Source organism: Franconibacter pulveris (assembly GCF_056780215.1).
This window is the reverse complement of sequence record NZ_CM165555.1, coordinates 55,423-515,466: the sequence shown is the minus strand read 5'-3', so window position 1 is coordinate 515,466 and position 460,044 is coordinate 55,423. Positions and strand designations below refer to the sequence as shown.

412 protein-coding genes, 20 tRNA genes, 9 rRNA genes, 7 pseudogenes and 3 riboswitches (2 of these 451 cut by a window edge) are annotated in these 460,044 nt (G+C 56.6%); of the genes and pseudogenes, 163 read left to right on the top strand and 285 right to left on the bottom strand.

From position 1 onward, the window contains the following. From ACU4F7_RS02525 to tamA, 13 genes are all read right to left on the bottom strand, one after another. A protein-coding gene (locus ACU4F7_RS02525; protein WP_481637964.1) for an O-antigen ligase family protein crosses the window boundary here: on the bottom strand, positions 1-517 show its 5' portion. 1,094 nt of this gene lie to the left of the window's left edge; the window shows 517 of its 1,611 coding nt (coding positions 1-517); the start codon lies at positions 515-517; its stop codon lies off the left edge, out of view. 132 nt (positions 518-649) lie between these two features. Next, positions 650-1,561, bottom strand: a complete 912-nt coding sequence (locus ACU4F7_RS02520; RefSeq protein WP_161808632.1) for a fimbrial protein — start codon at positions 1,559-1,561, stop codon at positions 650-652. Between the two features lie 79 nt (positions 1,562-1,640). Continuing rightward, a complete protein-coding gene (locus ACU4F7_RS02515) occupies positions 1,641-2,156 on the bottom strand; it encodes a fimbrial protein (protein WP_481637963.1) in 516 nt (171 codons plus the stop codon). 11 nt (positions 2,157-2,167) lie between these two features. Then, a complete protein-coding gene (locus ACU4F7_RS02510; protein ID WP_481637962.1) occupies positions 2,168-2,773 on the bottom strand; it encodes a fimbrial protein in 606 nt (201 codons plus the stop codon). 10 nt (positions 2,774-2,783) lie between these two features. Beyond that, a complete protein-coding gene (locus ACU4F7_RS02505; protein WP_235470142.1) occupies positions 2,784-3,305 on the bottom strand; it encodes a fimbrial protein in 522 nt (173 codons plus the stop codon). Between the two features lie 10 nt (positions 3,306-3,315). Beyond that, positions 3,316-3,876 carry a fimbrial protein gene (locus tag ACU4F7_RS02500; protein WP_481638684.1) on the bottom strand — a complete coding sequence of 187 codons (561 nt, stop codon included), beginning with the start codon at positions 3,874-3,876 and terminating at the stop codon, positions 3,316-3,318. 32 nt (positions 3,877-3,908) lie between these two features. Then, positions 3,909-4,667, bottom strand: coding sequence for a fimbria/pilus periplasmic chaperone (locus ACU4F7_RS02495; protein WP_481638683.1), 759 nt, complete (start codon positions 4,665-4,667; stop codon positions 3,909-3,911). Positions 4,668-4,709: 42 nt separating this feature from the next. After that, positions 4,710-7,211 carry an outer membrane usher protein gene (locus ACU4F7_RS02490; protein ID WP_082452384.1) on the bottom strand — a complete coding sequence of 834 codons (2,502 nt, stop codon included), beginning with the start codon at positions 7,209-7,211 and terminating at the stop codon, positions 4,710-4,712. 50 nt (positions 7,212-7,261) lie between these two features. Then, positions 7,262-7,822, bottom strand: a complete 561-nt coding sequence (locus tag ACU4F7_RS02485) for a fimbrial protein (RefSeq protein WP_152977095.1) — start codon at positions 7,820-7,822, stop codon at positions 7,262-7,264. Positions 7,823-7,893: 71 nt separating this feature from the next. Further along, a complete protein-coding gene (locus ACU4F7_RS02480; protein ID WP_029591387.1) occupies positions 7,894-8,424 on the bottom strand; it encodes a fimbrial protein in 531 nt (176 codons plus the stop codon). A 469-nt stretch (positions 8,425-8,893) separates the two neighbouring features. Continuing rightward, on the bottom strand, positions 8,894-9,238 hold the full coding sequence (locus ACU4F7_RS02475; protein ID WP_481637961.1) for a gamma-glutamylcyclotransferase family protein: 345 nt from the start codon (positions 9,236-9,238) through the stop codon (positions 8,894-8,896). 2 nt (positions 9,239-9,240) lie between these two features. Beyond that, positions 9,241-13,023 carry an autotransporter assembly complex protein TamB gene (tamB, locus tag ACU4F7_RS02470; protein WP_029591389.1) on the bottom strand — a complete coding sequence of 1,261 codons (3,783 nt, stop codon included), beginning with the start codon at positions 13,021-13,023 and terminating at the stop codon, positions 9,241-9,243. Then, positions 13,020-14,756 carry an autotransporter assembly complex protein TamA gene (gene tamA, locus ACU4F7_RS02465; protein WP_481637960.1) on the bottom strand — a complete coding sequence of 579 codons (1,737 nt, stop codon included), beginning with the start codon at positions 14,754-14,756 and terminating at the stop codon, positions 13,020-13,022. Before tamA ends, tamB begins: the two co-directional genes overlap by 4 nt. A 224-nt stretch (positions 14,757-14,980) precedes the next feature. Between tamA and msrA the strand changes: the two genes are divergently transcribed. After that, on the top strand, positions 14,981-15,619 hold the full coding sequence (gene msrA, locus ACU4F7_RS02460; protein WP_481637959.1) for a peptide-methionine (S)-S-oxide reductase MsrA: 639 nt from the start codon (positions 14,981-14,983) through the stop codon (positions 15,617-15,619). A 339-nt stretch (positions 15,620-15,958) separates the two neighbouring features. Then, the gene (gene paeA, locus ACU4F7_RS02455; protein ID WP_029591391.1) at positions 15,959-17,290 is read left to right on the top strand and encodes a polyamine export protein PaeA; all 1,332 of its coding nucleotides are present in this window, start codon (positions 15,959-15,961) and stop codon (positions 17,288-17,290) included. Between the two features lie 123 nt (positions 17,291-17,413). Here the strand turns inward: paeA and ACU4F7_RS02450 are convergent, their stop codons facing one another. After that, on the bottom strand, positions 17,414-17,620 hold the full coding sequence (locus tag ACU4F7_RS02450) for a DUF1107 domain-containing protein (protein WP_008501430.1): 207 nt from the start codon (positions 17,618-17,620) through the stop codon (positions 17,414-17,416). Positions 17,621-17,950: 330 nt separating this feature from the next. On the opposite strand from ACU4F7_RS02450, the gene ACU4F7_RS02445 reads away from it, so the two are divergent. Then, complete coding sequence (locus ACU4F7_RS02445) at positions 17,951-18,508, top strand: YtfJ family protein (RefSeq protein ID WP_481637958.1); 558 nt, start codon at positions 17,951-17,953, stop codon at positions 18,506-18,508. Here the strand turns inward: ACU4F7_RS02445 and cysQ are convergent. Beyond that, positions 18,498-19,241, bottom strand: coding sequence for a 3'(2'),5'-bisphosphate nucleotidase CysQ (gene cysQ / locus ACU4F7_RS02440; RefSeq protein ID WP_029591393.1), 744 nt, complete (start codon positions 19,239-19,241; stop codon positions 18,498-18,500). The two genes, ACU4F7_RS02445 and cysQ, sit on opposite strands and share 11 nt — an antisense overlap. A 213-nt stretch (positions 19,242-19,454) precedes the next feature. Here cysQ and ACU4F7_RS02435 point away from each other — a divergent pair, with 213 nt between their 5' ends. Further along, the gene (locus ACU4F7_RS02435) at positions 19,455-21,401 is read left to right on the top strand and encodes a bifunctional 2',3'-cyclic-nucleotide 2'-phosphodiesterase/3'-nucleotidase (protein ID WP_029591394.1); all 1,947 of its coding nucleotides are present in this window, start codon (positions 19,455-19,457) and stop codon (positions 21,399-21,401) included. On the opposite strand, the gene ACU4F7_RS02430 is transcribed toward ACU4F7_RS02435, so the two are convergent. After that, entirely contained in the window at positions 21,398-21,802 is a 405-nt protein-coding gene (locus tag ACU4F7_RS02430) for a winged helix-turn-helix transcriptional regulator (RefSeq protein ID WP_029591395.1), read from the bottom strand. The two genes, ACU4F7_RS02435 and ACU4F7_RS02430, sit on opposite strands and share 4 nt — an antisense overlap. 84 nt (positions 21,803-21,886) lie before the next feature. Here ACU4F7_RS02430 and ACU4F7_RS02425 point away from each other — a divergent pair, with 84 nt between their 5' ends. The 5 genes from ACU4F7_RS02425 to ACU4F7_RS02405 all read left to right on the top strand — a co-directional run bounded on the left by ACU4F7_RS02425 (position 21,887) and on the right by ACU4F7_RS02405 (position 25,818). Further along, a complete protein-coding gene (locus ACU4F7_RS02425) occupies positions 21,887-22,744 on the top strand; it encodes an SDR family oxidoreductase (protein ID WP_481637957.1) in 858 nt (285 codons plus the stop codon). A 157-nt stretch (positions 22,745-22,901) separates the two neighbouring features. Beyond that, positions 22,902-23,216, top strand: a complete 315-nt coding sequence (locus tag ACU4F7_RS02420; protein ID WP_281732791.1) for a lysozyme inhibitor LprI family protein — start codon at positions 22,902-22,904, stop codon at positions 23,214-23,216. Positions 23,217-23,301: 85 nt separating this feature from the next. Continuing rightward, the gene (locus ACU4F7_RS02415; RefSeq protein ID WP_029591397.1) at positions 23,302-24,126 is read left to right on the top strand and encodes an AraC family transcriptional regulator; all 825 of its coding nucleotides are present in this window, start codon (positions 23,302-23,304) and stop codon (positions 24,124-24,126) included. 49 nt (positions 24,127-24,175) lie between these two features. Further along, a complete protein-coding gene (locus tag ACU4F7_RS02410; RefSeq protein ID WP_481637956.1) occupies positions 24,176-24,757 on the top strand; it encodes a DUF1349 domain-containing protein in 582 nt (193 codons plus the stop codon). A 77-nt stretch (positions 24,758-24,834) separates the two neighbouring features. Next, positions 24,835-25,818 (top strand): DMT family transporter, encoded by a 984-nt coding sequence (locus ACU4F7_RS02405; RefSeq protein WP_029591399.1) that lies wholly within the window; start codon positions 24,835-24,837, stop codon positions 25,816-25,818. Between the two features lie 15 nt (positions 25,819-25,833). On the opposite strand, the gene ACU4F7_RS02400 is transcribed toward ACU4F7_RS02405, so the two are convergent. Next, positions 25,834-27,498: a methyl-accepting chemotaxis protein gene (locus tag ACU4F7_RS02400; RefSeq protein WP_029591400.1), complete on the bottom strand. Its 1,665-nt coding sequence runs from the start codon at positions 27,496-27,498 to the stop codon at positions 25,834-25,836. Positions 27,499-27,740: 242 nt separating this feature from the next. Here ACU4F7_RS02400 and ytfE point away from each other — a divergent pair, with 242 nt between their 5' ends. Continuing rightward, positions 27,741-28,406, top strand: coding sequence for an iron-sulfur cluster repair protein YtfE (ytfE, locus tag ACU4F7_RS02395; protein WP_029591401.1), 666 nt, complete (start codon positions 27,741-27,743; stop codon positions 28,404-28,406). 61 nt (positions 28,407-28,467) lie between these two features. On the opposite strand, the gene cycA is transcribed toward ytfE, so the two are convergent. Continuing rightward, complete coding sequence (cycA, locus tag ACU4F7_RS02390; RefSeq protein WP_481637955.1) at positions 28,468-29,880, bottom strand: D-serine/D-alanine/glycine transporter; 1,413 nt, start codon at positions 29,878-29,880, stop codon at positions 28,468-28,470. A gap of 283 nt (positions 29,881-30,163) precedes the next feature. Beyond that, entirely contained in the window at positions 30,164-30,784 is a 621-nt protein-coding gene (gene bamJ / locus ACU4F7_RS02385) for a BamJ family beta-barrel-assembly machinery protein (protein WP_024558122.1), read from the bottom strand. A 240-nt stretch (positions 30,785-31,024) separates the two neighbouring features. Between bamJ and ACU4F7_RS02380 the strand changes: the two genes are divergently transcribed. Beyond that, positions 31,025-31,645, top strand: a complete 621-nt coding sequence (locus ACU4F7_RS02380; RefSeq protein ID WP_029591404.1) for an OapA family protein — start codon at positions 31,025-31,027, stop codon at positions 31,643-31,645. 42 nt (positions 31,646-31,687) lie between these two features. On the opposite strand, the gene ACU4F7_RS02375 is transcribed toward ACU4F7_RS02380, so the two are convergent. The 5 genes from ACU4F7_RS02375 to rpsF all read right to left on the bottom strand — a co-directional run bounded on the left by ACU4F7_RS02375 (position 31,688) and on the right by rpsF (position 34,209). Further along, positions 31,688-32,617: a DMT family transporter gene (locus ACU4F7_RS02375; protein ID WP_481637954.1), complete on the bottom strand. Its 930-nt coding sequence runs from the start codon at positions 32,615-32,617 to the stop codon at positions 31,688-31,690. Between the two features lie 152 nt (positions 32,618-32,769). Next, the gene (rplI, locus tag ACU4F7_RS02370) at positions 32,770-33,219 is read right to left on the bottom strand and encodes a 50S ribosomal protein L9 (protein WP_024554930.1); all 450 of its coding nucleotides are present in this window, start codon (positions 33,217-33,219) and stop codon (positions 32,770-32,772) included. Positions 33,220-33,260: 41 nt separating this feature from the next. Beyond that, positions 33,261-33,488: a 30S ribosomal protein S18 gene (gene rpsR, locus ACU4F7_RS02365; protein WP_000135199.1), complete on the bottom strand. Its 228-nt coding sequence runs from the start codon at positions 33,486-33,488 to the stop codon at positions 33,261-33,263. A 4-nt stretch (positions 33,489-33,492) separates the two neighbouring features. Beyond that, complete coding sequence (gene priB / locus ACU4F7_RS02360; RefSeq protein WP_481637953.1) at positions 33,493-33,807, bottom strand: primosomal replication protein N; 315 nt, start codon at positions 33,805-33,807, stop codon at positions 33,493-33,495. A 6-nt stretch (positions 33,808-33,813) separates the two neighbouring features. Further along, on the bottom strand, positions 33,814-34,209 hold the full coding sequence (gene rpsF, locus ACU4F7_RS02355) for a 30S ribosomal protein S6 (protein ID WP_024558126.1): 396 nt from the start codon (positions 34,207-34,209) through the stop codon (positions 33,814-33,816). Positions 34,210-34,628: 419 nt separating this feature from the next. Between rpsF and ACU4F7_RS02350 the strand changes: the two genes are divergently transcribed. Next, positions 34,629-34,784, top strand: a complete 156-nt coding sequence (locus ACU4F7_RS02350; RefSeq protein WP_302621959.1) for a hypothetical protein — start codon at positions 34,629-34,631, stop codon at positions 34,782-34,784. A 109-nt stretch (positions 34,785-34,893) separates the two neighbouring features. Here ACU4F7_RS02350 and yjfP read toward each other — a convergent pair whose 3' ends face one another. Further along, complete coding sequence (yjfP, locus tag ACU4F7_RS02345; RefSeq protein ID WP_481637952.1) at positions 34,894-35,619, bottom strand: esterase; 726 nt, start codon at positions 35,617-35,619, stop codon at positions 34,894-34,896. Between the two features lie 207 nt (positions 35,620-35,826). Between yjfP and bsmA the strand changes: the two genes are divergently transcribed. The 3 genes from bsmA to ACU4F7_RS02330 all read left to right on the top strand — a co-directional run bounded on the left by bsmA (position 35,827) and on the right by ACU4F7_RS02330 (position 38,644). Next, positions 35,827-36,141 carry a biofilm peroxide resistance protein BsmA gene (gene bsmA, locus ACU4F7_RS02340; protein WP_481637951.1) on the top strand — a complete coding sequence of 105 codons (315 nt, stop codon included), beginning with the start codon at positions 35,827-35,829 and terminating at the stop codon, positions 36,139-36,141. A gap of 144 nt (positions 36,142-36,285) precedes the next feature. Further along, the gene (locus tag ACU4F7_RS02335; protein ID WP_024558130.1) at positions 36,286-36,561 is read left to right on the top strand and encodes a YdgH/BhsA/McbA family protein; all 276 of its coding nucleotides are present in this window, start codon (positions 36,286-36,288) and stop codon (positions 36,559-36,561) included. Between the two features lie 151 nt (positions 36,562-36,712). Continuing rightward, a complete protein-coding gene (locus tag ACU4F7_RS02330) occupies positions 36,713-38,644 on the top strand; it encodes a methyl-accepting chemotaxis protein (RefSeq protein WP_481637950.1) in 1,932 nt (643 codons plus the stop codon). Here ACU4F7_RS02330 and ACU4F7_RS02325 read toward each other — a convergent pair whose 3' ends face one another. The 18 genes and pseudogenes from ACU4F7_RS02325 to nnr form a co-directional block, all read right to left on the bottom strand. Then, complete coding sequence (locus ACU4F7_RS02325) at positions 38,645-40,279, bottom strand: isovaleryl-CoA dehydrogenase (protein WP_481637949.1); 1,635 nt, start codon at positions 40,277-40,279, stop codon at positions 38,645-38,647. Positions 40,280-40,362: 83 nt separating this feature from the next. Continuing rightward, positions 40,363-41,526: a glutathionylspermidine synthase family protein gene (locus ACU4F7_RS02320; RefSeq protein ID WP_029591411.1), complete on the bottom strand. Its 1,164-nt coding sequence runs from the start codon at positions 41,524-41,526 to the stop codon at positions 40,363-40,365. Beyond that, positions 41,527-42,096: a DUF1190 domain-containing protein gene (locus ACU4F7_RS02315; RefSeq protein ID WP_481637948.1), complete on the bottom strand. Its 570-nt coding sequence runs from the start codon at positions 42,094-42,096 to the stop codon at positions 41,527-41,529. It lies immediately after the preceding gene. A gap of 76 nt (positions 42,097-42,172) precedes the next feature. Further along, positions 42,173-42,514 (bottom strand): DUF350 domain-containing protein, encoded by a 342-nt coding sequence (locus tag ACU4F7_RS02310; RefSeq protein ID WP_051237809.1) that lies wholly within the window; start codon positions 42,512-42,514, stop codon positions 42,173-42,175. A 256-nt stretch (positions 42,515-42,770) separates the two neighbouring features. Next, positions 42,771-43,502: a 23S rRNA (guanosine(2251)-2'-O)-methyltransferase RlmB gene (rlmB, locus tag ACU4F7_RS02305; protein ID WP_024557210.1), complete on the bottom strand. Its 732-nt coding sequence runs from the start codon at positions 43,500-43,502 to the stop codon at positions 42,771-42,773. 73 nt (positions 43,503-43,575) lie between these two features. Next, positions 43,576-46,029, bottom strand: a complete 2,454-nt coding sequence (gene rnr, locus ACU4F7_RS02300; RefSeq protein WP_024557211.1) for a ribonuclease R — start codon at positions 46,027-46,029, stop codon at positions 43,576-43,578. Between the two features lie 34 nt (positions 46,030-46,063). Continuing rightward, complete coding sequence (gene nsrR / locus ACU4F7_RS02295) at positions 46,064-46,489, bottom strand: nitric oxide-sensing transcriptional repressor NsrR (protein ID WP_024557212.1); 426 nt, start codon at positions 46,487-46,489, stop codon at positions 46,064-46,066. A 151-nt stretch (positions 46,490-46,640) separates the two neighbouring features. Further along, positions 46,641-47,939 carry an adenylosuccinate synthase gene (locus ACU4F7_RS02290; protein WP_481637947.1) on the bottom strand — a complete coding sequence of 433 codons (1,299 nt, stop codon included), beginning with the start codon at positions 47,937-47,939 and terminating at the stop codon, positions 46,641-46,643. A gap of 102 nt (positions 47,940-48,041) precedes the next feature. Further along, the gene (locus tag ACU4F7_RS02285) at positions 48,042-48,239 is read right to left on the bottom strand and encodes a DUF2065 domain-containing protein (RefSeq protein WP_024557214.1); all 198 of its coding nucleotides are present in this window, start codon (positions 48,237-48,239) and stop codon (positions 48,042-48,044) included. 75 nt (positions 48,240-48,314) lie between these two features. Then, the gene (hflC, locus tag ACU4F7_RS02280) at positions 48,315-49,319 is read right to left on the bottom strand and encodes a protease modulator HflC (RefSeq protein ID WP_029591415.1); all 1,005 of its coding nucleotides are present in this window, start codon (positions 49,317-49,319) and stop codon (positions 48,315-48,317) included. Between the two features lie 2 nt (positions 49,320-49,321). Continuing rightward, on the bottom strand, positions 49,322-50,563 hold the full coding sequence (hflK, locus tag ACU4F7_RS02275; RefSeq protein ID WP_029591416.1) for an FtsH protease activity modulator HflK: 1,242 nt from the start codon (positions 50,561-50,563) through the stop codon (positions 49,322-49,324). Positions 50,564-50,634: 71 nt separating this feature from the next. Continuing rightward, a complete protein-coding gene (gene hflX / locus ACU4F7_RS02270; RefSeq protein WP_024557217.1) occupies positions 50,635-51,918 on the bottom strand; it encodes a ribosome rescue GTPase HflX in 1,284 nt (427 codons plus the stop codon). A 75-nt stretch (positions 51,919-51,993) separates the two neighbouring features. Next, positions 51,994-52,299: an RNA chaperone Hfq gene (gene hfq, locus ACU4F7_RS02265; protein ID WP_024557218.1), complete on the bottom strand. Its 306-nt coding sequence runs from the start codon at positions 52,297-52,299 to the stop codon at positions 51,994-51,996. A 102-nt stretch (positions 52,300-52,401) separates the two neighbouring features. Beyond that, positions 52,402-53,349, bottom strand: coding sequence for a tRNA (adenosine(37)-N6)-dimethylallyltransferase MiaA (gene miaA / locus ACU4F7_RS02260; RefSeq protein ID WP_481637946.1), 948 nt, complete (start codon positions 53,347-53,349; stop codon positions 52,402-52,404). After that, a complete protein-coding gene (mutL, locus tag ACU4F7_RS02255) occupies positions 53,342-55,252 on the bottom strand; it encodes a DNA mismatch repair endonuclease MutL (RefSeq protein ID WP_481637945.1) in 1,911 nt (636 codons plus the stop codon). Before mutL ends, miaA begins: the two co-directional genes overlap by 8 nt. 9 nt (positions 55,253-55,261) lie before the next feature. Then, complete coding sequence (gene amiB, locus ACU4F7_RS02250) at positions 55,262-56,590, bottom strand: N-acetylmuramoyl-L-alanine amidase AmiB (protein ID WP_029591419.1); 1,329 nt, start codon at positions 56,588-56,590, stop codon at positions 55,262-55,264. 13 nt (positions 56,591-56,603) lie between these two features. Next, entirely contained in the window at positions 56,604-57,065 is a 462-nt protein-coding gene (tsaE, locus tag ACU4F7_RS02245; RefSeq protein WP_024557222.1) for a tRNA (adenosine(37)-N6)-threonylcarbamoyltransferase complex ATPase subunit type 1 TsaE, read from the bottom strand. After that, positions 57,058-58,585 (bottom strand): annotated as a pseudogene (gene nnr / locus ACU4F7_RS02240) (bifunctional ADP-dependent NAD(P)H-hydrate dehydratase/NAD(P)H-hydrate epimerase). Before nnr ends, tsaE begins: the two are co-directional and overlap by 8 nt. Between nnr and queG the strand changes: the two are divergent. After that, positions 58,584-59,723, top strand: coding sequence for a tRNA epoxyqueuosine(34) reductase QueG (gene queG, locus ACU4F7_RS02235; RefSeq protein ID WP_481637944.1), 1,140 nt, complete (start codon positions 58,584-58,586; stop codon positions 59,721-59,723). The pseudogene nnr and the gene queG overlap by 2 nt on opposite strands. Before the next feature lie 271 nt (positions 59,724-59,994). Here queG and ACU4F7_RS02230 read toward each other — a convergent pair. The 4 genes from ACU4F7_RS02230 to orn form a co-directional block, all read right to left on the bottom strand. After that, positions 59,995-60,070 (bottom strand) — tRNA-Gly (locus tag ACU4F7_RS02230). 155 nt (positions 60,071-60,225) lie between these two features. Then, a tRNA-Gly gene (locus tag ACU4F7_RS02225) sits at positions 60,226-60,301 on the bottom strand. A 156-nt stretch (positions 60,302-60,457) separates the two neighbouring features. After that, a tRNA-Gly gene (locus ACU4F7_RS02220) sits at positions 60,458-60,533 on the bottom strand. A 166-nt stretch (positions 60,534-60,699) separates the two neighbouring features. Then, on the bottom strand, positions 60,700-61,245 hold the full coding sequence (orn, locus tag ACU4F7_RS02215; RefSeq protein WP_481637943.1) for an oligoribonuclease: 546 nt from the start codon (positions 61,243-61,245) through the stop codon (positions 60,700-60,702). A gap of 111 nt (positions 61,246-61,356) precedes the next feature. Between orn and rsgA the strand changes: the two genes are divergently transcribed. The 3 genes from rsgA (at position 61,357) to mscM (ending at position 66,841) form a co-directional block, all read left to right on the top strand. Then, a complete protein-coding gene (rsgA, locus tag ACU4F7_RS02210) occupies positions 61,357-62,412 on the top strand; it encodes a small ribosomal subunit biogenesis GTPase RsgA (protein WP_029591421.1) in 1,056 nt (351 codons plus the stop codon). Between the two features lie 106 nt (positions 62,413-62,518). Beyond that, positions 62,519-63,481, top strand: coding sequence for an archaetidylserine decarboxylase (gene asd / locus ACU4F7_RS02205; protein WP_029591422.1), 963 nt, complete (start codon positions 62,519-62,521; stop codon positions 63,479-63,481). Between the two features lie 24 nt (positions 63,482-63,505). After that, on the top strand, positions 63,506-66,841 hold the full coding sequence (gene mscM / locus ACU4F7_RS02200) for a miniconductance mechanosensitive channel MscM (protein ID WP_029591423.1): 3,336 nt from the start codon (positions 63,506-63,508) through the stop codon (positions 66,839-66,841). Positions 66,842-66,972: 131 nt separating this feature from the next. Here mscM and epmA read toward each other — a convergent pair whose 3' ends face one another. After that, positions 66,973-67,950: an elongation factor P--(R)-beta-lysine ligase gene (gene epmA / locus ACU4F7_RS02195; RefSeq protein WP_029591424.1), complete on the bottom strand. Its 978-nt coding sequence runs from the start codon at positions 67,948-67,950 to the stop codon at positions 66,973-66,975. Positions 67,951-68,245: 295 nt separating this feature from the next. On the opposite strand from epmA, the gene frdA reads away from it, so the two are divergent. The 5 genes from frdA (at position 68,246) to ACU4F7_RS02170 (ending at position 72,217) form a co-directional block, all read left to right on the top strand. After that, positions 68,246-70,036 carry a fumarate reductase (quinol) flavoprotein subunit gene (gene frdA, locus ACU4F7_RS02190; protein ID WP_481637942.1) on the top strand — a complete coding sequence of 597 codons (1,791 nt, stop codon included), beginning with the start codon at positions 68,246-68,248 and terminating at the stop codon, positions 70,034-70,036. Next, positions 70,029-70,763 (top strand): succinate dehydrogenase/fumarate reductase iron-sulfur subunit, encoded by a 735-nt coding sequence (locus tag ACU4F7_RS02185; protein WP_481637941.1) that lies wholly within the window; start codon positions 70,029-70,031, stop codon positions 70,761-70,763. Before frdA ends, ACU4F7_RS02185 begins: the two co-directional genes overlap by 8 nt. A gap of 10 nt (positions 70,764-70,773) precedes the next feature. Continuing rightward, positions 70,774-71,169, top strand: a complete 396-nt coding sequence (gene frdC, locus ACU4F7_RS02180) for a fumarate reductase subunit FrdC (protein WP_481637940.1) — start codon at positions 70,774-70,776, stop codon at positions 71,167-71,169. Between the two features lie 10 nt (positions 71,170-71,179). Then, entirely contained in the window at positions 71,180-71,539 is a 360-nt protein-coding gene (frdD, locus tag ACU4F7_RS02175) for a fumarate reductase subunit FrdD (protein ID WP_029591428.1), read from the top strand. A gap of 144 nt (positions 71,540-71,683) precedes the next feature. Further along, positions 71,684-72,217, top strand: coding sequence for a lipocalin family protein (locus tag ACU4F7_RS02170; protein WP_481637939.1), 534 nt, complete (start codon positions 71,684-71,686; stop codon positions 72,215-72,217). Here the strand turns inward: ACU4F7_RS02170 and sugE are convergent. Further along, positions 72,214-72,531, bottom strand: coding sequence for a quaternary ammonium compound efflux SMR transporter SugE (gene sugE / locus ACU4F7_RS02165; RefSeq protein ID WP_024560641.1), 318 nt, complete (start codon positions 72,529-72,531; stop codon positions 72,214-72,216). The genes ACU4F7_RS02170 and sugE overlap by 4 nt on opposite strands. A gap of 284 nt (positions 72,532-72,815) precedes the next feature. On the opposite strand from sugE, the gene ACU4F7_RS02160 reads away from it, so the two are divergent. Then, positions 72,816-73,421: a LuxR C-terminal-related transcriptional regulator gene (locus tag ACU4F7_RS02160; RefSeq protein WP_481637938.1), complete on the top strand. Its 606-nt coding sequence runs from the start codon at positions 72,816-72,818 to the stop codon at positions 73,419-73,421. Between the two features lie 36 nt (positions 73,422-73,457). Here ACU4F7_RS02160 and ecnB read toward each other — a convergent pair whose 3' ends face one another. The 3 genes from ecnB to efp form a co-directional block, all read right to left on the bottom strand. Then, the gene (gene ecnB / locus ACU4F7_RS02155) at positions 73,458-73,604 is read right to left on the bottom strand and encodes a lipoprotein toxin entericidin B (protein ID WP_024553405.1); all 147 of its coding nucleotides are present in this window, start codon (positions 73,602-73,604) and stop codon (positions 73,458-73,460) included. 104 nt (positions 73,605-73,708) lie between these two features. Further along, positions 73,709-73,840: an entericidin A/B family lipoprotein gene (locus ACU4F7_RS02150; RefSeq protein WP_071809156.1), complete on the bottom strand. Its 132-nt coding sequence runs from the start codon at positions 73,838-73,840 to the stop codon at positions 73,709-73,711. Between the two features lie 60 nt (positions 73,841-73,900). Continuing rightward, entirely contained in the window at positions 73,901-74,467 is a 567-nt protein-coding gene (gene efp / locus ACU4F7_RS02145; RefSeq protein WP_024557236.1) for an elongation factor P, read from the bottom strand. A gap of 40 nt (positions 74,468-74,507) precedes the next feature. On the opposite strand from efp, the gene epmB reads away from it, so the two are divergent. Beyond that, positions 74,508-75,536 (top strand): EF-P beta-lysylation protein EpmB, encoded by a 1,029-nt coding sequence (epmB, locus tag ACU4F7_RS02140; protein ID WP_029591431.1) that lies wholly within the window; start codon positions 74,508-74,510, stop codon positions 75,534-75,536. A 130-nt stretch (positions 75,537-75,666) separates the two neighbouring features. On the opposite strand, the gene ACU4F7_RS02135 is transcribed toward epmB, so the two are convergent. The 4 genes from ACU4F7_RS02135 to ACU4F7_RS02120 form a co-directional block, all read right to left on the bottom strand. Then, positions 75,667-76,020 (bottom strand): DUF4156 domain-containing protein, encoded by a 354-nt coding sequence (locus ACU4F7_RS02135; protein WP_029696937.1) that lies wholly within the window; start codon positions 76,018-76,020, stop codon positions 75,667-75,669. Positions 76,021-76,171: 151 nt separating this feature from the next. Then, positions 76,172-77,815 (bottom strand): chaperonin GroEL, encoded by a 1,644-nt coding sequence (gene groL / locus ACU4F7_RS02130; RefSeq protein ID WP_024557239.1) that lies wholly within the window; start codon positions 77,813-77,815, stop codon positions 76,172-76,174. A gap of 47 nt (positions 77,816-77,862) precedes the next feature. Beyond that, positions 77,863-78,156, bottom strand: a complete 294-nt coding sequence (locus ACU4F7_RS02125; protein WP_029591432.1) for a co-chaperone GroES — start codon at positions 78,154-78,156, stop codon at positions 77,863-77,865. Between the two features lie 134 nt (positions 78,157-78,290). Then, complete coding sequence (locus ACU4F7_RS02120; protein ID WP_024557240.1) at positions 78,291-78,767, bottom strand: FxsA family protein; 477 nt, start codon at positions 78,765-78,767, stop codon at positions 78,291-78,293. Between the two features lie 337 nt (positions 78,768-79,104). Between ACU4F7_RS02120 and aspA the strand changes: the two genes are divergently transcribed. The 6 genes from aspA to ACU4F7_RS02090 all read left to right on the top strand — a co-directional run bounded on the left by aspA (position 79,105) and on the right by ACU4F7_RS02090 (position 85,005). After that, a complete protein-coding gene (aspA, locus tag ACU4F7_RS02115) occupies positions 79,105-80,541 on the top strand; it encodes an aspartate ammonia-lyase (RefSeq protein WP_325940345.1) in 1,437 nt (478 codons plus the stop codon). A gap of 117 nt (positions 80,542-80,658) precedes the next feature. Then, positions 80,659-81,960, top strand: a complete 1,302-nt coding sequence (locus ACU4F7_RS02110) for an anaerobic C4-dicarboxylate transporter (protein ID WP_029591434.1) — start codon at positions 80,659-80,661, stop codon at positions 81,958-81,960. Between the two features lie 94 nt (positions 81,961-82,054). Beyond that, positions 82,055-82,378, top strand: a complete 324-nt coding sequence (gene cutA / locus ACU4F7_RS02105) for a divalent cation tolerance protein CutA (RefSeq protein WP_481637937.1) — start codon at positions 82,055-82,057, stop codon at positions 82,376-82,378. After that, positions 82,354-84,192: a protein-disulfide reductase DsbD gene (locus ACU4F7_RS02100; RefSeq protein WP_481637936.1), complete on the top strand. Its 1,839-nt coding sequence runs from the start codon at positions 82,354-82,356 to the stop codon at positions 84,190-84,192. The genes cutA and ACU4F7_RS02100 overlap by 25 nt, the downstream gene beginning before the upstream one ends. 49 nt (positions 84,193-84,241) lie before the next feature. Next, on the top strand, positions 84,242-84,817 hold the full coding sequence (locus ACU4F7_RS02095; RefSeq protein ID WP_481637935.1) for a transcriptional regulator: 576 nt from the start codon (positions 84,242-84,244) through the stop codon (positions 84,815-84,817). A 112-nt stretch (positions 84,818-84,929) separates the two neighbouring features. Beyond that, positions 84,930-85,005: transfer RNA gene (locus ACU4F7_RS02090), tRNA-Phe, on the top strand. A gap of 287 nt (positions 85,006-85,292) precedes the next feature. Here the strand turns inward: ACU4F7_RS02090 and ACU4F7_RS02085 are convergent. Beyond that, on the bottom strand, positions 85,293-85,889 hold the full coding sequence (locus ACU4F7_RS02085; RefSeq protein ID WP_481637934.1) for an NAD(P)H-dependent oxidoreductase: 597 nt from the start codon (positions 85,887-85,889) through the stop codon (positions 85,293-85,295). A 111-nt stretch (positions 85,890-86,000) separates the two neighbouring features. Here ACU4F7_RS02085 and ACU4F7_RS02080 point away from each other — a divergent pair, with 111 nt between their 5' ends. The 6 genes from ACU4F7_RS02080 (at position 86,001) to yghU (ending at position 92,153) form a co-directional block, all read left to right on the top strand. Beyond that, positions 86,001-86,594, top strand: a complete 594-nt coding sequence (locus ACU4F7_RS02080) for a TetR/AcrR family transcriptional regulator (RefSeq protein WP_481637933.1) — start codon at positions 86,001-86,003, stop codon at positions 86,592-86,594. Positions 86,595-86,929: 335 nt separating this feature from the next. Then, positions 86,930-87,613, top strand: a complete 684-nt coding sequence (locus tag ACU4F7_RS02075) for a metal ABC transporter ATP-binding protein (protein ID WP_349951514.1) — start codon at positions 86,930-86,932, stop codon at positions 87,611-87,613. A gap of 1 nt (position 87,614) precedes the next feature. Then, positions 87,615-88,481: a metal ABC transporter permease gene (locus tag ACU4F7_RS02070; RefSeq protein WP_481637932.1), complete on the top strand. Its 867-nt coding sequence runs from the start codon at positions 87,615-87,617 to the stop codon at positions 88,479-88,481. An 8-nt stretch (positions 88,482-88,489) separates the two neighbouring features. After that, complete coding sequence (locus ACU4F7_RS02065) at positions 88,490-89,365, top strand: metal ABC transporter substrate-binding protein (protein ID WP_029593111.1); 876 nt, start codon at positions 88,490-88,492, stop codon at positions 89,363-89,365. A 238-nt stretch (positions 89,366-89,603) separates the two neighbouring features. Then, entirely contained in the window at positions 89,604-91,175 is a 1,572-nt protein-coding gene (locus ACU4F7_RS02060; protein ID WP_235470232.1) for a methyl-accepting chemotaxis protein, read from the top strand. Positions 91,176-91,307: 132 nt separating this feature from the next. Further along, positions 91,308-92,153, top strand: coding sequence for a glutathione-dependent disulfide-bond oxidoreductase (gene yghU / locus ACU4F7_RS02055; protein WP_029593113.1), 846 nt, complete (start codon positions 91,308-91,310; stop codon positions 92,151-92,153). A 77-nt stretch (positions 92,154-92,230) separates the two neighbouring features. Here the strand turns inward: yghU and kduI are convergent, their stop codons facing one another. Further along, on the bottom strand, positions 92,231-93,067 hold the full coding sequence (kduI, locus tag ACU4F7_RS02050) for a 5-dehydro-4-deoxy-D-glucuronate isomerase (RefSeq protein WP_481637931.1): 837 nt from the start codon (positions 93,065-93,067) through the stop codon (positions 92,231-92,233). 408 nt (positions 93,068-93,475) lie between these two features. Here kduI and kdgT point away from each other — a divergent pair, with 408 nt between their 5' ends. After that, the gene (gene kdgT, locus ACU4F7_RS02045; protein WP_024557259.1) at positions 93,476-94,468 is read left to right on the top strand and encodes a 2-keto-3-deoxygluconate transporter; all 993 of its coding nucleotides are present in this window, start codon (positions 93,476-93,478) and stop codon (positions 94,466-94,468) included. Positions 94,469-94,612: 144 nt separating this feature from the next. Here the strand turns inward: kdgT and ACU4F7_RS02040 are convergent, their stop codons facing one another. Beyond that, positions 94,613-95,332: an SDR family oxidoreductase gene (locus ACU4F7_RS02040; protein ID WP_200922780.1), complete on the bottom strand. Its 720-nt coding sequence runs from the start codon at positions 95,330-95,332 to the stop codon at positions 94,613-94,615. A gap of 105 nt (positions 95,333-95,437) precedes the next feature. Between ACU4F7_RS02040 and ACU4F7_RS02035 the strand changes: the two genes are divergently transcribed. Continuing rightward, positions 95,438-96,349, top strand: a complete 912-nt coding sequence (locus ACU4F7_RS02035; RefSeq protein ID WP_481637930.1) for a LysR family transcriptional regulator — start codon at positions 95,438-95,440, stop codon at positions 96,347-96,349. Positions 96,350-96,356: 7 nt separating this feature from the next. On the opposite strand, the gene ACU4F7_RS02030 is transcribed toward ACU4F7_RS02035, so the two are convergent. Continuing rightward, the gene (locus tag ACU4F7_RS02030; protein ID WP_481637929.1) at positions 96,357-97,223 is read right to left on the bottom strand and encodes a diguanylate cyclase regulator RdcB family protein; all 867 of its coding nucleotides are present in this window, start codon (positions 97,221-97,223) and stop codon (positions 96,357-96,359) included. A 2-nt stretch (positions 97,224-97,225) separates the two neighbouring features. Beyond that, on the bottom strand, positions 97,226-99,589 hold the full coding sequence (crfC, locus tag ACU4F7_RS02025) for a clamp-binding protein CrfC (protein ID WP_029593118.1): 2,364 nt from the start codon (positions 99,587-99,589) through the stop codon (positions 97,226-97,228). 637 nt (positions 99,590-100,226) lie between these two features. On the opposite strand from crfC, the gene ACU4F7_RS02020 reads away from it, so the two are divergent. The 8 genes from ACU4F7_RS02020 (at position 100,227) to ACU4F7_RS01985 (ending at position 106,225) form a co-directional block, all read left to right on the top strand. After that, positions 100,227-100,562 carry a zinc ribbon domain-containing protein YjdM gene (locus tag ACU4F7_RS02020; protein WP_024557264.1) on the top strand — a complete coding sequence of 112 codons (336 nt, stop codon included), beginning with the start codon at positions 100,227-100,229 and terminating at the stop codon, positions 100,560-100,562. Positions 100,563-101,111: 549 nt separating this feature from the next. Then, positions 101,112-102,656: a methyl-accepting chemotaxis protein gene (locus ACU4F7_RS02015; RefSeq protein ID WP_481637928.1), complete on the top strand. Its 1,545-nt coding sequence runs from the start codon at positions 101,112-101,114 to the stop codon at positions 102,654-102,656. A gap of 178 nt (positions 102,657-102,834) precedes the next feature. Continuing rightward, positions 102,835-103,560: a phosphonate metabolism transcriptional regulator PhnF gene (gene phnF / locus ACU4F7_RS02010; protein ID WP_029593120.1), complete on the top strand. Its 726-nt coding sequence runs from the start codon at positions 102,835-102,837 to the stop codon at positions 103,558-103,560. Between the two features lie 93 nt (positions 103,561-103,653). Beyond that, on the top strand, positions 103,654-104,238 hold the full coding sequence (gene phnH, locus ACU4F7_RS02005) for a phosphonate C-P lyase system protein PhnH (RefSeq protein ID WP_481637927.1): 585 nt from the start codon (positions 103,654-103,656) through the stop codon (positions 104,236-104,238). 111 nt (positions 104,239-104,349) lie between these two features. After that, entirely contained in the window at positions 104,350-104,784 is a 435-nt protein-coding gene (gene phnO, locus ACU4F7_RS02000) for an aminoalkylphosphonate N-acetyltransferase (protein WP_029593123.1), read from the top strand. 9 nt (positions 104,785-104,793) lie between these two features. Continuing rightward, the gene (gene phnP / locus ACU4F7_RS01995; protein ID WP_481637926.1) at positions 104,794-105,552 is read left to right on the top strand and encodes a phosphonate metabolism protein PhnP; all 759 of its coding nucleotides are present in this window, start codon (positions 104,794-104,796) and stop codon (positions 105,550-105,552) included. A gap of 105 nt (positions 105,553-105,657) precedes the next feature. Next, on the top strand, positions 105,658-105,912 hold the full coding sequence (locus ACU4F7_RS01990) for a hypothetical protein (RefSeq protein ID WP_229701884.1): 255 nt from the start codon (positions 105,658-105,660) through the stop codon (positions 105,910-105,912). Continuing rightward, complete coding sequence (locus tag ACU4F7_RS01985) at positions 105,884-106,225, top strand: low molecular weight protein tyrosine phosphatase family protein (RefSeq protein ID WP_024557271.1); 342 nt, start codon at positions 105,884-105,886, stop codon at positions 106,223-106,225. The genes ACU4F7_RS01990 and ACU4F7_RS01985 overlap by 29 nt, the downstream gene beginning before the upstream one ends. 1 nt (position 106,226) lies before the next feature. Here ACU4F7_RS01985 and yjdP read toward each other — a convergent pair whose 3' ends face one another. Beyond that, entirely contained in the window at positions 106,227-106,586 is a 360-nt protein-coding gene (gene yjdP, locus ACU4F7_RS01980) for a DDRRRQL repeat protein YjdP (RefSeq protein ID WP_481637925.1), read from the bottom strand. Positions 106,587-106,664: 78 nt separating this feature from the next. After that, the gene (locus ACU4F7_RS01975; RefSeq protein WP_481637924.1) at positions 106,665-109,211 is read right to left on the bottom strand and encodes an ATP-binding protein; all 2,547 of its coding nucleotides are present in this window, start codon (positions 109,209-109,211) and stop codon (positions 106,665-106,667) included. 183 nt (positions 109,212-109,394) lie between these two features. Here ACU4F7_RS01975 and ACU4F7_RS01970 point away from each other — a divergent pair, with 183 nt between their 5' ends. From ACU4F7_RS01970 to ACU4F7_RS01945, 6 genes are all read left to right on the top strand, one after another. Then, on the top strand, positions 109,395-110,918 hold the full coding sequence (locus ACU4F7_RS01970; protein ID WP_481637923.1) for a sugar ABC transporter ATP-binding protein: 1,524 nt from the start codon (positions 109,395-109,397) through the stop codon (positions 110,916-110,918). 76 nt (positions 110,919-110,994) lie between these two features. Next, positions 110,995-111,936: an ABC transporter permease subunit gene (locus ACU4F7_RS01965; RefSeq protein WP_048887173.1), complete on the top strand. Its 942-nt coding sequence runs from the start codon at positions 110,995-110,997 to the stop codon at positions 111,934-111,936. A 31-nt stretch (positions 111,937-111,967) separates the two neighbouring features. Continuing rightward, entirely contained in the window at positions 111,968-112,912 is a 945-nt protein-coding gene (locus tag ACU4F7_RS01960; RefSeq protein WP_029593130.1) for an ABC transporter substrate-binding protein, read from the top strand. A gap of 106 nt (positions 112,913-113,018) precedes the next feature. Further along, a complete protein-coding gene (locus tag ACU4F7_RS01955; RefSeq protein ID WP_048887138.1) occupies positions 113,019-113,702 on the top strand; it encodes a D-lyxose/D-mannose isomerase in 684 nt (227 codons plus the stop codon). Positions 113,703-113,714: 12 nt separating this feature from the next. After that, complete coding sequence (locus ACU4F7_RS01950; protein ID WP_029593132.1) at positions 113,715-114,575, top strand: ketose 1,6-bisphosphate aldolase; 861 nt, start codon at positions 113,715-113,717, stop codon at positions 114,573-114,575. A gap of 9 nt (positions 114,576-114,584) precedes the next feature. Then, positions 114,585-115,592 carry a carbohydrate kinase family protein gene (locus ACU4F7_RS01945; RefSeq protein ID WP_029593133.1) on the top strand — a complete coding sequence of 336 codons (1,008 nt, stop codon included), beginning with the start codon at positions 114,585-114,587 and terminating at the stop codon, positions 115,590-115,592. 109 nt (positions 115,593-115,701) lie between these two features. On the opposite strand, the gene ACU4F7_RS01940 is transcribed toward ACU4F7_RS01945, so the two are convergent. Beyond that, positions 115,702-116,433, bottom strand: a complete 732-nt coding sequence (locus ACU4F7_RS01940; RefSeq protein ID WP_481637922.1) for a response regulator — start codon at positions 116,431-116,433, stop codon at positions 115,702-115,704. 168 nt (positions 116,434-116,601) lie between these two features. Further along, positions 116,602-117,915 (bottom strand): glutamate/aspartate:proton symporter GltP, encoded by a 1,314-nt coding sequence (gene gltP, locus ACU4F7_RS01935; protein WP_024557281.1) that lies wholly within the window; start codon positions 117,913-117,915, stop codon positions 116,602-116,604. Between the two features lie 426 nt (positions 117,916-118,341). Here gltP and acs point away from each other — a divergent pair, with 426 nt between their 5' ends. The 3 genes from acs to actP all read left to right on the top strand — a co-directional run bounded on the left by acs (position 118,342) and on the right by actP (position 122,454). Further along, a complete protein-coding gene (gene acs / locus ACU4F7_RS01930) occupies positions 118,342-120,300 on the top strand; it encodes an acetate--CoA ligase (protein ID WP_029593136.1) in 1,959 nt (652 codons plus the stop codon). Between the two features lie 187 nt (positions 120,301-120,487). Then, positions 120,488-120,799 (top strand): DUF485 domain-containing protein, encoded by a 312-nt coding sequence (locus ACU4F7_RS01925; RefSeq protein ID WP_024557283.1) that lies wholly within the window; start codon positions 120,488-120,490, stop codon positions 120,797-120,799. Continuing rightward, entirely contained in the window at positions 120,796-122,454 is a 1,659-nt protein-coding gene (actP, locus tag ACU4F7_RS01920; RefSeq protein ID WP_481637921.1) for a cation/acetate symporter ActP, read from the top strand. Before ACU4F7_RS01925 ends, actP begins: the two co-directional genes overlap by 4 nt. Before the next feature lie 100 nt (positions 122,455-122,554). Here actP and ACU4F7_RS01915 read toward each other — a convergent pair whose 3' ends face one another. After that, positions 122,555-123,244, bottom strand: coding sequence for an LrgB family protein (locus tag ACU4F7_RS01915; protein WP_029593140.1), 690 nt, complete (start codon positions 123,242-123,244; stop codon positions 122,555-122,557). Then, the gene (locus ACU4F7_RS01910) at positions 123,237-123,662 is read right to left on the bottom strand and encodes a CidA/LrgA family protein (RefSeq protein WP_029593141.1); all 426 of its coding nucleotides are present in this window, start codon (positions 123,660-123,662) and stop codon (positions 123,237-123,239) included. Before ACU4F7_RS01910 ends, ACU4F7_RS01915 begins: the two co-directional genes overlap by 8 nt. Positions 123,663-123,764: 102 nt before the next feature. Between ACU4F7_RS01910 and ACU4F7_RS01905 the strand changes: the two genes are divergently transcribed. Next, the gene (locus ACU4F7_RS01905; protein ID WP_029593142.1) at positions 123,765-124,658 is read left to right on the top strand and encodes a LysR family transcriptional regulator; all 894 of its coding nucleotides are present in this window, start codon (positions 123,765-123,767) and stop codon (positions 124,656-124,658) included. Between the two features lie 3 nt (positions 124,659-124,661). On the opposite strand, the gene ACU4F7_RS01900 is transcribed toward ACU4F7_RS01905, so the two are convergent. The 4 genes from ACU4F7_RS01900 to soxR form a co-directional block, all read right to left on the bottom strand. Then, positions 124,662-126,308 (bottom strand): Na+/H+ antiporter, encoded by a 1,647-nt coding sequence (locus tag ACU4F7_RS01900; protein ID WP_029593143.1) that lies wholly within the window; start codon positions 126,306-126,308, stop codon positions 124,662-124,664. Between the two features lie 147 nt (positions 126,309-126,455). After that, positions 126,456-127,805 (bottom strand): guanine/hypoxanthine transporter GhxP, encoded by a 1,350-nt coding sequence (ghxP, locus tag ACU4F7_RS01895; protein ID WP_029593144.1) that lies wholly within the window; start codon positions 127,803-127,805, stop codon positions 126,456-126,458. Positions 127,806-128,161: 356 nt separating this feature from the next. Then, positions 128,162-128,830, bottom strand: coding sequence for a glutathione S-transferase family protein (locus ACU4F7_RS01890; RefSeq protein WP_481637920.1), 669 nt, complete (start codon positions 128,828-128,830; stop codon positions 128,162-128,164). Positions 128,831-129,095: 265 nt separating this feature from the next. Then, positions 129,096-129,554: a redox-sensitive transcriptional activator SoxR gene (gene soxR / locus ACU4F7_RS01885; RefSeq protein WP_481637919.1), complete on the bottom strand. Its 459-nt coding sequence runs from the start codon at positions 129,552-129,554 to the stop codon at positions 129,096-129,098. An 84-nt stretch (positions 129,555-129,638) separates the two neighbouring features. On the opposite strand from soxR, the gene soxS reads away from it, so the two are divergent. After that, positions 129,639-129,962: a superoxide response transcriptional regulator SoxS gene (gene soxS / locus ACU4F7_RS01880; protein WP_024557292.1), complete on the top strand. Its 324-nt coding sequence runs from the start codon at positions 129,639-129,641 to the stop codon at positions 129,960-129,962. On the opposite strand, the gene ACU4F7_RS01875 is transcribed toward soxS, so the two are convergent. Beyond that, on the bottom strand, positions 129,950-131,557 hold the full coding sequence (locus tag ACU4F7_RS01875; protein ID WP_029593146.1) for an EAL domain-containing protein: 1,608 nt from the start codon (positions 131,555-131,557) through the stop codon (positions 129,950-129,952). The genes soxS and ACU4F7_RS01875 overlap by 13 nt on opposite strands. A 1,230-nt stretch (positions 131,558-132,787) precedes the next feature. Between ACU4F7_RS01875 and ACU4F7_RS01870 the strand changes: the two genes are divergently transcribed. Further along, positions 132,788-133,066 (top strand): YjcB family protein, encoded by a 279-nt coding sequence (locus ACU4F7_RS01870; RefSeq protein WP_024557294.1) that lies wholly within the window; start codon positions 132,788-132,790, stop codon positions 133,064-133,066. Positions 133,067-133,102: 36 nt separating this feature from the next. Here the strand turns inward: ACU4F7_RS01870 and ACU4F7_RS01865 are convergent, their stop codons facing one another. Both ACU4F7_RS01865 and ssb1 read right to left on the bottom strand, forming a co-directional pair. Continuing rightward, positions 133,103-133,447, bottom strand: a complete 345-nt coding sequence (locus ACU4F7_RS01865) for a hypothetical protein (RefSeq protein ID WP_029593149.1) — start codon at positions 133,445-133,447, stop codon at positions 133,103-133,105. Between the two features lie 228 nt (positions 133,448-133,675). Next, on the bottom strand, positions 133,676-134,212 hold the full coding sequence (ssb1, locus tag ACU4F7_RS01860; protein WP_024557296.1) for a single-stranded DNA-binding protein SSB1: 537 nt from the start codon (positions 134,210-134,212) through the stop codon (positions 133,676-133,678). A 230-nt stretch (positions 134,213-134,442) separates the two neighbouring features. On the opposite strand from ssb1, the gene uvrA reads away from it, so the two are divergent. Continuing rightward, complete coding sequence (gene uvrA / locus ACU4F7_RS01855; protein WP_481637918.1) at positions 134,443-137,271, top strand: excinuclease ABC subunit UvrA; 2,829 nt, start codon at positions 134,443-134,445, stop codon at positions 137,269-137,271. Between the two features lie 151 nt (positions 137,272-137,422). Here the strand turns inward: uvrA and ACU4F7_RS01850 are convergent, their stop codons facing one another. From ACU4F7_RS01850 to dnaB, 8 genes are all read right to left on the bottom strand, one after another. Next, positions 137,423-139,789 carry a filamentous hemagglutinin N-terminal domain-containing protein gene (locus ACU4F7_RS01850; protein ID WP_481637917.1) on the bottom strand — a complete coding sequence of 789 codons (2,367 nt, stop codon included), beginning with the start codon at positions 139,787-139,789 and terminating at the stop codon, positions 137,423-137,425. Between the two features lie 513 nt (positions 139,790-140,302). Further along, a complete protein-coding gene (locus tag ACU4F7_RS01845) occupies positions 140,303-140,656 on the bottom strand; it encodes an MmcQ/YjbR family DNA-binding protein (protein WP_024557299.1) in 354 nt (117 codons plus the stop codon). 2 nt (positions 140,657-140,658) lie between these two features. After that, complete coding sequence (locus tag ACU4F7_RS01840) at positions 140,659-141,075, bottom strand: secondary thiamine-phosphate synthase enzyme YjbQ (RefSeq protein ID WP_029593151.1); 417 nt, start codon at positions 141,073-141,075, stop codon at positions 140,659-140,661. A gap of 148 nt (positions 141,076-141,223) precedes the next feature. Then, positions 141,224-142,906 carry a ShlB/FhaC/HecB family hemolysin secretion/activation protein gene (locus ACU4F7_RS01835; protein ID WP_481637916.1) on the bottom strand — a complete coding sequence of 561 codons (1,683 nt, stop codon included), beginning with the start codon at positions 142,904-142,906 and terminating at the stop codon, positions 141,224-141,226. Positions 142,907-143,035: 129 nt separating this feature from the next. Then, the gene (locus tag ACU4F7_RS01830) at positions 143,036-145,717 is read right to left on the bottom strand and encodes a two-partner secretion domain-containing protein (RefSeq protein ID WP_481637915.1); all 2,682 of its coding nucleotides are present in this window, start codon (positions 145,715-145,717) and stop codon (positions 143,036-143,038) included. A 450-nt stretch (positions 145,718-146,167) separates the two neighbouring features. After that, the gene (gene tyrB, locus ACU4F7_RS01825; RefSeq protein WP_481637914.1) at positions 146,168-147,361 is read right to left on the bottom strand and encodes an aromatic amino acid transaminase; all 1,194 of its coding nucleotides are present in this window, start codon (positions 147,359-147,361) and stop codon (positions 146,168-146,170) included. A 254-nt stretch (positions 147,362-147,615) separates the two neighbouring features. Beyond that, positions 147,616-148,695, bottom strand: coding sequence for an alanine racemase (gene alr / locus ACU4F7_RS01820; RefSeq protein ID WP_481637913.1), 1,080 nt, complete (start codon positions 148,693-148,695; stop codon positions 147,616-147,618). A gap of 155 nt (positions 148,696-148,850) precedes the next feature. Continuing rightward, a complete protein-coding gene (dnaB, locus tag ACU4F7_RS01815; RefSeq protein ID WP_024559915.1) occupies positions 148,851-150,257 on the bottom strand; it encodes a replicative DNA helicase in 1,407 nt (468 codons plus the stop codon). Between the two features lie 130 nt (positions 150,258-150,387). Between dnaB and ACU4F7_RS01810 the strand changes: the two genes are divergently transcribed. Further along, positions 150,388-151,371 (top strand): quinone oxidoreductase, encoded by a 984-nt coding sequence (locus tag ACU4F7_RS01810; protein WP_029593156.1) that lies wholly within the window; start codon positions 150,388-150,390, stop codon positions 151,369-151,371. A gap of 179 nt (positions 151,372-151,550) precedes the next feature. On the opposite strand, the gene pspG is transcribed toward ACU4F7_RS01810, so the two are convergent. The 4 genes from pspG to ACU4F7_RS01790 form a co-directional block, all read right to left on the bottom strand. Next, positions 151,551-151,793: an envelope stress response protein PspG gene (gene pspG, locus ACU4F7_RS01805; RefSeq protein WP_024557307.1), complete on the bottom strand. Its 243-nt coding sequence runs from the start codon at positions 151,791-151,793 to the stop codon at positions 151,551-151,553. 136 nt (positions 151,794-151,929) lie between these two features. Continuing rightward, positions 151,930-152,928, bottom strand: coding sequence for a tRNA dihydrouridine(20/20a) synthase DusA (gene dusA, locus ACU4F7_RS01800; protein WP_481637912.1), 999 nt, complete (start codon positions 152,926-152,928; stop codon positions 151,930-151,932). A gap of 91 nt (positions 152,929-153,019) precedes the next feature. Continuing rightward, positions 153,020-154,324, bottom strand: coding sequence for a conjugal transfer protein TraF (locus ACU4F7_RS01795; protein WP_481637911.1), 1,305 nt, complete (start codon positions 154,322-154,324; stop codon positions 153,020-153,022). 174 nt (positions 154,325-154,498) lie between these two features. Then, positions 154,499-154,987 (bottom strand): cupin domain-containing protein, encoded by a 489-nt coding sequence (locus ACU4F7_RS01790; RefSeq protein ID WP_024557310.1) that lies wholly within the window; start codon positions 154,985-154,987, stop codon positions 154,499-154,501. Positions 154,988-155,096: 109 nt separating this feature from the next. On the opposite strand from ACU4F7_RS01790, the gene zur reads away from it, so the two are divergent. Further along, on the top strand, positions 155,097-155,612 hold the full coding sequence (gene zur, locus ACU4F7_RS01785; protein ID WP_029593159.1) for a zinc uptake transcriptional repressor Zur: 516 nt from the start codon (positions 155,097-155,099) through the stop codon (positions 155,610-155,612). A gap of 88 nt (positions 155,613-155,700) precedes the next feature. Here zur and ACU4F7_RS01780 read toward each other — a convergent pair whose 3' ends face one another. The 4 genes from ACU4F7_RS01780 to ACU4F7_RS01765 form a co-directional block, all read right to left on the bottom strand. Beyond that, on the bottom strand, positions 155,701-155,910 hold the full coding sequence (locus ACU4F7_RS01780; protein WP_024557312.1) for a CsbD family protein: 210 nt from the start codon (positions 155,908-155,910) through the stop codon (positions 155,701-155,703). Positions 155,911-156,127: 217 nt separating this feature from the next. Beyond that, the gene (gene dinF, locus ACU4F7_RS01775; RefSeq protein ID WP_481637910.1) at positions 156,128-157,462 is read right to left on the bottom strand and encodes an MATE family efflux transporter DinF; all 1,335 of its coding nucleotides are present in this window, start codon (positions 157,460-157,462) and stop codon (positions 156,128-156,130) included. A gap of 83 nt (positions 157,463-157,545) precedes the next feature. Beyond that, positions 157,546-158,154, bottom strand: coding sequence for a transcriptional repressor LexA (gene lexA / locus ACU4F7_RS01770; protein WP_029593161.1), 609 nt, complete (start codon positions 158,152-158,154; stop codon positions 157,546-157,548). 112 nt (positions 158,155-158,266) lie between these two features. Further along, positions 158,267-158,635: a diacylglycerol kinase gene (locus tag ACU4F7_RS01765; RefSeq protein ID WP_481637909.1), complete on the bottom strand. Its 369-nt coding sequence runs from the start codon at positions 158,633-158,635 to the stop codon at positions 158,267-158,269. A gap of 132 nt (positions 158,636-158,767) precedes the next feature. Here ACU4F7_RS01765 and plsB point away from each other — a divergent pair, with 132 nt between their 5' ends. After that, complete coding sequence (plsB, locus tag ACU4F7_RS01760) at positions 158,768-161,194, top strand: glycerol-3-phosphate 1-O-acyltransferase PlsB (RefSeq protein WP_024557316.1); 2,427 nt, start codon at positions 158,768-158,770, stop codon at positions 161,192-161,194. A gap of 45 nt (positions 161,195-161,239) precedes the next feature. Here plsB and ubiA read toward each other — a convergent pair whose 3' ends face one another. The 5 genes from ubiA to malK all read right to left on the bottom strand — a co-directional run bounded on the left by ubiA (position 161,240) and on the right by malK (position 166,385). Next, entirely contained in the window at positions 161,240-162,112 is an 873-nt protein-coding gene (gene ubiA, locus ACU4F7_RS01755; RefSeq protein ID WP_029593164.1) for a 4-hydroxybenzoate octaprenyltransferase, read from the bottom strand. Between the two features lie 11 nt (positions 162,113-162,123). Then, positions 162,124-162,621, bottom strand: coding sequence for a chorismate lyase (gene ubiC / locus ACU4F7_RS01750; RefSeq protein WP_029593165.1), 498 nt, complete (start codon positions 162,619-162,621; stop codon positions 162,124-162,126). A gap of 178 nt (positions 162,622-162,799) precedes the next feature. Beyond that, positions 162,800-163,789, bottom strand: coding sequence for a maltose operon protein MalM (gene malM / locus ACU4F7_RS01745; protein ID WP_188724418.1), 990 nt, complete (start codon positions 163,787-163,789; stop codon positions 162,800-162,802). Between the two features lie 126 nt (positions 163,790-163,915). Further along, positions 163,916-165,232 (bottom strand): maltoporin, encoded by a 1,317-nt coding sequence (locus ACU4F7_RS01740; protein WP_024557320.1) that lies wholly within the window; start codon positions 165,230-165,232, stop codon positions 163,916-163,918. 43 nt (positions 165,233-165,275) lie between these two features. Then, on the bottom strand, positions 165,276-166,385 hold the full coding sequence (malK, locus tag ACU4F7_RS01735) for a maltose/maltodextrin ABC transporter ATP-binding protein MalK (RefSeq protein ID WP_024557321.1): 1,110 nt from the start codon (positions 166,383-166,385) through the stop codon (positions 165,276-165,278). Positions 166,386-166,754: 369 nt separating this feature from the next. Here malK and malE point away from each other — a divergent pair, with 369 nt between their 5' ends. The 3 genes from malE to malG all read left to right on the top strand — a co-directional run bounded on the left by malE (position 166,755) and on the right by malG (position 170,494). After that, positions 166,755-167,945 (top strand): maltose/maltodextrin ABC transporter substrate-binding protein MalE, encoded by a 1,191-nt coding sequence (gene malE, locus ACU4F7_RS01730; RefSeq protein WP_029593167.1) that lies wholly within the window; start codon positions 166,755-166,757, stop codon positions 167,943-167,945. Between the two features lie 101 nt (positions 167,946-168,046). After that, on the top strand, positions 168,047-169,591 hold the full coding sequence (gene malF / locus ACU4F7_RS01725) for a maltose ABC transporter permease MalF (protein WP_029593168.1): 1,545 nt from the start codon (positions 168,047-168,049) through the stop codon (positions 169,589-169,591). A gap of 12 nt (positions 169,592-169,603) precedes the next feature. Further along, a complete protein-coding gene (gene malG, locus ACU4F7_RS01720; protein ID WP_029593169.1) occupies positions 169,604-170,494 on the top strand; it encodes a maltose ABC transporter permease MalG in 891 nt (296 codons plus the stop codon). An 87-nt stretch (positions 170,495-170,581) separates the two neighbouring features. Here malG and psiE read toward each other — a convergent pair whose 3' ends face one another. Beyond that, positions 170,582-170,995 (bottom strand): phosphate-starvation-inducible protein PsiE, encoded by a 414-nt coding sequence (psiE, locus tag ACU4F7_RS01715; protein ID WP_029593170.1) that lies wholly within the window; start codon positions 170,993-170,995, stop codon positions 170,582-170,584. A 149-nt stretch (positions 170,996-171,144) separates the two neighbouring features. On the opposite strand from psiE, the gene ACU4F7_RS01710 reads away from it, so the two are divergent. The 3 genes from ACU4F7_RS01710 to ACU4F7_RS01700 are packed head-to-tail and all read left to right on the top strand — an operon-like array spanning position 171,145 to position 172,774. Next, entirely contained in the window at positions 171,145-171,792 is a 648-nt protein-coding gene (locus tag ACU4F7_RS01710; protein WP_481637908.1) for an aspartate/glutamate racemase family protein, read from the top strand. Beyond that, positions 171,793-172,317: a GNAT family N-acetyltransferase gene (locus tag ACU4F7_RS01705; RefSeq protein WP_035888592.1), complete on the top strand. Its 525-nt coding sequence runs from the start codon at positions 171,793-171,795 to the stop codon at positions 172,315-172,317. It begins immediately after the preceding gene. Next, positions 172,310-172,774, top strand: a complete 465-nt coding sequence (locus ACU4F7_RS01700; protein ID WP_152977148.1) for an acyltransferase — start codon at positions 172,310-172,312, stop codon at positions 172,772-172,774. Before ACU4F7_RS01705 ends, ACU4F7_RS01700 begins: the two co-directional genes overlap by 8 nt. Positions 172,775-172,930: 156 nt before the next feature. On the opposite strand, the gene ACU4F7_RS01695 is transcribed toward ACU4F7_RS01700, so the two are convergent. The 5 genes from ACU4F7_RS01695 to pgi all read right to left on the bottom strand — a co-directional run bounded on the left by ACU4F7_RS01695 (position 172,931) and on the right by pgi (position 178,721). Further along, positions 172,931-175,027, bottom strand: a complete 2,097-nt coding sequence (locus ACU4F7_RS01695; RefSeq protein ID WP_029593174.1) for a YjbH domain-containing protein — start codon at positions 175,025-175,027, stop codon at positions 172,931-172,933. Beyond that, on the bottom strand, positions 175,027-175,761 hold the full coding sequence (locus tag ACU4F7_RS01690; RefSeq protein WP_029593176.1) for a capsule biosynthesis GfcC family protein: 735 nt from the start codon (positions 175,759-175,761) through the stop codon (positions 175,027-175,029). Before ACU4F7_RS01690 ends, ACU4F7_RS01695 begins: the two co-directional genes overlap by 1 nt. Then, the gene (locus tag ACU4F7_RS01685) at positions 175,758-176,396 is read right to left on the bottom strand and encodes a YjbF family lipoprotein (RefSeq protein WP_029593177.1); all 639 of its coding nucleotides are present in this window, start codon (positions 176,394-176,396) and stop codon (positions 175,758-175,760) included. The genes ACU4F7_RS01690 and ACU4F7_RS01685 overlap by 4 nt, the downstream gene beginning before the upstream one ends. 62 nt (positions 176,397-176,458) lie before the next feature. Beyond that, positions 176,459-176,704, bottom strand: a complete 246-nt coding sequence (yjbE, locus tag ACU4F7_RS01680) for an exopolysaccharide production protein YjbE (protein ID WP_029593180.1) — start codon at positions 176,702-176,704, stop codon at positions 176,459-176,461. A gap of 367 nt (positions 176,705-177,071) precedes the next feature. Next, entirely contained in the window at positions 177,072-178,721 is a 1,650-nt protein-coding gene (gene pgi / locus ACU4F7_RS01675; protein WP_481637907.1) for a glucose-6-phosphate isomerase, read from the bottom strand. 496 nt (positions 178,722-179,217) lie between these two features. Further along, positions 179,218-179,411: riboswitch (Lysine riboswitch) on the top strand. A gap of 109 nt (positions 179,412-179,520) precedes the next feature. Between pgi and lysC the strand changes: the two genes are divergently transcribed. Continuing rightward, on the top strand, positions 179,521-180,873 hold the full coding sequence (gene lysC / locus ACU4F7_RS01670; RefSeq protein ID WP_029593182.1) for a lysine-sensitive aspartokinase 3: 1,353 nt from the start codon (positions 179,521-179,523) through the stop codon (positions 180,871-180,873). A 21-nt stretch (positions 180,874-180,894) separates the two neighbouring features. Here the strand turns inward: lysC and ACU4F7_RS01665 are convergent, their stop codons facing one another. Genes ACU4F7_RS01665 through ACU4F7_RS01655 form a run of 3 tightly spaced genes read right to left on the bottom strand, consistent with a single transcriptional unit; the run spans position 180,895 to position 184,046 of the window. Beyond that, positions 180,895-181,680 carry a nucleotidyltransferase domain-containing protein gene (locus ACU4F7_RS01665; RefSeq protein ID WP_481637906.1) on the bottom strand — a complete coding sequence of 262 codons (786 nt, stop codon included), beginning with the start codon at positions 181,678-181,680 and terminating at the stop codon, positions 180,895-180,897. A 4-nt stretch (positions 181,681-181,684) separates the two neighbouring features. After that, positions 181,685-182,911: an RtcB family protein gene (locus tag ACU4F7_RS01660; protein ID WP_024557336.1), complete on the bottom strand. Its 1,227-nt coding sequence runs from the start codon at positions 182,909-182,911 to the stop codon at positions 181,685-181,687. Then, positions 182,901-184,046: a slipin family protein gene (locus ACU4F7_RS01655; RefSeq protein ID WP_048887158.1), complete on the bottom strand. Its 1,146-nt coding sequence runs from the start codon at positions 184,044-184,046 to the stop codon at positions 182,901-182,903. Before ACU4F7_RS01655 ends, ACU4F7_RS01660 begins: the two co-directional genes overlap by 11 nt. Before the next feature lie 473 nt (positions 184,047-184,519). Between ACU4F7_RS01655 and rtcR the strand changes: the two genes are divergently transcribed. The 5 genes from rtcR to ACU4F7_RS01630 all read left to right on the top strand — a co-directional run bounded on the left by rtcR (position 184,520) and on the right by ACU4F7_RS01630 (position 188,458). Next, positions 184,520-186,109: an RNA repair transcriptional activator RtcR gene (gene rtcR, locus ACU4F7_RS01650; RefSeq protein ID WP_481637905.1), complete on the top strand. Its 1,590-nt coding sequence runs from the start codon at positions 184,520-184,522 to the stop codon at positions 186,107-186,109. Between the two features lie 166 nt (positions 186,110-186,275). After that, positions 186,276-187,217, top strand: a complete 942-nt coding sequence (gene panS / locus ACU4F7_RS01645) for a ketopantoate/pantoate/pantothenate transporter PanS (RefSeq protein ID WP_481637904.1) — start codon at positions 186,276-186,278, stop codon at positions 187,215-187,217. Between the two features lie 105 nt (positions 187,218-187,322). Next, complete coding sequence (locus ACU4F7_RS01640; RefSeq protein WP_029593185.1) at positions 187,323-187,595, top strand: YjbD family protein; 273 nt, start codon at positions 187,323-187,325, stop codon at positions 187,593-187,595. A 274-nt stretch (positions 187,596-187,869) separates the two neighbouring features. Beyond that, entirely contained in the window at positions 187,870-188,187 is a 318-nt protein-coding gene (locus ACU4F7_RS01635) for a type II toxin-antitoxin system RelE/ParE family toxin (protein ID WP_481637903.1), read from the top strand. Continuing rightward, on the top strand, positions 188,180-188,458 hold the full coding sequence (locus tag ACU4F7_RS01630) for an addiction module antidote protein (RefSeq protein ID WP_029593190.1): 279 nt from the start codon (positions 188,180-188,182) through the stop codon (positions 188,456-188,458). Before ACU4F7_RS01635 ends, ACU4F7_RS01630 begins: the two co-directional genes overlap by 8 nt. A 4-nt stretch (positions 188,459-188,462) precedes the next feature. Here ACU4F7_RS01630 and ACU4F7_RS01625 read toward each other — a convergent pair whose 3' ends face one another. Next, positions 188,463-190,091, bottom strand: a complete 1,629-nt coding sequence (locus ACU4F7_RS01625; protein ID WP_024557343.1) for a Na/Pi cotransporter family protein — start codon at positions 190,089-190,091, stop codon at positions 188,463-188,465. A 381-nt stretch (positions 190,092-190,472) separates the two neighbouring features. Continuing rightward, entirely contained in the window at positions 190,473-194,156 is a 3,684-nt protein-coding gene (gene metH / locus ACU4F7_RS01620) for a methionine synthase (RefSeq protein ID WP_481637902.1), read from the bottom strand. Positions 194,157-194,348: 192 nt separating this feature from the next. Here metH and iclR point away from each other — a divergent pair, with 192 nt between their 5' ends. The 4 genes from iclR to ACU4F7_RS01600 are packed head-to-tail and all read left to right on the top strand — an operon-like array spanning position 194,349 to position 197,465. Next, positions 194,349-195,179, top strand: coding sequence for a glyoxylate bypass operon transcriptional repressor IclR (gene iclR / locus ACU4F7_RS01615; RefSeq protein ID WP_481637901.1), 831 nt, complete (start codon positions 194,349-194,351; stop codon positions 195,177-195,179). 54 nt (positions 195,180-195,233) lie between these two features. Then, positions 195,234-195,893: a CDP-alcohol phosphatidyltransferase family protein gene (locus ACU4F7_RS01610; RefSeq protein WP_481637900.1), complete on the top strand. Its 660-nt coding sequence runs from the start codon at positions 195,234-195,236 to the stop codon at positions 195,891-195,893. After that, positions 195,893-196,540 (top strand): lysophospholipid acyltransferase family protein, encoded by a 648-nt coding sequence (locus tag ACU4F7_RS01605; protein ID WP_481637899.1) that lies wholly within the window; start codon positions 195,893-195,895, stop codon positions 196,538-196,540. The genes ACU4F7_RS01610 and ACU4F7_RS01605 overlap by 1 nt, the downstream gene beginning before the upstream one ends. Further along, a complete protein-coding gene (locus tag ACU4F7_RS01600; RefSeq protein ID WP_481637898.1) occupies positions 196,533-197,465 on the top strand; it encodes a phosphatidate cytidylyltransferase in 933 nt (310 codons plus the stop codon). The genes ACU4F7_RS01605 and ACU4F7_RS01600 overlap by 8 nt, the downstream gene beginning before the upstream one ends. 2 nt (positions 197,466-197,467) lie before the next feature. On the opposite strand, the gene aceK is transcribed toward ACU4F7_RS01600, so the two are convergent. The 4 genes from aceK to metA all read right to left on the bottom strand — a co-directional run bounded on the left by aceK (position 197,468) and on the right by metA (position 203,555). After that, complete coding sequence (aceK, locus tag ACU4F7_RS01595; protein ID WP_481637897.1) at positions 197,468-199,210, bottom strand: bifunctional isocitrate dehydrogenase kinase/phosphatase; 1,743 nt, start codon at positions 199,208-199,210, stop codon at positions 197,468-197,470. Positions 199,211-199,435: 225 nt separating this feature from the next. Next, positions 199,436-200,743, bottom strand: coding sequence for an isocitrate lyase (aceA, locus tag ACU4F7_RS01590; protein ID WP_029593194.1), 1,308 nt, complete (start codon positions 200,741-200,743; stop codon positions 199,436-199,438). Between the two features lie 35 nt (positions 200,744-200,778). Then, positions 200,779-202,377, bottom strand: a complete 1,599-nt coding sequence (aceB, locus tag ACU4F7_RS01585) for a malate synthase A (RefSeq protein ID WP_481637896.1) — start codon at positions 202,375-202,377, stop codon at positions 200,779-200,781. A 248-nt stretch (positions 202,378-202,625) separates the two neighbouring features. After that, positions 202,626-203,555 carry a homoserine O-acetyltransferase MetA gene (gene metA / locus ACU4F7_RS01580; protein ID WP_024557349.1) on the bottom strand — a complete coding sequence of 310 codons (930 nt, stop codon included), beginning with the start codon at positions 203,553-203,555 and terminating at the stop codon, positions 202,626-202,628. Between the two features lie 157 nt (positions 203,556-203,712). Here metA and ACU4F7_RS01575 point away from each other — a divergent pair, with 157 nt between their 5' ends. Then, positions 203,713-204,153, top strand: coding sequence for an acetyltransferase (locus tag ACU4F7_RS01575; RefSeq protein ID WP_481637895.1), 441 nt, complete (start codon positions 203,713-203,715; stop codon positions 204,151-204,153). Here the strand turns inward: ACU4F7_RS01575 and ACU4F7_RS01570 are convergent. The 6 genes from ACU4F7_RS01570 to ACU4F7_RS01545 form a co-directional block, all read right to left on the bottom strand. Further along, positions 204,144-204,539 carry a YjaA family stress response protein gene (locus ACU4F7_RS01570; protein WP_481637894.1) on the bottom strand — a complete coding sequence of 132 codons (396 nt, stop codon included), beginning with the start codon at positions 204,537-204,539 and terminating at the stop codon, positions 204,144-204,146. The genes ACU4F7_RS01575 and ACU4F7_RS01570 overlap by 10 nt on opposite strands. 175 nt (positions 204,540-204,714) lie before the next feature. Then, positions 204,715-204,830 (bottom strand): 5S ribosomal RNA (gene rrf, locus ACU4F7_RS01565). 91 nt (positions 204,831-204,921) lie between these two features. Then, a 23S ribosomal RNA gene (locus tag ACU4F7_RS01560) occupies positions 204,922-207,826 on the bottom strand. Positions 207,827-208,012: 186 nt separating this feature from the next. Next, positions 208,013-208,088 (bottom strand) — tRNA-Ala (locus tag ACU4F7_RS01555). 35 nt (positions 208,089-208,123) lie between these two features. Further along, positions 208,124-208,200: transfer RNA gene (locus ACU4F7_RS01550), tRNA-Ile, on the bottom strand. 68 nt (positions 208,201-208,268) lie between these two features. Further along, positions 208,269-209,810 (bottom strand): 16S ribosomal RNA (locus ACU4F7_RS01545). Together the 16S, 23S and 5S rRNA genes with 2 tRNA genes alongside form the textbook arrangement of a ribosomal RNA operon. A 574-nt stretch (positions 209,811-210,384) precedes the next feature. Between ACU4F7_RS01545 and purH the strand changes: the two genes are divergently transcribed. Both purH and purD read left to right on the top strand, forming a co-directional pair. Continuing rightward, on the top strand, positions 210,385-211,974 hold the full coding sequence (gene purH / locus ACU4F7_RS01540) for a bifunctional phosphoribosylaminoimidazolecarboxamide formyltransferase/IMP cyclohydrolase (RefSeq protein WP_024558448.1): 1,590 nt from the start codon (positions 210,385-210,387) through the stop codon (positions 211,972-211,974). Positions 211,975-211,989: 15 nt separating this feature from the next. Further along, the gene (purD, locus tag ACU4F7_RS01535; RefSeq protein ID WP_481637893.1) at positions 211,990-213,288 is read left to right on the top strand and encodes a phosphoribosylamine--glycine ligase; all 1,299 of its coding nucleotides are present in this window, start codon (positions 211,990-211,992) and stop codon (positions 213,286-213,288) included. Between the two features lie 56 nt (positions 213,289-213,344). Here the strand turns inward: purD and ACU4F7_RS01530 are convergent, their stop codons facing one another. The 6 genes from ACU4F7_RS01530 to nudC all read right to left on the bottom strand — a co-directional run bounded on the left by ACU4F7_RS01530 (position 213,345) and on the right by nudC (position 217,704). Continuing rightward, positions 213,345-214,043 carry a DUF1481 domain-containing protein gene (locus ACU4F7_RS01530; protein WP_481637892.1) on the bottom strand — a complete coding sequence of 233 codons (699 nt, stop codon included), beginning with the start codon at positions 214,041-214,043 and terminating at the stop codon, positions 213,345-213,347. 8 nt (positions 214,044-214,051) lie between these two features. Further along, complete coding sequence (gene hupA, locus ACU4F7_RS01525) at positions 214,052-214,324, bottom strand: nucleoid-associated protein HU-alpha (protein ID WP_024553522.1); 273 nt, start codon at positions 214,322-214,324, stop codon at positions 214,052-214,054. A gap of 186 nt (positions 214,325-214,510) precedes the next feature. Continuing rightward, positions 214,511-215,101 (bottom strand): YjaG family protein, encoded by a 591-nt coding sequence (locus tag ACU4F7_RS01520; RefSeq protein ID WP_024558451.1) that lies wholly within the window; start codon positions 215,099-215,101, stop codon positions 214,511-214,513. Between the two features lie 43 nt (positions 215,102-215,144). Next, positions 215,145-215,816 (bottom strand): deoxyribonuclease V, encoded by a 672-nt coding sequence (gene nfi / locus ACU4F7_RS01515; protein ID WP_029590707.1) that lies wholly within the window; start codon positions 215,814-215,816, stop codon positions 215,145-215,147. Positions 215,817-215,825: 9 nt separating this feature from the next. Further along, entirely contained in the window at positions 215,826-216,890 is a 1,065-nt protein-coding gene (hemE, locus tag ACU4F7_RS01510; RefSeq protein WP_481637891.1) for a uroporphyrinogen decarboxylase, read from the bottom strand. 40 nt (positions 216,891-216,930) lie between these two features. Then, complete coding sequence (gene nudC, locus ACU4F7_RS01505; protein WP_481637890.1) at positions 216,931-217,704, bottom strand: NAD(+) diphosphatase; 774 nt, start codon at positions 217,702-217,704, stop codon at positions 216,931-216,933. Between the two features lie 101 nt (positions 217,705-217,805). Here nudC and ACU4F7_RS01500 point away from each other — a divergent pair, with 101 nt between their 5' ends. The 9 genes from ACU4F7_RS01500 to ACU4F7_RS01460 all read left to right on the top strand — a co-directional run bounded on the left by ACU4F7_RS01500 (position 217,806) and on the right by ACU4F7_RS01460 (position 224,865). After that, positions 217,806-218,309 carry an Rsd/AlgQ family anti-sigma factor gene (locus tag ACU4F7_RS01500; RefSeq protein WP_029590710.1) on the top strand — a complete coding sequence of 168 codons (504 nt, stop codon included), beginning with the start codon at positions 217,806-217,808 and terminating at the stop codon, positions 218,307-218,309. Between the two features lie 53 nt (positions 218,310-218,362). Beyond that, a riboswitch (TPP riboswitch) is annotated at positions 218,363-218,472 on the top strand. Positions 218,473-218,556: 84 nt separating this feature from the next. Continuing rightward, entirely contained in the window at positions 218,557-220,455 is a 1,899-nt protein-coding gene (gene thiC / locus ACU4F7_RS01495; RefSeq protein WP_029590711.1) for a phosphomethylpyrimidine synthase ThiC, read from the top strand. Beyond that, complete coding sequence (gene thiE, locus ACU4F7_RS01490; protein WP_481637889.1) at positions 220,455-221,090, top strand: thiamine phosphate synthase; 636 nt, start codon at positions 220,455-220,457, stop codon at positions 221,088-221,090. The genes thiC and thiE overlap by 1 nt, the downstream gene beginning before the upstream one ends. Further along, a complete protein-coding gene (locus ACU4F7_RS01485) occupies positions 221,083-221,838 on the top strand; it encodes a HesA/MoeB/ThiF family protein (RefSeq protein WP_481637888.1) in 756 nt (251 codons plus the stop codon). The genes thiE and ACU4F7_RS01485 overlap by 8 nt, the downstream gene beginning before the upstream one ends. Beyond that, the gene (gene thiS, locus ACU4F7_RS01480; protein ID WP_481637887.1) at positions 221,822-222,022 is read left to right on the top strand and encodes a sulfur carrier protein ThiS; all 201 of its coding nucleotides are present in this window, start codon (positions 221,822-221,824) and stop codon (positions 222,020-222,022) included. Before ACU4F7_RS01485 ends, thiS begins: the two co-directional genes overlap by 17 nt. A gap of 1 nt (position 222,023) precedes the next feature. After that, on the top strand, positions 222,024-222,803 hold the full coding sequence (gene thiG / locus ACU4F7_RS01475) for a thiazole synthase (protein WP_029590715.1): 780 nt from the start codon (positions 222,024-222,026) through the stop codon (positions 222,801-222,803). Beyond that, a complete protein-coding gene (thiH, locus tag ACU4F7_RS01470) occupies positions 222,800-223,939 on the top strand; it encodes a 2-iminoacetate synthase ThiH (RefSeq protein WP_481637886.1) in 1,140 nt (379 codons plus the stop codon). Before thiG ends, thiH begins: the two co-directional genes overlap by 4 nt. A gap of 298 nt (positions 223,940-224,237) precedes the next feature. Next, complete coding sequence (locus tag ACU4F7_RS01465; RefSeq protein WP_024558462.1) at positions 224,238-224,543, top strand: PTS sugar transporter subunit IIB; 306 nt, start codon at positions 224,238-224,240, stop codon at positions 224,541-224,543. A 4-nt stretch (positions 224,544-224,547) separates the two neighbouring features. Beyond that, positions 224,548-224,865, top strand: coding sequence for a PTS lactose/cellobiose transporter subunit IIA (locus ACU4F7_RS01460; protein WP_024553534.1), 318 nt, complete (start codon positions 224,548-224,550; stop codon positions 224,863-224,865). Positions 224,866-225,040: 175 nt separating this feature from the next. On the opposite strand, the gene rpoC is transcribed toward ACU4F7_RS01460, so the two are convergent. The 13 genes from rpoC to ACU4F7_RS01395 form a co-directional block, all read right to left on the bottom strand. Further along, entirely contained in the window at positions 225,041-229,261 is a 4,221-nt protein-coding gene (gene rpoC / locus ACU4F7_RS01455) for a DNA-directed RNA polymerase subunit beta' (RefSeq protein ID WP_029590717.1), read from the bottom strand. 76 nt (positions 229,262-229,337) lie between these two features. Further along, positions 229,338-233,366 carry a DNA-directed RNA polymerase subunit beta gene (rpoB, locus tag ACU4F7_RS01450; RefSeq protein WP_029590718.1) on the bottom strand — a complete coding sequence of 1,343 codons (4,029 nt, stop codon included), beginning with the start codon at positions 233,364-233,366 and terminating at the stop codon, positions 229,338-229,340. A gap of 319 nt (positions 233,367-233,685) precedes the next feature. After that, the gene (gene rplL, locus ACU4F7_RS01445; RefSeq protein ID WP_004387079.1) at positions 233,686-234,054 is read right to left on the bottom strand and encodes a 50S ribosomal protein L7/L12; all 369 of its coding nucleotides are present in this window, start codon (positions 234,052-234,054) and stop codon (positions 233,686-233,688) included. 51 nt (positions 234,055-234,105) lie between these two features. Continuing rightward, positions 234,106-234,603, bottom strand: a complete 498-nt coding sequence (rplJ, locus tag ACU4F7_RS01440) for a 50S ribosomal protein L10 (protein ID WP_024558466.1) — start codon at positions 234,601-234,603, stop codon at positions 234,106-234,108. A 295-nt stretch (positions 234,604-234,898) separates the two neighbouring features. Continuing rightward, complete coding sequence (rplA, locus tag ACU4F7_RS01435; protein WP_024558467.1) at positions 234,899-235,603, bottom strand: 50S ribosomal protein L1; 705 nt, start codon at positions 235,601-235,603, stop codon at positions 234,899-234,901. A gap of 3 nt (positions 235,604-235,606) precedes the next feature. Then, a complete protein-coding gene (rplK, locus tag ACU4F7_RS01430) occupies positions 235,607-236,035 on the bottom strand; it encodes a 50S ribosomal protein L11 (RefSeq protein WP_002438627.1) in 429 nt (142 codons plus the stop codon). A gap of 150 nt (positions 236,036-236,185) precedes the next feature. Next, complete coding sequence (gene nusG / locus ACU4F7_RS01425; RefSeq protein ID WP_001287521.1) at positions 236,186-236,731, bottom strand: transcription termination/antitermination protein NusG; 546 nt, start codon at positions 236,729-236,731, stop codon at positions 236,186-236,188. Position 236,732: 1 nt separating this feature from the next. Further along, positions 236,733-237,116, bottom strand: coding sequence for a preprotein translocase subunit SecE (secE, locus tag ACU4F7_RS01420; RefSeq protein WP_024554735.1), 384 nt, complete (start codon positions 237,114-237,116; stop codon positions 236,733-236,735). 233 nt (positions 237,117-237,349) lie between these two features. Next, positions 237,350-238,534, bottom strand: a complete 1,185-nt coding sequence (gene tuf / locus ACU4F7_RS01415) for an elongation factor Tu (protein WP_048888810.1) — start codon at positions 238,532-238,534, stop codon at positions 237,350-237,352. A 110-nt stretch (positions 238,535-238,644) separates the two neighbouring features. Further along, a tRNA-Thr gene (locus ACU4F7_RS01410) sits at positions 238,645-238,720 on the bottom strand. A 6-nt stretch (positions 238,721-238,726) separates the two neighbouring features. Beyond that, a tRNA-Gly gene (locus ACU4F7_RS01405) sits at positions 238,727-238,801 on the bottom strand. Positions 238,802-238,918: 117 nt separating this feature from the next. Then, a tRNA-Tyr gene (locus tag ACU4F7_RS01400) sits at positions 238,919-239,003 on the bottom strand. A gap of 9 nt (positions 239,004-239,012) precedes the next feature. Then, positions 239,013-239,088, bottom strand: a tRNA-Thr gene (locus tag ACU4F7_RS01395). A gap of 504 nt (positions 239,089-239,592) precedes the next feature. Between ACU4F7_RS01395 and coaA the strand changes: the two genes are divergently transcribed. Then, the gene (coaA, locus tag ACU4F7_RS01390) at positions 239,593-240,543 is read left to right on the top strand and encodes a type I pantothenate kinase (protein WP_481637885.1); all 951 of its coding nucleotides are present in this window, start codon (positions 239,593-239,595) and stop codon (positions 240,541-240,543) included. 26 nt (positions 240,544-240,569) lie between these two features. On the opposite strand, the gene birA is transcribed toward coaA, so the two are convergent. From birA to pepQ, 10 genes are all read right to left on the bottom strand, one after another. Beyond that, a complete protein-coding gene (gene birA, locus ACU4F7_RS01385; RefSeq protein WP_029591131.1) occupies positions 240,570-241,532 on the bottom strand; it encodes a bifunctional biotin--[acetyl-CoA-carboxylase] ligase/biotin operon repressor BirA in 963 nt (320 codons plus the stop codon). Further along, a complete protein-coding gene (gene murB / locus ACU4F7_RS01380; RefSeq protein WP_481637884.1) occupies positions 241,529-242,557 on the bottom strand; it encodes a UDP-N-acetylmuramate dehydrogenase in 1,029 nt (342 codons plus the stop codon). Before murB ends, birA begins: the two co-directional genes overlap by 4 nt. Positions 242,558-242,752: 195 nt before the next feature. Next, positions 242,753-242,868 (bottom strand): 5S ribosomal RNA (rrf, locus tag ACU4F7_RS01375). A gap of 91 nt (positions 242,869-242,959) precedes the next feature. Then, positions 242,960-245,864 (bottom strand): 23S ribosomal RNA (locus tag ACU4F7_RS01370). Positions 245,865-246,053: 189 nt separating this feature from the next. Beyond that, positions 246,054-246,128, bottom strand: a tRNA-Glu gene (locus tag ACU4F7_RS01365). A gap of 85 nt (positions 246,129-246,213) precedes the next feature. Then, a 16S ribosomal RNA gene (locus ACU4F7_RS01360) occupies positions 246,214-247,755 on the bottom strand. A gap of 384 nt (positions 247,756-248,139) precedes the next feature. Next, a complete protein-coding gene (gene hemG, locus ACU4F7_RS01355) occupies positions 248,140-248,685 on the bottom strand; it encodes a menaquinone-dependent protoporphyrinogen IX dehydrogenase (RefSeq protein ID WP_024558497.1) in 546 nt (181 codons plus the stop codon). A 12-nt stretch (positions 248,686-248,697) separates the two neighbouring features. Then, positions 248,698-250,149, bottom strand: coding sequence for a Trk system potassium transporter TrkH (gene trkH, locus ACU4F7_RS01350; protein WP_024561637.1), 1,452 nt, complete (start codon positions 250,147-250,149; stop codon positions 248,698-248,700). A 40-nt stretch (positions 250,150-250,189) separates the two neighbouring features. Further along, positions 250,190-250,801, bottom strand: a complete 612-nt coding sequence (locus ACU4F7_RS01345) for an IMPACT family protein (RefSeq protein WP_029590722.1) — start codon at positions 250,799-250,801, stop codon at positions 250,190-250,192. After that, positions 250,801-252,132, bottom strand: coding sequence for a Xaa-Pro dipeptidase (gene pepQ, locus ACU4F7_RS01340; RefSeq protein ID WP_029590723.1), 1,332 nt, complete (start codon positions 252,130-252,132; stop codon positions 250,801-250,803). The genes ACU4F7_RS01345 and pepQ overlap by 1 nt, the downstream gene beginning before the upstream one ends. Positions 252,133-252,320: 188 nt before the next feature. On the opposite strand from pepQ, the gene fadB reads away from it, so the two are divergent. The 3 genes from fadB (at position 252,321) to ACU4F7_RS01325 (ending at position 256,123) form a co-directional block, all read left to right on the top strand. Next, positions 252,321-254,510 (top strand): fatty acid oxidation complex subunit alpha FadB, encoded by a 2,190-nt coding sequence (gene fadB, locus ACU4F7_RS01335; RefSeq protein ID WP_481637883.1) that lies wholly within the window; start codon positions 252,321-252,323, stop codon positions 254,508-254,510. A gap of 10 nt (positions 254,511-254,520) precedes the next feature. Beyond that, positions 254,521-255,684, top strand: coding sequence for an acetyl-CoA C-acyltransferase FadA (gene fadA, locus ACU4F7_RS01330; protein WP_029590725.1), 1,164 nt, complete (start codon positions 254,521-254,523; stop codon positions 255,682-255,684). A gap of 112 nt (positions 255,685-255,796) precedes the next feature. Beyond that, positions 255,797-256,123 carry a hypothetical protein gene (locus ACU4F7_RS01325; RefSeq protein ID WP_481637882.1) on the top strand — a complete coding sequence of 109 codons (327 nt, stop codon included), beginning with the start codon at positions 255,797-255,799 and terminating at the stop codon, positions 256,121-256,123. A gap of 51 nt (positions 256,124-256,174) precedes the next feature. On the opposite strand, the gene fre is transcribed toward ACU4F7_RS01325, so the two are convergent. Beyond that, entirely contained in the window at positions 256,175-256,876 is a 702-nt protein-coding gene (gene fre, locus ACU4F7_RS01320; protein ID WP_024558491.1) for an NAD(P)H-flavin reductase, read from the bottom strand. Positions 256,877-256,922: 46 nt separating this feature from the next. Beyond that, positions 256,923-258,407, bottom strand: a complete 1,485-nt coding sequence (ubiD, locus tag ACU4F7_RS01315) for a 4-hydroxy-3-polyprenylbenzoate decarboxylase (protein ID WP_481637881.1) — start codon at positions 258,405-258,407, stop codon at positions 256,923-256,925. Between the two features lie 192 nt (positions 258,408-258,599). Here ubiD and rfaH point away from each other — a divergent pair, with 192 nt between their 5' ends. Continuing rightward, complete coding sequence (gene rfaH / locus ACU4F7_RS01310; protein WP_024558489.1) at positions 258,600-259,088, top strand: transcription/translation regulatory transformer protein RfaH; 489 nt, start codon at positions 258,600-258,602, stop codon at positions 259,086-259,088. A gap of 38 nt (positions 259,089-259,126) precedes the next feature. Here rfaH and ACU4F7_RS01305 read toward each other — a convergent pair whose 3' ends face one another. The 10 genes from ACU4F7_RS01305 to udp form a co-directional block, all read right to left on the bottom strand. Beyond that, the gene (locus ACU4F7_RS01305) at positions 259,127-259,459 is read right to left on the bottom strand and encodes a glycine zipper family protein (protein WP_481637880.1); all 333 of its coding nucleotides are present in this window, start codon (positions 259,457-259,459) and stop codon (positions 259,127-259,129) included. Between the two features lie 93 nt (positions 259,460-259,552). After that, a complete protein-coding gene (gene tatD / locus ACU4F7_RS01300; protein WP_481637879.1) occupies positions 259,553-260,356 on the bottom strand; it encodes a 3'-5' ssDNA/RNA exonuclease TatD in 804 nt (267 codons plus the stop codon). A 30-nt stretch (positions 260,357-260,386) separates the two neighbouring features. After that, positions 260,387-261,142 carry a Sec-independent protein translocase subunit TatC gene (gene tatC / locus ACU4F7_RS01295; protein ID WP_029590732.1) on the bottom strand — a complete coding sequence of 252 codons (756 nt, stop codon included), beginning with the start codon at positions 261,140-261,142 and terminating at the stop codon, positions 260,387-260,389. Between the two features lie 2 nt (positions 261,143-261,144). After that, positions 261,145-261,717 carry a Sec-independent protein translocase protein TatB gene (gene tatB / locus ACU4F7_RS01290; RefSeq protein ID WP_029590733.1) on the bottom strand — a complete coding sequence of 191 codons (573 nt, stop codon included), beginning with the start codon at positions 261,715-261,717 and terminating at the stop codon, positions 261,145-261,147. 3 nt (positions 261,718-261,720) lie between these two features. Continuing rightward, positions 261,721-261,975 (bottom strand): Sec-independent protein translocase subunit TatA, encoded by a 255-nt coding sequence (tatA, locus tag ACU4F7_RS01285; RefSeq protein WP_024558484.1) that lies wholly within the window; start codon positions 261,973-261,975, stop codon positions 261,721-261,723. 72 nt (positions 261,976-262,047) lie between these two features. Next, entirely contained in the window at positions 262,048-263,688 is a 1,641-nt protein-coding gene (gene ubiB, locus ACU4F7_RS01280; protein ID WP_029590735.1) for a ubiquinone biosynthesis regulatory protein kinase UbiB, read from the bottom strand. Continuing rightward, complete coding sequence (ubiJ, locus tag ACU4F7_RS01275) at positions 263,685-264,290, bottom strand: ubiquinone biosynthesis protein UbiJ (protein ID WP_029590737.1); 606 nt, start codon at positions 264,288-264,290, stop codon at positions 263,685-263,687. Before ubiJ ends, ubiB begins: the two co-directional genes overlap by 4 nt. Positions 264,291-264,303: 13 nt before the next feature. Further along, a complete protein-coding gene (gene ubiE, locus ACU4F7_RS01270; RefSeq protein WP_024553905.1) occupies positions 264,304-265,059 on the bottom strand; it encodes a bifunctional demethylmenaquinone methyltransferase/2-methoxy-6-polyprenyl-1,4-benzoquinol methylase UbiE in 756 nt (251 codons plus the stop codon). Between the two features lie 90 nt (positions 265,060-265,149). Continuing rightward, the gene (gene rmuC / locus ACU4F7_RS01265) at positions 265,150-266,583 is read right to left on the bottom strand and encodes a DNA recombination protein RmuC (protein ID WP_029590738.1); all 1,434 of its coding nucleotides are present in this window, start codon (positions 266,581-266,583) and stop codon (positions 265,150-265,152) included. Between the two features lie 141 nt (positions 266,584-266,724). Further along, positions 266,725-267,486, bottom strand: coding sequence for a uridine phosphorylase (udp, locus tag ACU4F7_RS01260; RefSeq protein WP_024558938.1), 762 nt, complete (start codon positions 267,484-267,486; stop codon positions 266,725-266,727). A gap of 255 nt (positions 267,487-267,741) precedes the next feature. On the opposite strand from udp, the gene ACU4F7_RS01255 reads away from it, so the two are divergent. Continuing rightward, entirely contained in the window at positions 267,742-268,566 is an 825-nt protein-coding gene (locus ACU4F7_RS01255; RefSeq protein ID WP_029590739.1) for a dienelactone hydrolase family protein, read from the top strand. Between the two features lie 128 nt (positions 268,567-268,694). On the opposite strand, the gene metE is transcribed toward ACU4F7_RS01255, so the two are convergent. Continuing rightward, positions 268,695-270,956, bottom strand: a complete 2,262-nt coding sequence (gene metE / locus ACU4F7_RS01250; RefSeq protein ID WP_481637878.1) for a 5-methyltetrahydropteroyltriglutamate--homocysteine S-methyltransferase — start codon at positions 270,954-270,956, stop codon at positions 268,695-268,697. 323 nt (positions 270,957-271,279) lie between these two features. Between metE and metR the strand changes: the two genes are divergently transcribed. After that, the gene (metR, locus tag ACU4F7_RS01245) at positions 271,280-272,233 is read left to right on the top strand and encodes an HTH-type transcriptional regulator MetR (RefSeq protein WP_029590741.1); all 954 of its coding nucleotides are present in this window, start codon (positions 271,280-271,282) and stop codon (positions 272,231-272,233) included. On the opposite strand, the gene ACU4F7_RS01240 is transcribed toward metR, so the two are convergent. The 3 genes from ACU4F7_RS01240 to pldB all read right to left on the bottom strand — a co-directional run bounded on the left by ACU4F7_RS01240 (position 272,121) and on the right by pldB (position 274,973). Then, positions 272,121-273,020 carry a carboxylate/amino acid/amine transporter gene (locus ACU4F7_RS01240; RefSeq protein ID WP_029590742.1) on the bottom strand — a complete coding sequence of 300 codons (900 nt, stop codon included), beginning with the start codon at positions 273,018-273,020 and terminating at the stop codon, positions 272,121-272,123. The two genes, metR and ACU4F7_RS01240, sit on opposite strands and share 113 nt — an antisense overlap. A gap of 110 nt (positions 273,021-273,130) precedes the next feature. After that, positions 273,131-273,931, bottom strand: a complete 801-nt coding sequence (yigL, locus tag ACU4F7_RS01235; protein WP_029590744.1) for a sugar/pyridoxal phosphate phosphatase YigL — start codon at positions 273,929-273,931, stop codon at positions 273,131-273,133. A 49-nt stretch (positions 273,932-273,980) separates the two neighbouring features. Beyond that, positions 273,981-274,973 carry a lysophospholipase L2 gene (gene pldB / locus ACU4F7_RS01230; protein ID WP_035887461.1) on the bottom strand — a complete coding sequence of 331 codons (993 nt, stop codon included), beginning with the start codon at positions 274,971-274,973 and terminating at the stop codon, positions 273,981-273,983. Between the two features lie 109 nt (positions 274,974-275,082). On the opposite strand from pldB, the gene rhtB reads away from it, so the two are divergent. Then, complete coding sequence (gene rhtB / locus ACU4F7_RS01225; RefSeq protein ID WP_029590746.1) at positions 275,083-275,703, top strand: homoserine/homoserine lactone efflux protein; 621 nt, start codon at positions 275,083-275,085, stop codon at positions 275,701-275,703. Here the strand turns inward: rhtB and rhtC are convergent, their stop codons facing one another. The 3 genes from rhtC to pldA all read right to left on the bottom strand — a co-directional run bounded on the left by rhtC (position 275,704) and on the right by pldA (position 279,159). Then, the gene (gene rhtC / locus ACU4F7_RS01220; protein WP_024558945.1) at positions 275,704-276,324 is read right to left on the bottom strand and encodes a threonine export protein RhtC; all 621 of its coding nucleotides are present in this window, start codon (positions 276,322-276,324) and stop codon (positions 275,704-275,706) included. A gap of 71 nt (positions 276,325-276,395) precedes the next feature. Then, complete coding sequence (gene recQ / locus ACU4F7_RS01215) at positions 276,396-278,222, bottom strand: ATP-dependent DNA helicase RecQ (protein ID WP_029590748.1); 1,827 nt, start codon at positions 278,220-278,222, stop codon at positions 276,396-276,398. Positions 278,223-278,289: 67 nt separating this feature from the next. Further along, positions 278,290-279,159 (bottom strand): phospholipase A, encoded by an 870-nt coding sequence (gene pldA / locus ACU4F7_RS01210; RefSeq protein WP_029590749.1) that lies wholly within the window; start codon positions 279,157-279,159, stop codon positions 278,290-278,292. A 178-nt stretch (positions 279,160-279,337) separates the two neighbouring features. Between pldA and yigI the strand changes: the two genes are divergently transcribed. The 4 genes from yigI to ACU4F7_RS01190 all read left to right on the top strand — a co-directional run bounded on the left by yigI (position 279,338) and on the right by ACU4F7_RS01190 (position 282,647). Further along, the gene (yigI, locus tag ACU4F7_RS01205; RefSeq protein WP_411815233.1) at positions 279,338-279,796 is read left to right on the top strand and encodes an acyl-CoA thioesterase YigI; all 459 of its coding nucleotides are present in this window, start codon (positions 279,338-279,340) and stop codon (positions 279,794-279,796) included. Between the two features lie 48 nt (positions 279,797-279,844). Continuing rightward, entirely contained in the window at positions 279,845-280,738 is an 894-nt protein-coding gene (rarD, locus tag ACU4F7_RS01200) for an EamA family transporter RarD (protein WP_029590750.1), read from the top strand. 138 nt (positions 280,739-280,876) lie between these two features. Next, a complete protein-coding gene (locus ACU4F7_RS01195) occupies positions 280,877-281,860 on the top strand; it encodes a fatty acid desaturase (protein WP_481637877.1) in 984 nt (327 codons plus the stop codon). Continuing rightward, a complete protein-coding gene (locus ACU4F7_RS01190) occupies positions 281,853-282,647 on the top strand; it encodes a phosphate/phosphite/phosphonate ABC transporter substrate-binding protein (RefSeq protein ID WP_481637876.1) in 795 nt (264 codons plus the stop codon). Before ACU4F7_RS01195 ends, ACU4F7_RS01190 begins: the two co-directional genes overlap by 8 nt. A 38-nt stretch (positions 282,648-282,685) precedes the next feature. Here the strand turns inward: ACU4F7_RS01190 and corA are convergent, their stop codons facing one another. The 8 genes from corA to lptM form a co-directional block, all read right to left on the bottom strand. Next, a complete protein-coding gene (gene corA / locus ACU4F7_RS01185) occupies positions 282,686-283,636 on the bottom strand; it encodes a magnesium/cobalt transporter CorA (protein ID WP_029590753.1) in 951 nt (316 codons plus the stop codon). 151 nt (positions 283,637-283,787) lie between these two features. Beyond that, on the bottom strand, positions 283,788-283,844 hold the full coding sequence (gene ysgD / locus ACU4F7_RS01180; RefSeq protein ID WP_349951758.1) for a YsgD/CorL family protein: 57 nt from the start codon (positions 283,842-283,844) through the stop codon (positions 283,788-283,790). Between the two features lie 340 nt (positions 283,845-284,184). Beyond that, a complete protein-coding gene (uvrD, locus tag ACU4F7_RS01175; protein WP_481637875.1) occupies positions 284,185-286,347 on the bottom strand; it encodes a DNA helicase II in 2,163 nt (720 codons plus the stop codon). Between the two features lie 118 nt (positions 286,348-286,465). Next, a complete protein-coding gene (yigB, locus tag ACU4F7_RS01170; protein ID WP_029590757.1) occupies positions 286,466-287,182 on the bottom strand; it encodes a 5-amino-6-(5-phospho-D-ribitylamino)uracil phosphatase YigB in 717 nt (238 codons plus the stop codon). Beyond that, on the bottom strand, positions 287,182-288,087 hold the full coding sequence (gene xerC / locus ACU4F7_RS01165) for a tyrosine recombinase XerC (protein ID WP_029590759.1): 906 nt from the start codon (positions 288,085-288,087) through the stop codon (positions 287,182-287,184). The genes yigB and xerC overlap by 1 nt, the downstream gene beginning before the upstream one ends. After that, positions 288,084-288,788 (bottom strand): DUF484 domain-containing protein, encoded by a 705-nt coding sequence (locus ACU4F7_RS01160; RefSeq protein ID WP_024559836.1) that lies wholly within the window; start codon positions 288,786-288,788, stop codon positions 288,084-288,086. Before ACU4F7_RS01160 ends, xerC begins: the two co-directional genes overlap by 4 nt. Then, entirely contained in the window at positions 288,785-289,609 is an 825-nt protein-coding gene (gene dapF / locus ACU4F7_RS01155) for a diaminopimelate epimerase (protein WP_029590764.1), read from the bottom strand. The genes ACU4F7_RS01160 and dapF overlap by 4 nt, the downstream gene beginning before the upstream one ends. A 37-nt stretch (positions 289,610-289,646) precedes the next feature. Beyond that, positions 289,647-289,847, bottom strand: coding sequence for an LPS translocon maturation chaperone LptM (lptM, locus tag ACU4F7_RS01150; protein WP_024558957.1), 201 nt, complete (start codon positions 289,845-289,847; stop codon positions 289,647-289,649). 185 nt (positions 289,848-290,032) lie between these two features. Between lptM and cyaY the strand changes: the two genes are divergently transcribed. Continuing rightward, a complete protein-coding gene (gene cyaY / locus ACU4F7_RS01145; RefSeq protein WP_481637874.1) occupies positions 290,033-290,353 on the top strand; it encodes an iron donor protein CyaY in 321 nt (106 codons plus the stop codon). Here cyaY and cyaA read toward each other — a convergent pair whose 3' ends face one another. Then, positions 290,354-292,903: a class I adenylate cyclase gene (cyaA, locus tag ACU4F7_RS01140; RefSeq protein ID WP_029590766.1), complete on the bottom strand. Its 2,550-nt coding sequence runs from the start codon at positions 292,901-292,903 to the stop codon at positions 290,354-290,356. A gap of 286 nt (positions 292,904-293,189) precedes the next feature. Here cyaA and hemC point away from each other — a divergent pair, with 286 nt between their 5' ends. From hemC to hemY, 4 genes are read left to right on the top strand one after another with little or no spacing between them, the layout of a single operon-like run. Continuing rightward, the gene (gene hemC / locus ACU4F7_RS01135) at positions 293,190-294,131 is read left to right on the top strand and encodes a hydroxymethylbilane synthase (RefSeq protein WP_024559840.1); all 942 of its coding nucleotides are present in this window, start codon (positions 293,190-293,192) and stop codon (positions 294,129-294,131) included. Beyond that, entirely contained in the window at positions 294,128-294,868 is a 741-nt protein-coding gene (gene hemD, locus ACU4F7_RS01130; protein WP_029590767.1) for a uroporphyrinogen-III synthase, read from the top strand. Before hemC ends, hemD begins: the two co-directional genes overlap by 4 nt. Before the next feature lie 21 nt (positions 294,869-294,889). Further along, complete coding sequence (gene hemX, locus ACU4F7_RS01125) at positions 294,890-296,068, top strand: uroporphyrinogen-III C-methyltransferase (protein ID WP_029590768.1); 1,179 nt, start codon at positions 294,890-294,892, stop codon at positions 296,066-296,068. Next, the gene (gene hemY / locus ACU4F7_RS01120; protein ID WP_029590769.1) at positions 296,068-297,264 is read left to right on the top strand and encodes a protoheme IX biogenesis protein HemY; all 1,197 of its coding nucleotides are present in this window, start codon (positions 296,068-296,070) and stop codon (positions 297,262-297,264) included. Before hemX ends, hemY begins: the two co-directional genes overlap by 1 nt. Positions 297,265-297,851: 587 nt before the next feature. Here hemY and ACU4F7_RS01115 read toward each other — a convergent pair. The 18 genes from ACU4F7_RS01115 to trxA all read right to left on the bottom strand — a co-directional run bounded on the left by ACU4F7_RS01115 (position 297,852) and on the right by trxA (position 313,094). Then, positions 297,852-297,928 (bottom strand) — tRNA-Pro (locus ACU4F7_RS01115). Between the two features lie 37 nt (positions 297,929-297,965). Further along, positions 297,966-298,052, bottom strand: a tRNA-Leu gene (locus tag ACU4F7_RS01110). 14 nt (positions 298,053-298,066) lie between these two features. Next, positions 298,067-298,142: transfer RNA gene (locus ACU4F7_RS01105), tRNA-His, on the bottom strand. A 55-nt stretch (positions 298,143-298,197) separates the two neighbouring features. Continuing rightward, positions 298,198-298,274, bottom strand: a tRNA-Arg gene (locus tag ACU4F7_RS01100). Between the two features lie 102 nt (positions 298,275-298,376). Next, positions 298,377-299,762: a bifunctional threonine/serine APC transporter ThrP gene (thrP, locus tag ACU4F7_RS01095; RefSeq protein ID WP_481637873.1), complete on the bottom strand. Its 1,386-nt coding sequence runs from the start codon at positions 299,760-299,762 to the stop codon at positions 298,377-298,379. 243 nt (positions 299,763-300,005) lie between these two features. Continuing rightward, on the bottom strand, positions 300,006-300,746 hold the full coding sequence (gene wecG, locus ACU4F7_RS01090; RefSeq protein WP_481637872.1) for a lipopolysaccharide N-acetylmannosaminouronosyltransferase: 741 nt from the start codon (positions 300,744-300,746) through the stop codon (positions 300,006-300,008). A gap of 19 nt (positions 300,747-300,765) precedes the next feature. After that, positions 300,766-302,118 (bottom strand): ECA oligosaccharide polymerase, encoded by a 1,353-nt coding sequence (gene wzyE, locus ACU4F7_RS01085; RefSeq protein WP_481637871.1) that lies wholly within the window; start codon positions 302,116-302,118, stop codon positions 300,766-300,768. Further along, positions 302,115-303,191, bottom strand: coding sequence for a TDP-N-acetylfucosamine:lipid II N-acetylfucosaminyltransferase (locus ACU4F7_RS01080; protein WP_029590774.1), 1,077 nt, complete (start codon positions 303,189-303,191; stop codon positions 302,115-302,117). Before ACU4F7_RS01080 ends, wzyE begins: the two co-directional genes overlap by 4 nt. Next, a complete protein-coding gene (gene wzxE, locus ACU4F7_RS01075) occupies positions 303,188-304,438 on the bottom strand; it encodes a lipid III flippase WzxE (protein WP_029590775.1) in 1,251 nt (416 codons plus the stop codon). The genes ACU4F7_RS01080 and wzxE overlap by 4 nt, the downstream gene beginning before the upstream one ends. Position 304,439: 1 nt before the next feature. Then, positions 304,440-305,570 (bottom strand): dTDP-4-amino-4,6-dideoxygalactose transaminase, encoded by a 1,131-nt coding sequence (gene rffA / locus ACU4F7_RS01070; RefSeq protein ID WP_029590776.1) that lies wholly within the window; start codon positions 305,568-305,570, stop codon positions 304,440-304,442. Between the two features lie 4 nt (positions 305,571-305,574). Beyond that, on the bottom strand, positions 305,575-306,252 hold the full coding sequence (rffC, locus tag ACU4F7_RS01065; RefSeq protein WP_481637870.1) for a dTDP-4-amino-4,6-dideoxy-D-galactose acyltransferase: 678 nt from the start codon (positions 306,250-306,252) through the stop codon (positions 305,575-305,577). 52 nt (positions 306,253-306,304) lie between these two features. Then, entirely contained in the window at positions 306,305-307,567 is a 1,263-nt protein-coding gene (wecC, locus tag ACU4F7_RS01060) for a UDP-N-acetyl-D-mannosamine dehydrogenase (RefSeq protein WP_481637869.1), read from the bottom strand. Then, positions 307,564-308,694, bottom strand: a complete 1,131-nt coding sequence (gene wecB / locus ACU4F7_RS01055) for a non-hydrolyzing UDP-N-acetylglucosamine 2-epimerase (protein WP_029590779.1) — start codon at positions 308,692-308,694, stop codon at positions 307,564-307,566. Before wecB ends, wecC begins: the two co-directional genes overlap by 4 nt. Positions 308,695-308,752: 58 nt before the next feature. Beyond that, positions 308,753-309,799, bottom strand: a complete 1,047-nt coding sequence (wzzE, locus tag ACU4F7_RS01050) for an ECA polysaccharide chain length modulation protein (protein WP_029590780.1) — start codon at positions 309,797-309,799, stop codon at positions 308,753-308,755. Between the two features lie 17 nt (positions 309,800-309,816). After that, positions 309,817-310,914 (bottom strand): UDP-N-acetylglucosamine--undecaprenyl-phosphate N-acetylglucosaminephosphotransferase, encoded by a 1,098-nt coding sequence (gene wecA, locus ACU4F7_RS01045; RefSeq protein WP_051237778.1) that lies wholly within the window; start codon positions 310,912-310,914, stop codon positions 309,817-309,819. Between the two features lie 242 nt (positions 310,915-311,156). After that, complete coding sequence (gene rho / locus ACU4F7_RS01040; protein ID WP_004386383.1) at positions 311,157-312,416, bottom strand: transcription termination factor Rho; 1,260 nt, start codon at positions 312,414-312,416, stop codon at positions 311,157-311,159. Positions 312,417-312,499: 83 nt separating this feature from the next. Further along, positions 312,500-312,586, bottom strand: coding sequence for a rho operon leader peptide (locus ACU4F7_RS01035; RefSeq protein WP_125454280.1), 87 nt, complete (start codon positions 312,584-312,586; stop codon positions 312,500-312,502). A 178-nt stretch (positions 312,587-312,764) separates the two neighbouring features. Further along, entirely contained in the window at positions 312,765-313,094 is a 330-nt protein-coding gene (trxA, locus tag ACU4F7_RS01030; RefSeq protein ID WP_002437994.1) for a thioredoxin TrxA, read from the bottom strand. A gap of 118 nt (positions 313,095-313,212) precedes the next feature. Between trxA and rhlB the strand changes: the two genes are divergently transcribed. Both rhlB and gppA read left to right on the top strand, forming a co-directional pair. Then, positions 313,213-314,481 (top strand): ATP-dependent RNA helicase RhlB, encoded by a 1,269-nt coding sequence (rhlB, locus tag ACU4F7_RS01025; RefSeq protein WP_029590782.1) that lies wholly within the window; start codon positions 313,213-313,215, stop codon positions 314,479-314,481. Positions 314,482-314,487: 6 nt separating this feature from the next. Next, a complete protein-coding gene (gene gppA, locus ACU4F7_RS01020) occupies positions 314,488-315,972 on the top strand; it encodes a guanosine-5'-triphosphate,3'-diphosphate diphosphatase (protein ID WP_481637868.1) in 1,485 nt (494 codons plus the stop codon). Between the two features lie 27 nt (positions 315,973-315,999). Here the strand turns inward: gppA and rep are convergent, their stop codons facing one another. Further along, positions 316,000-318,021: a DNA helicase Rep gene (gene rep / locus ACU4F7_RS01015; protein ID WP_481637867.1), complete on the bottom strand. Its 2,022-nt coding sequence runs from the start codon at positions 318,019-318,021 to the stop codon at positions 316,000-316,002. Positions 318,022-318,139: 118 nt separating this feature from the next. Here rep and ppiC point away from each other — a divergent pair, with 118 nt between their 5' ends. Next, positions 318,140-318,421 carry a peptidylprolyl isomerase PpiC gene (gene ppiC, locus ACU4F7_RS01010; protein WP_024555327.1) on the top strand — a complete coding sequence of 94 codons (282 nt, stop codon included), beginning with the start codon at positions 318,140-318,142 and terminating at the stop codon, positions 318,419-318,421. 403 nt (positions 318,422-318,824) lie between these two features. On the opposite strand, the gene ilvC is transcribed toward ppiC, so the two are convergent. Further along, positions 318,825-320,300 carry a ketol-acid reductoisomerase gene (gene ilvC / locus ACU4F7_RS01005; RefSeq protein ID WP_481637866.1) on the bottom strand — a complete coding sequence of 492 codons (1,476 nt, stop codon included), beginning with the start codon at positions 320,298-320,300 and terminating at the stop codon, positions 318,825-318,827. A 166-nt stretch (positions 320,301-320,466) separates the two neighbouring features. Between ilvC and ilvY the strand changes: the two genes are divergently transcribed. Next, positions 320,467-321,360, top strand: coding sequence for an HTH-type transcriptional activator IlvY (gene ilvY, locus ACU4F7_RS01000; RefSeq protein WP_024555809.1), 894 nt, complete (start codon positions 320,467-320,469; stop codon positions 321,358-321,360). On the opposite strand, the gene ilvA is transcribed toward ilvY, so the two are convergent. From ilvA to ilvL, 6 genes are all read right to left on the bottom strand, one after another. After that, positions 321,357-322,901 (bottom strand): threonine ammonia-lyase, biosynthetic, encoded by a 1,545-nt coding sequence (gene ilvA / locus ACU4F7_RS00995; protein ID WP_029590789.1) that lies wholly within the window; start codon positions 322,899-322,901, stop codon positions 321,357-321,359. The two genes, ilvY and ilvA, sit on opposite strands and share 4 nt — an antisense overlap. A gap of 1 nt (position 322,902) precedes the next feature. Then, positions 322,903-324,753: a dihydroxy-acid dehydratase gene (gene ilvD / locus ACU4F7_RS00990; RefSeq protein WP_024555811.1), complete on the bottom strand. Its 1,851-nt coding sequence runs from the start codon at positions 324,751-324,753 to the stop codon at positions 322,903-322,905. Positions 324,754-324,811: 58 nt separating this feature from the next. Beyond that, entirely contained in the window at positions 324,812-325,750 is a 939-nt protein-coding gene (locus tag ACU4F7_RS00985) for a branched-chain amino acid transaminase (protein WP_481637865.1), read from the bottom strand. Positions 325,751-325,767: 17 nt separating this feature from the next. Next, positions 325,768-326,025 carry an acetolactate synthase 2 small subunit gene (gene ilvM, locus ACU4F7_RS00980; RefSeq protein ID WP_024555813.1) on the bottom strand — a complete coding sequence of 86 codons (258 nt, stop codon included), beginning with the start codon at positions 326,023-326,025 and terminating at the stop codon, positions 325,768-325,770. Then, the gene (gene ilvG, locus ACU4F7_RS00975) at positions 326,022-327,668 is read right to left on the bottom strand and encodes an acetolactate synthase 2 catalytic subunit (RefSeq protein ID WP_029590792.1); all 1,647 of its coding nucleotides are present in this window, start codon (positions 327,666-327,668) and stop codon (positions 326,022-326,024) included. Before ilvG ends, ilvM begins: the two co-directional genes overlap by 4 nt. A gap of 139 nt (positions 327,669-327,807) precedes the next feature. After that, on the bottom strand, positions 327,808-327,906 hold the full coding sequence (gene ilvL / locus ACU4F7_RS00970) for an ilv operon leader peptide (RefSeq protein WP_049293751.1): 99 nt from the start codon (positions 327,904-327,906) through the stop codon (positions 327,808-327,810). Between the two features lie 351 nt (positions 327,907-328,257). Here ilvL and ACU4F7_RS00965 point away from each other — a divergent pair, with 351 nt between their 5' ends. Beyond that, complete coding sequence (locus ACU4F7_RS00965; protein ID WP_481637864.1) at positions 328,258-329,775, top strand: YifB family Mg chelatase-like AAA ATPase; 1,518 nt, start codon at positions 328,258-328,260, stop codon at positions 329,773-329,775. 87 nt (positions 329,776-329,862) lie between these two features. On the opposite strand, the gene ACU4F7_RS00960 is transcribed toward ACU4F7_RS00965, so the two are convergent. After that, the gene (locus ACU4F7_RS00960; RefSeq protein ID WP_024555816.1) at positions 329,863-330,201 is read right to left on the bottom strand and encodes a MaoP family protein; all 339 of its coding nucleotides are present in this window, start codon (positions 330,199-330,201) and stop codon (positions 329,863-329,865) included. Positions 330,202-330,320: 119 nt separating this feature from the next. Between ACU4F7_RS00960 and hdfR the strand changes: the two genes are divergently transcribed. Beyond that, a complete protein-coding gene (gene hdfR / locus ACU4F7_RS00955) occupies positions 330,321-331,142 on the top strand; it encodes an HTH-type transcriptional regulator HdfR (RefSeq protein WP_029590794.1) in 822 nt (273 codons plus the stop codon). A 108-nt stretch (positions 331,143-331,250) separates the two neighbouring features. Here hdfR and ACU4F7_RS00950 read toward each other — a convergent pair. The 9 genes from ACU4F7_RS00950 to btuB form a co-directional block, all read right to left on the bottom strand. Beyond that, positions 331,251-331,326 (bottom strand) — tRNA-Trp (locus ACU4F7_RS00950). An 8-nt stretch (positions 331,327-331,334) separates the two neighbouring features. Then, positions 331,335-331,411 (bottom strand) — tRNA-Asp (locus tag ACU4F7_RS00945). Between the two features lie 56 nt (positions 331,412-331,467). After that, a 5S ribosomal RNA gene (gene rrf, locus ACU4F7_RS00940) occupies positions 331,468-331,583 on the bottom strand. A gap of 91 nt (positions 331,584-331,674) precedes the next feature. Then, positions 331,675-334,579, bottom strand: a 23S ribosomal RNA gene (locus ACU4F7_RS00935). Positions 334,580-334,735: 156 nt separating this feature from the next. Next, positions 334,736-334,811: transfer RNA gene (locus ACU4F7_RS00930), tRNA-Ala, on the bottom strand. A 35-nt stretch (positions 334,812-334,846) separates the two neighbouring features. Next, a tRNA-Ile gene (locus tag ACU4F7_RS00925) sits at positions 334,847-334,923 on the bottom strand. 68 nt (positions 334,924-334,991) lie between these two features. After that, positions 334,992-336,533 (bottom strand): 16S ribosomal RNA (locus ACU4F7_RS00920). 367 nt (positions 336,534-336,900) lie between these two features. Beyond that, positions 336,901-337,752, bottom strand: a complete 852-nt coding sequence (gene murI / locus ACU4F7_RS00915; RefSeq protein WP_481637863.1) for a glutamate racemase — start codon at positions 337,750-337,752, stop codon at positions 336,901-336,903. Next, on the bottom strand, positions 337,697-339,547 hold the full coding sequence (btuB, locus tag ACU4F7_RS00910; protein WP_024557176.1) for a TonB-dependent vitamin B12 receptor BtuB: 1,851 nt from the start codon (positions 339,545-339,547) through the stop codon (positions 337,697-337,699). The genes murI and btuB overlap by 56 nt, the downstream gene beginning before the upstream one ends. Positions 339,548-339,616: 69 nt before the next feature. Then, positions 339,617-339,798, bottom strand: a riboswitch (cobalamin riboswitch). A gap of 119 nt (positions 339,799-339,917) precedes the next feature. Here btuB and trmA point away from each other — a divergent pair. Next, complete coding sequence (trmA, locus tag ACU4F7_RS00905; RefSeq protein WP_481637862.1) at positions 339,918-341,030, top strand: tRNA (uridine(54)-C5)-methyltransferase TrmA; 1,113 nt, start codon at positions 339,918-339,920, stop codon at positions 341,028-341,030. 54 nt (positions 341,031-341,084) lie between these two features. Here trmA and ACU4F7_RS00900 read toward each other — a convergent pair whose 3' ends face one another. From ACU4F7_RS00900 to fabR, 3 genes are all read right to left on the bottom strand, one after another. Further along, entirely contained in the window at positions 341,085-342,365 is a 1,281-nt protein-coding gene (locus ACU4F7_RS00900; RefSeq protein ID WP_029590798.1) for an MFS transporter, read from the bottom strand. A 542-nt stretch (positions 342,366-342,907) separates the two neighbouring features. Continuing rightward, on the bottom strand, positions 342,908-343,267 hold the full coding sequence (locus ACU4F7_RS00895; RefSeq protein ID WP_024557939.1) for a YijD family membrane protein: 360 nt from the start codon (positions 343,265-343,267) through the stop codon (positions 342,908-342,910). 10 nt (positions 343,268-343,277) lie between these two features. Then, the gene (fabR, locus tag ACU4F7_RS00890) at positions 343,278-343,916 is read right to left on the bottom strand and encodes an HTH-type transcriptional repressor FabR (RefSeq protein WP_034881898.1); all 639 of its coding nucleotides are present in this window, start codon (positions 343,914-343,916) and stop codon (positions 343,278-343,280) included. Positions 343,917-344,111: 195 nt separating this feature from the next. On the opposite strand from fabR, the gene sthA reads away from it, so the two are divergent. Further along, positions 344,112-345,512 carry a Si-specific NAD(P)(+) transhydrogenase gene (gene sthA / locus ACU4F7_RS00885; protein ID WP_481637861.1) on the top strand — a complete coding sequence of 467 codons (1,401 nt, stop codon included), beginning with the start codon at positions 344,112-344,114 and terminating at the stop codon, positions 345,510-345,512. Here the strand turns inward: sthA and oxyR are convergent. The 5 genes from oxyR to argC form a co-directional block, all read right to left on the bottom strand. Continuing rightward, positions 345,495-346,412 carry a DNA-binding transcriptional regulator OxyR gene (oxyR, locus tag ACU4F7_RS00880; RefSeq protein ID WP_029590801.1) on the bottom strand — a complete coding sequence of 306 codons (918 nt, stop codon included), beginning with the start codon at positions 346,410-346,412 and terminating at the stop codon, positions 345,495-345,497. The two genes, sthA and oxyR, sit on opposite strands and share 18 nt — an antisense overlap. Before the next feature lie 289 nt (positions 346,413-346,701). Beyond that, positions 346,702-348,075 carry an argininosuccinate lyase gene (gene argH, locus ACU4F7_RS00875; protein WP_481637860.1) on the bottom strand — a complete coding sequence of 458 codons (1,374 nt, stop codon included), beginning with the start codon at positions 348,073-348,075 and terminating at the stop codon, positions 346,702-346,704. Positions 348,076-348,211: 136 nt separating this feature from the next. Then, complete coding sequence (locus tag ACU4F7_RS00870) at positions 348,212-349,429, bottom strand: argininosuccinate synthase (protein WP_024557934.1); 1,218 nt, start codon at positions 349,427-349,429, stop codon at positions 348,212-348,214. Positions 349,430-349,455: 26 nt separating this feature from the next. Further along, positions 349,456-350,232 (bottom strand): acetylglutamate kinase, encoded by a 777-nt coding sequence (argB, locus tag ACU4F7_RS00865; RefSeq protein ID WP_481637859.1) that lies wholly within the window; start codon positions 350,230-350,232, stop codon positions 349,456-349,458. 16 nt (positions 350,233-350,248) lie between these two features. Next, positions 350,249-351,253, bottom strand: a complete 1,005-nt coding sequence (gene argC / locus ACU4F7_RS00860; RefSeq protein ID WP_481637858.1) for an N-acetyl-gamma-glutamyl-phosphate reductase — start codon at positions 351,251-351,253, stop codon at positions 350,249-350,251. A gap of 180 nt (positions 351,254-351,433) precedes the next feature. On the opposite strand from argC, the gene argE reads away from it, so the two are divergent. Both argE and ppc read left to right on the top strand, forming a co-directional pair. Then, a complete protein-coding gene (argE, locus tag ACU4F7_RS00855) occupies positions 351,434-352,585 on the top strand; it encodes an acetylornithine deacetylase (protein WP_481637857.1) in 1,152 nt (383 codons plus the stop codon). A 344-nt stretch (positions 352,586-352,929) separates the two neighbouring features. Then, complete coding sequence (gene ppc, locus ACU4F7_RS00850) at positions 352,930-355,581, top strand: phosphoenolpyruvate carboxylase (RefSeq protein ID WP_481637856.1); 2,652 nt, start codon at positions 352,930-352,932, stop codon at positions 355,579-355,581. A gap of 71 nt (positions 355,582-355,652) precedes the next feature. Here ppc and ACU4F7_RS00845 read toward each other — a convergent pair whose 3' ends face one another. From ACU4F7_RS00845 to ACU4F7_RS00825, 5 genes are all read right to left on the bottom strand, one after another. Next, entirely contained in the window at positions 355,653-356,432 is a 780-nt protein-coding gene (locus ACU4F7_RS00845) for a heme ABC transporter ATP-binding protein (RefSeq protein ID WP_029590806.1), read from the bottom strand. Further along, positions 356,425-357,411 (bottom strand): FecCD family ABC transporter permease, encoded by a 987-nt coding sequence (locus ACU4F7_RS00840; RefSeq protein ID WP_481637855.1) that lies wholly within the window; start codon positions 357,409-357,411, stop codon positions 356,425-356,427. The genes ACU4F7_RS00845 and ACU4F7_RS00840 overlap by 8 nt, the downstream gene beginning before the upstream one ends. Continuing rightward, a complete protein-coding gene (locus tag ACU4F7_RS00835; RefSeq protein ID WP_414842458.1) occupies positions 357,411-358,211 on the bottom strand; it encodes a heme/hemin ABC transporter substrate-binding protein in 801 nt (266 codons plus the stop codon). The genes ACU4F7_RS00840 and ACU4F7_RS00835 overlap by 1 nt, the downstream gene beginning before the upstream one ends. Positions 358,212-358,222: 11 nt before the next feature. Further along, positions 358,223-359,275: a hemin-degrading factor gene (locus ACU4F7_RS00830; protein ID WP_481637854.1), complete on the bottom strand. Its 1,053-nt coding sequence runs from the start codon at positions 359,273-359,275 to the stop codon at positions 358,223-358,225. Between the two features lie 61 nt (positions 359,276-359,336). Then, a complete protein-coding gene (locus tag ACU4F7_RS00825; RefSeq protein ID WP_481637853.1) occupies positions 359,337-361,709 on the bottom strand; it encodes a TonB-dependent receptor domain-containing protein in 2,373 nt (790 codons plus the stop codon). Positions 361,710-361,930: 221 nt separating this feature from the next. Between ACU4F7_RS00825 and ACU4F7_RS00820 the strand changes: the two genes are divergently transcribed. Beyond that, positions 361,931-362,218 carry an Rdx family protein gene (locus tag ACU4F7_RS00820; protein ID WP_029590812.1) on the top strand — a complete coding sequence of 96 codons (288 nt, stop codon included), beginning with the start codon at positions 361,931-361,933 and terminating at the stop codon, positions 362,216-362,218. Between the two features lie 34 nt (positions 362,219-362,252). On the opposite strand, the gene ACU4F7_RS00815 is transcribed toward ACU4F7_RS00820, so the two are convergent. The 8 genes from ACU4F7_RS00815 to ACU4F7_RS00780 all read right to left on the bottom strand — a co-directional run bounded on the left by ACU4F7_RS00815 (position 362,253) and on the right by ACU4F7_RS00780 (position 367,385). Next, positions 362,253-362,726: a hypothetical protein gene (locus tag ACU4F7_RS00815; protein WP_481637852.1), complete on the bottom strand. Its 474-nt coding sequence runs from the start codon at positions 362,724-362,726 to the stop codon at positions 362,253-362,255. Between the two features lie 335 nt (positions 362,727-363,061). After that, on the bottom strand, positions 363,062-363,448 hold the full coding sequence (locus ACU4F7_RS00810) for a CDI toxin immunity protein (RefSeq protein ID WP_481637851.1): 387 nt from the start codon (positions 363,446-363,448) through the stop codon (positions 363,062-363,064). A gap of 4 nt (positions 363,449-363,452) precedes the next feature. Then, positions 363,453-364,061 (bottom strand): hypothetical protein, encoded by a 609-nt coding sequence (locus tag ACU4F7_RS00805; protein WP_481637850.1) that lies wholly within the window; start codon positions 364,059-364,061, stop codon positions 363,453-363,455. Positions 364,062-364,159: 98 nt separating this feature from the next. Continuing rightward, entirely contained in the window at positions 364,160-364,588 is a 429-nt protein-coding gene (locus tag ACU4F7_RS00800) for a hypothetical protein (protein WP_481637849.1), read from the bottom strand. A gap of 480 nt (positions 364,589-365,068) precedes the next feature. Beyond that, positions 365,069-365,569 (bottom strand): contact-dependent growth inhibition system immunity protein, encoded by a 501-nt coding sequence (locus ACU4F7_RS00795; RefSeq protein ID WP_481637848.1) that lies wholly within the window; start codon positions 365,567-365,569, stop codon positions 365,069-365,071. A gap of 140 nt (positions 365,570-365,709) precedes the next feature. Beyond that, positions 365,710-366,183: a hypothetical protein gene (locus tag ACU4F7_RS00790; protein ID WP_029590817.1), complete on the bottom strand. Its 474-nt coding sequence runs from the start codon at positions 366,181-366,183 to the stop codon at positions 365,710-365,712. Positions 366,184-366,565: 382 nt separating this feature from the next. Continuing rightward, a complete protein-coding gene (locus ACU4F7_RS00785) occupies positions 366,566-366,898 on the bottom strand; it encodes a DUF6572 domain-containing protein (RefSeq protein ID WP_029590818.1) in 333 nt (110 codons plus the stop codon). A gap of 52 nt (positions 366,899-366,950) precedes the next feature. Then, on the bottom strand, positions 366,951-367,385 hold the full coding sequence (locus tag ACU4F7_RS00780; protein ID WP_481637847.1) for a hypothetical protein: 435 nt from the start codon (positions 367,383-367,385) through the stop codon (positions 366,951-366,953). A gap of 9 nt (positions 367,386-367,394) precedes the next feature. On the opposite strand from ACU4F7_RS00780, the pseudogene ACU4F7_RS00775 reads away from it, so the two are divergent. Further along, positions 367,395-367,604 (top strand): annotated as a pseudogene (locus ACU4F7_RS00775) (SymE family type I addiction module toxin); the annotation flags it as partial. Positions 367,605-367,653: 49 nt separating this feature from the next. On the opposite strand, the gene ACU4F7_RS00770 reads toward ACU4F7_RS00775, so the two are convergent. The 3 genes from ACU4F7_RS00770 to ACU4F7_RS00760 form a co-directional block, all read right to left on the bottom strand. Next, on the bottom strand, positions 367,654-368,040 hold the full coding sequence (locus ACU4F7_RS00770) for a hypothetical protein (RefSeq protein WP_029590822.1): 387 nt from the start codon (positions 368,038-368,040) through the stop codon (positions 367,654-367,656). Next, positions 368,037-368,321, bottom strand: coding sequence for a cysteine peptidase family C39 domain-containing protein (locus ACU4F7_RS00765; RefSeq protein WP_481638770.1), 285 nt, complete (start codon positions 368,319-368,321; stop codon positions 368,037-368,039). Before ACU4F7_RS00765 ends, ACU4F7_RS00770 begins: the two co-directional genes overlap by 4 nt. 261 nt (positions 368,322-368,582) lie before the next feature. Continuing rightward, positions 368,583-369,020 (bottom strand): hypothetical protein, encoded by a 438-nt coding sequence (locus ACU4F7_RS00760; protein ID WP_481637846.1) that lies wholly within the window; start codon positions 369,018-369,020, stop codon positions 368,583-368,585. Between the two features lie 47 nt (positions 369,021-369,067). Here ACU4F7_RS00760 and ACU4F7_RS00755 point away from each other — a divergent pair. Together ACU4F7_RS00755 and ACU4F7_RS00750 are read left to right on the top strand one after the other, a co-directional pair. Further along, positions 369,068-369,127: pseudogene (locus ACU4F7_RS00755) on the top strand (hypothetical protein); the annotation flags it as partial. Next, entirely contained in the window at positions 369,128-369,331 is a 204-nt protein-coding gene (locus tag ACU4F7_RS00750) for a hypothetical protein (RefSeq protein ID WP_481638772.1), read from the top strand. Positions 369,332-369,378: 47 nt separating this feature from the next. Here the strand turns inward: ACU4F7_RS00750 and ACU4F7_RS00745 are convergent, their stop codons facing one another. From ACU4F7_RS00745 to ACU4F7_RS00735, 3 genes are all read right to left on the bottom strand, one after another. Further along, positions 369,379-369,735 (bottom strand): hypothetical protein, encoded by a 357-nt coding sequence (locus ACU4F7_RS00745; RefSeq protein WP_481637845.1) that lies wholly within the window; start codon positions 369,733-369,735, stop codon positions 369,379-369,381. Between the two features lie 5 nt (positions 369,736-369,740). Continuing rightward, positions 369,741-370,049 (bottom strand): hypothetical protein, encoded by a 309-nt coding sequence (locus ACU4F7_RS00740; RefSeq protein WP_481637844.1) that lies wholly within the window; start codon positions 370,047-370,049, stop codon positions 369,741-369,743. Positions 370,050-370,152: 103 nt separating this feature from the next. Then, on the bottom strand, positions 370,153-370,740 hold the full coding sequence (locus tag ACU4F7_RS00735; protein WP_481637843.1) for a VENN motif pre-toxin domain-containing protein: 588 nt from the start codon (positions 370,738-370,740) through the stop codon (positions 370,153-370,155). 94 nt (positions 370,741-370,834) lie between these two features. On the opposite strand from ACU4F7_RS00735, the gene ACU4F7_RS00730 reads away from it, so the two are divergent. Next, positions 370,835-371,038: a hypothetical protein gene (locus tag ACU4F7_RS00730; RefSeq protein WP_481637842.1), complete on the top strand. Its 204-nt coding sequence runs from the start codon at positions 370,835-370,837 to the stop codon at positions 371,036-371,038. A gap of 45 nt (positions 371,039-371,083) precedes the next feature. Here ACU4F7_RS00730 and ACU4F7_RS00725 read toward each other — a convergent pair whose 3' ends face one another. From ACU4F7_RS00725 to ACU4F7_RS00700, 6 genes and pseudogenes are all read right to left on the bottom strand, one after another. Continuing rightward, positions 371,084-371,320, bottom strand: a complete 237-nt coding sequence (locus tag ACU4F7_RS00725) for a hypothetical protein (protein ID WP_049291994.1) — start codon at positions 371,318-371,320, stop codon at positions 371,084-371,086. 5 nt (positions 371,321-371,325) lie between these two features. Further along, a pseudogene (locus ACU4F7_RS00720) lies at positions 371,326-372,029 on the bottom strand (hypothetical protein); the annotation flags it as partial. Positions 372,030-372,322: 293 nt separating this feature from the next. Then, entirely contained in the window at positions 372,323-372,754 is a 432-nt protein-coding gene (locus ACU4F7_RS00715; RefSeq protein ID WP_481637841.1) for a hypothetical protein, read from the bottom strand. After that, entirely contained in the window at positions 372,754-373,473 is a 720-nt protein-coding gene (locus tag ACU4F7_RS00710) for a hypothetical protein (RefSeq protein ID WP_481637840.1), read from the bottom strand. The genes ACU4F7_RS00715 and ACU4F7_RS00710 overlap by 1 nt, the downstream gene beginning before the upstream one ends. A gap of 266 nt (positions 373,474-373,739) precedes the next feature. Continuing rightward, positions 373,740-374,204 carry an SMI1/KNR4 family protein gene (locus ACU4F7_RS00705; RefSeq protein WP_481637839.1) on the bottom strand — a complete coding sequence of 155 codons (465 nt, stop codon included), beginning with the start codon at positions 374,202-374,204 and terminating at the stop codon, positions 373,740-373,742. Positions 374,205-374,207: 3 nt separating this feature from the next. After that, positions 374,208-374,693 carry an HNH/ENDO VII family nuclease gene (locus ACU4F7_RS00700; protein ID WP_481637838.1) on the bottom strand — a complete coding sequence of 162 codons (486 nt, stop codon included), beginning with the start codon at positions 374,691-374,693 and terminating at the stop codon, positions 374,208-374,210. Between the two features lie 71 nt (positions 374,694-374,764). On the opposite strand from ACU4F7_RS00700, the pseudogene ACU4F7_RS00695 reads away from it, so the two are divergent. Then, positions 374,765-374,842, top strand: a pseudogene (locus ACU4F7_RS00695) (hypothetical protein); the annotation flags it as partial. Beyond that, on the top strand, positions 374,843-375,058 hold the full coding sequence (locus ACU4F7_RS00690; protein ID WP_481638771.1) for a SymE family type I addiction module toxin: 216 nt from the start codon (positions 374,843-374,845) through the stop codon (positions 375,056-375,058). It abuts the pseudogene before it with no gap. Positions 375,059-375,112: 54 nt separating this feature from the next. Here the strand turns inward: ACU4F7_RS00690 and ACU4F7_RS00685 are convergent, their stop codons facing one another. The 5 genes and pseudogenes from ACU4F7_RS00685 to ACU4F7_RS00665 all read right to left on the bottom strand — a co-directional run bounded on the left by ACU4F7_RS00685 (position 375,113) and on the right by ACU4F7_RS00665 (position 377,501). Next, positions 375,113-375,379 (bottom strand): colicin immunity domain-containing protein, encoded by a 267-nt coding sequence (locus tag ACU4F7_RS00685; RefSeq protein WP_024560417.1) that lies wholly within the window; start codon positions 375,377-375,379, stop codon positions 375,113-375,115. Beyond that, on the bottom strand, positions 375,376-375,561 hold the full coding sequence (locus ACU4F7_RS00680; RefSeq protein WP_481637837.1) for a hypothetical protein: 186 nt from the start codon (positions 375,559-375,561) through the stop codon (positions 375,376-375,378). The genes ACU4F7_RS00685 and ACU4F7_RS00680 overlap by 4 nt, the downstream gene beginning before the upstream one ends. Positions 375,562-375,913: 352 nt before the next feature. After that, a pseudogene (locus ACU4F7_RS00675) lies at positions 375,914-376,066 on the bottom strand (VENN motif pre-toxin domain-containing protein); the annotation flags it as partial. Positions 376,067-376,239: 173 nt separating this feature from the next. Further along, complete coding sequence (locus ACU4F7_RS00670) at positions 376,240-376,575, bottom strand: hypothetical protein (RefSeq protein WP_481637836.1); 336 nt, start codon at positions 376,573-376,575, stop codon at positions 376,240-376,242. A gap of 107 nt (positions 376,576-376,682) precedes the next feature. After that, on the bottom strand, positions 376,683-377,501 hold the full coding sequence (locus ACU4F7_RS00665; protein WP_481637835.1) for a hypothetical protein: 819 nt from the start codon (positions 377,499-377,501) through the stop codon (positions 376,683-376,685). Positions 377,502-377,640: 139 nt separating this feature from the next. Between ACU4F7_RS00665 and ACU4F7_RS00660 the strand changes: the two genes are divergently transcribed. Beyond that, positions 377,641-377,802, top strand: coding sequence for a SymE family type I addiction module toxin (locus ACU4F7_RS00660; protein ID WP_481637834.1), 162 nt, complete (start codon positions 377,641-377,643; stop codon positions 377,800-377,802). A gap of 51 nt (positions 377,803-377,853) precedes the next feature. Here ACU4F7_RS00660 and ACU4F7_RS00655 read toward each other — a convergent pair whose 3' ends face one another. The 3 genes from ACU4F7_RS00655 to ACU4F7_RS00645 are packed head-to-tail and all read right to left on the bottom strand — an operon-like array spanning position 377,854 to position 379,187. Then, positions 377,854-378,456, bottom strand: coding sequence for a hypothetical protein (locus ACU4F7_RS00655; protein ID WP_481637833.1), 603 nt, complete (start codon positions 378,454-378,456; stop codon positions 377,854-377,856). Beyond that, a complete protein-coding gene (locus ACU4F7_RS00650) occupies positions 378,440-378,637 on the bottom strand; it encodes a hypothetical protein (RefSeq protein WP_481637832.1) in 198 nt (65 codons plus the stop codon). Before ACU4F7_RS00650 ends, ACU4F7_RS00655 begins: the two co-directional genes overlap by 17 nt. A 28-nt stretch (positions 378,638-378,665) precedes the next feature. After that, positions 378,666-379,187, bottom strand: coding sequence for a VENN motif pre-toxin domain-containing protein (locus ACU4F7_RS00645; protein ID WP_481637831.1), 522 nt, complete (start codon positions 379,185-379,187; stop codon positions 378,666-378,668). Between ACU4F7_RS00645 and ACU4F7_RS00640 the strand changes: the two genes are divergently transcribed. Beyond that, positions 379,093-379,356: a SymE family type I addiction module toxin gene (locus tag ACU4F7_RS00640; RefSeq protein WP_481637830.1), complete on the top strand. Its 264-nt coding sequence runs from the start codon at positions 379,093-379,095 to the stop codon at positions 379,354-379,356. The genes ACU4F7_RS00645 and ACU4F7_RS00640 overlap by 95 nt on opposite strands. 54 nt (positions 379,357-379,410) lie before the next feature. Here ACU4F7_RS00640 and ACU4F7_RS00635 read toward each other — a convergent pair whose 3' ends face one another. Together ACU4F7_RS00635 and ACU4F7_RS00630 are read right to left on the bottom strand one after the other, a co-directional pair. Next, the gene (locus ACU4F7_RS00635; protein ID WP_481637829.1) at positions 379,411-379,887 is read right to left on the bottom strand and encodes a hypothetical protein; all 477 of its coding nucleotides are present in this window, start codon (positions 379,885-379,887) and stop codon (positions 379,411-379,413) included. After that, the gene (locus tag ACU4F7_RS00630; RefSeq protein WP_481637828.1) at positions 379,884-381,179 is read right to left on the bottom strand and encodes a VENN motif pre-toxin domain-containing protein; all 1,296 of its coding nucleotides are present in this window, start codon (positions 381,177-381,179) and stop codon (positions 379,884-379,886) included. Before ACU4F7_RS00630 ends, ACU4F7_RS00635 begins: the two co-directional genes overlap by 4 nt. Before the next feature lie 89 nt (positions 381,180-381,268). On the opposite strand from ACU4F7_RS00630, the gene ACU4F7_RS00625 reads away from it, so the two are divergent. Continuing rightward, positions 381,269-381,544, top strand: a complete 276-nt coding sequence (locus ACU4F7_RS00625) for a SymE family type I addiction module toxin (RefSeq protein WP_481637827.1) — start codon at positions 381,269-381,271, stop codon at positions 381,542-381,544. A 54-nt stretch (positions 381,545-381,598) separates the two neighbouring features. Here the strand turns inward: ACU4F7_RS00625 and ACU4F7_RS00620 are convergent, their stop codons facing one another. Beyond that, positions 381,599-382,579 carry a colicin immunity domain-containing protein gene (locus ACU4F7_RS00620; protein WP_481638769.1) on the bottom strand — a complete coding sequence of 327 codons (981 nt, stop codon included), beginning with the start codon at positions 382,577-382,579 and terminating at the stop codon, positions 381,599-381,601. A 253-nt stretch (positions 382,580-382,832) separates the two neighbouring features. Here ACU4F7_RS00620 and ACU4F7_RS00615 point away from each other — a divergent pair. Beyond that, positions 382,833-383,084, top strand: a pseudogene (locus ACU4F7_RS00615) (SymE family type I addiction module toxin); the annotation flags it as partial. Positions 383,085-383,148: 64 nt separating this feature from the next. Here the strand turns inward: ACU4F7_RS00615 and ACU4F7_RS00610 are convergent. From ACU4F7_RS00610 to ACU4F7_RS00590, 5 genes are all read right to left on the bottom strand, one after another. Beyond that, entirely contained in the window at positions 383,149-383,544 is a 396-nt protein-coding gene (locus ACU4F7_RS00610; protein WP_082452344.1) for a hypothetical protein, read from the bottom strand. Positions 383,545-383,676: 132 nt separating this feature from the next. After that, the gene (locus ACU4F7_RS00605) at positions 383,677-384,000 is read right to left on the bottom strand and encodes a hypothetical protein (RefSeq protein WP_152977075.1); all 324 of its coding nucleotides are present in this window, start codon (positions 383,998-384,000) and stop codon (positions 383,677-383,679) included. Between the two features lie 137 nt (positions 384,001-384,137). Continuing rightward, complete coding sequence (locus ACU4F7_RS00600) at positions 384,138-384,461, bottom strand: hypothetical protein (protein WP_481637826.1); 324 nt, start codon at positions 384,459-384,461, stop codon at positions 384,138-384,140. 911 nt (positions 384,462-385,372) lie between these two features. Continuing rightward, entirely contained in the window at positions 385,373-385,753 is a 381-nt protein-coding gene (locus ACU4F7_RS00595; protein ID WP_051237770.1) for a hypothetical protein, read from the bottom strand. A 40-nt stretch (positions 385,754-385,793) separates the two neighbouring features. Next, positions 385,794-386,927, bottom strand: a complete 1,134-nt coding sequence (locus tag ACU4F7_RS00590) for a VENN motif pre-toxin domain-containing protein (protein ID WP_481637825.1) — start codon at positions 386,925-386,927, stop codon at positions 385,794-385,796. A gap of 89 nt (positions 386,928-387,016) precedes the next feature. On the opposite strand from ACU4F7_RS00590, the gene ACU4F7_RS00585 reads away from it, so the two are divergent. Next, on the top strand, positions 387,017-387,280 hold the full coding sequence (locus ACU4F7_RS00585; protein WP_481637824.1) for a SymE family type I addiction module toxin: 264 nt from the start codon (positions 387,017-387,019) through the stop codon (positions 387,278-387,280). A 49-nt stretch (positions 387,281-387,329) separates the two neighbouring features. On the opposite strand, the gene ACU4F7_RS00580 is transcribed toward ACU4F7_RS00585, so the two are convergent. From ACU4F7_RS00580 to metB, 6 genes are all read right to left on the bottom strand, one after another. Continuing rightward, complete coding sequence (locus ACU4F7_RS00580; RefSeq protein WP_481637823.1) at positions 387,330-387,530, bottom strand: hypothetical protein; 201 nt, start codon at positions 387,528-387,530, stop codon at positions 387,330-387,332. A gap of 3 nt (positions 387,531-387,533) precedes the next feature. Next, positions 387,534-400,448, bottom strand: coding sequence for a hemagglutinin repeat-containing protein (locus ACU4F7_RS00575; protein WP_481637822.1), 12,915 nt, complete (start codon positions 400,446-400,448; stop codon positions 387,534-387,536). Positions 400,449-400,460: 12 nt separating this feature from the next. Then, positions 400,461-402,125 carry a ShlB/FhaC/HecB family hemolysin secretion/activation protein gene (locus ACU4F7_RS00570; protein WP_481637821.1) on the bottom strand — a complete coding sequence of 555 codons (1,665 nt, stop codon included), beginning with the start codon at positions 402,123-402,125 and terminating at the stop codon, positions 400,461-400,463. Between the two features lie 375 nt (positions 402,126-402,500). Beyond that, complete coding sequence (gene metF, locus ACU4F7_RS00565) at positions 402,501-403,397, bottom strand: methylenetetrahydrofolate reductase (protein WP_024556731.1); 897 nt, start codon at positions 403,395-403,397, stop codon at positions 402,501-402,503. A gap of 307 nt (positions 403,398-403,704) precedes the next feature. Then, a complete protein-coding gene (locus ACU4F7_RS00560; RefSeq protein WP_029590150.1) occupies positions 403,705-406,137 on the bottom strand; it encodes a bifunctional aspartate kinase/homoserine dehydrogenase II in 2,433 nt (810 codons plus the stop codon). Positions 406,138-406,139: 2 nt separating this feature from the next. Beyond that, positions 406,140-407,300 (bottom strand): cystathionine gamma-synthase, encoded by a 1,161-nt coding sequence (gene metB, locus ACU4F7_RS00555; protein ID WP_024560423.1) that lies wholly within the window; start codon positions 407,298-407,300, stop codon positions 406,140-406,142. Between the two features lie 276 nt (positions 407,301-407,576). Between metB and metJ the strand changes: the two genes are divergently transcribed. After that, positions 407,577-407,894, top strand: a complete 318-nt coding sequence (metJ, locus tag ACU4F7_RS00550; RefSeq protein ID WP_024556735.1) for a met regulon transcriptional regulator MetJ — start codon at positions 407,577-407,579, stop codon at positions 407,892-407,894. Positions 407,895-407,942: 48 nt separating this feature from the next. Here metJ and rpmE read toward each other — a convergent pair whose 3' ends face one another. Then, complete coding sequence (gene rpmE, locus ACU4F7_RS00545; RefSeq protein WP_024553817.1) at positions 407,943-408,155, bottom strand: 50S ribosomal protein L31; 213 nt, start codon at positions 408,153-408,155, stop codon at positions 407,943-407,945. A 248-nt stretch (positions 408,156-408,403) separates the two neighbouring features. On the opposite strand from rpmE, the gene priA reads away from it, so the two are divergent. The 7 genes from priA to rraA all read left to right on the top strand — a co-directional run bounded on the left by priA (position 408,404) and on the right by rraA (position 416,472). Then, entirely contained in the window at positions 408,404-410,599 is a 2,196-nt protein-coding gene (priA, locus tag ACU4F7_RS00540) for a primosomal protein N' (RefSeq protein WP_024560424.1), read from the top strand. Between the two features lie 163 nt (positions 410,600-410,762). Next, positions 410,763-411,797: a DNA-binding transcriptional regulator CytR gene (cytR, locus tag ACU4F7_RS00535; RefSeq protein WP_029590146.1), complete on the top strand. Its 1,035-nt coding sequence runs from the start codon at positions 410,763-410,765 to the stop codon at positions 411,795-411,797. Positions 411,798-411,884: 87 nt separating this feature from the next. Next, the gene (gene ftsN / locus ACU4F7_RS00530; protein WP_481637820.1) at positions 411,885-412,934 is read left to right on the top strand and encodes a cell division protein FtsN; all 1,050 of its coding nucleotides are present in this window, start codon (positions 411,885-411,887) and stop codon (positions 412,932-412,934) included. Positions 412,935-413,024: 90 nt separating this feature from the next. After that, positions 413,025-413,555: an ATP-dependent protease subunit HslV gene (gene hslV, locus ACU4F7_RS00525; protein WP_024553821.1), complete on the top strand. Its 531-nt coding sequence runs from the start codon at positions 413,025-413,027 to the stop codon at positions 413,553-413,555. A gap of 9 nt (positions 413,556-413,564) precedes the next feature. Then, on the top strand, positions 413,565-414,896 hold the full coding sequence (hslU, locus tag ACU4F7_RS00520) for an HslU--HslV peptidase ATPase subunit (protein ID WP_029590144.1): 1,332 nt from the start codon (positions 413,565-413,567) through the stop codon (positions 414,894-414,896). Between the two features lie 68 nt (positions 414,897-414,964). After that, positions 414,965-415,894, top strand: coding sequence for a 1,4-dihydroxy-2-naphthoate polyprenyltransferase (gene menA / locus ACU4F7_RS00515; RefSeq protein ID WP_481637819.1), 930 nt, complete (start codon positions 414,965-414,967; stop codon positions 415,892-415,894). A gap of 92 nt (positions 415,895-415,986) precedes the next feature. Beyond that, positions 415,987-416,472 (top strand): ribonuclease E activity regulator RraA, encoded by a 486-nt coding sequence (gene rraA, locus ACU4F7_RS00510; RefSeq protein ID WP_024556741.1) that lies wholly within the window; start codon positions 415,987-415,989, stop codon positions 416,470-416,472. 49 nt (positions 416,473-416,521) lie between these two features. Here the strand turns inward: rraA and zapB are convergent, their stop codons facing one another. Further along, positions 416,522-416,767 (bottom strand): septal ring assembly protein ZapB, encoded by a 246-nt coding sequence (zapB, locus tag ACU4F7_RS00505; RefSeq protein WP_110877497.1) that lies wholly within the window; start codon positions 416,765-416,767, stop codon positions 416,522-416,524. A gap of 426 nt (positions 416,768-417,193) precedes the next feature. Here zapB and ACU4F7_RS00500 point away from each other — a divergent pair, with 426 nt between their 5' ends. The 3 genes from ACU4F7_RS00500 to ACU4F7_RS00490 all read left to right on the top strand — a co-directional run bounded on the left by ACU4F7_RS00500 (position 417,194) and on the right by ACU4F7_RS00490 (position 420,047). After that, a complete protein-coding gene (locus tag ACU4F7_RS00500) occupies positions 417,194-418,039 on the top strand; it encodes an MIP/aquaporin family protein (protein WP_481637818.1) in 846 nt (281 codons plus the stop codon). 20 nt (positions 418,040-418,059) lie between these two features. Then, positions 418,060-419,571: a glycerol kinase GlpK gene (gene glpK / locus ACU4F7_RS00495; protein WP_024556743.1), complete on the top strand. Its 1,512-nt coding sequence runs from the start codon at positions 418,060-418,062 to the stop codon at positions 419,569-419,571. Positions 419,572-419,684: 113 nt separating this feature from the next. Next, positions 419,685-420,047 (top strand): YibL family ribosome-associated protein, encoded by a 363-nt coding sequence (locus ACU4F7_RS00490; protein WP_024556744.1) that lies wholly within the window; start codon positions 419,685-419,687, stop codon positions 420,045-420,047. A gap of 6 nt (positions 420,048-420,053) precedes the next feature. Here ACU4F7_RS00490 and ACU4F7_RS00485 read toward each other — a convergent pair whose 3' ends face one another. After that, positions 420,054-420,614: a GNAT family N-acetyltransferase gene (locus ACU4F7_RS00485; RefSeq protein WP_029590136.1), complete on the bottom strand. Its 561-nt coding sequence runs from the start codon at positions 420,612-420,614 to the stop codon at positions 420,054-420,056. Continuing rightward, positions 420,611-421,018 carry a type II toxin-antitoxin system TacA family antitoxin gene (locus ACU4F7_RS00480; protein WP_321164447.1) on the bottom strand — a complete coding sequence of 136 codons (408 nt, stop codon included), beginning with the start codon at positions 421,016-421,018 and terminating at the stop codon, positions 420,611-420,613. The genes ACU4F7_RS00485 and ACU4F7_RS00480 overlap by 4 nt, the downstream gene beginning before the upstream one ends. A gap of 312 nt (positions 421,019-421,330) precedes the next feature. Here ACU4F7_RS00480 and lldP point away from each other — a divergent pair, with 312 nt between their 5' ends. The 3 genes from lldP to lldD are packed head-to-tail and all read left to right on the top strand — an operon-like array spanning position 421,331 to position 424,973. After that, positions 421,331-422,986, top strand: coding sequence for an L-lactate permease (gene lldP, locus ACU4F7_RS00475; protein ID WP_029590133.1), 1,656 nt, complete (start codon positions 421,331-421,333; stop codon positions 422,984-422,986). Next, the gene (lldR, locus tag ACU4F7_RS00470) at positions 422,983-423,771 is read left to right on the top strand and encodes a transcriptional regulator LldR (protein ID WP_481637817.1); all 789 of its coding nucleotides are present in this window, start codon (positions 422,983-422,985) and stop codon (positions 423,769-423,771) included. The genes lldP and lldR overlap by 4 nt, the downstream gene beginning before the upstream one ends. Continuing rightward, positions 423,768-424,973 carry an FMN-dependent L-lactate dehydrogenase LldD gene (gene lldD, locus ACU4F7_RS00465; RefSeq protein WP_481637816.1) on the top strand — a complete coding sequence of 402 codons (1,206 nt, stop codon included), beginning with the start codon at positions 423,768-423,770 and terminating at the stop codon, positions 424,971-424,973. The genes lldR and lldD overlap by 4 nt, the downstream gene beginning before the upstream one ends. Positions 424,974-425,154: 181 nt before the next feature. Here the strand turns inward: lldD and yiiM are convergent, their stop codons facing one another. From yiiM to rhaS (ACU4F7_RS00445), 4 genes are all read right to left on the bottom strand, one after another. After that, positions 425,155-425,832: a 6-hydroxyaminopurine reductase gene (yiiM, locus tag ACU4F7_RS00460; RefSeq protein WP_481637815.1), complete on the bottom strand. Its 678-nt coding sequence runs from the start codon at positions 425,830-425,832 to the stop codon at positions 425,155-425,157. A 70-nt stretch (positions 425,833-425,902) separates the two neighbouring features. Then, positions 425,903-426,523 carry a superoxide dismutase [Mn] gene (sodA, locus tag ACU4F7_RS00455; RefSeq protein ID WP_024556751.1) on the bottom strand — a complete coding sequence of 207 codons (621 nt, stop codon included), beginning with the start codon at positions 426,521-426,523 and terminating at the stop codon, positions 425,903-425,905. A gap of 330 nt (positions 426,524-426,853) precedes the next feature. Beyond that, the gene (gene rhaR / locus ACU4F7_RS00450) at positions 426,854-427,708 is read right to left on the bottom strand and encodes an HTH-type transcriptional activator RhaR (protein ID WP_029590129.1); all 855 of its coding nucleotides are present in this window, start codon (positions 427,706-427,708) and stop codon (positions 426,854-426,856) included. A 73-nt stretch (positions 427,709-427,781) separates the two neighbouring features. Further along, positions 427,782-428,618 (bottom strand): HTH-type transcriptional activator RhaS, encoded by an 837-nt coding sequence (gene rhaS, locus ACU4F7_RS00445; protein ID WP_029590128.1) that lies wholly within the window; start codon positions 428,616-428,618, stop codon positions 427,782-427,784. Positions 428,619-428,918: 300 nt separating this feature from the next. Between rhaS (ACU4F7_RS00445) and rhaB the strand changes: the two genes are divergently transcribed. From rhaB to rhaM, 9 genes are all read left to right on the top strand, one after another. Beyond that, on the top strand, positions 428,919-430,391 hold the full coding sequence (rhaB, locus tag ACU4F7_RS00440) for a rhamnulokinase (protein WP_481637814.1): 1,473 nt from the start codon (positions 428,919-428,921) through the stop codon (positions 430,389-430,391). After that, positions 430,388-431,644, top strand: a complete 1,257-nt coding sequence (locus ACU4F7_RS00435) for an L-rhamnose isomerase (RefSeq protein ID WP_481637813.1) — start codon at positions 430,388-430,390, stop codon at positions 431,642-431,644. Before rhaB ends, ACU4F7_RS00435 begins: the two co-directional genes overlap by 4 nt. A 9-nt stretch (positions 431,645-431,653) precedes the next feature. Beyond that, positions 431,654-432,478: a rhamnulose-1-phosphate aldolase gene (gene rhaD / locus ACU4F7_RS00430; RefSeq protein WP_481637812.1), complete on the top strand. Its 825-nt coding sequence runs from the start codon at positions 431,654-431,656 to the stop codon at positions 432,476-432,478. A 100-nt stretch (positions 432,479-432,578) separates the two neighbouring features. Next, positions 432,579-433,571 (top strand): rhamnose ABC transporter substrate-binding protein, encoded by a 993-nt coding sequence (gene rhaS, locus ACU4F7_RS00425; protein WP_024556757.1) that lies wholly within the window; start codon positions 432,579-432,581, stop codon positions 433,569-433,571. 130 nt (positions 433,572-433,701) lie between these two features. Then, positions 433,702-435,213: a sugar ABC transporter ATP-binding protein gene (locus ACU4F7_RS00420; protein ID WP_481637811.1), complete on the top strand. Its 1,512-nt coding sequence runs from the start codon at positions 433,702-433,704 to the stop codon at positions 435,211-435,213. Further along, complete coding sequence (locus ACU4F7_RS00415) at positions 435,213-436,217, top strand: ABC transporter permease (protein WP_029590122.1); 1,005 nt, start codon at positions 435,213-435,215, stop codon at positions 436,215-436,217. The genes ACU4F7_RS00420 and ACU4F7_RS00415 overlap by 1 nt, the downstream gene beginning before the upstream one ends. Next, the gene (locus ACU4F7_RS00410) at positions 436,214-437,218 is read left to right on the top strand and encodes an ABC transporter permease (RefSeq protein ID WP_481637810.1); all 1,005 of its coding nucleotides are present in this window, start codon (positions 436,214-436,216) and stop codon (positions 437,216-437,218) included. Before ACU4F7_RS00415 ends, ACU4F7_RS00410 begins: the two co-directional genes overlap by 4 nt. Before the next feature lie 120 nt (positions 437,219-437,338). Continuing rightward, a complete protein-coding gene (gene fucO, locus ACU4F7_RS00405; RefSeq protein WP_481637809.1) occupies positions 437,339-438,487 on the top strand; it encodes a lactaldehyde reductase in 1,149 nt (382 codons plus the stop codon). Then, the gene (gene rhaM, locus ACU4F7_RS00400; RefSeq protein ID WP_029590119.1) at positions 438,484-438,798 is read left to right on the top strand and encodes an L-rhamnose mutarotase; all 315 of its coding nucleotides are present in this window, start codon (positions 438,484-438,486) and stop codon (positions 438,796-438,798) included. Before fucO ends, rhaM begins: the two co-directional genes overlap by 4 nt. A 55-nt stretch (positions 438,799-438,853) precedes the next feature. On the opposite strand, the gene ACU4F7_RS00395 is transcribed toward rhaM, so the two are convergent. The 7 genes from ACU4F7_RS00395 to ACU4F7_RS00365 form a co-directional block, all read right to left on the bottom strand. Continuing rightward, positions 438,854-439,099, bottom strand: a complete 246-nt coding sequence (locus ACU4F7_RS00395) for a hypothetical protein (RefSeq protein ID WP_481638768.1) — start codon at positions 439,097-439,099, stop codon at positions 438,854-438,856. 25 nt (positions 439,100-439,124) lie between these two features. Next, a complete protein-coding gene (locus ACU4F7_RS00390) occupies positions 439,125-439,394 on the bottom strand; it encodes a type II toxin-antitoxin system ParD family antitoxin (protein WP_024556764.1) in 270 nt (89 codons plus the stop codon). A gap of 117 nt (positions 439,395-439,511) precedes the next feature. Next, complete coding sequence (locus ACU4F7_RS00385) at positions 439,512-440,774, bottom strand: MFS transporter (RefSeq protein ID WP_029590118.1); 1,263 nt, start codon at positions 440,772-440,774, stop codon at positions 439,512-439,514. Between the two features lie 57 nt (positions 440,775-440,831). Continuing rightward, positions 440,832-442,955, bottom strand: coding sequence for an alpha-galactosidase (locus ACU4F7_RS00380; protein ID WP_481637808.1), 2,124 nt, complete (start codon positions 442,953-442,955; stop codon positions 440,832-440,834). A 117-nt stretch (positions 442,956-443,072) separates the two neighbouring features. Then, a complete protein-coding gene (locus ACU4F7_RS00375; protein WP_029590116.1) occupies positions 443,073-444,080 on the bottom strand; it encodes a LacI family DNA-binding transcriptional regulator in 1,008 nt (335 codons plus the stop codon). Positions 444,081-444,186: 106 nt separating this feature from the next. Continuing rightward, complete coding sequence (locus ACU4F7_RS00370; RefSeq protein ID WP_024556772.1) at positions 444,187-444,396, bottom strand: YdgH/BhsA/McbA-like domain containing protein; 210 nt, start codon at positions 444,394-444,396, stop codon at positions 444,187-444,189. Positions 444,397-444,530: 134 nt separating this feature from the next. Continuing rightward, on the bottom strand, positions 444,531-445,079 hold the full coding sequence (locus ACU4F7_RS00365) for a helix-turn-helix domain-containing protein (protein ID WP_481637807.1): 549 nt from the start codon (positions 445,077-445,079) through the stop codon (positions 444,531-444,533). Positions 445,080-445,184: 105 nt separating this feature from the next. On the opposite strand from ACU4F7_RS00365, the gene ACU4F7_RS00360 reads away from it, so the two are divergent. Continuing rightward, entirely contained in the window at positions 445,185-445,844 is a 660-nt protein-coding gene (locus tag ACU4F7_RS00360; RefSeq protein WP_481638767.1) for an AzlC family ABC transporter permease, read from the top strand. Beyond that, positions 445,844-446,167, top strand: a complete 324-nt coding sequence (locus ACU4F7_RS00355) for an AzlD domain-containing protein (RefSeq protein WP_024560316.1) — start codon at positions 445,844-445,846, stop codon at positions 446,165-446,167. The genes ACU4F7_RS00360 and ACU4F7_RS00355 overlap by 1 nt, the downstream gene beginning before the upstream one ends. A gap of 36 nt (positions 446,168-446,203) precedes the next feature. Here the strand turns inward: ACU4F7_RS00355 and ACU4F7_RS00350 are convergent, their stop codons facing one another. Together ACU4F7_RS00350 and fdhD are read right to left on the bottom strand one after the other, a co-directional pair. Beyond that, the gene (locus ACU4F7_RS00350) at positions 446,204-446,413 is read right to left on the bottom strand and encodes a YdgH/BhsA/McbA-like domain containing protein (protein WP_024556772.1); all 210 of its coding nucleotides are present in this window, start codon (positions 446,411-446,413) and stop codon (positions 446,204-446,206) included. Positions 446,414-446,540: 127 nt separating this feature from the next. Further along, a complete protein-coding gene (gene fdhD, locus ACU4F7_RS00345) occupies positions 446,541-447,365 on the bottom strand; it encodes a formate dehydrogenase accessory sulfurtransferase FdhD (RefSeq protein WP_481637806.1) in 825 nt (274 codons plus the stop codon). Between the two features lie 166 nt (positions 447,366-447,531). On the opposite strand from fdhD, the gene fdnG reads away from it, so the two are divergent. The 4 genes from fdnG to fdhE are packed head-to-tail and all read left to right on the top strand — an operon-like array spanning position 447,532 to position 453,058. Continuing rightward, entirely contained in the window at positions 447,532-450,582 is a 3,051-nt protein-coding gene (gene fdnG / locus ACU4F7_RS00340; protein ID WP_152977062.1) for a formate dehydrogenase-N subunit alpha, read from the top strand. Between the two features lie 12 nt (positions 450,583-450,594). Next, complete coding sequence (gene fdxH, locus ACU4F7_RS00335; protein ID WP_024556776.1) at positions 450,595-451,500, top strand: formate dehydrogenase subunit beta; 906 nt, start codon at positions 450,595-450,597, stop codon at positions 451,498-451,500. After that, complete coding sequence (gene fdoI, locus ACU4F7_RS00330) at positions 451,497-452,132, top strand: formate dehydrogenase cytochrome b556 subunit (RefSeq protein WP_024560315.1); 636 nt, start codon at positions 451,497-451,499, stop codon at positions 452,130-452,132. The genes fdxH and fdoI overlap by 4 nt, the downstream gene beginning before the upstream one ends. After that, a complete protein-coding gene (fdhE, locus tag ACU4F7_RS00325) occupies positions 452,129-453,058 on the top strand; it encodes a formate dehydrogenase accessory protein FdhE (protein ID WP_024556777.1) in 930 nt (309 codons plus the stop codon). Before fdoI ends, fdhE begins: the two co-directional genes overlap by 4 nt. A 38-nt stretch (positions 453,059-453,096) precedes the next feature. Here the strand turns inward: fdhE and ACU4F7_RS00320 are convergent, their stop codons facing one another. Further along, positions 453,097-453,471 (bottom strand): PIN domain-containing protein, encoded by a 375-nt coding sequence (locus tag ACU4F7_RS00320; protein ID WP_481637805.1) that lies wholly within the window; start codon positions 453,469-453,471, stop codon positions 453,097-453,099. Between the two features lie 3 nt (positions 453,472-453,474). After that, positions 453,475-453,717 (bottom strand): ribbon-helix-helix domain-containing protein, encoded by a 243-nt coding sequence (locus tag ACU4F7_RS00315; RefSeq protein ID WP_035887033.1) that lies wholly within the window; start codon positions 453,715-453,717, stop codon positions 453,475-453,477. Positions 453,718-453,930: 213 nt separating this feature from the next. Between ACU4F7_RS00315 and ACU4F7_RS00310 the strand changes: the two genes are divergently transcribed. Next, a complete protein-coding gene (locus tag ACU4F7_RS00310; RefSeq protein WP_481637804.1) occupies positions 453,931-454,842 on the top strand; it encodes an alpha/beta hydrolase in 912 nt (303 codons plus the stop codon). 305 nt (positions 454,843-455,147) lie between these two features. Here the strand turns inward: ACU4F7_RS00310 and yicI are convergent, their stop codons facing one another. After that, positions 455,148-457,418, bottom strand: a complete 2,271-nt coding sequence (gene yicI / locus ACU4F7_RS00305) for an alpha-xylosidase (protein WP_481637803.1) — start codon at positions 457,416-457,418, stop codon at positions 455,148-455,150. 3 nt (positions 457,419-457,421) lie between these two features. Next, a complete protein-coding gene (locus ACU4F7_RS00300) occupies positions 457,422-458,825 on the bottom strand; it encodes a glycoside-pentoside-hexuronide family transporter (RefSeq protein ID WP_481637802.1) in 1,404 nt (467 codons plus the stop codon). A 294-nt stretch (positions 458,826-459,119) separates the two neighbouring features. Here ACU4F7_RS00300 and ACU4F7_RS00295 point away from each other — a divergent pair. Together ACU4F7_RS00295 and ACU4F7_RS00290 are read left to right on the top strand one after the other, a co-directional pair. Continuing rightward, a tRNA-Sec gene (locus ACU4F7_RS00295) sits at positions 459,120-459,214 on the top strand. A 161-nt stretch (positions 459,215-459,375) separates the two neighbouring features. Further along, positions 459,376-460,044 carry the 5' portion of a tyrosine-type recombinase/integrase gene (locus ACU4F7_RS00290; protein WP_481637801.1) on the top strand. It continues 501 nt past the right edge of the window, so 669 of the gene's 1,170 nt are visible here — the first part of the coding sequence; its start codon is at positions 459,376-459,378; its stop codon lies beyond the right edge, outside the window.

The following is a 460,044-nucleotide window of genomic DNA, read 5'->3' as shown; positions in this document are numbered from 1 at the left end:
GTAGCAGAAAACCGCAGCCGACGCCGGTGGCGAGAAAGCTCGCGAGCAGATTAACCTGCTGGAAAATACCGTAGGGGCGGCCATGATTGCGTAGCCAGTCATATTCATACAGCTGCATCGCGAGGTGCGGGCAGAACGCCTGAATCAGGGCGATAAGCGCCTGGCCCAGCGCCAGTATAAATACCGCCAGCAAAAGCTGATGTTTTTGCCGGGGCATGCACGGCAGGCGTAGCAGCGCCTGCCACAGCAGGAGTGCCAACAGCAGCACCCACACGCCGGGGTTGCCGCGCGCCTGCAAAAGCCAGGGGAAGAGCAGGAGCAGGCTGCCTGCGGTCAGAAGGGGCTGGCGTCGCGATCGCTCAAAACGACCTTTATAACCCCAGGAAAATACGATGAGCGCAAGCCCCAGCCAGCCCAGAAATGTCAGGTTATAGGGCAGCGCGACACCCGCTGTTGCTGAGTTTTTTATATAAAAAGCCAGCAAACACAGCAGAATACCGAGAATGAGCTTTCCCATGAATTAAAGGACCTTGTGAAACACTCGTAAAGAAATTATCTTTTTCTTATTGCAAACCAGAAAAGCGCACCTTATTCGAAACAGGAAAAAGTTACTCAAACAAATCCACATCATTTAGCCAGATAGCAAATATCACTGCATAGTCATTACCATAACGGCACTCGCAGAAAAGCTCCCTGTAGGGACATCTCCAACAGAAACCACGGGATTTCTCACAGCCTCAAAGCCGAGAACCATTGAATTTGAACCTTTATTAAATACCATATTTTTCGCGCTGCCTGATGCTAATACTTGGTTGTTATAAATTACACTTACACCGACCCCATTTGATGAAGTTTTTATTACTTGCGCTCCACTCACGGTAATAGCCGTATAGTTAACCTTCATACTCATATTAATGGTTGCTGAGGATGAAGAACTGCTACATACAACGGGTATTTGTTTAGACAGAATTGTCCCAGTACCCGGAACGGTAGGTAATGATGTTCGATCAATACTTCCGAAATTGACGGACAAAGCCCCGCTATTATTTATAGTACAGCTTACCGTCGGTGCGGGGGGGCTGGGCGGTATTGGTGGGTAACGAGAACAACCTCGGCGATCACCTACGGGCAAAGCCCATTCCTTACCTGCCTCGTTAACAAGGACATAGCATGCATGGACCGCAAGTTCCGATACAAGGCTAATTGGAACATCGCTGCTAGTTACATTAACCGTCTGCGAACTCAGATTTTGGTTGGCGTCAAAATAGGCGTATGAACTATCAGCATGTTCAAAGTTTGACGTAGTCAATGACAGCCTGACTTTATATTTACCTGAAACAGGAACATATCCAGAGATGGAGATATCACATGCATTCCCTTTAAAATAGGAACCTGGATCAAGCCTTGGAGGGTTAACATAACAGTTAACAGATCCTGATGAATAATTTATACCGTGCACTCCATTTACCATCGCGCACGCCATCTGCCATCCAGAAAAAATAATGAACAGAGTAGAAGTAACTATCACTTTCCCGACATATGGAAAACAGTTTTTAAGCATTATACTCGCTCTCATACTCGCTGAGCTAATAAAAGCTCACATCAAAAAACAGAGAAAAAATGCCTGTTGGCAATTTATATTATTGATAATTAGCCGTCAGTGTTGCCGTGGCGCTGAAAGTCCCTTCCGCCAGGGTCTTGACCGGGTCCTGCACCGGCACCGCCGTGAGCTTCAGCGACGGCAGCGCCCCCAGCGTGGTCTCCAGCGGCGTGTTCAGCGCCAGCGGCTGGCCGTTGGCCTCTATCCGGATACCGAGCCCGTCCGCGCTGGTGGTGACCGCCGCGTCGTCGTAGCCCGCCGCCGTGCCGCTCATCGTCAGACTCAGCGGCGAGCTGTCGCTGGCTCCCTGGCAGTCCACGGTATAGGGAATGGTCTGCCGGTAGTTGGTGCCGTTGACCTTGTTCACCCCCACCTGGCCGAACACCACGTCAATGGCCTGGTCGTTATTAACGGTGCAGGGGGTGGCAAAGATGAATTCTCCCCTGAAGTTCACGCTCATGCTGTCGCCGGTCTGCGCTGCCCGGGCCGTCTGCAGCAGCCCCGCCGTAAGCATACTGGCAGCGGCAAGCAGCAGGGCGATACGTTCTGTTCTCATCCTTCACGTCCTCAGTTAAACGCCATCACCAGCGAGCCGGAGGCGGTGAAGATATCGCCGCTGACCACGTTCTTGCTGTTTGCGGTACTCACCTGCACCAGCTTCGCCCGCAGGGCGGGCGGATTCTGTTGATCGATATTGAACCATGTGTCCATGGTCTGCGCCGCGCCGTTCACCATCAGCTCAATTCCTACAATGCCCTTGTCTGTGCCCAGCACTTTGGTGCCGTTATAAGTTTCATAGCTGCCGGAAGACGAGGTGAATTTCATCTGTAATAAACCTGCACTATCGCCTGAACAGATAAAGCTGGCGGCGAGCGGCTGCTCATAGCTGCCGTCCAGCTGGACGGCAGTGGCGCCTGTCGCCTTCAGCCGGACCTGGCCGAAGTCCACCTGCAGCGACCCGCCCTGGTTAAACTCACAGCTCCCGTTCGCCGTGACCGTCCCAGTGATGTTAATGTTCATAGAGTACTGGTCGCCGGTGTTTGCCGCGGCTTCCCGGATGATGCCGCAAGGCACCAGCAATAACGCAGCTACCAGCAGTGTACATCTTCTGCCCGCACGGGTGGCCCACCGCCGCCCTTTGGCTCCGGTCAGGCCGTCTGTCGTCCTTTTCAACTTCATCCCCTTACTGATAGCTCAGGATAAACGTGCTGATGGCCGTGAAGCTGCCTTCGGTCAGCGACTTGTTTGCCAGTACGGTCGGCTGTATCTGCACGAAGGCGTTAAAGTTCAGCGTGGTGTTGCCGCTCGCCAGCGGCATCTCCGGGCTGGCTTTATTCACTGGCAGCAGCGTGCCGTCCTGGCGTTCAATACCCACCGCCACGCCTTTTGCCGTACCGGACGCATCCGTCGCCAGCAGGCCCGGCAGTTCGGTATCCGCCGTGCCCTGGAAAGTCACGCTGACCGTCTTCATGATGGCCGGGTCGCACTCCTGCAGGTGGATAGCGAACGGCTGGCTTTTTGTCCGCTGGTACTGGTAGAGGTATTTCGTCACCACCGTACCGAAATCCAGACTGATATCGGTATCGGCGTCCGGCAGGGTGCAGGGCTCCGCCACCAGCGTGCCGGAGAAATGCACGTTATCCGCCGCCGCCGGCGCCTGCGTGGTACAGGCCAGCAGCAGCAGGGGCAGCATCCGCTTTTTCATCGCCCGCCCCCTACTCGTAAATCAGGCTGAAGTTAATCAGCGCATGGTACGGCCCGGCGGTGAACGGCGCGGCGGTGCGCTCCGGCGCCAGGGTGAAGGTCACCCGGTCCTGGCCCGGCGTCAGCAGCAGCGTGTCGCTCTCACGCGAGAGCTTCACCGTCTGCCCCCGGCTGTCGCGCAGGCGCAGCCCGATACCCGACGCGCCCGTCACCTTCACCAGGTCCGGGTTCGTGTCGTCCGCCTTCGCCACAAATCGCGCCCGGTAGGGCGGCTGCTGCGTGCTCACCGTTTCGGTCAGCGGCGTGATGTTGCTGCTCCAGTTGCCGAGCACCGGGCAGTCGCGCAGCTGCAGCGTCACCGTCACCGGCCGGGCGCTCTCGCCCGTCAGGCGCACCTGCGCCCGTGACGTGGCGCCCAGGTCCACCTCCTGGTACGCCGAGTCCATGGTCAGCCGGCAGGTGTTTTCCAGCAGGCTGCCGTACACGTAAAGCTGCCCGTTATCCGCCAGCGGCAGTTCATCCGCCGCCGCACCGGCCGCGGCCAGCGCCAGCAGGCCGGCAAGTAATCTCATCCTGTTCATCGTGTGCCTCCTTTCACCGGCGGTTAGTTTTTGTCCTGCACCAGCCTACCGGTGCAGGTGGCCCCGCCACAGCTGAACTGAAGCTGCGGGCGGCCGCCGTAGTCGTTGACGTAGCTCAGCACCGGGCTGGCGCCGAACGCGGCGGCGGACGCCTCAAGGGTGGCGCTGCCCTTCGGGCTCACCATCACCGGCTCAAACGGCACGGCTTTGCCCTTCACCCCCGCCGTGCCCTCCACCAGGGTCAGGTAGTACGGCGTCGGGTTGTTCACCACATATTTGTCGCCGTTGCGGGTGAGCGTGACTTTTTCCACCCAGTCGCCCTTCGCCGCCTGGGTCTTGTCCAGCGCAATGGCCGCCGGGCGGTAGAACAGCTTGATGCGGGTCTGCAGCGCTATCTGCAGGGTGTTGGGCTTGTCGCTGCGCGGCGGGATTTCCCGCAGGTTGAAGTAGAACAGCGTCTCCCGGTCCTGGGGCAGCGCGGCGACGGCCGGCGCGGCCTGCACCTTCACCTGGCTCTTCGCCCCCGGCTCCACGCGCTGCACCGGCGGCAGCACTGTCAGCGGGCTGGTGATTTTGTTGCCCTGCGCGTCCTCCATCCAGGCCTGGGCCAGGTAGGGCAGCTTTTTGTTCTCGTTGCTGATGTTCAGGCTCACCGACTTCTCGCCGCCGTTATAGACCACACGGGTGCGGTCCAGGGCGATGGCCGCGCAGGCCTGCTGCGCGGTGAGGGCGGCCAGCAGCGCGGCGGCCACAACGGAAACGGTTTTTGGGGTGGTTAACATTTTCATCTGGGTACTCATGGTTAATCAGGGTCTCGCCGTGCCTCAGTGGCACGGCAGTAACAGATTTCCGTTCTGGCTCACTCCTGCGAGGCTCGCCGGCAGGGTCACCGCGCACTGCGCCGCCCCGTTCCAGCTCACGCTCAGTCTGGCGCCCGGCTTCAGGCCGCTGAGGTACGCCTGGCCCTCATCATTGACGAGGCCGACCTCCTGTTTCTCCACGTTGCGCACGCTGGCGCCGAACGGCGGGTAGCTGCCGTCCGCCAGGCGGATAACCGCCATCGCCTTCTGCCCGGCAATCACGTTAAACCGGCGGTAGCCGATGGCCCCCTCGGTCAGCGTCGCCTGGGCCACCGAGGCCGTGGCCTCGGCGTTCTCCGGCAGGTTGTTGATGTCCAGGCTCAGGCTGTTCTGGCTGTAGTCGCTGACCTCAGTAATGACCGCCTTGCCGAAGCGGTTGGTGTACGTGTTGTTGCTGTAGCCGTGCACCGGGATATCCGCCGCGTCGCCGGTATCCACCAGCACGCGGGTGCCGCCCGCCACGTTCGAGCGGTGCAGCGCCGCCCCCTTCGCCGTGGCGGTCAGGCCGCCGCGCAGCGAGAGCCCCGCCGCGCTGTACTGCCCGTGCTGGTAATCCAGGTTGCCGGTGACCTCCGCTAGGTCGCCCGGGTGGTCGTAGTAGCCGCTGAGGCTGCCGCCGTCATCCGTGCCGCCCGCCGCAACGCGGTAGTTGTCGCCGTTATCCAGCCGGCTGTAGTAACTCAGGTTATGGCTGCTGGCGTCGCCGCTGTACGACGAGTTCAGCCCGAGCGTGCCCGCATCCCCCCACGGCACCGAGAGCGACAGGTACATGCCGTCGTCATTCTCGCCGTTAAACTTGTTGCGGTAGGCGGTCAGCGAGGCGCTGATGTTCTTCCACTTGCCGATATCGAAGTAGCGCGACAGCGACAGGCTGTAGCGGTCCTCCGCCGGGCGGTCCCAGTAGGTCTGGTGCGAATAGTTGAGGTACGCGCTCACGCCCAGCTTCTCGAACTGCTGGCTGAAGGTGACGGTGTACATCTCCTTGCTCTGCATGTACGCGCCGTTGTCGGCCCGGTAGCTCAGGTAGTCGGCGAAGCTCATGAAGTCCTTCTCCGAGAAGCGGTAGCCCGCAAAGGTCACCTGGCTGCCGGTCCCGTCAAAGGTCTTCGAGTAGCTCACCCGGTACGACTGGCCGTGGCGGTGCTCGTTCTCAAGCTTGGCGTCCGAGCGGGTCACGTCGAAGGCCAGCGCGCCGAGCGCCATCAGGTCGCGGCCGATACCGGCGGCAAGCGAGATGTACTTCGAGCTCGAGACCATGCCGCCGTACAGCGACCAGCCGTTGCTGATACCCCACGAGAACTCACTGCTGCCGAAGGTCTCGCCGTCGGCATGGTGGTCGTAGCTGGTGGGCTTGCCGGCGTAGAACCGGTAGCGCACGCTGCCCGGCCGGGTCAGGTACGGGATATTCGCCGTGTTGACCTTGTATTCCTGGACCGAGCCGTCCTGCTCCTGGACGCGCACGTCCAGCGTGCCGGTGACCGCGGTGCTCAGGTCCTGGATGGCAAACGGCCCCGCCGCCACCTGGGTCTCGTATATCACCCGACCCTGCTGGGAGACGGTGACCTTCGCGTTGGTCTTCGCCACGCCAGTGACCTCCGGCGCGTAGCCGCGCAGGTTCGGCGGCAGCATGTTGTCGTCCGACACCACGCTCGCCCCGGTGAAGCGGAAGCTGTCGAACAGGGCCGAGTTCACGTAGTCCTCGCCGAGCGTCAGCTTCGCCTTCAGCCCGGTCAGCGCGCGGTAGAGGTACAGGCGGCTCCAGGTCCACTGCTTCTGGCCGCTGCTCCCGGCGCGGTCGTCGTAGTTCGCCTGCCAGTCGGCGCGGGCGCGCCACGCCCCGAGGTTGGCGCCGACGGTGCCGTTGCCCGAGACGGTGTTGTCATCGCCGCCGCGCTCGTTATGGCGCGCCTGGGCGTTCAGGTTGTAGTCCGCCAGCAGGCCGGGAATGCCGTTGTCCCACATCGCGGGCGGCACCCAGTCGTCCGAGCTGTACTCGAGGTAGGCCTGCGGCACGCTCACCGCAAGCAGGCCGTTGCCGAGGTCCGGCGTCACCTCCACGCCGCTGAGCGCGGTGACGTCCAGACACTGCCCCTGGTGCCAAGGCTTCAGCGCCGCCAGGTATTTTTCCTTCAGGCCGAAACTCTTCACCACCTCCGGCGCCAGGCAGGCCACGGAGCGGTTTTTGTCCGTTTCCGCCGGGTAAACGCTGACCGTCCGCTCGTCCAGTTCGTTCTGGTTGACCTTAATGCGGAAGGTGTAGTCGCCCGGCATGATATAGCCGCGTTTTGAAAACTGGCTTAAATCGATATTCTGTTTGTCCTTCACATCCAGCACGTCGGTATTAAACTGGATGTCGTCCGCCGCCATTGCCGGCGCGCGGATCCCCGCCAGCACGCAGACGGTCAGTGCGGAAAGTTTGATTATTTTTATCGCACCGCGAGGTTGCTTTTTATATTTGTCAGCCATGTCCGTATCCCCGCCGCCTGCGGTTAACTCCATCAGAGGCACAAAAACAGTCAGAAATAATCAACCCGGTAGCGGATAACGGCGCGGTAGTCGCCGGCCATTAATTCGCGCGTGGTGGTTTTCAGCGTCAGGTAATAATCCAGGCGGATATCGTCCGCCGCCGCCTGGCGGTAAGAGACGGCCTCGCCGGGGCGTATCACCGCGCCGCGGCTGTCGGTGAGCTCCAGCGCCACGCCGGACGCCATGCCGCCGACGCGGAACAGCCCGTCCTCGCGCTCGCCGTCAAAGGTCACCTGCAGCACCTGCCAGGGCGCCGGGTCGTCCGCCTGCGCCAGCGCGCAGCCGGTCAGGCTGATGGAAAACGGATGCGGCTCGCCCTGTCCGGTGCGCCGCATATGGCCGCGCGTCTCGCTGCCCATGGCCACCGTCTGGTCGCTGTCGCCGGTGGTGATGTCGCAGGCGCTCGACAGAATGACGCCTTCCATACTCACCCGCCCGGTAAGCCCCAAGTCAAATTCGCTGCCCGGCGTGGCCGCCTGCCGGGAGGCCTGCGCCGTGCAGGCAGCCGCCAGCAGCGCGAACGCCGTGGCGCCGCGTAAGAATCTGTTCATGAGTTCCGTCTCTGGTGTCTGAAAAAAAACACATGCCCGCCCGCGCGGGCATGTGTTAAGGGGGACTGCGATTACTGGTAGGCCAGGGTGAAGTCGGCCACCGCAGTGAAGTCACCCGGGGTCACGGTGGCAGAGGCGCCGTCGCCCTTCAGGTAGGCGGAGAACAGCAGGGTGTTGTTGCCGTTCTGCAGCTGATGGGCCGCAGAAGCTTCGCCCAGTTTGATCTGCTCGCCGTCGCCGTTGGTCAGGATGATGCTCGCGCCCTTGGCGGTACCGGTGATGCCCAGTGAGCCGTCAGTCGCGCCTTCCGCACCGGTGAAGGTGGTTTTGACGGACTTCAGGGTCGTGGTGTCGCAGTTTTCCAGTTTGATTTCAAAATTACGCGGTACGGAAGTACCGGTGTTGCCGCTGGCCTTCAGCGCCACGTTGGACACCTGGCCCAGATTCACGGTCTGGTCAATGCTGTCCGGGTTGATGGAGCACGGTGCGTCGATAATGGAGCCGGTGAAGGTCACTTTACCGTGGCCCTGATCTGCCGCCTGTGCAGACGCCGCCAGAACCAGACCCATTACCGATGCCAGAGCAACTTTTTTGAAGTTCATACGTATATCCTTTAAAAAATTATTAAATCCTTAGGGTTAAATACGCAGCTAATAAATACAACACTAATAACGCCGCTAATAAAAAGCGTATTTCGCATCTTATAAACCTCGCTGCGTAGTGGAAGCTAATTTTAGACTTTAGTGCTATTTCCTCAATCGCCAAACCAATCCAAAAATAGACCTTCCATAAAGCTCGTGAATCAAAACTGGGAAACGGCTTTTTCTTTAATTCACCAACGAAATAAAACATTACGTTCAATTCGTTTAATATATAAGACACCACAAAAAGGCCGAAATAAAATTAAGCGTTCTAAATATGGACTTTAATAAAGTTTAAACATGGACTTTAAATAACATATCCGTAACAGTTATGAATTAACACTTTGATAAATTGAAAAGATAAAAATGGGTGAAGAATATTGCGAAACAGAAAAGAAAAACCACGCCGAAGCGTGGTTTGGGGAGGGGATTAATTAGCGTCTCTGTCGAGCCAGTTGCCGCTGTCGATACGCCTTAAGCCTTCGACAGGGCGCTGGTAGACATACATCCAGGCGCTGCCGTAAGGCGTCTGGATGAGCTGCCGTTTGTATTCGCCGCCGCTGGTACGCAGAGCGTCCAGTTCGGCGAGCGTGGAGGCGTCTATGCGATAGACCTCGCCCGTTACCGTTCCCTCGCCTGGCACCGCACCTGGGTAGTGGCCGAGGCTGTAAAGCTGGTAATGGTCGATGTCATAGTCGCCCAGCCACTGAGCGTTGGTCATCCAGTGGCTGTTGCCTTGTTTGCGTCGTAAACTGCCGTAGACAAATATTCGCATTGCTAAAACTCAAACTGATAGAGCAGATCAAGTGCCTGATCTACGCCAGACACCGCTTCCAGATATAGCTTAGGCATAAGGCGGTAGCGCAGCGTGAGCGTCGCCAGCGAGTCAAAAATACCCACGCCATACTTCACCTGTAGACCCGGCAGTACATAGCCGCTGACCACCACCTGGGACGAGTCGCCCACCCCTTCGGTATCCAGCGCCAGATTCTTCACGCCAAACGTCTCGCCGATTTTACCCACAACCTGCCCACTTTGTGCAACCCCCAGACCAATCAGCATCGACGTCATCGCTTCGCTGTCGCTCTGGTTGCTCTCAAGCCCTTGTCCGCGAAGCAGATAAGAGAGCGCTTCCTGCTGGGACATGGCCGGGTCGGAGAAGACCTCTACCTTAGGCGCGTCCGGCGTACCGGTGACTTTAACGCCTGCGGTAACATCGTTCTCAGTGGCGTCCGGGTTACGAATCGCTTCGATGTTGAACACAGGTTGATCCGGCGGGCCGGCGAAGAGGATTTCTCCTTTACGCACGATCAGATCCTGACCGTAAGCATGGAAGCGCCCTTCGCCATCCGGAATGTTAATCTGGCCGTTAAGCCCCAGCCCTTGCTTATCCTGGCCGACCTTCAGGTCGCCGGTAAGCCGCGCTTTTAGCCCAAAAGCGTCTATCCGCACGTTGTTGCCCACGTGAACGGTCAGATTACTATTAATCGGGATGGATGCGCTCGGGTCTTTTTCTGGTTTCAGATTTTCATCGAGCATAACTTCGTCTTTGGAGACGCCGACGGCGCTTTCCGGCAAGTCCTTCACGACGATACGCGCCCACGGCACGTCGGCGTTGCCGTCGAGCGTGATAAGGTTCGGCGTGGCTTCCAGCACCACGTCCGGCGACACGTCCAGCCTCACCATCGGCGGCACCGTAATACGCACCCGGCTGCCCTTCGCGGCGATGCGCGCCCGCCAGTTATCGAGCTGGCTCCAGTCGGCGTTGCCGTTAAGGGCAATCTCCCCCTGCTGGGTGCGTACTACGCCCTGCAGGGTTGAGCTCATGCCATTGAAATTCATCGCCAGTTGGCTTGGCTGCATATCGAACGGCATAAAGTTGCCTTCGATATCCACGCCGTTAAGCTGCATCTGGCCGAAGAGCTGCGGGCGTTCGGCGTTGCCGCCAAGCCGTAAGTTCGCATTAAGCATCCCCGCCGCTTTTTCTCCACGCGAGAAAACCGGGTTGGCAATCGCCAGCGAGAAGTTGCGGATATTCACGTTGCCCGCCAGATTACGGCGATCCTGCGGGTCGCTGATTTGCACCTGGCCGTCAAACTGGCCGTTGTTGACCAGGCGAATCAGCCAGTTGAGCTCCGCGCGGTTATTACGCAGCTCCGCGCTCAGGTTGAGCGTATCGAAAGCGACCGGCAGCGCGTTGTCGTTGACTATCTGCGTTACGCGCACGCCCCGGCCGGCCAGCTGCACTTTGCCCTGCGGTAACCCTTCTTTGGTGGTGTCCCAGCTCACATCCGCGTTGCCGCTGAAGATGCCGCTCGCCTGGGTCGCTTGCGGCATAAAGGGCTTCAGCATCGCCAGATCGAAGCGATTGAGATTCACCACCGCGTGCCCGGCTGCGCCCGCATCCACCGTCTGCGGTACGCAAAGTTCAGCGTTCGGATTCGCCCAGCAATGCGGTCCGATGCTGACTTTCTGCTCTTCGCCACGGTAATCCAGCGCAATGGCGCGGGTCAGGGACCACGGCCCTACCGGCGTTTCGAAGCGGGTGTTATCGAGCGTGCCGCGCCAGCGCGTGGTCTTACGATCGAAGCTGCCGCGCAGATCCAACTGGCCGGAAACCGGCTCGCCCTGCGCGCGCAGCTGGAGCTGGTGCTCTTTTTCGCTGCCTTTCGCCGCGAGTGTAATCAGGCGCATAGAAACATCGCCCTGCACCAGCCGCTCCACGCGTAGGTCAAGGTTGCCCGCTATCTGGTCGGTCGATTTTATATCGCCCTGCAAACGCGCCAGGGCGACAGAAAGCTCCTGCCAGCGCAGGCCGCGTGCGGTAACGTCGGCCTGGAGCTGCGGGGCGTCCACGCTGCCGCGTATCTTCACCAGCCCTTTCGCTGTGCCGCCCAGGCCTGGCAATGCATTATCCAGCCCCGGCGCGTCGATAACGGCGTCGAGCGCCAGGTCCTTCACGCCCAGTTCACCTTTTACGTCCGCCTTATTGCGTCCCAGCTCCAGATGCAGGCCCGGGATGGTCCACTGCATGTAGCTGTTGCCTTTAAGCTGGCCGTTGACGTTCACTTTATTTTGCTTAACGTTGCCGGCGAGCTTCAGCTCCGGCACATCGAGCTGCCAGCTGCTGCCGTAGTAACTGCCGCGCAGTTTCATCAGCCCGTCCAGCTTTGAAGGCCAGTCCGGATACTGTTTCGCGGTATTGATACCGTTCAGCGCCAGTTCGCCGCGCCAGCTGATGGCCTGACGCCAGTCGAGCAGCGCTTTCAGGGTGGTATGCCCCTGCAGCGCCGCCACGTCCAGCTTATCGATATTGATTTGCTGCTCGTTGCCTTTGCCGTCCAGCGTAATGGTGGCGGGCGGCAGTTGCTCGCCGCGTATCGCGGTGCGGAACGAGAGCGCATAGTCGGTCATCTTGCCAGTGAATTTCAGCTTAATGTCATCCGCCTGGTACTGCTTCGGGCCGGTGAGCGGCCAGTAAAGCTGCTCGCTGGTCAGCTCGAGGTTCAGCGGCAAGCCGGGTTCAGCAAGGCGCGTCTGAGCGCTCAGCACCGCATCGAGCGGGCCGGAGAGGTTAACGCCAAGCTCCAGCTGTTCGCGCAGCGCGCCGCCAAGCTTCAGCTTCACCTTTTCGCCCTTAAGCGGGTCCACATTCAGCGTGCTGTTCAGGGTGATGTCTACCGGCCAGCTGTTGCGAAGCTCCGCCGTGCCGGTGGCGTTCACGATGCCCTGGTTTGAATCGATATCCAGCGCGTCGAGCTTCGTCATGCCGTCGACGCTGCTCACCTTCAGCAGCATAGTGCGCACGGTGATGTCGGTGTCGCCCGTCAGGCGCAGCTGCTCGCCGCGAAATTCTTGAATGGTGAGGTTCAGCGGCAGATGCACGTCGGTCATCTCCGGCAGCACCGGTTTCGAGAAGAGATCGCGCAGCGTTTCGCCAAGCGGCGCCTCTTCCGGGCGCGGCTTATCTATCTTCGGCTCCACCACCTCTTCCTGCGCCACTTTCGCCACCTTCGGCAAGGCGACCAGCAGCCCCTGAAGGGAAGTGGGCAGCAGCGTCAGGTTGCGATCTTCCCAGCTCAGCCCGGAAGTGAAATCCATTACGGAAACGGTGGTGTCATCAATTTTGACGTTGACGTTGTTCAGCGCCACGCGGGAAAGCGTTATGGGATAAGGTGTTGAGAGGTTAAGCGGTCCGCTCTCTTCCTCCTCCGCCTGCGCGGCAGGCGGCATTTTTTTGGTATCGACCACCACGTTAATATCTTTGAGCGAAAGATCGTTCACGCACAGACTGCTGTCGCGCAGGCAGCCGAGCTTCACCGCCAGATGCAGTTCGCCTGCGGTGACGTCCACGCCGGGCTGCTCATAGCGCACGTTTTTAAGCGTCAGGTCGCGCCAGCCGCCAGTTACGCTGCCAATATCCAGCCCCGGCACCCAACGGTTTGCGGCGTTAAATAAAAGATGCAGGCCGCTGGTCGTCCCTACCAGAAACGCCGCGGTACCCAGCAACAACAAGATAAACACCAGCACGGCGAGGCTGATTTTTTTCCAACGACTCATAATTCAGGCCCCAGACCGATGTAAAACTGCAAACCATGCTCCTCTTTATCGCCAACCGGCACGGCGAAATCGAGCTTGATGGGGCCGACAGGCGACTGCCAGCGCACCCCGACGCCCGCGCCGGTCTTGAAGTTGCTTTGCTTAATATCGTTCACCGCCTCGCCGGAATCGACAAAGGCTGCGCCCCACCACTTGCCGGTCACGTTGTACTGGTATTCCAGCGACCCGGTAGCGAGCTTTGAAGCGCCGGTCAGTTTGCCGTCATCATCTTCCGGCGAGATAGATTTATATTTGTACCCGCGAATACTGCGGTCGCCGCCGGCGAAGAAGCGCAAATCTGGCGGCACGCGGTCGAAATCGTTGGTCTCAATCCAGCCGAGATTGCCGCGCACGACAAAGCGATGGCGATCGTAGAGGGTGCGGATCCAGACGTTTTGCGCCTGCAGCACCACGAAATCGACATCCGATCCCCAGGCCGTATCGGAGTAGTCGATGGAATAGCGCTGCGAATCGCCCCAGGTGGGCATCAGGCCGCCGCGCGAGCGGGTACGGCTTATCATCACCCCGGGGTAGAGCAGCATCGTGGTATTCGTAACGTCCGCCTGCGTAAAGTGGTCGAGACTCCAGCGCAGGTTAATGGCGCGCTGCCAGCCGCTGGAGAGATCCCAGTAGCGAGAGAGCGCAAGGGTCGTGGAATCCGCCTCGGTATCATTGAGATCGGTGCGCTTAAAACCGCCCTGCACCAGATAATATTGCTCCAGCGGGTTCTTCAGCAGCGGCACCTTGTAGCTGAAATCAAGCTGTTGTTCCGGCGCGGAGATGCTGGCGGTAGTCGAAAAGCTGTGGCCGTAAGAGTTTATCCACGGCTTGCGCCAGGTGGCTTTTACCCGCGGGCCGACGTCGGTGGAGTAGCCCACGCCGGTTTCAATGGTGTTCTCGGTGCGCGGCGATACCACGGCGCGCAGCGGCAGCACCTTCGTCTGTCGGGATTTTTCAAACTCCGGCGCCACCACGACGGAATTGAACCAGCCGGTAGCGGAAAGCCGACGGCTCAGTTCGCCTACGTCGCTGGAGTGGTAGTACTCGCCCTCTTTAAAAGGCACGAGATTTTGCAGGTATTCTTCGCGAATTTGTGAGTTAGCGAAGGTAACTTCGCCGAAACGATAACGTTGACCGCTGTCATAGTCGATATCCCAGAACGCCTGGTGGCGCTCAAGCGACACGCCGAGCTGGCTTTTTTTGTATTCGCTATCGAAGTAGCCCCGACGCAGCGCCACGCTGGTCAGCCCCTTTTTGAAGCTGTCGTAATCGTTATGGTTAAGCACCGTGCCGATGGCCGGGCGCTTTTTTAATAAGGAAAGGTACTCTTCGTCGTTTCGCGCACCGCCGCGCAAAATCACATCAGTGCCGCCTATGCGCACCGGTTCGCCCGGCGAGACGCGGGCAATCAGCACCTGCCTGCCGCCCTTCGCCGGCGGCGGACGCAGCGTAAAGTCTATTTTCGGTTCGTAATAGCCAAGCGCTTTCAACCCTTCGCGGATGGCGTCATCCACGCGTGCGCGAAAACGCCGGTCTGGTGTCACTTCATCGCTTTCAATGGTAGACAGTTGGGCGCGGACATTTTTTTGCAGCTCTCCGCTCAACCCTTCAACCTGGAGGCGGACGCTGGCGGCGTCAACGGCTCCGCTCGCCAGCAGCAGGCTGGCGCAGCATAACATACGGATTCGTGGCACAATTTCTCCTGAATAGCCTTGTTTCCACCCTGGTCAGGAAACTTTAGTGCCGCTCCGCGGCTTAACAAATCTCCGATTGTGGAGTTGAAAAAGCGACGACACCCCAAATATTTCTTATGTTTAATCTAGTCGCATTCACCAGATTTATTGTGAGCAAAGAGTCGCTCCGTGACAACCGCCGCGCCGCTTTTGCTCGTCCCCCTTATTCCTGGAGGCTCCTCATTATGACTATTTTCGATAAAAAACAGCTAGTTACTCAGTCCGAGGCGTTGCCGGGCCGTAATACCCCCATGCCTGTAGCGACGCTGCACGCCGTTAACGGCCATTCAATGACCAACGTACCAGACGGTATGGAAATTGCGCTGTTCGCCATGGGCTGTTTCTGGGGCGTGGAACGTCTCTTCTGGCAGTTACCCGGCGTATATAGTACTGCGGCAGGGTATACCGGTGGCTATACACCTAATCCGACTTATCGGGAAGTGTGCAGCGGTCGTACCGGGCATGCGGAAGCGGTCCGCGTCGTCTATGACCCGAAAGTGGTCAGCTATGAAAAACTGCTGCAGGTGTTCTGGGAAAACCACGATCCGGCCCAGGGCATGCGCCAGGGCAACGACGTCGGCAGCCAGTACCGCTCGGCGATTTATCCGTTAACGCCGGAGCAGAACGCCGCAGCGCGTGAAAGCTTCAAACGCTTCCAGGCGGCGATGGAAGCGGCGGGCGACCGACGCCACATTACGACCGAAATCGCCAACGCGACGCCGTTCTATTATGCAGAGGACGATCACCAGCAATATCTGCACAAGAACCCTTACGGCTACTGCGGTATCGGCGGCATTGGCGTTTGCCTGCCAGCCCAGGCGTAACGCGCGTAGAAAAAGGCAGCGTAAAGCTGCCTTTTCGCGGGCTTGCGGCGCTTTGCCTCATCCGAGACAAGACCAACGCGCTGAATAAAAAATGCGCACTTTTTTCTATAACGTTCGCTCAGAATCGATTATAGTTAGCGCGGCGACTCGCCTTTAAATGAGAATGCTTCCCATCAAAGCCGCTGCCCGCTTTTCGCCTACTGGCAGCCTTATCAGGGCTTACGCTATACTAGCCGTTGAATTTGCTGGACTCACGTGCTACGAGACAGCATTCACCTGTGTTTTACTCAACAAAAATCCACTTCCCTTCCGAGGATCCGGTCAATGACTGGATAAGATATGTTAAACAGTATTTTGATAATACTTTGTCTGATCGGCGTCAGTTCGTTCTTCTCGCTCTCTGAGATTTCACTGGCCGCTTCCCGCAAAATCAAACTTAAGCTGATGGCCGACGAAGGCAACATCAACGCGCAACGCATCCTGAAAATGCAGGAAAACCCCGGCACCTTCTTTACCGTCGTGCAGATAGGTCTTAACGCCGTCGCTATTCTTGGCGGTATCGTGGGTGATGCGGCGTTTTCTCCGGCCTTTTACAGCATGCTGGTCAACTTTATGTCGCCCGAAGCGGCCGAGCAGGTCAGCTTTATTCTCTCCTTTACGCTCGTCACCAGCCTGTTCATTCTGTTTGCTGACCTGACGCCGAAACGCATCGGTATGATTGCGCCCGAAGCCGTGGCTTTGCGCATCATCAACCCGATGCGCTTCTGCCTGTTTATCTTCCGCCCGCTGGTCTGGTTCTTTAACGGCATGGCGAACGTGATTTTCCGCATCTTCAAATTGCCGATGGTGCGTAAAGACGACATCACCTCTGACGACATCTATGCCGTGGTGGAAGCGGGCGCGCTGGCGGGCGTGCTGCGTAAGCAGGAACATGAGCTGATTGAGAATGTCTTTGAACTGGAGTCGCGTACCGTGCCCTCCTCAATGACTTCGCGCGAAAACATCGTCTGGTTCGATCTGCATGAAGATGAGCAAAGCCTGAAGAACAAGGTTGCGGAACATCCGCACTCGAAATTCCTGGTTTGTAATCAGGATATCGACCACATCATCGGTTATGTTGACTCGAAAGACCTGCTCAACCGCGTGCTGGCGAACCAGAGCCTGGCGCTTACCAGCGGCGTGCAGATCCGCAACACGCTGATCGTACCCGATACGCTAACCCTCTCCGAAGCGCTGGAAAGTTTCAAAACTGCTGGCGAAGACTTCGCCGTTATCATGAACGAATATGCGCTGGTGGTGGGCCTGATTACGCTTAACGACGTCATGACCACGTTGATGGGCGACCTGGTGGGCCAGGGGCTGGAAGAGCAGATCGTCGCGCGTGATGAAAACTCATGGCTTATCGACGGCGGCACGCCGATTGATGATGTGATGCGCGTATTGGATATTGACGAATTCCCGCAGTCCGGCAACTACGAAACCATCGGCGGGTTTATGATGTTTATGCTGCGAAAAATCCCGAAACGTACCGATTCGGTGAAATTCTCCGGCTATAAGTTCGAAGTGGTGGATATTGATAACTACCGCATCGACCAGTTGCTGGTCACGCGTATCGACAGCAAGCCCACCACGCTTGCGCCGAAGCTGCCGGATGAGCAATCAGCGGCTTAACTGTTAAGGGCGGCATGGCCGCCCTTTTCTTTTGTCCGCACCCGGGCGGCTAAATCGCCGGATGCCAGAAACACCAACGGCCCCATCGGGGCCGTTTGTCTTACTGCATGCACAACCTTTTAGTTAGGCCATCTCAGTCTGGAGACGCATAACCTGACGGTTTACTTCGGACATTACCGATAAATGCTGCTTGTCCTTCACTTTCGGGACCAGGATTTTGCCCTTATCGAACTCGAAAGCGCCAACATCCTTGATATACAACCGTCCACGAAACAGGATCTTCACGTACTTCGCCACCTGAAGCGGGTTGTAACGTTGGAAAATTTTCATTGTTCTCTCCTGCGAAATCGTACGCCCCTGCGGTCCACATTCGGCCCGACAAAGATAAGGCGCAAATTTTGTTGCCAGAAAACTATAGACCAGAAACCGATTGATGCGCACTTTACCCGGTCTTATTTACGCTTTTATTACAATCTTTCAGAATTATCTTTTCAAAACGTCAAAAAGCGCAGAACAACCATACTTTTTTATCAGGAACTGTGCCTCAGCCCGCAAACTGGCATCCCTGTTGCGGGTAAAGCGGACTGAGAGCGTTTATGCTTAACGGGCCGGGACCAAGTGGTCCGATCACCTGCCAACACGAATGATAAGGAGTCAAGTATGACCCTGCGCGGAACACTGGCGCTTACCTGCCTGCTGCTGCCCTTAATGGCTTCGGCACACAACTTTGAGAAGAACCAGCGCGTGGCGCCTGTCGGCATCAGCGACCGGGGCGAGCTGATGTACAGTAAGGACAAGTTTAGCTACAAAACCTGGAATAGCGCGCAGCTCCCTGGAAAAGTGCGAGTGGTGCAACATATTGCGGGGCGCGTTTCCGCCAAGGAAAAGAACGCGGCGCTGATTGAAGCCATCAAGGCGGCGAATCTACCGCACGATACTTACCAGACCACGACTATCGTCAATACCGACGACGCTATCCCCGGCTCCGCCATGTTTGTGCGCAGCAGTCTGGAGGACAACAAAAAACTCTACCCGTGGTCGCAATTTATTGTCGACAGCAACGGCATCGTGGCTAAAGCCTGGCAGCTTGAGCCGGAAAGCTCAGCGGTCGCGGTGCTCGATAAAGACGGGCGCATTCAGTTCGCGAAAGATGGCGCGCTGACGCAGCAGGAAGTGCAGCAGGTGATGGACCTGCTGCATAAGTTACTCAGTAAATAGTGACGCGGAAGGCAGGGTTAAGGAAGGATTCGCGCGGCGTGTAGTCCAGCGTTTTGCCCTGCCAGTCGTGCACGTGCGCCCCGGCCGCCACCGCAACCGCGTGGCCGGCGGCCGTATCCCAGATATTGGTGGGCCCAAACCGCGGATAAAGTTGCGCCTGCCCTTCCGCCACAAGGCAGAATTTCAGCGACGAGCCAATCGATGTGGTCTGGTGCTCGCCCAACTGCTGCAGATACTCTTTGAGCTCTTCGTTGTTGCCATGGGAGCGGCTGATAACCACCAGCGGCGGACGGGCGTCGCGAATGTGAATGGGGTTACGCACGCCGCACTCTTCTTTCCACGCCTTGCCATCCGCTGCGCTGTACATCACATTCAGCACCGGCGCGTAGACCACGCCCAGCACCGGCTTGCCGTTTTCAATCAGGGCGATATTGACCGTGAACTCGCCGTTGCGCTTAAGGAACTCTTTGGTGCCGTCGAGCGGGTCTACCAGCCAGTAGCGCTGCCAGTGCTGGCGCACTTCCCAGCCCGGCGGGTCCTCTTCGGAAAGCAGCGGGATATCGGGCGTCAGCGACGTTAACCCGTCGGCGATAATTTTATGCGCGGCGATATCCGCCGCCGTTACCGGAGAATCATCGAGTTTACTGGTGGCCTCAAGCGGCTTTTTCCCTTCGTAGACGTCCATGATGGCGCTGCCCGCTTCCCGCGCCAGTTGGCAAATCTTCTCTAACATCGTCCACCTCTTTTGTGTCGCGACAGTACATCATCGCAGATTAACACATTGTTTTATCGATATGATTTTTATATCACCCGGCGCAGCTTGCGCTATCTGTGAAGCGATCCCAGGTTCCGGACATTTTTTTCTGGCAGGATTCACACTTTTGTAAGCAACAGAAGATAGATACATACACTTTTGTGGCTCTGCTCTTAAAAAAGGACCTGCATGATGATTAAGTTTAGTGCAACGCTGCTCGCCACGCTGGTTGCCGCCAGCGCCCACGCCGCTACGGTGGAGTTACGCATCCTGGAAACCACCGACCTGCACAGCAACATGATGGACTTTGACTACTACAAAGACGCGCCGACTGAAAAGTTCGGGCTGGTGCGCACCGCGAGCCTTATCAGCGCCGCGCGCAGCGAAGCGACGAACAGCGTGCTGGTGGATAATGGCGACCTCATCCAGGGCAGCCCGCTTGGCGATTACATGGCGGCGAAGGGGCTGAAAAAAGGCGAAGTGCATCCGGTTTACAAAGCGCTGAATACGCTGAACTACGCCGTGGGCAACCTTGGCAACCACGAATTCAACTACGGGCTTGATTACTTGAATAAAGCGCTGGCTGGCGCGAAATTCCCCTACGTTAACGCCAATATTATCGATGCGAAAACCAATAAGCCGCTCTTCACGCCCTACCTCATCCAGAACACCGAAGTAAAAGATAAAGAAGGTAAAACCCGGACGCTGAAGATTGGCTACATCGGCTTTGTGCCGCCGCAAATCATGACCTGGGATAAAGCGAACCTGAGCGGCAAAATCACGGTTAACGACATTACCGAAACCGCCCGCCGGTATGTGCCGGAAATGCGGGCAAAAGGCGCGGATCTGGTCGTGGTGGTCGCCCACTCCGGCCTCGCCGCCGAACCGTATAAAGCGATGGCGGAAAACTCGGTTTACTACTTAAGCCAGGTGCCGGGCGTAGACGCCATTCTGTTCGGCCACGCCCACGCCGTTTTCCCCGGCAAAGATTTCGCCGCGATTAAGGGGGCGGATATTACGAAAGGCACGCTCAACGGCGTGCCGGCGGTAATGCCGGGCATGTGGGGCGACCATCTCGGCGTGGTGGATTTAACGCTCAACAACGACGGCGGAAAATGGCGGGTTACGCAGAGCAAAGCCGAGGCGCGGCCGATTTACGACGCGGCGGCGAAGAAATCGCTGGCGGCGGAAGAGGCGAATATGGTGAAGGTGCTGAAAGCGGACCACGACGCCACCCGCGAGTTTGTCAGCCAGCCTGTCGGGAAATCCGCTGACAACATGTACAGCTACCTCTCACTGGTGCAGGACGACCCGACGGTTCAGGTCGTTAACAACGCCCAACTCGCCTACGTGAAGCATTTCATTCAGGGCGACCCGAATTTAGCAGACCTGCCGGTGCTCTCCGCCGCCGCGCCGTTTAAAGCGGGCGGTCGCAAGAACGACCCGGCAAGTTTTGTTGAGGTGGAAAAAGGGCAGCTTACCTTTCGCAACGCCGCCGATCTCTATCTCTACCCCAACACGCTGGTGGTCGTGAAAGCGACGGGCGCCGAAGTGAAAGAGTGGCTGGAGTGCTCCGCCGGGCAGTTTAATCAGATTGATGTACACAGCGCGAAGCCGCAATCGTTGATTAACTGGGACGGCTTTCGCACCTACAACTTCGACGTCATTGACGGCGTGGAGTACCAGATTGACGTGACGCAGCCGGCGAAATATGACGGCGAGTGCCAGCCGGTGAACAAAGACGCCGAGCGCATTAAAAACCTTACCTTTAACGGCAAACCCATCGACCCGAAAATGACTTTTCTTGTCGCCACCAACAACTACCGCGCTTATGGCGGCAAGTTTGCGGGAACCGGCGACAGCCATATTGCCTTCGCTTCGCCGGATGAAAACCGCGCGGTGCTGGCGGCATGGATAAGCGCGGAAACCAAACGCGCCGGAGAGATTCATCCGGCGGCGGATAACAACTGGCGGCTCGCGCCCATTCACAGCGACAACAAGCTGGATATCCGCTTCGAAACCTCGCCTTCGGAAAAAGCGGCCGCCTTTATCAAAGCCAATGCGCAGTATCCGATGCAGCAGACTGGCAGCGACGAGACGGGTTTCGCCATCTATCAGCTTGACTTAAACGCGCGCTAATCTGCGCTGGCGTCCTGCTCCGGCGGGCGGGACGCCATCACCTGCGGCAGGTTGAGCTCTATCCAGTCGGCCAGCGCCGCCACCTTCTCACTGACCTCCAGCCCAAGCGGCGTCAGGCTGTACTCCACATGCGGCGGAACGACCGGAAACGATTTGCGATTGATGAAGCCGTCATGTTCCAGCCACTGCAGCGTCTGCGCCAGCATCTTTTCGCTTACGCCGCCCACTTTGCGCCGCAGGTCGCTAAAACGATGAGTGCCTTCGCGCAGCGCCACCAGGATCAGCACGCCCCAGCGGCTGGTGACATGTTTGAGCACATCGCGCGAAGGGCACTGCTCGGCGAAGAGATTCCCGCTGCGCATCTGGTCGCTCAGGCTGATGGGGGTAATGACTTTTTCCATACTTACCTTTTTGTGCGTACTTACTAAAAGTTAGCTTGGGTGGTAGTGTGCCACAACAGTCACCCAACATGAAGGAGTAAAACTATGATTGCTATCACCGGCGCTTCCGGCCACCTTGGCCGCCTTGTTATAGCCGATTTACTGAAAACCGTGGCGGCAGAGCAGCTCGTCGCTATCGTACGCGACCCGGCGAAAATCGCCGACCTGGCTCAAAAAGGGGTGCAGGTCAGGCGCGCCGAGTACGGCGATGCCGCCGCCCTTCAGGCTGCGCTAACCGGCGTGGAAAAGCTGCTGCTTATCTCCTCAAGCGAAGTGGGACAGCGCGCGCCGCAGCACCGCAACGTGATTGAGGCGGCGAAAGCGGCCGGGGTAACTTTCATCGCCTATACCAGCCTGCTGCACGCCGACCGCTCGCCGCTGGGGCTGGCGGAAGAACATGTCGCCACGGAAAAGATGCTGGCGGAATCGGGCATCCCCTTCGCGCTGCTGCGTAACGGCTGGTATAGCGAAAATTATCTGGCGAGCGTGCCGCCTGCGCTGGCACATGGCGCGTTTATCGGCAGCGCCGGAGAAGGCAAGATAGCGAGCGCAACGCGTGCGGACTACGCTGAAGCCGCCGCCCGCGTAATGACCCTGGATAATCAGGCGGGCAACGTTTATGAACTGGCGGGCGACGAAGCCTGGACGCTCTCCGACCTGACCGCGCAGCTAAGCGAACTGAGCGGCAAATCGGTGGTTTACCAGAACCTCAGCGAAGCCGATTTTAAAGCGGCGTTGCAGGGCGCTGGCCTGCCGGAGCCGTTCGCCGCCCTGCTTGCCAACTCGGACGTGGGGGCATCGAAAGGCGGGCTTTTTGACGACAGCCGCCAGCTCAGCACGCTTATCGGCCGCCCGACCACGCCGCTTGCAGAGAGCCTGCGCGCCCTGCTTCAGGCTAACTGATTAATTGCTAATTCTGGCAGGCTGCGCTTTGTCAGCCTGCCCTGTACAATGCGTGCCCTTATTTACGATTCAAGCCTGTGGGCTTAAAAAGGAACGTTCCGTGAAAGCACGCCTTATCGCCTTTTCTCTGCTGCTTGGCAGCGCTTCAGCCTGGTCTATGAGTTGCGACAATCCGCGCAGCGCCTATGACCTGACCTACTGCGCCGCGCTGGAGATGGTGCAGAGCGACCGCGACCTGAACCAGCAGTATAAAAACACGATGTCGGTACTCAGCCCTGAGCAAAAACCGCTGGTGAAAAAAGCGCAAATCGCCTGGCTTAAAGCGCGCGACCAGGCGTGCGCGGAAGGCTCAACCCTGCTGCTGGGCTGCGTAAACGAAAAAATGGCCTCCCGCATCGAACTGCTGAAAAGCATTGAGCGCGAATGCCGCAACGCGGGCTGCGACGACGCCAACCTCTCTCGCGTCGAATAAGCGATACGTTAAATAAACGTTAATAACGGTGGCGTCGCACAGGCTTGTTCCTATAATGAAGCCTCATCCTTAGCGGAGAGCCACCGTGCAAGGCGTACCCGAGCAATTTCCTGACGAAAAAGACAGCGCCCGCTTCCGGCAATTGCCGCAGTTGCCGGGCGTTGAGCTTTATCACGCCCATATCGCCCGCTACGCCTTTGAACCGCACACTCACGAGGCTTTCGGCATCGGCACGATTGAACTCGGCGCGGAGCGCTTTCGCTATCGCGGCGCGCAACACGTGGCGGCGGTGAATTCGCTTATCACCATGAACCCGGATGAGCTGCACACCGGCGAAGCGGCGACTCAGGAAGGCTGGCGCTACCGGATGATCTACCTTGAGCCGCAGTTGCTTGAGCAGCTTACCGGCGAGAAAAACTGGTGGTTTAGCGAGGCGGAGCGTCACGACCCGCAGCGTTCGCGCCACGTAGGGCAGCTTATACATCAGCTCTGGACGCAGCCCGACCCGCTCGCCTGGCAGGGCATGCTGCTTGAGCTTATCGACGCCTTTCGCCCTTACGCCCGTCATTCGCCGCCCGCCGCAACACCCGGACAACAGCGCTTTGACCGGGTGCGCGACTATCTGCACGACAACTATATGCAGCCGCTAACGCTCGACGCGCTGGCGGAGGTGGCGGCCCTTAGCCCGTATCATTTCCAGCGCCAGTTTAAGCGGCGCTTTCACGTTACCCCTCATCAGATGCTGATGGCCATTCGCCTGTGGCGCGCCAAGCAATTCCTCGCGCTCGGCATGCCTGCGGCGGAGGTCGCGGCGACCGCGGGATTAGTCGACCAGTCGCACCTTACCCGCGCCTTTACTCGCCGCTACGGCATCACCCCGGTACGCTACCAGAAACAGGTGGCGCGCTAACGCCCTCTGCGCCGCTATACTTCAGGCACATCTTCAGGCGGGAGGCGTTATGAAACAGACAGAAAGCTGGCGCTGGCTCAACGCGCCGCAGCAGTGGACGTTGCGCGATGACGTCCTGCATGCGACCACGGATAATGAAACCGATTTCTGGCAAAACACCTGGTATGGCTTTCAGCGCTACTCCGGCCATGTTTATGGGGTGGAAGCGAGCGGCGATTTCACTTTTCAACTGCGTGTCGAAGGCGACTTCACCACCCTTTACGATCAGGCGGGGCTGATGCTGCTCATTGACGAGCATCGCTGGCTCAAAGCGGGCATTGAGTATAACGACGACGCGCCGATGATAGGCAGCGTGCTGACGAACCTGAACTCCGACTGGGCGACCGGTATTTTCCCGGCGCGGCAAAACCACTTCTGGTTGCGTCTGACGCGCCTGAAAGGCGCGCTGCGCTTGCAGTATTCCACCGACGGCGACGTCTGGCCGCTGCTGCGCCTGTGCCCCTTTCCCGAAGCGGAGCGCTATTTTATCGGCGCGATGTGCTGCTCCCCTGGCCGGGCCGGGTTAAAAGTCGCTTTCAGCGAGCTCCAGCTCACCGAACCGCTCTCCAGAGCGCTGCACGACCTGAGCTGAACTGCGCAATTTCATACAATACGCCTGCCCGTCTCCCCTTCTAAGCTACAGGGCGGATGAGAAAAGAGAGGCAGTAAATGTTAACAGGCGTGGTGTATGCCCTCGTGGCGGGGCTGTTCTGGGGATTGATTTTTGTTGGGCCGCTGATCGTGCCGGAATACCCGGCGGCGTTGCAGTCGATGGGGCGTTATCTGGCGCTGGGCCTGATTGCGCTGCCCATCGCCTGGCTTGGCCGCGCGCGGCTAAAACAGCTTTCCCGCCGGGACTGGCTCACCGCGCTGGCGCTTACCATGATGGGCAACCTTATCTATTACGTCTGCCTTGCGAGCGCTATCCAGCGCACCGGCGCGCCCGTCTCCACCATGATAATCGGCACTTTGCCGGTGGTTATCCCGGTCTTCGCTAATCTGCTTTATAGCCAACGCGACGGCAAGCTGCCGTGGCGGCGCATGGCACCTGCGCTGCTTTGCACCGCTTTTGGGCTGGTTTTCGTCAATATTGCGGAGCTCGATCGCGGCCTGCCCGACTTCAGCCTCTGGCGTTACAGTAGCGGCATTGCGCTGGCGCTGGTTTCGGTGGCCTGCTGGGCATGGTATGCGCTGCACAATGCGCGCTGGCTGCGCGAGAACCCGAACAAGCACCCGATGATGTGGGCGACAGCCCAGGCGCTGGTGACGCTGCCCGTCTCGCTGGCTGGCTATGTGGGCGTCTGCTTCTGGCTGGGTGGGAGCCAGGGCGACTTCGCGCTGCCTTTCGGACCGCGGCCTGGCGTTTTTATCGCGCTGATGGTGACGATTGCGGTGTGCTGCTCGTGGATTGGCGCCCTCTGCTGGAACCAGGCGAGCCAGCGCCTGCCGACGGTTGTTCTCGGGCCGCTGATTGTCTTTGAAACGCTGGCCGGGCTTTTATATACCTTCCTGCTGCGCCAGGCTATGCCGCCGCTAATAACGCTTGCGGGTATCGCGCTGCTGGTGGCGGGCGTGGTGATAGCGGTGCGCGCAAGGCCGGAAAAGCCGACGGTAGAACCTGCGTCGGTGGATGAAAATAAACGCGCCGCATAAAGCGGCGCGTTCTTATCAGAAGGTTTCCCAGTTATTGTCCGCCGGGCCGGCAGGCTGGGTTTTCAGCGCGGGCGCCGCAACCGGCGTTTTAAGCGCGGTTTTCGTCGCGCCAGCCGCGGCCTGACGGCGCAGCTTGAACACGGCGACCGCGTCGTTAAGACGCGCCGCCTGCTCTTCAAGCGCGGCCGCTGCGGCGGCGGACTCTTCCACCAGCGAGGCGTTCTGCTGAGTCACTTTGTCCATTTCCGCGACCGCCTGGCCGACCTGGTCGATACCGCGGCTCTGCTCGTCCGAGGCAGAGGCGATTTCACCCATGATGTCCGTTACGCGCGTCACCGCGCCCACGATCTCTTTCATGGTGTCGCCCGCTTCGCGCACCAGCGTGCTGCCCGCATCAACGCGGTTACCGGAGTTTTCGATCAGCGCTTTGATCTCTTTCGCCGCCTGAGCGCTGCGTTGCGCCAGCGTGCGTACTTCGCCCGCCACGACGGCGAAGCCGCGACCCTGCTCGCCCGCGCGCGCCGCTTCCACCGCCGCGTTCAGCGCGAGGATATTGGTCTGGAAGGCGATGCCGTCGATAACGTTGGTTATCTGCGCAATCTGGCTGGAGCTTGCCGCAATCTCATCCATCGTCTTCACCACGCTGCTGACGACGTTGCCGCCTTTCTGCGCGGTTTCCGAGGCGCTGCGCGCCAGTTGGGTCGCCTGGCGGGCGTTATCCGCATTCTGCTTAACCGTTGCCGTCAGCTGTTCCATGCTGGCGGCCGTCTCTTCCAGCGACGCGGCCTGCTGTTCGGTGCGGGAAGAGAGGTCGTTGCTGCCCGCGGAGATTTCGCCCGCGCCGGTAAAGATAGTATCGGTGCTGTCGCGTACGGCGCTGACGGTGTTGACCAGCGCCTGCTGCATTTCATGCAGGTTGCGGGCCAGCAACGCCATCTCGTTTTTGCCTTCCGCGTCGATAGCCTGCGTCAGGTCGCCTGCGGCAATGGTACGGATGTGGCTCATCACGTCATGCAGCGGCATTAACAGCACCCGGCGCATCGCCATCCAGCTTGCGATGATAACGGCGACGACAACCGCCATGATGGCGCTAAGCACCCACAGGATACGCTTGTAGTCGTTTTCGTTGTCTGTAACGCCCGCGCTGGTAAGCTTCGCCTGCGCTGCGCGCCATTCGCGGTAAACCTTCTGCATGGCGACCTGCTTCTGCTCAGCGTTTTGCTTGAACATCTCCTCAAGATTGCCCTGCGCCAGGAAAGTGTTCATGCGCGTAAGGGTGGCATGGTAAATGCCATAGTGCTCTTCCAGACTATCGACGATATGCTCATCCATCCCCGGCGTTTCCGGCAGCGCATAGTATTTATCATAATGGCTTTGCGCTTCCGCCAGCAGGTTGTTCGCATTTTTCACCAGATCATTGAGCTGCGCGCCGTTAATCTGGTTCGCCATGCTGCTTTGCAGGCGCAGCATGCCGCGGTTAAGGGTAACGCGCGCCTGGTTGAGGCTTATCCAGGCGTCGGTAAACTCCGCCACGTTCTGGCTGGAAATCTGAGAGACGGAGAAGTTGTTTTTGTCGTTATTCAGCGCACTGATAAACACGCCCGCTGAAATGAGCTGCAGCGCGCCCAGAACGCCCAGAACGGTGATTAAGAGAGTTATAACTTTTATACGTTTAAACATGAATTGCCTTATTGCAGGTGTTATCAGACGTGTATCTATCGGCAGGCGAAGCAGCTTGTTTAATAACTCCCCAACGTATCACGCCCGCAAACGCGCCTTTCCTGATAGCAATCAGCAAGTTAAATGTGAAAAAAAATTGTGACGCACCTCTCATTTTAATCCCCTGCCTCTAAGGGGTTATAGCTTCGCTTAAAACATGTATTTAATATGCATGTTATATTTCTGATGATGAGGTAATCCCTATGGCTTTTCGCGATCGGCCCCTTGGCGAGTTAGCGCTTACCATTCCCCGCGCCTCTGCTTTATTCCGTAAATACGAACTCGACTTTTGCTGCGGCGGCAAGCAAACCCTGCTGCGCGCCGCGACCCGGCAGAATCTGGATCTGGAAACTATCGAAGCTGAACTGGCGACGCTTTCAGAAGAGCCGCTGGAGAAAGCGTGGCACAGCGCGCCGCTGGCGGAGATAATCGACCACATCCTTGTGCGTTACCATGACAGGCACCGTGAGCAACTGCCGGAGCTCATTTTGCAGGCCGCCAAAGTAGAGCGCGTTCATGCGGATAAGCCTGGCGTGCCGAAAGGCCTCGCCAAATACCTGACCATGCTGCATGAAGAGCTGACCAGCCACATGATGAAAGAAGAGCGAATTCTGTTCCCGATGATCAAACAGGGCCAGGGCCGCCAGGCGGCAGGACCGATAAGCGTTATGGAGAGCGAGCATGATGAAGCGGGCGAACTGCTGGAAGTGATTAAGCACGCCACCAATAACGTGACGCCGCCGCCGGAAGCCTGCACCACCTGGCGCGCCATGTATAACGGCATTAATGCGCTGATTGACGATCTGATGAACCACATCAGCCTTGAGAACACGATTCTTTTCCCGCGTGCCCTCGCAGGTGAAAAATAAAAAAGGCGCCCATTGAGCGCCTCTTCGTTTGACCTTTCGGGCCCGATACGTGGGCCCTTTTTTATTTGCGGAAGTTCGCCAGCCGTTTCTTGCCAATAAACAGCCAGCACACGCCCAGCACAACAAACCACAACGGCGTGACCAGCAGCGCCTGGCGGGTATCGTCTTCCAGCGTCAGCAGCGCGATAACAAAGACAAAGAACGCCATACAGACCCAGCACATCAGCTTACCGAGCGGCATTTTGTAAATGGACTTCTCATGCAGTTGCGGACGCTGTTTGCGATAAACCTGGTACGAGCAAAGGATGATGGTCCAGACAAACATAAACAGGATAGCCGATACCGTCGTAATCATGGTAAAGGCCGTTATCACGTTCGGGTTCACATAGAGCATGACGACGCCGCCCAGCAGGCAGATACAGGAGAACGTCAGCCCTTTCGCCGGCACGGCGCGCTTAGAAAGTTTGGCGAACGCCTTCGGCGCCACGCCATCCTGCGCCAGCCCGTAAAGCATACGGCTGGTGGAGAAGACGCCGCTGTTGGCGGAAGAGGCCGCAGAGGTGAGCACCACGAAGTTAATCAGGCTCGCCGCCGCAGGCAGACCCACCAGCACGAACAGCTCAACAAACGGGCTCTTCGTCGGCACTACCGAGCTCCACGGCGTGACGGACATGATAATAATCAGCGCAAACACGTAGAACATGATGATGCGAATCGGAATGGAGTTGATGGCGCGCGGCAGCGATTTTTCCGGATCTTTGGTTTCCGCAGCCGTGGTGCCAACCAGCTCAATCCCCACAAACGCGAAGACCGCAATCTGGAAGCCGGCAAAGAAGCCGCTCAGCCCTTTCGGGAACCAGCCGCCTTCGTTCCACAGATGCGCGAACGACGCTTCAACGCCGGTCGGCGATTTGAAGTGCATCAGCACCATCACCAGCCCCACCACAATCAGCGAGACGATGGCGACGATTTTGATCATCGCGAACCAGAACTCCATCTCGCCAAACATTTTAACGGTGGCGAGGTTCAGGCTCAGCAGCACCACCACGACGGCAAGCGAAGCGACCCAGTCTGAAAGACCGGGGAACCAGAACTGGGCGTAGGCGGTTATCGCCACCACGTCCGCCATGCCGGTCACGACCCAGCAGAACCAGTAAGTCCAGCCGGTAAAATAGCCCGCCCACGGACCCAGCAGGTCGGCGGCAAAATCGCTGAAGGACTTGTATTCAAGATTGGAGAGCAGCAACTCGCCCATCGCGCGCATCACAAAAAAGAGCATAAAACCGATTATCATATAGACGAAAATAATCGACGGCCCCGCGAGGCTGATGGTTTTGCCGGAACCCATAAACAACCCGGTGCCGATAGCGCCACCGATGGCAATAAGTTGAATATGGCGGTTAGTGAGATTGCGCCGTAGCGACTGCTCCTCCGGAGCGGCCGTGGTATCGGCGACTTTAACCTGATCTACCATGTTTGTTTCCTGTTGTGTTGTTCAGGCTCTGCTGGCCTCTATATACGCGTTGAAGAGACGATGTCTTTCGCAAAACATCCTCGATATTAGGTAAGAACCGGAAGGTTGAATACTGAGTTTTAAATGCAATGTTAAATATATGTTTAAAATGAGTGTCAAATCACTTTCAGGCCGCGAAACGCATCACAAAAACACTACGGGCGTGAACGTAGCCAGCATAATTGCGCGTTTCTCTACCGCCTTATAAACAAAACCCCCGCCGAAGCGGGGGTTGTGGGTTCCTTTACAGGATTTCCAGCAATTCCACTTCGAATATCAGCGTGCTGAACGGTGGGATGGAAGCGCCCGCGCCGCGCTCGCCGTAAGCGAGGTTGTACGGGATAGCCAGTTCCCACTTTGAACCGACCGGCATCAGGGTCAGCGCTTCAATCCAGCCGGCGATAACGCCGCTTACCGGAAACTCTGCCGGTTCGCCGCGCGCAACGGAGCTGTCGAATACGGTGCCGTCGATAAGTTTGCCGGTATAGTGCACGCGTACGTGATCTTTACGGGAAGGGATCGGACCTTCGCCCTGGGTAATGACGCGGAACTGCAGGCCGGTTTCGGTGCTGTTCACGCCTTCACGCTGGCGGTTCTCTTCCAGATACTTTTCGCCTTCCACCGCCAGCGCTTTCTGGCGCTCGCGACGCACCGCATCGGCGCGTTCATGAATTTCACGCAGCGCGCGATGCACCACGTCTACCGGCACGACAGGCTGATTCCCTTCCAGCGCGTCACGCAGACCCGCCAGCAGCGCTTCCGGCATCAGCCCTTCCAGGCCGGACTCACGCAGCTGCTGACCAACCTGCAGACCAATACCGTAACTTGCTTGCGACTCGATGGTGTCAAAAGAAGGGGTCGTCATGGGTTTTCCTTTCATGAAGTGAAAAAATTCCGCGCAGCATAGCAGCCCTGCCACTCAGGGTAAAACTTTCCGTGGGAAAGATGACAAATTACGGAGAAACGGAAACAATAGCATGCAGACGTATACAATAAGGCGCTGACGTCACGAAAGATGACATTGCCACAGGCATCAAGCAGTTAGACAACTATACTGGATACACTTGCGCAGGCGACAGCGCGATGACACAAACGGGAGGAACGCATGCCTGGACAATTCGCCTTTAAACCCACCCTGGCGCGGATTTGGCACGCCCCGGACCGGCTGCGGATTATGGATCCGCTGCCGCCCTTACATCGCCGCGGCATTATTCTTGCCGCCGTGGTTATTATCATCTGCTTTCTCTGGCCTTCGCCGCAAGAGCCCACAAGGCCGGTCACGCGCGACGCCCAGCTCGATATCCGCTCCTCCTCACAGGAGCCGATGCAGGCGGAGCTGGTCAATCCGCCCGCCAGCGCCCCGCAAGCGACGCAGCCCGTTGAGCCGCAGCCGGTAGAGGAGCCTGCGCCTGCTGAAAATCAGGCGTCGCAGCCTTTCCAGCCGAAGAATAATGATATCAATCAGCAGTGGCGCAGCTACCGCGTAGAGTCGGGCAAAACGCTGGCGCAGCTGTTCCGCGACCATAATCTTCCCGCGACGGATATTTACGCGATGGCGAAAGTGGAGGGTGAAGGCAAGCCGTTGAGCAACCTCCAGACCGGCCAGATGGTGCAGGTTCGCCAGAACGCCAGCGGCGTGGTGACAGCCCTGACCATTGATGTTTCTGAGAACCAGCAGGTGCTGTTTACCCGCCAGCCGGACGGCAGCTTTATTCGCGTCCGTTAAGCCTCTGAAAGCCGGGCAAGTCCGCCCTGCCCGGCGCTCTCCTCAAGCGCTTCTTTTATTTACCCACCAGATCCCCGAGCAGACCAGCACCAGCGCGAGGGCATATTTGATCTCGAAAATGTTTTCCCCAAGGAAAATGGCGGAGAGCACCGTGCCTGCAATCGGCACCACAAAGTTAAACGGCGCTATCATGCTCACCCGGTTGTGCTTGAGCAGCACACTCCATAATGCGAAAGCGACAGAGGAGAGCAGCGTCAGGTAAGCCAGTACCACCGCCGCCTTTGCGCTATGCAGCTCCAGCGTGCCGCCCGTCAGATAGCCGCCCGCCACCAGCACGCCGCCGCCAAAGGCGAGCTGCCAGCCGGTCATCACCGTGGGGTCGACAGTCTGGGAAATGCGTTTCCCGTAAAGCGTGGCTGCTGAGAGAATAAACGCCGCCAGCACCACGAAGCCGTCGCCCGTCCAGACAAAGTGAAAATCCGCCAGCGAATCGGTAAAGTTCACCAGCATCACGCCTGCAAACCCAAGAATGCAGCCCAGCGTTTTGTTATAGCTCAGCCTGTCGTTCTGGTAGATAAAATGCGCCAGCAGCACGCTGAAGAACGTGCCGGTGGCGTTCATGATCGAGCCCTTCACGCCGGTGGTAAAGGCAAGCCCTACATAGAAGAACACATACTGAATCGAGGTCTGCGTAAGGCCCAGCAGGGCCAGCTGTCCGTACTGCTGTGAACTGAGTCTGGCGATAGGTTTTCGCTGCGCAAGGGCAAAAAGCAACAGCAGCAGCCCGGCAAACAGGAAGCGGTAGCCTGCGAAGACCACCTTCGACGGGATATCGTCGGTGGCTATCTGGAAGAGTTCATAACCGCTCTTGATGGCGGGATAAGAACTTCCCCACAGTAAACAGCAGAGCGTTGCGCCAGCATAAGCGACATTTTTACGGGCAAAGAGAGGGGCCTGAAGCGTGGTTTCCATGGCACGTTCCAAAGATAAAATTGCGTTTCATTTTATTATCAAGGAACGGAGGGAGAATAGCTACCATACCAGAACAAAAGCGAGAGCAAGCTAGCTTTAAAAGCAAAACGCCGGCGCAAGGCCGGCGTTTCTACGTAATGATGAATAATAACTTATTCAGCGACTACGTTTACAGTCAGTTTAGCGAATACTTCGCTGTGAACCTGGAAGTCCACTTCGTGCTCGCCAGTGGTACGCAGAACGCCGTTCGGCAGACGAACTTCGCTCTTAGCCACTTCAACGCCTGCTGCAGTTACAGCGTCAGCGATGTCGCGGGTACCGATGGAACCGAACAGTTTACCTTCGTCGCCAGATTTGGACGCGATGGTAACAGAGCCCAGCGCGTTGATTTTCTCAGCGCGAGCTTCAGCAGCCGCCAGAACGTCAGCCAGTTTAGCTTCCAGTTCAGCACGACGTGCTTCGAAGAACTCAACGTTTTTCTTGGTAGCCGGCACAGCTTTGCCCTGCGGAACCAGGAAGTTACGAGCGTAGCCCGCTTTAACGTTTACCTGGTCGCCCAGGCTGCCCAGGTTTGCTACTTTATCAAGCAGAATAACTTGCATTACCTTATCCTCTCAAAGTCGTATTAATGGACCGTGACCGATTACTGATGACGATCAGTGTACGGCAGCAGGGACAGGTAGCGAGCGCGTTTGATAGCGCGAGCCAGCTGACGCTGGTATTTTGCACGGGTACCGGTGATACGGCTCGGGACAATCTTACCGCTTTCGGTGATGTAGTTTTTCAGCGTAGCGATATCTTTATAGTCGATCTCTTGAACGCCTTCCGCGGTGAAACGGCAGAACTTGCGACGACGGAAATAACGTGCCATTTGGCTAGTCTCCAGAATCTATCAATTCAATCTGCTCGGCATGCAACACCATTTTCGTCAGGCCATTTCGCGCCTTGTGGCAGCTGATAAAGCCATGAACGGTAATGTGCGTGCCGACCGTTATACTGTGAGTAACGGCCTGGTTCTCGTGCCCGCTGATAATAACCGGCATCTGACACCACGCCTGCCGGTGGAAACCGGCTTCCTCCTGCACAGAACGGTGCTCAAGCACGAACTGGCAGTGAGGAATTCCTGATGGGCTGACCTTTCGAAGGGGTGCCCTGCACACGGTGCCGGACAACACCAGACGGTTGGCCATCAGTAATTACTCTTCAGAATCCCCAGCATCAGCATCATCTGCGGTTTCGTTTGCGAAATCTTCGCGACGCTCACGGCGCTCGTCTTTCGCTTTAACCATCGGAGATGCTTCAGTCACGGCGTGTTTGGTACGCATAACCATGCTGCGGATAACGGCATCGTTGAAGCGGAAGTTAGTTTCCAGCTCATCGATAACTTCCTGCGGCGCTTCAACGTTCATCAGAACATAGTGCGCTTTGTGCAGTTTGTTGATCGGGTAAGCCAGCTGACGGCGGCCCCAGTCTTCCAGACGGTGGATCTTGCCTTCTGCACCAGTGATAGCACCAGTGTAACGCTCGATCATGCCCGGAACCTGTTCGCTCTGGTCAGGATGGACCATAAAAACGATTTCGTAATGACGCATCGAATTGCTCCTTACGGATTATTCAGCCTCCTGTCTGGGTCAGCCGCGGCCCGGGGAGGCAAGGAACGTGTTAAAGGGCGGCTGAAAAATTGACGCGTCATTCTACTTGCGCCCCTTCGTAAACTCAAGGTAATTGAGCAAATAATTACCTCCTGCGCTCAGGCGGTCTCTAATGTGTTGTTTTGCTGTCTTTAACCGCCCTTCGCCGCTGTTTTTTGCACGACTTGTTCAAAAACGGTCGCTTTTTAAACAGGAAAGTGGCGTTACACTTTTTATAAGGGTCATTAAGAAAGGAGGAACAGCCGAACGTAACTAATAAGCTGTAGTGGAGCGTGCCTATGAAAACCTTCACATTGATTCTTCTGGCTGCGCTTTTCCCGGCCGTAAGCGCAACAGCAGCCATAGAAATGCAAGGCCCCATGGCCAGAAATATGGACGACGTGCACAGCCTTGGCGTTATTTATATTAACCATAATCGCGCCAGCGGCAGCGAGGCGGATCGGATGATAATTAACGAGACCGGGGTAGTCAGCGCGACGGCGCATCTTCCGCCTGCTGAACCGCAAATCCGGTAATAAATTCAGGATGAATGTGGGTACAGGCATTCATCGACTTACACCAGGATAACCACAACGAGAAAATTGCCAGACCTTTTCCGCCCCCGTTCCGGGGGCTTTTTTCTGTCTATAAATGCGCAGTGAAAAAGCGCGTGGCGGACTCCAGCGCCAGCGGCGTGATGCGATGCTTAACGCCCGCCTCCCATACGCAGGTCAGATTTTTATTTAGCCCCTCGCGCGCCAGCGCATGCTGCAGACGGAAGCTCTCAACCGCCGGCACCACGTCATCCGCTTCGCCATGCCATAAAAAAAGCGGCCGATCGGCAAGGTTCGCCAGTTGCCGCCCCGCCTCATAAGGAGCAAGCGGCGCCAGCACGCTGTCGAACGCTTCCGGCGGCGGGAACAGCGTTTTTGCAAGCGAACTGTAATAGCCCGACCCCATCAGCGAAGCTACGCAGCGCACTTCGGCATGACGTCCCATAATGCCCAGCGCCGTCATGCCACCCATGGAAGCGCCGCCCACCGCCAGCCGCCCCTCCTCCACCAGATTAGCGGCGAACAGGGCGTCCCGCAGCGCCGGATATTCTGCGAGGTTGCCATGCAGGATAGGCCAGAAACGCTGTGAACGGCCTGCCGCATCGCCGTTGAACCGCGCGCCATGTTCTGGCGCGTCCGGCATGACCACGCGAAAACCGGCCTGCGCCAGCGCTACGGCGAAATAGCTGTAGACCGTTTTGGATGAGGCAAAGCCGTGATAAAACAGCACCGTAGGTAAAGGCTTGTATCGCTGCCCTGCCGGAAAGGCATGAAGGACTTCTCCTTCGCACAGCCTGTCTGTTGTGATTTCAATCATCGCGAGTAAGTCCTTTGCGTACTATATATGCATATATGGACGTTTTTTGTTCTGTAAAACCGCCTTGTCAATCAGTCGGCAGGTTGAGATGTACATTACGCTTTTGGCATGCGCTCACCCAAAAAGCGCGTCTGAGATAACAGAACGGGAACCTTCCTCATACTTTCTGTTTATCCCCAACTACACTAAGGCTATCAGGTAAAGAGAATGGTAATGCAACGAATCGTCCCCCTTTTGCTGGTTTTTACGCTGAGCGCGTGCAGCGCGCTACAGGGTACGCCCCAACCTCCTCCGCCGGTAACTGACCAGCCGCAGGAGATTCAGCGTAATCAAACGCAGGGACTGGTGAAAATCGGCACCGTGACTTCGCTTGAACGCGGTTCGCCTGATGACAGCCTGCAAGAGTTGCGTGCAAAAGCCGCAGCGGCAAAAGCAGATTACTATCAGGTGCTGGTTAACGACGAAACCGTCGTGCCGGGCCAGTGGTATGGCCAGGCGATACTGTTTCGTAAAGCGCCATAACAGCAGTAATTAAGCAAATTTACACTGACTTGCGTACGTTGATCGTTACTTGTGCACAATTATCTCCTGTAAAGCCTGACGGACCGGGACCAGAACGCGAAGGAACGCCCTGCTCAGACAGGGTTATGTGAGGAGACGATGATAATGAAACAATCGCTTGCTTTGACTTCCCTGCTGCTTTCCGTAGGGCTTATCACCACCTCTGCCCAGTCGGCGGAAAACGCCAGCGCTGACCGCGTAACCGGGCTTAACGAAATCGGCACCATTTCAGTGAGCGAAGTCGTTGGCAGCCCGCAAGAGGTCGAGCGCATTATCGCCTGGAAAGCGGACGAACAGGGCGCCTCCTATTACCGCATCGTGCAGATGCATGAAACCACCCGCGCCGACAGCTGGCAGGTGCAGGCGATTATCTATGCCTGACGGTGTCATTTTCGCCATTAACTGGTGATTTATACCGCTCGCCATGATCTAAATCATTATTCATAGAAATAAATCGTTACATTTGATTGATAAATATTCGTCATTTGCTGCCGTTGAACGAGCCAACCCCTAACTTTTTACAGGCTCGTTTATGACACTTTTTTTTCGCCGCTGGGGGCTTGGCGCGAAGCTCTCCTTGCTGACCGGTCTTGCCGTCGCCCTGCTTTTTTTGCTTTTTACGCTCGCCCTAAGCCATAAAGCCAGCCAGCAGCTTGAGGCGCTGGCCGTCGAGGACTTACATAATCAGGCCGCCAGCGTAGTGGATATGGTGCAGATGTTCGACAGCAGCCTGAACGCCGAAGTGGCGAGCTACACCACGCTGTTCAACAGCTTTCTGCCGCAGCCTCTTACCCGTGACGCCAGCCAGCCGCAGACCATTAACGGCATTAGCGTGCCGATGCTGAAAGGCGGCGACGTTTCGCTGCATGAAAACAACGCGCTGCCCGATGATTTTCTCGCCCGTACCGGCGCTATCGCCACGCTGTTCGTCCGCAGCGGCGATGATTTCGTACGCGTAGCGACGTCGTTACGTAAAGAAAATGGCGATCGCGCTATCGGCACGCAGCTCGACCGCGAAAGCCCCGCCTTTGCCGTTGTTGCCCGCGGCGAGGCGTATCGCGGTCTGGCCTATCTGTTTGGCAAGCGTTACATCACCCAATATCAGCCCGTTAAAGACGCCAGCGGCGAGGTTATCGCCATTCTGTTTGTCGGCGTGGATATCACCGCCTCCTGGCAAGTGATGCGCGAAAAAATCCTTAGCCGCCGCCTGGGCGACAGCGGTCATTTCTATGTGCTGAATGGCGCAGCCGGCAAAAACTACGGCCAGTTCCTGTTCCACAGTAAACAGGAAGGCCAGCTTCCGCAGTGGCCGGACGCCATCCAGCAAACGCTGCTGAAAACGGAGTCAGGCACGCTGGAGCGGGAAAACGCCCAGGGCCGTAAGGTGTTGATGAGCTTTACCCACCTGCCCGGCTGGAACTGGGTTATCGTCGGCGAAGCGGATAAAGCGGTGCTGCTGGCGAACGTCACCACGCTGCGCAACCAGTTTCTGGCGGCCGGTATCATCATTTCTCTTCTCTTTGCCGCCATCTTTGTCTGGATGACGCGCCGCCTGTTGACAGCGCCGCTGCGTGAAGCGATAGCGCTGGCGCAGCAGTACGCGGCGGGCGATTTACGCTCGGCTATTCAGACCGACAGGCATGATGAAGTCGGCCAGCTTATTCATGCGCTGAACGGCATCGGCAACGGTTTGCAGGAGATAGTGAGTAAAGTCCGCGACGCCGCTGGCGATATCCGTCAGGGCACAACCGCCCTTGCCGCCGACAGCGGAGAGATCAGCGAACAAATCAACAAGCAGGCGAGCAGCGTGGAAGAGACCTCCGCCAGCATGGAGCAATTGGCGGCCACCGTGCAGCAGACTGCGGCCAATATGGCGCAGACGCAGAGCCTGGTGAAAGAGGCCTCTCACGCGGTGCATGAGGGTGGTGAAACCGTCGGCAACGCCGTGGTGACGATGGATGCGATCCGCGTTGCGTCGCAGCGCATCGCCGATATCACGCAGGTTATCGAATCCATCGCGTTCCAGACTAACATCCTGGCGTTGAATGCCGCCGTTGAAGCCGCCCGCGCGGGTGAACATGGCAAAGGCTTTGCGGTCGTCGCCCAGGAAGTCCGCGCGCTGGCGGCGCGCAGCGCCAATGCGGTAAAAGAGATTGATGAGCTTATCAGCGACACGCTCGGCAAAGTGAGTGAAGGGCACCAGCTGTCTGAGCAGACGCGCCAGGCGATGGAGGTCATCATTGGCCGCATCGATCAGATAAACCAACTGGTGACAGAGATAAGCCACGCCTCGCACGAGCAATCCGCGGGTATCGGCCAGGTCAATATCGCCATGGCGCAGATTGGCGAAGCGACGCACATCAATGCCGGCCGGGTCTCCCGCAGCGAACAAACGGCGCAGTCGCTACGGGAGAAAGGTCATCATCTCAGCGAGCTGGTAAGCCTTTTCCATCTGAAAGGATAATTACCCCGCCCCGCCGGTGGCGCGCAGCAGCACATCGTTCAGAACCGATTCTGAAAGCTGGCTGCCGCCGCGGGCATCCAGCGCTATCTGGCACCAGGCTTCGGCCATCGGCGGTGTGACGTGTCGGAGTAACTGCGCGCCGACGGCGAGCGCGTACAGTTGCTCCGTCAATAACCTTGCGGCAGCCTCCTGCGGCTTACGCAGCTGCTGCTGAAGCTGCCGCCAGGCACGATCGAAGTGGCGATTGCGTCCTTTCACTTCATCAAACTCCGCGTGCAACATCTCCATCGTCCCTGTGTGGCGCGAAAGCACGCGCAGCACGTCAAGACACATAATATTGCCGGAGCCTTCCCAGATGCTGTTGACCGGCATCTCACGGTAAAGACGCGGCAGCTCGTTTTCTTCGCAATAGCCGATACCGCCCAGCACCTCCATCGCCTCGGCGACGAAAGGGATGCCGCCTTTACAGACCGCGTATTTCGCCGCTGGCGTAAAGAGACGGCAAAACGCCGTTTCCCGCTCGTCGCCGCGCTTCTCCCATGCGCCCGCCAGGCGAAACAGCAGCGCCGTTTGCCCCTCAAGCTGCAGCGCCATTCGTCCCAGCACCTGGCGCATCAGCGGCTGTTCAATCAGGTTTTTGCCGAACGCCTGCCGCTGGTGGGCGTGATAAAGCGCCACCGACAACGCCCGACGCATCAGGCCGTGGCTGCCCAGCGCGCAGTCAAAGCGGGTCATGCCGCCCATCTTCAGGATCTGCCTGACCCCTTCTCCCTCCTCGCCCACCAGCCAGCCGGCGGCGTCAAAGAACTCCGCTTCGCTGCTGGCGTTGGAGCAGTTGCCAAGCTTCTCTTTCAGCCGCTCAAGGCGCACCGCGTTGCGCTGGCCGTCCGGTAAAAAGCGGGGGACGAAAAAGCAGGATAGCCCGCCTTTCGCCTGCGCCAGCACCAGATGCGCGTCGCTCTGCGGCACCGAGAAAAACCATTTGTGTCCCACCAGCCGGTAAGCTTCTCCCGGCCCCGCCTGCGCCAGCGGCTCCGCCCTGGTGGTGTTGCTGAGCACGTCCGAACCGCCCTGTTTTTCCGTCATGCCCATGCCAATCAGCAGGCCGCGCTTCTGCGCGCCGGGCTGCAGATGAGCATCGTAACGGTCGCTCAGCAATGGCTTTAGCCAGTCCTGAAACGGCGCAGGCAGCGCGCTTTGCAGCAAAGGCGTGGCGGCAAAAGTCATGGTGATGGGACAAAGCGTGCCCGCTTCCACCTGCGCATGCAGCACAAAGCGCGCGGCGCGGGCGACAAACGAGCCGTGACGCGCCTCCTCCTGCCAAGGGAGGTTATGCACCCGGTTGGCGCATAGCCCCTGCATAAGCAGGTGCCAGGCGGGATGAAAGCGTACGTCATCCAGCCGCGCGCCGCTGGCGTCGTAGCGCAGCAGCTCCGGCGGATTGGCATTCGCCAGCCGCCCCAGCTCCAGCGATTCCGCCGTGCCGAGCTGCTGGCCGATGCTGGCGAGCAGCTCGGCATCCCACCCTGCGCCTTCGCGGTTTACCGCCTCGCGCAACGCGGCGTCGGATAAAAAGAGGTTGCTGTTATTTAAGGGAATGGGTTGGTTAAATACGGTATGCGTTTGCCACGGCATGCTTACTCCCTCCGTTGCGAATCCCGCCACTTATTATGGCAGCGGGGAAAGGGCGCGCGCGGGATGAGGTCACAAAAGTGCGGTTAGTCTGCGATATAGTGCGGCACAAAACGCGACGTATCTTTGGTAATCAGCGTACTGTCTTCGCGAATGCCCATTCCTGCCGCCTCGTCATCCACAATCCAGCTGCCTATCAGCGTATAACTATCGCCAAAACGCGGCAGCGGCTGGAAAGCCTGCCAGATAACCGGCTCTGCGCCATAGCCGCCGCCCTGCTGGTCCACAACATTATGCTGGCCGTCAAAGATAGCGATGTTTTCGCCTTCACGAGAAAAGAGCGGCTTTCGCACATAACGTTCTCCCGGCGCAACGAGCGCCGCGTCGCCATCAAACCAGGCGGGAAGCAGGTTGGGATGGCGCGGGAAAAACCGCCACAGCAGCGGCAGCAGCCCTTTATTGCTTAAAATGCTTTTCCACAGCGGCTCTATCCAGCGCTCATGCCGTTTACGCAGCAGCGGGCCGTTATCGTCACGCATCATCCATTCCAGCGGGTAGAGCTTAAAAGCGTGCCGCACAACGTTATCCTGCAAATCCGTCAGCAAGCCGCCCACGCCGAGTCCCAGATCTTCCATATAGATAAAGCGCGTATCGAGGCCCGCCTGGATGGCGCAATCTTCCAGATAAAGCACGGTGCCGCGGTCTTCATCCGTCTCTTTGCAGCAGCAGAAATAGAGCGGCTCTGCGCCTTTTATTTCAGCAAAACGGGCGATCAGTTTTTCCTGAATCGCGTTGTACTGATCGGCATGGCGGGGAATTAGCCTCTGGGCGCGCGCATCCTCCAGCCAGAGCCACTGGAAGTAAGCGGATTCATACAGCGAGGTGGGCGTATCGGCGTTATATTCCAGCAGCTTTACCGGCCCCTGTCCGCACCAGACAAAATCCATGCGGCCATAGAGCGAAGGGTCTTTTTCCCGCCAGCTGCGCGCAACCGCGTCCCAGTACAGTTCCGGAATAGCCAGCTGCGTCAGAATAGCCTCATCGCGTACTGCGCGGTCGACCACCTCAAGGCACATCGCATGCAGTTCGTTGGTCGGTTTCTCAATCTGATCTTCAATCTGCCTGAGCGTAAAGCGGTAAGCGCGGCTCTCATCCCAGTAGACCTCGTCATCAATAATATGAAAATTGAAGCCGTGGCTGCGGGCGATGCGCTCAAGCCCTGGGCGCACCGGCACATGATGACGCAGCATCTAGCCTCCCCAACTGCTGTGGGAGCCGGAAGCGCGTCCGAAGCCGCCGCGCGAGAGCGTTTTAACGCTTCGGGTCGCGTAGCCATTCACGCTGGATTTTGAACGGGAGCGCCAGGCGTAATCGCCAGATGTGTTGCGCCAGACCGGGCGGGAAGAATAGACCGAGCCGCCATGGTAATAAGCGCTATGGCTCTGCTGGTCTTCATCTGGTTTCTGCCGTTTCGCCAGCAGGAAACCGGCCATGACCGGCACCCACGTGCGCCGCGGCGCATCATAAGTGCAGCTCTCGTAACGTTCATAACAGGCAGCCCAGGTCAGCGGCAGCGAAGCCTCTTGCTCAAAGGCGGCCTTCGCGTTATCCCAGGCGGCAGTACAGGCTTCACGCGGGTTATCATCGGCTACGCAGGCGTCGACAGACTGATAAAAATAGCCGTCGCCATCGTTATCGCTGGCTTTGTTGCCGCTTTTAATCGCGAAAAAGGCCGCGCCGCCCATAATGGCAAGCGTTAACACTTTCGGCCCTTTTCGTTTTTTATTGCCTTTATAAATATCCAGATCGGCAGAATTCATTACCGGGCTGGGGAGACGGCGTTTCTTGCGCCTCTTCCTTGATGCCGCCATGTTTACCCTTTATTACCGTTGATGTTTACCAGGTCATGCATGCCGCGTTGAGAATGCCGCCCGCCAGCGACGCGGCGCCCATAAATACGCCGGCGGCAATGTTGCCATCCGCGATTTTATTACTCAGCTTCGGCATATAAACCCGTACGCCGCCGTAGATTATAAGCTGAACGACCAGCGCAATCGCCCCCCAAATTAAATAGTCCAGCAGGCTCACTGAGTTGATGGCCGCGCTGGCGAGGGGAATAACATAGCCGAGTATCGCTCCGCTAAATGCGGCGGCGGCCGAGCTGTTATTCTCTTTAATTAACTGCCATTCGTTGTACGGGGTGATGCGGGTGTAGATAAACATAAAGCAGTTAATCATCACCAGCCCGATAAAAAAGTAAGCGCAAAACGCTATCAATCCATGGAGTGTCTGCACGGTCGATTCTCCCGATCCGGTTAAAAGTAGTGAATCAGCAGGCCTTGCGCCTGTGATGTTTATGGTAGCAGTCTGCGCAGAGTAACTGATTTTGCTGCCAAAACTTTACACTACGCATGGGCTGAAACCGATCCCTTTTTGGTATATCAGGCAATAAAAAAGCCACTGCGGAGAGTGGCTTAGGGTTCGGGGAGAGCGATTAGCCGCGCTGGCGTACCGCTTCAAACAGACAGATGCCCGTGGCGACCGACACGTTCAGCGAGGAGACGCTGCCCGCCATCGGGATGCTGATAAGCTCATCGCAGTGCTCGCGCGTGAGACGGCGCATGCCTTCCCCTTCCGCGCCCATCACCAGCGCCAGCGGGCCGGTCATTTTGCTCTGGTAGAGCGTATGATCCGCTTCGCCTGCCGTGCCGACTATCCAGATATTCGCCTCCTGCAACTGACGCATGGTGCGCGCCAGGTTGGTAACGCGAATCAGCGGTACGCTTTCCGCCGCGCCGCAGGCCACTTTTTTCGCCGTCGCGTTGAGCTGCGCCGAGCGATCTTTGGGCACGATCACCGCGTGCACGCCCGCCGCATCCGCGCTGCGCAGGCAAGCGCCAAGGTTATGCGGATCGGTAACGCCATCCAGGATCAACAAAAACGGTTGTTCGAACTGGGCTATCAGATCCGGCAGATCGTTTTCCTGATACTGACGGCCCGGCTTCACGCGGGCGATAATGCCCTGATGCACCGCGCCGTCCGCTTTCTCATCCAGGAACTGGCGGCTCGCCACCTGAATCGGCACGCCCTGCGCTTCAAGCGCATGAATAAGCGGCAGCAGACGCTTGTCTTCACGTCCTTTGAGAATAAACACCTCCTGAAAACGCTCTGGCGCGCGTTCCAGAAGGGCCTGAACGGCATGAATGCCGTAAATCATTTCACTCATGAATAGTACTCATTATGGGCGGCGAACCGCCTTTTTTACTTGCTTCCCTTCCCCATCGGGGAAGGGATTAAGGTCACTCAGCCTGCTTTTTCTTCGCTGCACGCTTCGATTTTGTCGCGGCGGCGATTTTAGCGGTTTTTGGCGAAGGCTTTTTCCCTTTCGCTTTACCTTTCGGCTCGTCGCGATCGTCACGCTTAGCCTTAGGCTTGCCTTTGCGGAAGGCGCTGTCCGGCTCGAAGTTGACCCGCTTTCCAGTCTGACGGCGTCTGCCGCCTTTACTGTTCTCTTTCGCGCCCCGTTTTTCACGTTCGCGGGCCGTTTTCCCCGCACCACGCGGCGCACGCTCGCTGGAAATAAGCGAGAAGTCTATCTTGCGCTCATCCATATTGACCGCTTCTACACGCACTTCAACCCGGTCGCCCAGGCGGTAGGTCTGGCCGCTGGACTCGCCAATCAGCCGCTGGCCAACCTGGTCGAAGCGGTAATAGTCGTTATCCAGCGAGGAGACATGCACGAGGCCATCGATAAACAGATCGTTCAGGCGCACAAAGAAGCCAAAGCCGGTGACGCTTGCGATAACGCCGGAGAAGGTGCTGCCGACGTGATCCTGCATAAAGTCGCACTTCAGCCAGTCCGCCACTTCGCGCGTCGCTTCGTCGGCGCGGCGTTCCGCCATGGAGCAGTGCTGACCAAGCTGCAGCATTTCATCCATATTGTAGTGCCAGCCGCCCGTTTCCGTGCTCTCGCCTTTGTGCCCTTCCTGCTTCGCCACCAGATATTTCAGCGCACGGTGCAGCAGTAAATCGGGATAACGGCGAATCGGCGAAGTAAAGTGCGCGTAAGATTGCAGCGCCAGGCCGAAGTGGCCACGGTTCTCCGGATCGTAAATCGCCTGCTTCATGGAACGCAGCAGCATCGTTTGCAGCATTTCATGATCGGGACGATCGGCGATCGATTCGAGCAGCTCTGCGTAATCGCGCGGCTCCGGCTTATTGCCGCCCGGCAGTTCAAGGCCAAGCTCCGCCAGCACCGTGCGAAACGCGGTAATGGCGTCGTTGGTCGGGCGATCGTGGATACGGAACAGCGCCGGCTCTTTGTTCTTTTCAACAAAACGCGCCGCAGAAATGTTCGCCAGGATCATGCATTCTTCAATGAGCTTGTGGGCGTCGTTGCGCTCGGTCTGCTCAATACGTTCGATACGACGTTCAGCGTTAAAGATGAACTTCGCCTCTTCGCTCTCAAAGGAGATGCCGCCGCGCTCGTCGCGCGCTTCATCCAGCGCTTTGTAGAGGTTGTGCAGTTCTTCGATATGCCTTACCAGCGGCTGGTACTGGCTGCGTAAATCCTGATCGCCCTGCAGTATGTGCCATACCTTGGTATAAGTAAGGCGCGCGTGCGAGTTCATTACCGCTTCATAGAATTTATATCCGGTCAGACGCCCTTTGGCGGAGACCGTCATTTCGCACACCATACACAGGCGGTCGACCTGCGGGTTAAGGGAGCAAAGGCCGTTAGAAAGCACTTCCGGCAGCATCGGCACCACCTGCGAAGGGAAGTAAACCGAGGTGCCGCGGTTACGCGCTTCTTTATCAAGCGGCGTATAGGGACGCACGTAATAGCTGACATCGGCGATAGCGACCCACAGGCGCCAGCCGCCGCCGCGTTTTTTCTCACAGTAAACGGCGTCATCAAAGTCGCGGGCGTCTTCGCCGTCAATGGTCACCAGCGGCAGCTGACGCAGATCCACGCGCCCCGCCTTCGCCTCTTCCGGCACCTCTTCTTTCAGCCCGGCTATCTGTTGCTCTACTTCTTTTGGCCAGACATAAGGAATTTCATGGGTGCGCAGCGCCATATCGACCGCCATGCCGGTGCCCATGTTGTCGCCCAGCACCTCCACGATTTTACCTACCGCCTTGGTGCGGCGCGTTGGGCGCTGGGTCAGTTCGACCACGACGACAAAGCCCATGCGCGCACCCATAATCTCTTCAGGCGGAATAAGGATATCGAAGCTCAGGCGGCTGTCGTCCGGCACCACGAACCCTACGCCCGCGTCGGTAAAGTAGCGTCCGACGATCTGGCTGGTTTTCGGCACCAATACGCGAACGATGCGCGCTTCGCGGCGGCCTTTGCGATCGGCGCCAAGCGGCTGCGCCAGCACCACATCGCCGTGGATGCAGGTTTTCATCTGTTCTGATGAGAGATAGAGATCGTCTTTACGCCCTTCCACACGCAGGAAGCCGTAGCCGTCGCGGTGACCGATAACGGTGCCTTTCAACAGGTCAAGGCGTTCCGGCAGCGCGTAGCATTGGCGGCGGGTAAAGACTAACTGACCGTCGCGCTCCATGGCGCGCAGGCGACGACGCAGCGCTTCCTGCTGCTCTTCGCCTTCAATGTTCAGTTCCTGAGCAATCTCTTCACGATTTGCCGGCTTTTCCCGTTTCGTTAAATGTTCGAGAATAAACTCCCGGCTTGGGATCGGGTTTTCGTATTTTTCGGCTTCTCGTTCCTGAAAAGGATCTTGTGACATTGCGGTTCCTCCGTTGTCAGCTGCGGCGCAATGATTATTCCACCAGCAGTAATTTGTAGAGCGGCTGGTTTTCTTCCACTAAATCGGCCAGCGTGTAGTTATCCAGTTCCTGAAGGAAACTCTCCACCGCCTTGTTCAGCGCCTGTTTCAGGCGGCAGGCGGGAGTGATGTGGCAAAACGCGCTGCTGCAGTTCACAACGGACAGCGGCTCCAGCTCGCGCACCACGTCGCCAATGCGAACTTGCGAAGCCGGCTTGCCCAGGCGAATGCCGCCGTTTTTCCCACGTATGGCAGCGACATAGCCTGCGCGGCTCAGCTGATTAATGATTTTGACCATGTGATTACGGGATACGCCGTAGACAGCCGTCACTTCCGAAATACTGGTCATGCGTCCTTCAGGCAGCGATGCCATATAAATCAAAGCACGCAATCCGAAATCGGTAAAACTCGTTAACTGCACATCAACCTCAGAACAGGGCAGGAAAAAACGCGGATCGCCATGTGGCGAGATACATTGATGATAAACCAGCCAGCGATAAGGCCGCTAATTTATTTGAAAAAGGCGGGTAAAAAGGGTGTAAAAAGGGCGCGTCTGGCGCGCCCTTAGACAATTATGCGTCGAACGGATCGCGCAGAATCATGGTCTCGGTGCGATCCGGACCGGTAGAAATGATGTCGATCGGCACGCCAGTCACTTCTTCAATACGTTTGATGTAGTTCAGTGCCGCCTGCGGCAGGCCGCTACGCTCTTTGACGCCGAAAGTAGACTCAGACCAGCCCGGCATCGTTTCGTAAATCGGCTCGATACCTTCCCAGTCATCCGCCGCCATCGGGGTAGTGGTGACTTCACGGCCATCCGGCATACGGTAAGCGACGCAGATTTTCACCTCTTCCAGACCGTCCAGCACGTCCAGCTTGGTCAGGCAGAAGCCGGAAAGGGAGTTGATCTGCACCGCGCGGCGTACGGCTACCGCATCCAGCCAGCCGGTGCGACGACGACGGCCGGTGGTGGCGCCGAACTCGTTGCCCTTCTTGCACAGGAACTCGCCGATGTCGTCGAACAACTCGGTCGGGAACGGACCGGCGCCCACGCGGGTGGAGTACGCTTTGATGATGCCGAGTACGTAGTCAACGTAGCGCGGGCCGATGCCGGAACCTGTCGCCACGCCGCCTGCGGTGGTGTTAGAAGAGGTCACGTACGGGTAGGTGCCGTGGTCGATATCCAGCAGCGTGCCCTGGGCGCCTTCGAACATGATGAAGTCGCCGCGCTTGCGCGCCTGATCCAGCAGATCGGAAACGTCCACCACCATGGAAGTCAGGATGTCGGCGATAGCCATAACGTCATCCAGCACTTTCTGGTAGTCAACCGCTTCCATTTTGTAGAAGTTAACCAGCTGGAAGTTATGGTATTCCATCACTTCTTTCAGCTTGTCAGCGAAGGTGGCTTTGTCAAACAGGTCGCCGACGCGCAGGCCGCGACGCGCAACTTTATCCTCGTAAGCCGGGCCGATGCCGCGACCGGTAGTACCGATAGCTTTGGCGCCGCGCGCTTTTTCACGCGCTACGTCGAGCGCCACGTGGTAGTCGAGGATAAGCGGGCAAGCTTCGGAGATAAGCAGACGCTCGCGAACCGGGATACCGCGGTCTTCGAGTTCTTTCATCTCTTTCATCAGCGCGGCCGGAGAGAGCACGACACCGTTGCCGATGATGCTGGTGACGTTATCGCGAAGAATGCCTGAAGGAATAAGATGGAGAACGGTTTTTTCACCGTTGATTACGAGAGTATGGCCAGCGTTGTGGCCACCCTGGTAGCGAACCACATATTTAGCGCGTTCAGTCAGAAGATCGACGATCTTTCCTTTGCCTTCGTCACCCCATTGGGTGCCCAGTACGACGACGTTGTTACCCATTTTTCAAAATCACCGTTTGCTTAAAAATGGATTCTAACACCAGCTTTCAGGATGATCAGCACTTTTTGTATACAAATTCAGGCGATAGCGCCTGAAATTTACTCAGTTAATCGTTTTCGTCAACATGTAGTAGATGACTACGCCCGCAACCACAAGACCGCCGCCAAAGCGCCGCAACAATGTATCCGGCAATTGCGCCATTCCGAGGATCATGCGCCGCCAGATACGCGGAAAAAGCATCGGACCCAGCCCCTCGAGCACCAGTACCAACGCGAGCGCCAGGATAATAGTGGTATTCATGATTCCCTTTTCTGCTCCTGTCTTATGATAAAAAAAGAGCCGGTCGAAACCGGCTCTTGTCTGACAATGGCGATATTAACGCGTACTGTTGGCTGGCGTCTTCATGTAGCGGAAGAAATCGCTGTCCGGGCTCAGCACCATGACATCCTGATTGCTCTGGAAGCTGTTTTCGTACGCGCGCAGGCTACGGATAAAGGCATAGAAATCCGGGTCCTGGCTGAACGCGTCCGCGAACAGTTTCGCCGCTTCGGCATCGCCTTCACCGCGCAAAATACGCGCCTGGCGTTCGGCTTCCGCCAGCGTGCGGGTCACTTCATAATCCGCCGCCGCGCGCAGTTTTTCCGCCTCTTCCTGGCCCTGTGAACGGTGACGACGGGCGACGGCTTCACGCTCGGCGCGCATACGGTTGAAGATAGCTTCGGAGACTTCCGCAGGCAGGTTGATCTGCTTGATGCGCACGTCCACCACTTCAATACCCAATGCCGCCATGCTGTTCGGGTTGATAACCGGCACTTTACCGTTGGTTTCCGCCTGAACGCGCTCTGCGGCTTTGGCAATCGCATCATCCGCAGCCGGCGTGGCCACTTCATCCTCGGTGCCCGCCGAACCGGAGTTCAGCGCGTCGCGCACTTCCAGGGTCAGACGACCGCGGGAGTCAGTTACGATGTCTTTTACATCAAGACGGCCAATTTCAGAACGTAAACGGTCTGAAAACTTACGCTTGAGCAGCACTTCGGCCTGAGAGACGTCGCCACCGCCTGTCGCCAGGTAGTAGCGGCTAAAGTCGCTGATGCGCCACTTGATATAAGAGTCAACGATCAGGTCTTTTTTCTCTTTGGTTACGAAGCGGTCAGCCTGGTTATCCATGGTCTGGATACGGGCGTCCAGCGTCTTCACCGACTCGATAAACGGCATCTTAAAATGCAGACCCGGCTCGAAAACCAGCGGTTTGTTTTCGTTGTCACGCAACACTTTGCCAAAACGCAAAGTGATGCCGCGCTCGCCCTCTTTCACCACGAAAATCGAGGTGTAGAGAACCACCAGCACGATAATGATGATTGCAATAACTGACTTACGCATCGTTATTCACCCCCCTGGCGCTGGAAGTCATTACGCTGCGCGTTGGCGCGGCGCTGGTCCATAATATCGCCAGCGCTGCCGGAAGGCGTCGTGGTGGCGTTGCTGTTGCTGCCTGCGGCAGGCGGTAAACGCAGCAGAGAGTTCGGGCTGTCGCTTGTGGAAGCCGGAGCCGAACCGCCGCCTTTAAGCATCTGATCGAGCGGAAGCACCATCAGGTTGCCGCCCTTATCGTTGACCAACACTTTACGGGTATGGCTAAGCACGCGCTCCATCGTTTCGATATACAGTCGCTCGCGGGTAATTTCCGGCGCGGCTTTATATTCCGGCAGGATTTTCGCAAAGCGAGCCACCTCACCCTGCGCTTCCAGGATAGTTTGCGTACGGTAAGCGCGCGCCTCTTCCAGCGTGCGCTGCGCCTGACCGTTAGCGCGCGGCTGTACTTCGTTGGTATACGCTTCCGCCTCGCGAATATATTGCTGCTCGTTTTCACGGGCGGCGATAGCGTCGTCAAAGGCCGCCTTCACCTCTTCCGGCGGACGCGCCGCCTGGAAGTTCACGTCCAGCAGGGTGATGCCCATGTTGTAAGGACGGATGGTCTCTTCCAGTTCACGCTGGGTATCGCTACGAATAACGGTACGGCCTTCGGTGAGGATGCGGTCCATGGTGTACTTGCCGATAACGCCGCGCAGGGCGCTGTCGGTCGCCTGACGCAGGCTGTCGTCGGCGCTGGTGACGCTAAACAGATAACGCTGCGGATCGGTGACGCGATACTGCACGTTCATTTCAACGCGCACGACGTTTTCGTCAGAGGTCAGCATGATGCCGGAAGCCGCCAGTTCACGAACGGCTTCCACGTTCACGGCGACAACGTCATCAATAAAGGTGGGTTTCCAGTTCAGGCCCGGCTCGACCAGGTGACTGAATTTGCCAAAGCGGGTCACCACGCCGCGTTCGGCTTCTTTAATGGTGTAGAACCCGCTTGCGGCCCAGATAATCACGACTGCCGCCGCGACAATACCTACTACGCGGCCTCCCATGCGGCCGCGAGGGCCCTGAGTGGCGCCGCCGGTTCCTTTACCGCCACCGAAACCCCCAAGCTTCTTGCTTAACTTACGGAAGATATCGTCCAGATCGGGCGGTCCCTGATCGCGACCGCCTTTGTTACCCCCAGAGTTGCCGCCAGGCTTGCTGCTTCCCCACGGGTCGCGGTCTTGTCCGTTATTACCGGGCTGATTCCACGCCATGTTTGTGCTCCATATTTGTTATGCGGTGAGATCCCCCAGAGGGGAAAGGTCTTCAGGCTTACAGCGGCCGGTTAGACAACATAGTCAACCAATGCCGGTTCCTGCTTACAGAGGCGACGCCAGTCCACCACCGGCATGCGCACCTGCATCCCGACACTACCGTCCTCCTCTACCCACTCTTTTTCTATCGCCTGAAGCTGATAAAAACGGCTCCTCAAACGGCCCGCCTCATCGGGAGGTAAATGCAGCGAATGCTGCGCTATCTCACCGGACAGGCGCTCCGTCAGGGCCTGGAAAAGCAGTGGTACGCCTTCACCCGTCTGGGCGGAAAGCCAGACGCGTATGGGCAGATTCTCATCATTACGATCGATACGCGGTTCGAATTCCTCAAGCATATCGATTTTGTTCATTACCAGCAGAGTCGGGATCTCATTGGCCTCGATCTCTTCCAGCACGGTATTCACCGCATCTATGTTCTCCCGCATACGCAGGTCAGCGGCATCCACCACATGCAACAGCAGCGTCGCCTGACGCGTCTCCTGCAACGTAGCTTTAAACGCCGCCACCAGATCGTGCGGCAGATGGCGGATAAAGCCTACCGTGTCCGCCAGCACCGTTTCGCCAACGTCCGGCACGTCAATGCGGCGCAGCGTTGGGTCCAGCGTAGCGAACAGCTGGTTAGCCGCATAGACGTCGGCTTCGGTTATCTGGTTAAAAAGAGTGGATTTACCGGCGTTGGTGTAGCCCACCAGCGAAACGGTTGGAATATCAGCTTTCGCGCGCGACCGACGTCCCTGCTCTCGCTGTTTTTCAACGCGTTCGAGGCGCGACAGGATTTGGCTGATTCGGTTGCGCAGCAAACGGCGGTCGGTTTCCAACTGGGTTTCACCCGGGCCCCGCAGGCCGATACCGCCTTTCTGGCGTTCAAGGTGAGTCCAGCCGCGTACCAGACGCGTCGCCAGATGGCGCAACTGCGCCAGCTCAACCTGCAGCTTACCTTCATGGGTGCGTGCACGCTGGGCGAAAATATCTAAAATCAGTCCGGTGCGGTCGATAACACGGCACTCGCACAGGCGCTCAAGGTTGCGCTCCTGAGCGGGGGTCAACGCATGATCGAACAGCACGACAGACGCCCCAGTGGCTTTCACTGCCTCGGCGATTTCGACTGCTTTACCTTCACCGACATAATATTTTGGGTGCGGAGCTTTACGGCTACCGGTAATCACCTGTAATGCTTCGACACCGGCGGAAGAGACCAGAGATTCAAACTCCTGGAGGTCTTCCATATCTTTGTCTTGCGTAAAGTAGATGTGTACCAGCACCGCCTGCTCACCGGCATCATAACGGTCAAACAAGCGTAAACCCTCTTAAAAGACCAGCGGGGAACACAGATGACCTGGTCCCCCGACATGGAACAACAGCCATCGACTTTATTCGGCGTCTTCGCTGTCTTGCTGCGGCGCAGAAGTTTGCGCGTTGTTGCTGTGGTGATAGTTGCTGGAACCGCCACCCGCGCTGTTACTGTGATGAGACACCGGACGAGAAGGCACCACAGTAGAAATCGCGTGCTTGTAGACCATCTGGCTGACTGTGTTTTTCAACAGAATCACGAACTGGTCGAAAGATTCGATTTGACCTTGCAGCTTAATACCATTCACCAAATAAATAGAAACTGGAACACGTTCCCGACGCAGTGCGTTGAGGAACGGATCTTGTAAAGATTGCCCCTTAGCCATTCTATCTTTTCCTTATATGCTTGTTGTTTATACTCATGAGCCCATGGGCTCTGAAAATACATAAAATTTTGCGCACGATACCAATTCAATTGTACACATTCATCAGTGCTTCGCACCAACAACCTGTAATACTTCTTTACGCGCTTGTTCAGGCGCTTCACTGTCAAGCCAGTGAACGTCTTCCCAGCCGCGCAGCCAGGTAATCTGGCGCTTTGCCAATTGTCTCGTGGCGCAAATACCTCGATAAACCATGTCGTCGAATGGGATCTCGCCTGACAGATAAGACCACATCTGGCGATAGCCTACGCAACGAATGGAAGGCAAGTCCGTATGCAAATCTCCACGGGCGAAAAGCGCCCTTACTTCTGCTTCAAAACCTGAAGCCAACATCTGGTGAAAACGCTGCTCAATTCGCTGATGGAGCAGTTCACGGCTCGCCGGGGCGATGGCGAACTGGTGCACCTGATACGGCAGAGCTTCTCCTGACGTTTGCGTCAGTTCCGTTAAAGTTTTACCCGAAATGAAAAAAACTTCCAGTGCCCGGGAAAGTCTTTGCGGGTCGTTGGGATGAATACGTGACGCCGCCACAGGATCGATCTCCTGGAGCTGGCGATGCAGCGTTTCCCACCCCTGCTCTGCTGCCTGTTGTTCAATCCGCGCCCTTATCGCCGGATCCGCCGACGGCAAGGGAGAAAGCCCTTCCAGTAACGCTTTGAAGTAAAGCATGGTGCCGCCTACCAGCAGCGGTATGCGCCCTGCTGCGGTGATAGCCGCCATCTCCTTTAGCGCGTCGCGGCGAAAATCCGCCGCTGAATACGCCTGCGCCGGATCCAGGATATCGAGCAGGCGATGCGGCGCTTCGGCCAACTCTTGCGCGCTGGGCTTGGCGGTGCCGATATCCATCCCTTTATAAATCAGGGCGGAGTCGACGCTAATCAACTCTACCGGCAGCGTTTTGCGTAAATTAATCGCCAGCGCGGTTTTGCCAGAGGCCGTCGGCCCCATTAAAAAAATAGCCTTCGGCAGGCCAGCCTTGCTTACTTCAGTCATGTTTCAGGGCATTCATCGCCGGTTGTAAATCCACAGGTTGTAATAAACCACCAGGCGGTGACTTCACCAGTTGCGGGCAGAGCCGTTCGACATCGGCGAGCAGCGCAATAGCCTGCGCCACGCTCCACTGTTCGTGCTCGCTCGCCAGATGGCGGGCCAGCCACAGCGCGATAGCCGCCGCGTCAATCTGACTCTGCTGCGCCAGGTAGCCTATCAGTTCAGGCATCAAGATTTGTAAATTTTGTTGGCGCAAGGGTAAAGGCACCGCCCGAATCGTCACATATTGCGCATCGCTGACCAACTCCATGCCCATTCCGGCAAGAAAAGGCTTAGCGCTGACAAGGGTTTCACGCTCTTCGGGAGACACTTTAAAGCGCACCGGGATAAGCAGCGGCTGAGCGCAGGGTTTTTCTTCGCCCGGCAACAGCTGCGCCTGTTTTAGCCAACGTTCCGCCACCTCCAGCGCCAACAGCATAAGCCGTCCTTCGCGCTCCAGTAACGCGAGGTTGTTATGCACAATGGTCAGCACACGCCCGAAGCTTTGAGCGTGGCCTTCCAGCGCAGGCTGCGTCATCGCGGGCGCAGGCGTTTTCGCCACGGAAGGCGTCCGGGTTGCCTGAGGCGTTTCCAGCAGTTGGCGATAAACCTCGCCCTGCTGTTTCTGATAACCCGGCGTCGCGTGCGGCCAGCTGGCGCCGCCGCCTTTGGCCGCCGCCCCGCCGCCGCTTCCGCCCGAGACCCGCGCAGGCGTGGAGCCTGAGGTTGCCGAAGGCGAAGAGTAGTCAGGCGCGGGGCGCTCTTTCGCCGCAGCCGGTTCGGCAAAGTGATTCTTTCCTGCAGCTATGCGGTTTTCCGGCTGCCAGCGCGGCGTCTGCGGTGTTTCCAGCGGCAGCGAGCTGGACTGCTGCGCCTGTAGCGCGCTCAGTACGCCCTGGTAGATGAAGTCGTGCACCAGCCGTGACTGATGAAAACGCACCTCGTGCTTGGCCGGGTGTACGTTCACATCCACCTGGTGCGGATCGATTTCCAGATAGAGTACGTAGGCGGGCTGTTGATTAGCGCCGAGCTTGTCTTCACAGGCCTGCCGGATGGCGTGGTTAATCAGCCGGTCGCGCATCATGCGGCCATTGACATAACAGTACTGAATCTCCGCCAGCGCCGCCGTGGTGCCTTTTGGCTCCGCCACCCAGCCGCGAAGGGCCAGGTCGCCATGCTGCCAGTCAATCGCCAGCGCTTGTTCGAGAAATGCGGTGCCGCAGATAGCGCCCAGGCGACGCTCGCGCGGCGCATTTGGCTGCACGGCGCGATACTGACGCACCATCTTGCCGTTATGGTTGAGGTTAATGGTGACGTCAAAGCGCGCCAGCGCGATGCGCCGCACCACCTCGTCAATATGGCCGAATTCGGTTTTCTCGGTGCGCATGAATTTCCGCCGCGCCGGCGTGTTGTAGAAAAGATCTAACACCTCAAGGGTGGTGCCGACCGGATGCGCCGCCGGTTTAACGGTCACTTCCATATCGCGCCCTTCCGCATACGCCTGCCACGCTTCTTGCTGATCGGCGGTACGGGAGGTGAGCGTCAGACGCGAGACGGAACTGATACTGGCCAGCGCTTCGCCGCGAAAACCGAGGCTGATAATCGCCTCCAGGTCGTCAAGCGTGGCGATTTTGCTGGTGGCGTGACGCGCCAGCGCCAGCGCTAACTCCGCTTTGCCTATGCCGCAGCCGTTATCGCGAATGCGGATAAGCTTCGCGCCGCCGCGTTCGATATCAATATCGATGCGGGTCGCCCCCGCGTCGAGGCTGTTTTCAACCAGCTCTTTCACTACCGATGCAGGACGTTCCACCACCTCGCCGGCGGCGATTTGGTTCGCGAGCTGCGGCGGCAGAACCTGAATCGGCATGAAATCTCCTTAATTGGTTACCGCGATCTGATTAACAGCGTCATTGGTAGCGCGGGCGGTCTGGCCCGAGCCGCCGCCATTTTTCGGCGCGGATTGTAACGGGTGCGCGAGGAAGTAATTACGCAGACCTTTATAAATGGCCTCGGCAAGCTGTTCCTGATAGTCGCTGCTCGCCAGCAGTTTTTCTTCACCGCTGTTGCTGATAAACCCGGTTTCCACCAGCAGAGAAGGAATATCCGGCGAGCGCAATACGCCAAGGCTCGCATGCTCCGGACGGCGTTTATGCAAGTCGCCTACTCTTTGCAACTGGCTCAATACGCTGGTGGCGACATCATACCCGACGCGCTGGGAATGACCGAACTGCAAATCCAGCACCGCCTGACTTAAATAGGGGTCCGCCTGGCTGTTTGCAAGCACGTCCCCTGCGCCGCCGAGCAGTTCCGACTGTTTCTCGTGCTGCTCAAGCCAGCCCGCCATTTCGCTGTTGGCGCGACGGTTTGACAGCACCCAGACCGAAGCGCCCGTCGCTTCGCGGTTTGGCGCGGCGTCGGCATGAATAGAAACCAGTAAGTTAGCGTTCTGCTGGCGAGCCACATCGGAGCGGCCCATCACCGAGATAAAATAGTCGCCGTCGCGAGTCAGCACGCCCTTAAACATCGGGTCGTCATTAAGCAGCGCGCGCAGCTTACGGGCGACGGCGATGGTGACGTTTTTCTCACGTACGCCGCCAGGACCAATAGCGCCCGGATCCTGCCCGCCGTGGCCGGCGTCAATCGCGACAATGACCTGATCAGAAGACACGGTTGTATGGCTGCGCGCCGGACGCGTTGCGCTATTGCTGCCGACAACGCTGGTCACGCGGTCGTTTTCATTACGAAACGGGTTACTGGCGGGAGTTGACGAACGCGGCGCAGGCGGGGCTGCACGCTTCGCCACAACGGGCGGCGGCGGCGCATCGGCGTTAATGGTAAAGACAACCGTATAGCTGGCGCCGTTTTGCTGCTTCACCGCGCGGGTTTTGCCGTTCTTCGTCAGGTCGACCACCAGCCGCAGCGACTGATTGTCTTTCGGCTGACCGGAACGAATGCTTTTCACCAGATTGCTGCCGCTAAAAATCAGCGGCAACCCCTGAATAACGCCGGTTTGCTGAATATCCAGCGCTACGCTGCGTTTATCCTGCTGCGAAAAGGCGTATTCCGGGTCGCCCATAAAGCTCAGGGTGATCCGGGCCTGGTCATCGCCATTGGATACCTGAATATCGGACAACACCGCCGCCCCGGCCTGAGCGCTCAGCGCCAGCAGTGCCGCTATTAACCAACCTTTTACGCGAGTCATCATCCCGTCATCCTGGTTATTTGGCTAAGCGCGCCAGTAACGAATTGCCTGATGGGGAAACGGCTTTGACGAGCGCTTCGCGCCCCTGCGCCTGATACGATAAGTGAATTTCGACATCCGGGTCGGGCAAGACGCCCGCCCCCTGCTGCGGCCACTCCACCAGACAAATAGCGTCATTGGCGAAGTAGTCGCGAATCCCCATAAACTCCAGCTCCTCTGGATCCGCCAGACGATAGAGGTCGAAATGGTAAACCGTCAGCGTCTCCAGCGCGTAGGGCTCCACCAGCGTGTAGGTGGGGCTTTTCACGTTGCCGTTATGGCCTAACGTCTGCAAAAAACCACGGCTAAAGGTGGTTTTACCCGCGCCCAGGTCGCCATAAAGATAAATGACGGTCGCGCCTTCGCAGGCCTGCGCCACACGCGCGCCGAGAGCGAGCGTCGCCTGCTCATCGGGTAGAGGAATAACACGATTAATCATGGTTTACGTCAATTCACATCCGGGTTAACAAAACGGTGAAGCACTGAAAGCAGATCGGTCGCCAGCATGCCGCGAGCGCCGTAACGGCTGGCGAGGAGGTCCGCCGCCACGCCGTGCGCCACGCAACCGGCGCAGGCTGCATCATACGGGGAGAGCTTTTGCGCCAGCAAGCCGCCGATAATTCCGCTCAGCACATCTCCCATACCGCCGCTGCCCATACCAGCGTTGCCAGCATCAATAATGCCCGGCCCCGCGTCGTTGCTGGCAACAAGGGTGCCCGCACCTTTCAGCACGACGCAACCGCCATACCGTTTTACCAGACGATCGGCAGAAAGTAAGCGATCACTTTCAACTTCTGACACGGAAACATTCAGCAATCTTGCGGCTTCGCCGGGGTGCGGCGTAAGGATGCGATTGTGACGTTTATCGGGATGGATTGCCAGCAGGTTGAGCGCGTCGGCGTCCCACAGCATCGGGCCGGTAAAGTTCTCTACCTTTTGCAGCGCCTGCTTGCCCCATGCCTGCTGACCAAGCCCCGGCCCAACCACCACCACATCGGCCCATTCAAGGCTTTCGCTAAGCGACTGCGGCGTGAGTTCATGCACCATCAGCTCCGGACGAGCGGTCAACAGCGGCGCGATATTCTCTATGCGAGTAAGTACTCGCACCAGCCCTGCGCCCGCCCTTAACGCCGCTTCGCCCGCCATACGAATCGCGCCGGCCGTGCCGTGATCGCCGCCTACTATCACCAGCTTGCCGTTATCGCCCTTATGGCTGGTCGGGCGCCGCGGCCTGAGCCACTCGCCAAGCTGCGAGGCGTCATAGCGGGCAATGGGCGCCTGCTGGCCCGCAAGCCACGGCTCCAGCCCCAGCGCGTGATGATGCAGAACGCCCACCACATCCCGCGCTTTGCCGGTGAGCAACCCCGGCTTGAGCGCGATAAAGGTGACCGTATGCGCCGCGTTAATCACCGCGCCCGGCGTGGCGCCGGTTTCCGCCAGCAGGCCGGAAGGAATATCGAGCGCCACCACAGGGGCCGGATGGCGATTCGCTTTATCAATCAGACCGGCGACAGGCTCCCGGGGCGCGCTTTTCAGGCCAGTCCCGAGCAGAGCGTCGATGATAAGCGTCACGCCGTCCGGCCAGGCCGTTTGCGGCGAATGAATCATTCCTCCGGCATTAAGCCAGGCTTCACGCGCGGCGGTAGCCTCGTCGGGTAATGGCGCTTCGCTCTCCTGCGCCAGCAACGTGACGCGAATGCCCGCCGCCTGCGCCAGTCGCGCCACGACATAGCCATCGCCGCCGTTGTTGCCGTGACCGCACAGCACCAGCCAGTGCTCGCTTTCAGGATAATAATCGTGGGCGATATGAAAAGCGGCCTCGCCCGCACGCTGCATCAGCTCGAAGAGCGTGAGGCCAAGACTGTCCGCCGCCTCTTTTTCTGCTGCCCGCAGCCAGTCTGCGGGCCAGACAGAGTGTGGTATACTACGGCCGTTTTTCTTCATCTGATGGTCCGTCATGTCTGCTCCCCTCGATCTCAACCAGTTAGCGCGCGATATTAAACAATGGGGCGCGGAGCTGGGTTTTCAGCAGGTTGGTATTACCGATACCGACCTGAGCGCCAGCGAGGGCGCGTTGCAGGCGTGGCTCGATAAACAGTATCACGGCGAGATGGAATGGATGGCGCGTCATGGCATGATGCGCGCCCGCCCGCATGAACTCTTACCCGGCACGCTGCGGGTGATCAGCGTACGGATGAACTATCTGCCCGCCAACGCCGCTTTCGCCCGCACGCTGAAAGATCCCTCGCTCGGCTATGTAAGCCGCTATGCGCTGGGCCGCGATTACCATAAGCTGCTGCGTAACCGGCTCAAAAAGCTCGGCGAGCGCATTCAGCAGCAGTGCGCGTCGCTGAATTTTAGACCTTTTGTCGATTCCGCGCCGCTGCTGGAAAGGCCGCTGGCGGAAAAAGCGGGACTGGGCTGGACGGGTAAGCATTCACTTATCCTCAGTCGCGATGCAGGCTCGTTTTTCTTTTTGGGCGAATTGCTGATCGATCTGCCGTTGCCTGTGGATAAACCAGTCGAGGAGGGGTGCGGCAAATGCGTAGCCTGTATGACCATCTGCCCCACCGGCGCCATTGTCGAGCCTTATACGGTGGACGCACGCCGCTGTATCTCTTATCTCACTATTGAACTGGAAGGCGCTATCCCTGAAGCGTTTCGTCCGCTTATCGGCAACCGTATCTACGGCTGCGACGATTGCCAGCTTATCTGCCCATGGAACCGTTTCTCGCAGCTCACGGATGAAGAGGATTTCACTCCCCGCCAGGCGCTGCATGCGCCGAAGCTGGTAGAACTCTTTGGCTGGAGCGAGGCGCATTTTCTGAAGGTGACGGAAGGATCGGCGATTCGCCGTATCGGGCACCTGCGCTGGCTGCGAAATATCGCCGTCGCGCTAGGTAATGCTCCCTGGGATGAAGCGAACCTGCAGGCGCTGGAAAAAAGAAAAGGTGAGCACCCACTTCTCGATGAACACATTGAATGGGCGATTGCGCAACAAATAGCCAGACGGAATGCCCATGTTATCGAGGTGCAGTTGCCACAGAAACAACGGCTGGTAAGGGTGGTTGAAAAGGGCCTGCCGAGAGACGCCTGAGCTTTCCACAGCCTGTGCATAAATTTAAAAATGCTTTGCCATTCAACGCACAAAAAGTAATCAGCGGCGCGTATTAATATTTTGAAATCTTATTAAGTCTCGTGTTAACAGCAACTTATATAAAAGCTGTAAATAAAATTAACGCGCTTTGCAGGCTGTGAAGCGGATCCCGACTGTGGATAAGTCTGTTCAGAAAGTTTTGATGGAAGTAAAAAACATCAGCCCCAGCGCGCTTTGTCGCTGTGGATAATTTATACGTTCTGGAGAAATTTGGAGCGGGAAACGAGACTCGAACTCGCGACCCCGACCTTGGCAAGGTCGTGCTCTACCAACTGAGCTATTCCCGCTTAATCTTCGTTTTTCATGCTGCCACGGCGTTGGCTTTCTTCACTCGCCACAGTCACCTACTCGTGTAAGCTTCTGCGGATTCGTTCCGTTGCCGCCTTGTTGCAACCTGAAATCCTGTGATTAGGATGGTGCTGCCTTTCGGCATTTCAAATTTTGGAGCGGGAAACGAGACTCGAACTCGCGACCCCGACCTTGGCAAGGTCGTGCTCTACCAACTGAGCTATTCCCGCTTAATCTTTTGTCTTTCATGCTGCCACGGCGTTGGCTTTCTTCACTCGCCACAGTCACCTACTCGTGTAAGCTTCTGCGGATTCGTTCCGTTGCCGCCTTGTTGCAACCTGAAATCCTGTGATTAGGATGGTGCTGCCTTTCGGCGTTTCAAATTTTGGAGCGGGAAACGAGACTCGAACTCGCGACCCCGACCTTGGCAAGGTCGTGCTCTACCAACTGAGCTATTCCCGCTCTGCGTGTTTCACATTTCTGTGTCGTCACGGGAGGCGCATTATACGAGAAATGATTTTCGCCGCAACCCCTTAAACGAATTTTTTCGCGTTTTTTGTTTGAATGCCGATTAATTCGCCAGAGCGGTGATTTTATCGGCAAGAGAGGGGTAAAACCCCTCCCCCGGTCACAGCTTGATAAAATGTTCGCGGTAGTAAGCGAGTTCCGCGACCGATTCACGGATATCATCCAGCGCCTGGTGCGTGTTCTGCTTCTTAAAGCCGTCGAGAATGGCCGGCTTCCAGCGGCGCGCCAGTTCTTTCACCGTGCTGACGTCCAGATAACGGTAATGGAAATAGGCTTCCAGTTCCGGCATGTATTTAAACAGGAAGCGGCGGTCCTGGCCGATACTGTTGCCGCAGATAGGGGATTTGCCTGCCGGCACCCACTCTTTCAGAAAGGCGATAGTCGCCAGCTCCGCTTCGCGATCGCCCATCGCGCTCGCCTTTACACGATCAACCAGGCCGCTGGCGGTATGGGTGCGCACGTTCCAGTCGTCCATCAGCGCCAGCTGTTCGTCTGACTGATGCACCGCAATCACCGGACCCTGCGCCAGAATATTTAAATCCACGTCGGTCACCAGGGTGGCGATTTCGATAATGCGATCGCGCTCCGGATCGAGCCCGGTCATCTCCAGATCGATCCAAATCAGATTGTTTTCATTTCCACTCATGCTATTTTCCACCCTTCTCGCGTCACCCCACGGTGACTCTCAGTTAATTCGTATAAAATAGCGTGTATCATAGAGGTTTTGCCCATCACGGGCGACCAGGAGCCAGGGCGATTGAGTAAAAATAAACTCTCCAAAGGTCAGCAGCGCCGCGTAAAGGCCAATCATCAGCGTCGACTTAAGCAGTCGACGGAAAAGGCCGATTACGATGACAACCTGTTTGGCGAGCCGCGCGAAGGCACGGTCATCAGCCGGTTTGGCATGCATGCGGACGTGGAGTCGGCAGACGGCGCCGTGCACCGCTGCAACATCCGCCGCACTATCCGTTCGCTGGTAACAGGCGATCGCGTGGTGTGGCGCCCGGCGAAAGAAGCCACCGAAGGGGTGACCATCAACGGCATCGTGGAAGCGGTGCATGAGCGCACCTCGGTACTGACGCGCCCGGATTATTACGATGGCGTGAAGCCCGTCGCCGCCAATATCGACCAGATAGTCATCGTCTCCGCCATTTTACCGGAGCTGTCGCTGAACATTATCGACCGCTACCTGGTGGCTTGCGAAACCCTGGAGATTGAACCCCTTATCGTGCTTAACAAAATCGATCTGCTGGATGAAGAAGGCATGAATTTTGTTAATGAACAGATGGATATCTACCGCGGCATTGGTTATCGCGTGCTGCTGGTCTCAAGCCATGCTGAGCGCGGGCTGGAAGCGCTGGAGCAGGCGCTTATCGGCCGCATCAGCATTTTCGCCGGCCAGTCCGGCGTTGGCAAATCGAGTCTGCTGAACGCCCTGCTGGGGCTCAAAGAGGATGAAATCCTCACTAACGATGTCTCGGACGTCTCCGGCCTCGGCCAACACACCACGACGGCAGCCCGCCTTTATCACTTCCCGCACGGCGGCGATGTGATTGACTCCCCAGGCGTGCGCGAATTCGGTCTCTGGCACCTTGAGCCGGAACAAATCACCCACGGTTTTGTCGAATTTCACGACTATTTAGGCACTTGCAAATACCGCGATTGCCGCCACGATAACGATCCAGGTTGCGCCATTCGCGCGGCGGTGGAGCGCGGCGAAATCGCTGAAAGCCGTTTCGACAACTATCACCGTATTCTGGAAAGTATGGCGCAGGTAAAAACGCGTAAAAGCTTTTCTGAAACCGACGACTGACAATTAAGCTGGGCGTCGCTAAAATCGCCCCTTTTTTTCTGCGATGCCCGCTCCGCCGCGCGCGGAACGGGCCAGGACTGGCAAAATACTTAGCCTGGAGGCTACCTTGCTAAACGACATCAAACTTTCGCTTCAATACCTTCTGCCGAAACTGTGGCTCACTCGCCTGGCGGGCTGGGGCGCAAGTAAGCGTGCCGGCTGGCTGACCAAACTGGTTATCGACCTGTTTGTGAAATATTACAAGGTCAACATGAAAGAGGCGCAGAAGCCGGATACCGCCAGCTACCGCACCTTTAATGAATTCTTTGTTCGCCCGCTGCGCGACGACGTGCGTCCGGTGAATACCGATCCGAACGTGCTGGTGATGCCGGCCGATGGCGTGATTAGCCAGTTAGGGCGCATCGAAAACGACAAAATTCTGCAGGCGAAAGGCCATAATTACAGCCTGGAAGCGCTGCTGGCGGGCAATTACATTATGGCGGACCTGTTCCGCAACGGCGCTTTCGCCACCACGTATCTCTCGCCGCGCGACTACCACCGCGTCCACATGCCGTGCAACGGTATCCTGCGCGAGATGATCTACGTGCCGGGCGATCTCTTCTCCGTTAACCATCTGACGGCGCAGAACGTGCCCAACCTGTTTGCCCGCAACGAGCGCGTTATCTGCCTGTTCGATACCGAATTCGGGCCGATGGCGCAAATTCTGGTCGGCGCGACTATCGTCGGCAGCATTGAAACCGTCTGGGCGGGCACTATCACGCCGCCGCGCGAAGGCGTTATTAAGCGCTGGACCTGGCCGGAAGGCGAGAGCGAAGGCGCCGTGGCGCTGCTGAAGGGCCAGGAGATGGGCCGCTTCAAGCTTGGCTCTACGGTTATCAACCTGTTCGCGCCGGGCAAAGTCGAGCTGGTAGAACATCTGCAAAGCCTGTCGGTGACCCGTCTTGGCGAACCGCTGGCGGTCTCCACCGAAGCCGTGGCCGCAGATACTGCGCCTGCCATTATCCCGGCGCAGGAAGTTCAGGCCGAGCGCGAAGCCAATCCGCTGGTCGACGACAAAGAAGAAGGTTAACCGCACAACCAAAGGTAGACTGACGTGCGCCTGATTATCACTGTACTGATGGCCTGGTGCCTCAGCCTGGGGGCGTACGCCGCGACAGCCCCCGATGCAAAACAGATAGCCCAGGAACTGGAGCAGGCGAAGGCTGCTAAAGATCAGCCGAACCAGCCGGAAACGGTAGAGACGCTCCAGTCCGCCCTCAACGCGCTTGAGGAGCGTAAAGCCTCCCTTGAGCGCGCCCGGCAGTATCAGGAAGTTATCGATAATTTCCCTAAACTATCGCAAACGCTGCGCCAGCAGCTCGGTAGCCTGCGCGACGAGCCCAAAAGCGTGCCTGCGGGCCTGACTACCGACGCGCTCAATCAGGAGATTGTGCAAGTCAGCAGCCAGTTGCTGGATAAAAGCCGCCAGGCGCAACAGGAGCAGGACCGCGCCCGGGAAATCGCCGACTCATTAAGCCAACTGCCCCAACAGCAGACTGACGCTCGTCGCCAGTTGAATGAAGTGGAACGCCGCGCCGGCGGCCAGAACGGGGCCAGCGGTCCGCTCGCCCAGGCGCAGAGCCTCGCCGTCCAGGCGGAATCGGCGCGGCTGAAGGCGCTGGTGGATGAACTGGAACTGGCGCAGCTCTCCGCCAGCAATCGTCAGGAGCTTTCGCGCCTGCGCGCGGAACTCGCGCAAAAGCAGGCAGAGCAGTTGGACGCGTATCTTCAGGCGCTGCGCAATCATCTCAACAGCCAGCGGCAGAAAGAGGCGGAACAGGCGCTGGAGAGCACCGAGATGCTCGCTGAAAACAGCGCCAATCTGCCGCCAGAGATCCTCCAGCAGTTTAAAGTCAACCGTGAACTCTCGCAGGCGTTGAACCAGCAGGCGCAGCGCATGGATCTCGTCGCCTCGCAGCAGCGCCAGGCCACCGGACAAACCCTGCAGGTGCGCCAGGCTTTAACCACGCTTCGCGAGCAGTCGCAATGGTTAGGCGTTTCCAACGTGCTTGGCGAAGCGCTGCGCGCGCAGGTAGCGCGTTTGCCGGAAATGCCTAAACCGCAGCAGCTTGATACCGAAATGGCCCAGCTTCGCGTTCATCGCATGCGCTATGAGGATTTGCTGAATAAACAGCCTCAGTTGCGCCAGATCCGTCAGGCGGACGGGCAGCGGCTGACCGCCGAGCAGAACCGTATCCTTGAGGCGCAGTTGCGCACCCAGCGCGAATTGCTCAACTCGCTGCTTCAGGGCGGCGATACGCTGTTGCTGGAATTGACCAAGCTGAAAGTCTCCAACAGCCAGCTTGAGGATGCGCTTAAAGAGGTGAACGAAGCGACGCACCGCTATCTCTTCTGGACCTCGGACGTTAGCCCGCTCACGTTCGCCTGGCCGCTGGAAATCGTGCAGGATCTGCGCCGCCTGATTTCGCTCGACACCTTCGGCCAGCTTGGCAAAGCCGCCATCATGATGGTGACCAGCAAGGAGACGCTGTTGCCGCTTTTCGGCGCGCTGCTGCTGGTAGGCTTTAGCATTAGCTCACGCCGCCATTTTACCGCCTTCCTTGAGCGCTCCAGCGCGAAGGTGGGCAAAGTGACGCAGGACCACTTCCGCCTGACGCTGCGCACCGTTTTCTGGTCAGTGCTGGTGGCGTCGCCGCTGCCGGTGCTATGGGCGACGCTTGGCTACGGCTTGCGGGAGGCCTGGCCTTACCCTATCGCCGTGGCGGTCGGGGATGGCGTCACGGCGACGGTTCCGCTGCTGTGGGTGGTGATGATTTGCGCCGCCTTCGCCCGCTCCAACGGCCTGTTCATCGTCCACTTCGGCTGGCCGCGCAACCGCGTGGCGAGAGCAATGCGCTATTACCTGATGAGCATCGGCTTCATTGTGCCGCTTATCATGGCGCTTATCATGTTTGATAACCTCAACGACCGGGAGTTTTCCGGCTCGCTTGGGCGACTGTGCTTTGTGCTGATTTGCGGCGCGCTGGCGATAGTCACGCTAAGCCTCAAGCGCGCGGGCATTCCGCTTTATCTTGATAAAGAGGGCAACGGCGATAACTGGGTAAACCGCCTGCTATGGAACCTGATGCTGTGCGCGCCGCTTACCGCTATCCTCGCGGCGGCGGTGGGCTACCTGGCGACGGCGCAGGCGTTGCTGGCGCGTCTGGAAACGTCGGTCGCCATCTGGTTCTTACTGTTAGTGGTCTATCACATTATCCGCCGCTGGATGCTTATTCAGCGCCGCCGTCTGGCGTTTGATCGCGCCAAGCAGCGCCGTGCGGAGATCCTCGCCCAGCGCGCCCGCGGCGAAGAAGAGCCGGTCCAGTCGCACAGCACGGAAGGGGCGGCGGAAGTGGAAGTGGCGGAGATCGATCTCGATACCATCAGCGCCCAGTCGCTGCGGCTGGTGCGCTCGATCCTGACGCTTATCGCCCTGCTCTCGGTCATCGTGCTGTGGTCGGAAATTCATTCAGCGTTTGGCTTCCTCGAGAACATCACGCTGTGGGACGTGACCTCCACGGTGAAAGGGGTGGAAAGCCTGGAGCCGATAACGCTCGGCGCGGTGCTTATCGCCATTCTGGTGTTTATCGTCACGACGCAACTGGTGCGTAACCTGCCTGCGCTGCTGGAGCTGGCGCTGCTGCAACACCTTGAACTGACGCCCGGCACCGGTTACGCCATTACCACTATCACCAAATACTTGCTGATGCTGTTCGGCGGGCTGGTCGGCTTCTCGATGATTGGCATCGAGTGGTCGAAACTGCAGTGGCTGGTGGCGGCGCTCGGCGTAGGGCTGGGTTTCGGCCTGCAGGAGATTTTCGCCAATTTTATCTCCGGCCTGATTATTCTCTTTGAAAAGCCAATCCGCATTGGCGATACGGTGACCATTCGCGATTTAACCGGCAGCGTGACGCGCATTAACACCCGCGCCACCACCATCAGCGACTGGGACCGCAAAGAGATCATCGTGCCGAACAAGGCGTTTATCACTGAACAGTTCATCAACTGGTCGCTCTCCGACTCGGTTACCCGCGTGGTGCTGACGGTGCCCGCGCCGGTGGACGCCAACAGCGAAGAGGTAACGCAGTTGCTATACCGGGCCGCGGAGAAGTGCAGCTATGTGATAGACAACCCGCCGCCGGAAGTCTTCCTGGTGGATCTGCAACAGGGCATTCAGCTGTTTGAACTGCGCATCCACGCGGCGGAGATGGGCCACCGCATGCCGCTGCGCCACGAAATCCATCAGCTGATTTTGCAAGGTTTCCGCGAACATGGCATCGACCTGCCCTTCCCGCCTTTCCAGATGCGTCTTGAAAGCCTGGACGGCAGGCGCACCGCGCGAACCTTCACCTCCGCCGGGAAAACCACCCGCGCGCCGGGAAGCCTGTAATAAAAAAGGGAGCCAGATGGCTCCCTTTTTTTTCGGGCGAATCGACAGGCGAAAAGAGTATGCGTGGGCGTCGTTAATAGCGCTGGAACGCGCTACTTGCGATGCATATTCCCCTCAGCGTTAAGCGCGTATCAGGCCCGGTCCACCGTAAAAGCAATCACCTCAGACAGGCTTTCCGCGCCCAGCGCCAGCATAATCAGGCGGTCAACGCCCAGCGCCACGCCGGAACAGTCCGGCAAGCCCGCTTCCAGCGCGCCCAGCAGGTTATAATCCACCGGTTGCTGTTCCAGTCCGCGCGCTGCGCGCTTGCGGTTATCCTGCTCGAAACGCTGGCGCTGCTCGCGCGCGTCGGTCAGCTCGTGGAAACCGTTCGCCAGCTCAATGCCTTTAAAGTAAACCTCGAAACGCTCCGCCACGCGGTGGTCTTCCGTGCTGATCTGCGCCAGCGCCGCCTGGCTTGCCGGGAAATGGTAGATAAAGGCCGGACGCTCTTTACCGATGTGCGGCTCCACGCCCATGGTGAACAGCAACTGCAGCAGCGTATCGCGATCCTCTTCCGTATCGGCGATGTTGCTTAAATCGAGCCTCGCCGCCGCTTCCCGCAGTTGGGTTTTATCCGCCGACAGCGGGTCGATTTCAAGGTGGCGTAAAAATGCCTGCTGATAAGAGAGGCTTTCCGCTGGCTGGCACTCCAGCACCTGCTGCAGCAGGTCATCCACCTCATTCATCAGGCGGTACATATCATAGTGCGGACGATACCACTCCAGCATGGTGAATTCCGGGTTGTGGTGACGCCCCATCTCTTCATTGCGAAAGCTGCGGCAAAGCTGGAACACCGGGCCGCAGCCCGCCGCCAGCAAGCGCTTCATGTGGTATTCCGGGCTGGTCATCAGATAGAGATCGAGCCCCTGCGAATGGCCAGGGCCCACGAAGCGAGTTTTGAACGGGAAAAGGTGAATATCTGTCACCGTCGCCTGGCTCATGCAGGGGGTTTCCACCTCCAGAACGCAGCGATCCGCAAAAAAACGGCGGATCTCCGCCATAATCGCGGCGCGTTTCAACAGGTTGGGGATGGATGCGCTCGGCTGCCAGCTGGCCGTCTCGCTCATGGTGCTTTTCTCCTAAGACAAACAAGGGCACGAAGTCTACTCGTAACCACGCCACGAGACAAATTTTGCGCAATAGCGGCTTGCGCTTCGCCCTGGGATGGGGCTGAGCCGGATGATAAAAGCCTGCCAGAACGGCAAAAAAATCGATCGGGTCAAATTTCCTTATGATTGGCGCGGTTATACTCGGTTACCCACAAAGGAGCAGGGGAATCGTTTCGCAGCGGCGTCAGCGTGTCATTTTTACTCCCCCTGGGCAGTAACGCGTTGCGAAAAAACCAAAATCTGGAGGAATGTCGTGCAAATCTTTCAAGCCGATCTTGCCGTGATAGGCGCCGGTGGAGCGGGACTTCGTACTGCCATAGCCGCAGCGCAAGCCAATCCCAACGCGAAAATCGCTTTGATTTCTAAAGTTTATCCTATGCGCAGCCACACCGTCGCCGCTGAAGGCGGATCGGCGGCAGTCGCCCAGGATCATGACAGTTTCGATTACCATTTCCACGATACTGTTGCTGGCGGCGACTGGCTCTGCGAGCAGGATGTCGTTGACTACTTCGTACATCACTGCCCGACGGAGATGACCCAACTGGAGCTGTGGGGCTGCCCCTGGAGCCGCCGCCCGGACGGGTCGGTGAATGTGCGCCGCTTCGGCGGCATGAAGATTGAGCGTACCTGGTTCGCCGCGGATAAAACCGGCTTCCATATGCTCCACACCCTCTTCCAGACCTCCCTACAATTCCCGCAAATTCAGCGCTTCGACGAACATTTCGTACTCGACCTGCTGGTTGATGACGGCCAGGCGCGCGGCCTGGTGGCGATGAACATGATGGAAGGCCAGCTTGTGCAAATCCGCGCCAACGCGGTGGTGCTGGCCACGGGCGGCGCGGGCCGCGTCTATCGCTACAACACCAACGGCGGCATCGTTACCGGCGACGGGATGGGCATGGCGCTGGCGCATGGCGTACCGCTGCGCGACATGGAATTTGTGCAGTACCACCCCACCGGGCTGCCCGGCTCCGGCATCCTGATGACCGAAGGGTGTCGCGGCGAAGGCGGCATTCTGGTGAATAAAGATGGCTATCGCTACCTGCAGGATTACGGCATGGGCCCGGAAACGCCGCTTGGCGAGCCGAAGAACAAATATATGGAGCTCGGCCCGCGCGATAAAGTCTCGCAGGCTTTCTGGCACGAATGGCGCAAGGGCAATACCATCGCCACGCCGCGCGGCGATGTGGTTTATCTCGATCTGCGCCATCTCGGCGAGAAAAAACTGCTGGAGCGGCTGCCGTTTATCTGCGAGCTGGCGAAAGCCTATGTCGGCGTCGACCCGGTAAAAGAACCGATTCCGGTGCGTCCGACGGCTCATTACACCATGGGCGGCATCGAAACCAATCAGCAGTGCGAAACCCGCATCAAGGGGCTGTTTGCCGTAGGGGAATGTTCAAGCGTCGGGCTGCACGGCGCCAACCGCCTTGGCTCTAATTCGCTGGCGGAGCTGGTGGTGTTTGGCCGCCTCGCAGGCGAGCAGGCGATGGCCCGGGCGAACGAAGCGCAACCGGCGAACGAGGCGGCGCTTAGCGCGCAGGCCGCCGACGTTGAAGCACGTCTGAAAGCGTTGGTTAATCAGCAGGGCAATGAAAGCTGGGCGAAAATCCGCGATGAGATGGGCCTTTCCATGGAAGAAGGCTGCGGCATTTATCGCACGCCAGAGCTAATGCAGAAAACCATCGACAAGCTTGCCGAACTGCAGGAGCGCTTTAAGCGCGTTCGCATTACCGACACCTCCAGCGTTTTCAATACCGATCTGCTCTACACCATTGAGTTGGGTCATGGCCTTAATGTCGCCGAATGCATGGCGCACTCCGCCATGGCGCGTAAAGAGTCTCGCGGCGCGCACCAGCGCCTTGATGAAGGTTGTACTGAACGCGATGACGTCAACTTCCTGAAACATACCCTCGCCTTCCGCGATGCAGACGGTTCTACCCGTCTCGACTACAGCGACGTGAAAATCACGACGCTGCCGCCAGCGAAACGCGTTTATGGGGCGGAAGCGGAAGCGGCCGAGAAGAAGGAGCAGGCGAATGGCTGAGATGAAAAACCTGAAAATAGAAGTGGCGCGCTATAACCCAGAAACCGATAGCGCCCCGCACAGCGCGTTTTACGAGGTGCCCTGGGATGAGCAAACGTCATTGCTGGACGCATTAGGCTACATCAAAGATAACCTGGCGGCGGACTTAAGCTATCGTTGGTCGTGCCGCATGGCGATTTGCGGCTCCTGCGGCATGATGGTCAACAACGTGCCGAAGCTTGCCTGCAAAACGTTCCTGCGCGACTACCCGGACGGCATGAAGGTCGAGGCGCTGGCGAACTTCCCTATAGAGCGCGATTTGGTGGTCGATATGACCCACTTTATCGAAAGCCTCGAAGCGATTAAGCCTTATATCATCGGCAACCCGCGCACGCCGGAGCAAGGCCCAAACATCCAGACCCCAGCGCAGATGGCGAAGTATCACCAGTTCTCAGGCTGCATCAACTGCGGCCTGTGCTACGCCGCCTGCCCGCAGTTCGGCCTGAACCCGGAGTTTATCGGCCCGGCGGCCATTACGCTTGCCCATCGCTATAACCTCGACAACCGCGATCGCGGCAAAAAGGCGCGCATGGCGCAACTGAACGGCCAGAACGGCGTCTGGAGCTGCACCTTCGTCGGCTTCTGCTCAGAAGTGTGCCCGAAACATGTCGACCCGGCCGCCGCCATTCAGCAAGGCAAAGTGGAAAGTTCCAAAGACTTCCTGATTGCCACCCTGAAACCTCGCTAAGGAGCGCTCAATGACGACTAAACGTAAACCTTATGTGCGGACCATGACGCCCACCTGGTGGCAAAAGCTGGGTTTTTATCGCTTTTATATGCTGCGGGAAGGCACGTCGATTCCCACCGTCTGGTTCAGCATTGTGCTGATTTACGGCCTGTTCGCCGTGAAAAACGGCCCGGAGTCCTGGGCGTCGTTTGTCGGTTTCTTGCAAAACCCGATTGTGGTGATTTTAAACCTGATAACGCTCGCGGCAGCGCTGCTGCATACCAAAACCTGGTTCGAACTGGCGCCTAAAGCGGCCAATATTATTGTTAAAGACGAAAAGATGGGTCCGGAGCCGGTAATAAAAGGGTTATGGGCGGTAGCCGCCGTCGTGACCGTTGTGGTTCTGTTTGTCGCCCTGTTCTGGTAAGGAGAAAGCCGTGATAAATTCCAACCCGAAACGTTCCGACGAGCCGGTCTTCTGGGGACTGTTTGGCGCAGGCGGCATGTGGGGCGCCCTTTTCGCGCCGGTTATCGTGCTGCTGGTCGGCATCCTGCTGCCGCTCGGCCTCTATCCGGGCGAGGCGTTAAGTTATGAGCGCGTGCTGACGTTCGCCCAGAGTTTTATCGGCCGTCTGTTTATCTTCCTGATGATTGTTCTGCCGCTGTGGTGCGGATTACACCGCATCCATCACGGCATGCACGACCTGAAAATCCACGTGCCGAGCGGCAAATGGGTGTTCTACGGTCTTGCCGCTATTCTGACGGTAGTTACGCTGATTGGCGTGATAACTCTCTGACAAGCTCTTAGCAAAAAAGCCTGCCGATCGGCGGGCTTTTTTTATGCGCGGCGTCATCCTTTTCGTCTCTCTTCGCCGCCGCAGCCATAAGCAAAAACTTCCCGCCCCTTCTACACTTAGCAAAAAGGTCAAAAGGAATGCGTTATGAGACTTCTGCCCATCGTTACTACCGCCGCCGTTGCGTTTCTGGTCGTCGCCTGTAGTACCCCGACGCCTCCCCGCGGCGTTACCGTTGTCGAAAACTTTAACTCCACCCGCTATCTTGGAAGATGGTATGAGATCGCCCGTTTTGATCACCGCTTTGAACGAGGGCTTGAACAGGTCACCGCAACCTACAGCCTGCGCGAAGATGGCGGCCTGAATGTTGTCAACCGCGGCTATAACGTTGAGCGCGGCATGTGGCAAGAAACTGACGGCCGAGCCTACTTTACCGGCAGCCCTCATCGCGCCGCGCTGAAAGTTTCGTTTTTTGGTCCCTTTTATGGCGGCTATAACGTGATCGCGCTGGATAAAGATTACCAGCATGCGCTGGTATGCGGGCCGAATCGCGACTATCTGTGGATACTTTCCCGAACGCCGACCATCAGCCCGCAGGTAAAACAGCAAATGCTGGATGCCGCGACCCGGCAGGGTTTTGCCGTGGAGAAATTGCTGTGGATAAAACAGAAACCGGTTTAATGCGTACTGAATTTTAGCCCTACAATTCCCACGACTATCAGCGCGAGGCTCGCGATACGGGCGAGGCTCGCCGATTCCCCTAACAGTACGATGCCGGCGATGGCGGCGCCAACCGCGCCAATCCCTGTCCAGACCGCGTAAGCGGTGCCAGTAGGCAACGTTTTCATAGCAAATGACAGCAAAACAATGCTGATAATCATCGAGGCGATGGTAATCAGGCTCGGCAGCAGCCGGGTAAAACCGTGCGTGTATTTCAGGCCGACAGCCCAGACCACTTCAAGCAGACCAGCGATAAGAAGAATAAGCCAGGACATAAAGATGACTCCCGTTCGTGCTGGGGTCGTCCCCGATCCATAAGACGCGCTTACGGGTCGTCCCGTAAGGCCAGTTGAAAAACGTATAGATGATCCCTCTGCCAGCGCAGAAAAGCAACCCGCCCGACTGAATTTCACTTAAGAACAAGATTTTAGATAAGAAACGCGTTAAGCGCAGAAATAGGCGTCATACTGCCCGTAGATCCACGATTTATCGCCGCTAAATCCTCTTATGATGGTTATTCAGTGACCTCTTGTCCGACCCCCTGATTACGAAACTAACCATGTATAAAATCTTACTCATTGACCACTGTTATTTTAGCCGTCTTGGCATGGTGGGCTGGCTCAATCACTCTGAGTACTTTGAAGCGCCTTTTGCGATAACAGCAACAGACCACCTTCTGCGCGCAAGGGAATACATCCTGCAATGGCAGCCCGATCTGGTTGTGGCCGACCTGCACAGTTTTATGTCGGATATTCATCACATCAGTCAGCTTTCTTCTATTTTCGCTGCCTGCGGTAAATACACCCGCCTGTTATTGCTGCAAAGCGGCACGTCAGAAGCGCTGGAACAGTATTGCGAAACGCATAAGCCGTGGAAAACGGTCGAGAAATCTATCCCGCTTGGCGATTTGCAAACCGTTATTGAAGAGGCGATGCAAACGCAGCCGCTGACGCGTGAAGCTCGCACCGTAACGTCTCTGCTCACCTTGCGTGAAGAGCGAATTTTAAAGTGGTGGACGGACGGAATCGCCAATGAAGTGATTGCCCGCAATATGGGTATCGCGGTGAAGACGGTGTACACCTACAAGCGGAATATTCGTATGAAGCTCGGCGTGGATAACCGCTTCTCGCTGTTTGTTCCGCAGCATGAGCTCAGGGTGGAATAAACGGTACGGCACAGTCAGCCGTACCGTCTACTGAGATTACTGCTGGGCTTTAGTGGCCGCGCCGGAAATTGCGCTGCCGCCGCTCTGAATATCTTCGCCCACACCGCGAGTGGTGTTGCAGGCAGTCAGCAGAGAAGAAAGCACCAGTGCAGAAAAGAGCGCCGCCATTGTTTTCTTAGCCATAATTTCTTCCTTTTGTTACCAATGTTGTTTGTGTATAGCCACTTAAGCATAGACAAATTCCCGGAAAGCGACGGGAAAGGAGAAATTTTTAGGAGAATTAGAGGCTAGCGGGCGGCGCGTTCTATCGCATTGCCAAGATGCTGTACATCTTCACCGATGCCGCGCGCGGTGTTGCAGCCGCTCAAAAGCGCGCCGGAGAAGAACACCAGAAAAAGATAGCGAATAAAGCGTTTCATTGGTCTGCCATCCCTGAAGCAACGGTGTGGCGGACGCCACACCGCATGTCGGACGTGAACTTATTTCACGCGAGATACGTATTCGCCGGAGCGGGTATCTACTTTAATCACTTCGCCAATCTGTACGAACAGCGGCACTTTCACCACAGCGCCAGTGGACAGGGTGGCAGGTTTGCCGCCGGTGCCTGCGGTATCGCCTTTCAGACCCGGATCGGTATCAACGATTTCCAGTTCAACGAAGTTCGGCGGCGTTACAGAGATAGGCTGACCGTTCCACAGGGTCACGATGCACTCAGCCTGATCCAGCAGCCATTTCGCGTTGTCGCCTACGGCTTTGGCGTCAGCAGCCAGCTGCTCGAAGGTTTCGTTGTTCATGAAGTGCCAGAACTCACCGTCGTTGTAGAGGTAAGTCAGGTTCATATCCACAACGTCTGCGCCTTCGGCGGAGTCGGTGGATTTGAAGGTTTTTTCGAGGCGGGAACCTGTCAGCAGGCGGCGCAGCTTAACGCGCGCGAACGCCTGACCTTTACCCGGTTTCACGAATTCGCTGGATTCAACGGCGTAAGGTTCGCCATCCAACATGATTTTAAGACCGGCACGAAAATCGTTGCTAGAATAAGTCGCCATAAGGCCCTCTGAAATTGTTAACTGGTAGCTAAGCCACAAAATGGCGCATATTGTAACCCTAAATCCCCCATCCAGAGAAGATTGGTTATCGCAACTTGCCGATGTTGTTACCGATCCCGATGAGCTGCTTCAGCTTCTGAATATAGATACGAACGCCGAACTGCAGGCCGGACGAGACGCCCGCCGCCTGTTTGCGCTGCGCGTGCCGCGGGCGTTTATCGCCCGCATGGAGAAGGGAAACCCCAACGATCCGCTTTTGCGTCAGGTACTTACTTCACGCGAAGAGTTTATCGCCGCGCCCGGCTTTTCCACCGATCCGCTGGAAGAGCAGCACAGCGTGGTGCCGGGCCTGCTGCATAAATACCGTAATCGCGCCCTGCTGCTGGTAAAAGGCGGCTGCGCGGTAAATTGCCGTTACTGCTTCCGCCGCCATTTCCCCTATGCGGATAATCAGGGCAACAAGCGTAACTGGCAGGCGGCGCTGGATTATATCGCCGCGCACCCGGAACTTGATGAGATAATCTTTTCCGGCGGCGATCCGCTGATGGCGAAAGACAGGGAGCTGGACTGGCTGATAGCCGGCCTGGAGGCTATCCCGCATATCAAAAGGCTGCGCATTCACAGCCGTCTGCCGATAGTCATTCCGGCGCGTATTACCGATGAGCTGGCAGCGCGGCTTGAACGTTCCTCGCTTCAGGTATTGCTGGTCAACCATATCAACCACGCGCAAGAGATTGATGAGGAATTTCGCGGCGCGATGGCGCGGCTGCGCAAAGCGGGCGTGACGCTGCTAAACCAGAGCGTGCTGCTGCGGGGGGTAAACGATAGCGCCCGCACGCTCGCCGAGCTCAGCAACGCGCTGTTCGATGCGGGAGTGATGCCCTATTACCTGCATGTGCTGGATAAAGTGCAGGGCGCAGCGCATTTCATGGTCAGCGATGAAGAAGCCCGACGCATTATGCGCGAGCTGCTGACGCTGGTTTCTGGTTATATGGTGCCGAAGCTTGCCCGCGAGATTGGCGGCGAGCCGAGCAAAACGCCGCTGGATTTGCAGTTGCGTCAGAACTGATGTAGCCAGATGAAGAGAGGGTGGGAGGCGCTGACGCTTAGCCACCCTGCGTCGTGCAGATCCGCTATTTTTACAAAGCGGGTAAGCGCACCCGCCCTTTTCAACAACGCTTATTCGCCGCAACGCCCGATCAGTTCGGGCACTTATAAACCTGACCGGTCATTTTGCTGGCGGTCGGCACAAAGCTTGAAAGCAGGTTCTGCGTCGGGCTGCTTACGCCGTACACCACATTGCCGCCCATCTGCGCGGCTTTATTGCGCAGATCGTTTGCCGCGCCGCGCATTGAGCCGCCCTCTTCTCCCTGTTGGCCGGAGAGCCAGTTGCTCTGTTCGCCGGTAGCGCTGCCGACCAGCTGGCATTCATTGCCTGGCTTATCTTCCACAAAGCGAACGCTCTGACCCGCCGCTGTCAGCTGATTGCTGGAGCTACACCCTGCCAGCAGCAGTGCTGCCACAACCATTCCTGCTGAGACTTTCACGCGCATGTTATTCCTCGTTATCAGTGTGCTGGACACAGTCTGCCCGGTAAGACCTTATACTAAAAAGATGACCAAAAGAAAAACCCCCGACCATTTCTGGTACGGGGGTTCTCTTATTTCTGGGGGGTCGCCCGTCATACACGACGGGCGAAGGCGATTACATCATGCCGCCCATACCGCCCATGCCGCCCATGCCGGCAGCGCCTAAGTCGGCTTTATCTTCTTTCGGCAGGTCGGTCACCATGCATTCGGTGGTGATCATCAGGCCCGCTACGGAAGAAGCGTACTGCAGCGCAGAACGGGTTACTTTGGTCGGATCCAGAATACCCATGTCGATCATGTTGCCGTATTCTTCGGTCGCCGCGTTGTAACCGTAGTTACCGTCGCCCGCTTTCACGTTGTTCGCCACAACAGACGGCTCTTCACCGGCGTTGGAAACGATCTGACGCAGCGGCGCTTCCATTGCGCGCAGCGCAACTTTGATACCCACGTTCTGGTCTTCGTTCTGGCCAGTCAGCGCAGCCAGTTTAGCCGCTACGCGCACCAGCGCCACGCCGCCGCCAGCAACCACGCCTTCTTCCACCGCAGCACGGGTAGCGTGCAGGGCGTCTTCAACGCGCGCTTTCTTCTCTTTCATTTCGACTTCAGTCGCAGCGCCCACTTTGATTACCGCAACGCCGCCTGCCAGTTTCGCTACGCGCTCCTGCAGTTTTTCACGGTCGTAATCAGAGGTTGCTTCTTCGATCTGCTGACGAATCTGACCAACGCGGCCCTGGATTGCCGCTTCGTCGCCCACGCCATCGATGATGGTGGTGGTGTCTTTGTTGATAACCACGCGTTTCGCCTGGCCCAGGTCTTCCAGCGTCGCTTTTTCCAGCTCCATACCGATCTCTTCAGAGATAACGGTACCGCCAGTCAGGATAGCGATATCCTGCAGCATCGCTTTACGACGGTCGCCGAAGCCCGGCGCTTTCACCGCGGCCACTTTCACGATGCCGCGCATGGTGTTAACCACCAGGGTCGCCAGCGCTTCGCCTTCAACGTCTTCAGCCACGATAACCAGCGGTTTACCGGCTTTCGCAACGGCTTCCAGCACCGGCAGCATTTCGCGGATGTTAGAGATTTTCTTATCAGCCAGCAGGATGAACGGGCTTTCCAGTTCTACTGCGCCAGTTTCCGGCTTGTTGATGAAGTACGGAGAGAGGTAGCCGCGGTCGAACTGCATACCTTCAACCACGTCCAGCTCGTCCTGCAGGCCGGTGCCTTCTTCAACGGTGATAACGCCTTCTTTACCCACTTTCTCCATGGCTTCCGCGATCAGGGTGCCTACGGTTTCGTCGGAGTTAGCGGAGATGGTGCCTACCTGAGCGATAGCTTTGGAGTCGGAGCACGGCACAGAAAGGGCTTTCAGTTCTTCAACCGCTGCCAGCACTGCTTTGTCGATGCCGCGCTTGAGATCCATCGGGTTCATGCCCGCCGCTACCGCTTTCAGGCCTTCGTTCACGATAGCCTGCGCCAGTACGGTTGCCGTGGTGGTGCCGTCGCCTGCCGCGTCGTTCGCTTTGGAGGCCACTTCTTTCACCATCTGGGCGCCCATGTTCTCGAATTTGTCTTCGAGTTCGATTTCACGAGCAACGGATACGCCGTCTTTGGTGATGGTCGGCGCGCCGAAGGATTTATCCAGCACCACGTTACGGCCTTTCGGGCCCAGGGTAACTTTCACTGCATCTGCCAGCACGTTTACGCCGCGCAGCATTTTCACACGAGCGTCGCTACCGAATTTTACGTCTTTAGCTGCCATATCTTTTTTTCCCTTAAATTCGTACGTTCAGTTAGTCGCGCGTGAAATTACGCTTCAACAATTGCCAGAATGTCGCTTTCGGACATGATCAGCACTTCCTGATCGTCCAGCTTCTCGGTTTTCACACCGTAGCCATCATTGAAAATCACGGTGTCGCCCACTTTCACATCCAGCGGCTTCACTTCGCCATTTTCAAGGATGCGGCCATTGCCAACAGCCAGCACTTCGCCGCGGGTGGATTTGCCCGCCGCGGAGCCGGTCAGAACGATGCCGCCAGCAGATTTGGATTCAACTTCTTTACGCTTGACGATCACACGATCATGCAATGGACGAATATTCATTGATAGCTCTCCTTTGAGAAAGTCCGTATCAGTTATGGGTTAGGCCGAAGCAGGTATGCTCGCGGCTGGTGCCCTGAGAGATGGGGATGGGGTTTTCCCCCTTCAAGGGGGAAAATAAAAATTTTTTCGCTTTTTTACCGATCATCGCGATCGCGCTCTTCCAGACGTTTCGGCCCCTCGTCTTTACGCTGGTATTCGCCATCGAAAGTATTGCCGCCGCCCGCGCCCGCGCTAAAACCGCCGCCCGGCATGCGGCTAAAGCGCAAGTGGGGAAGCAGTTTCAGCGTCAGGTGTTTTTGCACCGGGGGCAGCAGCAGCAACAGGCCGAGGAAGTCTGTGAAGAAGCCGGGTAACAATAGCAGGAAACCGGCGATAATAAGCGAAACGCTTTTTACCATTTCCGCCGCCGGACTTTCGCCCGCCGCCATTTTCTCCTGCATCAGCAGAAAGTTTTTCAGCCCCTGGTTGCGCACCAGCGACATGCCGATAACTGAAGTGAAGATAACCAGCACCAGCGTCAGGAAAACGCCCAACGCATGCGCGACCTGAATGAAAAGAGATATCTCAATGTAAACATAGAGAAAGATAGCAATAAAGGGTATCCAGCGCACCGGCACCTCCTGTTCTGGCGAACGCCGTTCAGCGGTCGCAAATAAACGTTTTTTCAGCAGATTAGTCAGAGATGGAGGCGCGGTAGCCAACATTCAATCGCTTTGCCGCGATATTTTTCTCGAAATTAATAAGCGGTGATGCATTTCACAGATTAATAATTGTTATGTCCCGTCGGCGACAATAAGTGATCCAGATTACGGCTTTTCGCTATCATCAGCATATCATCACGGGCACCAGGCCAAATGAGGCTAAAAATGTTGGTCATCGCGGCTCCATAACCACATATCTCCTGCGTGTTTGGTGCAAACTTAGTCAGATTAAGCAAAGAAGGTTCACATGTTAAACAACATTCGTATCGAAGAAGATTTGTTGGGTACCAGGGAAGTTCCAGCGGACGCCTATTACGGCGTTCATACTCTGCGTGCGATTGAAAACTTTTACATCAGCAACAGCAAAATCAGTGACATTCCAGAATTTGTGCGCGGCATGGTAATGGTGAAAAAAGCCGCCGCCATGGCGAACAAAGAATTGCAAACCATTCCGAAAAGCATCGCCAACGCCATTATTGCTGCCTGTGATGAAGTGCTAAACAATGGCAAGTGCATGGATCAATTCCCGGTAGACGTTTACCAGGGCGGCGCGGGCACTTCCGTCAACATGAACACCAACGAAGTGCTGGCCAATATCGGGCTGGAGCTGATGGGTCACCAGAAAGGCGAATACCAGTACCTGAACCCGAACGACCATGTGAACAAGTGCCAGTCCACCAACGACGCTTACCCGACCGGCTTCCGTATTGCGGTATACGCCTCCATCGTGAAGCTGGTAGACGCCATCAACCAGCTGGGCGAAGGTTTTCAGCGCAAGGCGGTAGAGTTTGAAAAAATCCTGAAAATGGGCCGCACCCAGTTGCAGGACGCGGTGCCGATGACGCTGGGCCAGGAGTTCCATGCGTTTACCGTGCTGCTGAACGAAGAGACCAAAAACCTGCTGCGCACCGCGGAGCTGCTGCTGGAAGTGAACCTGGGCGCCACCGCTATCGGCACACGCCTTAATACGCCGGACGGCTATCAACACCTGGCGGTGCAGAAGCTGGCGGAAGTGAGCAACCTGCCGGTGGTGCCGGCGGAAGACCTGATTGAAGCCACCTCCGACTGCGGCGCTTACGTGATGGTACATAGCTCGCTGAAACGCCTGGCGGTTAAGCTGTCAAAAATTTGTAACGACCTGCGCCTGCTCTCTTCCGGTCCGCGCGCGGGCCTGAATGAAATCAATCTGCCGGAACTTCAGGCAGGCTCCTCCATCATGCCGGCTAAAGTGAACCCGGTCGTGCCGGAAGTGGTAAACCAGGTTTGCTTTAAAGTTATCGGCAACGACACCACGGTGACCATGGCTTCTGAAGCGGGTCAGCTGCAGCTTAACGTCATGGAGCCGGTTATCGGCCAGGCGATGTTCGAATCTATCCACATCCTGACCAATGCCTGCTACAACCTGCTGGAGAAATGCGTTAACGGCATCACCGCCAACAAAGAAGTGTGCGAAGGTTACGTTTATAACTCCATCGGCATCGTGACTTATCTCAACCCGTTCATTGGCCACCACAACGGCGATATCGTCGGCAAGATTTGCGCCATGACCGGCAAGAGCGTACGGGAAGTGGTGCTGGAGCGCGGCCTGCTGACCGAAGCGGAGCTTGACGACATCTTCTCGGTACATAACCTCATGCACCCGGTTTACAAAGCCAAACGGTATACCGATGAAAGCGAACAGTAATCCCTTTTCAGGGTAAACTTACAAAGGCACGTCCATTAAGGACGTGCCTTTTTCGTTTTCAGGGGCTACGAAAACACAACAACTTTTTATCAACTCGTTAAAACAAGGAAGACCACTATGTTTGGTGCTGAACTCGTCATCGTCCTGCTGGCGATATATCTCGGAGCCAGGCTCGGCGGCATCGGTATCGGCTTTGCCGGCGGGCTGGGCGTGCTGGTGCTGACCCTGCTGTTCCAGATTAAACCCGGGGCGATTCCCTTTGACGTTATTGAAATCATCATGGCGGTTATCGCCGCTATCGCCGCGATGCAGGTGGCGGGCGGAATGGATTACCTGGTGAGCCTGGCGGAGAAACTGCTGCGTCGTCATCCAAAATACATCACGTTTATCGCGCCGCTGGTCACCTGGTTTATGACCATTCTCGCCGGCACCGGCCATACCGCCTTTTCCACCCTGCCTGTCATTACGGAAGTGGCCAAAGAGCAGGGCATTCGCCCATCCCGTCCGTTATCCATCGCCGTGGTGGCGTCACAAATCGCCATCACCGCCTCCCCGATTTCTGCTGCCGTGGTCTTTTTCGCCGGTATTCTTGAGCCGCTGGGCGTCAGCTATCTGACACTGCTCGCCATTTGCATCCCGGTGACGCTCATCGCGGTGATGCTGACGGCTATCGTCTGCAACTTTCTGGGCGCCGAGTTAAAAGACGACCCGGTTTATCAGGAGCGTCTGGCAAAAGGCGAGGTAAAGCTGCGCGGCTCTCAGGTTTTCCAGATTAAGCCGCACGCCAAACGCGCGGTAGGCCTCTTCCTGGTGGGCATTGTCGCCGTCATGTTCTACGCCACCGCCATCAGCCCCACCGTCGGGCTTATCGCTAACCCGGTGCTGCCGCGCAACGAAGCGATTGTGGTCTTTATGCTGACCATCGCCACGCTGATTTGCATTACCTGTAAAGTCGATACGGGCGAAGTGCTCAACGCCAGCACCTTTAAGTCGGGCATGAGCGCCTGTATCTGCGTGCTGGGCGTCGCGTGGCTTGGCGATACGTTTGTTAAACACCATATTGACGATATTCAGGCGGTGGCGGGCAACCTGCTGCACAGCTATCCCTGGCTGCTGGCGGTAGTGTTGTTCTTCGCCGCCACCCTGCTTTATTCGCAGGCGGCGACCACGAAAGCATTAATGCCCGCCGCGCTGATGCTCGGGGTAAGCCCGCTCACCGCCGTCGCCTCTTTTGCTGCGGTCTCGGCGCTGTTCGTGCTGCCGACTTATCCGACGCTGCTGGCGGCGGTGGAGATGGACGATACCGGCTCGACCCGCATCGGCAAATATGTCTTTAACCATGCCTTCCTGATCCCGGGCGTTATCGCCATCGCGCTATGCGTGATTCTGGGTTTTGTTATCGGCGGCATGCTGCTGTAACGCCGCGTAAAGACGGGCCGTTCGCGGCCCGTCGCCTTATTCCCCGTCCTCTTGCGTGGTATAGTCTCTTTTTTCGCTGACAGGGGAAAACGCTATGACCCTACCCGACGCCGTTGTTGTTCTCTGTACCGCGCCCGATGAAGCCACCGCGCAGGAGCTGGCGGCAAAAGTGCTGGCCGAAAAGCTTGCCGCCTGCGTGACCCTGTTGCCGGGCGCGTCTTCGCTCTATTACTGGGAAGGCAAACTTGAGCAGGAGTATGAAGTCCAGATGCTGCTGAAAAGCGACGTCGCTCGCCAGCAGGCGCTGCTGACCTGCCTGAAAACTCACCATCCGTACCAGACCCCGGAACTGCTGGTTCTGCCAGTGCTCCACGGAGACAATGATTACCTCTCATGGCTCAACGCATCTTTACGCTGATCCTGCTGCTTTGCAGCACCTCAGCTTTCGCCGGACTCTTTGATTCACCGGGCAAAAGCCAGTTTGTTCCCGCAGACCAGGCTTTCGCCTTTGATTTTCAACAGCGCGACCAACAGGTTGTGCTGAACTGGCAAATTAAGCCCGGCTACTATCTCTACCGCCAGCAAATAAACATTACGCCACAGAAAGCGACCATAACGCCGCCCACCCTGCCGCAGGGCGCCTGGCATGAAGATGAGTTTTACGGCAAAAGCGAGATTTATACGCAACAACTCACTCTGCCCGTTACGCTCACCCATACCGAACAAGGCGCCGCGCTTAGCGTGACCTACCAGGGTTGCGCCGAAGCGGGCTTCTGTTACCCGCCGGAGACCCGCGTGGTGCCGCTCAGCGCTGTAGAGTCGAGCGCGCCGGAAGCCAGGACAAATGCCGGTGCGGATACCGCCATCATGCCGCCTCTCCCGTCAGAAAAGGCGGCGGGCGCCAATGGCTCGCTGAAAACGGGCGTCACGGCGCGCCCGGCCGGTAATGGGGAAACCAACGTCGCTGATGACGCAAACACCGCATCTTTACCTGCCGGAGAGCGGCCTGAGGCAGGGGCCGCGCTTCCCTTCTCCGCCCTGTGGGCGTTGCTGATAGGCATTGGCGTTGCCTTTACCCCTTGCGTGCTGCCGATGTACCCGCTTATCTCCGGCATTGTGCTTGGCGGCAGGCAGCGCCTTTCCACCGCACGGGCGCTGTTGCTCGCGTTTATTTATGTACAAGGCATGGCGCTCACCTATACCGCCCTGGGACTGGTGGTCGCGGCCGCCGGGCTGCAATTCCAGGCAGCGCTGCAAAGCCCCTGGGTGCTGATTACGCTCTCTGTGGTGTTTGTTTTGCTGGCGCTTTCCATGTTCGGTCTTTTCACGCTGCAACTGCCTTCTTCGCTGCAGACGCGTCTGGCGCTGATGAGCAACCGCCAGCAGGGCGGCTCGGCAGGCGGCGTCTTCGCGATGGGCGCTATCGCCGGGCTTATCTGCTCGCCCTGCACTACCGCCCCGCTCAGCGCCATCCTGCTTTACATCGCGCAGAGCGGAAACGTCTGGCTTGGCGGCGGCACCCTCTATCTCTATGCGCTGGGGATGGGGCTGCCGCTTATTCTCATCACCGTTTTCGGCAACCGGCTGCTGCCGAAAAGCGGCCCGTGGATGGAACAGGTCAAGGTCGCCTTCGGCTTTATCATTCTCGCCTTGCCGGTGTTCTTGCTTGAGCGCGTGCTGGGAGAAACCTGGGGGCTGCGGCTGTGGAGTCTGCTGGGCATCGCGTTCTTCGGCTGGGCGTTTATCGCAAGCCTTAAGGCGGAAAAAGCCTGGCTTCGCGTCGTGCAGATTGCGCTGCTCGCCGCCGCGCTGGTCTGCGCCCGCCCGCTGCAGGACTGGGCGTTCGGCGCGCCCGCCGCAACCACGCAGGCGCAGTTAAGTTTCACACGCATTTCCAGCGTCGATGATCTCAACCAGGCGCTGGCGCAGGCAAAGGGCAAACCGGTGATGCTGGACCTCTACGCAGACTGGTGCGTCGCCTGCAAAGAGTTTGAAAAATACACATTCAGCGAACCGGCAGTGCAAAACGCGCTGAAAAATACGGTTCTGTTGCAGGCGGACGTTACAGCCAACAGCGCGCAGGATACGGCTTTGCTTAAGCATTTGAGCGTGCTGGGGTTGCCGACGATTTTGTTCTTTGACGCCGAAGGCAATGAGCGCCCTTCGGCCCGCGTGACAGGTTTTATGGATGCCGCCGCCTTTAATGCGCATTTGCACAATCAGGCGCTGTAAACGACACTTTGAGTGGGAAAAACCGTTGGGATGAACGGAGGAGTGAACCGTGCAACGTGAAGAAGTTTTAGAGCACGCCCTGCATATCCTTGAACAACAAGGACTTGCTAACACCACGTTCGAGATGGTGGCCGCCAGGGCGGATTATCCGGTTGAGGAGATGCAGCGTTTCTGGCCGGATCGGGAGGCGCTGCTGTATGACGCGTTGCGCTATCACAGCCAACAAATCGACGCCTGGCGCAGGCAGCTTATCCATGATGAAGAGATGCGCGACGAAGATAAACTGCTGGCGCGCTATGACGCCCTTTCCGGCTGCGTGGATAACGAGCGCTATCCCGGCTGTCTGTTTATCGCCGCCTGTTCGTTTTTTCCGGACCCGGCGCACCCTATCCACCAGCTTGCGGATCAGCAAAAGCGCGCGGCCTGGGAATTTACCCATGCGTTGCTGACGCGTCTGGAAGTAGACGACCCGGCGATGGTCGCGGAGCAGATGGAGCTGGTGCTGGAAGGGTGCCTCAGCCGCCTGCTGGTTAAACATAACCGGGCGGATGTGGATACCGCGCGTCGGCTGGCGGAAGACATTCTGCGTCTGGCGCTGTGCCGCCAGGGCGGCGCGCTAACCTGAGCTTAGCTTTTGCCGTTTTTGCATGAAAAGCAGGCAATCGACACAGTTTTACCGATTTTTTATGACAAAGCCGTTGACGCCCCGCGGCCTTTACGGTTTAATGCGCCCCGTTGCCCGGATAGCTCAGTCGGTAGAGCAGGGGATTGAAAATCCCCGTGTCCTTGGTTCGATTCCGAGTCCGGGCACCACTTATTCTGAAAACCCAGCCTATGGCTGGGTTTTTGCTTTTGGGGGTTCCGGACTCTTCATCGAACGATGTTCGATTGTTCGCCACCTCCCTGTGGCTCACCCCTGCGGGGCCAGCGCGGTTCGCGCTGTGCAAAAACGCTCCCGGCGTTTTTGTCCGAGTCCGGGCACCACTTATTCAGAGAACCCAGCCTATGGCTGGGTTTTTGCTTTCTGGGGTTCCGGACTCTTCATCGAACAACGTTCGATTGTTCGCCACCGCCCTGTGGCTCACCCCTGCGGGGCTTTTTTAGCGTCCCGTCGTAAAAATCCGCCGCCCAATTCCCTGCGCCACGTCAAGGCACGCTTCAGGCGTTTCCAAATCCGGCAGCAGCAGGATTTCCGATGTCATCACCGGCGCGCCGCAGTAATCGAAAATGCCATGATCGATTTGCGCCTTCATCGCCGCGTTGTAGCCATGCTTTTCATAGGTGCGTCTTCCCGCCCCGCCGAGGCCTACCAGATGTATGGGCAGGCGCGTCAGTTTTTTCACGACCTTGTCATCGCCGTTATCCTCATACGCCCAGCCGTTGCCAAAGACGCGGTCAATCCAGCCTTTCAGCATGCCCGGCATCGTCCACCAGTAAACCGGAAAAACCAGAACCAGCGCATCGGCGTTATCAATGCGCCGTTGCTCGGCTATCACATCAGCCGGAAAAGCGCGGGCTTGCTGAAAAGCCTCATAATCCGCAGCCGAAAAAACCGGGTTAAACCCTTCCTGGGTAAGGTCGGCTATTTCAACGCTGTTTTCGCGGCTGGCGGCGGTAATGCCCTGCGCAACGGCAGTCGCAACGCGGTGGGTCAGGGAATTTTTAACGGGATGAGAAACAACGATCAGTGCATGCATAGCGATACTCCTGTTGTCATTAAGCGGGGTCAGACGTAACCTTGATATACGGCCAGCAACCTACCAATGGTAACTTACCTTTGGTATATTAGCATGTCAACGGAGGAAATCATGCCGGAACCCCATACTCGCCTGCGTTTATCGCGGGAAGCGCGTAACGCGCAACTGCTCGACATGGCCTGGCGGATTATTCGAGAAGAAGGCACAGAAGCCCTGACGCTTGGGCATCTGGCCGAGCGGTCCGGGGTAACAAAACCGGTGGTGTACGATCATTTCACCAGCCGATCGGGCCTGCTGGCGGCGCTTTATCGTGAGTATGACGAGCGTCAGACGGCGAAAATGAACGAAGCCCTGCGCAACGCGGAGCCGAAGCTGGAAACGCTGGCTGCGGTCATTGCGGACGCGTATGTCGCCTGCGTGCTGCACCAGGGCCGCGACATGCCAAACGTGATGGCGGCGCTCAACGGCACGCCGGAACTGGAAAAACTCAGGCAGGATTACGCCGTCGCCTTTACGCGCCAGTGCGGTGAGGTTTTCGCTCCCTTCTGCACCCGCGCCCCGCTTACCGACGCCCCGCTCTGGGCGATGTTCGGCGCCGCCGAATCGCTCTCCTGGGCCGCTGCAAAAGCGATGATTACAGAACAACAGGCCAAAGACGAACTGCTTAACGTCATTGTCGCCATGGTGCGCCGCCAGCAGGATTAAGCCAGGTGGTTACCCTCCTGCCCGTTTCCGCGCTGATTAATAAACGTTAGCGCGGCGCCCTCTTTCTTATGGCCTGGCATCCGCCCGGGCTTTTCTGCTGTTGCCCCTCTTTTTCTTTGCTATCGCCTAAACAATGCGTCGCCGCCTGTTCACAGCCGCCGCATTGAGTGTTATGTTATAATATAACATTAACTAACCCTGCGCTTTATGACACATTTTCCCTATTCGCTTCTCCGCCATACGCTGCTGACACGCTCAGGCCTGACGCGCGCTTATGGCGTCGCGTTGCTGCTTGTCCTGCTGTGGGGCGCCATCCGCTGGGCCACATTGCTGCCATGATAACGCTTAATAACCTTGTTACCGGCTACGCGGGAAAAAGGCTGACCTGTCCGCTCAACGGCGCTTTCCGTCCCGGCAGCCCGACGGCCATTGTCGGTGTAAACGGCTGCGGCAAATCGACGTTGCTCAAAACACTGGCCGGTTTCCTGCCGCCCCTTAGCGGCTCTGTTAGCTGGCCTGGCGACAAGAAAATCATCGGCTGGCTGCCGCAGCAGAACGAACTGGATCATGACTTCCCGCTGACGGTCAGCGACGTGGTAGCGATGGGCGCCTGGCCCGCCGCCGCTTTAACGCAAGGCCTGCGCGGCGAAACGCTTTCCCGCATCGACGCCGCGCTGGAGCAGGTTGGGCTGACCGCGCTGCGCCGCCATACGCTCAACCGCCTCTCGGGGGGCCAGTTTCAGCGCATGCTCTTTGCCCGCCTGCTGGTTCAGGACGCGCCGATCATGCTGATGGATGAACCCTTCACCGGTATCGACAGCCAGACAAGCGACGCCCTACTGGAAGTGATGGCCACGCTTAATGCTCGCGGCAAAACGCTGCTGGTCGTGCTGCATAACCAGCAGATGGTTCATCGCCATTTTCCCGAAACGCTCTGGCTGCATCAGGGGCATTACCGCTGGGGCCAGACCGCGTCGGTGTTGCCGCCGCCCTCCGCTTGCCCGTTGCCGCAGGACTAACATGACGCACGCTTTTTTCGACGCCTTCATCGCCTTCGGCTTTATGCGCCGCTCGCTGGTCGCCTGCCTCGCGCTTTCGCTCAGCATTACGCCGCTCGGCGTGTTTCTGCTGCTGCGCAGAATGAGCCTGGTTGGCGACGCCCTCTCCCATGCGGTGCTGCCCGGCGTGGCGGTGGGCTATCTGCTCTGCGGCATGTCGCTGCCGGCGATGGGCGCGGGCGGGTTTATCGTCGGCCTGCTGGTGGCGCTGCTTTCGGGTTGGGTGAGTACAACCACCTCTTTGCCGGAAGACGCCAGCTTTGCCGGTTTCTACCTCGGTTCGCTGGCGCTCGGCGTTACGCTGGTTTCGCTACGCGGCAGCGGCGTGGATTTGCTCCACCTGCTGTTTGGTTCGCTGCTGGCGGTGGATAACAGCTCGCTTATGTTTATCGGCGTTATCGCCAGCGCCACGCTGCTCATTCTGGGCTGGGGCTACCGGGCGCTGGTGACAGAAGCTTTCGACGCCCCGTTTTTGCAGGTTCGCTCACGCCGTCTCCCGCGCCTTATCCATGCGCTGTTCCTTGGGCTGCTGGTGATGAACCTGGTGGCGGGCTTTCAGATCCTTGGCACCTTAATGACGGTGGGGTTGATGATGCTGCCCGCTATCGCCGCCCGCTGCTGGGCGAACCGTCTGCCCTGGATGCTGGCGCTGGCGGTGATTATCGGCATGGTCAGCGCGCTGCTGGGGCTTATCTGGTCCTGGTATCAGTCGCTGCCCGCCGGGCCCGCCATCGTGCTCACCGCCACCCTCTTCTTCTTCGTTTCGGTGCTGTTCGGCACGGAAAAGGGGATTTTTCCGCTCGTAAAACGCGTTAACTCAACAAGGTAAGGGAAAAGATGAAACTGAAAATCACTGCGCTCGCGCTGCTGCTCGCCGCAAGTCCAGGCGTGCTGGCAAACCAAGTCAACGCCGTCGCCAGCTTCTCGGTGCTGGGCGATATCGTTTCCAGGGTTGGTGGCGAACATGTGCGCGTTACCACGCTGGTGGGGCCGGACGGCGACCCGCATACCTACGAACCCACGCCCAAAGACAGCCAGGCGCTGAGCCAGGCGGACATTGTCTTTACCAGCGGCCTGGGGCTGGAGGGCTGGATGGCGCGGCTGGTAAACGCCTCCGGTACGAAAAACGCCCCGGTGATCGCCTCGCAAGGCGTCGCCACGCGCAAGATGAACGAAGACGGCGAAACCATCACCGACCCGCACGCCTGGAACAGCGCGAAAAACGGCGCTATTTATGCCCGCAACGTGATGAATGCGTTAATCAAAGCGGACCCGGCAGATAAAGCGTATTTTCAGCAGCGCGGCGAAGCGTATATTCAGCAGCTGGAAAAACTGGATAGCTGGGCGAAAGCGACATTTGCCGCGATTGCGCCAGAAAAACGCAAAGTATTGACCAGCCACGACGCCTTCGGTTATTTCGGCGCGGAATATGGCGTGACGTTTCTCGCGCCGGTCGGCTTTTCAACCGAGGCGCAAGCCAGCGCCAGCGACGTGGCGACGCTTATCGATCAGCTGAAAAAAGAAAATATTCATACTTACTTTATTGAAAACCAGACCGACCCGCGGCTGGTACAGCAAATCGCCAGCGCCAGCGGCGCGAAATCGGGCGGCGAGCTTTACCCGGAGGCGCTCAGCAAGCCATCCGGCCCGGCGCCGGACTACGTTTCGGCTTTCAGACATAACGTGGAAACGATGGCCGCCAGCATGAAATAACGGTCGTGTTCCCGGCCGCAACGCGCCGGTCGGGAACGCCGTTTAGAAAAAAAGAACGTCAAAAACGAAACAATGTTTCCAAAAAAAGAAATAATAATAAAAAAAATGATCAGGATTAATAAAGCGCGTTAAAGCCTGATAAAGCGCCATCGTGCTTATGCCGTTAATGACTGCATCGACTACACACATGCTATGGCGCTAAAAAATGAAAAAAATTACCTTTACCCAAAAAATAATAATGAGTTTCGCCACCCTTGTTCTTTTTGTCCTGGTGATGGGGATCGTCTCGCTGTTTTATTTAAACCAAAGCAACAGGCAGGCGCAGTCATTGCTGATGCAGAGCGTGCCGGCGGTAAAATACACGCTGGAGATGCGCGGCGTCCTCTCTGAACTGCGCCTGCAACAGGTGCAAATGATAGCCTCCGCAACCCGTCAGGAGCGGGATAAACACCGGGTCGAACTCAACCAGGCGATAGCGAATTTTCTGCACGCGCAAAACAGTTACCTGGCGCTGGCGGAAAATAAAAAAGCGGAGCCGCTGGTTAAACGCGTCGTTGATAATTTCCAGGCGTTCGCCGCTTCAAATAATGCGGTGCTGGAGGCGTTGCAGCAGGAAGATATCACCCGCGCGAGCCAGATTAGCGGTGACAATTCCCGGCAGTATCGCACGCAGTTAATGGCGGATTTATTATCGCTTGAGAACCGCGAAATCGCCGTAGCCGACGCCGATACCCGCCAGACCGAAAATACCTTCACCACCGCCCGCACCGTACAGCTCTCGCTGGTAGCCCTCGCGCTGCTGGTTTCCATGCTGATAGCCTGGAAGCTCACCACCAATCTGGTGCGTCAGTTAGGCGGCGAACCCGCCCGCGCGCAGGCCGTCGCCGCTATCATCGCGGCGGGCGATTTAAGCCACCCTATCGAGAACAATGGCCGCGCCAACATTATGAGTTCGCTGGCGATGATGCAGGAAGAGCTGCGCAAGCTTATCTCCGCGATTCGCCACTCCGCCGAAACGGTGCTTAACCACTCGGCGGAAATCGCCTCGGGCAACCGCGAGCTTTCCGCCCGCACCGAGCAGCAATCCGCCGCGCTGATCGAAACGGCCGCCAGTATGGAAGAGATAACTTCCACGGTGCGCAATAACGCCGAAAACACCCGCCAGGCGAAAGCGATGGCGGGCGACGCCGCCACCCGCGCGCGCCAGGGCGGCGACGTGATGAATCAGGTTTCCGGCACCATGCGCGATATCGCCGGCAGCGCCGATCAAATGACGGAAATTATTACGCTTATCGAAGGCATCGCCTTCCAGACCAATATCCTGGCGCTGAACGCGGCGGTAGAGGCGGCCCGGGCGGGCGAACACGGCAAGGGTTTTGCGGTCGTGGCGGGCGAAGTGCGAAGCCTGGCGCACCGCAGTTCAGAGGCGGCAAGAAACATCAAACAGCTTATCGACCGCACCACCGATAAAATGGGCGAAGGATCGCGGCTGGTGACGCAGGCCGGGCAGTCGATGTCGGAAATCATCACCACCATTACGCATGTTCGCGATCTGATGGACGAGGTGACCAACGCCACACAGGAGCAGCAGCGCGGCATTGAGCAGATAAACCAGGCCATCGCCGAACTGGATCGGGTGACCCAGAGCAACGCGTCAATGGTGGAGGAGCTCGCCACTTCCGCCGACGCCATGACGGAACAGGTCACCGAACTCACGGGCAGCACCCGCGTATTTACGCTCGCGCCGCGGGCTGCGAGTGAAAACAGCGCAGCAGCGCCAGCCTCCGCCCTGCGGCAGGTCATCGCCTGATGATGTTGAACAAAGCCCCGCCCGGGGCTTTGTCATTTTTTAACGCCACGAGTTGCTAACACTTTTCTTTACGCCCTGCTGCTACACTCCAGAAACGCAAAACTCCCACCCATCACTTAAGGCGGATCTACTATGTCGGAAAATGATTATCAGCCCCCGAAAGTCTGGACCTGGAACTCGCAGGATGGCGGCTCCTGGTCGAAAATCAACCGTCCTATCGCTGGCCCCACCCATGAACAAGATCTGCCGGTGGGCAAACACCCGCTCCAGCTCTACTCTCTTGGCACGCCCAACGGCCAGAAGGTGACGATTATGCTGGAAGAGTTGCTGGCGCTTGGCGAAAGCGGCGCGGAGTATGACGCGCACCTGATTCGCATCGGCGAAGGCGACCAGTTCTCCAGCGGTTTTGTGGCGGTCAACCCCAACTCAAAAATCCCGGCGCTGCTGGACTACTCCACCGGCACGCCGATCCGCGTTTTTGAGTCGGGCCACATTCTGCTTTATCTGGCGGAGAAGTTCGGTCAGCTGTTGCCGAAAACCCTGGCCGGACGCACCGAAGCGCTGAACTGGCTCTTCTGGCTGCAAGGCTCCGCCCCTTACCTCGGCGGCGGCTTTGGCCATTTCTATCATTACGCCCCGGTGAAAATTGAGTACGCCATCAACCGTTTCACCATGGAAGCCAAGCGTCAGCTCGACGTGCTGGACCGCCAGCTGGCGGAGCACGAGTTCATCGCAGGCGATGAGTACAGCATTGCCGATATCGCCATCTGGCCGTGGTATGGCAACCTTATCCTTGCCGGCCTGTATGACTCGAGCGAGTTCCTGCAAGCGGACTCTTATCACAACGTGATGCGCTGGGCGAAGGCGATAGCAGAGCGCCCGGCGGTGCAGCGCGGCAGCATTGTTAACCGCACCTGGGGCGATAAGCAGCTCCACGAGCGCCATAGCGCTTCCGATTTTGACGAACTCGGTCTTTAAGCGATAAAAAAAGCCCCCGAAAAACGGGGGCTTTTTTATTCCGGCGGCTTAAGGGCTGGCTTAAACCAGACAGCAAGTTAACGCAGATCTTTAATCGCGACGTGGTCCATATCGTCAAAGACCTGGTTTTCTCCCACCATGCCCCAGATAAAGGTATAAGCGCGGGTGCCGACGCCGGAGTGAATCGACCAGCTCGGCGAAATCACCGCTTGTTCATTTTGCACCACGATATGCCGCGTCTCCTGCGGCTGCCCCATCATGTGGAACACGCAGCTGTTCTCTTCCAGCCCAAAGTAGAAATAGACCTCCATGCGGCGCTCGTGGGTATGGCACGGCATGGTATTCCACAGGTTGCCCGGCGCCAGTTCAGTCAGGCCCATGCTGAGCTGGCAGGTTTCCAGCACGTCCGGAATGAAATATTTATTGATGGTGCGGCGGTTGCTGGTGACATCGTCGCCAAGCGTAACCGGCGAAACGTCGGCTGGCGTCACGCGTTTGGTCGGGAAAGTAGTATGCGCAGGGGCGCAGTTATAGTAGAAGCGCGCAGGCGTCGCGGCGTCCACGCTCTCAAACACCACCTCTTTCGCCCCTTTGCCCACATAAAGCCCGTCGCGCGGGTTCATTTCATAACGCGTGCCGTCAACGGTGATGATGCCCGCGCCGCCGATGTTAATAACGCCCAGCTCGCGGCGCTCCAGGAAATAGCTGACGCCCAACTGTTTACCCACTTCGCCGCCTACGCTTACGGTGCGGCTTACCGGCATAACGCCGCCCACGATGATGCGGTCGATGTGGCTGTAGGTCATGGTGTAGTCGTCAGCGATAAAAATTTTTTCAATCAAAAATTCTTTGCGTAACCCGGCCGTATCCAGGGTTTTTGCGTGATCGCTATGAATGCTCTGGCGAACGTCCATTCTGGCTCCTCAATCTGTTTTTTCCGGGCCTTAAGAAATAACCCAGGTGATTATTAACACTCAATGTTCAAAACAATAAATAACAAGGTTTTTACATTAATTTTCACTGTCATTCATGGTAACAAACCGCGCCATCAATAATGTGACCAAGATAACTAAAACAGTGTTTCATTACTATTGAATCAATATTCCATACAGAGGATAGTAGCACCAGTTAGTTAATGAACAGGATAACCCAGCGACAAAAACGCGTTTTCTGATTGCCACACGTTACGCCCGCCGCTGCGTCAACGCAGTGAAGGGCCTGCCAGAAAATACAGATAAGACGATGAAAAACAAAAACTTTCATCGCGGGGTCGCTTTACCCTTTTTTAGCTCCGGTGCAGAACAGACTGCTGAGGTATTTTTATGAAAATTAAGGCCACAATGGAACGCATCCCGGGCGGGATGATGCTTATCCCGCTGCTGCTTGGCGCGGTTTTAAATACTTTCGCTCCAGAAACAGGGGCTTATTTCGGTTCGTTTACAAAAGGGATGATTACCGGCACGGTGCCCATTCTCGCCGTCTGGTTTTTCTGTATCGGCGCGTCAATTGATTTACGCGCCACCGGTACGGTATTACGTAAATCGGGCACGCTAGTAATAACAAAAATCGCCGTGGCGTGGGTGGTGGCGATGATTGCCTCCATGTTTATTCCCGATACCGGCATTCAGACCGGTTTCCTGGCGGGGCTCTCCGTGCTGGCTATCGTTTCCGCGATGGATATGACCAACGGCGGTCTCTACGCCAGCCTGATGAACCAGTACGGCACCAAAGAGGAATCTGGCGCCTTCGTGCTGATGTCGCTGGAATCCGGTCCGCTGATGACCATGGTTATTCTGGGTTCCGCCGGTCTGGCCTCGTTTGAACCGCACCACTTTGTCGGCGCGGTGCTGCCGTTCCTGATTGGCTTTACGCTTGGCAACCTTGACCACGATCTGCGCGCCTTCTTCAGCAAAGCCACGCCAGTGTTGATCCCGTTCTTTGGTTTCGCGCTCGGCAACACCATCAACCTGGGCGTCATTATGGATACTGGCCTGCTCGGCGTGCTGCTTGGCGTAGCGGTCATTATTATCACCGGCATCCCGTTGATTATCGCCGATAAAGTGATTGGCGGCGGCAACGGCACGGCGGGCGTGGCGGCCTCATCGGCCGCGGGCGCGGCGGTGGCTAACCCGGTTATCATCGCGCAGATTAACCCGGCGTTTGAGCCCGTGGCCGCTTCCGCCACCGCGCTGGTCGCGGCAAGCGTAATCGTCACCGCCATCCTTGTGCCTATCATTACGGCGCTGTACGCAAGGCACGTCGCGAAGAGCGTGCCGCAGGCGAAGCCGGTCAGCGAGCAGTCGCTGCAAAGGTAATACGAAGCCCCGCGAAAGCGGGGTTTCTTTTTTGGTTAAGAGTGAGCGTGCAAAAGAGAGGGAAATAGAGGACAGCGGTGGGCTATGTGCGCCAGAAGCCGCCCTCGCTTAGCGTGAACAGGCGACGGGGTCCGCCGCCACGCCTTAGTTAATTAACGCCCCGCCCTCAATATCCACCACCGTGCCGGTAACAAACGGGTTGTCGATAACAAACAGATACCCCTGCGCCATATCTTCCGGCCGACCGAACCGCCCCGCCGGCAATGTTGCGGCGGCACGCGCCAGCATTTGCTCCCGCGCTTCAGGCGTCATGGCGGCGTAAGCTTCGGTGTCGGTCAGCCCCGGGCTTACCGCGTTTACGCGCAGCGGAGCCAGCTCCCGCGCCAGCACTTTTACCGTCGCCTCCAGCGCGGCGTTAATGGCGGTTTTTACAAACGTTCCGGGTACGGCCCGGCGCGCCAGAAAACCGGTGGTCAGCGTCAGGGAGCCGCCGGGGCGGATAAGCCCGGCGAGATGATGCGCCACGGCGATGCTGCCCCAAAATTTGGTGTCGAAGGCCTGCTTCGCCGCGCTGATGTCAACCTGCGAAAGCGCGCCGCCAGGCGCCTGCGAGCCGGCCGTCACGATAATATGATCCACCGCCCCGAGCGTTTGCGCGAGCTGCGCGACCTGCGCTTCGCTTGCAACATCCAGCGTGACGGTCTGCGTTTTCGCCGCGCCATGCAGCCGCGCTTTCGCCGCCGCCAGTTTCTCCTCGTTTCGTCCGGCCAGCACAAGGCTGCCTTCCCGCTCGCTTAGCGCCTGGGCTACCGCGAAGCCGATGCCTGTCGCGCCGCCAATAATCAGGGTTCTTGTGCTGCTCATCGTGATCTCCTCATTGTCTCTGTCTGCGATAAAGCGACTTTACTTCTCCGGCTCATCTTTGATAATTGCAGCAAAACAACAGGCTCTATTCAGGAAAACGGAATAATGGGCAAGCTTGAGGATATGGCGCTGCTGGTGGAGGTGGTGGAAGCGGGCGGACTGGCGGCGGCGGGCAGGCGGCTTAATCTCTCCCCTGCCACCATGACCGCACGGCTGAAAGCGCTGGAGGAGCGTTACCAGACGCGCTTTTTCAACCGTTCCACGCGCGCTATCGCCCTTACCCGTGCGGGCGAGGAGTTTTATCACGCCGCTTTGCGCGTGCTGGAAGAGGTCAGCCTGGCGGAGGCGAAGCTGTCGCAAAAAGAGGGAGAGCTTAGCGGCACGTTGCGCATCGCATCGCCTTCCGACTTTGGCCGCCAGTTTCTTTCCCCGGCGCTGCTGGCGTTTTCACAGTTGCACCCGCAGGTAAAAAGCGTGCTGCTGCTCGCCGAAGAGGTCGTGGACCTGATAGCGCACCGCCTCGACATGAGCATCCGCTTCGGCAACCTGCCGGACAGCCGCCTCGCTATGCGCCCTGTCGGCCCGAATCACCGCGTGCTGGTCGCCTCTCCCGGTTATCTGGCGAAATACGGATCGCCCGCGACGCCGGAAGCGCTGGCGGAACACCGCTGTCTTGCGATGGAGCGGCATGGCGAAATCCTTAACGAATGGCGTTTTGAGCAGCAGGGAAAAATACAGACCGTTCGCGTCGCGCCGCATATGGTTTGCAGCGACGGCGCGCTTTTGCGCCAGTGGGCACTGGCGGACGCCGGCATCGCCGGCAAATCCTGGTGGGACGTAAAACGCGACGTAGAAGAAGGCAGGCTGAATGTGCTTTTCGCCGGGGCGTTTATCGGGTTTAACGCCCGCGACGAAAAGCAGGTGGGATTGCAGATTGTCTATCCTCAGCGCCGTTTTCAACCCGCCCAGGTAAGCGCCTTCAGCGACTTTTTCATTCAGTGGCTTAACGACGCCTGAGCCGCGCCTACGCCATAAAAACCTCATCCACCATCGCTCTGGCGAGCCGCGTGGCGGAGCAGAGGCGCGGCATGCCGAGCGCCACGCTCTGCCAGGTCTGGGTGACGGACCAGGCGACAGGCTGGCGTTCGCTGTCGCTCCAGTCGCCAAGCCAGCTCAGCGTATCTTTGTAATCCATCAGCCCTGGCGCAGGCGGCGTGGTGAGCCAGTGGTGATAAAAATGGCGGGTGCCCGCGGACGCGTTCACCGAGTCCGCCAGTTGCTCGCTGGCAAGCTGGCGCAACCGCGCCAGCAGCGTTTCGCTTTCATCCGCCGTTCCCAGCCGCACGGCCTCGCCAAAGACGCCCCAGCGCAGCTCTTCCAGCGCGACATAGCAACGGCCCGCGGGCGACCAGGCGTTGTAGCGCCCGCCGCGCCAGCGCTCAAGCACCTGTTCGCAGTGCTGATGCGCCTCCGTTGTTAAATCGCGTTTCTGCCGCTGCGTTTCCAGACGCGTCATGCGCTGCTGAAACTGCGTACTCAGCGTTTCCAGCTGGGCGCGCAGCCCGGCGTCATTGCTGGCCTGCGCCTGAAGTTTGCTAAGTCGGTCCGCAACCAGGCTTATCGCCAGATGGCCGGGCGATAAAAGCCCGGCCAGTTGATCGAGCCATTGCAGCAGCCGGACGTCGTTGTGCATCAACGAACCTGACGCCGCCCACTGACGCAACGGCGCTTTATGCATGAGCTCCTCGGTCAAACGTTCACGAATCGTCTGCTGGTGCGGCGCCAGCCGGCTCGGGCGCGTCTGATGAATGCCCTTCGCTAAATCCACCATCAGTTTGATGCCGAGGCAGCTAACGTGCCGCCCCGGGCCTTCCATTAACAGGCTGCTCATGGTTACTGCTCCGCCAGGAAAAGCGTTTGAATGTCGTCGCGCAACAGTCTTGCATCCTCATGAATAAAATGAGCGGCCGTCGCGCAGTGCGTAAGCTGCTGGCGCAACTGGGCCAGCGACGCCTCGCTTTGCTGACGGGCCATCAGACTCTGGCGCAGGCTGGCGTCAATGGAGGTTAACCCCTGCTGAAACTCCGCGAAAAAGGTCGCCAGCCCCGCCGTTACCGAGATATCAATCTGCGCATTCATCGCTTTGCGGATTTGCGTGCAGAAGTGGCTGACGTACTGGCTCAGCCGTTCCTGCAGCTTGCGTAAATCAATCACATAGCGGGCGCTGGTCATGGTGTACTCTTCCCATCGCCACTCATTGCTGCTAAGCCATCGCGCCATCGTGCTGCGCATGCCTCCCTGACGACGCGCCTGAGAGACCGGCGCGCGCGCTTCTTCTATTACGTCGGTGAAAAGCTGATGCGCGTTGAAGTTAAGCTGGCTCGACTCAAAGACCGGCAGCGAGATATGCGTGCGAAATCCCGCCTGGCTGAGCCCATTCGCCACGCGCGCTTCAATCGGCGCTATCGCGTCGCGCAAAATACGCCCGAGCGCATTCTCAAGGTGGCGAAAATGCAGCGCCAGCTCACGCGTCAGGTTCTCCTGAACGGAGAGCAGGATAACTTCGCACGAGGCGCGAAGCCTGTGCATCATCAGGCGCGCGTCGCCCTCTTCCTCCAGCACAATCTGCTGGCAGCCTGGCTCAAAATCGCTGCGGCGAGGCACCGCCTTGCTCATGGTGCTGCTCAGCTCGATAGGCGGCACCTTGCCGGTCTGAAAATAGGTATGAATGGCTTGCTGGATCTGCTTTTCATGGCCTGCGATGCACTCCGCCCCGGTTTGCAGCGCAAGCTTTACCTCGTGCTGCACCTCCTCTTTTACGCTCTCCTGGCACCGCTCAAGCCGGTCGATATCGTCTTCCAACTGGGTGATATTCTCCAGCAACCGCTCGCTTTTAATCTCCAGCCCCTGGCAGCGAAAGGCCAGATACTCCTCAGCGCTTTGCGCATAGTTCAATAACTTATGCGAGGCGGAACGCAGGGCATAAAGCGAGGCGTTAGCGTGGGCGGCGTGCAACAGCGCTTTGATGGGCTGTTCGAACAACGAATCTTCCCACAGCAGGTTCGCCGCGTGATGAACATGATCCACATCGCTCAGGTCCGCCGTGCGCCAGCGGCGTCCCAGAGCCGCTTCGGCGAAATCCTGCACCCAGCGCTGCTCGGTATGGTCGGGTAACGATCCGCGTAACGCCAGCTCATGCCGGGCGCGGTTCGCCAGATAGCCCCACATCGACGACACCGGGAAAACGTGGCTGGGATCGATAGCGCCTTTCATCAGCGTGCCGGCAATCAGCGCGCGCACCTGCGCTTCATCGTCGCTGTTGCGATCTTTCTGGTCGAATTTATTAACCAGCGCGAACAGCGGCACCGATTTGCTGACGGAGGCGAGCGCCTGACGCACCTCTTCATCGGAAATCGACTTTAGCTGGGTGTAATCCATTACCGCCAGCACCGCGGAGGCGCGGGAAATCTGCTCCTGCAACATGCGTTGCAGATGAGGCTGCCCGGCCTCGTTGGGTCCCGGCGTGTCCAGCAGCGTCAGTTGCCCGTGGCCTTTTTCAAGCCCGGCGAGATGCATGAACTCCACTTCGATAACCGGAATATGCTCAATGGCCGCATAAGCGCTGAACGGGAAAGGCACCTCCAGCACGCCTGAAAGCCGCACCAGGTCGTTGAGGCTTTTCAGACAGTGGAAAATAGGCTGCGCGCCGAGGTAGTGCTTTTCAAAGGTGGTGCCGCTGATAATACGCTGCAGCAGGCTTTCCATATCGTTATCCACTTCCAGCTGCCCGGCCAGCAAGTCGCGGGGGTAATGAGCGAGCCGCTCTTGCAGCGCCTGCATTAAGGTCTCGATGGGCCGCACGTGGGAGAAATGCAACACCGGCTCTTTCTGTCCTGGCGTGTGGCGAATAAGTGTTGGCAACGCAGTCATCGGTCGATTGCGATTAGGCAACACTTCTGTGCCGACAATGGCGTTAATGGTGGTGGATTTCCCCGCTTTCATGGTGCCGACAATCGCCAGCACCATTTCCTGATGGGTAATTTTACGCAGCTCGTTTTGCAATGTTTCCTGCTGCGCCTCTACGCCCCGCGCGCTGAAGTGCAGCGGATGAACGGTGGCGCTTCGTCCGGCGTCCGCCGTCGTGTGGTCTTCCTGCATGCCGGAAGGCATCTGCTTTAAGGCGTTGAGATTATGCAACGCGAATTGAAGCAGCCGCTCCGCCTCCTGGCTTAATTCAAAAAATGTCTGTGTGTGCATGAAAAATCTTTCCTTAACACAAATTGGCTAATCTTTTGTGTCTTCTCTTTTTAATAATCTGAGACCGCTTTTTATAATTACGTGAGGAAAATATCTTGCGAATCACAACGACACCAGGTGCAACCCAGTTAATAAAATGCCATACCATTGCTATGGTAAAATAAACTTTAAGCTATATAAGCAATGCGGGAATGTTTTTCCCGTCGTTACAACGCCCTCCGCATTGCCGCGCAATACAGAATAGCGTGTTTTAAGTGATTAAAAGGATATATCGCCCACGCTTTACCAGACGGTTTTAAAACGCTAAAGCCAGTCTGCCGTATAAAGGCTAATAAATTCCGTTCAGATAAGCCTCCTCAGAATAACACTGCGCGCTAATAAATCACGATATATGTTCTTGAGCAGAGAAGAAAACGCTACGCCGACCTTCTTTATCTGCGAGACATTCCTATCATGAACCAGGCATTTGACAGGGTGTGTCACGCACTGTCCGTTATTCGCGTTTTTAACGCAGAATAAACCCAAAAAAGGCAGGGAATTACGGTATAATTGCCGCCCTTTGCGCCCTGGCGCCTGTTACTTTTCTCTGGCGATGCCGCTTTTACCGCCAGTTTTATTCTTTTTTTGAGGACACGTTATGTCACTACCCCACTGCCCTGAATGCCAGTCTGAGTACACTTACGAAGATAACGGCCTGTACGTTTGCCCGGAATGCGGCCATGAGTGGCAACCCGGCGAAGCCGCGGCTGAAAGCGACGCGCTTATCGTCAAGGATGCGAACGGCAACCTGCTTGCCGACGGCGACAGCGTTACCGTAATCAAAGATCTCAAGGTAAAAGGCAGCTCTTCGATGCTGAAAATTGGCACAAAGGTGAAAAACATTCGCCTGGTGGAAGGCGACCATAATATTGATTGCAAAATCGAAGGCTTTGGCCCAATGAAGCTTAAATCTGAGTTTGTGAAAAAAAGCTGACGCCCCGCCCTGCCTTGCGCAGGGCGCTTTTTCGACCTTCCGCTGCGCCTGTACGCCCTCTTCCCCGCTCGCTTTAGCCCGCTGGTACAACAACCTGACGTAAGGGGCTGAACTGACTATAAATCCTCCTCTGCCTCAGCGTTTTCTGTTTATTTTCCGCCAATAGCTGGTCTATTTCTGTAGAAACTCATTCACATAAAAAAAGAGGATCCTGACGGTATCGGGTTAATTTTGCGATCATAATCACGCGTCTTTCAGGTAATTTATTTCTTCTTTATGCTTTATAAAAACATTATTAAAGCTATGCTAACTTCTTATTCACGCCCCAAAAAATGCCCGCAACACAGTTTCGGATAAAATCTTTTATAATCAACATATTAAATTATTGCTTAAATTTTAATTAGCGTCACTTAAATTGAAATGGCATTTTATTTACTGAGACGTCCGCGTGCAAAACAAATTTTCCCGCCAGGCTAAAGCGCTGTAATTTTCCGCCGAGAATAAAAGTAACGATCAGAATTGATGGATTAAGCTCCAACGGATGAAATTATGCGCAAGCAACCCTTCGTTACCGATATAGAATATATTCTCGACGACCACGCGACATTAATGTCGACCACCGATACCCAAAGTTATATCACTTATACTAATGACAGCTTTGTTGAGGCGAGCGGGTTCGACAGCGACGAACTTATCGGACAGCCGCACAATGTGGTACGCCATCCTGATATGCCCGCACAGGTTTTCGCCGATATGTGGGAAACGCTGAAAAGAGGCGAACCCTGGACGGGGCTTGTGAAGAACCGTCGCAAAAACGGCGATTTCTACTGGGTGCGGGCTAACGCTATTCCGATCGTACGCGATAACCAGACGCAGGGCTTTATGTCGATTCGCACCAAAGCCAGCCGTGAAGAGATTGAGGAAGCGCAGCGAATTTACCGGGCGATGAATGCCGGTCAGTTAAAGGGCTGGCGCTTTCATCGCGGCCTGCTTGTGCGCCGCGGTCCTGCCGCCCTGCTTGCGCCGTTGAGAACGCTGTCGCTGCGCTGGCGGCTTCGCGCGCCGCTGCTGATGCTGCTGGCGGCGAGCGCGCTGGCGCTCTGGTGGGCGAACTTGCCGCTTCACCTGACGGGCCTGCTGCTTGGCGGCCAGACGCTGGCGACGCTGTTGCTGGGGGTGTGGCTGGAAGCGCAAATCATCCGTCCAATGGAGAAAGTGTGCCGGCAGGCGTTGCGCGTCGCCACGGGCGCCAGCCATAGCGTGGAGCATATGCAGCGCGCCGATGAAACCGGCGTGATGCTGCGCGCTATCAGCCAACTGGGGTTGATGTTCCGCTGGCTGATTAACGACGTCTCAAGCCAGGTTCACTGCGTGCGTAACGGCAGCGACCGGCTGGCGCAGGGCAATGAGGAACTCAATGAACGCACCCGGCAGACCGCGGTTAACGTTCAGCAGACGCTCGCGACCATGAACCAGATGTCGGTCACCGTGCAGAGCAATACCGCAACCGCGCAGGAAGCAAACGCCTTCTCCCGCAACGCCCGTATGGCGGCGCAAAATGGCGGCGAGGCGATGCACACGCTTATCGCCACCATGGACCAGATAGCCGCCAGCACGGCGGAAATCAACAGTATTACCACGCTTATCGACAGCATTGCCTTCCAGACCAATATTCTCGCGCTTAACGCCGCCGTTGAAGCCGCCCGCGCAGGCGAACAGGGTAAAGGGTTCGCGGTGGTGGCGGGCGAAGTGCGAAGCCTCGCCAGCCGCAGCGCCACCGCCGCCAGCAATATCCGCCAGTTAATAGAGGCCAGCGCCGGTAAGGTGCAGTCCGGCGCGGTGCATGTTCAGGAGGCGGGCCAGACCATGCGCGAAATCGTCGATCAGGTGAAAAACGTCAGCGGCCTGATTGCGCAGATAAGCGATGCCACCGCCCATCAGGCGCAGGGGTTGAATGAGCTTACCCGCGCCGTGGATGAGCTGGATGACATCACCCAGCAGAACGCCACGCTGGTTGAGCAAGGGGCGCACGCCTCGGCGACCGTGAAGCGCCAGGCGACGCGGCTTGCCGACGCGGTGGCGGTGTTCCGCTAACCCTTTCAGCGGGTCGCTCTGCGGCCCTTTTTGCTGGCGAGCGTTATTCTTCACTGCGCTGCAACCTGAGTTTCACGTAATCGTCATCTTCTGCGGTCAGCCTACGTTTATGGCTGAGCCAGACATTTTCGCTGGCGGCCCCGGTCTTTTCCTGCACGACCATGAGGCACCGTTTACCATGCACTTATCCAGACATCCGACCAGCTTTCCCACGCGCTACCAGGAGATTGCCGCCCGGCTTGAGCAGGAGCTGCGCCATTACCGTTGCGGCGACTATCTGCCCGCGGAAAACCAGCTTGCCGCCCACTATCAGGTAAACCGCCACACCTTACGCCGCGCTATTGATGAGCTGGTCGATCGCGGCTGGGTGCAGCGCCGCCAGGGCGTCGGCGTGCTGGTGCTGATGCGCCCGTTCGATTACCCGCTCAACGCCCGCACCCGCTTTAGCCAGAATTTGCTTGAGCAAGGCAGCCATCCCACCAGCGAGCGGCTGCTGGCGGTGCTACGTCCCGCTTCCGCCATCGTCGCCGAAGCGCTTGGCGTTGCAGAAGGCGAAAACGTTATTCATCTGCGCACCCTGCGCCGGGTGAACGGCGTGGCTACCTGTGTAATCGACCACTATTTCGCCGAACTGCGCTGGTGGCCGGCGCTACAGCAGTTCGCCAGCGGCTCGCTGCATGATTTTCTTCAGGAACGCCTTGGCGTGGCGCTGCGTCGCACCCGAACGCGCATCAGCGCCCGTCCGGCTCAGGCGAAAGAGAGCCGCTGGCTCGAAATCCCCAATCTGTCGCCTATCCTCTGCGTGCGCACGCTCAACCACCGCGCGGGCGACGCGCAGGCGGCGGAGTATTCCGTCAGCCTTAACCGCGCCGACATGATTGAATTCACGATGGAACATGAATGAGCCAGGCCCCGCTGTTTTCTTTCTGTGTGCCTTTTGTCGCCCGGCCAACGCCGCCGGGCTTTTTTTCGTTGCGCCGATGCGCGGAGAAACTGCATGACGCTAACCACTGATCCCTCTTCTGCCCTTCATGATGCACAACATAGCTTTCGCCGCCTGCTAAAAGCGATGAGCGAGCCGGGCGTTATTGTTTCGCTTTCACAGGTAAGTCTCGGCTGGCAGCCGCTTGGCATCGCCACCAGCAGCCTTTTACTGACGCTTACCGATGACGCCACGCCAGTCTGGCTCGCCGCGTCTTTCGCTAACGACAGGGTGCGCCAGAATCTGCGTCTTCATACTGGCGCCCCGCTGTGCGATGCGCCTGAGCAAGCCCAGTTCGCCGTGGCGGACGAGACCCTGCACGCCGAGGCGCTGATGGCGCTTTCACAGCACAACGCCAGCGCCTGCAGGACCGGCATTACGCTCATTATGCAGGTGGCGAGCCTGAGCGGCGGGCGCATGCTGCGCCTGACCGGCGCGGGCATCGCCGAAGAGCGCATGGTGGCCCCGCAACTGCCGCAAAGCGTTATCCATATGCTTGATGAATTTCCCCATGCCCTTTCGCTCGGTCTGGATCTTATCCTCACCTGCGGCGACCGCCTGCTGGCCATCCCTCGCGCTGCGCATGTGGAAGCCTGCTAATACTGGTAGCCTTTAATAAGCATTCTGGCGCAGGTGCAACGGACGGCGCTCTGCTACAGTCAGTCGACGCTTTGCTAACCCGTCCGAGAACCCGTTCCCAGGAGCCCCGCTATGCCAGTCTGTGAACTTCGCCGCGCGACAACGGAAGACAGCGACGCCGTTTACGCCCTGATTTGCGAATTAAAGCAGCATGTTTTTGATCGCCATGCGTTTACCGTCGGCTTTACGGCCAATCTGAGCGACCCGAACCTGCGCTATCAGCTGGCGCAGCGCGACGGCGAGGTGGTGGGCATGATTGGTCTGCATTTGCAGTTTCATCTGCACCATGTGAACTGGATTGGCGAAATTCAGGAGCTGGTGGTCATGCCGCAGGCGCGCGGCCTCGGCGTGGGCAGCCAGTTGCTCGCCTGGGCGGAAGCCCAGGCCCGGGAAGCGGGCGCGGAGATGACGGAGCTTTCCACCAACGTAACGCGTGTGGACGCGCACCGTTTTTATCAGCGCGAAGGTTACACGCAGAGCCATTTTCGCTTCACCAAACCGCTGTAAGGAGGCGCTATGAGCCTGACGATAACCCTGACCGGCACGGGCGGCGCGCAGCTGGTGCCCGTCTGGGGCTGCCGCTGCGCCGCCTGCGAGCGGGCGCGCGCCGAGCCTCAGCATCGCCGTCAACCCTGTAGCGCGGTGGTGAAGTTTAATGAGGCGGTTACGCTGCTCGATGCGGGCATGACGGATATCATGGCGCGCTGGCAACCGGGCGGCTTTCGCCAGTTTCTGCTGACCCATTACCATATGGATCACGTGCAGGGGTTATTCACGTTGCGCTGGGGCGTGGGAGAGAAAATCCCGGTCTACGGCCCGCCCGATGAGGCAGGCTGCGACGATATTTTCAAACACCCCGGAGTGCTGGATTTCAGTCACACCGTCGAGCCGTTTGTGGTTTTTGATTTACAGGGGCTACAGGTGACGCCGGTGCCGCTGATTCATTCTAAACTGACGTTCGGCTACCTGCTGGAGAGCGCCCACAGCCGCGTGGCCTGGCTTTCCGACACCGCCGGGCTGCCGGAAAAATCGCTGAAGTTTTTACAGGCCAGTCGCCCCGACGTGATGGTTATCGACTGCAGCTATGAGCCGCGCCCGCAGACGCCGGCTAACCATTGCGATCTCAATACGGTGATTGCGCTTAACGAGCAGATCCGCTGCCCGCGCGTGGTGTTGACTCACATCAGCCACCAGTTCGACGTCTGGATGATGCGCAACCCGCTGCCTGCGGGCTTCGAAGCGGGCTTTGATGGTATGGTGATAACGCTGGACTAACAAAAAAAGGGGGGTGATTTCTCATCACGCTGCGTTAAAATGGCCCCGCTTAGCCTCTCTGTATTATCGCGGCTGCTGAACCCGATAAATCTGACCAGAGAGAAAATGATGGAAAAATCCCGTACGCGGGCCTGGCGGCTTAGCCAAAAGCAGCGCAACCAGTCCCGTGATGTTCACACCGCCCTGCAGCGCTTTCGCGGCGAAAAGCAGTGGAAGATGCTTTATCTTCGTTCCTGCAAGCTTGCCCGCGCGGCGCAACTGGGAATGTCCTACCCGCGCATCACCAATAAGCAACTTGCGCGCGAAGGCCTGGAAGAGTACAGCCTCGTTAATGAATGTCCTGTTTATTTGCAGCCGTAATCAATGGCGAAGCCCCACGGCGGAACAGCTGTTCCGCCGTTATCCGGGCCTTTGCGCCCGCTCCGCCGGCACCAGCCGTCATGCCAGAAATGTCGTCACAGCAGAGCTTCTCAAATGGGCCGACGTCATTTGCGTGATGGAGCAAAAGCACAAACAGCGGCTTGTCGCCGACTGGCGTCGGCTCATTGAGCATAAGCCGCTGCATGTGCTCGATATTCCTGACGATTATCTGTTCATGTCCGCCGAACTTATCGACATTCTGAACGCAACGGTTCCCGCGGCGCTTGGGTTATCCCCTTCTCGCTCAGCGTAAATTAACGGTCATACTCCTCTTCAAGACGACGCTCCTCGCGCTCAAGCTGGCGGCGATCGTCATCCAGCTGGCGCTGGCGGTCATCCAGCTGGCGACGGCGGTCTTCAAGCTGACGGCGGCGATCCTCATACTGGCGGCGCGCTTCATCGCTGCGGCGGTAATCCTCTTCGTGCCGGCGGTCGTCGTCATCGCGGCGGCGATCGTCGTAGCGCTCATCGGCAGGCGTATAAGCGTCGTTAATCGCCTGCGAAATAGAATTCACCGTGTTATCAAGAATATTGTCGAGATTATCGGCCTGCGCCAGATGCAAAGGGCTTAGCGAAAGCGCGCAAAAAAACAGGGCGAGAAGAGAACGGTTCATAGCGTCGGTCTCAGCGGTTGACTGCCTGTGACTTTGCTAAAACCCCGCCGCGTTCTGAAGCGGAGGATTCTCAAATCGTTATCCCACCTCGCCCTCACGCAGCGCCCGCGCCAGCGCCTGGCGGGTGAAAGGCTTACGCAGCAGCGCGACGTCGGGCAGCCGGGGCGGGTTAGCCGGGCGCAAATCCTGGCCGCTTATCAGCAGGAGTTGCAGGTGAGGATAACGCTCGCGGGCGTAATGCATCACGTCCGCCCCGCTGAAGCGTCCCGGCAGCATCAGGTCGCTGATAAACAAATGGATATCGGGCACGCTGTCGAGCATCTGCTTCGCCTCCTCGCCGTTTCCCGCCTCCAGCGTCAGCCAGCCGAGCTGGTGAAGTTGCTCGCACAGCGTCTGGCGAACGTCTGGCTCATCCTCCAGCACCAGCGCCAGCCGATCGTCGCCCCAGGCGCGCTGGGCGCTTTCGATGCGGTTATCCTCCACCGCCTGCGCGGGCGCGCGCGGCAGTTGCAAACGCACGGTGGTGCCCTGACCCGGCGCGCTCTCAATTTCCACCCGCCCGCCTGACTGGCGCACAAAACCGTAAACCATAGAAAGCCCCAACCCGCTGCCGCTGCCGGTGGGCTTGGTTGTGAAAAAGGGCTCGAAGACCTGCGCTTTTACCTCCGCCGACATGCCGCAGCCGCTGTCGATGACCTCCAGCGCCACCATATCCTGCCGCCGCCCGTCGCCGCGCGTGACGCGCTGGTTCCAGGTACGCAGCTTAATGACGCCTTCCCGCCCTTCCATCGCGTCGCGGGCGTTCATCACCAGATTGATGAGCGCGTTTTCCAGCTGGTTTACATCTATCCAGGCGGGCCACGCCGGCTGCTGCGCTTCTATCTCAAGCGTTATCGAAGCGGGCAGCGAGTGGCGAATCAGCTCCTGAACGTTTTCCAGCAGCGTTTTCATCGCCACCGAGCGGGGGTTTAACGATTGTTTGCGCGAAAAAGCCAGCAGCCGCGCCGTGAGCTGCGCCCCGCGCTCCGCCGCTTTTAAGGCGCGGTTGATGCGCGGCGCATCCGGCGTGCCCGGCGCAATGAGCTCAAGGCTGCCGATAATCACCGCCAGCAGGTTATTGAAATCGTGCGCCAGCCCGCCGGTCAGCTGGCCTACCGCTTTCATTTTCTGGCTGTGCGCCAGCGCCTCTTCAAGCCCTTTACGCTCGGTGCGATCCAGCACCACGTTAACCATGCCGCGCCCCGGCACCGGGCTGAAACGCAGTTCGATAATGCGGCCGTCCGCCAGCCGGAACTCCTGCGGCTTTGGGCGCGGACGCAAGAGATCGTCCGGCTGTAAAGGCTGCTGCGGCGCAACCTGGCGCAGCAGCGTCTGATAATGCATGCCGCGCTGCAAATTCTCCGCCGCCAGCCCCAGCAGCACCGGGTATTGCGGGTTCCAGACCACCAGCACGCCCTGGTTATCAAACAGCGCAAAGCCGTCGCGCATGGCATGGAAGGTCGTCTCAAGCTGGGTGCTCTTCTCCTTAAGCAACCTTGAGGCGTGTTCCAGCGAAGCGGTATTGCGGGCGAAGACGTTAAACGCCCGCGCCAGTTCGCCCAGCTCGTCGCGCCGCTGCTGGGCGGGCACCGTGACGTCATGCTCGCCGCGCGCCAGCCGCGCCATCGCGCCCGAAATCGCCGCCAGGCTGGTGCCCAGATTGCGGTAGATATACCAACCCGCAAAGCCGGTTATCACCAGCGCCAGCAGGGCGAAGGCGGTAATAAAGAGAATGATGGAGCGCAGCTCGCGGTGGCTTTGCGCCGTACGCGCCTGCGACTCCTGTGCCACTCGCTGTACGTACTGGTTGATGTCGGCGTTAAGAAAGGCGACCAGCGCCTTGATGTGGTACATGTGCCAGCTTATCGCCAGATCGCTCTCTTCCAGCGCCTGCGAAAGCGGCGCCAGGCGGCGCAGTTCGCGGTTAAAGTCCAGCAGGATAGCATTCTGCAGCGGGTCGTCGGCGCGAGCCGGCAGCGCCGCCATGACGTCAGTTAACTGCGTAATGGTGGCTTTTGGCGAAGGGGTGCGTATCGCCGCCTCAATCAGCCGGTCCATTTCATTAAGCTGCGCGGCGCCGGGCGCGTTCAGAGACTGAAGGTGGCGCAGGTAGCTCTGGTTCTGGTAGAGCGAGCTTAGCAGCGCATTGCGTTCCAGATGGCGGCGCTGGCCGCGTTGCAGCATGCCGGTGACGCTGCTTTGCAGTTCAAGGCTGCGGCGAATAATGCTGGCGACAAGCCTCGGCTCAAGCTGCGCCAGCGGCGCGTCGGCCAGCTGACGCAGCGACTGCTCCAGCGCCTGCTGGGTCGCCTTCAGGCGCGCCGCCTCGCTCTGGTACTCCAGCGCCCCCACCACCGTTGAGAGGCGCACCGCCGCCGTCGCCACGTTCGCCGTATCGCGCGCAAGCGCCAGGCTGCCGCCCATGTCGCTTAAGGTCTGCTGCTGCACCTGTTCCTGAAGCTGGCTGGCGTGACGAAAGCCGAACACCGCCACGCCGCTCACCATCAGCGTTACCGCCACCACCAGCAGGTTGAAGAAAAGCAGCCGCCCGCGGGCGCTGGAGAAAAAACGGCTGCTCGTGCTCATGGTCTGCTCCGCTCAGTAAATTCTCCTCACTATCGGCGAGCCGCGTAAAAGTGAAACGCTGTCGTCGCGGTAATGTGATCGCGGTTAACTATTCAACATTATGACAATTATGAACGGCGGCTGACATGTTCTGTTTACCGGCGAGTGGTGGAGTGGCGTAACGATTTTCCGCAGGAGTGCGCCATGAGCCAAACCCCTATTCTTGAAATGCGCGACATTGCCAAAGCGTTCGGCAAATTTTACGCGCTGAAGGGCGTCAGCCTGACGGTATATCCCGGCGAAATCCACGCCCTGATGGGCGAAAACGGCGCCGGCAAAAGCACGCTGATGAAAATTCTCGCCGGGGCTTACACCGCCACCAGCGGCGAAATTTTTATCGACGGCAAGCCGCACCCGATCCGCGGGCCGAAAGATGCGCTGGCGGCGGGCATCACGCTGATTTACCAGGAGATGCAGCTCGCCCCTAACCTTACGGTGGCGGAAAACATTTTCCTTGGCAGCGAGCTTTCTCGCGGCGGGCTGGTGCAGCGAAAAGAGATGGTGCAGCAGGCGCAGACCGTGATTAACCGCCTCGGCGCCCACTTTAAAGCCAGCGACCTGGTCATGAAGCTCACTATCGCCGAACAGCAGCAGGTGGAAATCGCCCGCGCGCTGCACCGCAACAGCCGGGTGCTGGTGATGGACGAACCCACCGCCGCCCTCTCCTCGCGGGAAACCCAGCGTCTGTTCGAGCTGATTATGCGGCTGCGGGATGAGGGAATGGCGATTATCTATATCAGCCACCGCATGGCGGAAGTTTATGAGCTTTCCGACCGGGTGAGCGTGCTGCGCGACGGGCAGTATGTCGGCAGCCTGACGCGCGACAAGCTCAACGCTCAAGAGCTGGTGCGCATGATGGTGGGCCGCCCGCTAAGCGATCTCTTTAACAAAGAGCGGGATATCCCCCAGGGCAATCCTCGCCTGGCCGTGCATCACCTGACCGATGACAAAAAGGTGCAACCCTCAAGCCTGGTGGTGCGCTCAGGCGAAATCGTCGGCCTCGCCGGGCTGGTGGGCGCGGGCCGCTCAGAGCTGGCGCAATTGATTTTCGGCGTGCGTAAGGCGACAGGCGGAAGCATTGAAATCGACGGCCAGCCGGTGACTGTCCATACGCCGCGCGAAGCCATCGGCCACGGCATCGGTTTTCTGACAGAAAACCGCAAGGAACAGGGGCTGTTTCTGGAGATGGCGGCGGCGGAGAACATTACCATGGCGACGCTTGAGCGCGACGCCAGCTACGGCCTGCTGGACCGAAAAAAAGCGCAGACCATTTCCGATGAGGCCATCGCCTCGCTGAATATTCGCGTGCCGCATGCCCAGGTGCGCGCAGGCGGGCTTTCAGGCGGCAATCAGCAAAAGCTGCTTATCTCGCGCTGGGTGGCTATCGGCCCGCGCATTCTGATCCTGGACGAACCCACGCGCGGCGTGGATGTCGGCGCCAAAAGCGAGATCTACCGGATCATGAACCAGATGGCGCGCCGCGGCGTGGCGATCCTGATGATCTCCAGCGAACTGCCGGAAGTGGTCGGCATGAGCGATCGCGTTTATGTCATGCGCGAAGGCCACATCGCCGGCGAGCTGACGGGCGACGACATCACGCAGGAAAAGATAATGACGCTGGCGACCGGCGTTACCGAAGCCCATCAACAGGCGGTGCAACATGACTAAACTCTCCCCCACGCAAAAGGACGCCTCTGTGAATTCCACCACCAGAGAAGCGGTTAAAGCCGCCTCGGCGAAAAAAATGTTGTTCAGCGATCTCACGCAAACGGTCGGCATTCTGCCGATTCTGGTGCTGATTGTGGCGGTGTTTGGTTTTATTGCGCCTAATTTCTTTACCGAAAGCAACCTGCTGAATATTACCCGCCAGGCGTCGATTAACATCGTGCTGGCGGCGGGCATGACCTTCATCATCCTGACGGGCGGCATCGATCTCTCCGTCGGCTCTATTCTTGGCACCACGGCGGTGGCGGCGATGGTGGTGTCGCTGATGCCGGAGCTTTCCATGCTTTCCGTTCCGGCGGCGCTGCTGCTTGGCCTTGCGCTGGGGCTGTTCAACGGCGCGCTGGTGGCCTTCGCCGGGCTACCGCCTTTCATCGTCACTCTTGGCACCTATACCGCGCTGCGCGGCGCCGCCTACCTGCTGGCGGACGGCACCACGGTGATCAACTCCAGCATCAGCTTTGAGTGGATAGGCAACGCCTACCTTGGGCCTATCCCATGGCTGGTGGTGATTGCGCTGGCGGTCATCGCGGTCTGCTGGTTCATTCTGCGGCGCACCACGCTTGGCGTGCATATCTATGCCGTGGGCGGCAACATGCAGGCCGCGCGCCTCACCGGCATCAAAGTCTGGCTGGTGCTGCTTTTCGTCTATGGCATGAGCGGGCTGCTCTCCGGGCTTGGCGGACTCATGAGCGCCTCGCGCCTTTACAGCGCCAACGGCAACCTGGGCGTGGGGTATGAGCTGGACGCCATCGCGGCGGTCATTCTCGGCGGCACCAGCTTTGTCGGCGGCATCGGCACCATCACCGGTACGCTGGTCGGCGCGTTGATTATCGCCACCCTGAACAACGGCATGACGCTGATGGGCGTCTCTTACTTCTGGCAACTGGTGATCAAAGGGGCGGTGATCATCATTGCGGTGCTGATAGACAAATACCGTACCCGTCACCATCAAAATGCATAACAACAACACCCTACGAACTGAGGAGAACAGCATGCGTTTGAAACCTCTTGTCACCGCGCTGTGCGTCGGAGCGCTGCTTGCCGGCAGCCCGTTCGCCCAGGCAGCAAAAGAGCTGAAGTCGATTGGCGTCACCGTGGGCGACCTCGCCAACCCCTTCTTCGTACAAATCACCAAAGGGGCGGAGATGGAAGCGCGCAAGCTGGCGGGGGATAACGTCAAAGTGACGCTGGTCTCCAGCGGCTACGATCTCGGCCAGCAGGTATCGCAAATCGATAACTTCATCGCCGCGAAAGTGGACATGATTATCCTCAACGCCGCCGATTCCAAAGGCATCGGCCCGGCGGTGAAGCGCGCGAAAGACGCGGGCATCGTGGTCGTGGCGGTGGACGTCGCCGCCGAAGGGGCGGACGCCACCATTACCTCCAACAACACCCAGGCGGGCGAGATGGCCTGTAAGTACATTACCGACCGCCTGAAAGGCAAAGGCGATGTGGTGATAATCAACGGACCGCCGGTTTCCGCCGTGCAGAACCGCGTCGAAGGCTGCCAGACTGAATTCAGAAAGCACCCGGATATCAAAGTGCTTTCCTGGAACCAGAACGCCAAAGGCAGTCGTGAGGGCGGCCTTGAAGTCATGACCTCCCTGCTGGCGGCGAACCCGAAAATCGACGGCGTGTTCGCTATCAACGACCCGACGGCGATCGGCGCGGATCTGGCGGCGAAGCAGGCGCAGCGCAACGAGTTCTTTATCGTGGGCGTGGATGGCTCACCGGATGCGGAAGAGGCGCTTAAGCGCGGCAACTCGCTGTTTGTCGCCACCCCCGCGCAGGACCCGCAGGTGATGGCCGCCAAAGCGGTGGAGATTGGTTACGACATCCTGCAGGGCAAGCCCGCGCCGAAAGAGCCGGTGCTGATCCCGGTGACGATGATCGATAAAAACAACGTCGGCAACTACAAGGGCTGGACGGTGAAATAAGGCCCGACGGCTGCCCTCTTATTCCCTCTCCCTCCGCCGCAGGGAGAGGGTTAGCGCAGTGGGAAAAGCATCGCAGGTCTTCATCTCATAACTGAGGGGAGAAGGCATGAAACGCTCCGAAATTAATGAAATCCTCGGCCATACGCGACAGTTCTTCTCCCGGCATGACGTGCATCTGCCGCCCTTCGCCAGCTTCAGCCCGGCGAAATGGCAGCAGCTCGACGCCAGCGCCTGGAGAGAAGTGTTCGATTTGAAGCTGGGCTGGGACGTGACCGCCTTCGGCGGCAACGATTTCGCCGCCCAGGGGCTGACCCTGTTCACGCTTCGCAACGGTTCGCCGGATGGCGCGCCTTACGCCAAATGTTACGCCGAGAAGATCATGCATGTGCGCGACGGCCAGTTAACGCCGATGCATTTTCACTGGCGCAAGCGCGAGGACATCATCAACCGCGGCGGCGGCAATTTAATCATCGAATTATGGAACAGCGACGAGTTTGAGCAGACCACGGGCAGCGACGTAACGGTCGTTATCGACGGTTGCAGACAAACGCACGCCGCTGGCAGCCAGTTGCGCCTTTCACCAGGGGAAAGCATCTGTCTGACGCCAGGCCTTTATCACAGCTTCTGGGGCGAGGCGGGGTTTGGCGACGTGCTGGTGGGCGAAGTCTCTTCGGTCAACGACGACGACCACGACAATCGCTTCTTAAAGCCGCTTGAGCGCTTTAACACCATAGAAGAAGACGAAACGGCGCAGCTCGTGCTGTGCAATGAATATGACGCGTACCGCTAACAGGAGAAGATAATGGCGCTGATTTCTCTCGCCGACGGGCTGGCGCACGCCCGCAAGCACGGCTATGCGCTCGGCGCGTTCAACGTGCTCGACAGCCATTTCTTGCGCGCGCTGTTCGCCGCCGCCCGCCAGGAAAATTCGCCTTTTATTATCAACATCGCCGAGGTGCACTTTAAATATCTCTCCCTCCCCTCGCTGGTGGAGGCGGTGAAATTTGAGGCGGCGCGCCATACTCTTCCTGTGGTGCTGAATCTCGACCATGGCCTGCACTTCGAGGCGGTTGTGCAGGCGCTAAGGCTTGGCTTTAGCTCAGTGATGTTTGATGGCTCTGCGCTTGAGTATGAAGAAAACGTCCGCCAGACCCGCGAGGTGGTGAAAATGTGCCATGCGGTGGGCGTTTCGGTAGAAGCGGAGCTGGGGGCGGTGGGCGGCGATGAAGGCGGCGCGCTCTATGGCGAAGCAGATGAGGCGAAGTTCACTGACCCGGCGATAGCGCGAGATTTTGTCGACCGTACCGGCATCGATGCGCTGGCCGTCGCCATTGGCAACGCGCACGGCAAATATAAAGGCGAGCCGAAGCTCGATTTCGACAGGCTTTCCGCCATTCGCCAGCAAACCGGCCTGCCGCTGGTGTTGCACGGCGGCTCCGGCATCAGCGACGACGATTTCCGCAACGCCATCCGCCTTGGCATTCACAAAATCAACTTTTATACCGGCATGTCGCAGGCGGCGCTGAGCGCAACAGAACAGCGGATGACGAACCGCCGGGCGATTTATGACGAGTTCGCAGAACTGCTGGTTGGCATCGAGGAGGCGATTACCGACGTCGTGGCGCAACAGATGCGCATCTTTGGCAGCAGCGGTAAAGCGTGAGGAGGCGGTATGAGCGAGCGCAGAGGCATTATCGCAGCGGGCAATATGCTGGTCGACCATGTCCATCAGATTAACGCCTGGCCGCAGCCGGGCTGGCTTGCGGAGATAACCCACAGCGAACGCGCCACCGGCGGCGCGCCGCTCAACGTGCTGCTAACGCTCGCTAAACTGCACGTGGGCCTGCCGCTTCAGGCGGTGGGGCTGACCGGGGAAGATGTCGATGGCGACTATATTATGGCGATGCTGGAGCAGTATCACATCAATCGTCAGCATGTGCGTCGCACCGCCTTCGCGCCCACGTCAATGTCGCAGGTTATGACCACGCCGGATGGACAGCGTACCTTTTTCCATTTACCCGGCGCCAACCGGCTGCTCGATCTGCCCGCCTTCGACCGGCTCAACCCCACCATGCGGATTTTCCATCTCGGCTACCTGCTGTTGCTCGACAGCCTCGACCTGCCGGACGACAGGTACGGCACGCGCAGCGCCAGGCTGCTGGCGCAAATGCAGCAGCAGGGGTATGAAACGTCGCTCGACCTGGTATCGCGCCAGGGCGACCCGCGCTATCAGCCGCTGGTGATGCCTGCGCTGCGCTGGCTTGATTATCTCATCATCAACGAGCTTGAAGCGGGCGAGTTCAGCGGCTTGCCGGTGCGGCATCCCGACGGCGCGCCGCATACGGAAAATATCGCCACGGCCGCCAGCCGCCTGCTGGCCGAAGGGGTGCGCCAGCGGGTGGTTATCCACTGCCCGGAAGGCGCCTGGGGCGTAGAGGCTGGCGGCGAAGGGGTGTGGGTGCCCTCCTGGCAGCTGGCGAAAGCGGAAATTGTCGGCAGCGTCGGCGCGGGCGACGCCTTTTGCGCGGGCCTGCTTTACGGCTGTCACGAGCGCTGGTCGCTTACCGAAAGCATTAAACTCGCCCATGCCTGCGCGCGCGCCAGTTTACTTTGCGCCAACGCCATTGACGGCGCCAAAACGCTGGAGGAATTAACGGCGTTTATGCGCGAGGCGGGTTAAATCAGCGCGCCGTTGCTTGCCTGACGTTGCCTGGTCTGCACGCCAGCAATAGCGCCTCCTCACCCGGCGCCCGGCGCGTTGCGGTGATGCGAACGTAGCGACCCCAGGTTCAGGCCGCATGCTCGGTTTGCGTCACGTCGGCGGCAAAGACATATCCCAGCCCGCGAATGGTGCGAATGAGCGAAGGCTGATGCGGATTGCTCTCGATTTTGCGGCGTAGGCGCATCACCAACACATCAATGGTGCGATCGAACACCTCAAGGCTTTCGCTGTGGGTTAACTCCAGCAACCGCTCACGGCTGAGCACGCGTCTTGCGTTCTGCATCAGCGCCAGCAGCAGGCCATACTCGCCCTGCGTCAGCGTCACGGTCTGCTGCTGCGGGTTAATGAGCAGGCAGCGGTCGGTATCAAGACACCAGCCGTTAAAATGCATGCCGCTGGTTCGCGCTGTCGTCGGCTCGGTTTGCAGCACGCCGGTGCGGCGCAGCACGGCTTTTACGCGCGCCACAACGACCCGAGGATTAAAAGGTTTAGCGATGTAATCATCGGCGCCCATTTCAAGCCCGACGACAACGTCCGATTCGCTGCCAAGGCCAGTCAACATAATCACCGGCAGCGCAGGACGCTGGCGTTGAAGCTGTTGCAGCACCAGCAGGCCGTTGATATCGGGCAGCATCATATCCAGCAAAATAAGCGCGATATCCATTCTTGCCTGCGCGAGGCGCAGGGCATCGCCGCCGTTGTGACACAAACAGACCTCAAAAACGTGCTCGCTGAAAACATCGCTTAACAGTTCGCAAATCGCCGGGTCGTCGTCCACCACCATGATGGCAGGTTTCATCGTTCTCTCCGCCGGAAGACATTATCCTGCAAAGAGTGTGAGCGATGACAGCGGCGGTGAGGATGAATTCTTCCAGCCGGATGCGGGAAGTGTAAGCCGCGTCACAGGCAGGAGAGCCAGGGTGTGAAAGGACTCGCATAAAAAACCCCGCCGAAGCGGGGTTTGCGGTTAGTGGCTGGCGGTTTTATCAAACTTGCCGAGCACTTCACGCTCGTAGGCCAGCGACTTTTTACGGTCGAACTTATGTTCCCACTTGGCGATAACCAGTACCGCCAGCGCGTTGCCCACCACGTTCAGCGCGGTGCGCGCCATGTCGAGGATGCGGTCGACGCCTGCGATAAACGCCAGGCCCTCCAGTGGAATGCCCACGCTGCCAAGCGTCGCCAGCAGCACGACGAAGGAGACGCCCGGCACGCCCGCGATGCCCTTGGAGGTCACCATCAGCGTCAGCACCAGGATTATCTCCTGCCCCAGCGACAGATCGATGCCGTAGAGCTGAGCGATAAAGATAGCCGCAATGCTCTGGTAGAGCGTAGAGCCGTCGAGGTTGAACGAGTAGCCGGTCGGCACCACGAAGCTGGTGATAGAAGCAGGCGCGCCGTAGGCTTCCATCTTCTCGATGATGCGCGGCAGCACGCTCTCGGAACTGGCGGTGGAGTAAGCCAGAATCAGCTCATCTTTAAGAATGCGGATAAGCGTCCACACGCGCAGCCCGCACATTCTCGCCACCGCGCCCAGCACCACCAGCGCGAAGAACAGAATGGCGACGTAGACCAGAATAACCAGCTTCGCGAGCGGCCACAGCGAAGCGAAACCGAAGTTCGCCACCGTGACAGAGATAAGCGCAAACACCCCCACCGGCGCATAGCGCATCACCATGTGGGTGACTTTAAACATGGTTTCGGAAACCGAGCGGAAGACGGTCACCAGCGGTTCGCGGTGCGTCGCGGGCAGCGAAGAGAGGCCCAGGCCAAACAGCACCGAGAAGAAGATGATCGGCAGCATGTCGCCCTTCGCCATAGAGGCGAAGATATTGGTCGGCACCAGCGACAGGATGGTGCCCATCAGCCCGTGCGCATGGCTCTGCACCTCTTCGGTGGTGTGCTGATATTTTGAAATATCCACTGCCGCAAGCTGCGACATATCGATGCCGCTGCCTGGCTGGAAGACATTCGCAAGCGTAATGCCCAGCACGATCGCAACCGTCGTGATGATTTCGAAATAGATAATGGTCTTGGCGCCGATGCGTCCTAACTGCTTCGCATCGCCCACGCCGGCGATGCCGACAACCAGGGTGGAGATAACAATCGGCACCACGATCATTTTAATGAGGTGGATAAAGATATCCCCGGCGGGAGAAAGCAGATTCGCCACCAGCCATTCACGGCTATCGGTTTGATAGTGAAGGAAACTGCCCAGAAGAATACCCAGCACCAGGGCCAGCAGAATTTGCCAGGCCAGGCTGACTTTACTGTTTTTCATAACGACTACACTTCCTGAATCAAAAGCGCCATTCCCATGCGTGCCCGTATGAGAACGTCACAAACTGAAAGGGGTATGACAAACGTTGGGTGATGATGTGGGGTTTTTTAACGCGTTTAATCAGTACCACTTGCACGGCATGCTGCGCAACCCTTCCAGAACAGTCTTATTCACTGAAAATTCGCGATTAACACCGAGTTTGTGGCAGTTTGTTTGCATAACTTACTGTTATTAAAAGCATAAAATATCACCTCAGTTAAATAATCATTCTTATGAATTATTTTCCTCCAAAGATTCGTTTGCTGAATTTTCATACAGAGAAAACTTTGCGTGATCTGTCGCCCAAATAATAAACAAAGCAGGCCGCGGCCCTACAATTAACTTTTGCGTGACATATCATTAACATCTTCAAGGAGAAAAAAAGCCATGAGCCAAATTCATAAACACCCTATTCCCGCAAACATTGCGGAACGTTGCCTGATTAATCCGGAGCAGTATGAAGCTTATTATCAGCAGTCGGTTCACGATCCTGACGCTTTCTGGGGCGAACAGGGCAAAATCCTCGACTGGATCAAGCCCTACGAACGGGTAAAAAACACCTCTTTCGCGCCCGGCAATATCGCTATCAAATGGTATGAAGACGGCACGCTGAACCTGGCGGCCAACTGCCTCGACAGACATTTGCATGACCATGGCGATCGGACCGCCATCATCTGGGAAGGCGATGACGCCAGCCAGAGCAAAACCATTACCTACCGGGAACTGCATCGCGACGTCTGCCGCTTCGCCAATACGCTCACCGATCTCGGCATCAAAAAAGGCGACGTGGTCGCTATTTATATGCCGATGGTGCCGGAAGCCGCCGTGGCGATGCTCGCCTGCGCGCGTATCGGCGCCGTGCATTCAGTGATTTTCGGCGGCTTTTCGCCGGAGGCGGTGGCGGGACGCATTATCGATTCAAGCTCACGGCTGGTTATCACCGCCGATGAAGGCGTGCGCGCAGGACGCACCATTCCGCTGAAGAAAAACGTCGACGACGCGCTGAAAAACCCGGGCGTGACAAGCGTTGAGCATGTCATCGTGCTCAAGCGCACCGGCGGCAAGATTGACTGGCAGGAAGGGCGCGACCTCTGGTGGAACGAGCGGGTGGAAAAGGCCAGCGCCCACCATCAGCCGGTGGAAATGAACGCTGAAGACCCGCTTTTTATTCTTTACACCTCCGGCTCGACCGGCAAACCAAAAGGGGTGCTGCATACCACCGGCGGTTATCTGGTTTACGCGGCCACCACGTTCAAATATGTCTTCGACTACCATCCGGGCGACATTTACTGGTGCACCGCGGATATCGGCTGGGTTACCGGCCACAGCTACCTGCTCTACGGCCCGCTCGCCTGCGGCGCCACCACGCTGATGTTTGAAGGGGTGCCGAACTGGCCCGCGCCAAACCGCATGGCGCAGGTGGTGGACAAGCATAAAGTGAATATCCTCTACACCGCGCCGACCGCCATTCGCGCGCTCATGGCCGAAGGGGATAAAGCCATCGACGGCACCGACCGTTCATCGCTTCGCCTTCTGGGGTCGGTAGGCGAACCGATTAACCCGGAAGCCTGGGAGTGGTACTGGAAGAAGATAGGCAACGAGAAATGTCCGGTGATGGATACCTGGTGGCAGACCGAAACCGGCGGCTTTATGATAACCCCGCTGCCCGGCGCCATTGAGCTGAAAGCAGGTTCCGCCACGCGTCCTTTCTTCGGCGTCAAACCCGCGCTGGTGGATAACGAAGGCAACCCGCTTTCGGGCGCGACCGAAGGCAACCTGGTTATCACCGACTCCTGGCCTGGCCAGGCGCGCACCCTGTTCGGCGACCACGAGCGTTTCGAGCAAACCTACTTTTCCACCTTCAAGAACATGTACTTCAGCGGCGACGGCGCGCGTCGCGATGAAGATGGCTATTACTGGATAACCGGCCGCGTGGATGACGTGCTGAACGTCTCCGGCCACCGTCTTGGCACCGCTGAGATTGAGTCGGCGCTGGTCTCGCATCCGAAAATCGCCGAAGCGGCGGTAGTGGGCATTCCGCACAGCATTAAAGGCCAGGCGATTTACGCTTACGTCACGCTGAACCATGGCGAAGAGCCGACGCCCGAGCTTTATGCCGAGGTGCGTAACTGGGTGCGTAAAGAGATAGGCCCGCTTGCCACGCCGGACGTCCTGCACTGGACCGACTCGCTGCCGAAAACCCGCTCAGGCAAAATCATGCGCCGCATTTTGCGCAAGATTGCCGCAGGCGATACCAGCAACTTTGGCGATACCTCTACGCTTGCCGACCCGGGCGTGGTGGAAAAACTGCTCGAAGAGAAGCAGTCCATCGCCATGCCGTCATAACCTCTTACCTTAACGCCTCTCCCCGCCCGGGGAGAGGAGATAACTATCAACCTGTACCTTGCCCTCCCTGAAGAAGTTGCTGTCGCAGGAAGGCGGCGAGCGAGCGCCTCCTCGCCACGCGCGGAGGACCGACATGCCGGAACATGCGACAGGAAGGACCAAGGGGATTACTTCTGGAGATGCTGTGATGAATGAACAACTTTATCAAAGGATAGAAGACAATACGCACTTCAGGGAGCTGGTGGAGAAACGACAGCGGTTCGCCGGCATTCTGTCGTTAATCGTACTGGTGATTTACGTCAGCTTTATTTTGCTTATCGCCTTCGCCCCCGGCTGGCTCGGCACCCCGCTCTCGCCCGGCAGCAGCATTACGCGCGGCATTCCGATTGGCGTCGGCGTGATTGTTATCTCTTTTATTCTCACCGGCGTGTATGTCTGGCGCGCCAATGGCGAATTTGACCGGCTGAACCGGGAAGTGCTGCGCGAGGTGAAAGCATGAAGCGTATCCTGACAGCGCTTAGCGCGCCGCTCCTGATGTTGCCCTTTGCAAGCAGCGCCGCTGATGCGTTAAGCGGCGCGGTGCAGCGTCAGCCGACTAACTGGCAGGCGATAATCATGTTTATCGTCTTTGTGGCGTTTACGCTCGGCATTACGTACTGGGCTTCGAAACGCACCCGCACGCGCAGCGATTACTACACCGCCGGCGGCAACATTACCGGCCTGCAAAACGGCCTCGCGATTGCGGGCGACTATATGTCGGCGGCCTCATTCCTCGGTATTTCGGCGCTGGTGTTTACCTCCGGTTATGACGGGCTTATCTATTCGCTGGGCTTCCTGGTGGGCTGGCCGATAATCCTTTTTTTGATTGCCGAGCGTTTGCGCAACCTGGGCAAATATACCTTTGCCGACGTCGCCTCGTATCGCCTTAAGCAAGGCCCGATCCGCGTGCTTTCCGCCTGCGGGTCGCTGGTGGTGGTGGCGCTTTACCTCATTGCGCAGATGGTGGGCGCGGGCAAGCTGATTCAATTGCTGTTTGGCCTGAACTACCACATCGCGGTGGTGCTGGTGGGCGTGCTGATGGTGATGTACGTGCTGTTTGGCGGCATGCTCGCCACCACCTGGGTGCAGATTATCAAGGCGGTGCTGCTGCTCTTCGGCGCAAGCTTTATGGCCTTTATGGTTATGAAGCATGTCGGCTTTAGCTTTAACAACCTCTTCGCTGAGGCGATGGCGGTACACCCGAAAGGCAGCGCCATCATGAGCCCCGGCGGGCTGGTGAAAGACCCCATCTCCGCCCTTTCGCTGGGTCTGGGCCTGATGTTCGGCACCGCGGGTTTGCCGCATATCCTGATGCGCTTTTTCACCGTCAGCGACGCTCGCGAAGCGCGGAAAAGCGTCTTCTACGCCACCGGTTTTATGGGTTACTTCTACATCCTGACCTTTATCATCGGCTTCGGCGCCATCATGCTGGTGGGCGCGAACCCGGCGTTTAAAGACGCCACCGGCGCGCTGATTGGCGGCAACAACATGGCGGCGGTGCATCTGGCGAACGCAGTGGGCGGCAACCTGTTCCTTGGTTTTATCTCCGCCGTGGCCTTCGCCACTATCCTTGCGGTGGTGGCCGGGCTGACGCTGGCGGGCGCTTCGGCGGTTTCGCATGACCTGTACGCTAACGTGTTCCGCAAAGGCGCCACCGAGCGCGAAGAGCTGCGCGCGTCGAAAATCACCGTGCTGGTGCTGGGCGTGATAGCCATTCTGTTAGGCATCCTGTTTGAGAACCAGAACATCGCCTTTATGGTGGGGCTGGCCTTCTCGATTGCCGCCAGCTGTAACTTCCCTATCATTCTGCTTTCGATGTACTGGTCGAAGCTGACCACTCGCGGCGCCATGATAGGCGGCTGGCTGGGGTTGCTGACCGCGGTGGTGCTGATGATCCTGGGGCCGACCGTCTGGGTTCAGGTGCTCGGCCACGCGGCGCCCGTGTTCCCGTATGAATATCCGGCGCTCTTCTCTATTCTGATAGCCTTTGTCGGCATCTGGATTTTCTCTATTACCGACAACAGCGCGGAAGGCAACCTTGAGCGCGAGCAGTTCCGCGCCCAGTTCATCCGCTCGCAAACCGGTCTCGGCATTGAGCAGGGCCGCGCCCACTAACTCCTCTCCCCGGTCATTCTGGCCGGGGATCACATTCTCTTCCCTTCCCCCCATCCTTAGCGATAGCCGTAAACGGGTTTATGTATTCTAACTAATGCGCTCAGAACATCAGCCGCGCCACCAGCGGCGCGATAAGCACCATCACCACGCCGGAGAGCATCATCACCAGACTGGCGATGGTGCCTTCCTGCGGACCGAGTTCGTAAGCCCGCGCCGTCCCTGCGCCGTGTGAGGCGGCGCCGAAGCCCGCGCCTTTCGCAAGGCCTGCGTTAATGGCAAGCCGCAAGAACAGAACATCGCCTACCGCCATGCCAAACACGCCGGTTATCACCACAAACAACGCCACCAGGTCGGCCTGCCCGCCAAGCGGACCGGCGGCCGCCAGCGCAAAAGGCGTGGTCACGGAGCGCACGGCGAGGCTGCGCTGGATTTCGTCCGGCAGGGTAAAAAGCCGCGCCAGCCACACTGAGCTGGTCACCGCCACCACCGTTGCGGTAATAACCCCCGCCGAAAGCGACAGCCAGTGGCGCTTAATCACCGCCAGATTGTCATAGACCGGCACGGCGAAGGCGATGGTCGCCGGACCGAGCAACCACAGCAGCCAGTGGGTTTCGCCAATATAATTCTGGTAAGAGATGTGGCCGAACACCAGCATCAGCACCAGCAGCAGCGGCGTGAATACCAGCGGCATCAGCGGCAACGCGCGAAAGCGGCGATACAGCTTTTTATTCGCAAAGTAGAGCGCAACCGTCACCACCAGACAGAGCACGCTTAAGAGGAAATTACTCACGGTTGCCCTGCCTGCGCGCCTCGCGCGCGAGTTCGTAACGGTAAACCTTATCCACCACAAAGGCCGTAGCGCCCAGCACCAATACCGTACTGAGGGCGATAACCAGAAAAATGCGCCAGCCGTCCACCATCAGCAGTTGCGCATAGTTCACTACCGCCACCACGGCGGGGACGAAGAAAAGCAGCATCTCCGCCAGTAGCCAGCGCGCTCCGGCCCGCACCCAGTTCAGCGGCAGCACGCGAAGCACAATCAGCCCCAGCATCAACAGCATGCCGACGAGGTTGGCGGGCAGCGGCAGATGGAGCCAGTCCACAAGATTTTGCGCAAGCAAGAACAGTCCGACATAAAGAAGTACCTGAAGCGCGATTTGCAACGGGCGGGTCACGGCAGGCGTAAAGCGACGTAACGCCAGGATCATGGTCAATATTCCAGAAAAAACGGCAGAGCGTCAGTATAGGGAGCGTCCTTCCCGGTACGAAATGAATTAAACTCATTGCAGCTATAGTTCGAAGGAATAGTTATGGATATCAGAACGCTGCGGTACTTTGTCGAGGTTGTGCGCCAGCAAAGCTTCACCCGCGCGGCGCAGACGCTTTTCGTCACCCAACCCACTATCAGCAAGATGCTGCGCAATCTTGAAGACGAGCTGAACTGCACGCTGCTTATCCGCGACGGGCGCAGGCTGCTGCTGACCGATACCGGCCGCGTAGTCTATGAGCGCGGCCTCGCTATTCTGGCGGAGTTTCGCCAGCTTGAATCGGAACTCAGCGACATTAACCATCTCAACAAAGGCATTCTTCGCCTCGGCATCCCGCCGATGGTCGGCATGACCATGGCCGGCCCTATTAGCCTCTACCGCCAGCGGTATCCAGGTGTTGAGCTAAAAATTTCTGAGTTTGGCGGGCTGACGGTGCAGCAGGCGGTGCTGAACGGCGAGCTCGATCTCGCTATCACCGCGCTGCCCGTTGACGAAGAAAGCAGCCTTGTCACTCTGCCTCTGTTTAGCCACCCGCTCTGCGTGCTCACGCCCCGCTCCGGCGCGTGGCTGAGTCGTCGGCACGTTGAGCCAGAGCAACTGGCAAACGAGCCGCTGCTTATCTATAACGAAGACTTTTCACTCAGCCGCCAGCTTATGCAATTGTTCAGCGCGCATGAGATAAAACCGCGCATCGCGGTGCGTAGCGGACAGTGGGATTTTCTGGCGGCAATGGTGCAGGCGGGCGTTGGCGTCGCCATCCTGCCTGAGCCGGTGTGTGAGAAACTCGATAAGACCACGCTGATGTGGCTGCCGCTGCAAAGCGAGCTTCGCTGGCAACTGGGGATGATTTGGCGCGAGGGGGTGTATCTTTCGCAAAGCGCGCAGGCGTGGATAGCCTGCTGTAAAACATTCTGGCCCGCCGAAGCGGGCCAGTAGGGCTTAGCTTTTCTCGCTCAGCAGCGCTTCGAGCAGGTCGAGATCGCGCAGCATTTTCATCAGCGTTTCGTTGCTGATCTGCTGCGTGGCGCGCAGATGGTAAAGTTCTCCGCGCTCGGCGTTCAGCGCAGCCAGGCGGAAGCGCCGTTCAAGGCTTTCTTCAAGCTCGCTGTTTTCCACATCGTTGCGCCCGTCAGCGCGGCGGCGCAGATTGCCGATAACCCTTGAGCTCACCTCTCTGAGCAGATCGTCGTCGATGTTTTCATTCACGTCCGCCGCCAGCCGCTCCTCTTTCTTCTGAACGGCGGTGATAGCCACTTCAGCAAGCAGGGACCTGACTTTGCGCTCCTCTTTACGCGCTAAGGCGTGATCCGCGACTTCCACGTTTTGCAGCAGAATGGGCAGCATAATTACGCCAACAAGCAGCGAGAAAAGGATCACGCCCATCGCCAGGAAAATCAGCTCGTAACGCGCCGGGAACAGCGAGCCGTCCGGCAACAGCAGCGGAATAGAGAGCACGCCGGCGAGCGTAATGGCGCCGCGTACCCCTGCGAAAGAGGCGATAAACAGCTCGCGCGTGGTATAGGAGCCGAACTCCATCGGCTTTTTGGTCAGGAAGCGGCGGCTAAAGCGCTTCATCACCCACAGCCACGCGAAACGCACCGCAATAAGCGCCACGTAGATAAGCACGATGTCGAGGAACAGCATCCATACTTCCACGTTCGGATCCAGCTCCGCCTGCGCCAGCGAACCTTCAAAAATGCCGGGCAGTTGCAGGCCCAGCATCAGGAAGACCATGCCGTTGAAGACAAACTCCAGCATCGACCAGACGCTGTTGGCGCGCAGGCGCATGGCGAGCGGCGCGCGGCGCAGCACGCCGGAACGGGTGATGGTCATCCCGGCGGCAACCGCGGCCAGAATGCCGGAGACGCCGATGTGTTCGGCAATCAGGTAAGAGGCGAACGGCAACAGCAGCAGCATCAGCGTTTGCGTGGCGGGCTCATCGCCGCCCCAGCGGCTTAGCAAGCGCAGCGAACGGCCATAGAGCCAGCTTACAGCGATGCCGGCAAGCAGACCGCCAATCGCCACTTTCAGGAATTCGACCGTCGCGCCGCCTACGGTGAAGACCATCGTCCCCATCGCCACCGCCACGGCGAATTTCAGCGCCACCAGACCCGAAGCGTCGTTCATCAGCGCTTCGCCCTGCAGGATGCCCATGATTTTCTTCGGGATGCGTCCTTCGCCCACGATGCCGGAAAGCGCCACGGCATCGGTCGGCGAAAGCACGGCCGCCAGGGCAAAAGCCGGAATGAGCGGGATGCCCGGCACCATCCAGTAGATGAGAAAGCCGATGCCGACCACGGTGACCACCACCAGCGCCAGCGCAAGGCCGATTATCTCTCGCCCATGATCGAGAAACTCGCGGGTCGGGGTTTTCCAGCCGTCAGCAAACAGCAGCGGCGGAATAAAGAGCACCAGAAAAAGTTCCGGGTTGAAATCCACATGCAGGCCAAAGCGCGGCCAGGCCAGTAAGGCCCCGATGGCTATCTGCATCAGCGGAAGCGGGATTTGAAAGGGGAGCACTCGCGTCACTACCCCGGAGAGGGAGACCACAAGGGTCATGATCAGAATGGTAAAAAAGATTTCCATGCGTTCCTTCGATTGCGATGTGTTTTGTATCAGAAAAGCGCTGTTGTGCCCTGATAATAGAACATCGTCATCAATCAAAAGGAAACAGGATGTGCCTTAAAGCGGCAAAAAACGGGCGGCTCACGCCGCCCGCAGAGAGAAAAACGCTTAGATTGCCCAGCCGCCTGCATAAAAAGCGACCAGCGCGATGGCGATAACCACGGTGCCGATGTTCAGCTTACGGAACTCGCCGGAGACGATGCGGCCAATCACCAGAGAAGCGAAGCCTATCATGATGCCGGTAACGATGTTGCAGGTCAGCACGATAAACACGGCGGTGATAAGGCCCGCCATGGCGTCCACGAAGTCAGCGAAATCGATTTTCGCGACGTTGCTCAGCATCAGCAGGCCGACATACATCAGCGCCGGTGCGGTAGCATAAGCAGGCACCAGATAAGAGAGCGGAGAAAGGAACAGGATAAGCAGGAACAGCACGCCGACGGTCAGCGCCGTCAGGCCCGTTTTGCCGCCTGCCGCCGTACCGGCCGCCGATTCGATATAAACCGCCGCGGGCGCTGCGCCGACGACGCCTGAAAACACGCTGGAGAGCGAGTCGGTGGTCAGCGCTTTGCCGCCGTCGATAATCTGCCCGTCTTTATCCAGCAGGTTCGCCTGGCCGGCTACCGCGCGGATGGTGCCCGTAGCGTCAAAGACCGCCGTCATGACCAGCGCCAGTACGCTTGGGATAACGACCGGGTTCAGCGCGCCCATGATGTCGAGGCTGCCAATCAGCGAATGGCCCTGCTCATCTTTCAGCGAAGGCATGGCGAAAATACCGGAGAAATGCACCGTCGGGTCGAAAATCAACCCGACGACAGAAATGCCGATGATGGTCAGCAAAATGCCGCCCGGCACTTTCAGTTTTTCCAGACCGATAATCACCGCCAGACCAATCAGCGACATGATAACCGGGAAGCTGGCGAAGTGGCCGAGCGTCACCGGCAGGCCATCCAGCGGGTTTTTGATAACCAGGCCGACGCCGTTTGCCGCGATCAACAGCAGGAACAGGCCGATGCCGATGCCGGTGCCGTGCGCAACGCCGTGCGGCAAGTTGCGCAGGATCCAGCTGCGAATGCCGGTTGCGGAGATAATCGTAAACAGCACCCCCATCAGGAATACCGCGCCAAGCGCTACCGGCACGCTGATATGCTGGCCCAACACCAGGCTAAAGGCGGTGAAGGCGGTCAGTGAAATGGCGCAGCCGATAGCCAGCGGCAGGTTAGCCCACAGCCCCATCACAATTGAGCCGAAACCGGCGACCAGGCAGGTGGCGACAAAGACAGCGGCGGGCGGGAAACCTGCTTTTCCAAGCATGCCCGGCACGACGATGACGGAGTAGACCATGGCGAGGAACGTGGTAAGACCCGCGACAACTTCCTGACGGACGGTGCTGCCGCGCGCTGAAATTTTAAAGAAGGCGTCAAGCGAACCGCCGGTACGCGCTGAAGGCGTAGACATAGTGAAACATCCCCTGAGATTTTTATGATTTCGCTTCTACGCGTGGTGGACAACCCACTGCCGATCAAACGTCTATTCCCTGGCTGAGTGCGTGGCAAAGGTGGGGGCCACGCAAAGCAAACGTTTAACTCCGCGCGTAAAAACGGCTCGTCAATTTAAGGCAAACGATTATCCAGCCTTCCTGCGGGGATTTTCAACAGAACTTTACGGCTTTGCATGAAAATACCCGCTGGCTGGTTAATTAATCGCCGCGTTATGCGCAAACGATACCGTTGATGCGCAAATTCGCAACAATTATGCAGAATAACGTTTTCAATTTTGCCTGGCTCATAGGGTTTTTGCATGCCTCGCATGCCTCAGCCGCCGGGAATGTCAAACGGGCCGCCTTTTTCCATGGCGCGCTGGTAAGCAGGCCGCGCCTCGATATTTTTTTTCCATGCTTCAATCTGCGGCGCGTTACCCACCCCGCCGCGCGCCAGCAGCGCGATGATGGGAAAGCTCATCTGAATATCCGCCATGCTGAAGCTCTGCCCGGCGAACCAGGGATGCTGTTTAAGATGGTTTTCAATGAACTGCGTGTGCGTGGCGAGTTGCTTATTGAGATACGCCTTTTGCACCCCCTGCCCCAGCGCTTTGCCCAGCGTGCGAAAACCGAAGGGCACCGGCGGTTTGCCGAGACTTGAGAAAACCAGCTTCATCATCAAAAGCGGCATGAGCGAACCTTCGGCATAATGCAGCCAGAAGCGGTAATCCAGCTTCTCTGCCGGGTTCTGCGGCTTAAACCGCTGCTCGCCGTCGTAAGCTTCCTGCAAATATTCAAGAATGGCGCCGGACTCAACCAGCTTGTGTTCGTTATCTTCCAGCACCGGCGATTTGCCGAGCGGATGCACTTTTTTCAACGCCTCGGGCGCCAGCATGGTCGGCTCCCGCTGATAGCGCACAATTTCGTAAGGCTGGTTCAACTCTTCCAGCGCCCAGAGAATGCGCTGTGAGCGGGAATTATTAAGATGATGAACGGTAAGCATGGCGTAACCTCGTGTTATCTCAGTTAAATTAACTATAGGTAACGGGCCGCCAGTCCGGGCGCTGGGGCGATTAAAAAATCGCCAGACCTCTCTGAAAAAACCGCGAGCATAAACTATACTTGCAGTGTCGGCGCAGCCCGGACCCTCCTGCATGATACAACCGAGGGGCGCGATGTCGGGGGAAACCCTCCCGTGAGACAGCGGGATAGAGCGAAAGACCAAGACCGGAAAACCCGAAAGCGCCCGTAATGGGCGCTTTCGTCTTTTACTCGTCTTCCAGCAGCCGTGCGCCGGTGCCCTGCTCGCCCAGCTTATCGTTCGGGTTGCGTAGCGGGCAGTCGCGGCGCGAAAGACAACCGCAGCCAATACAGCCATCCAGCTCATCTCGCAGCGCCGTCATCGTTTTAATTCGCCGATCCAGCTCCTCCCGCCACTGTGATGAAAGTTCCCTCCACGCTTTTGCGCTCAGCGTGTGTCCATCCGGCAAAACGCCAAGCGCCTCGCCAACGGTTGCGAGCGGTATACCGATACGCTGCGCAATCTTGATGATGGCCACATAACGCAATACCTCCCTGGAATAGCGGCGCTGGTTGCCCGCATTGCGGGTGCTTTTTATCAAGCCTTTGCTTTCGTAGAAATGGAGCGCGGAGACCGCAACGCCGCTACGCTTTGCGACCTCCCCCGGCGTAAGCAGATGTTTTAGCCGGGGCATTTTCTTATCCATAGGGCTTTACCTCAAGTTAACTTGAGGAATTATACTCGGCCTCACAACGAACGGCTAATCGGTAATCAACGAAGAGGATGTCTTATGTCACACCAGGAAATCATCCACGCGCTGACGGAATGGATTGATGAACATATTGACCAGCCATTGAATATTGACGTGGTGGCGAAGAAGTCGGGCTATTCGAAGTGGTACCTGCAGAGGATGTTTCGTACGGTGATGCGCCAGACGCTGGGCGACTATATTCGCCAACGACGCCTGCTGCTGGCGGCGCAGGAATTACGCTCTACCCGGCGGCCTATTTTTGATATCGCGATGGATTACGGCTACGTTTCGCAGCAGACGTTTTCACGTATTTTCCGCCGGGAGTTTGACCGCACGCCTTCCGACTACCGTCACAGCGCCTGATGCATAATGGTGGGCGAGGAACAGACTGGCTGAGAGTCGGCGGGGCTCTGATTCAGCCAGGCGATGAACTCCGGCGAAGCCAGCGCTTTGGAGAAATACCAGCCCTGGCAATACTGCACGCCCCGCGTTAACAGCCAACTGACCTGATCGGCGGTTTCCACCCCTTCGGCGACGATTTTCAGCCGCAGGCTTTGCGCCATTTCAATAATATGCTCAACGATAAGATGGCTGGTGCTGTTAGTCGCTAACGTATCGATAAACGATTTATCGATCTTAAGGATATCCACGTTAAGCGAATAAAGATTGTGCAGATTGGAGTAACCGGTGCCGAAATCATCAATCGCCACCTCAAAACCAGACTGGCGAAACGCCTGAATGACCGGCGTGGTTTTCGGCACGTCGATAAAACCTCGCTCCGTCACTTCGATTTTAATTTGCTGTGCGCGCACGCCATATTGTTTATTTTTGTCTTCAATCAAAGCGATTAAGCGTGAGGAGTGGAAATCGGAAGCGGACAGGTTAATCGAGATATAAATTTCGGGGTGTGAAGCAAGGTAACCGCCTAAGTCGCTGAACAATTCTTCTACTACGTAATCGGTTACTTTGGCGATTAATCCTTCTTGCTCAGCCAGCGGGATAAACTCTGCGGGACTCATTACCTGGCCGTTGTAACCGGGCCAGCGCAGCAGCGCCTCGGCGCCAACGCAAAGCCCACGCTGAATATCAATGATGGGCTGGTAATGCAGACGTAATTGTCTCTTCTGGATCGCGCGCTGTAATAAGCGCCGCGGCGAATTAAACTGCTGCTGTGTTCTTGACCATATTAACAGAATGATAGCGCTACAGATGAAACCCAGCGGCAACATAAAAGAGATCTGTCGATGCCATTCCTGATAAAAACGCACATCGGAAGTGGAAACAATAATCGCTATAGGGCGTTTAGCGGAATGCGCAATGGAATAAAAATGAGCGTCTTGCTGAAAAACATCTTCTTTATTATTCAATAATGGCAGGAGCTTGTCGCGCTCGGCATGTTCGCCTAATGAAAAGAATTGCCGTGTGGCGGTATCATAAACGCCGTAAGTTAAATCAGCATCATTGGTCATCACCTCGCCGTAGGCCAGAGGATTAATAACCGCAACATAGTTTCCTTTGCGCATATACACCATTTTATGACCCGCATAAAATGGCGTATCGCGATAATAATAAATAGCGACATCTTCATTGCGCGTATAATCGGCCCGCGACATCGTATAAGGCTCATCAATCACCGTCGAACAGAGAAAGTTATCCCCTTCGGCATAAATAAGATCGCTTACATATAATTGGCCGCGAACGATGTCCAACATATTATTGCGATGAGCAGGCGTACAAACCTGTCCCTGATATTGTTCAGCCTCGTCGCGCGCGAGAACGGCATCCTGCACGACGATTTCGGTTTTATCGAGCACAAGTTGCGCAAATGAGCGCAGATGATCGCGAGTCTCATTTACCGCTCGCAAATGGGCAAACCATAGCGTCAGCATCACGGGGAGCAAGATCACCATGATGATGCCGAAAATTCGCAACGCCTGACGTTGTGCCCTGTGATTCATTATGGCCTCATATCCCTGCTCTCTGTGTCACATTTAGGCGGAAAGGACACTTTCGCAAACAGGTGATTACGTTGCATGAATCAACGAACATTGGCAATAGGCATTTCAATTTATAAAGCTAATATTTAAGCCTGGATAACTAAATTTGCCGTAAGGAAAATGGCGGCGGTCATTTAATTTTTCTTAAGTGAAATATTTCATGCATTTCGCAGGAGAAATTTCCGCCACTTTGCCCAGGAATATCTTTTTAACGCAAATTTCTTTTATTTGCTGGAAAAATAAGCGCGCCGACCGCGGTAAAAGCCTGGTTAACGCCCAGACCTGCATTCGCCTCTTTTTCTGCGCTTTTGAGCGGGGATACAAACTGAACTGCGAGCAGACCAGGCGCGGAGTCTTTCCTGAACACTGAGGTGGCGCGACACGTTCAAAATCAGCCTTGCGCGGGTAGTGCTCAACGCGCTTTCCCCCATTTAAGACTTAGCGCGAGGATGAAGCCTGCGGCAGGCGGATTGCACTCGCCATAAGAAGAAAGGCTTTCACGCCCCACCTGCGTAAAAGCCTTTCTGGATTACTACTCCGCCTTTTCTGCGCAAGCGATAGCGTATGCAAAAGCGTTCCGGCGGCTGTATTCACAGCTCACCGGTAAGAAAAAATAAACTTAGTGAATTTTTTTGTCAGTGCGCATACAGACGCGCACCAATGTTTTAGGTGCTGTGTGTGTCTTTACTCTGTGTAAGCCTGCCTACAGATTAACGGCATATGAAATACTAACGTTAAAAAGGCAGCTGAAAATAGTATTTTAAAGTATAAAGGCTATTTAAAGATATATAATATATTTTATATCTAACAAAACGGCTAAATAACTACGGTCTGCCATCAAGCTAGTTAAAATTAAATTCGGGTTGAGCATAATCCAGAAGAGGTAGTCTGTAAATATTGTTCCGCTCCGTTAAGTTGTTTGAAACGACGATAACGCCAGATATTTCACTTGTTTTCTTATGCTTTTGCGCTGTCGCATGGATTTATTTAGCCGGGCGAGCCCTTATTTATTCAAAAATTTTGTTGATACGCTAAAAAAAGAATTTGAACTGGTCAACAAAAAAGCAAATGTGATATAGTTCACACTCCTGATGTAAATCTGCAATTTCTTCCCTTTTTTGGCCTACGACCGACGCAGCCCGCGTTAACGCGATGCGCGGACGTAGCAAACGTGTCTTTGAGGAACGGTTGATGGCTACCCTGGCTACCAGTGTTGTGCTGATGCGCTGGCAAATTTTAAGTGCGGTGCTCATGTTTATGGCGAGCACGCTTAATGTGCAGTTTCGTAAATCGGATTACCAGGCGCTTGCCTTTATCAGCAGCGGCCTGGGTATCGCTGCCTCCTGCTGGTTCGCCACCGGGCTGCTGGGAATGTCGCTGGACTTTGCCGCCACCTGGACGCATATCAAAGACGTCATGCTGGAAATCATGAGCCATACGCCGCCGGAATGGCCGATGGTCATTACCTGATAAAAACTGAAAGCCTCCCCTGCGGAGGCTTTTCTTTTACATGCAGCCGGCGCAACTGGTGCACCGCCAGTCGGCCCGGTTAACGGCCCGCCAGAAAAAACGATAATTACCCTCTTCAGGCGGAATGTGGTTTTCAAAAAAGCAGTCCGTCAGCCATTCAACGTTTTCGACAATCCACTCATCCTCTTCCAGCCCATCCGCAAAAGTTTCATCTTCCGGATCGATAATGGAATAGATACCCCAGGTTCCCATCGCTTTGTCTTGCCAGCGTTGCGGTAGCGTGATGGGCCTTCCGGCGAAGGTAATTATCCAGTGACCGTGGCACAGTAAATTACCGTTGCGGCTCCAGGCGGCGGTGAAAGGATTTTCCTCCTCAGTCATAACGCTTTTCCTTTAACGGTGATGCCTGCTGGCGTAGGTCAGGAAAAACCGTCTGGCAGGCTGGAGCGAAAAGCATGACACCCTGCGTCTTGTGTGGAAATGCTGATTAAGGGGTAGCGTGTCTACCTCTGGCGTCATCTCAATAAATCGCGCCTGTAAAAAAACCCTGCCGGGGCAGGGTTTTTTATGACAGCGCATACGCTTATCACATTGCGTTTAACGGCTTTATCAGAACGGGATGTCGTCGTCGAAGTCCATCGGCGGCTCGTTGGACGGCGCCGAAGACTGCTGAGGACGCGACTGCGCGCCGCCGCTGAACTGCGCATTGCCGCCCTGCGGCTGCTGCGGTTGACCCCAGCCGCCTTGCTGCTGCTGGCCGCCGCCCATGCCGCCGCCTGCTGGCGCGCCGCCACCCTGACGGCCACCCAGCATCTGCATGGTGCCGCCCACGTTTACCACCACTTCAGTGGAGTAGCGATCCTGACCGCTCTGATCCTGCCATTTGCGGGTACGCAGTTGGCCTTCGATATAAATCTGAGAGCCTTTACGCAGGTATTCGCCCGCGACTTCCGCCAGTTTGCCGTACAGCACTACGCTGTGCCATTCGGTCACTTCTTTCATCTCGCCGGTTTGCTTATCGCGCCAGGATTCCGACGTCGCCAGGCGCAGGTTCGCCACGGCCCCGCCGTTCGGCATATAGCGTACTTCCGGGTCCTGCCCCAGATTACCGACGAGAATCACCTTGTTTACGCCTCTGCTGGCCATGATCGTGTCTCCTGAAAATCGTTTCTAAATAGTGTAAACAGTCAATTCTATCACGCCAGCCCCTGAGAGTGATACCCGCGAGCCAGCTTCCAGAAATGTTCACGCAGTATACACTGTTGCAAACAAATACTGGATATCCATTCAGGTTAAATTGTGTCATAATTAACCGTTTCTGGCCACCGGTTGTCCTTTAAACACCCAGGCATTAGCGTTCAATCCAGGATAGGTGAATGGATAAGATCGAAGTACGGGGCGCCCGCACGCACAATCTCAAAAATATCAATCTTGTTATCCCACGCGACAAGCTCATCGTCGTTACCGGCCTCTCCGGTTCCGGTAAGTCCTCACTGGCTTTCGACACCCTGTATGCCGAAGGGCAGCGTCGCTACGTGGAGTCGCTCTCCGCTTATGCGCGGCAGTTCCTGTCGCTAATGGAAAAGCCGGACGTCGACCATATCGAAGGTCTGTCGCCCGCGATTTCCATTGAGCAAAAATCGACGTCGCACAACCCGCGCTCCACCGTCGGCACGATTACAGAAATTCACGACTACCTGCGCCTGCTTTATGCCCGCGTGGGCGAGCCGCGCTGTCCGGATCACGGCGTCCCGCTGGCGGCGCAGACGGTAAGCCAGATGGTTGATAATGTGCTGGCGCTGCCGGAAGGCAAGCGTCTGATGCTGCTTGCGCCGGTTATCAAAGAACGTAAGGGCGAACACACCAAAACGCTGGAAAACCTGGCAAGCCAGGGTTATATCCGCGCGCGTATTGATGGCGAAGTCTGCGATCTCTCCGATCCGCCGAAGCTTGAGCTACAGAAAAAACATACCATTGAAGTGGTGGTGGATCGCTTTAAGGTGCGTGAAGATCTCTCCCAGCGTCTGGCGGAATCTTTTGAAACCGCGCTGGAGCTTTCCGGCGGTACGGCGGTAGTGGCGGATATGGATGACGCAAGCGTTGAAGAGTTGCTCTTCTCCGCTAACTTCGCCTGTCCGATTTGCGGCTACAGCATGCGCGAGCTTGAGCCTCGTCTTTTTTCGTTTAACAACCCGGCAGGTGCTTGCCCGACCTGCGACGGCCTCGGCGTGCAGCAATATTTCGACCCGGACCGCGTGGTACAGAATGGCGAGCTTTCCCTGGCTGGCGGCGCCATCCGCGGCTGGGATCGCCGTAACTTCTACTATTTCCAGATGCTGCGTTCGCTTGCCGATCACTATAAGTTCGACGTGGAAGCGCCGTGGAATACGCTGAGCGCGACAGTGCAAAAAGCCGTACTGTTCGGCTCCGGCAAAGAAACCATTGAGTTTAAGTACATCAACGACCGTGGCGATACGTCGGTACGTCGTCACCCGTTTGAAGGCGTGCTGCACAATATGGAGCGCCGTTATAAAGAAACGGAATCCAACGCCGTACGCGAAGACCTGGCGAAGTTCATCAGCAACCGCCCCTGCACGACTTGTGAAGGCACTCGTCTGCGTCGCGAAGCGCGCCACGTGTTTGTCGAAAACACCGCGCTGCCGACAATTTCAGATATGAGCATCGGCCATGCGATGGATTTCTTCACCAATCTGAAACTCTCCGGCCAGCGTGCGAAAATTGCCGAAAAAGTCCTGAAAGAGATTGGCGACCGCCTGAAGTTTCTGGTCAACGTCGGTCTGAACTACCTGACGCTGTCTCGCTCCGCAGAAACCCTCTCCGGCGGCGAAGCGCAGCGTATTCGTCTGGCAAGCCAGATTGGCGCGGGCCTGGTGGGGGTTATGTACGTACTGGATGAACCTTCTATCGGTTTGCACCAGCGCGATAACGAACGTTTGCTCGGCACGCTTATTCACCTGCGTAACCTCGGCAATACGGTGATTGTGGTAGAGCATGATGAAGACGCCATTCGCGCCGCCGACCATGTTATCGACATCGGCCCCGGCGCAGGCGTGCACGGCGGCCAGGTAGTGGCGGAAGGCCCGCTCGAAGCCATTATGGCGGTGCCGGAGTCGCTGACCGGGCAGTTCATGAGCGGCAAGCGTAAAATTGAAGTGCCGAAAGAACGCGTGAAGGCGGACCCGGAAAAAGTCCTGAAGCTGACTGGCGCCCGCGGCAACAACTTGAAAGACGTTACGCTGACGCTGCCGGTGGGGCTCTTTACTTGCGTGACGGGCGTTTCCGGCTCAGGTAAGTCGACGCTGATCAACGATACCCTTTTCCCGATAGCCCAGCGCCAGCTCAACGGCGCCACTATCGCCGAACCTGCGCCATACCGCGACGTGCAGGGCATGGAGCACTTCGACAAGGTTATTGATATCGACCAGAGCCCGATTGGCCGTACGCCGCGTTCAAACCCGGCGACCTACACTGGCGTCTTTACGCCGGTACGTGAGCTGTTTGCGGGCGTGCCGGAATCGCGCTCGCGCGGCTATACGCCGGGTCGTTTCAGTTTTAACGTGCGCGGCGGGCGCTGCGAAGCCTGCCAGGGCGATGGCGTCATCAAAGTAGAGATGCACTTCCTGCCGGATATTTACGTGCCGTGCGACCAGTGCAAAGGCAAGCGTTATAACCGCGAAACGCTGGAGATTAAATACAAAGGCAAGACCATTCACGAAGTGCTGGATATGACCATCGAAGAAGCGCGTGAGTTTTTCGACGCGGTGCCTGCGCTGGCGCGTAAGCTGCAAACGCTGATGGATGTGGGCCTGACCTATATTCGTCTCGGCCAGTCCGCCACCACGCTTTCCGGCGGCGAGGCGCAGCGCGTGAAGCTGGCGCGCGAGCTTTCGAAACGCGGCACAGGTCAGACGCTCTATATTCTTGATGAGCCGACCACCGGGCTGCACTTCGCGGATATTCAACAACTGCTGGCGGTATTGCATCAGTTGCGGGATCAGGGCAACACGATTGTGGTTATCGAGCATAACCTGGACGTGATTAAAACGGCTGACTGGATTGTCGATCTCGGGCCGGAAGGCGGCAGCGGAGGTGGTGAGATTCTGGTGTCCGGCACGCCGGAAACCGTGGCGGAGTGTCAGGAGTCGCACACTGCGCGCTTCCTTAAACCGCTTCTGAACCAATAGCTTTACATCCGGGTCAACAGGCCCGGATTTTTTTATCCTGAATATATCTCCCTTCCCTTGCTCATTCTCAGAAGTCGCGTTTTGTTAATAGCCTTGTCGCATAAAAAAATGCCCCGCAAAGCGGGGCATTTAAGTCTATCCATAAACGCTATTAACGACGGTAGTAAGCCGCTGTAGCGCTATTGTTATTACTGGACTGTGGGTAAGCTATCTCGCTCGGCACAGGTTGTTGCTGCAGTTGCGGCTGCGGATAAACCGGGACATGGTAATTATCCGGATGTGGCTGAGGTTGCGGCTGCGGATAAACCGGGACATGGTAATTATCCGGATGTGGCTGAGGTTGCGGCTGCGGACGTGGCTGAGGTTGCGGATACGGCTGCGGCTGCGGCTGCGGCTGCGGAACATAATCAGGTGTAATTGAACCCTGGTTATCTACAACAGTGCGAGGCGTAACCGCCACTGATTTACCGCTGATAGAAGCATCTTTGGCGTTAGTCAGCTTTTTAAGCGAGAAATAGATATCGCCATTGCTGGCAATAGTGCCTTTGTTAGTCACCTTGTCACCCGTCCAGCTAACGCCATTCGCGCCGTTAATTTCGCCTTTGTTCACAAAGTCATGCTGCTGGGTCTGGAATTGCACCTGGTTAGCCGCCACGATCTTACCGCTGTTGTAATTATCGGTAGCGACAGGGCCATGACCGCCTTGCATATTCAGGCTAAAGTTATTGCCTGCCTGAATAAGACCTTCGTTTGCGAAGCGGTTATAGACGCTGAAAGTAGCGTTACGGCCAGCCTTAATCACGCTTGCTGGCTCGGCGACAAAGTTATTAGCCGCAATTGCCACATCTTTCGCCGCCTCCATTGTGCCATTGCTGTTGTCCACCGTATCGCCATAAACAATGTTCAGCGTGTTTTTGGTGCTTATCTCACCGTTTTTATTATTCAGCGTACCGTTACCATTGAGATAGAGCTGAGTCGCCTTACCTGTAGAGACAATACGTCCGTTTTCGTTATTGATAGTGCTATAAGCGATAGTGGAAACCGGGCTGCCAAAGCGGTTATGAGTATCTCTTACATCACCTTCGCCAGAGTAAATCCCACCTTCATCACGGTACTCATGTTGCCAGTTTTCGCTAGCGACAAAGTCTGCGCTATGCGTGTTAATCAGTGTCATACCGCTTAAATTGATCGCATTATGCGAGTCAAGCAACCCGGCATTATTGTTCAGCGTGGTAGCCGTGATATTCAGACTGCCGTCAGAAGCAATAACGCCTTGCTCATTGTTAAGGCTGATTGTTTTCGGATCAAGCCGGTTATAGTAGTTATAAGTTAACCAGGCATCGCCACCGCTGTGGATTTCGCCGCCTTTGTTATTCAGCGTTGATCCGTTCATGGAAGTCATATATTTAGACTCTATATGTCCATTTTCGTTATCAAGCTTTCCATTTCTGATATTTACGCTGCCGCCACTTATTTTACCGCCACGGTTCTGAATATCGCCGGCGCCAGAAGCCTGAATATCCAGGAGATCGCCAGATCGAATTTCAGCATTATTGTTAACCAGAGATTTCGCTCTGATAGTTAATTCCTTGTCTGCTGCGATCAAGCCGCCGTTGTTGACTAACTGACCATCTACATTTATGAAGAGATTCTCGTTTGCAACCATATTGGCATGATCGAGACGAACGCCAACGCCGTCTTCCGTGCCAATCATGTTGATTTTACCGGCGTACATTGAGCCCAGCGCGGACACATCCAGCGCCAGCTCCGGCTTATTGCTATCTGAGTCCAGCTTCGTTACCTCGCCTTTAGCATTTACCTTATTGCTGCCGGTCACGATGGTGAGGTTTTTGGCCTGCAGTTCAGCGTTCAGTTTCACGGAGCGGGCCACAATGTCAGTATATTTTGCCTTACCGTCATTACCCACATCCATGCCCGCGCCAGCGATAACGATTTGACCTTTGGTAACTTTCACACCGGTCAGCTTGCCATTATCATCAAACGTTGGCGTACCGGTAGTCAGCGTGGCATGGTTAGTATTAATAAAACCGCAGCCGTCGCAGGTGATGCCTGATGGGTTAGCGATAATCACCTGAGCCGATTTCCCCGCTACTTCTACCATGCCGTTTAATTGGCTCGGATCGGCGGAACGCACTTCATTAAGAATGATGGTAGCGCTGTTGCCGGCCAGATTGCTGTTAGCGTTGATGGCGCCAGCCAGTTGGGTAGAGGTATTGGCGGTGCTGTTGTTCAGTACTACGCCGTTTTTGTCTACGTTAAATTCAGAATAAATATTGTGCGAAACGCCTTGTTCGCTGGCTTTGTTAATATCGACAATCGTTGCGCCATTTGCACCAGTATGAATGCCCGGCTGATTCGCCGCGCTGGTATCAGCAGTAATTGCCGCGTTAGCCGTTTCGACCATTCCCAATGCTAACAGCGTAGCGAAGCAAACCGGGCCCAGTTTCGCATGAAGCGTATGCTTAGATGCGCTTTTTACATCTTTCCTGTTTTTCATTTCCTTTTCCTTTTTCTGGTGAATCACATGGCAATATGACGCAACAATTCATGCTATTTATTAATGCCAAATAAAACATAATAAACACCCGCACATCATAATTGCCGCATTAATTATATCTTTTAAAAAGAAAAGCAAAAACAAACCACTTTTAAAAGCAGCGCAATAGATACATTATAAAAATATATAACTTACATATAATAATCTTCAGCTATCGTAATAGAGCTATAAAAATGCAATTCTTTGTAAAACAAGCATGAAAAAGGAAAAATAGTCTACTAAAGGACTACTTGTCTTTATTAATAATAAAAAAGGATTTATCTGCCGATTTATCTCAACGTCGCATACATTAAAGCATGTATATAAACCATAAACTTACGTTCAACGCAGCGTTACTTTCAGGCTGTCCATTATTTTTATCTGTTTCAGGTGTAATAATGGCATGTCTGTTTCTGCGGCACAGAAGAATTCATTCGGAAGCAATGCGCGGGGCAGTCCCCCGCGCAGATGACTTTACACCGAAAGCTGCTGTCTGGTTTGCTCCGGCAGCAGCCCCAGCGCCTGCTGATAAGAAGCATCTACCAGATAATAAATTTGCGAATCCGGTAAATTACCGTCCAGGTAAACCGTGCTCCAGTGCGCTTTATTAAGATGCGCGCTGGGAAAGACATCTTCATGCTTCTGGCGCAGCAGTTCGGCCAGTTCCGGGCTGGTTTTCAGCGAGACGGCCGGCCGTTCTTGTACCTCATGCACCATAGCGTAGAGCACATCTGCTACTTTTATTTGCGTGGCCTTCCAGTCGCTATGCACGCTTTGTTCAGCACCGGGTTTACTCATGCAATATTGCAACAGCTCCGAGTTGGTCATCATTATTCCCCTTGTAGTGTGGCGACAATCCGGCGCGAACCGCCGTCAATGCGATGTTCTCCCAGCCAAATCCCTTGCCAGGTCCCCAACTGCACCTGTCCGCGATGAACCGGCAACAGCAAAGAAACGCCGAGCGTCGACGATTTGATATGCGAAGGCATATCATCCGGGCCTTCATAATCATGCTCGTACGGGGCGTTATCCGGCACAGCCTGCAAAAAGTAGCGTTCCATATCCCGGCGGACAGAGGGATCGCAATTTTCATTCAGCGTCAGGGAGGCGGAAGTATGCTGAAGGAGCAGATGCAGTAACCCAACGTTGATCCGGGAAAGCCCTTCTATCTGGTGGAGGATCTCCTCCGTTACCAGATGAAACCCTCTCGGCTTCGCGTTCAGCGTCACAGTCTGTTGGCACCACATAAGCTACTCCCTAAACAGAAATCAATCCTGTTAAGTGTGTAGCCTGATGGACGAAAGGTAAAATCAGGAAGTTGTTTTAGGGAAAAAAAGCGGCAATACCATTACCGGAACGGGCCGAAGCCCGTTTTTATGCCTTTGCAGGTCGCTGTTAATATTGCCACTGTACGGCAAAACCAACCGTTACGGGGCTGGTGTGCATCTCTGCGGGTTTGAGTAAGGGCGCGCCAACAAAAAGGTCGTAGCCGAATTTACCTTTTACGCCCCGGATGCCTGCCGCCGCCCCGGCAATATGTTTGCCGCTCCAGTAATCATTTTTGGAACCGCGAACTTCGCCATAATCCACCCCAATGTAAGGCTGCATGCCCCATTGCGGCAGGTTCAGATTAAGATCGTTACGCAGATACCAGCCTTTATCGGCATAGAGCGTCGTTTCACCATCAAATCCGCGTACCGTCCAACGGTTGCCGATAGTGAATTTATCAGGTTGCGTTAATTTGTCCGCAGAAGTTTGCGACATGAAATGCGGCTCATAGCTCATCGACAGCTTGCCCAGACGGAACGGGAAGGTGCCGTCCACGCCCAGAGTAATAATACGCGCCTGCGAATCCGCGCTGCCTACTACTTCTTCCGCATCCGGTTTTTCGCCGAACCAGTGCGCAGCTCGCTGATAGCCGAGGCTGGCTTTAAGTTGTCCAAAGGCAAAATAAGCAAGATGCTCAAGGTTGAGTTTCCAGCTGCTGGTATCGCGGCGCTGCACCTCGACCTCCACATCATTGAGGTTATAGGTGGAGTCGCGTTTAATTGCTTTTAACTTGAAAGTCGTTTTTTGACTGGCGCTGCGATAAATAACCCGGCTTAACTGGGCGGTAACTAATTTTTCAATGCCGCTGTAAAGATAACTAAAATCACCGCTATGAATGGTTTGGGTATAACGGTATTTACTGCCGTAAAATTCCATCAGCCAGTATCCCCATGGGACAGAATAGAAAGCAGAGACGTTATCGCTGCGGCGTCCGTCTTCGTTTTTTACCCCGCCGCCATAGGCCGCATAAAAAGTGTCATTCAGGGAGGTTGGGTTGTCCAGATAGAGCGCCAGGCCGCTCTGATAGCGTCCGGTATATTTACTGCCTGAATCATCGGCCCAGGCGCCAAGCCGCCAGGATTTAAGTTGTTTGCGGCTGACTTCTACCTGGGTTTCACCAGGCTTAGCCCCAGGAACGAGGTTTATTTCAGCCGTAGAACCCGGGACGCGTTGTAAGTTTTCAATTCCTTGCTCCAGGCCGCGGAGATCGAGCAGGTCTCCCTTTCGCTCCGGGAAGTTATTTAATGCATGGATATATTTCCCCGAATCGCCTTTAAAAATAATGTCGCTGATTTTTCCGGGCAGCACACGCAGCGTAAGCGTTCCTTTACTTAAATCCTGCTCTGGCACCAGCACGCGCGTTGTAATATAGCCATGAGAGATCAAGCGGTTTTGTACTGCTTTATAGAGCGACCTAATGCCGTTAACGCCAATACATTTCCCCTCAGCCTGACGGGTTAAATCTCGAAAAACCATCCAGTGTGGAAGTGCTTCCCGGTTTTCTAAAACAATACGCGTAATGTTGTAGCAGGGCTTTTCCTGCGGTATGGCCATTTCATCACTGATACGTTCAGCATCAGATGAAAGGAGCGATTTAGCTTCGGGAGCAAGCTGATTTCGTCTGGCTTCATCTTGCTGCTGCTGGCTTAGCGCCTGTTGGCTCGCCATGACTTCAGCATAAACAGGAGAGTGAATGCCGAACAGCGCAGAAAGAATGGCTCCGTAAGCGCTAAATTTATTAACAACCATGTAAAATCCTTTTCACTCTACTTTCATCTATGCCGACAGAAATAGCCATTACAACTATAAAATCAATTAATAGAAAATAACGCTCTATATAAAATAGAGCGTTATGTTTATCGTACTACTCACTAATTATTAAAACTTACCGTAGAAACTACCTGCACCCGCAAAGATGATGAATGAACCATCCGGGTAGGTTTGTACGCTACGGATATACACGCCGTTTACTTCTTTACCGCTGGCATAGTTAACGCCATTGATCCAGACGCCGCCGTTACCATCGAAACCATCGGCATGTTGGGTATTGTCTGCGATTGTATCGCCGTTATCTGGGGTGTTATTACCGTTATCTGGGGTAACATTACCATTATCCGGCGTGGTGTTGCCATTATCAGCGCTGTCGGTTTCATCGCCAGTCTGGGTAATTTCACCCATGTTATTAACGCGGCCACGAGTAATCACTTTGTCGCCTGTAATTTTTCCGCTAGCGTCGTTGGTAATATCGTTAGCGCTAGCAAGGGTAACGTTGCCAGTGCTGCTGATATTGCCGGCGTTATACAAGGAATTAGCCTCGATATTAACGGCTTTGTCGCCTTGAATGGTGCCGATGTTAGAGAAATGGCTGCCAGCAAAGTTAATGTTAACATTATCACCGCCCAGGATATTACCTTTATTAGCATAGCTAGCCGGACGATAACTTAACGAGGTGACATTAACATCATTAGTGGCTTTGATTTCGCCAGTATTATCGAAGTTATTGGTCAGATTAAACGACGCAGAATGTCCCGCCTCAATCTGACCATCTTTTTCATTCATCAGCGCTGAGGTGTAAACATTCATATCGTTACCGGCGCTAATCTTGCCCTGAGCAAAGTTATTGATATTATTGGCGTTGAAATTCATATCGCCACGGCTGTCAATGGAACCGCGGTTGTACAGATCGATGATCTGCCAGTCCATTTGGTTCGCCGAGATGCTTCCGCTATTATCGAATACATTGCTATTCGACTGAACAGACAAACGACCAGCTGCATCGATGATACCAGTGTTTGAAGCAGAGCCTGAATTACCGTACCAGCCACTTCCGCCCAGAGACATCAACAGGTCCTGACCCGACTTGACAGCGCCTGCGTTCTGGAATGTACCGTTCACCATCAAATCCATATTCTGGCCAGACGTTAATGAACTGTCTGCGTCGGAGGCATAGCCATTCACATACATATGCATGTATTTGCCTGCACCAATCTTACCTGCAGAGTTGTCGACCACGCCATTAAAGGTGACATTTCCTTCGCCAACAATGCTGCCGTCATGGTTAGTCAGCGCGTTGTTGCCCATCACCATCAGCTCGCTATTTTCGCCAGTAGCCGTAATGCTGCCGTTATCATTCTTCAGCTCACTGGCGGTAATTTGAGTCCAGGTCGCATCATTAGCGTTACCAGAAGCAATTACACCTTTATTGTTGTTCAGCGTACCGGTGTTGATATTCAGTGAGCTATTGGCACTGATAGAACCATCCTCGTTATAAACATTAGCGGAGTCGATGGTCATATTGCCTTTAGCGTTAATATGACCATTCTTGTTAACCACGCCATCTGTTTTAGAGGAGTTATAGTAGTTGTAACTGCCACGGTTGATAGTAATATTACCGTCGCTCGTGATATCGCCATCGGTATTATTCAGGGCATTCGATATTATGTCTACAGCCTGGGTGCCATGAATAGAGCCGCCCGCGTTGTTTACGGTTTTGCCGCCATAAACGTTAACGTTGCCGCCTTTGATTTTGCCGCCGTGGTTATCAACACTACCTTGTGCCGAAACCATGACATCGCCGTCCGCAGTAATCTGGCTATTACTGTTCAGTACATCCTGTTGGCTGTTCAGCATGACGCTGTTTTTGGCCGATAAATGGCCGCCGTTGTTATTGATAGTGCCGTTGACATCAATAGACAGGCTATCCGTCGCCGTCAGGTCAGCATGATCGAGGCGTACGCCTACACCCGCTTCAGTACCTTTCATATAAATTTTGTTGGCGTACATGGAGCCCAGTGAAGAGACATCCAGCGCCAGCTCCGGCGCATCGCCGGTTGCAGCGATGGCTTTCACGCGACCATTCTTGTCGATATGGTTGCTGCCTGTAGTGATGTTCAGTTCATTTGCTTTGAGCTGCGCATTCACTTTAACTGAACGAGCAATGATATCGGTGTACTGCGTGGAAGAGGTATCCATGCCTTTGCCGGTAATAACAATCTGGCCTTTCTTCACATCCAGGCCATTTACTTTACCCTGGGCATCAATGCTGGCGGTGCCAGTAGTCAGCGTAGCGTGGTTGGTATTGATGAAACCGCACCCGTTGCAGGTTATCCCTGACGGGTTCGCGATAATAACCTGAGCGGACTGCCCCGCCACTTCCACCATACCGTTCAACTGGCTGGGATCGGCAGAGCGGACTTCGTTCAGAATCACCTTCGCGCTGCCGCCAGCCATGTTGGCGTTGCCGTTAATCTGTCCGGCCAGTTGGGTGTTTGTTGCACCACCGCTGTTATTGAGAATGACGCCGTTCTGGTCGACGTTGAACTGCGAATAAACGTTGTGTGATACGCCTTCCGCGCTGGCTTTATTAATGTCAACGATGGTAGCGCCATTCGCGCCAGTATGCACAGAAGGTTGATTAGCGGCAGAGTTATCCGCGACTATGGCAGCCTGTACAGGCAATACCATTCCCAGAGCCAGCATTGTTGCGAAACAAACCGGCGCTAAATTTGCATGAAGAACATGATGACTGTTCTTCATGTTATGCAGTCCTTTATTTTTCATAACATTTCCTTAAATTATTTCTATATGCCTTTTTATGTTTAATTTTGTCTTTCCCCTCAGAGGCAAAGAAATTTCCGCCTCTGGTTGAAGAAAAAACAAAACTATTTTTATATTGGAAAGCGGTTTGCTATAGCAGCGATTTGTAATAAAGCTTTTCTGCAGAAGAAAATTCCAGGACTTAGAAAGCGCACTTGTAATTTCTATGTTATACAGCCATGAAATTCATATCAATTCTAAAAATATAATTTTAGGAAAAAATTAATTTATAATGAAAATACTGTCTAAAAAAAGAAGAATACAAGTCAGGGAATTCATGCAAGGAATTAAATTCACTAACTTAATAAATTATTATTTCTTTACATATACAGAGCGCTAATTCATATTTTCTAAGGGCCATGTATAAAAAAACACTACGATAACGTAGTGTTTTTCATTATTGTCCGTTTCGCCTTACATTACGGCAGCGAACGCCTGCGCCACTCGGTGCACGTTGCGGCTGTTCAGGCCCGCTACGCACATACGGCCGCTGGCAATCAGATACACGCCAAACTCCTCACGTAGCCGGTCTACCTGAGCGGCGCTTAAGCCGGTATAGCTGAACATGCCGCGCTGCTTAAGCAGGTAGTCAAAATCTCGCCCCGGCATCGCTTGTTTCAGTACATCCACCAGCGTCTGACGCATGGTGAGAATACGGCTGCGCATGGTTTCCACTTCAGCAAGCCAGCTCGCTTTAAGGCCGGTATCGCCCAGCACGGTCGCCACCACCTGCGCGCCGAAATTCGGCGGGCTAGAGTAGTTACGACGTACTGTCGCTTTTAGCTGGCCCAGGACGCGTCCTGCCGCATCGGCGTCTTCGCATACGACGGAAAGCCCCCCCACGCGCTCGCCATAGAGAGAGAAAATCTTCGAGAATGAGTTGCTGACCAGCGTCGGCAGCCCGGCGCTGGCGATAGCGCGAATGGCGTAAGCATCTTCTTCCATACCCGCGCCGAAGCCTTGATAGGCGATGTCGAGGAACGGGATCAGCTCGCGAGATTTCAGAATTTCCGTCACCGCATCCCACTGTTTATCCGTGAGATCGGAGCCGGTCGGGTTATGGCAGCACGGATGCAGCAACACGATACTTTGCGCAGGCAGCGTATTCAGCGTTTCCAGCAGCGCCTCAAAACGTACGCCTTTGGTCTCTTCATCAAACCATGGGTAAGTATTCACTTCGAAGCCAGCGCCGTTAAAGATGGCGACGTGGTTTTCCCAGGTAGGGTCGCTGACCCAAACTTGCGAAGCGGGGAAGTAGCGCTTGAGGAAGTCAGCGCCCACTTTCAGCGCGCCGGAGCCGCCTAAGGTCTGGATCGTGGCGATACGGCCTTCACGCAGCGCTGGATGGTCTGCGCCAAACAGCAGCGGCGCAATGCTGTTGCGGTAGCTATTCAACCCTTCCATCGGCAGATAAAGCGACGCGCCGTGTGGCTGCGCATTCAGCCGCGCTTCCGCTTCTGCTACAGCCTGTAACTGCGGGATAACCCCTTCTTCGTTGTAATAAAGGCCAATGCTGAGGTTCACTTTGTCCTGACGGGGATCTTCTTTGAAACGCTCCATCAGCGAAAGGATGGGGTCGCCGGCATAAGCGTCAACGTTCTGAAACACGCTGGGGTTCTCCTGATTTACGGTGTGATGTTCACCCACAATAAACCGGATAAGTCAGGAGATCGAGAAGGATATTGGCGCGAGGCGCAGGCAAGCCTGGGGTGAGCAGGCCTGACGATTTTTCTGACGTTTCTCCCGTGGCGGGTAGGCTGTAGTTTACCCGCCCTATGGAATAAACCCCGTCTGGCCGCATCACGCGTCGGCTCAGTTGCCGACGGTAAAGCCTGGATCAGCGCCGCCCCGCCCCCCTTTAGCTAGTCGATATAGCGCATCGCCACCCGTGACGTCAGGCGAGTGACAAGTTCGTAAGCACTCACTTTTGTGATTGCCGCGATGCGCTCAACGGGCAAATCGTCGCCCCACATAATGACGCTGTCGCCAGCCTTTTCCTGCGCATCGGGGCCTAAATCGACGCAGATCATATCCATCGCCACACGACCGACTATCGGCACCTCACGGCCGTTCACCCGCACCGGCGTGCCTGAAGGCGCGCTGCGTGGATAGCCGTCGCCATAGCCCAGCGCAATCACGCCAAGACGCGTATCGCGGTGGCTAACCCAGGTGCCGCCGTAGCCTACCGGCTCGCCTGCTTTATGTTCGCGCACCGCAATGAGGCTTGAGGTGAGCGACATAACCGGCTGGAAGCCAAAATCGCTCGCGCGCGAACCGCCTTCAAGCGGCGATACGCCATAGAGGATAATTCCCGGCCTCACCCAGTCAAAATGGGACTGCGGCCACAGCAAAACGCCGCCGGAAGCGGCAATGGAGCGCAGCCCGGGCTTGCCTTCGGTGAAGCGGGTAAAAATAGCGAGCTGGCGTTCAGTAGCGCCGCACTCCGGCTCATCCGCGCGGGCAAAATGGCTGACGATGTTTACCGGCTGGCGCACGTTTCGACAAGCCGTCAGGCGCGCATAAAACGCGTCAGCCTCTTCCGGGCGCACGCCAAGGCGATGCATGCCGGTATCAAGCTTCATCCAGACATTAATCGGTTCCGGCAAGTCGGCCTGCTCCAGCGCGGCGAGCTGTTCGGGGGTATGAATAGCGGTATGGAAATGCTGCGCGGCAAGGATGGGCAAATCGGCCGCGTTAAAGAAGCCTTCCAGCAGCAGAACAGGTTGAGTGATGCCGCCTTCGCGCAGGCGAAGCGCCTCTTCAAGGCGAGCGACGCCGAAAGCGTCGGCATCGGGGAGCGATTGCGCGGTCTCCAGCAGACCGTGCCCATAGGCGTTTGCTTTCACCACCGCCACCAGACGGCTGGACGGAGCCAGTTCGCGCAGGCGTTGCAGGTTGTGACGCAGAGCGCGGCGGTTTACTACCACAGTTGCCGCTTGCATGTTTATTCCTTTATTTTCAGTCAACCCGGCAATTTGGCGTTATCGGCGCAGCGAGTTTGGGTGCGGCCAGCGCGCAGCCACCGGAGCGTACTGCAGTACGTGAGGATGGCGAGCACTGCCCAAGCCCAAAATCGCAAGCAAGATAGCCAAATTATTCATTCGTCGTCGTATTGCGGGCCGGCATAGTTATCAAAGCGCGACCACTGCCCATTAAAGGTCAGGCGTACCGTACCGATAGGGCCGTTACGCTGTTTACCGATAATGATTTCCGCAATGCCTTTCAGGTCGCTGTTTTCGTGATAAACCTCATCACGGTAAATGAACATAATCAGGTCGGCGTCCTGCTCGATAGAGCCTGACTCACGCAGGTCCGAGTTTACCGGACGCTTGTCCGCGCGCTGCTCCAGCGAGCGGTTAAGCTGCGAAAGCGCCACCACCGGCACCTGCAACTCTTTCGCCAGCGCTTTGAGCGAGCGGGAGATCTCAGCGATTTCCAGCGTACGGTTATCGGAGAGCGAAGGCACGCGCATCAGCTGCAGGTAGTCCACCATAATCAGGCCGATGCCGCCGTGCTCGCGATAAATGCGTCGCGCGCGCGAACGGACTTCGGTGGGCGTCAGGCCCGAGGAGTCGTCAATATACATATTGCGCTTCTCAAGCAGAATGCCCATGGTGCCGGAAATGCGCGCCCAGTCTTCATCGTCCAGTTGGCCGGTACGAATACGGGTCTGGTCCACGCGAGACAGCGACGCCAGCATACGCATCATGATCTGCTCAGAGGGCATCTCCAGCGAGAAAATCAGCACCGGCTTATCCTGCAACATGGCGGCGTTTTCGCACAGGTTCATGGCGAATGTGGTTTTCCCCATGGAGGGACGCGCCGCCACGATAATAAGGTCTGAACGCTGCAGGCCGGCGGTTTTCTTGTTGAGATCCTGATAGCCGGTATCCACGCCCGTGACGCCGTCATGCGGTTGTTGATAGAGCGTTTCAATACGCGCGACGGTGGCTTCGAGGATCTGATCGATGCTCTTGGGACCTTCGTCTTTATTCGCGCGGTTTTCAGCAATCTGGAAAACGCGGGATTCCGCCAGGTCGAGCAGGTCTTCACTGCTGCGCCCCTGGGGGTCGTAACCCGCGTCGGCAATTTCATTCGCTACCGTTATCATATCGCGCACGACGGCGCGTTCACGCACGATATCTGCATAAGCGCTGATGTTTGCGGCGCTTGGCGTATTTTTCGAAAGCTCCGCCAGATAGGCGAAGCCGCCCACGTTCTCAAGCTGCCCCTGCAGTTCCAGCGATTCCGAAAGCGTAATCAGGTCGATGGGTTTCCCCGTCTCCTGCAGACGGTGCATTTCGGTGAAAATGATGCGGTGCTGGCGGGTATAAAAATCCTCTGCCACAACGCGCTCGGCCACATCGTCCCAGCGTTCGTTGTCCAGCATTAAACCGCCCAACACCGACTGTTCCGCTTCGATGGAATGCGGCGGCATTTTCAGGCCGTCAACCTGCGGGTCGCGGGCTTCAGTGGGTTTGTTGAAGGGTTTATTTCCTGCCATAGTGAATGGAGTTACCAAAAGTCATCATCTGAGAGAAGGGGAGTATACCAAGCTGATTTGCGTCGCGCAGTGCTCAATTGCATTCGCGAACGATACTCCTCCTCCCCCCTGAATAAAACAAGGAGTTACTATGGCGACGCGTATTGAGTTTAGCCAGCACGGCGGGCCTGACGTGCTAAAAGCGGTGGAGTTTACCCCTGGCGACCCGGCGGAAAATGAAGTGCAGGTGGAAAACAAAGCCATCGGCATTAACTATATCGATACGTATATCCGCAGCGGCCTCTATCCGCCGCCGTCAATGCCGAGCGGCCTCGGCACCGAAGCGGCAGGCGTGGTGAGCAAAACAGGAAGCGCGGTTAAGCATATCAAAGAAGGCGACCGGGTGGTTTACGCTCAGTCGGCGCTCGGCGCCTACAGCGAGGTGCATAATGTTCTGGCAGACAAAGTTGCGGTATTGCCGAACGCCATCTCCTTCGAGCAGGCCGCGGCATCGTTTTTGAAAGGGCTGACCGTTTTTTATCTGCTGCGTAAAACCTACGAAATCAAACCAGACGAAATGTTTCTGTTCCACGCAGCAGCAGGCGGCGTAGGGCTGATTGCCTGTCAGTGGGCCAAAGCGCTGGGCGCGAAGCTCATTGGCACCGCCGGGTCGGCGGAGAAGATGCAGCGCGCTAAACAGGCGGGCGCCTGGCAGATGATTAACTACCGTGAAGAGAACGTCCCGGAGCGCATTCGGGAGCTGACCGGCGGGAAAAAGGTGCGCGTGGTTTATGACTCGGTAGGCAAAGATACCTGGGAGTCGTCCCTGGACTGCCTGCAGCGCCGCGGGTTGATGGTGAGTTTTGGCAACGCCTCCGGCCCGGTGACCGGCGTGAATCTCGGCATCCTTAACCAGAAAGGCTCGCTTTATGTCACCCGCCCTTCCCTTAACGGTTACCTGACAAACCGTGAAGAGATGGACGAGGCGAGCAATGAGCTTTTTTCACTTATCGCCAGCGGTGTTATCAAGGTAGACGTGACGGAGCAGCAACGGTTCCCGCTCGCCGAGGCGGCGCGGGCCCACCAGACGCTGGAAAGCCGCACGACGCAGGGCTCCAGCCTGTTGATTCCGTAGAAATAATTAGGGCTTCCCGCAGGAAGCCCTTTCTTTTTTATTTGCGCTGTATGTAGGGTACAGCTGCGATGAATTCGTGTCATAACGTTTTCATAGTGACAGATTTAATAAGCAAATAATATGGCCGCTTACCCTCTGACGCCTGAAAAGTTGCAAGGTTGTGATCGCCTCCGCAACTCTTAACAACGCCAACGATTAGCGCGCGAATAACGCGGCAGCTTCGGCGCTTTGATAGCGCGGATAGCCCACACCGCCGCGACGGCAAGCAACAGCCAGGGCAACAGTTTAATCATCAGCGCAAATAGCCCGCCGACAAACATCACCAGCGTGGCGACGAAAATAGCCGCAATGATGCCCAGCAACGATACGCCTGTCGCCAGCAGCATCAGAAAAAAGGCGACCACAAAAAGCAGTTCAAACATGGCTCTCTCCCGAATAAGGTAGTACTGGAAGAGTTATTACAAGAACCATGCCAAAATTTAAGCTGCTGTTTTTAAAGAAAACGCCCCGCTTTTTATCAGCGGGGCGTGGTCAAATTCACCAGGTTTTAGTTAACTTTTAGCGCTTATTAGCTACCAGCTGCAGCGCTTGTTCCAGCACGGCAATGTCTGCGCCCGCTTTGTGGGCGTTCTCGCTCAGATAACGGCGCCATTGACGCGCGCCAGGAATCCCCTGGAACAGGCCGAGCATATGACGGGTAATGTGGCCGAGATAAGTGCCGTTGCTGAGCTCGCGCTCAATATAAGGATACATGGCGCGCACTACCGCAACCGGGTCGGCATCCGCGGCTTGCGCGCCGAAAATTTCACGATCGACACAGGCGAGGATGCCTGGATTCTGATACGCCTCGCGCCCCACCATCACGCCATCAACGTGCTTGAGGTGCGCTTTGGCTTCCTCAAGCGATTTAATGCCGCCGTTAATGGCCATCGTCAGCTGCGGAAAGTCACGCTTCAACTGATAGACGCGCGGGTAATCCAGCGGCGGGATCTCACGGTTCTCTTTCGGGCTTAAGCCGGACAGCCACGCTTTACGGGCATGGATGATAAACATCTCACAACCGCCCTTTTCCGCCACGGTGCCGATAAAATCGCACAGGAATTCATAGCTGTCCTGGTCGTCAATGCCGATGCGGGTTTTTACCGTCACCGGAATGGAAACCACATCGCGCATCGCTTTAACGCAATCCGCCACGAGTTGCGCCTCGCCCATCAGACAGGCGCCGAAGCGGCCGTTCTGCACGCGGTCGGAAGGGCAACCGACGTTCAGGTTGATTTCGTCATAGCCCCGCGCTTCTGCAAGCTTTGCGCAGTGGGCCAGCGCCTGTGGATCGCTGCCGCCAAGCTGCAATGCCAGCGGATGCTCTTCTTCGCTGTAAGCCAGGTAATCCCCTTTACCATGAATGATGGCTCCGGTAGTGACCATTTCGGTATAGAGCAGCGTATTGCGCGACAGCAAACGCAGAAAATAGCGGCAATGGCGGTCCGTCCAGTCGAGCATCGGCGCGATGGAAAAACGGTGCGGGGGAAGAAGAGAATGTTTGGTTTCTGGCGACATAGTAGCTAAGCGTAGTGTGGTTCGGGCAAAAAGGGGCGCTACTATAGCATAAAGCTTGCGCAGGGGCGCACTGCTGCGCCCCTGTTGGTTATCAGAACGTCAGGCTCAACTGCGCGCCTGCGCCCCAGGTGTCGTCCTCGCCCACCAGACCGGTAAGGTCAAGGTGAACACGGTTAAACGGCGCAAAGCCGACGCCCGCAGTAAAGACGTTGCTCTCATTATCTTTCACATCCGCGCGGAAACCCGCACGCATCGCCAGCCAGTCAAGCGGACGCACTTCCGCGCCTACGCCCACAAACTGCGAGTTACCTTCACTCTTAAAGCCTTTGGTTTCGGTCAGATCGCCATCCGCCGTTACGGTGACCAGGTCGTTGTGCCACGCCACGCCTGCGGTCACTAACGGCCGGATTTGATAGGTGTCCTTATAGTTCACAACCTCGCCCGTGCGGCCGTTACGTACTTCTATGCTTTTTGTATCGAGATCGCGAGAAACAAGGTTTTGCCCCGTCAGACCCACCGTCCAGTTCTGCCCCAGATCCGCTGCGACACCGGCGTCAATGTTAAAGCCGGTATTATCTGTACGGTAGCGGCTGCTCCTCAGGTCATCGCTGTCATAGTCATAAATAGAGGCGGTGTAGTTATAGAGCCAGGTTTTCTGGATCTTCGGCGTTACGCCAAACGACACGGGCACGCCGCCAAAATCAAACTGACGCGCCAGCGCAATGCCGTAATCAGAAACAATCGCCGCACGACCGAACGCGACAGAGTTCAGGTTGCGGGTAATTTCGTCAGAGCCGAGCACAGCCGCTTTCCCTGCTTCAAACAAGGCCACCGAATCGCTGTTCTGAATGCTGCGCAGGTAGGTAAGATCTTGCTGATCAATAGAGGTGCTGACACGCGCGTGAGCATAGCCTTTAGCAATAAAAGCGACAGAAAGCACGTCATTAGGAATGGCGACAGAAATGCCCGCCGCCGCGTTGGCGCTGGCGGTTTTACCGCGCAGATAGTCCAGCTCATCGGCAAGCTCGCTCGCCGCTCCCTGGAACTGATTAAGGGTGCCGACAGGGTTAAGGAGTACCTGCTGTAAGGTCAGGTTATCAACCACATCGTCATAGTAATCAACACGATCGTTAATTCTATCGATTTCATCCTGAAGATTATCTTTATCGGTAATCTGCGCGCTTACGGAAGGCAGAATCACCGTTACATCATCTTCCGGTTGTGCTTTGGCGAGTAACGCCGGGTTGATGAACGCCGCGCTGCCGTAATTGGCCGTCGCGACGCCCGTTCCGCCCATCGCGTCATTGCGCGCTTCCGCCCAGGTGTTGGCCGCGCTCGCCTGAGTCGCCACCGTTACTGCGATGGCTGCCACTGAAAGTCTGATTATTTTTTTCACAGTTAACCCGTCTTTTCTTTGATGATAATTTCCCCGCCCGTTATCACATATCGGGGGATGGTTTATTGCTGTGAACAAGAGGTAATAAAGTGCGCATATTCGCTCATTAAACAATCATTCCCATCCATGGTTTTATGTCATTCAATTACTACACAATATTTATAGATGAGTCTTTCACTTTCTTGTAGGCAACCCGTTATGCGGGCCAAAGAACTGCGGCGGATGATCTATCCATCTGTCCTGCCGTGTAGCGGCATAATTAGCATTAAGTGGGTAATAAATACGGTTTTTAGGTTTATTCGCCTCACCTAACACCAATAAACGGACTTCGCTTGATGTGTTATTTATAAAAGTGTGACAGATGCCCGTGCCGGCGGGAAACCCTACGCTGTCGCCAGGTTCAAGCGGCCAGAGCTCGCCGTTTATCCAGACATCCGGGTGGCCTTCCAGCACATAAACAAACTCTTCTTCCTCGCTTTCGGCGTGAGGGTAAGAGGTGCGTCTGCCCGGCGGCAGGCGCTCATGATGAATGCCCAGTCGGGTCAGCCCCATCTTGCGCGCAAGCGGCGCGCCAATGGAAAAAAGCTCTTCGCTATCGGGATAACGTGAGTCATCTTCCCCCTCCACTTCCCGCCAGTGACGAATAAAATCAGGACGCTGCATGGTTTTCCTCCTTCTGTGAGTGATTCAGGTATAACACAGATGGGTGAGAGTCGGCGTTTTACGCGGTTCATGATAAAATGCGCGTTTCCCCTGACCTATGAGGATGCCGATGGAAAAGATACTCTCGCAAGAGGTGTTAGCGCAGGCTGAAAAGCTCTGTCTGCAACGCAACGTGCGCCTGACTCCGCAGCGCCTCGAAGTGCTGCGTCTGATGACGCTGCAGGAAGGGGCTATCAGCGCCTACGATCTGCTCGATCTGCTGCGGGAAACGGAGCCGCAGGCTAAGCCGCCCACCGTATACCGTGCGCTCGATTTTTTGCTGGAACAGGGCTTCGTGCACAAGGTGGAATCCACCAACAGCTATGTGCTGTGTCACCTTTTCGACCAGCCGACGCACACCTCCGCGATGTTTATCTGCGATCGCTGCGGCGTGGTAAAAGAAGAGCGGGCGGAAGGCGTGGAAGATATTATGCATGCGCTGGCGGCAAAGCGAGGTTTTGCCCTGCGGCATAATGTTATTGAAGCGCATGGTCTGTGCGCGGCCTGTGTGGAAGTAGAAGCGTGCCGTCATCCGGAACAGTGCGGGCATGACCACAGCGTGGTGATAAAGAAAAAAGCGCGTTGAGAGCGCCGGGAAGAAAACGGGGATGGTACGTCCTTGTACCTGGGCAGGATAACCTCAGAGGGGTATCACATTTGAGGTGCTTGCTGGATTACCAGCGGTAATCATTACGGCTTTCCCAGTCCGTAACTTCTTTATCTGCCTGATCTTTCTCATAGCCGTAACGTTCCTGGATTTTACCTACCAGTTGGTCACGTTTCCCTTCGATGACGGTCATATCATCGTCGGTTAATTTACCCCATTGCTCTTTCACTTTACCTTTAAACTGTTTCCAGTTACCGCCGGCTTCGTCTCTGTTCATTGTAAAGTCCTCTTATTCGGTCGTGTAAGTGAAACTCCATTCAACGTCCTGATGAATACTTAATATCTGCTGGACGTGATTATTATTATAGTTCGCGATGCGGTGATGACGGACCGATTCAGAATTTTTAACCATCGAGTCGACTTTAGTCGTACAAACCAGCGGCATAAAAAAGAGGGGGGAACCCCGCGTAGCGCTCCCCGCTTACCTGACCTGGTTAACGATGGTTCGTCGGCAAGAACCAGCTTTGCTCTCGCCAGCGCTTTCGCCAGAGGTAACCAAGCGACAGGCCGCGCAGCGCAAGAAAAACGGTCAGCGCCAGCCACAGACCATGATTGCCAAGCCACGGCAGCGTAAGCAGCGTGACGGCAAACCCCAGCGCCGCCACCGCCATGCTGTTGCGCATCTCAGATGCGCGCGTCGCGCCGATAAACATACCGTCCAGCAGATAACACCACACGCCAATAATCGGCAGCACGACCTGCCAGGGCAAATAGTTGTCGGCCTGCTGCTGCAAGGCGGGCAGTGAGGTCAGCAGTGAAACAACCGTTTCGCCGAAAAAGGCCCAGCAGAGGCTAAACGCCAGCGCCACAATGCCCGCCTGCCGACACGCCGCCTGCCAGACATCCAGCAGTTGGCTTCCGTCTCGCGCGCCATAAGCCTGCCCGGAATGCGCTTCGACGGCATAAGCGAACCCATCCAGCGCGTAAGCGGTAAACGTTAAAAAGGTCATTAAGATGGCGTTGACTGCGACCACTTCGCTGCCAAGGCGTGCGCCAAAAATGGTTACGGCGGCAAAGCAGAGCTGCAAGAGCAGCGAACGCAGCATGATGTCGCGATTAAGCGCCAGCAGGCGACGAAACTCGCCGCGCCACGCCGTGGCGAGCATTGAAACGCCGATGCCGCGCCTGTTCAGCACGCCCTTTACCATCCACAAGCCAAGAAAGAAAGTGGCGTACTCGGCAAGCGCGGTGGCAAGCGCCGCTCCCCGGACATTCAGATGCAAGCCCATGACCAGCCAGAGATCGAGCGCGATGTTAAGCAGGTTTCCCACAACTAACAGGATCACTGGAGCGCGCGCATACTGCACGCCAAGCAGCCAGCCGAGTAGCACCAGGTTGGCGAGCGACGCGGGGGCGCTAAGCCAGCGAATCTCTAAAAAACGCCTTGCCTGCATCAATACCGCTTCGCTGCCGCCGACAATATGCAGCGCCAGGTCAATCAGCGGCGTACGCAACAGCATAATAATCAGCCCCGCCCCCACGGCCAGCAGTATCGGCTGCACCAGCGCGCGGGCAAGCCGGGTAGGATCCTGAGCGCCGAAGGCTTGCGCGGTCAGCCCGGTGGTGCTCATACGCAGAAAAAGCAGCAGCATAAAGAGGAAGCTGGTGGTGGTTGCGCCTACGGCCACGCCGCCCAGATAGTCGGCGCTGTCAAGATGGCCTATGACCGCCGTATCGACGAGGCCCAGCAGGGGAACGGTGATGTTGGAGAAAATCATCGGCAGCGCAAGCCGCCAGAGCGCGCGGTCAGTCTGTGAGAAAAAAGGCATGGGGACGCAGTCTGAGAAAAGAAGATAAAAAAAACCGCAACGAGGGGCGCTGCGTTGCGGTGTGTTTATCAATCAGGCGAGCGTTAAAGCCATTCGCCGTTGCGGATGACCCCTACGGCCAACCCTTCAATAGAGAAGGTGTGCTCGCGCAGGTCAACCACAATAGGTTTGAATTCGTTGTTTTCCGGCAGCAGCTCGACGGTGTTGCCTTGCTTTTTCAGGCGCTTAACGGTGACTTCATCATCGATACGCGCCACCACGACCTGGCCGTTACGCACATCCTGCGTTTTATGCACCGCCAGCAGATCGCCATCCATAATGCCGATGTCTTTCATCGACATGCCGCTAACGCGCAGCAGAAAATCCGCGCTCGGCTTAAAGAGAGAAGGGTCGACCTGGTAGTGGCCTTCGATATGCTGCTGCGCCAGCAGCGGTTCGCCAGCGGCGACGCGCCCCACCAGCGGCAGGCCCTCTTCATCTTCCTGCAACAGACGAATGCCGCGGGAAGCGCCGGAAACGATTTCAATAACGCCTTTACGCGCCAGCGCTTTTAAATGCTCTTCCGCCGCGTTGGGCGAACGGAACCCCAGACGCTGCGCGATTTCGGCACGAGTAGGCGGCATGCCGGTCTGGCTGATATGATCCCGAATGAGATCAAACACCTCTTGTTGCCTGGTAGTTAATGCTTTCATTCCGCCCCCTGGGTGAATATACAGTGAATGCTGTGAGTATATACAGCTAAAGGCGATTTTGAAACCACCTTACCCGCAAAAAAGCGCGCCAGCGCGGCCAATTCTGGAAAACTTATCGCAAATGCTGCCACAGCAGCGTGACCCAGGTGATAAGGGCAAGGATAATCGCCAGCAACACCGCCGCCGAACCCATATCCTTGGCGCGGCCGGAAAGCTCATGGAACTCAGGCCCGATGCGGTCAACCACCGCTTCGATAGCGCTATTCAGGATTTCCACAATCATCACCAGCAAAACGGAGCCAATCAGCAGCACGCGGGTAATTGGGTCGACATCCAGCCAGCAGGCGATAAGTATGGCGAGTATTGTCGCCACGCCTTCCTGGCGGAACGCCGCCTCATTCCTCCATGCCGCGCTAATTCCTTTCCAGGAGTAGCCTGCCGCTTTAATGATTCGGGTGAGTCCGGTGGTGTTATTGGCCATGAAAAAGAAACCTTTTTGATTTATCAGCGTCAATGCTATTGCGCTCAACAACGAAGCACCACAGAAATTCCGCATCGTTTCTGCTATTCTGACGGCGCCATTGCATTATTAACCAGAGGCTTTACATCGTTTATGTCCGGTTGGCCACGAATGTACTACAAATTACTGAATTTACCATTAAGTATGCTGGTAAAAAGCAAGTCTATTCCGGCGGATCCTTGCGCCGAGCTGGGGCTTGATACCTCTCGTCCCATCATGTACGTCTTGCCGTACAACTCCAAAGCGGATTTGTTAACGCTGCGCGCCCAGTGTCTGGCCCACGATTTACCGGACCCGTTAGAACCGCTGGAAATCGATGGCACGCAATTGCCCCGCTACATCTTTATTCACGGCGGCCCGCGCGTTTTCACCTGGTACACGCCGAAAGAAGAGTCCATCAAGCTGTTTCACGAGTACCTGGATCTGCATCGCAGCAATGCCGGTCTCGACGTGCAGATGGTGCCGGTATCGGTGATGTTCGGCCGCGCGCCGGGGCGTGAGAAAGGCGAAGAAAACCCGCCGCTGCGCCTGCTTAACGGCGTACAAAAGTTTTTCGCTATCTCCTGGCTTGGCCGCGATAGCTTTGTTCGCTTCTCGCAGCCGGTATCCCTGCGCCGCATGGCGACAGAGCACGGCACCGATAAAACCATCGCGCAGAAGCTTGCCCGCGTGGCGCGCATGCATTTCGCCCGCCAGCGTCTGGCGGCGGTAGGCCCGCGTCTGCCGGCGCGCCAGGATCTGTTCAATAAGCTGCTGGCCTCAAAAGCCATCGCTCGCGCGGTCGAAGACGAAGCGCGCACCAAGAAAATCTCCCACGAAAAAGCGCAGCAGAACGCGGTGGCGCTGATGGAAGAGATCGCCGCCAATTTCTCTTATGAGATGATTCGCGTCTCCGATCGTATTCTGGGCTTTACCTGGAACCGGCTTTATCAGGGCATTAATGTTCATAACGCCGAACGCGTGCGCCAGCTGGCCCATGACGGTCACGAAATCGTCTATGTGCCCTGCCACCGCAGCCATATGGACTATCTGCTGCTCTCCTACGTGCTTTATCACCAGGGTCTGGTGCCGCCGCATATCGCCGCCGGCATTAACCTTAACTTCTGGCCAGCGGGGCCGATTTTCCGCCGCCTTGGGGCGTTCTTTATCCGCCGCACCTTTAAAGGCAATAAGCTCTACTCCACCGTCTTTCGTGAATACCTGGGCGAGCTGTTCAGCCGCGGCTATTCGGTAGAGTACTTTGTGGAAGGCGGGCGCTCGCGCACCGGCCGTCTGCTGGATCCGAAAACCGGCACCCTGTCGATGACTATCCAGGCGATGCTGCGCGGCGGCTCTCGTCCCATTACGCTGGTGCCGATTTACATCGGCTACGAGCATGTCATGGAAGTGGGCACTTACGCCAAAGAACTGCGCGGCGCCACGAAAGAGAAAGAGAACCTGCTGCAGATGCTTCGTGGCTTAAGCAAGCTTCGTAATCTGGGCCAGGGGTACGTTAACTTCGGCGAGCCAATGCCGTTGATGACCTACCTTAACCAGCGCGTGCCGGAATGGCGCGACGCTATCGACCCGATCGAGGCGGTGCGCCCGGCCTGGCTTACCCCCACGGTTAACGATATCGCCGCGAAGCTGATGGTGCGAATCAACAACGCCGGGGCGGCCAACGCCATGAACCTTTGCTGCACCGCCCTGCTCGCTTCCCGCCAGCGCTCGCTGACCCGCGAGCAGCTTACTGAACAGCTGGAATGCTACCTTGATCTGCTGCGCAACGTGCCTTATTCCGGCGACTCCACCGTCCCGGACGCCAGCGCCAGCGCGCTTATCGATCACGCGCTGCAGATGAACAAGTTCGAGGTAGAGAAAGACACCATCGGCGATATCATCATTCTGCCGCGCGAGCAGGCGGTGTTGATGACCTATTACCGTAATAACATCATGCACATGCTGGTGCTGCCTTCGCTGCTGGCGGCGATTATCACCCAACACCGCCGTATCAGCCGTGAAGCGTTGCAGCGTCAGGTAGAAGTGCTCTACCCGCTTCTCAAGGCGGAGCTGTTCCTGCGTTGGGAGACAACGGAAGTGCAGGCGGTGACCGATGCGCTGGTCGCGGAAATGGCGCGCCAGGGGCTGATTGTCGAAGAAGCGGCGGAAGTGCAGCTCAACCCGGCGCGTTCACGCACCATGCAATTGCTGGCGGCGGGCGTGCGCGAGACGCTGCAACGCTATGCGATTACCTTCTGGCTGCTGAGCGCTAACCCCTCTATCAACCGCGGCACGCTTGAAAAAGAGAGCCGCACCGTGGCCCAGCGTCTGTCGGTGCTGCACGGTATCAACGCGCCGGAGTTTTTCGACAAAGCCGTGTTCTCCACGCTGGTGTTGACGCTGCGTGACGAAGGCTACATCAGCGATACCGGCGATGCCGAGCCGGCGGAAACCATGAAGGTTTACCAGCTGCTGGCGGAGTTGATGACTTCCGACGTACGGTTAACGATTGAGAGCGCCGCCGCACAGGCTGGCGAATAAAAAAAGGCGGGGAAACCCGCCTTTTTTTATTTCACGCCTCGCCTGTCAGAATCGTAAATAACTCACCGCCAGCCCCACAAACAGCGCCAGGCCTACGTAGTTATTATTGAGAAACGCCTTAAAACAGGCGTCGCGATCGCGACCGGCAATGATCTTCTGCTGATAAACAAACAGCACGCCCGCCACCGCCACGGAAGCGTAAAATGCACCGCCCAGGCCATTCAACCAACCAATCGCGGTCATCAGCGCCAGTACGGCTATCTGCAACAGACCAATAATCAATTTATCGTACTGACCAAACAGAATAGCGGTGGATTTCACCCCTATCTTCACATCGTCATCACGATCGACCATGGCGTACTCGGTGTCATAGGCCACAGCCCAGCAGATATTCGCGAGAAACATCAGCCAGCAGCTAAGCGGCACGGTTTCGCTCACGGCGGCAAAAGCCATCGGAATAGACCAGCCGAACGCCGCGCCCAGCACCACCTGCGGCAGATGCGTGTAGCGCTTCATAAAAGGATACATCCACGCCAGCGCCAGCGCGGCGACAGAGAGCAGGATGGTCATCAGGTTGAGCGTCAGCACCAGCGCGAAGGAGATAAGCACCAGCACCACAAACAGGTTTTTCGCTTCTCTCTCCGTTACCGCGCCGCTCGGCAGCGGTCGGTTTGCCGTGCGCTTTACGTGACCGTCAAATTTACGATCGGCATAATCGTTGACCACGCATCCCGCGGCGCGCATCAGCCAGACGCCCGCCACAAACACCGCCAGGATCCACAGCGGCGGTACGCCGGGCGTCGCCACCCATAACGCCCACAGGGTCGGCCACAGCAGCAGCAAGGCGCCAATCGGTTTGTCGGTACGCATCAGGCGATGATAAGCGAGCAGCTTATTCTGCGTCAGACTCCACTCCATTTCTCTTCCTCTTAATACAATGGCGATGCAGGCAAAAACAGTTCAGTCAGTAACAGCGGTTTGCCGGAAAGGCGCAGCCGGGAACGGCGCCCCCACAGCTCGCCGCTGCGGCCCGGATGGATAAAATCCCGGGTCAGGGTCGATGAGGTAAACAGGTAGCGACCCAGCGGCGTAGTCCCCATATTCTGTAAGGCTAATTCGGGTCCATTGAGTGTAGACTGCGGCACCACGGTGCGCCCAACAAGCCAGGGTTCGCCGTCGCCGCAGAGCACAATTTCACGCAGCCAGTAGGTCTCTTCCAGCGGCAGCCACTCGCGCTCCGCCGCAATCTCCTGCGGGCTGACAAAACCTTCAAATAACAAATCCACGCTTACGCGCTTGCAGTGTTGTTCAAAGCGTTTAGTCATGGAATCTTCCAGCATCAGCCAGTCGAGCAGGTTCTCATCCAGGGAGGCGGTATCGGTTGTAAAAGACAACGCGCGAAGCTGCATCAGCGCGGGGTGGGACATGCATCATTCTCCGGGGCTGTTTGACGGGGCATTGTAGCGCAGAAAGGCGCAGAGGTGGCGGGCAAACCGTTTTTGGCGATCAAAAACGCAACAGGGGTGCAACAACGCGGCGGAGAAAATAAAAAAGGTGCGCCGAAGCGCACCAGGTCTTGCAAGCATCAGCAATGCGGGGAGACGGTCACCCCTTGCCTTTTACACTGCTGATAAAAGTTTGACGGGCGGAGGTAGAACCCAGACGCTCGGCTTCATTCAGCAGTTTCAGGGCCTTGTCGACATCCCCTTTGGCGACCGCTTGCTTAATGGCCTGATTAAAATAGGTTTCGGTATCGTTCAGCACCGGCTCGCTCTTCGCGCCAGGCGCAGGGGCTGCGGCAGGCGCCGGAGCGGGCGCGGCGTAAGCGGTAGCAGGTGCTGGCGCGGCGGCAGGCGCTGGCGCAGCATACGCCGTTGCAGGCGCGGCAGTATTGCCCACGGTGACAGAAGCCTGGCTGGAAGAGCCAAACAGCGGGCCAACCAGGATGCTGGAGGCGGAGTTAGTGCTCACTTTCAGCTTCAACGTACCGTCAGTAGTATGACGCGCAACCGGGTCCGCGATATCGGGCACCGCGTTGCCCACGCCTTTGGCATAGGCTTTAGCTGCGTTGGTCATCGTCGTGGTCTTCTGTAAATCTTGCGGCGTGGTGAAAACCAGCAGATAAAGTTTTTGCTGACCCAGCGCCGGCATCAGCTTAACGGTGCCTTCAAGACGGTCTTCAGAAACGGCGCCCGGCTCTTTATAAGCGAAATAGCTGCTTGGGAAATAGGCGGCAGGCGTGAGATTCTGATCTAATACCAGCAGGTTTGGCGCAAAAATAGATCGTTGCTTTTCGCCAAGGCTGGTCAACGTAATATTCAGTTCGCCGATGTTTGCCGGCACGCTGTAAGCCACGACTTTGCCGCTAATCCCCGGCACGTTCAGCGTTTGGCCGGCGGTGGCAACTTGCGTAGTCTGCGTTTGTGATTGGGCGACCGGCGTCCAGACAATTTGCTGTAATGCCGAAGCCGGGATTGCAGGCGCGGCGGAAGTATTTTGCGGCACTATATTTACATCAGCGAAGCTGACAATCGGCGCGCAGGCGAGCAACCCTGCGCTCAGGCAGAGCGCGACAAGACTTTTTTTCATTTTCATTGTTATAACCTTATTTGAACGAATGCGACGGTAGCCAGGCAATAGCGCGCCGCATCCTGAATAACTTAACTTGTGAGGGTAAAGAGGGGCTTTCGCCCCTCTCTGGTACAGCTAAGATGATGCGGATTACCACCAGATTTCCATCTGAGCGCCGAAGCTCCACTCATCGCTGTCGCCACGGCTGCTGTTACCAAACTGGGTGAAAGTACCAGAGGTAACGGCCTCAGAAGTCGTGGATCCGTTAGACGCTTTAACATAACCCCAGTTCTCGTCCCACTTGGCGTAAGTTGCGAATACGCGGATAGCCGGACGGGACCAGATGCTGTCGCCTGCCTGCCATTGCTGGGCCAGGGTGATTTTGTACTGGTCGTTATGCTCATCAACCTGCTGAGATTTCACATTGTCGTAGCCCACTTCCAGCAGGGTGCTCATGATCGGCGTCCATTTGAACATTGGACGGATACCCACGGTCCACCAAGTGTTACCGCGATTGTTGTCACGATCGATATCCTGGTACATAGCGACATACATCATGTCCCAACGATCGCCCAGTGAGATTGAACCGTGGTCAAGGACACGGATCAGGCTGCCGTCATTATCCACAGAGCCGCCGCGAGCCTGGCCTTTGCCCTGGGAAATCATAGAGTCGGTCGCGTACTGGAGCACAAACTTGTTAAAGCCGGTGCCGATAGTCTGAGTATGCTCACCTGTAAACATCCAGCCATCTTTGGTTGCGCCTGGAGCCAGGTAATAATCATCCGGAATATTGGTGTGACCGTAATCAACGCCTAACTCCAATACACCGTTCGGGTTGGTTTCCAGCCCTGCTAAACGTACGTCAAAAACGTCGTTTGGTACTTCGTTGTTATAGGTCCGCACCCCATTAGCATCGCGGTCGCCAAAGGCTGAAGAACCGCCCTGTTCGCTTGAGCGGGTCGCAGCCAGAGAGAGTTTACCGATACCGACATCAATGTTTTCCAGACCCGCGCCCGGGCCAGAAATATCCCAGTAGTAGAAGTCGATCATGTGTACGTCATGACGCTGGTAGAAGCGCTTACCTGCCCAGATATTGGCGCCAGGCAGAGCGTCGATCAGGTTCTTACCTACAACGTTAAATTCGCGGACAGCAGGCGTATCGGTATTTTCAAAGTCGTTTAGCTGATTAGTTCTGTAACCAATATTTGAGTCAAAGTAGAAGCTCTTGTCGCCTTCTTTCCAGACTTCCTGACCTAACTTAATTTCCGCATAGGTCTCACATTCGTTACCCAAACGGTATTTAGCATCAGCACCAGTCGCCTGAAAACACTGTTGTTCGCCGCCACTACCCGTCCAGCCGATGCCGGAACGAGCATAACCTTTGAAATCGACAGCGCCTGCCTGAGCAGACAAGATGCCTGCCATGACGGCCACCGCCACGGGGAGTTTGCGCAGAGTAATCATCATTCTATCTCCTGAGATCATTGCTTTTCTTTGTAATCGGGAATGCTTAAACGCCCGGCTCTTTGTGCAGCCGACGGCAGGCGGTGCCATCTTCTCGGAACAGATGGCAGCGCTCCGGCGGTAAGCCGATAGCGAATGTGGCACCCTCTTGTACCAGCACCACGTCGTTCTGGCGGTAAACCAGGTTCTGACGCAAAGCCGGGATCTGGATATGTATCTGAGTCTCATGGCCGAGCTGTTCGACCACCTGCACTTCGCCTTCGAGAGTGACGTCGGCGATATCGCTCGGCAGCAAGTGTTCCGGGCGGATGCCAAGAGACATATTGGCGCCCACGTTCACGCCTTCGCTGTCCACCGGCAGCCAGACATGCTGGCGGTTCGGCAGCTCTACCTGCACCTGATCGATGGCGGTGGCGGTCACTTTTACCGGCAGGAAGTTCATTTTCGGCGACCCGATAAAGCCCGCGACGAAGCGGTCCGCCGGGTAGTGATAAAGCTCAAGCGGCTTGCCCACCTGGGCGACGCGCCCGGCGTCGAGCACCACGATTTTGTCGGCAAGCGTCATCGCTTCCACCTGGTCGTGGGTGACGTAAATCATCGTGCGGCCAAGTCGCTTGTGCAGGCGGGAGATCTCAATGCGCATCTGCACGCGCAGCGCGGCATCGAGGTTAGAAAGCGGTTCGTCGAGCAGGAAAACGCTCGGCTCCGCCACCAGCGTACGGCCAATCGCTACGCGCTGGCGTTGGCCGCCGGAAAGCGCTTTCGGACGTCTGTCCAGCAGGTGCGCGAGCTGCAGCACTTCCGCGACCTGCGTCACCTGCTGATTAATGGCGTCTTTCTTTACCCCTGCGAGCTTCAGGCCAAAGGACATGTTTTCAGCAACGGAGAGATGGGGATAGAGCGCATAAGACTGGAACACCATGCCCACGCCGCGCTCGGAAGGCGGCACGTCGTTCATGCGTTTTTGTCCGATATGCAGGTCGCCGCTGGTGATGGTCTCCAGCCCGGCAATCATGCGCAGCAGCGTTGATTTGCCGCAGCCGGAAGGCCCGACAAATACCACGAACTCCCCTTCGGCGATATCCAGGTTGATGTCTCGCGACACCACGACCTCGCCCCAGGATTTAGTTACATTGCGCAGCTGAACGCTTGCCATCCCTCTCTCCCTTTAACCTCAAACTTTTCACTGAAAACAGCCAGGATGCCGTGACTATGCGGGATCCACAAAGCGCGGAAATCCTCCACCCCCAGGCTTTTTTATGGGGGAGGAGGCGGGAGGATGAGCCGCTCGCCTCTGCCACGCCAGGCCGCGGCTGGCGGGGATTTTCGTGATGAAGCCTTCAAAAAACGAGGCGCATTTACGTGCGCTGCGCCACATAACCCGCGTTTATGGAATGGCGATCACACTCTGAGGGGGTGGGGCGTAGAGCAAAGGAGGATGAGAAGCGCTTGTCAGATGCCCAGACTGGTACAGGTAAAGCCATTACGTGTATCCACGCGCAAACCCTCAAAAAGGATGGGAGTTATGAAAATTAAAACCGGCGCACGCATCCTCGCACTTTCCGCATTAACGACGATGCTGTTCTCCGCCTCTGCACTCGCCAAAATTGAAGAAGGCAAACTGGTCATCTGGATCAACGGCGATAAAGGCTATAACGGCCTGGCCGAAGTCGGTAAGAAGTTTGAAAAGGACACCGGCATCAAGGTGACGGTGGAGCACCCGGATAAGCTGGAAGAGAAATACCCGCAGGTTGCCGCCACGGGCGACGGTCCGGACATTATCTTCTGGGCTCATGACCGCTTCGGCGGCTACGCGCAGTCCGGCCTGCTGGCGGAAGTCAGCCCCGATAAAGCCTTCCAGGACAAAATCGTGCCGTTCGCCTGGGACGCCGTGCGCTACAACGGCAAAATCATCGCTTACCCGGTGGCGGTGGAATCTCTGTCGCTGATTTACAACAAAGACCTGGTGCCGAACCCGCCAAAAACCTGGGAAGAGATCCCGGCGCTGGATAAAGAGCTGAAAGCGAAAGGCAAGAGCGCGCTGATGTTCAACCTGCAGGAACCCTACTTCACCTGGCCACTCATCGCTGCCGATGGCGGTTACGCCTTTAAATTCGCCGACGGCAAATATGACGTGAAAGATGTGGGCGTGGACAGCGCGGGCGCCAAAGCGGGCCTGAACTTCCTGGTCGACATGATCAAAAACAAAAACATGAACGCGGATACGGATTACTCCATCGCTGAAGCGGCCTTCAATAAAGGCGAAACCGCGATGACCATCAACGGCCCGTGGGCATGGACCAATATCGACAAGAGCAAGGTGAACTACGGCGTAGCCGTGCTGCCGACCTTTAAAGGCAAGCCGTCCAAACCGTTCGTCGGCGTACTGAGCGCTGGCATCAACGCCGCCAGCCCCAACAAAGAACTGGCGAAAGAGTTCCTGGAAAACTACCTGCTGACCGATGAAGGTCTCGACCAGGTGAACAAGGACAAACCGCTTGGCGCCGTGGCGCTGAAATCTTTCCAGACGAAGCTTGAGAAAGATCCGCGCATCGCCGCCACCATGAAAAACGCCGAAAACGGCGAAATCATGCCTAACGTGCCGCAGATGTCCGCCTTCTGGTATGCCGTGCGCACAGCGGTTATTAACGCAGTAAGCGGTCGCCAGACCGTCGACGCGGCGCTGAAAGACGCGCAGAGCCGTGTCGCTAAGTAATTAACCCCGGCGGGCGGCGCGTTGTCCGCCCGCCCTTTAATGACGGCGGCGCGCCGTCGCTCAGGCAACACAAGTATTCATTGCAGTTGAGGAAGAACCCCATGGATGTTGTTAAAAAGACCCACTGGTGGCAAAGCGATGCGCTGAAATGGGCGATTGTCGCGCTGCTCGGCCTGCTGGTGGCCTATCTTGTGGTATTGATGTACGCCCAGGGGGAGTACCTGTTCGCCATCATGACGCTGGTGTTAAGTTCCGCTGGCCTCTATATCTTCGCCAATCGCCGCGCCTACGCGTGGCGTTATGTTTACCCGGGCTTCGCCGGAATGGGGCTGTTTGTCCTCTTTCCGCTGGTCTGCACTATCGCCATCGCTTTCACCAACTACAGCAGCACCAACCAGCTCACTCAGGAGCGCGCCCGGGAAGTGTTGATGGATCGCAAATACCAGGCGGGGAAAAGCCTTAACTTCGGTCTTTATCCGCAGGGGGACAAATGGCAGCTGGCGTTAACCGACGGCGAAAGCGGCAAACATTATCTCTCCGACGCCTTCAGTTTTGGCGGCGAGCAGAAGCTTACAATGAAAGAAGCGCAGGCGCTGCCGCCAGGCGAACGCGCCACGCTTCGCGTTATCACCCAGAACCGCCAGGCGCTGAACCAGATAACCGCCGTGCTGCCGGACGACAGCCAGCTGGTGATGAGCTCGCTGCGCCAGTTCTCCGGCACCCGGCCGCTTTATACGCAGGCTAAAGACGGCACGCTCATCAACAACCAGAGCGGCGTGAAGTACCGCCCGAATAACGATATCGGCTTCTATCAGGCCATTAACGCCGACGGCAACTGGGATGGCGAAAAGCTCAGCCCCGGCTATACCGTGACTATCGGCTGGGATAACTTCCTGCGCGTCTTTACCGATGAAGGCATCCAGCAGCCCTTCTTCGCCATCTTCGTCTGGACGGTGGTGTTCTCGACGCTGACCGTGCTGCTGACCGTCGCCGTCGGTATGGTGCTGGCCTGCCTGGTGCAATGGGAGGCGCTGAAAGGCAAAGCGGTTTACCGCCTGCTGCTGATTTTGCCCTACGCCGTGCCGTCGTTTATCTCCATTCTTATCTTCAAGGGCCTGTTTAACCAAAGCTTTGGCGAGATAAACATGATGCTGAACGCGCTGTTTGGCATTAAGCCCGCCTGGTTTACCGACCCGACCACCGCGCGCACCATGATAATCATCGTCAACACCTGGCTTGGCTATCCGTACATGATGATCCTCTGCATGGGGCTGCTGAAGGCTATCCCGGACGATCTCTATGAAGCCTCGGCGATGGACGGCGCCGGTCCGTTCCAGAACTTCTTTAAAATCACGTTGCCGCTGCTGATTAAGCCGCTCACGCCGCTGATGATCGCGAGTTTCGCCTTTAACTTTAATAACTTCGTGCTCATTTTGCTGTTAACCAACGGTGGCCCGGACCGTCTTGGCACGACCACGCCCGCCGGCTACACCGACCTGCTGGTGAGCTACACCTACCGCATCGCCTTTGAAGGCGGCGGCGGTCAGGACTTCGGCCTCGCAGCCGCCATCGCCACGCTGATTTTCCTGCTGGTGGGCGCGCTCGCGATTGTTAACCTCAAAGCCACGCGCATTAAGTTCGATTAAGGAGGACGACACATGGCTATGGTTCAACCGAAATCCCAGAAGCTGCGCCTGCTGGTCACGCATTTGCTGCTGCTGGCGTTTATCGCCGCCATTATGTTTCCGCTGCTGATGGTTATCGCTATTTCGCTGCGCCCCGGTAACTTCGCCACCGGCAGTTTGATCCCTGAACAGATTTCCTGGGAACACTGGAAACTGGCGCTCGGCTTTAGCGTAACGCACGCCGACGGCCGCGTGCTGCCGCCGCCCTTCCCGGTGCTGCTGTGGCTGTGGAACTCGGTGAAGATCGCGGGCATTACGGCAGTCGGCATCGTGGCGCTCTCTACCACCTGCGCCTATGCGTTCGCCCGCATGCGCTTCGCCGGGAAATCGGCGTTGCTCAAAGGAATGTTGATTTTCCAGATGTTTCCGGCAGTGCTGTCGCTGGTGGCGCTCTATGCGTTGTTCGACAGGCTCGGTCAGTACGTTCCGTTTATCGGCCTGAACACCCATGGCGGGGTGATCTTCGCCTACCTTGGCGGCATCGCGCTGCACGTCTGGACGATAAAAGGCTATTTCGAAACCATCGACGGGTCGCTGGAAGAAGCGGCGGCGCTGGATGGCGCGACGCCCTGGCAGGCCTTCCGCCTGGTGCTGTTGCCGCTCTCGGTGCCCATCCTTGCGGTGGTGTTTATTCTGTCGTTTATCGCCGCCATTACCGAAGTGCCGGTCGCCTCGCTGCTGCTGCGTGATGTGAACAGCTACACGCTGGCGGTAGGGATGCAGCAGTACCTCAACCCGCAAAACTACCTGTGGGGCGACTTCGCGGCGGCGGCGGTACTTTCCGCCATTCCCATCACCGTGGTCTTCCTGCTGGCGCAGCGCTGGCTGGTCAGCGGCCTGACGGCGGGAGGCGTAAAAGGTTAATTTGCTTTCATCAACGTAGTGCCACTGTAACCCTCAGTCTTATCCCTGACTTGTTTTCTATTTTCGGCGGCCCCCGGGCCGCCATTTTTATTCGCGCTTCAGGCGCTTTGAATTACACAGCCACAGGGCCAGCACCAGCAGCAAAATCGCGCCGGAGTAAACCAGCACGTCCATGGGCGATTTATGGTCGACGATAATCAACCGCACGATAGCGGTAATGCCGATATAGACGAAATAGCGCAGCGGAAAGTGAAAGCCGGACTGGAAATATTTCACGATCAGCGCAATAAACTCAAAGTAGAGGAAGTAGACCACCAGCCCTTCCACCAGCTCATATTTGCTGGCCTGCTCGTTGGGTGAAAAGAGCACATCGGCAAGGTGCAGCGTCTCCTTGCCAAGGAAAATCACCAGGATAAGACCAAGGCTCATCAGCCCCAGGTTAAGCACCGTCTGGAGGATGGTAGAGATAAGCTCTACCCGTGCGCGCGAAGAGATGAACATCATAACTGCACCTCATAATCTGCGTTCCCGAGGCTGTTATACGTGAAAAATGTGACATGGATCCATATTTTTTGTTTATCTTTTGCACAGGTCGCCTCGCTCTACCACAGTTAGAGGTTTTGTTATTCATTCTTTCAAAAGGGAAAACAATGAAAATTGCCTGTCTGCATACGGCGCAAAGCAACGTTGAAGTTTTTGAGCAAGCGGCGCGGGACCTGCATATTCCCGAAGGCACGTTAAAACATCAGGTGATGGCGCATCTGCTCGCCCAGGCGGAAGCGGCAGGCGGCATGACGCCGGAAATCGAGAAAGAGACCATCGCCGCCCTGGCGGAGCTGCGTACCGACGCCGATGTGGTGCTGCTCACCTGCTCCACGCTGGGTTCTGCGGCCAACTACCTGGCGCAGGACCCGGGCATTGTGCGTGTCGACCTCGCGCTGGCGCAGGAAGCCGCCAAAGCGGGAGAGCCTATCGTGGTGCTGTGCGCCGCGCCCACCACCATTAAACCCACCGCCGCGCTGTTTCGCGCGGTAGCGCCGAAGGCGCCGCTGGCGGTAGAGCTTATCCCGCACGCGTGGGATACGTTTAAGGCTGGCCAGATGACGGAGTACTTCGCGCTGATAGCCGAGCGGGCGCAGCAGGCGCTTGATGAAGGGGCGGGTTGCGTGGCGCTGGCGCAGGCTTCGATGGCGGGCGCGAAAAACCTGCTTCCACACCCGAAGGTGCTGACCAGCCCACACAGCGCGCTGCGCCGGGAGTGGACGCGCCTGCAGGCTATTTTCGGCACGGAGGCGTAAATGCACCTGACGTTTCGCCATGCTACGGTTGATGACGCCCCGCTGCTGAGCGAAATGGGGTCTTGTACCTATCGTCATCATTTCGCGCACTTATGGCGCCGCGAAGAAGAGCTCAATGATTTTATCGCCGCGGAATATAGCGTAGCGGCGCTGCAGCAAAGCCTGAGCGCTGCCGACACCCGCTGGCTGATTGCCCATGCGGAGCGCCCGGCAGGCTTCGCAAAGATAGCCTGGCGAAAACCTGTGCCGGAGCAAACTTCTACCGGCGCTCTGCTGCACAAGCTTTACCTGATGCCGGGCGAGACGGGCAAAGGCTACGGCGAGCAGTTCTGGCAGGCTATTCTGCGCGAAGCGCGGGCAGAGAATGAGCGCTGGCTGTGGCTGGAGGTGCTGGAGGCGAACGCGGGAGCGCGCCGTTTTTATGACGCCCGGGGAATGAAAATGCTCACGCAGACGATATTCAGCAGCGCCACGCAGCAGAGCGTGCTGTTTGTTATGGGGAAAGCGCTTGATGAACATGCCTGAGGAGCCGACGCGCCGCCGCGTCGGCGTAAAAAATGTCACCGTGGGCCGCGACGTGGTGATTTACGAGCCCGCCAACCTTTACGGCTGCGAGCTGGAGGACGGGGTATTCATCGGGCCGTTTGTCGAGATCCAAAGCCGCACGCGCATTGGCCGCAACACCCGCGTTCAGTCGCATGCCTTTATTTGCGAGTCGGTCACGATTGGCGAAAATTGCTTTATCGGCCATGGGGTAATGTTCGCCAACGATATGTTTCGCGAAGGCAAACCCAACCCGGACCGCGAAAGCTGGGGGAAAATCGTGATTGGCGATAACGTGTCGATTGGCAGCGGCGCCACCATTCTCGCCGTTTCCATATGCGACGGCGCGGTCATCGGCGCAGGCAGCGTGGTGACCCGTTCGATTACCGAGAAAGGGGTCTACGCCGGCAACCCGGCGCGGCTTTTGCGTCGGCTGTAACGTTGCTACCCTCACCCAGCCCGCTTCCAGGGAGGAAGAGGGAGAAAAGCGCGCGGGTCTGCGCGCTCTTGCCCTTGCAGAAAAAGCCCCTCCTGACCGGGTCGCCCCAGTCCCCCTCCCCCGTGGGAGAGGGTTAGGGTGAGGGGCGATGCCCGCTTAGCGGAAATTCACGCTCTTATCGCTGGTCATGCTGTAGAGGTCAAACTTACGGCCCAGCATCTGGCCGCCGTCGCGGGTGAGCGGCGTCCAGCCAATCGCCGCGCGGCTGCGCGTTGCGCCGCCGGAGAAGAGATCGAACGGCACGGAAACATAAACCCCTTTGGTGAAGTCCCCTTCGCCGTACTCATCCGGCGAAACGTTGGTGATAGTGGCGTAACCGCCCACCACGATGCCGCTGTCGAAGTGTTTGGCTATCTCCAGCGTGCCGCCTTTGTCGCCCGCCAGGTATTGCCCTACGCTCGCTTTAATCAGCACGTCCTGGGCAAACGGCGGCGTCCAGTAGGCGGTCAGATGACCGGTTTTCACGCTGTAGTCAGTGAACTTCATCATGTTCTGCGGGCTGGTCCAGTCGCGCTGTTTCACGTAGTTCGCATCCAGACCAAAGGCCCAGTTGCTGTCCACCGGACGGTAAAGCACTTCCGCCCCCGCGCCGCCGTACATCGTTTCCAGATAACCGCCGTAAACCTGGCCGTACCAGCCGTTCCCCAGGTACTGGAAATAGTTGGCCTGGGCGTTGTTAACGTAATAGTCATTCTCTACATACTCACGTACGTGGGTACGCACGCGCGGCAGCGCCGAGTCGTTCGGCGGGTTGGTGTAGTTAAACTTGCCATAGTTGTTGGCGATGTTAGCGAACAGGCTGCCGGTCGTCAGCAGGTGATCGGTAAGCCACAAATCCGCCGTGGCCATCACGCCCACCTGATACATGTAGAAGTTTTCCGGCCCGCCGACAGACTGGTTCAATACCGGGTTGAGCGAGAAGTTAAAGCGCGACTTCTCAATGTACCAGCCCTGCTCGGTGCTTTCCGGCACCACCGGCTCCATGCGTTTTTGCACCAGCTCCGTTTCATGGCCGAGCGGCTCGCCTTCCAGATGACGCTTCAGGCTCGCCACGTCGGTTTCCGTGGTGACCTGCGGCATGTTGAGGCGCGTTTCGGTGACGCGAATAGTGCGCACCCCTTCCGGCAGGTCGTTCATGATGATGCGGTTCGCGCGCTCAATGCCTTCCTGCGAATCGCGGTATTTAAACTGCTCGCCGGTCACGTACAGCGTGTCGCCTTTTACCTGAATCTGCGGGTTGTTCAGCCCGGCGTTGTACTTCAGCGAGGTAAGCTGGTTCGCCACGACGCTGTGCTGAAGAATTGCCTCCTGCGGCTGCGGCTGATACGCCGGACGGCGATTATCATTATAAGAAGGACGCAGGTCGTTGAAGTTGGTGCGCAGCGTAAAGCCGAACATCAGCGTGTTGCCGCGCTCGTAGCTCAGGTTAACATCCGCCCAGTCGGCGACGCGGTAAATCGCGCCCACGTTAAACTTGCTCTTCTGGTCGATTTTACCGGCGAAATCTTCGCTGTAGTTATTGCCTTCATACTCAAGCTTCAGGCGCAGCGGCTGCCATGGCGTCTGGTATTCAACGCCGCCGAAAATCGCCGCCGGGCCGTGGAACATGGCGCTGCCGTCGATGGAGCCCGCTTTCTGGTAGCTCGGATCGCGGTAGCAAAATTTGTCGTCATATTCGCAGAACGGGTTTTTCACGTTGCCGCTGGTGCCCAGATAGCCCCAGCCTAAGCCGAGCGAGAAATCAAACGGTCCCCAGGCTTTGTTCGCCACCACATATTCACCGTCAAACAACCCCGTACCGCCCAAATCGCGGGCGCCCACCGCGACCTGCGGCAGGAAGTAGCTCTCTTCCCACAGCCGCAGCTTCACGTCGAAAGCTTTGTCTTTATAGGTCTGATTGCCGGAGAACGACTCGACGTTACTGTAGTTTTTAGTCCGCACGTCGGTGTAGCGCAGCGTGGTTTCCAGCCACGGGAAGAGCTGCACGGAAGCGGAATAGTAGCGGTACTGATCGTTATCGCGGTAGTTGAGGCTCAGTTCCCCTTCACGCGCCATGCGCGCCGTAGGGGTTTGCATTAAGCCCACGCCGCCAAAATCGGACTGTGAGGGGCCGACGGGCGCGGGATAGGTTTCTGCATGGCAGGCGCAGGAGACCGACAGCGCCAGCAAACTGTAAAAATAGCGTTTCTTCATCAATCCGGTATCCGCTGCGTCAGCGAGCGAAGTATCTGCTCGTTCAGATCGTCATAAGAAGAGGTAAAGGTGTGCTCTGCGAAGCCCAGAAAAATAATGCTGCCGGGCATCGGCTCCACGTGACGTTTGTTCCAGTAAGCGACAGGCGTCTTTTGCGTGCGCCCGTCGGGGTAGACGACCCAGGCATAGCTGCGCTCGCCGCCGCTAAGACGGCTCACCTCATCCAGATAATCCGCGACCGATTTTCCGGGCGTGAAGGGCTTCGGACCTGGCGCGTTGACAAGCCCCATCAGCGTAACGGTGGTCGGCTGCGCTCCCACCCACAGCGAGTAGTCGCCCTCCAGCGGCACGTTGTTGCCTGGGCTTACGCGCACGCTGTCCGGGTCCAGCGTAATAAACTGGCGACCAGTCACTTTTATCGCGGCAAGTTGCTGGCGCACGCTGTTAATGGCGGCGGCGTCATCGGCGTCTTCATCGGCCGCCAACGCCGCCAGCCGACCCAGCAACGCCTGATGCTGCTGTTGCGCCACGGCGCTCGCCTGACGTTCGCTGATAACCGCGCCAGGCCACCAGCTTTGCGTAAGCTGAGGCTGGGTAACGAGATCGGCGAGCTTCTGCGCGCCAGTGACTTTCAGGGGCTGTGCGTGTTCGGGATAAACCGTAATGGTGCCTGCGGCAAAAGCCGACAGGCTGCCCAGGCTTAAAATAAGTGATGCGAGGGCTGCTGTTCTCATTCTTTTGCCGCCTTCAACAGGATAGTGGTAACCGGGAAATAACCTGCGCCAAGGTACTGCTTCGACTGACGGATCGCGCCTTCGCTGTCTATCCAGTAGCGGTTATGCCAGCTTGCCGCCTCGGTGGTCACTTCTTCATCCAGCACGCGAACCGGCGTGGACTCGCTGCCCACCTGTATGCTGTCCGTTCCGTCCCAGGTAAAGGTCGAGCGCGCCGTGGCGTAACGCGTCTGACCGCGCTCCGTCCAGCCCATCACACGCGTCCAGCCTGCGCCGTCAACAATCTGGTTCGCTTTCAGCAGCGGATCGTCGTTGATGTTCGTTACGCTAATCAGGTTGTCGCGAAGATTGAGGGTTTTCACCAGGCGGCCATGCTGGGTTATCAGCGTGGTCTGGTCCTGGGTCACCCATTTTTGCTGGCCGTTTTCCGAGAACGCCAGCACCACAAACAGCTGCGGGCCGTTGTTTAACGTCATGTACTGGCTGGCGTAGGGCATATTTTGAATATCGTCATCTGTCAGATGGACGCCATCCGCGCCCGTTACGCCGCGCCAGAAAGAGGTTGCCATTCCTTTGATATTGGAGGAACAGGCCTGGAGAAGCAGGCAGAGCATCACAATCGCGAGTCGCTTCACGACATTTCCTCAGGGGTCAAAATAACCACACCGTAGTGTGGTTATGGTTAAAGCACCGAAGGTTACTGCGTGGTGCTGGTGGTGGTTGTGGTAGTGGTCCCGGTGTTAGAACCGTCGCCGCCACCGGTCGCAGCGAGCGCTACGCCGACAACCGACCCGACAGTGCTGGTAGTCGTTGCAGTAGAAGAACCTACCGACACCGACGTCGCCGCTGCGCCTGCCGCGTCACCGGTCGCTACCGGCTCCGCGTTGGCCGCAGTCACGCCCAGCGCTGCTATGGCAAAAATGCCATAAACGATTTTTTTCATAACAATTTCCCTTCATTGAATGAATGGAGATGTGCCCGAAAGGGTTTCAGGCGCAATCGAGTATACACAACAACGCCTGCGGGTTTATGGCATCGGGAAATAAGCGGCGGGTTTTAGGACAAATAGATAAAATGAAAATGTTGAGGGCGATAATTTAATTAAAAGATATTATTATTCAAACAGTTAAAATATATTTTTAAAAACATCCAATCCGTTTAATCCTAAATTACCCTGAGAAAATGAAAGGCTAAAAACACTTTTTCAGATTAACCTCAAAGCCGGGCGGCTCTGAGTTACCGCCACAACGGGATTTCTCCGATAAAAAATGCCGGCGCTCAGGCCGGCATTATTCAGCACAACACGTTAATTACGCGCGCCACGCTTTGTAGCGGTTAATCAGTCCGTTGGTGGAACTGTCGTGGCTGTCGATCGCGTTATTGTCGCCGAGTTCCGGCAGGATGCGGTTGGCCAGCTGTTTACCTAATTCCACGCCCCACTGGTCGAAGGTGAAGATGTTCAGAATAGCGCCCTGGGTGAAGATCTTGTGTTCATAAAGCGCAATCAGCGCGCCCAGGCTGAACGGCGTGATTTCACGCAGCAGGATGGAGTTGGTCGGGCGGTTGCCTTCGAACACCTTAAACGGCACCACATGATCCAGCTGCGCCGGGTCTTTCCCCTGGTCGCGGAATTCCTGCTCCACCACGTCGCGAGATTTGCCAAACGCCAGCGCTTCGGTCTGGGCGAAGAAGTTGGACAGCAGCTTCTGGTGGTGATCGGAAAGCGGGTTATGGGTGATGGCCGGCGCGATGAAATCGCACGGTACCAGCTTAGTGCCCTGGTGGATCAACTGATAGAACGCATGCTGGCCGTTAGTGCCCGGCTCGCCCCAGATGATCGGGCCGGTCTGGTAATCCACCGGGTTGCCGTTGCGGTCGACAAACTTGCCGTTGGACTCCATGTTGCCCTGCTGGAAGTAGGCGGCAAAGCGGTGCATGTACTGGTCGTACGGCAGAATGGCTTCGGTTTCGGCGCCAAAAAAGTTGTTGTACCAGATGCCAATCAGCGCCAGCAGCACCGGCAGGTTTTGCTCAGGCGCGGCGGTAGAGAAGTGTTTGTCCATCTCGTGAGCGCCGGAAAGCAGTTCAACAAAGTTGTCGAAGCCCACGGAGAGGATGATGGAAAGGCCAATCGCCGACCACAGGGAGTAACGGCCGCCGACCCAGTCCCAGAATTCGAACATGTTGGCGGTATCGATGCCGAACTCGCCCACCGCTTTGGCGTTAGTGGAGAGCGCCGCGAAGTGTTTCGCCACGTGCTGCTGGTCGCCCGCGGTTTTCAGGAACCAGTCGCGCGCGCTGTGGGCGTTGGTCATGGTTTCCTGGGTAGTAAAGGTTTTAGACGCCACGAGGAACAGGGTGGTTTCCGGGTTTACTTTTTTCAGCACTTCGGCGATGTGGGTGCCGTCGACGTTAGAGACAAAGTGCATGTTGAGGTGGTTTTTATAGGGGCGCAGCGCTTCGGTCACCATGAACGGGCCTAAGTCGGAGCCGCCGATGCCGATGTTCACCACGTCGGTGATCGGCTTGCCGGTATAGCCTTTCCACTGCCCGGAGATAATGGCCTCGGAGAATTTTTTCATCTTCTCCAGCACGGCGTTCACTTCCGGCATCACATCTTTGCCGTCCACCAGGATAGGCGTATTGCTACGGTTGCGCAGCGCGACGTGCAGCACGGCGCGGTCTTCGGTGCGGTTGATTTTTTCACCGGAGAACATCGATTTGATGGCGCCTGCCAGGTCAGTCTCTTTCGCCAGCGCCTGCAGCTTGCTGAGGGTCTCTTCGGTAATGCGGTTCTTGGAATAATCGACCAGCATCAGGTCATTGAACGTGGCGGAGAATTTGCTGAAGCGGTCGGCGTCTTTGGCGAACAGATCGGCGATTTTTACATCCTTCATCTCTGCATAGTGTTGCTCTAGCGCCTGCCAGGCGGAGGTCTGCTTCGGATTGATGTTTTTCATAGCAATACTCTTGTGATTTGAGAATTGAAACTGCGGTCGATTGTAGCGCTTGTGGCTGGAATTGTGATGATTTTTATCATGGCGTTGGTTGCGCGCCACCGTGTCGGTTAAGACGAAAGTATAGCTGTTATAAGTTATTTTCCTGGCAGGCGGCGCAACATGAAAAATCCCCATGACCGTATCGTTGACAATAACCCTGCTAACCCTTTATTTATGAATAAATACCGGCCCGACGCGCGCTGCGCGTCGTCAGCCGGTAAATTTTAGGTTGTTTCGGTGTCGCGCTGTGCCCACTGAACAAACCTGATACTCCAGCATTTCGTTTTGCCACGGTAAAACATGCCGCGGAAGAACAAAAAGCAAAGAGTATCCTGATACTCCAGCATTTCGTTTTGCCGCAAGACGGCGACGCAGCGAATCCCCAGGAGCATACAAAAGTATGTGACTGGGGTGAGCGAGGAAAGCCAACGCCGCGGCAGGACGAAAGGCGCAGAGTATCGCCAGAAGAGGCGCGTCGCCCAGGTATCGTGTCCGAGGAGCCACTCCAAAGACGGCACGGGAGGGGGAGCGACGCCGAGGTAGCGTGGCGTCTGGCAACGTTCGCTATCGGCTACAGGGGCTGAATCCCCTGGGTTGTCACCCGAAACGTCAGCAGTCGAACGTTTCGCAAGGTGGAGCGCTTCTGGGTGTATGTGGTTGTGGTTTTCCCGCCTGCGTCCGCCCCCTTACCGCTCTCTCCTTGTTCCAGGGCTGAATACTTTATACGCCATGCGCTATGGCCCCCTGACACGAGGTTGTTATGACAGATTCTTTAGTGGTCGCGAAATTTGGCGGCACCAGCGTGGCGGATTTCGACGCCATGAACCGCAGCGCCGACGTGGTGCTTTCCGATGACGCTGTGCGCCTGGTGGTGCTTTCCGCTTCCGCGGGCGTGACCAATCTGCTGGTGGCGCTGGCCGAAGGGCTGGAAGCCACCGAGCGCTTCGTCAAGCTCGACGCCATCCGCAAAATTCAATACGACATTGTTGAGCGGCTGCAAAACCCGACGGTTATCCGCGAAGAGATTGACCGCCTGCTGGAAAACATCGCCACCCTTTCTGAGGCCGCGTCGCTTGCCACCTCTCATGCGCTGACCGATGAGCTGGTCAGCCACGGCGAGCTGATGTCCACCCTGCTTTTTGTCGAGATCCTGCGTGAACGCCGCGTGGAAGCGCAGTGGTTCGACGTGCGCAAAGTGATGCGCACCAGCGACCGCTTTGGCCGCGCCGAGCCGGATGTAACGGCGCTTTCTGAACTCTCGACGTTACAGTTGAAGCCGCGCCTCGCCGAGGGGCTTATCATCACCCAGGGCTTTATCGGCAGTGAAGCGAAAGGCCGCACCACGACGCTTGGCCGCGGGGGCAGCGATTATACCGCCGCGCTCCTTGGCGAAGCGTTGCAGGCAAGCCGCGTCGATATCTGGACCGACGTGCCCGGCATTTACACCACCGACCCGCGCGTCGTGCCCGCGGCGAAACGCATTGATGAGATCGCTTTTGAAGAAGCGGCGGAGATGGCGACGTTTGGCGCGAAAGTGCTGCACCCGGCCACGCTGCTGCCCGCCGTGCGCAGCGATATCCCGGTGTTTGTCGGCTCCAGTAAAGATCCGAAAGCGGGCGGCACGCTGGTGTGCAACGAAACCGCCAACCCGCCGCTGTTCCGCGCGCTGGCGCTGCGCCGCAAGCAAACGCTGCTGACGCTGCACAGCCTGAACATGCTGCACTCGCGCGGTTTTCTCGCCGAAGTCTTCAGCATTCTGGCACGCCACAATATCTCCGTTGATTTGATAACCACCTCGGAAGTGAGCGTGGCGCTGACGCTCGACACCACTGGCTCCACCTCAACCGGCGATACGCTGCTGACGCAGGCGCTGCTGACGGAGCTCTCCTCGCTCTGTCGCGTGGAGGTAGAAGAGAACCTGGCGCTGGTGGCGCTGATTGGCAACGATCTATCGAAGGCGTGCGGCGTGGGCAAAGAAGTCTTTGGCGTGATGGAACCGTTCAACATCCGCATGATCTGCTACGGCGCCTCCAGCCATAACCTCTGTTTCCTGGTGCCTGGCGCGGAAGCGGAGCAGGTAGTGCAGAAACTGCATCACAACCTGTTTGAGTGATAAAAAAATGGCCTGACAATGTCAGGCCATTACCGTTTCATAAAGCAGCTTATCTAACCTGGTCGCGCAGGCCTTTTCACTGCGCGGCAGGTCGGGCGGCGTTTCGCCGCGCGCCAGCTCCTGCGTGATAAAGGCATGTATCCGCGGCATCGCCGCGCCGTACTCCGCCTCGCCCGCATGCTGTTTTCTCGCCAGCAGCGCGTCTATTTCCTGACGCAGCAGCGGATCGGTCACCACGCCATCCAGCAATTCAACAAAACGCATCGGCGGCGCGCCCTTGCCCGCTTCTATCCAGCGAACCGCCAGCAGCGGGCGCAACACGTAGAAATATTTCTTCAGCCGCACCGTATCACCCTGCAAATAGCCGCGAAAGTTTTTCCGCGCCATGGAGTAGTAGTGCCAGCGCGCCCGCTCTGCGGAGAACCATACTGGCACCTGTTCGCGCAGCGCGGCGATGACCTTTTCATCCTGCTGATAGACCACTGGCGAATCGAGCCACTCGATAAGCGTCGGGTTAGCGCGCTTGAGCAGCCCGAGCGCTTTGCGCCACTCCCAGCCGCAGACGTCCAGCGTGTCGTCTATCGGCAACTCGATGACGTCGCGCGACGCATCAACGCGTAAATACCACTCGGGCGGATGCACATAAAGAAAGCGCACATCGTAATCGCTGTCCGGCGAGGCGAAGCCCCAGCCGCGGCTGCCTGATTCACAGGCGTACAGCACCTTCACGCCGTAGCGCGCTTCCACTTCTTTCAGCACGTGTCGCACGCGCTCCCGCATGGCGGCGTCAACGCCGTTCAGTTCCATTTTTTTATCCTTTTACGCAAACCACCTGGCGCAGGGTATGCACCACTTCCACTAATGAGGCCTGAGCGGCCATCACCGCATCGATATCTTTATACGCCATCGGAATTTCATCGATAACGTCGCTGTCTTTACGACACTCCACGTGCGCGGTGGCGCGGATCTGATCTTCCACCGTAAAGCGCTTTTTCGCCGCCGTTCGGCTCATGGTGCGCCCGGCGCCGTGGCTGCAGGAGCAGAAACTCTCTTCGTTGCCCAGACCGCGCACGATAAAGCTTTTCGCCCCCATCGAACCGGGGATAATCCCCATCTGCCCTTTCTGCGCGGAGACGGCGCCTTTGCGCGTCACCAGCACATCCTCGCCGAAATGACGCTCTTTCTGCACATAGTTGTGGTGGCAGTTCACCGCCTCCTGCTGGGTCATAAAGGGTTTCTTGATGACCTGAGACAACGCCGCCAGCACGCGGGACATCATCACTTCGCGGTTATGACGCGCGAAATCCTGCGCCCATTCGACGGCTTCGATGTAATCCGCATAATGCTTGCTTCCCTCTTCAAAATAAGCGAGATCGCGATCCGGCAGATTAGCGATATGCCGCTGCATATCTTTCTGAGCAAGCGCGATGAAGTGGGTGCCGATGGCGTTACCCACGCCGCGCGAGCCGCTGTGCAGCATCACCCACACCCGCTGCTGCTCGTCCAGACAAACCTCGATAAAGTGGTTGCCGGTACCCAGCGTGCCCAGGTGCTGATAGTTATTGGTTTTCAGCAGATTTGGATATTTATCGGTGATCCGCTTAAAGCGCGGCGCCAGGTGCGCCCAGTGCGCGTCCACTTCCTGCGGCGCGCGGTTCCACGCCCCTTTATCCCGCTGGCCGCGGGCGCTGGTGCGCCCGTGCGGCACGGCATGCTCAATGGCGCTGCGCAGCCCGCTGAGGTTATCCGGCAGGTCGCTTGCAGTCAGCGACGTGCGCACCGCAATCATCCCGCAACCGATATCCACGCCCACCGCCGCCGGGATAATCGCCCCTTTGGTCGGAATAACGCTGCCGATGGTCGAGCCTTTACCCAGATGCACATCGGGCATCACCGCCAGGTGTTTAAAGATAAACGGCATTTTCGCCGTTTTCAGCAGTTGCTCGCGCGCCTCTGATTCTACCGGCACGCCGTTGGTCCACATTTTTACCGGCGCGCTGTTTTCACGCGCCAGCAGTTGATAATCGTTATGCTGCATTTGTCTTTCCTTTAATGTTTACAAGACCGTGCAATACCTGGTCCAGACCGCCAAACACCGAGATTTTATCGATGCGCTCCGCCACCCTTTCCAGCGTCTCCAGCTCTTTTAAGCGCAGCGCCACCGGATTGTTTTCCATCACTTTGGCGGTGTTCAGTAACGAACGCGTCGCCGCGGTCTCTTCACGCCGGCGGATAACATTCGCCTGCGCGGATTTTTCCGCCTCCACCAGCCGCGACAGAATGGTCTTCATATCGCCGGGCAACACGATGTCTTTCACGCCTGTTGAGGCCACCTCAATGCCGAACGGCGCCATGCGGGCAATCACCTGCGCGCTCACCACGTCGTCGATGACCTGCTTGTTTTCCAGCAGTTCATCCAGCGTGCGCGTCCCTACCGCTTCGCGAAGCGCAAACTGCAACTCGCGATAAAGGTAATCCAGCGGCTTCGCCAGCTGGCTGTACGCCTGCAGGACGTCGAGATAACGCCAGTTCGCGCCGAGGTTGATGCGCAGATTCACTTTATCTTTGGTCAGGATCTCCTGGCCCGACACTTCCAGCGCCTGCAGGCGCGTATCCACGACTTCCGCCTCCACGAGGTGGTTGATTTTCCAGTATGCGCTTAAGCCTGGCGGCAGCAGCGCCTGCGTCTCGCCGTCGATTTTCAGCACGCCGACGTGCCAGGCGGGGACCTGCACCGTCAGGATCGCCTCGCGGCCTTTCACCGCCTCGTTGCGACCGCGCGGCTGCAATACTGCATTCATGACATCAATGGGCACATGCACATCCTGCGTGCTCATGCGTTTTACCTGCAGGCTGTCGCCATCGCGCCAGAACAGCCGACGCGCGCCCGGCGGGATGATTTCCAGCAGTACGCCGTTGCGGTAAAGCGCTGCCGTTTCCTGTTCGGCGGTATCGACCGACAGACAATATTTTTCTACCCATTCCGGCTGAAAGCGGCGCAGATAATCGGCAAGTTCCGGCGCCACGTCGTCGCCGTTTACATCCACCACGGTCACGTCCGGTTTGTTAAACCACGGCAGGCGATGTTCGCCCGCCTCCAGCACCTGATAAAAGTCGCCCTGTTTTGCCAGTAAACCCAGTTGGCCTTTTCGAATCGTGATTTTGTTATTCATTTTTATCTCCCTGTTTTTCACTTGCCGGCGCGAGTGCGGACACGGAGCCGCAGGGAAACGGGCCATGACTGCCTGCGCGTTTTGCCTGCGGCCCGGCGTCGTTACCGGCGCCCGCTCGGGGTGGTCATTACAGCCGACCACCGGGTACTGCTTGCATAGCTCTCTGGAGAAGAGGTGGCGAATCAGGAATCGAACCTAATAAAACCGACTTTTCGCCCATGTCTTTCCACTGGCGGAACGCCCCCTGGATAACGTATTACCGTTCCCGGTGCGCCGGCGGGGCTCATATCCCCTGCGACCCCAGTGTGCTGACATAACAGGTATTGCCAGAAGCATGCCAGTTTCGGTTAAGGGAGAAATAAAAATTAATTCATTGAAAAACAAAGATAAAAAAACAGAAGCCGCCATTCATGTATTATCATGATGATCAATAATTTATAATTATTTATCTTGTTTTATATATAGGTATAGACATGCAAAAGCGGCGGGTAGTAATTGGCGTGTTGGGTACGGTGCTGGACAAGCGCGGCAAGCGGGAGAACCGCTGGAAGAAATGGCGGCCCACCGTCGGCCTTTGCCAACAGCCCGGTTTCCCAGTCGACCGGCTGGAGCTACTGCACCAGCCGCGGGATAAAGGCATGGCAGAGCAGCTTAGCGAAGACATCGCTGTCGTTTCGCCGCAGACGCAAGTGCGCCGCCACCCTGTTACGATTGTTGACCCGTGGGATTTTGAAGAGGTTTACGCCGCCTTTCTCGACTTCGCCACGCACTACCCTTTCGACACCGAAAACGAAGAGTACCTGGTACATATCACCACTGGCACGCATGTGGCGCAGATCTGCTGGTTCCTGCTGACGGAAGCGCGTTACCTCCCCGCCAGCCTGCTGCAAACCAGCCCGGCCAGGGGCGAGGCTACGGACCTGGAGAAAGCCGCCGGCACCTGCTCGGTTATCGACCTCGATTTAAGCCGCTACGCGACGCTCACCAGCCGTTTTCAGCGCGAGCAGCAACAGTCGGTCTCGTTTCTGAAGGCGGGCATCGACACCCGCAACGCCACCTTTAACCGCCTGATTGACCAGATAGAGCGCGTGGCGCTGCGCTCCACCGCACCCATTCTGCTTACCGGCCCTACCGGCGCGGGTAAATCCTTTCTCGCGAAACGTATTTTCCAGCTGCGCCAGGCGCGTCATCTTGTGCAGGGACGGCTGGTGTCGGTGAACTGCGCGACGCTGCGCGGTGATAACGCCATGTCGACCTTATTCGGCCACGTCAAAGGCGCGTTTACCGGCGCGCAGCAGGCGCGGGCCGGTCTGCTGCGCGAAGCGGACGGCGGCGTGCTGTTTCTCGATGAGATAGCCGAGCTGGGGCTGGACGAGCAGGCGATGCTGCTGAAGGCGATTGAAGAGAAAACGTTCTTCCCGTTTGGTTCGGATAAAGAAGTGCGCAGCGATTTCCAGCTTATCGCCGGCACGCATCGCGACATGACGCAGTGGGTCGCCGAAGGCCGCTTTCGTGAAGATCTATACGCCCGCATCAACATGTGGGCCTTTGCGCTGCCGGGCCTTGCCGAACGGCGCGAGGACATTGCGCCTAACGTGGAATATGAGTTGCAGCGCTTCTGCGCAGAGCAGCAAACGCAAATCCGCTTCGATAAGACGGCGCGCGAGCGGTATCTCCTCTTCGCCTGCTCGCCGCAGGCGCGCTGGCCGGGCAATTTTCGCGAGCTTGGCGCATCGGTTGCGCGCATGGCGACGCTGGCGGACCAGGGGCGCATTACCGAGGCGTTGGTGGAAGAAGAGATTCTGCGGCTGCAACAAAGCTGGCGGCCCGCGCACGGCGCCGTTGCGCTGCCCGTCGACCCGGCAACCCTCGACCTCTTCGACCAGGACCAACTGGCGGCGGTCATCGCCGTCTGTCGCCGTTGCAGTACGCTCTCTGAAGCCGGGCGGGCGCTTTTCGCCGTCTCACGGCAGAAGAAAAGCAACCCCAACGACGCCGACCGCCTGCGTAAATACCTCGCGCGCTTCGGGCTCAGTTGGGAGAGCGTGCGCGGCGCAGGATGAGCGCATTTCATCATAATTTGTTTGAATAACTTTTCTTTGCACGATACACAATAGCTATGGCCGGGCCCGCTCCCGGCTTTTTTATCCCCGCATAGCGATAACGCAACGCCGCGCTCACAGCGGCAGGGGAAACACAACGACGCAACCTGCAAGGAAAAGAATCATCATGCTCGCAACATTCACGCGGCTGTTCCCGCTCTGGGCGCTGCTGCTCTCGGTTTTGGCTTATTACACCCCTTCTACCTTCACGCCCGTTGGGCCCTGGGTCAGCACGCTGTTAATGCTCATCATGTTCGGCATGGGCGTGCACCTGAAGCTTGATGATTTCAAACGCGTGCTCTCTCGCCCCGCGCCGGTGGCGGCAGGCATTTTTCTGCACTATCTGGTGATGCCGCTGGCCGCCTGGCTGCTGGCGATGCTGTTTCATATGCCGCCGGATCTTTCCGCCGGGATGGTGCTGGTGGGAAGCGTGGCGAGCGGCACCGCGTCCAACGTGATGATCTATCTGGCGAAGGGCGACGTGGCGCTGTCGGTGACCATCTCCTCCGTCTCTACGCTGGTGGGCGTTTTCGCCACGCCGCTGCTGACGCGCCTTTATGTCGACGCGCATATTCAGGTGGACGTGATGGGCATGCTGCTGAGCATTCTGCAAATTGTCGTTATCCCGATTGCGCTGGGGCTGATTGTGCATCATTTCTTCCCGCGTCTGGTGAAAGCGGTGGAGCCTTATCTGCCCGCGTTTTCGATGGTCTGTATTCTGGCTATCATCAGCGCCGTGGTGGCGGGCTCCGCTTCGCATATCGCCTCGGTAGGCCTGATGGTGATTGTGGCGGTTATCCTGCATAACAGCATTGGTTTGCTTGGCGGCTACTGGGGCGGAAGGCTGTTCGGTTTTGACGAGTCGACCTGTCGCACGCTGGCCATCGAGGTGGGCATGCAGAACTCAGGGCTTGCCGCCGCGCTTGGCAAAATCTACTTCTCGCCGCTGGCCGCCCTGCCCGGCGCGCTCTTCTCGGTGTGGCATAACCTTTCCGGCTCTCTGCTGGCGGGCTACTGGTCCGGGAAGCCCGTCGATAAACGCAAGCGGGAAACCGTGCGGGAGAGTTAATGTGAAATGCCGGGGCTGCCCGGCATTTTTATTTCAGCAGGCTTATCCTGTGTTCTTCGCCGCTATCACGTACACTGGACTGACTTTCCCTGAGAGGTAGCCATTATGTCCACCGCCAGACTGACCCAGAAAGAGATGACCGAAAGCGAACAGCGCGAATTAAAAACGCTGCTCGACCGCGCCCGCATCGCCCATGGGCGCACGCTGACCAACGCCGAAGCGAATCACATTAAGAAAGAGTACATCGACAAACTCATGGCGCAGCGGGAGCTGGCGGCGAAACAGGCGCGTAAGCTGAAGAAGCAGCAGGCTTACAAGCCGGACAGCGAATCCACCTTCTCCTGGTCCGCCAGCACGCCTGCGCGCGGGCGAAGGTGATGACTTTTTGCATTCGCATGCTGCGGAGTCGCTAAAAATGGCTACGGATTAGTAGCCATTAAGCAAAAAATCGACTGCATCGCGTAATGGGGTCGAGAGTAAATCAGGCAGGCGATCTTCTCCTGACTTAGGCAGTAAATTTAAATTCTAATGCGCTTTATCGAGACGTGTTCCAGTTTCGTCAACCGCAACTGTTTCCCTTTTCTGACGGCACTTATGCTCCTTCGGTCAGTTTGTAAAACCGGATTGTAGTTTTTAAAATACAGGGAGCGTTATGAAGCAGATCCTTCAGACAGAAGCATTTCGCCATTGGGAGTTAACCCTGAAAGACAAACGCCTCAGAACGATAATTGCCGCTCGCCTTTTTCGTCTGGCAAATGGCCTGCCTGGGGATGTGAAACCAGTCGGTTCAGGAATTAGTGAATTGCGCATTCACTACGGCGCTGGGTACCGAATTTATTTCAGACAACAGGGCGAGATCATCATTATTTTGTTGTGCGGTGGCGATAAGAGCAGTCAGGACAAAGACATTTTCCTTGCCAAAACGTTGGCTAAGGCATCAGAAAGCCAGGAGATATTTCGTTATGAATAAGTTAACCCGCTACGATCCCGCATTGGCATTGGTTGATGATGAAGAGATTGCTGTTTTTATGGCAGATGCGCTGGAAACGGGGGATGGGACATATATAGCTAAGGCTTTGGGCGTCGTGGCACGCGCTAAAGGGATGACACAATTAGCGGCTCAGACGGGGCTGTCACGCGAGCAGCTTTATCGTTCTTTCAGCGAAAAAGGAAACCCAACGCTTAAAACCACCCTGGCGGTGATGAAAGCGTTGGGTCTCGGGTTAACCATCAAACGTTAATGCGTTACTCCGCTCGCTCCTCATCGTCGTCCGGCTGCTCCAGCACGCTGTAGGCCACCGCGCAGAACAACGAGTTCAGCCGCTTCATGTCGCCAAGCAGGCTCAGGTGTAACGAGCTGGTTTCAATGCTCTGCACATTCTGCTGATGCAGCCTGTCAACGTGCGCATGAGAGTAGCGCCGGTTAAGAATGCGAAAGCGGTGTTTATAGCGGCGCAAACGGCGCGCGCTCGGCACGTCGCCGGAGAAAAAGACCGACATGCTGAGCTTCAGGTTGGCGGTAAGCTGGTTAAGCAGCGTATCCAGCTCCTTAATGCCTTCCGGCGAAAACGCCCGCCGCGCGGCCAGCGATTTATCCGCCACCTCGCTGCCCATGCGCTCAAGAATGTCCGCCGCCTGATCGAGGTTCAGCGACATCTCAATAATCTCCGCCCAGCGTTTCGCTTCCGCTTCCGGCAAATCCTCTTTCGGCATGCGCGCCAGATAGAGCTTGATGGCGGTATAGAGCACATCCACATCGTCGGCCACCTTGCGCAGCTCTTTCTCCTGGCGCGGTTCACCGTGCATGACTTTGCCGTACAGCTCCAGCATATGCTCCAGCGCGTCGCCCATGCGCAGCGTCTCTCGCGCCGCATTAGCAAGGCCCAGCGCCGGGGTGTCGAGCGCGCTGGTGTCCAGGTGGCGCGGCTTCAGCCGCGCGTCGGTCTGCGGGTCATCTTTGATCATCCGGCGGCAAAAGCGCGCCATCATTCTGGCGAAAGGCACCATCGCCAGGCAGCGGATGAGGTTATAAAAGACGTGAAAATAGATAACCAGTTCGGACTCCGGCAGCGGCAATTTATGCAGCCCATTCGCCAGAAGGTGAACGAACGGCAGCACGATGAGGCTGCCCACCAGCTTGAACATCAGGCTGCCAAGCGCCACGCGCCGGGCGGCGGCGTTCGCGGCGCTGTTGTTGAGCATAGCGAGCAGGCCAGAGCCGAGGTTGGCGCCAATCACCAGACAGAGCGCCACATCAAAAGAGATAACGCCGGTCGCCGTCAGCGTGGCGGTCAACAGCACGGCGGCAAGGCTTGAATAGCTGATGATAGCGAACACGGCGCCTATCAGCGCATCGAGCATGATATCGCCCGTCAGCGAGGCGAAAATCACCTTCACGCCCGAGGCTTCGGTAATCGGCGTGACCGCCTGCACGATAAGCTCCAGCGCCTGCAGAATAAGCCCAAGGCCGATGGCGACGCGCCCAAGCTGACCCGCCCGGGTTTGCTTGCGGCTTAAGAAGAAAATGACGCCGACGAAAATCAGCAGCGGCGAGAGCCAGGAAAGGTCGAAGGTCAGCACGCGCGCCATCAGCGCCGTACCGACATCGGCCCCCAGCACAATGACCAGCGCAGGCGTGAGCGCCACCAGATCCTGCGCGACAAACGAGGTGACTAACATCGTGGTGGCGTTGCTGCTCTGCACCAGCGCAGTCACGCCAATGCCCGCGCAAAAGGCGAGCGGTTTTTTCTCCACGCTGCGGCTTAGCACGGTTCTTAACCGCGCGCCAAAGACGCGCATTACGCCGGTACGCACAATGTGGGTGCCCCATACCAGCAGCGCCACCGCAGACAGCAGGTGTAACAGCGTTAACACGGCTTCTCCTTATGGTTGTTGTTTTCCTTTGATACCGATTTTGCAATGAAAACCTTCCCCTTGCGGCAAAGGCAAACAGGTAAGACGGATAAGCGAAACGATCCCTCGAGTTCAGGGTTGGGGCGCTACGCTTACCCATCCTGCGAAGCAGGTACGCAACGGCGAGGGCGTTAGCTTAAACCGTTTAATGAGTATAAGAGCTTAATCACAGGAAAGCGGGCGGGATAGCCGCAAAGGCGCGTCGGCGGGCGGAAAAATGACAAATTTATGATGGTCTACATTTTACGAGGAAAAAAATGCAGCCAGGTTTCTTGCACCATGCAGTACGCGTTCGATTATCGATAAGAAGCGCCAGTCATGCCGCTCTGGCGCTTATACAATTTAATCCGCATCGTATCCGAGGTTAGGCGCAAGCCAGCGTTCCACTTCCGTGGCGCTCATCCCTTTACGCTGTGCGTAATCTTCCACCTGGTCGCGCTGGATTTGCGCGACAGCGAAGTACTTGCTGTCCGGGTGGCTGAAGTACCAGCCGGAAACCGACGCCCCCGGCCACATGGCGTAGGACTCGGTCAGCTTCATGCCGATGTGGGTTTCCACATCCAGCAGCGCCCAGATAACCGCTTTTTCGGTGTGATCCGGGCAGGCCGGATAGCCAGGCGCCGGGCGGATGCCCTGGTAGTTTTCGCGGATAAGCTCCTCGTTGCTGAGGTTCTCATTCGGCGCATAGCCCCAGTAGACTTTACGCACGCGCTCGTGCAGGTATTCGGCGAACGCTTCCGCCAGGCGGTCCGCCACCGCTTTCACCATGATTTTGTTGTAATCGTCATGCTGCGCGTCATAGGCTTCGGCCAGCGCGTCTTCTTCAAGCCCGCCGGTCACAGCGAAAGCGCCGATGTAGTCCGCTTTGCCGCTGCGTTTAGGGGCGACGAAATCAGCGAGGCAGTAGTTGGCGAAGCCCACTTTTTCTGTCTGCTGGCGCAGATGATGGCTGACCGCCAGCACATGGGTGCGCGTTTCGTCGCGGTAGATTTCAACGTCGTCCAGCACGCGGTTAGCCGGAAAGAGCCCTACTACGCCGCGCGGGTTCAACGATTTCTCCGCGCTCAGCATGTCGAGCATGTCGTTGGCGTCTTTAAACAGGCGCTGCGCCTCAACGCCTACGACTTCATCTTCGAGAATCCGTGGGTATTTGCCGGCAAGCGACCAGGTCATAAAGAACGGCGTCCAGTCGATGTAGTTGCGCAGCGTTTCGATGCTGGCGGTCACTTCCTGCACGCCCAGTCGGTGAGCCACCGGCGGGGTGTAGCTCTCCCAGTCGAAAGCGAGATCGTTTTCCCGCGCCGCGGCAAGCGTAACCGGCGGAGTACGGGGCTTTTTACGACCATGTTGGATACGCACGGTTTCATACTCCTTACGGGTACGTTCGACAAAGTTGTCGCGCAGCGTGTCGGAAAGCAGCGACGAAACCACGCCCACGGTGCGCGAGGCGTTCTGTACATAGACCGTCGGCCCGCTGTAGTTCTGCTCGATTTTCACCGCCGTATGAGCTTTCGAGGTGGTCGCGCCGCCAATCAGCAGCGGCAGGGTAAAGCCCTGGCGCTCCATCTCTTTCGCCACGTTCACCATCTCATCGAGCGACGGGGTGATAAGCCCGGAAAGGCCGATGATATCGGCTTTTTCTTCGCGCGCGGTTTTGAGGATTTTATCCATCGGCACCATCACACCAAGATCGATGATTTCGTAATTATTACACTGCAACACCACGCCGACGATATTTTTGCCGATGTCGTGCACATCGCCTTTTACCGTGGCGAGAACGATTTTGCCGTTGCTTTTGCCGACCTCTTTGCTGGCCTGAATGTACGGCTCAAGGTAAGCCACCGCCTGTTTCATGACGCGGGCGGATTTCACCACCTGCGGCAGGAACATCTTACCCTCGCCAAAGAGGTCGCCGACCACGTTCATCCCGTCCATCAGCGGCCCTTCAATAACCTCAATGGGACGAGCCGCCTGCTGGCGCGCCTCCTCGGTATCCTGCTCGATAAACTCGGTGATGCCTTTTACCAGCGAATATTCAAGGCGTTTTTTTACGTCCCACGAGCGCCATTCGGCCTGCTGCGGGTCTGCCGCCGCGTCGCTTTTGCTGCCGCGGTATTTTTCCGCCAGATCCAGCAGCCGCTCGGTGCCGTCGGCGCGGCGGTTGAGAATAACGTCCTCTACCGCGTCGCGCAGTTCAGCGGGCAGGTCGTCGTAAATCGCCAGCTGTCCGGCGTTTACGATCCCCATATCCATGCCGTTGCGGATGGCGTAATAGAGGAATACCGCGTGAATGGCTTCACGCACCGGGTCGTTGCCGCGAAACGAAAACGACACGTTCGATACGCCGCCGGAAATCAGCGCATGGGGCAGCTCACGCTTTATGTCCTCGCAGGCGCCGATAAAGTCCTGCGCGTAGTTGTTGTGCTCTTCGATGCCCGTCGCCACCGCAAAGATGTTCGGGTCGAAAATAATATCTTCCGGCGGGAAGCCCACCTCTTCAGTAAGAATCTGGTATGCCCGGCGGCAGATTTCGATTTTACGCGCGCGGGTATCCGCCTGGCCCACTTCGTCAAAGGCCATCACCACCACCGCCGCGCCGTAACGGCGCACCAGCTTCGCATGATGGATAAAGGTTTCAACGCCCTCTTTCATGGAGATAGAGTTAACGATGCCCTTGCCCTGAATGCACTTGAGGCCCTTTTCAATGACTTCCCATTTCGATGAGTCGATCATAATCGGCACGCGGGCGATATCCGGTTCGCCGGCTATCAGGTTGAGGAAACGCACCATCGCCGCTTCGGCGTCGAGCATCCCCTCATCCATGTTGATGTCGATTATCTGCGCGCCGTTTTCGACCTGCTGGCGCGCCACATCCAGCGCTTCGCTGTACTTCTCTTCTTTGATAAGGCGCTTGAATTTAGCGGAGCCGGTTACGTTGGTGCGCTCGCCGACGTTCACAAACAGCGAATCGTCGCCGATATTGAGCGGCTCCAGACCCGCCAGGCGGCAGGCGACCGGAATCTCTGGCAGCTTGCGCGGCGGCAACCCTTCCACCGCGCGGCTCATGGCGGCGATGTGCGCCGGCGTGGTGCCGCAGCAGCCGCCGACGATATTCAGAAAGCCCGACTCCGCCCATTCGCGGATTTGCCCGGCCATGACGTCGGCATCTAAATCATATTCGCCAAAGGCGTTCGGCAGGCCGGCGTTGGGGTGCGCCGTCACGTAGCATTCCGCAATGCGGGAAAGCTCCGCCACATACTGACGCAGCTCATCCGGCCCCAGCGCGCAGTTAAGGCCGAAGGAGAGCGCGTCCGCATGGCGCAGCGAGTTGTAAAACGCCTCCGTCGTCTGGCCCGAGAGGGTGCGCCCGGAGGCGTCGGTAATGGTGCCGGAGATCATGACTGGCAGCTCGACGCCCAGCGCGTCGAACTCAGCTTTCACGGCGAAAATAGCGGCTTTGGCGTTAAGGGTGTCGAAAACCGTTTCAATCAGGATCAGATCTGAACCGCCTTCCACCAGCGCCCGGGTGGATTCACGGTAGGCTTCCACCAGCTGGTCGAAGGTGACGTTGCGGTAAGCCGGGTCGTTAACGTCCGGTGAAATGGAGGCGGTGCGGTTGGTCGGGCCGAGCACGCCTGCGACGTAGCGCGGTTTTTCCGGCGTGCGGGCCGTCCACTCGTCAGCGCAGGCGCGGGCGAGCTTCGCCGCTGCAAAGTTGATTTCCGCCGACAGCGCTTCCATCTGGTAATCGGCCATCGCGATGGTGGTTGAGTTAAAGGTGTTAGTCTCAACGATATCCGCGCCCGCTTCAAAATAGGCATAGTGAATGGCGGCGATGGTTTCTGGTTTGGTCAGCACCAGAAGGTCGTTATTGCCCTTTAAGTCACACGGCCAGTCGGCGAAACGTTCGCCGCGGTAATCCTGCTCTTCCAGACGGTAACTCTGGATCATGGTGCCCATGCCGCCATCGAGCACCAGAATACGTTCGGCTAGCTGCTGACGCAGCTTCTCAACTTTGCTACTCACATTCACTCCCGGCTACACATAAAGGCCCAACAGGCCAGCAGACCATACTGGCATAATCCCCCCTGGCGGAAAAGGCGAGCGACGGCAACTTGAGACATGTTCACTATCAACTCCTCCGATGAGTAGTACGACGGTTGCATTATCGCCAAATAAAACGAAAATTATTTCCACGATACAGAAAAGGAGGCCGCCATGGTCGCTGCTGTTCCCGCTAAACGCGGCAAGAAACCCCGCGCCGCCGCCGCTGCGCCGCAGGCCACCGGTCAGGTGCAGTCGCTGACGCGCGGGCTGAAGTTACTGGAATGGATCGCCGAATCGCAGGGCAGCGTGGCGCTGACGGAACTTGCCCAGCAGGCAGGCTTGCCTAACTCCACCACCCACCGTCTGCTCACCACGATGCAGCAACTGGGTTTCGTGCGCCAGGTTGGCGACCTCGGGCACTGGGCGATTGGCGCCCACGCTTTTATGGTCGGCAGCAGCTTTTTGCAAAGCCGCAATTTGCTGGCGATTGTGCATCCCATTCTGCGTAAGCTGATGGAGAGCTCCGGCGAAACGGTCAACCTCGCGGTACTGGATAAAAGCGATCATCAGGCGATTATTATCGATCAGGTGCAGTGCACCCAACTGATGCGCATGTCCGCCCCTATCGGCGGTAAGCTGCCGATGCACGCCTCCGGCGCGGGCAAGGCGTTTTTATCGCAGCTAAGCGACGAAGAGGTGACCAGCCTGCTGCACCGCCAGGGGCTTCACACCTACACCCATGCGACGCTGGTTTCGCCGTTGCATCTGAAAGAAGATTTGGCCCAGACCCGCAAGCGCGGCTACTCCTTCGATGACGAAGAGCATGCGCTGGGGCTGCGCTGCGTGGCGGCCTGTATTTACGATGAGCATCATGAAGCCTTCGCCGCGATTTCCATCTCCGGCCCGGTTTCGCGCATTACCGACGACCGCGTAACGGAGCTGGGGGCGCTGGTTATCAAAGCGGCGAAAGAGGTGACGCTGGCTTACGGCGGAATGCGTTAATTTTTAAACAGTTTATAATGACCCCCCGAAATTATTTTTCACTTAAGGGTCTTTATGGAAAAGGATATTCACGATCGCCGTCCGGTCAGAACGCGCGATACCCGCTGGGCGGCGTCAGCTGCCCGAACGCTGCAACGTTTGGGATGTACGCCAAACGCCATTTCGCTGTTTAGCATCGTTTTCTCGCTGCTCTCCGCGCTCTGTTTTATCGCTGTCTGGCAGCTTGAATCTTTATGGATGCAGCGCCTGCTGCTGCTTATCGCCGCCGCAGGCATTCAGGGGCGGCTTATCTGTAACTTGCTTGACGGCATGGTCGCTGTAGAAGGCGGCCTGCGCAGCCCGGCAGGCGCTATTTATAACGAGCTCCCGGACCGCATCTCCGATACCGTGTTGTTTCTCGGCACCGGGTATGGCCTTACCCGGCTTAACGGCGCCGCTGAGCTGGCGTGGGCGGCCTCGCTGTTGGCGTTATTTACCGCCTATGTTCGTTTGCTGGGCGGAACATGCGGCCTCGCTCAGCGTTTTAGCGGACCGATGGCCAAGCAACACCGCATGGCGGTGCTCACCGCGGCTGCTCTTGTTGGCGCATTGCTGCCCGTCTGGGGAGAAGTCTCGCTGTTTGGCGCACTGGCCATCATTGCGCTTGGCGCGGCCTGGACCATCGTCAGACGTACCCGTACGATTTTAAAAGCGCTTCAACAGCAGGAGGCGTAATGAGCCGCTTTTTCTCACCTGATAAAACGCTGGTGCGCGCCGTGCTGGTCACCCTCTGCCGCCTGCTGACCGGCGTCAGAGCGTTCTGGCACCAGCCGCCGGATCAAACCCGACCTGCCATTTATTACGCCAACCACAGCAGCCACCTTGATGGGCTGGTTATCTGGGCGAGCCTGCCAAAAGCGCTTCGCGACCGGGCCCATCCGGTCGCTGCGGCAGATTACTGGCAGAAAACGTGGCTGCGCCGTTATCTGGCCTCGCGTATTTTTAACGTCGTGCTGGTGGAGCGTAACCGCCCGCAAGCAGAAGCGGAAAGTGCACGCGATCCACTGGAGACGCTGGTATTAACGCTGGAAAAAGGCGATTCGCTGATTTTTTTCCCCGAAGGCACCCGGGGAGACGGCGAAGCGCTGGCAGCCTTTAAAAGCGGGCTGTATCACCTTGCCCGACGGGCGCCGCAGGCGCAGCTGGTACCGGTATGGCTGGAGAACATGAACCGTGTGCTGCCGAAAGGTTCGCGTCTGGTGGTGCCGGTGATTTGTACCGCAACGTTCGGCCTGCCTGAACCCACACCGGTTGATGATGAAACAAAGACGGCATTTTTAGCCCGGACGAAAACGGCGCTGGAGGCGCTGGCAAATGATTAAAATGGATCACGAGCTTACCCTGCTGCTGAGCGGGCTGTTTGGGTTGTTAGTGGTGGCAAGCGTTATAGGCTTTTTACTGTCGCTGCGCCACCAGAATGAGACCATTGCCAACCTGAACGCACGTATCCGCGCGTGGTGGTTAATGTGTACTGTCTCGGTTATTGCCATGCTGATTGGCCCTGTCGGCTCGGTGGTGCTGTTTGCGTTGATGTCCTTTTTTGCGTTGCGCGAATGTATCACGCTAATGCCGACCCGACGCGGGGATCATGAAGCGCTCTTCTGGTGTTTCTTTATTATTTTCCCGCTCCATTATCTCCTGGTCGGCATTCAGTGGTATGCCGTGTTTGTCATTTTCATTCCGGTCTATGCTTTTTTGTTTATTCCGGCACGCATCGCTGTCGCTGGAGATACCCGACACTTCCTTGAGCGCAGCGCCAAAATTCAGTGGAGCCTGATGATGGCGGTCTACTGCGTGAGCCATGCCCCCGCGCTGTTAATGCTGGACATTCCGGGCTACGCGGGCGAGAACATCAAGCTGGTGCTGTTCATGATGATTGTGGTGCAGATTTCCGATGTGCTGCAGTATGTTTTCGGCAAACTGTGGGGCAAGCGCCCCATTGTGCCGAAGCTTAGTCCCAACAAAACGGTGGAGGGCTTCGTGGGCGGCATTTTAAGCGCAAGTTTGGTGGGCGCCGGGCTGTGGTGGATAACGCCGTTTAATCCTCTGCAAGCCTTTGTCATCTCACTGCTTATCACACTGCTGGGCTTCACCGGCGGGCTTTGCATGTCCGCTATCAAACGCGATCGGGGGGTTAAAGATTTCGGTGCTATGCTGGAGGGGCACGGCGGCATGATGGATCGCATCGATTCGCTCTGCTTCGCCGCGCCGGTTTTCTTCCACGTGGTGCGTTATTACTTCACCTGACGTTATCCCGCCTGCCGCAGCACGCCGTAGCGTATGCAAAAACGCTGGTGCCTGCGGTAGGCGTAAACATCTTCCACATGCCCTTCGCGAATGCGCGCCTGAAGCGACTGCCAGTAAGCTGCGCTGAAAAGCTCGCTGTGCATCTCCTCAAACAGCGGACCGATTTGCGGGTCGGCGCAAAGCCAGTGGCGGAACTCCTCGGGGAAAACGTCGCCCGGCGCTACGCTGTACCAGGGCTCGGCGCTCAGTTCATCTTCCGGATAGCGCGGCGGCGGGATATCCCGAAAATTCACCTCGGTCATATAGCAAATTTCGTCGTAGTCATAGAACACTACCCGTCCGTGGCGGGTTACGCCGAAATTTTTAAACAGCATGTCGCCCGGGAAGATATTCGCGGCGGCGAGTTGCCGGATGGCGTTGCCATACTCCTCTACCGCATCGCGCAGCTGCTGGCCGCTTGCCTGCTCCAGCCACAGGTTCAGCGGCACCATACGCCGCTCAATATAGAGATGGCTGATGACTATCCTGTCGCCCAGATCGGTGAGCTTGCGCGGCGCTTCCTGTTGCAGCAGCGCCAGCAGCGGTGGGCTTATCTGGCTTTTCGTCAGCACGAAGTTTTCAAACTCCTGGGTATCCGCCATCCGCCCGACGCGATCATGCTCTTTTACCAGTTGATAGCAGGCGCGAACGTGCGCTTCGGTCATCTCTTTCTGCGGCGCGAAGCGGTCTTTAATCACTTTAAATACCCGATCAAAGCCCGGCAGCGTGAAGACCAGCATGACCATGCCGCGAATGCCGGGCGCCTCAATAAACTGCTCGTCGGTGCGGGTGATGTAGTTGAGGTATTCGCGGTAGCTCTCAGTTTTGCCGTGCTTCTGGCAGCCTATCGCCATGTAAAGCTCGGCGGTGGTTTTGCCCGGCAGGATCTCCCGCAGCCACTCCACCAGCGCGGCGGGCAGCGGCGCGTAGACCATAAAATAAGAGCGGGCGAAACCGAAAACGATGCTCGCCTCGGCGCTGGTGGTCAGGCAGGCGTCAACAAACAATTCGCCCTCTTCCGTGCGGTGAATAGGCAGCAGAAACGGCAGCGTGCCGCCCGGCAGCACCAGCTTGCCCACCAGCCAGGCCGCCTTGTTGCGGTAGAAGAGCTCATTCGCCACCTGCAAATGCGCGTTTTGCAGCATCTGCGCCCCGAGGGTTTCGGTGAGGTGCGCGATAATATAGCCCACATCCCGCGCGAGGTTTTGCCAGCGCAAGCGCAGCGGGAGATCGCTAAGCAGCGTGGTAAGCAATTCCCGCCATCCCTGCTGCGGATAGAAGTCTTTCGCCAGCGGACGGGGAATGGTGCGAAAGCGCCGTTCGGGCTGCGAGCTGAAGATAAACAGCCGTTCAGGGCTGAGCGAGCGATGGTCGAAAAGCCGGCAATAGACAGAGTTGAAAAAGCTTTCGGCAATCTCGAAACGCGGGTAGTCGGGCAACAGCGCGGTGTAATGCTGTTTAACGCGCAGCAGAAAGTCAGCGTCAGCGCCTTTCCCCTCGGTAATGCACTTTAGCTGCTCCACCACCAGGCCAACGTGATGATCGTAAAGGTGGATACGGCTTTTCATCGCCTGCTGGACGGCGTACCAGTCAGCCTGCTCGAAGCGCTGCTGCGCGCCGGAGGTCACCTCCAGAAAGCGCCCGTACTGGGCGTCGAAGCCCTGCAGAATGGTTTGAGCGACAAGCAGTTCCAGTCCACGCGACATAGACAGGCTCCTGGTGTGAAGATGAAAGAAACAACGTTGCGGCCCTGTTTGCGCCGTGTCCTGCCCCCTGCCAGGAAGGGAAAGGCGGAGCGACTGAGCTGAGCCCACAGAGCATGGCGGCTGGCGCTTACCCGCTCTGCGCGCTTCTCCCACCGGAAAGAGGGAACAGGTCAGCGCGCCTTTTCCCTCTCCCGTTAAGGGAGAGGGCCGGGCGAGGGTTTGCCGCTAGAACTGCGCTTCCTCTGTCGAGCCGGTCAGCGCCGTGACGGACGACGCGCCGCCCTGGATAATGGTGGTCACGTTGTCGAAATAGCCGGTGCCCACCTCCTGCTGATGCGAAACGAAGGTGTATCCTTCTTTCCCGGCCGCGAATTCCGGCTGCTGCACCTTCTCAACGTAGTGCTTCATCCCTTCGCCCTGCGCATAGGCATGCGCCAGGTCAAACATGTTGAACCACATGCTGTGAATCCCCGCGAGCGTGATGAACTGGTATTTGTAGCCCATGTCCGACAGCTGCTGCTGGAAGCTGGCGATGGTTTTATCATCCAGATTCTTCTGCCAGTTAAACGAAGGCGAGCAGTTGTAGGCGAGCAGCTTGCCGGGGAAACGGGCATGAATCGCTTCGGCGAAGCGCCTGGCCTGAGCGAGATCGGGCGTGGACGTTTCACACCATACCAGGTCGGCATAAGGGGCATACGCCAGCCCCCGGCTGATAGCCTGCTCTACGCCCGCACGAGTGCGGTAAAAGCCTTCGCTGGTGCGCTCGCCGGTAATGAATTCACTGTCGTAGGGGTCGCAATCGGAGGTAATCAGATCCGCCGCGTCGGCGTCGGTGCGGGCGATTAACAGCGTCGGCACGCCCATCACATCTGCCGCCAGGCGCGCCGCCACCAGCTTCTGAATAGCTTCCTGAGTCGGCACCAGCACTTTCCCGCCCATATGACCGCACTTTTTCACCGAGGCGAGCTGATCTTCAAAATGCACCGCCGCCGCGCCCGCTTCGATCATTGATTTCATCAGTTCAAAAGCGTTCAGCACGCCGCCAAATCCCGCTTCGGCATCCGCCACGATCGGCAGGAAATAATCGACATAGCGCGGATCGCCCGGCTCAATGCCAGCAGCCCACTGGATCTGATCCGCGCGGCGAAACGTATTGTTGATCCGCTCCACGACCGAAGGCACGGAGTTGGCCGGATAGAGCGATTGATCCGGGTACATGCTGGACGCCAGGTTAGCATCGGCCGCGACCTGCCAGCCGGAAAGGTAAACCGCCTCAATACCCGCTTTCGCCTGTTGCAGCGCCTGGCCGCCGGTCAACGCGCCGAGGCTGTTGATATAGCCTTTTTTCGCTTCGCCATGCAGCAAACGCCACATTTTCGCCGCGCCCAGCTGCGCCAGCGTGCATTCCGGGTTCACCGAGCCGCGCAGCTTAACCACTTCCTGCGCGCTGTAAGGACGACGGATCCCTTCCCAGCGCGGTTGTTGCCATTCCTGCTCTAACTGCTCAATCTGTTGGGTACGTGTCGTTTTCATAGGCAGATGCTCCTTATTCGTAGGGTGGCGTAGGGTCAGGCCAGCAGGCGGTAACCTGGCAGCGTGAGGAAGTCGATAAGCTCGTCCGAGGTGGTGATTTGCTCCATCAGGCGCGCGGCCTCTACAAAGCGGCCATAGCTGAAGCGCTGTTCGCCCAGCTCTTCCTGGATGACCTGCATCTCTTCGGCGAGCATCTGGCGGAAGAGATCTTTGGTCACCAGCTTGCCGTTGCTTAAGGTTTTCTGATGGTGGATCCACTGCCAGATAGAGGTACGGGAGATCTCCGCCGTCGCGGCGTCTTCCATCAGGCCGTAAATCGGCACGCAGCCGTTGCCTGAAATCCAGGCTTCGATGTACTGCACCGCCACGCGGATATTGGCGCGCATCCCCTCTTCTGTACGCTCGCCTTCGCAAGGCGCCAGCAGCGCTTGCGCAGTAATGGGCGCATCTTCTTCCCGGGTGACGCGCAGCTGGTTTTTGTTTTCCCCCAGCGCCTTGTCAAAGACCGCCATCACCGTATCGCCGAGCCCGGGATGCGCAATCCAGGTGCCGTCGTGGCCATTGTTCGCTTCGAGCTCTTTATCCGCTTTGACCTTATTCAGCACCCAGTCGTTACGCTGGCTATCTTTGCTCGGGATAAACGCCGCCATACCCCCCATCGCGAAAGCGCCGCGGCGGTGGCAGGTTTTAATCAGCAGCCGCGAATACGCATTCAGGAAGGGTTTATCCATCGTCACGCTCTGGCGGTCCGGCAGCACCCGGTCCGGGTGGTTCCTGAGCGTTTTGATGTAGCTGAAAATGTAATCCCAGCGGCCGCAGTTAAGACCCACGATGTGGTCGCGCATCGCATAAAGGATCTCGTCCATCTGGAAAACCGCCGGCAGCGTTTCGATTAACAAGGTTGCTTTGATGGTGCCGCGCGGCAGGCTGAAGCGGTCTTCGGTATAGCTGAAAACCTCGCTCCACCAGGCGGCCTCCTGCCATGACTGGGTTTTCGGCAGGTAGAAATAGGGGCCGCTGCCTTTGGCGAGCAGGGTTTCGTGGTTGTGGAAAAAATAGAGCGCGAAGTCGAACAGGCTGCCGGGGATCGCTTCACCGCGCCACGTAACATGTTTTTCCGGGAGGTGCAGGCCGCGCACCCGGCAGATCAACACCGCAGGCTCGGGCTTCAGTTGGTAGATTTTGCCAGCTTCACTGGTCCAGGTGATGGTGCCTTTCACCGCATCCCGCAGGTTGATCTGCCCGTCGATCACTTTCTCCCAGTTTGGCGCCAGCGAGTCTTCAAAATCGGCCATGAATACTTTCACATTGGCGTTTAGCGCATTGATCACCATTTTGCGCTCTACAGGGCCGGTGATCTCAACGCGGCGATCCTGTAAGTCCTCTGGAATACCGCGAATAGTCCATTCACTTTCTCTTATGGAAGCCGTTTCCGAAATAAAATCGGGCAGTTTGCCGGCATCAATTTCCTGCTGTACCTGCGTTCTGGCGGCTAACAGCTTGTTACGCTGCGGCGTAAAGCGGGCAACCAGTTCGCTTAAAAACTCAACGGCTTCAGGCGTCAGTATTTGCCGTTCCCGCTCGCTAAGAGGCTGGTTGAATGCCAGTTCGGTGGTGGTGGCTTGCTGATTCATGACTGCGATCCTCTCTGTTGATCCGTGGAAGAAAGACGCGATCGCGAACGAAACCAAAGGCGTGCGTTTTTCGTTCAGCAGGAATAAGAGTAATCAAACCATTTTCAAAATCAAAAACAATTTCCATTTTTAATTTAAAATCAATATAAACTACTGATTTTAATGAATTTAAAATTTATTGGGCAATTGGATGGGTTTTTAAAACAAAAAAGGCGCCCGCAGGCGCCTGTTATGGGAAGCTGAATCGCTTAATCCAGCGTGGGATTCATATGACGAAGATCGTATGGCGTGATCTGGTAGACGAAGTAATTAAGCCAGTTCGTAAAGAGTAAATTTCCATGGCTACGCCATGTTGCGCGAGGTTTGTTTTGCGGATCGTTGTTCGGGAAGTAGTTGTAAGGCACCTGCGGGTCCAGGCCCGCTTCGACGTCGCGGAAATACTCGCTCGCAAGCGTATTAGCGTCATATTCCGGATGGCCGGTAACAAAGGCGATGCGTTTGTCTTTGCTGGCGAACAGGTAAGCGTCCCCCTCTTCCGATTCGGCAAGAATATCGAGGTCGGTATAATCGCGAATAAGCGAGGCCGGAAAATCCGCGTAGCGCGAATGCGGCGCCAGAAACGTATCATCAAAACCTTTCGTCAGCAGCGCATGAGGCTGGGTGATGTGGTGCTCATAAACGCCAGACAGCTTCTCTTTACGGGTCTGCTTTGGGATACCGTAAAGGATATTCAACGCCGCCTGAACCGCCCAGCAGACAAACAGCGTCGACGTAACGTGATCTTTCGCCCACTCCAGCACCTGCTGGATTTGCGGCCAATAGGCGACGTCATTAAACTCAACCAGGCCCAACGGCGCGCCGGTGACGATAAGCCCGTCAAAGTTCTGATCGCAAATATCTTCAAAGTTACAGTAAAAGTTATTCAGATGCTCAGCGGGCGTGTTGCGGGACTCGCGGCTGTCGATGCGCAAAAGTTGAATATCCAGCTGCAACGGGGAGTTTGAGAGTAAACGCAGGAACTGGTTTTCCGTCTCAATTTTTTTCGGCATCAGGTTGAGTATCAGGACCTTAAGCGGACGGATCTCCTGATTAATGGCGCGTGATGTGGTCATCACAAAGACATTTTCCTGACGCAGAAAATTGACGGCTGGTAACTCATCAGGTACCCGAATAGGCATAACCTTATTTCCTCACTGCATACGTTTAAACGTTTAGACATCCAGATAGCTGACAATAACCAGGTTCGACGTGAATGTCGAGCCTGCATGCTGAAGGTGAGAAAGTTTCAAGAACCGGGAAAGCTTAGAACAAAAACGCAATAAGAAGGAGCTCGCGATGAGCATAACGATACGCCGTGCCCGGCGTGATGAAGGAAAAGCACTGGGTGATATCTGGTGTCGTTCGGTCGATGCTACCCATACTTTTTTGCAGCCTGCAGATCGTATCGAAATCGAAAAACAGGTGCGGGCATTTCTGCCGGACGCTCCGCTTTGGGTCGCCGTTACGTCCGATGACGCCCCTGTGGCTTTTATGCTGTTATCAGGAGCGCATATGCACGCGTTATTCGTCGATCCGGATTTTCGCGGCAAGGGCGTGGGTCGTATGCTGATTGCCCATGCGCTTTCTTATGCCCCTGAACTGACAACCGACGTTAATGAACAGAACGCGCAGGCAGTCGTTTTTTATCAGAATATGGGATTCAACATTACGGGACGCAGCGAAAGAGACAGCGAAGGCAGGCCATATCCTCTGCTGCACCTTCGCTATCAGCGCTGATTTGTGCTTTGCGCAAGCAACGCTCGCACGGCATCGTCAGTTCGCGACTGCACAGCGCAGGCTACCACCATTTGACGATATCGCATAGCCGATGCGCCGGCTGCCATTTCCATGATGGCGCGCTCCTCAACCTGTGACAACCCGCCCTCGTTAAGCTCCAGCGCGTCGATAACGATGTCGTATCGTCGGCGGCGGACAAACCGGTCCAGCAGGCCTTGTGGCTTAACCTGCTCAATCAGGTCCCGTAAAACTTTTTCTGCAGCGAAGAAGGCGCCGATAAGGATACGCTGGTTACTGAATGAGCCATGACCCACCGCTTCCCGTCCGGTATCAAGATCGCGCAGACTCATACGATTTTTACGAATGGTGACGTACAGGATATTCATAAAGCTGCCCTGCTTTATTCTTTTTAATTAAAGGTGATGATTGTATCGGGCAACAGGGCAATGTGCGAAGTTTTGTTGATTTATCAGGCGTGAGTATAGAGGCAGGAAAAGGCGTGGCTGTACCGCTGAAAAGCAAAAAGCCCATCCGTGAGGATGGGCTTTTCACCTGTTTGATGCCTGGCAGTTCCCTACTCTCGCATGGGGAGACCCCACACTACCATCGGCGCTACGGCGTTTCACTTCTGAGTTCGGCATGGGGTCAGGTGGGACCACCGCGCTACGGCCGCCAGGCAGATTCTGTTCACTCACCGCTTGCGCCATGAGTGGTTATCCGTCACAAGCTGAATTTCTCAAATGCACGCCAAAACATCTTCGGCGTTGTAAGGTTAAGCCTCACGGTTCATTAGTACCGGTTAGCTCAACGCATCGCTGCGCTTACACACCCGGCCTATCAACGTCGTCGTCTTCAACGTTCCTTCAGGAGACTCAAAGTCTCAGGGAGAACTCATCTCGGGGCAAGTTTCGTGCTTAGATGCTTTCAGCACTTATCTCTTCCGCATTTAGCTACCGGGCAGTGCCATTGGCATGACAACCCGAACACCAGTGATGCGTTCACTCCGGTCCTCTCGTACTAGGAGCAACCCCCCTCAATTCTCCAGCGCCCACGGCAGATAGGGACCGAACTGTCTCACGACGTTCTAAACCCAGCTCGCGTACCACTTTAAATGGCGAACAGCCATACCCTTGGGACCTACTTCAGCCCCAGGATGTGATGAGCCGACATCGAGGTGCCAAACACCGCCGTCGATATGAACTCTTGGGCGGTATCAGCCTGTTATCCCCGGAGTACCTTTTATCCGTTGAGCGATGGCCCTTCCATACAGAACCACCGGATCACTATGACCTGCTTTCGCACCTGCTCGAGCCGTCACTCTCGCAGTCAAGCCAGCTTATGCCATTGCACTAACCTCCTGATGTCCGACCAGGATTAGCTGACCTTCGTACTCCTCCGTTACACTTTGGGAGGAGACCGCCCCAGTCAAACTACCCACCAGACACTGTCCCCACGCCGGATCACGGCGCCAGGTTAGAACATCAAACATTAAAGGGTGGTATTTCAAGGTTGGCTCCACGCAGACTGGCGTCCACGCTTCAAAGCCTCCCACCTATCCTACACATCAAGGCTCAATGTTCAGTGTCAAGCTGTAGTAAAGGTTCACGGGGTCTTTCCGTCTTGCCGCGGGTACACTGCATCTTCACAGCGAGTTCAATTTCACTGAGTCTCGGGTGGAGACAGCCTGGCCATCATTACGCCATTCGTGCAGGTCGGAACTTACCCGACAAGGAATTTCGCTACCTTAGGACCGTTATAGTTACGGCCGCCGTTTACCGGGGCTTCGATCAGGAGCTTCTCTTGCGATAACCCCATCAATTAACCTTCCGGCACCGGGCAGGCGTCACACCGTATACGTCCACTTTCGTGTTTGCACAGTGCTGTGTTTTTAATAAACAGTTGCAGCCAGCTGGTATCTTCGACTGGTTTCAGCTCCGCGAGCAAGTCGCTTCACCTACGCACCAGCGTGCCTTCTCCCGAAGTTACGGCACCATTTTGCCTAGTTCCTTCACCCGAGTTCTCTCAAGCGCCTTGGTATTCTCTACCTGACCACCTGTGTCGGTTTGGGGTACGATTTCGTGTTACCTGATGCTTAGAGGCTTTTCCTGGAAGCAGGGCATTTGTTGCTTCAGCACCGTGGTGCCTCGTCATCACGCCTCAGTGTTAAAGTGAACCGGATTTACCTGGAACACCCACCTACACGCTTAAACCGGGACAACCGTCGCCCGGCCAACATAGCCTTCTCCGTCCCCCCTTCGCAGTAACACCAAGTACAGGAATATTAACCTGTTTCCCATCGACTACGCCTTTCGGCCTCGCCTTAGGGGTCGACTCACCCTGCCCCGATTAACGTTGGACAGGAACCCTTGGTCTTCCGGCGAGCGGGCTTTTCACCCGCTTTATCGTTACTTATGTCAGCATTCGCACTTCTGATACCTCCAGCAGACCTCACAGTCCACCTTCGACGGCTTACAGAACGCTCCCCTACCCAACAACACACAGTGTTGCTGCCGCAGCTTCGGTGCATGGTTTAGCCCCGTTACATCTTCCGCGCAGGCCGACTCGACCAGTGAGCTATTACGCTTTCTTTAAATGATGGCTGCTTCTAAGCCAACATCCTGGCTGTCTGGGCCTTCCCACATCGTTTCCCACTTAACCATGACTTTGGGACCTTAGCTGGCGGTCTGGGTTGTTTCCCTCTTCACGACGGACGTTAGCACCCGCCGTGTGTCTCCCGTGATAACATTCTCCGGTATTCGCAGTTTGCATCGGGTTGGTAAGCCGGGATGGCCCCCTAGCCGAAACAGTGCTCTACCCCCGGAGATGAGTTCACGAGGCGCTACCTAAATAGCTTTCGGGGAGAACCAGCTATCTCCCGGTTTGATTGGCCTTTCACCCCCAGCCACAGGTCATCCGCTAATTTTTCAACATTAGTCGGTTCGGTCCTCCAGTTAGTGTTACCCAACCTTCAACCTGCCCATGGCTAGATCACCGGGTTTCGGGTCTATACCCTGCAACTTAACGCCCGGTTAAGACTCGGTTTCCCTTCGGCTCCCCTATACGGTTAACCTTGCTACAGAATATAAGTCGCTGACCCATTATACAAAAGGTACGCAGTCACCCTCTTACGAAGGCTCCCACTGCTTGTACGTACACGGTTTCAGGTTCTGTTTCACTCCCCTCGCCGGGGTTCTTTTCGCCTTTCCCTCACGGTACTGGTTCACTATCGGTCAGTCAGGAGTATTTAGCCTTGGAGGATGGTCCCCCCATCTTCAGACAGGATATCACGTGTCCCGCCCTACTCATCGAGCTCACAGCCTGTGTGCCTTCGTGTACGGGACTTTCACCCTGTATCGTGCGACTTTCCAGACGCTTCCACTGACACACAAGCTGATTCAGGCTCTGGGCTGTTCCCCGTTCGCTCGCCGCTACTGGGGGAATCTCGGTTGATTTCTTTTCCTCGGGGTACTTAGATGTTTCAGTTCCCCCGGTTCGCCTCGTTAGCCTATGTATTCAGCTAACGATAGTGCAACGGATTGCACTGGGTTTCCCCATTCGGACATCGTCGGTTATAACGCCTCATATCAGCTTACCGACGCTTTTCGCAGATTAGCACGTCCTTCATCGCCTCTGACTGCCAGGGCATCCACCGTGTACGCTTAGTCGCTTAACCTCACAACCCGAAGATGTTTCCTGAGAATCATCATCGTGCTGCAAGCATTTGAGAGACTCGAACATATCGTGCGTCATTCCTTATTACGGAGGAATGCGACGACATGTCGTTTCAATTTTCAGCTTGTTCCGGATTGTTAAAGAGCAAATACTTCGCAGTATACTCACCGAGTACACTCTGAAGTGATGGTGGAGCTATGCGGGATCGAACCGCAGACCTCCTGCGTGCAAAGCAGGCGCTCTCCCAGCTGAGCTATAGCCCCATACAGTAGTTAAAACCTCTGCAACTCAAAAGAGTTGGTAGGCCTGAGTGGACTTGAACCACCGACCTCACCCTTATCAGGGGTGCGCTCTAACCACCTGAGCTACAAGCCTGTAGAGGTTTTACTGCTCGTTTTTCGTCAGACAATCTGTGTGAGCACTTCAGGGAGGTATCTTTAAGGTAAGGAGGTGATCCAACCGCAGGTTCCCCTACGGTTACCTTGTTACGACTTCACCCCAGTCATGAATCACAAAGTGGTAAGCGCCCTCCCGAAGGTTAAGCTACCTACTTCTTTTGCAACCCACTCCCATGGTGTGACGGGCGGTGTGTACAAGGCCCGGGAACGTATTCACCGTGGCATTCTGATCCACGATTACTAGCGATTCCGACTTCATGGAGTCGAGTTGCAGACTCCAATCCGGACTACGACGCACTTTATGAGGTCCGCTTGCTCTCGCGAGGTCGCTTCTCTTTGTATGCGCCATTGTAGCACGTGTGTAGCCCTGGCCGTAAGGGCCATGATGACTTGACGTCATCCCCACCTTCCTCCGGTTTATCACCGGCAGTCTCCTTTGAGTTCCCGGCCTAACCGCTGGCAACAAAGGATAAGGGTTGCGCTCGTTGCGGGACTTAACCCAACATTTCACAACACGAGCTGACGACAGCCATGCAGCACCTGTCTCAGAGTTCCCGAAGGCACCAATCCATCTCTGGAAAGTTCTCTGGATGTCAAGGCCAGGTAAGGTTCTTCGCGTTGCATCGAATTAAACCACATGCTCCACCGCTTGTGCGGGCCCCCGTCAATTCATTTGAGTTTTAACCTTGCGGCCGTACTCCCCAGGCGGTCGACTTAACGCGTTAGCTCCGGAAGCCACGCCTCAAGGGCACAACCTCCAAGTCGACATCGTTTACGGCGTGGACTACCAGGGTATCTAATCCTGTTTGCTCCCCACGCTTTCGCACCTGAGCGTCAGTCTTCGTCCAGGGGGCCGCCTTCGCCACCGGTATTCCTCCAGATCTCTACGCATTTCACCGCTACACCTGGAATTCTACCCCCCTCTACGAGACTCAAGCCTGCCAGTTTCAAATGCAGTTCCCGGGTTGAGCCCGGGGATTTCACATCTGACTTAACAGACCGCCTGCGTGCGCTTTACGCCCAGTAATTCCGATTAACGCTTGCACCCTCCGTATTACCGCGGCTGCTGGCACGGAGTTAGCCGGTGCTTCTTCTGTGAGTAACGTCAATCGCGATGCGTATTAAGCATCACGCCTTCCTCCTCACTGAAAGTACTTTACAACCCGAAGGCCTTCTTCATACACGCGGCATGGCTGCATCAGGCTTGCGCCCATTGTGCAATATTCCCCACTGCTGCCTCCCGTAGGAGTCTGGACCGTGTCTCAGTTCCAGTGTGGCTGGTCATCCTCTCAGACCAGCTAGGGATCGTCGCCTAGGTGAGCCGTTACCCCACCTACAAGCTAATCCCATCTGGGCACATCTGATGGCATGAGGCCCGAAGGTCCCCCACTTTGGTCTTGCGACGTTATGCGGTATTAGCCACCGTTTCCAGTGGTTATCCCCCTCCATCAGGCAGTTTCCCAGACATTACTCACCCGTCCGCCGCTCGCCGGCAAAGTAGCAAGCTACTTCCCGCTGCCGCTCGACTTGCATGTGTTAGGCCTGCCGCCAGCGTTCAATCTGAGCCATGATCAAACTCTTCAATTAAAGTTTGATGCTCAATGAATTAAACTTCGTAATGAATTACGTGTTCACTCATGAGACTTGCTAATCATTTATCGTCCGAAGACGTTAAGATATCGCAGCCCTGAGTGCCCACACAGATTGTCTGACAAATTGTTAAAGAGCAGTGCGACGCGGCATTCAGCCTGCTGTCGCGAGGTGGCGTATATTACGCTTTCCTCTTTCAGAGTCAACCCTTAATTTCAGGATTTTTTCTCTTCCGACTCACCGTCGCTGTGTGATGTTGTTCACCAGCGCCGTGTCGATGGAGGCGCATTATAGGGAGTTCTCTTTTCGTCGCAACAGGAAAATGACACAAAAATGACTGACTGCTGAATTCCCCAGCAAAACCCGCCCTTATACCCTTTTATATACAGAGTTATCCACAAACCCAGCTGAACCCGAAATTTTGCGAGCGCCGCGCAAACGTTTTCGTTACAATGTCACCCCGATGACAAGGATGCCCCTTTCGGGGCGTTAGCTGAGTTTTGCGAGAAGAAATGTGCAATATTCAGCTAACGCTCTTTGCAATGAACCAAAATCCAGGGGATTTAATACCATGCAACAACGTCGTCCTGTACGCCGCGCTCTGCTCAGCGTTTCTGATAAAGCCGGTATCGTCGAATTTGCCCAGGCGCTCTCTCAACGTGGCGTCGAGCTGCTCTCTACAGGCGGCACCGCGCGTCTGCTGGCGCAAGCGGGTCTGCCGGTCACCGAAGTCTCTGACTATACCGGTTTCCCGGAAATGATGGATGGACGCGTCAAAACCCTGCATCCCAAAGTACATGGCGGCATCCTCGGCCGCCGCGGTCAGGATGATGAGATAATGGCGCAGCACGCCATCTCCCCTATCGATATGGTGGTCGTCAACCTTTATCCCTTTGCCCAGACCGTTGCCCGTGAAGGCTGTACGCTGGAAGACGCGGTAGAAAATATTGATATCGGCGGCCCGACGATGGTCCGCTCCGCCGCCAAGAACCATAAAGATGTCGCTATTGTGGTTAAGAGCAGCGACTACGAAGCCATTATTAATGAGCTGGACGCGAACGAAGGCTCGCTCACGCTTGAAACCCGTTTCGACCTTGCGATTAAAGCTTTCGAGCATACCGCCGCTTATGACGGCATGATTGCCAACTACTTCGGCAGCCTCGTGCCCGCCTATCACGGTGAGACGAAAGAGCCAGCCGGTCGTTTCCCGCGCACGCTGAACCTGAGCTTTATTAAAAAGCAGGATATGCGTTACGGCGAGAACAGCCACCAGCAAGCCGCCTTCTATATAGAAGAAGAGATAAAAGAGGCTTCCGTTGCAACCGCGCAGCAGGTGCAGGGCAAAGCGCTCTCTTATAACAACATCGCAGACACCGACGCGGCGCTGGAATGCGTAAAAGAGTTTAGCGAACCGGCCTGCGTCATCGTTAAACATGCCAACCCGTGCGGCGTGGCGGTGAGCAACTCTATTCTGGAAGCTTACGACCGCGCCTATAAAACCGACCCAACGTCCGCCTTCGGCGGCATTATCGCTTTCAACCGCGAGCTGGATGCGCAAACCGCGCAGGCAATTATCTCCCGCCAGTTTGTAGAAGTGATTATCGCCCCGTCCGCCAGCGAAGAAGCGCTGAAAATCACCGCGGCTAAACAGAACGTACGCGTGCTGGTTTGCGGCGAGTGGCAATCCCGCGTAGCGGGCCTTGATTTCAAACGCGTGAATGGCGGGCTGCTGGTACAGGACCGCGACCTGGGCATGGTGACCGAAGGCGATCTGCGCGTAGTGACGAAACGCCAGCCGACCGAACAGGAACTGCGCGACGCGCTGTTCTGCTGGAAAGTCGCAAAGTTTGTGAAGTCTAACGCTATTGTTTATGCGAAAGAGAACATGACCATCGGCATCGGCGCGGGTCAGATGAGCCGCGTTTACTCGGCCAAAATCGCCGGCATTAAAGCGGGGGATGAAGGGCTGGAAGTAAAAGGCTCCGCCATGGCCTCTGACGCGTTCTTCCCGTTCCGCGACGGCATCGACGCAGCAGCAGCCGTAGGCGTGACCTGCGTGATCCAGCCGGGCGGATCTATTCGCGACGATGAAGTTATCGCTGCGGCAGATGAGCACGGCCTTGCAATGATCTTCACCGACATGCGTCATTTCCGTCATTAATCAGGGAGCGTAACAATGAAAGTATTAGTGATTGGCAACGGCGGGCGCGAGCATGCGCTGGCCTGGAAAGCCGCGCAGTCGCCGAAGGTGGAAACGGTATTTGTCGCGCCGGGCAATGCTGGCACCGCGCTTGAGCCGACGTTGCAGAATGTCGCTATCAGCGCGACCGATATTCCGGCGCTGCTGAGCTTTGCGCAGAATGAGAAAATCGATCTTACTATTGTCGGCCCGGAAGCGCCGCTGGTAATTGGCGTTGTGGATGCCTTTCGTGAAGCCGGCCTGATGATTTTCGGCCCGACTAAAGGCGCAGCGCAGCTTGAAGGTTCAAAAGCGTTCACCAAGGACTTCCTGGCGCGTCATCACATCCCGACGGCGGAGTATCAGAACTTCACCGATATTGAGCCAGCGTTAGCTTATATCCGCAAACAAGGCGCGCCGATTGTTATCAAAGCCGACGGTCTGGCGGCCGGCAAAGGCGTAATTGTCGCCATGACGCTGGAAGAAGCGGAAGCGGCGGCGAAAGATATGCTGGCAGGCAACGCGTTTGGCGATGCGGGCCACCGTATTGTGGTGGAAGAGTTTCTCGACGGCGAAGAAGCCAGCTTTATCGTGATGGTGGACGGCGAGCATGTTGAGCCAATGGCCACCAGCCAGGATCATAAACGCGTGGGCGACGGCGACACCGGCCCGAATACCGGCGGCATGGGCGCATACTCCCCGGCGCCGGTTGTTACTGATGAAGTCTTCCAGCGCGCCATGGACCGCGTGATATGGCCTACCGTGCGCGGCATGGCGGCGGAAGGCAACACCTATACTGGCTTCCTGTATGCCGGTCTGATGATCGACAAACAGGGCAACCCGAAGGTGATTGAATTCAACTGCCGCTTCGGCGATCCGGAAACGCAGCCTATCATGTTGCGCCTGCAGTCTGATCTTGTGGATCTGTGTCTGGCCGCCTGCGAAGGCAAGCTCGATACCGTGCAATCGCAATGGGATCCGCGTCCTTCTCTTGGCGTGGTGATGGCGGCGGGCGGTTATCCGGGCGACTACCGCACCGGCGACGTTATTCATGGCCTGCCGCTGGAAGAGATTGCCAACGGCGACGGCAAAGTTTTCCACGCCGGCACGACGCTGCGTGAAGACGAGCAGGTGGTTACCAGCGGCGGACGCGTGCTCTGCGTAACGGCGCTTGGCGACAGCGTGGCGCAGGCGCAGCAGCGCGCTTATAAGCTGATGGCGGATATTCACTGGGACGGTTGTTTCAGCCGCCAGGATATCGGCTATCGCGCTATTGCTCGCGAGCGGCAAAAATAATAAACGCAGGCGTAAATAAAAAGCGGCGGGTTATCCCGCCGCTTTTTTTATCTTTGTCAGAAGCTGTCAGCTTTTGGCTGCCAGCGACAGTAATCCTGATTGGCCACCAGCAGAAGCTGCGCGCCATCCGGCGATTCCAGCCAGGCCACGCTAACGTCAAGAGAGGAGCGACTCTGGCGGCGTTCAATATGGCTTAGCGCCAGGGCGTCAAGCTCTGGCTTTACCGTTTGCCCTTCACACGTCGTCACCGTGCGGTTGGCATGCCAACGGCCCTGACGCAGCACCACTCGTCCAGCGCGAAGCGCATTACTGATATTATGCAGTTGCTCTGCGCGGTACTGATAAAGCGCTATCTGGTCGCTTGAGAGCTGCTGTTTCTGACCATTTACCTCGCGCTGCATAAAGCTCAGGTTGCCGCGGTCGTCGAAGCGGGCCTTAATGCTTTCCGGCGGCTTGCCGTAAACGTTGATTTCAATAGAAGAGAGCTGGTCGCCCTGCCAGCGGTAGTCGCTGGTTGACGTGTCGCCACTGCGCCAGGGGCTGAAGGCAGTAAAAAGATGAACCGTATCGCCGCTGTCTTTACGCCAGATTCGCACCGCGCCCTGGTCGGCCGCATAGCCGCTGGCGGTAAAAGCAGGAAGCGAATCGTCATGGCTACAGGCGCTCAGCAGCAATGCGCCTGCAAGCGCCCAGAGCGGACGGCGGATAAACAAAAGGGGCGATATCGCCCCTCTGTTAAAACTGTTCACTGCCATGCGCAATCTTATTTGATAGCGTCTTTCAGTGCTTTACCAGAAACAAACGCCGGCACGTTAGCTGCGGCGATTTTGATTTCTTTACCGGTCTGCGGGTTGCGGCCAGTACGCTCAGCGCGGTGGTTCACTTTGAAGGTTCCGAAACCAACCAGTTGTACAGCATCACCTTCTTTCAGAGACTCAGTAATCGCAGCCAGAGTGGATTCCAGAGCAGCTTTCGCTTGCGCTTTAGACAGGTCAGCCTTGTCCGCAATTACATCAATCAGTTGAGTCTTGTTCATAAGTTATCCTTACAATGTGTTTATCGCTTGCTAAGCATCGAGTGCGACGGAAATGCCTGAAAAGCACTCTCCTGCATACACGCACCGATAGCCACTTTTTTTCGCCTCCCAAATGTAGACCAGACGGGGGGCTAATTGGAAGCCTTCAGGTGAGACAAAACAGGTCGTAAATCACGTTTTGTTGTCTCATTGCTGCAAATTTATACCGATATTACTGACGCCATCTTCGCGCAGGTCGCTGCGCAGCCCCTTGATTAGCTCAACATCCCGCTCTTCGCAGGCGGCGAGCAGACGGAAAATTTCCCACTGAATATCCCATTCCTGCTCTACCGCCGGGTTAGCTTTCAGCTCATCATCGGTCATTTCGCGGCCAGCCTGAGTCATCTCCAGCATCGCTACGGTGGTGATTGAGGTTTTGCTGACTTCGATAGCGTGCTCCAGCGTTTCGCCGCTCAGGCGGGAGTGAAGCAGCTCGCTCAGCGCCACGCAGGCGTCAATCGCCGGGTATACGCCATAGATATCGTAGTCATCGGCGGACGGGATAGCTTCTTCCAGCTTTTCAAGCTGGCTGTCGAAGTTGACCTTCGCGTCCTTCACCGTCAGCGTCTCCCAGATAAGGTCGAGGATACGACGGTACACCGCCGCATCGCCAAAGCCGGTTTGCTGACAAAACATGGCGTAGTTGGGGTACATACGCTCGCAGAGCGACGCCATAAAAGTCACATGCTGCCAGCTTTCCAGCTTCTCCAGGCGCAGGTGAATGGGGTTTTGTAACATAGTGGTCTCTCACGAACCGAAAATTAGCCGCAGTTTACCTCAATCACCCCTGAATTTCTTGCCAACGTACAAAGGCCGGACGTCCGGAAGCCACCGCATCGGCCCAGCGCGTCGGCTCCGGCAAACGGTAGCCCTTCGTGCAGCGCTGCACCCAGCCCAGCGCGGTATCCAGACCGACACGATGACCGGTGGAGACAAAGAGCGGGTTGCAGCGGTTTTTGCTGCGCCAGACCCAGGCGAGCTGCTCGCCTTTGTCCATGAGCGGCGCCACCGCGCCCGGCTCGTCGGAGAGCGGTTCGAACTTGCCGCAAAGCCGCTTTTTGGCGACGCCAATGGTCGGCACGTCCACCAGCATGCCGAAGTGGCTGGCGACGCCCAGCCGACGAGGGTGGGAAATACCGTGCCCATCGACAAAAAGCAGGTCGGGTTTACGTGAAAGTTTTTCCCACGCCGCCAGCAGCGCAGGATATTCGCGAAAAGAGAGAAAGCCGGGAATGTAAGGCATCGTGGTGGCGATGCGCGCCACCTGATACTCCACCAGCTCAAGGGAGGGATACTTAAGCAGAACCATCGCAGCGCGGGTCACTTCGCCGCCCTGCTCAAAACCCACATCCGCGCCGCCGATAAAAGCGGGCGTCTCGGTTATCAGGCGATCCTCACGGACCACCTTAGAAGCCAGTTCCAGTTGTTGTGCGCGCAGCGCTGCAAGATCCATTTCTTCTCCTTACTGATGATAAGGCGCAGACAGCCGATGCACCGCCTCCACGAACGCGCCTGCATGCTCTGGCGGCACATCCTGATGAATGCCATGCCCGAGGTTGAACACATGGCCTTCGCCCTTGCCGAAACCAGCAAGTATAGTCGCCACTTCCTCTTCAATGCGGGCGGGCGGCGCATAAAGCATCGACGGATCCATATTGCCCTGCAACGCCACTTTGTCACCCACCCGGCGGCGGGCGTCGGCGATATCGGTCGTCCAGTCGAGACCCAGCGCGTCGCAGCCCGTTTCCGCCATCGCTTCCAGCCACTGGCCGCCGCCTTTGGTGAAAAGCGTCACCGGCACCCGGCGGCCTTCATTCTCGCGCAGCAGGCCATCGACGATTTTATGCATATAGTAGAGCGAGAACTGCTGGTAATCGCGGCCAGTCAGCACGCCGCCCCAGGTATCGAAAATCATGACCGACTGCGCGCCCGCGCGGATTTGCGCGTTCAGGTAGAGCGTGACGCTTTGCGCAAGCTTGTCGAGCAGCGCGTGCAGCGTCATCGGCTCGGCATACATCATCTTTTTAATCTGCGTGAAAGCCTTGCTGCTGCCGCCTTCCACCATATAAGTGGCGAGCGTCCAGGGACTGCCGGAGAAACCGATCAGCGGCACTTCGCCCTTCAGCTCCCGGCGGATAGTGCGCACCGCGTTCATTACGTAACCCAGCTCCTGCTCCGGGTCCGGCACCGGCAGCTTATCCACATCCGCTTTGCCGGTAATGGGCGAGGTAAAGCGCGGGCCTTCGCCAGCTTCGAAATAGAGCCCGAGGCCCATCGCATCGGGAATGGTCAGAATGTCCGAAAAGAGGATCGCCGCATCAAGCGGATAACGGCGCAGCGGCTGCAGCGTCACTTCACAAGCAAGCTCGGCGTTTTTACACAGCGACATAAAGTCGCCCGCCTGGGCCCGGGTGGCTTTGTACTCCGGCAAATAACGCCCCGCCTGTCTCATCATCCACACCGGAGTGACATCCACAGGCTGGCGCAGCAGCGCGCGCAGGTAACGATCGTTTTTCAGTTCGGTCATTTTTATCTTTCCTTAAGAGGCAGGCCGGTAGTTTACCACGTCATTCATACTCTGCCCGGCACTGCGCGACCGTATCTTCGATTAACCGGCGCGCCACGGTGCCTGGCGGCGGCAACAACGGCAGCTGGTCGTAGCGATACCAGCCTGCATCCAGCAGCTCTTTCGGGTCGATTTTGATGTCGCCGCTGTCATAATCCGCCACAAAAGCGGTCATCAGCGACTGCGGGAACGGCCAGGGCTGCGAAGTTACATAGCGCAGGTTTTTCACGCGAATGCTGCTCTCCTCCATCACTTCACGCGCCACCGCCTGCTCCAGCGTCTCCCCTACTTCCACAAAACCGGCCAGCACGGTGTAAACGCCGTTGCGGTGGCGGGTGTGCTGGGCGAGCAAGATTTTATCTTCGCGGCGAATGGCGACGATGATGCAGGGCGCGATTTGCGGGTAGTAGCGCTCGTGGCAATGGCCGCACAGCATCGCCCACTCGCTTTTACTGTTATGCATCGTGTGCCCGCAGTAGCCGCAAAACTTATGCGAGCGGAAGAACTCCGCCAGCTGCACGCCGCGTCCGGCAAGCTGAAACAGCCCGACATCCTGATCCATAAGCTGGCGCACCGAGCCCATCTCCTGACGCCGGTTCTGGTTCACCAGCCAGACGGGTTCATCCTGCCACTCGCCAATCTGGCGGGCCGGCACGCCGACCAGGTCTAATGTCTGGGCGTTGCCGTACGGTAATTCGCCATGCGGCAACCATAATTTCTGTTCATGGCTGACTATCCACCAGCCATGGTCTAACTTTTCTATAGGACGTTCCATAACGTATTGCACTACCTCTGCTTCACTGGCATGTTGGTAACATTGTTTTTACAAATTTTGGGTCTTTTGGCGTTTTAATCTTATAACTCACGGAGTCAATCATGCTAAACCAGCTGAAAAGTCTGACAGAACGCGTTGGGGGCAGTAACGAGCTCGTTGATAGCTGGCTTAATGCTCGCAACAATCTGTTAGTCGCTTATTACAATGTGGTTGGTATCAAGCCTGGCAAGGAATCGCTGACGGCGCTGGATGAAAAAGCGCTGGATGATTTTTGTCACAGCCTGGTGGACTATCTCTCCGCCGGTCACTTCAGTATTTATGAACGCATTATCAGCGAAATGGAAGGCACCAGCCCGCTGCTGGCCGCTACGCAAATCTATCCGCAGCTGGAAGCCAATACCCAGGAAATCATGGCGTACTACGACAGCAACCTGGAAAACGCTATCGATCACGACAACTGCATCGAGTTCCAGCAGGCTCTCTCCGGTATCGGCGAGGCGCTGGCGACGCGCTTTATTTATGAAGATCAGCTTATCATGCTGGCTTTCGATAATAATCTCGGCAGCAGCGCGAACGATGAAGCGGCGCTTGCGCGTCCGGCTTGAGTTTCGCTGTATTAACGAGTAGTTTACAACCAGCCCCGTTCGTTTAGCGGGGTTTTATCTTGTCGGAGTGCCCAGTACATCAGTACGGGCTGAGACCGTTAATTCGGGATCCGCGGAACCTGATCAGGTTAATACCTGCGAAGGGAACAAGAGTAAATCAGCTGTACAGGCGCCTTTCCGGGCGCTCCTGTCTGTTACTCCTTCCGTCGTCTGACAAGCCACTCCTGAAACTTAACTGGAATGCGCTATGTCTGTACCAACCAAACCCAATCGCCGCGAACAGCGCGCGCAAGCACAGCAGTTTATCGAGACGCTCGAAGGCACCGCCTTCCCCAACTCAACGCGTATTTACCTCACCGGCAGCCGCGACGATATCCGCGTCCCGATGCGCGAGATTGCGCTTAGCCCTACGCTCATCGGCGGCAGCAAAGAAAACCCGCAGTATGAAGCAAACGAGCCGGTGCCCGTTTATGACACGTCCGGCCCCTATGGCGACCCGTCCATTACCATCGATGTGCATCAGGGCCTGGCGAAGCTGCGCCAGCCGTGGATTGCCGCGCGTAACGACGCAGAGGCGCTCACCGGCCGCAGTTCAGCCTATACCCGTGAGCGGCTGGCGGACGACAACCTGGACGAATTGCGCTTTACCGGCCTGCTTACGCCGCTGCGCGCGAAGCCCGGCAAGCGAGTCACGCAACTGCACTATGCACGCCAGGGCATCGTCACGCCGGAAATGGAGTTTATCGCCATCCGTGAAAACATGGGCCGCGAGCGCATCCGCGGCGAAGTGCTGCGCCAGCAGCATCCGGGCGAAGGATTTGGCGCAACGCTGCCTGCAAACATTACGCCGGAGTTTGTGCGCGACGAAGTGGCCGCCGGCCGCGCTATCATTCCCGCCAACATTAACCACCCGGAAGCCGAGCCGATGATTATCGGGCGAAACTTCCTTGTGAAAGTGAACGCTAACATCGGCAACTCGGCGGTCACGTCGTCGATTGAAGAAGAGGTGGAAAAGCTGGTCTGGGCCACCCGCTGGGGCGCGGATACGGTGATGGACCTTTCTACCGGTCGTTATATTCATGAAACCCGGGAATGGATTTTACGTAACAGCCCGGTCCCCATCGGTACGGTGCCAATTTACCAGGCGCTGGAGAAAGTGAACGGCATCGCCGAAGACCTGACCTGGGAGATGTTCCGCGATACGCTGCTGGAGCAGGCGGAACAGGGCGTTGATTACTTCACCATTCACGCCGGCGTGCTGCTGCGCTATGTGCCGATGACCGCGAAACGCCTGACCGGTATCGTCTCACGCGGCGGCTCGATCATGGCGAAATGGTGCCTTTCTCACCACCAGGAAAACTTCCTCTACGAACACTTCCGCGAAATCTGCGAAATTTGCGCCGCCTATGATGTTTCGCTCTCGCTTGGCGACGGCCTGCGCCCCGGCTCTATTCAGGACGCCAATGACGAAGCGCAGTTCGCCGAGCTGCATACGCTGGGCGAGCTGACGAAAATCGCCTGGGAATATGACGTGCAGGTGATGATTGAAGGCCCGGGGCATGTGCCGATGCAGATGATCCGCCGCAACATGACCGAAGAGCTGGAGCACTGCCATGAAGCGCCCTTCTACACGCTGGGGCCGCTCACGACCGACATCGCGCCGGGTTACGATCATTTCACGTCCGGTATTGGCGCGGCGATGATTGGCTGGTTCGGCTGCGCCATGCTCTGTTATGTCACGCCGAAAGAGCATCTCGGCCTGCCGAATAAAGACGATGTGAAGCAGGGGCTTATCACTTATAAAATCGCCGCCCACGCCGCCGACCTCGCTAAAGGCCATCCCGGCGCGCAAATTCGTGATAACGCCATGTCGAAAGCGCGCTTCGAATTCCGCTGGGAAGACCAGTTCAACCTGGCGCTCGACCCGTTCACCGCCCGCGCTTACCACGACGAAACGCTGCCGCAGGAGTCAGGGAAAGTGGCGCACTTCTGCTCTATGTGCGGCCCCAAATTCTGCTCGATGAAAATCACCCAGGAAGTGCGCGATTACGCGGCGAAGCAGGAAATTGCCTCGGGTATGAACGACATGTCTAACGCCTTTCGCGCTAAAGGCGGCGAGATATACCTGCGCAAGGAGGAGGCATAATGTACCGGCCCGATTTTCCCTCTACGCCCTTTCGCCTGGGACTCTATCCGGTGGTAGACAGCGTGGAGTGGATTGAGCGTCTGCTGGACGCGGGCGTGCGCACGATTCAGCTACGCATTAAGGATAAAACTGACGATGCCGTTGAAGCGGATGTTATCGCCGCTATCGCCCTTGGTAAGCGCCATGCCGCCCGTTTGTTTATCAACGATTACTGGCGGCTGGCGATAAAGCACCAGGCTTACGGCGTGCATCTTGGGCAGGAGGATCTGGAAACGACCGACCTCGCCGCCATCCGTCAGGCCGGGCTGCGGCTTGGCGTCTCTACCCATGACGATATGGAAATCGACGTGGCGCTGGCGGTTCGCCCTTCTTATATCGCGCTCGGTCATGTTTTTCCGACGCAGACTAAACAGATGCCCTCTGCGCCGCAGGGATTACAACAGCTGGCGGCACACGTAAAACGGCTTGGCGACTACCCGACGGTGGCGATTGGCGGCATCAGCCTTGCGCGTGCGCCTGCGGTGCTGGAAACCGGCGTCGGCAGCGTGGCGGTGGTAAGCGCTATCACTCAGGCTGAAGACTGGCGTAAGGCAACGGCGCAGTTGCTGGCGTTGGCGGGGGCGGGCGATGAATGACGCAGACTTCATGCGCTACAGCCGCCAGATCCTGCTGGAGGAGGTAGGCCTTGCGGGCCAGCAGCGGCTGCTCTCCAGCCGGGTATTAATCGTCGGCCTGGGAGGTTTAGGCTCGCCAGCTGCGCTCTATCTCGCTGGCGCAGGCGTCGGCGCGTTGTGGCTGGCGGATGACGATACGGTGCATATCAGCAACCTTCAGCGCCAGATCCTGTTTACCAGCAAAGAGATCGATCGACCAAAAGCGCAGGCGGCGCAGCGTCGGCTCGGAGAGCTGAACCCGCATCTGCGGATTCAGGCAGTGAAGCAGAGACTGGCAGGCGACGCGCTGCGTGAAGCGGTTTCGCAGGTCGATCTGGTGCTGGATTGCAGCGACAACATGGCCACGCGCCAGGCGGTAAATGCCGCCTGCGTGACGCTTAAGAAACCGCTTATTACCGCCAGCGCCGTCGGCTTTGGCGGACAGCTTGCGGTCTTCACACCCCCTTTCGCGCATGGCTGCTACCGCTGTCTTTGGCCACAGGAGAGCGAGCCTGAGCGCAACTGCCGCAATGCAGGCATTCTCGGCCCGGTGGTCGGCATGATGGGCGCGTTGCAAGCGCTGGAAGCCATAAAACTGCTGTGCGGTATGGAAACGGAGCGGAATTCGCTACGCCTTTTTGATGGCCGCAGTCTGCAATGGCGCACGCTGGCTTTGCAGCGGGCCGAAAGTTGTCCAGCGTGTGGAGGGCGACATGCGCATTGTGCTTAATGATGAGTCCATGCAGTGCGGCGATAACCTTAACGCGCTTCAGTTGCTCTCGCAGCTGAATCTCGATAAGCCCGGCACCGCGCTGGCTGTCAACCAGACTATTGTGCCGCGCGAGCGGTGGCCGCATCACGTTTTGCAGGAAGGCGACAGCCTCCTGCTGTTTCAGGTTATCGCCGGAGGTTGAGATGCTACGTATTGCAGATAAAACTTTTACTTCCCGCCTTTTTACCGGCACAGGCAAATTCGCCTCGGCTGACATCATGGCGGCGGCCATTCGCGAAAGCGGCAGCGAGCTTGTAACGCTTGCGATGAAGCGCGTGGATTTGCGAAGCCGCAATGACGGCATCCTGGCGCCGCTGCAGGCGGCAGGCGTATCGCTTCTGCCGAACACGTCGGGCGCAAAAACCGCCGAAGAGGCGATTTTCGCCGCTCAGCTGGCGCGCGAAGCGTTGGGCACCCACTGGGTAAAACTGGAGATTCATCCGGATGCCCGTTACCTGCTGCCGGACCCGATTGAAACGCTGAAAGCGGCGGAAAAGCTGGTGGCGATGGGCTTTGTGGTCCTGCCCTACTGCGGCGCCGACCCGGTGCTGTGTAAACGGCTTGAAGAAGCGGGCTGCGCGGCGGTGATGCCTCTTGGCGCGCCGATCGGCTCAAACCAGGGGCTGCAAACCCGCGCGCTGCTGGAAATCATCATTGAACAGGCTACGGTGCCTGTCGTTGTGGATGCCGGCATCGGCGTACCGAGCCATGCCGCTGAAGCGCTGGAGATGGGGGCCGCTGCGGTGCTGGTGAATACCGCTATCGCTGTAGCGAACGATCCGGTGCAGATGGCCCGCGCCTTTCGCCTGGCGGTAGAGGCTGGCGAGCTTGCCGCCCAGGCTGGAGCCGGGGCGCGTTACCGACAGGCGCAGCCTTCCAGCCCGCTTACTGACTTCTTGCGATACAGCGAGGTGGAGCAATGAAGGGGTTCACAGAACGCTGGCGCGAACTGGACTGGCATGACATTCAGTTGCGCATTAACAGTAAATCCGCCCGTGATGTCGAACGGGCGCTGGCCGCTCCGCGCCTCTCCCGCGAAGATATGATGGCCCTGCTCTCCCCCGCCGCCAGCGCTTATCTTGAGCCGCTGGCGCAGCGGGCGCAGCGCCTCACCCGTCAGCGCTTCGGCAATACGGTCAGCTTTTACGTTCCGCTTTATCTCTCTAATCTGTGCGCCAACGACTGCACCTATTGTGGTTTTTCAATGAGTAATCGCATTAAGCGTAAGACGCTGGATGCGGAGGAGATTGCGCGCGAATGCGAGGCTATCCGGTCGATGGGATTCGATAATCTGTTGCTGGTGACCGGCGAACATCAGACGAAAGTCGGCATGGATTATTTTCGTCGCCATCTGCCTGACATCCGCCGCCGCTTCGCCTCATTACAGATGGAAGTGCAACCGCTCTCGCAGGAGGAGTATGCCGAGCTGAAAACGCTGGGGCTGGATGGCGTGCTGGTTTATCAGGAAACCTATAATGAGACGGTTTACGCCCGCCATCACCTGCGCGGCAACAAGCAGGATTTTTTCTGGCGGCTGGAAACGCCGGATCGGCTGGGCCGCGCGGGTATTGATAAAATCGGCCTCGGCGCGTTGATTGGGCTCTCCGATAGCTGGCGCGCCGATTGCTTTATGGTGGCGGAGCATCTGCTCTGGCTGCAACAGCATTACTGGCAGAGCCGCTATTCTGTTGCCTTCCCTCGCCTTCGCCCCTGCGCTGGCGGTATTGAACCCGCGTCGTTAATGGATGAACGGCAGCTGGTACAGGTTATCTGCGCCTTTCGCCTGTTCGCGCCGGAGGTGGAGCTTTCGCTCTCTACGCGGGAATCGCCCTGGTTTCGCGATCGCGTGATTCCGCTCGCCATCAACAACGTTAGCGCCTTTTCGAAAACGCAGCCTGGCGGGTATGCGGACGACCATCCGGAGCTGGAGCAGTTCGCGCCTCATGATGGCCGCCGCCCTGACGAAGTCGCCCAGGCGCTGGCTAAGGCCGGGTTACAGCCGGTCTGGAAAGACTGGGACAGCTACTTGGGAAGAGCTTCGCAAAACAGTTGTAACTGATGTCGCCAGCGCGATAAAAGCGCCGCGTTACCTCGTAAGACGAAAGCGCGGCCATTGAGCCGTTTTTACGTCGCCGGTAGGCTGGCTCTGCTGGTGAAGACCAGCCGGGGCGGTCTTTTTACTCTCTCTTCCGCCCCGCCTCTCAGGAGGGACCAGAGACCAAATTGCAAAACTGTAACCGGTTTCAGTTTTTTGAGCTTTCTTTTGTGATGCCTTACGCACAATCGCACCAAAGCGGTTGTTGCTCTTTCAAACGATGGATAATTATCAATTATCAACCTGACACAGAGAGCGGACTATGAAGAACATCGTTTTATGCTGTGCTGCGGGCATGTCCACCAGCATGCTGGTTCAACGCATGAAAGACGCGGCGCAAAAGAAAGGGGTGGAAGTTTCTGTCAAAGCAGTGCCCGTTGCAGAATTTAAAGAGAACCTTGAAGGCGCGGATATTATTTTGCTGGGACCGCAGGTGAAGTATGAGCAGGCTAAGCTGCAGGCTATTGCCGAGCCGCTGGGCAAAAAGGTCGCGGTTATCGACATGATGGATTACGGCATGATGAAAGGCGATGCCGTACTGGATAAAGCGCTTAAGATGCTGGAGTGAAGCCATGGAAGACTTAGAAAACATCATCATGGAGTTACTGGTTAATGCGGGCGCTGCGCGCAGCCAGGCGCTGAGCGCGCTTCAACTGGCGCGCAAAGGCGATTTCGCCGGCGCCGAGCAGGCGATGGAAGAGTCACGAGAATTTGTTAAGCACGCCCACAAAATTCAGACCCAGCTTATCGGGCTGGATGAAGGGAGCGGCAAGCTGCCGGTTAATCTTATTACCGTTCACTCTCAGGACCACCTGATGAATGCGATGGTCATTCAGGATTTGGCCGAGGATATGATTGAGCTTTATCGAAGATTGCCGCTGGTAAACTAGATTTCAACGCCGTCGTCAGACGGCGTTTTTCTCTCTTATATTCGCCCGAACCAGAGGGTTAAACATTACATTGTGGGCGCCACGTCGCTGTTCCTCGCTTAACGCGCTTCCCGTCCAGATTACAGGCATAAAAAAACCGCTCCGAAGAGCGGTTTTTTAGTGTGGCGAGAAACGATTACTCGTTGTCGCCGCCGAGGCCTGCGTTCAGCAGCTCTGCGAGGCTCGCAGTCGCTTCTTCCGCACTCACCTGCGGTGCAGCCGGGGTTTCGCCCGCCGCACGGCGACGCATGCGGTCCTGGTGGTACGCATAACCTGTACCAGCCGGGATCAGACGGCCCACGATGACGTTCTCTTTCAGACCGCGCAGTTCGTCGCGTTTGCCCGCAACGGCTGCTTCGGTAAGCACGCGAGTCGTCTCCTGGAACGATGCCGCGGAGATGAAGGACTCGGTTGCCAGAGACGCTTTGGTGATACCCAGCAAGTCGCGCATAAAGGTTGCGCCAATTTTGCCGTTCGCTTCCAGGTCACGGTTAGCGATCTTGACGCGAGAGTATTCCACCTGCTCACCTTCCAGGAACTCGGAGCTGCCCGCGTTCATGATGGTGGCTTTACGCAGCATCTGACGAACGATAACTTCGATGTGCTTATCGTTGATCTTAACGCCCTGCAGACGGTAAACGTCCTGTACTTCGTTAACGATGTAACGAGTCACAGCCTGAACGCCACGCAGACGCAGAATGTCGTGCGGCGCTTCCGGACCGTCGGAGATGACGTCACCACGTTCCACACGTTCGCCTTCGAACACGTTGAGCTGACGCCATTTCGGAATCATCTCTTCGTACGGATCGCTACCGTCAACCGGCGTGATCACCAGACGACGCTTGCCTTTGGTCTCTTTACCGAAGGAGACGATACCCGCCACTTCAGCAAGGATAGCCGGCTCTTTCGGACGACGCGCTTCGAACAGATCCGCAACGCGCGGCAGACCACCGGTAATGTCCTTGGTACCGCCGGATTCCTGCGGAATACGCGCCAGGGTGTCACCGGAGCTGATCTGCACGCCATCTTCCAGCTGAACAATCGCTTTACCCGGCAGGAAGTACTGAGCCGGCATGTCGGTGCCCGGAATCAGAACGTCATCGCCGTTAGCGTCAACGATTTTCAGCGCCGGACGCAGGTCTTTACCGCCAGCGGTACGCTCTGCGGAGTCCAGAACCACCAGCGAAGAAAGGCCGGTCAGTTCGTCGGTCTGACGCGTAATGGTCTGGCCGTCGATCATGTCCGTGAAGCGAATGTAACCGCTCACCTCGGTGATAACCGGCATGGTGTGCGGGTCCCAGTTTGCTACGGTTTCGCCGCCAGCAACCTGCTCGCCATCGCCTTTCGCCATAACCGCACCGTAAGGCACTTTATAGCTTTCTTTAGTACGACCGAATTCGTCGATAAGCTTCAGCTCGGTGTTACGGGAAGTGATAACCAGTTTACCGCTGGAGTTCACAACCGTCTTCGCGTTGCTGAGGCGGATGCTACCTTTGTTTTTCACCTGGATGCTGGATTCAGCAGCCGCACGAGACGCCGCACCACCGATGTGGAACGTACGCATGGTCAGCTGTGTACCCGGCTCACCGATGGACTGTGCTGCGATAACGCCGATAGCCTCACCTTTGTTGATGATGTGGCCACGCGCGAGGTCTCGACCGTAGCAGTGTGCACATACACCAAAGTCGGTGTCACAGCTTACAACGGAACGAACTTTCACAGAGTCAACAGAGTTCGCTTCCAGCAGATCACACCAGTGCTCATGCAGCAGTGTGTTACGCGGAACCAGAATATCTGCGGTACCCGGCTTCAGAACGTCTTCAGCAGTCACACGACCCAGTACACGATCGCGCAGCGGCTCTTTAACATCGCCACCCTCGATAACCGGGGTCATGGTGATGCCTTCCAGCGTGCCGCAATCGTCTTCGGTCACAACCAGGTCCTGCGCGACGTCAACCAGACGACGAGTCAGGTAACCGGAGTTCGCGGTTTTCAGTGCGGTATCCGCCAGACCTTTACGAGCACCGTGGGTCGAGATGAAGTACTGGAGTACGTTCAGACCTTCACGGAAGTTCGCGGTGATCGGCGTTTCGATGATGGAGCCATCCGGCTTCGCCATCAGACCACGCATACCTGCCAGCTGACGAATCTGCGCAGCAGAACCACGCGCACCGGAGTCGGCCATCATGTAGATGCTGTTAAAGGAAACCTGCTGCTCTTCTTCGCCGTTACGGTTGATAACGGTTTCGGTCTGCAGGTTATCCATCATCGCCTTGGATACACGATCGTTCGCCGCGGCCCAGATATCGATAACTTTGTTATAACGTTCGCCAGCAGTTACCAGACCAGACTGGAACTGTTCCTGGATTTCAGCCACTTCTGCTTCGGCTTCGGCGATGATCTCAGCTTTTTTCGCCGGGATAACCATATCGTCGATACCAACAGAAGCACCAGAACGCGCTGCATACGCAAAACCGGTATACATGGTCTGGTCTGCAAAAATAACGGTCGGCTTCAGGCCCAGAATGCGGTAACAGGTGTTCAGCATTTTGGAGATCGCTTTCTTACCGAGCGGCTGGTTCACGATAGAGAACGGCAGACCTTTCGGTACGATCATCCACAGGATCGCACGACCTACGGTAGTGTCGATCAGGCTGGTTTTCGCCACGAACTCGTCGTTCGCGTCTTTTTCGTATTCAGTGATACGAACTTTTACGCGAGCGTGCAGTTCAGCCTGGCCAGAGCGGTACAGACGTTCCGCTTCTTTCGGGCCAGTCAGCACCATGCCTTCGCCTTTGGCGTTAATCTTGTCGCGGGTCATGTAGTACAGACCCAGTACAACGTCCTGAGACGGAACGATGATAGGTTCGCCGTTCGCCGGGGACAGGATGTTGTTGGTAGACATCATCAGCGCACGCGCTTCCAGCTGGGCTTCCAGCGTCAGCGGTACGTGAACAGCCATCTGGTCACCATCGAAGTCGGCGTTGTACGCCGCACACACCAGCGGGTGCAGCTGAATAGCTTTACCTTCGATCAGTACCGGTTCGAACGCCTGAATACCCAGACGGTGCAGGGTCGGTGCACGGTTCAGCAGTACCGGGTGCTCACGGATGACTTCGTCCAGGATGTCCCAAACGACCGCTTCTTCGCGCTCAACCATTTTCTTGGCGGCTTTGATGGTGGTCGCAAGGCCACGCAGTTCCAGCTTGCCGTAGATGAACGGTTTGAACAGCTCCAGCGCCATTTTCTTCGGCAGACCGCACTGGTGCAGACGCAGGTACGGACCAACGGTAATTACGGAACGACCGGAGTAGTCCACACGCTTACCGAGCAGGTTCTGACGGAAACGACCCTGCTTACCTTTGATCATGTCAGCCAGAGACTTCAGCGGACGCTTGTTGGAGCCGGTGATCGCACGACCGCGACGACCGTTATCCAGCAGGGCGTCTACCGCTTCCTGCAGCATACGTTTTTCGTTGCGCACGATGATGTCCGGCGCAGCCAGATCCAGCAGACGCTTCAGACGGTTGTTACGGTTGATCACGCGACGATACAGATCGTTCAGATCCGACGTTGCGAAACGACCGCCATCCAGCGGAACCAGCGGACGCAGATCCGGCGGCAGTACCGGCAGCACGGTCAGAATCATCCACTCCGGCTTGTTGCCAGACTGTACGAATGCTTCCAGCAGTTTGATACGCTTGGTCAGCTTCTTACGCTTGGTTTCGGAGTTGGTTTCGTTCAGCTCTTCACGCAGCTGTTCGCATTCCTGCTCCAGGTCCATGCTCTTCAGCAGGGCCTGGATAGCTTCCGCGCCCATTTTAGCGTCGAATTCGTCGCCGAACTCTTCCAGCGCGTCCAGGTACTGCTCTTCAGTCAGGATCTGACGACGCTCGAGGTTGGTCATGCCGCCCTCGATAACAACGTAAGATTCGAAGTACAGAACACGTTCGATATCGCGCAGCGGCATATCCAGCAGCAAACCGATACGGGACGGCAGGGACTTCAGGAACCAGATGTGCGCGGTCGGGGAAGCCAGCTCGATGTGGCCCATGCGCTCACGACGCACTTTGGTCTGGGTCACTTCAACGCCACACTTCTCACAAATCACACCGCGGTGTTTCAGGCGCTTGTACTTACCGCACAGGCACTCATAGTCTTTTACCGGCCCGAAAATACGGGCGCAGAACAGACCGTCACGCTCAGGTTTGAACGTACGGTAGTTAATGGTTTCCGGCTTTTTAACTTCACCGAACGACCATGAACGGATCATGTCTGGCGACGCCAGAGCAATTTTGATCGCATCAAACTCTTCGGTTTTAGTTTGCGCTTTCAGAAACTTTAATAAGTCTTTCACGGATTGGCTCCCGTCGGAGTTAGCACATTCTGCTGCGGAGCGTTAACTCCGCAGCAGTGACCTGTTTGAGCGAGAATTACTCGTCTTCCAGTTCGATGTTGATGCCCAGCGAGCGGATCTCTTTCAACAGTACGTTGAAAGATTCTGGCATGCCCGGTTCCATCTGATGGTTGCCATCCACGATGTTCTTATACATCTTGGTACGGCCGTTCACGTCATCAGACTTAACGGTCAGCATTTCCTGCAGGGTATAGGCTGCGCCGTATGCTTCAAGCGCCCACACTTCCATCTCACCGAAGCGCTGGCCACCGAACTGAGCCTTACCACCCAGCGGCTGCTGAGTAACCAGGCTGTAAGAACCGGTAGAACGAGCATGCATCTTGTCGTCGACCAGGTGGTTCAGTTTCAGCATATACATGTAACCTACGGTTACCGGACGCTCGAACTGCTCACCGGTGCGGCCGTCAAACAGAGTGATCTGGCCGGAAGTCGGCAGGTCGCCCAGTTGCAGCAGCTCTTTAATTTCCGCTTCTTTCGCACCGTCGAATACCGGCGTTGCGATCGGCATACCTTTACGCAGGTTTTCAGCCAGACGCAGCACTTCTTCATCGCTGAAGGTGCTCAGGTCGACTTTCTGGCGAATATCAGCGCCCAGATCGTAAGCGCGCTGGATAAACTCACGCAGCTTCGCCACTTCCTGCTGCTGTTTCAGCATGGCGTTAATCTTGTCGCCGATGCCTTTCGCGGCCATACCCAGATGGGTTTCCAGAATCTGACCGATGTTCATACGAGACGGTACGCCCAGCGGGTTCAGTACGATATCTACCGGCGTGCCGTTTTCATCGTAAGGCATATCCTCGATCGGGTTGATCTTGGAGATAACACCCTTGTTACCGTGGCGGCCTGCCATCTTGTCACCCGGCTGAATCTGACGTTTAACGGCCAGATAGACCTTAACGATCTTCAGCACGCCCGGCGCCAGATCGTCGCCTTGGGTGATTTTGCGGCGCTTCGCTTCGAGTTTCTTCTCGAACTCGTGCTTAAGCTCATCGTACTGCTCAGCCAGCTGCTCCAGCTGGTTCTGCTTCTCTTCGTCGGTCAGGCCCAGTTCCAGCCAGCGATCGCGCGGCAGTTTGTCAAGCTTCTCAGCTTCAACGCCACCGGCAATCAGCACGGCGCGGATACGAGCAAACAGGCCGGCTTCGAGGATCTGCAGTTCTTCAGTCAGGTCTTTCTTCGCCTGCTTCAGCTGCATCTCTTCGATTTCAAGAGCGCGTTTGTCTTTCTCTACGCCATCACGGGTGAAGACCTGAACGTCGATTACGGTACCTGACACGCCGTTCGGCACGCGCAGGGAAGAGTCTTTAACGTCAGACGCTTTTTCACCGAAGATCGCACGCAGCAGCTTCTCTTCCGGAGTCAGTTGGGTTTCACCTTTCGGCGTTACTTTACCAACCAGGATGTCGCCGCCAGTAACTTCCGCACCGATATAAACGATGCCGGATTCATCCAGTTTAGAGAGCGCAGCCTCACCCACGTTCGGGATGTCAGCGGTGATCTCTTCCGGCCCCAGCTTGGTGTCGCGAGACACGCACGCCAGTTCCTGGATATGGATGGTGGTGAAGCGATCTTCCTGAACCACACGCTCGGAAACGAGAATGGAGTCTTCGAAGTTGTAACCGTTCCACGGCATGAACGCTACGCGCATGTTCTGACCGAGCGCCAGTTCACCGAGGTCGGTGGACGGGCCGTCCGCCAGCACGTCGCCGCGCTCAACCGGTTCATTCAGAGAAACACACGGCATCTGGTTGATGCAGGTGTTCTGGTTAGAACGGGTGTACTTAGTCAGGTTGTAAATATCGATGCCCGCTTCGCCCGGATACATCTCGTCTTCGTTAACTTTGATAACGATACGAGACGCATCGACGTACTGTACGGTACCGCCACGCTTCGCAACTGCCGTTACACCGGAGTCAACGGCGACAGCGCGCTCCATACCAGTACCAACCAGCGGCTTATCAGCGCGCAGAGTCGGAACTGCCTGACGTTGCATGTTCGCACCCATCAATGCACGGTTGGCGTCATCGTGTTCCAGGAACGGGATCAGGGACGCACCGACGGAAACCACCTGCTGGGTGGAAACGTCCATATAGTCAACCTGGTCTGCGCTGAACAGGCTCGATTCGCCTTTGCTGCGGCAGGTGACCAGATCGTCTGCAAAGCGACCTTCTTCCGTCAGGTTGGTGTTCGCCTGAGCGATAACGTAGTTACCTTCTTCGATAGCGGAGAGGTAATGAATTTCGTCAGTCACCACGCCGTCACGCACTAAACGATACGGCGTTTCGAGGAAGCCATATTCGTTGGTCTGCGCGTAAACAGACAAGGAGTTAATCAGACCGATGTTCGGACCTTCCGGCGTTTCGATCGGACATACGCGACCGTAGTGCGTCGGGTGAACGTCTCGAACTTCAAAGCCCGCACGCTCACGAGTCAGACCGCCTGGGCCGAGCGCGGAGATACGACGCTTGTGCGTAATCTCAGACAGCGGGTTGTTCTGGTCCATAAACTGCGACAGCTGGCTGGAGCCGAAGAACTCTTTCACTGCTGCGGAGATAGGCTTGGCGTTAATCATATCCTGCGGCATCAGTGTATCGAGATCGCCCAGGGACAGACGCTCTTTCACCGCACGCTCTACACGCACCAGGCCAACGCGGAACTGGTTTTCCGCCATTTCGCCTACAGAACGGATACGACGGTTACCGAGGTGGTCGATATCATCCACTTCGCCTTTGCCGTTACGGATATCGATGAGCTTCTTCATCACGTCGATGATGTCGTCTTTGCTCAGGATACCGGAACCTTCAATCTCTTCGCGCAGCAGAGAACGGTTGAACTTCATGCGGCCTACCGCAGAAAGGTCATAACGGTCTTCAGAGAAGAACAGGTTCTCAAACAGGCTTTCAGCCGCTTCGCGAGTCGGCGGCTCACCCGGGCGCATCATGCGGTAGATTTCTACCAGCGCGCTCAGACGATCGTTGGTTGGGTCGATGCGTACAGTCTCAGACATGTACGGACCGTGGTCCAGATCGTTAGTAAACAGCGTTTCAATGCGTTTGTGGCCTGCCTGGCTCAGCTTAGCCAGCAGATCCAGAGAGAGTTCCATGTTGGCCGGGCAAATCAACTCGCCAGTAGAAGCGTCTACATAATCTTTAGCGGCAACTTTGCCTGCGATGTATTCCACCGGCACTTCGATATGCTTGATTTCGTCTTTTTCAAGCTGGCGGATGTGGCGCGCAGTAATACGGCGGCCTTTTTCTACATACACTTTGCCGTTAGCTTCGATGTCGAAGGATGCGGTCTCGCCACGCAGGCGTTCCGGCACCAGCTCCATCTGCAGCTTGTTGTCGCGAATTTCAAACACCACTTTTTCAAAGAACAGGTCAAGGATCTGCTCGGTGGTGTAGTTCAGCGCACGCAGAATAATGGTGGCCGGCAGTTTACGACGACGGTCGATACGAACGAACAGGTTGTCTTTCGGATCGAATTCGAAGTCCAGCCAGGAGCCACGGTAAGGGATGATGCGCGCGTTATACAGCACTTTACCCGAAGAGTGGGTTTTGCCTTTATCGCTATCAAAGAAAACGCCAGGGCTACGATGGAGCTGAGAAACGATAACGCGTTCAGTACCGTTAATAACAAAGGTACCGTTATCGGTCATGAGCGGGATTTCGCCCATGTAAACTTCTTGCTCTTTGATGTCCTTAACAGTGCCTTCCGGCGCTTCGCGCTCGTAGATCACCAGACGCAGCTTCACGCGCAGCGGAGCCGAGTAGGTTACGCCACGGATCTGACATTCTTTAACATCAAATACCGGTTCGCCAAGACGGTAGCTGACATATTGCAGTTCCGAATTGCCGCTATAGCTTTGAATCGGGAATACGGAGCGGAAAGCAGCTTCCAGACCGTACTGCCCTTCAGGATCTTGCTCGATAAATTTCTGGAACGAGTCAAGCTGGATAGAAAGGAGATAGGGAACATCCAAAACTTGTGGACGTTTACCAAAATCCTTACGAATACGTTTTTTCTCGGTATAGGAGTAAACCATAGGGTTCCTCAGCTCGCTGACAAGTCGACCCACTCTGTCCGTCGGGGGGACAGTTTATGCAACACCATTTTGTTGACCGGAAAATGGAACACTTTCCGCAATGCCTGTTTCTATCACTCTTAAACCATTTCATTGCGATTTACACAGCGCGGAAGCCCTGTCGCAGTATATTAAGTCGTCGATAGAAACAAGCATTGACGGGTAACCAGTAGTAAAACAGTGTGAAACGCTACTGGTCCCCTGGAGCGCAAAAAGGCTGGTGACCAAAAAGTCACCAGCCATCAGCCTGATTTCTCAGGCTGCAACCAGAAGGGTTGGCTTATTTAACTTCAACTTCAGCGCCAGCTTCTTCCAGGGATTTTTTCAGAGCTTCAGCGTCATCTTTGCTCACGCCTTCTTTCAGAGCGGCCGGAGCAGATTCTACCAGGTCTTTAGCTTCTTTCAGACCCAGGCCAGTCGCGCCACGTACTGCTTTGATAACAGCAACTTTGTTAGCGCCAGCGGCTTTCAGAATAACGTCGAATTCAGTTTTCTCTTCAGCAGCTTCAGCCGGGCCAGCAGCAGCAACAGCTACAGCAGCAGCAGCGGAAACACCGAATTTTTCTTCCATTGCAGAAATCAGTTCTACAACGTCCATTACGGACATAGCGGATACTGCTTCAATGATTTGATCTTTAGTGATAGACATTTAATTGTTCCTGAATATCAGAATAAGTTTTATACGTAAGCAAATGCGCGATTACGCAGCTTCTTTCGCATCGCGAACGGCAGCCAGAGTGCGAACCAGTTTGCCAGCAGCGGCTTCTTTCATGGTTGCCATCAGGCGTGCAATTGCTTCTTCGTAAGTCGGCAGAGTTGCCAGGCGGTCGATCTGAGACGCCGGGATCAGCTCACCTTCAAAGGCAGCGGCTTTGACCTCAAATTTTGCATTCGCTTTCGCGAAATCTTTGAACAGACGAGCAGCAGCGCCCGGGTGTTCCATAGAGTATGCAATCAGGGTCGGACCAACAAACGCGTCTTTCAGGCACTCAAACTGAGTACCTTCAACAACACGGCGCAGCAGGGTGTTACGAACAACACGCATGTATACGCCAGCTTCGCGACCTGCTTTACGCAGTTCAGTCATTTTATCTACGGTAACGCCACGGGAATCCGCGACAACCGCAGACAGCGCGCCTTTGGCTACTTCGCTGACTTCAGCAACAATCGCTTGTTTGTCTTGAAGATTTAAAGCCATTAGCTTTTGCTCCTGGGTTTTAGCCGGGACAAAATGCCCCGGAACTCACTTCACTCTTCCTTACGAAAGAGCGTCGAAATACGGTGAGCAGAAACAAGCCAAAGACTACTTAAAAAATATTCTTCAGGTTCTGTCACCGTCTACGCAGGGAATTAAGTCTCTTGCGAAACACCTGCGGTCTTGGACGGAGGCCTGGATAAGGCCAGGCTCCAACCGAAAATTCTGTTTGTCCTGTTAGCCAGGACAGTGGGCGTAAGATTGTAGACAAATCCGCCGCCCACGTAAAGGGCGATTATTAGTTCGCCGCAGCGCTCAGACCAGCCTGGTCTACAGCAACACCTGCACCCATGGTGGTGGACAGGCTAACTTTCTTGATGTACACGCCTTTCGCAGAAGCCGGTTTTGCTTTTTTCAGAGCAACCAGCAGCGCTTCCAGGTTTTCTTTCAGTTTGTCAGCGTCAAAGTCAACTTTACCAATGGTGGTGTGAATGATGCCGTTTTTGTCGTTGCGGTAACGAACCTGACCGGCTTTAGCGTTTTTAACCGCTTCAGCAACGTTCGGGGTTACGGTGCCCACTTTCGGGTTCGGCATCAGGCCGCGCGGACCCAGTACCTGGCCCAGCTGGCCAACAACGCGCATTGCATCCGGAGAAGCAATAACAACGTCAAAGTTCATTTCGCCTTTTTTGATCTGATCAGCCAGATCTTCCATACCTACCAGCTCAGCGCCAGCTGCTTTAGCAGCTTCAGCGTTCGGGCCCTGGGTAAATACGGCTACGCGAACGGAACGGCCAGTACCGTGCGGCAGTACAGTTGCACCACGTACGTTCTGGTCAGATTTACGAGCGTCGATGCCGAGGTTAACGGCTACGTCAACGCTTTCAGTGAATTTCGCAGTGGCCAGCTCTTTCAGCAGAGAGATAGCTTCGTTGATTTCGTACTGTTTAGTCGCATCAACTTTTTCACGGATCACGCGCATACGCTTGGTCAGTTTAGCCATTTCTTAGTCCTCCACTACCAGGCCCATGGAACGTGCAGTACCTTCGATAGAGCGAGTCATCGCTTCAATGTCGGCACCAGTCATGTCCGCAGCTTTGGTCTGAGCAATTTCCTGAACCTGAGCGCGAGTCACTTTACCTACTTTGTCTTTGTTCGGCTTACCGGAACCAGACTTGATACCAGCCGCTTTTTTCAGCAGTACTGCTGCCGGCGGAGTTTTGGTAACGAAGGTGAAAGAACGGTCAGCATAAACGGTAATAACAACCGGAATCGGCAGGCCTTTCTCGATGGAATCCGTTTTGGCGTTGAACGCTTTACAGAATTCCATGATGTTAACGCCCTGCTGACCCAGTGCCGGGCCGACCGGCGGGCTCGGGTTAGCCATGCCAGCTGCAACCTGCAGCTTAACGTAGGCTTGTACTTTCTTAGCCATTTAAATTTCCTCTAATGGGTATAGCGCCTCAAGGAGGCTTCCCGTGATAATAAGTTCTACGCGCCGAAGCCCGTAAAAACAAAAGGCGCGAAATTGTATTCCAATCTCACGCCTTGTGCAATCTGTAATTGCTGTTTTTTCGAACGAGCCTTAGGCTTTTTCAACCTGGCTAAAATCGAGCTCGACCGGAGTCGCACGACCGAAGATAGAAACAGATACCTTCAGGCGGCTCTTTTCATAGTCAACTTCTTCAACCACGCCGTTAAAGTCAGCAAACGGACCGTCGTTAACGCGAACCATTTCACCCGGCTCAAACAGCGTTTTCGGACGCGGCTTATCGCCAACCTGCTGCAGGCGATTCATGATCGCATCGACTTCTTTGTCGCTGATAGGCGCCGGACGATCGGAGGTGCCGCCAATGAAGCCCATCACACGCGGTACGCTGCGGACAAGGTGCCAGCTCGCATCGTTCATTACCATCTGCACCAGCACATAGCCCGGGAAGAATTTACGTTCGCTTTTGCGACGCTGTCCGCCACGGATTTCGACGACTTCTTCAGTCGGAACCATGACTTCGCCAAACAACTCTTCCATGTTGTGTAATTTGATATGCTCGCGCAGGGAGGTCGCTACACGACCTTCAAAACCGGAAAACGCCTGAACGACGTACCAGCGCTTTTTAGGAGCTTCAGACATCTCAGAACCTCAGGCCAGTGATAAAGGATACCAGGCGGACCAGAATACCATCCAGCCCCCACAGGATCAGGGACATTACAGCAGTTACCGCTGCCACAATTAATGTGGTGTGCAACGTTTCCTGGCGAGTCGGCCAAACCACTTTACGAACTTCGGTTCTCGCTTCACGGGCAAAAGCAACGGTAGCTTTACCTTTGGTCGTTAACAGCGCGACACCACCCGCTGCAGCAATAAGAATCACTACCGCAAGGGCACGCAGCGGCAGAGTAATATCACGATAAATATAGTTGCCCACGATCGCTACAATCAGCAGAGCTGCGACGGCGAGCCATTTCATCGCTTCCAGGCCGCGCCCGCTTCCTTGAGCTTCGGTATTCGCACTCATAAACCAACCTGTCACAATAAACCAGACAAACATTTTTGCCCCGCGAAGGCGAGGCAAACCAGACCGAATTGCTGTTAACTCTGCGCTTCGGAATTTACGCCATCGACAGAGCCTGTCTCAGCAATGATTATGAGAAATAAATCACTGATGAGCCAGGTTCTGGTGTGAGAGCGTGCAAAAAGGGCATCAAATGATGCCCTTTTCTTGCGCATTGCGTCAATTGTTATCAGCGATTAGCCGAGAACTTTAGCAACCACGCCCGCGCCAACGGTACGGCCGCCTTCGCGGATTGCGAAACGCAGACCGTCGTCCATCGCGATCGGGTGGATCAGGGTAACAACCATTTTGATGTTGTCGCCCGGCATTACCATCTCCACGCCTTCCGGCAGTTCGATGGTGCCAGTCACGTCAGTGGTACGGAAGTAGAACTGCGGACGGTAGCCTTTGAAGAACGGAGTGTGACGGCCGCCTTCATCTTTGGACAGAATGTACACTTCAGATTCGAACTTGGTGTGCGGCTTGATGGTGCCCGGCTTCGCCAGTACCTGGCCACGTTCGATTTCTTCACGCTTGATACCACGCAGCAGAACGCCAACGTTCTCGCCCGCACGGCCTTCGTCCAGCAGTTTGCGGAACATTTCAACGCCGGTACAGGTGGATTTCGCGGTATCCTTGATACCAACGATTTCAACTTCTTCACCCACTTTGATGATACCGCGCTCTACACGACCGGTAACAACGGTACCACGACCGGAGATGGAGAATACGTCTTCGATCGGCAGCAGGAACGGCTTGTCAATTGCGCGCTCCGGTTCCGGGATGTAGGAATCCAGGAAGCCAGCCAGTTCGATGATTTTCGCTTCCCACTCAGCGTCGCCTTCCAGCGCTTTCAGAGCGGAACCACGTACGATCGGGGTGTCGTCGCCCGGGAAGTCGTACTGAGACAGCAGTTCGCGAACTTCCATCTCTACCAGTTCCAGCAGCTCTTCGTCATCAACCATGTCGCACTTGTTCAGGAACACGATGATGTACGGAACGCCTACCTGACGACCCAGCAGGATGTGCTCACGGGTCTGCGGCATCGGGCCGTCAGTCGCAGCAACAACCAGGATAGCGCCGTCCATCTGAGCAGCACCGGTGATCATGTTTTTCACGTAGTCGGCGTGGCCCGGGCAGTCAACGTGCGCGTAGTGACGGGTCGGGGTGTCGTATTCAACGTGAGAGGTGTTGATGGTGATACCACGAGCTTTCTCTTCCGGCGCGTTATCGATCTGATCGAATGCACGAGCAGAACCACCGTAGGTTTTAGCCAGAACGGTAGTGATGGCAGCGGTCAGCGTTGTTTTACCATGGTCAACGTGGCCGATAGTACCGACGTTAACGTGCGGTTTTGTACGTTCAAACTTTTCTTTAGACATCGATTGTCCCTCTAAGACACGGATAAATCGGTGATATCACCACATCAACCAGGCTATCGCCTGAATTTGTTGAATTCATAACAGAAGAGAAGCAGGGAAGAAAAGAGAAGTGGTGCTGATAGGCAGATTCGAACTGCCGACCTCACCCTTACCAAGGGTGCGCTCTACCAACTGAGCTATATCAGCACATCTTGGAGCGGGCAGCGGGAATCGAACCCGCATCATCAGCTTGGAAGGCTGAGGTAATAGCCATTATACGATGCCCGCATCCTGGAACTCGGCTACCTGATTCTTTCTGTAGTGAATATGAGAGAAAACCTCTCAATATTCGAGCCGATTAGCTGGAGCTTATCGTCTCGGGCTACGCCAATGCGTGGCCGAAAATGGTGGTGGGGGAAGGATTCGAACCTTCGAAGTCTGTGACGGCAGATTTACAGTCTGCTCCCTTTGGCCGCTCGGGAACCCCACCCGAACTTGATGGTGCCGGCTACCGGAATCGAACTGGTGACCTACTGATTACAAGTCAGTTGCTCTACCTACTGAGCTAAGCCGGCATCAAGTAGCGCGCATTCTAGGAATAGCGGCTCGCCTATGCAACAAAAAAATTGCATAAACTGCTCTATCGCTCACATTTTGCGCATCAGCGCGCAAATCTGACGCTATTTCAACCGTTCCGGGCTTCATTAAGCGTCAAACGCAGCCGCATAATCTTCTCAGAGGTTATTCCAGAACTTGTGCTTCCGCTACGGCCTGCGATTTTATGTAAATGACATGTCATAACATCGAATGTTTGACCGGGCGTTCTTTATCAAAACACCTTATTCCTTTACAAGTTCTCAGGGCTTAAGCGCTTGTAAAGTACGCTAACCGTGACGCTTCCCCTGGAAAGCATCATGATTATGATTTTTTCTTATTATTCGCCGTCATCTGGTGTTAACCTCCTGCCCATTGTCAAAAATGATACACGTAGCGTGCCATTGAGCGCTCGAAGATGAGAGGTTCTTTTCGTTAAGCGAAAGGCTCTCATTTTGTCCTGAATGACAGGCAGAAGCATGCTTATGAGTAATAAAGAGCAAATGTTAACGACTCCTTATCTCCAGTTTAACCGGAGCCAGTGGGCTGCACTTCGCGACTCGGTGCCGATGACGCTAACCGAAGGTGAAATCGCCCGGCTAAAAGGGATTAACGAAGATCTTTCTCTTGAGGAAGTGGCTGAAATTTATCTGCCGTTATCCCGTCTGCTGAACTTCTATATCAGCTCTAACCTCCGTCGGCAGGCCGTGCTGGAGCAGTTTCTCGGCACAAACGGTCAACGCATCCCCTATATCATCAGTATTGCAGGCAGCGTCGCTGTAGGTAAAAGCACGACAGCGCGTGTATTACAGGCGTTGCTGAGCCGCTGGCCTGAACATCGCCGCGTTGAACTTATTACCACTGATGGTTTTCTGCATCCTAATAAAGTGCTCAAAGAGCGCAATTTGATGAAGAAGAAAGGGTTTCCTCAGTCTTACGACATGCACAGGCTGGTGAAATTTGTGGCGGATATAAAATCAGGTGTGCCTGATGTGACAGCACCTGTTTATTCGCATTTAATTTACGACGTTATTCCTGACGGCGATAAAGTGGTTACACAGCCAGATATATTGATCCTTGAAGGCTTAAACGTTTTACAAAGCGGTATGGATTATCCCCACGACCCGCATCATGTATTTGTCTCTGACTTCGTTGATTTCTCAATTTATGTCGATGCGCCAGAAGACTTATTGCAAACGTGGTATATCAATCGCTTCCTGAAATTCCGGGAAGGGGCTTTCACCGATCCTGACTCTTATTTCCATAATTACGCTAAACTTTCTGAAGATGAAGCGGTGAATGTCGCCACTCAACTCTGGGAGGAAATTAACTGGCTGAATTTGAAGGAAAACATTCTGCCCACCAGGGAAAGAGCTAGCCTGATAATGACCAAAAGCGCGAATCATGCCGTGGAATCCGTCCGGCTCAGGAAATAAAAAAGGGGAGCTATGCTCCCCCTGTTTTATTCTGCGCTTCGTAAAGAGATCTCACCGCCTACCCAGGCTTTGATTGCGCCGTTCTGCTCCAACAGCAGGGCACCTTGCTCGTCAATTCCTCGCGAGATACCGTAAATTTCTCGGTCGCCGATAATCAGCTTAACCGGGCGATGAATGAAATTATCTAACTTCTCCCAACGTCCCAGGAAAGGCGACAACCCTTCTTTTTCAAATTGTTCCAGGGCAACTCGCAGTTCATTAATAAGACGAGCAGCTAGCTGATTGCGATCTATTTTAACGCCCGCCTCCTGGAGGTTAATCCATCCCTGATTGACGACTTCGTTTTCAACACGACGCATTGCAAGGTTTATCCCCGCACCAATAACAATCTGTGCTGCATCGCCAGTTTTACCGGTTAGCTCAACCAGGATTCCTGCCAGTTTACGATCCTGAAGATAAAGGTCGTTAGGCCATTTAACCCGTACTTGATCGGCGCCAAGGTCATGCAGCACTTCAGCCATAACGATCCCGATAACAAGACTCAGACCGATAGCAGCGGCTGGCCCCTGCTCAAGGCGCCAGTACATGGATAGATAAAGATTAGCGCCGAAAGGGGAGAACCATTTGCGCCCGCGCCGCCCTCTCCCCGCCTGTTGGTATTCTGCGATGCAGGCGTCCCCAGAGTGTAAGGAGGAAAGGCGATCCAGTAAGTACTGATTAGTAGAATCAATAACTGGCAATACAGCAACCGAACCTGTCTCGATTTGAGAGCGAATGACTTCTTCATTAAGGAGCTGAATGGGTTCCGGCAAGCTGTAACCTTTACCAGGCACAGTAAAAACGTCTACCCCCCAATCACGTAAGGTTTGTATATGCTTATTAATGGCTGCGCGGCTCATGCCCAGCGTATCGCCAAGCTGTTCACCTGAGTGGAACTGGCCATCCGCAAGAGTAGACATAAGCGTCAGGGGAATCGTATTGTCTTTCATGCTATTGTCTCCACGGCGCTCACCTCCCCCATACGGCCGATAAACCGCACCTCTGGTTCGAGCCAGATATCAAATTTGCTGCCGACGGTCTGGCGAACACATCTGGCCAGTCGCACTATATCTTCTGCCGTAGCGTTTTCTTCATTAACTAATACCAGCGCTTGCTGGCGATGTACGGCCGCACCGCCAATCCGCTGCCCCTTGAGCTGGCATTTGTCGATAAGCCAGCCAGCAGCAAGCTTCACGCTGCCATTTTTTTGTGGGTAATGAGGAGCATCAGGATAGGCTTGTAAGAGCGCTGCGGCTTGAGCTTCCGAGACCACCGGGTTTTTAAAGAAGCTGCCGGCATTACCGTTTACCCGAGGATCAGGAAGCTTTGTACGGCGCATATGGCATACTGCATCAAAAATCTGACGCGGTGTCACAGTGGTAGGATCAAACCGGGTTAAGTCGCCATAGGTGAGAACGGGTTGCCAGATTTTAGCCAGGCGGAAACCAACGGCAGTAATGGCAAACCGATCCTGGTATTCATGCTTGAAGATGCTATCACGATAACCAAAGCGGCATGCTTCAGCTGGCAAACGGTGAAGCGTGCCCGTTAAGAGCTCAACGCATTCTACGTAATCGCAAACTTGCTTTAATTCCACACCATAAGCGCCGATATTCTGAATGGGTGAAGAGCCAGCACATCCGGGGATCAACGCCAAATTCTCTAAGCCCGGCATATTTCGTTCAAGCGTATACTCGACCAGCTGATGCCAGTTTTCTCCTGCACCTACATGCAGTAACCATTTATCGTTTTCTTCCCGCACCGTTACTCCTCGGATACGGTTAACGATTACCATGCCGTCAAAGTTTTCAGTGAATAAAACATTACTGCCCTCACCCAGAATCAAAACAGGTAAATGGTCAGTCTGCGCTTCCCGCCACGCCTGGATCAGAGCTTCTGCGGTTTGTACTTCAACGAGCTTGAACGCCTGGCTTTCAATGCCAAAAGTATTGAAGGGCTTAAGAGAAATACTCATGGTAGTTTCCTGAATCATTCTTGCGGCTAGTTTACCCGATCCTGCAACAGATGGCTTGTAGCGCACAGATGAATGAAAAGGAGAAACAGGTTGGAAAGAGTAAAAAGAGAGCGGAACTCAAGATAATTTCGAAAAAGAGTTAACGCCAGATAGCAAAAAACCCGGTCTGATGACCGGGTTTTTGCTTTGTTTGATGCCTGGCAGTTCCCTACTCTCGCATGGGGAGACCCCACACTACCATCGGCGCTACGGCGTTTCACTTCTGAGTTCGGCATGGGGTCAGGTGGGACCACCGCGCTACGGCCGCCAGGCAGATTCTGTTCACTCACCGCTTGCGCCATGAGTGGTTATCCGTCACAAGCTGAATTTCTCAAATGCACGCCAAAACATCTTCGGCGTTGTAAGGTTAAGCCTCACGGTTCATTAGTACCGGTTAGCTCAACGCATCGCTGCGCTTACACACCCGGCCTATCAACGTCGTCGTCTTCAACGTTCCTTCAGGAGACTCAAAGTCTCAGGGAGAACTCATCTCGGGGCAAGTTTCGTGCTTAGATGCTTTCAGCACTTATCTCTTCCGCATTTAGCTACCGGGCAGTGCCATTGGCATGACAACCCGAACACCAGTGATGCGTTCACTCCGGTCCTCTCGTACTAGGAGCAACCCCCCTCAATTCTCCAGCGCCCACGGCAGATAGGGACCGAACTGTCTCACGACGTTCTAAACCCAGCTCGCGTACCACTTTAAATGGCGAACAGCCATACCCTTGGGACCTACTTCAGCCCCAGGATGTGATGAGCCGACATCGAGGTGCCAAACACCGCCGTCGATATGAACTCTTGGGCGGTATCAGCCTGTTATCCCCGGAGTACCTTTTATCCGTTGAGCGATGGCCCTTCCATACAGAACCACCGGATCACTATGACCTGCTTTCGCACCTGCTCGAGCCGTCACTCTCGCAGTCAAGCCAGCTTATGCCATTGCACTAACCTCCTGATGTCCGACCAGGATTAGCTGACCTTCGTGCTCCTCCGTTACACTTTGGGAGGAGACCGCCCCAGTCAAACTACCCACCAGACACTGTCCCCACGCCAGATTATGGCGCCAGGTTAGAACATCAAACATTAAAGGGTGGTATTTCAAGGTTGGCTCCACGCAGACTGGCGTCCACGCTTCAAAGCCTCCCACCTATCCTACACATCAAGGCTCAATGTTCAGTGTCAAGCTGTAGTAAAGGTTCACGGGGTCTTTCCGTCTTGCCGCGGGTACACTGCATCTTCACAGCGAGTTCAATTTCACTGAGTCTCGGGTGGAGACAGCCTGGCCATCATTACGCCATTCGTGCAGGTCGGAACTTACCCGACAAGGAATTTCGCTACCTTAGGACCGTTATAGTTACGGCCGCCGTTTACCGGGGCTTCGATCAGGAGCTTCTCTTGCGATAACCCCATCAATTAACCTTCCGGCACCGGGCAGGCGTCACACCGTATACGTCCACTTTCGTGTTTGCACAGTGCTGTGTTTTTAATAAACAGTTGCAGCCAGCTGGTATCTTCGACTGGTTTCAGCTCCGCGAGCAAGTCGCTTCACCTACGCACCAGCGTGCCTTCTCCCGAAGTTACGGCACCATTTTGCCTAGTTCCTTCACCCGAGTTCTCTCAAGCGCCTTGGTATTCTCTACCTGACCACCTGTGTCGGTTTGGGGTACGATTTCGTGTTACCTGATGCTTAGAGGCTTTTCCTGGAAGCAGGGCATTTGTTGCTTCAGCACCGTGGTGCCTCGTCATCACGCCTCAGTGTTAAAGTGAACCGGATTTACCTGGAACACCCACCTACACGCTTAAACCGGGACAACCGTCGCCCGGCCAACATAGCCTTCTCCGTCCCCCCTTCGCAGTAACACCAAGTACAGGAATATTAACCTGTTTCCCATCGACTACGCCTTTCGGCCTCGCCTTAGGGGTCGACTCACCCTGCCCCGATTAACGTTGGACAGGAACCCTTGGTCTTCCGGCGAGCGGGCTTTTCACCCGCTTTATCGTTACTTATGTCAGCATTCGCACTTCTGATACCTCCAGCAGACCTCACAGTCCACCTTCGACGGCTTACAGAACGCTCCCCTACCCAACAACACACAGTGTTGCTGCCGCAGCTTCGGTGCATGGTTTAGCCCCGTTACATCTTCCGCGCAGGCCGACTCGACCAGTGAGCTATTACGCTTTCTTTAAATGATGGCTGCTTCTAAGCCAACATCCTGGCTGTCTGGGCCTTCCCACATCGTTTCCCACTTAACCATGACTTTGGGACCTTAGCTGGCGGTCTGGGTTGTTTCCCTCTTCACGACGGACGTTAGCACCCGCCGTGTGTCTCCCGTGATAACATTCTCCGGTATTCGCAGTTTGCATCGGGTTGGTAAGCCGGGATGGCCCCCTAGCCGAAACAGTGCTCTACCCCCGGAGATGAGTTCACGAGGCGCTACCTAAATAGCTTTCGGGGAGAACCAGCTATCTCCCGGTTTGATTGGACTTTCACCCCCAGCCACAGGTCATCCGCTAATTTTTCAACATTAGTCGGTTCGGTCCTCCAGTTAGTGTTACCCAACCTTCAACCTGCCCATGGCTAGATCACCGGGTTTCGGGTCTATACCCTGCAACTTAACGCCCGGTTAAGACTCGGTTTCCCTTCGGCTCCCCTATACGGTTAACCTTGCTACAGAATATAAGTCGCTGACCCATTATACAAAAGGTACGCAGTCACCCTCTTACGAAGGCTCCCACTGCTTGTACGTACACGGTTTCAGGTTCTGTTTCACTCCCCTCGCCGGGGTTCTTTTCGCCTTTCCCTCACGGTACTGGTTCACTATCGGTCAGTCAGGAGTATTTAGCCTTGGAGGATGGTCCCCCCATCTTCAGACAGGATATCACGTGTCCCGCCCTACTCATCGAGCTCACAGCCTGTGTGCCTTCGTGTACGGGACTTTCACCCTGTATCGTGCGACTTTCCAGACGCTTCCACTGACACACAAGCTGATTCAGGCTCTGGGCTGTTCCCCGTTCGCTCGCCGCTACTGGGGGAATCTCGGTTGATTTCTTTTCCTCGGGGTACTTAGATGTTTCAGTTCCCCCGGTTCGCCTCGTTAGCCTATGTATTCAGCTAACGATAGTGCAACGGATTGCACTGGGTTTCCCCATTCGGACATCGTCGGTTATAACGCCTCATATCAGCTTACCGACGCTTTTCGCAGATTAGCACGTCCTTCATCGCCTCTGACTGCCAGGGCATCCACCGTGTACGCTTAGTCGCTTAACCTCACAACCCGAAGATGTTTCCTGAGAATCATCATCGTGCTGCAAGCATTTGAGAGACTCGAACACACTTTCGTGTGTCGTTTCAATTTCAGCTTGTTCCGGATTGTTAAAGAGCAAATATCTCAAACGTGACTTTACAGTCAGTTTTGAGATATCGGTTGGTTGTGCCTTTCACCCACAGCCAAGCAAGTGGCGTCCCCTAGGGGATTCGAACCCCTGTTGCCGCCGTGAAAGGGCGGAGTCCTAACCGCTAGACGAAGGGGACACGAATGTCACGACTTCGCAGCCGTCTTGCTCATTACATCTATCAGACAATCTGTGTGAGCACTGCAGAGGCAGGTTCTTTAAGGTAAGGAGGTGATCCAACCGCAGGTTCCCCTACGGTTACCTTGTTACGACTTCACCCCAGTCATGAATCACAAAGTGGTAAGCGCCCTCCCGAAGGTTAAGCTACCTACTTCTTTTGCAACCCACTCCCATGGTGTGACGGGCGGTGTGTACAAGGCCCGGGAACGTATTCACCGTGGCATTCTGATCCACGATTACTAGCGATTCCGACTTCATGGAGTCGAGTTGCAGACTCCAATCCGGACTACGACGCACTTTATGAGGTCCGCTTGCTCTCGCGAGGTCGCTTCTCTTTGTATGCGCCATTGTAGCACGTGTGTAGCCCTGGCCGTAAGGGCCATGATGACTTGACGTCATCCCCACCTTCCTCCGGTTTATCACCGGCAGTCTCCTTTGAGTTCCCGGCCGGACCGCTGGCAACAAAGGATAAGGGTTGCGCTCGTTGCGGGACTTAACCCAACATTTCACAACACGAGCTGACGACAGCCATGCAGCACCTGTCTCAGAGTTCCCGAAGGCACCAATCCATCTCTGGAAAGTTCTCTGGATGTCAAGGCCAGGTAAGGTTCTTCGCGTTGCATCGAATTAAACCACATGCTCCACCGCTTGTGCGGGCCCCCGTCAATTCATTTGAGTTTTAACCTTGCGGCCGTACTCCCCAGGCGGTCGACTTAACGCGTTAGCTCCGGAAGCCACGCCTCAAGGGCACAACCTCCAAGTCGACATCGTTTACGGCGTGGACTACCAGGGTATCTAATCCTGTTTGCTCCCCACGCTTTCGCACCTGAGCGTCAGTCTTCGTCCAGGGGGCCGCCTTCGCCACCGGTATTCCTCCAGATCTCTACGCATTTCACCGCTACACCTGGAATTCTACCCCCCTCTACGAGACTCAAGCCTGCCAGTTTCAAATGCAGTTCCCGGGTTGAGCCCGGGGATTTCACATCTGACTTAACAGACCGCCTGCGTGCGCTTTACGCCCAGTAATTCCGATTAACGCTTGCACCCTCCGTATTACCGCGGCTGCTGGCACGGAGTTAGCCGGTGCTTCTTCTGTGAGTAACGTCAATCGCGATGTGTATTAAGCATCACGCCTTCCTCCTCACTGAAAGTACTTTACAACCCGAAGGCCTTCTTCATACACGCGGCATGGCTGCATCAGGCTTGCGCCCATTGTGCAATATTCCCCACTGCTGCCTCCCGTAGGAGTCTGGACCGTGTCTCAGTTCCAGTGTGGCTGGTCATCCTCTCAGACCAGCTAGGGATCGTCGCCTAGGTGAGCCGTTACCCCACCTACTAGCTAATCCCATCTGGGCACATCTGATGGCATGAGGCCCGAAGGTCCCCCACTTTGGTCTTGCGACATTATGCGGTATTAGCCACCGTTTCCAGTGGTTATCCCCCTCCATCAGGCAGTTTCCCAGACATTACTCACCCGTCCGCCGCTCGTCAGCGAATCAGCAAGCTGATCCCTGTTACCGCTCGACTTGCATGTGTTAGGCCTGCCGCCAGCGTTCAATCTGAGCCATGATCAAACTCTTCAATTAAAGTTTGATGCTCAATGTTTCTTTATTTCTAAAGAAAAGAACTTCGTAATGAATTACGTGTTCACTCGTTGAGACTTGGTATTCATTTTTCGTCTTGCGACGTTAAGAATCCAGTCCATCTGAGTGCCCACACAGATTGTCTGATAAATTGTTAAAGAGCGGTGCCGCTTCGCTTTTTTCTCAGCGGCGCGGGTTGCGTATACTACGCTTTCCCGCTTCAGAGTCAAGCGTTAATTTCGCTTAATTCCGTTTTGATTCTTGCTGTCAGGCCGGCGTGTATGCCGTTGTGCCGTGTCAGTGGAGGCGCATTATAGGGCCTGTTTCGGCGCTGACAAGAGAAAAATACAAAAAAGTTATCGTTCGGTCATTTCCCAGGCAATCCGCCTAACCATTGCGCGGATTGTGCGAAAGACGAGCGATTTCCCGGGCAAAAGCCGCGACCTGTTTCCAGTCGGTGTAGACCACTTCTTTACGGGTATCCGTTTCCCCGCCCGTCATTTTCATAATCAACCGAATCATGAAACGGTCATACCAGCGGTAACGCGGATAACGCAGAGCGCCTGCAAACACCGCACAGTGGTCTGGACGCCATAGCGAATGAAGAAGAAATTTACGCGTGTAGTTGTTAGTTTGCGGCGTACGCTTCTCTGGCTTACGCGCGACAAGGTTTACGGAAAAGAAGGCGCCGGGTAAAGCATTCAGTTCCGCATGATGCTTTTTCACAAACGCGTCCAGCGCCGCGTGAAAGTGCCCGTAGCGGATAGAGGCGCCAATAACGACTTTGTTATAGAGCGACCAGTCGATAGTTTCCGCACGGTGCAAATTCATAACGTCCGCGTCCACGCCCTGCTCTTTTAGTTCCGAAGCGATAAAGGACGCTATCTCACGCGTCTGTCCATCTCGGGTAGAAAACAAAATAAGGGTTTTCAATACAGACTCCATTTATTCGCGCCAGAAGGTGGGTGTAAACAGCACCAGCAAAGTAAAAACTTCCAGACGACCAAACAGCATGTTCGCCATCAGGACCCATTTCGCGACCGGGTTCATGCTGGCGAAGTTATCCGCTACCACGCCAAGCCCCGGCCCCAGGTTATTCAGCGTTGCGACGACCGAGGCGAAAGCCGAAAAGTCATCCACCCCTGTCGCGATAATCGCCAGCATGCTGATAATAAATACCAGAGCATAGGCAGAGAAGAACCCCCATACCGCCTCGAGTATGCGTTCCGGCAAAGCGCGGTTGCCAAGCTTAATGGTGTAAACCGCGTTGGGATGAACCAGCCGTTTCAGTTCGCGGTTCCCTTGCTTAAAGAGCAGCAGAATACGAATCACTTTAAGCCCACCGCCAGTCGACCCGGCGCAGCCGCCGATAAAAGCGGAACAAAGCAGCAGCACAGGTAAGAAAAGCGGCCAGCGCGCAATACTGTCTGTCGTAAAGCCTGCGGTAGTCGCCATTGAGACCACCTGAAAAAACGCCTGGTTTAACGTCATCACGGCGGAGTTATAAACGTCGTGGAACCAGAGCACCAGCGTACAGACCGCCACCAGCGTCACCTGTACGCCAATAAACATCCGGAACTCCGGATCCCGCCAGTAAACTTTCAGGTTACGTCCGCTCAGCAGCGAAAAGTGCAGGCCGTAGTTACAGCCGGAAATAAGCAGGAAGATAGCGATAATGGTATTGATGGTAGGGCTGTCAAAATAACCCACGCTCGCATCGTGCGTAGAGAAGCCGCCGATAGCGATAGTCGCAAAACTATGGCCGATGGCGTCAAAAGCGGACATCCCGGCGAACCACAACGCCAGCGCGCAGGCAACGGTAAGCAAAACGTAAATCAGCCACAGCGTTTTCGCCGTTTCAGCGATGCGGGGGCGCATTTTATTGTCCTTGAGCGGTCCTGGCATTTCGGCGCGATAAAGCTGCATCCCCCCGACGCCCAGAATAGGCAGAATCGCCACCGCCAGGACGATGATCCCCATGCCGCCGAACCACTGCAGCATCTGGCGATAAAACAAAATCGCGTGGGGTAACGAGTCCAGCCCCACCAGCGTTGTTGCGCCTGTGGTCGTTAATCCGGAAAAGGATTCAAAGAAGGCGTCGGTAACCGTCAGGTTCGGCCGTTCAGAAAAGATAAAGGGCAACGCCCCCACGCTTCCCAGCACCGTCCAGAAGAGAACGACGATAAGAAACCCCTCGCGGGATTTCAGCTCTTTTTTCTCCCGGCGGTTTGGCCACCAGAGCACCGCGCCTATCGCCAGCGCGACAAAGAAGGTTTGCGTAAAGGCACGGCCCGCGCCGTCCCGGTAAATGAGGGCCACCAGTCCAGGGATAATCATGGTCCCGGAAAAGAGAATAACCAGTAGTCCAACGATTCGGGTTATGGCGCGAAAATGCATCAGCCGCTTCCTTAGGGATCAAAAAAACGAGGGGGGATTATTATTCAACCGGTAACAAATGCAACGCGCCGCGACTAAAATCCGCAAGCCTTGAAGAAAACAACGCCACCTGCGTATGAGGCAGCGCCACGCGCAACGTCACGCCCGCCTGGTAATCGCTGTGCACTATCAGCCCCTCATGCTGCTTAAGCAGAGCGTCGATACCGGTGAGCTGTGCGTAATCACACAGCAAAGTATATTCAGTTAACGGCACTTTGCGGAGCGTGACGAGCTGATTGAGCGCCAGCTGCACGCCGCCGCCATAGGCTTTCACCAGCCCACCCGTCCCAAGCTTAATACCGCCGTAGTAGCGCACCACCACGGCGGTAATTTCTCCTATTCCGCTGCCGAGCAGTTGGGCAAGCATCGGCTTACCCGCCGTTCCCGCGGGTTCGCCGTCATCGGAAAAGCCCAGTTTTTGCGAATCATCCGGCGCACCCGCCACCCAGGCCTGACAGTGATGACGGGCATCAGGATGCTCCGCCTTCACTTGCCCGACGAACGCTTTCGCCGCTTCAACGCCATCGGTATGCGCGAGCAGCGTAATAAAGCGGCTTTTCTTTATCTCTTCCGTAACGGTGACCGGCTGCGCCGGAATAAGCCAGCTTTCCATCAGGCGAGCTTGAGATCCCGCGTCATGTTTTCCGTGCCGTTCTCATGAATCACCACGTTATCCTCAATACGGATGCCGCCGAACGGCTTAAGCGCTTCAATCTTCTGCCAGTTAAAATGCTTGCTGTACTGCCCTTCACGCCACGGCGCGAGCAGCGACTCGATAAAGTAAATGCCCGGCTCGATGGTCAGCACCATGCGCGGCTGAAGCACACGGGTACAGCGCAGATAAGGATATTTTTCCGGGGCAGGAAGGTGCGTGCCGGTATCGTCTTGCATGAATCCCGCCACGTCGTGCACCTGCAGGCCCAGCGGATGACCGATTCCGTGCGGCATAAACGGCCCGGTAATATTGGTTTCCACCATCGCCTCTTCGCTGATGTCATGCACAATCTGATGACGACGCAGCAGCTTCGCGATGCGCTGATGAAACTGCACGTGGTAATCGATGTAGTTTACGCCCGCCTTCATCGTGCCAATCAACGCCAGTTGTTCGTCGTTCACGTCTTTAATCAACTGCGCAAAGTCGTTATCGCTGCTGGCGGCCCAGGTACGGGTGAGATCTGCCGCATAGCCGTTATATTCCGCCCCGGCATCCAGCAAGAAGCTGCGCATTTCTGAGGGCGCCTGCTGATCAAGCTTCGTGTAATGCAGCACGGCGGCATGCTCATTGAGCGCCACGATATTGCCGTAAGGCACGTCTGTATCGCGATGGCCGGTGGCGGTCAGGTAAGCGAGATTAATATCAAACTCGCTCATTCCGGAAAGGAAAGCTTCGTGCGCGGCGCGGTGGCCTATCACCGCCGTTTTCTGCGCTTCGCGCATACAGGCCAGTTCATAATCCGTTTTATAAGCCCGATAGTAGTGCAGATAGTCGATAACCCCTTTCGGGTTGATCTTATCGGCAGCGATGCTCAGCTGTATCGCACGTTCCGGCGCTGGTCCGATATAAGCAATATTACCGCGCGCTGCAGGAAGCTGACTGCCGATGCCATCCGCTTTCGGCAGCGCGATAATCTCAATCTCGTCCGTCCAGAACGAGTGCGGCAGCGGCTCTACGTTGTGCCAGTAATCGACCGGCAGATAAAACCAGAGTTTCGGTTTGTTGACGCCATCCACCAGCAACCAACAGTTCGGCACCTGGGTCACCGGCACCCAGGCTTTAAACTGCGGGTTTACTTTAAACGGATAAGGATGGTCATCAAGAAAGACGTTGAACAGCTCACCAGAATGGATGAGCAGCGCATCAAGATTAAAGCGCGACAGCACATTACGGGTACGTTCCTGTAACGTAGCCAAATGATTTTTATAAAGAGCAGCCAACGAATCCATAATTTACCCTTCATCTATTAGTCCTAAACTCCGGCATCTTAGCACAACTTATCTGCACAAACGGTTTTCCCCCATCCGTGATCGGGTTTGCAAATATTTAAAGAGAAATTTGCATTTCATTAACATCAACTCCACACTCCGCTTCATCTGGTACGACCAGATCACCTTGCTGGATTCAGGAGACTGACATGCTCTACAAAGGCGACACCCTGTACCTCAACTGGCTGGAAGACGGCATCGCCGAACTGGTGTTTGATGCCCCAGGCTCGGTTAACAAGCTCGACACGGCGACCGTTGCAAGCCTTGGCCATGCATTAGATGTGCTGGAAAAACAATCCGATCTTAAAGGTTTGCTGCTGCGCTCAGAGAAAGCGGCTTTTATCGTTGGCGCGGACATTAACGAATTTCTTTCCCTGTTCCTCGTGCCGCAGGAGCAGTTAAGCGACTGGCTACGTTTCGCCAACCGCATTTTCAACCGCCTTGAAGATCTGCCGGTTCCTACCCTTTCCGCCATTAACGGCTATGCGCTGGGCGGCGGCTGCGAATGCGTGCTGGCGACCGATTACCGTATCGCCACGCCGGACCTGCGCATCGGCCTGCCGGAAACGAAACTTGGCATCATGCCGGGCTTTGGCGGATCGGTCCGTCTGCCGCGTCTGCTGGGCGCCGACAGCGCGCTGGAAATTATCGCCGCCGGAAAAGATGTCAGCGCGCAAGAGGCGTTGAAGCTTGGCCTGGTAGACGCCGTCGTCAATCCTGAAAAATTACGCGAAGGGGCGCTCAGCGTGTTGCGCCAGGCCATGCAAGGCGACCTGGACTGGAAAGCGAAACGCGCGCCGAAGCTTGAGCCGCTGAAGCTCAGCAAGATGGAAGCCGCCATGAGCTTCACCATTGCAAAAGGCGTGGTCATGCAAACCGCCGGTAAACACTATCCTGCGCCGATGACCGCCGTGAAGACTATCGAAGCGGCGGCGGGCCTTGGGCGCGACGAAGCGCTGGAGCTGGAAAACCAAAGTTTTGTGCCGCTTGCGCATTCCAGCGAAGCGCGCGCGCTGGTCGGCATTTTCTTAAACGATCAGTACGTAAAAGGCCAGGCGAAGAAACTGACGAAATCGGTTGAAGCGCCGAAGCAGGCCGCCGTACTGGGCGCTGGCATCATGGGCGGCGGCATCGCTTATCAATCCGCCTGGAAAGGCGTGCCGGCGATCATGAAAGATATTAATGAGAAATCGCTGGCGCTCGGCATCGGCGAAGCCAGCAAGCTGCTCAATAAACAGCTTGAGCGCGGCAAAATCGACGGGCTGAAGCTGGCGGGCGTTATCGCCACTATTCATCCGACGCTGGATTACGCCGGGTTCGATCGCGTAGATGTTGTCGTAGAAGCGGTCGTGGAAAACCCGAAGGTGAAAAAAGCGGTGCTGGCGGAAACCGAAGAGAAGGTGCGCCCCGATACGGTGCTGGCTTCCAACACCTCGACCATTCCTATCACCGAACTGGCAAGCGCGCTTAAACGTCCGGAAAATTTCTGCGGCATGCACTTCTTTAATCCGGTGCACCGCATGCCGCTGGTGGAAGTGATCCGCGGCGAAAAAACCTCTGAAGAAACCATCGCCAAAGTGGTGGCCTGGGCCAGCCAGATGGGGAAAACCCCGGTAGTGGTAAACGACTGTCCCGGCTTCTTCGTCAACCGCGTGCTGTTCCCTTACTTTGCCGGTTTCAGCCAGCTGCTGCGTGACGGCGCGGATTTCCGTCAGATAGATAAAGTGATGGAAAAACAGTTCGGCTGGCCGATGGGTCCCGCTTATTTACTGGATGTGGTCGGCATTGATACCGCGCACCACGCGCAGGCCGTTATGGCGGCCGGTTTCCCGCAGCGTATGCAGAAAGATTACCGCGACGCTATCGACGCGCTGTTCGACGCCGGCCGCTACGGCCAGAAAAACGGTAAAGGCTTTTACAGCTATAAAGAAGACAGCAAAGGCAAACCGCGTAAAGAGCAGGATGACGCAACAGACGGCCTGCTTGCTGAAGTCAGCCAGCCGAAGCGCAACTTCAGCGATGAAGAGATTATCGCCCGCATGATGATCCCGATGGTTAATGAAGTGGTTCGCTGTCTGGAAGAAGGCGTTATCGCAGGCCCTGCGGAAGCGGATATGGCGCTGGTCTACGGGCTCGGCTTCCCTCCATTCCACGGCGGCGCGTTCCGCTGGCTTGATACACAGGGCAGCGCGAAGTACCTGGATATGGCGCAACGCTATCAGGCGCTGGGGCCGCTTTATGAAGTACCGGCGGGGCTGCGTGAAAAAGCGCTCCGCAACGAGCCCTATTACCCCCAGGTTGAACCCGCCCAGGCGGCTGGCGAACTGAAAACGGCTTAAGGAGCGAAGTATGGAGAAGGTTGTAATTGTTGACGCTATCCGCACCCCGATGGGTCGTTCCAAAGGCGGCGCCTTTCGCCACGTGCGGGCAGAAGATCTTTCCGCGCATCTGATGCGCAGCCTGCTTTCGCGCAATCCGCAGCTGGAAGCCAACGCCATTAATGATATTTACTGGGGCTGCGTGCAACAGACGCTGGAGCAAGGGTTTAACATCGCCCGCAACGCGGCGTTGCTGGCGGAAATTCCGCACTCGGTGCCTGCCGTTACGGTAAACCGCCTGTGCGGCTCCTCTATGCAGGCGCTGCACGACGCGGCCCGCATGATAATGACCGGCGATGCAGAAGCTTGTCTTGTCGGCGGCGTGGAGCATATGGGGCATGTGCCGATGAGCCATGGCGTCGATTTTCATCCCGGCTTAAGCCGCAACGTGGCGAAAGCGGCGGGCATGATGGGACTGACGGCGGAAATGCTCTCCCGCATGCATGGCATTAGCCGTGAAATGCAGGATGCGTTTGCCGCCCGCTCGCACCAGCGCGCCTGGGCGGCGACCCAGGCGGGACATTTTAAAAATGAAATCATCCCCACCAGCGGCCATGACGCCGACGGCGTGCTGAAGCGCTATGACTATGACGAAGTCATCCGTCCGGAAACCAGCGTGGAAGGCCTTGCGACGTTGAAACCCGCCTTCGACCCGGCGAACGGTACCGTGACGGCGGGCACCTCTTCCGCCCTTTCCGACGGCGCCGCCGCTATGCTGGTGATGAGCGAATCCCGCGCCCGGGAGCTGGGCCTGACGCCGCGCGCGCGCATTCGTTCTATGGCGGTGGTCGGCTGCGATCCTTCAATAATGGGTTACGGCCCGGTTCCGGCTTCAAAGCTGGCGCTGAAAAAAGCGGGCCTTGCCGCCAGCGATATCGACCTTTTCGAGATGAACGAAGCGTTCGCCGCGCAGATCCTGCCATGCATTAAGGACCTGGGGTTGATGGAGCAGATAGACGAGAAGATAAACCTCAACGGCGGCGCCATCGCGCTGGGCCACCCGCTCGGCTGCTCCGGCGCGCGCATTAGCACCACGCTGATTAACCTGATGGAGCGACGCGACGCCCAGTTTGGCCTCGCCACTATGTGCATTGGTCTCGGTCAGGGTATCGCCACGGTATTTGAGCGAGTCTGAGTCATTTTCTGAGTTTAGTTGCCGTTCTTCCCGCCTGTCAGGGGCGGGTTTTTTCTTTTATACTTTCCTTGTTATGCTGATTTTCTCGCCGTTACTAACAAAGGTATCGACTGTGAAAACCCTCTCTTATCTTGCTCTGCTCGCCTGTTTTTTGACGCCTGCCGCTTATGCGCAAACCACCTCTACCGAGCTGACGCTGGTGCAGCGCTGTCTGGACGAGGCAAAAAAAGAGTTAAAAGAAAATCCAGAAGGGCTGGCGGCGCTTAATGCGTTAAAAATCGTCCCGGATAGCGTTCAGGTAGAGCGGTACGACCGTAAGATTGGCCGTCAGCACATCGCCACGCAGTTAACCGCCACGCTGAGGAGCGCGACAAAGCCGAGCGTCATGCTGTTGTGCTTGCTGGAAGAAGATAAGCCGCTGTTTACGTTTATCCGCTGAGGCAGTCCCTCTCCCGCAAGGAGAGAGGGTCCAGGTGAAGAGCAAAGGTCATCAAATAAACGCGAACGCGTCGCCAAACAGACGATCTTCACGCGCGTTGCGCTCGTTGCAGAACAGATCGCGGGCGATTTTCGCCATTTCGAAGCGGCCCGCGATATAAATGTCATGTTCCGCCAGCGTGCCGAAATCCTGCAAAACTGCCGTCAGCACAGTGCCGCTGCGCCCGCGCCACGCCTCTTCAGGCTGTTCCACTACGGGTTCCACACGAAGATTAGGATGGTTCACCGACAGAGCTTCCAGTTCCGGCAAATCATAAAGGTGTTTCTCTTCGCGCCCGCCCCAGTAAATCGTGATATCGCGGTTTGGGTTGCGCGCCAGCGCGGTCAGCAAAATTGAGCGCACGTAGGAGAAACCAGTGCCGCCGGCAATCAGGATCATGGGGCGATCTTCCTCGTCGCGCAGCCACGCTTCGCCGTGAGGAATATCCACTACGATTTCACGCTCTTTCAGGATGCGATCCATCACCGCCATCGCGTAGAGATTAAGCTCGGAGGCGCCGATATGCAGCTCAATAAAAGCGTGTTCGTCGGGCGTGGAGGCCATGGAGAAGGGACGCTTATCACGCTCATCCATCACGACCATCAGGTACTGGCCCGCGCGAAAAGAAAACGGCGCTTCAGGCACTAAACGAACGCGATACACGGTATCCGTGATGGCTTCTACCGAGGTCACTTTACAGCTTAAAATTGTCATGCGTTCCCTCTGTCGGGTCAATAATGCAAACCGCGACGGCGGCGCTTCAGGCGCCCTTACCGTCATTGAAAATGGCCAGCTCGTTCCAGATAGCGTCTATACGCGCCGTGACCGCAGGATCTTTTTTAATGGGACGGCCCCACTCGCGCTGAGTCTCGCCTGGCCATTTATTGGTGGCGTCCAGTCCCATTTTTGAGCCAAGGCCGGAAACCGGCGAAGCGAAATCCAGGTAATCAATTGGCGTGTTTTCCACCATTACCGTATCGCGCGCCGGATCCATACGCGTCGTGATAGCCCAGATAACATCGTTCCAGTCACGCGCGTTCACGTCGTCATCGCAGACGATAACAAACTTGGTATACATGAACTGCCGCAGGAATGACCAGACACCCATCATGACGCGTTTGGCGTGTCCGGCGTACTGCTTCTTAATGGTGACTACCGCAAGGCGATAAGAGCACCCTTCCGGCGGCAGATAGAAATCGACAATTTCCGGAAACTGCTTTTGCAGGATCGGTACGAACACTTCGTTCAGCGCCACGCCCAGCACCGCCGGTTCGTCTGGCGGACGGCCGGTATAGGTGGAGTGATAAATAGCATCTTCGCGCTGCGTAATGTGCGTGACGGTAAAGACCGGGAAGTTGTCTATTTCATTGTAATAGCCGGTGTGATCGCCATAGGGTCCTTCCGGCGCCATTTCACCCGGTTCAATATAGCCTTCCAGCACGATTTCCGCGCTGGCAGGCACTTCGAGATCGTTAGAAAGACACTTTACCACTTCGGTTTTGGTGCCGCGCAGCAGCCCGGCGAAAGCGTATTCAGAAAGCGTATCCGGCACAGGCGTCACCGCGCCGAGGATAGTCGCCGGATCGGCGCCCAGCGCCACGGAAACCGGGAAACGTTCACCAGGGTGCGCCGCCTGCCACTCCTGGAAATCAAGCGCGCCGCCGCGATGCGAGAGCCAGCGCATAATCAGCTTGTTTTTGCCAATCAACTGCTGACGATAAATGCCGAGATTCTGACGTTCTTTATGCGGGCCGCGCGTAACCGTCAGTCCCCAGGTAATCAACGGCGCAGCGTCTTCCGGCCAGCACTGCATAATGGGGATACGCGTCAGGTCGACCTCATCGCCCTGAATCACCTTCTGCTGGCAAGGCGCGCCGCGCAGCCGTTTCGTCGGCATGTTAAGCACCTGCTTAAACTGCGGCAGCTTGTCGAACAGATCACGAAATCCACGCGGCGGCTCCGGCTCTTTCAAAAAAGCGAGCAGCTTGCCCACTTCACGCAAAGCCGATACCTCTTCCTGCCCCATGCCCATCGCTACACGCTTCGGCGTGCCAAAGAGATTGCACAGAACCGGCATGCTGTAACCCTTCGGATTTTCGAACAGCAAAGCGGGACCGCCAGCGCGCAATGTGCGGTCGGCGATTTCAGTCATCTCCAGGTGGGGATCGACGGGAAGCGAAATGCGTTTAAGTTCGCCCTGCTGCTCCAGCAGCGCAAGAAAGTCGCGTAGATCGTGATATTTCATGCAGTTATTCATGCCCTCGGGTTAAGCTCTCCATTATACGGCGTTCGCGGCGGCCACGCCGTAGTTTTGTTAAATTAACGTGAATCCAGGCCGCATGCCATTATGGCTTCCGTTATAATCACCTTAGCGATCCCTGAATGGTTTTGTTATGCTTGCCCGCCCGGCAATAAGGCAATAATAAGAAGAGTTATCATGCGATCCTGGTATCTACTGTACTGCAAACGAGGACAGCTTCAGCGCGCGCAAGAGCATCTTGAGCGCCAGCAGGTCAATTGCCTGACGCCCATGATTACGCTTGAAAAAATCGTGCGGGGAAAACGCGCCGCAGTCAGTGAGCCTCTGTTCCCGAACTACATGTTTGTGGAATTCGATCCGGAAGAGATTCATACCACGACTATCAGCGCGACTCGCGGCGTCAGCCATTTTGTTCGCTTTGGCTCGCAGCCGGCTATGGTGCCGCTAACGGTGATTGAACAGCTGCAGAATTGCCAGCCAGAAGAGGTGACTGACCCGCAAACGCCTTATGAAGGCGATAAAGTGGTGATTACCGAAGGCGCCTTTGAGGGACTGGAAGCGATTTTCACCGAGCCGGATGGCGAGACCCGCTCCATGCTGCTGCTTAATCTGCTTAACAAGCAGGTTCGACAGAGCGTAAAAAACACCGATTTTCGTAAAATTTAATTCCCATCGGCCCGCGCATTGCGAGCCGATGCCTGTCATTAATGGGTCGCTTCGCCGACCACGCCGCCTGCGCCTGCGCCAACCACAGCGCCTTTCAACACGCTTTTCCCTGTTGCCGCAGCGACTCCCGCACCCACTACCGCGCCAACGGCGCCGCCCTTACGCGCCGCTTTGCCTTTGTCGCCTTTTTTAAGCATTGCGCCCGCGCCTGCGCCAACCACAGCGCCGCCAACAGTGCTCTTAACGCTCTTGCCGACAACCGCGCCCGCCGTGGCGCCCAGCACCGCGCCAGTAGCGGTTTTATCGATAGCCTGCGCCTGTCCGGCCAGCGCCATACAGAGAATGAACATCCCAGTGATTTTCTTTTGCATAATTTTTCCTTAACAAACCAGGTTTACTGCCGGCGCCAAGGATAACACTCTGAAGAAACCGCCATTTTGGCGTCTGTGTACATTTCTGTACGGTTATGCCGCAACAGGACGGGAAAAAAACAGGCGCGCCGCGTTTGCATCGGTTACCTGCTCCAGCCAGCGGGCGTCCTCTCCACGCCAGGCGGCGACGCGCTCAAGAATATGCGGCAGATAACAAGGCTCGTTACGCCGTGAAGCGGGTTTAGGTAAGAGATCGCGCGGCAAAAGATAAGGCGCATCCGTTTCCAGCAGGAGTTTTTCAGCAGGAATAACCGGCAGCAGCTCGCGTAATGCCAGGCCGCGGCGCTCATCGCACACCCAGCCGGTAATTCCCAGATAGAGCCCGCGCGCCAGGCAATCTCTCGCTTCATCTTCAGTGCCGGTAAAACAGTGCAGCACCGCGCCGGGAAGTTTATCAAGCCAGGGGTCGAGCAAAGCGAGGAAACGCGCATGCGCATCGCGGCAATGCATAAAAACCGGCATGCCGAGCTCAGCGGCTATCGCCAGTTGGGCGCTAAACGCGCGCTCCTGCGCTTCGGGCGTGGAAAAGTTACGGTTAAAATCGAGCCCGCATTCGCCAATGGCCACCACTTCCGGCTGGCGGGCAAGCTCACGCAACCGCTGAGCAGAAGCATCATCCCACTGACTACTGTCGTGAGGATGCACCCCTGCGGTGGACCAGCAGCGCTCGTAGCGCCGCGCCAGCAGCTGGGCCTGGGCGCTTTCATGCAGATTCGTGCCGGTAAAAAGCAGGCCGTTCACCCCGGCCGCATGCGCGCGCGAAATGACTTCATCCCGGTCTTTGGCAAACTGTGAACTGGTGATGTTCAGTCCAATATCAAACATAGCGCTTCCCATATAAAAACCGCCCTGACGGGCGGTTATCACTTACTCTTGCGATTCTTCTTCCGAATTATCGGGTCGGCGTTTGCCAACATAGAATCTTGCGAAAAAGACGCCGACTTCAAACAGGCAGTACATCGGAATCGCCAGCAGCGTCTGAGAAAAGACATCCGGCGGCGTCAGCAGCATACCGATGACGAAAGCGCCGACCAGCACGTACGGGCGCTTCGCCTTGAGATCTTCCGGTGTGGTTACGCCAAGCCAGCAGAGCAGCACAATGGCGACCGGCACCTCAAACGACACGCCGAAGGCCATAAACAGCGCCATCACGAAATCAAGATAACTGGTGATGTCTGTTGATACGACCACGCCCGCAGGCGCCGTTTTGGTTAAAAAGCCAAACGCCAGCGGGAAGACGACAAAGTAAGCAAACGCCATGCCGATATAAAAGAGCAGCGTGCTGGACACCAGCAGCGGCACGACCAGCCGACGTTCATGTTTGTACAGCGCTGGCGCGACAAAAGCCCACACCTGGTAGAGAATAACCGGCGCCGACAGGATGACCGACACCATGACAGTAAGCTTGATAGGGGTAAAGAACGGCGAGGCCACATCGGTGGCTATCATTGTCGCGCCAAGCGGCATCTGAGAAATAAGCGGCGCGGCGACCAGCTGGTAAATATCGTTCGCGAAATAGACCAGCGCCAGGAAAATGACCAGCACCGCAATAATGCAGTTCAGCAGTCGCTTGCGCAGTTCAATCAGATGACTGATTAAGGGTTGGGTATCTTCAACAGCCATGTTCAGGGTTTATCACTCGTTGGGGAAGCCGGTTCCGGGTTACGGGAGGCAGCAGGCTCAGCCTTTTTGACTTCCGGCGCGGGCTGCGGTTTCGCGGTCGGCGCCTCAGCGCTGGCCGCTGGCTGAGCGGATTGCTCAGGCGCTGCGGCTGGCTTCTGCGCTGGCGCTTCGGCCTGATGCTCCGCCGAGCCCGGCGTAACGCCTTCATGGCTCGCTTCGTTGTCCTTCACCAGCGGATTGTGAATGGTGTGGGCCTCGTCGCTCGCCTTCTCCGGGTCATTCGCGGTATAGGAGCGCTTCATGGCCTCCGCTGCATGACGCAGCTCATCCATTGACTCCTTCAGCTCTGGCGTCAGGTTATTAAGGCTCGCCTTTTCCACTTTCTTCAGGCTGTCCTGCAATTCCTGAATCTTCAGCTCCTGAGAAAGCTCGTTTTGTACGGTAGTGGCCAGCGAGCGCAGCGCCCGGATCCAGCCCACCACCGTTTTCACCGCTACAGGCAAGCGTTGCGGCCCCAGTACAATGAGACCGATAACGAAGACCAGCAGCAGTTCGCTAAAACCAATATCAAACACGAATTACACCTGCTCTTTATCGTGGCGTTTCGCCTCGTCTTTTTTAGCCTCATCAGGCTTATCAGCGATTGATTTCGCAGTGAAATCAGCATCCTGCTGGTGCGAGGTCTCTTTTTTGTCGTCATCGCTCATGGACTTTTTAAAGCCCTTGATCGATTCGCCCAGATCGGACCCCAGAGAACGCAATTTTTTGGTGCCGAAAAGCAAAACGACGAGAACGGCAATAATTAACAATTGCCAGATACTGATGCCACCCATAAAAACCTCAGCTACTAATGAAGAAGTATCAGGCCGCATTATAAATCACGCGGCCATTCCATGACGATAAATTCAGCTCGATCGCCGCCAGCCGATAAGCCAGACGACAAGCCCTCCCGCCATCAGCCAGGCGGGCGTAAACTCCCAGTCGGGCCGGTTGATAAGCAGCAGCGTGCCGCTCAGCAACAGCGTGGCGCCAACCCCGAAAAGGTAGCGCGACTGTCCCTGCCGAACGCGATGAGCGTGCAATTCATTGGCAATCTTATCAACGCTTTGTTGCAGTTGTTTTCCTTGACGCAAGTTGTTGTAAACCAGCTCCGGCAAATCGGGCAGTTTTTCTACCCAGTAAGGGGATTTCTCTTTAACCGCGCGCACCAGCGCCGGGAAGCCCACCTGATCTTTGATCCAGGTTTCCAGAAAAGGTTTCGCCGTTTTCCATAAATCAAGCTGCGGATAAAGCTGACGCCCTACGCCTTCGATATAAAGCAGCGTTTTTTGCAGCAACACTAACTGCGGCTGCACTTCCATATTGAAGCGGCGCGCCGTGTTGAAAAGGTTCAGCAGGACATGCCCGAACGAGATTTCGGCCAGCGGCTTTTCAAAAATCGGCTCACAGACGGTACGGATGGCGAATTCGAACTCTTCAACATTGGTATCGGGCGGCACCCAGCCGGAATCAACGTGTAGCTCCGCGACTTTCCGGTAGTCACGGTTAAAGAAAGCGATAAAGTTTTCCGCCAGATAACGCTTATCTTCTTTGTTAAGCGAACCCACAATGCCACAGTCGATACCGATATATTGCGGGTCTTCCGGGTGGTCGTAGCTAACGAAGATATTGCCAGGGTGCATATCACCATGGAAGAAGCTGTCGCGAAATACCTGGGTGAAAAAGACGCGCACGCCGCGCTCAGCCAGCAGTTTCAGGTTGGTGCCGTTTTTCTCCAGCGCCGCCACGTCAGAAACCGGGATGCCGTAAATACGCTCCATGACCAGCATGTTCTGACTGCAATAGTCAGAGTACACCTCCGGCACGTACAGCATTTTGCTATTTTCAAAGTTACGGCGCAGCTGAATGGCGTTAGCCGCCTCTCTTAGCAGATCCAGCTCATCAATCAGCGTTTTTTCATATTCGCGCACCACTTCCAGCGGCCGCAAACGGCGGCCATCCGGCATCAGACGCGGCACCCAGCGGGCAAGCCGGTAGATGAGCTTCATGTCCGCCTGGATAACCGGCAGGATATCCGGACGGATAACTTTGATGACCACCTCTTTCCCGTTCTCTTTCAGCCGGGCGGTATGCACCTGCGCAATCGAGGCGGAAGCCAGCGGTTTGATGTCGAAGTCGTCAAACCAGGTTTCGACAGGCATGTCGCCCATCGCCTTTTCGATTTGCCGTTTCGCCAGCACACCGTCAAACGGGGCCACGCGGTCCTGCAACAGCGCCAGTTGATCGGCTATCTGCGGCGGGAAAAGATCGCGGCGGGTTGACAACATCTGACCAAATTTAATCCAGACCGGACCAAGCTCCTGTAAAGCCAGACGCAGACGCTCGCCCAGTTCTTTATCTTTATGCCGGTTAGGCATCCAGAACAGCCCGCGTCGCCAAAGGCGCAGCGGCAGCGTGATACGCATGCGGGGAATGAGTTCATCAAGCCCATAGCTTAGAAAGGTCTGAATGATGAAATAAAGGCGCCGAATTTCACCTGGCGTCATTTGCCCTCCAGTTTATTCAGCCGTTTGGTTAATGCTTCTACAGAGCGCTCAATCGCCGAGATCTCCTCAGAAAACCAGGCGACTTCAAGCCTTCCCGGCGCCAGCCGCCACTCTTCAGTCAAGGCCTCAGCCAGATACTGCTGGTTGCGGGTAACGCTTTTCTTTAGCAATGAACCGCCACGGCGCACTAGCTTGCTGATCCCTTCAGCGGCGATATCGCCCGTATAGGGCGCAAGCACCTCCGCGGGATCAAACTCGGCTAAATCCAGCAGCGCGACAAAATTTTGCACAACCTGCAGGTCGCCCTGCACTTCCAGTTCGCCGCTGCGAATAAGCGAGGTGAGCTGCTGTCTGTCCTGCAATTTAGGCAGCACTGAAAGCCGGGTAATCACCGAGCAGTCCGCCTCGCCTTCCCACTGGCTCAGCACATCCAACTGCTTTTCACTAAAAGAGAGCACCAGCGGCGCGGAAAACTCTTTTAGCACTACCCGCAACACTTTTCCCTGTAAGCGCTGGCGAGGCCCTTTCAGCGCCGGCTCGCGATAGAGGAATGTGTTAAGCACGCCCTCTATGCCTGCCGTAATAAGGGGTGTGAACGGCATCCGCCACCTCCTGTCAGAACTTGTAGCCGCGATGCAGCGCCACGATGCCGCCGGTCATGTTGTAATAGTTCACGCTTTCAAAACCGGCGTCTTCCATCATCGCTTTCAGCGTGTCCTGATCCGGATGCATGCGGATAGATTCGGCCAGATAACGGTAGCTCTCCGCATCGTTCGCCACCATCTCGCCTACGCGCGGCAATACGTGGAAAGAGTAAGCGTCATAGGCTTTGCTGAGCGGCTCAATGGTCGGTTTGGAGAACTCCAGCACCAGCAGGCGGCCGCCCGGCTTCAGCACGCGGAACATGGAGCGCAGCGCTTTTTCTTTGTCGGTAACGTTACGCAAACCAAAAGAGATGGTGATGCAGTCGAAAGTGTTATCAGGAAAAGGCAGCGCTTCGGCGTTCGCCTGCACATACTCGACATTGCCGACCACGCCGGTGTTGCGCAGCTTTTCGCGGCCCATTTTCAGCATGGAGTCGTTGATATCCGCCAGCACTACCCGGCCGCTCTCGCCAACCAGACGGGAGAATTTAGCGGTCAGGTCGCCGGTGCCGCCCGCGAGATCCAACACGCTTTGCCCACGACGTACGCCGCTGCAGTCGATAGTGAAGCGCTTCCACAGACGATGAATGCCAAAAGACATCAGGTCGTTCATGATGTCGTATTTTGCGGCCACAGAATGAAACACCTGCGCGACTTTATCGGCTTTTTCCGTTTTCGCTACAGTCTGGAAGCCAAAGTGCGTTGTTTCTTGTGAATCTTCAACCATCTCAGTGCCTGCTTATCAAGAAAATGTTCGTGAAGTGTAACAGATTGGGCGCGATTGCCCTATGATTCAAGGCCATCGCGTAGCGCCGTCTTAGCCTTCGCCCGCGGCGCGGTATGAAGTTAAGCTATTGTCATTTATAGCGTCCTTTGACGCATTCTGCCCATCCGGCAGCGGCCACGCCTCCTCTTCCTGGCGGGCCTGTTCCACTAAATCCGGATTAATCTCGCGCTTAATTTCCACGCCCAGCGCGCGAAACGCTTCCGCCTGCACCAGCAGGTTGCCGCGCCCGGAAGCCAGCTTTTTCATCGCCTGACGGTAGCTGTCGCCCGCCTTATCGATACATTGACCGATGGCGGTCATGTCATCCACGAACAGGCGCATTTTGTCGTACAGTCTGCTGGCGCGTTCGGCGATGTGCTGAGCGTTTCGGCTCTGATGTTCATAGCGCCAGAGGTTAGAGATAGTGCGCAGCGCCACCAGCAGCGTGGTCGGGCTGACGAGCATAATGTTATTTTTCAGCGCCTCGTTGATGATTTCCGGCTGCCGATCGATAGCCAGTAAAAAGGCGGGTTCGACGGGAATAAACATCAGCACATAGTCGAGCGTGCGCAGCCCCGGCAGTTGCTGGTAATCCTTACGTCCCAGCAGGCGGATATGGTTGCGGATAGAGGCGATGTGCTCGTTAAGCGCCAGGTCGCGGGTATAGTCATCTTCCGCGTTGAAGTAACGCTCATAGGCCACCAGCGTCATTTTGGCGTCGATGACGACATCTTTGCCCTGCGGCAGTCGCACAATGACATCCGGCTGCATGCGGCTGCGGTCGGCAAGCTGGATATTAACCTGCGTTTCGTACTCGTGCCCTTCGCGCAGGCCGGAAGCCTCCAGCACCCGAGCCAGCACCACTTCGCCCCAGTTGCCCTGGGCTTTGTTGTCGCCCTTCAGCGCGCGAGTAAGGTTAATCGCCTCCTGGGCCATTTGCGCGTTCAGCTGTTGCAGGTTGCGGATTTCATGGGCCAACGTATGGCGCTCCCGCGCCTCCTGGCCGAAGCTCTCCTGCACCTGGCGGCGAAAACCGTCGAGCTGCTCGCGCAGCGGCGTTAACAACCCGTTCAGACTCTGGCGGTTCTGCTCTTCAACCCGACGGTTGCTCTGCTCAAAAATCCGATTGGCGAGATTTTCAAACTGCTCGCTCAGGCGCTGCTCGCTGTTCATCATCTGGCGCAGCTTCTCTTCGGCGTGCAGTTGGGTGGATTCAAGACGGGTAGTGACTTCGCGCAGGTCAGACTCCAGCGAGCTGTTAATTTCCCGCAGGCTGCGCAGTTCATTGTTGAGAAGTTCGCATTCGTCACGCCAGTGTAAGCTCTGTTCAAGCGAGGCTTTGGCGGCGCTCAGTTCGCCGTAAATATCGCGCTGTTCCGCCAGCAACTCCGCCTTTAGCTGCACCGCCCGCTGGCTTGCTAATAACCACCCGACCAGCACGCCCGCCAGAGCGATTATCGCCAACAAAATGTATGAGCTTTCCACTACGCCTCCTGCCTGAACTGCAACGCATGCCAGCAGCGATTGTGCTGTACAGATGTCCAGACGGGAAGCGTTTTTCTGTGAGGAGCGTAATTCCTGCGAGGAATTACGCAAAAAGGCCGGAGTTAGCCGGCCTTTGCAGGGTTAGATCAAGCGGCGCGCCGCTTCGACCACGATTTTCACGGCGTGACTTTCGGTCTGCTTCATGGTTTCCGCGTTGGGGATTTCCTGCTGGGTACGGTTGACGATAACGCCTGCCACCATGCCTGCGCGCAGCCCCTGGCTTGAACACATGGTCAGCAGCGTGGCGGATTCCATCTCATAGTTCATCACGCCCATCGCCTGCCACTCTTCCATAGAGCCTTTGAAGCGGCTGACCACCCGGCCGGAAAAGGTGTCGTAACGCTCCTGGCCCGGGTAGAAGGTATCGGAAGAAGCGGTCACGCCCACATGCGTCGTCGCGCCAACAGATTTTGCCGCTTCAACTAACGCTGTGGTACAAGCGAAGTCTGCCACCGCCGGGTATTCCATCGGCGCGAAGTGCAGGCTTGCGCCGTCCAGGCGTACTGAGGCCGTCGTGACCAACACGTCGCCTACGTTGATGTGCGGCTGGATGGCGCCGGTCGTGCCGATGCGCAGGAAAGTCCGAATGCCCAGCTGCGCCAGTTCTTCCACAGCGATTGAGGTTGACGGGCCGCCGATGCCGGTGGAGCAAACAATGACGGGCTTGCCGTCCAGCTCAGCGCGCCAGGTAGTGAACTCACGGTGCGAGGCGAGCTTAACCGGGTTCTCCATCAGCGCCGCGATTTTTTCCACGCGCTCCGGGTCGCCGGGCACGATAGCAAGCGTGGCCCCCTGCAAATCATTTTTGGTAAGGCCAAGATGAAAAACGTCAGACCTGGACATAAAAGACTCCTCTGTGGGTCGGTTGGTCAGAAGAAGCAAAACGGTACTTTACAGAAGCCGCTCGCGCTTTTTCGTGACAGGATTCACTTTGATATAAACAGTTTGCATTATTTTTCCATTAAATAGTGACGCAAATCACACTTTAATGCCTGTAATGATAACTTTCGCTTTCGTACAGCGCGTTTTTGTTCAACGGTGAATTTACCATCGCACGCTATAGTTATCGGATGCGCTAAAAAGGGTACGGAGAATGCCATGACCAGTAACACAACAACCGACAACAAACCGGGTTTCGCCCCGTCCGTTTCTCCCGTTGCTTCAACGGTAGTTCAGACGCCGGAAGACGCCATTCTGGCCGGTGAAACGTCCATTCCTTCACAGGGCGACAATATGCCCGCTTATCACGCCCGCCCGAAAAACGCCGACGGCCCGCTGCCGGTAGTTATCGTGGTGCAGGAAATTTTTGGCGTGCATGAACATATCCGCGATATCTGTCGTCGTCTGGCGCTTGAGGGGTATCTGGCCGTGGCGCCGGAACTCTACTTCCGCCAGGGCGATCCGAACGATTACGACGATATTTCGTCTCTGCTCAGCAATCTGGTTTCTAAAGTGCCGGACGCGCAGGTGCTGGCGGATCTCGATCACGTCGCCAACTGGGCGGCGCGCAATGGCGGCGACGCGCATCGCCTGCTGCTCACCGGCTTCTGCTGGGGCGGGCGCATTAGCTGGCTCTACGCCGCGCACAATCCGCAGCTTAAAGCCGCCGTCGCCTGGTATGGCAAACTGCTGGGCGATAAAACGCTGAATTCGCCGAAACACCCGGTAGATGTGGCGACAGACTTGAACGCGCCTGTTTTAGGGCTGTATGGCGCGCAGGACACCGGCATTCCGCTGGATACGGTGGAAACCATGCGTCAGGCGCTGCGGGCGGCTAACGCCACTGCGGAAATCGTGGTGTATCCGGAAGCGGGACATGCGTTCAACGCCGATTATCGCCCAAGCTACCATGCCGAGTCGGCAAAAGATGGCTGGCAGCGAATGCTGGCGTGGTTTGCGCGCTACGGCGCGAAAAAAGGATAAAAAAATCGCCCGGTTTTGCCGGGCGATTTTATTTTCAGACTGCCGTTCAGGGCAGGCGGCCGTTCGCTTACCTCTCTACGACGCGCGAATTTGCAGGGCGGGTCAACCTCCCAGGCCCCGACGAAACCTTACGCCTGACGCAGGTTTTGCGCCGCTTTTACCATGTTGGCGAGCGCTGCGCGGGTTTCCGGCCAGCCGCGGGTTTTCAGGCCGCAGTCCGGGTTAACCCACAGACGATCCTGCGGCACGCGCTGGGCGGCTTTCTTCAGCAGCGCCTCAATCCATTCCACGCTCGGTACGTTCGGCGAGTGAATGTCATACACGCCCGGCCCGATTTCGTTCGGGTATTCGAACTCTTCAAACGACTCCAGCAGCTCCATATCCGAACGCGAGGTTTCAATGGTGATAACGTCCGCATCCAGCGCGGCGATGGAGTCCATGATGTCGTTGAACTCGCAGTAGCACATATGGGTGTGGATCTGGGTTTCATCTTTTGCCACGGCGGCGTTCAGGCGGAACGCTTCCACCGCCCACGCCAGGTAGGCCTGCCAGTCGCTGCGCTTGAGCGGCAACCCTTCGCGCAGCGCCGGTTCGTCAATCTGGATGATGCCGATGCCCGCCGCTTCCAGATCCGCCACTTCGTCGCGCAGCGCCAGCGCAATCTGCTTCGCAATGGTTTCGCGGGAGACATCTTCACGCGGGAAAGACCAGCAAAGGATTGTCACCGGCCCGGTTAGCATGCCTTTTACCGGTTTGTCGGTCAGCGACTGGGCGTATTTCGCCCATTCAACGGTAATCGGCTCCGGGCGGCTCACATCGCCAATCACTACCGGCGGCTTCACGCAGCGGGAGCCATAGCTCTGCACCCAACCGTTTTGCGTGAAGACGAAGCCATCCAGATGCTCGCCGAAATATTCCACCATGTCGTTGCGCTCAGCCTCGCCATGCACCAGCACGTCCAGCCCCAGGCGCTCCTGCTCGACAATCGCCTGCTTGATATGCTCCGCAATGCCGGTGCGGTAGTGATTAGCATCCAGGTTCCCCTTTTTGAAATCCAGGCGCAGGCCGCGGATTTCGGTAGTTTGCGGGAAGGAGCCAATGGTGGTGGTCGGCCAGGCGGGCAGCTTAAAGCGGGCGCGCTGGGCTTCGGCGCGAACCGGATAAGCATGAGCGCGCTGGCTGTCCTGCGCGGTGATGGCGGCAAGGCGTTTGCCTACGGCGGCGTTATGCACCCGCGCCGAGTGGCGACGTGCCTGAATCGGCGCGCTCCACTGGTCGATTTTCGCGGTATCGCCACTGTTCAGCGCGTCGCGCAGCAGCGCCAGCTCCTGGCATTTTTGCAGCGCGAAGGCGAACCAGCTTTTCACCTCATCATCCAGACGGGTTTCCACGCTCAGATCGATAGGGCTGTGCAGCAGCGAGCAGGACGATCCGATCCACAGCTCGCGCTTGCCTGCCAGATCCTTAAGCTGTGCATATTTTTCTGCAAGATCCGCGCGCCAGACGTTACGGCCATTCACAACCCCTGCGGAAAGCAGCCATTCGGCAGGCAGACGGCGATGCAGTTCGTTAACGTCATCTTTGCCGTGAACCAGGTCCACGTGCAGCCCCTGCACCGGCAGCGCGGCGATAGTGTCCAGGTTTTCCGACACGCCTTCAAAGTAAGTGGTCAGCAGCAGTTTGATCTGGCCGGCAAGCGCTTCATAAGCCGGTTTGAACGCATCCAGCCACGCCTGCGGCAGCTCCAGCACCAGCGCCGGTTCGTCAATCTGCACCCACTGAATGCCGCGTTTCGCCAGTTCCGCCAGCACCTGCTGATAAACCGGCAGGATGTCGTTCAGAAGCGAAAGACGGTCGAACGGTTCGCCTTTCACTTTACCCAGCCACAGGTAAGTAACCGGACCGAGCAGTACAGGCTTCACGTGGTGGCCCAGCGCCAGCGCTTCGTCCACTTCCTCAATCAGCTGCGTCCAGGTCAGTTTAAACTGCTGGCCTTTCGTGAACTCCGGCACCATGTAGTGATAGTTGGTATTAAACCACTTGGTCATTTCCGCGGCGGCGGCAGGTTCGCCGGTTGGCGCGCGGCCGCGGCCAATACGGAACAGGGTGTCGATATCCACCGAGCCGTCCGCGTTCTGATGACGAGCCGGCACATTGCCGAGCAGCAGGCTGGTGGTCAGAACATGGTCGTACCAGGCGAAGTCGCCCACCGGCAGCAAATCAATGCCCGCCGCCTTTTGTTGTTCCCAGTGGCGTGCGCGCAGCTCGCGGCCCACCGCCAGTAATTCTTCGCGGCTGGAATTGCCCGCCCAGTAGCTTTCTTGCGCTTTTTTCAGTTCGCGACGCAGGCCGACGCGAGGGAATCCGAGGGTGTGGTTATGGATAGTCATGATGTTCTGCCTCTCTTGAAGATGGATCCGCTTAGTCGCGAATTTCAGAAAATGAATCTGTTCGTCTTATTCGTTAATCCGTATGTATTTCGGATTTGCCCCCGAAGGGGCTAACTCTAAATAAGTCGGCTTGCAGAAAGGCGGCGACGCAGCGAGTTCCCAGGAGCTTACTCCAGTAAATGACTGGGGCGAGCGAGGAAAGCCAACGCATCTGCAAGTCGAATTATGACGAGTTTGGACGTCCAGATGTTTACACATCCATAATCCGCAGGTACTGTATATTCCTCAAGCGCAAATTCCTCATGGCGAAGTGAAGGACTTTCATGATCGAAATTAAACACCTGCGAACGCTCCAGGCGCTGCGAAATTGCGGCTCTCTGGCAGCGGCGGCGGCCTCGCTGCATCAGACGCAATCCGCCCTCTCTCATCAGTTCAGCGATCTTGAACAGCGGCTCGGTTTTCGGCTGTTTGTGCGTAAAAGCCAGCCGCTGCGCTTTACGCCGCAGGGCGAAATCCTGCTGCAGCTGGCCGAACAGGTTCTGCCGCAGATTGGCCGGGCGCTGCAGGCGTGCAACGAGCCTCAGCAGACGAAGCTTCGCATCGCTATCGAGTGCCACAGCTGTATCCAGTGGCTGACGCCAGCGCTTGAGAATTTCCGCCGCCAGTGGCCGCAGGTGGAGATGGATTTTAAATCGGGCGTGACGTTCGACCCGCAGCCTGCGCTGCAACAGAGCGAACTGGACCTGGTGCTGACTTCCGACATTCTGCCGCGCAGCGGTCTGCACTATTCGCCGATGTTTGACTTTGAAGTGCGCCTGGTGCTGGCGACCGATCACCCGCTTGCCGCCAAAACCCGCATCGCGCCGGAAGATTTTTCCGGGGAGACGCTGCTGATTTATCCGGTGCAGCGCAGTCGCCTGGACGTATGGCGGCATTTTCTGCAACCGGCAGGCGTCAGCCCTTCGCTCAAGAGCGTGGATAACACGCTGCTGCTGATTCAGATGGTGTCGGCACGCATGGGCATCGCCGCGTTGCCGCACTGGGTGGTGGAGAGTTTTGAGCGCCAGGGCCTGGTGGTGACCAAAACCCTGGGCGAAGGCTTATGGAGCCGGCTGTACGCCGCAGTGCGCGACGGCGAACAGCGTCAGCCGGTAACGGAGGCGTTTATTCGCTCGGCGCGTCAGCACGCCTGCGATCATCTGCCGTTTGTGAAGAGCGCGGAGCGACCCAGCGTCGATGGACCCACAGCGAGGCCATTATTACCGTACCCCCAATAATAAAACTCGGCCAGTGGGGCTGCTCCTGCCAGATGGCGAGGTTAACCAGCAGCCCGGCCGGGACGTGAACGTTATTCATAATGCCGAGCGTGCCCGCATCAACCTGCGTGGCGCCGTAGTTCCACATAAAATAGCCCAACCCTGACGCCGCCACGCCAAGCCATACCAGAATGCCCCATTGCAACGTCGTGGTGGGCAGCTTCTGCGGGTTGCCTATGGTAAACCAGGCGACGGCCGCCACCAGAAACGCCCCCAGATAGAACCAGGAAAAGGCGGTGTGCTGCGGCATTGGTCGCGTCTCCATCAGCCGCTTATACCCCACCATACCGATGGCGAAGCTGATGTTCGCCAGCTGCACCAGCAGCAGTCCGGTCCAGAAGTGATCGCTGACTTTGTCGTAGCGAATAATCGCGGCGCCTACGACCGCAAGCAATGCGCTCAGAGCGTAGCCCCAGCGAAGCGGGCGCTTACTCAGTAAGTCGTAAATCATCGTGATATAGAGCGGCGTGAACACTGTAAACAGCAGAAATTCCGACACGGTGAGGTAAAGGTAAGCGCGAAAGCTGAACAAATACATCACGCCAAGCTGCAACGCGCCCACCAGCATATAAAGGCTGAGCGTTTTTATGCTCTGACCGCGGGTGCGCAGAAACGGCAGAAAGACCAGCGCCGCCAGCCCCACGCGCATCAGCACGGAAAAGGTGCTGTCGACATGCCCTGCCAGATATTCGCCAATCAGGCTAAAAGAGAAAGCCCACAGAATGGTGGTGATAATCAGTAACGCCATAGCACCCGTCCCACAAAAAAAGAGAGCGCAATTGTAGCGAAGGTCCTGGCGAAAAGTTGCACTATTTGGTTGACGAGTGGTCACAATGCAACCACTCGTTACCGTGCCCGTTAGTCGAGGAAAAGCTTACGCAGATAGCGCGGCACCGCGTTGTCGCCGTTAGTGCCGATGACTTCCAGTTCGGGCAGCAGATCTTTCAGGCGCTGATGCGCGTTGCCCATGATGCAACCCTTGCCGGCCATAGAGAGCATTTCCGCGTCGTTCATGCCGTCGCCGAAGGCGATGCACGATTTGAGGCTGTAGCCCATTGCTTTCGACACCGCCTCCAGCGCATGCCCTTTTGATACGCCGCCTGCCATCACCTCCAGACAGGTCAGCGTGGAGAAGCTGACGTTAACGCGGTCGCCCCAGCGAGCGTTAATCGCCTGCTCCAGCGGCAGCAGCTTTTCATGCACATCGCAGGTGAAGAAAACTTTGCTCACCCCCTGCGGCTCCAGCAGGCCCGGTTCATACAGCGAATAATTAAACACCGCCTCTTTGAAATACTTCATCTCGTCCGGGCGGTGACGGTTCATAAACCACTCATCATCGCGGTAGACGTTGGTGATGATGTCGGGGTTGTTGTGCATCACGCCAAACAGATCGGCGGCGATATCCGCGTCGAGGTTATGGGCGAAGACCAGATTGCCGTCAGTATCATGCACTCGGGCGCCGTTAGAGGTGATCATATACGCCTTGATCTCAAGCCCGTCGCGGATTTGTCCCACATCAACATGATGGCGGCCCGTGGCGAAAACGAAGTGTATGCCCCGGGCGGTCAGCAGCCTGAGCGTCTCTTTGGCGTAAGGGGAAAGCGTGTGGTCCGGAGAAAGTAATGTGCCGTCTAAGTCAGACGCGACAACATGGTACATAGGATGAATTTAACCTCAGGTAAAGCGACAAGAAGGCTGGCCGCGGTAATCAGTTATGCGCATCGAAAAAATCAACGATGGCAGTCAGGGCTTCGGCGCGCATGCTGTCCTTTTCAAACAGGATCTCATGGTACGCGCCTTTTATGACGTAAGGTTTATCCCCCCAACAGGGATGGCCCGCCGCAGCGCGAAGTTCGCAGAAGCGATCGTGAGCGCGGTTATCCACCACTCTTTCCGCTTCCGCCTGGAGTAACAATAGCGGCGTAGTGACGGCAGTGGCCCCTGCCAGCACCTGTTCTCCTGCAAGGATGCCTTCCCGCACCCAGTGATACGTCGGTCCGCCCACCCGTAAGTCCGGGTCGTCGGCATAAAAACGCAGGTTACGGCGATAACGCTCCGGACTGTGCGTCAGCACGTTGAGGCTAAAGGGCAATGCGCGCCAGCGCCCGGTGCCGATAGCGTAGCCATCGCGCAGTTTCGGGTAGCCTTCGGCCCAGTCCAGTATCGAGCGCAGCATCCAGTCCGGCAGGCGGATAGTAATGCCGAACATCGGCGCGCAGAGCGCCACGGCATCAAACGCCTGCGGCTGGCGCTGTAAAAACAGCGTGGTAATAGCGCCGCCCATCGAATGCGCCAGCACGTAGCGCTTACGCCACGGCCCGGTCGCCACTTCCTGTTGCCAGAACCGCTCCAGATCGTCGACATAATCGCTGAAATTCACCACATGTCCGCGGTGCGTATCTTCCAGCAGTCGGCCGGAGCGCCCCTGCCCGCGGTGGTCGATGATTAACACATCGAACCCGCAGTAGAAGAGATCGTAAGCCAGTTCGGCATACTTTACATAGCTTTCGATGCGGCCCGGACAGACGACGATGACCCGGTCATTGCCGGGGGCGCAAAACCGAACGAAGCGCACCGGCACGTCGTCCACGCCCATAAATTCATCTTCTTCGCGCTGCTGCCAGAAATCCGTAAGCGGCCCCATCGTGAAGGCCGCAAAGGCGTTTTCCCGCCTGAACCATCCGTTTTTGTGCTTATGCATCGGTTGCCTGCCCTGTGCGAACGCCAAAAAATGCTTTTTTTGTGACTCGTAGCACAACCCTCTACATTAGCGTATTGTGGCATAAAAGTGCGCAGCCAGGGAATTTCACATGACCTTAGAATGGTGGTTTACCTATCTTCTTACCACGCTGATTTTAAGCCTTTCGCCGGGTTCCGGAGCGATTAATACCATGAGCACCGCCATCAGCCACGGCTACCGCGGCGCGGCGGCGTCCATCACCGGGCTACAGCTCGGCCTGGCGATTCATATCGTGCTGGTGGGCGTGGGTTTAGGCGCGCTGTTCTCACGCTCACTGCTGGCTTTTGAGATCTTAAAGTGGGCGGGTGCGGCCTATCTTATCTGGCTTGGCATCCAGCAGTGGCGCGCCGCCGGCGCCATCGACTTAAACGCCGTCGCGCAAAGCCAGCCGCGCCGCCGTCTGTTTAAGCGCGCGGTCTTTGTGAATCTCACCAACCCGAAGAGCATCGTTTTTCTCGCCGCGCTTTTTCCGCAGTTTATCGCGCCGCATCAGCCGCAGGCGATGCAGTATCTGATCCTCGGCGTAACAACCGTGGTGGTGGATATCGTGGTGATGATTGGTTATGCGACCCTTGCGACGCGCATCGCGCTGTGGATCAAAGGGCCTCGCCAGATGAAGGCCCTGAATCGCCTGTTCGGCTCGCTGTTTATGCTGGTGGGCGCGCTGCTTGCCGCCGCGCGCCAGGCGTAATTAGCGGGAGATAATCAGGTGGATGCCGAAGCCGGCGAAGAGCGCGCCGGCCATGCCGTCTATCCACTTCGCCAGTCTTTGATAACCGCGGCGCATGGCGGGCAATGCGAAGAGGCTTGCCACGACAGCGAACCATGCGAACGTTTCCAGCGCTATCAGCACGAAAATCCCCATCCGCTCATGCGAACCCACGCTGTCGCCGACAAACAGCGAGAAGACGCTGCCGAAATAAATAATCGCTTTCGGGTTCGCCAGATTGGTCAGTAAGCCTTTCACAAAACTGCGGCCGCCGCGCGCCAGCTCAACCTCCGGCGTCTCCGTGGAAGGCTCGCCCTTCTTCAGCGCGCCGCGCAGCATCTGGTAGCCCATCCAGCAGAGATAAAGCCCGCCGCCCACCATAATCGCGGTATGCAGCCAGGCCATTTTTTCGAGGATCAAGTGCAGGCCGAGCAGCGCCACGCCCGCCCAGATCATGACGCCGAAAGTAATGCCGAGCACGCCCATCATCGCTTCCTTGCGGGAGCGGCTGACCGCCGTTTGCGAAACAAAGAAGAAATCGGGACCGGGGCTCATCAGCGCCACCAGGTGCACCAGCGCCACGGTCAGAAAAAGCATCAGCATAAGAAAGTACTCGTGAGAAAATTCGCAGAAGAATTATCCTGCCACGTTCAGGCAGGCGTGGCTATTGACGATTACTCATCGTCGCCGTCGACATGGCTGCGGATAAGCGCCATAAATTCGCGGCCAAAACGCTCCAGCTTGCGGGTGCCCACGCCGTTGATGCCCAGCATTTCGCCAGGGCTAAGCGGCATCTGCTCCGCCATTTCTATCAGCGTGGCGTCGTTGAACACCACGTAAGGCGGAATATTCTCTTCATCGGCGATGGCTTTACGCAGCTTGCGCAGTTTAGCGAACAGCTTGCGGTCATAGTTGCCGCCGTAAGATTTCTGCGCCACGCGCGGTTTAAGGGCGGCGACACGCGGCACCGCCAGCATCAGCGGCGCTTCGCCGCGCAGAAACGGACGCGCCGCTTCGGTAAGTTGCAGCGCGGAGTGCGCGGCGATGTTTTGCGTCACCACGCCCAGGTGAATAAGCTGGCGGATAACGCTGACCCAATGCTCATGGCTCTGATCGCGGCCAATGCCGTACACCTTCAGCTTGTCGTGCCCCAGTTCGCGAATGCGCTGGTTGTTCGCCCCGCGCAGCACTTCCACCACATAACCCATACCGAAGCGCTGGTTAACGCGCGCAATCGTCGAGAGCGCCTTTTGCGCGTCCAGCAGGCCATCGTAACGGCGCGGCGGGTCGAGGCAGATATCACAGTTGCCGCAGGGCTGCTGGCGCCCTTCGCCGAAATAGTTAAGCAGCACCAGACGACGGCAGGTTTGCGCTTCGGCGAAGGCGCCCATGGCGTTGAGCTTATGGCGCTCAATATCCTGCAACTGCCCGGGCTGTTTTTCTTCAAGGCATTTGCGCAGCCAGGCCATGTCCGCCGGGTCGTAAAACAGCATCGCTTCGGCGGGCAAGCCGTCGCGCCCGGCGCGCCCGGTTTCCTGATAATAAGATTCGATATTGCGCGGAATGTCGAAGTGCACCACAAAGCGCACGTTGGGCTTGTTGATGCCCATACCGAACGCGACCGTCGCCACCACGATTTGCAAATCGTCGCGCTGGAATTTCTCCTGCACCTCGGCGCGAACCTGCGGCTCCAGGCCGGCGTGGTACGCCCCTGCGCTGATGCCTTTGCTTTGCAGGCGCGCAGCGGTATCTTCCACCTTCGCGCGGCTGTTGCAGTAGATAATGCCTGACTTGCCTCGCTGCTCCTGCACGTAGCGCATGAGCTGGTCGAGCGGCTTGAATTTCTCCATCAGCATGTAGCGGATATTCGGCCGGTCGAAGCTGCTGATTTGAATCAGCGGGTCCTGCAGGCCGAGCAGACGCACAATATCAAGGCGCGTGGTGTCGTCAGCCGTGGCGGTCAGGGCGATAAACGGCACCTGCGGCAGATGCTGGCGCAACTGGCCCAGCGTCGCGTATTCCGGGCGGAAATCGTGCCCCCACTGGGAAATACAGTGCGCTTCATCCACGGCAATCATGGAGAGCGGCCAGCGGCTAATCTGGTCGATGAAGTTATCCATCATCAGCCGCTCTGGCGCGATATAAAGCAGGCGAACCTGGCCGGTACGACAGCCGGCGATAACCTCAAGCTGCTGATCGCGGCTTTGGGTTGAGTTAAGACAGGCGGCCGCCACGCCGTTGGCGAGCAGTTGGTCGACCTGGTCTTTCATCAGGGAGATAAGCGGAGAGACGACGACGGTCAGCCCCTCTTTCACCAGCGCGGGGATCTGATAGCACAGCGATTTACCGCCGCCTGTGGGCATCACTACCAGACAATCGCGACCTTCCAGCACCGTGTTGATGATGGTTTCCTGGCCCGGGCGAAACTGCTGATAGCCGAAGGTTTCTTGTAAAACCTGCTTCGCCAGCGATTCCTGATTATAAACTTCCGCCTGCGCCACGCTCACTCCACCTGCTGAAAAGAAAACAGGCGCTATTTTCAGCGCCTGCGTCGGAAACTGCAATGCTTTAGAAAAGATCGTTAAGCATAACCCCAAAGCCAAAGCGAGTCTGGTTAAAGTTGTAATCGATTAACGATTCTCCGTAACCGCTGTAAAGCTGAGTATACAGACGAACATGCTTCGTCACCGGGTAGCTAAAGCCCAGCTCGGCGCCGCCATAGCCTGTGTTCCAGTTGTACTGGCCCTTCAGGCTCCAGATAGCCTCGCCCCACTGATAACCCACTTTGAGCTGGTAATAGCCCATGTATTTGGTGATATCCGGGTTATCGTCGGTATTGCCCAGCACATACCAGGGCTTCGCTTCCACCAGCCAGTTGCCGTTTTGCGCCATGAGGCGGGCGTAAGCACGGTTCCAGCTGCGGGAGGTCGGATCCGAACGACCGTTAGAATGGTGATTATAACCCACTTCTACGTCGCGCAGCGTCCAGCCGCCGAGGCTGTAATCGGTGGCAAAGCCAAGAAACAGCTGCGGTTCATAGTTCGTTTCACGAAACGGAGAGGATTCGCCGCTATTGGAAAGCTGCCACCAGGAGCGCTGTGTGTAAGAGGCGCCAAGCACTGAATTCTCGCCCAGAATACCGCGCCAGAGCGGGAAGGCGAGGCTTATCTGGAACTTCACCTCATCCTTACGTGCATTATCAGACCAGTTATAGGACTGGATCGCCTCTTTATTCAGATCGTCCGTTACCGTATAGAGCAGATAATTGCTCTCGTACGGATAAAGCGTGAAAGGGTTATCGTGCTCCTGAAGCAGGTTAGCGATGATGCTGCCGCGCACGGCGGGCGCGTCATGGACTTCTTTAATCGTAGCTTCCTGGCTAAATGCTGTGCAGGGCAGCAGGCTCGCTGCCGCCAACAAACCCAGAGTCTTGCGCATGGGCCATGTTCTCCTGGACTATCGTCGTTATGAATTATTTTGCCGCCTGCCATTCTAGCGGTTTATTTTTCTACCGATAGTCCCCCTGTCTTAAAGTTGAACGCCACAATTACGAAGCATAAAATCAACATTCGAATAACCATAACGTTGGATCGGGAAACGAACCATGTCCGCCACAATGCTGACGCCGGATGCCGCCTTACAGCTGGTCGGCGAGATTTTTGTTTATCACATGCCTTTTAACCGCGCGCTGGGTCTGGAGCTGGAGCGCTACGAGAAGGCCTTCGCTCAACTCTCTTTTAATAACCAGCCGATGATGGTCGGCAACTGGGCACAGAGCATTTTGCACGGCGGCGTAATCGCTTCTGCGCTGGACGTGGCGGCGGGACTGGTCTGCGTGGGCAGCACCTTGACGCGGCATGAATCCATCAGCGAAGAAGAGCTGCGCCAGCGTCTTTCGCGCATGGGCACTATCGACCTGCGGGTGGATTACTTACGCCCGGGCCGCGGGCAGCGCTTCACCGCCACCAGCAGTTTGCTGCGCGCCGGAAACAAAGTGGCTGTCGCGCGCGTGGAACTCCATAACGAAGAACAGGTTTACATCGCCAGCGCCACCGCGACTTACATGGTGGGCTGAGAACGATACTGCTAAACTGCGCCCACTTTTCTGCAAAGAGCTTTTCTGATGGATGCTAAACAAACGCGGCAGGGTGTGCTTTTCGCGCTGGCTGCTTATTTTATCTGGGGCATTGCGCCCGCCTATTTCAAGCTTATCTATTACGTTCCTGCGGATGAAATTCTGACTCATCGCGTCATCTGGTCGTTTTTCTTCATGGTGGCGCTGATCTCCTTAAGCCGTCAGTGGAGCAGCGTGAAAAAGCTATTCAGCACGCCGAAAAAAGTGATTGCGCTCGCCCTGAGCGCGGTGCTGGTGGGCGGCAACTGGCTGCTGTTTATCTGGTCGGTGAATAACCACCATCTGCTGGAGGCGAGCCTCGGCTACTTCATCAATCCGCTGGTCAATATTCTGCTGGGCATGGTGTTTCTCGGCGAGCGCTTTCGCCGCATGCAGTGGCTGGCGGTGCTGCTGGCGGCGTGCGGCGTGCTGGTGCAGCTGTGGACTTTCGGCTCGCTGCCCGTCATCGCCCTTGGTCTTGCTTTCAGCTTCGCCTTTTACGGTCTGGTGCGAAAGAAAATCGCGGTGGACGCGCAGACCGGCATGCTGATGGAGACGTTATGGCTACTGCCGGTCGCCGCGATTTATCTTTTCGGTTTTGCCGACAGCGCGACAAGCCATATGGGCAATAACCCCTGGACGCTCAATCTGCTGCTGATGGCGGCGGGCGTGGTAACGACTATCCCTCTGCTCTGCTTTACCGCAGCCGCCACCCGCCTGCGTCTCTCAACGCTCGGCTTTTTCCAGTACATTGGCCCAACGCTGATGTTCTTGCTGGCGGTGCTTTTCTATGGCGAGGTGCCGGGGCCGGATAAGATGGTCACCTTTGGCTTTATCTGGCTGGCGCTGGCCATCTTCGTGATGGACGCGGTCTATACCCAACGCCGTACGCGCAACGCTTAACCTCTTCACCCGGCTTGCGCGCAGGCCGGGTCCGCTATTGCCGCTTTCCTGCAAAGCTAACGCGTTTTAATTGTTTGTTATTTCAGGCGCGCGCTCGCATCTTCCGGGAATACTGCATGATTCCCAGGGACGTTCAGCATGAGCCAGAAATCCGCCGCTTATTTGCATAACCAGCAGCGCGAAGCGATTCGCCAGCTTGCCCGCTCGTGGATCTGGCGCAGCGAGCTGCCGACCTGGCTGCTGATTATCACTATCTACGGCGGCTGGTTCGGCGTGCTGGCCTGCTGGCAAACGCTCGGCCTGTGGCCCGCCACGCTGCTGCTTATTCTTTTCACCGCCTGGTATATGTCGCTGCAGCACGAGCTGATTCATGGTCACCCGACGCGTTACCCATGGCTGAACCAACTCTTCGGCACGCTGCCGCTGGCGGTCTGGTACCCCTATGGGCTTTATCGCGATTCGCACCTGGCCCATCATCGTAACCACCAGCTTACGCTGCCGGATGAAGACCCGGAAACGTACTACTTTTCCGCCGAGCGCTGGCGGCGTTTTCCACGCTGGCAGCGGCGCGTAATTGTGCTGCGCAACACCTTTGCAGGAAGAGTGCTGCTGGCGCCATTGCTCGATATTATCGGCACGCTGGCGACCATGACGCAGGCGTTCCGCAAGCGTGACGGCCGTAACATAGCGATGTGGCTCACCCACGGCGCGCTGCTCGCCCTGCTCTTCGCCTGGCTTCAGGCGTGCGGGTTTTCCATCGTCTGGTTCCTGCTCGCCGTCAGCTATCCGGCATTGGGCATCACGAAAGTGCGTTCGTTTCTGGAGCACCGTGCCGATGACGAGCCGCTGGCCCGCTCGGTCATCAACGAGGCCGCCTGGCCCTGGCGATTGCTGTTCTTAAATCTGAACTATCATTCAGTACATCACGATCTGCCCGGCCTGCCCTGGTATGGGCTGCGTAAAGTTTATGCGCTTTACCGGGAGGAATATCAGCAGCGCAACCGCGGGTTCGTGGTGCAGGGGTACCGTGAATGGCTGCGCCGTTTTCTTTTCGCGGCGGTTGACGTGACGGCGCATCCCACCTCTTTTGCGGCTGACAGAGTATCGAAACACGATGACTAAACGCGTGGCGCTGCCAATGTATGACATTCATCCCCCCACTACCGATGCGCTGTGGGCCGCGCTGCGTCCGCTTTTGATAAACCATGGCGTGACGGCGGAGTGCGTTTTTGTTCGCCCTTCGCCTCTGCCCGAGCACTGGCGTGACGATGATCTGCTGTTAAGCCAGACCTGCGGCTACCCGCTTACCACCCAGTTGCCCGATGTGCAGACCGTTGGCTGCTTTCATTATTCCGCGCCAGGCTGCAAGGGGCCGTTCTACCGCAGCTTTTTAGTCGCGCGGGCTGGCGATAAAGGCAAAACGCTGGCGGATTTCCAGGACAGAGCGGCGGTCTGCAACGCCATTGATTCCCACTCCGGCTATAACGTGCTGCGTAAGATGGTCTCGCAACTGGGTTCGCCGTCGCGCTTTTTCCGCGACGTGACGTTTAGCGGCGGCCACCGGGAGTCGCTGCAGGCGTTACAGCAAAAGCAGGCGGATATTACGGCAATTGATTGCGTGACGTTTGCGCTGCTTCAGCGGTATCAGCCCGCGCTGCTGGCCGGGCTGACGCTGATTGAAGAGACGCCGCTGGCGCCGGGGCTGCCGCTTATCACTTCGCGTGATACCCCAGCCGACACCCTTTCGGCGTTACGCGCCGCGTTACAGCAGCTTGTCAGCGAACCGGCGCTGCATGCAACCTGCGCCGCCGCGCTGATTCAGGGCTTCAGCCCAATCGGGCGCGACGATTACGAGGTGATGCTGCAATGGCAGCGGGAAGCCGCCGTGGCGGGCGTCGACGCGCTGTAAGCCATGATAAAAAAAGGAACCCTGAGGTTCCTTTTTTATTACAGCCAGTTGCGGCGTTTGAAGTAAAGATAGGGCGCCAGGCCTGCGAGGATCATAAAGATAATCGCTGCCGGGTAACCGAAGCTCCATTTCAGCTCCGGCATAAATTCGAAGTTCATGCCGTAACTGGAGGCCACCAGCGTCGGCGGCAGGAAAACCACGGAAACCACCGAGAAGATTTTGATGATGCGGTTCTGCTCGATGTTGATAAAGCCCATCGCCGCCTGCATCAGGAAGTTGACCTTCTGGAACAGCGATTCGTTGTGCGGCAGCAGGGATTCGATATCGCGCAGAATTTCCCGCGCCTGCTCCAGTTGCCCGCCCGGCAGACGCGCCTTGCGCACCAGGAAGTTGAGCGCGCGCTGGGTATCCATCAGGCACAGGCGCACTTTCCAGCCGGTATCTTCTAATTCAGCCAGAGTGGAGAGCGCCTCGTCATATTCGTCGCCCTGCTGCCCTTCCATAATCACACGGCTCAGCTCTTCCAGATCGCTGTAGATGTTCTCAATTTCATCCGCCAGCTGTTCGATTTTGGTTTCGAAGAGATCGAGCAGCAGCTCATAGGCGTTGCCGTCCATCATCGACTGGTTACGAGCGCGCATACGATAGAGACGAAACGCCGGCAGCTCGCGCTCGCGCAGCGTAAAGAGCCGCCCGTTACGGATGGTGAACGCCACGGTGGAGTTGCCGCCATGGTCTTCCGCATCTTCATAGAAGAAAAAGGAGTGAATGTGCAGCCCGTCTTCATCTTCAAAGAAGCGGGCGGAAGCTTCGATATCCTCCAGCTCCGGGCGTGTTGCCAGGCTCTGGCCAAGTTCCGTTTGCACGCGCTGTCGCTCGTTCTCTTCCGGCTCCACCAGATCAACCCAGATGGAATTCGTCAGAGGGGCGGCCTCGTCCACTTCAAGGCGAGACAGGCGGTTATTTTCCAGTTGAAATGCGCTCAGCATGACCGGGACTCCCAATACAAAAAATCTCGGACAGTTCGGTTGGCACACAGAAACAATATGGGTTTCAGACCCTTAAACAGTCTGACTCAGCGCGACGGGGTAAAATGCGGTCGCCGACAACCACTAAGGCCATCAGCGTGAGAGGATAGCCTTAGGAGTTGTGCCTGTTTGACAGGTTTTTGAGCCAGCATCTACTGGGTGTGTCCAAGGCGAATGTCCTCTTAGCGTAATCGTGGGCGCATGTTACGCCAGCGAAAATTAGGCGTCAACACGCGCACTTAAGATAGACCACTTCACTTATTGGCGGTAATAACGACGCAGGCGCTGGCGTCTGACGCTCGCCTCGTCAACTTTCCCGCCGCAGGCCTGTTTTGCCTGCCGCCATACTTTAGTTTTAGCAGCCAGGTACGCGTTTCGCTAAGAAATAATCTCCTTTTTCAAAGAGATAATTCCGAAGCGGGGAGCTCTGCCAGCATTATGGCAATAAGGTGTGACAAAAAAATGGCGTGGGCGCGGCTCTGCGCGCCCGTTAAGCATCGTCAGAAGGGTTAAACCGTCTCAAGCCGGGCGTAAGCGGCCACCAGCCATTTAATCCCCTGGCCATTGAACGCCACCTGCAGGCGGCTGTGTTCGCCGCTGCCTTCCAGATTAACGATAGTGCCTTCGCCGAATTTCGGATGGCGTACGCGCTGACCGAGCTTGTAGCCGGAGTCGTTTTCCGCTATCGGCGCGCCCAGCTGTTTGTGGCTGACCGGACGGCTGATGCTGGCGCGCAGACGCACCTCCTCCACGCAGTTTTCCGGCAGCTCGGCGATGAAGCGCGAAGGACGATGGTAAGCCTCTTTGCCATAGAGGCGGCGCGTTTCGGCATAGGTTAAGGTGAGTTTTTGCATCGCGCGCGTGACGCCCACGTAGGCGAGGCGGCGCTCTTCTTCCAGCCGTCCGCCCTCATCCAGCGCCATCTGGCTTGGGAACATCCCCTCTTCCATGCCGACGATAAAGACCTGCGGAAACTCCAGCCCTTTCGCGGAGTGCAGCGTCATCAGCTGCACCGCATCCTGCCACGCATCCGCCTGCCCCTCGCCCGCTTCCAGCGCGGCGTGAGAGAGAAACGCCTGCAGCGGCATCAAGTCTTCATCTTCATCCTGATAGCTGAACTGGCGCGTCGCCGTTACCAGCTCTTCTAAGTTTTCAATACGCGTCTGGCCCTTCTCGCCTTTTTCCTGCTCGTACATCAACCAAAGGCCGGAATCTTTAATCACCCGGTCGGTCTGTACATGCAGCGGCATGTCGGCGGTTTCATGCGACAGCGCGTCGATAAGCTCAAGGAAACGCTGCAAAGCGCTGGCGGCGCGGCCTGCGAGCGCCCTTTCCTGCAACAGTTCGCGGCAGGCCTGCCAGAGGGTAACCTGACGGTCGCGCGACGCCTGACGCACCACGTCCAGCGTGCGGTCGCCAATGCCGCGGGTCGGCGTATTCACCACGCGCTCAAACGCCGCGTCGTCATTACGGTTCACCATCAAACGCAGATAAGAGAGCGCGTCTTTGATTTCCTGACGCTCGAAGAATCGCATGCCGCCATAGATGCGGTACGGCATGCTGGCCTGCAATAACGCCTCTTCCAGCACGCGCGACTGGGCGTTGCTGCGATAGAGGATGGCGCAATCCTGCAAAGCGCCGCCGTTTTCTTGCCAGACTTTGATGCGGTTAACCACAAACCGCGCTTCGTCGAGCTCGTTAAAGGCGCAGTAGAGGGAGATAGGCTCCCCGTCGCTGCCGTCGGTCCAGAGCTCTTTCCCCAGGCGCCCGGCGTTGTTAGCAATCAGGGCGTTGGCGGCATTCAGAATGTTGTTGGTGGAGCGGTAGTTTTGCTCGAGGCGAATCGTCTCCGCGCCCGGGAAATCGTTCAGGAAGCGCTGGATGTTTTCCACTTGCGCGCCGCGCCAGCCATATATCGACTGGTCGTCATCGCCGACGATCATCACTTTGCCGGTCTCGCCCGCCAGCATGCGGATCCAGGCGTACTGAATGCTGTTGGTATCCTGGAATTCGTCCACCAGAATGTTGGTGAAGCGCTCGCGGTAGTGGTTCAGGATATGCGGCTTGTTGAGCCACAGCTCGTGGGCGCGCAGCAGCAGCTCGGCAAAATCCACCAGGCCCGCGCGGTCGCACGCTTCCTGATAAGCCTGATATATCTTCTGCCAGGTCTGCTCTACCGGGTTGCCGTAACTCTGGATATGGTGCGGGCGCAGGCCGTCGTCTTTTTTGCCGTTGATGTACCACATCGCCTGGCGCGGCGGCCACTGCTTGTCATCCAGATTCATCGCTTTGATGAGGCGCTTGAGCAGGCGCAGCTGATCTTCGCTGTCGAGGATCTGGAAATCCTGCGGCAGACCGGCATCCATATGGTGCGCGCGCAGCAGACGGTGCGCCAGACCGTGGAAGGTGCCGACCCACATGCCCCCCTGGCTGGTGCCCATCAGTTGCCCAATGCGGTGGCGCATTTCCGCCGCCGCTTTGTTGGTGAAGGTCACCGCCATAATGGAGTAAGGCGAACTGTTCTCAACCGTCAGCAGCCAGGCGATGCGGTGCACCAGTACGCGGGTTTTGCCGCTGCCCGCGCCCGCCAGCACCAGCATATTGCTGCGCGGCGCGGCTACGGCTTCGCGCTGTTTATCATTAAGGCTGTCGAGCAGGTAAGAAACGTCCATTGGCACCGCCGGGTAAGGATAAGCAGGGTATGCCCTGAATCTTTGACGCGCTCAGCACAGCGACTGAGGTAAGGATTCAGGGGATACAGACCTGGAATTATATACAGAGTTGTGACGATTATATCAGCGAGGTCAGGGATGCCAACTGCGAAATCTCCAGATGCGGTAGCAAACGGCTGTCTTCTATCTGCATCAGGTCGCCATCCAGCAGGTTTATCCAGCACGCCTGCGCGCCTGAGCGAATCGCCCCGGCGATATCGGTGGTAAGGTCATCCCCCACGTGCAGGATTTCACGCGGCGTAACGCCAAGCTTTTGCGCCGCCAGGTGATACATGTCGCTATAGGGTTTGGAACGACCATGCGGACCTGCGCGCAACACAAATTTGAAATAATCGCCAAGACCAAAGAGATGCGGCTCGGCGTTGCCATTGGTGATAGCCACCAGCGGCCATTTCTGCGCCAGCCTTTTCAAGGCATCGTGCGTTTCCTGCGGCACGTCGATGCGGCTGCGCCAGGCGGCGAAATTGAGCATCGCTTCCCGCGCGCCTTCAGCGGCTTCGTGCGCCGACAGCCCTGCCTCCAGCATCACTTGCTCAACGGCGCGTCGGCGCCACTCGGTCACATCGTGATAAATTTCCGGGTCTTTTTCACGCAAGACGGTGCGCACCCGCTGGAAATCGGCGAGGGTAAAATCGCGCAGGCCGGGGTGATAGCGCTGCATAAACGCCAGCGTTTCCTGTTCAGTGCGCCGGATTACCGGGCGGTTGTCATACAGCGTATCGTCAAGATCGAACGTCAGAGCGGCGATCGGGCCCAGAGGGCGATAAAAATGCATTACGGTTTCCCCCGTTTGGCGCGCGGATGCGCGGCGTCATAGACCGAGGCCAGATGTTGAAAATCAAGATGAGTATAGATTTGCGTGGTGGAAAGGTTCGCGTGGCCAAGCAGCTCCTGCACCGCACGCAAGTCGCCGCTTGATTCAAGCATGTGGGTTGCGAACGAGTGACGCAGCTTATGGGGATGCACATGGCTGTTAAGCCCCTGGCGAATTCCCCACTCGGCGAAGCGTTTCTGAACGTTGCGCGCCGAAATACGCTTGCCGAGTTTTGAGAGAAAAAGCGCGTCGTCATCCGGGCCGAACAGCTCACGCAGGTTAAGCCAGTGCGCCAGCCACTGCACGGCGCTGCGCCCCATCGGCAGGCGACGCTCTTTGCTCCCTTTGCCCGTGACCCACACCTCGCCGCTGTCGAGGTCGAGATGTTTGCAGTCGATATTCACCAGTTCCGACAAACGCAGCCCGGCACCATACATGACCTCGAGCATGGCGCGATCGCGCACCGCCAGCGGGTCGTTGATATCGATATCCAGCAAGCGGTTAACGTCATCAACATCAATATTTTTCGGCAGATGGCGCGGCGCTTTCGGGGTAGAAATGCCTTTCGCCGGGTTAGCGGGCAGCTCGCCCTGGCCGACCAGCCAGTCGAAAAAGCTGCGCAGCGCGGAGAGACGTAAAGCAAGGCTTGACGCTTCCAGCCCGGCGCGGCGGCTGCGCACGGCGAAGGAGCGCACGGCGGCGGCGTCGCACTGCTGCCAGCTCTGCAGCTTCATTTCACCGGCAAGCTGAATAAGCGCGGCAAGCTGGCGGCCATAGTTCAGCAGCGTATGCGGGCTGAGCTGGCGTTCAACCTTGAGATAGCGAAGAAAGCGGTCTGCCGCCTCCTGCAAAGGGGAATCGATCATACGCGTTCAATCCAACGCTCCAGCAAATCGGGCAGCATCAGCGAGAGCTCGTCCAACAGCTGCGTGCCTTGCCCTTCCTGATAATGGTGCGGATCCCGGCTGCTGAAAATCACTACGCCGAGATCGTCTTCGCGTCCCATCAGCGACATCGCTACCGAGCCGACCGCTCGCGCCTGCGGCAACACCACCAACAGCTCCGGGCCATTCAACTGCCCAAGGTAATGATAGTCGCGCCCCAGGCGCTGGATGCGCACCGGCTCAAAAGCCTGGCGGCTCAGGGCGAGATGGGTGAAACCGGAAGGCGCGCCAATGCGCCAGCGGTCCGGAAAGAGCCGCACGCAGGCGTCGGCAAGCCCCATTTCCCGCGCCCACTTGTGCAGGCGCGTCAACATATCCTGGAGGCTGTCGGCCGCGCTCAGTCTGCGTTGCAGCTTCAGCAAGCTGTTGAAAAGATCTTCATTGACGCTCGCCTGTGTCATCAGCTGCGACATATTCTCTTGCAGCATGCTGATATGGTTGCGGGAGCGCGCCATATGCCATTCGACCAGCGAGACAGTGCCACGAACCGGATGCGGCACGCGCATTCGCTCAACCGTGGCGGCGTTGCGGATAAAAAAGTCAGGATTGTTCAGCAGGTAGTCGCATACCGCCTCGTCATCCAGCTCCACGAGGCTTGCCTGCTGTTCCCCGGCATTAGTCATAGATGTATGAACCCGTCATAGACATGAGTTGCAGGCCCGGTCATATAAAGCGGATGACCCGGCCCTTTCCAGGCGATATCCAGGCGACCGCCGGGCAGGTCTACGCGCACCTGCTCGGCCAGCAGCCCCTGCTGGATCCCTACCGCCACCGCACCGCAGGCGCCGCTGCCGCAGGCCTGGGTTTCTCCCGCCCCGCGCTCGAACACGCGAAGCCGGATATGTTCCTGATTCAGTACCTGCATAAAGCCGATGTTGGCGCGCTCCGGAAAGCGCTCGTGGCTCTCCATTACCGGCCCCAGCGTTTCCACCGGCGCGGTAGCCACATCATCAACCTGAATCACGCAGTGTGGATTGCCCATCGACACTACGCCGCACAGTATGGTCTGCTCGGCGGCGCGCATGATATAGGTTTTCTCTGCCTTGTTGGCGCGAAACGGCACTTTCGCCGGATCGAATACCGGCTCGCCCATGTTAACGCGCACCAGGTCGTTTTCATCCACGCTCAATACCATGCGGCCATTGGCGGTGCTGACGCGGATGTCCCGCTTGTTGGTCAGCCCTTTCAGTCGAACAAAGCGGGCAAAACAGCGCGCGCCGTTGCCGCACTGCGAGACTTCGCTGCCGTCGGCATTAAAGATGCGGTAGTGAAAATCGAGATCCGGATCGTAAGGCGGCTCGACGATCAGCAACTGATCGAAACCGACGCCCAGATGCCGGTCCGCCAGACGGCGGATCAGCTCAGGTGAGAAAAAGACGTTTTGGGTCACCGCGTCAACGACCATGAAGTCGTTACCAAGGCCATGCATTTTAGAGAATTGCATTTTTTACTCCGTTTGCGCGGTTACGCGGCGCGGTTTACTAATAAATCACCTGGGTCGGGCCGTCGTTATCGCCACGGTCGTTGCGGTTCGGCGTTACCGTCTGCGTCTGCGGCTGCGCTGGGGTAGCCGGTTTCGCCTGATTGTCCTGCGGCGGGAAGTAAAGCGGGCCTTTAAGGCCGCAGCCTGAGAGGCTAAATAACGTTAACAGCAGCGCCAGCGAACGGAACATCGTCTTCATTTATTGATTGCCTGTGGTTCATTTATTCTGCTTTCTATCATCGCAGGTGAACCCTGAAAAGCAATAGTTTGCACGCCGCCGCGTAATGGAAAACCTTTCTCGGGAAAGAAACGGCCGCGCGGCGCGGTTTCTATTCAAAGTGATAGCTTTTATACTGCCGCCATGACGGACAAAAGGAATAAGAGATGAACGACAGCGAATTCCATCGCCTCGCCGATGGCCTGTGGCAGACCATTGAAGAGCGTATCGACGACTATGACGGCGACACCGATATCGATTGTGAAATCAACGGTGGCGTACTGACTTTGTCATTTGAGAACGGCAGCAAAATTATCATTAACCGCCAGGAGCCGCTGCATCAGGTGTGGCTTGCGACGAAAAAGGGCGGCTACCATTTTGACTATAAAGGGGATGAATGGGTTTGCGACCGCAGCGGCGAAGCGTTCTGGAGCCTGCTGGAAACCGCCTGCAGCCAGCAGGCGGGCGAGCCGGTTAGCTTTCGCTAATCAGGATTGATACTGCTGCATCATCGGCGCGGCGCCATCGTCCTGATTGGCGGGAAGCGCGGCGCTGATGGCCTGGTTGCGGAACGGGATCACCTGCTGGCGGCCATCCACTTTCACAATCTGATAGAACTGCGGCAGGTTGAAGTTGATAAAGCTTGAGCCATAGGTGAAGCGGTCGTGCGATGACGAGTAGAAACGGCTAACGTCTCGCACCAACTCCTCTTTGCTCCCTTCGCAGTGGTGATAAACCTCTGCCCGGTTGCTCTCATCCAGAATGTAGATGTTAAAGCCGCGCTCGTCGTTGGTCTCTTCAAAGAAGAACTGAATAATCCCTTCGCTGGCAAAGCCATCCACCACCGGCGGCAGCTGTACATGGTTGGTTTCCACCTGAACGGAAAGGCCGTGCAGCTTGTTGTGCGAAATCGCGCCATAAAACTCAATGGCGTTTTCCAGCTTCTGCACCGAGACGTTAAGGCGTTCGAAGAACAGGCCCCACGTCTGTCCGGCTACGCGCAGCGCTTTGAAACGCCCCGGCTCAAGACGGGTGCTGGAGAGGCGAAACTCAATGCACTCGGAAACCAGCTGCTGCACGCGGGTGCGAATCAGACCGCGCAGATGCTGGCTATAACAGAACACTTCCACGCTATCGGGCGGCGCGGCATCCTGGTGCATTTTGCCAAGGATGGTTTTCAGCGCTTCGATCATCGCCTGTTCGCCGTTGAAATGCAGCGTGCGCACTTCGTTCCACGAGTTGCGATAAAGCAGATCGACACTGCCTACCAGGCACTGCTGCTGTTCGCCGAAGCTGAAAACATCCAGCTTGCGGAAGTCGAAATGCACCACCTGGTTGCGGAACGCCGCCGTCGGGTCATACTCCAGGTTGACGATAATCGCCAGATGACGAATTTCGCACGGGCTGTAGAGCGCTTTCGGTGTCGGCGCTGGCAAGCGCAACGGAAAGTGGTGCGAGACATCCGCCACCATCTCCTGCAGCTTCGGCAAATCGCAAATACCGTTGCCTTTAATAAACAGGCGCGTGCGGGAAGTCAGCAGGCCGTTGAAATAGGCCCAGGCCACCAGCTTATTCAGATAGCGGTTATATTCCAGCGGCTGATGGCTGATGATGGTGTCCATGTGCGGCGCGCGGTTATAGAGATACCAGCCGGAGCGGTTGGCGCGGCCGGGCGGCACGTGGATAAAGGTTAAATTCGGTTCGCTGAGGTCTGGCGAAATCTGCGGGTTTACCAGCGTCACTTTGCCTGGCAGCGCTTCAAATGCCGCGTAGAGCTTACGCGTCAGCACGCCGATATCCTGCGGGCTTGCCGAGACGCTCAGGTTGTTGCGGCGGGCGAAGCGAATCAGGTTACGGTAGCTCTGCATCATCGCATCGAGCAGTTCATTATGCGCCTCGCGCACCTGATCGATTTTCCAGTTAGCGCGGTTATCCAGCATCGCAAGGCGGTCATCTTCCCAGCCCCACTCTTTCACCAGTTGGCTTAGCACTTCACGACGCCAGCCGACGCAGGCGCGCTCGCGGCTCAGCTTTTCACACACTTTGAGATAAAAACAACGGCGCACCAGATCCAGACGCGCCGTATCTTCGATTTGCGTCAGGTAATGGGTTACGCGCTCCAGCATCATGCAGTAAGAATCGAGCCCGAAAGAGACGATTTCGCCATCGTGCAGACGCTGTTTGATGTCTTTCGCCAGCAGGCGAGTATGCGGGTATTCCCAGGAATAAGCTTCCAGCAGCAGGGTTTTCAGCACTGCTTTATAGGGGGAATCGATACTTTTGTAGAGCTGCCAGAGGCTGGCGCCGAAATACTCTTCCGCCGACAGCGAGCTCAGGCCGCCGAGATCCAGCCATTCGTTGGGCGTCAGCACCCCTTGCGCGTACAGACGCATGACGTAATCGTCGTAATGCTCTTCTTCGTCGCCAGGCACCATGTTCCACAGAATGCGCTTGCCGGCGAGGCGTACGGCGGTGCGATAAAACTCATCCAGCAGCAGGATATGCTGCGTGGAGCCGCAATCTTCGCCGCCGAGGCTGCCGCTTTCGTTATGGCGAAAGCGATTCTCATCAATAAGGAAAAAGCTCACCTCAACGCCCAGCGACGCCGCCCAGCTCTCAAGCAGGCTGCATTTGCGCTGCAACAGCTGGCGCTCTTCGTTATCCAGCCAGGCCTGATGGCACACCCAGATATCCAGATCCGATGAACAGCTCTGGCCAACCGAGGAGGTGCTGCCCATCGTATAGACGCCGGTAATGGGAAGCTCGCCCTTGGCCGTCTCCTGCGGCGGCATGCCGTGGCGCAGTTCAAGCTCGTCTAAATAGTGGCGTTGGGTTTCATCAGGCGTGAAGAAGCAGATGCCATGGGGAACGTTACCGTCAAGGTAACCCGGCATCAGCGGATGGTGGTAATGCAATAATGTAGGCAGCAGACTGTAGACCTGTTGGAACGCAGGCCCCATGGCAGCAAGTGCGCGATCCACACGCAGTTGATTGATGGCATCCAGTCTCTGTTTCAGAGTCTCAATATAGAGGTACAAGACGTATCGCCTGATGGTTTCAGTATTTCGAAAAAAACACCGCTACCGCTGTCGCCCTTGTGATTATGATGATGCGGACTGACAATCGGTTCAAAACGTGATCAATCTAACACCTTGCAGATTGACCGTAAAGAAAGATGCGCTACTTAACAATTGTAGCACCGATCTCCCGCTTGCTGTTCCATAATACGAGTCACTTCCCGCCTGCGGCGCCGACCCGTTATGACTGACAGCCTTCTGTTAAGAGTGTTAGGATGCTCAGCGGACGATATTTACGGTAACAAGCATGGTAGACAAAGTATTAAGAATTGCCACTCGTCAGAGTCCGCTTGCGCTCTGGCAGGCACAGTACGTGAAACAGCGCCTTGAGGCGTGCCACCCCGGCCTTGAAGTGGAGCTGGTGCCGATGGTGACGCGCGGCGACGTTATCCTCGACACGCCGCTGGCTAAGGTGGGCGGCAAAGGGCTGTTCGTTAAAGAACTTGAAATGGCGCTGCTGGAAAAACGCGCCGATATCGCCGTTCACTCGATGAAAGATGTGCCGGTCGAATTTCCTGAGGGGCTGGGCCTCACCACCATTTGCGAGCGCGAAGATCCGCGCGACGCGTTTGTTTCCAACCGCTATAAAAGTCTGGATGAGATGCCTGCGGGCAGCGTGGTGGGCACCTCCAGCCTGCGCCGCCAGTGTCAGATTGCCGAGCGCCGCCCGGACCTGGTCATCCGCTCCCTTCGCGGCAACGTCGGCACGCGGTTAAGCAAATTAGATAACGGCGATTATGACGCGATTATTCTGGCCGTCGCGGGGCTTAAACGTCTTCAGCTTGACGAGCGCATCACCAGCTCGCTGCCGCCGGAAATTTCGCTGCCGGCCGTCGGCCAGGGCGCCGTCGGTATTGAATGCCGCCTGGACGACACCCGCACCCGCGAACTGCTCGCCCCGCTCAATCATGACGAAACGGCCATTCGCGTTCGCGCGGAACGCGCCATGAATACCCGACTGGAAGGCGGCTGTCAGGTGCCTATCGGCAGCTATGCGGAACTGGTGAATGGCGAACTGTGGTTACGGGCGCTGGTTGGCGCGCCGGACGGCTCGCAGATGGTCCGCGGCGAACGGCGCGGCAAGCCGGAAGAGGCGGCGGATTTAGGCGTATCGCTGGCTGAAGAGCTGCTGAATAACGGCGCGAGGGCCATTCTTGCCGAGGTGTATAAAGGAGAAGGGCCGGCATGAAGATTCTGGTCACCCGCCCGTCCCCTGCCGGGGAAGCATTAGTGAGCCGCCTGCGCGCGCTCGGGCGAGAGGCCTGGAGTTTCCCGCTGATTGAATTTACCCCGGGGCGCGAGCTTGCTCGCCTCCCGGCTCTACTCGACGCTCTCACCCCTGACGACCTGCTCTTTGCTGTTTCGCAGCATGCGGCTCATTACGCTGGCGCGGAACTGAGGCGCATCGGCAAAGCCTGGCCGCAGACCCTCAACGCTTTCGCCATCGGCAGAACCACGGCATTAGCGCTGCATCAAACCAGCGGCTTGCACGTAAGCTATCCGCACGATCGGGAAGTCAGTGAAGTCTTGCTACAATTACCTGAATTACAAAACGTTGCTGGCAAGCAGGCGTTGATCCTGCGCGGCAATGGCGGGCGCGAGCTGCTGGCCGAAACGCTAACAGCCCGGGGCGCGAACGTCACGTTTTGTGAATGCTATCAACGTTGTATGAAAATCTATGACGGGACAGAGGAAGCCTGGCGCTGGCAATCGCGTGGTATAGACACCCTGGTGGTGACCAGCGGCGACATGCTCGATCAGCTCTATGCTCTTATCCCGGAATGGTATCGCACGAACTGGTTGCTGCGCTGTCGACTTCTCGTCGTCAGCGAGCGTCTGGCGACCCTCGCCCGGGAACATGGCTGGCAGGATATTCTGGTCGCCGACAATGCCGACAACGATGCGCTGCTGCGCATGTTGCAATAACTCTCATAACGGGAAGCCATAATGACGGAACAACAACATTCCTCCGACGTGGTTGAAGAGACCAGGGAGGCCGTGGAGACCACGCCACGACCGGAAAACGCAGAGAAGAAGGATCGTACCGGCAAAGCCGCTCTCGCCCTGAGCGCTATTGCTATCGCTATTGCGCTGGCGGCAGGCGCGGGTATGTGGGCATGGGGCAAACATCAGGCCTCGGCGCAAAGCGCCAGCACCGATACCCTTGCTACGCAACTCGCTTCGCTGCAAAACCAGCAGCAGACGCAGAACGCCGAGCTGCAAAATATCATCAAGCAGCAGGCAGGCGCGCTGGAAGAGGCGAAGAACCAGCAGGCGGCGATGGCGCGCCAGCTGGATGAGGTGCAGCAAAAGGTGGCGACCATTTCTGGCACCGAAGCGCAAACCTGGCTGCTGGCGCAAGCGGATTTTCTGGTGAAACTGGCGGGGCGTAAGCTCTGGAGCGATCAGGACGTCACCACGGCGGCTGCGCTGTTGAAAAGCGCGGATGCAAGCCTTGCGGACATGAACGATCCCAGCCTTATCAACGCTCGTCGCGCTATCACCACCGATATTGCCAGCCTTTCCGCGATAACTCAGGTCGATTACGACGGCATTATCCTCAAACTGAACCAGCTCTCTAATCAGGTGGATAACCTGCGCCTGGCGGATAATGACGACAACGACGCGCCGATGGACAGCGACGGCACCGAGCTTTCCAGCTCGCTCAGCGAGTGGCGGCAAAACCTGGTAAAAAGCTGGCAGAACTTCATGGACAGCTTTATTACTATTCGCCGCCGCGATGATACCGCCGTGCCGCTGCTGGCGCCCAATCAGGACATCTACCTGCGCGAAAACATTCGTTCGCGTCTGCTGATCGCCTCGCAGGCGGTGCCGCGCCACCAGGAAGAGACATACAAGCAGTCGCTGGATAACGTTTCCACCTGGGTGCGCGCTTACTACGATACTGAAGATGCGGGCACTAAAGCGTTCCTCGATACGCTGGATAACCTGAGCCAGCAAAACATCACCATGGAGGCGCCGGAATCGTTGCAAAGCCAGCCGATTCTGGAAAAGTTGATGCAGACTCGCGTACGTAATTTACTGGCGCAGCCTGCCGCTGACGCCGGCGCCGCGCAGCCAGCGCCGCAAGCCGCCGCGCCTGCCGCCACTCAGGGAGAACAATAATGCTTAAAGTGTTGTTGCTCTTTCTGCTGTTAATGGCAGGCATTGTGCTTGGCCCCATTATCGCGGGTCATCAGGGCTATGTGCTGATCCAGACGGACAACTGGAATATTGAAACCAGCGTCACGGGGCTTGTGATTATCCTTGTTCTCTCTCTGCTGGTGCTGTTTGCCGTTGAATGGCTGCTGCGCCGCCTTTTTCGCACCGGCGCCCGGACACGCGGCTGGTTTCTGGGTCGCAAGCGCAGTCGTGCCCGTAAACAGACCAAACAGGCGTTGCTGAAGCTGGCGGAAGGCGACTATCAGCAGGTTGAAAAGCTGATGGCAAAAAATGCCGATCACGCCGAGCAGCCGGTGGTGAACTACCTGCTGGCCGCCGAGGCCGCGCAGCAGCGCGGGGATGAAGCGCGAGCCAATCAGCATCTGGAGCGCGCCGCCGAGCTTGCCGATAACGATCAGGTGCCGGTGGAGATCACCCGCGTGCGTATCCAGCTGGCGCGCAACGAAAACCACGCCGCCCGTCATGGCATCGATCAACTGCTGGAGATCACGCCGCGACATCCGGAGGTGCTGCGCCTGGCTGAACAGGCCTACATTCGCACCGGAGCATGGGCTTCCCTGCTGGATATCATTCCTTCCATGCAAAAAGCGCAGGTGGGTGATGAAGCGCATCGCGAGGCGCTGTCTCAACAGGCCTGGATGGGGCTCATGGACAAGGCGCGCGCCGAGCAGGGCAGCGAGGGGCTGAAACAGTGGTGGCGCAACCAGAGCCGCAAAACGCGTCAACAGCCCGGATTACAGGTAGCGATGGCGGAACATTTAATTGAGTGTGACGACCATCAGACTGCGCAAGAGATAATCCTGGATGGGCTGAAACGCCAGTATGATGAACGCCTTGTCATGCTGATGCCGCGCCTGAAGGCGGGCAATCCGGAACAGCTGGAAAAAGTGCTGCGCCAGCAGATTAAAACGCATGGCGACCGCCCGCTGCTGTGGAGCACGCTCGGCCAGTTGCTAATGCAGCACGGCGAGTGGCAGGAGGCGAGCCTTGCTTTCCGCGCTGCGCTGAAGCAGCGCCCGGACGCGTTTGACTACGCCTGGCTTGCTGATGTGCTGGACAGGTTGCATAAACCGGAAGAAGCCGCCGCCATGCGCCGCGACGGACTGCTGCTGACGCTGCAGAACAACCCGCCGTCATAACCTTCCCCTGCGGGTGAACAGCCGTTCGCCCGCCGCCTTTCTTCCGCCCATAAAAAAACACCTGCCCAGGGGCAGGTGTTAAAACAGGTCTGTTTGACAACAAATTGTGGTGCTTCACTCAACGTTGTGTCCAGGATGTTTGATGAGGCCTGAGCGACATCTGTCTGTGGACGATAAGCACCGTAATGGCTCTGCGTCATTCCTGGGTTTATGAAGCCAGCGGCAAACATAAGGGATGGAATGAGCATCTACGCAGTTAATATAGCACAAGCCGTGCCAGTTCTTAATAAACGCTGAGAAGATATCGATTATTCTTTTTATATCAACGAGTTAAAATAACATCCCAGACACCTGTATTGTCGCGCGCCTGGCACCTTTAGCGGCTTACACCGTCTCTTTTTAACGACAGGTAAAATCAATACAAAACAAATAATAAGCAAAACATAGAGTTGAGTGTCGCTTTGTGGCGACAAGGCTCGCCGCAGGTGTCGTCAGCCTGTGACAGTAGAATGACAGTTGTAGAGAGAGTAAGGGGTATTACAGGGAAAAGAGAAAACAAAAAACCCCGCCGAAGCGGGGTTCAAAATTGGTCGGCGAGAGAGGATTCGAACCTCCGACCCACTGGTCCCAAACCAGTTGCGCTACCAAGCTGCGCTACTCGCCGAGGTACTGCTTTTTGAATTTTTAGTTCAATTAAGGAGTGGTGCGAGGGGGGGGACTTGAACCCCCACGTCCGTAAGGACACTAACACCTGAAGCTAGCGCGTCTACCAATTCCGCCACCTTCGCATGCCACAAAATAATGGGGTGGCTAATGGGACTCGAACCCACGACAACTGGAATCACAATCCAGGGCTCTACCAACTGAGCTATAGCCACCACTGTAAATCTTTTACTGCCTGTTCTACTCGCGTCGCTCAAGCGCCTTATTAAATGGCGCGCCCGACAGGATTCGAACCTGAGACCTCTGCCTCCGGAGGGCAGCGCTCTATCCAGCTGAGCTACGGGCGCGTAGCGCCGTTGCGGGTGGGGATACTACGGTCTTCGCGCCCTGCTGTCTAGTGCTTTTTTTAAGAAAATGCGCGTTTGGTTATGCTTTGCGCATCATGCTGCTTATATGTCCGCTTTTGGTCCTGACACGTGTCTGTTGAGTCCGAATACCTTATATACCAGCGAAACTAACGCCAAAAAGACCATTCCGACAAACAACGACATACGCGTATCTTCGTTAAAACCCATGCCGATAAGAACGCATGCCAGGAACGCCATCGTTAAGTAGTTCGCCCACGGGAAAAGCACGGAGCGGAACGGATGCGAAGCGATAGCCTGGCGGTGCACGTGGCGAAAACGCAACTGGCTAATAAGAATAACGAACCACGGCACCATACCCGGCAGCACGCTGGCGCTATAGACGTACACGAATACCCGCTGCGGGTTAGGAATGATGTAGTTCAGGCAGGAGCCGATCAACAGAATAACGATAGACAGCGTCACGCCTGCCACCGGCACGCCGCTTTTCGATACTTTCGCCATCCCCTGCGGCAGTTGACGGTTTTTCGCCAGCGCGTAAAGCATGCGTCCGCAGCTGTACATACCGCTATTGCAGCCGGAAAGCGCCGCCGTCAGCACCACAAAATTGATAATGCCCGCCGCCGCGGTAATGCCGATCTTCGCAAAAGTCAGCACGAAGGGACTGCCGTTGCTGCCGATTTCATCCCAGGGGAAAATCGTCACGATAACGAAAATCGCGCCTACGTAGAAAATCAAAATGCGCCAGAGCACTTTGCCTACCGCGCTGCGCAGCGTAACCTGCGGGTTTTTCGCCTCGCCTGCGGTAATACCGATAAGCTCAACGCCCTGGTAAGAAGCCACGACGATACACAGCGCGGTCAGGAAACCTTTCCAGCCGCCGGCAAAGAAGCCGCCATGCGCCGTGAGGTTAGAGAAGCCAGTCGCGTGGCCGCCATTGCCAAAGCCGAAGAAAATCACCCCCAGGCCGACGACAATCATCACGATAATGGTGGTGACTTTGATCATCGCAAACCAGAACTCGATTTCACCATACAGCCGAACGGCGGCAAGGTTCGCCAGCGCGACCAGCCCCACGGCCAGCAAGGCGGGCAGCCACTGCGGCAGTTCAGGGAACCAGTACTGAACATACACGCCGATGGCGGTGATTTCCGATATTCCCACCGCCATCCACATAAACCAGTAAGACCAGGCGGTGAGGTAGCCAAAGAAAGGGCTCATGTAGCGGTGCGCGTAAACTGCGAATGACCCCGCCACCGGCTCAAGGAATAACATCTCACCCATCGAGCGCATGATGAAAAAGACAAACAGCCCGGCGATGATATAGGCCAGCAGCACTGACGGGCCCGCCCATTTCAGGGTGCTTGCCGCGCCCATAAACAGGCCTACCCCAATCGTGCCGCCAAGCGCGATAAGTTCAATATGTCGAGCTTCCAGCCCACGCTGTAGCTCCGCTTTTTTCTCTGCCATAAATCCTCAGTTGTGTTTGCATCCGTTCCGGGTTGACCGGTTATTGTGATGTAGCCATCTCCGTTGCCGCCGCTGGCGACAGATTCATCAAACCGATAACGAATCATGAACGCCACGTGCGGGCGCATGTTTTAACAATTTTCAGGAAATGGCAAACGATGCTTCAGAAAAATGCGGATTCTGGATAATAAAGCAGCGGATTGCGAGGAAAACGCAGCGCGCGTCTGGCGCGCTGCGCAAATATTAAAGACGACCGGTGTAGTGCCAGCTAAGGTAGCGCAGCAGCCGAAGCTGGCGTTTAAGACGGCTTGGCTGGGAAAGCAGGCGATAAAGCCACTCCAAGCCCAGGTTCTGCCAGCCTTTCGGGGCGCGCTTTACGTGGCCTGTGAAAACATCATAGGTGCCGCCTACCCCCATATAAAGGGCGTCCGGATGCACAACCCGGCAGTCGCGCATAAAAATCTCCTGGCGCGGCGAGCCCATGGCGACAGTAACAATCTGCGCGCCGCTGTCGCGGATGCGCTCAAACAGCGCCTGGCGGGTCTCTGGCGTAAAATAGCCATCCTGGCTGCCGACAATGTTCACCTTCCAGAGCTGGCGCAGCTTTGTTTCAGTCTGCGCCAGCACTTCAGGCCTGCCGCCGACTAAGAAAACCGGCGTCCCCGCCTCGCCGGCGCGCGCCATTAACGCTTCCCAGAGGTCAGCCCCGGCCACACGAGAAACCTGCGCGTCGGGATATTTCTTACGCACCGAGCGCACCACGCTGATGCCATCGGCATATTTAAATTCCGCCGACTCAATAAGGTTGCGTACTTCCGCATCCGCCTCCAGCGCCAGCATTTTCTCCGCGTTAATCGCCACCAGCGTCCCCTTTTTCAGCGCGCCGTCAGCATAGAGATAGTCGAGGGCGTGCTGCATATCGCGCCACCCCAGCAGGGGCAAACCGCGCAGGGTATAAATGGGAGCAGAACTCTTTTCCGTCATAACATTCCTTAGTTAACGCTCAGGTTGGCGAAAGCGGCCCTGCGGAACGACGCAGTCGGCCATGAACCAGCCCGGCGCTCTCAAGCAGCCAGTAAAGCAGCTTTGCCATTAACAAACAGGCGGAGAAGACCACCAGGAAGAACACCACACGAGAAGCGAACGCGTCTAATCCTTCGCGCGCCAGTACTATCATGTTGAAGATGGCGCCGAAGCAAAAGCTATGGATGACGGCCGCCTTGTAGCGGTTCGCCTCGCGATTGCCGCGCTCGTAAAGCCAGTCAAACCATTTGATGATAAGCCCGACGGCTACGGCGCCAAGCGGAATAAACCAAACGCCGCCCATAACGACCAGCGAACCGATTAACGTGGGCGAAATGGCCAGGCCCGAATGGTTGTTGAGCACTTCCCAGGTAAAGTAATTAGCCGTGTTCAGGACAATATGCGGACGATCCGGCCAAAGCCAGGAAGGAATAAAGACATAGAAGTCCCGCACGATTGGGGCAAGGCCCTGAAAGTCGATATGGCTATAGTTTTGCAGCAACAGCGCGAAGTTTTCCCACGGCGAGAACGTGTCGCGAGTCAGATAGAGGAAGGTGTAAAACGCCTCGTCGCCGCTGACGTTCAGGCCATAGCGCTTTAGCGCCAGCCAGAACATGCCGACTATGCCAAACACGCCCGCCGCCGCCAGCATCCAGAGCGAAATCCAGCCCCGGATAATGCCGATGAAGAGAAAAATGGCGAAAGCGATAATGATATTGGCGCGCGTTCCGCCCACGATCATATAAGTCAACAGGCCAAAGGCGACGGTGCTGACGAGGAAAAAGAGCCACGCGCGGCTATCCTGGCGCAGGAAATAGACCACCAGCATGGCCGGAATGAAGAAATAGAAGAAGCGCTTAAGCGCCACGCCCGACACTTCGCTGGAGAAAATCTGGCTGTAGGACTGTAAACGAAACAGCAGAAAACCGTTGTGCAGGAAGAAAATGCCCACGCTGACCAACGCCACCGCCATCAGGATCACCCACATCAAATGGGTTTCCACCCGGTTCATGGTAAAGAGGCCGGGGCCTGTGGGCGTCTGGCCTCGTGGGCGCAGCCGGGTTTTATAGGTAACGTAGTAGACCCCGTAAAAGCATCCCGCCGCCAGCAGCGCCTGCAGCAAGATTTCCGGCGGCACCACCGCCACGTTAAAGCGAAACACCAGCAAACTGGTCAACGGGAAGCCGAAGAAAAAGGTCAGCAGAAAAAGCAGTGAAAAGAAAACGTTGAAGTTAAACCGCACGCGACGGAATTCAAACCAGGTCAACGTCCCAATAAACAGCGTGGCGAGGAGCCAGACGATAAACAGACCGCTGAATTGCAACACGCTCATGCCACTTCTCCTGAAGCGATACGCAGCGCCTGATGCCAGCCCGCGAGATAGTTAGGTTTAAAAAAGGCGATACGGGATTTATCTACCGCCTGTAACTGACGCTGAGCTTCACGCACCACCGCTTCATTAAGCATATCACCCGTGAAGAGCACTGGCAGATCCTGTTCCACCATATCCTGCCAGAAGGGGTTATCCCGGCTGAGCACGCAGGGAACGCCTGCCTGGATCAGCAAGCAGAGCGTACCGATACCCTGCTGGCGGGCAAAAATAAAATAGCCCAGGTCGCATTGACGCAGCAGCGCGAGGTAATCGTCGAACGCCATCTTATCGCGCAACACCTGCAAGTTTTCAGCGCTAAACAGCGCCCTGCCCGCCTGGCTTATTTCATCGATATACGCCTCGTTGTTTGCCGGGTATCCCATCGGGACAATAACGCGCACGGTATCGCCAAACTGCTGATGCACCGCTTTTAACGCTGCGGCATGTTCATTACTGCGATCGCCTGAGTTACCGACCAGCACCGTGAGTTTGCCGGCACGAACCGGCGGAGCGATACCGTTAAGAGCCGGGTCCATGCGCGTCGGGAAATAAAGCAGCTCGCCCGCTACATTCGGATGACGCTGCTGAAACCAGCTTAAATCGCCGCGCGTGGCGAACACCCGTCCGACGCGCCCCTGCGCCAGCCGGCGCAACCGATAAAAAAGGCGAAACTTCAGGCTGCGGGAGACTTCATAGAGATCGGCGCCCCAGATATGCCAGCTGACCTGTGAAGGCTTCAGCCCGCCGGTAAGCAACGCCATCCAAAGCGCGGCATTAAATTGCCCGTGAAAAAAGAATCGTTGCTGCCGGTCGGCGCGGGCCATGGCGACGACCGCTTTCGCCAGCGCTTTTTTAGTGGGAAACAGACGGACCCTGAGTGAAGGAAAAGCCTGCGCCAACTGCGCATCGGAGGAGACGACCATAAAGTCACGCGCCTGCGGATGCGCTGGCGCCAGCTCATCATTGAAAAATCGCAGTACCGTCTGGTTATGATGGGGAATATCGGACCCCAGAATATGCATCAATGCTGTCATGCCTGCCTGCGCCACAGTAAAAATACGCCACAACAGAGGGCGAAATAGACAATATAGGTAGCCATATAGGCCTGAGCCGCACCCGCTGCGCCGTGCGCCGGGATAAGCCAGTGTGAAAAGCCGGTTAATAAAGCAAACTGGCTAATCTCCGTCAAAATATAAAAACGCAGCGACGCTTTCGCGATGACCAGATAGCCAAATACGTAAGCGCCCACTTTCAACACGTCACCTACCAGTTGCCAGGCGAACAGGTCGCGCATGGCGGTAAATTTCGGCGAAAAAAGCAGCCAGATCGCCACATCCCGCAGCAACCAGACGGCAAGACTCGCGGCCGCCACCGCAGGCAACACGAATTTCAGCGATCGCACGATTTCGCGGGTAATCTCTTCTTTTGCCGTCAGGCGCGACAGCGTCGGCAGCAGATACACGCTAAAGGAAGCGGTGATGAACTGCAGATAGGCATCGGAAATACTGCTTACCCCTTGCCAGATCCCTACTGCTTCCCAGCCGTAATGGGACGCCAGCAGGTTGCGCATCATCACGTAGGCGACCGGCAGCGTCACAGAGGTGATAAGCGCCATCAGGGTAAATTTCCCCAGATGCGCCGCCAGCCCGCTATCCCAGCCGGGTTTCAGATAGCCCGCTGGCAGGTGGCTGCGCCGCTTGAGCATGAATGCGGCGGGGATGACCACCAGCGCAGGCACCAGCGCCAGGCCAAGCAGCGCGCCTTCATAGCCGCCGAAACGGAAGCTGGCGTAATAGGCGATAACGCCGATAAGGCTGCCGACGATCAGCGATAGCGCATTGCCAGCAGCGTCACGGAAGCCCTTAATAATCGCCAGACTCAGGTTCGCCCAGGCGATCCCCATCTGGACGAGCGCCACCAGCCGCACCACGTTCTGGTAGTTATCATGGCCGAACAGGCCGACGCTGATGGGCCGGGCGCCTGCTAAAAAGAGCACCGCAAGCAAGGTGGAAAAACCGAGCACCATCGCCGCGGCGGTGCGAGTGACTTTTTGTAGTTCCGCAGGTTCATCGCGATGCTGGGCGACCAGTTTAGTGACGCCATTAAAAATCCCGGCGCCAGCCAACACGCCCAGCACCGTTACCAGCTGGCGGAAGTTACCCGCCTGGCCAACGCCCGCCGGGCCAAAAGCCACCGCCAGCAATTTCACCACCAGTAAACCTGCGCCGATTTTTACCAGTGTGGACGCGGCGGTCCACACCGAAGCTTTAGCCAAAGACATTTCAGCCGAAGTAGCTCAGGAGAGAGGAGATAACCGTGCGCTGGTTCACAGGCGACAGGTTGTAGAAAAGCGGCAGGCGAACCAGGCGTTCGCTTTCCTGCGTGGTATAACGATCTTCACCCTGGAAGTAGCCAAACTTCTCCCCTGCAGGGCTGTTATGCAGAGGGATGTAATGGAATACCGCCAGGATCTCCGCTTCTTTCAGGTAAGCGATAAGCTGGCTGCGGTCTTCGATATCGCGCAGCTTAATATAAAACATATGCGCGTTATGGCTGCACTCCTGCGGCACCGAAGGCAGCTCAATACGCCCGGCTCTCGCCAGCGGAGCCAGCGCATCATGATAGGTTTGCCACAGCGTCAGACGCTGCTGGTTAATGCGGTCCGCCGCTTCGAGCTGCGCCCACAGATAAGCCGCCTGCAGGTCGGACATCAAATAGCTGGAGCCGATATCGCGCCAGGTATATTTATCCACCTGACCACGGAAGAACTGGCTGCGGTTGGTGCCTTTCTCGCGGATGACTTCCGCACGCTCCACTAACGCCGGGTCGTTGATAAGCGTCGCTCCGCCCTCGCCGCCTGCAGTGTAGTTTTTCGTCTCATGGAAGCTGAAGCAACCGACGTGACCGATGGTCCCCAGCGCGCGTCCTTTATAAGTGGACATCACCCCCTGCGCGGCGTCTTCCACCACATACAGGTTATGCTTCCTGGCGATAGCCATGATAGCGTCCATTTCACACGCCACCCCCGCGTAATGCACCGGCACGATGGCCCGGGTTTTTTCCGTGATAGCCGCTTCAATCAGGCTCTCGTCGATATTCATCGTATCCGGACGGATATCCACAAACACTATGGTCGCGCCACGCAGTACAAAAGCGTTGGCGGTGGAAACGAAGGTGTAGCTTGGCATGATCACTTCATCGCCCGGCTGAATGTCGAGCAAAATAGCGGCCATTTCCAGCGAGGCGGTGCAGGAAGGCGTCAACAGCACCTTTTTGCTGCCGAAGCGCTGTTCCAGCCACTGCTGGCAGCGACGGGTAAAGCCGCCATCGCCGCATAGCTTGCCGCTGCCCATCGCCGACTGCATGTAATCAATTTCCGTACCCACCACTGGCGGAGCATTAAATGGGATCATTTTTTCACCTGTAGAGCCAGTAAGCGGTGCTTTCCACGTTCGCACCGCTTTGAATATAGCGACGAAGCGCGGCGGTATTTCCAACCTGCGTTGCGACCCGCAGCGTGGAAAGCCCTCGCGTTGCGCACCAGTCTTGCGCCGCCTGCATTAATATCTCACCGATACCGCGCCCTGCCAGCAGACCAATGCGAGCCTCCTGTTCGTTTAACTGCCGTAGCGTAACAAAGCCACGCAACGAACCATCCGGCGCCTGCATTATCAAACAGGCGTGATCAAACGCCCCTTTTACGGCGTTTTCCACCCACTGCGCGTAGAACTGACCGCTCGCGTCCGTCGGATACCAGGGGGCGCGAAAGCGGCTTTGAGCAAAGGCGGAAGCGGCGGCGGCGCGCAGCGCCGGAACATCTTCTTCCTGAGCCAGCGACAATACCGTTGATGAAGACGCGGCGGCCACTGGCAAAACCAAATCCACTTCGCCCTCAACCAGCTGAAAACCGAGCTGTTGCAGCGCATCGAGTAAATCCGCGCGTTGCGCCGGAACTTTCGCCTGCACCCGCTGCCATGCATCCAGCTGTGAAATATCCACTACCGGCGCTTCATCGGCGAAACGCATAATCGCGCTACGCAGACCAAAAAAATGGCTTTCCCAGTCAAGTGGGGCCAGCGTCGCTTTTACAGTCATACTTTTCCTCGCTCGCTGCCGGGGAAATGCGCCGGCAAAAAGGCGCCTGACATTAGCGCCATACGCCTTTGGTATCTATCACCCACTGCTGGGTGATGGTCTCGCCCGCGATAGCCTTGAACTCTTTATGATCAACCAGCATCACCAGCACGTCCGCGCTGCGCAGCGCTTCTTCAAGCGCCACCAGCTGACATTTTCCGGAGAGCTTGTTCGGCAGCTGATGAATATTCGGTTCCACCACCAGCGTTTCACCGCTGTGCCAGTCGGCAATCAGCAGGGCTATCTCCATCGCCGGGCTTTCACGCAAGTCGTCAATGTTTGGCTTGAACGCCAGGCCAAAGCAGGCGATTTTCAGTTCAGAGGCGCGCTTGTTGGTTGCCGCGAGGCAGTCGGCGACACGTTCCTTCACCTGGTTAATAACCCAGTGCGGTTTGCTGTCGTTCACCTCGCGGGCCACGCGAATAAGCCGCGCCTGTTGTGGACTCTGCGCCACGATAAACCACGGGTCCACTGCGATGCAGTGCCCGCCGACGCCCGGGCCAGGTTGCAGAATATTGACGCGGGGATGACGGTTGGCGAGGCGGATAAGCTCCCAGACGTTGATGCCTTGCTCGGCGCAAATGAGCGAAAGCTCGTTAGCAAAAGCGATATTGACGTCGCGAAAGCTATTTTCGGTCAGCTTGCACATTTCCGCCGTGCGGGAGTTGGTCACCACACATTCGCCTTCAAGGAAAATTTTATAGAGTTCGCTGGCGCGCGCTGAACAGGCTGGCGTCATACCGCCTATCACACGGTCATTTTTAATCAGCTCGGCCATCACCTGCCCCGGCAGCACGCGCTCAGGACAATAGGCGATATTAACGTCCGCGCTTTCGCCCGCCTGCTGCGGAAAGGTCAGATCGCTGCGCAGCGCGGCAAGCCACTGCGCCATCTGCTCTGTCGCGCCGACTGGCGAGGTAGACTCCAGAATGACCAGCGTCCCCTTTTTTAATACCGGCGCGATGGATTGCGCCGCCGCCTGCACATAAGTCATATCAGGCTCATGTTCGCCTTTGAACGGCGTTGGCACGGCAATCAAAAAAGCATCCGCTTCTTCAGGACGGGTGCTGGCGCGTAGATAGCCCGCCTGCACCGCCGCTTTCACGACCTGATCTAATTCAGGTTCGACGATATGAATTTCACCGCGGTTGATGGTGTCAACGGCGTGCTGGTTGATATCAATACCAATGACCCGCTTTTGTCGTGAAGCAAAAGCCGCCGCAGTTGGCAAACCGATATATCCCAGACCAATCACCGAGATGGTATTAAAACTCATACTGATATCCGATTATTTTTCAGTGCGTGCAGAATCCGCTCACAGGCCTGCCCGTCGCCGTAAGGGTTATGAGCATGGCTCATGGCCAGATACTCATCCTCGTTGTGAAGTAGTTTTGTGACTTCGTGGACAATATGGTCGGCGTTAGTGCCGACCAAACGAACGGTTCCGGCTCTCACCGCTTCCGGTCGTTCTGTCGTATCGCGCATCACCAGGACCGGCTTGCCGAGCGACGGCGCCTCTTCCTGAATGCCGCCGGAGTCGGTCAGAATCAGCCAGGCGTGATTCATCAGCCAGACAAAGGGGAGATATTCTTGCGGTTCAATGAGCACCACGTTTTCTACATGGCCCAGGATACGCTTCACCGGCTCCAGAACGTTTGGATTCATATGCACCGGATAAACAATTTGCACATTCTGATTTCGCGCGGCGATTTCGGCCAGCGCCTTGCAGATTTGTTCAAACCCTTCGCCAAAGCTTTCTCGACGGTGCCCGGTTACCAGAATCAGTTTTTTATCGCTGTCTAAAAATGAATATTGCTTAGCCAGCGAGTCGCGCAAGTTATCATCCGACATCACCCGATCGCGTACGGAAATTAAAGCATCGACGACGGTATTGCCGGTAACAAAAATATGGTTTTCTGGTATACGTTCGTGCAGCAGATTTTGGCGGGCGTCTTGTGTCGGAGCAAAATGATACATGGCCAAATGGCCCGTCAGGGTGCGGTTTGCCTCTTCCGGCCACGGCGAATACAGATCCCCGGTACGTAAACCCGCTTCCACATGCCCCACCGGAATGCGCTGGTAAAAGGCCGCCATGCTCGCCGCCATTGTTGTCGTCGTGTCGCCATGCACCAGCACCACGTCAGGCCGGAAAGATTCCAGAATGGGCTTCATGCCTTCAAGGATACGGCAGGTAATTTCCGTAAGTCCCTGGCCCGGTTTCATAATATTTAAATCATAGTCTGGCACAATGGAAAACAGGTTCAGAACCTGATCCAGCATTTCACGATGCTGGGCGGTGACGCAGACTCTCGCCTCAAAAAAAGGATCTTTTGCCAGCGCGTGCACCAGCGGCGCCATCTTAATTGCTTCCGGACGCGTGCCAAAAACGGTTAATACTTTCACAACGTTTCTCTTAAGTTTACCGGTGGAGGCGAGACCGCCTCCACTTAAAGCGCCGTTGTTACTCTGGACGACGGCGAGCCAGTGCAACGCCTGCGCCAATCAACACACCCACAGTGCCCCACATAATCATCAGAAACGCGCGACGCGGGCTATCGCGCTTGACGGGTTCTTCCGGAGTGCGCAGGTAACGATAGGTTTGAAAACGGGGATCGAGGACGGGGCCAACATTGAGTGTCGCCAGCATAGCCCGGTTTTGATCGTAGTCGATATCATAGGTTGCTCCGACCGCCTGAAGATTTTCCAGTCTTGCCTGCAACAGCGGACGTCCCAGCATGAAAAGTTCAGAATCGGGCAATTCATCCGGCGGCACTTCCGTTTCGCTGCGAGCAATATTGTGCTGCTGCGCGACCCGCAACGCCTGCTCGACGCTGTGAACCTTACGGTCGTAAATCGCTTTCGCCACCGCTTCCTGGCGCTTAACCTGCGCTTTCATCTGTATTGTCCGCGCAGCCCAGGCGCCTTTCAGTTCATCATTAAGATGGCTGGCGGCCCGCTGGCTGGCGAAAGCGACATACTGGCGAAGCAGGTTGTTGGCATCCGGTCCGGTTTCCGCAGTCAGCCGAACATTGTCACTAAGATTGCGGGTGATATCCCCGGCGGTAAATTGAATATTGTCAATAAGCCCATCAAGCAGGGCGGCATCTGCTTTGCTGTTACCTATCTTGCGCTGCTTGTAATAGTCCGTCTGCAGCCAAAAATCCCGACGGGTATCCCACGAAGAGAGTTGCATAATGAACTCCTTGTAGGCGTCATCCATTACCGAAGGCTGAGCGACCGACGCATTGTCGGTTTTGATATCCAGGTTGCGCAGAAACTGCTGCTGCGAATAGAAGCCGCCCAGCATATTGACCGTCGGCCGGTCTGTAATCGCCGTCGCGCTCCACTCTTGTCTGGCGAAGAGGGTATAAACAAAGGCCGCAATTGCAAACAGCAGCGCAATACCAATAATCCACGCTTTTCCAGCCCAAAGCGTACGGAACAGGCCGCGGATATCCAGTTCGTTCTCGGCCACTCTACCTTGTGCCTCCGGCAATGGTTGTTTCATCGCTTCCCCGCTCTGTTTTATTGAATGGTGGGTTTGTTGTTACTCCGACGCATGCGGCGCTTAACTCGTTTAATAAAACGCGCCACTTTCCATGCCCGTTTAATACAGTAGCCATAAAGAAAAAAGGCCAGCAAAAAGAGCAGCAGCATTACCCATTCAGGAATGAAGTGTGCATATTCTGCCGCTACGCCAATACCAGCCAGCAGCGCGGCAGCGAGCGTAATCAAGACAAACGCCTGGCGGGAAGTAAAGCCTGCGCGCATGATCAAATGGTGGATATGCTGACGGTCCGGCGAGAAGGGGCTCATGCCCTTGCGCAGACGACGATACATAATGGCGACCATATCCATTAATGGAATAGCGATAATCCACAGAGCGGTAACCGGGCTGATTGGATGCGTTTTACCCTGGGTGGTTTCAAGCAGGATCCAGATAACGGTAAAGCCAATCAACGTACTGCCTGCATCGCCCATAAACACTTTATAGCGACGGCCCAGTACGCCCAGGTTAAGCAGGATGTAAGGCAGGATGGCGGCAATCATCGCAAAACACCACATCGCGAGACTTATCTGTCCATCAAACCAGAGAATGATGCCGATAGCGGCAAACGACACGCAGGAAAGGCCACCAAGCAATCCGTCAATGCCGTCCACCATATTAAAGGCGTTGATGGCGGCCCAGACAGCGAATAAAGTCAGGAAGTAGCCAAAAGGACCCAGCACCATCTCCCACGAGCCAAAAATATAGCCAAGACTGCTGAGGTAAAGACCGCCCACGACCATCATGACAATGCCGATAAGCGCCTGAATAGTCGCGCGAATTTTTACGCTGATATCAAACCGATCGTCCAGAGCCCCAACGAGGACAAGAATACCGGCGCAGGTAAGGTAGAGAGCTGCGTGGGGAATATAGTAATTTGCGATACCAAATGTAAAACAGATCCCTGCGTAGACAGAAATCCCGCCCACAAGTGGAATTAACCCCTGATGACGCTTACGAAAGTTAGGCTTATCGACCAAGCCGATGCGTTTAGCGACTTTTCGAGCGAAGAAAATAAAAACAAAGGTGAACAAAAAAATACTGAGCAGCTCAGTACCAGCGGTTACTAAATTCACAGTATGCGCTCTCTGCAAACGTTAAGTCCGGAGGAAGTATAACCGCGGAGGTTAAGCATCAAAAACATATACCACCACTCATCCCTGAACAGACTTTATTATTCATTAAGATAAACATAGCCCAGACTGACTAAGAACAGGCGCATAAATGCCCAAATGCATAACGTATCACGCCGAATATGCTCTCACGGCACGAACGAAAACGCCACGTCGTAACGTGGCGTTCCCCGAGTTTTTCGCGATTACGAGCGCTTCATCATATCAAAGAACTCATCGTTCGTTTTAGTCATCGCCAGCTTATTGATGAGGAATTCCATCGCGTCGATTTCACCCATCGGGTGAATGATTTTGCGAAGAATCCACATCTTCTGCAACTCTTCTTGAGTTGTCAGCAACTCTTCTTTACGGGTGCCGGAGCGGTTGTAATCAATGGCCGGGAATACACGTTTTTCCGCAATCTTACGGGACAGGTGCAATTCCATGTTGCCGGTGCCTTTAAACTCTTCGTAGATAACTTCGTCCATTTTGGAGCCAGTATCAATCAGAGCAGTCGCAATAATGGTCAGGCTGCCGCCCTCTTCCACGTTACGCGCGGCGCCGAAGAAACGCTTCGGACGATGCAGGGCGTTCGCGTCAACGCCACCGGTCAACACTTTGCCGGATGCCGGCACAACGGTGTTGTAGGCGCGCGCCAGACGGGTAATGGAGTCCAGCAGAATAATAACGTCTTTTTTATGCTCAACCAGACGCTTGGCCTTCTCGATGACCATTTCGGCGACCTGAACGTGGCGGGATGCCGGCTCGTCGAAGGTAGAAGCAACCACTTCGCCTTTAACCAGACGCTGCATCTCGGTCACTTCTTCCGGGCGCTCGTCAATAAGCAGCACCATCAGCACGCAATCTGGATGGTTATAAGCGATGCTCTGCGCAATGTTCTGCAGCAGCATGGTTTTACCCGCTTTCGGCGGTGCCACAATCAGACCACGCTGACCGCGGCCAATCGGAGAAGCAAGGTCCAGCACGCGAGCGGTTAAATCTTCGGTGGAGCCGTTGCCGCGCTCCATACGCAGACGGGAGTTCGCATGCAGCGGCGTCAAGTTTTCGAACAGGATCTTGTTGCGCGCGTTTTCCGGCTTATCGAAGTTAACCTCGTTCACCTTCAGCAGTGCAAAGTAACGCTCGCCTTCTTTCGGCGGTCGAATCTTACCGGAGATGGTGTCCCCTGTGCGGAGGTTGAAACGGCGGATTTGGCTGGGAGATACGTAGATGTCGTCAGGACCGGCGAGGTAGGAGCTGTCTGCGGAGCGGAGGAAACCGAATCCATCCTGCAATATCTCCAGCACACCGTCGCCAAAAATATCTTCGCCACTCTTCGCGTGCTGTTTCAGGATGGCGAAAATAATGTCCTGTTTGCGCATACGGGCCAGGTTTTCCAGCCCCATATTTTCGCCGAGAGTGATCAGCTCAGAAACCGGCGTATTCTTTAATTCGGTAAGATTCATAATGGTGGGTTCTTAAACTCGGGGTAAATCTCGAACGTATTTGTGAATGGAATGGCAGGATCATCCATGCCTGTTAGTGGCTTTCAACTCATGTCTGTACGCTGTCTGGTCACAGGAAAGAACGCAGAACTGAAACGACGAGACGGATTGAGTGATAGCCCCGGAACAATTCACTTCTCGCGTACCGCTTTGGTGCTGGTATTGAATGACGGGAAGTGTCGGGTATTACAAGATTCAAACTAAAAGGTAAGTTTAAATGAAGCTGAAAAATAACTTAGCATGACTCACGCCGGGCGTCCAGCGGTCCGGACAATTTCCGGAATTCTGTTCGCACCGGCGCAAAAGTTCTTACGCCAGGTTGGCGTCCAGGAACTCTTTTAACTGGCCTTTAGACAGCGCGCCCACTTTGGTCGCCGCTACTTCACCATTTTTGAACAACAGCAGGGTCGGGATGCCACGGATGCCGTATTTCGGCGCAGTGCCCGGGTTCTGGTCGATGTTCAGCTTAGCAATCGTCAGCTTGCCCTGATATTCATCAGCGATTTCATCAAGGATCGGGGCGATCATTTTGCAAGGACCACACCATTCTGCCCAGAAATCAACCAGGATCAACCCGTCCGCTTTAAGTACATCCGTGTCGAAACTGTCGTCAGTCAGGTGAATAATTTTATCGCTCATGTTTTACTCCAGAAGATTAGGCCTTTCATGTTGGTGTAGCATTAACCAACATAAGGTTGACTTTATTTCACCGGATACGCTTTCGTAAAGCAATAGTTAGCTGATATTCTACCACACTATGAGCAAAACACATTTAACAGAACAGAAGTTTTCCGACTTCGCCCTGCACCCTAAAGTGGTGGAAGCCCTTGAAAAGAAAGGCTTTCATAATTGCACTCCTATTCAGGCACTGGCACTCCCGTTAACGCTGACGGGACGTGACGTTGCAGGGCAGGCGCAAACCGGTACCGGCAAAACGATGGCGTTTTTAACGTCAACGTTTCATTATCTACTCTCACATCCGGCCGCTGAAAACCGTCAGGTGAACCAGCCTCGCGCTCTGATTATGGCGCCGACCCGCGAACTGGCGGTGCAGATTCATTCTGATGCCGAACCGCTGGCGCAGGCGACCGGCATTAAGCTTGGCCTGGCTTACGGCGGCGACGGCTACGACAAACAGCTGAAAGTGCTGGAAAGCGGCGTCGATATTCTTATCGGCACCACTGGCCGTCTCATCGACTACACCAAACAGAACCACATTAACCTCGGCGCTATCCAGGTCGTAGTGCTGGACGAAGCCGACCGCATGTACGATCTCGGCTTTATTAAAGATATCCGTTGGCTGTTCCGCCGCATGCCGCCTGCAACGCAGCGCCTGAACATGCTCTTTTCCGCTACGCTCTCTTACCGCGTTCGCGAGCTCGCCTTCGAGCAAATGAACAATGCGGAATACGTAGAAGTGGAGCCGGAACAAAAAACAGGCCACCGTATTAAAGAAGAGCTCTTCTACCCTTCTAACGAAGAAAAAATGCGTTTGCTGCAAACCATTATTGAAGAAGAGTGGCCGGAGCGCGCCATTGTTTTCGCCAACACGAAACACCGTTGCGAAGATATCTGGGGGCATCTGGCGGCGGATGGTCATCGCGTCGGTCTGCTGACGGGCGACGTGGCGCAAAAAAAACGCCTCCGCATTCTTGAAGAGTTTACCCGCGGCGATCTTGATATCCTGGTCGCAACGGACGTGGCGGCGCGCGGCCTGCATATCCCGGCGGTGACGCACGTTTTTAACTACGATCTGCCGGATGACTGCGAAGACTACGTCCACCGTATTGGCCGTACTGGCCGTGCAGGCGCCAGCGGCCACTCAATCAGCCTCGCCTGTGAAGAGTACGCACTGAACCTGCCGGCGATAGAAAGCTATATCGGCCACACTATTCCGGTAAGCAAGTACAACCCGGATGCGCTGTTAAGCGAACTGCCGCCGCCGAAGCGCCTGACGCGCACGCGTTCCGGCAGCGGCCCGCGCCGTACAGGCGGCGCCCCGCGCAACCGTCGTCGCACAGGGTAACGTGTTATGCGCAGCTCCACCTCCCTCTATGCGGCAATTGATTTAGGCTCGAACAGCTTTCATATGCTGGTGGTGCGCGAGGTGGCAGGAAGCATTCAGACGCTGTCTCGCATCAAGCGTAAGGTTCGCCTGGCGGCGGGCCTTAGCGCTGACAATCTTCTTTCTGCTGAAGCGATGGAGCGCGGCTGGCAATGCCTGCGCCTTTTTGCCGAGCGGCTGCAGGATATCCCCTCTGAGCAAGTGCGCGTAGTGGCGACCGCCACGCTGCGACTGGCTATTAACTCCCAGGAATTTATCGCTCGCGCGCAGGAAATCCTGGGCTGTCCGGTGCAAATCATCAAAGGCGAAGAAGAAGCGCGGCTGATTTATCAGGGCGTAGCGCATACCACTGGCGGCGCGGATCAGCGTCTGGTCGTGGACATCGGCGGCGCCAGTACGGAACTGGTTACCGGCACCGGCGCTCACGCCACTTCGCTCTTCAGTCTGTCGATGGGCTGCGTCACCTGGCTTGAACGCTTTTTTACCGACCGTAGCCTTACCAAAGAAAACTTCGCCGCCGCCGAACAGGCCGCCAGTGAAGTTTTGCAGCCGGTGATTAACGACCTGCGCCAGCACGGCTGGAAAATCTGCGTCGGCGCCTCCGGCACCGTCCAGGCGCTGCAGGAAATTATGATGGCGCAGGGCATGGATGAGCGCATCACCCTGGCCAAGCTGCAGCAGTTAAAAGCGCGCGCTATCGCCTGCGGCCGTCTGGAAGAGTTGGAGATTGAAGGTCTGACGCTTGAACGCGCGCTGGTTTTTCCAAGCGGCCTTGCCATTCTGTTAGCCATTTTCAACGAGCTCCACATTGAATGTATGACGCTTGCGGGCGGCGCGCTGCGTGAAGGCCTGGTTTACGGCATGCTGCATCTTGCCGTCGATCAGGATATCCGCAGCCGCACGCTGAAGAACATTCAGCGCCGTTTTATGGTGGATACCGAACAGGCGGAGCGCGTGGCTCAACTGGCGGACCGTTTCGCCGAAGCGTTGGCCGGGGAATGGGATCTCGACGCGCTTAGCCGCCAGTTGCTGCGCAGCGCCTGCCTGCTGCACGAGATTGGCCTGAGCGTCGATTTTAAACGCGCGCCGCAGCACGCCGCATATCTGGTGAGCAACCTGGATCTGCCCGGCTTTACCCCCGCGCAAAAGAAACTGCTGTCAACGCTGCTGCTTAATCAGACCAACCCGGCGGATCTCTCCTCGCTGCATCAGCAAAACGCCGTACCGCCCCAAGTAGCGGAGCGCTTATGTCGTTTGCTGCGCCTGGCAATTATTTTCGCCAATCGCCGTCGTGATGATTTACTGCCTGAGATTAACGTTAAAGCGCAGGGCGAAACGCTTTCGCTGGCTTTACCGGAAGGCTGGCTGGCGGCGCATCCGCTGGGCGCGGAGCTAATAGAACAGGAGAGCCAGTGGCAAAGCTACGTTCACTGGTCGCTGGAGATAAAATAAAAGCCTCCCGAGGGAGGCTTTTTCGCTTTAACCGCCGCGCGCTTTCGCCAGCATCGCTTTAATATTCGCTACGTTCGCCTGCCCTTTTTGCATCCGCTCTTCGGGCGAGACCACTTTACGTTCGGTTTCCCAGGCCAGGTCGTCCTGCGGCAGCTCCAGCAAAAAGCGGCTCGGCTCCGGGCGCACCAGTTCGCCATACTGCCGACGCTCTTTGCATAACGTAAAAATGAGTTCTTTCTGCGCACGCGTGATGCCGACATAAGCCAGACGACGCTCTTCGTCGATATTGTCTTCATCAATGCTGCTCTGGTGCGGCAGTAATCCCTCTTCCATGCCGACCAGAAAAACATACGGGAACTCCAGGCCTTTTGAAGCATGAAGGGTCATTAACTGAACCTGGTCCAGTTCTTCTTCGCTTTCGCCGCGCTCCATCATATCGCGCAGCGTAAAACGGGTGACGACCTGGGTCAGCGTCATCGGCTCGTCCAGTTCCGTGCCTTCCAGCATCTCCGTCATCCAGCTAAAGAGCTGGTTAACGTTCTTCATGCGCATTTCGGCGGCTTTCTGACTGGGCGAGGTTTCATAAAGCCAGGCTTCGTAATCAATGCCGTGGATAAGATCGCGCACGGCAGCCACCGGCTCCCTCTCGCTCAGACGCGCCACCTCGCCAAGCCAGTGGGTAAAGCGCGTCAACGACTCATAGCCGCGTCCGGTCAGCGTCTGGCTCAGCCCCATGTCGAAGCTGGCGGTGAACAAGCTTTTGTTCCGGCTCATCGCCCATTCGCCCAGTTTCTGCAGCGTCGCCGGGCCAATCTCGCGCTTGGGCGTATTTACAATGCGCAGAAAAGCGCTGTCGTCATCGGGGTTAGTCAGCACGCGCAGGTAAGCGAGCAAGTCTTTGATTTCCGGTCGGGAGAAAAACGAGGTGCCGCCGGAGATCCGGTAAGGGATACGGTTCTGCATCAACAGCTTTTCAAATACGCGCGACTGATGGTTGCCACGGTAAAGAATGGCGTAATCCTTATACTGCGTCTTATTAATAAAGTGATGGGCGATAAGCTCGCCGGTGACGCGCTCCGCCTCATGCTCTTCGTGATTGGCCGTCAGCACTTTCAGTTCCGGACCATATCCCAGTTCGGAAAAGAGCTTTTTCTCGAAGACGTGTGGGTTGTTGGCGATAAGGATGTTTGCCGCTTTCAGAATGCGTCCGGACGAGCGGTAGTTCTGCTCAAGCTTGATAACCTGCAGCGCCGGAAAATCCTGACTCAGCAGCACGAGGTTTTGCGGGCGCGCCCCTCGCCAGGAGTAGATAGACTGATCGTCATCGCCCACCACGGTGAAGCGCGCCCGCGCGCCCACCAACAGCTTCACCAGCTCATACTGGCTGGTATTGGTATCCTGGTACTCATCCACCAGCAGGTAGCGAATGCGGTTTTGCCAGCGCTCGCGCACCTCTTCGTTGCGCTGAAGCAGCAGCGTCGGCAGCAGAATCAGGTCGTCAAAATCGAGCACGTTACAGGCTTTCAGATGCGCGTCGTACAAGCCGTAACAGTGGGCGAAAATACGGTCCCGCTCGCCTTTGGCCTGCGCCGCGGCCTGAAGCGGGTTGAGCAGGTCGTTCTTCCAGTTTGAGATGGTAGAGATAAGCTGTTGCAACAGCGACTTGTCATTCTCCACCAGTCCTTCCGTCAGCTCTTTGATGAGCGCCATCTGGTCGGTGTCGTCAAACAACGAGAAATTGGCTTTCATTCCCAGCGCGTTGTATTCCCGCTTGATGATCTCCAGTCCCAGCGTGTGGAAAGTAGAAATCATCAGCCCGCGCGCCTCTTTGCGCCCGAGAGTTTGCGCCACGCGCTCTTTCATTTCTCGCGCCGCTTTGTTGGTAAAAGTTACCGCCGCGATGTGTTTCGCCTGATAGCCGCAGCCGCGGATAAGATGGGCGATTTTATTGGTAATGACGCGTGTTTTACCCGAGCCCGCGCCCGCCAGCACCAGGCAGGGTCCGGTTACATATTCTACGGCTTGTTGTTGGCCTGGGTTTAAACGCATAAGTTACTCAGTGAAAGTCAGAAGAGAAGGCAGATCCCCACGGCAGGTACAGCAGTACGAAGGGGAAAAAGAGCGTGGTAGTATAGCGAGCGTTATTCATCCCACTCAAGGCACGATCATGGCAAAAACCGCAGCAGCAATGCATATCCTTGTTAAAGAAGAAAAATTGGCACTGGATCTGCTGGAACAAATCAAAAACGGCGGCGATTTCGAAAAGCTGGCTAAGAAACACTCTACTTGCCCGTCAGGTAAAAAGGGCGGACACCTGGGCGAATTCCGTCAGGGTCAGATGGTTCCGGCGTTCGATAAAGTGGTCTTCTCCTGCCCGGTGCTGGAGCCGACCGGCCCGCTGCACACCCAGTTCGGCTACCACATCATTAAGGTGCTGTACCGTAACTAATAAAAAGGCCTTCTCTGAGAGAAGGCCTTTTTGCTTTCGTGCGCGCCTGGCGTTTTCTGGCGGATGACGCTTCGCTTACCCGCCCTGCATCCAGGGTGGGCGAACGCCGCCAACACCGCTGCGGGTCAAAAGACGACGCCGTAGATATTCCCCTAAGGATTTTAGCTTGCAGCAAGGTGGCAAGAGAGCGCATCCCCAGGAGCATAGACTAACTATGCGACTGGGGTGGGCGAACAATGCCAACGCCGCTGCGGGTCAAAAGACGACGGCGTGAATATTCCCCTAAGGATTTTGGCTTGCAGCAAGGCGGCAAGAGAGCGCATCCCCAGGAGCATAGACTCACTATGCGACTGGGGTGGGCGAACGATGCCAACGCCGCTGCGGGTCAAAAGACGACGGGGAATCAGCCTGCGACGGCAATACGCTTCATATCGGTCATATAACCGCGCAGCTTCTGGCCCACTTTTTCGATCTCGTGGTTGCGGATAGCTTCGTTTACGTCGCGCAGTTGCGCGTTATCAACCGCGGTGCCTTCCATCGCTTTGCCAAGGTCGCCCGGCTGCAGCGTAGTCATAAATTCTTTCAGCAGCGGCACCGCAGCGTTAGCGAACAGATAGTTGCCATATTCTGCCGTATCGGAGATAACCACGTTCATCTCATACAGGCGCTTACGGGCAATGGTATTGGCAATCAGCGGCAGCTCGTGCAGCGATTCGTAGTAAGCAGATTCTTCAATGATGCCGGAATCCACCATGGTTTCGAACGCCAGCTCGACGCCTGCTTTCACCATTGCAATCATCAGCACGCCTTTATCAAAGTACTCCTGCTCGCTGATTTTGCCGTCAAACTGCGGCGCGTTTTCAAAGGCAGTCTGGCCAGTCTCTTCGCGCCAGGTCAGCAGTTTCTTATCATCGTTCGCCCAGTCCGCCATCATGCCGGAAGAGAACTCGCCGGAAATGATGTCGTCCATATGTTTCTGGAACAGCGGCGCCATGATGGTTTTCAGCTGTTCGGAGAGCGCGTAGGCGCGCAGTTTCGCCGGGTTAGAGAGACGGTCCATCATCAGCGTGATGCCGCCCTGCTTCAGCGCTTCGGTAATGGTTTCCCAGCCGTACTGGATCAGTTTTTCCGCATAGGCCGGGTCGGCGCCCTCTTCCACCAGCTTATCGAAGCAGAGCAGCGAACCCGCCTGCAGCATGCCGCACAGGATAGTTTGCTCGCCCATCAGGTCAGATTTTACTTCTGCAACGAAGGAGGACTCCAGCACGCCTGCACGGTGGCCGCCCGTTGCTGCCGCCCAAGCTTTAGCGATCGCCATACCTTCGCCTTTCGGGTCATTTTCCGGGTGAACAGCGATAAGCGTCGGCACACCGAATCCGCGCTTATACTCTTCACGCACTTCCGTACCCGGGCATTTCGGCGCCACCATCACGACGGTAATGTCTTTACGGATCTGCTCGCCAACTTCTACGATATTGAAACCGTGAGAGTAGCCCAGCGCCGCGCCATCTTTCATCAGCGGCTGTACGGCGCGCACGACGTCAGAGTGCTGCTTGTCCGGCGTCAGGTTAACTACCAGGTCCGCCTGCGGGATCAGTTCTTCATAGGTGCCGACTTTGAAGCCGTTTTCAGTGGCTTTACGCCAGGAGGCGCGTTTTTCCGCGATAGCTTCCGGGCGCAGAGCGTAGGAGATATCGAGGCCGGAATCGCGCATATTCAGGCCCTGGTTCAGGCCCTGCGCGCCGCAACCGACAATGACCACTTTCTTCCCTTTGAGGTAGCTTGCTTCATCGGCGAACTCGTCGCGCGCCATAAAGCGACATTTACCCAGTTGCGCCAGCTGCTGGCGCAGATTCAAAGTATTGAAGTAATTAGCCATTGTGTAACTCCGTCGGTGTGATGATGTGCTTTTCTGTTCAGTACGTCAGCCGTGTCATAGCTTACGTGAATGAGCCCACTATATGACAGGAAAAGCGTTGCTGAAATTGATATATTAACAACGTCACGTTGCAATATTCGCAACATAAAATCAAGGAGCCCGGCCTGTGGATTTACGCGACCTGAAAACCTTTCTGCATCTGGCGGATAGCCGACATTTCGGGCGCAGCGCGCGCGCCATGCATGTCAGCCCGTCCACGCTTTCCCGTCAGATCCAGCGGCTGGAAGAAGACCTCGGCCAGCCGCTTTTCGTGCGCGACAACCGCACCGTCACGCTGACAGAAGCGGGCGAAGAGCTGCGCCAGTTCGCCCAGCATACGCTGTTGCAGTACCAGCAGTTGCGCCATACCATCGATCAGCAAGGGCCTTCGCTTTCCGGCGAACTGCACCTGTTCTGCTCGGTGACCGCCGCCTACAGCCACCTGCCGCCGATTCTGGACCGCTTTCGCGCCGAGCATCCTTCGGTTGAGATCAAACTCACCACCGGCGACGCGGCGGATGCGGTGGAAAAAGTCAATTCCGGCGAAGCGGATTTGGCGATTGCCGGTAAGCCAGAAGCGTTGCCCGCCGCCGTGGCGTTCTCCACGCTGGAAAACCTTTCCGTCGTGCTGATAGCGCCAGCTCTTCCCTGCCCGGTTCGCACACAGGTAACGCAACCCGCTCCCGACTGGACGCGAGTGCCGTTTATCCTGCCCGATCAGGGCCCGGTGCGCCGGCGCATTGAGCTGTGGTTCCGCCGCCAGAAAATCAGCAACCCGTCCATCTACGCAACAGTTGGCGGGCATGAGGCAATGGTGTCGATGGTGGCGCTCGGCTGCGGCGTGGCGCTTATACCGGAAGTGGTGCTGGAAAACAGCCCCGAGCCGGTGCGTAACCGCGTCATGATCCTCGAGCGCAGCGATGAGAAGACGCCGTTTGAGCTGGGCGTATGCGCGCAAAAAAAGCGGCTGCATGAGCCGCTTGTGGATGCTTTCTGGAAATTACTGCCGGGATATCGTTAACCCGCGAGGAAGAAACGAAACGCCGGGTTATGGCTCTCGTCATGGCAATCGTAGCCAAGCTCATTGAGTCGGGTTTCGAAGTCCGGCTCGTTGTCGCCCAGTTCAAACGCCGCCAGCACGCGGCCATAGTCCGTTCCATGGCTGCGGTAGTGGAACAGCGTGATATTCCAGTGGGTGCCGAGCGTATGCAGGAACTTAAGCAGCGCGCCGGGAGATTCGGGAAACTCGAAGCTGTAGAGCCGCTCATGCAGCGGACGCGAAGGCCGTCCGCCGACCATATAGCGCACATGCAGCTTCGCCATTTCGTCGTCCGAAAGATCCACTACGCTGTAGCCGCCTTCGGTCAACAGGCTGATTATCTCTTTGCGCTCTTCCACACCCCGGCTTAAGCGCACGCCCACGAAAATGCAGGCGTCTTTGGCATCGGCGAAACGGTAGTTGAACTCGGTGACCGAGCGGCCGCCCAGCAGCTGACAGAATTTCAGGAAGCTGCCCTTCTCTTCCGGAATAGTCACCGCCAGCAGCGCTTCGCGCTGTTCGCCCAGTTCGCAACGCTCAGAGACGTAGCGCAAGCCGTGGAAGTTAACGTTCGCGCCAGAGAGCACATGCGCCAGCCGCTCGCCGCGCAGGTTATGCTGGGCGATGTACTTTTTCATGCCCGCCAGCGCCAGCGCGCCGGAAGGCTCCGCCACGGCCCGCACATCTTCAAACAGGTCTTTCATCGCCGCACAGATAGCGTCGCTGTCCACCGTCACGATGCCGTCCAGGTATTCCTGACAGACGCGGAAGGTTTCATCGCCAATGCGTTTGACCGCCACCCCTTCGGCAAAAAGCCCGACGCGGGGCAAATCCACCGGCTGCCCGGCATCCAGCGCCGCTTTCAGGCAGGCGGAATCTTCGGCTTCTACCGCGATCACTTTGATCTGCGGCATCAGTTGTTTGATAAGCACCGCCACGCCTGCCGCCAGCCCGCCGCCGCCGACCGGCACGAATACGCGATCGATATGCGCATCCTGCTGCAGCAGCTCCAGCGCCAGCGTACCCTGACCGGCAATGACCGCCGGATGGTCAAACGGCGGCACCCAGGTAAAGCCCTGCTGTTTCGAAAGCTCAATGGCCTTCGCTTTTGCCTCATCGAAGTTTGCGCCATGCAGCAGCACTTCGCCGCCAAAGCCGCGCACCGCATCCACTTTGATATCCGCTGTCGCCACCGGCATGACAATCAGCGATTTAATACCGAGACGGGCAGAAGAAAACGCCACGCCCTGAGCGTGATTCCCTGCCGAAGCCGTAATCACGCCGCGCGCTTTTTGCTCGGCGGTTAAACCTGCAATCATGGCGTAGGCACCGCGCAGCTTGAAGCTGTGCACCGGCTGGCGGTCCTCGCGCTTCACCAGGATGACGTTATCAAGCCGCGAGGAGAGCTTCTCCATTTTTTGCAGCGGCGTCACCTGGGCGACTTCATACACGGGCGAGCGCAGCACGGCTCGCAAGTATTCCGCCCCGCACGGGGCGGCGGATAGCGGTTGCGATTCGGCCATCTTAGCCTCCCAGCTTCGACTTATCGCGCACCGCGCCTTTATCGGCGCTGGTCGCAAGGCTTGCGTAAGCGCGCAGCGCGAAGGAAACCTGACGCTCGCGGTTACGCGGCGTCCAGGCATCAGCGCCGCGGGCTTCCTGCGCCTCACGACGCGCCGCCAGCTCCCGCTCGCTTAATTCAAGCGCAATGCCACGGTTCGGAATATCGATAGTTATCATGTCGCCGTCTTCAATCAGCGCGATATTGCCGCCGCTCGCCGCTTCCGGAGAGACGTGACCGATAGAAAGACCGGAAGTGCCGCCGGAGAAACGGCCATCGGTGATAAGCGCGCACGCTTTGCCAAGGCCCATCGATTTCAGGAAGGTGGTGGGATAGAGCATCTCTTGCATGCCTGGCCCGCCTTTCGGCCCTTCATAGCGGATCACCACAACGTCGCCTTCGACGACTTTGCCGCCGAGAATCGCTTCTACCGCATCGTCCTGACTTTCATAGACTTTCGCCGGGCCGCGGAACGTCAGAATGCTGTCGTCCACGCCTGCGGTTTTTACGATGCAGCCGTTTTCGGCGAAGTTGCCATAAAGCACGGCAAGACCGCCGTCCTGGCTATAAGCGTGCTCCAGTGAGCGAATACAACCATCCTGACGGTCGGTATCCAGCGAATCCCAGCGGCAGGATTGCGAAAACGCTTTAGTGGTGCGGATACCCGCCGGGCCAGCGGTATACATGCTGCGCACCGCATCGTCTTTCGTCAGCATGACGTCATATTGCTCCAGCGTCTGCGGCAGCGTCAGCCCCAGTACGTTGTTGACTTCGCGGTTCAGCAGGCCTGCGCGATCCAGTTCGCCGAGAATGCCGATAACCCCGCCCGCACGGTGCACATCCTCCATGTGATACTTCTGGGTGCTCGGCGCCACCTTGCACAACTGCGGCACTTTACGTGAAAGGCGGTCGATGTCGCTCATAGTGAAATCGATTTCCGCTTCCTGCGCGGCGGCCAGCAGATGCAATACGGTATTAGTGGAGCCGCCCATAGCGATATCCAGCGTCATGGCGTTTTCAAACGCCGCTTTGCTGGCGATGTTGCGCGGCAGCACGCTGGCGTCATCTTGCTCGTAGTAACGTTTGGTCAGGCTAACGATTCGCTTGCCGGCATTGATGAAGAGCTCTTTGCGGTCGGCGTGGGTCGCCAGCAGCGAGCCATTGCCTGGCTGGGACAGGCCCAGCGCTTCGGTCAGGCAGTTCATGGAGTTGGCGGTGAACATACCGGAGCAGGAGCCGCAGGTCGGGCAGGCGGAACGCTCCACTTGATCGCTCTGTTCGTCGCTGACGTTCGGGTTCGCGCCCTGAATCATCGCATCCACCAGGTCGAGCTTGATTATCTGATCGGAAAGCTTGGTTTTACCCGCTTCCATCGGGCCGCCCGAAACAAAAATCACCGGAATGTTAAGGCGCAGCGAGGCCATCAGCATGCCGGGGGTGATTTTATCGCAGTTAGAGATACAGACCATGGCGTCGGCGCAGTGGGCGTTCACCATGTACTCCACGGAATCGGCGATAAGTTCGCGAGACGGCAGTGAATAAAGCATGCCGCCGTGGCCCATGGCGATGCCGTCATCCACCGCTATGGTGTTGAACTCTTTCGCCACGCCGCCTGCGGCTTCAATTTGCTCCGCGACCAGCTTGCCCAGATCGCGCAGATGCACGTGCCCTGGCACGAACTGGGTGAAGGAGTTCACCACCGCGATAATGGGTTTGCCGAAATCGGCGTCGGTCATCCCGGTGGCGCGCCACAGCGCGCGGGCGCCCGCCATGTTGCGGCCGTGAGTCGTAGTGGCAGAACGGTACTTAGGCATGCTTTTTTCACTCCAGTCTGTACATAAGCCGGGCGGCTCGCTGCCGCCCGTGCGTGTGTTATTTTGCTGCGGGGTTAACCTGATCCAACCAGCCCCATTTATCTTCAGTCTCACCCGTAAACAGGCCGAAGAAAGCCTGCTGGATGCGCTTGGTGACCGGGCCGCAGCGGCCTTCGCCCACCTGAATGCCGTCTACGCTGCGCACCGGCGTGATTTCCGCCGCGGTGCCCGACATAAACACTTCGTCCGCCAGATAGAGGGATTCGCGAGAGAGCACCTGCTCGCGTACTTCAATGCCGAGATCCTGCGCCAGCTTGATAATGGCGTCGCGGGTGATGCCCGGCAGCGCGGAAGAGGTAAACGGCGGGGTGAACAGAATGTCGTCTTTCACTTCGAACAGGTTCTCGCCCGCGCCTTCAGAGATATAGCCATTCACATCCAGCGCGATACCTTCCTGATAACCGTGACGGCGCGCCTCGCTGCCCACCAGCAGGGAGGAGAGATAATTGCCGCCCGCTTTCGCGGCTGTCGGAATGGTGTTTGGCGCCACGCGGTTCCAGGAGGAAACCATCGCGTCGATCCCTTGATCCAGCGCTTCTGCACCCAGGTAAGCGCCCCACGGGAACGCGGCGATGATCACATCAGTGGTGTAATCCGCAGGCGGGTTGACGCCCATGCCGACGTCGCCAACGAAAACCAGCGGGCGAATGTAGGCGCTGGTCAGGTTGTTTTTACGAATGACCTGACGGCACGCTTCCATCAGCTCATCTACGCTCTGGGAAACCGGGAAACGGTAAATTTTGGCGGAATCACGCAGACGCTGCATATGTTCACGATGGCGGAAAACCACCGGGCCTTTGTGCGACTCGTAGCAACGAATCCCTTCAAACACCGATGTACCGTAGTGCAGCGCATGAGACATTACGTGAACTTTTGCTTCGCCCCACGGAACCATCTCACCGTTGAACCAAATGTAATCAGCTTTTTTCGTCGTCATTTTTCTTCCTTTTGCGCTCAGGCGCGGATTTGTTGTGATGTGGGTTGCTGGATCTCGACGCAGGCAACGTCAACCAGCTTGCTTAATTGCGTAAACAGTAATTCGACAGGCCGAAGGCTGGCAACGGTCAGTTCGATATTTATGTTTTCGGCGTTGGAGCCCGTTTCCATATTCATGGCGCAGATCTGAAAACCACGGTGGCGCACCACGCGCAATACGCGTTCCAGCGTTTCCGGACGAAAGCGAGCCTGCACGGCCAGTTGATGTTGCATCATGACAGTTTCTCCAGCATTTGTGAGTTGCTGGCGCCGGGCGGCACCAGAGGCCAGACGTTCTCGAGTTCATCAATCGAGACGTGCAGCAGATAAGGCCCTTCGCTGTTCAGCATGGTCTCCAGCGCTGCTTCCACCTGGTCTTTACGGGTAATACGCTGGCCTGGAATACCGAAGGCGTTGGCCAGCATGAGAAAATCGGGGTTATCGGTAAGCGTGGTTTCACTGTAGCGCTCGGCGAAAAAGAGCTGCTGCCATTGACGAACCATGCCCAGACGCTGGTTATCCAGCAGCACGATCTTCAGCGGCAGCTGCTTTCGCTTCACCGTGCCTAATTCCTGGATGTTCATCATGAACGAGCCGTCGCCGCTGATGCAGATAACCGTATCTTCCGGACGCGCGACCTGCGCGCCTACCGCAGCGGGCAAGCCGAAGCCCATCGTGCCCAGCCCGCTGGAGGTGATGAAGTTTTCCGGGCGGCTAAAGGTCATGTGCTGAGCCGTCCACATCTGATGCTGGCCTACGTCGGTCGTCACTACGCTGTTGTGCGGCTTACGCTCAGAGAGCTGCTTTAACAGCAGCGGCGCGTAGATAGCTTCGCCCGGATGATCGTAACGCCAGCTCTGCTCCGCGCGCAGCCGCGCTACCGCCTGACGCCAGTCATCGATAGCCAGCGGCTGTTGCAGAGCAGGCAGCAGCGCGTTGAGCTCACCCTGCAGCGCAACATGCGCCTGACGCAACTTGTTGAGTTCCGCCGGGTCGATATCCATATGAATTACGCTGGCGTGCGGCGCAAAGGTATTGAGCTTGCCGGTTACGCGATCGTCAAAACGCGCGCCGACAGCAATCAACAAATCGCACTCCTGCACCGCCAGGTTCGCGGCCCTGGTGCCGTGCATGCCCAGCATACCGAGATAATACGGGTCGGCGGCATCTACCGCGCCGAGGCCTTTGAGCGTGGCGACGGACGGCATGCGCGTCGCCGCCATAAATTCGCGCAGCGCGGGCACTGCCTGCGCCATACCGACGCCGCCGCCAACGTAGAGCATCGGTTTTTGCGCGCCAGCCAATAACTGGCGAGCCTGCTCCAGTTCGGCATAAGGCAGCGCGTTATCACTTTCGATGGTGGAGAGCCACGGTTCCAAATCTCCGCTCGCCAGCTGGATATCTTTTGGAATATCGACCAGTACCGGCCCCGGGCGACCCGAGTTCGCCACCGCGAAAGCTTCTGCGAGCACACGCGGCAACTCGTCGAGAGATTCAACCAGGAAGCTGTGCTTGGTGCAGGCCAACGACAGGCCTAAGACATCCACTTCCTGAAAAGCATCGGTGCCGATGAACGGCGCAGCGACCTGGCCGGTGATGGCGACGACGGGGATAGAATCCAGCAGCGCATCAGCAAGGCCGGTGATGAGGTTAGTCGCGCCAGGACCAGAAGTGGCGATGCAGACGCCCGTTTTGCCCGTTGCGCGGGCATAGCCGATGGCCGCCATGGCCGCGCCCTGCTCATGCCGGCACAGTAGGTGTTCCACGCCGCCGTCGTACAATGCATCATAGACCGGCATTATTGCCCCGCCCGGATAACCGAAAACTGTCTCGACACCCTGCGCTCGCAAAGCATGTACCACCCACTGTGCACCATTCATAGTCAGTTCCCCGCCTTATTTCTCGGCGAACAGAATTTTGTGCTACCACTCATCTTCTGCTCCTCGTTTAAATTTTTAGGTCATAAAAAAACCCCCGGACCTTTCGGTGCGGGGGTTCTCGTTGATTCAGGCTTGATTTTTAAGCCTTTCTTCGTCCAAGTGCAGCCCCGCACGGTGGGATAATAATCACCACCACGCTAATCACGACAAGGCTAATCACTCGTAGAAGGGCTTTCATTTTTGTCTGTTCTTACATCGGATTCGAAGGAATGCCTAAAGAGTTATCACAGAGGTGACAACAAAGACAAGAAATTTTTATTTTCATTTTAGCAAGCGTGTTAATTATTCTTAATAAAACTATTAATTATCAAAGAGAAACCAAAGATGACAATTTTTCACGAAGTATAAGATTAATGAATGCTTTTTAAGCTTGCTCGGTATTTTGCCTTTCACCTTGCGAAACAAGCCGCACAGAGATAATTGCTGCTGCAAAATTTTTAAAATATCTGGAACCTGATGCGAAAAAGCCGAAATAGCGCCTCGTCGTGCACCCTTAAGCGGCGCAGGATAGCGATGTAAAGGAGGGATTATGTCGCTGTCTGTTATTCATACGCGCGCTGCGTTAGGCGTTAACGCGCCGCTGGTCACGGTTGAAGTACATATCAGTGCGGGCCTACCCGGTCTGACCATTGTCGGCCTGCCTGAGACCACGGTGAAAGAGGCCCGGGATCGCGTGCGTAGCGCACTCATCAACAGTGGTTATACCTTCCCGGCGAAGAAGATCACTATCAACCTGGCGCCTGCCGATCTCCCTAAAGAGGGCGGCCGCTACGATCTGCCTATCGCAATCGCGCTTCTCGCCGCTTCTGAGCAGCTCAACGCCTCCAGGCTGGGGGAAGTCGAGTTTGTTGGCGAACTGGCCCTGACAGGCGCTCTGCGCGGCGTACCGGGAGCCATTTCCGCTGCAATGGAAGCCTTACGCTGCGGTCGACAGATAGTCGTAGCACAAGATAATGCGCCTGAAGTTGGGCTTATCAGCCAGCAGGGTTGTCTGGCCGCTCAGCATCTTCAGGAGGTTTGCGCCTGGCTTGAGGGTAAAGCGACTCTACCGCAGCCTGTAAGCGCGCCAGTCGAAACGTGTCAGGCTGAGGGCGACCTCAGCGAGGTTATTGGCCAGCAGCAGGCAAAACGCGCGCTGGAACTGACTGCAGCCGGCGGGCATAACTTACTCTTTCTCGGTCCGCCTGGAACCGGTAAAACCATGCTGGCTAGCCGCCTGAACGGTTTGCTGCCGCCGCTTAGCGATGAGGAGGCGCTGGAGAGCGCGGCGATATTAAGCCTCGTTGGCGCAGCCTCGCTGCACAAGCACTGGCGACAACGGCCATTCAGGGCGCCTCATCACAGCGCCTCGCTAACAGCGATGGTGGGCGGCGGCGCTATTCCGGCGCCGGGTGAAATTTCCCTCGCGCATAACGGCGTGTTATTTCTCGATGAGCTACCTGAGTTTGAAAGGAGGGTGCTGGATGCATTGCGTGAGCCTATAGAATCGGGCCATATTCATATCTCCCGTACGCGAGCGAAGATTAGCTACCCTGCCCGCTTCCAGCTTATTGCCGCGATGAATCCCAGCCCTACGGGGCATTATAAAGGCCCACATAACCGCAGTTCGCCCGATCAGGTGTTACGTTACCTGGGACGCCTTTCCGGCCCCTTTCTGGACCGTTTCGATATCTCGCTTGAAGTTCCCCTTCTTCCTTCCGGCACGCTCAGCCAGCCGTTAAACGAAGGGGAAACCACAGACTGCGTCAGGAAACGAGTAATAGCAACGCGTCAGCGGCAGCTGGAGCGACAGGGCAAACTTAATGCATTGCTTGATAACCATGAGATTCGCCAGCATTGTCATCTGGCAAAAACAGACGCGCAGTGGCTGGAAGAGGCGTTGATAAAGCTGGGGCTTTCAGTTCGCGCGTGGCAGCGCTTACTGAAAGTGGCGCGGACGATAGCGGATTGTGAACAAACCCAACAGATCAGACGGGAGCATCTTCAGGAGGCGCTCCATTATCGCGCCATTGACCGTCTTCTGGCTTATCTACACAACCTTATGTGATTGCCGGAAGCTAACTGTCAACGCAGTAACCCGCTCACTGACGCCAAATTGCAGGCAATAAAAAATGGGGCGTTAGCCCCATTTTTATTAATCATCGCTTTCCGCGTAATCATCCGCTCCTTCCATCTGCGGCTTACCGCCGGAGAGGGTATGGAAGCGCTTAGGACGCTTGATACGCGCCATATATTTGGACCATACACGTTCAGCTTCCGTTACTGGCTCGCGCTCACCGCGGCATACTTCCACGAACTGCTTTTCTTCTTCAGTGGTTGGCTCACGCTTACCAAGATCGAGTTCGTTGAAAGCGTAACCAAAGCGTTCCAGCAGTTGTGCTTCTTTGATTGTGAAATCACCATGGCGAGAGAACCCGCGCGGATAATATTTGTTGTCGAAAAATCGATTAGTCGTCGTAAAGCTTTCCGCCATCCTACACGCTCCTAATTCTCTTGGCCGAGCTATTTATGGCGCGGAGTATTAGTTACGCTTGACAGAGTGTAAAACAAAACATTTAAATCATATTGATAAATATTTTTGCGGAGAAAGCTGTGGATACCGACTTGCTGAAAACCTTTCTTGAAGTAAGCAGAACGAGACATTTTGGCCGCGCTGCCGAAGCGCTTTATCTGACGCAGTCAGCGGTAAGTTTTCGTATTCGACAGCTTGAGAACCAGTTAGGGGTGAGCCTTTTCACTCGTCATCGCAATAACATACGATTAACTACCGCAGGCGAGCGATTGCTGCCTTATGCCGAAAGCCTGATGAGCACATGGCAAGCTGCTAAAAAGGAGGTAGCGCATACGACACGGCATAACGAGTTCTCCATAGGGGCCAGCGCCTCGCTATGGGAGTGCATGCTGTCGGGGTGGCTGGCGAGGCTTTATCATCAGCATGACGGTATGCAGTTCGAGGCGCGTATAGCGCAGCGCCAATCATTAGTAAAACAACTGCATGAGCGACAGCTTGATCTGCTTATCACCACTGAAGCGCCCAAGATGGATGAGTTCGCCAGCCAGTTATTGGGCAGTTTTTCTTTGGCGCTTTATTGCTCCAGCCCGGAAACAAGCAAAGTCGGGTTGAACTATCTGCGCCTGGAATGGGGCCCCGATTTTCAGCAGCATGAATCGGGGCTTCTCGCTCACGATGATGTACCTATGCTAACGACCAGTTCGGCGAAAATTGCACAGCGATTATTACCGGAACTAAAAGGTTGTACGTGGCTACCCGTGCAATGGGCGAAGGAGAGAACCACTCTCTATACCGTAACGGACAGCCCCGTTCTGTCACGTCCGCTTTATGCTATCTGGCTGCAAAACAGCGATAAACAGAACGCTATTAAAGAGATCCTGAGAATGTCAGTGCTTTCTTAAAAATCATTAAAGAGACTTATCGTTACAGGGAAGTAACAGGATGAATGTTGTAAATAAGGCAGGAATTTTAGATAAAAAAAATCCTTAGCAAATGCTAAGGATTATTTCTGGCAGGGGCGGAGGGACTCGAACCCCCAACACCCGGTTTTGGAGACCGGTGCTCTACCAATTGAACTACGCCCCTAAATAGGGTGGCGGAACGGACGGGACTCGAACCCGCGACCCCCTGCGTGACAGGCAGGTATTCTAACCGACTGAACTACCGCTCCACCGAATTTTTCTACAACCACCGGTTTGTTGCCCCGGTTTTACTGCTTAATTAGATGCCTGGCAGTTCCCTACTCTCGCATGGGGAGACCCCACACTACCATCGGCGCTACGGCGTTTCACTTCTGAGTTCGGCATGGGGTCAGGTGGGACCACCGCGCTACGGCCGCCAGGCAGATTCTGTTCACTCACCGCTTGCGCCATGAGTGGTTATCCGTCACAAGCTGAATTTCTCAAATGCACGCCAAAACATCTTCGGCGTTGTAAGGTTAAGCCTCACGGTTCATTAGTACCGGTTAGCTCAACGCATCGCTGCGCTTACACACCCGGCCTATCAACGTCGTCGTCTTCAACGTTCCTTCAGGAGACTCAAAGTCTCAGGGAGAACTCATCTCGGGGCAAGTTTCGTGCTTAGATGCTTTCAGCACTTATCTCTTCCGCATTTAGCTACCGGGCAGTGCCATTGGCATGACAACCCGAACACCAGTGATGCGTTCACTCCGGTCCTCTCGTACTAGGAGCAACCCCCCTCAATTCTCCAGCGCCCACGGCAGATAGGGACCGAACTGTCTCACGACGTTCTAAACCCAGCTCGCGTACCACTTTAAATGGCGAACAGCCATACCCTTGGGACCTACTTCAGCCCCAGGATGTGATGAGCCGACATCGAGGTGCCAAACACCGCCGTCGATATGAACTCTTGGGCGGTATCAGCCTGTTATCCCCGGAGTACCTTTTATCCGTTGAGCGATGGCCCTTCCATACAGAACCACCGGATCACTATGACCTGCTTTCGCACCTGCTCGAGCCGTCACTCTCGCAGTCAAGCCAGCTTATGCCATTGCACTAACCTCCTGATGTCCGACCAGGATTAGCTGACCTTCGTGCTCCTCCGTTACACTTTGGGAGGAGACCGCCCCAGTCAAACTACCCACCAGACACTGTCCCCACGCCAGATTATGGCGCCAGGTTAGAACATCAAACATTAAAGGGTGGTATTTCAAGGTTGGCTCCACGCAGACTGGCGTCCACGCTTCAAAGCCTCCCACCTATCCTACACATCAAGGCTCAATGTTCAGTGTCAAGCTGTAGTAAAGGTTCACGGGGTCTTTCCGTCTTGCCGCGGGTACACTGCATCTTCACAGCGAGTTCAATTTCACTGAGTCTCGGGTGGAGACAGCCTGGCCATCATTACGCCATTCGTGCAGGTCGGAACTTACCCGACAAGGAATTTCGCTACCTTAGGACCGTTATAGTTACGGCCGCCGTTTACCGGGGCTTCGATCAGGAGCTTCTCTTGCGATAACCCCATCAATTAACCTTCCGGCACCGGGCAGGCGTCACACCGTATACGTCCACTTTCGTGTTTGCACAGTGCTGTGTTTTTAATAAACAGTTGCAGCCAGCTGGTATCTTCGACTGGTTTCAGCTCCGCGAGCAAGTCGCTTCACCTACGCACCAGCGTGCCTTCTCCCGAAGTTACGGCACCATTTTGCCTAGTTCCTTCACCCGAGTTCTCTCAAGCGCCTTGGTATTCTCTACCTGACCACCTGTGTCGGTTTGGGGTACGATTTCGTGTTACCTGATGCTTAGAGGCTTTTCCTGGAAGCAGGGCATTTGTTGCTTCAGCACCGTGGTGCCTCGTCATCACGCCTCAGTGTTAAAGTGAACCGGATTTACCTGGAACACCCACCTACACGCTTAAACCGGGACAACCGTCGCCCGGCCAACATAGCCTTCTCCGTCCCCCCTTCGCAGTAACACCAAGTACAGGAATATTAACCTGTTTCCCATCGACTACGCCTTTCGGCCTCGCCTTAGGGGTCGACTCACCCTGCCCCGATTAACGTTGGACAGGAACCCTTGGTCTTCCGGCGAGCGGGCTTTTCACCCGCTTTATCGTTACTTATGTCAGCATTCGCACTTCTGATACCTCCAGCAGACCTCACAGTCCACCTTCGACGGCTTACAGAACGCTCCCCTACCCAACAACACACAGTGTTGCTGCCGCAGCTTCGGTGCATGGTTTAGCCCCGTTACATCTTCCGCGCAGGCCGACTCGACCAGTGAGCTATTACGCTTTCTTTAAATGATGGCTGCTTCTAAGCCAACATCCTGGCTGTCTGGGCCTTCCCACATCGTTTCCCACTTAACCATGACTTTGGGACCTTAGCTGGCGGTCTGGGTTGTTTCCCTCTTCACGACGGACGTTAGCACCCGCCGTGTGTCTCCCGTGATAACATTCTCCGGTATTCGCAGTTTGCATCGGGTTGGTAAGCCGGGATGGCCCCCTAGCCGAAACAGTGCTCTACCCCCGGAGATGAGTTCACGAGGCGCTACCTAAATAGCTTTCGGGGAGAACCAGCTATCTCCCGGTTTGATTGGCCTTTCACCCCCAGCCACAGGTCATCCGCTAATTTTTCAACATTAGTCGGTTCGGTCCTCCAGTTAGTGTTACCCAACCTTCAACCTGCCCATGGCTAGATCACCGGGTTTCGGGTCTATACCCTGCAACTTAACGCCCGGTTAAGACTCGGTTTCCCTTCGGCTCCCCTATACGGTTAACCTTGCTACAGAATATAAGTCGCTGACCCATTATACAAAAGGTACGCAGTCACCCTCTTACGAAGGCTCCCACTGCTTGTACGTACACGGTTTCAGGTTCTGTTTCACTCCCCTCGCCGGGGTTCTTTTCGCCTTTCCCTCACGGTACTGGTTCACTATCGGTCAGTCAGGAGTATTTAGCCTTGGAGGATGGTCCCCCCATCTTCAGACAGGATATCACGTGTCCCGCCCTACTCATCGAGCTCACAGCCTGTGTGCCTTCGTGTACGGGACTTTCACCCTGTATCGTGCGACTTTCCAGACGCTTCCACTGACACACAAGCTGATTCAGGCTCTGGGCTGTTCCCCGTTCGCTCGCCGCTACTGGGGGAATCTCGGTTGATTTCTTTTCCTCGGGGTACTTAGATGTTTCAGTTCCCCCGGTTCGCCTCGTTAGCCTATGTATTCAGCTAACGATAGTGCAACGGATTGCACTGGGTTTCCCCATTCGGACATCGTCGGTTATAACGCCTCATATCAGCTTACCGACGCTTTTCGCAGATTAGCACGTCCTTCATCGCCTCTGACTGCCAGGGCATCCACCGTGTACGCTTAGTCGCTTAACCTCACAACCCGAAGATGTTTCCTGAGAATCATCATCGTGCTGCAAGCATTTGAGAGACTCGAACACACTTTCGTGTGTCGTTTCAATTTTCAGCTTGTTCCGGATTGTTAAAGAGCAAATACTTCGCAGTATACTCACCGAGTACACTCTGAAGTGATGGTGGAGCTATGCGGGATCGAACCGCAGACCTCCTGCGTGCAAAGCAGGCGCTCTCCCAGCTGAGCTATAGCCCCATACAGTAGTTAAAACCTCTGCAACTCAAAAGAGTTGGTAGGCCTGAGTGGACTTGAACCACCGACCTCACCCTTATCAGGGGTGCGCTCTAACCACCTGAGCTACAAGCCTGTAGAGGTTTTACTGCTCGTTTTTCGTCAGACAATCTGTGTGAGCACTTCAGGGAGGTATCTTTAAGGTAAGGAGGTGATCCAACCGCAGGTTCCCCTACGGTTACCTTGTTACGACTTCACCCCAGTCATGAATCACAAAGTGGTAAGCGCCCTCCCGAAGGTTAAGCTACCTACTTCTTTTGCAACCCACTCCCATGGTGTGACGGGCGGTGTGTACAAGGCCCGGGAACGTATTCACCGTGGCATTCTGATCCACGATTACTAGCGATTCCGACTTCATGGAGTCGAGTTGCAGACTCCAATCCGGACTACGACGCACTTTATGAGGTCCGCTTGCTCTCGCGAGGTCGCTTCTCTTTGTATGCGCCATTGTAGCACGTGTGTAGCCCTGGCCGTAAGGGCCATGATGACTTGACGTCATCCCCACCTTCCTCCGGTTTATCACCGGCAGTCTCCTTTGAGTTCCCGGCCGAACCGCTGGCAACAAAGGATAAGGGTTGCGCTCGTTGCGGGACTTAACCCAACATTTCACAACACGAGCTGACGACAGCCATGCAGCACCTGTCTCAGAGTTCCCGAAGGCACCAATCCATCTCTGGAAAGTTCTCTGGATGTCAAGGCCAGGTAAGGTTCTTCGCGTTGCATCGAATTAAACCACATGCTCCACCGCTTGTGCGGGCCCCCGTCAATTCATTTGAGTTTTAACCTTGCGGCCGTACTCCCCAGGCGGTCGACTTAACGCGTTAGCTCCGGAAGCCACGCCTCAAGGGCACAACCTCCAAGTCGACATCGTTTACGGCGTGGACTACCAGGGTATCTAATCCTGTTTGCTCCCCACGCTTTCGCACCTGAGCGTCAGTCTTCGTCCAGGGGGCCGCCTTCGCCACCGGTATTCCTCCAGATCTCTACGCATTTCACCGCTACACCTGGAATTCTACCCCCCTCTACGAGACTCAAGCCTGCCAGTTTCAAATGCAGTTCCCGGGTTGAGCCCGGGGATTTCACATCTGACTTAACAGACCGCCTGCGTGCGCTTTACGCCCAGTAATTCCGATTAACGCTTGCACCCTCCGTATTACCGCGGCTGCTGGCACGGAGTTAGCCGGTGCTTCTTCTGTGAGTAACGTCAATCGCGATGTGTATTAAGCATCACGCCTTCCTCCTCACTGAAAGTACTTTACAACCCGAAGGCCTTCTTCATACACGCGGCATGGCTGCATCAGGCTTGCGCCCATTGTGCAATATTCCCCACTGCTGCCTCCCGTAGGAGTCTGGACCGTGTCTCAGTTCCAGTGTGGCTGGTCATCCTCTCAGACCAGCTAGGGATCGTCGCCTAGGTGAGCCGTTACCCCACCTACTAGCTAATCCCATCTGGGCACATCTGATGGCATGAGGCCCGAAGGTCCCCCACTTTGGTCTTGCGACGTTATGCGGTATTAGCCACCGTTTCCAGTGGTTATCCCCCTCCATCAGGCAGTTTCCCAGACATTACTCACCCGTCCGCCGCTCGCCGGCAAAGTAGCAAGCTACTTCCCGCTGCCGCTCGACTTGCATGTGTTAGGCCTGCCGCCAGCGTTCAATCTGAGCCATGATCAAACTCTTCAATTAAAGTTTGATGCTCAATGAATTAAACTTCGTAATGAATTACGTGTTCACTCATGAGACTTGCTAATCATTTATCGTCCGGGGACGTTAAGATATCGCAGCCCTGAGTGCCCACACAGATTGTCTGACAAATTGTTAAAGAGCAGTGCCGCTTCGCTTTTTTCTCAGCGGCGCGGGTTGCGTATACTACGCTTTCCCGCTTCAGAGTCAAGCGTTAATTTCGCTTGATTCCGTTTTGATTCTTACTGTCAGGCCGGCGTGTATGCCGTTGTGCCGTGTCAGTGGAGGCGCATTATAGGGCGTTCTCGCTGACTGACAAGCCCTATTTTCAAATAATTTTTCAACCGTTTCTTTTTTGCTCAATACCGTCTTAAAGTGGCAGTTTTTCGAGCTTTTTAAAGCCATATCGCTCAAGAACTGGCCGTAACTGTTCAGTTTCCTCTGTCATCGCCATGCAATAGGCAAGATTCTCATCCGACGATTTTGCATCCGGCGCTTCATGCTCCAGCAGCCAGGCCGTTCTGCGCGCTATTGCCGCACCAGAGTCTACCAGTCGGGTGCCTTCCGGAAGCACCGCCATCAGCTCTTCATGAAGCAAAGGGAAATGAGTACAACCGAGCACTACGGTATCCGGCGGCTCCGGCATACGCAGCCACGGGCGCAGAATACGACGGAGTTCATCCAGCGGGACCGCTTCGCCATGCAGCTTCGCTTCCGCCAGCTCCACCAGCTCTGCCGAGCCAAGCATTTCAATCTGGCATTCGGTAGCGAAGCGCGCGATAAGCTCATGCGTATAAGGACGACGCACCGTAGCGCGGGTGGCAAGCAGCCCAACTACGCCATTCGCCGTGAGACGCGCAGCGGGTTTAATCGCAGGGACTACCCCTACAACCGGGAAAGCGAACTTTTCACGCAACGCAGGCAACGAAACCGTGCTGGCGGTATTACAGGCGATAATGGCCAGCGCCAGCGGATAACGCTGCTGGACCGCAGTCACTATCTCAACGACTCGCTCAACGATAAACGCTTCGGTTTTCTCGCCATAAGGGAAAGCCACATTATCGAAGGCGTAGAGATAATGAAGGTCCGGCAGAAGCTGCCGGACTTCATCATAAACAGAAAGCCCACCGACGCCGGAATCAAAAACCAGCACGGTAGGACGGGCATCAGAAGGTGTAGCTGCCAGACAAGGTGTATTCTCGTCCTGCAGTTTGATAGCCATAAACCGTCTCGTAATCTTTATCGAACAGGTTAGCTATTTTACCACGAACTGTGAGGTGGGAGGTGACTGGATAAGAAACGGCGACATCCCACAGGCTTACGCCGCCCATTTTCACTCGCTGCACAGGATAAGTATTGAAGTCGCTGTCGTAACGCGTGCCTAAATAATGGTAGGCCAGGTTCCAGTCCAGATTATACATCTGCCAGTCGAGTTGATATTTTACCTGCTGTTTAGCGCGACGGCTTAAGATGCCATTGGTTTTCGCATTACGCGGGTCCAGATAATCGAAAGAAACTTGATGGCTAAGCGGGCCAGTATCAAACTGAGCAGTAGCCTCTATACCTTCAATGCGTGCTTTATCTACGTTGTAGTAATGGTTTTGCTCATCGTAACCAATCAAATTATCAATATCGTTGCGATATGCCGTCACGCGCCAGTTCACCGGCCCCGTTAAACCTTCAAAACCGCCTTCCCACTGTTTACTTTCTTCCGGTTCAAGATTGGGGTTACCGTAATTTTTGCTGTGAATCTGACTCATGGTCGGGGCTTTATAAGCAGTCCCATAAGAACCTATGATCCGATAACCATCAATAAACTCCCATGCAGCACTGGTCTGCCACGTTCCATGATTGCCGAAATTAGAATCGTCATCTCTGCGCGCCGCGGCTTCAAGCGTCACACTTTGGATTTGCTGCATTGCCGATACAAACACGCCTGTGTTGCGTTGTTCATAGCCATCATCCAGGTAGCCCGTTCCCGCGCGCGTGGTTTGCTTCTTCCAGTCAACACCCGCGCCGATATTACCTTGCCCTACCGTAAAGGTATTCAGCCATTGCGCCGTATACTGTTTTACATCATCGAGTGTGGCCGAAGCATCGTAACGACCCTTTTTAGGATCATAGTTAAGATCTTTGCTGTGGCCATAGCCTGCTACCAGTTGTGACTGCCAGAAATCTTGTTGAAAGCGCAGTCCGGCATCCCAATTTTGGGCATAAAGCTGGCGCGTATCTGCTCTGCCGATAATCGTGGTGTAGGAACTGTCGTACGTATCGTAACCGTCATAACCTGTACGATTGTCGTAACCAAAGCCGCGAAAGAAGCCGCTCAGGTTATCATTTATCTGCTGCTCAACCGAGCCATACAAAGATTTGCTCATAAAGCCATCACGGTCAGGCTGGCGAGGCGCATCCAGGGCATCGATATCAAAACCTTTGGTGTAGGTATAGTTACCCGCCAGAGTGATTTTAGTGTTATCGAATTCTTGCTGTACTGCGCCGTCGTAAGTCTGATAACCCTTTGAGCCCACGCCTGCGGAGATTTCCGCGCCCGGCTTGCTACGTCCCGTAATAATGTTAATTACTCCGCCAATAGCATCAGAGCCATACAAAGCAGAGCGCGGGCCGCGAATGTATTCAATCCGCTGAATGAGAGAGAGAGGAATCTGGCTTACATCCGGCGCGTTACTAATCCCGGCGTTATTCAGGGGGATGCCGTCAATCAGCAGTAGCACATGGCGAGACTCCGTGCCGCGAATAAACAACGCCGCGTTAGTGCCCATACCGCCGCTCTGGGCCAGATCAACGCCCGGCAAACGCGTCAGCACCTCTGCTACGCTTTTTGTCTGCCAACGTTCAATATCTTCCCGCGTAACAACGGAAATTGGCGCCAGAACAGTATTCACAGGCTGCTGAAAACGGTTTGCGGTGACTACCATTGAATCCGGGCTTGTTTCCTGCGCCCAACCAGAAAAAGCCGTGACGGAAAGCGCCGTCAACAGCGAGACTTTTTTTATCATCATTAACAAAGCATCCGCTTAATACAAAGGATGCCGCAGTCACGATCGGTAGAACGCGACGATCGTGCAGAGTGCGACGTGTTTCCGGCAGGTCTTCGGGCTTGGAGGCATAAAGTGGACGATGACTTCCCGCTTATATAAGCAGTGTCTGCGAATCGCTATCATCCCGCCTGTCTTTACCGCTGCGCGTCAGCTCCAGCTTTTCACTGGATTCCCTTTTCACTCAAGGAGACCGGAACGCGCATGCTACATTCAGCACCATATAGATGTCCAGACTGCTATTAATATTGCGTAACATTCGTTTCGGGCTGGACATCACGCCTGCATTCCCTACAATCCCCGCGTAAATTTTTATCACTCAGGAAGCATAATGACGCCCGAACACCTCCCGACAGAACGGTACGACGCTCAACTGGACGAGAAAGTGGTACGCCTGCAGGACATGATGGCCCCTTTTAACGCGCCGGCGCCGGAGGTGTTTCGCTCGCCGGTAAGTCACTATCGTATGCGCGCCGAGTTCCGCGTCTGGCACGATGGCGACGACCTCTACCACATTATTTTTGATCAAGAGACCCGCCAGCGTATCCGCGTGAACAGCTTCCCGGCGGCAAGCGAGCTGATTAATGCGTTAATGTCCGCCATTATTGATGGCGTGCGCGATAACCCCGCGCTGCGTCACAAGCTGTTCCAGATTGATTACCTGACGACGATGAGCAATCAGGCGGTAGTCTCGCTGCTTTATCACCGTAAGCTAGATGAAGCCTGGCGGGAGCAGGCAACTGCGCTGCGCGACGCGCTGCGTGCGCAAGGGTTTGATGTGCACCTGATTGGCCGGGCGACAAAAACCAAAATCGAGCTCGACCAGGATTACATTGACGAGCGCCTGCCGGTGGCGGGAAAAGAGATGGTGTATCGGCAGGTAGAGAACAGTTTCACGCAGCCTAACGCGGCGATGAATATTCAGATGCTGGAATGGGCGCTGGATGTGACGAAAGGCGCTCGCGGCGACCTGCTGGAGCTCTACTGCGGCAACGGCAACTTCTCGCTGGCGCTGGCGCGCAACTTTGAGCGCGTGCTGGCGACGGAAATCGCCAAACCTTCGGTGGCCGCTGCGCAGTACAACATCGAAGCCAACCACATCGACAACGTGCAGATTATCCGCATGTCAGCAGAAGAGTTTACGCAGGCCATGAACGGCGTGCGCGAATTTAACCGTCTGAAAGGGATCGACCTGAAAAGCTATCACTGCGAGACTATCTTCGTCGATCCGCCGCGCAGCGGGCTGGATGCCGACACGGTAAAAATGGTGCAGGCTTACCCGCGCATCCTTTATATCTCCTGCAACCCGCAAACCCTCTGCGGGAATCTGGAAACGCTGTCGCAAACGCACAATGTTGAACGTCTGGCGCTGTTCGATCAGTTCCCTTACACCCATCACATGGAATGCGGCGTGCTGTTGACGGCAAAAGGCGCAGCGGAATAAGTTCTCGCCGCGCCTGACGACGCGAAGCGGAGTCTTTCTCCGCTTCGTTCGGCTTTATGAACTGGCGCTAAGGTGTTCGTATTTACGCTTCGGCTCTTTGATCACCGTCCAGACAATCGTCATCGCCAGCATTTCAAAAATAGTCAGCATGACGAAAAGGGGCGAAAAGCCGATTGTTTCTACCAGCGCCCCGACCACCAGAGTAAAGATAGTGGAGCCGCCCCAGCCAATCATCCCGGTCAGGCCGTTCGCGGTCGCCACTTCATTACGACCAAACAGATCGGAAGAGAGCGTAATCAGCGCGCCTGACAGAGTCTGGTGCGCAAAGCCGCCGAAGCAGAGCATCAGAATGGCGAAGTAGGGATTACTGTAAAGGCCAATCAGCCCCGGGCCAATCATACACAGCGCACCGACCGTCACCACCAGCTTGCGCGACACCACCAGCGTCACGCCAAAACGCTTCTGGAAAAAACCGGGTAAATAGCCGCCAACAATACATCCCACGTCGGCAAATACCATCGGCAGCCAGGCCAGCATAGCTATTTGCTTAATATCCATGCCGTAGACTTTAAATAAAAAGAGCGGTATCCAGGCGTTCAACGTGCCCCACGCTGGTTCGGCAAGAAAACGAGGCAGCGCGATCCCCCAGAACTGGCGGTTTTTCAATAAAGTTGAAACTGGCGCCCTTTTATTATTAGTTGCCTGATGCTGCTCTTCCTGACCTTCTTTAATATATTTAAGCTCTTCCTTAGAGATATTTTTATGTTTATCAGGGCTGTTATAAAATTTATACCAGGCGATAGCCCAGATTAAGCTTACACCACCAGTAATAAGGAAGGCGAAGTTCCAGCTGTGCGCCAGAATCGCCCAGGCGACCAGCGGCGGAGCGATGACCCCGCCAATAGCAGCACCGGCGTTAAACCACCCGACCGCCACGGAGCGCTCTTTAGCCGGGAACCATTCCGACGAGGCTTTCAGCCCGGCCGGGATCACCGCCGCTTCGGCGGCGCCCAGCGCGCCGCGCAAAAAAGCGAGGCTGCCCCAGGAGCCGGCGAAAGCGTGCGCCATATTTAGTAAGCCCCACGCAACAGCGAAAATAATATAGCCTGTTTTTGTACCAAGAAAGTCGAGAATAAACCCCGCGACTGGCTGCATTAAGGTATAGCAGCCTTTAAAAACGGCATCGATATAAGAATACTGCTGAATGGTAATATTAAGTTCATGCATCATTGTCGGCGCCGCCACCGATAATGAGTTTCTTGCCAGATAGTTTAATACGGTCGCCAGCATGACCAGGCCGATCATGTACCAGCGCAACCCTTTTATAATTTTCATCAGGACACCTGTCATCTCACACTTGAGGAATGGAAACGCACATCCATTTAAAATGAAATAGCGTTCCATAATGTTATTGAATCCATTTATGGAAAGTCGTGACAGCTATCCCACTCTGCAAATGATGAAAATTAGCAATTATTTTTGGTTCAAGTATTGCTTTGATTTATTAATTAACAACAAAGAAACAAGGTTCATGTTAAGAACAAACATTGTTTTGTAGAATGGTAGTAATAAAAGCCAGACGAACCGCAGTCTGCCTTATTTTTTAATGGCGTGAAGGCCTGATGCTGTGCGGCCTGGGGGAAAACGGTTTCATCGCAGGTTGGCGCTTATAGCCATAGTGAAAAAACAGCGGCCTGGCCGCAGTGAGCAGGATGAAAAGCGGAAAACAGAAAGCAGATCAAAAACGGGTTTATACGCCTTTTGCGCAGACTCTTTTTAATTGCAAACCCGGGTGCGACGCTGTGACTGATAATGCGCGGAAAGCTGCGCCAAAAACAAAGGGCGCCTGGGCGCCCTTTATACTTTTCGCTCTGCGCTTAATCCAGAGACTGGTTTTTACGACGACGCAGGCGAAAGCCAATCCAGAACAGCAGCACAACGGAGAGCACCGAGGGCAGGAAGTTGGAGCCAATCGCCGGGTATTCCGCACGTACCACCGCGCTGTACAGCAGCACGCCCAGAATAAAACAGGCGGCGGCAAGGCCCGGCAGGCCCACGGGCATGGTGCGGTTCTGGTAGCGCTGATGCAGGCAGTACACCGTCAGCACCAGCGAGATAATCGGGAAGATAGAGAAGGGTACGATGGAGCTGAACAGCGCCGCGAAGGTGCCATTGATAGAAAGACCAGCGATGAGCGCCAGCAGCAAGGTACCTTTTTCTTGGGTAGAAGTTTTCATTGTCTGTCCTTCAGTTTTCAGCGTGGTGCGACATCTTTTCCTGTTCACGGCGATACCAGTAATAAGCGCCTTTGGAGATCATCCGCAGTTGCAATACCAGCCGCTCTTCTAGTTGCCTGCGCTGTTCCGGCCCGACATCAAGCGCTTCGGCCCCGGCGCTGAAGACGATAGTCACCATCGCTTCCGCCTGAGCTTCCGTAAAACTGCGCGGCATCGCGTTTTCGAGTTCCAGATAATCGGCAAGTTCCGCGATAAAGTGCTGAATTTCCCGCGCCACCGCCGCACGAAAGGCCGCCGACGTGCCGGAGCGCTCCCGCAAGAGCAGGCGAAATGCGTTCGGGTTGTTGCCGATAAATTCCATAAAGGTGGAGACGGAAGTGCGGATCACGCTGCCGCCTTTAGCGATGCGCTGGCGCGCCTGGCGCATCAGCTGGCGCAGCATCAGGCCGCTCTCATCCACCATCGTCAGCCCCAGCTCATCCACGTCGCGGAAATGCCGATAAAACGAGGTAGGCGCGATGCCCGCTTCGCGCGCGACTTCGCGCAGGCTCAGGCTGGCAAAACTTCTTTCAGCACTAAGCTGACTAAACGCGGCTTCCACTAAAGATCGCCGGGTTCGTTCTTTCTGTTGCGCTCTTACACCCATCACGTTTGCCTGAATCCTTCCTGTTGAAACGGCACTATACCAGAGAACAAAATTACCGGGTTTATACTGGATTGTGAATGATTGTTTACGCGCGCCATCTCCCGTTAACAAGGAAATAACCGCGTGATAATTGGGTTACCCGCACAGAGATGTTACTATTCTGTTGTTTTTATGTATAAGAATAAGGTAAGCCTTACCATGCCACAGACCTACGATTATGACGTAATAGTGATTGGCTCCGGCCCCGGCGGCGAAGGCGCCGCGATGGGACTGGTTAAGCAGGGAGCACGGGTAGCGGTAGTCGAGCGCTACCATAACGTCGGCGGCGGTTGCACCCACTGGGGCACTATCCCGTCGAAAGCGTTGCGCCACGCTGTCAGCCGCATTATTGAGTTCAACCAGAATCCTTTATACAGCAGCCATTCCCGCCCTCTCCGTTCTTCTTTCGCCGATATTCTCAACCACGCCGACAACGTCATTAATCAGCAAACCAACATGCGGCAGGGTTTTTATGAGCGCAACCGCTGCGCCATTTTGCAGGGCGACGCCCATTTCGTTGACGATAATACGCTTGCGCTCGCCTGTCCGGACGGCTCGGTGGAAACGCTGACTGCGGAGAAGTTTGTTATCGCCTGCGGCTCGCGTCCTTACCATCCGTCAGACGTGGACTTTAACCACTCCCGCATCTACGACAGCGACTCTATCCTCAGCATGCACCATGAGCCGCGTCACGTGATTATTTACGGCGCAGGGGTTATCGGCTGCGAATACGCCTCTATCTTCCGCGGCATGAACGTCAAGGTTGATTTGATAAACACCCGCGATCGCCTGCTGGCGTTTCTCGACCAGGAGATGTCAGATTCCCTCTCCTACCATTTCTGGAATAGCGGCGTGGTGATTCGCCACAACGAAGAGTACGAGAAAATCGAAGGGGTGGACGACGGCGTTATCGTTCACCTGAAGTCAGGCAAAAAAGTGAAAGCGGACTGCCTGCTTTACGCTAACGGCCGCACCGGCAATACCGACTCGCTGGCGTTGCAAAATATCGGGCTTGAAGTCGACAGCCGCGGGCTGCTGAAAGTAAACAGCATGTACCAGACCGCGCTGCCGCATATCTACGCCGTCGGCGATGTTATCGGTTATCCGAGCCTCGCCTCCGCCGCTTACGACCAGGGCCGCATCGCCGCGCAGGCGATGATCAAAGGCGAAGCCTCCGCCCATCTGGTGGAAGATATTCCTACCGGCATTTATACCATTCCGGAAATCAGCTCGGTCGGAAAAACCGAACAGCAGCTGACGGCGATGAAAGTGCCGTATGAGGTGGGACGCGCGCAGTTCAAACACCTGGCGCGGGCGCAAATCGTTGGGATGAACATCGGCACGCTGAAGATCCTCTTCCATCGCGAGACGAAAGAGATCCTCGGCATTCACTGCTTTGGCGAACGCGCAGCCGAAATTATTCATATCGGCCAGGCGATAATGGAGCAGAAAGGCGGCGGCAACACCATTGAGTACTTCGTTAACACCACCTTTAACTACCCGACCATGGCGGAAGCCTATCGGGTCGCTGCGCTGAATGGCTTAAACCGCCTGTTTTAACGCGGCGTCGAAATGGCCATCCATCTGTTTGCGGATGGCCTCCGCCAGTTGCTCATAGCGGCTGCGCAGCGGGGAGCCCGGACGGTAAACCAGGCCGATGGTGCGTTTCGGCTCCGGCTTCACGCACGGCAGGTAAACCACGCCGTCGCGATGACGCTCCGGCGGTACGGCAAGCGCTGGCAGTAACGTAATGCCGCTGCCTGCGGCGACCATATTGCGCAGCGTTTCAAGGCTGGTGGCGCGGAAATGGGTGTCTTCATCGGCGCCCGCTTCAAAGCAGAAGCCCATCGCCTGGTCACGCAGACAGTGGCCATCTTCCAGCATTAGCAGTTTTTCACCGGCCAGCTCGCCCATCGGCACGCGGTCGCGGTTCGCCCACGGGTGATCCTCATACACCGCCAGCATCATCGGCTCGTCGAAAAGCGGCACCTCAATAAAGGATTCGCTCTCTTTCACCAGCGCCAGAATGGCGCAGTCGAGCTTACCGCTGTCGAGTTGCGCCAGCAGCTGATGCGTCTGCGCTTCGTGCAGGTACATCTCAAGCTTCGGGAAAGTCTGGTGCAGCATGGGGATCACCAGCGGCAGCAGATAGGGGCTGATGGTAGGGATAAGGCCGATGTGCAGCGGGCCGGACATCGCTTCGCCCTGCTGGCTCGCCATCTCTTTAAGCACTTTGACTTCGCGCAGCACGGTGCGCGCCTGATCGACCAGCAGCAGCCCCGCCTGGGTGAACAGCACTTTACGGCTGGTGCGCTCCAGCAGCATTACGCCCAGTTCATCTTCCAGCTTGCGGATCTGCCCGCTCAGCGTGGGCTGGCTGACATGACAGGCGTCCGCCGCGCGGCGAAAATGCCGGTGTTCGGCCAACGCCACCAGGTATTCAAGATCACGAATATTCATTAATCATCCTCCGCCGCCACGATAGTTCATGGCGATAGATATCATAGCAATCAACGATTATCCCTATCAAGTCAGAATATGAATAATAGACCTCAGCGGCAGGATACTTAACTAATTGACCCCTTAAGTTGAGAACCTGCCGGCAGAGAATCTCTCTGACCTGAATAACTAAAGCCAACGTGAACTTTTAGCGGACCTGATGTCCGCTTTTTTTTTGCCTGCGAAAAGCCGCAGAAAAATAAAAAAAGCCCGGCGACAAGGCCAGGCTGAGAGGAGCAAAGCAAAAAAGTTAAGCCAGCCGTTGCTTCGCGGCGTCAATCGCCAGCTTCACCTGTACCGGAGAGACGCCGCCTTTGGCTGCGCGCTTATCCAGACAGGATTGCAACGACAGGAGAGGGTAAACATCCTCGCCGATTACAGCACTGAATTGTTGCAAATCATCGAGCGCGAGCGCTTCCAGCGCTTTGCCCTGACGAATCGCCTCCACCACCGCTTCGCCAACGATATGGTGCGCCTCACGGAACGGCACCCCTTTGGCGACCAGATAATCGGCAAGCTCGGTGGCGTTCGCATAACCCTGCTGCGCCGCTTCCTGGCAACGCGGACGCTTCACCTGAATGCCATCCAGCACCAGCGTCGCCATGTGCAGGCAGTCAAGCCAGGTGTCAATCGCGTCGAACAGCCCTTCTTTGTCTTCCTGAATATCTTTGTTGTACGCCAGCGGCAGCCCTTTGAGGGTCATCATCATGCCGGTGAGCGCGCCCTGCACGCGGCCGCATTTGCCGCGAATCAGCTCCAGCGCGTCCGGGTTTTTCTTCTGCGGCATTAATGAAGAGCCGGAAGTGACGCGGTCGGAAAGCTCAACAAAGCCCGCCTCGCCGGAGTTAAAGAAAATCAGATCTTCTGCAAAGCGCGAAAGGTGCACCATGCCGATAGAGGCATCCGAGAGCAGCTCCAGCACGTGGTCGCGGTCAGAAACGCTGTCCAGGCTGTTGCGCGTCGCCGACGCGAAGCCGAGCCAGCCCGCCAGCTGTTCGCGGTCGATTTCATAAGCCGTGCCTGCAAGCGCGCCGCTGCCAAGCGGGCTTACATCCAGGCGCTTGAGCGTATCCTGCAAGCGGCTTTCGTCGCGGGCGAGCATTTCAACATAAGCAAGGCACCAGTGGGCGAAAGTGACCGGCTGGGCGCGCTGCAGGTGGGTATAACCCGGCATCACCGCGTCCTGCGTGTTTTCCGCCGTGGTCACCAGCGCGCTCTGCAACTGGCGGTTGGCCGTCAGCAGTTCGCCGACCTGCTCTTTGCACCAGAGCTTAAGGTCCGTCGCCACCTGGTCGTTACGGCTGCGTCCGGTATGCAGCTTTTTGCCAAGCGCGCCGACTTTATCGATAAGCTTGCCTTCCACCCAGCTGTGAATGTCTTCAGCGTCGCTTTCCAGAATCGCCTGCGGGTTTTCCCGCACCTCTTCCAGCAGTACCGACAGCGCGTCTTCCAGCTGCTGCTGTTCCGCGCCCGTTAACACGCCTACCGTCACCAGCGCTTTGGACCAGGCCACCGACCCGATGATGTCCTGCTCAGCCAGTCGGTAATCAAAGCGTAAGGAGTCGTTAAACTGTTTAAAACGCTGATCCGCTGCCTGAGTAAAACGTCCGCCCCAAAGTGCCATAGTTACGCTCCGTAAATTCCAGTCCTGATTATCTTTTTACTGGCGGATAACGCGCGCGCTTTTCCGCCAGACAACATACTTAGGCTCGCTCAGGGCGGATAAGCGAAGCGCCGGCCGCCCTTTGCATCAAGCCTGATTACTTCTTCTGCTCGTTCAGCGCGCGAATGCGTGAAGAGAGCGAGAACAGACGGATAAAGCCGCCCGCATGGCTGTGGTCGTAAACTTCGTCTTCGCCGAAGGTCGCGAACGCTTCGTTATAGAGGCTGTTCGGCGATTTCTTCTGAATCGCAGTAACCTGGCCTTTATAGAGCTGCAGCACCACTTCACCATTCACTTGCTCAGCCAGCGACTCTGCCGCCGCCTGCAGGGACTGACGCAGCGGGGCGAACCAGCGGCCGTCGTACACGACGTAAGACATCTCAAGGCCAACCTGTTCGCGCCATTTGAAGCTGTCGCGATCGAGCACCAGCTGCTCAACGCCGCGCAGCGCCGCCATCATGATGGTGCCGCCCGGGGTTTCGTAGCAGCCGCGGGACTTAATGCCCACCAGACGGTTTTCCACGATGTCGATACGGCCCACGCCGTGCTTCGCGCCAATCTTGTTCAGCGCTTCCAGGCACTGGAACGGAGAGAGATGCTCGCCGTTCACCGCCACCACTTTGCCTTTCTCGACGGTTACGGTGACCTGCTCCGGCTGATCCGGCGCTTCCAGCGGGTCGACGGTCCAGACCCAGCAATCTTTGTTCGGCGCGTTCCACGGGCTTTCCAGCACGCCGCCTTCGGTGGAAATGTGCCAGGCGTTCTCGTCACGGCTGTAGATTTTCTCAAGCGTGGCGGTGGTCGGGATATCACGCTCTTTCAGGTAATCCAGCAGCGCTTCACGGGAACGCAGGTTCCACTCGCGCCACGGGGCGATCACTTTCAGGTTCGGCGCCAGCGCCGCCCAGGCGGATTCGAAACGCACCTGGTCGTTGCCTTTACCGGTCGCGCCATGGCAGAGCGCGTCCGCGCCCACTTTGTTCGCCACGTCCACCAGCGCTTTCGCGATCAGCGGACGCGCCATGGAGGTGCCGAGCAGGTAGCTGCCTTCATACAGCGCGCCGGTCTGCAGCACCGGGTAAACGTAATCTTTGATGAACTCTTCACGCGCATCGACGACGTAGCATTCAGAGGCGCCGGAGCGCAGGGCTTTTTGTTCAACGCCTTTCAGGTCGTCGCGATCCTGGCCGATATCCACCACGCAGGCGACCACGTCGCAGCCTTCATAGTTCTCTTTCAGCCATGGAATGATGGCGGAGGTATCCAGGCCGCCGGAGTAGGCAAGAACAACTTTTTTGATGCCGTGATTTTGCATTGTCGTTTTCCTTTAGAAACTTTTAATTAGGCTAAAATGCGCGTGCCGATGGACACGCCATTAAATAGTGCGGGCAGCTGCTCCGCGTGGCGCCAGGAGGCGATATCCACCGGGCGGCCCAGCGTGCGGGCGGCGTCCAGCGCCGCGTGAACTTTAACAATCATGCCGTCGGTGATGATGCCCTGGGCGATAAGCTGTTCCGCTTTGGCGGCGGTCATCTCAGCGATGCGCTGGCCTTTGCCGTCCAGGATGCCGCTCACGTCGGAGAGCAGGATCAAATCCGCGCCAAGCGTCGCCGCCAGCGCCGTCGCCGCCTGGTCGGCGTTGACGTTCATCAGCTCGCCCGCTTCCGTCACGCCGATGGAGCTCACCACCGGCAGGAAGCCTGCGTCGAGCAGCGTATTAATCAGCTTCGGCGAACCCGGCTGCGCCTGGCCTACGTGGCCCAGCGCCTCATCAAGCTGCGTCACGTTGACGCTGTCGCCATCGCCGAGATAAAGGCCGACGGCGGGAATAGCATGTTTTTTCGACCAGGCGAGCAGCGTTTTGTTGGCGGAGCCCGCCAGCGCGCCGGTGATAATGTCGATTTGGTCAGCAGGCGTAACGCGCAGGCCATCTTTTTTCTGCACCGGCAGGTTGAGCTTTTTCATCAGCTCATCCACCACGCAGCCGCCGCCGTGAACGATGACCAGCGGACGCTGGTGGGACTCGCGGTAGTTCACCAGCGCGGTGAACAGACGCTCCAGCGCCTCTTCGCTGTCCAGCAACACGCCACCTAATTTAATAATTAACGGGTTCATCATCTCACCTGACTATCGGTTAAATAAGAGACTGCGTTTCAGTAAAACCAAAGCGAATATTCGCGCACTGCATCGCCTGCGCCGACGCCCCTTTCAGCAGGTTGTCTTCGGCCGCTACCACGATGAGATGCTCGCCCTGCATGGCGAAGCCGATATCGCAGAACGGCAGGCCCACCACATTTTTCAGCGCCGGCACCCCTTTCTCATACAGGCGCACCAGCGGTTTATCGGCATACGCCTGCTGGAACGCCTCCGTCACCTGCGCCTGGGTAACGCCCGGCTTCAGGCGGCAGGTAATGGTTTCCAGAATGCCGCGCGGGAAGTTGCCGAGGTGCGGCGTAAAAATCACCTCTGTCCCCAGATGGGTAGCGATTTCCGGCTGATGGCGATGGTTGAACATGCCGTACGGCTGCAGGCTCACCTCGCAGAAGCTGTTAGATATCGCCGCCTTGCGCCCTGCCCCGCTCACGCCGCTGGTGGCGTTGATAACCGGCCACTGGCTGAGATCAAGCAGGCCGTTGTCGATAAGCGGTTTTAAGGAGAGCTGCGCCGCCGTCGGGTAGCAGCCCGGCACGGCAACCAGCTTCGCCTCTTTCAGCTTCTCCACGTTCCACTCGGCAAGGCCGTAAACCGCCTGCTCCAACAGAGCCGGATGCTGATGGGTGAAGCCATAAAATTTGTCGTAGAAGGCCGCGTCGTTAACGCGAAAAGCACCGGAGAGGTCGAACACCACGCAGCCCGCTTCCAGAAACTGCGGCGCTAAATCGTGGCTCACCTCGTGGGCGGTGGCGAGAAACACCACGTCCAGGTCCCTGGTGAACTCACTGATGTCGGACATCGGCTGCAGCGGCAGATCGAGAATGTCCTTCAGCTGCGGATGCAAATCGGAGAGCAATTTTCCTGCATCATTGCTTTGCGCTGAGACCGTCAAAGCGGTTATGTTCATATGCGGATGGCGATTCACGTAGGTCGCAAGCTCTGCGCCGGCATAACCGCTGGCGCCAACAATCAGCGTGTTCAACATCGGGGCTGTTTACCTTCTTACCGTCATTTGCTTAAGGCGTTGGCCGCAGGCCTTAGCCGTGTTCGCGAGCGTGGTTCGCATGACCGGAACCCTGCAGTTCCCTTACGCTCAACGTTAATGTATTTTTATTCACTAATATTGCATGAATATTGATACTATCCGACCTAAGGTATGTCAACAGTGAAAACGAAATTACCGCCATTTATCGAGATTTACCGTGCGTTGATCGCCACGCCGTCCATCAGCGCCACCGACGCTGCGCTGGATCAGAGCAATGAGTCTTTAATCAATCTGCTGGCGGGATGGTTTCACGAACTGGGGTTCAATGTGGAAGTGCAGCCGGTGCCCGGCACGCGCAACAAGTTCAACCTGCTCGCCAGCACCGGAAACGGCGCGGGCGGCCTGTTGCTGGCGGGCCATACCGATACCGTACCGTTCGATGACGGACGCTGGACGCGCGACCCGTTTACCCTCACCGAGCATGACAATAAGCTTTACGGCCTTGGCACCGCCGACATGAAAGGTTTCTTCGCGTTCATCCTCGATGCGCTGCGGGATGTGGACGTAACGCAGCTGAAAAAGCCGCTCTATATTCTGGCGACCGCCGATGAAGAGACCACCATGGCAGGCGCACGCTATTTCTCTGAAACCACCGCGCTTCGCCCCGACTGCGCCATCATCGGCGAACCCACGTCGCTGCAGCCGGTTCGCGCGCATAAAGGCCACATTTCCAGCGCTATTCGCGTGCTGGGCCAGTCGGGCCACTCCAGCGACCCGGCGCGCGGCGTGAACGCCATTGAGCTGATGCATGAAGCCATTACGCACATCATGGCGCTGCGCGACAACCTGAAAGCGCGCTATCACTACGACGCCTTCACCGTGCCTTATCCGACGCTTAACCTCGGCCACATTCACGGCGGCGACGCGGCTAACCGCATCTGCGCCTGTTGCGAACTGCATATGGATATCCGCCCGCTGCCTGGCATGACGCTGGACGACTTAAACGGCCTGCTGAATGACGCGCTGGAGCCGGTGAGCCTGCGCTGGCCGGGACGCATCAACGTGGCTGAGCTGCACCCGCCGATCCCGGGCTACGAATGCCCGCCGGATCATCAACTGGTGCAGGTGGTGGAAAAGCTGCTCGGCGCGCAAACCGACGTGGTGAACTACTGCACCGAAGCGCCGTTTATCCAGACGCTCTGCCCGACGCTGGTGCTCGGCCCAGGCTCCATTAACCAGGCGCATCAGCCGGATGAGTTTCTGGAAACGCGCTTTATCAAGCCGACCCGCGAATTAATTACGCAGGTTGTGCATCATTTTTGCTGGCATTAAAAGTTGCGCATAAGGGGGCGATCGCCCCCTTTTTATTCTGCCGATCGAGCAAATTCCATAAGAAACGCTTATTAGCCATCTGGTGAATTAAATTTCGTAAATTGCGGAGATCTGCTCGTCAGCTGAAGCGATTTCGCAGCAATTGACGAACGGGGTTTGGCGTGGCTTTATAAAAGACAACGAAGAGGCTTAGTCCGAAAGATTTCGAGTCGCAGCAAGGCGGCAAGCGAGCGTATCCCAGGGAGCTTACTTAAGTAAGTGACCTGGGTGGGCGAGAGCAGCCAACGCCGCTGTGGCTTGAAAGATGCAGGACTTTTACAGGTGAGATGGGGTGTCTGGGGTAAATGAACGAACAATATTCCGCTTTGCGAAGTAACGTCAGTATGCTCGGCAAGTTGCTCGGGGATACCATCAAGGGTGCGCTGGGAGAGAACATCCTGGACCGGGTGGAGACCATCCGCAAACTGTCGAAATCGTCCCGCGCCGGCAATGAAGCCGACCGCCAGGAACTGTTAACCACGCTGCAAAACCTGTCCAACGACGAGCTGCTGCCGGTCGCCCGCGCGTTCAGCCAGTTCCTTAATCTGGCCAACACCGCCGAACAGTACCACAGCATTTCGCCCAAAGGCGAAGCGGCCAGCAATCCGGAAATCATCGCCCGCACGCTGCGTAAACTCAAAGACCAACCGGACATCAACGAAGCCGCCATCAAGCAGGCTGTGGAATCGCTGTCGCTGGAGCTGGTGCTCACCGCCCACCCGACCGAGATTACCCGCCGTACGCTTATTCATAAAATGGTCGAAGTGAATAACTGCTTAAAGCAGCTCGACCATAAAGACATCGCCGACTATGAGCGCAACCAGATTATGCGCCGTCTGCGCCAGTTGCTGGCTCAGTCCTGGCATACTGACGAAATTCGTAAATACCGTCCAAGCCCGGTGGATGAAGCCAAATGGGGCTTCGCGGTGGTGGAAAACAGCCTGTGGGAAGGGGTGCCGAACTACCTGCGCGAGCTGAACGAGCAGCTGGAATCGCAGCTTGGTTATAAGCTGCCGGTCGATTTTGTCCCGGTGCGTTTTACCTCCTGGATGGGCGGCGATCGCGACGGCAACCCGAACGTCACCGCCGATATCTCCCGCCACGTGCTGCTGCTGAGCCGCTGGAAAGCGACCGATCTGTTCCTGAAAGATATTCAGCTGCTTATCTCTGAACTTTCCATGGTGGAGTGCACCGACGAGCTGCGCGAAATGGTCGGCACGGAAGGCGCCACCGAACCGTACCGCTATCTGCTGAAAGGGCTACGCGCGCAATTGCTGGCAACGCAGGCCTGGCTGGAAGCGCGCCTGAAGGGCCAGAAGCTGCCGAAGCCGCAGGGGCTGCTTACCCAGAACGAACAGCTGTGGGATCCGCTTTACGCCTGCTACCAGTCGCTGGTGGCGTGCGGCATGGGCATTATCGCCAACGGCGAACTGCTCGACACGCTGCGCCGCGTGAAGTGTTTCGGCGTGCCGCTGGTGCGCATCGATATTCGCCAGGAGAGCACCCGCCACACCGAAGCGCTGGGTGAACTGACCCGCTACCTCGGCATTGGCGACTATGAAAGCTGGTCCGAAGCCGACAAGCAGGCGTTCCTTATTCGCGAACTGAACTCTAAACGTCCGCTGCTGCCGCGTCAGTGGGAGCCGAGCGAAGAGACGCGTGAAGTGCTCGACACCTGCCGCGTGATTGCCGAAGCGCCGCGCGGCTCCGTCGCCGCCTACGTTATCTCGATGGCGAAAACGCCGTCCGACGTGCTGGCGGTTCACCTGCTGCTGAAAGAGGCGGGCATTGGCTTCGCGCTGCCTGTCGCGCCGCTGTTTGAAACCCTGGACGACCTGAACAACGCCAACGACGTGATGACCCAGCTTCTGAACATCGACTGGTATCGCGGCTTTATTCAGGGCAAGCAGATGGTGATGATTGGCTATTCCGACTCCGCGAAAGACGCGGGCGTGATGGCCGCTTCCTGGGCGCAGTACCAGGCGCAGGACGCGCTGATCAAAACCTGCGAGAAGGCGGGCATTGCGCTGACGCTGTTCCACGGTCGCGGCGGCTCTATCGGCCGCGGCGGCGCGCCAGCCCACGCGGCGCTGCTCTCCCAGCCGCCGGGCAGCCTGAAAGGCGGCCTGCGCGTCACCGAACAGGGCGAGATGATCCGCTTTAAATACGGCCTGCCGGAAGTCACCATCAGCAGCCTGTCGCTCTATACCAGCGCTATCCTGGAAGCGAACCTGCTGCCGCCGCCGGAGCCGAAAAAAGCGTGGCGCCAGGTAATGGACGAGCTGTCGGTTATCTCCTGCAACATGTATCGCGGCTATGTGCGCGAAAACAAAGATTTCGTGCCTTACTTCCGCTCCGCCACGCCGGAACAGGAGCTCGGCAAGCTGCCGCTCGGCTCCCGCCCGGCGAAGCGTCGCCCGACCGGCGGCGTGGAGTCGCTGCGCGCCATTCCGTGGATCTTCGCCTGGACGCAGAACCGCCTGATGCTCCCCGCCTGGCTTGGCGCGGGCGCGGCGTTGCGCAAGGTGGTGGAAGACGGCAAGCAGAGCGAGCTGGAAACCATGTGCCGCGACTGGCCGTTCTTCTCCACCCGCCTCGGCATGCTGGAGATGGTTTACTCCAAAGCGGACCTGTGGCTGGCGGAATATTACGACCAGCGCCTGGTGAAAAAAGAGCTCTGGACGCTCGGCAAAGAGCTGCGCGAGCTGCTGGAAGCGGACATCAAAGTGGTGCTGGATATCGCCAACGACTCGCATCTGATGGCGGACCTGCCATGGATTGCCGAGTCTATCCAGCTGCGTAATATCTACACCGACCCGCTGAACGTGCTGCAGGCCGAACTCTTGCACCGTTCACGCCTGGCGGAAGAACAGGGCCAGGAGCCTGACCCGCGCGTTGAACAGGCGCTGATGGTCACCATCGCCGGCGTCGCGGCGGGCATGCGTAATACCGGTTAAGCGCTGACGTCAAAAAACAAATCCCCGCCTGACGCGGGGATTTTTTTATTCTTCATTTATGCACACCGTCCTCACCCCACCAGAAACAGATGCGGGACGCCGGCGGTGGGGTGGTTATCTACCAGTACTTCCGCGTTGTACCATTTGGTGATGATCTCTGTCTGAATCACCTCCTGCGGCGCGCCCTGCGCCACCAGCCTGCCCTGATGCAAAAGCAGAATGCGGTCCGCCCAGAGCGCCGCCAGGTTGAGGTCGTGCAGCACCACGCAGACGTGCAGGTTGCCCCGCTGCGTCAGCGTTTTCAGCAGGCGCAGCAGTTGTTGCTGATGATAGAGGTCCAGCGCTGAGGTCGGTTCGTCAAGAAACAGCCAGCCCTGCGGCCCCTCGTCCACCCAGAGCTGCGCCAGACTGCGGGCGAGCTGCACCCGCTGCTGCTCGCCGCCGGAAAGCGCGGCGTAGCTTCGCCCTGACAGCGCGTCGCAGCCGGTCAGCGCCATGACGCTTCGGGTAATTTCCCGCTCGGCGCTTTTGCCCCATGGCGCGCGGCCCATGGCGACCACCTCTTCCACCGGCCAGTGAAACCGCAGCTGCGTTTGTTGCAGCATCACGGCGCGCTGGCGCGAAAGCGCCCCGGCGGGCCACTGGCCGAGCGGCTGCCCGTTCAGTTCGCAGCTACCTTGCTCCGGCGATAAAAATCCCGAAAGCAAACGCAGCAGCGTGGACTTGCCCGCACCGTTCGGCCCTATCAGCGCTACCATTTCGCCCGGTCTGAGCGTCAGGGAAACGCCGTCGATGACCCGTCGCCCGCCTGCCGTCAGGCGCAATGCGTTTGCCGTTAATGCGTTATCCACGCGTTTTCTCCTGGCGAAAAATAAGCCACAGGAACCACGGCGCGCCCAGCAGGCTGGTGAGCAGCCCCACCGGCATTTCGGCAGGAGACACCAGCGTGCGGGCGAGCGTATCGGCAATCAGCAACAACATCGCCCCGGCCAGCAGCGACGCGGGCGCCAGCCCGCGATGATCCGGCCCAAGCCACAGGCGCATCAGGTGCGGCACCACAAGGCCGATAAAACCGATGACGCCGCTCACCGCCACCGACGAGGCGACCAGCAGCGCGCTGCACAGCAGCAGCGAACGCTGGAGCGCCCGGACATTCACGCCCAGGTAGTGCGCCTCTTCATCGCCAAGCTGCAACAGGTTGAGTTGCGCGCTTACGCGCCAGACGGCGATGACGGAAGGCAGCATCAGCGTGGCGGTGACCAGCAGCGTTGACCACTGCGCCTGCCCGAGGCTACCCATGCCCCATAGCGAAAGCTGGCGCAGTTGGGCGTCGTTGCTTATCCAGGAGAGCACGCCGATTGCCGCGCCGCACAGCGCGTTAATGGCGATGCCGACCAGCAATAGCCTTGAGAGCGTGCCGTCGCCAGTGCGGCTCAGCATAAAAATCACCGCCATCACCGCGAGGCTGCCGAGAAACGCCGCCAGCATCGGCGCGTAAAGCATAACGATGACGGGCAGCGACAGCGGCAGCACCAGCCAGAACGCGACGGCCAGCGCCGCGCCGCTGCTGATGCCGAGCAGCCCCGGGTCCGCCAGCGGATTGCGGAACAGCCCCTGCATCACGCATCCGGCGAGCGCCAGCGACGCGCCCACCAACAGCGCCAGCAGCACGCGAGGCAACCGGATGGTGAGCCAGATCTGGCGAAGCCACTCGTCCGCCCACAGGCTGGCGAGCGGCAAACGCATTGCGCCGAAGGTGGTGGCGAACAGCGTCAATATCGCCAGCAACAGCGCCAGCAGCCAGAGACGACGCGAGACGACGCGGTTCATCAGGGCAACTGCTCCGCTTTTTCGCGCAGCGCTTTCACGGCGTCAGGCGTGCGCAGGCCAAAACCCAGTAGCGCCATGTCATCCACCAGCAGCACCTGTTTATTACGCCCGGCAGGCGTTTGCGAAAGCCCCGGCAGCTTCCACAGGTTCTCCTCGCCGCCCATCGCTTTGACTCCGTCGGCGGAAATCACCACCAGGTCCGGCTTGCTTGCTACCACACCTTCCTGCGACAGCGCCCGGTAGTGGCTGAAACCCTGCATGGCGTTTTGCAGGCCTGCCGCGCGGATCGCGCCATCCGCCGCCGTCTGCTGCCCCGCCGCCATCGAACCCATGCCGCCGTGGCTTAAGATAAACAGCACCCGCTTGTTCAGCGGCGTCGTCGGCAGCGAAGCGAGCTGCTCATGCAGCTGCTGGCGCAGTGCTTTGCCCTGCGCCGGTTTGCCCAGCGCGTCGGCAATCACGCTTACCTTCTCGTCAATCGCCGATAGCGTGTATCCCTCCGGCACCTTCACCACGTTAACGTGGCTATCCCTGACCTTCTGCAATACCAGCGACGGCTCAGCCTGGGCGCTGCTCAACACCAGATCGGGGCGCAGCGAGAGGATGCCCTCGGCGTTGAGCTGGCGCAGATAGCCGACGTCCGGCAGCGCCTGCGCCTGTTGCGGCCAACTGCTGGTGCTGTCGCGCGCCACCAGCTGCGGGCCTGCGCCCAGCGCCCAGGCGATTTCCGTCACGTCGCCGCCCAGCGTGACGACGCGGGACGCCGCCCCGGCCATCAGCGGCAGCGCCGCTATCAGCATGATGAGCTTTTTCACGCCGCGCTCCCCTGCGCCGCGAGGGCCTCCAGCTGCGCGCGCCACTGCGCCTGCTCGGGCCGCCCTTCGAGACGCTGGCCGTAAAGCTGAGCGATTTGCGTGCCGTCGGCGGCGAAGAGTTCGAGGCTGGTGACATGGCCATCCTCGGTCGGTTTACGGGTGACCCAGCTTTCCGCAATGTCGCCCTCACGCAGGTGCAGCGTGAACGCTTTATTGAAGACGTTGAGCCAGCCTTTCATCGGCGCCACTTTCTCAAGCGCGCCGGTGAAGATCTGCACGCAGCCGCGGTTGCCAACAAAAATCATGATTTCATTGCCGTCCCGCTGCACAGTCTCCAGCAATTGCGCCAGCGCATTATTGCTGACGCGGCGCGCCAGCTCGTCGCTTACCAGGCGGAACGCCTGCGGGCGCGAAAGGCGATGTTTTTTCAGAATGCCGAAGAACTGGTGGACATTGGTCATCGCCCGCCATTCCTGCTCAAGCTTCGCGTCGTCCACGGCGTCGGCATAATTTTGCGGTTCCGCAGGCTTGATGAACAGCGGCTGCGCATCTTCCACCACAAAGCGGGCCGCCAGCGCTTCCCACGCAGGCATGTCGGTTTGCGCCGTGGCGTAGACCTTCAGGATAGCGTCGCCCTGGTGGTCGAAAAACTGAATGCTCTGGCGCTCGCCGCGCTCGTTCTGCTCCCGCACATGAAAGGCGCTGGCCCACTGGCTCATAAACAGGCGCAGGTCCAGCGCCCGCGGGTTGAGCACCAGCCCGGCGTGACCGCTGAGGTGCTGATTGGTGAAGCGGCCCAGTTGCTCATGCACCGCATATTCATTGCGGCAGATGCATTTGGTGTCGCCCACCGCTTCCAGCGCCGCGAGGATGGCTCGCGCATCTTCATGCAGGCGCACCGCGTCGTGCCCGAGGCGGGCGAAGGTTAATTCCGCTTCGCTGATGCCAAACTCAGCGGCGATGTCACGGGCATACTTGCCCGGGTGCTGGGTTTTAAAGGCCTGATACTTTTGCCAGACGGAAACCGGTTCTTGTAAGGAAACACTCATCTTTTACTTCCTTCATTGGCTGAAAACCCCCGGCGACCGCCGGGGCGCAGGTAAAGCCTTATCAGAAATCAACGTTCACACCGAGCTGCCACGTGCGGCCCGGCATTACCGCCAGCGCTTTATCGTAAGCATCCTGGTTGGTGACTTCTTCAATGTTGCGGCTGCTGAGGTAATCCCAGTATTTACGGTCGGTAATGTTATAAACGCCGCCGTTCAGGCGAACGTGTTTCGCCACCTGCCAGTACGCCGTCCAGTCGAGCATGCCGTAGCCCGGCACGCGCATATAGCTGTTGCTGGCATCGGTAATGGCCGTACCGTTATTGGTGTAAGTTTCGCGGCTGGACGCCTCTGCACGCTTGCCCTTCACGAAGGTGGCGGTGAGCGCCGTGCCGTAGCGCTTCGCCGGGTCATCCCAGGCGACGCCGGCAATCAGCTTCATCGGCGCCACGCTGTCGAGGTCGATGTACTTGTCGCCCATATAGCGCGATTTGGACTGCCCTTCGGCATAGCCGTACGCCAGCGTGGCGCTCAGGCCGTCCACCTGCTCGAACCAGCTGCCGACGTTAAACTTCGCGCTGATTTCGCCGCCGTAGATGTACGCCTTGTCGCGGTTTTCCGCCTGATAAGTGGTGTAGATGTTGGACGGCACGTTGGCGAACTTATCGGGGTTGCCCGCGCGGGTGTAACGGGTATAGGCGATAAAGTTTTTGTAGCTGTTATAGAAGAGCGCGGTGCGAAGCGTCACGCCCTGCGCCACTTCGCCTTTCATGCCCCATTCCAGGTTGTCGCTGGTTTCGGTTTTAAGATCGGTGTTGCCGATAAGCGCGTACTGCGCCCTGCCCGCGTAGCTGGAGCCGAGGTTCCAGGAGCCGTAAAGCTGGCTGGCGTTCGGGAACTGCGCGCCGCGCTTGTATTGCAGGTAGGTCATCAGGCGCGGAGTAAGCTCGTATTGCAGCGTCAGCGAAGGCAGCCACTGAGTGTCTGAGTTTTCGCCATAAAGGTTGCTCACCTCAGACTCGTCCAGCACCGTGCTGTTGGTCGTCAAACTGGAAAGGTTTTTCGGTTTGGCGGATTGATGCACGACGCGCACGCCGGGAACGATCGCGAAGTTACGATCCGCGAGATCGAAATTCATCTGATCCTGCACGTAAGCGCCCAGCGTATAGCTGCGGCTGTCCGCTTCCGGCTGCATGATTTCGCTGAACGCGCTCGGCGTCGGCGACTGGCTGAACGGGCGCTCGGTTTTGGTGGTACTGGCGTTAAAGCCGACGCTCAGGTCGTGGCGGCCAACGGTTTTCACCACCGCGTTCTGGATGCCCCAGGTGTCAGTGTCGAAGTTGGAGTAGACCGTTTGCAGCGAGGCGGTGATGCTGTCCGGCATGTAAGTCCAGTCGTGCGCTTCGGTGTGCTGGTAGTAAAGTTTGGTGGACATGCTGTCGAGCCAGCTATCCATCGGCGTCCAGTCATCTTTCAGGCTCACGCCCCAGCGGCGGGTCTGGCTGGTCTGGTTCGCGTCGCCGAGAATGGCGCTGCCGCTGCTGTTCCACGCGTCGTAATGGGTGTGATTGGTTTTGTGGTAGTAGTCCACGGTGCCGGTGAGCTTGTGCGCCTCAACCGGCTGCCAGATGCCGGAGGCGAGGATGGCGTCGGAGTGCCAGTTCGCCGGGTAAGCGTCTACCGTGCCGCTGTTGTTGCGGGTTTGCTGGCCGTCGCGACGGCTGTAAACCAGAATGCCGCGCAGGGTTTCATCGCCGCCTGCTGCGGTAATGCCGTTGTGCAGGCTGCGGTCGGCAGAGTCGTAGTCGCTCTGGTAGCCGAAATACGTGGTTTTGCCGGGGCGCAGGTAGCCATCCGGCGATTTCGGCTGGAAGGAGACATTGCCGCCGATAGAGGTGTTGGCGGTTTCGGTGGAGGTGGCGCCCGACTGGATATCGATGCTGCCGTACATGTAAGGGTCGATATAGTCGCGGCCGATGCCGAAGGTATTCACCCCGGCGCGGCTGACGTAGCTGCGCCCGGTGGCGTTGGGCTGCGCAATGCCGTCCACGTCGATGCCGACGCGGTTGCTCTCCAGCCCACGGATGTTATAGCCGGTGTAGCCGCCGCGGTCGAAGCCGCTTTTGCCGTTGCCGGAGCCGCCGCTCGCGCCCGTCGCGCTGATAAGCGGCTCATAGCGCATCACCGAGCCAAAGTTATTGGCCCCTTTGTTTTGCAGATCCTGCGCGCTGAGGGTGTGCGTGCTGCCCGCTTTCCGTTCCGGCGCAGGCGCGGTCACCACCATGTTTTCAGCGCCGTCAGAGGCGGCTTCAGTCGTACGAGTGGGGTTAGATACCGTATCAGCCGCTCCTGCGGTGGTCTGATACATTGCTGCGAGCAGTGAAGTTGCCAGGATGCTCTTCCTGAACCGTCCGTGGGAAGATATCGTTACATGCATAGTCTTGGTAAGCCTTTGTATTATTAGTATGGGCTCACACTTCGCTTCCGGGTCACGGACGTTTTAAGTCGTCACGTTCGACAACCATGACCGTCCTTATCGTTCTGTTCGCAAATAGTAATGAGAGTGTTTATCATTTGCAATAACTTCACAATTTCTTCACGATCCGCTCAGAATGTTGGGTACTATCGGTGGCTTCACCCCCTTGACGGTAAGACGCTATGCAGAGCAAACCGGCCATTACGATCCACTACTGCAGCCAGTGTAACTGGATGCTGCGCGCCAGCTGGATGGCGCAGGAAATCCTTCATACCTTCAGCACGGACATCGGTTCGGTGACGCTGGCGCCAGGCACCGGCGGCATTTTCCGTATCGACATTGACGGCAATGTTATCTGGGAAAGAAAACGGGACGGCGGCTTCCCGGAGGCGGCGGAGCTTAAGCGCCGCGTACGCGATTACTGCTTTCCGGAAAAAGCGCTCGGGCATAACGAGAAAAAAGGCGAGTGAATTCCGGCAGGTCTGCCCTGCCGGGGGTTATAGCTTAGTGCGCCTGCTCGTCATCGCGTAAAAAGCAGGGGGTGGTGAGCGCTTCCACCAGATAGCCCAGCAGCTCGTACAGCAACCCCGTCAGGGTTTTCGCCATGCCCTCTTCCAGCCTGTTATCAAGCAGGAGGGTATTGAGCGCGGCGCAGTATTCGCGCAGCAAATCTTCATCCGGCGCGAAGGGCGTATCCGGCAAAGGCGGCAGCGAATCGGTGGTTAACGCCTCCTGATGCGCCGGAGAGAGCGGCGCTTGTAGCCGTTTTTCCAGCGCGTGGAGATACGCCCCGATGGCGCGGCAGACCACGGGCCGCTCGGCACGGTTTTTAGTGTCGATAAGCAGGTCAGAGAGCACTTCAAGGGTCTGCGCGAGGTCGACATAGTCGCGCTTTTCGCTGCGCAGTTCGCCGTAGACCAGCGGGTTCCAGGGGGTAGTGCGGAAGATATCGTGCAGGGTGAAGATATGTTGGGTCATGACTTTTTCCATTCGATAGTCATTTGCTTTTCGCGACCACCTGAGACGCCAAACTCAGGTGGCAGCCCGGACAGGGTTGGCGTACCAGTTGAATGGATACTGGCGAACCTTGCGGTTCCCCTGCCCGAGCCGCCGCTGAGAGTATACCCTGAAAAAGGGTAGCAACGGGGTACGACACGTAAGACGCAGCGCGTCTTGTATCTCCATTCATTTTTCAGGACGCCAATCCCGGCGTCTGATTTTGCAGACGCGGGAGCAGATTACGGCTGTAAATTTGTACAGGCAAGATGAGGCGGGGAAATTCGGAGTTTGGCCCGATAATATTTATTTACAGGTTAACGGTGGGGGGACGATTTACTTCCTGCGCGTATTTTCCCGGTCGGAAATAACGGCTGGAGAATAATCGCTTCATTGAAAATATATAAAACAGGGCATAACGCCGTCACGTCATCGATATTTTCCGCGATCAGCTTTATATTTGTTTTAAAGACGGGAATGTCCGCATCATCCGCCAGCACGAAAACCGGCTGATTATTAAGAAGGCCGGAATTAAGGAACGCATCCAGACTCTCGTGATCGGCATGATCCATTTCAGACCATGCCACGCCGCCATGTGGGGAAAGGTAGCCTGAAAGGATATTGATAGCCACTTTTTCCTGCTCACCTTCAACGATGTGGAAGTCAGCCTTCAGCGCGGCTTTGCATTCTTCAAAGAGTGTCATAGGGTTAGCCAGGAGAAAAAACGGCCGGGAAATAATCATTAATTTTATCGTTATCCAGTACCCGATCAACCGTGAAATCAAGGGTGCTGGATACAGCGATACCACCGCGAAGCGCTGGCGGGAAATCGTCAACCGAAGCAAATTTTGTGGGAACTATAAACCTGAAATAATCACCCATTTTCGTTTCACCTTCATATCCAAAAGGATAGTCTTGCCCCGGGGAAGAGCCTTCTATTCCCCAGTAAATAAATAACCCTTTATTGATTGCCAGGTTAGCATCGCTGTATTTTCCTGATTCTGACCACTCATTTTTTAATTTATTTATAATATATTCTTTATTGAGATTATCTCTGAAACGCCATGCAGAAAATAAATCCACCGTAAAATCACCGCCTTTATCAGCGGGATAAGTTGAATAATCAGGAGACTCTTCCCAGACGAACTCGCTCATACTGTCAAGCAGCGCTTCAACGTTATCAATACGTAGCAAGGCCTCAGGTAAATCACCAAAGCAGTTGTTAAGCATACAAGCTATTCGTCCTGGTTGATCCATCGCGAACCATGTGTAGATTGCGCCAAATCCTGGCGCCCAGTCCGGCTTAAGAACGCTCATGTTTGCTCTCTTTATTAAAAATATTAGAGGAAGCGCAGTGCGACCAGCCACATACAAAGCCACGCATCCGTTTTATCTTCTTGATATAAACATCAATGCTACCCTTTTAGTTTAGTCAGAATAACATCCTCGTCGGCTGTACATATCCCATGAGAGATACACAAGCAACCCTCGTTTTCTAAAATACTAAACCCACCTTCCTCGCATTCAAAATAGACACCTACACTCCCGTCTTCAATCCCCCTAATTCTATATTCATAAATATCGATTATTTTCTGCCCGACATAACGAGCTAATTCATCAGCGGCTTGTACTGGGTAAGCAAATTCATCGTCAATATCAGCAAGCTCCAGAAGAAGAGGCTCTGAATCTTCAAGTGAAAGCGTTATAGTACCTTCACCAATAGTTAATGACGCCCAACCAGAAACAGAGGTTTGGAAAAAAAGCACTAGTGCCTTACAAATCAACTCATTTCCTATAAAGAATGAGCGGTATCTGAAATCTCTAAAAAATTCATCTGTCAGCATGTTCCTTCCCTGACGCTCTGACGTTGTTACAGGGATCAGAATATTTAATTCCTCCGTCCCGGCTGTTAACAATCTGTTTTGGCCTCTTAAACTGCTTATACTATATTTAGCTGCACCTGTTCGCCATCAGGAATGTTTTTTATCTTCGGGGCGATAGCTGCTATGGAAAGCATGGCATCTACGCTTTCCGCCACGTAAAGGTTATCGACGCTAAATTCTCCGCCCAGGATAAAAGGCAACTTAGGCGCCAGACGGTAACCTGTCGGAATAGCGCCATAAGCAATTTGCCAGTCATATGCGAGCGGATAACTGGTCAGGCCGCTAAACAGTGGCTTTCAGGGCGTTGTGAAGACAGGCTTTCACTGCAAATGGACAATAATTTTTCAGTGAATCTACCCATATTTTTCAACTCCCCCACAGCCTGGATAATCAATGCGGATTTGTATCTCACCCGCCACGCTGACTTCCGCCACGCCCGGCTTACTTACAACGGCTCAAAGCCAGCCGCAAACCGGCGCCAATTTCAGCAGGCGAACTGTTTGTCGAAAGAATAACATCCTCAATGCCATCGCCTTTAGTCCGCCCCCAGGCTTCTAACTTTTCATGGCGCGTTGGGATTATCGTAATGGTATCGTTCACGCAGTGCACAGTGCATTTTTTCATATCTTTAAATAACGTTTTTTTGGTCTTATATTGATACTGCTCTAGCAACATAGCTGTCCAATTTTTATATCTTTCTTTAACTTTATCGGCATCAAAAAAAGCCGCACGCTCTTCGCGTACTACCAGACTTCTGCTATCCGACAATGCCTGTAAAATAGCGTCACCTATGCGCATATTATCAGCGTCTGGTGGAAGCAAACGAGAAGGGAACAAAGCGTCCCTTCCGGTCATGCCTAGCCCAGAATAAGTATCAATGCAAAAAAAATCATTCGTTATAAAGACATTAGCCCAGTAATCCTGGTTTTGGTTAAATTTCATTTTTTCCTTAACTGCCGCTTAATATATTTTCTGCTCAACTCAAATTTATTACCCTGCGCCTGTATCATTATAGCCCAGACATCCTTTTATTTAAGCGATCTTCGGAGTTGGACCTGGGCTATGCATTAATGAAATACATTTCAATAAGTGAGCTTGTTACGCATTAATAATACAAACCAGGCCACATAGAGCAATCTTGACAACCACAATAACAGAAGGCACTTTGACAGTCCTCCTCTCAAGAAAAATTCTTTTATAAAAAGAATTTTACCATTACTATTATAAACCAACCCAGAAAAGAACTTCCCGTGCACAATAAATAAAATAACAGCAAGCACACCAGGAATATTATTAAGAAGCGCTATAGGATCGTTCGCCCTGCTAAACTCCAGCGCAAGACCAAAGCAATAAATAAAAATCAAAAGCAAAGCTGCCAGGTTCGATCCAGTATTCCTGCCAAAAAAAAGATAGTCACTAAAAACAAGAACATCCTTCCCTGGTTTAGCGCCACCCAAAACTTTATAGACAAAAAGAAAAAATATAATTGCCAAAGCTGCCAGCGATATAGCCAACCCAACAGCACTAAAATAAAAGAAATAGTTATTAGAAATCATGATGTTATATCTCCCTGGTCGATTCTCCATCTATATCTATACTCAAAAGTGGTAATTTAGATTCACCGCTCACGCCAACCGATGGTCCGAATCCAACTGAGAGGCCTATCCCGTCTTTACTCCCAGTGACAGTAGCGCCTCCAACAAGCCAACCAAAATTATAAGCATGTTATCTCAGCTTTTACATGTACTCTAGGGAATTTGCAACAGTAGCTCCAGCCGGATAATTATTCACAGCTTCCAGAATGTAATTAGCCGTCATAGCCTCTGTTATACCAAAGCCACATTAAGATCGCTCTATATTCTACCGCATTTCTAATTTTAGGCAGAGGCAGAGCCTGAAAAACAGACTCATTATAAAAAAACAATATTATATATAAGCTTAATCATTTAATCTTAAGCGCAACGAGATACCAACCTCTGCGAGTACTTTCTCGACTTCATGAAAAAAAAACATTACTTCATCTGGAGGATTGCTTTTGAAATATATTTCAATCCTTTTTTTGGCATCTTTATGAACTGTAGGAAAATTAGATTTTATTTCTCCTCCTTCTATAAATCTAATGTATGAGTTTATTTTCTCCTGCAACTTATACAAATGTTCATTAGTTGCGCTCCCCCATGCCAGATGATCAGAGATAGCCAGACTAACAACGTCTGGCTCGTTTTCAGGTATCCCCATAAAATCTATCTTATTAATATCTTCTACTGACATATTTAACCTTTGCCTTTATCTGGTGTTACCACATTAACTTTAGCAGGTGGAATTAAAATTCCTCTTCAAAACCGGGCTTACCCGCTCCAGAAATCACTCCACCATGCTTCTCAATTTCAGGATAGCCAATTTTCTGATTAGGTGTCAGCGGCGCCGTTGCCGAGCTTTTACATTCAATGCAGAAGATGTTCCCATCACTATCTTTAGTCATTATATCCACTCTGACATTCACCCCGCTTCCGCTTTTTATTGTAACTTCACGCGCCGTATCGGTCATTCCCTTGGCATATTCTTGAAATTTACTATCTTCAAAAGCTTTTCCTTGTTCATAATTCTGACGAATTTGATTAACCGGATTTAACGAGGGTATGGCATTTTTTGAAGTATTATCAAATGTATAATAACTGCCATTATTGCTATAGATAACATTGCCTAAAAGTTCTGTCTTCCCTGTATTAGTATAGATTCCACCTTTGGGGCCGATCACAGTGTTACTGACGGGATGCCGATAAAGATTCGGGTGATGACCGACTGCATCGTCATCACCACCCGGAACAGCCGCGAGCTGTGGGGCTGCGCCGAGGGGCTGAGCGTGACTTACGTCAACAGGCCAAAAATGCCCCAGTGGTTTAAGACCTTCCCTGGCGCGCGGAACGACACCGGCGATTTGTTGGTGATTAAGCGCAGGGATGGGTATTTTGCCTGACGGCTGGTAGCTAGATCCCGGACACTCTTCAGTGGCCGGGAGATTTCAACTAGTTTTTGGGTATATAGTCAGGATCTTCTTCATCACTATCCCAAAATTGATTTGGTATTGCGTACTCTCCATCTTTTATTACAGGGCACCATCCAAAATCATTATAAAAAACATAAAGATCAACCACTTCATAGCTATCTTTTGTCTTCTTGTTTAACGTTATTAAAGCGGGCTCATTGTGGGTATAAGCCCCGCCGGCTTTCGCTATTGCTCGCTCTTCTAAGCGTTGTCGATCCCATTCATGCATAATCCCCGCCGTGCATGGGACAACCGTAGAAAAGATAACTTCGAACTTATCAGCCACTTTAATAGTGCAGGGTATGTTCTTCTGTTCTGGTAGCAGCCCAGTTATCAAATTATTTGGGAAATTAATTTCTAATATCATCTTTGCCAACTTTTGGGGACAACAACTTCCCCTGTAAAATTTTTCTCGAATGTGCTAACAAGGCTAAAATATTGCTTATCCCAGGGATCTCTTATTGCTACAACTGATATACCATTTCGTGTTGTAACGCCATCTACAACAACAAAGTGAGAAAAACTGCTGCCTCCGGTTTTATCAGCAATACGAGCAATGAAAGGCGTACCATTAGCAGTGTAGCGAGATAAATCGCTAACGCCTCGGTTACCCCATGCAACAGCATTAACCCCTTCCGATTTTAATATATTGGAGACTTGTAATGATGTTATGCCTCCTGGTGTAGGGGGGTATTGGATATTAAACTAACAATATCCATAAGTTTACCCATTGTATCCAATACCATTCCGCATGAATTATGACCACATGTCGGTAACGCCCCCTGATTGAAAACAGTCCTATCACCATTGCGTGGAAGAGCATCATCTAATAATGGATGCCTACTGCCAGCCATTCCCGCAACATCATCCGCTACATTAGTGGCAGTTCCTTTTCCCGTTGAAGCGGTGTTAGTTGGTTTTCCTCCCGGCAAAATCTTGGCGGGTATAAAAGCGCCAGATATTATCCCTGATCTGTTCTTTCCACCGTTCAGCGCTTTCTTTCAGTGACTCCCGGTCCTTATCCCCAGCCATCGAGTTATTCTCAACCGCATTTTTCCCTGCCTGCGCGCCGGCAGCGCCTGCAGCGCCTGCAGCGCCTGCCAGCGCATTGTGTCCCTGAAGCTCCGCCACGACGGCTCCGGCGATGGCATGGGCAATCGCTTTACTGCCCTCGTCCAGGTTCAGCTTATGGCCGATAATATCCGCCAGGTACGGCGCTGCGCCGCCTGCCAGCGCCGACTGAACGTCACCGCCTGGACGGCCCGCTGGTTCGCCTGGTCGCGAATGGTGATGGCGCCATTCTACTGCAGACTGCGTCGTGCCTTCGACGTGGCTGCTGCCGCACAACTGAAGCGCCGCAACCCACCACCCGCTGCGAGTACTACAGCCGGGCCGTGCATAAGGCGATATTTTTACGCGGCGAGTGGATACTGCACGCGGGATTTACTGACGGGATGCCGGTTAAGATACGGGTGATGTCGGACTGCATCGTTATCACCACCCGGAACAGCCGCGAGCTATACGGCTGCGCAGAGGGGTTGAGCGTGACTTACGTCAACAGGCCAAAAATGCCCCAGTGGTTTAAGACCTTCCCCGGCGCGCTCAATGACACCGGCGATCTGCCGGTGATTAAGCGTGGGGACGGGCATTGCGGGTAAAGACTAATAGCATGATCCAGGCGATCAAGTCGGGATCTCTATCAGTATTATTTGTTACTGATATATATTGCATTACTTTCAGGTGGAACAACATTATCCCATCCCATCACGTCTAAAATAATCTTTGCTAATACCCTCGTTTTATTCCATTCATCGCTATAACTGAGAGCATCATCATTCCAGTACTGAAGATTAGCCGGTCCACTAATTGATAACATATAATCATCTAATGTTTTAATAGCCTGTTTCTGGGCGTCTGTTAGCTGAGCTTCATTTGTTTCATCTAAAGCAACTTCCCATTCTACTGCTAACTGATCTGCCACATTTACAAATTCAGGAAACAATTTTTTTTGCACTTCATATGGCTGAGCAAAAGATTGTGTTATCCATTTAATTTTATTCATATTATTTACTCTTTTGGCTTATCAATAATCGTAGCCTTTTCTCCAGGTGTTGGCTTATAAGAACTTGGATCTACAACTTTCATAGTCCCTTGTATTGTAGTCGATACTTTATAATAACTTCCTCCATGACGCCCTCCTCTTAGATGATATTGAATCTGGCTGATTTCTGGATGGCCTTTAACTTCACTAATAACAGCCTGACCAGAACCTCGCGTAGATTGCCTGACATTAACCTGATAACCAGCCGCCTGAATATCTTTGACAATATCATCAGTTGAACGTCCCCAGATTACTTGAGGCGATTTTGTAAACACGCAACGCCGTGTAAGCTTTTTCGTTCAGCTTAATTTGAGTACGCATCTGTGCCACGCAAGCGGTGTCTCCCGCATCCCAGCATGATTTCAGCTTCAGGATATTTTATGCTGATTCTTTGACCATATCCTTACGAACACTCTGCTCACAGGATGGGTTTCCGTTACAACCTTTGAGTTGCTCGGTGAAGTCCTTCGGTCTTCCCTGACTCAAGAAGTTATTCTCAACCGCATTTTTCCCGGTCTGCGCACCGGTTAACACACTGGCGCTGCTGTCTCCGGCAATGCCGCCAGCAAGCCCTGCCGCAAGCGTTGAGAAAGCGCTGATGGTCTGCTTCTGTTCTTCGGTCAGGTCCGCTGCGCTTTTGTCCGGGAACATCTGCTCCAGCAAGATGTTAGCTGCCTGTTCCCCTGCCACCGCACCGGCAGCGCCTGCCAGAGCATTGCGTCCCTGAAGCTCCTCCACAACGGCTCCGGCGATGGCATGGGCAATCGCTTTACTGCCCTCGTCCAGGTTCAGCTTATGGCCGATAACATCCGCCAGATACGGCGCTGCGCCGCCTGCCAGCGCCGACTGAACGTTGCCGCCCGCCAGGCCCGCTGGTTCGCCTGGTCGCGAATGGTGATGGCGCCATTCTACTGCAGACTGCGTCGTGCCTTCAGCGTGGCTGCCGCCGCACAACTGAAGCACCACAACCCACCACCCGCTGCGTGTTCTACAACCGGGCCGTGCGTAATGCGATATTTTTACGCGGCGAGTGGATAGAACAGGCGGGATGTATTGTGGAATGCCGATAATAACCAGGGTGATGCCGGACTGCATCGTTATCACCACCCGGAACACCCGCGAGCTGTACGGCTGCGCCGAGGGGCTGAGCGTGACGTATGTCAACAGGCCAAAGATGCTCCAGTGGTTTAAGACCTTCCCCGGCGCGCTGAACGACACCGGCGATTTGTCGGTGATTAAGCGTGGAGATGGGCATTGTGGGTAGCCTGACGGCTGATAAACAGATCCCGGCGCAGTGGCCGGGAGCTGTTCAGGCAAGTAGATCTAATTTTGTTTCATTCAAAATACATATAAATTCTTCTAATGAGAATTTCATTTCTATTGATTCTGGTAGTAATCGACTATCAGTAAAAAACTCAACCTCAACCGCGTTAGCACCTTTATCTTTATTAAGCTGACAGAGTATTTGCCCCTTATAAGATATCTCTGCGGTCAGTTCTTCGTACCGGGAGTCACTAAAAAAATCCACACTAAAATCACTTTTCATACATGTTATCTCTTTGGATCTAAGAAGCCTGAGAATGAGCCATCAGAGTTATAGCGAACGCCCCTGCCATCAGGTAAACGGTATTTCACACCACCTCTTGAAAGATCTGTTCTAACAGTTCCCTTATTGTTCAATACCTCATTTACGAAGTTACCAGCCGCTTCATTTTTCTGAGCGGTGCTCCCTTTCAAAGGATCGAATACCCTTCCTGGCCTTTCTGCATGTTTTCCCATGCACGCGCTGCTGCGGATAATCCTTGATTACTAATTGGTTGATTAGCCGAAGAGGTAAGATCTTCCTTTTTGGATTTATCATCAAAATTACTGGATTGAGTTTGTTTACCCCGTCCATTCTCCTCATCCTGCGGCTCCCAGCCATCCGGCGTGCCTGACCCCGCACCGCCTAACTCTACCTTCTCTGCATCAGTCAGATCCTTGCCGATGTTTGGATGTGAGGCATTCCCGGAACCGTACTTATCCTGCAACGAGCTGAGATACTTTCCGGTGATCTCATCGTTACCCATCATTTCAAGGGTAACAAGATGATCCAGCCCATCAGCGGTCAGTTTGTCGGCAAGCGTTTTCGCCTCGGCGCCAGTAATACCGGCCTTGCCTCCAATTTCCAGCAACTGCTCAGCAATCTTCGTCCGGCAGGGTGCCGCAACCGCACATCCTTCAACCAAAGCTTTGCCCAAGAAGTTATTCTCAACAAAAACCTCATGCACTGATTTTAAATACTAATCAGAAAAAAGTTGGTTTTGCGTGGGGTGTGATGTTTCGGTTTATTATTAATAAGCCGGGTTAAATAATGATTTGCGAGAGGGGGTTTTTATTTACAGACGTGTTTCAGACGCTGACAAGCAGCGTTAACTGCGCGTTTGTAAGGCCAGATTTTGGGTGTCGGGGCTTCGCCCTGACGGAATAGTTTTGGAGTGCCGATTATGGCGGCACTCCAAAACACATCTTGTCTGGCTATGTGGGAATTCAGAAAAAATATTTAACATTACTCTTTCATCAAAGATAGTTTATCTAATTTCCCGCTTTGATTAAATTCCATATGCATATATCCTTCTTTTATTTTATATTTTATCCATCGATTAAGATAGCCAAGTAAAGGATCTGGTTTCCCCCCACCGCTTTTTATTGGCATGCCTAGCTCATCAATAATACTATTTTCCATATTACCATACACAGGTAGTTCATTTGTATATGATGCGAAACCTTCACTTGGCTCTATAAACAAAGATATCTGTGTTACATTTTTTTCATCTGCAAGCAGTAAAATACCTTGATCAAAAAATGAATAGTATGTTACCTCACCTAATATGTCTGATGATATATTAGGCAATACTCCGATCTTCTGCGGCAGTGAAATGAATTTACTATCGGTCTTTTCACAACCTAAAATTTTTTTTAGTTCTTTCCAGTCTAACATTATTTAATCACTCCGGTCTGCCGGTTTCGCTCAATAATCTTATCAATTGCTTTATCAACATCCTGTGTATCATAGCCACGTTCGAGCATATTTATCCTTAAAGCATCAGTATCTCGGCAAACAGCTCCACATAAATCTAAAGCATCATGCTCAACTTGAGCTGCTGTATTTTTTCCGCCATGTGTAGGCCCTGCTCTGCGAACATCTTTAGGAACTTCTACTGCCATGGAATTTTGATACAGAGTTTTTTCCTCGCCGGGAGTTAATTTCCTAGCTAATTCATTTTCTTTCGCTTTTTTAAGTGCTGCAAATGATGATATATGATCATGATGCTCCAGCCCATCACCAACTACTTCACGATTTTTCAATTCTTTGTATGAATCAACATCAAGTGCCTTAACATGTTCAATCTTATCATTGGCTTTGTTAATCAGTTTAGATGCAGTTTCGAGATCACCAGCTTTGAGGGCTTTTTCGGCCCCTTTGATAAGAACGCCTGCTTCATCACCTAGCCCTGGCAAAATGCCAACGACCGCGGCCAGATAACCCAGCGCACTGTCCGCTTCCTGGAAGCTTTTGATATTACCGTAAACAGGAATAAAGTCGCTGCCCGCTTCCGCAAATCCTGCCAGCAGCTCATCGCGGTGCGCATCCATTTTCGCACCGCAGGCATCGGCACTTATCCCGGTACAGTTGATGCACTGCATCTGCATCTGCATCGGTCATGCTGTTTTTCGCAAGATCGCTCACAATGACGCTTTTCACCCGAAGGACTGCACACAGAGACACACGGACACGCATCAATAAATAAAATGACATAGAACACGATTATTACCTTACGGGATATCGGAGGCAGCCATGATTTCAATTTTTTGACGGTATGCCGATAACGGTACTCTTAAAACATATCTTGTCTGGTAGTGAACAGACTCAGGCTACATAAATCCCGTCAATTAAAGACGGGATAGTATAAATGGTAAAAAAATTAATTTAGGTGAGCTTCAATTCGCTTACATAAAAACTCATAGAAATTATTTGCATAATGAAGTGAACACCCAGATGGTAACCTCTGAAGTATCGGGCATTCTTCATTTTTAAATTGCGAGTAGTCAAAATAGAATGTTTCACCAAAATCAGTTTCACTCACAACCAGCTGATTTTGTTTTGCTGTGCCATTTTTTAAATCAGTTAGGTGCTGATAGACAATATCTCCACCACAGACACTATCAAAATCCACTCCATATATACTATATATTTCCTCGCCACCAATTTCACCGCCACCATACTCCTTTAAAAACGTTTTATAGGATGACGTAAATGGAAGACCAAGAATTTTTTCAGCTTGATTAATCCACTTACTATCAACGGCATTTTCAGCACGGCCAAAATCAACTAAATCACTGTGATTAGCAATAAGCTTCGCAACATCTGACAACGTAAAATCGCTCATAGTTTATTTACTGTATTCCGCAGCACGTTGCTGCCAATATTGACTTTCCCACTTATCAAACACTGGTCGATTGATCCCTGATGGTATTGTATTAGGATTTATATGAATAACTGCACTGTTTTTTTGAGGGAATGACTGAGTCACTTCCGCAATAAGCCCATTTTGGCTCTGCGTCATATGGTGCAGGTTCACTGATTTACCATCAGCTCCTATCGGAGCCCTTCCCGATGCCATTCTTTCAATATTTGTACCTGTTACAGTTTTTCCTTTTTCCTTCCAAGAGGACACATGGTTAGGATCAAATAGATCATTACGTTGATAAACTTTATTACCACTAAACTCAACTGGTTCTGCTGACCAGAACTTTCTTTCCTGACCAAAGTATTTCGCAGAACTGATATCATCGCCAGCTCTCGTGATTAGTTTAGACGCAGCCTCAAGATCGCCCGCTGGTTCGCCTGGTCGCGAATGGTGATGGCGCCATCCCACCGCAGACTGCGTCGTACCTTCGGCGTGACCGCTGCCGCACAACTGAAGCGCCGCAACCCACCACCCGCTGCGTGTTCTACAGCCGGGCCGTGCGTAATGCGATATTTTTACGCGGCGAGTGGATAGAACAGGCGGGATTTATTGTGAGGATGCCGATAAAGATCCGGATGATGCCGGACTGCATCGTTATCACCACCCAGAACACCCGCGAGCTGTACGGCTGCGCCGAAGGCTTAAGCGTGGCTTACGTCAACCAGCAGAAGATGAAGCGTTGGCTGGAAGGATTTCCGGGGGCGCTGAACGACACCGGCGATCTGCCGGTGATTAAGTGCGATCGTTATGACTGTCTGCTTCGCAGTCAGTGACGGTTAAAAGGTAAAAATCCCGGCTCGATGGCCTGGATCTTTCTCCACTAAAAACTAATTCAATTTATTAATTAATTGAAGCACTTGATCATATAGTTGTTTATCATCCAGTTCATATTCTTCTCGATCCGGTTCTGGATTATATAAATCAGCTAAACAAAAGATGCTAGATAAACACTCACTTAATCTTTCGTCGTCTTTCAAAATAATATGATTATCACGTTCTATTCGCCATAATTCTATATAAGCATCAGCAAACACTTCAGCTGATAATCTTTCTTTAATGAAAGACTTAGCAAATTCTAAAATCACAACGCTCATCCTAAGACTCCATTTTTCATAAAATTGTCATATTGCGGGGTGCCTGGTGTAAGTTTAAATCCTGTGACGAAAGCACCTGAGCTATCAAGAACAACTGCATTGTTAGTCGCTGAATTAAAGAAAACTTTTGAATCTTTCACAAACCCATAACTACCTTGCTCTACTGTTGCTGTATCTCCCATATGGTTCCTGATAGCAGCCTCATATTGACTAAGTGTTTCCGGGTTCTTCTTCGTAGTCATCGCCAACACCGCCCGGCACGATAGCTTCCGATACCTGGATACCGACGCTGTTCAGACACAGTACAACATTACCGGCACATGACTGGATTACCGCCTGCGCCGCCGCCGCGATTTCCGGTGTGGCCGCGGCCAGTATACCGCCGCCAAGACCCGCCGGAAGCGCCACCGTCAGCGCATCCTGCATCGCCAGCCCTTTCTGGCACGACGCTGAACCGGGGTCTGTGCTACAGGAAGCAATATTCTTCGCATGTTCCCTGACAGCCTGCGCCTGTCCTTCCTCGGTTCCACCACCCAGAAGGTTATTCTCAACCGCATTTTTCCCGGTCTGCGCGCCGGTTAACACACTGGCGCTGCTGTCCCCGGCAATGCCGCCAGCAAGCCCTGCCGCAAGCGTTGAGAAAGCGCTGATGGCCTGTTTCTGTTCTTCGGTCAGGTCCGCTGCGCGTTTTCCCGGAAGCCTGAACGTTATGCGCTTCACCAAGAAAGCGGTGCAGTAGCCGAAGGCGTTTTCGGGGCGCTTAATGACACCGGCGATCTGTCGGTGTACAAGCTCGGGGATGGGCGTTTTGCTTGATGACTGATAATACGATCCCGACGATCAAACCGGGATCGCTTTTGTTAAAAATAGAAAAAAATCCCTGTATTGAATTTGATAGCAAGGCTAATTTGGGATAATAACTTGTTCAAAATATCATCACTCGGATTAAATAATATTGTTTCCTTAGTGATCGCTTGTGCTTGGTAGAGATCATTTAGGCCAATTATTCCTTCGTCTTCGTAATCATCAATATTCTTCCCCAGCTTTTCATTGATTAAGGTAAGTACGCCAGTGTTCCATAACTTCTTATAATCACTTTCATCAAGAAACACCTCTACAAGATCATCATCCATACACTCGTCATACTCAAGGCGCTCCATGGCAACCGCATTTACAGGAACTGACAGACATTTCATATTATTTTTTCCTATCAATGTTAAAATGAGTTACTTCGTTATATTCACCCTGAGATCTACCAGTTTGCTTACCATTCTCCAACGTTTTGTTATTAGGAATATTTCCATCAAGGTCTAAATATGCCCTTTTCCACTGGCATTGGGATTATAAATACGAAGTAATTTCCTGATGTGTCTTCTACAACCTGAATACCCGTTTGACGATTGGTGTAAATGCGTTTTCCTTTTTCTGTTGTTGTAATAACAGGATTGTTACCAGCGAATTTTTTAATAGCAGCATTAAGGTCACCAGTAGGCCAATTACTTGAGTATTGTTGTGCTCTTTTTGCTCCACCAGTAACATTAGTAGCGTTAGTCTTATTACTAACTTTAGAACCAATAACGCTCATAGCCGTTTCGATCAGCATCATATTCCGCTGATCTTCTTTGGTTTTCTGAGCGGCGTCTTCCGGTGAAAACCCTTGATTCACCAGTTCCTTCTCTCGAAGCTCTGCATTGAAGAAACCGGACAGAGGGCCACCACCCCCACCCAGCCAGCTCATATATTCAGAGCGACCAATTTTATCGTTATCCACTCTCCCGCCAAAAGCTAACTCTCTGGCTAAGTCATGGTTGATAAACGCCAGTTCTTCACGGCTCAGCTCCCCATTCAGAGCCATCTGTTTCAGGGTTTCGATGGTCTTGTCGCTGGCCTGACGGTATTCCTGCCAGACGGTCTGTTTACAGCTGTCATCCTGACAGGCGGCAAGCTTATCGCGCATATCTTCAACAGAAGGCAGATTCTTATCAAGGATCTTCTGGCTTAATTCTTTGGCTTTACCACAGGCTTCTGCTGACATCGTCCGGCAATCACCGAGGTCACGGGAGGCCAACGCATTATTCTCAACAACTTTATCCGTCGTGAAGTCAGCTGCACAAGAACCCATTTTTCCCTATACTTTCCGTGGGTTATAACAGACTTCCCTGCCACCTTTGCGCTGCCCAGTCATCAGCCCTCGACACGCGATTTTGGCCTCAGGCACACTACCGCCACGCCGTGAACTTTCCGCCTTCAACTCCCAAATCATGACAGAGTTTGCAGCCCCTCCCATTAGCGGCCTGACTCTGGTGCCACAACTGACGATTAAGGGGGCGTGGCTGGAGCCACTCGGATTTACCTCCGGGCAGAAGCTCGAAATGCTCACCATGGCGGGCCAGTTGATAATCAGGCTGGCGGCTGGATGGTAACCAGCTGACCTATAAAGTAAAATCCCAGTTCCAAGGCCGGGGTTTCACCATTTACATCTGTAATTTCCAAAAATTCATGCCATTAATAAGCCAGTATTGCTCTTTGTCTGGTACTAACAAGCCAAAATCACTCTTTGCTTGAGCGTTCCAATCAGGAGGTACAGACGCTTCGTGACTTCTATCCCAATCAGTATGACGGTATATTTTTTTATCAAAATTAATATAAAACTTAGGTAGCCGCATTCTCCAGCTGTCCCACTCAACTGATACTGGCTCTGTTAATGTGGATAAAAATTTCTCAACATAATCATAAAAACTGACAAGCTGCTCATCATATCTATTCAGTGTGAAGAAGGTTCTCATCCAGTCAACCGTATAAATAGCAACGTCATTTCTTGTTATGTAATCTTTAAAGCTATCCTTAGATAATACAGGGACTCCATTTCTGAATGAATTTACAGCCTCGTCATACAGGGACTCTTTCATCCACCCTTTAACTATGTACGCCTTATATTCCGGTCTAACATCGATGCAATAATTATCTTTATTATCAATGATATAATAATGAACACCATCCACAACAAAGATAGCTATATCTTTATCACCATTAAAAATGGCATCGAGTAAATTCTGATAATCATTTGTTAAATTCATTCAGAAATTCCTCCTTCGTTAATACACGAGCTTTTGATGAGTTTTGCTCTATCAACCTATCCCAAACCTTAGGTAACTCAAGAGAAACACTAGGTTGGCCTTTTGTAGGATCGACAATCTTAGGAGCATCTGGATCTTTCGTCACCCCAGGAATCGGCTTCTGAGGTACTGCTGCCTCCATTATTTTTTTATGGAGAGCCGCATCGACTTCACTTCTCGGTGCTGCTCAGATAGTTATTCTCAGCCGCATTTTTCCCTGCCTGCGCGCCGGTTAACGCACTGGCGCTGCTGTCTCCGGCAATGCCGCCAGCAAGCCCTGCCGCAAGCGTTGAGAAAGCGCTGATGGTCTGCTTCTGTTCTTCAGTCAGGTCCGCTGCGCTTTTGCCCGGGAACATCTGCGCCAGCAAGATGTTAGCTGCCTGTTCCCCTGCCACCGCACCGGCAGCGCCTGCCAGAGCGTTGCGTCCCTGAAGCTCCGCCACGACGGCTCCGGCGATGGCATGGGCAATCGCTTTACTGCCCTCGTCCAGGTTCAGCTTATGGCCGATAACATCCGACACCGCAGACTGCGTCGTGCCTTCGGCGTGGCTGCTGCCGCACAACTGAAGCGCCGCAACCCACCACCCCAGCCGGGCCGTGCGTAATGCGATATTTTTACGCGGCGAGTGGATTGGACAGGCGGGATTTACTGACGGGATGCTGGTAAAAATCCGGGTGATGCCCGACTGCATCGTCATCACCACCCGGAACAGCCGCGAGCTGTGGGGCTGCGCCGAGGGGCTGAGCGTGACTTACGTCAACAGGCCGAAGATGCTCCAGTGGTTTAAGACCTTCCCCGGCGCGCTGAACGACACCGGCGATGTGCCGGTGGTTAAGCGCGGGGGTGGGCATTGTGGGTAAGCCTGACGGCTGATAAAACGATCCCGGCGCAGGAGCCGGGATCATTTAATATAGCTAACTTCCTTGATAAAACGTCAAAGATGGTCCATATCCCACATCATCATCGAATGATTCAACAATAAAGACTTTCTCAGGAAAAGTTTCTTTTAAAGCCATCTTCCATGAGCATTTCATTGCTTTACATACCTGCCTAAAAATCGAGTCAGATACATCATCCGCATTACTTCCAAAAAGATCATAAATATGAATATGATTTAGCACTTTTTCTATTAAAGTATTTTCCCCTGATAATTTATCCTTCCATTGAAGAAAATTATTTTTCTCATACCTATCATAAAGAAGAACACAGTCATCAACAATAATAAAATCAGGTATGAGCAGTTGCTGAATACATATTAATAAATCCTCAGGGTGGCAGCTATCACTTATATATTCACCAAGCCCTACTGAATTAGGATCTTTCCATTGAGATCTCCATGTCTCATATCTTTTCAGATCATGAGGAAGATCAATTAGAGAGAATTTTTTCATGGAATTTCATCCCGTTGTGCCGGTCTAGGTAATGATTTTGTTGAAGGTGATTGTACTCTAACTTGGCCATCAGGCAGAGTATTACGTCCGTATTCAACCACGTGAGGAGTTGGTACTTTAGCATGAGCAGCGCCTGAAACATCGACTCTCTTAATTATCATTCCATTTGCATCATAAACAGCATAGCTAGTTATATTGCCCTGATTATCAGCCCGGTAAACAGTACCATTCTTAGGTCCATTTTCAAGGCTAAACCTGCCGCTTACCTGTACTGCGTTTTCTAATGGGTCACCCGCTAAATTTGAAGCTTTCCTTGGAGAAATATTTGTAGTGACATTAGTCGTGTTAGTCTTATTACTAACTTTAGAACCAATAACGCTCATAGCCGTTTCGATCAGCATCATATTCCGCTGATCTTCTTTGGTTTTCTGAGCGGCGTCTTCCGGTGAAAACCCTTGATTCACCAGTTCCTTCTCTCGAAGCTCTGCATTGAAGAACCCAGACAGAGGGCCACTACCGCCACCCAGCCAGCTCATATATTCAGAGCGACCAATTTTATCGTTATCCACTCTCCCGCCAAAAGCTAACTCTCTGGCTAAGTCATGGTTGATAAACGCCAGTTCTTCACGGCTCAGCTCCCCATTCAGAGCCATCTGTTTCAGGGTTTCGATGGTCTTGTCGCTGGCCTGACGGTATTCCTGCCAGACGGTCTGTTTACAGCTGTCATCCTGACAGGCGGCAAGCTTATCGCGCATATCTTCAACAGAAGGCAGATTCTTATCAAGGATCTTCTGGCTTAATTCTTTGGCTTTACCACAGGCTTCTGCTGACATCGTCCGGCAATCACCGAGGTCACGGGAGGCCAACGCATTATTCTCAACCGCATTTTTCCCTGCCTGCGCGCCGGTTAACGCACTGGCGCTGCTGTCTCCGGCAATGCCGCCAGCAAGCCCTGCCGCAAGCGTTGAGAAAGCGCTGATGGTCTGCTTCTGTTCTTCGGTCAGGTCCGCTGCGCTTTTGTCCGGGAACATCTGCTCTAGCAAGATGTTAGCTGCCTGTTCCCCTGCCACCGCACCGGCAGCGCCTGCCAGAGCATTGCGTCCCTGAAGCTCCTCCACAACGGCTCCGGCGATGGCATGGGCAATCGCTTTACTGCCCTCGTCCAGGTTCAGCTTATGGCCGATAACATCCGCCAGATACGGCGCTGCGCCGCCTGCCAGCGCCGACTGAACGTCCCCGCCCGCCAGGCCCGCTGGTTCGCCTGGTCGCGAGTGGTGATGGCGCCATCCCACCGCAGACTGCGTCGTGCCTTCAGCGTGGCTGCCGCCGCACAACTGAAGCGCCGCAACACATCACCCTCTGCGAGTACTACAGCCGGGCCGTGCATAACGCGATATTTTTACGCGTCGAGTGGATACTGCACGCGGGATTTACTGACGGGATGCCGGTAAAAATCCGGGTGATGCCCGACTGCATCGTTATCACCGCCCGGAACAGCCGCGAGTTGTGGGGCTGCGCCGAGGGGCTGAGCGTGACGTACATCAACAGGCCAAAGATGCTCCAGTGGTTTAAGACCTTCCCCGGCGCGCTGAACGACACCGGCGATCTGCCGGTGATTAAGCGCGATCGTTATGACTGCCTGCTTCGCAGTCAGTGACGGTTAAAAGGTAAAAATCCCGGCTCGATGGCCGGGATCTTTCTCCACTAAAAACTAATTCAATTTATTAATTAATTGAAGCACTTGATCGTATAGTTGTTTATCATCCAGTTCATATTCTTCTCGATCCGGTTCTGGATTATATAAATCAGCTAAACAAAAGATGCTAGATAAACACTCACTTAATCTTTCGTCGTCTTTCAAAAGAATATGATTATCACGTTCTATTCGCCATAATTCTATATAAGCATCAGCAAACACTTCAGCTGATAATCTTTCTTTAATGAAAGACTTAGCAAATTCTAAAATCACAACGCTCATCGTAAGACTCCATTTTTCATAAAAATTGTCATATTGCGGGGTGCCTGGTGTAAGTTTAAATCCTGTGACGAAAGCACCTGAGCTATCAAGAACAACTGCATTGTTATTCGCTGAATTAAAGAAAACTTTTGAATCTTTCACAAACCCATAACTACCTTGCTCTACTGTTGCTGTATCTCCCATATGGTTCCTGATAGCAGCCTCATATTGACTAAATGTTTCCGGGTTCTTCTTCGTAGTAATAACTCCAAAATCTTCAGCATGTTTAAATTTTTTATCGAGTTGCTTGAAACTAATCTCGGTTAACTCATCAGCCACATTCTTCGGTGAAATAACCCCCTTCGCCGCATTAGCCGCCGCAGCTTCCGCTTTTGCCGCCGTTGCCTCTGCCGCCGTCTTACCAATACCTATTGCGCCAGCAGCACCCACACCCCCCGGCACTGTCGCTTCCGCCACAAATATCCCAGCATTATTCAGGCACAGCACCACACTTCCCACACAGCCCTGGATTACCGCCTGCGCCTGTCCTTCCTCGGTTCCGCCACCCAGAAGGTTATTCTCAACCGCATTTTTCCCTGCCTGCGCGCCGGTTAACGCACCGGCGCTGCTGTCTCCGGCAATGCCGCCAGCAAGCCCTGCCGCAAGCGTTGAGAAAGCGCTGATGGTCTGCTTCTGTTCTTCAGTCAGGTCCGCTGCGCTTTTGCCCGGGAACATCTGCGCCAGCAAGATGTTAGCTGCCTGTTCCCCTGCCACCGCACCGGCAGCGCCCGCCAGAGCGTTGCGTCCCTGAAGCTCCGCCACGACGGCTCCGGCGATGGCATGGGCAATCGCTTTACTGCCCTCGTCCAGGTTCAGCTTATGGCCGATAACATCCGCCACCGCAGACTGCGTCGTGCCTTCGGCGTGACCGCTGCCGCACAACTGAAGCGCCGCAACCCACCACCCCAGCCGGGCCGTGCGTAATGCGATATTTTTACGCGGCGAGTGGATAACACAGGCGGGATTTACCGACGGGATGCCGGTAAAAATCCGGGTGATGCCCGACTGCATCGTCATCACCATCCGGAACAGCCGCGAGCTGTGGGGCTGCGCCGAGGGGCTGAGCGTGACTTACGTCAACAGGCCAAAGATGCTCCAGTGGCTTAAGACCTTCCCCGGCGCGCGGAACGACACCGGCGATTTGTCGGTGATTAAGCGCAGGGATGGGCATTTTGCTTGACAGCTGATAACATGATCCCGCAATCAGGCCGAGATCTTCATATTGTATACTTAGTTTATTCCATTCATGAGATATTTTCAGACGAGATATAAATAATTCCTTTTATATCATCTGGTAATACACTATATCTCAATGGGGATAGAGGCTTTGATATTAACTTATACTTGTCATTCCTATAGTCATAACTAAATAATCCTTTACGTGACATTTCTATGAATGATTTCAAATAACGAGAACGCTGTTCCTCATCTGAAAAAGCAGGAAGATTGTATTCAATGACTTCCACGTCAGATAAAGATTCCAGAGAGTAGAAGTAATCATATACTAATTCATAGTTATCAATAGATTCTCTAATTTTCTCCGGAACTGGGCTTTTCCCCCCTGTTGCAAAGTGAGCTAAAAAACCGTCCTGACCGGATAAAAACCAGTCCAAATCATTTTCTAAAAAATCATCATCCATATACATCATTATTCAGCCCCAAATATGTTTTTACAGTTTTCACAACGAGGGACCACTTCTCCGGTTCTTCGTCGAATCGCAGGAGTGAAATGAATATCTTTAAGTTTTAAACTTGGATTTACCAATAAAAGCTCATTTGCTGCTCTGAATTCCGCACAACGGCCTAATATATTTCCACACGCAGTTTTTTACTCCCAACCCGCCTAACGTATCAGCATATGCCTTCAATTCCGGAGCAACTACGGTAGGTACAGCGCCATTAGATGTCGTCACAATCTTTCCTGTTAGAGGAGCTACGGCACCAATTGCTGTCGCTGGTTTGTACTTGCTACCCGCAAAAGAATTTACGAATTCATCTAATTGCTTGCTGGCATCATTAAGAAGTGCATTTTCCTTTTTAGCAAGATTTTTCCCCGTCTGTTCACCACCCTTAACAATACCATCAATAGCCGACAAGCCAGACTTACCCGTAACCGCTGTTCCCCGAGAAGCTTTTCCGTTTCCCGATGATGGTTTATCTAACGTAAACGCCACAGTCACCGACGCCAGAACCGCTTTGCTCAGGTTGTTTTTGTGCAGTTCTGTATTATTCGCTACCGGTTCAAGTTCAGAGATCGAATAAGCAACCAGTCCATATCTTCAGCGAAAAATAGCGCCTCTGAAGCCATCCCGTTAAAGGCGTCAATCCATAATGACGGCTGGTTCCAGCTTGTCAAATCAACCTCGCTCCCTTCTGCGCGTAAAGGAAAGAGATGAAGCGCGGACTCAAAACCATAGAAACCATTTTGAGTTTCTAACAAGGAGACCAGTTCCTTCACTGCCGGAAACGGCCAGGCGGCTAATTGCTGGCTTTCAGGGTGTTGTGAAGACAGGCTTTCACTGCAAATGGACAATAATTTTTCAGTGAATCTACCCATATTTTTCAACTCCCGCCATAGCCTGGATAATCAATGCGGATTTGTATCTCACCCGCCACGCTGACTTCCGCCACGCCCGGCTTACTTACAACGGCTCAAAGCCAGCCGCAAACCGGCGCCAGTGTGAGGTAAGGAGTGATTATTTTGTGTTGAAAGAGTGGTGAAGTGAATTCAGTATTTCTGGCGTAAAACGCTATCGCAGGATATCACACAATGACAAGAGTAAAAGCCTCCGTAATAATTAGAGGCTTTTTTAAAGATTTGTCATGACCTATCGTTCTTTTCTAATCAAAGAGTCATATTCTCCGAACTCTGGAAACCGATCATAATTTCCAGCCACACCAGAATAAGTTTCACTCATCTCTGATGTATTATTCGAGACATTATTCTCTATAATTATAGTATGCCCATCTTTTTTAAAATGATATGTTGTCCCATTGATAACCAAGTCAGTATCACCAGCAAACTCTCTATAAACAGACATCGATAGAAATAATATTCCAACATCCTCTATTTGAAAATTATAAAAAAGATATTCTCTTAAATACTCATCAAGAAAGCTAACGCTTACCCAGCCACTATTCCTCATTATATTAATAAAGCACGATGGGGCAGAATCAGAGCCAATGAGCACTGTATAAGAGTCATCAACCTCATGTATTTTAAAGTCTTTTTCTCCACGCCTAGGTCAATTGGCTCCTTATATCCAATTGACCATGTTTTGCAATAATATACGTCTGACTCATTTATACACCTTGCCATTTGTATCACGAATCACCACACCAGATTTCCAGACTGTATCGATTATTGATTGTGGAATAGATTGAGGTGAGCACTACACCGCAGATACGCTCAGGTTACTGACTGGTGCACACCGCAAGATCCCAGCCGGTAGGCTAGAATTTTTGTGTTTAACGTAACCAGAAGGGAAGATCATCCGGGCCAAGAGCATCATATTGTTCCAAGGGTCTTCTTTTATCATCAAGATAAAAAGGTACGTCCGTTATCCCTACCTTAACCGGTTGATAAATACTCCAACTTTCATAAAACAACTTAGCCGATTCGATGCATGTTTCAATACCAGAGATATATTTCAAGTATCTATCTTTTACATCAGGTAATAAACTATCTTTGAGTTCTTTAGTTATTAGGGCGACTTCATCCAGTTCTTCAAGTTTTACATATTTTTTGTAAAGTCTCTCCAGAACATCACGGTTCTCATCTCTTTTTAAATTCATAAAGAAAAATACAAAGAAATCAGCCATTTCAGAAGGGGAACCTAGCTCAACCATTGAGCTTCCACCTGTAAATCCAACATGTCTCACTGTGGTATTACCTCTTAAACCGGATGTCTGTGGGGTTAACTATCCCATTTGATTTTTGAACGATACCACGAATTATAGCGTCTTCTTGCGTAGAAGAAAGAGCTTGCCCACGAACATCAATTACCACTTCCTGTGTCATCCCTGCCGGTAAATTCTTCTGCCGCCCAATTGCCTGCTTCGCAACATTATTGATCAAGCCACTCAGATTATTTGTGACATCATAATTCTTCACTTCTACGCAAGTATTCCCTTGGCACCAGTCAGGACGAGTGCTGCCTTTGGTGCCATAAGGCACTTCTACACCATCTTTGAAGCTTACTTGTTCACGCCAGCCCTCACCAAGCTCCTTACCTATGTCTTTTTCGGATTGTCTCGCTGACGGACGCGCCACACTTTCAATCGCATCAACACCAACTTTCTGACCCGTTTGCTTCTCTACAGCCCGCAGCGCGTTCAGCTCCATTAGCTGCGATACCTGCTCTGCCGTTAACTTACCGGTGACACTGACCGCTAAACCCGCAGGGATAGCCTCTGCTCCAAAGGTTTCCGCAAGCCAGATACTCACCTCATTGGCGCACAATATCGGATTTGCTGCACAGGCACTGACGCCTGCTTCAACTGCCGCTGCCGCAGCAGGAGCTAACGCAGCAACTGTACCACCCGCCGCACCTGCACCCAGCGCCGCTGCCATTGCCTTGTTTACCGCCTCACCACGTTGACAGGCTTCTCCACCAGGATTGGTTGAGCAGGACAACACATCTTTACCATGCTCCTGCACGAACTTCGTCTGGGTTTCTTCGTTTCCGCCCAGAAGGTTATTCTCAGCCGCATTTTTCCCTGCCTGCGCGCCGGTTAACACACTGGCGCTGCTGTCTCCGACAATGCCGCCAGCAAGCCCTGCCGCAAGCGTTGAGAAAGCGCTGATGGTCTGCTTCTCTTCTTCGGTCAGGTCCGCTGCGCTTTTGCCCGGGAACATCTGCGCCAGCAAGATGTGAGCTGCCTGTTCCCCTGCCACCGCACCGGCAGCGCCTGCCAGAGCGTTGCGTCCCTGAAGCTCCGCCACGACGGCTCCGGCGATGGCATGGGCAATCGCTTTACTGCCCTCGTCCAGGTTCAGCTTATGGCCGATAACATCCGACACCGCAGACTGCGTCGTGCCTTCGGCGTGGCTGCTGCCGCACAACTGAAGCGCCGCAACCCACCACCCGCTGCGAGTACTACAGCCGGGCCGTGCATAAGGCGATATTTTTACGCGGCGAGTGGATAGAACAGGCGGGATTTACTGACGGGATGCCGGTTAAAATCCGGGTGATGCCCGACTGCATCGTCATCACCACCCAGAACAGCCGAGAGCTGTGGGGCTGCGCCGAGGGGCTGAGCGTGACGTATGTCAACAGGCCAAAGATGCTCCAGTGGTTTAACACCTTCCCCGGTGCGCTCAATGACACCGGCGATCTGCCGGTGATTAAGCGCGGGGACGGGCATTGTGGGTGAGCCTGACGATTAATAAAAAAGATCCCGCCAGGCAAGGGCGGGATTCTTTTTAAACAATCATATTGTCTAAAATACGGCCTATATCATTAAGTAATGCACAAACTTCTTCTTTAGAAGCCCCTATTCTGGTTTCAAACTCAGAAACAGAGATACCATTGCAAATCTCATTCAAAGCTGAATTCAGGATTAATAGCTCATTCTCACCAATAGTTAATTGAGCCTGTTTTCCTGTAACAGATATTACGTCCATTCATTACCTCAAATTATCAAAGTATGCCCTACCGTTTACTGGTCTAAAAGCCGTTCCGCCATCAGATGCTTTCGGATTACGGATTACGACAGTGCCTGTAGACTGATCCCAATAAGCCGAACGACCATTACTCAGTTCTTTGGTAGATGTAGGATTCTTAACAACATTTTCAATGTGCTGTGCAAACTGAGCCCTTGTTCTTATACCTAGACCAGTAAACTCTCCTTGCTGAAGGACATGTTTCTCAAAAGCATGTCCTCCCGCAATTTCTTTACCAACTAATTCAGAATTTAAATTTTTTCCATTCGTTGAACTATGTGCTTCATTGTTCCGCGCATTCTCCTCATCCTGCGGCTCCCAGCCACCCGGCGTGCCTGACCCCGCACCGCCTAACTCTGCCTTCTCTGCATCAGTCAGATCCTTGCCAATGTTTGGATTTGAGGCATTCCCGGAACCGTACTTATCCTGCAACGAGCTGAGATATTTTCCGGTGATCTCATCGTTACCCATCATTTCAAGGGTAACAAGATGATCCAGCTCATCAGCGGTCAGTTTGTCGGCCAGTGTTTTCGCCACGGCTCCAGTAAGACCGGCTTTTACCCCTATTTCCAGCAACTGCTCCGCAACTTTCGTCCGGCAGGGTGCCGCAACCGCGCAACCTCTGGCTACCAGGCTCAAAGAGTTATTCTCAACCGCATTTTTCCCTGCCTGCGCACCGGTTAACACACCGGCGCTGCTGTCTCCGGCAATGCCGCCAGCAAGCCCTGCCGCAAGCGTTGAGAAAGCGCTGATGGTCTGCTTCTCTTCTTCGGTCAGGTCCGCTGCGCTTTTGCCCGGGAACATCTGCGCCAGCAAGATGTTAGCTGCCTGTTCCCCTGCCACCGCACCGGCAGCGCCTGCCAGAGCGTTGCGTCCCTGAAGCTCCGCCACGACGGCTCCGGCGATGGCATGGGCTATCGCTTTACTGCCCTCGTCCAGGTTCAGCTTATGGCCGATAACATCCGCCAGGTACGGCGCTGCGCCGCCTGCCAGCGCCGACTGAACGTCCCCGCCCGCCAGGCCCTGCACTGCCGCCGTCACCGCCTGGACGGCCCGCTGGTATTTGCCGCCCGTGCCGTAGTCGCTGTTCTTCTGGGCGTTGTCGTAGAAGTTCTGCCAGACCTGCTGGTTAATCTCCTTGTCGCTGTACTGTTTATTCCGGTCCTGCGCCTGAAGCGCTTTCAGCGCCTCGTCCTTCTGCGCCTGGGTAACGCCCGCCATCTGGCTGTTAGCCTTCTGCGCCGCCTCTATCGCGCCCTGTGTTTTAACGATATCCGAGACCTGCATCCCAATCTCGCCAATCAGCTGCGCGGTCTGCAGGCGGTTCTGCTCTTTCTCTTTGTCGAATATCGGGCTGATGCTGTCGTTGGCGTGTTCCGTATCACGGCTTAAGTTCGCCAGGTCCTGCTGCTGGTTCGCCTGGTCGCGAATGGTGATGGCGCCATCTGCCACTGCAGACTGTGTCGTGCCTTCGGCGTGGCCGCTGCCGCCCATCCCTGCCAGCATGGTGTTCGCCATATTGCTGATGAGGTTGCCGGCAATGCCGCCGCCCGTGCTGAAGCCCGCGCCCTGGTGCTCAACCTTATAGTCCGCCCGGTTCTGGATATCGGTGAAGCCCAGCGTGCCGGTATCCAGTCGGTTTTTATCCGCCGTGGCGGTGGAGGCGATCACCGCGCCATCGAGCTGAGTATGGTTGCCGACGGTGATATCGAAGCCGCCTTTACCTGCATAAATGCCGGACTGCTCGATAACAGAGTCGTAGTTGCTCTTCATCTTGTCGCGGCTGTAGCTGAAGCTCGCCGAACCGCCCGGCACGCCAAAGGTAAAGCTGCCGCCTGCGCTTACGCTCTGCTGCTTGCTGTTATAGTTATCGCTGTCCTGCAAGCTGGTGATGGTGAGGTCGCGGCCAATATCGCCTTTCACCGTTTCGCCGTTCACCTGCGCGCCCGAAAGGGTGGTATCACGTCCGCTGGACAGGTTCACCTGATGACCGGCATCCAGCGTGGTTTCATTCCAGTTGGTGCCGTTGCCTTTCTCGCCGCCTTTCGCAGCGTTCATGCTGGCGGAAACGCTGATGCCCGTGCCGCCCGAGCCTGCCGTCAGCCCCACGCCAATCGAGCCGCCTTTACTGGCGTTACTGCTTTCCAGCTTCTGGGTATTGGCGGAGGAGGTCAGGTTGATATCGCGCGCCGCATTGAGGCTGATGTCATTACCCGCCTTCAACTGGCTGCCGCCAATGCTGATATCCCCGTTGTTCGCCCCCTTGCCCTTGCCTGTGGCGGTAATGTTGAGGTCGTTTCCGGCGTTCAGCGTGCTGCCGGTGGTCGTGTCTTGTTCAAAGTGCGACGTCGACTTCGAAGACTGGGAGCCAAGCGAAGCCATCACGCCAATCGAGGCATTGTTGGCCGGGTCGCCGCCTTTCGCCGCATCAAGCCGCGCCGCCTGAACGGCCTGCGCGCCAGAGAGCGCCGCTTTGGTGGCCTGCAGACCCGCAAGGCGGCTGTCGCTCTGCTCTTTGGCAGACTGCGCGGCAGAGACTGCGCTATTGACCGCCTCACCAACGGACCCCGAAAGCGCCAGCGTCAGCCCGCTGGACTTCTGCTCGAATTTCTCGTCGCGGGTGCGTTTGTCGTGGCCCGGCTCAATCACTACGCTGTCGCCGGTAATCGCCAGGTCTTTGCCTGCAATAAGATCCGCGCCGCCCACGTGCGCCTGGTTGCCTGCGGTAACCGTCACGTTGCCGCCCGTCGAGCCTACCGTGCTGGTGCTCTGGCTCTGGGTGGTGCCTTTCTCGCGCAGGTCGTGGGTGGTTTTGCTGCTGCCGATGGTAAAGCCAATGCCACCGGAGCCCATCAGGCCGCTTTTCTTCGTCTCTTTGAAGTTCCAGGAGGTATCGGTATTAGTGGCGGCGACAATATCCACATTGTTGCCCGCGCCAAGCGCTACATTGCCGTCACCCGCAACAGCCGAGCCCTGCACCAGCAGATTATTGCCCGCAGAAACCTGCACGTTGTCGCCAGAAAGCAGCGTGCCTGCTTCACGCGTGGCGCTGGTTTCCTGGATGGTGTGAGTGGTTTTTTTGCTCAGGAAACCGCTTTTAGTCTTGGTCTGCTCTTTGTAGTAGTAATCGCTCTCGGTGGCGGTGGTGAGGTTAACGTCGCGGCCTGCCGCCACGCCGATATCGCCCTGCGCGGTCACCTGCGCCGCCTGCGCGTTCACATCCTGCCCGGCGACAATCACCGTGTTGCCGCCGCTCGCAATCTCAGTGCCCTGCTGGCGCACCGACTCGTTGATGACGGTCTTTTTCTTCGCGCGGGCGCTGTCGCCCTCGGTGGTGGCCTCCGCCGCCAGGTTGACATCGCGTCCCGCCTGCATGCCGACGTTATTCGTCGCCGCCAGCGCCGCCGCCTGGGAGTTAATGTCCTGACCTGCTTTCAACGTCAGGTTGTCGCCTGCCGCTACGGTGGCGCGGTCCAGCCCGGTGCTATGCGATTCATTCTTGCCGCTGGCGCTGTTCTGGCTGGTCTGTGCGGCGTTCAGGTTGAGGTCGTTGCCCGCCGCAAGCGCAGCGCTGCCGCCCGCTTTCACGTCGCTCGCCGTCAGGCTGAGGTCATGCCCCGCGCTCGCGTCCAGGTTGCCGCCCGCGCTGATGGTGCTGCCTTGATAAGAGACGGTGGAGCGGCTGGTGTTGGTTTTGCCGCGAAAACCAGACTGGCTGTAGGCGTCGTTCACCTGATTGGCGTTAACGGCGATGTCGCCCCAGGCGTCCAGCAGCATATCGCCGCCGGAGGCGAGGTTCGCGCCGGTCAGCGTGATGTCTTTGCCCGCCGAAAGCGAAAGCCCGTCCTGCGCGGTAATGGATGCCGTTGAGCCAAGCACGGTGTCTTTCAGCGAAACGCTGCCGTATTTGCCTTTGGCGTTGATATCAATCTGGTCAGCCAGCGTGATGTTATTAATGCTGCCGTCCAGGCTCTCCAGTTGTACGGTTTTGCCGTTAATGGCGGAACTGATGTTGCTGATATCGCCGATGGCGCTCAGGTTGAGATCGCCGCCCGCTTTCATCAGCCCGTCGTTCAGGTTGCTGATGCTGTTCTGGCTGTCGAGGCTGAGGTTGTTCTTCGCCACCAGCGTGCTGCCGCTGTTGGTGATGTTGCCGCCCTGCAGGCTGACGTTATTGCCCGCAATAACGCTGCCGTTGTTCACCGTCACATCTTTCGGCGACAGGTACACTTTCGGGATCATCACCGTTTCGCCGTTGATGGTCGCGGTTTCCCACCACAGGATGCTGTGTTCGAGCGCCGCCACCTGGTCGGCGGTGAGCGACACGCCGAATTTCAGGCCGAGAGACTGCTGCGCCGAGGCGGCGTTGTCCATCAGGTAGCGCATCTGGTCGAGGTCGGAGCCGATGCCGTTGAGGTAGCGGTTGCCGGTCTGGTTCAACAGGTAGTTGCTGACGTAGCGGGTGTCGAAGGCCGCATCGCCAAGGAAGCGGTAGTCGTAATCCGGGTTCAGGTTGAGGCGGCCCAGCATGTAAGAGGAGCCGAGGAACTGCTTCTCATCGGTATAAACGGCGCGGGTCTCCTGCGGCGCCGTCGTGCCCGGCTGCACGCCCGCCAGCGCCCCCACGTCCGGGCGAACGCCAGAAAGCGCGCGGGTGGAAGGTTGCAGGCCCAGCAGGGCGTTCAGGTCGCCAAACAGCGACGGGTCGAGTTGCCCAAGATCGTTAAGTTTCGGGTTAACGGTGATGAGGTACGGGCTTTTCGGGTTGGTGGAAACCACAAAATAGCCGTTGTCGCCGGATGGCAGCGGGTAGGCGCTGGTGTCCACCGCCTTGCCCTGATACTGCCCCAGCGCGCCGCTTTTGGCGTTATTAAGCGCCGCCGTGGTCACGCCCGCGTCCGCAAGGCCGCCCACGCTGCCGAGGCTGGCGTTGCCCTTCTGCGTGGTAGAAATGGTGGCGAGAGACGCGTTCGCTGCGCCGTTTGTCTCCAGCGCGCCGCCGCCGTTAATCTGCTGCAACGCGCCCTGGAGTTGATCTCTCCACTGCGGCGAGTTCACCGCCACCGGCCCGGCGTTGATCAGGTTCTGTTTTGCAATGCTGCCGCTAACGCTCTGGTTGCTAAGCATGTTGAGCGACGGCGTGGAAATCGTGTTGCTGACGCCGCCTGCGTTCGCGGTGGTATTGGTGTTGCTGATGTTGCTGGTGAAGTTAGCGCTGACGTTGCCGCCCGCCTGGATTACGGCGCGGTAGATTTGGCCGTTAGAGGACTCGGTAGTCTGGCCTTTTAGCTCATATTTGAAATAAGAATTAGTTGGAGGCTCTATATAACGCTGGTTAGATGACGATATACCAATAGTATCCAGATATTCATACGTATAATAATTATATAACGTACCGTCTTCATAACTTTGGTTATTTAAAGTATTCCCACTTAAAGAAATATTCTGCTGTGCTAATAAATTACTGGCACGGTTATCTAACGAATTACTATTGATAACGATACTGCGGCCTGCGGAAATGGTGCCCGCACCGCCAGTTGCACTTACACTATTATGAACAATAGCGGATGCGATTTTCTGCGTTTTATAATCATTAAGTGGTGTATATTGTGAATAATATGTATAAATATCAGTTGCACATGTACAGTTATGAAATTCATGAGTTAGCGACTTTTTAATAAAATAAGCATCTGGCGAAAACTCAGAAATGCTAATAGTGAGCGTCGCATTTCCTGCATTAGGCTGATTTTGGTTTTCCGTCCAACTGCTTACCGACAACCCATCCCTTGTATTCAACAAATGCCCGGTATTGATCGTGATATCGCCGTTTTGCGTCTCGATCGTCCCTGAGGTATTCACCACTTCCGTATTTGCATTACCCGCGCCGTCGCGCTGCATCCACAGGCTGTTGCCCGCGAGGATATCGCCGCGCTGGTTGGTGATGCTGTTGGCGTAAAGCGCCAGGTTGTTGGCCGCATAAAGCAGCGCGGTGTTGATGATGGAGCCTGGTCCGCTCAGCGTCAGGCTGCCGCGGGTGCCGGTGAAGCCGTTTACGGTGATGTTGCTGCCGCTGTTAATGGCGATATCGCCGCCGCCCTGAATCGACCCCGCGCCATTAAGCGCTACCGCGCTGCCGCTGAGGGTGCTTGCGCCGTTGCCGGTGGTGATTTGGTTATTGTTAGTGAGCACACCGCCCGCGCTAACGTTCACCGCCTGGCCCTGCATCACGCTTTGGTTATCAATCGCGCCGTTGCTGGTCAGCGTCAGCGTTCTGCCCGCCGCCAGCGCGGTTTTGTTGGTATAGGCGTTGGCCAGTTTTAGCGTCAGGTCGCCCAGCGCCACCACCTGTCCCAGCGCGTCGAAGCCGTTGCTGCCAAGCCACAGGTTGCCGGCGCTGAAAAGTTTGCCGGTCGCCGACTGGTTAACCTGGCCTGCGTTCACGTTCAACTGGCTGGTGCCAAGCAGCGTGCCGTTGTTATTCAACTGGTTGTAGTTAACGGCAAGCGTGCCGCCCTGCGTCGTGCCCTGGTTGGTGAACAGATTGCCGGTGAGCGTCGCCTGGTCCGCAAGCCAGGTGCCACTGTTGGTGGCGTTCGCGGCGTTCAGAACAAGGTTGGTCGCCTGCAGCCAGCCTGCGCCAGAGAATTGCGGCGTGGTGAACGTTAACGTCGCGCCGGAAAGCAGCTTGCCGTCGTTATGCGCCTGCGAAGCGGCGTCCACGCGGGTGTCGCCGCCGCCCTGCATCAGCCCGTAGTTGAACAGTTCAGGCGTGGTGACGGTAAGCCCCTGGCGGCTGACGATCTCCCCGCCCGTGTTGTTGGTCAGCCTGCCGCTCAGGCTGAGCGTGGCGCCGTTGTCGCCCTGCAACCGACCGCTGTTGCTCAGCGCCCCGGTGGTGACGCCAAGCGTATTGCCCTGTAGCTTGCCGAGGTTGGTGACGGAAGCGGCGCTCAGGTTCAGCGCGCCGCCGGTGAGCAGCGAGCGCCCCGCCTGTTGGGTAAACGCGCCGTTGAGCGTTACGGTCAGCCCATTCACGCCGCTGGTGTCGCCGTCGTTGTTGAAGGTGCTACCGCTGAGCGTCAGGTTTTTCGCCGCCCACTGCCCCTGGTTGGCAAGCGTTAACGCAGAGAGCGCCGCGTTGCCCATGGCGGTAATTTTGCTGCCGGTCGTGGAATTAAGCGTGTTCGCCAGCGTCATCTGCAGCGCGTCGGCGCTCTGCACCGCGCCGCTGTTGGTGAGCGACTGCGCGTTCAGGAGAACGTTCTGACCCTGCCAGCTGCCGGCGTTTGTGACCGTGCCGGAGGTGATTTTCAGCGTGCCCTGGGTCAGCAGCGCGCCGTTCGCGCCGTTTACCAGCTCTTGCTGAGGCGCGGCCATCAGCATGCGCGCCATCAGGCGCTGCTGCGCTTCCAGCGTCAGGCTTTGCAGGCCGGTCAGCGTACCCTGGTTGTTGATGCTGTTCTGGTGCAGCGCGAGGGTTTTCCCCTGCACCGCGCCGCTGTTTTTCAGGCTCTGGCCGTCGAGCGTGGCATTGCCTTCGCTAAGCAGTTGCCCGCCGTTGTCGATAAGCTGCGCGCCAAGGGACGCATCGCCTTTGCTCATCAGGGAGCCGGTATTGGCGAGCGTGGCGTCCACGTCTGCCGTCAGGTCGCCCAGGCTTAGCAGCGAGCCGCCGTGCGTCCAGCCGCTGGCGTTCACCTCCACGCCCTGCCCCTGTAAGGTGCCGAGCGTGTTGAGCTGCCCGGCGTTCAGCGCCAGCGCGCCGCCGGTAAGGGTGCGGGAAGCCGCGCCCGTGGTCAGCGTGTCGCCCGTTATGGTCAGCCCTTTCACCCCCTGCCACAGCCCGTCGTTGCTGAGCGTGGCGGCGTTAAGGGTCAGCGTATCCGCGGCGATGCGGCCTGGGTTAATGAGGCTGCCCGCCGTCAGGCCCAGCGCCCCGTTGCTCTGAATTTGCCCGCTGTTGTTGAGCGCGCCGGTGAAGGCGCCGGTGAGCGCCGAGGCGCCGTTTAGCACGCCGCGGTTATCCAGCGTATTGCCGGTCAGCCCCAGCGTGTTTCCCTGCATCGCGCCCGCGTTGGTAAGCGTGCCGCCGTTAAAGGTTAACGCGCCGCCGGAGAGCCATTTGCCCGCCGCCTCGTTGGTAATGCTGCTCGCGGTGGCGTCCGCCTGGCCGTTGCCCTGAATCAGGCCGCTGTTGCGGATCGCCGTGCCGCTAAGGGTCAGCGTCTGGCCTGCCAGCGTGCCGCCGTTGGTGAGCGTCGCGGCGCTGAGCGCGCCCTGGCCTTTCGCCACCAGCGCGCCCTGGTTGTCGAGCGTGTCGGCGAGGGTGACGTTAAGCGTATTGGCCTGAATATCGCCGCGGTTAGCGAGCGTTTTGCCCTTCAGCGTAAAGTCTTCGTTCGCCAGCAGCAGCCCCTGGTTTTGCAGGCTGTTGAGGTCGAGGTTCAGTCCGCTGCCGCTCACCAGCTGCCCGTTCTGGCCGTTAATCAGGTCGCGGGTGGCGAGCGCCAGGCGGTCGTTGCCCTGTATCACGCCGGTGTTGGTCAGCTGCGGCGCGCTGAGCGTTAAGGCTTTCGCCGCCAGTTGGCCGTCGTTGAAAAGCTGTGCGGCGGCGAGTTCAAACCGATTCTGGCTTAACAGCGCCCCCTGGTTGTCCACGCGCCCGCTAAGGGTGGCGTTCAGGCTGTCCAGCGCCTGCGCGCTACCGCTGTTGCGCAGCGTGTCCGCCGTGAGCGTGGCGCTGCGGGCCTGCAACTGGCCCTGGTTATCAAGCGTGTTGCCGGTGAGCGTCAGCGTTTCGCCGCCCGTCGCCTGGCCCTTCGCCAGGTTGGTAAAGGCGTTGCCATCCCAGTTCAGGGCGCTGTTGCCCTGCAACAGGCCGCTGTTCTGCAAATCGCCGTGCAGCGCCAGCACCTTCGCCATCAACGCGCCGCGGTTATCAAGGCTTGCCGCGCGCAGGTCGAGCGTCTGCTGGCTCAGGGCTTTGCCCTGGTTGCTGAACGCGCCGTTCACTTTCGCCGTCAGCCCCGCTTCGCCCAGCGCGTTGCCGCTGTTAATCCAATCGCCCGTCGCCAGGTCCAGGGTTTTGCCCTGCAACAGCCCGGCGTTGCTAAGCCGATCGTTTTGCAGTTCCAGCGTGCCGCCAGAGAGCAGTACGCCGCCCTGGCGGTTATCCAGCGTTTTGCCCGTCGCATTAAGGGATGCCGCGCCCTGTAAGGTGCCGCTGTTGGTGATAGCGGAGGCGTCTGCGCGCAGGTCGTTCGCCGCCAGCAGCCCGCTGTTGATAAGCGTCGGCGCAGTGAGCGTGAAGCCGTTATCGGCAATCATCCGACCGGTGTTGGCCGCGTTGCCGCTCAGGTTCAGCAGCAGGTCGGCGGCGCTCAGTTCGCCGTCGTTGCCAAGCGTTGCGCCATGCAGCGCCAGCGTGCCGCCGGTGCGCAGCGCGCCGCTGTTGCTGGTGTGCTGCGCGGCGATCGCCAGCCCGTCGTCGCCCTGGGCTTCGCCCTGGTTTTTCAGCGTATCGGCGGTGAAAGAGAGGTTTTTCGCCGCCAGCAGGCCGCTGTTATCAATCTCTTCGCCGTTCAGCGTGAGCGTGTTGTCCGCCAGCAGGCGGCCGCCCGCGTTGTTCATCAGCGCGGAATAGTCGCTGCTGAGGTTAAGGCCGTTGATCTCCCCGGCGTTGGTCAGGCGATCGCCTTTGAGGATCAGGTCGCGATCGGTCGTGATCAGGCCGCTGTTATTGAGCGTCGGCAGGTTCAGCGTCAGGTTTTGCGCGCTGTAAAGCGTGCCGCCCGCGAGGTTATCGAGCGCATCGGTTTGCAGGTTCAGCAGCCCGGTGCCCTGCATCAGCCCGCTGTTAGTCAGTTGCTTGCCGCGCAGCGTGAAGGTATCCGCCACCAGCGTGCCGCTGTTGGTGAGGTTTTCACCTTCCATCGTGAGCGCATCCGCCTTCACGCCGCCGCTGTTGATGAGAGTCTGCGCGCCCAGGGCCAGCGTATCGGCCAGCAGCGCGCCGCGGTTGCTGAGGCTGTCGCTGCCGAGGGTTAAGGTGTTGGCTTCCAGCGTGCCGCTGTTGGTCACCGATTGCGGCGCTTTGAAAGCAATACGGTCGGCGTTGGATTTCCCGCCATGGTCGATTTGCTGCGCCGTAACGCTGAATGCGCCTTTCGCCGCCTGGGTGCCGTTGAGCTGCGCGTTGTTGGCCTGGAGCGTCAGGTCTTTATCGCTCTGCAGATGCGCGTCCGCGCCCGTAGTGACCCTCTCGCCGCGTACGTCGAGCGCGCCGTTGGCAATCACCTGGCCGTTAATATCGGCTTCCTGCCCTGCCGCAAGACGCACGTCGCCCTGGCTGGTGGTCAGCGAGCCTTTGCCGCTGGCGAGCTGTGCGGCTTCCACCGTCAGGCTTTTTGCGCCCGAAAGCGTGCCGTTTTGCTCAAGGGAGGCGGTGTTCACCGCAAGCGCGCCGTCGGCGAGCAGGCTGCCGCCGTTGCGCAGCGCCGCTTCCGCGGTGATGTTCGCGTCGCCTTTCGCGCTGAGCGCGCCCTGCTGGGCGAGGTTTTTAACGTTAACGTCAAGCGCGGCGCCGCTTTGCAGCGTGCCGCTGTTTTCCAGCGCGTCGCCCTTCAGCGTTACGCCGTTGCCCTGCAACAGCCCGCTGTTGTTGAGGCTTGCGGTTTGCGCATCAAGACGGCCATTGGCCGCCAGCTGGCCTTCGTTCACCACCTTCTGGCCGGAAACCCGCGCGTCGCCGCCCGCGTTCACCTGCCCCTGGTTATGAATATCGCCGCCGTTCAGGCGCACAGTCGCTTTCGCCTCGGCGCGGTTGGCGCCATCCAGCGCGATCTGCGTGCCGGTAAGGGTGAGGTCGTTGCCCGCGGTGAGCGCGCTGCCAGTTGCAGTCAGCTCGCCGCCGCTGCTGAAGGTGGCGTTCGCGCCGCTGCCGATCGTGGCGTTATCTAACGCGACGCTCTGCCCGCCTGCCAGGCTCAGCGCGCCCTGGCCGGAAAGACTGCCGTTGCGCACCGCCAGCGAACCGCCGTTAAGCAGCAGGTCGCCATCGGCGATAAGCGAACCGCCGGTCATCTCAAGCGCGCCGCCGCTGCTGAGGGTCGCGCTTAAACCGCTGCCTGCGGTGGTCTCGTCAAGCAGCAGCCCCTGCGAGCCGGTGAGCATCAGCGCGCCCTTGCCGGAGAGCGTGCCGCCGCGAACAGCCAGCGCGCCGCCGTTAAGCAGCAGGTCATTGCCTGCGGTGAGCGAGCCGCCCGTGACCGCAAGCTGGCCGCTGCTTGTCAGGGTGGCGTGAGTGCCGCCGCCCGCTTTGCTGTTTTCAAGCGATAAGCCCTGCGCGCCGGTGAGGTCAAGCGCGCCATGCCCTGACAGCGCGCCGCCGGAAACCGCGAGCGAGCCGCCGCTCAGCAGCAGGTCGCTGCCAGCGGTGAGCGTGCTGCCCACGGCGGCGATGTGGCCGCCGCTGGCGAATGTCGCCTTCGCTTCACTGCCCGCGGTGGTGTTTTCCAGCCGCATGGACTGGTTGCCGGAAACGTTCAGCTCGCCCCGGCTGGCCAGGCTGCCGCCCTGCACGCTCAGCGCGCCGCCGCTATGCAGGCGAGTGTCAGCCTGCCCTACCAGCGTAGCGTTCGCGATAGTGGCGTCCTGCTGGCTGGCGATAGTCAGCGCGCCGTTGCCGGAAACGCCGCCGCCGTTGATGTTCAGCCTGCCGTTGCTGCTGAGGGTGGTGTTGCCCTGGCCTACCAGGGTGGCGCTGGCGAGTGCCGCATCCTGCCCGCTTGCGACATCAAGCGCGCCGCTGCTGGTCACGCCGCCGCCGTTAATCTGCAAATGCCCGTCGCTGGTAAGGCGCGCGTCGCCGCCGCTGGCGAGCGTGGCGTTATCCAGCGTCATCCCGTCACGGCTGGCGACGTTCAGCGCGCCGCCCGTCTGGTGGCTTCCCGCCAGCGTCACCCCTTCGCCTTTCGCGCTAAGCGCGCCGCTGGCGAGGCTGTTTTTAACCGTCATCCGGCCGCTGGCGTCGAGCTGAATATCCCCCTGTCGCGCATTGAGGTTGCCCAGGTTGACCCCTACCCCTTTTTCGCTGGAAACAAGGCGAATACGGTTGGCGTACATGCCGCCGAGCGCGCCGGTATCCACCGCCACCGTCGGCGCCGGGCCTTCGCCCGCCTGCGCCCGCACGCTACCGTCCGCCCCGACGCGGTTCGCGCCCGCGGTCACGCTGAGATCTTTCGCGTGGATAGCGGCGTTCACTTCGCTGGCGCGGGAGATAATAGCAAGCGCGTCGCTCTGGCTGGCGTCCAGCCCCTGCCCTTCGACGGTAATCGCGCCTTTAATGACATCCAGCGCCATCAGGTTGCCATTCGCGTCGAACTGCGGCTTGCCGGTGGTTAAGGTGACGTTCGGCGTGTTAATAAATCCGCAGCCGTTACAGGTGATGCCGTAGGGGTTCGCCACCATCACGTTGGCCGCTTTCCCCGCCACCTCGGTGTAGCCCTGCAGCTGCGAGCGGCTGGCGCCCGTCACTTCGTTGATAATGCCCTTCGCTTCCTGGCCCGCTTGCAGGTGCGGGTTGTTCTGGATAAGCCCGCCCAGCTGCGTCTGGGTCAGCCTGTCGGTGGTGTTGTTGAGGATAAGCCCCTCTTTGCCGACGTTGTAATCCTGGAATTGGTTATGGGAGAGGCCCGCCGCGTTCGGCGTTGCGATGTTGACAACCGGCACCCCGTTGCCCGCCTGGTCCATGGTGGTCTGCCCCGTTGGCGTCATCGCCGCCGCAAAAGCGGGCGCGACCGGCTGCCAGACCAGCAGCGCGCTGATAGTCCAGCTCAGCAGACGTTTAGCAAGACTCACGGGAGGGTGACGGTTATCCATAATCGTTATCTCTTAAAGCGTGAACATGATGCGCCAGTTGACGCTGAGGTGATCCGGGCCAAGCCAGTCGGGGTAGCGCAGCGGCGTGCCGACGGAAATTTGGCTGCTGTACCAACGGTTGGCGCTGCCAAGCCCCGCCGCTGCGCCCCACAGGGTGCCGGAGGCGTAGCGGTCTTCGCGGTCTTTCTCCAGCCAGCCGCCATCCAGCGCGGCGGTGGCGCTGACCTGGCCGATTACCGGCAGGGTGAAGAGGAGATAGTTGAGTTCGTTGCGCAGATAGCCGCCGTTGTCGCCGGAGAGGTACTGCTCTTTGAAACCGCGCACCGAACTTTCGCCGCCGAGCGTCAGGCGCTCTGAGCCATACAGGCGGTCGGGCGACCACTGGCCGTAGGCGCTGGCGAGCCACCACAGGTTGTTCGTCACCGGGCGCTGGAAGCTGGCACTGAGGCTCCATTTGCGAAACTGCGCGCGCGGCTCGTCGCCATGCTTGTTCTCGTCGGTTTCGGCGTTAAACCAGGGGGCGCCGTGGCTGTAGCTGGGGTTGAAGGTGGCGACGCCGCCCCCCATTTTCTGCGTATGGTTGATGTCAAGGGTGAGGCTTGAGAGGTTACGCGTGCTGCTGGTGAGCGGCGCATCGTTAAGCCAGTTGCGGCTGCTGCGCTGCGTTACGCTCGCCGCGACGCCGGTTTTGATGTCGCCGTTGCGAAACACCACCCACGAGGCGTTCAGGCGATGGGTTTTTGTGTCGCCCGTGGAAATCCATTTGTAACCCATGTTGTCGAGGGTGGTGCGGTAGTTGCTCCACGAATAGCTGTACTCCAGCAAGCCGTAGCCAAACGGCACGCTGACGCCCGCCTGGAAATTCTGCGCGTCGTAAGCGGTAGCGAAATCGCTGCTGCGCCCGCCGCTCACAAACCATTTATCCGCGATCCGCAGCAGGTTATTCGCGGTCAGCGAACCGGTGAGCTGCTCCTCGCCCGTGCTTTTCTGCCCGCTGTTATCCAGGCTGACGCTAACGCTTAATGGAAATTCCGGCGTGGCAGTTAAATTCACCACCGAATAGCCCTGCTGTTCAGCAGGCAGAATTTCTATCTGCACCGGCGTGGCGCGCAAACGGTTTATTTGCTCCATGCCCTGTTCTATATCGCGTAAATTAAGCACCCGCCCTTCAAGCCCCGGAAAGGCCATTTTCAGCATCAGCGGTTTTTTCCCTTCCAGGCGAATTTCACTTAATTTCCCTTCCAGCACGGCAAGCGTTAATTCACCGCCAGAGAGATCCTGCTCGGTTAAAAACGCGCGGCTGGTAATATACCCGCGGCTGATATACCAGTCGGAAACCGCCGCCGTCAACTCGGTTATTTTTTTCATATCCAGACACTGGCCGCGCCACGGCGCCGTCAGTTTCTGCTGCGCTTTACGGGAAGGTAGCGTCGCGCCGGAAAGGGTTATCTTGTTGATCTGAAAGCAGGGCCCGGTGGCAGGCTGCGCGGGCGCGGGCGTGGCCGCGCGCGGCAGCGGCGTGCTGCGCTCTAACTCTTCGCGCTGCTGCTGGTTTTGTAATAATAATTGTTCTTGCTGCTGGCGAATTGTATCGCGGTCCGCTGGCGATAAAGGCGCGGCTACCGCAGTACAGAGCTGGCCTGCAGCAAATAATAGAATTAAAAAACGAGAAAACATTCTCTGGATCCTGTCCATGATCAAATTAAATAATAACGCGCAGAAATTAAATGGCGTTAAATTTAAGGAAGAGAGTTTTCCGATAGAATATCAATTTTTTCTGTGACAGCAATATAGGCAGGAAAGATATATCTTTGTGGCAGGTGGGCGGCATTGATTTAATTTAAGGACAATCCATTTACCGACTTAAATTAAATTGGCGTAATGAATCCCTATAAATAACAAAAAGATTAATTTAAAAAAAAAGAAAATATCATAAGTTAAGCGGTGATTTTATTTCATCTCTGCTGCGCAAGATCACATTCCAGGATGAATAAGTCATTTCTGCGCAAAATAATAAAGGAGGCGCTCGCCTCCTTTATTTCATTGCCGGGCTTATGCCGCTACCGCCGGTCTTACGCCAAGCGTATGGCAGATGGCGTAGCTCATCTCCGCGCGGTTGAGCGTATAGAAGTGGAAGTCCTTCACCCCTTCGCGGCTTAAGATTTTCACCATATCCATGGCGATATTGGCGCCCACCAGCTTGCGGGTTTCAGCGTCGTCATCAAGGCCTGCGAACATTTGCGACATCCAGGAAGGGATGCGCACATTGGTCATATCGGCAAACTTTTTCGCCTGTTTAAAGTTGGAGACAGGCAGAATGCCCGGGATGATTTCCACATCAATGCCCGTCGCCGCGCAGCGGTCGCGAAAGCGCAGGTAGCTTTCTACATCAAAGAAGAACTGGGTGATGGCGCGGTTAGCGCCCGCGTCGATTTTGCGCTTGAGGTTAAGCAGGTCCGCTTGCGCGCTTTTTGCTTCCGGGTGGACTTCCGGGTAAGCGGCGACGGAGATATCAAAATCCGCCACCTCTTTGAGCAACGCCACCAGATCGCTTGCGTACATGTCCGGCTTGCCGCTGCCCGGCGGCAGGTCGCCGCGAAGCGCCACGATATGACGGATGCCGTTATCCCAGTAATCACGCGCGATGGCGCGCAGCTCGTCGCGGGTGGCGTCGATGCAGGTGAGGTGCGGCGCAGCCTCAAGCCCGGTGCGCTCTTTAATGCCCTTGATAATGCTGTGCGTACGGTCGCGCTCGCCGGAGTTTGCGCCGTAGGTCACCGAAACGAATTTCGGCTTCAGGCTGCTTAAACGGTCGATGGAGGTCCACAGGGTTTGCTCCATTTCACTGGTGCGCGGCGGGAAAAATTCAAAAGAGACGTTAATCTGGCCCTGCACTTCGGCCAGGCTCTGATTCAGGGCTTCCCGCTGGTTGGCGTGAAAAAAGCTCATACCTTACCTCATCAATCGCTACATAATCGTTGTTGTGTCGTGAACTTCTATACGTTTAGACGTCCAGATGTAAAAATGACGGAAAAGCGAGGGGCCGTCAACAGAAAAATGGTTATCTTGCGTGACGAATATTCAGCCAACATGAAAAACGTTCATGTTAAGGCAAGGGGAGCGGAGGTAGGCTGTTGGCAGACAACGTTTAGCGGGTGGCGCCACGCTGACTCGCCCCAGGGGTTATCGCCTGCCAGTAACCTGCGGTATAAAACAAAAAAGGAGCCATTGGCTCCTTTTTCATTACCTGCCTTTATTAAAGCAGCTGCGCCAGCCGGTTGAGGTCTGACTGGATCGCGCCGGCGGTAACGTCGCGCCCGGCGCCCGGCCCGCGGATAACCAACGGGTTATCGCGATACCAGCGGCTCTCAATCGCAAACACGTTATCGCACGGCAGCAGCGAGGCCAGCGGGTGCTCAGCTCGCACTGCCTCCACCCCCACGCGCGCTTTGCCGCTGGCGTCGAAACGCGCCACGTAGCGCAGCACCAGGCCCATTTCGCGCGCCGCTTCCAGCCGCTGCACCATCTGCTCGTTCAGTTCATCGCCGTTTTCGAAGAAATGGTCCACCGAGCCCGCTTCGCAGCCCGTCGGCACCAGCGATTCCACACGCACCTGTTCCGGCTCGATGTCATAGCCCGCTTCGCGCGCCAGGATCACCAGCTTGCGCATCACGTCTTTACCGGAAAGGTCCACGCGGGGGTCCGGCTCCGTCAGCCCCTGCTGCCAGGCCTGGTCGACGAGATCGGTAAACGGCACCGTGCCGTCGAACTGCAGGAACAGCCAGGAAAGCGTGCCGGAGAAAATGCCGCTGATAGCCAGTATGTTATCGCCGCTGTCGCGCAGGTCGCGCACCGTGTGGTTAACCGGCAGCCCGGCGCCGACGGTGGCGTTGTAGAGCCAGTGACGTCCCGTCTTGGCGAAAGCGTCGCGGATCTGGCGGAATTTGTTGCTGGTGCTCGCCCCGGCCAGCTTGTTGGCGCTGATGACATGGAAGCCGTGGCTGGCGAAATCAAGATACTGGTCCGCCAGCTCCTGGCTTGCGGTCACGTCGAGCACCACCAGGTCGTCGTAAGGGTGGGCGCGCATCCACAGGAACAGCGACTCTTCGTCATGCTCCACCGCTTCATCATTAAAGAAGGCGAGCGCGCGGCTGGCGTCCAGCCCGTTGTAATTAAGCAGGCTGCGGCGGCTATCCACCACGCCTGCCAGCACAAACTCAAACCCGGTGCGGGCGGAGAAGGTCTCCTGCTCACGGGCGAACAGCTCCAGCCAGCGCGAACCAATGTTGCCCTTGCCAAACAGCATCAGGCCGATGCGTTTCTCGGCGCGGAACAGCGACTGGTGCAGCCCCTGGATGAGGTGTTCGGTCGGCCCGACGCGCAGCACCGCCACGAGGCTGATGCCGTCGTCCGACTGCCAGATAAACTCCACCGGCTGGTCTTTCAGCTGCTGCCAGAAGCGGTGGCTGTGCAGCGGATTGCGACATACGCCCGCGCCAACCAGCGCCACCAGCGCCAGCCCTTCGCGAAGACGCAGCTCGCCCGGCAGCCCCGCTTCTTCCAGAATCTGCAACGCGCTGCCCACCACCTCAGAGGTGTAGCAGAGCTGCAGCAGGCTGCGGTCCGGGTGGACGCCCACGGATAGCGGGCGCACCTGCGCACGCTTGAGCAGCGCATCCACCTCTTTATGCGCCAGTTTGAAATCCTGGTGCGAGGCCACTTCAAATTCAATCAGGCAGACATCGTCGTGGCTGGTGACGATGCGCGCGCCGGTGCCGGAAGCCAGTACGCGCTCAATGCGCGTGGAACCTTGCTCCGGGTTGTAGCTGCAGCGCAGCTGAAGGTCGATATCGCTGCCGGATACCGGCTGTAAAGTCCGGGCATGCAGTACGGGCGCGGCAAGGCGCGCCAGCTCGCTCGCTTCGTCCAGGCGCAGCAGCGGCAGCAGGCAGGCGTCTTTCACTTTGCGCGGGTCGGCGCTGTAAACGCCCGCCACGTCGCTCCAGATGGTGACGCGAGAAACCCCGGCCAGCGCGCCGATTTGCGTGGCGGAGTAGTCGGAGCCGTTGCGGCCCAGCAGCACGGTTTCGCCCGCGTCGTTGCGGCAGATAAAACCGGTCACGACCACGCGTTTGCCAGGATGCTGAACCAGCAGCTGTTGCAACAGAGGGTAAGAGAGCCCTTCATTAACCTGCGGCTGCGCCGCGCGTTCAGCACGCAGGAAATCGCGCGCATCGAGCCAGGCGGCCTCCAGCCCTTGCTGATTTAGCACCGCCGCCATCAGCCGTGCGGACCAGAGCTCGCCGTGCCCTACCACCTCAGCGTAAACCGCATCGGTAATGGCGCCGTCGAGCAGTCCCGCCAGCCGTTCAAGGTCGTGGATGAATTCGCTAATCAGTCCATCGGCGACGTCCGGCGGCAGCAGGCCGCTAATCAATTCGCTCTGGTAGCGGCGCAGCGCCTGCTGCACCTGGTGGGCGGAGAGACGGTCGCTCTGGCTAAGCTTCAGCCAGCTTATCAACTGGTTGGTGGTGCTGCCCGCCGCCGACACCACCATCATGTCGCCAGGCAGGGAGTAGTCGGCCATGATGCCCGCCACCCGCAGGTAACACTTCACATCGGCGAGACTGCTGCCACCAAATTTATGCAGTTGACGACCCTTCGTCCCTGCAGGCGCTGTAACACTCATGCTTACCCCTTACTCGCCGCCCGGAAGCCATTTTCCAGGTCGGCAATCAAATCTTCGCTATCTTCAATACCTGTCGAGATGCGCAACAGCGTCTCGGAAATGCCGGCTGCGGCGCGCGCTTCTGGCGCCATGCCCGCGTGCGTCATGGTCGCCGCGTGGGAAATCAAACTCTCGACGCCGCCAAGCGACTCCGCCAGCGTAAACAGCGATAATCCCCCCAGGAAACGGCGCAGCGTCTGCTCGTCGCCGTCCAGCTCAAAACTCAGCATCGCGCCGAACCCCTTTTGCTGGCGCGCGGCAATCTCATGCCCCGCGTTATCCGGCAGAGAGGGATGATACAGCTTTTTCACCAGCGGCTGGGTCTTCAGGAAGTCGACAATCGCCTGGGCGTTACGCTGCGCCACCTCCATGCGCGGGCTTAGCGTGCGCAGGCCGCGCAGCAGCAGGTAGCTGTCGAACGCGCTGCCGGTGACGCCGATATTATTGGCCCACCATGCCAGTTCGGTGACGGTGTCCGGATCCTTTGCAATGACCACCCCTGCCACGACATCGGAGTGGCCGTTGAGGTATTTGGTGCAGGAATGGAGCACCAGATCCGCCCCCAGCGCCAGCGGGTTTTGCAGCGCCGGGCTCAGGAAGGTGTTATCCACCACGCTTATGGCTCCAGCTTCGCGAGAAAGTTCGCAGATTTTCGCAATATCCACCACGCGCAGGAGCGGGTTGCTCGGGCTTTCCACCAGCACCAGCTTCGGTTTTTCCGCCAGCGCGGCGTTTAACGCCGCCTCATCGCCCTGATCGACGAATTTAACGCGATAGCAGCCGCGTTTCGCCAGGCTGTCGAACAGACGGTAGCTGCCGCCGTAGCAGTCGTGCGGCGCCACCAGCAGATCGCCAGGCTTAAGGAAGACGGTAGTGACCAGATGTATGGCCGACATGCCGGTATTGGTCAACACCGCGCCCGCGCCCCCCTCCAGCTCCGCCAGCGCGCGCTGCACAACGTCACGCGTCGGGTTGCCGCGACGGGAGTAATCGTGAGCGCGGGGCTCGTTGAAGCCGGTGAAATTATAGGTGCTGGAGAGATGAATGGGCGGGACAACGCAGCCGTACTGCTCGTCGTCGTTTAATCCGCTGCGAACTGCGATGGTGGCCTGTTTACGCGTCATGGTGAGTCGTTTCCTGGCTTATCGGATAAAAGTCAGGCCACAGAGTAAACACTGAGGCAATAGACGTCAATACATCTGGACATCTAAACTTCTTTGCGTATAGATTGAGCAAAAGCGTAATAACCGTTAAAATTGGGGTTTTAGAGCAGTGCAGCAGCGCGAGCGCCGTCATCACGGTATATTCTACGCTGTACACTAAAAGACGTTATGGTTAAGACCGTGAGATTCGTCAGGTTTTGACCCTGGACCAATGACTGAGAGGATTAAAGGTATCTCATGGCTGAATGGAGCGGCGAATATATCAGCCCCTACGCTGAGCACGGCAAGAAGAGTGAACAAGTTAAAAAAATTACGGTTTCCATTCCTCTGAAAGTGTTAAAAATCCTCACCGATGAACGCACGCGTCGTCAGGTGAACAACCTGCGTCACGCCACTAACAGTGAACTGCTGTGCGAAGCGTTCCTGCACGCGTTTACCGGCCAGCCCCTGCCGAACGATGAAGACCTGCGTAAAGACCGCAGCGACGAGATCCCGGAAGAGGCGAAGGTTATCATGCGTGAGCTGGGCATCGACCCGGATACCTGGGAATACTGATTCGCAGAAACAAAAAAGGCGCCTTTCGGCGCCTTTTCTTTGGGTAGCTTATTTGCTGCCCGGGATGCTGAAGCGTTTGTTGAAACGCTCAACACGACCACCGGTATCAACAACACGCTGCTTACCAGTGAAGAACGGGTGGCATTTGCCGCACACGTCCAGGTTCAGGTCGTGACCCACGGTAGAGCGGGTTTTGATAACATTACCGCAAGAGCAAGTTGCAGTAATTTCTACATAATTCGGGTGAATACCTTTTTTCATGGGAAAACCTCGGTTAAGGCCGCGTCGCTCTTCCGGCCCTGACGCCAGACACCACGCGATGTTGATAGTAAGGTTTGATGGCGGAACTGCACATCAAAGGCGGCGAATCATACAGAAAATAACCGCCCAATGCAAACCTGTCCGCAATCTTCCGCGCCGGCGGCGCTGGGCAGCCCAGCAGAGAGTGCGCCATTTTACGGACACACAGTGTACACTATGGCGTCGTATTTATCAGCCGGATGATTTTCATGCCTGTTGCTCATGTTGCCTTGCCCGTTCCTTTAGCCCGCACTTTTGACTACCTGCTGCCTGACGAGATGACGGCGGCCGCAGGCTGCCGCGTGCGCGTGCCTTTTGGCAAGCAGCAGCGCGTCGGCATTGTGGTCTCCGTTAGCGAGCAGAGCGAACTGCCGCGTGATGAGCTAAAAAGCGTGGTGGAAACGCTCGACGCAGAGACGCTCTTTCCGCCCGCGCTGTGGCGGATACTGCTGTGGGCGGCGGATTATTATCATCACCCGCTTGGCGACGTGCTGTTTCACGCCCTGCCGGTGCTGTTGCGCCAGGGCAAACCCGCAAGCCCCGCGCCTTTATGGTACTGGTTCGCCACCGACGAAGGGCGCAGCGTCGACCTGCAAAGCCTTAAGCGCGCGCCGAAGCAGCAGCAGGCGCTGGCCGCGCTGCGCCAGCGCAATATCTGGCGCCATGAAGTCAATGAGCTCGGCTTTACCGACGCCGCTTTCCAGGCGCTGCGGGAAAAGGCGCTAAGCGATTTGCGCAGCGAATCGCCTGCCGTTACCGACTGGCGCGGCGCGTTTCACGTTTCCGGCGAGCGTTTGCGGCTTAATACCGAACAGGCTACTGCGGTAGGCGCCATTCACAGCGCGGCGGACAGCTTTTCCGCCTGGCTGCTGGCGGGCGTAACCGGCTCCGGCAAAACGGAGGTCTACCTCAGCGTGCTGGAGAATGTGCTTGCCCAGGGCCGCCAGGCGCTGGTGCTGGTGCCGGAAATCGGCCTGACGCCGCAGACCATCGCCCGCTTTCGCGAACGCTTTAACGCGCCGGTGGAAGTTTTACACTCCGGGCTTAACGACAGCGAGCGGCTGAGCGCCTGGCTTAAGGCGAAAAGCGGCGAAGCGGCCATCGTTATCGGCACCCGCTCCGCGCTCTTCACACCATTTAAAAATCTGGGCGTCATCGTTATCGACGAGGAGCACGACAGCTCCTACAAGCAGCAGGAAGGGTTCCGCTACCACGCCCGGGATCTCGCGGTTTATCGCGCCCATACCGAGCAGATCCCCATTATCCTTGGCTCCGCCACGCCTGCGCTGGAAACGCTGCACAACGTGCGCCAGCGTAAATACCGCATGCTGAAGCTAACCCGTCGCGCCGGCAACGCGCGTCCGGCTCTGCAGCACGTACTGGACTTAAAAGGCCAGCCGCTGCAGGCGGGGCTTGCGCCCGCGCTTATCGCCAGCATGCGCCAGCATTTGCAGGCCAATAACCAGGTCATCCTGTTTCTTAACCGCCGCGGCTTCGCCCCTGCGCTGCTGTGCCATGACTGCGGCTGGATTGCCGAGTGCCCGCGCTGCGACCATTACTACACCCTGCATCAGGCGACGCATCAGTTGCGCTGCCATCACTGCGACAGCCAGCGTCCGGTGCCGCGCCAGTGCCCGCAGTGCGGCTCCACGCATACCGTGCCGGTAGGACTGGGCACAGAGCAGCTGGAGCAGACGCTGGCACCGCTTTTCCCCGACGTGCCGATCTCCCGCATCGACCGCGACACCACCAGCCGCAAGGGGGCGCTGGAGCAATACCTCGCAGAAGTGCATCGCGGCGGCGCGCGTATTCTTATCGGCACCCAGATGCTGGCGAAGGGGCATCACTTTCCTGACGTCACGCTGGTGGCGCTGCTGGATGTCGACGGCGCGCTGTTTTCCGCCGATTTCCGCTCCGCCGAACGTTTTGCGCAGCTTTATACCCAGGTGGCGGGCCGCGCCGGCCGCGCCGGCAAACAGGGCGAAGTGATCCTACAGACTCACCACCCGGAGCATCCTTTATTACAGACGCTCTTAAGCCAGGGGTATGACGCCTTCGCCGACCAGGCGCTGGCTGAGCGCGTCGGCGTTTCACTGCCGCCGTTCAGCAGCCATGTGCTGATTCGCGCTGAAGATCATAACAACCAGGAAGCGCCGCAGTTCCTGCATCAGATGCATAACCTGCTGCGCTCCAGCCCGCTGGCGGACGACCATTTATGGATCCTCGGCCCGGTGCCCGCCCTGCAACCCAAACGCGGCGGCCGCTACCGCTGGCAACTGCTTTTACAGCATCCCTCCCGGCAACATTTGCAGCGCCTACTTGGCAACAGCCTGGCGCTCGTCAACACCCTGCCCGCCGCGCGTAAAGTGAAGTGGGTGCTGGATGTGGACCCGATCGAAAGTTAACCAACCCGGCGATTTCTGCGAAACATATCGAAAAAAATAAAATCTCCATCACATTACTGATGTAATTTTTGTAAGTCGGTGCTTTAAATAGCTGATATGAATGTGATGTAGGTCAGATACAGGATGTATCTGCGTCCGCCGTGGCGCAGGTGAGGAGAAGAAGTTGAAGCCCAAGAAGCAGGTTGCCGCCGCAACCATGAAAGATGTCGCCGCCAAAGCTCGCGTTTCGACGGCCACGGTATCGCGCGCCTTAATGAACCCGGAAAAGGTATCGCAGACCACCCGCCACCGCGTTGAACAGGCGGCTATTGAAGTGGGTTACCTGCCCAACTCGCTCAGCCGCAGCCTCAAGCGCAACGAATCCCGCACTATCCTCGTTATCGTGCCGGATATTTGCGACCCTTTTTTCAGCGAAATTATTCGCGGCATTGAAGTCACGGCGGCGGAGCAAGGCTATCTGGTATTGATTGGCGACTGCGCCCACCAGAACCAGCAGGAAAAGACATTCATCGACCTGATTATCACCAAGCAAATCGACGGCATGCTGCTGCTCGGCTCCCGCCTGCCTTTCGACGCCAGCAAAGAGGAGCAGCGCAACCTGCCGCCGATGGTGATGGCGAATGAATTCGCGCCGGAGCTGGAACTGCCGACGGTGCATATTGATAACCTCACCGCCGCTTTTAACGCGGTCAATTACCTGCATGAGCTGGGCCACGAGCGCATCGCCTGCATCGCCGGGCCGGAAGAGATGCCGCTGTGCCATTATCGCCTGCAGGGATATGTACAGGCGCTGCGCCGCTGCGGCATTACCGTCGACCCGCACTATATCGCCCGGGGCGATTTTACCTACGAGGCGGGCGCCAACGCGCTTTCTCAACTGCTCGACCTGCCTAAGCCTCCCACCGCCGTTTTTTGTCACAGCGACGTGATGGCCCTTGGGGCGCTCTCGCTCGCCAAACGCCGCGGCTATAAGGTGCCGGACGATATCTCGCTGATAGGCTTCGATAATATTTCGCTTTCCGCCTTCTGCGACCCGCCGCTGACCACCGTCGCGCAGCCGCGTTTTGATATCGGCCGCGAAGCGATGCTGCTGCTGCTCGATCAACTTCACGGGCAGACGGTCAACAGCGGTTCGCGCCTGCTTGATTGCGAGCTGGTGGTCCGCGGCTCAAGCAGCGCGCCGAAGCCGCGAAAATAAGCGGCTTTAAGACGCCCCCGACTGGTCAAAGGGCCGCCCCTTAAGTAACATGGCGGGCTGATAACGAACGAATACAGCGAAACGATAGTGGCACAAAGAGATTATGTACGCCGCGGACAGCCGGCTCCCGCGCGGCGCAAAAAGAGTCCTACCCGCAAAAAGCAACGTAACCTGCCTGCTGTTTCCCCGGCTATGGTCGCCATCGCGGCCGCTGTGGTGGTCGCTTTTATCGGCGCCCTGTACTTTATTACCCATCACAAGAAAGAAGAGGCGGAGACGCTGCCGGGCCATAAAGTGGCGGGCAACGGGCTACCGCCAAAGCCGGAAGAGCGCTGGCGCTATATTAAAGAGCTGGAAAGCCGCCAGCCTGGCGTTGTGAAACCCACCGAGCCTACGGCAGGCGGGGAAATCATGAACCAGGAGCAACTGACCAACGAGCAGCGCCAGTTGCTTGATCAGATGCAGGCGGATATGCGTCAGCAGCCGACGCAACTGAGCGAAGTGCCGTGGAACGAGCAGACGCCGGAGCAGCGCCAGCAAACGCTGCAGCGCCAGCGGCTTATTCAGCAGCAACAGCTGAACGCGGCGGCGCAGCAGCAGCGTAACCCGCAGCGTGTCGCAGAGCAGCAGCCATACCAGCCGCAGCAGACTCGTCAGACGCAGACGTATCAGCAGCAAACGCGTCAGGCGCAGAGCTATCAGCAACAGCCTGTGCGCACCGAGGCGTATCAGCAGCCGCAGGTGAAAAACGCGCAGCCGGCTCGCAGCAACGCGCAACAGCAGCCTTATCAGGATCTGCTGCAAACGCCGCCGCATAACACCGCGACGCGTACGCAGCCGAAAACCGAGCAGAGCGCGCCGGTCACCCGCGAGACGGAAACGGCGAAACAGCCTGCCGCGAAAAAAGACGAGCGCCGCTGGATGGTGCAGTGCGGCTCGTTTAAAGGCGCGGAACAGGCTGAAACCGTACGCGCGCAGCTGGCCTTCGAGGGCTTTGATTCACGCATTACCGCCAACAACGGCTGGAACCGCGTGGTTATCGGCCCGATGAAAGGCAAAGAAAACGCCGACGGCACCCTCACCCGCCTGAAGCTTGCGGGCCATTCAAACTGCATTCGTCTCGCCGCCGGGGGTTGAAAGCCCCGAAACGCCCCCCATCTATAATTGCATTCTGCCCCGTACACCGTGCGGGGCCCTTCTTTAGCCTATGCAATAAGGGGATTGCTCGTGACAACAATAGTAAGTGTGCGCCGCAACGGCCAGGTCGTGATTGGTGGCGACGGACAGGCCACCCTGGGCAATACCGTGATGAAAGGCAACGTGAAAAAAGTACGTCGCCTGTATAACGACAAAGTTATCGCCGGTTTTGCAGGCGGCACCGCAGACGCCTTCACGCTGTTTGAACTGTTTGAACGCAAGCTGGAAATGCACCAGGGCCATCTGGTCAAAGCCGCCGTTGAGCTGGCGAAAGACTGGCGCACCGATCGCATGCTGCGCCGCCTCGAGGCGCTGCTGGCGGTGGCGGATGAAAACGCCTCGCTTATCATCACCGGCAACGGCGACGTGGTGCAGCCGGAAAACGACCTGATCGCCATCGGTTCCGGCGGGCCTTACGCGCAGGCCGCGGCGCGCGCGCTGCTGGAAAACACCGAGCTTGGCGCTCGTGAAATCGTAGAGAAGTCGCTGGGGATTGCGGGTGATATCTGCATCTACACCAACCACTTCCTCACCATCGAAGAATTACCTTCTAAAGCGTAAGGATCTCCCATGTCTGAAATGACTCCTCGCGAAATTGTCAGCGAACTCGACAAACACATTATCGGCCAGGACGCGGCGAAGCGTTCTGTCGCTATCGCGCTGCGTAACCGCTGGCGCCGTATGCAGCTTAACGAAGAGCTGCGCCATGAAGTGACGCCGAAAAACATTCTGATGATTGGCCCGACCGGCGTCGGTAAAACCGAAATCGCCCGTCGTCTGGCGAAGCTCGCCAACGCGCCGTTTATTAAAGTGGAAGCGACCAAGTTCACCGAAGTGGGCTACGTAGGTAAAGAAGTGGATTCTATCATCCGCGATCTGACCGATTCCGCTATTAAAATGGTGCGCATGCAGTCCATCGAGAAAAACCGCTATCGCGCTGAAGAGCTGGCCGAAGAGCGTATTCTTGACGTGCTGATCCCGCCGGCGAAGAACAACTGGGGCCAGCCGGAGCAGGCGCAGGAGCCCTCCACCGCCCGTCAGGCGTTCCGCAAAAAACTGCGCGAAGGCGAGCTCGACGACAAAGAGATTGAAATCAATCTCGCCGCCGCGCCGATGGGCGTGGAGATTATGGCGCCTCCTGGCATGGAAGAGATGACCAGCCAGCTGCAGTCGATGTTCCAGAACTTGGGCGGCCAGAAGCAGAAACCGCGCAAGCTGAAAATCAAAGACGCCATGAAGCTGCTGGTGGAAGAAGAAGCGGCGAAGCTGGTTAACCCGGAAGAGCTGAAAGAACAGGCTATCGAAGCGGTTGAGCAGCACGGCATCGTCTTTATCGACGAGATCGACAAAATCTGTAAGCGCGGCAACGTTTCCGGCCCGGATGTCTCCCGCGAAGGCGTGCAGCGCGACCTGCTGCCGCTGGTGGAAGGTTGCACCGTCTCCACCAAGCACGGTATGGTGAAAACCGACCACATCCTGTTTATCGCCTCCGGCGCGTTCCAGGTGGCAAGCCCGTCTGACCTTATTCCGGAACTGCAGGGCCGCTTGCCTATCCGCGTAGAGCTGCAGGCGCTGACTACCGAAGACTTTGAGCGCATCCTGACTGAGCCGAACGCGTCGGTCACCATGCAGTACAAAGCGCTGATGGCGACCGAAGGGGTGAACATCGACTTTACTGACGATGGCATTCGCCGTATCGCCCAGGCCGCATGGCAGGTGAACGAAACCACCGAAAACATCGGCGCGCGTCGTCTGCACACCGTGCTGGAGCGCCTGATGGAAGATATCTCTTACGACGCCAGCGACCTCGGCGGCCAGAGCATTACCATTGATGCGCAATACGTAAGCAAACATCTGGATGAGCTGGTGGCAGATGAAGATCTGAGCCGTTTTATCCTATAATCGCGCGCAACGCATTTTCATCACAGTTGATGGGGGCAATGCCCCCATTTTTTATTGTTGGCGCACTCATGACTGAAACCGTTTCTTTAAGCCGTACCCAGGCCTGGCTGGAAAGCCTGCGCCCCCGTACGCTGCCTCTCGCTTTCGCCTCGATTGTGGTCGGCACGGCGCTTGCCTACTGGCAAGGCATGTTCGATCCCCTCGTCGCTCTGCTGGCGCTGCTCACCGCCGGGCTTTTACAAATTCTCTCGAACCTCGCCAATGATTATGGCGACGCGGTAAAAGGCAGCGACAAGCCGGACCGCATCGGCCCGTTGCGGGGCATGCAAAAAGGGGTGATCACCGCGGCGCAGATGAAGCGGGCGCTGGTCGTCACCGTTATCCTGATTTGCCTTTCCGGGCTTGCGCTGGTGCGTGTCGCCTGCCATACCATGACGGACTTTGTCGGCTTTCTGGCGCTTGGCGCGCTCTCTATCATCGCCGCCATTACCTATACCGTTGGCAACCGCCCTTACGGCTATATGGGGCTTGGCGATCTCTCGGTGCTTATTTTCTTTGGCTGGCTGAGCGTTATCGGCAGCTGGTATTTACAGGCGCACACGCTGATCGGGGCGATTTTCCTGCCCGCCACCGCCAGCGGCCTGCTGGCTGCCGCCGTGTTGAACATTAATAACCTGCGCGATATCGATAGCGACCGCCTGAACGGTAAAAACACGCTGGCGGTGCGTCTGGGGCCGGTGATGGCGCGTCGCTATCACGTTGCGCTGCTGATGGGCTCGCTGCTCTGCCTTGCGGTTTTTAACCTGCTGTGGCTGCAAAGCGCCTGGGGCTGGCTGTTTATTCTCGCCGCCCCTTTGTTGCTTAAACAGGCGCGCTATGTCTTAAGCGAGCGGGAACCCGTTGCGATGCGCCCGATGCTTGAGCGCACGGTAAAAGGCGCGCTGCTGGTTAACCTGTTGTTTGCACTTGGCGTTGTGCTCAGCCGCGTGCCTTTTTAGCTGACAAATATCAATTAACAATTGATGATTTTGCCAACAATGCGCGTTAAGCGATATACTGAAAACTCTTGCAGCAACTAAGCGTTAAGCCAATGAAATACGATACTTCTGAGCTTTGTGATATCTACCAGGAAGAGGTCAACGTCGTTGAGCCGCTTTTTACTAACTTTGGCGGCCGCTCTTCGTTTGGCGGACAAATCATCACGGTAAAATGTTTCGAGGACAACGGGTTGCTGTATGAGCTGCTCGAGGAGAACGGCCGCGGCCGCGTGCTGCTGGTCGACGGCGGCGGCTCGGTACGCCGCGCGCTGGTCGACGCCGACCTTGCGCGCCTTGCGGTGCAGAACGAATGGGAAGGCCTGGTGGTCTATGGCGCGGTGCGCCAGGTGGACGATCTCGAAGAGCTCGATCTCGGCATCCAGGCTATCGCCGCCATTCCGGTGGGCGCGGCAGGGGAAGGCATCGGTGAAAGCGACGTGCGCGTGAACTTCGGCGGCGTAACCTTTTTCTCCGGCGATCATCTCTACGCCGACAATACGGGCATAATCCTCTCCGAAGATCCGCTGGATATCGAATAACAAAAACGGGCGCTTTAAGCGCCCGTTTTTGTTTGGTCAAAGCGTAAAATCACACTTCTTCCATTTTGCCCAGCAGCGCCTGCAGACGCTCCTGCCATACGTGTTGCTGTTCGCGCAGCTGATGGTTCTCACGCTCCAGCTCTTCGCGGCTACCCTGCGCGTTTTGTACTTCCTGCGCCAGGCTGTTGTTCTTTTCTTTCAGCTCTTCGATTTCCATCTGCAAAAGCGTGATGGTATCAACCGCCTGCTGTACTTTTGCTTCCAGTTTCTCAAACACTTCAAATGACATCGTCATACCTCTCCTGAATTGCAAGGCGTTGATGGATGGCTATCCTCGTCCCGGTTGCCGGCGACGCCTTATGTTACGTGCGAAAACGCTAGTCCCGATTGTATGAAGCGTGACAGCCAGTGTCCAGCGGCATCCCGCGCTGTTTGCGGATTGCCACACTTTTCAGCCTATGCTGAATGCCCTTTGCAAGCGTTGCAGGTAATTATTAACATTTCTCTCACCCATTTCGCGCATTTATGGTGCCAGCGCAATTTATCCTTTTCTTAAATAGCGCGAAAACGCTCATTTTCTTGACGCATCACACACATTTCGATTTCGTTATTTCTCGTTTTTGCTCGTTAACGATAAATTAACACTGTGTCTACACGACATACCGGACAGTTTTACCGTCCGGCTAACAATAACATTCACTTTGCCTTCAGGACCCCGATTATGAGTCAAACATCAACCTTAAAAGGACAGTGCATCGCAGAGTTCCTCGGTACCGGGTTGTTGATTTTCTTCGGTGTAGGATGTGTGGCTGCGCTGAAAGTGGCAGGCGCCAGTTTCGGCCAGTGGGAAATCAGTATCATCTGGGGTTTGGGGGTGGCGATGGCCATCTATCTGACCGCAGGCGTGTCTGGTGCGCATCTGAATCCGGCGGTAACCATAGCGCTGTGGCTGTTCGCCTGCTTTGACGGGCGCAAAGTTGTACCTTTTATCTTTTCTCAGTTTGCCGGCGCTTTTTGCGCAGCGGCGTTAGTTTACGGGCTTTATTACAATCTTTTTTACGACTACGAACAGACACACCATATGGTGCGCGGCAGTGTGGAAAGCCTCGACCTGGCCGGTATTTTTTCTACTTACCCGAATCCGCATATCAATTTTATGCAGGCCTTCGCAGTGGAAATGATTATCACAGCTATCCTGATGGGCGTGATCCTGGCGTTAACCGACGACGGCAACGGCATTCCGCGCGGTCCGCTGGCGCCTTTGCTGATTGGTCTGCTGATTGCGGTCATCGGCGCCTCCATGGGGCCGCTCACCGGCTTCGCCATGAACCCGGCGCGCGACTTAGGGCCGAAAGCCTTCGCCTGGCTTGCGGGCTGGGGTAATGTCGCCTTTACCGGCGGGCGTGAAATCCCCTACTTCCTGGTGCCCGCGCTGGGTCCGGTGGTCGGGGCGGCGCTTGGCGCATTCGGCTATCGCAAATTGATTGGCCGCCATTTACCGTGTGATGCTTGCGTGGATGACGCTGAAGAGCAGTCCGCCGCCGCACAACAGAAAGCTTCGCTGTAACAGATTGACGGGACACCACTATGACTACAGAAAAAAAGTATATCGTCGCGCTCGACCAGGGTACGACCAGCTCACGCGCCGTAGTACTGGATCATAACGCGAATATCGTCAGCGTCTCGCAGCGCGAGTTTACGCAAATCTACCCGAAAGCAGGCTGGGTAGAGCATGACCCAATGGAAATCTGGGCTTCGCAAAGCTCCACGCTGGTGGAAGCGCTGGCGAAAGCGGACATCAGCTCCGATCAGATCGCCGCCATCGGCATTACCAACCAGCGCGAAACGGCGGTGGTGTGGGAACGTGAAACCGGCAAGCCGATTCATAACGCTATCGTCTGGCAGTGCCGCCGCACGTCGGAGATTTGCGAGCAGCTTAAGCGCGACGGCATGGAAGAGTACGTGCGTGAGGCTACCGGCCTGGTTATCGACCCTTATTTCTCCGGCACCAAAGTGAAATGGATTCTGGACCATGTGGAAGGCGCGCGCGAACGCGCCCATCGCGGCGAACTGCTGTTCGGCACCGTTGACACCTGGCTTATCTGGAAAATGACCCAGGGACGCGTGCACGTAACCGACTACACCAACGCTTCCCGCACCATGCTGTTCAATATTCACGATCTCGACTGGGACGACAAAATGCTGGACGCGCTGGATATCCCGCGCGCGATGCTGCCCCAGGTGCGTAAATCGTCCGAGGTCTACGGCCAGACCAACATCGGCGGTAAAGGCGGCACCCGTATTCCTATCGCCGGCATCGCGGGCGACCAGCAGGCGGCGCTGTTCGGCCAGCTGTGCGTGAAGGAAGGGATGGCGAAAAACACCTACGGCACCGGCTGCTTCATGCTGATGAACACTGGCGATAAAGCGGTAAAGTCGACCCATGGTCTGCTTACCACCATCGCCTGCGGCCCGCGCGGCGAAGTGAACTACGCGCTGGAAGGCGCCGTGTTTATGGCGGGCGCGTCCATTCAGTGGCTGCGCGACGAGATGAAGCTTATCAGCGACGCTTTCGATTCCGAATATTTCGCCACCAAAGTGAAGGATACCAACGGCGTTTACGTCGTTCCGGCCTTTACCGGCCTCGGCGCGCCGTACTGGGACCCGTATGCCCGCGGCGCCATTTTCGGCCTGACGCGCGGCGTGAATTCCAACCACATCATCCGCGCTACGCTTGAGTCTATCGCTTTCCAGACCCGCGACGTGCTGGAAGCGATGCAGGCGGATTCCGGCATGCGCCTGCATGCGCTGCGTGTGGACGGCGGCGCGGTAGCCAACAACTTCCTGATGCAGTTCCAGGCCGATATCCTCGGCACGCGCGTGGAGCGTCCGGAAGTGCGCGAAGTCACCGCGCTTGGCGCCGCCTATCTCGCGGGCCTCGCAGTAGGCTACTGGCAGAACCTGGATGAGCTTCAGGAAAAAGCGGTCATCGAGCGCGAATTCCGTCCGGGCATCGAAACCGTGGAGCGCAACTACCGCTACGACGGCTGGAAAAAAGCGGTCAAACGCGCCATGGCGTGGGAAGAGCGCGAAGAGTAATCCCTCCCCTTTCTCCCGCCTGCGGGCGGGAGAGTTTCCCCCGTTTTAACGTTCTTGCCGCCAGATAGTGTATCCTTTGCATCAGAACTCCCCTTTTTGATGGTCAGCAGTGAATGAAAGAGATCGAAAAAGCAGAAATTAAACGTCTGAGCGACCGGCTCGACGCCATCCGCCACCAGCAGGCCGCCACGCCGCTGACGGAAGCCGCAGATAAATACATGGAGCTGGAAAAAGAGAAAGAGACGCTTGAGGCGGAAATCGCTCGTCTGCACGACGTACGCAACCAGAAGCTCAGCAAAGAGGCGCAGAAGCTGATGGCGATGCCGTTTAAGCGCGCCATTACCAAAAAAGAGCAGGCCGATATGGGCAAGCTGAAGAAAAGCGTGCGTGGGCTGGTGGTGGTGCATCCGATGACCGCGCTGGGCCGCGAGATGGGTTTAAAAGAGATGACGGGCTTTGCGAAAAGCGAGTTTTAATCGTCTTTATCGAGCGGGCCGCACCGGTCCGCTATCTTTTATCACAGGCGGTGAAAGTAAAGTATCGAGCGCATTCACCGGAAAAAAGAGCCTCTTACGTTCATCGGTGGTTTGTACCGGAATAAATCCAAGTTTCTGATAAAACGCCGCGGCTTGCTCATCTTTCGCCTCTACAAACAGGGCATAGACGCCCACTGTACGGGCTACTTCATAAACTCGCCTGGCCGCATCAGCTACCAGCATAGAACCCAGCCCCTTTCCGGCAAACCGTTTATCTATCGCCAGTCTTCCTAATAAGATACAGGGCGCATTAGCGTAAGGGATTTGCCGCCGCATGTTGCCAAAAAAAGCTTTTTCAAAAGAAGCGCCGGATAAAGTGTAATAACCGGCAATAGCAGGCTCCGGTTCATTTGTAAGGAGCACCCATGCACGCAGCACATTACGCTGCTGCTGAAGGGCAAGGCGGTCGCGTAAAAAAACATCCAGTTCACGACAGCCGCAATCAAAAGAAGCCATTGCCCATCCCTGCTCAGGCGCGAAGGGAAAAACGCCTTTTTTCAGCTTCATTCCCAGATTTCATCTTCATCAAGCCGCTTAAAAGCACGCTGGAGTGGCTCGTTTGGCGCGGGTGGGTTATCCAGCGCAGCCATTACGGCAAGCCACCCTTGCTCGGTTAATTTGATGCGGCTGTGCTCTTCAAGAAGCAACTGCGCGCGCTTACAGGCGGAATCAACAATAAATTGAGACACGCTCACTTTCTCCAGGCTGGCGGCGGCTTCAATACTCGCTTTGTCGTCAGAAGAAAGACGGCATTCAAGACGCTCTTTTTTAGATTGCGAGGCCATGATAATCCTCCTTGCGGGCGATGCCTTTAACTGTACGGTAAAGTCCCGTACAGCGAGAATAACCCCGGATTGTTGCATTTTCAAACAGCCTCCCTTAAATGCAGATTCACGTTTTTCAGAATGCATGTTATCTGCGCTTTCCAGTAAGCAAACCACTTCGCTCCGTTTTTACGAGCAAGCTTCCAGAGAATCGCGTTATACAGACTAAGCCGAAGCGGCAAGCGCGTAATTGGTCCAACCAATCTCAACCAAAATTTCCCTGACTCTCACAGAACCCCAAAAAACAGTAACCATCGCGTTGCCTAAAACTAACATCTGATTAACCATTCATTGTCACTTACCCTACAAACCCATATTGGTTGGACCACTTTTACAAAACGCCATAGCAGATGAGCGCAGACTCACCGCGGCGCTGAGCGGTCCCCCAGGAGACAGGCAATGGAACTCTGGCAACAGAATTACGACCCGGCAGGCAACCTCTGGCTCTCCAGCCTGATTGCCGCGCTGCCCATCCTCTTTTTCTTTTTCGCGCTGATTAAGCTCAAGCTGAAAGGCTACCTGGCGGCGACCATCACCGTCGCCATCGCGCTGCTGGTGGCGCTGTTCTTCTACCGCATGCCAGTCGACCGGGCTTTCGCCTCGGTGATTTATGGCTTCTTCTACGGCCTGTGGCCGATAGCCTGGATAATCATCGCGGCGGTCTTCGTCTATAAAATTTCCGTGAAGACCGGGCAGTTCGACATCATCCGGTCATCAATACTCTCGATCACACCGGACCAGCGCTTGCAGATGCTGATCGTTGGCTTCTCCTTCGGGGCGTTTCTGGAAGGGGCGGCGGGATTTGGCGCGCCGGTGGCGATTACCGCCGCCTTGCTGGTCGGGCTTGGCTTTAACCCGCTCTACGCGGCAGGCCTGTGCCTTATCGTTAACACCGCGCCCGTTGCCTTTGGCGCAATGGGCATTCCGATTCTGGTGGCAGGCCAGGTAACCGGCATCGACAGCTTTGCCATCGGCCAGATGGTGGGCCGTCAACTGCCGTTCCTGACCATTATCGTGCTCTTCTGGATCATGGCGATTATGGACGGCTGGCGCGGCGTAAAAGAGACGTGGCCGGCGGTGCTGGTGGCGGGCGGTTCGTTCGCTATCGCCCAGTATTTAAGCTCGAACTTTATCGGCCCGGAGCTGCCGGACATCATCTCCTCGCTGGTGTCGCTGGTCTGTCTGACGCTGTTTTTGAAACGCTGGCAGCCGGTGCGCATCTTCCGCTTTGGCGATGTGGGCGCGTCGATGGTCGACCAGACGCTGGCGCGTAAAAATTACACGCCAGGCCAGGTGGTGCGCGCCTGGACGCCGTTCCTGTTCCTCACCGCCACGGTCACGCTCTGGAGCGTGCCGCCGTTTAAGGCGCTGTTCGCGAAGAATGGCCCGCTGGCGGACTGGGTCTTTAACGTCGCTGTGCCGCATCTCGACAAGCTGGTGGCGCGCATGCCGCCGGTGGTGGCGGAAGCCACGCCGTACCCGGCGGTCTACAAATTCGACTGGTTCTCCGCCACCGGCACCGCCATTCTCGTCGCCGCGATAATCTCTATCATCTGGCTGCGGATGAAGCCGAAAGCGGCGGTGGAGACCTTCACCCAGACGTTAAGAGAGCTGGCGCTACCCATCTACTCCATCGGCATGGTGCTCGCCTTCGCCTTTATCTCTAACTACTCCGGGCTGTCGTCAACGCTTGCGCTGGCGCTCGCCCACACCGGCAGCGCGTTCCCGTTCTTCTCGCCGTTCCTCGGCTGGCTCGGCGTTTTCCTGACCGGCTCGGATACCTCGTCGAACGCGCTGTTCGCCGCTCTTCAGGCCACCGCCGCTCAGCAGATAGGCGTGTCGGATATTCTGATGGTGGCGGCCAACACCACCGGCGGCGTGACCGGCAAGATGATTTCGCCGCAGTCCATCGCCATCGCCTGCGCGGCGGTGGGACTGGTGGGCAAAGAATCTGACCTGTTCCGTTTTACCGTGAAGCACAGCCTGATCTTCACCTGCATGGTGGGCCTTATCACCACGCTTCAGGCCTATGTCTTCACCTGGATGATCCCATGACGACCATGACAAAGCGCCTCGCCGACCACCTGGTGGAGCGCATCCGCACTTTTATCCGCGACCGGGGACTGGAGTCGGGCATGCGTTTGCCCGCCGAGCGCAAGTTCGCCGCCGAGCTTGGCGTATCGCGCAATTCCCTGCGCGAGGCGATACAACTTCTTATCCGCGAAGGGCTGCTCGTCAGCCGTCGCGGCGGCGGCACCTTTTTGCGCTACCAGCTGGAACCCTGGTCGGAACAGCGCATCGTGCAGCCTATCCGCAGCCTGCTGGCGGACGACCCCGGCTACCGCTACGACATTTTAGAGGCGCGTCACGCCATTGAGGCCAGCACCGCCTGGCACGCGGCCCTTCGCGCCACCCCCGCGGATAAAGAGAAGCTGCAAATTTGCTTTGACGCGACGCTGAAGTTTACCGAGCAGGATGACCCGGACCTCGCCGCCCAGGCGGATGTGCGCTTCCATCTGGCGATTGCCGAAGCGTCGCACAATATCGTGCTGCTACAGACCATGCGCGGTTTCTTCGACCTGCTGCAATCCTCTGTCATGGAGAGCCGTCAGCGGATGTACCTGCAGCCGCCGATTTTCTCGCAGCTCACTGAACAGCACCGCGAAATGCTGGACGCGATTCTGGCAGGCGACGCCGAGCGGGCGCGCAAAGCGGTGATGCAACACCTCGGTTTTGTTCATTCCACCATTAAACAACTTGATGAAGATGTCGCCCGCCAGGCGCGCGTGACCCGCCTGCCCGACGACCTGCTCACACTTTCCAGGGAGAAAAAATCATGATTATTTCAGCGGCAAGTGACTACCGGGCCGCGGCGCAGCGCAAGCTGCCGCCTTTTCTGTTCCACTATATCGACGGCGGCGCTTACGCTGAATATACCCTGCGTCGTAATGTGGAAGACCTTTCGCAGGTGGCGCTGCGCCAGCGCGTGCTGAAGAACATGTCTGATTTAAGCCTTGAGACAACGCTCTTTAACGAGACGCTCTCTATGCCGGTGGCGCTCGCCCCCGTCGGGCTGTGCGGCATGTACGCCCGTCGCGGCGAAGTGCAGGCGGCGCGCGCGGCGGCGGCGAAGGGCATTCCCTTTACCCTTTCCACCGTTTCCGTCTGCCCGATTGAAGAGGTCGCGCCCGCCATTAATCGCCCGATGTGGTTCCAGCTCTATGTGCTGCGCGACCGGGGTTTTATGCGCAACGCCCTGGAGCGCGCCAAAGCGGCGGGCTGTTCGACGCTGGTCTTTACCGTGGATATGCCGACCCCTGGCGCACGCTATCGCGACGCCCACTCCGGCATGAGCGGCGCCAACGCCGCCCTGCGCCGTTACTGGCAGGCGGTAACGCACCCGCGATGGGCCTGGGATGTGGGGCTGCACGGCCGCCCGCACGATCTCGGCAATATCTCCACCTATCTTGGCAAACCGACCGGGCTTGAAGATTACATCGGCTGGCTTTCGAACAACTTCGACCCGTCTATCTCCTGGAAAGACCTGGAGTGGATCCGCGAATTCTGGGACGGTCCGATGGTGATTAAAGGCATCCTCGACCCGGAAGACGCCCGCGACGCGGTACGCTTCGGCGCCGACGGCATTGTGGTCTCCAACCACGGCGGCCGCCAGCTCGACGGCGTGCTCTCTTCCGCGCGCGCCCTGCCCGCCATCGCCGACGCGGTGAAAGGCGACATTGCTATTCTCGCCGACAGCGGCATTCGCAACGGGCTGGACGTGGTGCGCATGATTGCGCTCGGCGCCGACAGCGTGCTGCTGGGTCGCGCCTACCTTTACGCCCTCGCCACGCACGGCGAGAAAGGGGTCGCTAATTTGCTAAATCTGATTGAAAAAGAGATGCGGGTGGCGATGACGCTGACCGGCGCGAAATCTGTCAAAGAGATCACGCGCGAGTCGCTGGTGCCGGCGCCGGAGTTCACCTCCGTGCTGGCGGAGTTGCCTGCGACCAGCGCGCAGACGAAACGGCATAACGCGGCGTAAGCGCCTTTAACGGCGGGTGGCGCTGTGCTTACCCGCCCTGCGGAAACAGGACTGCAAGGGTGAAGCATCCTCGGTGACGCTCACGCTTCACCTTAAAATCGGCTGAAATTGCGGCGACAGTGGTTAGCCTGCGATAAAACGGCAAGCCTCATGATGTAAAACTAACCACCCTGACAGCAACTTACCCTCTGCCCCACAACCTGCGCGAAAAGCTTTCTATCTTGCCGCTAAGACGCCGCTTCTGCATGGTTTTCGCCCAGCTGGCGGAAAGCCCGGCGGCGCTCAGCAACCGATGGTACTGCTCATCGTCGAATGGGGTGTGCCAGGCGATGGCGGCGGCCTCTTTTACTGAAACGCCGCTTACGCGCGAAACTAACGCCAGCGGCGCGTCGGCGGCGACCTTGCCTTCTGCAATTACCCGGTAAAGCCAGCCGCAGCGCGTCTTCTCCTGCATCAGACCGGAAAGGTCGCCGATGCCGGAGTGAAAATTCACTTTGAAGCAGGGCGAGCGCGGCTGGGTGACCTGAATCAGCGCGTCGCCCCACTGAAAGATATCGCCAATAAAGACATTCGCTTCCGTAAGCCCGACGGTGGAGAGGTTTTCGCCAAAAGCGGGAGCGACAAACCACGACGCCTGCTCGGGAAACTCTCGCGTCCACTGTTCATAATGCTCGCGCGGATAGTGACACAGCGCCCGGTCCGGCCCGCCGTGGATCTTTTTCTCTGCCTGTTGGTCGCCCACCAGCCCGCGGTCGGTCAGGGATAATTCACCCTCCACCTGCACTTTGCCGATAGCGCTGGGCCGCGAGCCTTCATACTCACGCACCTTGCCGATAAAAACGGTTACGGGATACTGCATTCGCGCCTCCTTATGCGGATATAAAAAAAGCGAGCCATCAGGCTCGCTTTTTAGCGGTCATTTTGCAATCTTATTTCTGAGAAGCGAAACGCTCAGCCGCTTCGTCCCAGTTCACCACGTTCCAGAACTCTTTGATGTAGTCCGGACGACGGTTCTGGAATTTCAGGTAGTAAGCGTGCTCCCACACGTCCAGGCCCAGGATCGGGTAGCCGGAAGCGCCGGAGATAGCTTCGCCCATCAGTGGAGAATCCTGGTTAGCGGTGGAAACCACGGCCAGCTTATCGCCCTGCTTAACCAGCCACGCCCAGCCGGAACCGAAACGGGTAGCCGCCGCTTTTTCGAACTCTTCTTTGAATTTCTCAACGGAGCCGAAGTCGCGCTCGATAGCCGCTTTCAGGTCGCCCTGCAGGGTGGTGCCTTTTTTCAGGCCTTTCCAGAACAGGCTGTGGTTAGCGTGGCCGCCTGCGTTGTTGCGCAGAACGGTTTTCTTGTCCGCCGGCACCTGATCCAGTTTGGTGATCAGCTCTTCAACCGGCAGGTTAGCGAATTCCGGCAGGCTTTCCAGCGCCGCGTTGGCGTTGTTAACGTAAGTCTGATGATGTTTGGTGTGATGGATTTCCATCGTCTGCTTGTCGAAATGCGGTTCCAGGGCGTCGTAAGCATACGGCAGGGAAGGCAGTGTATAGCTCATAATCATCTCCATTTATTGTCGGGCGGCAGAGGGGTGTTAACGCCGCGTAAGCAGTGGGTTCATTATAGTTAATTAAGTGATATTGAAAATGTTTATCAATGCCGCAGTTTTAATAAGGTTATAAATTTTCTTTCTAATGCCTGGAATAGACGCAGCGCAGCGTAAATCACTTGTCTGTGCAACGCGCCGTTTACCCGCGTGAAGCGGGGCTTGCAGCCCTTCCTGTGATGTCGCGCGTCCTTCTTCCTTTTTCGCAAAACATCTAATATCGCCCACGCATCGCTTTCATTTAAATGAAACGAAGTGTGAAGCAGCGCGCCGCGCCGGGCTTTATGACGCTTTATTAAGAGAAACGCCGAACTGCTGGCGCCATACGCGGGGCGTTACGCCCGTCTCACGCGTAAACACCACCGAGAAGTAATTGCTGTCTTCGAAGCCGCAACGCGAGGCGATCTCGCTAATCAGCATCTCGGTATGGCGCAGCAGATATTGCGCCTGGCAGATGCGCAGCTGACGCAGGTACTGGCTGATGGTCATACCGGTCTGCTGGCGGAAAAGCTGGCGCAGCGGCCGCTCCGACGCCTGGTGACGCTCGCAAAAACGCGCCAGGTCAAAATCCGTTTCCAGGCTTTTACCGAGCGCGGCGATAAGCAGATCGAGCGTTTCCCCCTGCTCCGTCGCCGCGTCGTCGGCGGGCTGATAACGGTGGCGGCGCAGCGTGATGCAAAGCTGCAAAAAGAGGCTCTCCGCCAGACACTGCGACAGCGCATCGGGCTTCACGCTCTCATGCTCCAGCTGGTTGATGAGCTGGCGCGCCTGCGCCATCCCCTGACTTCCCAGCCGCCAGCGCGCTTCGCAGCCGCGCGGCGGTTGCAGAAGCTCCGCCCAGTCCACGTTGAGGCGCAGCCGCTCGGGGCAATAGATGATGTTATGCAGCACCAGGTCGTTCACCGCCTGATAGCTGTGGCGGTCTTCGGCGCGAATGTAAAAGAGATCGCCGCAGGTGATGCGCCAGGGCCGGTCGTTAAGCACGTGCAGGCCATTGCCGCGCCACACCAGCACCAGTTCGCAAAAGTCATGGGAATGCTCGGCGAAGACATTTTGCGGATAGCGGTCCGCCACCGCGACGGCCTGGGCGGCGGTGGCGAAAAAGTCATCTTTTTTGAGGATTAACTGGTCGGCCACAACACGCCCCTGGAAGCTAAATAGTCAGAAAGTATCGACGTTTTTGGCGCGTAAGAGGGTGATTTGTCTCGCGTTACTGAAACGGGCAGTCGCGCCCGAGACGAATTTCGCGCGGCGACCAGCAAAACTCGCGCTTAAACAGCGTAGAGAAATGGTTGCTGTCGCCAAAGCCGCACTGGTAAGCAATATCGGTCACGCTCTCCTCGCTGTGGCGCAGCAGATGGCGCGCTTTAATCAGCCGCAGGCGGTTCAGGTAACGCTGCGGCGTCAGACCGGTTTGCTGCTTCAGTTGCCGGTGCAGCGTTCTGAGGGAGAAGCTGAATTTGTCGGCAAGCTGCTCCCAGCACACCTCCTCGGCGAAATGGTCTTCAAGCCAGGCGATCATCTGGTTAAGCCGTTCGTCAGCCTTGCCGCAGTGCTCCGCCAGGCTGCTTTTACGCAACAAAATCAGCAACTGCATAAAGAGGATTTCGCGGTTAGCGATGGCGGGGGTATCGGCGGCTTCGCCCAGCGCTTCTATCTGTTCGATAAGCCCGCGCACCTGCTGCAACACCTGCTGGCCCACCCGCCAGTGAGAGGCGTAGTTGCCGTCCTGCTCCTGCGGCAGCAGCCGCTCCAGCCCGGCGATAAACGAAAACGCGTCCGGCGCGCGGTAAAGCACGTTCGTCAGACAGAGGTTCTCGGTGTGCTCGAAAAGGTGCCGGTCGTGGTCGCGCACAAAGCAGACGGAGCCGCCGCTCAGCGTATAGGGCTGGCCGTTGAAAATGTGAGTGCCGGTGCCGTGCTCGACAATTACGATTTCCCAGAAGTCGTGATGATGTTCTGGAAACGCCGCCTGCGGCAGCCGCGGCTCAATCGCTACCGTGGCATTACCCGACGGGAAAAAATCAGCGCCGTACAAGACCGTCATGTTCGCCTCCTTCGCACCAGAAAGTAGCGTGATAGTAGTTAACCGCCCGTCGCCTCACCTTAAATTTCCGACGGGAAAACGCGCAAACTGCGCACGTTTTTTAAGAAACGACAGGAAAGATCCAGAAATGCGGCGAAGCTCACAGGGCCGTGCTTGGCCCTGTAAACGCTGAACTGTGAAATCCCTCACGTTTACCTTTGTTCTGTTGCCAGCCGCGGTTTAGCGCTGTCAGTAGCGTGAAGGTAACGGGCTGCGCGCCTTTTTAGACTGCGGGTAACGATTCAGACAAGGATACCCGCCATGACTCTTCGCCATAGCGTTGCCGTTGACCTGGGCGCCTCCAGCGGCCGCGTGATGCTGGCGCGTTACGACAGCGCGACCCGCGACCTGCAACTGCGCGAAATCCACCGTTTCACTAACAGCCTTAAGCCTCTTGAAGGCTTTGCTACCTGGGACGTGGATGCGCTGGAGGGCGAGATACGTATTGGGTTGCAGAAAGCCTGTGATGAAGCAAACGCTATCGACAGCATCGGCATCGACACCTGGGGCGTGGATTTCGTCTTGCTGGATAAAGCGGGCAACCGCGTCGGGCTGCCGGTTTCCTATCGCGATAGCCGCACGGAAGGGGTAATGCTGCGGGCATGCGCAGAACTGGGCCGCGAAGCTATCTATCGCCGCACCGGCATTCAGTTTCTGCCGTTCAACACGCTCTATCAGCTGCGCGCGCTCGCCGACCAGCAGCCGGAACTGCTGGCGCAGGTCGAACATGCTCTGCTGATGCCCGATTACCTCTGCTACCGCCTTACCGGCGAACTGAACTGGGAATACACCAACGCCACCACCACGCAACTGATCAACATTCACACCGGCGCCTGGGATGAAACGCTGCTGGCGTGGGCGAGCGTGCCGACGCGCTGGTTTGGCGCGCCCACCCATCCGGGCAACGTTATCGGCCGCTGGGTTTGCCGTGATGGTCGGTCTGTGCCGGTGATTTCCGTCGCCACCCACGATACCGCTAGCGCGGTTATCGCCGCGCCTTTGCAGGATAGCGACGCCGCCTGGCTCTCCTCCGGCACCTGGTCGCTGATGGGTTTTGAGAGCAACACCCCGTACGCCAGCGAGCAGGCGCTGGCCGCCAACGTCACCAACGAAGGCGGCGCGCAAGGGCGCTACCGCGTGCTGAAAAACATTATGGGGCTGTGGCTGTTGCAACGCGTAACCAAAGAACAAAACGTGAGCGACCTGCCGGGGCTTATCCAGCAGGCGCAGCAGCTTCCCGCCTGTCGGTTTGTGATTAACCCCAACGACGACCGCTTTATCAATCCACAGAGCATGAGCGATGAAATTCAGGCCGCCTGCCGGGAAAGCGGCCAGCCCGTCCCGCAAAGCGCGGCGGAGCTGGCGCGCTGCATCTTCGACAGCCTGGCGCTGCTGTATGCGCAGGTCTTGCAGGAACTGGCGCAGCTTCGCGGCAAGCCCTTTACCCGTCTGCATATCGTGGGCGGCGGCAGCCAGAACCGTTTTTTAAATCAGCTTTGCGCCGACGCCTGCGGCATCCCGGTCGCCGCCGGGCCGGTGGAAGCCTCCACCCTTGGCAACATCGGCTGCCAGCTGATGGCGCTTGATGAGATAGCGGACGTGGACGATTTCCGCCGGCTCATCGTCGCCAGCCACCCGCAGGAGGCGTTTCTTCCCCGCACAGACAGCGAAATTGCCCGCTTCGTTGCGCAGTTTCAGCACAACCCAAAAACACGTAAGGAGCTTTGCGCATGACCACTCACATTCATCAGGCCTGGGAACTGGCGAAACAGCGCTTCGCCGCCGTCGGGGTTGACGCCGACGAGGCGCTGCGCCAGCTCGACCGCCTGCCGGTCTCCATGCACTGCTGGCAAGGCGATGACGTCGCCGGGTTTGAGAACCCGCAGGGCGGGCTGACCGGCGGCATTCAGGCCACCGGCAACTACCCGGGCAGAGCGCGCAACGCCGATGAACTGCGCGCCGACCTCGAACAGGCGATGCGTCTGATCCCGGGGCCGAAGCGCCTTAATCTGCACGCTATTTATCGGGAAGCCGACGCCCCGGTGGCGCGCAACGAGATCAAGCCGCAGCACTTTGAAAACTGGGTCGCATGGGCGAGAAAACAGCAGCTGGGGCTCGACTTCAACCCCTCCTGCTTTTCGCACCCGCTGAGCGCCGACGGCTTTACCCTTTCGCACGCCAACCCGGAAATCCGTCAGTTCTGGATTGAGCACTGCCAGGCGAGCCGCCGCGTTTCCGCGTATTTCGGCGAGCAGCTCGGCACCCCGTCGGTGATGAATATCTGGATCCCGGACGGCATGAAGGATATGCCGGTGGACCGTCTGGCGCCGCGTCAACGCTTGCTGTCGGCGCTGGATGAGGTAATTAGCGAAAAGCTTAACCCGGCGCACCATATTGACGCCGTGGAGAGCAAGCTGTTCGGCATCGGCGCGGAAAGCTATACCGTCGGCTCCAACGAGTTCTGTCTGGGTTACGCCGCCAGCCGCCAGACCGCACTTTGCCTGGATGCCGGGCACTTCCACCCGACTGAAGTTATCTCCGACAAAATCTCCAGCGCGATGCTCTATGTGCCGCGCCTGCTTTTGCACGTCAGCCGCCCGGTGCGCTGGGACAGCGATCACGTCGTGCTGCTGGATGACGAAACCCAGGCCATCGCCAGCGAAATTATCCGCCACGACCTCTTCGACCGCGTGCACATCGGCCTGGATTTCTTCGACGCCTCCATCAACCGCATCGCCGCCTGGGTGATTGGCACCCGCAACATGAAAAAAGCGCTGCTGCGCGCGCTACTGGAACCCACCGCCCTGTTGCGCCAGCTGGAGCGGGAAGGCGACTACACCGGCCGCCTGGCGCTGCTGGAAGAGCAAAAATCGCTGCCCTGGCAGGCGGTCTGGGAGATGTACTGCCAGCAGCACGACGCCCCGGCCGACGCCGCCTGGCTTACCGCCGTCCGTCACTATGAACAACACGTCTTAAGCAAGCGCTAAGGAGCACTCATGCAACGCATTCTTTCTTCCTGGTTCGTACAGGGTATGGTGAAAGCCACCAGCGATATGTGGCTGAAGGGCTGGGACGAGCGTAACGGCGGCAACGTGAGCCTGCGCCTGGACGCCGCCGACGTGGAGCCTTATCGCAACGAGTTTTACCCGCAGCCGCGCTGCGTGGAGCTGAGCGACCCCCGCACGGAGCTGGCGGGCTGCTGGTTCCTGGTCACCGGCTCGGGGAAATTTTTCCGTAACGTGCAGCTCGACCCGGCGGACACGCTGGTGCTGCTGCAAATCACCGACGACGGCATGGCCTATCACATCCACTGGGGGCTGACCAACGGCGGCCTGCCGACCTCGGAGCTCGCTTCGCACTTCCAGTCGCACGCGGTGCGCAAGGCGGTTTCCGGCGGCAAAGACCGGGTGATCATGCACTGCCACGCCACCAACCTTATCGCCCTGAGTTTCGTGCTGGAGCTTAATGAAGCACGCTTCACCCGCATGCTGTGGGAAGGCAGCACCGAGTGCCTGGTGGTCTTCCCCGACGGCGTCGGCATCGTGCCGTGGATGGTGCCGGGCACCGACGGCATCGGCACCGCCACCTCGGAACAGATGAAAACCCACACGCTAGTGCTGTGGCCGCACCACGGCATTTTCGGCACCGGCCCGACGCTGGATGACGCCTTCGGCCTTATCGACACCGCGGAAAAGTCAGCGGAAATCCTGGTCAAAGTCATCGCTATGGGGGGTATGAAACAGACCATTACCCGTGAAGAATTAATTGCGCTGGGGGAACGTTTCGGCGTTACCCCGCATGCCGGCGCCATTGCACTTTAAATAACAACATCGCCCGACGCTCAGGTCGCCTTATGGCGGCCTGCAGCGATCGTGAAACCTCTCTACCTGCAAACTGCGTCACTACGTGGAGTACAAGCAAATGAAAATAAAAGCGATTTTAGGTTGTACACTCACCGTTGCCACTCTGGCGTTGTCCGGTTCCGCCCTGGCCGAAGTGAAAATCGCCCTGGTGGCGAAATCGCTCGGCAACGGGTTTTTCGAAGCAGCGAACGTAGGGGCTCAGGAAGCCGCTAAAGAGCTGGGAGATGTAAAAGTCATTTACACCGGCCCTACCACCACCACCGCCGAAGCGCAGATCGAGGTGCTCAACGGGCTAATCGCCCAGGGCGTGGACGCGATCGCCATCTCCGCCAACGATCCCGACGCCGTGGTGCCGGTGCTGAAAAAAGCGATGCAGCGCGGCATTAAGGTCGTCTCCTGGGATTCCGGCGTGGCGAAAGAGGGCCGCCAGATCCACCTCAACCCCTCCAACAACGCGCTGATTGGCGAAACCAACGTCAGGCTCGCCGCCGACGCGCTGAAAGCGCTGAATGTCGAAAAAGGCGACGTGGCGATTTTAAGCGCCACCCCCACCTCGACTAACCAGAACACCTGGATTGCCGAGATGAAAAAGGTGCTGCCGAACTACCCGTCGGTCAACCTGGTGACGGTGGCCTATGGCGACGACCTTTCTGATAAAAGCTACCGCGAAGCGGTGGGGTTGCTGAAGTCTTACCCCAACCTGAAAGTGATCGTCTCTCCCTCCTCGGTGGGGATTGTGGCGGCGGCGCAGGCGGTGAAAGACCAGGGCAAAATCGGCCAGGTCTACGTGACGGGCCTGGGGCTGCCGTCTGAAATGGCCGGGGCGGTGAAATCGGGCGCGTCGAAAAGCTTCGCCATCTGGAACCCTATCGATCTGGGCTATGCGGCGACCTATCTGGCGGACGACCTGGTGAAAGGGTCGGCGACCAAAACCGAAGCGAGCATGGGCAAGCTCGGCAAAGTGAAGCTCGATGCCGAAGGCAACGGGGCGATGGCGGAGCCGTTCGTCTACGATGCCAGCAATATTGATAAGTTCTCGAAGATTTTCTGAGTCGGTACGGCCGAACAAGGCCACTGAACGGTGGGTGGCGCGTCGCTTACCCACCCTGCAATCTCCTGACCGTAGACGCACTGGCGAACAACGCCGCTGCTACGGTCGCTCAGAAAAAAGGAGCATCAGCATGACGGCATCCACCCCTCTGCTGTCGCTTAAGGGCATCACCAAGGTTTTCCCTGGGGTGCGTGCGCTTGAGAACGTACAGCTCGATCTCTGGCCCGGTCGCGTGACGGCGCTGATTGGCGAAAACGGCGCGGGCAAATCCACGCTGGTCAAAGTGATGACCGGCATTTACCAGCCGGACGCGGGCGAACTGCTCTACAAAGCGATTCCCATCAGCCTGCCCAACCCGGAAGCGGCGCACAAGGTCGGCATCACCGCCATCCATCAGGAAACGGTGCTGTTTGACGAACTCACCGTGACGGAGAACATTTTCGTCGGCCACTACCTGTATCGCGGGCTATTTAAAAAGCTCGACTGGGCCGCCATGCACCAGCAGGCGCGCGATATCCTGCGGCGCCTTGAGGTGAATATCGACCCGCGCGCGGTGCTGAAAACCTTAAGCATCGCCCAGCGGCATATGGTGGCGATTGCCCGGACGCTCTCTTTCGACGCGCAGGTGGTGATTCTGGATGAGCCCACCGCCGCCCTCTCCCAGCATGAGATCCTGGAGTTTTATCAGATTGTCGAGCGCCTGAAGCAGGAAGGCAAAGCCATCCTGTTTATCTCGCACAAGTTCGATGAAATTTTCGAACTGGCGGACCACTACACCATTCTGCGCGACGGCGCGTTTGTCAGCGCAGGCGACATTGCCGGCATCACCGAAGAGAAAATGGTGGCGATGATGGTAGGGCGCGCCATCACGCAAACCTACCCGAAAGTGGCCTGCGAACCGGGCGAAACGGTGCTGGAGGTCAAAGACCTTTGCCATCCGACGGAGTTTGCCCATATCAGCTTTTCGCTGCGCAAAGGCGAAATCCTCGGCTTCTACGGGCTGGTGGGCGCCGGACGCACCGAGCTTATGCAGGCGCTGTGCGGGGTGACGCGCCCTGCCAGCGGCGAAATCATCCTTAACGGCAAAACGGCGCAGTTCCGCCAGCCGGCGGACGCCATCGAAGCGGGCATTGTCTACGTGCCGGAAGAGCGCCAGAAACAGGGGGCGATTATCGAGCTGCCTATCAGCCAGAACATTAGCCTGCCGCAGCTTAAGCGGCTGAACCCCAACGGCATTCTGCATGACGACCGCGAGTGGCAGCTTGCCGAAGAGTACGCTCGCCGCTTGCAGGTTAAAGCCTTCAGCTGGCGTCAGCCGGTGGAGACGCTCTCTGGCGGCAACCAGCAAAAGGTGGTCATTGGCAAATGGCTCGCCACCCAGCCCACCGTCATCATTCTGGATGAGCCCACCAAAGGCATCGACATCGGCTCCAAAGCCGCGGTGCATCAGTTTATGTCGGAGCTGGTAAGCCAGGGGCTGGCGGTGATTATGGTCTCGTCCGAGCTGCCGGAAGTGATGGGCATGGCGGACCGCATCATCGTGATGCACGAAGGGCTGATGGCGGCGGAATACGGCGCGGGCAAAGCCACCGCCGAGAACATTGTCAGCGCCGCCAGCGGCGCGGGTCAGGAGGCGGCATGATGATGCAGAAATTACTCAGGCACCGCGAGGCGCTGCTCGGGCTGGTGATTGTGCTGATGCTGCTGGTCATCGGCAGCCGCGTGCCGTCGTTTTTGCGCCCGGCGAACCTGCTGGAGATGTTTAACGACACCGCCATTCTGATAATCCTCGCCCTCGGGCAGATGATGGTGCTGCTCACCAAAGGCATCGATCTCTCGATGGCCGCCAACCTGGCGCTCACCGGCATGATCGTCGCCCTGCTGAATTTCCACTATCCGGCTATCCCGGTCTGGGCTTTGCTGCTGCTCGCTACCGGGCTTGGCTTAATGATGGGGATAATCAACGGCCTGCTGGTCTGGAAGCTCGGCATTCCGGCGATTGTGGTAACGCTCGGCACCATGAGCATTTATCGCGGGATTATCTTTCTGCTCTCCGACGGCGGCTGGATCAACGCTCACCAGATGAGCCCGGATTTTCTCGGCCTGCCACGCACGCCGGTGCTGGGGCTGCCGCTGCTGGGCTGGTGCGCTATCGCCGCGCTCATTCTGGTGAGCTATTTCCTGCGCTACAGCCGCACCGGGCGGGCGCTTTACACCGCAGGCGGCAACGCCACGGCGGCCTACTATACCGGCATTAACGCCGGGAAAATGCAGTTCGTCAGCTTTTGCCTTTCCGGCGCGCTGGCGGGGTTCTGCGGCTATCTGTGGATCTCACGCTTCGCCGTCGCCTATGTGGATGTGGCGAACGGCTTTGAGTTGCAGGTGGTCGCCGCCTGCGTCATCGGCGGCATCAGCACCATGGGCGGCATCGGCCGGGTGATGGGCTGCCTGTTCGGCGCGTTGTTCCTTGGCGTAATTAACAACGCGCTGCCGGTAATCGGCGTCTCGCCTTTCTGGCAGATGGCCATCTCAGGCCTGGTGATTGTTATCGCTGTCTTGCTCAACGAGCGCAGCAATAAACGCAAAGGACGGCTCATCCTGCGCGACGTCGCGCTTTCTCGTCAAAAAGAGGCGGTGAAACCATGAGTAAGATCCTTATCTCTGCGCCGACGGCTTCCCCTGCCGCCGCGCCGTCATTCTTTCGCCGCCTGCTGGGGTGGGAGGGTTTTCTGCTGGCGGTAACGCTGCTGGTTTTTATCGGTAACGCGCTGGCGTCGCCCTACTTTCTTAATATCTGGAACCTCTCCGACGCCACCTTCAACTTCACCGAAAAGGCGATCATCGTGCTGCCGATGGCGATGCTGATTATCGCGCGCGAAATTGACCTTTCCGTCGCGTCCACCATGGCGCTCAGCTCCACGGTGATGGGCTTTTGCGCCCAGGCGGGCATGGACACGCTGCTGCTGGTCGGCGTGGGGCTTGCCGTGGGGTTGCTGTGCGGGCTGTTTAACGGCGTGCTGGTGACGCGCTTTAACCTCTCGTCGATTGTCATCACCATCGGCACCATGAGTCTGTATCGCGGCATTACGTACATTCTGCTGGGCGACCAGGCGCTGAACCACTACCCGGAGAGCTTCGCCTGGTTCGGCCAGGGGTATCTCTGGGGCGCGCTGTCGTTTGAATTTGCGCTCTTCCTGTTGCTGGCCGCCGTTTTCTGGTTCCTGCTGCATAAAACCAACTTTGGCCGCCGCACCTACGCCATCGGCAACAACCCGACCGGCGCCTGGTTTTCCGGCATTAACGTCAAGCGCCATAACCTTATCCTCTTCGCGCTGGTGGGGCTGATGGCCGGGCTTGCGGCGGTGCTGTTGACATCACGGCTCGGCAGCACGCGCCCGACCATCGCGCTCGGCTGGGAGCTTAGCGTGGTGACCATGGCGGTGCTGGGCGGCGTCAATATTCTTGGCGGCTCGGGCAGCATGGGGGGCGTGATTATCGCCGCCTTCCTGATGGGGCTTTTGACCTTTGGCCTGAGCCTGCTCAACGTGCCGGGCATTGTGATGTCGATTATCGTCGGCCTGATGCTGATTGCGGTGATAACGCTGCCGATCATCACCCGCCGCCTGATAGCGCGAAGACGCATTTAACTCCTCACCCGGCCAGTGCGGCAAGCGTAAGGCGGGTCAGCGAAGCGCCACCCGCCTTTAACCCAGGGGCGCAGGGAGAGGGGAACCGATTTCCCAAAATCAACGTTAAGGAGAAGTATCATGAGCTTTATGCTGGCGTTACCGAAAATCAGCCTGCATGGCGCAGGCGCTATTGGCGACATGGTGAAACTGGTGGCGGGCAAGTCGTGGGGCAAGGCGCTAATTGTCACCGACGGGCACCTGGTGAAACTGGGCCTGCTGGATAGCCTTTTCGCCGCGCTGGATGCGCATCAACTCTCTTATGAACTGTTCGACGCGGTTTTCCCCAACCCCACCGAGGCGCTGGTGCAGCAGGGTTACGACGCTTACCGGAACGCCGAATGCGATTACCTGATAGCCTTTGGCGGCGGCAGCCCGATAGACACCGCCAAGGCGATTAAAATTCTGACCGCCAACCCCGGCCCTTCAACGAATTATTCCGGCATCGGCAAAGTGACCCATGCCGGCGTGCCGCTGGTCGCCATCAACACCACGGCGGGCACCGCCGCCGAAATGACCAGCAACGCGGTAATCATCAATGCCGAACGCCAGGTAAAAGAGGTGATTATCGACCCGAACATTATTCCCGATATCGCCGTGGATGACGCAAGCGTCATGCTGGATATTCCCGCCGCGGTAACCGCCGCCACCGGCATGGACGCGCTGACCCATGCAGTGGAGGCGTATGTTTCCGTGGGCGCGCACCCGTTGACCGACGCCAACGCGCTGGAAGCGATTCGCCTGATTAGCCAGTGGCTGCCGAAAGCGGTGGATGACGGTCATAACCTCGAAGCGCGTGAAATGATGGCCTACGGCCAGTATCTGGCGGGCATGGCCTTTAACAGCGCGGGCTTAGGGCTGGTGCACGCGCTGGCCCACCAGCCTGGCGCGACGCATAACCTGCCGCACGGCGTCTGCAATGCCATCCTGCTGCCTGTCATCGAAAACTTTAACCGCCCGAGCGCGGTGGCGCGCTTCGCCCGCGTGGCGCAGGCGATGGGCGTCAATATCCAGGGCATGAGCGACGAGCAGGCGAGCCAGCAGGCGATTGCCGCTATTCGCGCCCTTTCCGCCCGCGTCGGCATCCCTTCCGGCTTCAGTAAGCTTGGCGTGACCAAAGCGGATATCGAAGGCTGGCTTGATAAGGCGCTGGCGGACCCGTGCGCGCCCTGTAACCCACGCCGCGCGACCCGCGAAGAGGTGCGCGAGCTTTATCTGGAGGCGTTATGATCCGCAAAGCGTTTGTCATGCAGGTCAACCCCGGCGCTCATGAAGAGTATCAGCGCCGCCACTCGCCCATCTGGCCGGAGCTGGAGGCGGTGCTTAAACAGCACGGCGCGCATCACTACGCGATTTACCTCGACGCTGAGCGCAACCTGCTGTTCGCCACCGTGGAAATCGAGAGCGAAGCGCGCTGGAACGCCGTGGCGGATACCGACGTCTGCCAGCGCTGGTGGAAACATATGCGGGAGATTATGCCAGCCAACCCGGACAACAGTCCGGTCAGCCGGGAGCTGAAAGAGGTGTTTTACCTGGAGTGAGACGCAAAAAGCCCGCTGATGCGGGCTTTTTATTGCGGATGCGGCCTTTATGCCCCTAAGTGACTGAGCACATCCTGGGAATGATGCAAGACGCGAATAATAACGATAGCTTCCGGTTGCGGGGTAAAAAACAGAACATGGCTGGCGCAAACCTGAGAATAGATTCCAGAACCCAATTCCTTTCGTCTGATGCCATTTGATATCGGGCCACATTCTCAAACATGGTCGACAGACGCTTTATATAGCTGTCGGCTTGCGCCACGCCAGAGCGCTCAAAACCGTATAACCCTATGGCTGCCATGTCTTTATGCGCTTTTGGCGTTAATTTAATCCGCTTCTTCATTATTACGCCGAACCCTGGCTTTAAGATAATCAAGGAAAGCATCCTGCTTCCATTCCTGTGGTTCGCCGCTGTTTACGCCTTCAGCAAGCTGCTCGCGAAGTTGAGCAAGACGAGAACCAGCCTGCTTTTCACGCAATAAACGCAATGAATCCCGAATCACCTCACTTTGGGTACGATAATCTCCCGCGGCAATCAGCGATTCGACAAAATCACGCAACTCATCGCCTAAATCTACCGTCATGGTGCGCGCCATATATGCCACCTTTTGTAAGAATTATTCTTACAAATAGTATCGCTTGCTGAATTTCTGTGCAACGTCGCGATGAGCAATAAGCCCGCTGATGCGGGCTGGTTGCGCTTTACTAACGCCTTACGCCTTCACCGTCTCTTTTAACGCCACCCCTGGCCGGTGGTTTGAGAGGGTAAACGCGGAAACGACCGTGATCCCAAGCACGATGCTGCCGAGAATCAGATAGGTGTCCTGGAAACCTATCCGGTCATACATATTGCCGGCGAAGGCGGAGAGGAAAATCGCCGCCATTTGCTTGGCGAACTGGAAGCCAATCAGGTAGATGGTGGCCGACAGGCGGGTGTCGAACACGCCAGTAATATACTTAAACGCGCCCACCAGCAGGAACGGCACCTCGAGCGCGTGCAGCATCTTCAGCGCGATAACTTCATAAACGGTGGTGGCGAACGCCGAGCCTATGATGCGCGTCGCCATAATGGCGCCTGCGATCAGCAGCGTGTTTTTCGCGCCGATGCGGTTAATTATCCATGGCGAGCAGAACATGATGATGGCGTTGCACATCTCGCCCGCCGTCGTGGCGAAGCCGAACGCCTGGGTTCCCGCCTGCGGCGTGGGAAAGAACGATTTAAAAAAGGTGGCGAACTGCTGGTCGAAAACGTCGTATACGCAGGCCACGCCTATCACATACAGAATAAACATCCACAGCTTCGGCAGGCGAAACAGGCCCAGCGCCATCTTCGCCGTCACCTGCGGCTGGTTGGCGCCGAGCGCGTTCATCACCTGGGCGTTAGGGTTGGCGCGCGGACGGGCGATAAGCAGCAGCGCCATCAGGATGAGCGCCGCGCCGGAGCCCATCCAGAAGACCATCGCCGGGTTGACGTTAAACAGCATGCCCGCCGTCGAGGCGCACAGCCCCCAGCCAAGGCAGCCGAACATGCGCGCTTTGCCGTACTCAAACGCGCTGCTGCGACTCACGCGCTCGATATACGCCTCAATCGCCCCGGCGCCGGCGGAGAAACAAAAGCCGATGTACAGTCCGCCCGCCAGCGCGCCGAGCCAGATATTCGCCTTCAGCAGCGGCCCAAACACCCACAGGAAGAAAGGCGCGAACAGCACCAGCAAGGTGGTGATAATCCACAACAGGTGTTTTTTCAGCCCCAGCTTGTCGGAAATCACGCCCAGCACCGGCTGAAAGGCGATAGCGAACAGCGACATGCAGGAGAAGACAATGCCGGTATCGGTTTTATTCAGGCCAATGACGTCCGAAAGCCAGATGGGCAGGAACGGAAAGCAGGTGGCCATAATGAAAAAATAGAAAAAGAAAAAGAGGCCGAAGATCCAGAAATTAGGGTTGTTTTTGTAGGTACAGGCGGTTGTCGTCATTATCGTTATCCTCGAAAGGCACACCATCACGGCGCCGCGCGGGCGGCGCCTCCACCATCACACGCGTTCAAAAGCAATCAGAATGGCGCTTTCCGGGTCGAGCACCGGCAGCTGCAACCCTGCCTGCGCCAGCCATTCCCCCGTCGCGCTCAGCGGCTCGTTCATCCAGCCTGGCAGCTTGCGCATGGTATGTCCTCCTTCGCCGGTAATAGCGATATTCGGGTGATCCACCAGCCGCACCTGATAACGCGCGTCCGGCGCAAGCCCCGGCACGCGAAGCGCGCCCGGCAGGGTGTAATCCGGCATCGTCAACTGGCTGACCAGGAACAGCCCCTGTCGCTTGTCCTGACTGACCACGCCCTGCGCCTGGGTGGACGCCTCCGGCATCTCCACGCGCCACAGGTCGCCGGTATGGATAAGCTCGCGCCACTGTTTATAAAGCGCAGCGTAGCGCTGGTAGCCCGCCTGCTCTTCGGCATCCGCCGTGACCGGGTCCAGCTCCAGCCCCATATGGCCGAACAGCGCGGTAAGGCCGCGAAATTCAATGCTGTGCTGGCGGAAGGTCGCATGGCAGCGGCGGTTGCCGATGTGCGCGCCCATCACCTCCGGCGGGAAGAAATAGCTCATGCCGCGCTGAATGGCGCTGCGCTCCAGTGCATCGTTGTTATCCGAGGCCCAGAAGCGGTGGCTGCGGGCCAGCACTTCGTAATCGATGCGTCCGCCGCCGGAGGCGCAGGACTCAAACTCGATATGCGGGAAGCGGTTGCGCAGCGTATCAAGCAGGCGGTAGAACTGGCGCGTCTGCGCATCCGCCGCCGCCCGGCCCTCGTGCCCCGGCTGCACCAGCTCGCGGTTCATATCCCATTTCACATAATCCACCGGGTGCTCGCCGAGCAGCCAGCTCATGCGCGCCAGCAGGTAGTCAAACGCGTCGGGGATGTTCAGGTTGAGCACCCACTGGTGGCGTCCGGTGGTTTTCGGGTAGCCCGGCAGCGCCAGCACCCAGTCCGGGTGCGCCCGGTAAAGGTCGGAATCAGGGTTTATCATCTCCGGCTCTACCCAGATGCCGAACTCCATACCCAGCGCTTTAACGTGGTTGATCACCGGCATTAGCCCGTTCGGGTATTTCTGCTCGTCGAGATACCAGTCGCCAAGCGCCGCGTGGTCGTCGTTGCGGCCTTTAAACCAGCCGTCGTCGATGATAAAGCGCTCTACGCCAAGCGACGCGGCCTGGGTCGCCATCTGCATGATGTATTCAGGCTGATGATCGAAGTAAATCCCCTCCCAGGTGTTGAGGTGCACCGGGCGCGGCTTGCTGTCAGGAAAGCGAATAACTTCGTCGCGCAGAAAACGGTGGAACTGCTGGCTCATGCCGTTCAGCCCGTGCGTCGAGTGGCTGGCGTAAAGCCACGGCGTGTGCAGGGTTTCGCCCTCTTCCAGCGCGATTTCGCCCGGCAGATAGAGCGCTTCGGCCTGCAGGTAGCGGCGGCCGTCGGTTTTCACTTCGCACTTCAGCCGGTGGTTGCCGCTCCAGCCGAGATGCACGCCCCACACCTCGCCGTGCTGCTCGCCGAAGCTCTGCGTCCCGGCGATCAGCGCCGGGAAATGCTCGTGAGAGGTGCGCCCGCGTCGGTTTTCCAGCACGAAACCGTCGTGGCTTAGCGTGACGCGGTGCGGCTGGAACTCGCGGATCCAGCGGCCATGAAAGGCCATCACCTCAAAGGCGCGCTCCGCTACCGGCAGCGTGACGGCGAACCGGTTAACTTGCCAGGCGCCGGCGCGCAGGTTGGTCAGGCCGTGACGCACTTTCAGCACGCCGCTTGTCGTCAGCGTCAGTTCGCTTTGCAGCCGCAGGCCTGCGCTGGCGTCTTCACTGAAAATTATCAGCGTCTCGCCCTGCTGGCGGACCTCCACGGTGGCGAACACCGGCGAGCCATCCAGCCCGTTGCGGTGCCCTTCAATGCCCGGCGAGCCGAAAAGCCCGTGGCCCAGCTCCGCCATCAGCGTGACGGGCGAATCGACGTCAAGACGCCCGTTAGCCACCGGACGCAACAAACTGTCGCAATCCTGCGGCGAAAAGTGGGCAAGATGCGGCCCCCAGTAAACAATTTCTGCAAACGGCTGCGTTTTAACAACAATATCGGTAACGGCGCTGGTCAGGCGGTGGAAGTTCGTTTCCATAAAGCATCTCCGGGTTCAGGTATGCTTTTACTGTTGATCCGAAACGTTTCGGGTGCCAACCAAAACGTTTCGGATATGTGATCGCGTCGGGGTTTTACGGGTTAACGCCGTATGAACTCATGCCGGAGCATGCAGGGTGGAGCCGGGAAGGAAATCGGGCTGCCAGAGCACCTGGAGCCGTTCTGGCGGCTCGCCGGCGATAAGGCGCTGGACCATATCGGCTATCTGGCGGCCAACGCCTTCGCGGGTAGACTGGATAACCGCTGCTACGTCGGTTTCCACAATGCTGTCCGGCGGCAGGCCGTCGTAAACCACCAGCGAAACCGCGTTCTCGCCATGCAGGCGGTTGCGCGTTTGCAGCGCCATCGCCGCGCCGTCGCCGAGCGAGTTGCAGTCGGTGATGATAGCCGTGGGCGGCGCAGGCAGCGCCAGCAGATCGAGCGTGGCTTTATAGCCCGCGCGACGGGTGGGCGGCAGCATTCGCAGCCCGCTTTCATCGAGCTGACGGCTTCGCAGAGCGTCGCGCCAGCCTTCACGGCGCTGGGTGATAAAAGCCTGGGTGTTATTTTCGCCAAGCATGGCGATGCGCCGGTGGCCAAGGGACATCAACCGCTGCGTGGCCTGATAAGTGCCGGCATAGTTGTCGAAATCAAACCAGGCGTAAGGACGGGAAAGCCGACTGCGGCCCAGCGCTAAAAAGGGGAAGTGGGCTGACTGGAGCTCCTGCAAACGCGGGTCGTCATCCAGCGTGTGCGCCACGATAAGCGCGTCCACGCGGCGGCTTTGCACCAGCCGCATATAGCTGTGGCTGTCAGCGAGGTCGTCATCGGCGATAAGCAGCAAATCCACTTCGTGCTGCGCCAGCTCGCGGCTTATCTCCCCCACCATCTCCATGAAGACGCTGTTATTAAGCGGCGCCGGATGCACCGGAAAAACCAGCCCCACGGCGTCGATTTTGCCCATCTTCAGGCGTCGGGCGAAGGTGTTGGGCCGGTAGCCGCGCCGCTGCGCCTCAGCCTCCACACGGCCCCGGGTCTCTTTTGAGACATCGTCATAGCCGTTCAGCGCGCGGCTGACGGTGGTTACAGAAAGTCCGAGTTCTTTGGCGATGGCTTTAAGCGACATACGATTGCGCGTCCGTGATGAAAACCCGGTTAGTTTCGCCTATCGTCTTTATGGAGTCCATAAAACAAAAAAAGCGCCCGCAGGCGCTCTTTCGACAGATTTTCGCTTATTTGCTCAGTTCGGCGGTCATGTGAACCTGATTGCCGCTGAACGCTTCGGTGATGCGATAAGACGCGCCGGCATCTTTGGCTTTGGCGGCGATTTGCGCTTCCGCGCCGGAAAGCGTGGTGTCGGTTGCGGTCACGGTCTGTGAAGCGAAAGCGCCGAAAGCGGAAGAGAGTGCGACAACAGCAACAAAAGTTTTGATAGTGTTCATGGTGTAAATCCTTCAGTCAGTTTGTTCAGGGAGAAGGCCGTTTGCCTTCGATGTGAGTAATAGTAGACCTGTACTCGCTGAACAAAAAGCGGAAGGATTTGCCGTAATAAATCAAAATTTTTGAATTAAGAAGATCAATTCTGCTCCGCCACTAAAATCGCCTCGGTGTCCGGCTCCAGCGCGCGGAAAATATGCGCCTGATCGGCCGGATAACAGATGTAATCCCCGGCGCTCAGTTCTTCCGGCGCATCGGTCAGCCCCACCAACGCCCGGCCGCGCGTCACGATAATATGCTCAACGGAACCGGCGGGATGCGGATGCGAAAGCCGTTCGCCGCCCGGCTGGGTCAACAGCAGATAGATATCGCGCCGCGCTCCCGGCGGGCAGGTGGCGAGCAGAATCGCTTTATATTCCGCCAGCTCCGCGGCAACCGCAGGCCCTTCGCCACGGCGGATCACCTGCGTTTTCGCACTCTGCGGCTCCATCAATCGCGCAAAGGGAATATCCAGCGCCACGCACAGCGCCCAGAGCGTTTCAAGGCTGGGGTTGCCGTTGCCGCTTTCAAGCTGGGAAAGGGTCGATTTGGCGATGCCCGCGCGGCGGGCTACTTCCGCCAGCGAAAGCCCGGCGCGGGTTCGCTCGCGCACCAGGCTTTTGGCGATTACGCTTATCGGCTGCGTCATGTCATGCTCCAGTGTTCGTTAAAAAGAACAATCGTTCGCCTTGAAAAACGAACCTGAGATGTTCATTATAATGGTCATTCGTTCATTATGGCTGAAAAAAGTATGTTGATACATCGCTTCTCGTGCCTGAAAGGCGACATTATAAGGGCTATTTTGCTGGTCTGTCTGGCGGTCGGCGTGGTTGGCGTTTCCTACGGTACGCTGGCGATGGCGTACGGTTTTGCGCTGTGGGTGCCGCTATTGTTATCCCTCACCGTGCTGGCGGGCGCGTCGGAATTCATTTTTATCGGCATTGTGGCGAGCGGCGGCAGTCCGCTGGCGGCCGCGGCGGCGGGTTTGCTGGTGAATGCGCGCCATTTGCCGTTCGGCATAACGGTACGCGACCTGGTGGGTCAGGGCGCAGCCCGGCTGCTGGGCTCGCATATTATGAATGACGAAAGCGTGGTGTTCGGTTTATCGCAATCCACCCCGGAAACCCGCAAAGCCGCCTACTGGCTGTGCGGGCTTGGCGTCGCGCTCTTCTGGCCGCTTGGGGTCGTTATCGGCGTTGCCGTAGGCAAGCTGCTGCCCGCGCCGGAAACTATTGGCCTGGATGCGGTCTTCCCGGCGATTCTGCTGGCGCTGGTGTTGCCTGCGCTGAAGAAAAAAACCACGCTTATCCGCGCCGGCAGCGGCGCGGCAATCTCGCTTGCCGCCGTGCCGTTTGCGCCAGTGGGGCTGCCGGTGCTGCTCTCTTTAGCCGGTTTACTGACGAGGAAGAGATAATGGCCAGCACAGGGTTCATTCTTACCGGGATCGCCGTGCTCTCTGTCGGCACTTATCTGATGCGCTTTGGCGGCGCCAGGCTTGGCAACAAGCTCGCGCTCTCTGAACGCGCTCAGGCGCTGCTCTCCGATGCCGCCACGACGTTGTTATTCGCCGTGGCGCTGGCGGCCACCTTTTACGAAGGGGAAACGTTCGCGGGTATGGCGCGGGTGCTGGGGGTGGCGTTTGCGCTGTTTCTGGCCTGGCGTAAAGCGCCGTTGATTGTGGTGATTATCGCGGCGGCAGTGGTCACTGCGCTGCTGCGTCTGGCGGGCATAAACTAAAAAAGCGCCCGCAGGCGCTCTTTCGACAGTTTTTGCTTATTTGCTCAGTTCAGCGGTCATGTGAACCTGGTTGCCGCTGAACGCTTCGGTGATGCGGTAAGACGCGCCGGCATCTTTGGCTTTGGCGGCGATTTGCGCTTCAGCGCCGGAAAGCGTGGTGTCGGTCGCGGTCACGGTCTGAGAAGCGAAAGCGCCGAAAGCGGAAGATAACGCGACAACAGCAACAAAAGTTTTGATAGTGTTCATGGTGTAAATCCTTCAGTCAGTTTGTTCAGGGAGAAGGCGACTGGCCTTCGATGTGAGTAATAGTAGACCTGTACTCGCTGAACAAAAAGCGGAAGGATTTGCCGTAATAAGTCAAAATTTTTGAATGCTAGATAAGCCGCTGTGGGTGGGTATAAATAGTCGCCCTTCCCGGTTTGGCAAAGCCCACCAGCGTCAGGTTGCAGCGCTCGGCTACGTCAACGGCAAGCGTGGTGGCGGCGGAAACGGCAAACAGAATTTCCACGCCGCACATGGCGGATTTCTGCACCATCTCATAGCTGGCCCGGCTGGAAACCATCGCCGCACCCTCGCGCCACCCTTCCCGCGCCCGACGGCCCAGCAGCTTGTCCAGCGCCACGTGGCGGCCGATATCTTCATGCCCGCCCGGCACCGCGCCGTCACCGTTTATCCAGGCCGCCGCGTGCGTGCAGCCGGTAAGCTGGCCTACGGGCTGAAAATCGCTTAGCTGGCGCAGCGCGTCGTCGAGAAGGGAAAGCGGGAAAGTTTGCGTGAAAGGCAGCGGCGCGACCGGACGGCCTATCTCGTTAAGTTGCTCCACGCCGCAGACGCCGCAGCCCGTGCGGCCCGTCATCGCGCGGCGGCGTTCCTTCAGCCCCATAAAGCGGCGGCTGGAGAGCTCTATCTGCACTTCGATACCGTTACAGCCTTTCACCACATCCATGCCGTAGATTTCCTGTGAAGATTCGATAATCCCTTCCGATAAAGAGAAACCTAAGGCGAAAAGCTCAAGGTCTTTTGGCGAGGCCATCATGACCACGTGCGAAATGCCGTTATAAACCAGCGCCACCGGCACTTCTTCAGCGAGCCAGTCGGGCTGCGCCTGCGTCAGATCGCCGCGCTTCCAGAGCGAACGCTCTGCCGCTGCGGTGATCGCGGTCACGTTTCGTAACAGTTTCGGGTGATTCTTATTCACTTTTATTTAACCGCCTGGAACAGCCTTAGCAACATTATGGTATCCTGTCGCCTCCCTTCCCTTCCTGACCGGAGGGACGAGCACGATTGTGAACCTTTGCGGGGGCATCCGCAAAATAAAAAATCCACAAATACAATAGTGACAATGTCGAAACAAGGAGCGACCCATGCAGGTCAGCAGAAGGCAGTTCTTTAAGATCTGCGCTGGCGGTATGGCAGGCACCACGGCAGCTGCGCTGGGCTTTGCCCCAGGCGTCGCGCTGGCGGAGACACGGCAGTATAAACTGCTGCGCACCCGCGAAACCCGTAATACCTGTACGTACTGTTCCGTCGGCTGTGGGCTGTTGATGTACAGCTTAGGCGACGGCGCGAAAAACGCGAAATCTTCCATTTTTCACATCGAAGGCGACCCGGACCATCCGGTAAACCGCGGGGCGCTTTGCCCGAAAGGCGCAGGACTTGTGGATTTCATCCACTCCGAAAGCCGCCTGAAGTACCCGGAATACCGCGCCCCTGGCTCGGATAAATTCCAGCGCATCAGTTGGGAAGAGGCGTTCGATCGCATCGCTAAACTGATGAAAGAAGACCGCGACGCCAACTTCATCGCGCAGAACGCCGAAGGCACCACCGTCAACCGCTGGCTCTCCACCGGTATGCTGTGCGCCTCCGCTTCCAGCAACGAAACCGGCTATTTATCGCAGAAATTTACCCGCGCACTCGGCATGTTAGCCGTCGACAACCAGGCGCGTGTCTGACACGGACCAACGGTAGCAAGTCTTGCTCCAACATTTGGTCGCGGTGCGATGACCAACCACTGGGTCGACATTAAAAACGCCAACCTTGTCGTCGTGATGGGCGGGAATGCGGCAGAAGCGCATCCGGTCGGGTTCCGCTGGGCGATGGAAGCCAAAATCCACAACGGCGCGAAGCTGATTGTTATCGATCCACGCTTTACGCGTACGGCATCGGTCGCGGATTTCTATACGCCGATCCGTTCCGGCACCGACATCGCTTTCCTGTCGGGCGTCCTGCTGTACCTGATGACCAACAACAAAGTTAACCGCGAATATGTCGAGGCCTACACCAACGCCAGCCTGATCGTGCGTGAAGATTTCGGCTTCGAAGACGGCCTGTTCACTGGCTATGACGCGGAAAACCGTAAGTACGACAAAACCACCTGGAACTACGAGCTGGATGAGAACGGCTACGCGAAACGCGACGCCACCCTCACCCATCCGCGTTGCGTGTGGAACATGCTGAAAGCCCACGTTTCCCGCTACACGCCGGAAACCGTGTCGGATATCTGTGGTACGCCGAAAGAAGACTTCCTGAAAGTCTGCGAGCTTATCGCCGAAACCAGCGCGCACGATAAAACCGCGTCGTTCCTCTACGCGCTCGGCTGGACGCAGCACTCCATCGGCGCGCAGAACATCCGCACCATGGCGATGGTCCAGCTGCTGCTCGGCAACATGGGCATGGCGGGCGGCGGCGTGAACGCGCTGCGCGGCCACTCCAACATCCAGGGTCTGACCGACCTCGGCCTGCTGACGCAGAGCCTGCCAGGTTACATGACGCTGCCAAGCGAGAAACAGGCCGATCTTCAGACCTATCTCGCCGGCAATACGCCGAAGCCGCTGCAGGAAGGCCAGGTTAACTACTGGAGCAACTACCCGAAATTTTTCGTTTCGATGATGAAAGCCTTCTTTGGCGACAAAGCGACAGCCGAGAACAGCTGGGGCTTTGACTGGCTGCCGAAGTGGGACAAGGGCTACGACGTCCTGCAGTATTTCGAAATGATGAGCCAGGGCAAGGTGAACGGCTATATCTGCCAGGGCTTTAACCCGGTGGCGTCGTTCCCGAACAAAAACAAAGTGGTCGCTGCGCTCTCGAAGCTGAAGTTCCTGGTGACCATCGACCCGCTCAACACCGAAACAGCGACCTTCTGGCAAAACCACGGCGAGCAGAACGACGTGGATACCGCGAGCATTCAGACCGAAGTGTTCCGCCTGCCCTCTACCTGCTTCGCCGAAGAGAACGGTTCTATCGTTAACTCCGGCCGCTGGCTGCAGTGGCACTGGAAAGGTCAGGACGCGCCGGGCGAAGCGCTGAACGACGGCGAAATCCTGGCCGGCATCTTCCTGCGCCTGCGCAAGATGTACGCCGAACAGGGCGGCGCTACGCCGGAGCCGGTGCTGAACATGAGCTGGAACTACTCCACGCCGGAGAACCCGTCGCCGGAAGAAGTGGCGATGGAGAGCAACGGCAAGGCGCTCGAAGACATCATCGACCCGGTCACCGGCAACGTGCTGGCGAAAAAAGGCAATCAGCTCGCCTCCTTCGCGCACCTGCGCGATGACGGCACGACGTCGAGCGGCTGCTGGATCTTCGCCGGCAGCTGGACGCCGGACGGCAACCAGATGGCGCGCCGCGACAACGCCGACCCGTCAGGCCTTGGCAATACGCTGGGCTGGGCATGGGCATGGCCGTTGAACCGCCGCATCCTCTATAACCGCGCCTCGGCGGACCCGCAGGGCAAACCGTGGGATCCGAAACGCCAGCTGCTCACCTACGCCAACGGTAAGTGGGTCGGGGCGGATATTCCGGATTACAACACGGCGCCTCCGGGCAGTAACGTCGGGCCGTTTATCATGCTGCAGGAGGGCGTGGGCCGTCTGTTCGCCATCGACAAAATGGCGGAAGGGCCGTTCCCGGAGCACTACGAGCCGTTTGAAACGCCTATCGGCACCAACCCGCTGCACCCGAACGTTATCTCCAACCCGGCGGCGCGCATTTTCAAAGACGATGCGGCAGCGCTGGGCAAGTCGGATAAGTTCCCGTACGTCGGTACGACTTACCGCCTGACGGAGCACTTCCACTACTGGACCAAGCATGCGTTGCTGAACGCCATTGCGCAGCCGGAGCAGTTTGTGGAAATCGGCGAGAAGCTGGCCGGCAAGCTCGGCATCGCGCAGGGCGATACGGTGAAAGTCTCCTCCAACCGCGGCTACATCAAAGCCAAGGCGGTGGTGACTAAGCGCATTCGCACGCTGAACGTCCACGGTAAGGAGGTCGATACCATCGGTATTCCTATCCACTGGGGTTACGAAGGCGTGGCGAAGAAAGGCTTTATCGCCAACACGCTGACGCCGTTTGTGGGCGATGCGAACACTCAGACGCCGGAATTTAAGGCGTTCCTGGTGAACGTGGAAAAGGTGTAACGGAGACGACTCATGGCTTATCAATCACAAGACATTATCCGTCGTTCCGCGACTAACGGTTTCACCCCCGCGCCTCAGGCGCGGGATCACCAGCAGGAAGTGGCGAAGCTTATCGACGTAACCACCTGCATCGGCTGTAAAGCCTGTCAGGTGGCCTGTTCGGAGTGGAACGATCTGCGTGACGAGGTAGGGCACAACGTTGGGGTGTATGACAACCCGGCGGACCTGACCGCCAAGTCCTGGACCGTGATGCGCTTCTCGGAAGTGGAGCAGAACGACAAACTCGAATGGCTCATCCGCAAGGATGGCTGCATGCACTGCGCCGACCCGGGCTGCCTTAAGGCGTGCCCGTCGGAAGGCGCTATCATTCAGTATGCCAACGGCATCGTCGACTTCCAGTCCGAGCAGTGCATCGGCTGCGGCTACTGCATCGCAGGCTGCCCGTTCGACGTCCCGCGCCTGAACCCGGAAGACAACCGCGTCTACAAATGCACCCTGTGCGTAGACCGCGTCACCGTGGGCCAGGAGCCGGCGTGCGTGAAAACCTGTCCGACCGGCGCCATCCACTTTGGCTCCAAAGAGGACATGAAGAACCTCGCAGGCGAGCGCGTGGCGGAACTGAAGACCCGTGGTTACGACAACGCCGGTCTGTACGATCCGGCAGGCGTTGGCGGCACGCACGTGATGTATGTTCTGCATCACGCCGACAAGCCGAATCTCTACCACGGCCTGCCGGAGAACCCGCAGATAAGCGAAGCGGTGAAGTTCTGGAAAGGCATCTGGAAACCGCTTGCCGCCATCGGCTTTGCGGCGACCTTCGCCGCGAGCGTCTTCCACTACGTAGGCGTAGGTCCGAACCGCGCAGACGATGATGAAGACAATCTCCACGACAAGAAAGATGACGAGGTGCGCAAATGAGAAAACGTGACACCATCGTGCGCTACTCGGCGCCCGAGCGCATCAACCACTGGGTTACCGCCTTCTGCTTCGTGCTGGCGGCGGTGAGCGGGCTGGGGTTCTTTTTCCCCTCCTTCAACTGGTTGATGAACATCCTCGGTACGCCGCAGCTGGCGCGCATTCTGCATCCGTTCGTGGGTGTGGTGATGTTTGCTTCATTCATCATCATGTTCTTCCGCTACTGGCACCACAACCTAATCAATCGGGATGATATCTTTTGGGCGAAGAATATTCGTAAGATCGTCGTCAACGAGGAAGTGGGAGACACCGGGCGCTATAACTTCGGCCAGAAATGCGTTTTCTGGGCGGCGATTATTCTGCTCGTGCTGTTGCTGGCAAGCGGCGTCGTGATCTGGCGGCCTTACTTCGCGCCCGCGTTCCCAATCCCGGTTATCCGCATCGCGCTGTTGCTGCATTCATTTGCCGCCGTAGCGTTAATTGTGGTTATTATGGTGCATATTTACGCCGCTCTGTGGGTGAAAGGCACTATCACCGCGATGGTTGAAGGCTGGGTCACCACCACATGGGCGAAGAGACATCACCCGCGTTGGTACCGTGAAGTGCGCGGTAAACAGGAAAAATCGACTGAATGAGTATTCGCATCATCCCGCAAGACCAGCTGGAGAAGAGCGATAAACGCACGGCGGAAGTGATTCCGCCGTTATTGTTCCCCAGACTGAAAAATCTCTATAACCGCCGCGCTGAACGTCTGCGCGAGCTGGCGGAGAAAAACCCGCTGGGCGACTATCTGCGCTTCGCCGCCCTTATCGCCCACGCGCAGGAAGTGGTGCTGTATGACCACCCGCTGCAGATGGACTTAACGGCGCGGATTAAAGAGGCCGCCGAGAAGGGCAAGCCGCCGCTGGATATCCATGTGCTGCCGCGCGACGCGCACTGGCAGAAGCTGCTGCATTCGCTGATTGCCGAGCTGAAGCCGGAGATGAGCGGCCCGGCGCTGGCGGTTATCGAGAATCTCGAAAAAGCCTCCTCGCAGGAGCTGGAAGAGATGGCGACTGCGCTGTTCAACGAAGACTTCGCCACCGTCGGCAGCGACAAAGCCCCGTTTATCTGGGCGGCGCTTTCGCTTTACTGGTCGCAGATGGCAAGCCTCATTCCGGGCAAAGCGCGCGCCGAGTATGGCGAGCAGCGCCAGTTCTGCCCGGTCTGCGGCAGCATGCCGGTCTCCAGCATGGTGCACATCGGCTCAAGCCAGGGGCTGCGCTACCTGCACTGCAACCTGTGCGAAACCGAGTGGCACGTGGTGCGCGTGAAGTGCAGCAACTGCGAGCAAACCCGCGATCTCAACTACTGGTCGCTTGAGAGCGAACAGGCGGCGGTAAAAGCGGAAAGCTGCGGCGACTGCGGCACCTACCTGAAAATTCTGTATCAGGAAAAGGACCCGAAAGTGGAGCCGGTAGCGGACGACCTCGCCTCGCTGGTGCTGGACGCGCGCATGGAGCAGGAGGGCTTCGCCCGCAGTTCCATCAACCCGTTCCTGTTCCCGGGCGAAGGGGAGTAAATTTCCCTGCGTTTTCCCGTCCCCTTACCGGGGGCGGGTTATTGTAGCGAATAGGGTATGGTTACGCCGTTAAGCCCGTCGAAATCCTTCACATTGCGGGTCACTAACCGACGCGAATGCACCTGCGCTGTCGCCAGAATGATAGCGTCCGGCAACTTCATCCCATGTTGCTGACGGAGCAACACGCTGCGCTCCGCTACCGCAGAGCAGATAGCCAGGATCTCAAACGTATCCAACACCTCGCGGGTCCGCGCTTCCTGATTATGTTTTTTCGCTCCCACCATGATTTCAATCCATGTCATTAGACTGATGGCGCGGTTAACGGGAAAACGAGACAGCGCTTCCTTTGCCTGCGCATGCCCGCCGAAAAGGTCGATTAAGATATTGGTGTCGAATACCGCCAGTCCTTCCATGGCTTACCACTCCTCACGCAGCTTGCGTTCATATTCCAGCCCGTCTTCCGCATTATCGCCCCACAAACCCAGCGCATTTTGCACAACGTCCTGATTTTGCCTGTCGAGATATTCCTCTACTGCTTCCCTCAGCAACGCTGCCCGCGGCAGCTTGCGGCGTTCTTTCAGATGTTCAAGGCGACGAAGCGCATCGTCAGGCAAATCGAGAAGAATACGTCCCATAAAATCCTCAATCAGTATGCTCATATATCACCTCACTATATCATTTTTGATTATTTTTAAAGCGCTGACGGGCAAAAGAATAAGAAGCAATGACGCAAAAGTTAACCCATCGCCAGAGCACAATTTCCCTTTTGCGAGATATTTTCCAGAATGCATACCTGCCAGAAACAGGCAGTTCCCTCCTGCCTCCAGCCAGGCTATAACTCTGTATAGATATACAGTTTCAGGGAGAGTAAGATGGCGCTTGAAAAAGGCATTGCGGCGATGGTGGAGGGCTTCATTGCCGCAGGAAGGCCGTCGGTACGTAACCAGACCTTCGCCGAGCGGCGGGCGGGTTATATCGCCAGCGCCTCGCTTGCCGGCGAGACGGAGCAGCGGGTTGAGGTGAAAGAGGTGGAGCTGGAAGGGCTGCGGCTGCGGCTCTTCTCTCCTTTGCACGCCGCGGGCGCGCTGCCGACGGTAATTTACTATCACGGCGGTTGTTTCGTCAGCGGCGGGTTTGAAACCCATGACAACCCGCTGCGCCAGCTCGCCTTCTACAGCGGTTGCCGGGTGATTGCCGTGCAGTACCGGCTGGCGCCCGAGCACCGATACCCGGCGGCGCACGACGACGCGGAGCGCGCCGCCATTCTTATCCGGCAGCATGCCGCTGCGCTGGGCGTGGACGCTTCAGCCATTACGCTTGCAGGCGACAGCGCGGGCGGGCATATCGCGCTGGTGACCGCGCTGCGCCTGAAAGCGCACGGCCTCTGGCAGCCGGCCCGGCTTTTGCTCATCTACCCGATGCTGGACGCCACGGCCTGGTTTGAAAGCTACACCCGCAACGGGCTTGATTACATCATTACCCGCGAAACGCTGCTTACCGGCTATGAGGCCTACCTGGAAAACACGCCGCGGCAGCACCCGGAAGCCAGCCCCCTCTGGCGGGACGATTTCGCCGGGCTGCCGCCCGTGCATATCGTTACCGCCGAGTTCGACCCTTTGTGCGATGAAGGCGAAGCGCTGTTCGACCGGCTGACGCAGCAGGGCGTTACCTGCACCTCGCAGCGCTGGCAGGGCGTTATTCACGGATTTTTTCAGCTGGGCGGCGTAAGCCAGAGCGCCCGCGATCTCATGCGCGACCTGGCCTGGCGGGCGCGATTAACGTAGAGAAAGCCGAGTCCGTTATCACTCGTCGGTTTAGCGCAGGGGGAAGACCATCAGGCAGTGGCGCGTTGCTTACCCGCCCTACGTCAGCAGGCCCGTATTTCCCGGACCAGTAAGCGCAGCGCAAATCACAGACCCCGCGTTTTCGCTTCAGGCCACGCCGTTTGACCGTGCAGGATGCGTCAGCGCAGCGCCGCCCGGCAGAAGCGCGGCCCTTAAACGAAAACGCCGCCCGCAGGCGGCGCTGTTCTGACTTAAAGCGTCACAGTAAATGACTGCGAGCCGTGCTCCGGCATGAGCACTACGCCCTATTCGCTGCCTGACTGCGCCGCCCCCTGAGCCTCTTCCACCTGATGCACATTACGCAGGCAGAGCGTCCAGCCTGAAGCCTCGCCTTCCCCCCGTACCGTCAGGCGGTTGCCTTCGCGCTTCACGCGCAGCGTAAAGCTGACCGCGCCGTCCGCCGAGGGCACTTCGCATACCGCTTCACGTCCTGCCTCCAGATTAAAGAGCTGGAAAGCCGCGCCTTCGTGCCAGGCATAATCCGGCTTCTGGTCGTTGCTGCCCAGCGCCAGTAACGTGTTATCGCGCACGTAAACCGGCAGGCTGAGGAAATCATGTCGCTGCCTGTGCCAGCGGCTGCCAGTGAGTTCGTCGTTTTGCCACAGATGCGTCCAGCGCCCTTGCGGCAGATAAAACGACACGTCGCCCGCCTCGCTGAACACGGGCGCCACCAGCAGCGAATCGCCAAGCATGTACTGACGGTCGAGATAATCGCACGCCGGGTCTTCCGGGTACTCCAGCATCATGGCGCGCATCACCGGCGTGCCGCATTCATGGGCGAGGACGGACTGACGATAGAGATAGGGCATCAGGCGGCACTTAAGCTGCGTAAAGTGACGCACCACATCACAGGCTTCATCGTCGTAGGCCCACGGCACGCGGTAAGATTTACTGCCGTGCAGGCGGCTATGGCTGGAGAGCAAGCCAAACGCGCACCAGCGTTTGTAAACATGCGCCGGCGCGGTGTTTTCAAACCCGCCGATATCGTGGCTCCAGAAGCCAAAGCCAGAGAGCCCGATAGAGAGCCCGCCGCGCAGGCTTTCCGCCATCGATTCATAGTTTGCGTAGCAGTCGCCGCCCCAGTGCACCGGGAACTGCTGCGCGCCCACGGAGGCCGACCGGGCAAACAGTACCGCTTCCGCTTCGCCTACCGTCTCTTTCAGCACGTTCCACACCAGTTCGTTGTAGAGAAAAGCGTAGTGGTTATGCATCTTCTGCGGGTCCGATCCGTCATACCACGCCACGTCGGTGGGGATGCGCTCGCCGAAGTCGGTTTTAAAGCAGTCGACGCCCATACCGACCAAACGCTTAAGATGGCCCGCGTACCAGTCGCACGCCGCCGGGTTGGTAAAATCAACTATTCCCTGCCCCGGTTGCCACTTATCCCACTGCCACACCGCGCCGTTCGGCCGCTTCAGCAGATATCCTTTCTCCATCCCTTCGCGGAACAGCGGTGACTTCTGGCCGATGTACGGGTTTATCCAGACGCAAATTTTTAGCCCTTTCGCCTTCAGGCGCCGGAGCATCCCTTCCGGGTCCGGGAAGGTCGCCGGGTCCCACTCAAAATCACACCATTGAAATGCCTTCATCCAGAAGCAGTCAAAATGGAACACGTGCAGCGGCAGGTTGCGCTCCGCCATGCCGTCGATAAAGCGGTTGACCGTCTCTTCGTCATAATTGGTGGTAAACGACGTGGTGAGCCACAGCCCGAACGACCATGCCGGAGGCAGCGCCGGGCGGCCGGTAAAGCGGGTATAGCGCTCCAGCACCGCCTTCGGCGTGGGGCCGTCAATCACGAAATACTCCAGATATTCTCCTTCCACGCTGAACTGCACTTTGGAGACTTTTTCAGAGCCGATTTCAAAAGAGACGCACTCCGGGTGATTCACCAGCACGCCGTAGCCGCGGTTGGTGAGGTAAAACGGGATATTTTTATAAGCCTGCTCGGTGCTGGTGCCGCCGTCGCGGTTCCAGGTCTCCACCGTCTGGCCGTTACGCACCAGCGCGGTAAAGCGCTCGCCAAGACCGTAAACCGTTTCGCCCACGCCGAGATCCAGCCGCTCAAACATATAGTTGCGCGCGCTGTTGCTATCCTGCACATAGCCGTTGTTTTTCACCTGGCTGCCGGTAATACGTTCGCCATTACGCAGAAAATCGAGCGCCCAGCTTTCGCCTTTGGTGACGCGCACGCTCAGATTGCCGCTTTTCAGCTCAGCGTAATCCGCGCTGTTTTGCATCTCAACGCGCACATCGGTCAGCACGTTGAGCGGGTAACGCGGGCCGTTATCCACCGCGCCCTGAAAGTGCTCAAGGCGCACGCCGATAACCCCTTCCTGCGGCGAGAAAAAGCGCAGCATAAAGAGTGGCGTGTCGAGCTGCCAGGCGCGCTCGCGGGCGTCGCGCGGCGCGGCATAGACCACCATTTCGTTGCCGCGCTGCTCCACATCAAACACCTGGATTGGGTGGATAAGCGTTAAGCCCGGTTGAATAAGCCAGTTGCCATCACTGATTTTCATCTCTTACCCCTTCGACTCATTAAATGCTTTACTCACCGGCAGCGTTTCAAACTCCCGCTGATTGTTGTGCGCGCCCTTCGCCAGCTCCGCCAGGATGTTCTTCAGGAACGGTGTCTTCAGCGTGTAGTAACGTTTGGCGACGATGGCGCTCAGCACGTAGCAGATGCCCGGCGCAATGGTGAACAGCGCGACGATGATGCTAAGCGTGGCGCTGTTTTGCGTTTTCGCGGCAGCGTCATAACCGCCGCCCGCCAGCATCCAGCCAATCAGCGCGCCGCCCAGCGCCAGGCCCAACTTCAGCACGAACAGCGTGCCGGCGAAGCTGATGCCGGTAAGGCGCTTGCCGTTACGCCATTCGCCGTAATCCACGGTGTCCGACATCATCACCCACTGGATGGGCGTAACGAGCTGGTGCAGCACGCCAATCACGAAGATAAAAGCGAACATGGCGACGGTGGCGCTCATCGGCACAAAGAACATGGCGACGCTCAATACCACCAGGGCGGCGTTGGTCCACCAGAAGACGCTGACTTTGCACTTCCAGTCGGTCAGCGGTTTGGCGAGCGCGCTGCCTATCAGGTTGCCGACGCAGTAAAGCCCGAGAAACCAGGAGAAGAGCGCCGCGTCGCCCATTATCCAGGTGACGTAATACATCATCGCCCCGCCGCGCACGCAGACGGCGAGGATATTCAGGATGGTGAGCAGCCCCACCACGCGCCACTGGTCGTTTTGCAGAATATCGCGCAAGTCTTCACGCATGGTGGAGGTGCTGGGCGGCGCCTCGACGCGCTCTTTGGTGGTGAAAAAGCAGAACGCGAGCATCAGGCACGCGACAAAGGCCAGCACCGCGATGCCGCCCTGAAAGCCGAAGGCTTTGTCGTCGCCGCCAATCAGGTTGACCAGCGGCATCATCAGCACGGTGGAGAGCATGCCGCCCGCCGTCGCCAGCACGAAGCGCCAGGATTGCAGCGAGATGCGCTGCTGCGGGTCGCTGGTGATAACGCCGCCGAGCGCGCAGTAAGGGATATTCACCACGGTATACATCAGGGTGAGCAGGGTGTAAGTCACGGCGGCGTATACCATTTTGCCGGTCATGCTCAGTTCAGGGGAGCTATAGGCGAAGACGCAGACCACGCCGAAGGGTAGCGCGCCGAACAACACCCATGGGCGGAACTTGCCCCAGCGGCTGCGGGTGCGGTCGGCAATCAGGCCCATTGCCGGGTCGGAGACCGCATCCAGCGCGCGGGCCAACAGGAACATGGTGCCGACAAACCCGGCGGGAATGCCGAAGATGTCGGTATAGAAAAACATCATGTAAAGCATGACATTATCAAAGACGATATGGCTTGCGGCGTCCCCCATGCCGTAGCCGATTTTCTCTTTTACCGATAAGACTTGATCGCTCATTCAGGCCATCCTCATCACGTCAGTGCGGAATTTCGCTTAAGTGGTTTTAGTGCGGAAAAGCGATGCGGGAAATTGTGTTTTCTGGTTATTAACTTACGATTCTTCTTTTCTGTGATCGCGGTAACTCGTTGATGAAACGAGTGATAAATTTTTTGTGACGGTTAACGCGTGAAACCAGAGGTGACGCGGGGTGAGCGGCTGCAATGCGGGTGAGAAAAAAGAGCGAGGCGGGGTATTGGTAGAAGTCTGAAACGCGCCTATAATGCGCCCGCCTCCATGTAGCAATCGAGGCGCGGAAGATCGTCGTCTCCGGTGAGGCGGCTGGACTTCAAATCCAGTTGGGGCCGCCAGCGGTCCTGGGCAGGTTCGACTCCTGTGATCTTCCGCCAAAGTTGCTCCGCACCCATCCGAGAAATTCTAAAAAATACTTAATTTTCAATAGATTTATCAAGTCACTCATCCGTAACAGTCCGACATGTTCTCCCTGAATCCATGAAAAATATGTATAGTGATGTGTATAGGTTTTTTATACAGATTTTGACTTATACACATGGCACTTACAGACATACAAATCAAACGAGCAAAACCCCAAGACAAACCCTATACATTGAACGATGGACAAGGTCTGTCATTACTCATCAATCCAGACGGCTCAAAGGGCTGGCGCTTCCGCTTTCGTTTTGCCGGTAAAGCACGGCTAATGTCATTCGGCAGTTACAACCTTGTGAGCCTCGCAGAAGCACGTGATAAACGCGATACCGCTCGTAAGCAGGTAGCAAACGGCATAGACCCAGTGGAAGAACGTAAAGCCCAAAAACTGGCACAGCAACTCTCAACTGAACACTCATTCGAAGCCATATGTCGGGAGTGGCACTCAAATAAAGCCGATCGCTGGACAGTGGCCTACCGCGAAGAAATCATTAAGACATTTGAGCAAGATGTTTTCCCGTTCATTGGTAAAAGACCTATAAGTGACATTAAACCGTTGGAACTGCTTGAAGTGCTACGACGAATAGAAAAGCGTGGAGCGCTGGAGAAGACCCGGAAAGTACGCCAAAGATGCGGTGAGGTTTATCGTTATGCGATCATAACGGGCCGCGCTGAATACAATCCTGCACCGGATTTAGCCATCGCTCTGGCCGTACCGAAGCAAAAACACCATCCGTTTTTATCCGCCGAAGAGTTGCCTCATTTTGTTAGAGATCTTGAAGCATATACT

Bases quoted from the DNA above. Each gene is read 5' to 3' on its own strand.
- ACU4F7_RS02520 (WP_161808632.1), bottom strand. From the start codon at position 1,561: ATGCTTAAAAACTGTTTTCCATATGTCGGGAAAGTGATAGTTACTTCT.
- ACU4F7_RS02515 (WP_481637963.1), bottom strand. From the start codon at position 2,156: ATGAGAACAGAACGTATCGCCCTGCTGCTTGCCGCTGCCAGTATGCTT.
- ACU4F7_RS02505 (WP_235470142.1), bottom strand. From the start codon at position 3,305: ATGAAAAAGCGGATGCTGCCCCTGCTGCTGCTGGCCTGTACCACGCAG.
- ACU4F7_RS02500 (WP_481638684.1), bottom strand. From the start codon at position 3,876: ATGAGATTACTTGCCGGCCTGCTGGCGCTGGCCGCGGCCGGTGCGGCG.
- ACU4F7_RS02495 (WP_481638683.1), bottom strand. From the start codon at position 4,667: ATGTTAACCACCCCAAAAACCGTTTCCGTTGTGGCCGCCGCGCTGCTG.
- ACU4F7_RS02490 (WP_082452384.1), bottom strand. From the start codon at position 7,211: ATGGCTGACAAATATAAAAAGCAACCTCGCGGTGCGATAAAAATAATC.
- ACU4F7_RS02485 (WP_152977095.1), bottom strand. From the start codon at position 7,822: ATGAACAGATTCTTACGCGGCGCCACGGCGTTCGCGCTGCTGGCGGCT.
- ACU4F7_RS02480 (WP_029591387.1), bottom strand. From the start codon at position 8,424: ATGAACTTCAAAAAAGTTGCTCTGGCATCGGTAATGGGTCTGGTTCTG.
- ACU4F7_RS02475 (WP_481637961.1), bottom strand. From the start codon at position 9,238: ATGCGAATATTTGTCTACGGCAGTTTACGACGCAAACAAGGCAACAGC.
- tamB (WP_029591389.1), bottom strand. From the start codon at position 13,023: ATGAGTCGTTGGAAAAAAATCAGCCTCGCCGTGCTGGTGTTTATCTTG.
- msrA (WP_481637959.1), top strand. From the start codon at position 14,981: ATGACTATTTTCGATAAAAAACAGCTAGTTACTCAGTCCGAGGCGTTG.
- paeA (WP_029591391.1), top strand. From the start codon at position 15,959: ATGTTAAACAGTATTTTGATAATACTTTGTCTGATCGGCGTCAGTTCG.
- ACU4F7_RS02450 (WP_008501430.1), bottom strand. From the start codon at position 17,620: ATGAAAATTTTCCAACGTTACAACCCGCTTCAGGTGGCGAAGTACGTG.
- ACU4F7_RS02445 (WP_481637958.1), top strand. From the start codon at position 17,951: ATGACCCTGCGCGGAACACTGGCGCTTACCTGCCTGCTGCTGCCCTTA.
- cysQ (WP_029591393.1), bottom strand. From the start codon at position 19,241: ATGTTAGAGAAGATTTGCCAACTGGCGCGGGAAGCGGGCAGCGCCATC.
- ACU4F7_RS02435 (WP_029591394.1), top strand. From the start codon at position 19,455: ATGATTAAGTTTAGTGCAACGCTGCTCGCCACGCTGGTTGCCGCCAGC.
- ACU4F7_RS02430 (WP_029591395.1), bottom strand. From the start codon at position 21,802: ATGGAAAAAGTCATTACCCCCATCAGCCTGAGCGACCAGATGCGCAGC.
- ACU4F7_RS02425 (WP_481637957.1), top strand. From the start codon at position 21,887: ATGATTGCTATCACCGGCGCTTCCGGCCACCTTGGCCGCCTTGTTATA.
- ACU4F7_RS02420 (WP_281732791.1), top strand. From the start codon at position 22,902: ATGAGTTGCGACAATCCGCGCAGCGCCTATGACCTGACCTACTGCGCC.
- ACU4F7_RS02410 (WP_481637956.1), top strand. From the start codon at position 24,176: ATGAAACAGACAGAAAGCTGGCGCTGGCTCAACGCGCCGCAGCAGTGG.
- ACU4F7_RS02405 (WP_029591399.1), top strand. From the start codon at position 24,835: ATGTTAACAGGCGTGGTGTATGCCCTCGTGGCGGGGCTGTTCTGGGGA.
- ACU4F7_RS02400 (WP_029591400.1), bottom strand. From the start codon at position 27,498: ATGTTTAAACGTATAAAAGTTATAACTCTCTTAATCACCGTTCTGGGC.
- ytfE (WP_029591401.1), top strand. From the start codon at position 27,741: ATGGCTTTTCGCGATCGGCCCCTTGGCGAGTTAGCGCTTACCATTCCC.
- cycA (WP_481637955.1), bottom strand. From the start codon at position 29,880: ATGGTAGATCAGGTTAAAGTCGCCGATACCACGGCCGCTCCGGAGGAG.
- bamJ (WP_024558122.1), bottom strand. From the start codon at position 30,784: ATGACGACCCCTTCTTTTGACACCATCGAGTCGCAAGCAAGTTACGGT.
- ACU4F7_RS02380 (WP_029591404.1), top strand. From the start codon at position 31,025: ATGCCTGGACAATTCGCCTTTAAACCCACCCTGGCGCGGATTTGGCAC.
- ACU4F7_RS02375 (WP_481637954.1), bottom strand. From the start codon at position 32,617: ATGGAAACCACGCTTCAGGCCCCTCTCTTTGCCCGTAAAAATGTCGCT.
- rplI (WP_024554930.1), bottom strand. From the start codon at position 33,219: ATGCAAGTTATTCTGCTTGATAAAGTAGCAAACCTGGGCAGCCTGGGC.
- rpsR (WP_000135199.1), bottom strand. From the start codon at position 33,488: ATGGCACGTTATTTCCGTCGTCGCAAGTTCTGCCGTTTCACCGCGGAA.
- priB (WP_481637953.1), bottom strand. From the start codon at position 33,807: ATGGCCAACCGTCTGGTGTTGTCCGGCACCGTGTGCAGGGCACCCCTT.
- rpsF (WP_024558126.1), bottom strand. From the start codon at position 34,209: ATGCGTCATTACGAAATCGTTTTTATGGTCCATCCTGACCAGAGCGAA.
- ACU4F7_RS02350 (WP_302621959.1), top strand. From the start codon at position 34,629: ATGGCCAGAAATATGGACGACGTGCACAGCCTTGGCGTTATTTATATT.
- yjfP (WP_481637952.1), bottom strand. From the start codon at position 35,619: ATGATTGAAATCACAACAGACAGGCTGTGCGAAGGAGAAGTCCTTCAT.
- bsmA (WP_481637951.1), top strand. From the start codon at position 35,827: ATGGTAATGCAACGAATCGTCCCCCTTTTGCTGGTTTTTACGCTGAGC.
- ACU4F7_RS02335 (WP_024558130.1), top strand. From the start codon at position 36,286: ATGAAACAATCGCTTGCTTTGACTTCCCTGCTGCTTTCCGTAGGGCTT.
- ACU4F7_RS02330 (WP_481637950.1), top strand. From the start codon at position 36,713: ATGACACTTTTTTTTCGCCGCTGGGGGCTTGGCGCGAAGCTCTCCTTG.
- ACU4F7_RS02325 (WP_481637949.1), bottom strand. From the start codon at position 40,279: ATGCCGTGGCAAACGCATACCGTATTTAACCAACCCATTCCCTTAAAT.
- ACU4F7_RS02320 (WP_029591411.1), bottom strand. From the start codon at position 41,526: ATGCTGCGTCATCATGTGCCGGTGCGCCCAGGGCTTGAGCGCATCGCC.
- ACU4F7_RS02315 (WP_481637948.1), bottom strand. From the start codon at position 42,096: ATGAATTCTGCCGATCTGGATATTTATAAAGGCAATAAAAAACGAAAA.
- ACU4F7_RS02310 (WP_051237809.1), bottom strand. From the start codon at position 42,514: ATGATTAACTGCTTTATGTTTATCTACACCCGCATCACCCCGTACAAC.
- rlmB (WP_024557210.1), bottom strand. From the start codon at position 43,502: ATGAGTGAAATGATTTACGGCATTCATGCCGTTCAGGCCCTTCTGGAA.
- rnr (WP_024557211.1), bottom strand. From the start codon at position 46,029: ATGTCACAAGATCCTTTTCAGGAACGAGAAGCCGAAAAATACGAAAAC.
- ACU4F7_RS02290 (WP_481637947.1), bottom strand. From the start codon at position 47,939: ATGGGTAACAACGTCGTCGTACTGGGCACCCAATGGGGTGACGAAGGC.
- ACU4F7_RS02285 (WP_024557214.1), bottom strand. From the start codon at position 48,239: ATGAATACCACTATTATCCTGGCGCTCGCGTTGGTACTGGTGCTCGAG.
- hflC (WP_029591415.1), bottom strand. From the start codon at position 49,319: ATGCGTAAGTCAGTTATTGCAATCATCATTATCGTGCTGGTGGTTCTC.
- hflK (WP_029591416.1), bottom strand. From the start codon at position 50,563: ATGGCGTGGAATCAGCCCGGTAATAACGGACAAGACCGCGACCCGTGG.
- hfq (WP_024557218.1), bottom strand. From the start codon at position 52,299: ATGGCTAAGGGGCAATCTTTACAAGATCCGTTCCTCAACGCACTGCGT.
- miaA (WP_481637946.1), bottom strand. From the start codon at position 53,349: ATGACTGAAGTAAGCAAGGCTGGCCTGCCGAAGGCTATTTTTTTAATG.
- mutL (WP_481637945.1), bottom strand. From the start codon at position 55,252: ATGCCGATTCAGGTTCTGCCGCCGCAGCTCGCGAACCAAATCGCCGCC.
- amiB (WP_029591419.1), bottom strand. From the start codon at position 56,590: ATGATGACTCGCGTAAAAGGTTGGTTAATAGCGGCACTGCTGGCGCTG.
- tsaE (WP_024557222.1), bottom strand. From the start codon at position 57,065: ATGATTAATCGTGTTATTCCTCTACCCGATGAGCAGGCGACGCTCGCT.
- queG (WP_481637944.1), top strand. From the start codon at position 58,584: ATGTCTGCTCCCCTCGATCTCAACCAGTTAGCGCGCGATATTAAACAA.
- orn (WP_481637943.1), bottom strand. From the start codon at position 61,245: ATGAGTGGAAATGAAAACAATCTGATTTGGATCGATCTGGAGATGACC.
- epmA (WP_029591424.1), bottom strand. From the start codon at position 67,950: ATGAGCGAGACGGCCAGCTGGCAGCCGAGCGCATCCATCCCCAACCTG.
- ACU4F7_RS02185 (WP_481637941.1), top strand. From the start codon at position 70,029: ATGGCTGAGATGAAAAACCTGAAAATAGAAGTGGCGCGCTATAACCCA.
- frdC (WP_481637940.1), top strand. From the start codon at position 70,774: ATGACGACTAAACGTAAACCTTATGTGCGGACCATGACGCCCACCTGG.
- ACU4F7_RS02170 (WP_481637939.1), top strand. From the start codon at position 71,684: ATGAGACTTCTGCCCATCGTTACTACCGCCGCCGTTGCGTTTCTGGTC.
- sugE (WP_024560641.1), bottom strand. From the start codon at position 72,531: ATGTCCTGGCTTATTCTTCTTATCGCTGGTCTGCTTGAAGTGGTCTGG.
- ACU4F7_RS02160 (WP_481637938.1), top strand. From the start codon at position 72,816: ATGTATAAAATCTTACTCATTGACCACTGTTATTTTAGCCGTCTTGGC.
- ecnB (WP_024553405.1), bottom strand. From the start codon at position 73,604: ATGGCTAAGAAAACAATGGCGGCGCTCTTTTCTGCACTGGTGCTTTCT.
- ACU4F7_RS02150 (WP_071809156.1), bottom strand. From the start codon at position 73,840: ATGAAACGCTTTATTCGCTATCTTTTTCTGGTGTTCTTCTCCGGCGCG.
- efp (WP_024557236.1), bottom strand. From the start codon at position 74,467: ATGGCGACTTATTCTAGCAACGATTTTCGTGCCGGTCTTAAAATCATG.
- epmB (WP_029591431.1), top strand. From the start codon at position 74,508: ATGGCGCATATTGTAACCCTAAATCCCCCATCCAGAGAAGATTGGTTA.
- ACU4F7_RS02135 (WP_029696937.1), bottom strand. From the start codon at position 76,020: ATGCGCGTGAAAGTCTCAGCAGGAATGGTTGTGGCAGCACTGCTGCTG.
- groL (WP_024557239.1), bottom strand. From the start codon at position 77,815: ATGGCAGCTAAAGACGTAAAATTCGGTAGCGACGCTCGTGTGAAAATG.
- ACU4F7_RS02125 (WP_029591432.1), bottom strand. From the start codon at position 78,156: ATGAATATTCGTCCATTGCATGATCGTGTGATCGTCAAGCGTAAAGAA.
- aspA (WP_325940345.1), top strand. From the start codon at position 79,105: ATGTTAAACAACATTCGTATCGAAGAAGATTTGTTGGGTACCAGGGAA.
- ACU4F7_RS02110 (WP_029591434.1), top strand. From the start codon at position 80,659: ATGTTTGGTGCTGAACTCGTCATCGTCCTGCTGGCGATATATCTCGGA.
- cutA (WP_481637937.1), top strand. From the start codon at position 82,055: ATGACCCTACCCGACGCCGTTGTTGTTCTCTGTACCGCGCCCGATGAA.
- ACU4F7_RS02100 (WP_481637936.1), top strand. From the start codon at position 82,354: ATGGCTCAACGCATCTTTACGCTGATCCTGCTGCTTTGCAGCACCTCA.
- ACU4F7_RS02085 (WP_481637934.1), bottom strand. From the start codon at position 85,889: ATGCATGCACTGATCGTTGTTTCTCATCCCGTTAAAAATTCCCTGACC.
- ACU4F7_RS02080 (WP_481637933.1), top strand. From the start codon at position 86,001: ATGCCGGAACCCCATACTCGCCTGCGTTTATCGCGGGAAGCGCGTAAC.
- ACU4F7_RS02075 (WP_349951514.1), top strand. From the start codon at position 86,930: ATGATAACGCTTAATAACCTTGTTACCGGCTACGCGGGAAAAAGGCTG.
- ACU4F7_RS02070 (WP_481637932.1), top strand. From the start codon at position 87,615: ATGACGCACGCTTTTTTCGACGCCTTCATCGCCTTCGGCTTTATGCGC.
- ACU4F7_RS02065 (WP_029593111.1), top strand. From the start codon at position 88,490: ATGAAACTGAAAATCACTGCGCTCGCGCTGCTGCTCGCCGCAAGTCCA.
- ACU4F7_RS02060 (WP_235470232.1), top strand. From the start codon at position 89,604: ATGAGTTTCGCCACCCTTGTTCTTTTTGTCCTGGTGATGGGGATCGTC.
- yghU (WP_029593113.1), top strand. From the start codon at position 91,308: ATGTCGGAAAATGATTATCAGCCCCCGAAAGTCTGGACCTGGAACTCG.
- kduI (WP_481637931.1), bottom strand. From the start codon at position 93,067: ATGGACGTTCGCCAGAGCATTCATAGCGATCACGCAAAAACCCTGGAT.
- kdgT (WP_024557259.1), top strand. From the start codon at position 93,476: ATGAAAATTAAGGCCACAATGGAACGCATCCCGGGCGGGATGATGCTT.
- ACU4F7_RS02040 (WP_200922780.1), bottom strand. From the start codon at position 95,332: ATGAGCAGCACAAGAACCCTGATTATTGGCGGCGCGACAGGCATCGGC.
- ACU4F7_RS02035 (WP_481637930.1), top strand. From the start codon at position 95,438: ATGGGCAAGCTTGAGGATATGGCGCTGCTGGTGGAGGTGGTGGAAGCG.
- ACU4F7_RS02030 (WP_481637929.1), bottom strand. From the start codon at position 97,223: ATGAGCAGCCTGTTAATGGAAGGCCCGGGGCGGCACGTTAGCTGCCTC.
- crfC (WP_029593118.1), bottom strand. From the start codon at position 99,589: ATGCACACACAGACATTTTTTGAATTAAGCCAGGAGGCGGAGCGGCTG.
- ACU4F7_RS02020 (WP_024557264.1), top strand. From the start codon at position 100,227: ATGTCACTACCCCACTGCCCTGAATGCCAGTCTGAGTACACTTACGAA.
- ACU4F7_RS02015 (WP_481637928.1), top strand. From the start codon at position 101,112: ATGCGCAAGCAACCCTTCGTTACCGATATAGAATATATTCTCGACGAC.
- phnF (WP_029593120.1), top strand. From the start codon at position 102,835: ATGCACTTATCCAGACATCCGACCAGCTTTCCCACGCGCTACCAGGAG.
- phnH (WP_481637927.1), top strand. From the start codon at position 103,654: ATGACGCTAACCACTGATCCCTCTTCTGCCCTTCATGATGCACAACAT.
- phnO (WP_029593123.1), top strand. From the start codon at position 104,350: ATGCCAGTCTGTGAACTTCGCCGCGCGACAACGGAAGACAGCGACGCC.
- phnP (WP_481637926.1), top strand. From the start codon at position 104,794: ATGAGCCTGACGATAACCCTGACCGGCACGGGCGGCGCGCAGCTGGTG.
- ACU4F7_RS01990 (WP_229701884.1), top strand. From the start codon at position 105,658: ATGATGGAAAAATCCCGTACGCGGGCCTGGCGGCTTAGCCAAAAGCAG.
- ACU4F7_RS01985 (WP_024557271.1), top strand. From the start codon at position 105,884: ATGAATGTCCTGTTTATTTGCAGCCGTAATCAATGGCGAAGCCCCACG.
- yjdP (WP_481637925.1), bottom strand. From the start codon at position 106,586: ATGAACCGTTCTCTTCTCGCCCTGTTTTTTTGCGCGCTTTCGCTAAGC.
- ACU4F7_RS01975 (WP_481637924.1), bottom strand. From the start codon at position 109,211: ATGAGCACGAGCAGCCGTTTTTTCTCCAGCGCCCGCGGGCGGCTGCTT.
- ACU4F7_RS01970 (WP_481637923.1), top strand. From the start codon at position 109,395: ATGAGCCAAACCCCTATTCTTGAAATGCGCGACATTGCCAAAGCGTTC.
- ACU4F7_RS01965 (WP_048887173.1), top strand. From the start codon at position 110,995: ATGTTGTTCAGCGATCTCACGCAAACGGTCGGCATTCTGCCGATTCTG.
- ACU4F7_RS01960 (WP_029593130.1), top strand. From the start codon at position 111,968: ATGCGTTTGAAACCTCTTGTCACCGCGCTGTGCGTCGGAGCGCTGCTT.
- ACU4F7_RS01955 (WP_048887138.1), top strand. From the start codon at position 113,019: ATGAAACGCTCCGAAATTAATGAAATCCTCGGCCATACGCGACAGTTC.
- ACU4F7_RS01950 (WP_029593132.1), top strand. From the start codon at position 113,715: ATGGCGCTGATTTCTCTCGCCGACGGGCTGGCGCACGCCCGCAAGCAC.
- ACU4F7_RS01945 (WP_029593133.1), top strand. From the start codon at position 114,585: ATGAGCGAGCGCAGAGGCATTATCGCAGCGGGCAATATGCTGGTCGAC.
- ACU4F7_RS01940 (WP_481637922.1), bottom strand. From the start codon at position 116,433: ATGAAACCTGCCATCATGGTGGTGGACGACGACCCGGCGATTTGCGAA.
- gltP (WP_024557281.1), bottom strand. From the start codon at position 117,915: ATGAAAAACAGTAAAGTCAGCCTGGCCTGGCAAATTCTGCTGGCCCTG.
- acs (WP_029593136.1), top strand. From the start codon at position 118,342: ATGAGCCAAATTCATAAACACCCTATTCCCGCAAACATTGCGGAACGT.
- ACU4F7_RS01925 (WP_024557283.1), top strand. From the start codon at position 120,488: ATGAATGAACAACTTTATCAAAGGATAGAAGACAATACGCACTTCAGG.
- actP (WP_481637921.1), top strand. From the start codon at position 120,796: ATGAAGCGTATCCTGACAGCGCTTAGCGCGCCGCTCCTGATGTTGCCC.
- ACU4F7_RS01910 (WP_029593141.1), bottom strand. From the start codon at position 123,662: ATGATCCTGGCGTTACGTCGCTTTACGCCTGCCGTGACCCGCCCGTTG.
- ACU4F7_RS01905 (WP_029593142.1), top strand. From the start codon at position 123,765: ATGGATATCAGAACGCTGCGGTACTTTGTCGAGGTTGTGCGCCAGCAA.
- ACU4F7_RS01900 (WP_029593143.1), bottom strand. From the start codon at position 126,308: ATGGAAATCTTTTTTACCATTCTGATCATGACCCTTGTGGTCTCCCTC.
- ghxP (WP_029593144.1), bottom strand. From the start codon at position 127,805: ATGTCTACGCCTTCAGCGCGTACCGGCGGTTCGCTTGACGCCTTCTTT.
- ACU4F7_RS01890 (WP_481637920.1), bottom strand. From the start codon at position 128,830: ATGCTTACCGTTCATCATCTTAATAATTCCCGCTCACAGCGCATTCTC.
- soxR (WP_481637919.1), bottom strand. From the start codon at position 129,554: ATGGATAAGAAAATGCCCCGGCTAAAACATCTGCTTACGCCGGGGGAG.
- soxS (WP_024557292.1), top strand. From the start codon at position 129,639: ATGTCACACCAGGAAATCATCCACGCGCTGACGGAATGGATTGATGAA.
- ACU4F7_RS01875 (WP_029593146.1), bottom strand. From the start codon at position 131,557: ATGAATCACAGGGCACAACGTCAGGCGTTGCGAATTTTCGGCATCATC.
- ACU4F7_RS01870 (WP_024557294.1), top strand. From the start codon at position 132,788: ATGGCTACCCTGGCTACCAGTGTTGTGCTGATGCGCTGGCAAATTTTA.
- ACU4F7_RS01865 (WP_029593149.1), bottom strand. From the start codon at position 133,447: ATGACTGAGGAGGAAAATCCTTTCACCGCCGCCTGGAGCCGCAACGGT.
- ssb1 (WP_024557296.1), bottom strand. From the start codon at position 134,212: ATGGCCAGCAGAGGCGTAAACAAGGTGATTCTCGTCGGTAATCTGGGG.
- uvrA (WP_481637918.1), top strand. From the start codon at position 134,443: ATGGATAAGATCGAAGTACGGGGCGCCCGCACGCACAATCTCAAAAAT.
- ACU4F7_RS01850 (WP_481637917.1), bottom strand. From the start codon at position 139,789: ATGAAAAACAGGAAAGATGTAAAAAGCGCATCTAAGCATACGCTTCAT.
- ACU4F7_RS01845 (WP_024557299.1), bottom strand. From the start codon at position 140,656: ATGACCAACTCGGAGCTGTTGCAATATTGCATGAGTAAACCCGGTGCT.
- ACU4F7_RS01840 (WP_029593151.1), bottom strand. From the start codon at position 141,075: ATGTGGTGCCAACAGACTGTGACGCTGAACGCGAAGCCGAGAGGGTTT.
- ACU4F7_RS01835 (WP_481637916.1), bottom strand. From the start codon at position 142,906: ATGGTTGTTAATAAATTTAGCGCTTACGGAGCCATTCTTTCTGCGCTG.
- ACU4F7_RS01830 (WP_481637915.1), bottom strand. From the start codon at position 145,717: ATGAAAAATAAAGGACTGCATAACATGAAGAACAGTCATCATGTTCTT.
- alr (WP_481637913.1), bottom strand. From the start codon at position 148,695: ATGCAAGCGGCAACTGTGGTAGTAAACCGCCGCGCTCTGCGTCACAAC.
- dnaB (WP_024559915.1), bottom strand. From the start codon at position 150,257: ATGGCAGGAAATAAACCCTTCAACAAACCCACTGAAGCCCGCGACCCG.
- ACU4F7_RS01810 (WP_029593156.1), top strand. From the start codon at position 150,388: ATGGCGACGCGTATTGAGTTTAGCCAGCACGGCGGGCCTGACGTGCTA.
- pspG (WP_024557307.1), bottom strand. From the start codon at position 151,793: ATGTTTGAACTGCTTTTTGTGGTCGCCTTTTTTCTGATGCTGCTGGCG.
- dusA (WP_481637912.1), bottom strand. From the start codon at position 152,928: ATGTCGCCAGAAACCAAACATTCTCTTCTTCCCCCGCACCGTTTTTCC.
- ACU4F7_RS01790 (WP_024557310.1), bottom strand. From the start codon at position 154,987: ATGCAGCGTCCTGATTTTATTCGTCACTGGCGGGAAGTGGAGGGGGAA.
- zur (WP_029593159.1), top strand. From the start codon at position 155,097: ATGGAAAAGATACTCTCGCAAGAGGTGTTAGCGCAGGCTGAAAAGCTC.
- ACU4F7_RS01780 (WP_024557312.1), bottom strand. From the start codon at position 155,910: ATGAACAGAGACGAAGCCGGCGGTAACTGGAAACAGTTTAAAGGTAAA.
- dinF (WP_481637910.1), bottom strand. From the start codon at position 157,462: ATGCCTTTTTTCTCACAGACTGACCGCGCGCTCTGGCGGCTTGCGCTG.
- lexA (WP_029593161.1), bottom strand. From the start codon at position 158,154: ATGAAAGCATTAACTACCAGGCAACAAGAGGTGTTTGATCTCATTCGG.
- ACU4F7_RS01765 (WP_481637909.1), bottom strand. From the start codon at position 158,635: ATGGCCAATAACACCACCGGACTCACCCGAATCATTAAAGCGGCAGGC.
- plsB (WP_024557316.1), top strand. From the start codon at position 158,768: ATGTCCGGTTGGCCACGAATGTACTACAAATTACTGAATTTACCATTA.
- ubiA (WP_029593164.1), bottom strand. From the start codon at position 162,112: ATGGAGTGGAGTCTGACGCAGAATAAGCTGCTCGCTTATCATCGCCTG.
- ubiC (WP_029593165.1), bottom strand. From the start codon at position 162,621: ATGTCCCACCCCGCGCTGATGCAGCTTCGCGCGTTGTCTTTTACAACC.
- malM (WP_188724418.1), bottom strand. From the start codon at position 163,789: ATGAAAATGAAAAAAAGTCTTGTCGCGCTCTGCCTGAGCGCAGGGTTG.
- ACU4F7_RS01740 (WP_024557320.1), bottom strand. From the start codon at position 165,232: ATGATGATTACTCTGCGCAAACTCCCCGTGGCGGTGGCCGTCATGGCA.
- malK (WP_024557321.1), bottom strand. From the start codon at position 166,385: ATGGCAAGCGTTCAGCTGCGCAATGTAACTAAATCCTGGGGCGAGGTC.
- malE (WP_029593167.1), top strand. From the start codon at position 166,755: ATGAAAATTAAAACCGGCGCACGCATCCTCGCACTTTCCGCATTAACG.
- malF (WP_029593168.1), top strand. From the start codon at position 168,047: ATGGATGTTGTTAAAAAGACCCACTGGTGGCAAAGCGATGCGCTGAAA.
- malG (WP_029593169.1), top strand. From the start codon at position 169,604: ATGGCTATGGTTCAACCGAAATCCCAGAAGCTGCGCCTGCTGGTCACG.
- psiE (WP_029593170.1), bottom strand. From the start codon at position 170,995: ATGTTCATCTCTTCGCGCGCACGGGTAGAGCTTATCTCTACCATCCTC.
- ACU4F7_RS01710 (WP_481637908.1), top strand. From the start codon at position 171,145: ATGAAAATTGCCTGTCTGCATACGGCGCAAAGCAACGTTGAAGTTTTT.
- ACU4F7_RS01705 (WP_035888592.1), top strand. From the start codon at position 171,793: ATGCACCTGACGTTTCGCCATGCTACGGTTGATGACGCCCCGCTGCTG.
- ACU4F7_RS01700 (WP_152977148.1), top strand. From the start codon at position 172,310: ATGCCTGAGGAGCCGACGCGCCGCCGCGTCGGCGTAAAAAATGTCACC.
- ACU4F7_RS01695 (WP_029593174.1), bottom strand. From the start codon at position 175,027: ATGAAGAAACGCTATTTTTACAGTTTGCTGGCGCTGTCGGTCTCCTGC.
- ACU4F7_RS01690 (WP_029593176.1), bottom strand. From the start codon at position 175,761: ATGAGAACAGCAGCCCTCGCATCACTTATTTTAAGCCTGGGCAGCCTG.
- yjbE (WP_029593180.1), bottom strand. From the start codon at position 176,704: ATGAAAAAAATCGTTTATGGCATTTTTGCCATAGCAGCGCTGGGCGTG.
- pgi (WP_481637907.1), bottom strand. From the start codon at position 178,721: ATGAAAAACATCAATCCGAAGCAGACCTCCGCCTGGCAGGCGCTAGAG.
- lysC (WP_029593182.1), top strand. From the start codon at position 179,521: ATGACAGATTCTTTAGTGGTCGCGAAATTTGGCGGCACCAGCGTGGCG.
- ACU4F7_RS01665 (WP_481637906.1), bottom strand. From the start codon at position 181,680: ATGGAACTGAACGGCGTTGACGCCGCCATGCGGGAGCGCGTGCGACAC.
- ACU4F7_RS01660 (WP_024557336.1), bottom strand. From the start codon at position 182,911: ATGCAGCATAACGATTATCAACTGCTGGCGCGTGAAAACAGCGCGCCG.
- ACU4F7_RS01655 (WP_048887158.1), bottom strand. From the start codon at position 184,046: ATGAATAACAAAATCACGATTCGAAAAGGCCAACTGGGTTTACTGGCA.
- rtcR (WP_481637905.1), top strand. From the start codon at position 184,520: ATGCAAAAGCGGCGGGTAGTAATTGGCGTGTTGGGTACGGTGCTGGAC.
- panS (WP_481637904.1), top strand. From the start codon at position 186,276: ATGCTCGCAACATTCACGCGGCTGTTCCCGCTCTGGGCGCTGCTGCTC.
- ACU4F7_RS01640 (WP_029593185.1), top strand. From the start codon at position 187,323: ATGTCCACCGCCAGACTGACCCAGAAAGAGATGACCGAAAGCGAACAG.
- ACU4F7_RS01635 (WP_481637903.1), top strand. From the start codon at position 187,870: ATGAAGCAGATCCTTCAGACAGAAGCATTTCGCCATTGGGAGTTAACC.
- ACU4F7_RS01630 (WP_029593190.1), top strand. From the start codon at position 188,180: ATGAATAAGTTAACCCGCTACGATCCCGCATTGGCATTGGTTGATGAT.
- iclR (WP_481637901.1), top strand. From the start codon at position 194,349: ATGGTCGCTGCTGTTCCCGCTAAACGCGGCAAGAAACCCCGCGCCGCC.
- ACU4F7_RS01610 (WP_481637900.1), top strand. From the start codon at position 195,234: ATGGAAAAGGATATTCACGATCGCCGTCCGGTCAGAACGCGCGATACC.
- ACU4F7_RS01605 (WP_481637899.1), top strand. From the start codon at position 195,893: ATGAGCCGCTTTTTCTCACCTGATAAAACGCTGGTGCGCGCCGTGCTG.
- ACU4F7_RS01600 (WP_481637898.1), top strand. From the start codon at position 196,533: ATGATTAAAATGGATCACGAGCTTACCCTGCTGCTGAGCGGGCTGTTT.
- aceK (WP_481637897.1), bottom strand. From the start codon at position 199,210: ATGTCGCGTGGACTGGAACTGCTTGTCGCTCAAACCATTCTGCAGGGC.
- aceA (WP_029593194.1), bottom strand. From the start codon at position 200,743: ATGAAAACGACACGTACCCAACAGATTGAGCAGTTAGAGCAGGAATGG.
- aceB (WP_481637896.1), bottom strand. From the start codon at position 202,377: ATGAATCAGCAAGCCACCACCACCGAACTGGCATTCAACCAGCCTCTT.
- metA (WP_024557349.1), bottom strand. From the start codon at position 203,555: ATGCCTATTCGGGTACCTGATGAGTTACCAGCCGTCAATTTTCTGCGT.
- ACU4F7_RS01575 (WP_481637895.1), top strand. From the start codon at position 203,713: ATGAGCATAACGATACGCCGTGCCCGGCGTGATGAAGGAAAAGCACTG.
- ACU4F7_RS01570 (WP_481637894.1), bottom strand. From the start codon at position 204,539: ATGAATATCCTGTACGTCACCATTCGTAAAAATCGTATGAGTCTGCGC.
- purH (WP_024558448.1), top strand. From the start codon at position 210,385: ATGCAACAACGTCGTCCTGTACGCCGCGCTCTGCTCAGCGTTTCTGAT.
- purD (WP_481637893.1), top strand. From the start codon at position 211,990: ATGAAAGTATTAGTGATTGGCAACGGCGGGCGCGAGCATGCGCTGGCC.
- ACU4F7_RS01530 (WP_481637892.1), bottom strand. From the start codon at position 214,043: ATGGCAGTGAACAGTTTTAACAGAGGGGCGATATCGCCCCTTTTGTTT.
- hupA (WP_024553522.1), bottom strand. From the start codon at position 214,324: ATGAACAAGACTCAACTGATTGATGTAATTGCGGACAAGGCTGACCTG.
- ACU4F7_RS01520 (WP_024558451.1), bottom strand. From the start codon at position 215,101: ATGTTACAAAACCCCATTCACCTGCGCCTGGAGAAGCTGGAAAGCTGG.
- nfi (WP_029590707.1), bottom strand. From the start codon at position 215,816: ATGGATCTTGCAGCGCTGCGCGCACAACAACTGGAACTGGCTTCTAAG.
- hemE (WP_481637891.1), bottom strand. From the start codon at position 216,890: ATGACCGAACTGAAAAACGATCGTTACCTGCGCGCGCTGCTGCGCCAG.
- nudC (WP_481637890.1), bottom strand. From the start codon at position 217,704: ATGGAACGTCCTATAGAAAAGTTAGACCATGGCTGGTGGATAGTCAGC.
- ACU4F7_RS01500 (WP_029590710.1), top strand. From the start codon at position 217,806: ATGCTAAACCAGCTGAAAAGTCTGACAGAACGCGTTGGGGGCAGTAAC.
- thiC (WP_029590711.1), top strand. From the start codon at position 218,557: ATGTCTGTACCAACCAAACCCAATCGCCGCGAACAGCGCGCGCAAGCA.
- thiE (WP_481637889.1), top strand. From the start codon at position 220,455: ATGTACCGGCCCGATTTTCCCTCTACGCCCTTTCGCCTGGGACTCTAT.
- ACU4F7_RS01485 (WP_481637888.1), top strand. From the start codon at position 221,083: ATGAATGACGCAGACTTCATGCGCTACAGCCGCCAGATCCTGCTGGAG.
- thiS (WP_481637887.1), top strand. From the start codon at position 221,822: ATGCGCATTGTGCTTAATGATGAGTCCATGCAGTGCGGCGATAACCTT.
- thiG (WP_029590715.1), top strand. From the start codon at position 222,024: ATGCTACGTATTGCAGATAAAACTTTTACTTCCCGCCTTTTTACCGGC.
- thiH (WP_481637886.1), top strand. From the start codon at position 222,800: ATGAAGGGGTTCACAGAACGCTGGCGCGAACTGGACTGGCATGACATT.
- ACU4F7_RS01465 (WP_024558462.1), top strand. From the start codon at position 224,238: ATGAAGAACATCGTTTTATGCTGTGCTGCGGGCATGTCCACCAGCATG.
- ACU4F7_RS01460 (WP_024553534.1), top strand. From the start codon at position 224,548: ATGGAAGACTTAGAAAACATCATCATGGAGTTACTGGTTAATGCGGGC.
- rpoB (WP_029590718.1), bottom strand. From the start codon at position 233,366: ATGGTTTACTCCTATACCGAGAAAAAACGTATTCGTAAGGATTTTGGT.
- rplL (WP_004387079.1), bottom strand. From the start codon at position 234,054: ATGTCTATCACTAAAGATCAAATCATTGAAGCAGTATCCGCTATGTCC.
- rplJ (WP_024558466.1), bottom strand. From the start codon at position 234,603: ATGGCTTTAAATCTTCAAGACAAACAAGCGATTGTTGCTGAAGTCAGC.
- rplA (WP_024558467.1), bottom strand. From the start codon at position 235,603: ATGGCTAAACTGACCAAGCGTATGCGCGTGATCCGTGAAAAAGTTGAT.
- rplK (WP_002438627.1), bottom strand. From the start codon at position 236,035: ATGGCTAAGAAAGTACAAGCCTACGTTAAGCTGCAGGTTGCAGCTGGC.
- nusG (WP_001287521.1), bottom strand. From the start codon at position 236,731: ATGTCTGAAGCTCCTAAAAAGCGCTGGTACGTCGTTCAGGCGTTTTCC.
- secE (WP_024554735.1), bottom strand. From the start codon at position 237,116: ATGAGTGCGAATACCGAAGCTCAAGGAAGCGGGCGCGGCCTGGAAGCG.
- tuf (WP_048888810.1), bottom strand. From the start codon at position 238,534: ATGTCTAAAGAAAAGTTTGAACGTACAAAACCGCACGTTAACGTCGGT.
- coaA (WP_481637885.1), top strand. From the start codon at position 239,593: ATGAGTAATAAAGAGCAAATGTTAACGACTCCTTATCTCCAGTTTAAC.
- birA (WP_029591131.1), bottom strand. From the start codon at position 241,532: ATGAAAGACAATACGATTCCCCTGACGCTTATGTCTACTCTTGCGGAT.
- murB (WP_481637884.1), bottom strand. From the start codon at position 242,557: ATGAGTATTTCTCTTAAGCCCTTCAATACTTTTGGCATTGAAAGCCAG.
- trkH (WP_024561637.1), bottom strand. From the start codon at position 250,149: ATGCATTTTCGCGCCATAACCCGAATCGTTGGACTACTGGTTATTCTC.
- ACU4F7_RS01345 (WP_029590722.1), bottom strand. From the start codon at position 250,801: ATGGAAAGCTGGCTTATTCCGGCGCAGCCGGTCACCGTTACGGAAGAG.
- pepQ (WP_029590723.1), bottom strand. From the start codon at position 252,132: ATGGATTCGTTGGCTGCTCTTTATAAAAATCATTTGGCTACGTTACAG.
- fadB (WP_481637883.1), top strand. From the start codon at position 252,321: ATGCTCTACAAAGGCGACACCCTGTACCTCAACTGGCTGGAAGACGGC.
- fadA (WP_029590725.1), top strand. From the start codon at position 254,521: ATGGAGAAGGTTGTAATTGTTGACGCTATCCGCACCCCGATGGGTCGT.
- fre (WP_024558491.1), bottom strand. From the start codon at position 256,876: ATGACAATTTTAAGCTGTAAAGTGACCTCGGTAGAAGCCATCACGGAT.
- ubiD (WP_481637881.1), bottom strand. From the start codon at position 258,407: ATGAAATATCACGATCTACGCGACTTTCTTGCGCTGCTGGAGCAGCAG.
- rfaH (WP_024558489.1), top strand. From the start codon at position 258,600: ATGCGATCCTGGTATCTACTGTACTGCAAACGAGGACAGCTTCAGCGC.
- ACU4F7_RS01305 (WP_481637880.1), bottom strand. From the start codon at position 259,459: ATGCAAAAGAAAATCACTGGGATGTTCATTCTCTGTATGGCGCTGGCC.
- tatD (WP_481637879.1), bottom strand. From the start codon at position 260,356: ATGGGAAGCGCTATGTTTGATATTGGACTGAACATCACCAGTTCACAG.
- tatC (WP_029590732.1), bottom strand. From the start codon at position 261,142: ATGGCTGTTGAAGATACCCAACCCTTAATCAGTCATCTGATTGAACTG.
- tatA (WP_024558484.1), bottom strand. From the start codon at position 261,975: ATGGGTGGCATCAGTATCTGGCAATTGTTAATTATTGCCGTTCTCGTC.
- ubiB (WP_029590735.1), bottom strand. From the start codon at position 263,688: ATGACGCCAGGTGAAATTCGGCGCCTTTATTTCATCATTCAGACCTTT.
- ubiJ (WP_029590737.1), bottom strand. From the start codon at position 264,290: ATGCCGTTCACACCCCTTATTACGGCAGGCATAGAGGGCGTGCTTAAC.
- ubiE (WP_024553905.1), bottom strand. From the start codon at position 265,059: ATGGTTGAAGATTCACAAGAAACAACGCACTTTGGCTTCCAGACTGTA.
- udp (WP_024558938.1), bottom strand. From the start codon at position 267,486: ATGTCCAGGTCTGACGTTTTTCATCTTGGCCTTACCAAAAATGATTTG.
- ACU4F7_RS01255 (WP_029590739.1), top strand. From the start codon at position 267,742: ATGACCAGTAACACAACAACCGACAACAAACCGGGTTTCGCCCCGTCC.
- metE (WP_481637878.1), bottom strand. From the start codon at position 270,956: ATGACTATCCATAACCACACCCTCGGATTCCCTCGCGTCGGCCTGCGT.
- metR (WP_029590741.1), top strand. From the start codon at position 271,280: ATGATCGAAATTAAACACCTGCGAACGCTCCAGGCGCTGCGAAATTGC.
- ACU4F7_RS01240 (WP_029590742.1), bottom strand. From the start codon at position 273,020: ATGGCGTTACTGATTATCACCACCATTCTGTGGGCTTTCTCTTTTAGC.
- yigL (WP_029590744.1), bottom strand. From the start codon at position 273,931: ATGTACCATGTTGTCGCGTCTGACTTAGACGGCACATTACTTTCTCCG.
- pldB (WP_035887461.1), bottom strand. From the start codon at position 274,973: ATGCATAAGCACAAAAACGGATGGTTCAGGCGGGAAAACGCCTTTGCG.
- rhtB (WP_029590746.1), top strand. From the start codon at position 275,083: ATGACCTTAGAATGGTGGTTTACCTATCTTCTTACCACGCTGATTTTA.
- rhtC (WP_024558945.1), bottom strand. From the start codon at position 276,324: ATGCTGATGCTTTTTCTGACCGTGGCGCTGGTGCACCTGGTGGCGCTG.
- pldA (WP_029590749.1), bottom strand. From the start codon at position 279,159: ATGCGCAAGACTCTGGGTTTGTTGGCGGCAGCGAGCCTGCTGCCCTGC.
- yigI (WP_411815233.1), top strand. From the start codon at position 279,338: ATGCTGACGCCGGATGCCGCCTTACAGCTGGTCGGCGAGATTTTTGTT.
- rarD (WP_029590750.1), top strand. From the start codon at position 279,845: ATGGATGCTAAACAAACGCGGCAGGGTGTGCTTTTCGCGCTGGCTGCT.
- ACU4F7_RS01195 (WP_481637877.1), top strand. From the start codon at position 280,877: ATGAGCCAGAAATCCGCCGCTTATTTGCATAACCAGCAGCGCGAAGCG.
- ACU4F7_RS01190 (WP_481637876.1), top strand. From the start codon at position 281,853: ATGACTAAACGCGTGGCGCTGCCAATGTATGACATTCATCCCCCCACT.
- corA (WP_029590753.1), bottom strand. From the start codon at position 283,636: ATGCTGAGCGCATTTCAACTGGAAAATAACCGCCTGTCTCGCCTTGAA.
- uvrD (WP_481637875.1), bottom strand. From the start codon at position 286,347: ATGGACGTTTCTTACCTGCTCGACAGCCTTAATGATAAACAGCGCGAA.
- yigB (WP_029590757.1), bottom strand. From the start codon at position 287,182: ATGCATTTTTATCGCCCTCTGGGCCCGATCGCCGCTCTGACGTTCGAT.
- xerC (WP_029590759.1), bottom strand. From the start codon at position 288,087: ATGATCGATTCCCCTTTGCAGGAGGCGGCAGACCGCTTTCTTCGCTAT.
- ACU4F7_RS01160 (WP_024559836.1), bottom strand. From the start codon at position 288,788: ATGACTAATGCCGGGGAACAGCAGGCAAGCCTCGTGGAGCTGGATGAC.
- dapF (WP_029590764.1), bottom strand. From the start codon at position 289,609: ATGCAATTCTCTAAAATGCATGGCCTTGGTAACGACTTCATGGTCGTT.
- lptM (WP_024558957.1), bottom strand. From the start codon at position 289,847: ATGAAGACGATGTTCCGTTCGCTGGCGCTGCTGTTAACGTTATTTAGC.
- cyaY (WP_481637874.1), top strand. From the start codon at position 290,033: ATGAACGACAGCGAATTCCATCGCCTCGCCGATGGCCTGTGGCAGACC.
- hemC (WP_024559840.1), top strand. From the start codon at position 293,190: ATGGTAGACAAAGTATTAAGAATTGCCACTCGTCAGAGTCCGCTTGCG.
- hemD (WP_029590767.1), top strand. From the start codon at position 294,128: ATGAAGATTCTGGTCACCCGCCCGTCCCCTGCCGGGGAAGCATTAGTG.
- hemX (WP_029590768.1), top strand. From the start codon at position 294,890: ATGACGGAACAACAACATTCCTCCGACGTGGTTGAAGAGACCAGGGAG.
- hemY (WP_029590769.1), top strand. From the start codon at position 296,068: ATGCTTAAAGTGTTGTTGCTCTTTCTGCTGTTAATGGCAGGCATTGTG.
- thrP (WP_481637873.1), bottom strand. From the start codon at position 299,762: ATGGCAGAGAAAAAAGCGGAGCTACAGCGTGGGCTGGAAGCTCGACAT.
- wecG (WP_481637872.1), bottom strand. From the start codon at position 300,746: ATGACGGAAAAGAGTTCTGCTCCCATTTATACCCTGCGCGGTTTGCCC.
- wzyE (WP_481637871.1), bottom strand. From the start codon at position 302,118: ATGAGCGTGTTGCAATTCAGCGGTCTGTTTATCGTCTGGCTCCTCGCC.
- ACU4F7_RS01080 (WP_029590774.1), bottom strand. From the start codon at position 303,191: ATGACAGCATTGATGCATATTCTGGGGTCCGATATTCCCCATCATAAC.
- wzxE (WP_029590775.1), bottom strand. From the start codon at position 304,438: ATGTCTTTGGCTAAAGCTTCGGTGTGGACCGCCGCGTCCACACTGGTA.
- rffA (WP_029590776.1), bottom strand. From the start codon at position 305,570: ATGATCCCATTTAATGCTCCGCCAGTGGTGGGTACGGAAATTGATTAC.
- rffC (WP_481637870.1), bottom strand. From the start codon at position 306,252: ATGACTGTAAAAGCGACGCTGGCCCCACTTGACTGGGAAAGCCATTTT.
- wecC (WP_481637869.1), bottom strand. From the start codon at position 307,567: ATGAGTTTTAATACCATCTCGGTGATTGGTCTGGGATATATCGGTTTG.
- wzzE (WP_029590780.1), bottom strand. From the start codon at position 309,799: ATGAAACAACCATTGCCGGAGGCACAAGGTAGAGTGGCCGAGAACGAA.
- rho (WP_004386383.1), bottom strand. From the start codon at position 312,416: ATGAATCTTACCGAATTAAAGAATACGCCGGTTTCTGAGCTGATCACT.
- trxA (WP_002437994.1), bottom strand. From the start codon at position 313,094: ATGAGCGATAAAATTATTCACCTGACTGACGACAGTTTCGACACGGAT.
- rhlB (WP_029590782.1), top strand. From the start codon at position 313,213: ATGAGCAAAACACATTTAACAGAACAGAAGTTTTCCGACTTCGCCCTG.
- gppA (WP_481637868.1), top strand. From the start codon at position 314,488: ATGCGCAGCTCCACCTCCCTCTATGCGGCAATTGATTTAGGCTCGAAC.
- rep (WP_481637867.1), bottom strand. From the start codon at position 318,021: ATGCGTTTAAACCCAGGCCAACAACAAGCCGTAGAATATGTAACCGGA.
- ppiC (WP_024555327.1), top strand. From the start codon at position 318,140: ATGGCAAAAACCGCAGCAGCAATGCATATCCTTGTTAAAGAAGAAAAA.
- ilvC (WP_481637866.1), bottom strand. From the start codon at position 320,300: ATGGCTAATTACTTCAATACTTTGAATCTGCGCCAGCAGCTGGCGCAA.
- ilvA (WP_029590789.1), bottom strand. From the start codon at position 322,901: ATGGCCGAATCGCAACCGCTATCCGCCGCCCCGTGCGGGGCGGAATAC.
- ilvD (WP_024555811.1), bottom strand. From the start codon at position 324,753: ATGCCTAAGTACCGTTCTGCCACTACGACTCACGGCCGCAACATGGCG.
- ACU4F7_RS00985 (WP_481637865.1), bottom strand. From the start codon at position 325,750: ATGACGACGAAAAAAGCTGATTACATTTGGTTCAACGGTGAGATGGTT.
- ilvM (WP_024555813.1), bottom strand. From the start codon at position 326,025: ATGATGCAACATCAACTGGCCGTGCAGGCTCGCTTTCGTCCGGAAACG.
- ilvG (WP_029590792.1), bottom strand. From the start codon at position 327,668: ATGAATGGTGCACAGTGGGTGGTACATGCTTTGCGAGCGCAGGGTGTC.
- ilvL (WP_049293751.1), bottom strand. From the start codon at position 327,906: ATGAAAGCCCTTCTACGAGTGATTAGCCTTGTCGTGATTAGCGTGGTG.
- ACU4F7_RS00965 (WP_481637864.1), top strand. From the start codon at position 328,258: ATGTCGCTGTCTGTTATTCATACGCGCGCTGCGTTAGGCGTTAACGCG.
- ACU4F7_RS00960 (WP_024555816.1), bottom strand. From the start codon at position 330,201: ATGGCGGAAAGCTTTACGACGACTAATCGATTTTTCGACAACAAATAT.
- murI (WP_481637863.1), bottom strand. From the start codon at position 337,752: ATGGCTATCAAACTGCAGGACGAGAATACACCTTGTCTGGCAGCTACA.
- btuB (WP_024557176.1), bottom strand. From the start codon at position 339,547: ATGATAAAAAAAGTCTCGCTGTTGACGGCGCTTTCCGTCACGGCTTTT.
- trmA (WP_481637862.1), top strand. From the start codon at position 339,918: ATGACGCCCGAACACCTCCCGACAGAACGGTACGACGCTCAACTGGAC.
- ACU4F7_RS00900 (WP_029590798.1), bottom strand. From the start codon at position 342,365: ATGAAAATTATAAAAGGGTTGCGCTGGTACATGATCGGCCTGGTCATG.
- ACU4F7_RS00895 (WP_024557939.1), bottom strand. From the start codon at position 343,267: ATGAAAACTTCTACCCAAGAAAAAGGTACCTTGCTGCTGGCGCTCATC.
- sthA (WP_481637861.1), top strand. From the start codon at position 344,112: ATGCCACAGACCTACGATTATGACGTAATAGTGATTGGCTCCGGCCCC.
- oxyR (WP_029590801.1), bottom strand. From the start codon at position 346,412: ATGAATATTCGTGATCTTGAATACCTGGTGGCGTTGGCCGAACACCGG.
- argH (WP_481637860.1), bottom strand. From the start codon at position 348,075: ATGGCACTTTGGGGCGGACGTTTTACTCAGGCAGCGGATCAGCGTTTT.
- ACU4F7_RS00870 (WP_024557934.1), bottom strand. From the start codon at position 349,429: ATGCAAAATCACGGCATCAAAAAAGTTGTTCTTGCCTACTCCGGCGGC.
- argB (WP_481637859.1), bottom strand. From the start codon at position 350,232: ATGATGAACCCGTTAATTATTAAATTAGGTGGCGTGTTGCTGGACAGC.
- argC (WP_481637858.1), bottom strand. From the start codon at position 351,253: ATGTTGAACACGCTGATTGTTGGCGCCAGCGGTTATGCCGGCGCAGAG.
- ppc (WP_481637856.1), top strand. From the start codon at position 352,930: ATGAACGAACAATATTCCGCTTTGCGAAGTAACGTCAGTATGCTCGGC.
- ACU4F7_RS00840 (WP_481637855.1), bottom strand. From the start codon at position 357,411: ATGAACCGCGTCGTCTCGCGTCGTCTCTGGCTGCTGGCGCTGTTGCTG.
- ACU4F7_RS00835 (WP_414842458.1), bottom strand. From the start codon at position 358,211: ATGCTGATAGCGGCGCTGCCGCTGATGGCCGGGGCGGCGTCCCGCGTC.
- ACU4F7_RS00830 (WP_481637854.1), bottom strand. From the start codon at position 359,275: ATGAGTGTTTCCTTACAAGAACCGGTTTCCGTCTGGCAAAAGTATCAG.
- ACU4F7_RS00825 (WP_481637853.1), bottom strand. From the start codon at position 361,709: ATGCATGTAACGATATCTTCCCACGGACGGTTCAGGAAGAGCATCCTG.
- ACU4F7_RS00820 (WP_029590812.1), top strand. From the start codon at position 361,931: ATGCAGAGCAAACCGGCCATTACGATCCACTACTGCAGCCAGTGTAAC.
- ACU4F7_RS00815 (WP_481637852.1), bottom strand. From the start codon at position 362,726: ATGACCCAACATATCTTCACCCTGCACGATATCTTCCGCACTACCCCC.
- ACU4F7_RS00810 (WP_481637851.1), bottom strand. From the start codon at position 363,448: ATGACACTCTTTGAAGAATGCAAAGCCGCGCTGAAGGCTGACTTCCAC.
- ACU4F7_RS00805 (WP_481637850.1), bottom strand. From the start codon at position 364,061: ATGAGCGTTCTTAAGCCGGACTGGGCGCCAGGATTTGGCGCAATCTAC.
- ACU4F7_RS00800 (WP_481637849.1), bottom strand. From the start codon at position 364,588: ATGCTGACAGATGAATTTTTTAGAGATTTCAGATACCGCTCATTCTTT.
- ACU4F7_RS00795 (WP_481637848.1), bottom strand. From the start codon at position 365,569: ATGAAATTTAACCAAAACCAGGATTACTGGGCTAATGTCTTTATAACG.
- ACU4F7_RS00790 (WP_029590817.1), bottom strand. From the start codon at position 366,183: ATGATTTCTAATAACTATTTCTTTTATTTTAGTGCTGTTGGGTTGGCT.
- ACU4F7_RS00785 (WP_029590818.1), bottom strand. From the start codon at position 366,898: ATGTCAGTAGAAGATATTAATAAGATAGATTTTATGGGGATACCTGAA.
- ACU4F7_RS00770 (WP_029590822.1), bottom strand. From the start codon at position 368,040: ATGATATTAGAAATTAATTTCCCAAATAATTTGATAACTGGGCTGCTA.
- ACU4F7_RS00750 (WP_481638772.1), top strand. From the start codon at position 369,128: ATGCCGGTTAAGATACGGGTGATGTCGGACTGCATCGTTATCACCACC.
- ACU4F7_RS00745 (WP_481637845.1), bottom strand. From the start codon at position 369,735: ATGAATAAAATTAAATGGATAACACAATCTTTTGCTCAGCCATATGAA.
- ACU4F7_RS00730 (WP_481637842.1), top strand. From the start codon at position 370,835: ATGCCGATAATAACCAGGGTGATGCCGGACTGCATCGTTATCACCACC.
- ACU4F7_RS00725 (WP_049291994.1), bottom strand. From the start codon at position 371,320: ATGAAAAGTGATTTTAGTGTGGATTTTTTTAGTGACTCCCGGTACGAA.
- ACU4F7_RS00715 (WP_481637841.1), bottom strand. From the start codon at position 372,754: ATGTTAGACTGGAAAGAACTAAAAAAAATTTTAGGTTGTGAAAAGACC.
- ACU4F7_RS00710 (WP_481637840.1), bottom strand. From the start codon at position 373,473: ATGCAGATGCAGATGCAGTGCATCAACTGTACCGGGATAAGTGCCGAT.
- ACU4F7_RS00705 (WP_481637839.1), bottom strand. From the start codon at position 374,204: ATGAGCGATTTTACGTTGTCAGATGTTGCGAAGCTTATTGCTAATCAC.
- ACU4F7_RS00690 (WP_481638771.1), top strand. From the start codon at position 374,843: ATGCCGATAAAGATCCGGATGATGCCGGACTGCATCGTTATCACCACC.
- ACU4F7_RS00685 (WP_024560417.1), bottom strand. From the start codon at position 375,379: ATGAGCGTTGTGATTTTAGAATTTGCTAAGTCTTTCATTAAAGAAAGA.
- ACU4F7_RS00680 (WP_481637837.1), bottom strand. From the start codon at position 375,561: ATGGGAGATACAGCAACAGTAGAGCAAGGTAGTTATGGGTTTGTGAAA.
- ACU4F7_RS00670 (WP_481637836.1), bottom strand. From the start codon at position 376,575: ATGAAATGTCTGTCAGTTCCTGTAAATGCGGTTGCCATGGAGCGCCTT.
- ACU4F7_RS00665 (WP_481637835.1), bottom strand. From the start codon at position 377,501: ATGGGTTCTTGTGCAGCTGACTTCACGACGGATAAAGTTGTTGAGAAT.
- ACU4F7_RS00660 (WP_481637834.1), top strand. From the start codon at position 377,641: ATGACAGAGTTTGCAGCCCCTCCCATTAGCGGCCTGACTCTGGTGCCA.
- ACU4F7_RS00655 (WP_481637833.1), bottom strand. From the start codon at position 378,456: ATGAATTTAACAAATGATTATCAGAATTTACTCGATGCCATTTTTAAT.
- ACU4F7_RS00650 (WP_481637832.1), bottom strand. From the start codon at position 378,637: ATGGAGGCAGCAGTACCTCAGAAGCCGATTCCTGGGGTGACGAAAGAT.
- ACU4F7_RS00645 (WP_481637831.1), bottom strand. From the start codon at position 379,187: ATGCAGTCGGGCATCACCCGGATTTTTACCAGCATCCCGTCAGTAAAT.
- ACU4F7_RS00635 (WP_481637829.1), bottom strand. From the start codon at position 379,887: ATGAAAAAATTCTCTCTAATTGATCTTCCTCATGATCTGAAAAGATAT.
- ACU4F7_RS00620 (WP_481638769.1), bottom strand. From the start codon at position 382,579: ATGTTCCCGGGCAAAAGCGCAGCGGACCTGACTGAAGAACAGAAGCAG.
- ACU4F7_RS00610 (WP_082452344.1), bottom strand. From the start codon at position 383,544: ATGGATGATGATTTTTTAGAAAATGATTTGGACTGGTTTTTATCCGGT.
- ACU4F7_RS00600 (WP_481637826.1), bottom strand. From the start codon at position 384,461: ATGGGTAGATTCACTGAAAAATTATTGTCCATTTGCAGTGAAAGCCTG.
- ACU4F7_RS00595 (WP_051237770.1), bottom strand. From the start codon at position 385,753: ATGGTTGAGCTAGGTTCCCCTTCTGAAATGGCTGATTTCTTTGTATTT.
- ACU4F7_RS00580 (WP_481637823.1), bottom strand. From the start codon at position 387,530: ATGGACGTAATATCTGTTACAGGAAAACAGGCTCAATTAACTATTGGT.
- ACU4F7_RS00575 (WP_481637822.1), bottom strand. From the start codon at position 400,448: ATGGATAACCGTCACCCTCCCGTGAGTCTTGCTAAACGTCTGCTGAGC.
- ACU4F7_RS00570 (WP_481637821.1), bottom strand. From the start codon at position 402,125: ATGTTTTCTCGTTTTTTAATTCTATTATTTGCTGCAGGCCAGCTCTGT.
- metF (WP_024556731.1), bottom strand. From the start codon at position 403,397: ATGAGCTTTTTTCACGCCAACCAGCGGGAAGCCCTGAATCAGAGCCTG.
- ACU4F7_RS00560 (WP_029590150.1), bottom strand. From the start codon at position 406,137: ATGAGTGTTACAGCGCCTGCAGGGACGAAGGGTCGTCAACTGCATAAA.
- metB (WP_024560423.1), bottom strand. From the start codon at position 407,300: ATGACGCGTAAACAGGCCACCATCGCAGTTCGCAGCGGATTAAACGAC.
- metJ (WP_024556735.1), top strand. From the start codon at position 407,577: ATGGCTGAATGGAGCGGCGAATATATCAGCCCCTACGCTGAGCACGGC.
- rpmE (WP_024553817.1), bottom strand. From the start codon at position 408,155: ATGAAAAAAGGTATTCACCCGAATTATGTAGAAATTACTGCAACTTGC.
- priA (WP_024560424.1), top strand. From the start codon at position 408,404: ATGCCTGTTGCTCATGTTGCCTTGCCCGTTCCTTTAGCCCGCACTTTT.
- hslU (WP_029590144.1), top strand. From the start codon at position 413,565: ATGTCTGAAATGACTCCTCGCGAAATTGTCAGCGAACTCGACAAACAC.
- menA (WP_481637819.1), top strand. From the start codon at position 414,965: ATGACTGAAACCGTTTCTTTAAGCCGTACCCAGGCCTGGCTGGAAAGC.
- rraA (WP_024556741.1), top strand. From the start codon at position 415,987: ATGAAATACGATACTTCTGAGCTTTGTGATATCTACCAGGAAGAGGTC.
- zapB (WP_110877497.1), bottom strand. From the start codon at position 416,767: ATGACGATGTCATTTGAAGTGTTTGAGAAACTGGAAGCAAAAGTACAG.
- ACU4F7_RS00500 (WP_481637818.1), top strand. From the start codon at position 417,194: ATGAGTCAAACATCAACCTTAAAAGGACAGTGCATCGCAGAGTTCCTC.
- glpK (WP_024556743.1), top strand. From the start codon at position 418,060: ATGACTACAGAAAAAAAGTATATCGTCGCGCTCGACCAGGGTACGACC.
- ACU4F7_RS00490 (WP_024556744.1), top strand. From the start codon at position 419,685: ATGAAAGAGATCGAAAAAGCAGAAATTAAACGTCTGAGCGACCGGCTC.
- ACU4F7_RS00485 (WP_029590136.1), bottom strand. From the start codon at position 420,614: ATGAAGCTGAAAAAAGGCGTTTTTCCCTTCGCGCCTGAGCAGGGATGG.
- ACU4F7_RS00480 (WP_321164447.1), bottom strand. From the start codon at position 421,018: ATGCATTCTGAAAAACGTGAATCTGCATTTAAGGGAGGCTGTTTGAAA.
- lldP (WP_029590133.1), top strand. From the start codon at position 421,331: ATGGAACTCTGGCAACAGAATTACGACCCGGCAGGCAACCTCTGGCTC.
- lldR (WP_481637817.1), top strand. From the start codon at position 422,983: ATGACGACCATGACAAAGCGCCTCGCCGACCACCTGGTGGAGCGCATC.
- lldD (WP_481637816.1), top strand. From the start codon at position 423,768: ATGATTATTTCAGCGGCAAGTGACTACCGGGCCGCGGCGCAGCGCAAG.
- yiiM (WP_481637815.1), bottom strand. From the start codon at position 425,832: ATGCAGTATCCCGTAACCGTTTTTATCGGCAAGGTGCGTGAGTATGAA.
- sodA (WP_024556751.1), bottom strand. From the start codon at position 426,523: ATGAGCTATACACTGCCTTCCCTGCCGTATGCTTACGACGCCCTGGAA.
- rhaS (WP_029590128.1), bottom strand. From the start codon at position 428,618: ATGACGGTCTTGTACGGCGCTGATTTTTTCCCGTCGGGTAATGCCACG.
- rhaB (WP_481637814.1), top strand. From the start codon at position 428,919: ATGACTCTTCGCCATAGCGTTGCCGTTGACCTGGGCGCCTCCAGCGGC.
- ACU4F7_RS00435 (WP_481637813.1), top strand. From the start codon at position 430,388: ATGACCACTCACATTCATCAGGCCTGGGAACTGGCGAAACAGCGCTTC.
- rhaD (WP_481637812.1), top strand. From the start codon at position 431,654: ATGCAACGCATTCTTTCTTCCTGGTTCGTACAGGGTATGGTGAAAGCC.
- rhaS (WP_024556757.1), top strand. From the start codon at position 432,579: ATGAAAATAAAAGCGATTTTAGGTTGTACACTCACCGTTGCCACTCTG.
- ACU4F7_RS00420 (WP_481637811.1), top strand. From the start codon at position 433,702: ATGACGGCATCCACCCCTCTGCTGTCGCTTAAGGGCATCACCAAGGTT.
- ACU4F7_RS00415 (WP_029590122.1), top strand. From the start codon at position 435,213: ATGATGCAGAAATTACTCAGGCACCGCGAGGCGCTGCTCGGGCTGGTG.
- ACU4F7_RS00410 (WP_481637810.1), top strand. From the start codon at position 436,214: ATGAGTAAGATCCTTATCTCTGCGCCGACGGCTTCCCCTGCCGCCGCG.
- fucO (WP_481637809.1), top strand. From the start codon at position 437,339: ATGAGCTTTATGCTGGCGTTACCGAAAATCAGCCTGCATGGCGCAGGC.
- rhaM (WP_029590119.1), top strand. From the start codon at position 438,484: ATGATCCGCAAAGCGTTTGTCATGCAGGTCAACCCCGGCGCTCATGAA.
- ACU4F7_RS00395 (WP_481638768.1), bottom strand. From the start codon at position 439,099: ATGGCAGCCATAGGGTTATACGGTTTTGAGCGCTCTGGCGTGGCGCAA.
- ACU4F7_RS00390 (WP_024556764.1), bottom strand. From the start codon at position 439,394: ATGGCGCGCACCATGACGGTAGATTTAGGCGATGAGTTGCGTGATTTT.
- ACU4F7_RS00385 (WP_029590118.1), bottom strand. From the start codon at position 440,774: ATGACGACAACCGCCTGTACCTACAAAAACAACCCTAATTTCTGGATC.
- ACU4F7_RS00380 (WP_481637808.1), bottom strand. From the start codon at position 442,955: ATGGAAACGAACTTCCACCGCCTGACCAGCGCCGTTACCGATATTGTT.
- ACU4F7_RS00375 (WP_029590116.1), bottom strand. From the start codon at position 444,080: ATGTCGCTTAAAGCCATCGCCAAAGAACTCGGACTTTCTGTAACCACC.
- ACU4F7_RS00370 (WP_024556772.1), bottom strand. From the start codon at position 444,396: ATGAACACTATCAAAACTTTTGTTGCTGTTGTCGCACTCTCTTCCGCT.
- ACU4F7_RS00365 (WP_481637807.1), bottom strand. From the start codon at position 445,079: ATGACGCAGCCGATAAGCGTAATCGCCAAAAGCCTGGTGCGCGAGCGA.
- ACU4F7_RS00355 (WP_024560316.1), top strand. From the start codon at position 445,844: ATGGCCAGCACAGGGTTCATTCTTACCGGGATCGCCGTGCTCTCTGTC.
- ACU4F7_RS00350 (WP_024556772.1), bottom strand. From the start codon at position 446,413: ATGAACACTATCAAAACTTTTGTTGCTGTTGTCGCGTTATCTTCCGCT.
- fdxH (WP_024556776.1), top strand. From the start codon at position 450,595: ATGGCTTATCAATCACAAGACATTATCCGTCGTTCCGCGACTAACGGT.
- fdoI (WP_024560315.1), top strand. From the start codon at position 451,497: ATGAGAAAACGTGACACCATCGTGCGCTACTCGGCGCCCGAGCGCATC.
- fdhE (WP_024556777.1), top strand. From the start codon at position 452,129: ATGAGTATTCGCATCATCCCGCAAGACCAGCTGGAGAAGAGCGATAAA.
- ACU4F7_RS00320 (WP_481637805.1), bottom strand. From the start codon at position 453,471: ATGGAAGGACTGGCGGTATTCGACACCAATATCTTAATCGACCTTTTC.
- ACU4F7_RS00315 (WP_035887033.1), bottom strand. From the start codon at position 453,717: ATGAGCATACTGATTGAGGATTTTATGGGACGTATTCTTCTCGATTTG.
- ACU4F7_RS00310 (WP_481637804.1), top strand. From the start codon at position 453,931: ATGGCGCTTGAAAAAGGCATTGCGGCGATGGTGGAGGGCTTCATTGCC.
- yicI (WP_481637803.1), bottom strand. From the start codon at position 457,418: ATGAAAATCAGTGATGGCAACTGGCTTATTCAACCGGGCTTAACGCTT.
- ACU4F7_RS00300 (WP_481637802.1), bottom strand. From the start codon at position 458,825: ATGAGCGATCAAGTCTTATCGGTAAAAGAGAAAATCGGCTACGGCATG.